General features: G+C 60.9%; 415 protein-coding genes, 7 tRNA genes, 1 other RNA gene, 9 pseudogenes and 1 riboswitch (2 of these 433 only partly in view). Of the genes and pseudogenes, 211 read left to right on the top strand and 221 right to left on the bottom strand.

Annotation, left to right across the window (positions count from 1 at the left end; genetic code table 11):
• A protein-coding gene (gene fsa / locus ACLGGT_RS15460) for a fructose-6-phosphate aldolase (RefSeq protein ID WP_081508381.1) crosses the window boundary here: on the bottom strand, positions 1-653 show its 5' portion. It extends 1 nt beyond the left edge of the window; 653 of the gene's 654 nt are visible here — the first part of the coding sequence; the start codon lies at positions 651-653; only part of the stop codon is in view: it crosses the left edge, with 2 bases visible at positions 1-2.
• A gap of 94 nt (positions 654-747) precedes the next feature.
• Here fsa and ACLGGT_RS15465 point away from each other — a divergent pair, with 94 nt between their 5' ends.
• The 4 genes from ACLGGT_RS15465 (at position 748) to ACLGGT_RS15480 (ending at position 5,590) form a co-directional block, all read left to right on the top strand.
• The gene (locus ACLGGT_RS15465; protein ID WP_437196745.1) at positions 748-2,949 is read left to right on the top strand and encodes a primosomal protein N'; all 2,202 of its coding nucleotides are present in this window, start codon (positions 748-750) and stop codon (positions 2,947-2,949) included.
• 56 nt (positions 2,950-3,005) lie between these two features.
• Positions 3,006-4,238, top strand: a complete 1,233-nt coding sequence (locus ACLGGT_RS15470) for an MFS transporter (protein ID WP_437196746.1) — start codon at positions 3,006-3,008, stop codon at positions 4,236-4,238.
• 26 nt (positions 4,239-4,264) lie between these two features.
• On the top strand, positions 4,265-5,137 hold the full coding sequence (locus ACLGGT_RS15475; RefSeq protein WP_081508383.1) for a 50S ribosomal protein L11 methyltransferase: 873 nt from the start codon (positions 4,265-4,267) through the stop codon (positions 5,135-5,137).
• A gap of 108 nt (positions 5,138-5,245) precedes the next feature.
• Positions 5,246-5,590: a hypothetical protein gene (locus ACLGGT_RS15480; RefSeq protein WP_037298290.1), complete on the top strand. Its 345-nt coding sequence runs from the start codon at positions 5,246-5,248 to the stop codon at positions 5,588-5,590.
• Positions 5,591-5,667: 77 nt separating this feature from the next.
• On the opposite strand, the gene ACLGGT_RS15485 is transcribed toward ACLGGT_RS15480, so the two are convergent.
• Complete coding sequence (locus ACLGGT_RS15485; RefSeq protein WP_008282093.1) at positions 5,668-5,865, bottom strand: DUF1127 domain-containing protein; 198 nt, start codon at positions 5,863-5,865, stop codon at positions 5,668-5,670.
• Between the two features lie 310 nt (positions 5,866-6,175).
• Here ACLGGT_RS15485 and ruvC point away from each other — a divergent pair, with 310 nt between their 5' ends.
• From ruvC to ACLGGT_RS15515, 6 genes are all read left to right on the top strand, one after another.
• Positions 6,176-6,682, top strand: a complete 507-nt coding sequence (ruvC, locus tag ACLGGT_RS15490; protein ID WP_037298364.1) for a crossover junction endodeoxyribonuclease RuvC — start codon at positions 6,176-6,178, stop codon at positions 6,680-6,682.
• The gene (ruvA, locus tag ACLGGT_RS15495) at positions 6,679-7,341 is read left to right on the top strand and encodes a Holliday junction branch migration protein RuvA (protein WP_008282095.1); all 663 of its coding nucleotides are present in this window, start codon (positions 6,679-6,681) and stop codon (positions 7,339-7,341) included. Before ruvC ends, ruvA begins: the two co-directional genes overlap by 4 nt.
• 3 nt (positions 7,342-7,344) lie before the next feature.
• Positions 7,345-8,373: a Holliday junction branch migration DNA helicase RuvB gene (gene ruvB / locus ACLGGT_RS15500; protein WP_081508385.1), complete on the top strand. Its 1,029-nt coding sequence runs from the start codon at positions 7,345-7,347 to the stop codon at positions 8,371-8,373.
• An 80-nt stretch (positions 8,374-8,453) separates the two neighbouring features.
• Positions 8,454-9,125 carry a hypothetical protein gene (locus ACLGGT_RS15505; protein WP_437196747.1) on the top strand — a complete coding sequence of 224 codons (672 nt, stop codon included), beginning with the start codon at positions 8,454-8,456 and terminating at the stop codon, positions 9,123-9,125.
• An 87-nt stretch (positions 9,126-9,212) separates the two neighbouring features.
• Positions 9,213-10,295 carry a peptidoglycan-binding protein LysM gene (locus tag ACLGGT_RS15510; RefSeq protein ID WP_437196748.1) on the top strand — a complete coding sequence of 361 codons (1,083 nt, stop codon included), beginning with the start codon at positions 9,213-9,215 and terminating at the stop codon, positions 10,293-10,295.
• Between the two features lie 4 nt (positions 10,296-10,299).
• Complete coding sequence (locus tag ACLGGT_RS15515; RefSeq protein ID WP_008282100.1) at positions 10,300-11,322, top strand: transporter substrate-binding domain-containing protein; 1,023 nt, start codon at positions 10,300-10,302, stop codon at positions 11,320-11,322.
• A gap of 31 nt (positions 11,323-11,353) precedes the next feature.
• Here ACLGGT_RS15515 and ACLGGT_RS15520 read toward each other — a convergent pair whose 3' ends face one another.
• The 3 genes from ACLGGT_RS15520 to ACLGGT_RS15530 form a co-directional block, all read right to left on the bottom strand.
• Positions 11,354-11,893 carry an adenine phosphoribosyltransferase gene (locus ACLGGT_RS15520; RefSeq protein ID WP_008282101.1) on the bottom strand — a complete coding sequence of 180 codons (540 nt, stop codon included), beginning with the start codon at positions 11,891-11,893 and terminating at the stop codon, positions 11,354-11,356.
• A gap of 248 nt (positions 11,894-12,141) precedes the next feature.
• Complete coding sequence (locus tag ACLGGT_RS15525) at positions 12,142-13,017, bottom strand: S-methyl-5'-thioadenosine phosphorylase (protein ID WP_008282102.1); 876 nt, start codon at positions 13,015-13,017, stop codon at positions 12,142-12,144.
• A 138-nt stretch (positions 13,018-13,155) separates the two neighbouring features.
• Complete coding sequence (locus ACLGGT_RS15530) at positions 13,156-13,974, bottom strand: cysteine hydrolase (protein ID WP_437196749.1); 819 nt, start codon at positions 13,972-13,974, stop codon at positions 13,156-13,158.
• A gap of 130 nt (positions 13,975-14,104) precedes the next feature.
• On the opposite strand from ACLGGT_RS15530, the gene ACLGGT_RS15535 reads away from it, so the two are divergent.
• A complete protein-coding gene (locus ACLGGT_RS15535) occupies positions 14,105-15,019 on the top strand; it encodes a helix-turn-helix transcriptional regulator (protein ID WP_008282104.1) in 915 nt (304 codons plus the stop codon).
• Here the strand turns inward: ACLGGT_RS15535 and ACLGGT_RS15540 are convergent, their stop codons facing one another.
• The gene (locus tag ACLGGT_RS15540; protein WP_257898267.1) at positions 15,020-16,411 is read right to left on the bottom strand and encodes a diguanylate cyclase domain-containing protein; all 1,392 of its coding nucleotides are present in this window, start codon (positions 16,409-16,411) and stop codon (positions 15,020-15,022) included.
• 92 nt (positions 16,412-16,503) lie between these two features.
• Between ACLGGT_RS15540 and ACLGGT_RS15545 the strand changes: the two genes are divergently transcribed.
• From ACLGGT_RS15545 to ACLGGT_RS15560, 4 genes and pseudogenes are all read left to right on the top strand, one after another.
• Positions 16,504-16,782: a DUF3572 domain-containing protein gene (locus ACLGGT_RS15545; protein ID WP_087148889.1), complete on the top strand. Its 279-nt coding sequence runs from the start codon at positions 16,504-16,506 to the stop codon at positions 16,780-16,782.
• A complete protein-coding gene (locus tag ACLGGT_RS15550) occupies positions 16,779-17,471 on the top strand; it encodes an HAD family hydrolase (protein ID WP_081508392.1) in 693 nt (230 codons plus the stop codon). Before ACLGGT_RS15545 ends, ACLGGT_RS15550 begins: the two co-directional genes overlap by 4 nt.
• Positions 17,468-18,355 carry a DMT family transporter gene (locus ACLGGT_RS15555; RefSeq protein WP_151979148.1) on the top strand — a complete coding sequence of 296 codons (888 nt, stop codon included), beginning with the start codon at positions 17,468-17,470 and terminating at the stop codon, positions 18,353-18,355. The genes ACLGGT_RS15550 and ACLGGT_RS15555 overlap by 4 nt, the downstream gene beginning before the upstream one ends.
• A 100-nt stretch (positions 18,356-18,455) precedes the next feature.
• Positions 18,456-20,017, top strand: a pseudogene (locus ACLGGT_RS15560) (trimethylamine methyltransferase family protein).
• Positions 20,018-20,228: 211 nt separating this feature from the next.
• Here the strand turns inward: ACLGGT_RS15560 and ACLGGT_RS15565 are convergent.
• The 4 genes from ACLGGT_RS15565 to ACLGGT_RS15580 form a co-directional block, all read right to left on the bottom strand.
• The gene (locus tag ACLGGT_RS15565; protein WP_437196752.1) at positions 20,229-20,927 is read right to left on the bottom strand and encodes an NYN domain-containing protein; all 699 of its coding nucleotides are present in this window, start codon (positions 20,925-20,927) and stop codon (positions 20,229-20,231) included.
• Between the two features lie 833 nt (positions 20,928-21,760).
• A complete protein-coding gene (locus ACLGGT_RS15570; protein ID WP_219436009.1) occupies positions 21,761-22,504 on the bottom strand; it encodes an ABC transporter permease in 744 nt (247 codons plus the stop codon).
• Complete coding sequence (locus tag ACLGGT_RS15575) at positions 22,501-23,157, bottom strand: TenA family protein (protein ID WP_437196754.1); 657 nt, start codon at positions 23,155-23,157, stop codon at positions 22,501-22,503. Before ACLGGT_RS15575 ends, ACLGGT_RS15570 begins: the two co-directional genes overlap by 4 nt.
• Positions 23,158-23,169: 12 nt before the next feature.
• Positions 23,170-23,895, bottom strand: a complete 726-nt coding sequence (locus ACLGGT_RS15580; protein ID WP_437196756.1) for an ABC transporter ATP-binding protein — start codon at positions 23,893-23,895, stop codon at positions 23,170-23,172.
• Between the two features lie 45 nt (positions 23,896-23,940).
• Positions 23,941-24,040, bottom strand: a riboswitch (TPP riboswitch).
• A 127-nt stretch (positions 24,041-24,167) separates the two neighbouring features.
• Here ACLGGT_RS15580 and ACLGGT_RS15585 point away from each other — a divergent pair.
• Positions 24,168-24,770: a heme NO-binding domain-containing protein gene (locus ACLGGT_RS15585; protein ID WP_437196758.1), complete on the top strand. Its 603-nt coding sequence runs from the start codon at positions 24,168-24,170 to the stop codon at positions 24,768-24,770.
• Positions 24,767-25,777, top strand: a complete 1,011-nt coding sequence (locus ACLGGT_RS15590) for a diguanylate cyclase domain-containing protein (RefSeq protein ID WP_437196760.1) — start codon at positions 24,767-24,769, stop codon at positions 25,775-25,777. The genes ACLGGT_RS15585 and ACLGGT_RS15590 overlap by 4 nt, the downstream gene beginning before the upstream one ends.
• Positions 25,778-25,883: 106 nt before the next feature.
• Here the strand turns inward: ACLGGT_RS15590 and bchO are convergent, their stop codons facing one another.
• Genes bchO through crtA form a run of 4 tightly spaced genes read right to left on the bottom strand, consistent with a single transcriptional unit; the run spans position 25,884 to position 30,162 of the window.
• Complete coding sequence (gene bchO, locus ACLGGT_RS15595) at positions 25,884-26,756, bottom strand: alpha/beta fold hydrolase BchO (protein ID WP_437196762.1); 873 nt, start codon at positions 26,754-26,756, stop codon at positions 25,884-25,886.
• Between the two features lie 3 nt (positions 26,757-26,759).
• Positions 26,760-28,418: a magnesium chelatase subunit D gene (locus ACLGGT_RS15600; RefSeq protein ID WP_437196764.1), complete on the bottom strand. Its 1,659-nt coding sequence runs from the start codon at positions 28,416-28,418 to the stop codon at positions 26,760-26,762.
• Positions 28,415-29,419 (bottom strand): magnesium chelatase ATPase subunit I, encoded by a 1,005-nt coding sequence (gene bchI, locus ACLGGT_RS15605; protein WP_375553777.1) that lies wholly within the window; start codon positions 29,417-29,419, stop codon positions 28,415-28,417. The genes ACLGGT_RS15600 and bchI overlap by 4 nt, the downstream gene beginning before the upstream one ends.
• The gene (crtA, locus tag ACLGGT_RS15610) at positions 29,416-30,162 is read right to left on the bottom strand and encodes a spheroidene monooxygenase (RefSeq protein WP_437196766.1); all 747 of its coding nucleotides are present in this window, start codon (positions 30,160-30,162) and stop codon (positions 29,416-29,418) included. Before crtA ends, bchI begins: the two co-directional genes overlap by 4 nt.
• A 70-nt stretch (positions 30,163-30,232) precedes the next feature.
• Between crtA and ACLGGT_RS15615 the strand changes: the two genes are divergently transcribed.
• The 4 genes from ACLGGT_RS15615 (at position 30,233) to ACLGGT_RS15630 (ending at position 34,200) form a co-directional block, all read left to right on the top strand.
• Positions 30,233-31,789, top strand: a complete 1,557-nt coding sequence (locus tag ACLGGT_RS15615; RefSeq protein WP_151979158.1) for a phytoene desaturase — start codon at positions 30,233-30,235, stop codon at positions 31,787-31,789.
• Positions 31,786-32,835 (top strand): 15-cis-phytoene synthase, encoded by a 1,050-nt coding sequence (crtB, locus tag ACLGGT_RS15620; RefSeq protein WP_437196767.1) that lies wholly within the window; start codon positions 31,786-31,788, stop codon positions 32,833-32,835. The genes ACLGGT_RS15615 and crtB overlap by 4 nt, the downstream gene beginning before the upstream one ends.
• Positions 32,832-33,293, top strand: a complete 462-nt coding sequence (gene tspO, locus ACLGGT_RS15625; RefSeq protein WP_008282124.1) for a tryptophan-rich sensory protein TspO — start codon at positions 32,832-32,834, stop codon at positions 33,291-33,293. The genes crtB and tspO overlap by 4 nt, the downstream gene beginning before the upstream one ends.
• A 97-nt stretch (positions 33,294-33,390) precedes the next feature.
• On the top strand, positions 33,391-34,200 hold the full coding sequence (locus tag ACLGGT_RS15630; protein ID WP_081508405.1) for a DUF2189 domain-containing protein: 810 nt from the start codon (positions 33,391-33,393) through the stop codon (positions 34,198-34,200).
• 25 nt (positions 34,201-34,225) lie between these two features.
• Here ACLGGT_RS15630 and ACLGGT_RS15635 read toward each other — a convergent pair whose 3' ends face one another.
• From ACLGGT_RS15635 to ACLGGT_RS15665, 7 genes are all read right to left on the bottom strand, one after another.
• Positions 34,226-34,438, bottom strand: coding sequence for a hypothetical protein (locus ACLGGT_RS15635; protein WP_008282126.1), 213 nt, complete (start codon positions 34,436-34,438; stop codon positions 34,226-34,228).
• Complete coding sequence (locus ACLGGT_RS15640; RefSeq protein WP_437196768.1) at positions 34,435-35,592, bottom strand: aromatic ring-hydroxylating oxygenase subunit alpha; 1,158 nt, start codon at positions 35,590-35,592, stop codon at positions 34,435-34,437. Before ACLGGT_RS15640 ends, ACLGGT_RS15635 begins: the two co-directional genes overlap by 4 nt.
• A gap of 114 nt (positions 35,593-35,706) precedes the next feature.
• Positions 35,707-36,267 (bottom strand): acetolactate synthase small subunit, encoded by a 561-nt coding sequence (gene ilvN / locus ACLGGT_RS15645; RefSeq protein ID WP_008282128.1) that lies wholly within the window; start codon positions 36,265-36,267, stop codon positions 35,707-35,709.
• An 85-nt stretch (positions 36,268-36,352) separates the two neighbouring features.
• Positions 36,353-38,107, bottom strand: coding sequence for an acetolactate synthase 3 large subunit (locus tag ACLGGT_RS15650; RefSeq protein ID WP_008282129.1), 1,755 nt, complete (start codon positions 38,105-38,107; stop codon positions 36,353-36,355).
• A 408-nt stretch (positions 38,108-38,515) separates the two neighbouring features.
• Positions 38,516-39,163 carry a response regulator transcription factor gene (locus ACLGGT_RS15655; protein ID WP_081508408.1) on the bottom strand — a complete coding sequence of 216 codons (648 nt, stop codon included), beginning with the start codon at positions 39,161-39,163 and terminating at the stop codon, positions 38,516-38,518.
• Positions 39,160-40,587: a cache domain-containing protein gene (locus ACLGGT_RS15660; protein WP_151979162.1), complete on the bottom strand. Its 1,428-nt coding sequence runs from the start codon at positions 40,585-40,587 to the stop codon at positions 39,160-39,162. Before ACLGGT_RS15660 ends, ACLGGT_RS15655 begins: the two co-directional genes overlap by 4 nt.
• A 47-nt stretch (positions 40,588-40,634) precedes the next feature.
• Positions 40,635-41,897: a SulP family inorganic anion transporter gene (locus ACLGGT_RS15665; RefSeq protein ID WP_151979163.1), complete on the bottom strand. Its 1,263-nt coding sequence runs from the start codon at positions 41,895-41,897 to the stop codon at positions 40,635-40,637.
• Between the two features lie 245 nt (positions 41,898-42,142).
• Between ACLGGT_RS15665 and ACLGGT_RS15670 the strand changes: the two genes are divergently transcribed.
• From ACLGGT_RS15670 to ACLGGT_RS15685, 4 genes and pseudogenes are all read left to right on the top strand, one after another.
• Positions 42,143-43,228 carry a TRAP transporter substrate-binding protein gene (locus tag ACLGGT_RS15670; protein ID WP_008282133.1) on the top strand — a complete coding sequence of 362 codons (1,086 nt, stop codon included), beginning with the start codon at positions 42,143-42,145 and terminating at the stop codon, positions 43,226-43,228.
• A gap of 103 nt (positions 43,229-43,331) precedes the next feature.
• Positions 43,332-44,222 (top strand): TRAP transporter small permease subunit, encoded by an 891-nt coding sequence (locus tag ACLGGT_RS15675; protein WP_437196769.1) that lies wholly within the window; start codon positions 43,332-43,334, stop codon positions 44,220-44,222.
• Between the two features lie 14 nt (positions 44,223-44,236).
• Positions 44,237-46,593 (top strand): annotated as a pseudogene (locus ACLGGT_RS15680) (TRAP transporter large permease).
• 175 nt (positions 46,594-46,768) lie between these two features.
• Positions 46,769-46,858, top strand: a tRNA-Ser gene (locus ACLGGT_RS15685).
• A 359-nt stretch (positions 46,859-47,217) separates the two neighbouring features.
• Here ACLGGT_RS15685 and ACLGGT_RS15690 read toward each other — a convergent pair.
• Both ACLGGT_RS15690 and ACLGGT_RS15695 read right to left on the bottom strand, forming a co-directional pair.
• Positions 47,218-47,427: pseudogene (locus ACLGGT_RS15690) on the bottom strand (IS3 family transposase); the annotation flags it as partial.
• Positions 47,428-47,459: 32 nt separating this feature from the next.
• On the bottom strand, positions 47,460-48,143 hold the full coding sequence (locus ACLGGT_RS15695; protein ID WP_437196770.1) for a Crp/Fnr family transcriptional regulator: 684 nt from the start codon (positions 48,141-48,143) through the stop codon (positions 47,460-47,462).
• 181 nt (positions 48,144-48,324) lie between these two features.
• On the opposite strand from ACLGGT_RS15695, the gene ACLGGT_RS15700 reads away from it, so the two are divergent.
• Positions 48,325-49,071, top strand: coding sequence for a hypothetical protein (locus ACLGGT_RS15700; protein WP_437196771.1), 747 nt, complete (start codon positions 48,325-48,327; stop codon positions 49,069-49,071).
• 31 nt (positions 49,072-49,102) lie between these two features.
• Positions 49,103-51,202: an alkyl/aryl-sulfatase gene (locus ACLGGT_RS15705; RefSeq protein ID WP_437196772.1), complete on the top strand. Its 2,100-nt coding sequence runs from the start codon at positions 49,103-49,105 to the stop codon at positions 51,200-51,202.
• A 127-nt stretch (positions 51,203-51,329) separates the two neighbouring features.
• On the opposite strand, the gene ACLGGT_RS15710 is transcribed toward ACLGGT_RS15705, so the two are convergent.
• A complete protein-coding gene (locus ACLGGT_RS15710; protein ID WP_437196773.1) occupies positions 51,330-51,620 on the bottom strand; it encodes a hypothetical protein in 291 nt (96 codons plus the stop codon).
• Positions 51,621-51,955: 335 nt separating this feature from the next.
• On the opposite strand from ACLGGT_RS15710, the gene ACLGGT_RS15715 reads away from it, so the two are divergent.
• The gene (locus ACLGGT_RS15715; protein WP_437196775.1) at positions 51,956-52,153 is read left to right on the top strand and encodes a hypothetical protein; all 198 of its coding nucleotides are present in this window, start codon (positions 51,956-51,958) and stop codon (positions 52,151-52,153) included.
• Between the two features lie 91 nt (positions 52,154-52,244).
• On the opposite strand, the gene ACLGGT_RS15720 is transcribed toward ACLGGT_RS15715, so the two are convergent.
• The gene (locus ACLGGT_RS15720; RefSeq protein ID WP_437196776.1) at positions 52,245-53,357 is read right to left on the bottom strand and encodes a trypsin-like peptidase domain-containing protein; all 1,113 of its coding nucleotides are present in this window, start codon (positions 53,355-53,357) and stop codon (positions 52,245-52,247) included.
• 175 nt (positions 53,358-53,532) lie between these two features.
• Between ACLGGT_RS15720 and ACLGGT_RS15725 the strand changes: the two genes are divergently transcribed.
• Both ACLGGT_RS15725 and ACLGGT_RS15730 read left to right on the top strand, forming a co-directional pair.
• Positions 53,533-54,204 (top strand): winged helix-turn-helix domain-containing protein, encoded by a 672-nt coding sequence (locus ACLGGT_RS15725; RefSeq protein WP_008282142.1) that lies wholly within the window; start codon positions 53,533-53,535, stop codon positions 54,202-54,204.
• On the top strand, positions 54,201-55,553 hold the full coding sequence (locus tag ACLGGT_RS15730) for a sensor histidine kinase (RefSeq protein WP_437196777.1): 1,353 nt from the start codon (positions 54,201-54,203) through the stop codon (positions 55,551-55,553). Before ACLGGT_RS15725 ends, ACLGGT_RS15730 begins: the two co-directional genes overlap by 4 nt.
• Before the next feature lie 98 nt (positions 55,554-55,651).
• Here the strand turns inward: ACLGGT_RS15730 and ACLGGT_RS15735 are convergent, their stop codons facing one another.
• Positions 55,652-57,328 carry an alpha/beta hydrolase gene (locus tag ACLGGT_RS15735; protein WP_437196778.1) on the bottom strand — a complete coding sequence of 559 codons (1,677 nt, stop codon included), beginning with the start codon at positions 57,326-57,328 and terminating at the stop codon, positions 55,652-55,654.
• A 327-nt stretch (positions 57,329-57,655) separates the two neighbouring features.
• Between ACLGGT_RS15735 and ACLGGT_RS15740 the strand changes: the two genes are divergently transcribed.
• Entirely contained in the window at positions 57,656-58,738 is a 1,083-nt protein-coding gene (locus ACLGGT_RS15740; protein ID WP_437196779.1) for an alpha/beta hydrolase, read from the top strand.
• Positions 58,739-58,927: 189 nt separating this feature from the next.
• A complete protein-coding gene (locus ACLGGT_RS15745) occupies positions 58,928-59,122 on the top strand; it encodes a hypothetical protein (RefSeq protein ID WP_437196780.1) in 195 nt (64 codons plus the stop codon).
• A gap of 226 nt (positions 59,123-59,348) precedes the next feature.
• On the opposite strand, the gene ACLGGT_RS15750 is transcribed toward ACLGGT_RS15745, so the two are convergent.
• From ACLGGT_RS15750 to ACLGGT_RS15760, 3 genes are all read right to left on the bottom strand, one after another.
• Positions 59,349-60,269 (bottom strand): helix-turn-helix transcriptional regulator, encoded by a 921-nt coding sequence (locus ACLGGT_RS15750; RefSeq protein WP_437196781.1) that lies wholly within the window; start codon positions 60,267-60,269, stop codon positions 59,349-59,351.
• A gap of 130 nt (positions 60,270-60,399) precedes the next feature.
• Positions 60,400-62,460, bottom strand: a complete 2,061-nt coding sequence (locus ACLGGT_RS15755) for a molybdopterin cofactor-binding domain-containing protein (RefSeq protein WP_437196782.1) — start codon at positions 62,458-62,460, stop codon at positions 60,400-60,402.
• On the bottom strand, positions 62,460-62,915 hold the full coding sequence (locus ACLGGT_RS15760) for a (2Fe-2S)-binding protein (protein WP_081508428.1): 456 nt from the start codon (positions 62,913-62,915) through the stop codon (positions 62,460-62,462). The genes ACLGGT_RS15755 and ACLGGT_RS15760 overlap by 1 nt, the downstream gene beginning before the upstream one ends.
• A 290-nt stretch (positions 62,916-63,205) precedes the next feature.
• Here ACLGGT_RS15760 and ACLGGT_RS15765 point away from each other — a divergent pair, with 290 nt between their 5' ends.
• Both ACLGGT_RS15765 and ACLGGT_RS15770 read left to right on the top strand, forming a co-directional pair.
• The gene (locus ACLGGT_RS15765) at positions 63,206-63,379 is read left to right on the top strand and encodes a helix-turn-helix transcriptional regulator (RefSeq protein ID WP_257788538.1); all 174 of its coding nucleotides are present in this window, start codon (positions 63,206-63,208) and stop codon (positions 63,377-63,379) included.
• An 848-nt stretch (positions 63,380-64,227) separates the two neighbouring features.
• Entirely contained in the window at positions 64,228-66,732 is a 2,505-nt protein-coding gene (locus ACLGGT_RS15770; RefSeq protein ID WP_437196783.1) for a calcium-binding protein, read from the top strand.
• A 426-nt stretch (positions 66,733-67,158) separates the two neighbouring features.
• On the opposite strand, the gene ACLGGT_RS15775 is transcribed toward ACLGGT_RS15770, so the two are convergent.
• Entirely contained in the window at positions 67,159-69,180 is a 2,022-nt protein-coding gene (locus ACLGGT_RS15775; RefSeq protein WP_437196784.1) for a hypothetical protein, read from the bottom strand.
• Between the two features lie 141 nt (positions 69,181-69,321).
• Entirely contained in the window at positions 69,322-70,548 is a 1,227-nt protein-coding gene (locus tag ACLGGT_RS15780) for an ATP-grasp domain-containing protein (protein WP_081508451.1), read from the bottom strand.
• Positions 70,549-71,118: 570 nt separating this feature from the next.
• Here ACLGGT_RS15780 and ACLGGT_RS15785 point away from each other — a divergent pair.
• The 7 genes from ACLGGT_RS15785 (at position 71,119) to ACLGGT_RS15815 (ending at position 80,393) form a co-directional block, all read left to right on the top strand.
• The gene (locus ACLGGT_RS15785; RefSeq protein WP_437196787.1) at positions 71,119-73,314 is read left to right on the top strand and encodes a VWD domain-containing protein; all 2,196 of its coding nucleotides are present in this window, start codon (positions 71,119-71,121) and stop codon (positions 73,312-73,314) included.
• A gap of 216 nt (positions 73,315-73,530) precedes the next feature.
• Positions 73,531-74,418 carry a LysR family transcriptional regulator gene (locus ACLGGT_RS15790; protein ID WP_219435828.1) on the top strand — a complete coding sequence of 296 codons (888 nt, stop codon included), beginning with the start codon at positions 73,531-73,533 and terminating at the stop codon, positions 74,416-74,418.
• 91 nt (positions 74,419-74,509) lie between these two features.
• A complete protein-coding gene (locus ACLGGT_RS15795; protein WP_008282174.1) occupies positions 74,510-74,974 on the top strand; it encodes a formate dehydrogenase subunit gamma in 465 nt (154 codons plus the stop codon).
• Positions 74,971-76,479 (top strand): NADH-ubiquinone oxidoreductase-F iron-sulfur binding region domain-containing protein, encoded by a 1,509-nt coding sequence (locus ACLGGT_RS15800; RefSeq protein WP_422001617.1) that lies wholly within the window; start codon positions 74,971-74,973, stop codon positions 76,477-76,479. The genes ACLGGT_RS15795 and ACLGGT_RS15800 overlap by 4 nt, the downstream gene beginning before the upstream one ends.
• Positions 76,476-79,370: a formate dehydrogenase subunit alpha gene (gene fdhF, locus ACLGGT_RS15805; RefSeq protein ID WP_008282176.1), complete on the top strand. Its 2,895-nt coding sequence runs from the start codon at positions 76,476-76,478 to the stop codon at positions 79,368-79,370. The genes ACLGGT_RS15800 and fdhF overlap by 4 nt, the downstream gene beginning before the upstream one ends.
• Positions 79,371-79,375: 5 nt before the next feature.
• Positions 79,376-80,197 (top strand): formate dehydrogenase accessory sulfurtransferase FdhD, encoded by an 822-nt coding sequence (gene fdhD, locus ACLGGT_RS15810; RefSeq protein ID WP_437196789.1) that lies wholly within the window; start codon positions 79,376-79,378, stop codon positions 80,195-80,197.
• Positions 80,187-80,393, top strand: a complete 207-nt coding sequence (locus ACLGGT_RS15815) for a formate dehydrogenase subunit delta (RefSeq protein WP_008282178.1) — start codon at positions 80,187-80,189, stop codon at positions 80,391-80,393. Before fdhD ends, ACLGGT_RS15815 begins: the two co-directional genes overlap by 11 nt.
• Positions 80,394-80,711: 318 nt before the next feature.
• On the opposite strand, the gene ACLGGT_RS15820 is transcribed toward ACLGGT_RS15815, so the two are convergent.
• Positions 80,712-80,785: transfer RNA gene (locus ACLGGT_RS15820), tRNA-Cys, on the bottom strand.
• A gap of 184 nt (positions 80,786-80,969) precedes the next feature.
• Here ACLGGT_RS15820 and ACLGGT_RS15825 point away from each other — a divergent pair.
• The 3 genes from ACLGGT_RS15825 (at position 80,970) to ACLGGT_RS15835 (ending at position 83,959) form a co-directional block, all read left to right on the top strand.
• Positions 80,970-81,623: a protein-L-isoaspartate O-methyltransferase family protein gene (locus tag ACLGGT_RS15825; protein WP_008282181.1), complete on the top strand. Its 654-nt coding sequence runs from the start codon at positions 80,970-80,972 to the stop codon at positions 81,621-81,623.
• A gap of 35 nt (positions 81,624-81,658) precedes the next feature.
• Entirely contained in the window at positions 81,659-83,065 is a 1,407-nt protein-coding gene (locus ACLGGT_RS15830) for a TolC family outer membrane protein (protein WP_437196791.1), read from the top strand.
• A 72-nt stretch (positions 83,066-83,137) separates the two neighbouring features.
• Positions 83,138-83,959 carry a hypothetical protein gene (locus ACLGGT_RS15835; protein ID WP_437196793.1) on the top strand — a complete coding sequence of 274 codons (822 nt, stop codon included), beginning with the start codon at positions 83,138-83,140 and terminating at the stop codon, positions 83,957-83,959.
• On the opposite strand, the gene ACLGGT_RS15840 is transcribed toward ACLGGT_RS15835, so the two are convergent.
• On the bottom strand, positions 83,944-85,410 hold the full coding sequence (locus ACLGGT_RS15840; RefSeq protein WP_437196795.1) for a cobyric acid synthase: 1,467 nt from the start codon (positions 85,408-85,410) through the stop codon (positions 83,944-83,946). The genes ACLGGT_RS15835 and ACLGGT_RS15840 overlap by 16 nt on opposite strands.
• Positions 85,411-85,559: 149 nt before the next feature.
• Positions 85,560-85,880, bottom strand: a complete 321-nt coding sequence (locus ACLGGT_RS15845; RefSeq protein WP_037271076.1) for a DUF6280 family protein — start codon at positions 85,878-85,880, stop codon at positions 85,560-85,562.
• A gap of 217 nt (positions 85,881-86,097) precedes the next feature.
• On the opposite strand from ACLGGT_RS15845, the gene efp reads away from it, so the two are divergent.
• Entirely contained in the window at positions 86,098-86,661 is a 564-nt protein-coding gene (gene efp / locus ACLGGT_RS15850; RefSeq protein ID WP_008282186.1) for an elongation factor P, read from the top strand.
• A gap of 78 nt (positions 86,662-86,739) precedes the next feature.
• Here the strand turns inward: efp and ACLGGT_RS15855 are convergent, their stop codons facing one another.
• Positions 86,740-88,107: a sodium:proline symporter gene (locus ACLGGT_RS15855; protein ID WP_008282187.1), complete on the bottom strand. Its 1,368-nt coding sequence runs from the start codon at positions 88,105-88,107 to the stop codon at positions 86,740-86,742.
• Between the two features lie 102 nt (positions 88,108-88,209).
• The gene (locus ACLGGT_RS15860; protein ID WP_437197425.1) at positions 88,210-88,989 is read right to left on the bottom strand and encodes an SDR family oxidoreductase; all 780 of its coding nucleotides are present in this window, start codon (positions 88,987-88,989) and stop codon (positions 88,210-88,212) included.
• Between the two features lie 194 nt (positions 88,990-89,183).
• Between ACLGGT_RS15860 and ACLGGT_RS15865 the strand changes: the two genes are divergently transcribed.
• Positions 89,184-90,197: a Hint domain-containing protein gene (locus ACLGGT_RS15865; protein WP_151979202.1), complete on the top strand. Its 1,014-nt coding sequence runs from the start codon at positions 89,184-89,186 to the stop codon at positions 90,195-90,197.
• A gap of 100 nt (positions 90,198-90,297) precedes the next feature.
• On the opposite strand, the gene ACLGGT_RS15870 is transcribed toward ACLGGT_RS15865, so the two are convergent.
• The 7 genes and pseudogenes from ACLGGT_RS15870 to trpA form a co-directional block, all read right to left on the bottom strand.
• Positions 90,298-90,374 (bottom strand) — tRNA-Arg (locus tag ACLGGT_RS15870).
• 42 nt (positions 90,375-90,416) lie between these two features.
• Positions 90,417-91,193: a tRNA pseudouridine(38-40) synthase TruA gene (truA, locus tag ACLGGT_RS15875; protein ID WP_375553740.1), complete on the bottom strand. Its 777-nt coding sequence runs from the start codon at positions 91,191-91,193 to the stop codon at positions 90,417-90,419.
• Positions 91,194-91,280: 87 nt separating this feature from the next.
• Positions 91,281-92,768 carry a replicative DNA helicase gene (locus tag ACLGGT_RS15880; protein ID WP_008282191.1) on the bottom strand — a complete coding sequence of 496 codons (1,488 nt, stop codon included), beginning with the start codon at positions 92,766-92,768 and terminating at the stop codon, positions 91,281-91,283.
• A gap of 249 nt (positions 92,769-93,017) precedes the next feature.
• A complete protein-coding gene (locus ACLGGT_RS15885) occupies positions 93,018-93,695 on the bottom strand; it encodes an orotate phosphoribosyltransferase (RefSeq protein ID WP_008282192.1) in 678 nt (225 codons plus the stop codon).
• A gap of 553 nt (positions 93,696-94,248) precedes the next feature.
• Positions 94,249-95,625, bottom strand: coding sequence for a DNA-packaging protein (locus tag ACLGGT_RS15890; RefSeq protein ID WP_437196798.1), 1,377 nt, complete (start codon positions 95,623-95,625; stop codon positions 94,249-94,251).
• Positions 95,519-95,869 carry a hypothetical protein gene (locus tag ACLGGT_RS15895; RefSeq protein WP_008282194.1) on the bottom strand — a complete coding sequence of 117 codons (351 nt, stop codon included), beginning with the start codon at positions 95,867-95,869 and terminating at the stop codon, positions 95,519-95,521. The genes ACLGGT_RS15890 and ACLGGT_RS15895 overlap by 107 nt, the downstream gene beginning before the upstream one ends.
• A 218-nt stretch (positions 95,870-96,087) precedes the next feature.
• A pseudogene (gene trpA / locus ACLGGT_RS15900) lies at positions 96,088-96,878 on the bottom strand (tryptophan synthase subunit alpha).
• A 126-nt stretch (positions 96,879-97,004) separates the two neighbouring features.
• Between trpA and ychF the strand changes: the two are divergent.
• Positions 97,005-98,102: a redox-regulated ATPase YchF gene (gene ychF / locus ACLGGT_RS15905; RefSeq protein ID WP_008282196.1), complete on the top strand. Its 1,098-nt coding sequence runs from the start codon at positions 97,005-97,007 to the stop codon at positions 98,100-98,102.
• Between the two features lie 18 nt (positions 98,103-98,120).
• Here the strand turns inward: ychF and mnmA are convergent, their stop codons facing one another.
• Positions 98,121-99,272 (bottom strand): tRNA 2-thiouridine(34) synthase MnmA, encoded by a 1,152-nt coding sequence (mnmA, locus tag ACLGGT_RS15910; RefSeq protein WP_008282197.1) that lies wholly within the window; start codon positions 99,270-99,272, stop codon positions 98,121-98,123.
• A gap of 123 nt (positions 99,273-99,395) precedes the next feature.
• Between mnmA and sciP the strand changes: the two genes are divergently transcribed.
• The 5 genes from sciP (at position 99,396) to ACLGGT_RS15935 (ending at position 105,017) form a co-directional block, all read left to right on the top strand.
• Positions 99,396-99,668 carry a CtrA inhibitor SciP gene (sciP, locus tag ACLGGT_RS15915; RefSeq protein ID WP_081508463.1) on the top strand — a complete coding sequence of 91 codons (273 nt, stop codon included), beginning with the start codon at positions 99,396-99,398 and terminating at the stop codon, positions 99,666-99,668.
• A 101-nt stretch (positions 99,669-99,769) separates the two neighbouring features.
• Positions 99,770-100,486: a response regulator transcription factor CtrA gene (gene ctrA, locus ACLGGT_RS15920; protein WP_008282199.1), complete on the top strand. Its 717-nt coding sequence runs from the start codon at positions 99,770-99,772 to the stop codon at positions 100,484-100,486.
• A 103-nt stretch (positions 100,487-100,589) separates the two neighbouring features.
• Positions 100,590-102,710, top strand: coding sequence for an NAD-dependent DNA ligase LigA (gene ligA / locus ACLGGT_RS15925; RefSeq protein WP_422003420.1), 2,121 nt, complete (start codon positions 100,590-100,592; stop codon positions 102,708-102,710).
• Positions 102,707-104,797 (top strand): ATP-dependent DNA helicase RecG, encoded by a 2,091-nt coding sequence (gene recG / locus ACLGGT_RS15930; protein ID WP_008282201.1) that lies wholly within the window; start codon positions 102,707-102,709, stop codon positions 104,795-104,797. The genes ligA and recG overlap by 4 nt, the downstream gene beginning before the upstream one ends.
• 97 nt (positions 104,798-104,894) lie before the next feature.
• A complete protein-coding gene (locus ACLGGT_RS15935; protein ID WP_008282202.1) occupies positions 104,895-105,017 on the top strand; it encodes a hypothetical protein in 123 nt (40 codons plus the stop codon).
• Between the two features lie 190 nt (positions 105,018-105,207).
• Here the strand turns inward: ACLGGT_RS15935 and ACLGGT_RS15940 are convergent, their stop codons facing one another.
• Positions 105,208-106,425: a HAMP domain-containing protein gene (locus ACLGGT_RS15940; protein WP_151979208.1), complete on the bottom strand. Its 1,218-nt coding sequence runs from the start codon at positions 106,423-106,425 to the stop codon at positions 105,208-105,210.
• 98 nt (positions 106,426-106,523) lie between these two features.
• Complete coding sequence (locus ACLGGT_RS15945) at positions 106,524-106,979, bottom strand: iron-sulfur cluster assembly scaffold protein (protein ID WP_437196803.1); 456 nt, start codon at positions 106,977-106,979, stop codon at positions 106,524-106,526.
• 67 nt (positions 106,980-107,046) lie between these two features.
• Between ACLGGT_RS15945 and hisI the strand changes: the two genes are divergently transcribed.
• Positions 107,047-107,415 (top strand): phosphoribosyl-AMP cyclohydrolase, encoded by a 369-nt coding sequence (gene hisI, locus ACLGGT_RS15950; RefSeq protein ID WP_081508466.1) that lies wholly within the window; start codon positions 107,047-107,049, stop codon positions 107,413-107,415.
• A 22-nt stretch (positions 107,416-107,437) separates the two neighbouring features.
• Here the strand turns inward: hisI and gluQRS are convergent, their stop codons facing one another.
• The 3 genes from gluQRS to ACLGGT_RS15965 are packed head-to-tail and all read right to left on the bottom strand — an operon-like array spanning position 107,438 to position 110,488.
• On the bottom strand, positions 107,438-108,271 hold the full coding sequence (gene gluQRS, locus ACLGGT_RS15955; RefSeq protein ID WP_437196805.1) for a tRNA glutamyl-Q(34) synthetase GluQRS: 834 nt from the start codon (positions 108,269-108,271) through the stop codon (positions 107,438-107,440).
• A gap of 12 nt (positions 108,272-108,283) precedes the next feature.
• On the bottom strand, positions 108,284-109,660 hold the full coding sequence (gene trmFO / locus ACLGGT_RS15960; RefSeq protein ID WP_437196806.1) for a methylenetetrahydrofolate--tRNA-(uracil(54)-C(5))-methyltransferase (FADH(2)-oxidizing) TrmFO: 1,377 nt from the start codon (positions 109,658-109,660) through the stop codon (positions 108,284-108,286).
• A gap of 42 nt (positions 109,661-109,702) precedes the next feature.
• Positions 109,703-110,488 (bottom strand): enoyl-CoA hydratase, encoded by a 786-nt coding sequence (locus ACLGGT_RS15965; RefSeq protein ID WP_437196808.1) that lies wholly within the window; start codon positions 110,486-110,488, stop codon positions 109,703-109,705.
• 58 nt (positions 110,489-110,546) lie between these two features.
• Here ACLGGT_RS15965 and ACLGGT_RS15970 point away from each other — a divergent pair, with 58 nt between their 5' ends.
• The 3 genes from ACLGGT_RS15970 to rpsI all read left to right on the top strand — a co-directional run bounded on the left by ACLGGT_RS15970 (position 110,547) and on the right by rpsI (position 112,168).
• Complete coding sequence (locus ACLGGT_RS15970) at positions 110,547-110,966, top strand: PaaI family thioesterase (protein ID WP_422001572.1); 420 nt, start codon at positions 110,547-110,549, stop codon at positions 110,964-110,966.
• Positions 110,967-111,212: 246 nt separating this feature from the next.
• A complete protein-coding gene (gene rplM, locus ACLGGT_RS15975; RefSeq protein WP_008282210.1) occupies positions 111,213-111,677 on the top strand; it encodes a 50S ribosomal protein L13 in 465 nt (154 codons plus the stop codon).
• Complete coding sequence (gene rpsI, locus ACLGGT_RS15980; protein ID WP_008282211.1) at positions 111,677-112,168, top strand: 30S ribosomal protein S9; 492 nt, start codon at positions 111,677-111,679, stop codon at positions 112,166-112,168. The genes rplM and rpsI overlap by 1 nt, the downstream gene beginning before the upstream one ends.
• A 66-nt stretch (positions 112,169-112,234) precedes the next feature.
• Here rpsI and ACLGGT_RS15985 read toward each other — a convergent pair whose 3' ends face one another.
• The 11 genes from ACLGGT_RS15985 to ACLGGT_RS16035 form a co-directional block, all read right to left on the bottom strand.
• Positions 112,235-112,612, bottom strand: coding sequence for a DUF2852 domain-containing protein (locus ACLGGT_RS15985; protein WP_219435811.1), 378 nt, complete (start codon positions 112,610-112,612; stop codon positions 112,235-112,237).
• 91 nt (positions 112,613-112,703) lie between these two features.
• Complete coding sequence (locus ACLGGT_RS15990) at positions 112,704-113,327, bottom strand: TetR/AcrR family transcriptional regulator (protein WP_008282213.1); 624 nt, start codon at positions 113,325-113,327, stop codon at positions 112,704-112,706.
• Positions 113,320-114,189 (bottom strand): polyphosphate kinase 2, encoded by an 870-nt coding sequence (ppk2, locus tag ACLGGT_RS15995; RefSeq protein WP_437196811.1) that lies wholly within the window; start codon positions 114,187-114,189, stop codon positions 113,320-113,322. Before ppk2 ends, ACLGGT_RS15990 begins: the two co-directional genes overlap by 8 nt.
• A 36-nt stretch (positions 114,190-114,225) precedes the next feature.
• The gene (locus ACLGGT_RS16000; RefSeq protein ID WP_437196813.1) at positions 114,226-115,194 is read right to left on the bottom strand and encodes an alpha/beta fold hydrolase; all 969 of its coding nucleotides are present in this window, start codon (positions 115,192-115,194) and stop codon (positions 114,226-114,228) included.
• Positions 115,178-116,101, bottom strand: coding sequence for a homoserine O-acetyltransferase MetA (gene metA / locus ACLGGT_RS16005; RefSeq protein WP_008282216.1), 924 nt, complete (start codon positions 116,099-116,101; stop codon positions 115,178-115,180). Before metA ends, ACLGGT_RS16000 begins: the two co-directional genes overlap by 17 nt.
• Positions 116,102-116,128: 27 nt before the next feature.
• Complete coding sequence (locus ACLGGT_RS16010; RefSeq protein WP_008282217.1) at positions 116,129-117,001, bottom strand: hypothetical protein; 873 nt, start codon at positions 116,999-117,001, stop codon at positions 116,129-116,131.
• Positions 117,002-117,114: 113 nt separating this feature from the next.
• A complete protein-coding gene (locus tag ACLGGT_RS16015) occupies positions 117,115-118,233 on the bottom strand; it encodes an OmpP1/FadL family transporter (RefSeq protein ID WP_008282218.1) in 1,119 nt (372 codons plus the stop codon).
• Positions 118,234-118,370: 137 nt separating this feature from the next.
• Positions 118,371-119,258, bottom strand: coding sequence for a DMT family transporter (locus tag ACLGGT_RS16020; RefSeq protein WP_081508475.1), 888 nt, complete (start codon positions 119,256-119,258; stop codon positions 118,371-118,373).
• Complete coding sequence (locus ACLGGT_RS16025) at positions 119,255-119,521, bottom strand: putative quinol monooxygenase (RefSeq protein WP_081508476.1); 267 nt, start codon at positions 119,519-119,521, stop codon at positions 119,255-119,257. The genes ACLGGT_RS16020 and ACLGGT_RS16025 overlap by 4 nt, the downstream gene beginning before the upstream one ends.
• Entirely contained in the window at positions 119,518-121,086 is a 1,569-nt protein-coding gene (gene guaA / locus ACLGGT_RS16030) for a glutamine-hydrolyzing GMP synthase (protein WP_437196817.1), read from the bottom strand. The genes ACLGGT_RS16025 and guaA overlap by 4 nt, the downstream gene beginning before the upstream one ends.
• Before the next feature lie 52 nt (positions 121,087-121,138).
• Positions 121,139-122,356, bottom strand: a complete 1,218-nt coding sequence (locus tag ACLGGT_RS16035; RefSeq protein ID WP_437196819.1) for an OmpP1/FadL family transporter — start codon at positions 122,354-122,356, stop codon at positions 121,139-121,141.
• A 344-nt stretch (positions 122,357-122,700) separates the two neighbouring features.
• Here ACLGGT_RS16035 and ACLGGT_RS16040 point away from each other — a divergent pair, with 344 nt between their 5' ends.
• Positions 122,701-124,248: a trimethylamine methyltransferase family protein gene (locus tag ACLGGT_RS16040; RefSeq protein WP_008282223.1), complete on the top strand. Its 1,548-nt coding sequence runs from the start codon at positions 122,701-122,703 to the stop codon at positions 124,246-124,248.
• A gap of 59 nt (positions 124,249-124,307) precedes the next feature.
• On the opposite strand, the gene ACLGGT_RS16045 is transcribed toward ACLGGT_RS16040, so the two are convergent.
• The gene (locus ACLGGT_RS16045) at positions 124,308-124,601 is read right to left on the bottom strand and encodes a DUF6477 family protein (protein WP_198385557.1); all 294 of its coding nucleotides are present in this window, start codon (positions 124,599-124,601) and stop codon (positions 124,308-124,310) included.
• Between the two features lie 238 nt (positions 124,602-124,839).
• Between ACLGGT_RS16045 and ACLGGT_RS16050 the strand changes: the two genes are divergently transcribed.
• The 3 genes from ACLGGT_RS16050 to lipA all read left to right on the top strand — a co-directional run bounded on the left by ACLGGT_RS16050 (position 124,840) and on the right by lipA (position 128,093).
• On the top strand, positions 124,840-125,955 hold the full coding sequence (locus tag ACLGGT_RS16050; protein ID WP_050775779.1) for a DUF6456 domain-containing protein: 1,116 nt from the start codon (positions 124,840-124,842) through the stop codon (positions 125,953-125,955).
• 72 nt (positions 125,956-126,027) lie between these two features.
• The gene (locus ACLGGT_RS16055) at positions 126,028-127,026 is read left to right on the top strand and encodes a LysR substrate-binding domain-containing protein (RefSeq protein WP_437196821.1); all 999 of its coding nucleotides are present in this window, start codon (positions 126,028-126,030) and stop codon (positions 127,024-127,026) included.
• 122 nt (positions 127,027-127,148) lie between these two features.
• Positions 127,149-128,093, top strand: coding sequence for a lipoyl synthase (gene lipA / locus ACLGGT_RS16060; RefSeq protein ID WP_437196822.1), 945 nt, complete (start codon positions 127,149-127,151; stop codon positions 128,091-128,093).
• Positions 128,094-128,188: 95 nt separating this feature from the next.
• Here the strand turns inward: lipA and ACLGGT_RS16065 are convergent, their stop codons facing one another.
• Positions 128,189-128,758 (bottom strand): YcbK family protein, encoded by a 570-nt coding sequence (locus ACLGGT_RS16065; protein WP_008282228.1) that lies wholly within the window; start codon positions 128,756-128,758, stop codon positions 128,189-128,191.
• Between the two features lie 381 nt (positions 128,759-129,139).
• On the opposite strand from ACLGGT_RS16065, the gene ACLGGT_RS16070 reads away from it, so the two are divergent.
• From ACLGGT_RS16070 to ACLGGT_RS16080, 3 genes are all read left to right on the top strand, one after another.
• Positions 129,140-130,708, top strand: a complete 1,569-nt coding sequence (locus tag ACLGGT_RS16070; protein ID WP_437197426.1) for a L,D-transpeptidase family protein — start codon at positions 129,140-129,142, stop codon at positions 130,706-130,708.
• Between the two features lie 219 nt (positions 130,709-130,927).
• Positions 130,928-131,188, top strand: coding sequence for an acyl carrier protein (locus ACLGGT_RS16075; protein ID WP_037298430.1), 261 nt, complete (start codon positions 130,928-130,930; stop codon positions 131,186-131,188).
• Positions 131,185-132,396, top strand: coding sequence for a beta-ketoacyl-[acyl-carrier-protein] synthase family protein (locus tag ACLGGT_RS16080; RefSeq protein ID WP_008282231.1), 1,212 nt, complete (start codon positions 131,185-131,187; stop codon positions 132,394-132,396). Before ACLGGT_RS16075 ends, ACLGGT_RS16080 begins: the two co-directional genes overlap by 4 nt.
• Before the next feature lie 59 nt (positions 132,397-132,455).
• On the opposite strand, the gene ACLGGT_RS16085 is transcribed toward ACLGGT_RS16080, so the two are convergent.
• Positions 132,456-133,079 (bottom strand): invasion associated locus B family protein, encoded by a 624-nt coding sequence (locus ACLGGT_RS16085; protein ID WP_037298327.1) that lies wholly within the window; start codon positions 133,077-133,079, stop codon positions 132,456-132,458.
• A 416-nt stretch (positions 133,080-133,495) separates the two neighbouring features.
• Between ACLGGT_RS16085 and ACLGGT_RS16090 the strand changes: the two genes are divergently transcribed.
• Entirely contained in the window at positions 133,496-135,055 is a 1,560-nt protein-coding gene (locus tag ACLGGT_RS16090) for a helicase HerA-like domain-containing protein (protein ID WP_437196825.1), read from the top strand.
• Between the two features lie 10 nt (positions 135,056-135,065).
• Here the strand turns inward: ACLGGT_RS16090 and ACLGGT_RS16095 are convergent, their stop codons facing one another.
• Together ACLGGT_RS16095 and rocF are read right to left on the bottom strand one after the other, a co-directional pair.
• Positions 135,066-136,118: an ornithine cyclodeaminase gene (locus ACLGGT_RS16095; RefSeq protein WP_437196827.1), complete on the bottom strand. Its 1,053-nt coding sequence runs from the start codon at positions 136,116-136,118 to the stop codon at positions 135,066-135,068.
• 10 nt (positions 136,119-136,128) lie between these two features.
• Positions 136,129-137,058, bottom strand: coding sequence for an arginase (rocF, locus tag ACLGGT_RS16100; RefSeq protein ID WP_437196828.1), 930 nt, complete (start codon positions 137,056-137,058; stop codon positions 136,129-136,131).
• Between the two features lie 118 nt (positions 137,059-137,176).
• Between rocF and ACLGGT_RS16105 the strand changes: the two genes are divergently transcribed.
• Entirely contained in the window at positions 137,177-137,605 is a 429-nt protein-coding gene (locus tag ACLGGT_RS16105) for an Lrp/AsnC family transcriptional regulator (RefSeq protein ID WP_037269691.1), read from the top strand.
• Positions 137,606-137,613: 8 nt separating this feature from the next.
• Here the strand turns inward: ACLGGT_RS16105 and ACLGGT_RS16110 are convergent, their stop codons facing one another.
• Positions 137,614-138,078, bottom strand: a complete 465-nt coding sequence (locus tag ACLGGT_RS16110; protein WP_375553717.1) for a disulfide bond formation protein B — start codon at positions 138,076-138,078, stop codon at positions 137,614-137,616.
• Positions 138,078-138,656 carry a YqaA family protein gene (locus ACLGGT_RS16115; RefSeq protein WP_151979226.1) on the bottom strand — a complete coding sequence of 193 codons (579 nt, stop codon included), beginning with the start codon at positions 138,654-138,656 and terminating at the stop codon, positions 138,078-138,080. The genes ACLGGT_RS16110 and ACLGGT_RS16115 overlap by 1 nt, the downstream gene beginning before the upstream one ends.
• A 144-nt stretch (positions 138,657-138,800) precedes the next feature.
• On the opposite strand from ACLGGT_RS16115, the gene ACLGGT_RS16120 reads away from it, so the two are divergent.
• The 7 genes from ACLGGT_RS16120 (at position 138,801) to ACLGGT_RS16150 (ending at position 144,922) form a co-directional block, all read left to right on the top strand.
• Positions 138,801-138,886: transfer RNA gene (locus ACLGGT_RS16120), tRNA-Leu, on the top strand.
• A gap of 92 nt (positions 138,887-138,978) precedes the next feature.
• Positions 138,979-140,502, top strand: a complete 1,524-nt coding sequence (locus ACLGGT_RS16125; RefSeq protein ID WP_437196829.1) for an integrase — start codon at positions 138,979-138,981, stop codon at positions 140,500-140,502.
• Between the two features lie 52 nt (positions 140,503-140,554).
• A complete protein-coding gene (locus ACLGGT_RS16130; RefSeq protein WP_437196830.1) occupies positions 140,555-141,514 on the top strand; it encodes a hypothetical protein in 960 nt (319 codons plus the stop codon).
• A gap of 364 nt (positions 141,515-141,878) precedes the next feature.
• A complete protein-coding gene (locus ACLGGT_RS16135; RefSeq protein WP_437196831.1) occupies positions 141,879-142,520 on the top strand; it encodes a recombinase family protein in 642 nt (213 codons plus the stop codon).
• 149 nt (positions 142,521-142,669) lie between these two features.
• The gene (locus ACLGGT_RS16140; protein ID WP_437196832.1) at positions 142,670-143,020 is read left to right on the top strand and encodes a BRO-N domain-containing protein; all 351 of its coding nucleotides are present in this window, start codon (positions 142,670-142,672) and stop codon (positions 143,018-143,020) included.
• 301 nt (positions 143,021-143,321) lie between these two features.
• Positions 143,322-143,966 carry a hypothetical protein gene (locus tag ACLGGT_RS16145; protein WP_437196833.1) on the top strand — a complete coding sequence of 215 codons (645 nt, stop codon included), beginning with the start codon at positions 143,322-143,324 and terminating at the stop codon, positions 143,964-143,966.
• Positions 143,967-144,064: 98 nt separating this feature from the next.
• Positions 144,065-144,922, top strand: a complete 858-nt coding sequence (locus tag ACLGGT_RS16150) for a hypothetical protein (protein WP_437196835.1) — start codon at positions 144,065-144,067, stop codon at positions 144,920-144,922.
• Between the two features lie 584 nt (positions 144,923-145,506).
• Here the strand turns inward: ACLGGT_RS16150 and ACLGGT_RS16155 are convergent.
• The 6 genes from ACLGGT_RS16155 to ACLGGT_RS16180 form a co-directional block, all read right to left on the bottom strand.
• Complete coding sequence (locus ACLGGT_RS16155) at positions 145,507-147,099, bottom strand: FMN-binding glutamate synthase family protein (protein WP_151979227.1); 1,593 nt, start codon at positions 147,097-147,099, stop codon at positions 145,507-145,509.
• 111 nt (positions 147,100-147,210) lie between these two features.
• Positions 147,211-150,951, bottom strand: a complete 3,741-nt coding sequence (locus tag ACLGGT_RS16160) for a translocation/assembly module TamB domain-containing protein (RefSeq protein WP_437196837.1) — start codon at positions 150,949-150,951, stop codon at positions 147,211-147,213.
• Positions 150,951-152,759: an autotransporter assembly complex protein TamA gene (locus tag ACLGGT_RS16165; RefSeq protein ID WP_437196838.1), complete on the bottom strand. Its 1,809-nt coding sequence runs from the start codon at positions 152,757-152,759 to the stop codon at positions 150,951-150,953. Before ACLGGT_RS16165 ends, ACLGGT_RS16160 begins: the two co-directional genes overlap by 1 nt.
• Positions 152,760-152,865: 106 nt before the next feature.
• Entirely contained in the window at positions 152,866-155,964 is a 3,099-nt protein-coding gene (locus ACLGGT_RS16170) for an efflux RND transporter permease subunit (protein WP_437196840.1), read from the bottom strand.
• Positions 155,961-157,073, bottom strand: coding sequence for an efflux RND transporter periplasmic adaptor subunit (locus ACLGGT_RS16175; protein ID WP_437196842.1), 1,113 nt, complete (start codon positions 157,071-157,073; stop codon positions 155,961-155,963). The genes ACLGGT_RS16170 and ACLGGT_RS16175 overlap by 4 nt, the downstream gene beginning before the upstream one ends.
• A 114-nt stretch (positions 157,074-157,187) precedes the next feature.
• Positions 157,188-159,704: an ATP-binding protein gene (locus ACLGGT_RS16180; RefSeq protein ID WP_437196844.1), complete on the bottom strand. Its 2,517-nt coding sequence runs from the start codon at positions 159,702-159,704 to the stop codon at positions 157,188-157,190.
• A gap of 438 nt (positions 159,705-160,142) precedes the next feature.
• On the opposite strand from ACLGGT_RS16180, the gene ACLGGT_RS16185 reads away from it, so the two are divergent.
• Entirely contained in the window at positions 160,143-160,751 is a 609-nt protein-coding gene (locus ACLGGT_RS16185) for a response regulator transcription factor (RefSeq protein ID WP_008282245.1), read from the top strand.
• 354 nt (positions 160,752-161,105) lie between these two features.
• On the opposite strand, the gene ACLGGT_RS16190 is transcribed toward ACLGGT_RS16185, so the two are convergent.
• From ACLGGT_RS16190 to ACLGGT_RS16200, 3 genes are all read right to left on the bottom strand, one after another.
• The gene (locus ACLGGT_RS16190; RefSeq protein ID WP_437196845.1) at positions 161,106-161,885 is read right to left on the bottom strand and encodes a hypothetical protein; all 780 of its coding nucleotides are present in this window, start codon (positions 161,883-161,885) and stop codon (positions 161,106-161,108) included.
• A 735-nt stretch (positions 161,886-162,620) separates the two neighbouring features.
• The gene (locus ACLGGT_RS16195) at positions 162,621-163,604 is read right to left on the bottom strand and encodes an MBL fold metallo-hydrolase (RefSeq protein ID WP_437196847.1); all 984 of its coding nucleotides are present in this window, start codon (positions 163,602-163,604) and stop codon (positions 162,621-162,623) included.
• A gap of 120 nt (positions 163,605-163,724) precedes the next feature.
• Positions 163,725-164,699: a helix-turn-helix transcriptional regulator gene (locus ACLGGT_RS16200; protein ID WP_437196848.1), complete on the bottom strand. Its 975-nt coding sequence runs from the start codon at positions 164,697-164,699 to the stop codon at positions 163,725-163,727.
• Between the two features lie 497 nt (positions 164,700-165,196).
• On the opposite strand from ACLGGT_RS16200, the gene ACLGGT_RS16205 reads away from it, so the two are divergent.
• Both ACLGGT_RS16205 and ACLGGT_RS16210 read left to right on the top strand, forming a co-directional pair.
• Positions 165,197-165,679 carry a hypothetical protein gene (locus ACLGGT_RS16205; RefSeq protein WP_437196849.1) on the top strand — a complete coding sequence of 161 codons (483 nt, stop codon included), beginning with the start codon at positions 165,197-165,199 and terminating at the stop codon, positions 165,677-165,679.
• Complete coding sequence (locus ACLGGT_RS16210; RefSeq protein WP_081508494.1) at positions 165,680-166,102, top strand: hypothetical protein; 423 nt, start codon at positions 165,680-165,682, stop codon at positions 166,100-166,102.
• Between the two features lie 292 nt (positions 166,103-166,394).
• Here ACLGGT_RS16210 and ACLGGT_RS16215 read toward each other — a convergent pair whose 3' ends face one another.
• Complete coding sequence (locus ACLGGT_RS16215; protein WP_437196850.1) at positions 166,395-167,756, bottom strand: PLP-dependent aminotransferase family protein; 1,362 nt, start codon at positions 167,754-167,756, stop codon at positions 166,395-166,397.
• A 249-nt stretch (positions 167,757-168,005) separates the two neighbouring features.
• Between ACLGGT_RS16215 and ACLGGT_RS16220 the strand changes: the two genes are divergently transcribed.
• From ACLGGT_RS16220 to ACLGGT_RS16255, 8 genes are all read left to right on the top strand, one after another.
• The gene (locus tag ACLGGT_RS16220; RefSeq protein ID WP_081508496.1) at positions 168,006-168,488 is read left to right on the top strand and encodes an MSMEG_0572/Sll0783 family nitrogen starvation response protein; all 483 of its coding nucleotides are present in this window, start codon (positions 168,006-168,008) and stop codon (positions 168,486-168,488) included.
• 54 nt (positions 168,489-168,542) lie between these two features.
• Entirely contained in the window at positions 168,543-169,508 is a 966-nt protein-coding gene (locus ACLGGT_RS16225) for a Nit6803 family nitrilase (protein ID WP_151979235.1), read from the top strand.
• Between the two features lies 1 nt (position 169,509).
• A complete protein-coding gene (locus ACLGGT_RS16230) occupies positions 169,510-170,631 on the top strand; it encodes an MSMEG_0568 family radical SAM protein (protein ID WP_437196853.1) in 1,122 nt (373 codons plus the stop codon).
• Positions 170,628-171,173, top strand: a complete 546-nt coding sequence (locus ACLGGT_RS16235; RefSeq protein ID WP_081506051.1) for an MSMEG_0567/Sll0786 family nitrogen starvation N-acetyltransferase — start codon at positions 170,628-170,630, stop codon at positions 171,171-171,173. The genes ACLGGT_RS16230 and ACLGGT_RS16235 overlap by 4 nt, the downstream gene beginning before the upstream one ends.
• Complete coding sequence (locus ACLGGT_RS16240; protein WP_437196854.1) at positions 171,170-172,144, top strand: sll0787 family AIR synthase-like protein; 975 nt, start codon at positions 171,170-171,172, stop codon at positions 172,142-172,144. Before ACLGGT_RS16235 ends, ACLGGT_RS16240 begins: the two co-directional genes overlap by 4 nt.
• Entirely contained in the window at positions 172,137-172,415 is a 279-nt protein-coding gene (locus ACLGGT_RS16245) for an MSMEG_0570 family nitrogen starvation response protein (protein WP_437196856.1), read from the top strand. Before ACLGGT_RS16240 ends, ACLGGT_RS16245 begins: the two co-directional genes overlap by 8 nt.
• Entirely contained in the window at positions 172,397-173,680 is a 1,284-nt protein-coding gene (locus ACLGGT_RS16250; protein ID WP_151979238.1) for an MSMEG_0569 family flavin-dependent oxidoreductase, read from the top strand. The genes ACLGGT_RS16245 and ACLGGT_RS16250 overlap by 19 nt, the downstream gene beginning before the upstream one ends.
• 312 nt (positions 173,681-173,992) lie before the next feature.
• Positions 173,993-175,480, top strand: coding sequence for a P-loop ATPase, Sll1717 family (locus ACLGGT_RS16255; protein ID WP_151979239.1), 1,488 nt, complete (start codon positions 173,993-173,995; stop codon positions 175,478-175,480).
• A 409-nt stretch (positions 175,481-175,889) separates the two neighbouring features.
• On the opposite strand, the pseudogene ACLGGT_RS16260 reads toward ACLGGT_RS16255, so the two are convergent.
• The 3 genes and pseudogenes from ACLGGT_RS16260 to ACLGGT_RS16270 form a co-directional block, all read right to left on the bottom strand.
• Positions 175,890-176,950, bottom strand: a pseudogene (locus ACLGGT_RS16260) (dihydropteroate synthase).
• 9 nt (positions 176,951-176,959) lie between these two features.
• Positions 176,960-177,886 (bottom strand): 5,10-methylenetetrahydrofolate reductase, encoded by a 927-nt coding sequence (locus ACLGGT_RS16265; protein ID WP_081508498.1) that lies wholly within the window; start codon positions 177,884-177,886, stop codon positions 176,960-176,962.
• A 30-nt stretch (positions 177,887-177,916) separates the two neighbouring features.
• The gene (locus ACLGGT_RS16270; RefSeq protein ID WP_008280768.1) at positions 177,917-178,213 is read right to left on the bottom strand and encodes a virulence factor; all 297 of its coding nucleotides are present in this window, start codon (positions 178,211-178,213) and stop codon (positions 177,917-177,919) included.
• 236 nt (positions 178,214-178,449) lie between these two features.
• Between ACLGGT_RS16270 and ACLGGT_RS16275 the strand changes: the two genes are divergently transcribed.
• Genes ACLGGT_RS16275 through ACLGGT_RS16285 form a run of 3 tightly spaced genes read left to right on the top strand, consistent with a single transcriptional unit; the run spans position 178,450 to position 180,748 of the window.
• Positions 178,450-179,562: a Ppx/GppA phosphatase family protein gene (locus ACLGGT_RS16275; RefSeq protein ID WP_008280769.1), complete on the top strand. Its 1,113-nt coding sequence runs from the start codon at positions 178,450-178,452 to the stop codon at positions 179,560-179,562.
• Complete coding sequence (locus ACLGGT_RS16280) at positions 179,563-180,021, top strand: phage tail protein (protein WP_437196858.1); 459 nt, start codon at positions 179,563-179,565, stop codon at positions 180,019-180,021.
• A 10-nt stretch (positions 180,022-180,031) separates the two neighbouring features.
• Entirely contained in the window at positions 180,032-180,748 is a 717-nt protein-coding gene (locus ACLGGT_RS16285; protein ID WP_008280771.1) for an RlmE family RNA methyltransferase, read from the top strand.
• A 4-nt stretch (positions 180,749-180,752) separates the two neighbouring features.
• On the opposite strand, the gene ACLGGT_RS16290 is transcribed toward ACLGGT_RS16285, so the two are convergent.
• Complete coding sequence (locus tag ACLGGT_RS16290; protein ID WP_437196859.1) at positions 180,753-180,950, bottom strand: hypothetical protein; 198 nt, start codon at positions 180,948-180,950, stop codon at positions 180,753-180,755.
• Between the two features lie 255 nt (positions 180,951-181,205).
• Here ACLGGT_RS16290 and ACLGGT_RS16295 point away from each other — a divergent pair, with 255 nt between their 5' ends.
• The 5 genes from ACLGGT_RS16295 to selD all read left to right on the top strand — a co-directional run bounded on the left by ACLGGT_RS16295 (position 181,206) and on the right by selD (position 187,281).
• The gene (locus ACLGGT_RS16295) at positions 181,206-182,069 is read left to right on the top strand and encodes an FAD binding domain-containing protein (RefSeq protein WP_437196861.1); all 864 of its coding nucleotides are present in this window, start codon (positions 181,206-181,208) and stop codon (positions 182,067-182,069) included.
• The gene (locus ACLGGT_RS16300) at positions 182,066-182,545 is read left to right on the top strand and encodes a (2Fe-2S)-binding protein (RefSeq protein WP_008280774.1); all 480 of its coding nucleotides are present in this window, start codon (positions 182,066-182,068) and stop codon (positions 182,543-182,545) included. Before ACLGGT_RS16295 ends, ACLGGT_RS16300 begins: the two co-directional genes overlap by 4 nt.
• Positions 182,545-184,791: a xanthine dehydrogenase family protein molybdopterin-binding subunit gene (locus ACLGGT_RS16305; RefSeq protein ID WP_437196863.1), complete on the top strand. Its 2,247-nt coding sequence runs from the start codon at positions 182,545-182,547 to the stop codon at positions 184,789-184,791. The genes ACLGGT_RS16300 and ACLGGT_RS16305 overlap by 1 nt, the downstream gene beginning before the upstream one ends.
• Positions 184,791-185,036 carry a MoaD/ThiS family protein gene (locus ACLGGT_RS16310; protein ID WP_008280776.1) on the top strand — a complete coding sequence of 82 codons (246 nt, stop codon included), beginning with the start codon at positions 184,791-184,793 and terminating at the stop codon, positions 185,034-185,036. Before ACLGGT_RS16305 ends, ACLGGT_RS16310 begins: the two co-directional genes overlap by 1 nt.
• 73 nt (positions 185,037-185,109) lie before the next feature.
• Positions 185,110-187,281, top strand: a complete 2,172-nt coding sequence (gene selD, locus ACLGGT_RS16315) for a selenide, water dikinase SelD (protein ID WP_437196866.1) — start codon at positions 185,110-185,112, stop codon at positions 187,279-187,281.
• Between the two features lie 253 nt (positions 187,282-187,534).
• On the opposite strand, the gene mnmH is transcribed toward selD, so the two are convergent.
• Together mnmH and ACLGGT_RS16325 are read right to left on the bottom strand one after the other, a co-directional pair.
• The gene (gene mnmH, locus ACLGGT_RS16320) at positions 187,535-188,569 is read right to left on the bottom strand and encodes a tRNA 2-selenouridine(34) synthase MnmH (RefSeq protein WP_437196868.1); all 1,035 of its coding nucleotides are present in this window, start codon (positions 188,567-188,569) and stop codon (positions 187,535-187,537) included.
• A 134-nt stretch (positions 188,570-188,703) separates the two neighbouring features.
• Positions 188,704-190,041 (bottom strand): flavin-containing monooxygenase, encoded by a 1,338-nt coding sequence (locus ACLGGT_RS16325; RefSeq protein WP_151979246.1) that lies wholly within the window; start codon positions 190,039-190,041, stop codon positions 188,704-188,706.
• A 162-nt stretch (positions 190,042-190,203) separates the two neighbouring features.
• Between ACLGGT_RS16325 and ACLGGT_RS16330 the strand changes: the two genes are divergently transcribed.
• Positions 190,204-191,505, top strand: a complete 1,302-nt coding sequence (locus ACLGGT_RS16330) for an ABC transporter substrate-binding protein (protein ID WP_437196869.1) — start codon at positions 190,204-190,206, stop codon at positions 191,503-191,505.
• Positions 191,506-191,526: 21 nt separating this feature from the next.
• Here ACLGGT_RS16330 and ACLGGT_RS16335 read toward each other — a convergent pair whose 3' ends face one another.
• Positions 191,527-192,249 (bottom strand): FadR/GntR family transcriptional regulator, encoded by a 723-nt coding sequence (locus tag ACLGGT_RS16335; RefSeq protein WP_008280781.1) that lies wholly within the window; start codon positions 192,247-192,249, stop codon positions 191,527-191,529.
• A gap of 399 nt (positions 192,250-192,648) precedes the next feature.
• Between ACLGGT_RS16335 and ACLGGT_RS16340 the strand changes: the two genes are divergently transcribed.
• From ACLGGT_RS16340 to ACLGGT_RS16365, 6 genes are all read left to right on the top strand, one after another.
• On the top strand, positions 192,649-193,938 hold the full coding sequence (locus ACLGGT_RS16340) for an ABC transporter substrate-binding protein (RefSeq protein ID WP_008280782.1): 1,290 nt from the start codon (positions 192,649-192,651) through the stop codon (positions 193,936-193,938).
• A gap of 68 nt (positions 193,939-194,006) precedes the next feature.
• Positions 194,007-194,876: a branched-chain amino acid ABC transporter permease gene (locus ACLGGT_RS16345; RefSeq protein ID WP_437196871.1), complete on the top strand. Its 870-nt coding sequence runs from the start codon at positions 194,007-194,009 to the stop codon at positions 194,874-194,876.
• Complete coding sequence (locus ACLGGT_RS16350) at positions 194,869-195,846, top strand: branched-chain amino acid ABC transporter permease (protein WP_437196872.1); 978 nt, start codon at positions 194,869-194,871, stop codon at positions 195,844-195,846. Before ACLGGT_RS16345 ends, ACLGGT_RS16350 begins: the two co-directional genes overlap by 8 nt.
• Complete coding sequence (locus tag ACLGGT_RS16355; RefSeq protein ID WP_008280785.1) at positions 195,843-196,610, top strand: ABC transporter ATP-binding protein; 768 nt, start codon at positions 195,843-195,845, stop codon at positions 196,608-196,610. The genes ACLGGT_RS16350 and ACLGGT_RS16355 overlap by 4 nt, the downstream gene beginning before the upstream one ends.
• The gene (locus tag ACLGGT_RS16360; RefSeq protein WP_008280786.1) at positions 196,600-197,307 is read left to right on the top strand and encodes an ABC transporter ATP-binding protein; all 708 of its coding nucleotides are present in this window, start codon (positions 196,600-196,602) and stop codon (positions 197,305-197,307) included. Before ACLGGT_RS16355 ends, ACLGGT_RS16360 begins: the two co-directional genes overlap by 11 nt.
• A complete protein-coding gene (locus ACLGGT_RS16365; RefSeq protein WP_437196874.1) occupies positions 197,258-197,869 on the top strand; it encodes a tetratricopeptide repeat protein in 612 nt (203 codons plus the stop codon). The genes ACLGGT_RS16360 and ACLGGT_RS16365 overlap by 50 nt, the downstream gene beginning before the upstream one ends.
• 37 nt (positions 197,870-197,906) lie before the next feature.
• On the opposite strand, the gene ACLGGT_RS16370 is transcribed toward ACLGGT_RS16365, so the two are convergent.
• On the bottom strand, positions 197,907-198,758 hold the full coding sequence (locus ACLGGT_RS16370; RefSeq protein WP_008280788.1) for a DMT family transporter: 852 nt from the start codon (positions 198,756-198,758) through the stop codon (positions 197,907-197,909).
• A gap of 144 nt (positions 198,759-198,902) precedes the next feature.
• On the opposite strand from ACLGGT_RS16370, the gene tdm reads away from it, so the two are divergent.
• Positions 198,903-201,272 carry a trimethylamine-oxide aldolase Tdm gene (tdm, locus tag ACLGGT_RS16375; protein WP_437196876.1) on the top strand — a complete coding sequence of 790 codons (2,370 nt, stop codon included), beginning with the start codon at positions 198,903-198,905 and terminating at the stop codon, positions 201,270-201,272.
• 45 nt (positions 201,273-201,317) lie between these two features.
• On the top strand, positions 201,318-201,758 hold the full coding sequence (locus ACLGGT_RS16380) for a cyanoglobin (RefSeq protein ID WP_219436226.1): 441 nt from the start codon (positions 201,318-201,320) through the stop codon (positions 201,756-201,758).
• Between the two features lie 301 nt (positions 201,759-202,059).
• Here the strand turns inward: ACLGGT_RS16380 and glnT are convergent, their stop codons facing one another.
• The 6 genes from glnT to ACLGGT_RS16410 form a co-directional block, all read right to left on the bottom strand.
• Positions 202,060-203,388, bottom strand: coding sequence for a type III glutamate--ammonia ligase (gene glnT, locus ACLGGT_RS16385; RefSeq protein WP_008280791.1), 1,329 nt, complete (start codon positions 203,386-203,388; stop codon positions 202,060-202,062).
• A 73-nt stretch (positions 203,389-203,461) separates the two neighbouring features.
• The gene (locus ACLGGT_RS16390; RefSeq protein ID WP_008280792.1) at positions 203,462-204,805 is read right to left on the bottom strand and encodes an FMN-binding glutamate synthase family protein; all 1,344 of its coding nucleotides are present in this window, start codon (positions 204,803-204,805) and stop codon (positions 203,462-203,464) included.
• 11 nt (positions 204,806-204,816) lie between these two features.
• Entirely contained in the window at positions 204,817-205,494 is a 678-nt protein-coding gene (locus ACLGGT_RS16395; RefSeq protein WP_081506069.1) for a protein GlxC, read from the bottom strand.
• Between the two features lies 1 nt (position 205,495).
• A complete protein-coding gene (locus tag ACLGGT_RS16400; RefSeq protein ID WP_437196879.1) occupies positions 205,496-206,392 on the bottom strand; it encodes a class II glutamine amidotransferase in 897 nt (298 codons plus the stop codon).
• Positions 206,393-206,540: 148 nt separating this feature from the next.
• Positions 206,541-206,756 (bottom strand): hypothetical protein, encoded by a 216-nt coding sequence (locus ACLGGT_RS16405; protein WP_081506070.1) that lies wholly within the window; start codon positions 206,754-206,756, stop codon positions 206,541-206,543.
• Between the two features lie 11 nt (positions 206,757-206,767).
• Positions 206,768-208,141, bottom strand: a complete 1,374-nt coding sequence (locus ACLGGT_RS16410) for an ammonium transporter (protein ID WP_008280796.1) — start codon at positions 208,139-208,141, stop codon at positions 206,768-206,770.
• Between the two features lie 248 nt (positions 208,142-208,389).
• On the opposite strand from ACLGGT_RS16410, the gene ACLGGT_RS16415 reads away from it, so the two are divergent.
• From ACLGGT_RS16415 to ACLGGT_RS16430, 4 genes are read left to right on the top strand one after another with little or no spacing between them, the layout of a single operon-like run.
• The gene (locus ACLGGT_RS16415; RefSeq protein WP_008280797.1) at positions 208,390-209,535 is read left to right on the top strand and encodes an aminomethyltransferase family protein; all 1,146 of its coding nucleotides are present in this window, start codon (positions 208,390-208,392) and stop codon (positions 209,533-209,535) included.
• A 28-nt stretch (positions 209,536-209,563) separates the two neighbouring features.
• Entirely contained in the window at positions 209,564-210,199 is a 636-nt protein-coding gene (gene dmmA / locus ACLGGT_RS16420; RefSeq protein ID WP_375553681.1) for a dimethylamine monooxygenase subunit DmmA, read from the top strand.
• A complete protein-coding gene (locus tag ACLGGT_RS16425) occupies positions 210,196-211,182 on the top strand; it encodes a PDR/VanB family oxidoreductase (RefSeq protein ID WP_008280799.1) in 987 nt (328 codons plus the stop codon). The genes dmmA and ACLGGT_RS16425 overlap by 4 nt, the downstream gene beginning before the upstream one ends.
• A 13-nt stretch (positions 211,183-211,195) precedes the next feature.
• A complete protein-coding gene (locus tag ACLGGT_RS16430; protein WP_008280800.1) occupies positions 211,196-212,263 on the top strand; it encodes a heme-dependent oxidative N-demethylase family protein in 1,068 nt (355 codons plus the stop codon).
• Positions 212,264-212,388: 125 nt separating this feature from the next.
• Here the strand turns inward: ACLGGT_RS16430 and ACLGGT_RS16435 are convergent, their stop codons facing one another.
• Entirely contained in the window at positions 212,389-213,036 is a 648-nt protein-coding gene (locus tag ACLGGT_RS16435; RefSeq protein ID WP_008280801.1) for a helix-turn-helix domain-containing protein, read from the bottom strand.
• Between the two features lie 146 nt (positions 213,037-213,182).
• On the opposite strand from ACLGGT_RS16435, the gene ACLGGT_RS16440 reads away from it, so the two are divergent.
• Positions 213,183-214,181, top strand: coding sequence for a GlxA family transcriptional regulator (locus tag ACLGGT_RS16440; RefSeq protein ID WP_081506072.1), 999 nt, complete (start codon positions 213,183-213,185; stop codon positions 214,179-214,181).
• A 117-nt stretch (positions 214,182-214,298) separates the two neighbouring features.
• On the opposite strand, the gene ACLGGT_RS16445 is transcribed toward ACLGGT_RS16440, so the two are convergent.
• Both ACLGGT_RS16445 and ACLGGT_RS16450 read right to left on the bottom strand, forming a co-directional pair.
• Positions 214,299-214,637 (bottom strand): TfoX/Sxy family protein, encoded by a 339-nt coding sequence (locus ACLGGT_RS16445; RefSeq protein ID WP_437196882.1) that lies wholly within the window; start codon positions 214,635-214,637, stop codon positions 214,299-214,301.
• A 19-nt stretch (positions 214,638-214,656) separates the two neighbouring features.
• Positions 214,657-214,733 (bottom strand) — tRNA-Ile (locus ACLGGT_RS16450).
• A 112-nt stretch (positions 214,734-214,845) separates the two neighbouring features.
• Between ACLGGT_RS16450 and purM the strand changes: the two genes are divergently transcribed.
• The 3 genes from purM to rnd all read left to right on the top strand — a co-directional run bounded on the left by purM (position 214,846) and on the right by rnd (position 217,734).
• Complete coding sequence (gene purM / locus ACLGGT_RS16455) at positions 214,846-215,892, top strand: phosphoribosylformylglycinamidine cyclo-ligase (RefSeq protein WP_008280804.1); 1,047 nt, start codon at positions 214,846-214,848, stop codon at positions 215,890-215,892.
• Complete coding sequence (gene purN, locus ACLGGT_RS16460) at positions 215,889-216,482, top strand: phosphoribosylglycinamide formyltransferase (RefSeq protein ID WP_437196884.1); 594 nt, start codon at positions 215,889-215,891, stop codon at positions 216,480-216,482. Before purM ends, purN begins: the two co-directional genes overlap by 4 nt.
• 91 nt (positions 216,483-216,573) lie before the next feature.
• The gene (gene rnd, locus ACLGGT_RS16465; RefSeq protein ID WP_008280806.1) at positions 216,574-217,734 is read left to right on the top strand and encodes a ribonuclease D; all 1,161 of its coding nucleotides are present in this window, start codon (positions 216,574-216,576) and stop codon (positions 217,732-217,734) included.
• A gap of 41 nt (positions 217,735-217,775) precedes the next feature.
• Here the strand turns inward: rnd and ACLGGT_RS16470 are convergent, their stop codons facing one another.
• On the bottom strand, positions 217,776-218,294 hold the full coding sequence (locus ACLGGT_RS16470) for a hypothetical protein (RefSeq protein ID WP_037297690.1): 519 nt from the start codon (positions 218,292-218,294) through the stop codon (positions 217,776-217,778).
• 126 nt (positions 218,295-218,420) lie between these two features.
• On the opposite strand from ACLGGT_RS16470, the gene ACLGGT_RS16475 reads away from it, so the two are divergent.
• A complete protein-coding gene (locus tag ACLGGT_RS16475; RefSeq protein ID WP_151979257.1) occupies positions 218,421-218,831 on the top strand; it encodes a SufE family protein in 411 nt (136 codons plus the stop codon).
• A gap of 64 nt (positions 218,832-218,895) precedes the next feature.
• On the opposite strand, the gene ACLGGT_RS16480 is transcribed toward ACLGGT_RS16475, so the two are convergent.
• Both ACLGGT_RS16480 and ACLGGT_RS16485 read right to left on the bottom strand, forming a co-directional pair.
• Positions 218,896-219,537 carry a DUF1638 domain-containing protein gene (locus ACLGGT_RS16480; RefSeq protein WP_437196886.1) on the bottom strand — a complete coding sequence of 214 codons (642 nt, stop codon included), beginning with the start codon at positions 219,535-219,537 and terminating at the stop codon, positions 218,896-218,898.
• Positions 219,538-219,601: 64 nt separating this feature from the next.
• Positions 219,602-220,306 carry a corrinoid protein gene (locus ACLGGT_RS16485; protein WP_008280810.1) on the bottom strand — a complete coding sequence of 235 codons (705 nt, stop codon included), beginning with the start codon at positions 220,304-220,306 and terminating at the stop codon, positions 219,602-219,604.
• A 191-nt stretch (positions 220,307-220,497) separates the two neighbouring features.
• Between ACLGGT_RS16485 and ACLGGT_RS16490 the strand changes: the two genes are divergently transcribed.
• Positions 220,498-221,595 (top strand): PA0069 family radical SAM protein, encoded by a 1,098-nt coding sequence (locus ACLGGT_RS16490; protein WP_437196887.1) that lies wholly within the window; start codon positions 220,498-220,500, stop codon positions 221,593-221,595.
• Here ACLGGT_RS16490 and ACLGGT_RS16495 read toward each other — a convergent pair.
• From ACLGGT_RS16495 to ACLGGT_RS16505, 3 genes are all read right to left on the bottom strand, one after another.
• Entirely contained in the window at positions 221,577-221,834 is a 258-nt protein-coding gene (locus ACLGGT_RS16495; protein ID WP_437196888.1) for a methionine synthase, read from the bottom strand. The genes ACLGGT_RS16490 and ACLGGT_RS16495 overlap by 19 nt on opposite strands.
• 5 nt (positions 221,835-221,839) lie before the next feature.
• Positions 221,840-222,850: a betaine--homocysteine S-methyltransferase gene (gene bmt, locus ACLGGT_RS16500; protein WP_081506081.1), complete on the bottom strand. Its 1,011-nt coding sequence runs from the start codon at positions 222,848-222,850 to the stop codon at positions 221,840-221,842.
• Between the two features lie 166 nt (positions 222,851-223,016).
• Positions 223,017-223,331: a DUF1476 domain-containing protein gene (locus ACLGGT_RS16505; RefSeq protein ID WP_437196890.1), complete on the bottom strand. Its 315-nt coding sequence runs from the start codon at positions 223,329-223,331 to the stop codon at positions 223,017-223,019.
• A gap of 162 nt (positions 223,332-223,493) precedes the next feature.
• Between ACLGGT_RS16505 and purC the strand changes: the two genes are divergently transcribed.
• The 6 genes from purC to ACLGGT_RS16535 all read left to right on the top strand — a co-directional run bounded on the left by purC (position 223,494) and on the right by ACLGGT_RS16535 (position 231,436).
• Positions 223,494-224,255: a phosphoribosylaminoimidazolesuccinocarboxamide synthase gene (gene purC / locus ACLGGT_RS16510; protein ID WP_008280817.1), complete on the top strand. Its 762-nt coding sequence runs from the start codon at positions 223,494-223,496 to the stop codon at positions 224,253-224,255.
• Between the two features lie 11 nt (positions 224,256-224,266).
• Positions 224,267-224,506: a phosphoribosylformylglycinamidine synthase subunit PurS gene (purS, locus tag ACLGGT_RS16515; protein WP_008280818.1), complete on the top strand. Its 240-nt coding sequence runs from the start codon at positions 224,267-224,269 to the stop codon at positions 224,504-224,506.
• The gene (purQ, locus tag ACLGGT_RS16520) at positions 224,506-225,174 is read left to right on the top strand and encodes a phosphoribosylformylglycinamidine synthase subunit PurQ (protein WP_437196892.1); all 669 of its coding nucleotides are present in this window, start codon (positions 224,506-224,508) and stop codon (positions 225,172-225,174) included. Before purS ends, purQ begins: the two co-directional genes overlap by 1 nt.
• Before the next feature lie 45 nt (positions 225,175-225,219).
• Complete coding sequence (locus ACLGGT_RS16525; protein ID WP_437196894.1) at positions 225,220-226,980, top strand: sensor histidine kinase; 1,761 nt, start codon at positions 225,220-225,222, stop codon at positions 226,978-226,980.
• A 6-nt stretch (positions 226,981-226,986) separates the two neighbouring features.
• Positions 226,987-228,321 (top strand): sigma-54-dependent transcriptional regulator, encoded by a 1,335-nt coding sequence (locus ACLGGT_RS16530; protein ID WP_198385559.1) that lies wholly within the window; start codon positions 226,987-226,989, stop codon positions 228,319-228,321.
• A gap of 403 nt (positions 228,322-228,724) precedes the next feature.
• Positions 228,725-231,436: an Rne/Rng family ribonuclease gene (locus ACLGGT_RS16535; RefSeq protein WP_437196896.1), complete on the top strand. Its 2,712-nt coding sequence runs from the start codon at positions 228,725-228,727 to the stop codon at positions 231,434-231,436.
• 183 nt (positions 231,437-231,619) lie between these two features.
• Here ACLGGT_RS16535 and ACLGGT_RS16540 read toward each other — a convergent pair whose 3' ends face one another.
• Positions 231,620-231,850 (bottom strand): sulfurtransferase TusA family protein, encoded by a 231-nt coding sequence (locus tag ACLGGT_RS16540; protein WP_081506085.1) that lies wholly within the window; start codon positions 231,848-231,850, stop codon positions 231,620-231,622.
• A 93-nt stretch (positions 231,851-231,943) separates the two neighbouring features.
• Between ACLGGT_RS16540 and ACLGGT_RS16545 the strand changes: the two genes are divergently transcribed.
• From ACLGGT_RS16545 to ACLGGT_RS16585, 9 genes are all read left to right on the top strand, one after another.
• The gene (locus ACLGGT_RS16545; protein ID WP_037297695.1) at positions 231,944-232,696 is read left to right on the top strand and encodes a cytochrome c biogenesis CcdA family protein; all 753 of its coding nucleotides are present in this window, start codon (positions 231,944-231,946) and stop codon (positions 232,694-232,696) included.
• A 54-nt stretch (positions 232,697-232,750) separates the two neighbouring features.
• The gene (locus tag ACLGGT_RS16550) at positions 232,751-233,953 is read left to right on the top strand and encodes a hypothetical protein (RefSeq protein WP_437196898.1); all 1,203 of its coding nucleotides are present in this window, start codon (positions 232,751-232,753) and stop codon (positions 233,951-233,953) included.
• Positions 233,950-235,311 (top strand): cytochrome P450, encoded by a 1,362-nt coding sequence (locus tag ACLGGT_RS16555; RefSeq protein WP_437196900.1) that lies wholly within the window; start codon positions 233,950-233,952, stop codon positions 235,309-235,311. Before ACLGGT_RS16550 ends, ACLGGT_RS16555 begins: the two co-directional genes overlap by 4 nt.
• 7 nt (positions 235,312-235,318) lie before the next feature.
• Positions 235,319-235,671: a transfer-messenger RNA gene (gene ssrA / locus ACLGGT_RS16560) on the top strand.
• Between the two features lie 87 nt (positions 235,672-235,758).
• Positions 235,759-237,012, top strand: coding sequence for a chromate efflux transporter (chrA, locus tag ACLGGT_RS16565; RefSeq protein ID WP_437196902.1), 1,254 nt, complete (start codon positions 235,759-235,761; stop codon positions 237,010-237,012).
• Between the two features lie 74 nt (positions 237,013-237,086).
• Positions 237,087-237,542 carry an SspB family protein gene (locus tag ACLGGT_RS16570; protein WP_037297595.1) on the top strand — a complete coding sequence of 152 codons (456 nt, stop codon included), beginning with the start codon at positions 237,087-237,089 and terminating at the stop codon, positions 237,540-237,542.
• Positions 237,543-237,649: 107 nt separating this feature from the next.
• Positions 237,650-239,041, top strand: a complete 1,392-nt coding sequence (gene fumC, locus ACLGGT_RS16575) for a class II fumarate hydratase (protein ID WP_008280830.1) — start codon at positions 237,650-237,652, stop codon at positions 239,039-239,041.
• A complete protein-coding gene (locus tag ACLGGT_RS16580) occupies positions 239,038-239,220 on the top strand; it encodes a DUF4169 family protein (RefSeq protein ID WP_437196904.1) in 183 nt (60 codons plus the stop codon). The genes fumC and ACLGGT_RS16580 overlap by 4 nt, the downstream gene beginning before the upstream one ends.
• Positions 239,221-239,305: 85 nt before the next feature.
• Positions 239,306-239,539: a ribbon-helix-helix domain-containing protein gene (locus ACLGGT_RS16585; protein WP_437196905.1), complete on the top strand. Its 234-nt coding sequence runs from the start codon at positions 239,306-239,308 to the stop codon at positions 239,537-239,539.
• A gap of 48 nt (positions 239,540-239,587) precedes the next feature.
• Here ACLGGT_RS16585 and ACLGGT_RS16590 read toward each other — a convergent pair whose 3' ends face one another.
• On the bottom strand, positions 239,588-241,423 hold the full coding sequence (locus ACLGGT_RS16590; RefSeq protein ID WP_008280833.1) for a BCCT family transporter: 1,836 nt from the start codon (positions 241,421-241,423) through the stop codon (positions 239,588-239,590).
• Between the two features lie 505 nt (positions 241,424-241,928).
• On the opposite strand from ACLGGT_RS16590, the gene ACLGGT_RS16595 reads away from it, so the two are divergent.
• The 9 genes from ACLGGT_RS16595 to ACLGGT_RS16635 all read left to right on the top strand — a co-directional run bounded on the left by ACLGGT_RS16595 (position 241,929) and on the right by ACLGGT_RS16635 (position 253,478).
• Positions 241,929-243,638 (top strand): BCCT family transporter, encoded by a 1,710-nt coding sequence (locus ACLGGT_RS16595; RefSeq protein ID WP_437196906.1) that lies wholly within the window; start codon positions 241,929-241,931, stop codon positions 243,636-243,638.
• A gap of 95 nt (positions 243,639-243,733) precedes the next feature.
• A complete protein-coding gene (locus ACLGGT_RS16600) occupies positions 243,734-244,954 on the top strand; it encodes an aminotransferase class V-fold PLP-dependent enzyme (RefSeq protein ID WP_437196908.1) in 1,221 nt (406 codons plus the stop codon).
• Positions 244,955-245,002: 48 nt separating this feature from the next.
• On the top strand, positions 245,003-246,424 hold the full coding sequence (locus ACLGGT_RS16605) for a cryptochrome/photolyase family protein (protein WP_437196910.1): 1,422 nt from the start codon (positions 245,003-245,005) through the stop codon (positions 246,422-246,424).
• A 66-nt stretch (positions 246,425-246,490) separates the two neighbouring features.
• Entirely contained in the window at positions 246,491-247,699 is a 1,209-nt protein-coding gene (locus ACLGGT_RS16610) for an SAM-dependent methyltransferase (protein ID WP_037297598.1), read from the top strand.
• On the top strand, positions 247,700-248,158 hold the full coding sequence (locus ACLGGT_RS16615; protein WP_008280839.1) for a TrgA family protein: 459 nt from the start codon (positions 247,700-247,702) through the stop codon (positions 248,156-248,158).
• Positions 248,134-249,255: an NUDIX domain-containing protein gene (locus tag ACLGGT_RS16620; RefSeq protein WP_437196911.1), complete on the top strand. Its 1,122-nt coding sequence runs from the start codon at positions 248,134-248,136 to the stop codon at positions 249,253-249,255. Before ACLGGT_RS16615 ends, ACLGGT_RS16620 begins: the two co-directional genes overlap by 25 nt.
• A 58-nt stretch (positions 249,256-249,313) precedes the next feature.
• Positions 249,314-250,345, top strand: coding sequence for a cysteine synthase A (locus ACLGGT_RS16625; protein WP_437196913.1), 1,032 nt, complete (start codon positions 249,314-249,316; stop codon positions 250,343-250,345).
• A 5-nt stretch (positions 250,346-250,350) separates the two neighbouring features.
• Positions 250,351-252,762, top strand: coding sequence for a DUF3772 domain-containing protein (locus tag ACLGGT_RS16630; protein ID WP_008280842.1), 2,412 nt, complete (start codon positions 250,351-250,353; stop codon positions 252,760-252,762).
• On the top strand, positions 252,759-253,478 hold the full coding sequence (locus ACLGGT_RS16635; protein ID WP_437196916.1) for an alanyl-tRNA editing protein: 720 nt from the start codon (positions 252,759-252,761) through the stop codon (positions 253,476-253,478). The genes ACLGGT_RS16630 and ACLGGT_RS16635 overlap by 4 nt, the downstream gene beginning before the upstream one ends.
• Positions 253,479-253,484: 6 nt before the next feature.
• Here the strand turns inward: ACLGGT_RS16635 and ACLGGT_RS16640 are convergent, their stop codons facing one another.
• From ACLGGT_RS16640 to ACLGGT_RS16655, 4 genes are all read right to left on the bottom strand, one after another.
• Entirely contained in the window at positions 253,485-254,165 is a 681-nt protein-coding gene (locus ACLGGT_RS16640; protein ID WP_151979274.1) for an aspartate/glutamate racemase family protein, read from the bottom strand.
• A gap of 9 nt (positions 254,166-254,174) precedes the next feature.
• Complete coding sequence (hisD, locus tag ACLGGT_RS16645) at positions 254,175-255,470, bottom strand: histidinol dehydrogenase (RefSeq protein WP_008280845.1); 1,296 nt, start codon at positions 255,468-255,470, stop codon at positions 254,175-254,177.
• A gap of 130 nt (positions 255,471-255,600) precedes the next feature.
• Positions 255,601-256,656: an AI-2E family transporter gene (locus ACLGGT_RS16650; RefSeq protein WP_008280846.1), complete on the bottom strand. Its 1,056-nt coding sequence runs from the start codon at positions 256,654-256,656 to the stop codon at positions 255,601-255,603.
• 198 nt (positions 256,657-256,854) lie between these two features.
• The gene (locus ACLGGT_RS16655; RefSeq protein ID WP_437196919.1) at positions 256,855-258,465 is read right to left on the bottom strand and encodes a GMC family oxidoreductase; all 1,611 of its coding nucleotides are present in this window, start codon (positions 258,463-258,465) and stop codon (positions 256,855-256,857) included.
• Between the two features lie 201 nt (positions 258,466-258,666).
• On the opposite strand from ACLGGT_RS16655, the gene ACLGGT_RS16660 reads away from it, so the two are divergent.
• A tRNA-Ser gene (locus ACLGGT_RS16660) sits at positions 258,667-258,756 on the top strand.
• Positions 258,757-259,107: 351 nt separating this feature from the next.
• Here the strand turns inward: ACLGGT_RS16660 and ACLGGT_RS16665 are convergent.
• From ACLGGT_RS16665 to ACLGGT_RS16700, 8 genes and pseudogenes are all read right to left on the bottom strand, one after another.
• Positions 259,108-260,802: a recombinase family protein gene (locus ACLGGT_RS16665; RefSeq protein ID WP_437196921.1), complete on the bottom strand. Its 1,695-nt coding sequence runs from the start codon at positions 260,800-260,802 to the stop codon at positions 259,108-259,110.
• Positions 260,803-260,804: 2 nt separating this feature from the next.
• Complete coding sequence (locus ACLGGT_RS16670; RefSeq protein ID WP_437196923.1) at positions 260,805-261,209, bottom strand: DUF2924 domain-containing protein; 405 nt, start codon at positions 261,207-261,209, stop codon at positions 260,805-260,807.
• Positions 261,206-261,451 (bottom strand): DUF3489 domain-containing protein, encoded by a 246-nt coding sequence (locus ACLGGT_RS16675; RefSeq protein ID WP_437196925.1) that lies wholly within the window; start codon positions 261,449-261,451, stop codon positions 261,206-261,208. Before ACLGGT_RS16675 ends, ACLGGT_RS16670 begins: the two co-directional genes overlap by 4 nt.
• A gap of 123 nt (positions 261,452-261,574) precedes the next feature.
• On the bottom strand, positions 261,575-261,964 hold the full coding sequence (locus tag ACLGGT_RS16680; RefSeq protein ID WP_437196927.1) for a DUF5681 domain-containing protein: 390 nt from the start codon (positions 261,962-261,964) through the stop codon (positions 261,575-261,577).
• Complete coding sequence (locus ACLGGT_RS16685; protein WP_437196929.1) at positions 261,961-262,347, bottom strand: DUF5681 domain-containing protein; 387 nt, start codon at positions 262,345-262,347, stop codon at positions 261,961-261,963. Before ACLGGT_RS16685 ends, ACLGGT_RS16680 begins: the two co-directional genes overlap by 4 nt.
• A complete protein-coding gene (locus ACLGGT_RS16690; RefSeq protein WP_437196931.1) occupies positions 262,344-263,747 on the bottom strand; it encodes a site-specific DNA-methyltransferase in 1,404 nt (467 codons plus the stop codon). Before ACLGGT_RS16690 ends, ACLGGT_RS16685 begins: the two co-directional genes overlap by 4 nt.
• Positions 263,689-264,627: pseudogene (locus ACLGGT_RS16695) on the bottom strand (IS3 family transposase); the annotation flags it as partial. The gene ACLGGT_RS16690 and the pseudogene ACLGGT_RS16695, both read right to left, overlap by 59 nt.
• Positions 264,612-264,878: a transposase gene (locus ACLGGT_RS16700; protein ID WP_437195341.1), complete on the bottom strand. Its 267-nt coding sequence runs from the start codon at positions 264,876-264,878 to the stop codon at positions 264,612-264,614. The gene ACLGGT_RS16700 and the pseudogene ACLGGT_RS16695, both read right to left, overlap by 16 nt.
• A 15-nt stretch (positions 264,879-264,893) precedes the next feature.
• Here ACLGGT_RS16700 and ACLGGT_RS16705 point away from each other — a divergent pair, with 15 nt between their 5' ends.
• Positions 264,894-265,181 (top strand): hypothetical protein, encoded by a 288-nt coding sequence (locus ACLGGT_RS16705; RefSeq protein WP_437196933.1) that lies wholly within the window; start codon positions 264,894-264,896, stop codon positions 265,179-265,181.
• Positions 265,182-265,842: 661 nt separating this feature from the next.
• Here the strand turns inward: ACLGGT_RS16705 and ACLGGT_RS16710 are convergent.
• From ACLGGT_RS16710 to ACLGGT_RS16725, 4 genes are all read right to left on the bottom strand, one after another.
• Entirely contained in the window at positions 265,843-269,331 is a 3,489-nt protein-coding gene (locus tag ACLGGT_RS16710; protein ID WP_437196935.1) for a phospholipase D family protein, read from the bottom strand.
• 319 nt (positions 269,332-269,650) lie between these two features.
• A complete protein-coding gene (locus ACLGGT_RS16715) occupies positions 269,651-270,550 on the bottom strand; it encodes a plasmid partitioning protein RepB C-terminal domain-containing protein (protein WP_437196937.1) in 900 nt (299 codons plus the stop codon).
• On the bottom strand, positions 270,550-271,440 hold the full coding sequence (locus ACLGGT_RS16720; RefSeq protein ID WP_437196939.1) for a plasmid partitioning protein RepB C-terminal domain-containing protein: 891 nt from the start codon (positions 271,438-271,440) through the stop codon (positions 270,550-270,552). Before ACLGGT_RS16720 ends, ACLGGT_RS16715 begins: the two co-directional genes overlap by 1 nt.
• Positions 271,440-273,014, bottom strand: a complete 1,575-nt coding sequence (locus tag ACLGGT_RS16725; protein WP_437196941.1) for a recombinase family protein — start codon at positions 273,012-273,014, stop codon at positions 271,440-271,442. Before ACLGGT_RS16725 ends, ACLGGT_RS16720 begins: the two co-directional genes overlap by 1 nt.
• Before the next feature lie 103 nt (positions 273,015-273,117).
• Between ACLGGT_RS16725 and ACLGGT_RS16730 the strand changes: the two genes are divergently transcribed.
• On the top strand, positions 273,118-273,492 hold the full coding sequence (locus ACLGGT_RS16730) for a hypothetical protein (protein ID WP_437196943.1): 375 nt from the start codon (positions 273,118-273,120) through the stop codon (positions 273,490-273,492).
• A 445-nt stretch (positions 273,493-273,937) separates the two neighbouring features.
• Here the strand turns inward: ACLGGT_RS16730 and ACLGGT_RS16735 are convergent, their stop codons facing one another.
• From ACLGGT_RS16735 to murJ, 3 genes are all read right to left on the bottom strand, one after another.
• Positions 273,938-275,593 carry a hypothetical protein gene (locus ACLGGT_RS16735; protein ID WP_437196945.1) on the bottom strand — a complete coding sequence of 552 codons (1,656 nt, stop codon included), beginning with the start codon at positions 275,591-275,593 and terminating at the stop codon, positions 273,938-273,940.
• 276 nt (positions 275,594-275,869) lie between these two features.
• Positions 275,870-276,193, bottom strand: coding sequence for a DMT family transporter (locus ACLGGT_RS16740; RefSeq protein ID WP_008280854.1), 324 nt, complete (start codon positions 276,191-276,193; stop codon positions 275,870-275,872).
• Between the two features lie 259 nt (positions 276,194-276,452).
• Positions 276,453-277,961, bottom strand: coding sequence for a murein biosynthesis integral membrane protein MurJ (gene murJ / locus ACLGGT_RS16745; RefSeq protein WP_437196947.1), 1,509 nt, complete (start codon positions 277,959-277,961; stop codon positions 276,453-276,455).
• 133 nt (positions 277,962-278,094) lie between these two features.
• Between murJ and ACLGGT_RS16750 the strand changes: the two genes are divergently transcribed.
• On the top strand, positions 278,095-279,870 hold the full coding sequence (locus ACLGGT_RS16750) for an SLC13 family permease (protein WP_437196948.1): 1,776 nt from the start codon (positions 278,095-278,097) through the stop codon (positions 279,868-279,870).
• A 61-nt stretch (positions 279,871-279,931) separates the two neighbouring features.
• On the opposite strand, the pseudogene ACLGGT_RS16755 reads toward ACLGGT_RS16750, so the two are convergent.
• Together ACLGGT_RS16755 and ACLGGT_RS16760 are read right to left on the bottom strand one after the other, a co-directional pair.
• Positions 279,932-280,298 (bottom strand): annotated as a pseudogene (locus tag ACLGGT_RS16755) (sulfate transporter subunit); the annotation flags it as partial.
• Positions 280,299-280,383: 85 nt separating this feature from the next.
• Positions 280,384-280,851, bottom strand: a complete 468-nt coding sequence (locus ACLGGT_RS16760; RefSeq protein WP_151979854.1) for an RrF2 family transcriptional regulator — start codon at positions 280,849-280,851, stop codon at positions 280,384-280,386.
• A gap of 170 nt (positions 280,852-281,021) precedes the next feature.
• Here ACLGGT_RS16760 and ACLGGT_RS16765 point away from each other — a divergent pair.
• Positions 281,022-281,159 (top strand): annotated as a pseudogene (locus ACLGGT_RS16765) (Lrp/AsnC family transcriptional regulator); the annotation flags it as partial.
• A 24-nt stretch (positions 281,160-281,183) separates the two neighbouring features.
• Here the strand turns inward: ACLGGT_RS16765 and ACLGGT_RS16770 are convergent.
• Together ACLGGT_RS16770 and rsgA are read right to left on the bottom strand one after the other, a co-directional pair.
• Positions 281,184-282,368: a benzoate/H(+) symporter BenE family transporter gene (locus ACLGGT_RS16770; protein WP_437196950.1), complete on the bottom strand. Its 1,185-nt coding sequence runs from the start codon at positions 282,366-282,368 to the stop codon at positions 281,184-281,186.
• 157 nt (positions 282,369-282,525) lie between these two features.
• Complete coding sequence (gene rsgA, locus ACLGGT_RS16775) at positions 282,526-283,596, bottom strand: ribosome small subunit-dependent GTPase A (RefSeq protein WP_375553646.1); 1,071 nt, start codon at positions 283,594-283,596, stop codon at positions 282,526-282,528.
• 146 nt (positions 283,597-283,742) lie between these two features.
• Here rsgA and ACLGGT_RS16780 point away from each other — a divergent pair, with 146 nt between their 5' ends.
• Positions 283,743-284,075, top strand: a complete 333-nt coding sequence (locus ACLGGT_RS16780; RefSeq protein ID WP_375553645.1) for an arsenate reductase family protein — start codon at positions 283,743-283,745, stop codon at positions 284,073-284,075.
• 229 nt (positions 284,076-284,304) lie between these two features.
• Here ACLGGT_RS16780 and ACLGGT_RS16785 read toward each other — a convergent pair whose 3' ends face one another.
• A complete protein-coding gene (locus tag ACLGGT_RS16785) occupies positions 284,305-285,000 on the bottom strand; it encodes an SGNH/GDSL hydrolase family protein (RefSeq protein WP_437196951.1) in 696 nt (231 codons plus the stop codon).
• Between the two features lie 853 nt (positions 285,001-285,853).
• Between ACLGGT_RS16785 and ACLGGT_RS16790 the strand changes: the two genes are divergently transcribed.
• The 6 genes from ACLGGT_RS16790 (at position 285,854) to ACLGGT_RS16815 (ending at position 292,920) form a co-directional block, all read left to right on the top strand.
• A complete protein-coding gene (locus ACLGGT_RS16790) occupies positions 285,854-287,659 on the top strand; it encodes a fatty acyl-AMP ligase (RefSeq protein ID WP_437196952.1) in 1,806 nt (601 codons plus the stop codon).
• Positions 287,656-288,615, top strand: a complete 960-nt coding sequence (locus ACLGGT_RS16795) for an NAD-dependent epimerase/dehydratase family protein (RefSeq protein WP_437196953.1) — start codon at positions 287,656-287,658, stop codon at positions 288,613-288,615. The genes ACLGGT_RS16790 and ACLGGT_RS16795 overlap by 4 nt, the downstream gene beginning before the upstream one ends.
• A complete protein-coding gene (locus ACLGGT_RS16800) occupies positions 288,605-288,871 on the top strand; it encodes an acyl carrier protein (RefSeq protein ID WP_008280864.1) in 267 nt (88 codons plus the stop codon). Before ACLGGT_RS16795 ends, ACLGGT_RS16800 begins: the two co-directional genes overlap by 11 nt.
• Entirely contained in the window at positions 288,868-290,082 is a 1,215-nt protein-coding gene (spt, locus tag ACLGGT_RS16805; RefSeq protein ID WP_081506110.1) for a serine palmitoyltransferase, read from the top strand. The genes ACLGGT_RS16800 and spt overlap by 4 nt, the downstream gene beginning before the upstream one ends.
• A gap of 54 nt (positions 290,083-290,136) precedes the next feature.
• Entirely contained in the window at positions 290,137-291,096 is a 960-nt protein-coding gene (locus ACLGGT_RS16810) for a metallophosphoesterase family protein (protein ID WP_437196955.1), read from the top strand.
• Positions 291,097-291,204: 108 nt separating this feature from the next.
• A complete protein-coding gene (locus tag ACLGGT_RS16815; RefSeq protein ID WP_437196956.1) occupies positions 291,205-292,920 on the top strand; it encodes an ABC transporter ATP-binding protein in 1,716 nt (571 codons plus the stop codon).
• On the opposite strand, the gene ACLGGT_RS16820 is transcribed toward ACLGGT_RS16815, so the two are convergent.
• From ACLGGT_RS16820 to ACLGGT_RS16840, 5 genes are read right to left on the bottom strand one after another with little or no spacing between them, the layout of a single operon-like run.
• Positions 292,917-293,810, bottom strand: coding sequence for an ELM1/GtrOC1 family putative glycosyltransferase (locus ACLGGT_RS16820; RefSeq protein ID WP_437196957.1), 894 nt, complete (start codon positions 293,808-293,810; stop codon positions 292,917-292,919). The two genes, ACLGGT_RS16815 and ACLGGT_RS16820, sit on opposite strands and share 4 nt — an antisense overlap.
• A gap of 53 nt (positions 293,811-293,863) precedes the next feature.
• Entirely contained in the window at positions 293,864-294,043 is a 180-nt protein-coding gene (locus ACLGGT_RS16825; RefSeq protein ID WP_437196959.1) for a hypothetical protein, read from the bottom strand.
• Complete coding sequence (locus ACLGGT_RS16830; protein ID WP_437196960.1) at positions 294,036-294,989, bottom strand: lysophospholipid acyltransferase family protein; 954 nt, start codon at positions 294,987-294,989, stop codon at positions 294,036-294,038. The genes ACLGGT_RS16825 and ACLGGT_RS16830 overlap by 8 nt, the downstream gene beginning before the upstream one ends.
• 45 nt (positions 294,990-295,034) lie before the next feature.
• A complete protein-coding gene (locus ACLGGT_RS16835) occupies positions 295,035-295,682 on the bottom strand; it encodes a sterol desaturase family protein (protein WP_008280871.1) in 648 nt (215 codons plus the stop codon).
• Between the two features lie 26 nt (positions 295,683-295,708).
• The gene (locus tag ACLGGT_RS16840; RefSeq protein ID WP_008280872.1) at positions 295,709-296,677 is read right to left on the bottom strand and encodes a lysophospholipid acyltransferase family protein; all 969 of its coding nucleotides are present in this window, start codon (positions 296,675-296,677) and stop codon (positions 295,709-295,711) included.
• 163 nt (positions 296,678-296,840) lie between these two features.
• On the opposite strand from ACLGGT_RS16840, the gene ACLGGT_RS16845 reads away from it, so the two are divergent.
• Positions 296,841-297,992, top strand: a complete 1,152-nt coding sequence (locus ACLGGT_RS16845; RefSeq protein WP_437196961.1) for an N-acetyltransferase — start codon at positions 296,841-296,843, stop codon at positions 297,990-297,992.
• A gap of 41 nt (positions 297,993-298,033) precedes the next feature.
• Complete coding sequence (locus tag ACLGGT_RS16850) at positions 298,034-298,831, top strand: nucleotidyltransferase family protein (RefSeq protein WP_081506116.1); 798 nt, start codon at positions 298,034-298,036, stop codon at positions 298,829-298,831.
• Between the two features lie 68 nt (positions 298,832-298,899).
• Here ACLGGT_RS16850 and ACLGGT_RS16855 read toward each other — a convergent pair whose 3' ends face one another.
• A complete protein-coding gene (locus ACLGGT_RS16855) occupies positions 298,900-299,829 on the bottom strand; it encodes a sulfotransferase domain-containing protein (protein ID WP_437196962.1) in 930 nt (309 codons plus the stop codon).
• Between the two features lie 137 nt (positions 299,830-299,966).
• Here ACLGGT_RS16855 and ACLGGT_RS16860 point away from each other — a divergent pair, with 137 nt between their 5' ends.
• A complete protein-coding gene (locus ACLGGT_RS16860) occupies positions 299,967-301,064 on the top strand; it encodes a mitochondrial fission ELM1 family protein (protein ID WP_437196963.1) in 1,098 nt (365 codons plus the stop codon).
• A gap of 12 nt (positions 301,065-301,076) precedes the next feature.
• Here the strand turns inward: ACLGGT_RS16860 and ACLGGT_RS16865 are convergent, their stop codons facing one another.
• The 7 genes from ACLGGT_RS16865 to ACLGGT_RS16895 form a co-directional block, all read right to left on the bottom strand.
• On the bottom strand, positions 301,077-302,027 hold the full coding sequence (locus ACLGGT_RS16865) for a hypothetical protein (protein WP_008280877.1): 951 nt from the start codon (positions 302,025-302,027) through the stop codon (positions 301,077-301,079).
• 188 nt (positions 302,028-302,215) lie between these two features.
• Positions 302,216-303,163 carry a hypothetical protein gene (locus ACLGGT_RS16870; protein ID WP_437196964.1) on the bottom strand — a complete coding sequence of 316 codons (948 nt, stop codon included), beginning with the start codon at positions 303,161-303,163 and terminating at the stop codon, positions 302,216-302,218.
• Positions 303,164-303,237: 74 nt separating this feature from the next.
• The gene (locus tag ACLGGT_RS16875) at positions 303,238-304,224 is read right to left on the bottom strand and encodes a diacylglycerol/lipid kinase family protein (RefSeq protein WP_375553634.1); all 987 of its coding nucleotides are present in this window, start codon (positions 304,222-304,224) and stop codon (positions 303,238-303,240) included.
• A 1-nt stretch (position 304,225) separates the two neighbouring features.
• On the bottom strand, positions 304,226-305,377 hold the full coding sequence (locus ACLGGT_RS16880) for a mitochondrial fission ELM1 family protein (RefSeq protein WP_437196965.1): 1,152 nt from the start codon (positions 305,375-305,377) through the stop codon (positions 304,226-304,228).
• On the bottom strand, positions 305,374-306,357 hold the full coding sequence (locus ACLGGT_RS16885; RefSeq protein ID WP_151979293.1) for a sulfotransferase domain-containing protein: 984 nt from the start codon (positions 306,355-306,357) through the stop codon (positions 305,374-305,376). Before ACLGGT_RS16885 ends, ACLGGT_RS16880 begins: the two co-directional genes overlap by 4 nt.
• A gap of 102 nt (positions 306,358-306,459) precedes the next feature.
• Entirely contained in the window at positions 306,460-308,409 is a 1,950-nt protein-coding gene (locus tag ACLGGT_RS16890; RefSeq protein ID WP_437196966.1) for an acyltransferase family protein, read from the bottom strand.
• 47 nt (positions 308,410-308,456) lie between these two features.
• Positions 308,457-309,134 (bottom strand): class I SAM-dependent methyltransferase, encoded by a 678-nt coding sequence (locus tag ACLGGT_RS16895; protein WP_008280883.1) that lies wholly within the window; start codon positions 309,132-309,134, stop codon positions 308,457-308,459.
• Positions 309,135-309,681: 547 nt separating this feature from the next.
• Between ACLGGT_RS16895 and ACLGGT_RS16900 the strand changes: the two genes are divergently transcribed.
• Together ACLGGT_RS16900 and ACLGGT_RS16905 are read left to right on the top strand one after the other, a co-directional pair.
• Entirely contained in the window at positions 309,682-312,594 is a 2,913-nt protein-coding gene (locus ACLGGT_RS16900) for a calcium-binding protein (protein WP_437196967.1), read from the top strand.
• Between the two features lie 149 nt (positions 312,595-312,743).
• A complete protein-coding gene (locus ACLGGT_RS16905) occupies positions 312,744-314,474 on the top strand; it encodes a calcium-binding protein (RefSeq protein ID WP_437196968.1) in 1,731 nt (576 codons plus the stop codon).
• A gap of 3 nt (positions 314,475-314,477) precedes the next feature.
• On the opposite strand, the gene ACLGGT_RS16910 is transcribed toward ACLGGT_RS16905, so the two are convergent.
• Positions 314,478-315,407 carry a LysR family transcriptional regulator gene (locus ACLGGT_RS16910; protein ID WP_081506124.1) on the bottom strand — a complete coding sequence of 310 codons (930 nt, stop codon included), beginning with the start codon at positions 315,405-315,407 and terminating at the stop codon, positions 314,478-314,480.
• A 125-nt stretch (positions 315,408-315,532) separates the two neighbouring features.
• Here ACLGGT_RS16910 and ACLGGT_RS16915 point away from each other — a divergent pair, with 125 nt between their 5' ends.
• The 3 genes from ACLGGT_RS16915 to ACLGGT_RS16925 are packed head-to-tail and all read left to right on the top strand — an operon-like array spanning position 315,533 to position 317,220.
• A complete protein-coding gene (locus ACLGGT_RS16915; RefSeq protein ID WP_375553628.1) occupies positions 315,533-316,078 on the top strand; it encodes a carboxymuconolactone decarboxylase family protein in 546 nt (181 codons plus the stop codon).
• Between the two features lie 53 nt (positions 316,079-316,131).
• The gene (locus ACLGGT_RS16920) at positions 316,132-316,605 is read left to right on the top strand and encodes a DUF1348 family protein (RefSeq protein WP_437196969.1); all 474 of its coding nucleotides are present in this window, start codon (positions 316,132-316,134) and stop codon (positions 316,603-316,605) included.
• Between the two features lie 15 nt (positions 316,606-316,620).
• Complete coding sequence (locus tag ACLGGT_RS16925) at positions 316,621-317,220, top strand: pyridoxamine 5'-phosphate oxidase family protein (protein WP_008280889.1); 600 nt, start codon at positions 316,621-316,623, stop codon at positions 317,218-317,220.
• Positions 317,221-317,232: 12 nt separating this feature from the next.
• Here the strand turns inward: ACLGGT_RS16925 and ACLGGT_RS16930 are convergent, their stop codons facing one another.
• Positions 317,233-318,189: a phosphotransferase gene (locus tag ACLGGT_RS16930; protein WP_437196970.1), complete on the bottom strand. Its 957-nt coding sequence runs from the start codon at positions 318,187-318,189 to the stop codon at positions 317,233-317,235.
• A gap of 102 nt (positions 318,190-318,291) precedes the next feature.
• On the opposite strand from ACLGGT_RS16930, the gene ACLGGT_RS16935 reads away from it, so the two are divergent.
• From ACLGGT_RS16935 to ACLGGT_RS16950, 4 genes are read left to right on the top strand one after another with little or no spacing between them, the layout of a single operon-like run.
• Entirely contained in the window at positions 318,292-318,534 is a 243-nt protein-coding gene (locus tag ACLGGT_RS16935; RefSeq protein ID WP_008280891.1) for an exodeoxyribonuclease VII small subunit, read from the top strand.
• Positions 318,535-318,539: 5 nt separating this feature from the next.
• Complete coding sequence (locus ACLGGT_RS16940) at positions 318,540-319,403, top strand: polyprenyl synthetase family protein (protein ID WP_151979298.1); 864 nt, start codon at positions 318,540-318,542, stop codon at positions 319,401-319,403.
• Between the two features lie 32 nt (positions 319,404-319,435).
• Positions 319,436-321,364, top strand: a complete 1,929-nt coding sequence (gene dxs / locus ACLGGT_RS16945; RefSeq protein ID WP_037297612.1) for a 1-deoxy-D-xylulose-5-phosphate synthase — start codon at positions 319,436-319,438, stop codon at positions 321,362-321,364.
• A gap of 32 nt (positions 321,365-321,396) precedes the next feature.
• Positions 321,397-322,485, top strand: coding sequence for a PQQ-dependent sugar dehydrogenase (locus ACLGGT_RS16950; RefSeq protein WP_437196971.1), 1,089 nt, complete (start codon positions 321,397-321,399; stop codon positions 322,483-322,485).
• A gap of 62 nt (positions 322,486-322,547) precedes the next feature.
• Here the strand turns inward: ACLGGT_RS16950 and ACLGGT_RS16955 are convergent, their stop codons facing one another.
• Positions 322,548-323,549 (bottom strand): GlxA family transcriptional regulator, encoded by a 1,002-nt coding sequence (locus ACLGGT_RS16955; RefSeq protein ID WP_037297719.1) that lies wholly within the window; start codon positions 323,547-323,549, stop codon positions 322,548-322,550.
• 174 nt (positions 323,550-323,723) lie between these two features.
• Here ACLGGT_RS16955 and ACLGGT_RS16960 point away from each other — a divergent pair, with 174 nt between their 5' ends.
• Positions 323,724-325,094 (top strand): class II 3-deoxy-7-phosphoheptulonate synthase, encoded by a 1,371-nt coding sequence (locus ACLGGT_RS16960; protein WP_008280896.1) that lies wholly within the window; start codon positions 323,724-323,726, stop codon positions 325,092-325,094.
• A gap of 60 nt (positions 325,095-325,154) precedes the next feature.
• On the opposite strand, the gene ACLGGT_RS16965 is transcribed toward ACLGGT_RS16960, so the two are convergent.
• Complete coding sequence (locus ACLGGT_RS16965) at positions 325,155-325,805, bottom strand: PAS domain-containing protein (protein WP_437196972.1); 651 nt, start codon at positions 325,803-325,805, stop codon at positions 325,155-325,157.
• Positions 325,806-326,059: 254 nt separating this feature from the next.
• On the opposite strand from ACLGGT_RS16965, the gene ACLGGT_RS16970 reads away from it, so the two are divergent.
• From ACLGGT_RS16970 to phoB, 10 genes are all read left to right on the top strand, one after another.
• Entirely contained in the window at positions 326,060-326,950 is an 891-nt protein-coding gene (locus tag ACLGGT_RS16970; RefSeq protein WP_437196973.1) for a YicC/YloC family endoribonuclease, read from the top strand.
• A gap of 60 nt (positions 326,951-327,010) precedes the next feature.
• Positions 327,011-327,652 (top strand): guanylate kinase, encoded by a 642-nt coding sequence (gene gmk / locus ACLGGT_RS16975; RefSeq protein ID WP_437196975.1) that lies wholly within the window; start codon positions 327,011-327,013, stop codon positions 327,650-327,652.
• Positions 327,649-328,170, top strand: a complete 522-nt coding sequence (locus ACLGGT_RS16980) for a gamma carbonic anhydrase family protein (protein ID WP_151979303.1) — start codon at positions 327,649-327,651, stop codon at positions 328,168-328,170. Before gmk ends, ACLGGT_RS16980 begins: the two co-directional genes overlap by 4 nt.
• A gap of 6 nt (positions 328,171-328,176) precedes the next feature.
• Positions 328,177-329,223 (top strand): ATP-binding protein, encoded by a 1,047-nt coding sequence (locus tag ACLGGT_RS16985; RefSeq protein WP_151979304.1) that lies wholly within the window; start codon positions 328,177-328,179, stop codon positions 329,221-329,223.
• A 165-nt stretch (positions 329,224-329,388) separates the two neighbouring features.
• Positions 329,389-330,426 (top strand): substrate-binding domain-containing protein, encoded by a 1,038-nt coding sequence (locus ACLGGT_RS16990; protein WP_008280903.1) that lies wholly within the window; start codon positions 329,389-329,391, stop codon positions 330,424-330,426.
• A gap of 60 nt (positions 330,427-330,486) precedes the next feature.
• Entirely contained in the window at positions 330,487-331,947 is a 1,461-nt protein-coding gene (gene pstC / locus ACLGGT_RS16995; RefSeq protein ID WP_151979306.1) for a phosphate ABC transporter permease subunit PstC, read from the top strand.
• Complete coding sequence (pstA, locus tag ACLGGT_RS17000) at positions 331,944-333,296, top strand: phosphate ABC transporter permease PstA (protein ID WP_008280906.1); 1,353 nt, start codon at positions 331,944-331,946, stop codon at positions 333,294-333,296. Before pstC ends, pstA begins: the two co-directional genes overlap by 4 nt.
• A 16-nt stretch (positions 333,297-333,312) precedes the next feature.
• Positions 333,313-334,113, top strand: a complete 801-nt coding sequence (gene pstB, locus ACLGGT_RS17005; RefSeq protein ID WP_008280907.1) for a phosphate ABC transporter ATP-binding protein PstB — start codon at positions 333,313-333,315, stop codon at positions 334,111-334,113.
• A gap of 10 nt (positions 334,114-334,123) precedes the next feature.
• Positions 334,124-334,852: a phosphate signaling complex protein PhoU gene (gene phoU, locus ACLGGT_RS17010; protein ID WP_008280908.1), complete on the top strand. Its 729-nt coding sequence runs from the start codon at positions 334,124-334,126 to the stop codon at positions 334,850-334,852.
• A gap of 15 nt (positions 334,853-334,867) precedes the next feature.
• Positions 334,868-335,557 (top strand): phosphate regulon transcriptional regulator PhoB, encoded by a 690-nt coding sequence (gene phoB / locus ACLGGT_RS17015; protein ID WP_008280909.1) that lies wholly within the window; start codon positions 334,868-334,870, stop codon positions 335,555-335,557.
• A gap of 6 nt (positions 335,558-335,563) precedes the next feature.
• Here phoB and ACLGGT_RS17020 read toward each other — a convergent pair.
• Positions 335,564-336,474: pseudogene (locus ACLGGT_RS17020) on the bottom strand (LysR substrate-binding domain-containing protein).
• A 103-nt stretch (positions 336,475-336,577) separates the two neighbouring features.
• Here ACLGGT_RS17020 and ACLGGT_RS17025 point away from each other — a divergent pair.
• From ACLGGT_RS17025 to ACLGGT_RS17045, 5 genes are all read left to right on the top strand, one after another.
• Positions 336,578-337,801: an acyl-CoA dehydrogenase gene (locus ACLGGT_RS17025; protein WP_437196976.1), complete on the top strand. Its 1,224-nt coding sequence runs from the start codon at positions 336,578-336,580 to the stop codon at positions 337,799-337,801.
• Positions 337,802-337,804: 3 nt separating this feature from the next.
• Complete coding sequence (locus ACLGGT_RS17030; protein ID WP_437196977.1) at positions 337,805-339,064, top strand: NAD(P)/FAD-dependent oxidoreductase; 1,260 nt, start codon at positions 337,805-337,807, stop codon at positions 339,062-339,064.
• Positions 339,065-339,155: 91 nt separating this feature from the next.
• Positions 339,156-340,562, top strand: coding sequence for an MATE family efflux transporter (locus ACLGGT_RS17035; RefSeq protein WP_081506138.1), 1,407 nt, complete (start codon positions 339,156-339,158; stop codon positions 340,560-340,562).
• A 249-nt stretch (positions 340,563-340,811) separates the two neighbouring features.
• A complete protein-coding gene (gene aroQ, locus ACLGGT_RS17040) occupies positions 340,812-341,255 on the top strand; it encodes a type II 3-dehydroquinate dehydratase (protein ID WP_437196978.1) in 444 nt (147 codons plus the stop codon).
• Positions 341,252-342,007 (top strand): LuxR family transcriptional regulator, encoded by a 756-nt coding sequence (locus ACLGGT_RS17045; protein ID WP_008280915.1) that lies wholly within the window; start codon positions 341,252-341,254, stop codon positions 342,005-342,007. Before aroQ ends, ACLGGT_RS17045 begins: the two co-directional genes overlap by 4 nt.
• A gap of 376 nt (positions 342,008-342,383) precedes the next feature.
• Here the strand turns inward: ACLGGT_RS17045 and tsf are convergent, their stop codons facing one another.
• Positions 342,384-343,256: a translation elongation factor Ts gene (gene tsf, locus ACLGGT_RS17050; protein ID WP_437196979.1), complete on the bottom strand. Its 873-nt coding sequence runs from the start codon at positions 343,254-343,256 to the stop codon at positions 342,384-342,386.
• 77 nt (positions 343,257-343,333) lie between these two features.
• Entirely contained in the window at positions 343,334-344,098 is a 765-nt protein-coding gene (gene rpsB / locus ACLGGT_RS17055; protein ID WP_437196980.1) for a 30S ribosomal protein S2, read from the bottom strand.
• 257 nt (positions 344,099-344,355) lie between these two features.
• Here rpsB and ACLGGT_RS17060 point away from each other — a divergent pair, with 257 nt between their 5' ends.
• Entirely contained in the window at positions 344,356-345,051 is a 696-nt protein-coding gene (locus ACLGGT_RS17060; RefSeq protein ID WP_375553614.1) for a DUF502 domain-containing protein, read from the top strand.
• A gap of 130 nt (positions 345,052-345,181) precedes the next feature.
• Here ACLGGT_RS17060 and ACLGGT_RS17065 read toward each other — a convergent pair whose 3' ends face one another.
• Complete coding sequence (locus tag ACLGGT_RS17065) at positions 345,182-345,955, bottom strand: 3-hydroxybutyrate dehydrogenase (protein WP_037297722.1); 774 nt, start codon at positions 345,953-345,955, stop codon at positions 345,182-345,184.
• Between the two features lie 282 nt (positions 345,956-346,237).
• On the opposite strand from ACLGGT_RS17065, the gene ACLGGT_RS17070 reads away from it, so the two are divergent.
• The 13 genes from ACLGGT_RS17070 to ACLGGT_RS17130 all read left to right on the top strand — a co-directional run bounded on the left by ACLGGT_RS17070 (position 346,238) and on the right by ACLGGT_RS17130 (position 357,312).
• Positions 346,238-348,061 carry an extracellular solute-binding protein gene (locus tag ACLGGT_RS17070; protein ID WP_437196981.1) on the top strand — a complete coding sequence of 608 codons (1,824 nt, stop codon included), beginning with the start codon at positions 346,238-346,240 and terminating at the stop codon, positions 348,059-348,061.
• A gap of 44 nt (positions 348,062-348,105) precedes the next feature.
• Entirely contained in the window at positions 348,106-348,219 is a 114-nt protein-coding gene (locus tag ACLGGT_RS17075) for an entericidin EcnA/B family protein (protein ID WP_112303172.1), read from the top strand.
• A 132-nt stretch (positions 348,220-348,351) separates the two neighbouring features.
• Positions 348,352-349,389 (top strand): alanine racemase, encoded by a 1,038-nt coding sequence (gene alr, locus ACLGGT_RS17080; protein ID WP_437196982.1) that lies wholly within the window; start codon positions 348,352-348,354, stop codon positions 349,387-349,389.
• On the top strand, positions 349,386-350,171 hold the full coding sequence (locus tag ACLGGT_RS17085; protein ID WP_081506143.1) for an MlaE family ABC transporter permease: 786 nt from the start codon (positions 349,386-349,388) through the stop codon (positions 350,169-350,171). Before alr ends, ACLGGT_RS17085 begins: the two co-directional genes overlap by 4 nt.
• Positions 350,168-350,914 carry an ABC transporter ATP-binding protein gene (locus ACLGGT_RS17090; protein ID WP_008280924.1) on the top strand — a complete coding sequence of 249 codons (747 nt, stop codon included), beginning with the start codon at positions 350,168-350,170 and terminating at the stop codon, positions 350,912-350,914. The genes ACLGGT_RS17085 and ACLGGT_RS17090 overlap by 4 nt, the downstream gene beginning before the upstream one ends.
• Positions 350,915-350,949: 35 nt before the next feature.
• Complete coding sequence (locus tag ACLGGT_RS17095; protein WP_437196983.1) at positions 350,950-351,459, top strand: hypothetical protein; 510 nt, start codon at positions 350,950-350,952, stop codon at positions 351,457-351,459.
• A gap of 37 nt (positions 351,460-351,496) precedes the next feature.
• Positions 351,497-351,958, top strand: a complete 462-nt coding sequence (locus tag ACLGGT_RS17100; protein WP_437196984.1) for a paraquat-inducible protein A — start codon at positions 351,497-351,499, stop codon at positions 351,956-351,958.
• Between the two features lie 135 nt (positions 351,959-352,093).
• Positions 352,094-352,858 (top strand): DNA repair protein, encoded by a 765-nt coding sequence (locus tag ACLGGT_RS17105; RefSeq protein ID WP_219435868.1) that lies wholly within the window; start codon positions 352,094-352,096, stop codon positions 352,856-352,858.
• Positions 352,859-352,913: 55 nt separating this feature from the next.
• On the top strand, positions 352,914-354,278 hold the full coding sequence (gene radA / locus ACLGGT_RS17110) for a DNA repair protein RadA (RefSeq protein WP_008280927.1): 1,365 nt from the start codon (positions 352,914-352,916) through the stop codon (positions 354,276-354,278).
• Positions 354,279-354,304: 26 nt separating this feature from the next.
• Positions 354,305-354,865, top strand: a complete 561-nt coding sequence (locus ACLGGT_RS17115) for a CvpA family protein (RefSeq protein ID WP_008280928.1) — start codon at positions 354,305-354,307, stop codon at positions 354,863-354,865.
• Positions 354,866-354,868: 3 nt separating this feature from the next.
• The gene (locus ACLGGT_RS17120) at positions 354,869-355,318 is read left to right on the top strand and encodes a DMT family transporter (RefSeq protein ID WP_437196985.1); all 450 of its coding nucleotides are present in this window, start codon (positions 354,869-354,871) and stop codon (positions 355,316-355,318) included.
• Between the two features lie 123 nt (positions 355,319-355,441).
• The gene (purF, locus tag ACLGGT_RS17125) at positions 355,442-356,896 is read left to right on the top strand and encodes an amidophosphoribosyltransferase (protein WP_037297727.1); all 1,455 of its coding nucleotides are present in this window, start codon (positions 355,442-355,444) and stop codon (positions 356,894-356,896) included.
• A gap of 155 nt (positions 356,897-357,051) precedes the next feature.
• Positions 357,052-357,312 (top strand): hypothetical protein, encoded by a 261-nt coding sequence (locus tag ACLGGT_RS17130; RefSeq protein ID WP_081506148.1) that lies wholly within the window; start codon positions 357,052-357,054, stop codon positions 357,310-357,312.
• A 77-nt stretch (positions 357,313-357,389) separates the two neighbouring features.
• Here the strand turns inward: ACLGGT_RS17130 and ACLGGT_RS17135 are convergent, their stop codons facing one another.
• Entirely contained in the window at positions 357,390-357,959 is a 570-nt protein-coding gene (locus ACLGGT_RS17135) for a biotin transporter BioY (protein WP_008280932.1), read from the bottom strand.
• A gap of 107 nt (positions 357,960-358,066) precedes the next feature.
• On the opposite strand from ACLGGT_RS17135, the gene ACLGGT_RS17140 reads away from it, so the two are divergent.
• From ACLGGT_RS17140 to ACLGGT_RS17155, 4 genes are all read left to right on the top strand, one after another.
• On the top strand, positions 358,067-358,720 hold the full coding sequence (locus tag ACLGGT_RS17140) for an SDR family NAD(P)-dependent oxidoreductase (RefSeq protein ID WP_437196986.1): 654 nt from the start codon (positions 358,067-358,069) through the stop codon (positions 358,718-358,720).
• Between the two features lie 72 nt (positions 358,721-358,792).
• Entirely contained in the window at positions 358,793-359,575 is a 783-nt protein-coding gene (gene surE, locus ACLGGT_RS17145; RefSeq protein ID WP_008280934.1) for a 5'/3'-nucleotidase SurE, read from the top strand.
• The gene (locus ACLGGT_RS17150) at positions 359,572-360,231 is read left to right on the top strand and encodes a protein-L-isoaspartate(D-aspartate) O-methyltransferase (RefSeq protein WP_081506150.1); all 660 of its coding nucleotides are present in this window, start codon (positions 359,572-359,574) and stop codon (positions 360,229-360,231) included. The genes surE and ACLGGT_RS17150 overlap by 4 nt, the downstream gene beginning before the upstream one ends.
• A 104-nt stretch (positions 360,232-360,335) precedes the next feature.
• Entirely contained in the window at positions 360,336-361,538 is a 1,203-nt protein-coding gene (locus tag ACLGGT_RS17155; RefSeq protein WP_437196987.1) for a peptidoglycan DD-metalloendopeptidase family protein, read from the top strand.
• Positions 361,539-361,550: 12 nt separating this feature from the next.
• Here the strand turns inward: ACLGGT_RS17155 and ACLGGT_RS17160 are convergent, their stop codons facing one another.
• The 8 genes from ACLGGT_RS17160 to dusB all read right to left on the bottom strand — a co-directional run bounded on the left by ACLGGT_RS17160 (position 361,551) and on the right by dusB (position 371,227).
• Complete coding sequence (locus ACLGGT_RS17160; protein ID WP_008280937.1) at positions 361,551-361,721, bottom strand: hypothetical protein; 171 nt, start codon at positions 361,719-361,721, stop codon at positions 361,551-361,553.
• Positions 361,718-362,821, bottom strand: a complete 1,104-nt coding sequence (locus tag ACLGGT_RS17165; protein ID WP_437197427.1) for a YeeE/YedE family protein — start codon at positions 362,819-362,821, stop codon at positions 361,718-361,720. The genes ACLGGT_RS17160 and ACLGGT_RS17165 overlap by 4 nt, the downstream gene beginning before the upstream one ends.
• A gap of 48 nt (positions 362,822-362,869) precedes the next feature.
• Positions 362,870-363,811, bottom strand: coding sequence for a sulfurtransferase (locus tag ACLGGT_RS17170; protein ID WP_437196988.1), 942 nt, complete (start codon positions 363,809-363,811; stop codon positions 362,870-362,872).
• 195 nt (positions 363,812-364,006) lie between these two features.
• A complete protein-coding gene (ntrX, locus tag ACLGGT_RS17175; RefSeq protein WP_008280940.1) occupies positions 364,007-365,416 on the bottom strand; it encodes a nitrogen assimilation response regulator NtrX in 1,410 nt (469 codons plus the stop codon).
• A 7-nt stretch (positions 365,417-365,423) separates the two neighbouring features.
• The gene (locus ACLGGT_RS17180) at positions 365,424-367,739 is read right to left on the bottom strand and encodes a sensor histidine kinase NtrY-like (protein ID WP_422001320.1); all 2,316 of its coding nucleotides are present in this window, start codon (positions 367,737-367,739) and stop codon (positions 365,424-365,426) included.
• A 52-nt stretch (positions 367,740-367,791) separates the two neighbouring features.
• A complete protein-coding gene (locus tag ACLGGT_RS17185) occupies positions 367,792-369,153 on the bottom strand; it encodes a response regulator (protein WP_437196989.1) in 1,362 nt (453 codons plus the stop codon).
• A 2-nt stretch (positions 369,154-369,155) separates the two neighbouring features.
• Positions 369,156-370,229 (bottom strand): two-component system sensor histidine kinase NtrB, encoded by a 1,074-nt coding sequence (locus ACLGGT_RS17190; protein WP_437196990.1) that lies wholly within the window; start codon positions 370,227-370,229, stop codon positions 369,156-369,158.
• Entirely contained in the window at positions 370,226-371,227 is a 1,002-nt protein-coding gene (gene dusB, locus ACLGGT_RS17195; RefSeq protein WP_437196991.1) for a tRNA dihydrouridine synthase DusB, read from the bottom strand. Before dusB ends, ACLGGT_RS17190 begins: the two co-directional genes overlap by 4 nt.
• Before the next feature lie 161 nt (positions 371,228-371,388).
• Here dusB and ACLGGT_RS17200 point away from each other — a divergent pair, with 161 nt between their 5' ends.
• The 3 genes from ACLGGT_RS17200 to ACLGGT_RS17210 are packed head-to-tail and all read left to right on the top strand — an operon-like array spanning position 371,389 to position 373,486.
• Positions 371,389-372,531 carry a bifunctional 2-C-methyl-D-erythritol 4-phosphate cytidylyltransferase/2-C-methyl-D-erythritol 2,4-cyclodiphosphate synthase gene (locus ACLGGT_RS17200; RefSeq protein ID WP_437196992.1) on the top strand — a complete coding sequence of 381 codons (1,143 nt, stop codon included), beginning with the start codon at positions 371,389-371,391 and terminating at the stop codon, positions 372,529-372,531.
• Positions 372,522-373,019, top strand: coding sequence for a phosphatidylglycerophosphatase A family protein (locus ACLGGT_RS17205; RefSeq protein ID WP_437196993.1), 498 nt, complete (start codon positions 372,522-372,524; stop codon positions 373,017-373,019). Before ACLGGT_RS17200 ends, ACLGGT_RS17205 begins: the two co-directional genes overlap by 10 nt.
• Positions 373,016-373,486: a CinA family protein gene (locus ACLGGT_RS17210; RefSeq protein ID WP_437196994.1), complete on the top strand. Its 471-nt coding sequence runs from the start codon at positions 373,016-373,018 to the stop codon at positions 373,484-373,486. Before ACLGGT_RS17205 ends, ACLGGT_RS17210 begins: the two co-directional genes overlap by 4 nt.
• Positions 373,487-373,501: 15 nt before the next feature.
• On the opposite strand, the gene ACLGGT_RS17215 is transcribed toward ACLGGT_RS17210, so the two are convergent.
• Positions 373,502-373,954 carry a type II toxin-antitoxin system RatA family toxin gene (locus tag ACLGGT_RS17215; protein WP_081506159.1) on the bottom strand — a complete coding sequence of 151 codons (453 nt, stop codon included), beginning with the start codon at positions 373,952-373,954 and terminating at the stop codon, positions 373,502-373,504.
• Positions 373,955-374,025: 71 nt separating this feature from the next.
• Here ACLGGT_RS17215 and hpt point away from each other — a divergent pair, with 71 nt between their 5' ends.
• Positions 374,026-374,574 carry a hypoxanthine phosphoribosyltransferase gene (gene hpt, locus ACLGGT_RS17220; protein WP_437196995.1) on the top strand — a complete coding sequence of 183 codons (549 nt, stop codon included), beginning with the start codon at positions 374,026-374,028 and terminating at the stop codon, positions 374,572-374,574.
• Here hpt and ACLGGT_RS17225 read toward each other — a convergent pair.
• The 11 genes from ACLGGT_RS17225 to ACLGGT_RS17275 form a co-directional block, all read right to left on the bottom strand.
• Positions 374,575-374,651 (bottom strand) — tRNA-Arg (locus ACLGGT_RS17225).
• 48 nt (positions 374,652-374,699) lie between these two features.
• Positions 374,700-375,920, bottom strand: a complete 1,221-nt coding sequence (locus ACLGGT_RS17230; RefSeq protein ID WP_375553599.1) for a cysteine desulfurase — start codon at positions 375,918-375,920, stop codon at positions 374,700-374,702.
• 1 nt (position 375,921) lies between these two features.
• Complete coding sequence (locus ACLGGT_RS17235) at positions 375,922-376,518, bottom strand: Yip1 family protein (protein WP_232279195.1); 597 nt, start codon at positions 376,516-376,518, stop codon at positions 375,922-375,924.
• A complete protein-coding gene (locus ACLGGT_RS17240) occupies positions 376,515-377,000 on the bottom strand; it encodes a YIP1 family protein (RefSeq protein ID WP_375553598.1) in 486 nt (161 codons plus the stop codon). The genes ACLGGT_RS17235 and ACLGGT_RS17240 overlap by 4 nt, the downstream gene beginning before the upstream one ends.
• Positions 377,000-378,289, bottom strand: a complete 1,290-nt coding sequence (gene sufD / locus ACLGGT_RS17245) for a Fe-S cluster assembly protein SufD (RefSeq protein ID WP_437196996.1) — start codon at positions 378,287-378,289, stop codon at positions 377,000-377,002. Before sufD ends, ACLGGT_RS17240 begins: the two co-directional genes overlap by 1 nt.
• Positions 378,289-379,044 carry a Fe-S cluster assembly ATPase SufC gene (sufC, locus tag ACLGGT_RS17250; RefSeq protein ID WP_437196997.1) on the bottom strand — a complete coding sequence of 252 codons (756 nt, stop codon included), beginning with the start codon at positions 379,042-379,044 and terminating at the stop codon, positions 378,289-378,291. The genes sufD and sufC overlap by 1 nt, the downstream gene beginning before the upstream one ends.
• A 32-nt stretch (positions 379,045-379,076) precedes the next feature.
• On the bottom strand, positions 379,077-379,682 hold the full coding sequence (locus ACLGGT_RS17255) for a hypothetical protein (protein ID WP_437196998.1): 606 nt from the start codon (positions 379,680-379,682) through the stop codon (positions 379,077-379,079).
• 1 nt (position 379,683) lies between these two features.
• Positions 379,684-379,998, bottom strand: a complete 315-nt coding sequence (locus ACLGGT_RS17260) for a heavy metal-binding domain-containing protein (protein ID WP_037297626.1) — start codon at positions 379,996-379,998, stop codon at positions 379,684-379,686.
• Positions 379,999-380,021: 23 nt separating this feature from the next.
• A complete protein-coding gene (gene sufB / locus ACLGGT_RS17265) occupies positions 380,022-381,545 on the bottom strand; it encodes a Fe-S cluster assembly protein SufB (protein WP_008280957.1) in 1,524 nt (507 codons plus the stop codon).
• A gap of 17 nt (positions 381,546-381,562) precedes the next feature.
• Complete coding sequence (locus ACLGGT_RS17270; protein WP_437196999.1) at positions 381,563-382,606, bottom strand: cysteine desulfurase family protein; 1,044 nt, start codon at positions 382,604-382,606, stop codon at positions 381,563-381,565.
• 65 nt (positions 382,607-382,671) lie between these two features.
• Positions 382,672-383,133, bottom strand: coding sequence for an Rrf2 family transcriptional regulator (locus ACLGGT_RS17275; RefSeq protein WP_008280959.1), 462 nt, complete (start codon positions 383,131-383,133; stop codon positions 382,672-382,674).
• Between the two features lie 158 nt (positions 383,134-383,291).
• On the opposite strand from ACLGGT_RS17275, the gene ACLGGT_RS17280 reads away from it, so the two are divergent.
• A complete protein-coding gene (locus tag ACLGGT_RS17280; protein ID WP_008280960.1) occupies positions 383,292-383,945 on the top strand; it encodes an alpha/beta hydrolase in 654 nt (217 codons plus the stop codon).
• Between the two features lie 10 nt (positions 383,946-383,955).
• A complete protein-coding gene (locus ACLGGT_RS17285) occupies positions 383,956-384,219 on the top strand; it encodes a hypothetical protein (RefSeq protein WP_008280961.1) in 264 nt (87 codons plus the stop codon).
• A gap of 4 nt (positions 384,220-384,223) precedes the next feature.
• Here ACLGGT_RS17285 and ACLGGT_RS17290 read toward each other — a convergent pair whose 3' ends face one another.
• On the bottom strand, positions 384,224-386,650 hold the full coding sequence (locus ACLGGT_RS17290) for a GcvT family protein (protein ID WP_008280962.1): 2,427 nt from the start codon (positions 386,648-386,650) through the stop codon (positions 384,224-384,226).
• Between the two features lie 184 nt (positions 386,651-386,834).
• Positions 386,835-387,203: a hypothetical protein gene (locus tag ACLGGT_RS17295; RefSeq protein ID WP_008280963.1), complete on the bottom strand. Its 369-nt coding sequence runs from the start codon at positions 387,201-387,203 to the stop codon at positions 386,835-386,837.
• A gap of 253 nt (positions 387,204-387,456) precedes the next feature.
• On the opposite strand from ACLGGT_RS17295, the gene ACLGGT_RS17300 reads away from it, so the two are divergent.
• Positions 387,457-389,865, top strand: a complete 2,409-nt coding sequence (locus tag ACLGGT_RS17300; RefSeq protein ID WP_437197000.1) for a GcvT family protein — start codon at positions 387,457-387,459, stop codon at positions 389,863-389,865.
• 72 nt (positions 389,866-389,937) lie between these two features.
• Here the strand turns inward: ACLGGT_RS17300 and ACLGGT_RS17305 are convergent, their stop codons facing one another.
• Positions 389,938-390,162, bottom strand: a complete 225-nt coding sequence (locus ACLGGT_RS17305; protein ID WP_008280965.1) for a DUF2842 domain-containing protein — start codon at positions 390,160-390,162, stop codon at positions 389,938-389,940.
• Positions 390,163-390,171: 9 nt separating this feature from the next.
• The gene (locus ACLGGT_RS17310) at positions 390,172-391,467 is read right to left on the bottom strand and encodes an adenylosuccinate synthase (RefSeq protein ID WP_008280966.1); all 1,296 of its coding nucleotides are present in this window, start codon (positions 391,465-391,467) and stop codon (positions 390,172-390,174) included.
• A 203-nt stretch (positions 391,468-391,670) separates the two neighbouring features.
• On the opposite strand from ACLGGT_RS17310, the gene secG reads away from it, so the two are divergent.
• Both secG and ACLGGT_RS17320 read left to right on the top strand, forming a co-directional pair.
• A complete protein-coding gene (secG, locus tag ACLGGT_RS17315) occupies positions 391,671-392,033 on the top strand; it encodes a preprotein translocase subunit SecG (RefSeq protein WP_437197001.1) in 363 nt (120 codons plus the stop codon).
• Between the two features lie 169 nt (positions 392,034-392,202).
• Positions 392,203-393,846: a CTP synthase gene (locus ACLGGT_RS17320; RefSeq protein WP_437197002.1), complete on the top strand. Its 1,644-nt coding sequence runs from the start codon at positions 392,203-392,205 to the stop codon at positions 393,844-393,846.
• Positions 393,847-393,856: 10 nt separating this feature from the next.
• Here the strand turns inward: ACLGGT_RS17320 and ACLGGT_RS17325 are convergent, their stop codons facing one another.
• Complete coding sequence (locus ACLGGT_RS17325) at positions 393,857-394,942, bottom strand: ABC transporter ATP-binding protein (RefSeq protein ID WP_008280969.1); 1,086 nt, start codon at positions 394,940-394,942, stop codon at positions 393,857-393,859.
• Between the two features lie 158 nt (positions 394,943-395,100).
• Between ACLGGT_RS17325 and ACLGGT_RS17330 the strand changes: the two genes are divergently transcribed.
• On the top strand, positions 395,101-395,574 hold the full coding sequence (locus ACLGGT_RS17330) for a DUF2059 domain-containing protein (protein WP_437197003.1): 474 nt from the start codon (positions 395,101-395,103) through the stop codon (positions 395,572-395,574).
• A gap of 9 nt (positions 395,575-395,583) precedes the next feature.
• Here ACLGGT_RS17330 and fabZ read toward each other — a convergent pair whose 3' ends face one another.
• From fabZ to ACLGGT_RS17355, 5 genes are all read right to left on the bottom strand, one after another.
• Positions 395,584-396,048: a 3-hydroxyacyl-ACP dehydratase FabZ gene (fabZ, locus tag ACLGGT_RS17335; protein WP_008280972.1), complete on the bottom strand. Its 465-nt coding sequence runs from the start codon at positions 396,046-396,048 to the stop codon at positions 395,584-395,586.
• Positions 396,049-396,122: 74 nt separating this feature from the next.
• Entirely contained in the window at positions 396,123-396,728 is a 606-nt protein-coding gene (locus ACLGGT_RS17340; protein WP_437197004.1) for an OmpH family outer membrane protein, read from the bottom strand.
• A 2-nt stretch (positions 396,729-396,730) separates the two neighbouring features.
• Positions 396,731-399,067 carry an outer membrane protein assembly factor BamA gene (gene bamA / locus ACLGGT_RS17345; protein ID WP_437197005.1) on the bottom strand — a complete coding sequence of 779 codons (2,337 nt, stop codon included), beginning with the start codon at positions 399,065-399,067 and terminating at the stop codon, positions 396,731-396,733.
• Positions 399,068-399,161: 94 nt separating this feature from the next.
• On the bottom strand, positions 399,162-399,287 hold the full coding sequence (locus ACLGGT_RS17350; protein WP_257788536.1) for a hypothetical protein: 126 nt from the start codon (positions 399,285-399,287) through the stop codon (positions 399,162-399,164).
• 115 nt (positions 399,288-399,402) lie between these two features.
• Positions 399,403-400,569, bottom strand: a complete 1,167-nt coding sequence (locus ACLGGT_RS17355) for a pyridoxal phosphate-dependent aminotransferase (RefSeq protein WP_437197008.1) — start codon at positions 400,567-400,569, stop codon at positions 399,403-399,405.
• Between the two features lie 62 nt (positions 400,570-400,631).
• On the opposite strand from ACLGGT_RS17355, the gene ACLGGT_RS17360 reads away from it, so the two are divergent.
• The 3 genes from ACLGGT_RS17360 to ACLGGT_RS17370 are packed head-to-tail and all read left to right on the top strand — an operon-like array spanning position 400,632 to position 403,230.
• Positions 400,632-401,954, top strand: a complete 1,323-nt coding sequence (locus tag ACLGGT_RS17360) for a M48 family metalloprotease (protein ID WP_008280977.1) — start codon at positions 400,632-400,634, stop codon at positions 401,952-401,954.
• Positions 401,951-402,715, top strand: a complete 765-nt coding sequence (locus tag ACLGGT_RS17365; RefSeq protein WP_008280978.1) for a DsbA family protein — start codon at positions 401,951-401,953, stop codon at positions 402,713-402,715. The genes ACLGGT_RS17360 and ACLGGT_RS17365 overlap by 4 nt, the downstream gene beginning before the upstream one ends.
• Positions 402,716-402,717: 2 nt before the next feature.
• Complete coding sequence (locus ACLGGT_RS17370) at positions 402,718-403,230, top strand: hypothetical protein (protein WP_437197010.1); 513 nt, start codon at positions 402,718-402,720, stop codon at positions 403,228-403,230.
• Between the two features lie 56 nt (positions 403,231-403,286).
• On the opposite strand, the gene nuoN is transcribed toward ACLGGT_RS17370, so the two are convergent.
• From nuoN to ACLGGT_RS17520, 30 genes are all read right to left on the bottom strand, one after another.
• A complete protein-coding gene (gene nuoN / locus ACLGGT_RS17375) occupies positions 403,287-404,720 on the bottom strand; it encodes an NADH-quinone oxidoreductase subunit NuoN (protein WP_008280980.1) in 1,434 nt (477 codons plus the stop codon).
• A gap of 17 nt (positions 404,721-404,737) precedes the next feature.
• Complete coding sequence (locus ACLGGT_RS17380; protein WP_037297629.1) at positions 404,738-406,285, bottom strand: NADH-quinone oxidoreductase subunit M; 1,548 nt, start codon at positions 406,283-406,285, stop codon at positions 404,738-404,740.
• The gene (gene nuoL / locus ACLGGT_RS17385) at positions 406,285-408,369 is read right to left on the bottom strand and encodes an NADH-quinone oxidoreductase subunit L (RefSeq protein ID WP_437197012.1); all 2,085 of its coding nucleotides are present in this window, start codon (positions 408,367-408,369) and stop codon (positions 406,285-406,287) included. Before nuoL ends, ACLGGT_RS17380 begins: the two co-directional genes overlap by 1 nt.
• Positions 408,370-408,373: 4 nt before the next feature.
• A complete protein-coding gene (nuoK, locus tag ACLGGT_RS17390; RefSeq protein WP_008280983.1) occupies positions 408,374-408,679 on the bottom strand; it encodes an NADH-quinone oxidoreductase subunit NuoK in 306 nt (101 codons plus the stop codon).
• A gap of 4 nt (positions 408,680-408,683) precedes the next feature.
• A complete protein-coding gene (locus ACLGGT_RS17395; protein WP_008280984.1) occupies positions 408,684-408,818 on the bottom strand; it encodes a hypothetical protein in 135 nt (44 codons plus the stop codon).
• A complete protein-coding gene (locus ACLGGT_RS17400; protein WP_008280985.1) occupies positions 408,818-409,426 on the bottom strand; it encodes an NADH-quinone oxidoreductase subunit J in 609 nt (202 codons plus the stop codon). The genes ACLGGT_RS17395 and ACLGGT_RS17400 overlap by 1 nt, the downstream gene beginning before the upstream one ends.
• A complete protein-coding gene (locus tag ACLGGT_RS17405; protein ID WP_437197013.1) occupies positions 409,423-409,836 on the bottom strand; it encodes a carboxymuconolactone decarboxylase family protein in 414 nt (137 codons plus the stop codon). The genes ACLGGT_RS17400 and ACLGGT_RS17405 overlap by 4 nt, the downstream gene beginning before the upstream one ends.
• The gene (gene nuoI, locus ACLGGT_RS17410) at positions 409,833-410,327 is read right to left on the bottom strand and encodes an NADH-quinone oxidoreductase subunit NuoI (protein WP_008280987.1); all 495 of its coding nucleotides are present in this window, start codon (positions 410,325-410,327) and stop codon (positions 409,833-409,835) included. The genes ACLGGT_RS17405 and nuoI overlap by 4 nt, the downstream gene beginning before the upstream one ends.
• 3 nt (positions 410,328-410,330) lie before the next feature.
• Positions 410,331-411,368, bottom strand: coding sequence for an NADH-quinone oxidoreductase subunit NuoH (nuoH, locus tag ACLGGT_RS17415; RefSeq protein ID WP_008280988.1), 1,038 nt, complete (start codon positions 411,366-411,368; stop codon positions 410,331-410,333).
• 7 nt (positions 411,369-411,375) lie between these two features.
• Positions 411,376-411,759 carry a hypothetical protein gene (locus tag ACLGGT_RS17420; protein ID WP_008280989.1) on the bottom strand — a complete coding sequence of 128 codons (384 nt, stop codon included), beginning with the start codon at positions 411,757-411,759 and terminating at the stop codon, positions 411,376-411,378.
• Between the two features lie 2 nt (positions 411,760-411,761).
• On the bottom strand, positions 411,762-413,750 hold the full coding sequence (gene nuoG, locus ACLGGT_RS17425; protein ID WP_437197014.1) for an NADH-quinone oxidoreductase subunit NuoG: 1,989 nt from the start codon (positions 413,748-413,750) through the stop codon (positions 411,762-411,764).
• A 6-nt stretch (positions 413,751-413,756) separates the two neighbouring features.
• Entirely contained in the window at positions 413,757-414,167 is a 411-nt protein-coding gene (locus ACLGGT_RS17430) for a DUF5333 domain-containing protein (RefSeq protein ID WP_254700211.1), read from the bottom strand.
• Between the two features lie 124 nt (positions 414,168-414,291).
• The gene (locus tag ACLGGT_RS17435; RefSeq protein ID WP_437197015.1) at positions 414,292-414,645 is read right to left on the bottom strand and encodes a hypothetical protein; all 354 of its coding nucleotides are present in this window, start codon (positions 414,643-414,645) and stop codon (positions 414,292-414,294) included.
• Positions 414,642-415,937 carry an NADH-quinone oxidoreductase subunit NuoF gene (gene nuoF / locus ACLGGT_RS17440; protein ID WP_008280993.1) on the bottom strand — a complete coding sequence of 432 codons (1,296 nt, stop codon included), beginning with the start codon at positions 415,935-415,937 and terminating at the stop codon, positions 414,642-414,644. The genes ACLGGT_RS17435 and nuoF overlap by 4 nt, the downstream gene beginning before the upstream one ends.
• A 4-nt stretch (positions 415,938-415,941) precedes the next feature.
• On the bottom strand, positions 415,942-416,181 hold the full coding sequence (locus tag ACLGGT_RS17445) for a DUF5337 domain-containing protein (protein WP_008280994.1): 240 nt from the start codon (positions 416,179-416,181) through the stop codon (positions 415,942-415,944).
• Positions 416,178-416,855 (bottom strand): NADH:ubiquinone oxidoreductase, encoded by a 678-nt coding sequence (locus ACLGGT_RS17450; protein ID WP_437197016.1) that lies wholly within the window; start codon positions 416,853-416,855, stop codon positions 416,178-416,180. Before ACLGGT_RS17450 ends, ACLGGT_RS17445 begins: the two co-directional genes overlap by 4 nt.
• Positions 416,856-416,890: 35 nt before the next feature.
• Positions 416,891-418,081 (bottom strand): NADH-quinone oxidoreductase subunit E, encoded by a 1,191-nt coding sequence (locus ACLGGT_RS17455; protein ID WP_437197018.1) that lies wholly within the window; start codon positions 418,079-418,081, stop codon positions 416,891-416,893.
• A gap of 2 nt (positions 418,082-418,083) precedes the next feature.
• On the bottom strand, positions 418,084-418,365 hold the full coding sequence (locus ACLGGT_RS17460) for a hypothetical protein (protein ID WP_008280997.1): 282 nt from the start codon (positions 418,363-418,365) through the stop codon (positions 418,084-418,086).
• Positions 418,362-418,595: a hypothetical protein gene (locus tag ACLGGT_RS17465; RefSeq protein WP_437197020.1), complete on the bottom strand. Its 234-nt coding sequence runs from the start codon at positions 418,593-418,595 to the stop codon at positions 418,362-418,364. Before ACLGGT_RS17465 ends, ACLGGT_RS17460 begins: the two co-directional genes overlap by 4 nt.
• Complete coding sequence (locus tag ACLGGT_RS17470; protein ID WP_008280999.1) at positions 418,592-418,954, bottom strand: hypothetical protein; 363 nt, start codon at positions 418,952-418,954, stop codon at positions 418,592-418,594. Before ACLGGT_RS17470 ends, ACLGGT_RS17465 begins: the two co-directional genes overlap by 4 nt.
• Positions 418,954-420,174, bottom strand: coding sequence for an NADH-quinone oxidoreductase subunit D (locus ACLGGT_RS17475; protein ID WP_437197022.1), 1,221 nt, complete (start codon positions 420,172-420,174; stop codon positions 418,954-418,956). Before ACLGGT_RS17475 ends, ACLGGT_RS17470 begins: the two co-directional genes overlap by 1 nt.
• Positions 420,174-420,776 (bottom strand): NADH-quinone oxidoreductase subunit C, encoded by a 603-nt coding sequence (locus tag ACLGGT_RS17480; RefSeq protein WP_008281001.1) that lies wholly within the window; start codon positions 420,774-420,776, stop codon positions 420,174-420,176. Before ACLGGT_RS17480 ends, ACLGGT_RS17475 begins: the two co-directional genes overlap by 1 nt.
• Positions 420,773-421,306: a NuoB/complex I 20 kDa subunit family protein gene (locus ACLGGT_RS17485; RefSeq protein ID WP_008281002.1), complete on the bottom strand. Its 534-nt coding sequence runs from the start codon at positions 421,304-421,306 to the stop codon at positions 420,773-420,775. The genes ACLGGT_RS17480 and ACLGGT_RS17485 overlap by 4 nt, the downstream gene beginning before the upstream one ends.
• Positions 421,297-421,662 carry an NADH-quinone oxidoreductase subunit A gene (locus ACLGGT_RS17490; RefSeq protein WP_037297635.1) on the bottom strand — a complete coding sequence of 122 codons (366 nt, stop codon included), beginning with the start codon at positions 421,660-421,662 and terminating at the stop codon, positions 421,297-421,299. Before ACLGGT_RS17490 ends, ACLGGT_RS17485 begins: the two co-directional genes overlap by 10 nt.
• 220 nt (positions 421,663-421,882) lie before the next feature.
• Positions 421,883-422,665, bottom strand: a complete 783-nt coding sequence (locus ACLGGT_RS17495) for a crotonase/enoyl-CoA hydratase family protein (protein WP_437197024.1) — start codon at positions 422,663-422,665, stop codon at positions 421,883-421,885.
• Positions 422,666-422,678: 13 nt separating this feature from the next.
• The gene (locus tag ACLGGT_RS17500) at positions 422,679-423,545 is read right to left on the bottom strand and encodes a hydroxymethylglutaryl-CoA lyase (RefSeq protein ID WP_437197428.1); all 867 of its coding nucleotides are present in this window, start codon (positions 423,543-423,545) and stop codon (positions 422,679-422,681) included.
• Complete coding sequence (locus tag ACLGGT_RS17505; RefSeq protein WP_219434416.1) at positions 423,545-424,204, bottom strand: glutathione S-transferase family protein; 660 nt, start codon at positions 424,202-424,204, stop codon at positions 423,545-423,547. Before ACLGGT_RS17505 ends, ACLGGT_RS17500 begins: the two co-directional genes overlap by 1 nt.
• The gene (locus tag ACLGGT_RS17510) at positions 424,201-426,141 is read right to left on the bottom strand and encodes an acetyl/propionyl/methylcrotonyl-CoA carboxylase subunit alpha (protein WP_437197026.1); all 1,941 of its coding nucleotides are present in this window, start codon (positions 426,139-426,141) and stop codon (positions 424,201-424,203) included. Before ACLGGT_RS17510 ends, ACLGGT_RS17505 begins: the two co-directional genes overlap by 4 nt.
• A 69-nt stretch (positions 426,142-426,210) precedes the next feature.
• Positions 426,211-426,645 (bottom strand): thermonuclease family protein, encoded by a 435-nt coding sequence (locus ACLGGT_RS17515; protein WP_437197028.1) that lies wholly within the window; start codon positions 426,643-426,645, stop codon positions 426,211-426,213.
• 170 nt (positions 426,646-426,815) lie between these two features.
• Positions 426,816-428,420: a carboxyl transferase domain-containing protein gene (locus tag ACLGGT_RS17520; RefSeq protein ID WP_219434418.1), complete on the bottom strand. Its 1,605-nt coding sequence runs from the start codon at positions 428,418-428,420 to the stop codon at positions 426,816-426,818.
• Between the two features lie 137 nt (positions 428,421-428,557).
• Here ACLGGT_RS17520 and ACLGGT_RS17525 point away from each other — a divergent pair, with 137 nt between their 5' ends.
• Positions 428,558-429,169 (top strand): OmpW/AlkL family protein, encoded by a 612-nt coding sequence (locus ACLGGT_RS17525; RefSeq protein ID WP_008281010.1) that lies wholly within the window; start codon positions 428,558-428,560, stop codon positions 429,167-429,169.
• Positions 429,170-429,240: 71 nt separating this feature from the next.
• Here the strand turns inward: ACLGGT_RS17525 and ACLGGT_RS17530 are convergent, their stop codons facing one another.
• The 4 genes from ACLGGT_RS17530 to ACLGGT_RS17545 are packed head-to-tail and all read right to left on the bottom strand — an operon-like array spanning position 429,241 to position 432,746.
• Positions 429,241-430,818, bottom strand: a complete 1,578-nt coding sequence (locus tag ACLGGT_RS17530) for an AMP-binding protein (RefSeq protein ID WP_437197030.1) — start codon at positions 430,816-430,818, stop codon at positions 429,241-429,243.
• Positions 430,815-431,105, bottom strand: a complete 291-nt coding sequence (locus tag ACLGGT_RS17535; RefSeq protein WP_008281012.1) for a hypothetical protein — start codon at positions 431,103-431,105, stop codon at positions 430,815-430,817. Before ACLGGT_RS17535 ends, ACLGGT_RS17530 begins: the two co-directional genes overlap by 4 nt.
• Before the next feature lie 4 nt (positions 431,106-431,109).
• Positions 431,110-431,586: a lysozyme inhibitor LprI family protein gene (locus tag ACLGGT_RS17540; RefSeq protein WP_437197032.1), complete on the bottom strand. Its 477-nt coding sequence runs from the start codon at positions 431,584-431,586 to the stop codon at positions 431,110-431,112.
• Positions 431,583-432,746 carry an isovaleryl-CoA dehydrogenase gene (locus ACLGGT_RS17545; protein WP_437197033.1) on the bottom strand — a complete coding sequence of 388 codons (1,164 nt, stop codon included), beginning with the start codon at positions 432,744-432,746 and terminating at the stop codon, positions 431,583-431,585. The genes ACLGGT_RS17540 and ACLGGT_RS17545 overlap by 4 nt, the downstream gene beginning before the upstream one ends.
• Positions 432,747-432,952: 206 nt before the next feature.
• Here ACLGGT_RS17545 and ACLGGT_RS17550 point away from each other — a divergent pair, with 206 nt between their 5' ends.
• Complete coding sequence (locus ACLGGT_RS17550) at positions 432,953-433,759, top strand: helix-turn-helix transcriptional regulator (RefSeq protein WP_437197035.1); 807 nt, start codon at positions 432,953-432,955, stop codon at positions 433,757-433,759.
• Positions 433,760-433,852: 93 nt separating this feature from the next.
• A complete protein-coding gene (locus ACLGGT_RS17555; RefSeq protein WP_037297647.1) occupies positions 433,853-435,514 on the top strand; it encodes an ABC transporter substrate-binding protein in 1,662 nt (553 codons plus the stop codon).
• A 12-nt stretch (positions 435,515-435,526) separates the two neighbouring features.
• Here the strand turns inward: ACLGGT_RS17555 and ACLGGT_RS17560 are convergent, their stop codons facing one another.
• On the bottom strand, positions 435,527-436,117 hold the full coding sequence (locus ACLGGT_RS17560; protein ID WP_437197037.1) for a lytic transglycosylase domain-containing protein: 591 nt from the start codon (positions 436,115-436,117) through the stop codon (positions 435,527-435,529).
• A 192-nt stretch (positions 436,118-436,309) separates the two neighbouring features.
• Here ACLGGT_RS17560 and ACLGGT_RS17565 point away from each other — a divergent pair, with 192 nt between their 5' ends.
• Together ACLGGT_RS17565 and typA are read left to right on the top strand one after the other, a co-directional pair.
• Positions 436,310-436,825 (top strand): single-stranded DNA-binding protein, encoded by a 516-nt coding sequence (locus tag ACLGGT_RS17565; protein WP_151979441.1) that lies wholly within the window; start codon positions 436,310-436,312, stop codon positions 436,823-436,825.
• 317 nt (positions 436,826-437,142) lie between these two features.
• Positions 437,143-438,963, top strand: a complete 1,821-nt coding sequence (gene typA / locus ACLGGT_RS17570) for a translational GTPase TypA (protein WP_008281019.1) — start codon at positions 437,143-437,145, stop codon at positions 438,961-438,963.
• Positions 438,964-438,999: 36 nt separating this feature from the next.
• Here the strand turns inward: typA and ACLGGT_RS17575 are convergent, their stop codons facing one another.
• From ACLGGT_RS17575 to recA, 5 genes are all read right to left on the bottom strand, one after another.
• The gene (locus ACLGGT_RS17575; RefSeq protein ID WP_437197039.1) at positions 439,000-439,545 is read right to left on the bottom strand and encodes a histidine phosphatase family protein; all 546 of its coding nucleotides are present in this window, start codon (positions 439,543-439,545) and stop codon (positions 439,000-439,002) included.
• Between the two features lie 53 nt (positions 439,546-439,598).
• Positions 439,599-439,886 carry a DUF1330 domain-containing protein gene (locus tag ACLGGT_RS17580; RefSeq protein ID WP_081506190.1) on the bottom strand — a complete coding sequence of 96 codons (288 nt, stop codon included), beginning with the start codon at positions 439,884-439,886 and terminating at the stop codon, positions 439,599-439,601.
• Positions 439,887-439,910: 24 nt separating this feature from the next.
• Positions 439,911-440,195, bottom strand: a complete 285-nt coding sequence (locus ACLGGT_RS17585; RefSeq protein ID WP_008281023.1) for a DUF1330 domain-containing protein — start codon at positions 440,193-440,195, stop codon at positions 439,911-439,913.
• Positions 440,196-440,204: 9 nt separating this feature from the next.
• Positions 440,205-442,880: an alanine--tRNA ligase gene (gene alaS, locus ACLGGT_RS17590; protein ID WP_437197041.1), complete on the bottom strand. Its 2,676-nt coding sequence runs from the start codon at positions 442,878-442,880 to the stop codon at positions 440,205-440,207.
• A gap of 137 nt (positions 442,881-443,017) precedes the next feature.
• A complete protein-coding gene (recA, locus tag ACLGGT_RS17595) occupies positions 443,018-444,091 on the bottom strand; it encodes a recombinase RecA (RefSeq protein WP_008281025.1) in 1,074 nt (357 codons plus the stop codon).
• Between the two features lie 191 nt (positions 444,092-444,282).
• Here recA and ACLGGT_RS17600 point away from each other — a divergent pair, with 191 nt between their 5' ends.
• The gene (locus ACLGGT_RS17600) at positions 444,283-444,936 is read left to right on the top strand and encodes a gamma-glutamyl kinase (protein WP_081506192.1); all 654 of its coding nucleotides are present in this window, start codon (positions 444,283-444,285) and stop codon (positions 444,934-444,936) included.
• Between the two features lie 27 nt (positions 444,937-444,963).
• Here ACLGGT_RS17600 and ACLGGT_RS17605 read toward each other — a convergent pair whose 3' ends face one another.
• From ACLGGT_RS17605 to guaB, 3 genes are all read right to left on the bottom strand, one after another.
• Positions 444,964-447,198: an ATP-binding protein gene (locus ACLGGT_RS17605; RefSeq protein ID WP_437197429.1), complete on the bottom strand. Its 2,235-nt coding sequence runs from the start codon at positions 447,196-447,198 to the stop codon at positions 444,964-444,966.
• Positions 447,199-447,371: 173 nt separating this feature from the next.
• Positions 447,372-448,523 carry an RsmB/NOP family class I SAM-dependent RNA methyltransferase gene (locus tag ACLGGT_RS17610; protein ID WP_437197043.1) on the bottom strand — a complete coding sequence of 384 codons (1,152 nt, stop codon included), beginning with the start codon at positions 448,521-448,523 and terminating at the stop codon, positions 447,372-447,374.
• A 39-nt stretch (positions 448,524-448,562) separates the two neighbouring features.
• A protein-coding gene (gene guaB, locus ACLGGT_RS17615; protein WP_008281029.1) for an IMP dehydrogenase crosses the window boundary here: on the bottom strand, positions 448,563-449,596 show its 3' portion. Its footprint extends 415 nt past the window's final position; 1,034 of the gene's 1,449 nt are visible here — the last part of the coding sequence; its start codon lies off the right edge, out of view; it ends in the stop codon at positions 448,563-448,565.

Raw genomic sequence — 449,596 nt, forward strand, 5'->3', positions numbered from 1 at the left:
CAGAGGATTTTCTGACCGGTCTTTTCCCAATCGGCCATAAAGGTCTTGAGCCCCTGATCGGTCAGCGGATGCTCTGCCATTTTCTTGATCACGGACGGGGGCGCTGTCATCACATCTGCGCCGATATGAGCGGCCTGAAAGGCGTGATTGACGGTGCGGATCGAGGCCGCGAGGATCTGGGTCTCGAACCCGTAGTTGTCATAGATCGTGCGGATATCGGCGATCAATTCCATCCCGTCGAGATTGATGTCATCCAGCCGCCCGATGAAGGGGGAAATGAACGTGGCCCCCGCCTTGGCCGCCAAGAGCGCCTGATTGGCGGAAAAGCAAAGCGTCACATTGACCATATGCCCCTCGCCCGAGAGCACCTTGCACGCCTTGAGGCCATCCCATGTGAGCGGCACCTTGACGGCGATATTGCCTGCGATGGCCGCAAGCTTGCGCCCCTCGGCAATCATCTCGTCGGCGGTAAGCGCCACAACTTCGGCGCTGACCGGGCCATCGACCATTTCGGCAATCTCTTTGGTGACTTCGAGAATGTCGCGCCCGGATTTCAGAATGAGCGACGGGTTGGTGGTGACGCCGTCCACCATGCCAAGGTCATTGAGTTCGGCGATTTGATCGGTTTCGGCGGTATCGACAAAGAATTTCATGGAAGGGCCCTCTGTGGCGGGTTGGGTTTGCTTGGCGAAGCGTTTACCTCATGGGGGCGCAAGCCGAAACCCCTCATGCGACAGGAGCCACCCGTTGACCCAAGCCTCGCCCGACTTTTACGACGAGGGCACATTGGTGGCCGTGCTGACCGCGCAGCCCTTGGAGGGGCCGTTGGATTATCTGGCCCCTGAGGGGGGCGTGAGGACCGGGGCCTTTGTCGAGGTGCCGCTGGGCCCGCGCCGGGTATTGGGCGTGGTCTGGGGGCCGGGGCGTGGCGGCTTTGACCTCAAGAAGGCGCGCGGCATTGGCCGTGTGCTCGATGTGGCCCCGATGCGCGTCGAGATGCAGGAGTTTCTGCGCCGGGCGGGCGAGTATACGCTGACGCCGCTGCCTGCGATGCTGCGGCTGGCCACACGCGCACCGGGGCTGAGCGATCCGCCCTCGATGCAAAAGATTTACCGTCTGGGCGACACAGAGCCTGCGCGCCTGACCGATGCCCGCGCGCGGGTGCTGGAGGTGCTGCGCGATCATGGCGGGCTTGGGTTCACGCTAAAAGAGGTGAGTGATCTGGCGGGGGTGACATCCTCGGTCGTCAAGGGGTTGGTGGCGCAAGGGGCTGTGCTCGAAGAAGACACGCCGCGCGATACGCCCTTTGTCCCGCTTGATCCTGACCTGCCCGCCAAGGCGCTGACCGAGGATCAGGCGGCGGCGGCGGCGCGGTTGCGTATGGGGTTGCAGGCAGGCAGCTATGGCACGACGCTTTTGCGCGGTGTGACCGGATCGGGCAAGACGGAGGTCTATCTCGAGGCGGTGGCCGAGGCGCTGCGCCAAGGGGGGCAAGCGCTGGTGCTCTTGCCCGAGATCGCGCTGACGGCAGAGTTCCTGACGCGGGTCGAGGTGCGGTTTGGCACGCGCCCGGCAGAATGGCATTCCGGCGTCACCATGACCGAGCGGCGGCGGGTGTGGAAAATGGTCGGGCAGGGGGGCGCACAGATGGTGGTGGGCGCGCGTTCGGCGCTGTTCTTGCCGTTTCAGAACCTCGCGCTGATCGTGGTCGATGAGGAACACGACACTTCCTACAAGCAAGAGGATGGCGCGCTTTATCATGCGCGCGATATGGCGGTCTTGCGGGCAAGCCTGTGTGGGGCGCGGGTGGTTTTGGCCTCGGCCACGCCAAGCCTTGAAAGCTGGGCCAATGCAGAGGCCGGAAAATATGAGCGGCTTGATCTGGATGCCCGGTTCGGCGTTGCGGTGATGCCGGAATTGGCGGCGATCGACATGCGGGTGGAAACGCTGCCGTCAAACCGCTGGATTTCGCCCACATTGCAGGCGGCGGTCAATGCGCGGGTGGCGGCGGGAGAGCAAGCGCTTTTGTTCCTCAACCGGCGCGGCTATGCGCCGACGACGGTCTGCCGAGCCTGCGGGCATCAGATCGGATGCGATCACTGCGATGCGCGGATGGTCGAGCATCGGTTCCAAAAGCGGCTGATCTGCCACCAATGTGGCGAGAGTGCCGCCATGCCCGAGGCCTGCCCCGCCTGTGGTGTCGCGGGCAAGCTGGCGGCGGTAGGGCCGGGGGTGGAACGGCTGGCAGAAGAGGCGGCAGCGCTATTCCCACAGGCGCGGATTGCGGTGCTGTCGTCGGATTTGTTTGGTTCTGCACGGGCCTTGAAAGAGCAGATTGTCGAGATTGCCCAAGGGGCGGCCGACATCATCATCGGCACGCAACTGGTTGCAAAAGGGCATAATTTTCCGCTGCTGACGCTGGTGGGGGTGATTGATTCCGATTTGGGCCTGCAAGGCTCTGACCTGCGCGCCGCCGAGCGGACGTTTCAGTTGATGCGGCAGGTGGCGGGGCGTGCGGGCCGGGCAGAGCGGGCCGGGCGCGCGCTTTTGCAGACGTTTCAGCCCGAGCATCCGGTCATTCGCGCCATTCTGGCCGGCGATGAAGAGGGATTTTGGCGCGCCGAGGCCGAGGGGCGCAGGCAGGCGGGGGTGCCCCCCTATGGTCGCATGGCGGGGATTATCCTCAGTTCCCCCGATATGCAGGCGGTGTTCGATCTGGGCGAGGCGCTGGCGCGGCGTGACGGGCCCATTCGGGCGGTTGGGGCGCAGGTCTTTGGCCCGGCACCGGCACCCATTGCCCGTATCCGGGGGCGGCACAGGGTGCGTCTGTTGGTCAAGGCCCCCAAGGGGGCGGCGATACAGGCGGCGGTGTCCGAGTGGATTGCGCAGGTGCGGTTGCCTGCGCAAATGCGCCTGACGGTCGATATTGATCCGCAGAGTTTTTATTGAAGGGGACCATGGCGCAGCCTCTCGCCAAGCCAGCGTCTTGGGCGTAAAGGAAACCCATGAGACCACAGTTTCCCTTGGGCAGAGCGCAAGAGCTGCCGTTCTGGCGCAGGCCTGTCACGCTGCTCTTTCTGATGGCTGCCGCGATGCCGGTGGCCTTTGCCACGTGGTCGGCGCTGCTCAATAATTTCGTGATCGAAGTGGCCGGCTTCAACGGCTCTGATATCGGCTGGCTGCATACGGTGCGCGAAATCCCCGGATTTCTGGCGATTGGCGTGATCGCGCTGATCATGTTCATGCATGAGCAGGTGCTCGCGCTGGTGTCGTTGCTTCTTTTGGGGGTGGCGACCGCGATTACCGCCCATTTCCCAAGTCTGGGTGGAATTCTTGCGATCACCATGCTCAGCTCCATCGGGTTTCACTATTTCGAGACGGTGAACCAATCGCTGCAATTGCAATGGCTGGACAAGCTGCGTGCGCCGCAGATGCTGGGCTGGTTGATGGCGGGGGGATCGGCGGCGACGCTGGTGGCCTATGTTCTTATTGTGCTGACGTGGCAGGCCTTTGATCTGAGCTATAACTTCGTTTACATGGTCTCGGGCGGCTTTACGGCGGTGATCGCGGTGTTCTGCCTGATGGCCTATCCCCGGTTCGAGGCCCCCAATCCGCAACTCAAAAAGATGGTGCTGCGGCGGCGCTATTGGCTTTATTATGCGTTGCAATTCATGGCGGGCGCGCGGCGGCAGATTTTCATCGTCTTTGCGGGCTTCATGATGGTCGAGAAATTCGGCTTTGAGGTGCATGAGGTGACAGCGCTCTTTCTCATCAATCTTGTGGTCAACATGATTTTCGCACCGCTGATGGGCAAGGCCGTGTTCCACTTTGGCGAGCGGCGCGCGCTGATGTTTGAATATGCCGGGCTGGCGATTGTGTTTCTGGCCTATGGTGGCATCTATTTCTTTGGTTGGGGCGTGGTGCTGGCGGCGACGCTCTATGTGATCGACCATATCCTGTTTTCGCTGGCTCTGGCGCTCAAGACCTACTTTCAGAAGATTGCCGATCCCGGTGATATTGCGCCCACCGCGGCCGTGGCTTTTACCATCAACCATATTGCGGCGGTTTTTCTGCCTGCGGCACTGGGCTATCTGTGGCTGGTGTCGCCTGCGGCGGTGTTTTTTGGGGCGGCGGGTATGGCGGGAATTTCCTTTGGCCTTGCGCTGTTGATCCCGCGCCATCCGGAGCCGGGCAATGAGACGATCTTTGCCCGGTTTCTGCCTGCCCCCGCCGAATGATCCCGATCCTCTGAAAAGGAAACTGCATGCCGACCTATACCGCCCTCACTACCCTGCCCGGACGCGCCAATGCCGAGGCGCTGGCCGAAGCGTTGGAACATCTGGAGCCGGAACCAACCGGAGTTGGCTCGTTCGAGATGGAGGATGGATCGGGCCTTTGGGAAATCGGTGCCTATTTCGAGACGGCCCCCGATGAGGTGGCGCTGGCGCTTTTGGCCAAGATGCACGGGGCCAAGCCCTTTGTTATCTCCGAACTGCCCGAGGTGGATTGGGTGGCCAAGGTGCGCCGGGATTTAACGCCCGTCGTGGCGGGGCGGTTCTTTGTCTATGGCAGCCATGATGCCGATAAGGTGCCCCAGGATTGCGAGCCGCTTTTGATCGAGGCGGCGATGGCCTTTGGCACCGGGCATCATGGCACGACGCAGGGCTGTCTCAAGGCGCTGGATCGTTTGGCGCATACCGGCTTTGTTGGGCGGTCGGTGCTCGATCTGGGATGCGGTACGGCGGTGCTCGCGATGGCGGCGGCACGGATCTGGCCCGGTGTGATGCTGGCCAGCGATATCGACGCGGTGGCGGTTGAAGTGGCGAACGCCAATGTCACGGCCAATGCGCTGGAGGGGCGGGTGGAGTGTATCGAAGCCGAAGGGCTGGAGCATCCGCGCCTGAGTGCTGCGGCACCTTATGATCTGGTTTTTGCCAATATCCTGAAAGGGCCGTTAATCCTGCTGGCACCGGGGATCACGGCGGCGCTGACGCCGGGGGGTAAGGTGATTCTCTCGGGTATTTTGAACGAGCAAGCGGATGAAGTGCGCGACGTTTATTGCGCGCTTGGAAACAGTCTTGAGCATCGCGAAGAGATTGGTGACTGGACCACGTTGACCCTATCTAAAAGTCTATAAAAATGCGTCAGGATTGGGGCTGACCGGCATGGTTGCCTTGGTTTTGCCACAATTTGGACCTAGCTTTTCCTCATCGCGGTGGGGGTCGTGATAATGGGATGTCTCGATATGAGTGACGCATTTCAGGGGTTCGACTCGCGCCTTAAGGCGATTGGCCGCAAGCGCACGCGACTGGCGCAGGGCTATGTCAGCAAAGTCGGCAAAGACGGTCTGATCATTTTCCGCCCCAAGCGCCGCAAGAGCGGACTTCCCCTTCGCGGTCTTTTTTATCTCGCGCTTGGTTTTACCTTTTTCAAGGCGGTGATCATCGCGCATTTGGGCGCGCCGCTCTATGGTGATCGGCTGGCGCAATTGGCGCAAGGCAGCATTGTGGAACAGGCGGGCGCCGTTGTGATGCAGACTGATCCGGTCAGTGAACTGCTTTCGACCTATATTCGGCCGATCCTGCGCTGAACGCAGGCGAACTGGACAGAAAAAAACCCGCGCGGTTGATACCGGCGCGGGCTTTTTCATGTAATCTGAGGCAGTGATCAGATCTGGCGTGCCACCAGATCGATGTCGCCACGGCTCAGGCCGATGTCGTCAAGTTCGCGATCCGAAAGGCGCGACAGGGCGGCGCGGGTGGCGCGACGTTCGTTCCATGCAGCAAGAACCGAGAAGGCGCGGGCAAAGATTGCGCCGAAACCGGCGTGAGAAGCGTGTGAGCGGGTGCTATCAAGAGCGGCCATGATTTTATTCCTAGTGAATGAGGGGACAGAGCATGTCTGTTTCTGAGCCGCAGGTAATCCCCACCTATCGTTCTCGCAAGGCGAGTTTATTGCATAGTTCTTATGCGTTTTATGCATGGGTATAACAAGGCATAACCACATTGTTTTTAAAGGGTTTAATATTTCGCCGCACATGCGTGCCATCCCAAAACGCGACATTTCTGCAACGCAGCGATGGCAAAACGGGCAGTTTATGAACGCGCATTCTGCTTGGTGCTTGTTCTCGTTTCGTGCTATTGCTGAAAAAAACCATAACGGGCAGGGCAGTGAGATGCGGGTATTGGGCATTGATCCGGGGTTGCGCAACCTCGGTTGGGGCGTGATTGAGGTGTCGGGCAGCAGGCTAAGCCATGTGGCCAATGGCATCTGCCATTCAAGCGGCCCTGATCTCGCGGCGCGGCTCTTGTCGCTCTATGAGCAGCTCACGGATATTCTGCACCGGTTTGATCCGCAGGCGGCGGCGGTCGAACAGACCTTTGTCAACAAGGATGGGGCGGGCACGCTGAAACTGGGACAGGCGCGGGGCATTGCCTTGCTCGTGCCCGCGCAATACGGGCTGACGGTGGGGGAATATTCGCCCAACACGGTCAAGAAAACGGTGGTGGGCGTGGGCCATGCCGCCAAGGAACAGGTGGCGCATATGGTCAAGGTGCAATTGCCGGGCGTGGTGCTGGCCGGGCCGGACGCTGCGGATGCGCTGGCGATTGCGATCTGTCATGCGCATCACGCGCGGTCCTCAGACATGCTGGCGCGGGCGGTGGCGAGGGCCAGCGCATGATCGGGCGTGTCGCCGGACGGATTGATTATCGCGGAACCGATCATGTGCTGATCGACGTGCGCGGGGTCGGCTATCTGGTCTATTGTTCCGAGCGGACGCTGTCGGCGCTGCCTGCAGTCGGCGGCATGGCCGCGCTCTATACGGATTTGCTGGTGCGCGAAGACCTCTTGCAGCTTTTCGGCTTTCCCACGCTGGTGGAAAAGGAATGGCACCGCCTGTTGATGAGCGTGCAGGGGGTGGGGGCCAAGGCCTCGCTTGCTATTCTAGGGGCGCTTGGACCGGATGGCGTGGGCCGCGCGATTGCGATTGGGGATTGGAATTCCGTAACGGCGGCCAAAGGCATCGGGGCCAAGACCGCGCAGCGCGTGGTCAACGAGTTGAAGGACAAGGCCCCGCTGGTGATGGCGATGGGCGCGGCCCCGGCCCCTATGCCCGCCGCGCCGGACACAGACGAGGTGATCGAGACTGCATCTGTGCCCACACCCCCGGTGCCCCCCAGCCCCGGCGCACAGGCCGAGGCGCTGTCGGCGCTGACCAATCTGGGCTATACCCCCGGCGAGGCGGCGGGTGCCGTGGCGCAGGTGGCGGGCGAGACGCCCGAGGCCACCACAGCGGAGTTGATCCGCGCCGCGTTGCGGCGGCTGGCACCGAAAGGGTAAAGCATGACTGAGCCAGACCCGACCCTGCGCGGCGCAGCTTTGCCAGAGGATCAGGACCGCAGCCTGCGGCCCCAAGCCCTGTCGGAATTCATCGGGCAACGCGAGGCGCGGGCCAATCTGGCGGTGTTCATCCAATCGGCGCGGCAGCGTGGCGACGCGATGGATCACACGCTGTTTCACGGCCCCCCCGGCCTGGGCAAGACGACGCTGGCGCAGATCATGGCGCGCGAATTGGGGGTGGGCTTTCGCATGACCTCTGGCCCGGTGCTGGCCAAGGCCGGGGATCTGGCGGCGATCCTGACCAATCTGGAGCGCAACGATGTGCTCTTTATCGACGAAATCCACCGGCTTAACCCAGCGGTGGAAGAGGTGCTCTATCCCGCGATGGAGGATTTCGAATTGGATCTGGTCATTGGCGAGGGGCCAGCGGCGCGGACCGTGCGGATCGAATTGCAGCCCTTCACCTTGGTGGGCGCGACGACGCGGCTGGGCCTGCTGACAACGCCCTTGCGGGATCGGTTCGGCATCCCGACGCGGTTGCAATTCTACGAGATTGACGAGCTGCACGAGATCGTGACGCGCAACGCAAAGCTCTTGAACATTCCCACCGATCCTGATGGCGCGCGCGAAATTGCCCGCCGCGCGCGCGGCACTCCGCGTATTGCTGGGCGTTTGCTGCGCCGCGTGGTGGATTTTGCCGTGGTGGAAGGGGGCGGCAAGATCAGCCGCGCGCTGGCCGATAGTTCGCTCACCCGGCTGGGAGTGGATCATCTGGGGCTGGATGGCGCCGACCGGCGCTATCTGCGCCTGATTGCCGAGGCCTATCAGGGTGGGCCGGTGGGAATCGAGACCATCAGTGCGGCGCTGAGTGAGAGCCGCGATGCGCTGGAAGAGGTGATCGAGCCGTTTCTCTTGCAACAGGGCCTGATCCAACGCACCCCGCGCGGGCGGATGCTGGCGCAAGGTGGCTGGGCGCATCTGGGGCTGGCCGCACCTGGGCCGAAAGGGCAGAGTGATCTTTTCGGCAAGTGACGCGTCGGGGGCGGGCGTTGAACGTGAGTATTTTCACCAAGAAGAATGCTGGATTTGCGAGACGCAACTTGGCTTGATACATGGGCGCAAAAATCGGAGACCTGCCCATGACCGACACCCTGACACCTGACGAGATCGCGGCGCTGTTTACGCGTGCGGATGGGCAATTTCTATTTGCTCGCTGGGGGCGGCCCATTGTGCCGGTGGTGTTTGGCACGGATGACGCGACGCTGAGCGTGGTCAAGGGCGCGGTCGAGGCGGTGGTGGCGCTGGCGGGGCATCAAATGGCCGAGACCGACCCGGAACTGGGGGCGAACCTCATGCTCTTTTTCTTTCGCGACTGGCGGGAATTGCCCGAGGTTCCGGGGCTGGACCGGCTGATCCCCGATCTTGGCCCGCTGGTGGCCAAGCTGGAGGCGACTGAGGCCAATCAATACCGCATTTTTCGCTTTGACGAGCGGGGCGCGATCCGGGCCTGTTTCGTCTTTCTGAGGATGGACGTGCATCTGAGTGCGGTTCCCGCCGAGACATTGGCGCTGAGCCAGATCGTGCAGAGCGTGCTGCTATGGTCGGATGCCGCGTTTCAGGATCGCTCGGCTCTGGCGGCCCTGCCGGGGGGCGCTGTGGTGTTGCGGCCCGAGATTGGGGCGCTGATCCGCGCCAGTTATGATCCGGTCCTGCCCATGGTCAGCCAAGAGCCAAGCCACGCGCTGCGGCTGGCGGCCCGGATTGGGCAGAGCGGCGCGCATTGAGCTTGCAAAGCGCGGCGGCGGGACGGAAACGTCTTGACCGAATCTGCCGGATTGGCCTTAGTGCCTCCGTATCTGGGGGAATGTTTAATGAGGAACGCTATTGGTGGGGTGGTGTTGCTTCTGGCCGGGGTTTTGGCCGGGCATTCTCAGGCGCAGGGCTGTGGCGGCAGCTATGTGGTGCAACGCGGCGATAGCCTGACGCTGATTGCAGCCAGTTTTTATCAGGATGCGGGCAAATGGACCGCGATCCACTCTGCCAACATAGATCAGATCGGCGAAGACCCCAACAACCTGCGGGCGGGTATGCAGTTGCGGCTGCGCTGTATTGACGGCAGGCCAACGGGTCTGGAGGGCGGTACGACCGCGCCAGCTTTGCCGCTTGCCGCCGCTGCGCCGCTGGTTGTAGCCCCCGGCAATGCCGCCACCCGGCGCAAGATCAATATCCTGACAGGGGGCGATTTCTGGCCCTTCACCGACAGGGACGCGCCGAATGGTGGGATGCTGACCGAGGTGGTGCAGGCGGCGATGCAGTCGGCCAATCCGACGCAGGGTTTTGCCATCCATTGGGTTGATGACTGGGCGGCGCATCAAGAGCCGCTCTTGTCCAATGCGCTGTTGGATATCGGGTTTCCATGGCTCAAACCGGAATGCGCCAATGACCCCGAGAGTTATGGCTGTGCCAATCTGCTCTACTCTGGGTCGATGTTTGAAGTGCTGATGCTGCTCTTTGTCGACAAGTCGCGCCCAATGGCCTTTCAATCGGACGCGGATATGCAGGGCAAGACCCTGTGTCGGCCTGCGGGCTATCCCACCTTCATGTTGGATCAACGCGGGCGGAACTGGCTCAAGAACGGGGTGATCACGTTGAAGACGCCCCAATCGCCCGGCGACTGCCTGCGGCTCTTGGTCGAGGGCGAGGTCGACGGCGTTGTGCTTAACGAGTTTCTGGGACGGGGTAAGATCAAGGACATGGGTCTGGGCGAGCGTGTTGGCGTGGCCGAAGGTAAGCCGATTTCGATCGAGGGCATGCATATGGTGGTGCATCGGTCGCATCCCGATGGGCCAGCATTTCTGGCGGCGTTCGAGCGGGGTCTGGCCGATATTCGCGCGAACGGACGCTATCAAAGCATCATCGAGGCGCATATGAGCCGCGTCTGGGCGGGGTTCTGAGGTGATGCGGGGCGGGATCGCAGCCGCAATTCTGGGGATTGGTCTGATGCTGCCGCAGGCTGCGCGCGCGCTCTGCGATGTGACCTACCGGGTGCAGCCCGGCGATACGCTGGCTAAGGTGGCCGAGACGCATTACGACGACGCCGAGCAATGGACACTGATTTACTACGCCAATCAGTCCGTGCTTGCGGGGCAGGGGCAAACGCTGATTGCGGGGAGCGACCTCTATCTTCCATGCCCGGCAGAGAATCCCGTACCAGATGCCACGCCGCTGCGGCAAAGCGGGGCGGAGCTGACTTTGCTCACCGCCGGGGGGGATATGCCCTTTGCCGATCAGGATTGGCCCGGCGGCGGCATGATCACGGAACTGGTCAATGCCGCGCTGGAACTGAGCCCCTCGCCGGTTCCTTATGAAATCGTGTGGGAACCGGATCTAAGCCAGCATCTGGAGCCGCTGCTGGGGCAGAAACGTTATGATGTGGGCTTTCCTTGGATCAAGCCCGACTGCGGCCTGACGCCAGAGGTGACGCTCTGCAAAGAGTTTCACTTTTCCGAGGCCTTGATGGACCTGCCGGTCATGTTGTTCCGGCGCGCCGATAGCGATTTTCGCTATGGCGAGGATGCTGATATTCTTGGCAAGCGGCTCTGCCGTCCGATGGGGCGCTTTACCCATGATCTGGACCGGGCCGACCGGCGCTGGTTGGCGGACGGCAAGATCAGCCTGACCCAGCCCGGTAGCCCCGAGGAATGCTTTGCCCTGTTGATGGCGGGCGCGGTGGATGCAGTAAGTCTTGATGTCTTTGAAGGTGCGGCCAAGATCGTTGCCATGGGGCTGCGCGGGCAGGTGGTGCCGGTCGATCAGCCGCTATCGCGTGAGGCGCTCTATGCGGTGATCTCCAAAACCCATTGGCGCGGCACGACGCATCTTTACCGGCTCAATGCGGGGCTGGCCAAGCTGCGTGAGAGCGGGCGCTACGGTGAGATCGTGCAACGGCATCTCGCGCTGTTTTGGGAGGCGTTGAAGTAGGCTGATCGCTTTGGCCCGTGGCGGGTTGGGGTTAGAGCCCGTCGAAGGCGCAGAGGGTGTGCACGTCCATGCCCATATCTGTCAGCCGCTTGTGGCCGCCCAAGTCGGGCAGATCAACGACAAAGGCGCACCCGGTGATAATTCCGCCCAGACGCTCGATGAGGCGAATGCCTGCCGCCGCCGTTCCGCCGGTGGCCAATAGGTCATCGACCAAAAGCACGCGCTCGCCGGGTTGGATGGCGTCATCATGGAGTTCAACCACCGCCTCGCCATATTCGAGCTGATACTCCTCGGAGATGACGGCGCCGGGCAGCTTGCCCTTTTTGCGGATCGGCACAAAACCGACCGAGAGCTGATGCGCGATGGCACCGCCAAGGATGAAGCCGCGCGCCTCGAGCCCTGCCACCTTGTCGATGGGCTGGCCTGCGTAGGGGTGCAGCATCTGGTCGATGGCCATGCGAAAGCCGCGCGGATCAGCAAAGAGCGTGGTCACATCGCGAAAGAGGATACCGTCATGCGGAAAATCGACGATGGTGCGGATGTAATCCTGAACGGTCTTGAGGGGCGGCATGGGGTGGCTCCGGCTATGTGCGGCGCATGTTGTGGCGCGGGTGGTGCGTAGATGCAAGGGCTGAGTGCGTGATCCGGCAAAGCGCGATGGCCTTGATCCGCGAGGGCGCTGAGGGTGAGGCCCAATGGGCAATGGTGACGATTGGTAAGTTTCTCGATGAGATAGGCCATGCCCGCGTTATCGGGCATGGCGCGCGCGGGCATCTAGTGAGGCTGACACCCTGCGTTTTAAAGATTGAACGCTGGCGATCAGCCCAGCACCCGACCCGCAACCGCATCAAGCCGCGCCAGAACGGCGGGGTCGCGTTTCTCGGGGGCGGTGATCAGGGCAAAGTCGAGCGCGCGGTCGCAGCCATGCGGGCAAGGCGCACGGTCTGGGCCGAGGAGAGCGGGCAGGCGGCGGACCATGTCGCGCCCCTTGTCGGCATTGCCGGTAAGGGTGGCGATAATGGCGGTGATATCGACCGCTCCGTGATCCGGATGCCAGCTGTCATAATCGGTGATCATTGCGACAGAGGCGTAGCACAGTTCCGCCTCGCGGGCGAGTTTGGCCTCGGGCATGCCGGTCATGCCGATGACATCGCAGCCCCAGACAGTGCGATAGAGGTTTGACTCGGCCAGTGTCGAGAATTGCGGGCCTTCCATCGCCAGATAGGTGCCGCCCCGATGCACGGTGATGCCCGCGTCCTGTGCTGCGGTTTCACAGGCGTCCGAGAGGCGGGGGCAGGTGGGATGCGCGACGCTGACATGCGCCACGCAGCCGGGGCCGAAAAAGGATTTCTCGCGCGCGAAGGTGCGGTCGATATACTGATCTATGACAAGAAAGTCGCCCGGTGCCAGATCTTCGCGGAACGAGCCGCAGGCCGAGACCGAGATGACATCCGTGACACCCAGCCGTTTGAGCGCGTCAATATTGGCGCGGTACGGAACAGAGGTGGGGCTATGCACATGGCCACGCCCATGGCGGGGCAGAAAGGCCATCGGCACCCCATCAAGCGTCCCGGTCAGGATCGCATCAGAGGCCGCGCCCCACGGGGTTTCTACTGCGCGCCATTCGGCCCCTTGCAACCCGTCGATCTCGTAAAGCCCGGAGCCGCCGATCACTCCGATCATGGTCTGTGTCATGTGCCGCTATCCTGTTTGGTGCCTCTTTCAGCCATGGTTACGACGGTTCGCGGCAAATGAAAATGCCCGCGCGGTCCGTGATCCGCGCGGGCCTGCCCGCCTGTCCTCCTCGGCAGGCGGGCGCTGTGGCGGCGGGCGTCAGCCCAGCATCGCCACGACCTCTTCGGTGGTCCAGACGGCGTTGGCCATGTAGCGGAAATTGATAAGCGCCGCGAGATAACCGTCGCCCTCGGGCAGCATCGCGGCGGCGGTGGCGTCCTTGATCACGGCCACCTCGAATCCCTGTTCCAGCAGTTCGCGCATATGGGCTTCGGTGCACAGATTGGCGGACATGCCCGCGAGGATCACTTGGTCGATGCCCTGTTTGCGCAGTTGCAGGGCAAGGTCATTATGCTCTGGCCCGTAGAGCTTGTGCGGTGAGCTGACGATGGTCTTGCCGTCATGGATATAGGGTTTGTAAAGATCGAGGAAATCGGCACCGGAGCCTTCAAAGCCTTCCAGTGACAGGGGATCCTTGCGATCGAACATGCCGATGTTGTGCATCAGCTTTTCCAATGCGCCCTCAAATTTCCAGCCGTGATCGACGGGATAGTAGTAATGCGGCGACACGGCGACCGTGATGCCCGCAGCCTTGGCCGCTTTGAACAGGCTTTCGATATTGGCGACGGTGTTGTTGCGCTCGACGCTGGCGCCGACCACACCCCAGGTTACGCCATTGGGGCTGAGAAAATCGTTCTGCGGATCGGTGACGACAAGGGCGACGCGGGAGAGGTCAATTTTCATATCGCTGGGCGGAAGGGCGGGCTCTGCAGGTTCTGCATAGGGGTTTTCCTGCGCCTGTGCGCCGGTGGCGGCAAGGCCGGTTGCAGCGGCGGCAATGGCCACGGTGCCGGTCAGCGCCTGACGGCGGGTGAGTTTCGGCTCGTGGTCGTGGTCATGATCATGATTGTTGCACATGGTCTGTCTCTCCTGAGTGGGTGTTTAATAAAGACTGTCTGACAGGGGCTATGTGCCTTTGCGTCTCGAATTCGGGCGTGAGCAATTATTTCTGTGCCAATACGACCGCAGCCGTGCCAGTCTATCGACCATGCAGATCACAGAGACCCATGACCGTATCCTGAGCGAGCTCGATATACAGCCCGAGCCCTTTGCGCTTTGCGCGCTGGAGGGGGTGTGTAGCCTTGGGTTGGGGCGGGTGCCGGGGGCGACCTTGCATTACGTGCTGAGTGGCGAGGGGTATCTAAGCCTGCAAGGCCATGCGCCGATCCTGCTAGCCCCGGGGCGTCTGGTGCTGGTGCCGTCTTGTGCGCGCCACTCGCTGAGCCACACCGGTGCCGGCGCAACAATGGTGCCTGAATGCAGGCCTGCCGGGCTTGATCTTGAAGAGCATGTGGCGCGGGGCGAGGGCGAGGGCACGATGGTGGTGCTTTGCGCACGACTGCATCTGGGATTGCGGGGCACGCATGGGCTGATTGACCTGATGCGCGCGCCGCTCAGTCTGGATTTGACCACGACACCGGGTGCCGCGCGGGCGATGGAGACGCTGTTGGGTGAGGTCATGCAGCACCGCACCGGCGGGCGGGCCATGGTGCGCGTGTTGCTCTTGCAATGTGTGATCGAGATGTTGCGAGGGCGGCTTGAGGCGGGTGATCCGGGGGTCATGTGGCTGGGCGCCTTGGCTGATCCGGGGCTTTGGCGCGCGCTTTGTGCCATGCTCGACGATCCCGGTGCGCCGCATGCTCTGGAAAGTCTGGCTGAGGCCGCGGGAATGAGCCGGTCGCGCTTTGCCGAGCGGTTTCAGGCGGCCTATGGGCAGGGGCCGATGGGTTTTCTACGCGCGCTGCGCTTGGCGCGCGCGGCGCAGCTCTTGGTGGATCAGCGCGTGCCGGTCAAGCGGGTGGCGCAGATGGTGGGATTTGCCAGCCGCAGCGCCTTTAGCCGCGCCTTTGTCGAGGCGTGGGGGCAGTCGCCGCGCGCCTTTCGGCTGGGGAAAGAGCGGTGACTACGCGGCAGAGCGGGCGCAGAATGTGACCATGTTGCGCCCCTGCGCCTTGGCCGCATAGAGCGCGCGATCCGCCTCTTCCAACAATTGCCCGACGCTTGCTGCCGGACGGGTGGGTGCAGGTGTTGCCATGGTCACACCGATTGAGATGGTCACATGCAGTGGGGCAAGGCCACTGGCCAACGGAATTGGAGTCTGCGCGATCATGGCGCAGAGCCGGTCGGCGGTGCGTTGGGCGCGCCTGCGGCTGGTGGCCGGGGTCACGATCAAAAACTCTTCGCCACCGATCCGGGCAAGCATGTCGCCTTCACGCAAATGCGCGCGCAGATGGTGCGTGACCTCGCAAAGCACCCGGTCACCGGCTGCGTGCCCGTGGCGATCGTTGACCTGTTTGAAAAAATCGAGATCGGCCAACATGACGGCAAAGCTTTCGCCCGAAAGCTGACTGGTTTCGATCAGCTGTTGCAGGAACGGTAGGGCAAAGCGTCGGTTATGCGCTCCGGTCAGCGGGTCGAGCATGGCGGCATTCAGCCCGTCGCGCAATGCTCTGCGCAATCGTTCGCCGCGCCGTTTGCGGCGCAGCTGTGCGGAGAGGCGCAAAATCAGCTCTCGTGCGTCGGGAGGGCCTGTGATCACGTCATCCGCGCCCATGTCGAGCAGGGTCACGCCAAGGGCCGCGGCATCGGCCTCTACAAGCGCGATGATCGGGCGGGCACGGCTGCGCGGGGCGGCCTTGAGGTCAGCCAGAAGGCGCAAGCCCTCTTCGGCCTCGGCACCGGTGATTTGCAGCAAATAGACATCGGCCTGCTGTGGGGCATCTGAGAACGAAAGGGCGCGGTCTGCGTCGATAACGGACGTGACATGGGGTGAATAGCGCGCGAGCAGAGTTTGCAGGCCAAAGGCCCCGGCGCGGGTACGCGCGATGATGCCGATGCGACCGGGCGCGTCAAAGCCTGGAGGGGCCTCGGCAAAGCCCAAAGCCTGCGTGCTGCCGATTTGCAGGCTGAGTTCCTGTTCACCATGATGCTGACGCAGCAGATTACGCAGGCGGGCCAAAAGCAGCGCTTCGGGCACGGGCTTGCTCAGGACGTCATCCGCCCCGGCGCTGAGGGCTAGGCGACGTTCTGCCGGACAGTGCGTCATCTGGAGAATCATGATCGGCGTGGACCTTGTTTCATCCGAGCGGCGCAGGGATTTGACGAAGTCTGCCGCAGTGGCATCAGGCAGCTGCGCATTGGCCAGAATGAGATCGGGCCGCTCGACGGCAGCAAGGCGCAAACCTTCTTTTGCCGACGCCGCCTGCACGACCTCGTAATGTGCGCTGCATAATTTGACCTTCAACACGATCCTGTTGGTTGCAAGATCGTCGACGATCAGAATTTTTCCTGACATGGACGCGACGCCTTTGCTCTTGCCCTTTACGATTGGTTCACTATCCATGGCAGAGGTTAAGAAAACCTTTCCAGAAATTAACCGGGATCACGATGCAGCAGGAAACCGCCGAAACAATTGCCTTGCAGGCGCTGGGCTGGCTTGCGACGCAAGATGATCTTTTGCCGGTCTTCTTGGGGGCGACGGGGGCCTCGGAACAGGATGTGCGGGCGCGAGCCACGGAACCCGAATTTCTGGGGGCCGTGCTGGATTTCCTGATGATGGATGACGCATGGATCGTAGGCTTCTGCGATGCGCAGGGGTTGAAATACGAAACGCCGATGATGGCGCGCGCGGCGCTGCCGGGCGGGGCGCAGATGAGCTGGACATGAGCAGGGCTGACGGAATTCTCTTTGACAAGGACGGCACGCTGTTTGATTTCCACGCCACCTGGAGCGTCTGGGCCCATGGGGTGATTTCTGATCTCTCGGCGGGCGATGCCGATGTCATGGCGCGAATGGCGGATGAGGCGCATTATGATTTGGTGGCGCGGCGCTTTCACCCCACAAGCCCGATCATCGCGGGCACCAACCGCGAGGCGGCCGAATGTCTTGGGCGGGCCTTGCCGGGCCGCGCCATAGAAGAAATAGAAGAACATCTGATGATGTCCTCAGGCTCGGCCCCTCTGGCCCCGGCTGTGCCGCTCGCGCCCTATCTCGAAGGGCTTGCGGCGAGGGGGTTAAGGCTGGGCGTGATGACCAATGACACGGAATACGGCGCGCGCGCGCACTTGGGTGCGGCCGGTGTGCTTGGGCATTTCGATTTTATCGCCGGGTTTGATTCCGGCTATGGCGCCAAGCCCGCGCCGGGGCCGCTTTTGGCCTTTGCGCGCGCCATGGCGCTAGAGCCTGCTCGTGTGGTCATGGTGGGGGACAGCACACATGACCTTGTGGCAGGGCGTGCGGCCGGGATGCAATGCGTGGGCGTGCTGACCGGCACCGCCACTTGCAGCGATCTTGAACCGCTGGCTGATATCGTCCTGCCCGACATCGGGCATATCCCGGCTTGGCTGACCGCATGAGGCAACACCCGCTGTTTGGACTGGCGCTGGCGACGTTCGGCGCGCTGATGCTGACGCCGGATGCGCTTTTCATGCGGTGGTCGGGCATGGGCGGCTATCAGATGGTGGGCTGGCGCGGGTTGCTCATGGGGCTGGTGTTTCTGATCCTCTGGGCTCTGACCTCCAAGCACCGGCTGCGCGACCTGAGCATTCTGGCCAGTGGTTACGCGATTGGTATCGTTGTGTGCCAATATGCCAATGCAACGCTTTTCAGTCTTGGCATCGCCAATGCGCCGGTTGCTGTCGTGCTCTTTGCCGTGGCGACGGTGCCGGTCTTTGCCGCGATTTTTGCCCGGCTGATCATCGGAGAGCCGACGCGCTTGGCCACATGGATCACCATTGCCGTTGTGATGGGAGGTATTGCGCTGGCAGTCTTTGGCGGAGGTCACGGCGATGTCACCCTGGACCGCGCCGCCCTCTGGGGGGCGCTTGCGGGATTGGGCGTGGCGATGGTGCTGGCGCTTAACTTTGTGATCCTGCGGGCGCAGCCGCAGGTTCCGATCCTCTTGGTGATCGGGTTGGGGGCGGTTCTGGCGGGGGCCACGGGCGTGATCGTGACCGGACCTGCCGCGATGATGCAGGGCGAAGTGTGGGCCATTGCGATTTGTGGGCTTGTGATCCTGCCGGTGTCGTTCTTTTCGCTCTCGCTCGCGTCGCGCTATACCCATGCCTCGAATGTGAGCCTGTTGCTCTTGCTTGAAACGGTGATGGGTCCGCTTTGGGTCTGGCTGGGCACGGGTGAGGGGCCAACACCGATGATGCTTTTGGGTGGTACGATTGTGGTGGTGAGCCTGGCGATTTACCTCTGGCAGACGGGACGGCGGCGCATGGCGCTGCAATCGTGATCCGTGAAAAGCAAAAACGACAGGATACGTCGCTAAGCGGCATGTGAGGCTGCCCTGAGCGGTGTTTCGTTAGCTCAAACGAGCACCGGAGGGGCATCAGATGGCCGAAGATCTCAAACGCAGGACACGCAGTGGCGGGCGCGCAGGCGGGGTTGCCCGGCGCGGCAGTGCCGTGATCGAACAGATGCCGTGGAACCCGCCCATCAACCGGGACCGGCCGACAGAGCCATTGACGGATGCGGGTGTTCTGGCCATCCACGATGGCGCGATGCGGATCCTCGAAGAGATCGGGATTGAGTTTCTCAACCCCGAAGCGGTGGCGATCCTGCGCGCCTCTGGCGGCTGCAAGATCAATGGCGAGAATGTCCGCATGGGCCGTGATTTCGTCATGGAGATCATTGGCAGGGCCCCGAAAAGCTGGACCATCACGCCGCGCAATCCCGACCGCACGATTACCATGGGCGGCAATCATCTGAATTTCGGCAATGTATCCTCGCCGCCGAGTTATTGGGATATGAAGATCGGGCGCAAGGTCGCGGGCACGCGAGAGATGTGCCAGAACCTGTTGAAACTGACACAGTATTTCAACTGTATCCACTTTGCAGGCGGCTACCCGGTGGAACCGCAGGATATTCATGCCAGCGTCCGGCATCTTGATGTGCTCTATGACAAGCTGACGCTGACCGACAAGGCGATGCACGCCTATAGCTTGGGCGCAGAGCGGGTCGATGATGTGATGGAAATGGTGCGCATCGCGGGGGGGCTGGCCCACGAGGAATTCGAGGCCAGCCCGCGGATGTATACCAACATCAACTCGACCTCTCCTTTGAAGCATGACTATCCGATGCTGGATGGCTGGATGCGTCTGGCGCGGCGCGGTCAGGGGCTGGTGGTGACGCCATTCACCTTGGCCGGGGCCATGGCGCCGGTGACGATGGCGGGGGCGGTGGCGCAGTCGATCGCAGAGGCGCTTTGCGCGGTGGTTCTCGCGCAGATTATCCGCCCCGGTGCGCCCTGTGCGATTGGCACCTTCACCTCGAATGTGGATATGAAATCCGGCGCGCCCGCCTTTGGCACGCCCGAATACATGCGCGCGACGCAAATGACCGGGCAATTGGCGCGGTTCTACAAGCTGCCGATGCGGGCCTCTGGCGTCTGTGCGGCGAACGTGCCGGACGGTCAGGCCATGTGGGAGACGTCAAACAGCCTCTGGTCTGCCGTGCAGGCGGGGGCGCATATGGTCTATCATGCGGCCGGATGGCTCGAGGGTGGGCTGATTGCAAGCCCTGAGAAATTCATCATGGACTGCGAAATTTTGCAGCAAATTCAGCGCTATATGGACCCGATGCTGACCGCCACCGGACCTGAAGATATCGCAATCGAGGCGATCCGAGAGGTGGGAGACAAGGGGCATTTCTTTGGCATCCAGCACACGCAGGACCGCTATACGACGGCGTTCTATCAACCCTTCCTGAGTGATTGGCGCAATTACGAGGCATGGGAGGCGGCAGGTGCAGTCTGGACCCCGGCGCGCGCGCATCAGGTGTTTCAGGACATCATCGCCGGGTTCGAGCCCCCCCGATGGAAGACGCGGTGCGCGAGGAACTGGCAGATTTCGTGGCGCGGCGTAAGGCTGAGGGTGGGGCGCCGACGGATTTCTGAAGGGGTGTTAATCTCAAGTGAAAGGCCGTTTTTTCGCTAGGCCTTCACGCAAAAGGCGTGCCGATTTATCGCGGCGCACCTTCGGTGCGACGGACGGCCCAGTGATTGACGCGGCAGCGGGTGCCACGCCTTGTTCCGCGCAGGAGTTGTTATGGTAAAGGTCAGGTCAGAATAAAAGGTGGTGAACCTTCTTGATGACAGCCGACTTGGTTCAGGCGGTTGCGAGCCTGAACGCTTCGGGCCTGTAGCGGACCATGTTAAGTCCATCATTGAGGGTCACATCGTAAATAGCCTTGCGGTTACTGAGATATTTTTTCCACGTCTTGTCCGGATGCTTCGAAATGCAGAATTGATGCTCGGTTCTCATTTGATTTGAGAGATGGGTTACAGCGACGCCTTTGCCTTGCTTGCTGTCACGTTTTATAATCCTGTAAATGCGCGCGTCTGTCTCATCAAAGATGATCGGATTCTCCGACTCGCGACACCCTTCCAACTCTTCAAACACGGAACAGGCCGCGCGGAACCGCTCGGATGTCTTGGCTTCTCCGGCCCCAATCACGGTCAGCCCATAGCCGCGCAAACGGGTGGCAAGATGGGTGAAATCCTGATCCGAACTGACCAAGAGCACCGCTGCGCATTGATCCGAGAGCGCGCGCTCCATCGCGTCCACGCAGATCAGCATGTCGGTTGCATTCTTGCCGCAGCCGGAATGGATGAACTGAAAGCCGGGCAGCTTGTCCCAGTCCGGCAGAAGACCAACATTGCCATAGGCGCGCAGCAGGTCGGGGGCCCCGTAGCGGCGGGCCAGATCGAGGATGGTCCGAGCGTGCGTCACGGGAATATTCTCGGCATCGACAAAGGCCGAGAGACGCGGCGCAGGCGTAAGGCGGGTCGGGGGCAAGGTGCTCATGGCCCAAGCCTAGGATGGCAATCCGGATGGATTTGGGGCAGGAGGCGATCTTTTTCATGGCGCACACGTCTGGCGGGTGATTGCGGGGCCAGAGGCGGGAAGGAGTATTTGGACCAAGAAGAAGATGGGGTTTGGGATTGCTTTCTGGGCGCGCGATGGGCGGAATGGAGTTCCCGTTCACCGAATGAGTTTTGCAGCTATTATCGCTTGAACGGCGAGCATCGCGCCAGTCAGAGCATAAAGAACAAAGAACCCGCCGCCGCCCATCAGGTACGACATGAGCACGAACTCTAGGCCAAAACCAATGCACCCGGGGAACATCGCAAGAGCGCGAGATTTGACCGAGCCCGCCACCATAGAGCGCCGTAGCAGGAGCGGCCCTTCGAGTGGCTTGTGTATCAGTTGACCTGGTACACCTGAGTATACCCGCTCCCTTGCTAGGGTCGCAGCGTTTAGCCTAAGCGACGCGTAGAAAATCAAGGGAACGCCCGTCAGTGCAGAAATGGCAACCACGCTGACACTGAGGCCAATCAGGTTAACATCCCTGTTGTGAAATTAGAAATAGACGCCAGCCAGGCTAACCATCGGTAGCGGTAGCGGTAGCGATAGCAAAGCGGCTTTGAGCAACTCACTTAGAAAAGCTCTGCGACTTAGCGTTATGGTCATGGCCTCTGGTGCCATAGGGTTGAGTATCGGACCTAGAGTTCGTGACATCAAGCGGCATCCCAGATCCACAAGTTCGGCTCACATCGTAGCTTATTCCCAACCGCAAGCAATGAGCGCAAAGCGACCCCCAAACTGACACCGCATCACCCAACGCAAACCCCCGTTCCTCACCCCACCGCCTTGCCATCCAGCCACCGCCGACAGCCCCGGTCCACCCCGGCATGCAGGCAAAGCGTCAGCACTGCCAGCACGATGAGGGCCGCGAACATGAGGTCGATCTTGGCGCGGCCATTGGCCAGCAGCATGAGATAGCCCAGCCCCTTGGAGGCCCCCACCCACTCGCCGATGATCGCCCCGATGGGGGCATAGACCGCCGCGAGGCGCAGACCCGAGGCAAAGCCCGGCAGGGCGGCGGGCACGCGGATATGCCACATAAGCCGCGCGCGGTTCGCCCCCATGACGCGCGCGAGGTCGAGCCACTGCGGCGGCGTGCGCATCAGCGCGTCAAAAAAGGCCGATGTCACCGGAAAATAGATGATAAGGAGCGCCATCGCGACCTTGGACCAGAGGCCATAGCCCAACCAGAGCGTGAGGATGGGCGCGAGGGCAAAGACCGGGATCGCTTGGGAGAATACCATGATCGGGCGGATGAGCCGGCGCGCCATGGGCGACGAGGCCAGACCAATCGCCGAAAGACCGCCCAAGATCGCGCCCAAGGCCAGACCGATCAATACCTCTGCCGCCGTTATTGTGGCATGATGGGCAATCAGCGCGCGGCTGGCCCAGAGGGTTTCCGCCACGCGGCCCGGCCCGGGCAGAATGAAGGGCGGCAGCGCCGCGAGCGTCACCAGCGCCTGCCAGAGCACGAGTGCAAGGGCTGTCGAACTTGCGATGGTGACAAGGCGGCTCATGCGGCGGGGTATCCGGCAAGGGCCGCGTCAAAGAAGGCGCGTTCAAGACGTGTTGCCGTAACAAAGGCGGATTGCGCGGCGGCTTGATCCTCGGGGGTGAGGCTGGGCCAGACCTGATCAAACTGACCGCGCAGATATGTCACAACCCCCTCGAACCCCGGCCCGCTGTGAAGGGTGATCCATTCCCCGAACCAGAACGGCAGGTCTGCGGCGCGGTTCGCATGCGGTCTGGCCCAATCCAGATAGGTCCATTCGGCCACGCTGAGGACCGCAATCATCTGCGCATAGCTGCCTGATTTTGCCGCTGCGCGCATCAGTGCCTGAAATTCGGCTGTGATCGGATGGGGCGTTACAGGCGGCTCAGTTGTTCCGCCAAGCGCCGCGATTGCGCGCAGGAAATAGGTATTCTCCGGCCCCGAGATCAGCCCGAGAAACTGTGCCGCCGGAATGGCATCGGGCAGGCTGGGCGCATGGGCGATGGCAGAGGCCAGAAGCCGCACGAAATCCTCGATAAAGAGGTAATCCTGTTGCAGATAGGCGAGCATGCGGGCCTTGGGCAACGTGCCCGCCGCAAGCTGATCGGTGAAGGGGTGCCGGGTGGCGGCCTGCCAATCGGTGGCCACAAGGGATTTGAGGTGTTCGGTGGGGTGCATCTTTTTCTCCTGTCAGGCGGGGGCGCGCAGGCGGGCCAAAAGACGGCCCTGCGCCGCGAGAGTTTCGGGGTCATCCACGGCGCGTGGCACCGGGGCTGCGGGCGGGGTCACATCCTCTAGCCCGGTTTCGGTCAGGATGTGGATGGCATGGCCCATGCGCGCGGCCTCAGCCGGGTCATGTGTGACCATCAGGACTGTGCGCCCTGCCAGATGGGTGGCCGAAAGATCCTGCATCTGCGCGCGGGTGCGGGCATCGAGGGCCGAAAACGGCTCGTCCAGCAAAACGATGGGGCGGTCCTCCATCAACGTGCGGGCCAGTGCCACGCGCTGTTTCTGCCCCCCCGAGAGCGCATGAGGCCGCTTGTCTGCATGGTCGGCCAGACCGACCCGCGCCAGCATCTCGCGCGCGCGCGCCACGTCGCGCGACATCCCGCGCAGCCGCGCCCCAAGCGTTACATTGCCCAGCACATCGAGCCACGGCATCAGCATGTCGCCCTGTGCCATCAGCGCCATGCGCCCTGACAGTGGCCCGCCATCAGAGGCCGTGATCGTGCCGGTAAACTCTGTCACCTCATCCACCCCGGCGATCAGGCGCAGCACCGTGGTTTTGCCCACGCCCGAAGGGCCGAGCAGGCAGGTGATGCGCCCGGCGGACAAGGTCAGCCGCAGTGGGCCAAATACCGGTACAGCGCCAATCCGGGCGTGGCCATCAAGGGTCAGACTGGGCGGGGCGGTCATGCGCGGCCTCTTCAAACAGGGCTCGCGGGCAGGGGGATGGCGCGCCGCTGCGCGGTTTCCGTTCCCTCCGCCGGTGCGAGCCGGATCAGGTTCGATGGGTTGGTGCAAGACCTCTCAGCCCCAAGGGGCACCCCAACGGATGCTCCAGATGTAGCCGCAGCGCTCTGCGATGACAAGGGCGCGATAGGGGCTGCAATATACTGAGGATTTTAGATGTTCAGGGGGCCTTAACCCTTGGCTGTCAGGATGCAGGCATCTGAGAGGAGGGTGTCATGCACGGGCTGGTCAACCGCGCGATTGAGCGATTTGTCAGGGATACCTATGGGCGCGATGTCTGGATTGGCACGATTCAACGATTGAACCTGGGTTTTACCGAGTTTGAAGCGATGATGGTCTACGAGGCGCGCATCACCGAACAGGTGTTGACCGCGGTTGGCGCGCGATTGGCGCGCGGGCGTGACGATCTGCTTGAGGATATCGGCACCTATCTGGTCTCGCACCCCGCGACCGAGGCGCTGCGCCGTCTGTTGCGCTTTGGGGGGGTGGATTATGTGGAGTTTCTGCATTCTCTTGATGATCTGCCAGAGCGCGCGCGCCTTGCAGTCGCCGATCTGGGGCTGCCCGCGCTGGAATTACAGGACCGAGGGGCGGGGGTTTATGCTCTGCATGTGGGGCTGCCCAAGGGGCATGATCTGCGGCTTGGCCCGGTGGTGGTCGGGCTTTTGCGCGCCATGGCGGATGACTATGGCGTGCTTGCGCTGGTCGAGCATCAGGGGGATGGCGCGGATTATGAGATCATTGAGGTGCGTTTGTTGGATGAGGGGTTCGCGCATGGGCGGGCCTTTGCTCTGGGGCTTGGGGAAAGCGCGGCATGACTGTTCAGGATAGGGGGCTTTTGCCGCTGCTTGCGGGGCTTTGCCCGATGCATGCGGTTCTGGATGCCGAGGGCCATCTGGTGCAGGCGGGGCCAACCTTTGCCAAGCTCTTTGGTGCGCGCGCGCTGCAGGGCATGCGGTTTCTGGATCTGATCGAACTGCGCCGCCCGCATCAGGCGGGGAATATGGCGGATCTTCTGGCCTCCGCCGGGGCGCGGCTTCGGCTGCGCTTGCGTGCTCCCCCCCATACGGCGCTCAAGGGCGTGCTTTTGCCATTACCGGGGGGCGGGGCGGTGGTGAATCTCTCGTTCGGGATTTCCGTGGTCGAGGCGGTGCGCGACTTTGACCTGACCGGCGCTGACTTTGCGGCGACGGATCTGACGACCGAGATGCTCTATTTGATCGAGGCAAAATCCGCCGCGATGGACGCCTCGCGCAAGCTGAACCTGCGCTTGCAGGGCGCACGCATTGCCGCGGAAGAGCAGGCGTTTACGGATATGTTGACGGGGCTGCGGAACCGCCGCGCCCTTGACCATGTGCTGGATCGGTTGATGCAGAGTGAGCAGGATTTCGCGCTGCTGCATCTCGATCTCGATTTTTTCAAACAGGTGAATGACACATTGGGCCATGCGGCGGGCGATCATGTGCTGCAAGAGGTGGCGCGGCGCCTGCGCGACGAGGTGCGCAGCGATGATTTGATTGCCCGTGTGGGGGGCGATGAATTCGTGATCCTGCTGCTTGGCATGACAGAGCGGGCACCCGTGGGCGATTTGGCAGATCGGATGATTGCCCGGCTGGAAAAGCCGGTTCCCTATCGCGCGCAGCACTGTCGGATTTCCGGCAGTATCGGCATCACGCTTAGCTGTGCCTATGACAGCCCCGAACCCGTGCGGATGATGGCCGATGCCGATCTGGCGCTCTATGCTGCCAAGGGGCGGGGTCGGGGCTGTGCGCGGTTTCACGAAAGCCCATTGCCACGCGCGGCCCCGGCGCATGGCATCGCCTGAGCGCTTAACGCAGTTTCAGAGAAAGTTGACAGGCTTTCCCTGTAGGACATCGCGCCAAATCAAACAGCCACACCGTTTCGGTGTTTCACCGTAAACCCGAAGCGCATCAGTCGGGCCAGTTGCCCGGATCAAGGATTGCGGCCAGAACGCGCGCGGCATCCTCTTCTTGGGCCACATGGCCAAGGCCATCCAAAGACAGCGTGCGCGCCCGTGGCATCTGCGCGGCGGCGCGCGCGGAGGTTTCTGGCGGGACGGCCAGATCGCTGGTGCCCGTGATCAAGAGGCAGCGATTGGGGATCGCGCCCAGCCGGGTCAAGAGCGGGGCGACATCCCATTGGGCCATCATCTGCAAGGTGCCATCGACATGCGCACGGTCCCCGATCAGCCGCGCATAGAGAGCGAGACCTTCGGGCGTGAGGCGCGATCCGGTGCTCTCGATCAGACGGCGGGCGCGGGTGAGTTTGTCGGTGCCAAGGGTAAAGAGCGTGGGCGTCAGCGGATTAAGCGCCAGAACCTTGGCGAGAACCGGAAAGAGCCAGCCCGCCACACCCTCGAACGGGCCAAGGGCCGCGTTGACGCAGGCAATGTCGGGCGGCTGGTCTGTGGGCGTCCTCAGCCGCGTGGCGAGTTCCAGCGCGATGGCCCCGCCTGCGGAATGGCCGAGGATCAGATCGGGGTGCCACCCCTCCGACTGGCAAAGCGCCGCGATATCCCCGGCCATGCCGGGCAGGCCCAGACGCCGCCGGTTTCCCGCGCGCGAGAACCCCTGACCGGGAAGATCCAGCGCAATGACCCGGTGGCTTAGCGCCAAAAGCGGCATCAGATCGCGCCAACTATGGGTCGAGGCCCCCGCCCCGTGCAGCAAAAGGGCAAGAGGACCGTTGCCCATTTCCTGCAGATGCCATTGGTGGGGGGGATGGTGAATGCGGCGCGACTGGGCGTTGAGCGGCCAAGTCGCCAGATCGCGCTGCCAGTCCATCGCCTAGACCCCGAGGGCTGAGGTAACAGCCGTCGAAATTCGCCGGGCATCCGCGCGCGGCAAGGGCAGGTGGCGGGCGTTCATTTCCGCCGCGAGATGGGCGGGCTCTGGGCCCGGACGGGCCGAAATGTCGATCACGATGGCGGGCAGGCCCTGCGCGCGCCAGAGCCGCGCCATCGTGCTGGTGTCTTTGGCCGCCTCGGCGCGGTCACCGCGCCCGTCGAGCGTAATGTTGGCGCGGGCATCCGTCAGCAGGGCAAGCGTTGGGCTTAGCCCATGCGCCTCGGACTGGCGGGCAAGGGTGAGCGCCGCGCCAAGAGCCGCCGCAAGCGGGGTGCCGCCACCCCCGGGCAAGCTGCCCAGACGCCGCTTGGCCTGCACCAGCGCGCGGGTGGGCGGCAGAATGAGTTCGGCGCCCATGCCGCGAAACGCGATCAGCGCCACTTGGTCTCGCCGGGAATAGGCCTCGGCCAGCAAGAGCTCAACCGCGCCCTTGGCCTCGGCCAGCCGTGCCAGCGCCGAAGAGCCAGAGGCATCGACCGCGAAGATCACCAATCGGTCGGCGCGATCCTCATAGCGTTTGAGGTGGATGTCAGCGGCATGGATGATCACGCCCGGTGCATCGGGGCGGGCGCGGCGGCGCAGCGGCTGCCACGGGGCTGCGGCGCGCAGCGTCGCAATGAGATCAATGCGCCCGCGCCCATCCGGTGCACCTTGCCGTGCAGGTAGGGGCCGACCGCGTTGATGCGCCTTGCGCCGGGCACCGGCACCCGAGCCTGCCGCACGCCGCGTGGCACCGCGTTGGGCCAGTTGATCCAGCAGCGCGGGGGGCAAAAGGGCTGCCACCGCAGCGATGAGCAAGTCATCTGGGATGTCGGGTGTTTCGCTTTGGCTTTGATCTTCGGGTTCGGGCGGTGTGTCGGGTTGTTCTGGTTCGGGATCTTGCGGCAGTTGCGTGGCGCGCGCGGGATAGACGAGCTCTGCCGCCTCGCGCAGATCATCCTGTGTTACCTGTGGATGGGCCTCTGATGCGGCCAGCGCGCGGGCGGCGCGCAGGGCAAGCCATGGCGCGCGCAGGCTGTCGATGCCGAAACTGGCGGCCAGCGCGGTGAGCGTGGCGATATCCTCGGGCGTGTGGGTAACGCCGCCAAGCCGCGCGCGGGCCTCTGCCAGATCGGCGGCGGCGGGCATGAGGGCAGGGGCCGCGTCATGGCGGATGTCGTCGAGTGTCACATGCAGCGCCAGCCGTTCGCAGAGGGTTTGCGGGGCGGTTTCCTCGGCGTCGATCCCCTCGTCAAACAGAAAGAGCGTATGGTCCGGGCTTTGATCCAGAAGTTGTGCCAGCCGGGCGGCAAGGGCGGGCGGTGTGCGTTCGGCCATTGTCAGGATCAGGCGCGCCGGGTTATCGGCCAGTCCAGCGCTGTGGATCAGGTGCCCGGCGGCGAGCGTGGCGGCGATATCCGCGCCGCCAAAAAGCTGCGTATCGCTAAGATCCGGGTGGATGCGCCGGGCAGGGCCGGGCAAACGCGCGAGCGCCGTATCGAACGCCTGCCGCACCGGACCGGCACGGGCGCGCAGCGTCAGCCCGCGCAACCCCTCAGGATCAATCGCCAAAAGGGTGAGCGCCCGCAGGGCGCGCGCCCATGCGGGGCTGGGCGTCATCCCCAGACCTCTGCCATGGCGCGGGCAATGCGTGTGGCGCTGCCCGCCTCGTCCAATGGATCGCGGCGTAAACGGTGGCTGAGCGCGAGCGGCGCGACCTGGGTAAGATGTGCGCGGGTCACAGCGGCATCGCCCTCATAGGCCGCAAGCGCACGCGCGGCGCGCAGCAGGGTCAGCTCGCCGCGCAGCCCATCCGCGCCGATGGCGATGCAGAGCGTCGCGCAGTCGCGCAAGACCTCGTCGGGGGATTGAACGGTTCGCAGCGCGCTGCGCGCCGCCAGAATCCGGTCGCGGATCAAGGCATCCTCGGCCTGCCATGTCACCATGAAGGCCTCGGTGTCGCGTTCATAGGCGTCGCGGCGGCGAATGACCTCGATGCGCTCCTCGATGTTCTGGGGCGAGCGCACCTCGACCGAGAGACCGAAACGATCCAGAAGCTGTGGGCGCAACTCGCCCTCTTCGGGATTGCCAGAGCCCACAAGCACAAAACGCGCCGCATGGCGGATCGAGAGACCCTCACGCTCCACCACGTTTTCGCCGGATTGCGCCACGTCGAGCAGCAGGTCGACGATGTGATCCTCAAGCAGGTTCACCTCGTCTATATAGAGATAGCCGCGATTGGCGCGGGCCAAAAGACCGGGTTGAAAGGCCTTTTCACCCAAGGTCAACGCCCGCTCGATATCGAGCGCGCCGGTCACCCGATCCTCGGTCACGCCCAAGGGCAAATCGACCACTGGGGTAGGCCGCTCGACCATCTCGCCCAAGGGGGCGGTGGACCAGTCGGGCGTATCCTCGGGGCGTTCGGCGTTGATCGGGCTGCCGTCAATCATGCGGATGGGCGGCAAGAGCGCGGCCAGAGCGCGCACAGCCGTGGATTTGCCGGTGCCCCGGTCACCAAAGACCAGCACGCCGCCAAGCCCCGGCTCGATCGCCGTAAGGATCATGGCGCGTTTCATGTCGTCCTGACCGACGATGGCGGAAAACGGAAAGGCTGCGGTCATTGTTCTTCCTTGATATGCTCGAGTGGGCTTTTCCCGCCCCATGTACCCCGTTCGCCAATCACGCGAAACCGGGCGTAAAGCTCTTCGCGAAACCAATCGCCGTCGCGCACGGCGGCGATGGCGCGGGCATGCGGGCCATCGCGGCGGGCGAAGTCTGCCATGCTTTGGCTGTCGGGCCAGATCGAGAATGTCACCTGATGCAGGAGAGGCACCTCTCCTACGCCGATTTTGAAGGCGACGTTGGGGTCGGCCCCGATCACGGCGCTGATATCGGGCACGCGCCGCCAGAATTTCAAGGCCTTGCGCGGGCGCACAGAGGCGCGGGTCAGCGCGGCAAGGGGGCCTTTCTCTACGGGTGTGGTGATCTCGAACGGCGTATCACCGGCCCATTGCCCGCGCACCGAAGTTGGGGAGAGAAAGAGCGTCCAGCTTTCGCTGGCGCGCGCGAGGTAGCGGCGAAAGACGCCTGCGCCCTTGGTCTGCGCACGGGCTGTGGCGGCATCGGGCCAGACCGCGAGAATCGCATAGACACCGGTGTTGGGAATGGGGGTGAACCCCTCGCCCGTGCCCGATCCCAGCAATTTCCAAAAGCCGATACCCGGCACGCCCGGCAGCATGAAGCGCGCAGCGCCCATCATCGTCAGCGCCCAGAGCCGGTCAATGCCGCGGGAAAAGCGAAAGAAGCTGAGGCTGACGGTTTGAATGGCACCGCTCCTTGAGGGACTGTAAGGCAAGTTTGACATGGTTTTGACCCCAAGAAAAGAGGTGCGAGAAAGGATTGTCAATTAAACTAGACACCTGTAGTCTAAACCTATGTTGACAAGAGTCGATCCGCGCCTGATTGAACAGGCCACACGCGCCGATGCCCCGCATGCGCTGGTCATTGGGGCAGGGTTGGGCGGTCTGGCCTCGGCCATGCGGCTCGGGGCCAAGGGATACAGGGTCACGGTTCTGGATCGTCTGGATAGCCCCGGGGGGCGCGGCTCTAGTATCACCAAGGACGGGCACAGGTTTGATCTTGGGCCGACCATCGTGACAGTGCCGCAACTCTTTCGCGAACTCTGGGCCGCCTGTGGGCGGGATTTTGACACAGATGTCGATCTGCGCGCCCTTGATCCGTTCTATGAAATTCGCTGGCCGGATGGCAGCACCTTTACCGCGCGGCAGGACCGCGATGCCATGCGCGCCGAGGTCTCTCGCCTCTCGCCGGGTGATCTGGCGGGCTATGACCGCTTCGTCAAGGATAGCGAGGCGCGGTATTGGTTCGGGTTCGAGGACCTGGGGCGCAGATCCATGCATCGCTTGGGCGATCTGATCAAGGTCCTGCCAAAGTTCGCATGGTTGCGGGCGGATCGGTCAGTCTATGCCCATGCGGCGGGGCGGATGAAAGACGAACGCCTGCGTATGGCGCTGTCGTTTCATCCGCTGTTCATCGGAGGTGATCCGTTCAACGTAACGTCGATGTATGCGCTTGTGAGCCATCTCGAAGCGGCTTTTGGCGTGCATTATGCCATCGGTGGCGTCGATGCGATCGCCCGCGCCATGGTGGGCGTGATCGAGGGACAGGGCGGGGTCATCCGGCAGGGGGCCGAGGTTGATGAAATCGTTATCAAAGAGGGCCGGGCCACGGGGGTGCGCCTGAGTGGCGGCGAGGGGATCAGCGCCGATATCGTGATCTCTAACGCCGATGCGGGCCATACCTATGACCATCTTTTGCGCAATCACAAAAAGCGGCGCTGGACGACGGCGCGACTGAAGCGGTCGCGCTGGTCGATGAGCCTGTTCGTCTGGTATTTCGGCACGACAGGCACGCGGGAGATGTGGCCCGATGCAGGCCATCACACCATTCTCAACGGTCCCCGATACAAGGGGCTGGTGCGCGACATCTTTCGGCGCGGCGTTCTGGCCGATGACATGAGCCTTTATGTGCACCGCCCCTCTGTGACCGATCCGGGTGTGGCGCCCGAAGGTGGCGATACGTTTTATGCGCTCAGCCCGGTGCCGCATCTGGGCCATTCAAACCCCGTGGATTGGGCGGCCGAGGCCGAGCCCTATCGCCAAAAGGTGCAAAAGGTGCTGGAGGATCAGTTGCTTCCGGGGCTTGGGGCGCATCTGTCTGCCTCTGAGGTGTTCACGCCCGAGACATTCCGCGACCGATATCTTAGCCCGCATGGCGCTGGCTTCTCTATCGAGCCACGCATCCTGCAAAGCGCGTGGTTTAGGCCTCATAATGTCAGCGAAGAGGTGCGGGGCCTCTTTCTGGTGGGCGCGGGCACGCATCCCGGTGCTGGATTGCCGGGGGTGATTTCGAGCGCCGAAGTTCTGGCGCAACTGGTGCCGGATGCGGTGCCGGTCGGGGTGATGCCATGATCGCGCCGCAGGATCTGGCCCATTGTACCGAGGCGATCCGCCATGGGTCGCGGTCTTTTCACGCCGCCTCCAAGCTCTTGCCGCGAAGGGTGCGTGATCCGGCCTTGGCGCTTTACGCGTTCTGCCGTCTGGCGGATGACGCGGTGGATGAGAATCGCGAAAAGGCGGCGGCGGTGCTGTCGCTGCATGAACGGTTGGATTTGGTCTATGCGGGCAGGCCCCGCAATGCGCCGGCTGATCGTGCCTTTGCCGCGATCATAGACGGGTTTGACATGCCGCGCGCTTTGCCCGAAGCGCTGCTGGAAGGGTTGGCTTGGGATGCCGAAGGGCGCCGTTACGAGACCCTGTCCGAGCTGCGGGCCTATTCGGCGCGGGTCGCCTCTGCGGTGGGGGCGATGATGTGCGTGCTCATGCGGATGCGCGAGCGCGATGCTCTGGCGCGGGCCTGTGATCTGGGCGTGGCGATGCAATTGACCAATATCGCCCGAGACGTGGGCGAGGATGCGCGCGAAGGGCGGCTATACCTGCCGCTCGAGTGGCTGTCTGAGGCTGGCATGACGCCGGAGACCTTCTTGCGCACACCTGCCCCGGATGCCGAGGTGCGAAGGATGGTGCGCCGCCTGCTGATGGAGGCGGACACGCTTTATGCCCGCTCTGAGGCGGGGATTGCTGTGCTGCCACTTTCTGCGCGGCCCGGAATTTATGCCGCGCGCTATATCTACGCGGGCATCGGCGCGCAGGTGCGCGGCGCAGGCCACGACAGTATCACGCGCCGCGCGCGCACCAATGGCACGCAAAAACTGGGCTGGTTGATGCTGGCGCTGCTGCGGGCGGCGGGCAGTGTGATCCTGCCCAGCTCGCCCGTGATCTATGCCAAGGCGCTGCCCGAAACGGAATATCTGGTGCGTGCTGCGGCACAGGACGCACCGCGCGCCGCCGATTGGAGCGATACGCTCTATGAGGCGCTGGCGCGTCTTAAAGCGCAGGACGTCGCGCGCGAAGCGGGCTTGAGCCGAGATGTCGGGCGGGTTAGAGAGACCGCATGATATGGCTCATTTTCGGGATTTTTCTGGCGGCTTGTTTCGCAGCAGGCTCGACAGGGGGGCTGTTTCCGCCGGGCGATTGGTATGACCGGCTGAAAAAGCCGTGGTGGACGCCGCCCAACTGGCTGTTTCCAGTGGCTTGGACCACGCTTTATATCTGCATGGCGGCGGCAGGGGCGCGGGTGGCGGTAAGCCCCGACAACGGCATTGCGATGGCGCTCTGGTCGTTGCAAATCGCGCTGAACGGGCTGTGGACGCCGGTCTTTTTCGGGCTGCAACGGATGCGGTTAGGGCTGATTGTGCTCTGCGCGCTTTGGGCTTCGGTGGCGCTCACATTGGTGGCGCTCTGGTCGGTGGACTGGATCGCGGGGCTGCTCTTTGTGCCCTATCTGACATGGGTCAGCGTGGCGGGCATGCTCAATCTTGCGGTGCTGCGGCTGAACCCGGATGCGGCGCGGTAACCTGCTTTGCAATTCGCAACCGCGCTCTGCACAGAAAAGCCCTATCCTATGGCCGTGAAATTGCTCTAGGCTCCCCCGAAAAGGGAGGAAGGCCACCATGCCGCAGAACGAGGTCAAGCCGCTGGGCGTGCCGGAGATGGGCGATGTCCGTTTTGACATGCTGGCAGAGGCGCTGCGCCGGGGCTGGGCGGATATGCGCCGCGCGCCGGGCTTTGCGGTGATCTTTGCCGGGGTTTATGTGGGAATCGGGCTGATTCTTGCGTGGATTACATGGGTTACGGGCAAAAGTTACTGGCTGATCTTTGCTGCTGTGGGCTTTCCCTTGGTGGGGCCTTTCGCGGCGGTGGGGCTCTACGAAGTCAGCCATCGCCTGAGCATGGGGCGGGCGCTGGTGGCGTCAGAGATTTTCGGCGTCATCGCCCATCAGAGGCGGCGGCAATTGCCTTCGATCTGCGCCATCATCATCATGGTGTTCCTGTTCTGGTTCTTTCTGGCGCATATGATTTTCGCCCTGTTCCTGGGGCTATCGACCATGACCAATGTCTCAAGCTCGCTGGAGGTCTATTTCACACCGGAGGGGCTGAGCATGTTGGCGGTGGGCACAGGCGTGGGCGCGGTCTTTGCCCTGTTGCTCTATAGCCTGACGGTGGTGTCGCTGCCCCTGCTTCTGGACCGGGAGGTTGATTTTGTCACCGCGATGCTGACAAGCCTGCGGGTGGTGATCGAAAATCCACTGCCGATGCTGGTCTGGGCGGCCCTAGTGGCGGGGCTGACATTTCTGGCGATGTTGCCTGCGTTTCTGGGGCTTTTCTTTGCGCTGCCGCTCTTGGGCCATGCGACATGGCATCTCTATACGCTGATTTGCGAGGCGGGGGGCGCTGCCCCCCGGACCCCCTGGAGTATTTGAGCCATAAAGAAACGGGGTGGGCGCGCTATGCCTCGCGACCATGGGCGACAAGGCGGGCGTGAAGACGCGCGGCCTCGAGCGCCCCGGCTTCGAGTGCGAAGATATAGGCATGGGTGAGAAAAAAGCAGGCGGCATCGAGCGTATTGGCCCGGTCCGCCGCCTGCGTATAGAGCGAGATCAGCGCTGCCCGGTCGCCTGTTGCATGGGCGCGGATCATCGCACTGTCGAGATCAGTCATTCCGCCGCGCGGCCCATGGCGCGATGTGCCTCGACGCGGCCAGCGACCCAATCGTGAAAGCAATGCGTGGGGCTATCCATCACCGGAGAGAAACGCCCGCCGTCGAAATAGGGGGCGTGGCGGCCGCGCTGCATGCCTTCGACGACAAAGATATCCTCTTCGAACACGGTTTTCCAAAGCTGGGTATTGCGCAGGCGTAGCCCACCATCGGCATTGGGAACCGAGTAATAGAGGTGGATATGTTCGACGGTGCGCTCGGGGCCCTTCGGCTCTAGTATGATGACAAAGGCGTGGTCGCGGTGCACGCCCAAGAGAACGTTGGGGTAGGCCGCGACATATTCGGCCTGTTCGTTCCATTTCGCGCCCACTTCGGCGAAATCAGGGAAGGTCTGGCCGGTTTCATTGGTCAATTGGCGGTAGACCATGGTGCCCTGACCCGAATACGCGCCCGGTTTCTCGATGTGGTAATGATCTTCAAGCCGGGAATAGCTGTTGAGGCCGGGGTGAACCCAAGGCAGGTGATAGCTCTCACAGTAATTTTCGACGGCGAGCTTCCAGTTCGTTTGCACCTCAAGCGTAAAGCGGCTGTCAGCACCGCCATGATAGACAGGCAGATCGAATTCGCCCCAGCGGGCGATGAGATCGGCCATGGCCAGCTCGAACGCGGGGGCATCGCCCGAGACATTGATCCAGACCACATCGCGCCAGATATGGCTGCGAATCTCGGTCAGGCCCAACTCGTCGCGCTTGATGCTGGCGTGGGTGTTATGCCCCGGTCCGCCGACATGCGGGGTAGAGACCAATGCGCCCTTGGTGGAATAGCACCACGAATGATAGGGGCAGCGGATGGCCCCCTCGATCTTGCGCGGTTCCTCGACAAGGATCATGCCGCGATGGCGGCAGATGTTCTGGAAAACGCGCACCTCACCGTCCTTGTCGCGCAAAAGAAGGAGCGGCATGCCAAGAAATTCCAGCGGCTTGGCATCACCCGGTTCCGGCACATCGGCCGCCACGGCAAGCCCAGCCCATTGGCTGAAGAGAAGCGCATGCTTTTCTTCCTCAAACACGGCAGGGTCGATGTAATGGGCGTTGGGCAGGCCGTTGGCCTGCTCTACGGGCGTGCGGACATTCGTGAGATCAGTCAGCGCGGGCATTGGGCGTCTCCGGGGTTGGGGCTGGCGCATACTCTGCCAGAGCCCCAACCTCGAACGCGCCTATCTGCGACGCGGCGCGTCTATCCCGCGACAAGCCTGCGATTGTGGCCCCTGTCAGAGACCGCGCGGCAGGGCGGCCACGCCGGTGCGGGCCATTTCCACCAGACCCAGAGGACGCATCAACTCGGCGAAGGCGTCGATTTTTTCAGGCGCGCCGGTGATTTCAAACACAAAGCTGGTGAGTGTGCTGTCCACCGCATTGGCGCGGAAGATATCGGCCAGACGCAGCGCCTCGACGCGCTTGTCGCCGCTGCCCTCGACCTTGAGCAGCGCCAATTCGCGCTCAACGCTGAGGCCTTCCACGGTAAGGTCATTGACCTTGTGCACGGGCACGATACGGCCAAGCTGCGCCTTGATCTGTTCGATCACCTGCGGCGTGCCGGTGGTCACGATGGTGATCCGGCTCGTGTGGCCGGTATGGTCCACCTCGGCCACTGTCAGGCTGTCGATGTTATAGCCTCGGCCGGAAAAAAGACCGATGACACGGGCCAGAACGCCGGGTTCGTTATCGACCAGAACCGCCAAAGTATGGGTTTCCTGCACATCCGAAAAGGTTGGGCGCAGGTTATAGGCGGAGTGTTTGGACGAGCCTTTTTTGATTTGCAGGGGGGACATTATGCAGTTCCTTCTTGTCGGGCTTTGGCGGCTGTTGGGGGGGCGCCCACCCTAGGGGATGGGCGCAGGGTGGGTGAACCCACCATCACACCAGAACGGCACCGCCCTCTTTGATGGCATCCTTGGTTGAGGCCTCACCCAAAATCATCTTGTTATGCGGCTCGCCGGACGGGATCATCGGGAAGCAGTTTTCATGCTTTTCCACGAGGCAATCAAAAATCACCGGCCCGTCATAATTGAGCATTTCCATGATCGCGTCATCAAGATCGGCAGGGTCGTTGCACAGGATGCCCTTGGCCCCAAAGGCCTCGGCCAGTTTTACGAAATCGGGCAAGGATTCCGACCAGCTTGAGGAGTAGCGCTCTCCGTGCAGCAATTCCTGCCATTGACGGACCATGCCCAAACGCTCGTTGTTGAGGATGAACTGTTTGACGGGCAGGTGGTACTGCATCGCCGTACCCATTTCCTGCATGTTCATCAGCCAAGACGCCTCGCCCGCGACATTGATCACGAGCGCCTCGGGATGGGCGATCTGGACGCCGATAGAGGCCGGAAAGCCGTATCCCATGGTGCCAAGCCCGCCAGAGGTCATCCAGCGGTTCGGATCGTTAAAGCCGAGATACTGCGCCGCCCACATCTGATGCTGGCCCACCTCGGTGCAGATATAGCGGTCGTGATCTTTGGTCAGCGCTTCGAGCCGGGCAAGCGCGTATTGCGGTTTGATGGTCTTGCCCTTTTGGGTGAACTTGAGGCAGTCCACCTTTTTCCACTCATTGATGCGCTCCCACCATTTGGCGATTGCCTCACGGTTGACCTTGGCACCGCGCGCCTTCCAAACCTCGAGCACATCGGACAGAACATTGGCGATGTCGCCGACAATCGGAATATCGGCGCGGATCACCTTGTTGATCGACGAGGGGTCGATGTCGATATGCGCCTTGATGCTATCCGGGCTAAAGGCATCGAGCCTGCCGGTGATCCGGTCGTCAAAGCGCGCGCCTATGTTGATCATGAGGTCGCAGCCATGCATGGTCATGTTGGCCTCATAAAGCCCATGCATGCCCAGCATCCCGATCCAGTTCTTGCCATTGGCAGGATAGGCCCCCAGACCCATCAGGGTGGATGTGGTGGGAATGCCGGTCGCTTCGACCAATTCGCGCAAGAGGCGCGTGGCCTCTGGGCCAGAGTTGATGACACCGCCACCGGTATAGAACACGGGGCGCTTGGCCTTTTCCAAGGCCGCGACCAGATCGGTGATGCCTTCGATGTCGCCTTTTACGCGGGGCTGGTAATGCGACACGCGCGCCTGATGCGGTGCCGTATAGGTGGCCGAGGCGAATTGGACGTCCTTCGGGATATCGACCAGAACCGGGCCAGGGCGGCCGGTGGTCGCAACATGAAACGCCTGATGCAGCGTATCCGCCAAGCGGGCGGTGTCGCTTACCAACCAGTTATGCTTGGTGCAGGGGCGGGTAATGCCGACGGTATCGGCCTCTTGAAAGGCATCATTGCCGATCATGAAGGTTGGCACCTGCCCGGTCAGCACCACCAGCGGGATGGAATCCATCAACGCATCAGTCAGGCCTGTCACCGCGTTGGTTGCCCCCGGACCAGAGGTGACAAGAACCACGCCCGGTTTGCCGGTCGAGCGCGCATAGCCTTCGGCGGCATGCACTGCGGCCTGCTCGTGACGCACCAGAATGTGGCGGATGTCATTTTGCTGAAAGATCTCGTCGTAAATGGGTAGTACGGCACCGCCGGGATACCCGAATACGACATCCACGCCCTGATCCTTGAGGGCTTGGACCACCATTTTCGCTCCGGTCATCTGACGTGTCATGTGCTCGTGCTCCGTATATGACGTCAATTCAAGTCGCATAAAAAAGCCCCCGGTTTTCCGGGGGCGCATGGGGGACCCGAAGGGTGTCCGTTACCGGCCCATGCGCCACTTACCTACGATGAATACGAGTGTGTCCATGCGGGCGACTCCGTTCTGCGTGGCCGGGACATTAGGTGCGGGGGCAGGGGGCGTCAAGCCGATTTGGTGGATAAAATGTCGCAAAATGGGATGAAATCTTTGCATTTGTTGCGCAAAAAGGGGCGCGGACGTGTGTTTCCCGTTTTGAGTGCATGTCAGGGCCGCATTTTTCGGGAATCGCCCCGTGATGCTGGTGCCATGCGCGCGGCTTTCATCTGGCCTGAAATACCTCGGGGGTTTGGGGGCTGGCCCCCAATCTGGCCGCAGGGATCAAAGGCGCACCCCGGTGCCCTGCAACACGCCATGTTCGAGCGCATAGCGGGTCAGCCCCGCCGTTGAGGCGATACCAAGCTTGCGCTTGATGTTCTTGCGATGCGTCTCGACCGTGCGCACGGAAATATCGAGCGCTTGCGCCACATCTTTGTTGGATTTGCCTTGGGCGAGTTGCAGCAGGATCGTCTGCTCGCGGTTGGTCAGCTGTTCGCGCTCGGGGTTTTCATACGGCTCAAGCGAGCCTTTGGCCCCGGTGCACAGATAGCGTTGCCCGGTCATCACAGCGTCTATGGCGCGTTTGATCTCATCCGTGGGCACATCCTTGAGCACATAGCCCGCCGCGCCATGGCTGAGCGCTGAGGAAATATACTCGGGGCTGTCATGCATGCTCAGGATCAGGATGCGGGTCTCGGGGCGTTTCTCGAGGATGATTTCTGTCGTGGTCAGACCCCCCAGCCCCGGCATGTTGAGGTCGAGCAGGATCACATCGGGCGCAAGGCTCTCGACCCGGTCGATGATGGCCTGACCGTTGCCCAGCGTGGCCAGGATTTCGACATCCTCATAGCTTTCGAGAATGGATTGGATGCCTTCGGCGACCATTGGGTGGTCGTCCACGATTACGATCCGGATCGGTCTTGGGCTCATGCGCGGGCCTTTTCCTTGGGGTTTGGCCGCTCTTGTGGCGGCAGAAGGTGTGTAAGGGGCACATTGGCTTCGATGGTCGTTCCGGTTTTCCCCGAGATCACGGTCAGCGTGCCGTCCAACTGTTCAACACGTTCCTGCATGTTGCGCAGGCCAAGCCCGCCGCCGGGCGTGCCCGAGGGTTTGGCGCGGTCGAGGCCGCAGCCATTATCCGCAATGCGCAGCGTGGCGCCATGTGTATGGCCGCGCACATCAACGGTCACGCGGGTGGCGCCGGAATGTCGCTCGATATTCGTGAACGCCTCTTGAGCGACACGGTAGAGCGCAATCTTGGCTTCGTCATCGAGCCGGTTGCGGAAAACCACGGTGCTGAATTCGGTCGTGATGCCGGTGCGTTTGCCAAACTCTTCGGCAAGGGTTTTGAGGGCGGGGCCAAGGCCCAGATCATCCAGCACACCGGGGCGTAGGTCGCGGCTGATGCGGCGAACCTCTTGAATGGCCCCAGAGAGATGGGTGATACCGCGTTCCAGCGTGTCGGCGGCGCGGGCGTCGCCTGCCGCCAGCCGCCGCTTGGCGGTATCGAGCGCATAGCGCACGCCAACAAGAATTTGGCTGATACCGTCATGGAGTTCGCGCGCAACGCGGCGGCGCTCTTCTTCTTGGGCATCAAACACCCGCTGTGTCAGTTTCTTGAGCTTGGCATCGGCAAGGCGACGTTCACGGATGTTGATAAAAAGACCCGAGACAAAAACCAGTAACAGCGCTGCCAGCATCGCGGCACCGATATAGAAGAAGGTGCGCTCTACCCGCGCTTCGACCATCTGGCGAGAGGCCGTGACAGTGGCCACCACATCGTCGATGAAAACGCCCGTGCCCACCGCCCATCGCCAGTCTTGGAGCCCGATGACATAGGTCACCATCTGCGCACGCTCGCCGGTCGAGGGTTTTGGCCATTCATAGCTGTGATAGCCACCGCCGGTGCGCGCCAGCCGGATCAACTCATCGGTGATGGGCTGGCCGCCTTCATCCTCCAGCCCCGTCCAGTTGCGGCCAATAAGTTCGGTGCGGCGGGGACTGACAAGGTTGGTGCCGTCATAGTTGAACACAAAAAAGTATCCGTCCTGACCATAGAGCATGCCCGCGAGGATCTGGCTGACCTGTTCCATCGCGGCTTCGTCATTCGGGGCCGCGCGCCCGTAGATGTTCACAAAGGCAGTTCTGGCGATGGAGAGGTAATTCTTGAGCTCCGCACGCTTGGCCTCGATCAGTTGCGCCTCAAGCGTTTCGATCTCGCGTTCGGCCAGTTGACGCGATTGAAGCGTGACGACGACAGAAATCGCCAGCGCCGTCAGGATCAGCGGCAGGGTGGCGATCAGAAAAAGCTTTTGGCCATAATTGAGCCGGATGCGGGCGAAGAGGCGTTGCATGGATCAGCGATAGGGCCAAATGCGCGGCATTTCCAGCCTCTCGTGTATCAGTGCTCGGGCGGGCGCCAATCGGCGGGGGGCACATCGCCGCGGCGCAGGCGCAGCGCAAGCCCCAAGGCCACGCCCACCCCGATGGCAACTGTCAGGTCCGCCAGAACGGTCAGCACAAGCGTCAGCACAAGCAGCACGCGGTCCGAGGGACGGTCGGCCATGTAACCGCGCCATTTATGCGGCTCTGACATATTCCATGCGATCAATATCAAGAGCCCGGCAAGGGCGGGCATGGCGAAATACCCTGCCAAGGGCGCTGCAAGCAGCATCACAAGCAAGATCACGAGCGCATGGATCATGCCCGCAACGGGCGTGCGCCCACCGGCGCGTACATTGGTGGCGGTTCGGGCAATCGCGCCCGTGGCAGGCAGCCCACCAAAGAGCGCCGAGCCAATATTGGCCACGCCATTGGCCACGACCTCGGCATTGGGTTGTGATTTGTCTCCGATCATCCGGTCGGCCACGGCTGCGGAAAGAAGCGATTCCACGCCCGCCAAAAAGGCGATGATAAGGGCGGATGGCAGAAGGTCGATCATCCGCGAAAGGCTGAGATCCGGCACCACGGGCAGGTTGGGCGTATTGGGCAGCGGACCAAAGCGAGAGAGAAGCGTATCCACTGGCAGATGCCAAAGCGCCACTGCGGTCGAGGTCAGCCCGACCGCCACGATCAGCCCCGGATACCGAGGTGCTGCGCGACGCAGCCCCACGATCAGCACCATGGTTGCCAATCCGATCACCAGCGCTTGTGGGTTGAACGTGTCGCGGGCCTGCCAGAGCGTTTCGATCTTTTCAAGAAATTCGGCGGGAAGGCTTGTTGTGGTGAGGCCCAGAAAATCCTTGATCTGGCTGGTGGCAATGATGATGGCAATACCGATGGTAAAGCCGTTGATCACCGCCTCAGGGATGTGACGCACAAGGCTGCCGGCGCGCAATCGACCCGCGACCACAAGGATCACGCCAGCCATCAGCGTGGCGATGATAAGCCCGTCCTGCCCGTGTTCGGCGATAACGCCGTAAACCACCACGATAAACGCACCGGTGGGTCCGCCGATCTGAACCCGGCTGCCCCCCAAGGCCGAAATAAGGAAGCCCGCGATGATCGCCGTTGTCAGCCCTGATGCCGGGTCCGCGCCCGACGCGATGGCAATGGCGATGCTGAGCGGCAGCGCCACCATAGCCACGCTGATCCCTGCGAAGAGGTCCGCACGGAACAGGGCCCCGGTATAGCCCGGTAGGGTGGTGAACAGCTTGGGTGTCATGTGCGAATCTCAACACCCGCGCCGATCCGGTTTCAAGCACAAAGAGCGGGCAGCGTGCACAATTGCATGCAAAGTCAGTGTGTGACCCCGGAAATCATCACGGAAAGTTTGAGACTCGCTACGGTTTCTACGCAGTAGTCGGTATTTGCAGATGCAAAACCCGTCGCTAAGGTCTGCCCACTACACAGGGTCCGGGTGCTGCCAAAGAGGTGGCGGCACTGTCATAAAAATGGGGAGGAAACCAAATGGATCGTCGTTCTTTTCTGAAAAACACCGCTTTGGGTGGCGGTGCTGCTGTTGCGGCTTCGACGCTGGCCGCGCCGCTTTATGCGCAGGGTGCGCGCAATCTGACCATGGTCACGACATGGGGCAGGGGCCTTGCGGGCGTGTTTGACGCCGCGCAGCGGGCCGCCGACAATATCAACGGCATGGCCGATGGCAGCATCGTGATCGACGTGAAAGGTGCCGGTGAACTGGTGGGCGCGTTCGAAGTGTTCGACGCTGTGACCGCGGGGCAGGCTGACATGTATCACGGGGCCGATTACTATTTCGTTGGCCAGCACCCGGCTTACGGCTTCTTCACCTCGGTGCCCTTTGGCATGACCGCGCAGGAATTGGTGAACTGGTACTACCATGACGGCGGTGCCGCGCTTCACGACGAGCTGGGTCAGATCTTTGGTCTCAAATCCTTTCTTGCGGGCAACACCGGCGCGCAGGCTGGTGGCTGGTTCTCGAAAGAGATCAACGGGCCGGAGGATTTCAACGGTCTCAAGTTCCGCATGCCTGGCCTGGGCGGTCTTGCGCTGGGCAAACTGGGGGCGAGCGTGCAGAACATTCCGGGTGCCGAAGTCTATCAGGCGCTGGCCTCGGGTGCCATCGACGGCACCGAGTGGATCGGTCCCTGGGCCGATGAAAAGGCCGGGTTCCAAGAGATCACCAAGTTCTATTACACCGCTGGGTTCCACGAGCCGGGTGCGGGCCTGTCGATCGGTATGAACCGCGAAGTGTTCGAGAGCCTGACCCCGGCCCAACAGAAGATCATCGAGATCGGCTGTGCCGAAGCGCATCAGTGGAATCTTGCACAGTTCCTGTCCAACAATTCGTCAGCCTTGCAACGCCTGCAATCCAATGGCGTCAAGACGCTGGAGTTCCCCGATAGCGTCTGGGATGCCTTTGGCCAAGCGTCTGACGCCGTGCATCAGGAAAACATGGGCGATGAGATCTACAAGCGCGTCTATGACAGCTACATGGCATCCATGAGGTCTTCGTCAGCTTGGATCAACAAGTCTGACGGGGCCTATACCGCGCAGCGCGACCGCGTTCTGGGCTAAGTCCCGGCAGGTTGGTTTGATTGGCAGGTCCCGGTTGCCGGGGCCTGTCACAATCGGATAACGGGCCACGCGGGCCCGCAGCACCGCGTGTCAGGGGGACAGGATGCTGGACGCAGTTCTCTGGATTTTCCAGAATATCGGCATGGCCTTTTACAATTTGGCCTATGCCCTCAGCCATCCCGCAAGCTGGCTGGATTGGTCCGATAAAGAGGCGATCATGCGGGTCGTCTATTACGGTGGCTCGGTCGAGTTCTTCTTTGTGGCATTCACGGTGTTTCTTGTGATTACCGCCGTGGGCTTGTGGAAGAACGCTTTTCTATGGGGCTGTGTGCGCGGGCTAGAGGGGATGGCCAATACGGTTGGCCGCTTTGCCGCTTGGGCCGGGCTGATCATGGTGATCCAGCAAATCCTAATCGTGTTTATCCAGCGCATCTTTGCGCGCCCGGATATGGTGTTTGGCATCGGTATTCCGCTGCAACTCGACATCAGTTGGTATTCCGAAGAACTTAAACTTTACAACGCGCTGATCGTGACGCTCTGCGCCACCTACACCTTTGTCCAAGGCGGGCATGTGCGGGTTGACCTGATCTATGCGCCGGTCAGTCACACCACCAAAAAGATCATTGATATGGTGGGCAGTCTGATTTTCATGATGCCGATGGCGGTGTTGACGTGGATGTATGGCTGGTTCTTCATGTGGCGGCATTTGATCGTGCCCAACCCTTCGGCCAGCGAGACGCTGGACCGGCTCTTGATGAAATCCCGCGCGCTGCGCTGGAATGTTGAAACCATCGGGTTCAGCCCCAACGGTTTCAACGGCTATTTCCTCTTCAAGGTGTTGCTGGTGCTTTTTGCGGGGATGGTGTTCCTGCATGCGATGGCGTTTTTCTGGCGCTCTTATCTGGAGTTCAAGGAAGGCCCCGACAGTCTGGGCAAATACCTCGACCGCGACACGCTGGGTCAGGGCGAAGAAGCCTTTGAAGGCACACATTAAAGGGGCAGGGACCAATGCTATTCGGACTTGACGGGGTCGAGATCGGGCTGATCATCGTATTTCTATGCCTCTTTGGGGGCATTCTATCCGGCTTTCCCGTGGCCTTTGCCATTGGGGGTGCGGGCGTCGTGGCGTTTGGCATTATTGCCGGTTTAGACAGCGCAGGGCTGCTCATCCATCAGGCCATCGACACATCGAGTGAAGCCTATAATGCCATCGTGGCCAGCGGTGTGAGGCCCGATGCGATTTCGGTGTTCCGATACCCGGATTTGCCGCGTGCCGCGCAGCCGGTGTTTCCGCAGGGCTGGGAAGTGGCGCTGGATCGCAACGTATCGTTCCTTGTGAACCGGATCAACGAACGGGTTCTGGCGGGGGCCTCTATCGAGACGCTGCTGGCAGTGCTGATGTTCGTGATGATGGGCATCACGCTGGAACGCTCCAAGATCGCCAACGATCTTTTGACCACGATGTCGCGGGTGTTTGGCCCGCTGCCGGGCGGTCTGGCGGTATCGGTCGTGGTGGTGGGGACCTTCCTTGCGGCGTCGACCGGGATTGTGGGCGCAACCGTGGTAACCATGGGCCTTTTGAGCCTGCCCACGATGCTGCGCGCGGGCTATAGCCCACAACTGGCGACGGGGGTTATCGCGGCCTCGGGTACGCTGGGGCAGATTATCCCCCCTCTATCGTGATCGTGCTCTTGGGCACGCTGGCCGGGGATCTCTATTCCGTGGCGCAGGAAAACCGCGCGCAAGCCGTGGGCTGCACCGATGCGCTGACCTATCTGGGCGAACCGGCAGTGGTCTCGGTTGGCACGCTCTTTCAGGCGGCGCTCTTGCCGGGTGTCATGTTGGCTTTGCTCTATGGGCTATACGCTTTTGGCTACGCGCTGGTGAACCCTTCCAAGGCCCCGGCGGTGCAGATCGCCAGTGGCCCACGCGGCGAGGTGATTACCCGCGGTGAGGGGTTCACGTGGTTTCTGGGTGTTCCGGTGGCCTTGATTGCCGGGGTGATGCTGTTCTCGACATTGGGGGTGGTCGGCAGTCAGAGCCTGATTGTGGACAGTTTCAGCGATCAGGGCAGTTCCGCGTCGCTGCGTACCAATGTAAGCCCCGAGTGTCAGGCGGCGATGATCGAATTGCACGGGCAATCCAAATGGGATGCGGCGGTGGCCGAGCAGCAGACGATTGATGCCGCCGGTGGGGTGGCGGCAAGCGTGCGACTGACTCCAGAAGAAATTGCCGCGCTGCGCGCACAGAAAGAGGTGGATGCCGCCCCCATCGGCACAGGGGTGGCCACGTTGATGGTGATGCTGGCCCTGACGCTGGCGGTGGCACGGGGCGTCGCTCCTTCGGCCAATCCGGCTCCGCTCTTGATCGGGGCGCTTGGTATCTTGCTTGGGCTTTTGGTGGATATCGCGCTCATCCGCCCGTCGACCTCTGCGGGGGTAACCGTGCTGTTGTTGCTCCTCCCATTGGCCATGGCCTGCTACGGCTGTGCCCACGGTGCGGTGCGGATGGCCAAGAACGATTTGATCCGCGTTGTCTTTCCGCCTTTGGTGTTGATCGTGGCGGTTCTGGGCTCGATCCTCGGTGGGATCACCAACCCGACCCCGGCGGCAGCGCTGGGGGCAGGCGGGGCCATCATGCTTGCGGCCTATCGCAAGCTGCGCGATCAGGACCGGTCGCCCAAGATCATCATCCTTGCCACCTTGGCGGTGGTTTTGTCGATCCTGATCGGCATCAACTTTGACCTCCGGATCAATCAGGGCGGAGTGAGCTTTGAATCTTGGGTGGCATTCTTCTTTGCCTATGCCGCCTATCTTTATGCGGTGTTCGGGCTCTTGTTCGCCTGCTGGGTACTTTACACCGGTGGTGTGCTGACGCCGGTGGTGCGCGAGACGGCCAAGGTCACAAGCATGGTCTTTACCATCTTGATCGGTTCGCAACTCTTGAACCTTGTGGTCATCAGCTTTGGGGGTGAACATTACATTCAGGAATTCCTCAAGAGCTTTGACAATGAGCTCAAGGTTTTCCTGATCGTGATGCTGGTGCTTTTCGTGCTGGGCTTCGTGCTCGATTTCCTTGAGATCATCTATATCGTCATCCCCATCGTGGGGCCGGTGATCTATGGCGGAACGTTTGATCCAAAATGGGTGACGATCATGATCGCGGTCAATTTGCAGACGTCGTTCCTGACCCCGCCTTTTGGATTTGCGCTGTTTTATCTGCGCGGCGTTGCACCAAAGGAGGTCACAACGGGCCATATCTATCGCGGGGTTATCCCCTTTGTGCTGATACAGGTTGGGGCGCTTGGAATTTTGTGGTTCTTTCCGTCGATTGTCACGATTGTCCCGGCATTGATGGCGAATTGAGGGTGTCACGCGCTCAATAAAGAGGGCCCAAGGCACGCTGGAACCAGAGACCCACAGAGCTGACCGCCCCTCACGAGGGGCGGTTTTATCTTTTCCAGGGCAGGCGCAAAGGATCGGACAGACAGTCGAAATTTGGCCTTGTAACTCTCCTACAGGGGCGGCTATACGCGTCAACGGAGCTGTGGCCGAGTGGTCGAAGGCGCTCCCCTGCTAAGGGAGTAGGCCCGGAAGGGTCTCGTGGGTTCGAATCCCATCGGCTCCGCCATTACCCATAGTTTCATTGGGTAAAATCAATTTGTTTGAATCCTACCCACCCCTTAAAGCCCCACATAGAAGACGCGCTTAGCGGCTTTTAGCTGACCGATACTAGTACGAGGCCCAGCCGCTTTGCTCAATCAGCTTTTGCAACTCGCGTGTCTGGACAATTAGCTTACCATCACGCGGTATTAAGCAATCAGCCCGTAAATTCTTTGGATGTGGCCTGCTGCCCTGAGAGACCTCGTTCATGAGGTAGCTTTGTTCAGGTTTTGGCGGTCCCTCGAGCTTGCGGCTCTCCTGCTATTTCAGGATAGCGTTGGAAGTCCGTTCGGTCCCATTGTGAGCGACCATCATGCAGGGATAGCCCCGCAGGTCAGCATCTTCTGATCGGGTTGGCAGTTGCCGATAGGCACGCGGATTGATGCCAACCAAACCGCAGGCTCGCCGCAGCCGGTATCCCTTCAGCGTTGATACATCCATCATCTGTTCGGCCAGCAGCTTTTTGAGCTTGGTGTTCTCGGCCTCAAGAGCCTTCAGCCGCTTGGCCCCCGACACGTGCATGCCGCCAAACTTCGCACCCCGGAGAGAGCCTGGTGTATTGACGCATTTCAGTCTGGTTGGGCGGCGCGTTCTAGGGCGGCGTGGTCAACGATCCGCAGACCGCCATAGTCTGTGCGCACCGCGCCGACCTCGATCAGCGTTGCAAAAGCGCGGCGAAAGGCGGCACGGCTCATGCCCGCCATTCTTCCGAGGTCTTCTTGTGTCACCCGGACGGTTCCATCGTCACTTGCCAGACGCAGCAGCATCCGGGCGAACCGGGCCCGCGGGGGTAGAGCAAGCGTCTCGGCGTGGACCCTCAGGGCAAGCATCGTGTTGTTGTGGCTGAGCCTGAAAAAGCATGGCCAATCTTCGGGATTGTTGGCAAGGTTGCGGCGCACGGCGTTGATCGGGATGCGGAAAACGCGGCAATCCGTAGCCGCCGAAACGGTCACGCCCCGGTTCTTCTCCGCCAAAAGCGCCGAGTCGCCGATCCAGAAGCCGGGCTTTGCCCGATAGATGGTCACTTCCTCGTCGCCCCCGATTGCAATCGAAACATCGAGAAGGCCCTGGCCCAAACCAAAGAGCGCGTCCGGGGCATCACCAATCGTATAGATCATTCCGCCGCGCGGAACCGTCATCCAACGACCGGCCATCGCCATGCGGGTCTGGAATGCCAATGGCTGCTCGTGGAGCCAGCCCTCAGTGGGCAAACTGGAGAGCAGACTGGTGGCTTTTTCATCTGATTGCTTCATTCGTCGCAAACCCTCCCCATAAAGTCGGTATGATTCATTAAATACGAATGACGTCTGAATTTCGTTGACAGATATCAATTGGGTTTTCGGGCGGCGAGACGGGTCTGCAGCCGAGGGGGAAAGCTTTCATATCGGAAACGAGCAGGCGACACGTTTTGACCGCAACTGGGGAGCGTGGAGGATGTCTTGGAAAACGTGCATCATTGCCGCGTTGACGGTTTCGCCACTGGCGTCGGTGGGGGCAGCGCAAGAAGCATCGTGGGAATTCACCCTCTCTCCGTATGTTTGGACGCCCGGGGCCTCTACATCTATCGAGACTGGTTTTGGCACGATTGACGCCGATGCGGGTGTTGGTGACGTCCTTTCGGCAACTGATTTCGCCTTTATGGGGGTGTTTGAGGCGCGGCGCGGGCCTTGGAGCCTGATCGCCGATCTTGTTTATACCGATCTCTCTGAGCGCCAGAATGCCCCGTTCGGCGCTCTTTTTTCGCGTGCGACGGTGGAAACTGAGCTGCGGGTTGCAAGCGGCTATGCGGCCTATCGGCTAAAGGAGAGCGCTCAGGTGTCGGTCGATCTGATGGGCGGGTTCCGTGCTGTGAGCGCCGATCTGGATGTGAGGCTCGCACCGGGCACGCTGCCGGGGCAGAGGTTCAACTTGGGCGACACTTGGATTGACCCAGTTCTGGGCGGGCGCATTCGTGTCGCCCTCAACTCGCGTTGGTATCTCACCGTCCTGGCCGACTTTGGCGGCTCGGGGGGCGGGGACGACCGCACTTGGCAGGCCGTTGGGATGTTGGGCTACCAGATCAACGACCGTTGGTCGGTGCAGGGCGGTTGGCGCCACATGACGATCGACAGAGAAATCAAGGGACGCGACGTCGAGATTGATCTCGGAGGGCCGCTGATCGGTCTGACCGCACGGTTCTGACATTTGAGGATAACGCAATAAGGAGAGCACAATGACCACAAGGCGCCAATTCATCGGAGCCATCCCCGTTACGGGCGCAGCTTTTGCGCTGAGCGGTGCGCTATTCACCGAGGGGCCAGCCTTGGCTCAGGAAGCGCCGCCACCGCTTGCGGGTCATTTCCACCCCAAAGGCAAGGCACCCAGCGTTCACACCATCCGGGCGCTCGAGGCGTCAGTGGCAAATCTGCCGCTCTCGGATACGCGGGATTTCGAAGAGCAGGCGCGCGGCTTCCTTGCCCCCCTGCCTGACCTCAAGATCATGGCGGATGCGGGCAACGTCGCCTGGGATCACGAGAGGTTTCTATTCAACGAGACGCAAGAGACCTTTGACAGCATCCATCCCTCGCTGCTTCGGATTGCACGGCTGAACAATAACTATGGGCTCTACGAGGTTGTTCCGGGCATCTATCAGGTCCGAGGCCCCGATCTTGCCAATATTACCTTCGTGCGCGGCAAGACGGGCTGGATCATCTTTGACATCATGACAGCGGCCGAGACAGCGCGGGCGTCTTGGGAGTTGTTCCAGCGCGAGGTCGGGGAGGGTCTGCCGCTCAAGGCGGTGATTTATTCGCATACGCACGGGGATCACTTTGGTGGGGTGCGTGGCATTGTCAGCGATGAAGACGTAACCTCGGGCCGGGTCGAAATCATCGCTCCGGGCGGCTTCATGGACTTTACCATCTCGGAAAACGTCTATGCCGGGAATGCGATGAACCGGCGGCTGTTCTACCAATACGGCCTGCTTTTGCCGGTGGCGCCGCACGGGTTTGTAACGCAGGGCCTTGGCCATGTTGTCCCCGCCGGGGCATCCGGGTTGATCGCGCCCACACGCTCGATCAGCGAGCCCATCGAGGAGGTCGAGATCGACGGGTTGCGGATGATCTTTCAGAACACGCCCAACACCGAAGCCCCTCGGGAGATGAACACCTATATCCCCGAGATGAAGGCGCTGTGGATGGCCGAGAACGTGACCGCGACGCTGCACAACATCTACACGCTGCGCGGTGCTCCGGTGCGCGATCCGCTCAACTGGTCGAAATATATCGCCGATGCGCTGTTCCGCTTTGGGCAAGAGGCCGAAGTCATGTTCGCCTCGCATCACTGGCCACGTTGGGGCAACGCGCGCATTCAAGAGGTGCTCCGCGACCAGCGCGATCTCTATGCCAACGCCAATAACCAGGTTCTTCACTACGCCAATCAGGGCGTCACCATCAACCAGATCCACAATGTCTATGAGGTGCCGAAGGGGCTTCAGGCGAAATGGCATTGTCGGGGCTATCACGGCTCTCCCGAACACAACGCCCGTGGTGTGGCACAGCGCTTTCTCGGGTTCTGGGATTGTAACCCCGCGACGCTGATCCCGCTATCGCCCGCCGACTCGGCCCCGCTTTATGTCGAGATGATGGGCGGGTCCGAGCGGATCATCGCGCGCTCGCGCGCCTTGTTTGACGCGGGCGACTATCTGCTTGCCTCGGAGATCATGAACAAGCTGGTTCAGGCGGAGCCGGGCAATGTCGAGGCCAAGGACCTGCTTGCCGACGTCTTTGAACAGCTTGGCTATCAGCAAGAGAATCCGGGGCTGCGCAACAGTTTCCTCGCGGCGGCCTACGAGCTTCGGACAGGTATTCCTCAGGGCGCAACCGCAAGCTCGACCGGGCCGGATATCATTCGGGCCATGTCGACCGAGCTTTTCCTCAATTTCCTTGGCATCCGGATGGACAGCCAAAGGGCGGAGGGGTTGGAATTCAGCATCAATCTTGTGACGCCGGACAATGGTGAGCAGTTCATCGTCGAGTTACGGAACGCAACGCTGACCAACATTCAGGGGTTCCAGGACCCGGCGGCGGACCTGACGCTAACGATCAACCGTGCCGATCTGGAGGTGACGATGGCGGGGATCAAGCCACTGGAAGAACAGCTTGCCGATGGCACGGCAACGGCCGAGGGCGATCTGGCGATCCTCGGGCAGCTTGCGGCGTTGATGGTAGATTTCGATCCAAGGTTCGAAATCATGCCCGGCACCAAGGCAAAATCTGATGCGGCGGATACAGACCCCTACGCGGCTACGGTCGGGGCTGTCATTTCCGAGTAAACCTCTGGTGGTCAGCGCAGGATCATCGCTTGCCACCCCCCTGTTCGCTTGACCTTGCATTCCGGGACGACGGCAGAACGCCGGAGGCGCAGCCATCCGCCTTAGGACACCCCGGAGCAGATCAACCTCAATAAGGAGACGATCCATGCGCCGACATCTTGTCGCTGTGGGCCTCAGCCTCTTGCTTGCTGGCCCATGGGGCGGGCAGGCCTTGGCCCAAGACGCCGAAGAGCTTGCCCAGCAACTGGCAAATCCGGTCGCCTCGTTGATCAGTGTGCCGTTCCAGTTCAATCAGGACGATGGCATCGGACCAAATGGCGATGGATCGCGACTGGTGCTTAACGTCCAGCCGGTTATTCCCTTTTCTATCGGCGAGAATTGGAACCTGATTTCGCGGACGATTGTCCCGATCATCCATCAGGATGATATAGTGCCTGGATCAGGATCGCAGAGCGGCCTTGGTGACATTCTCCAGAGTTTCTTCTTCTCGCCCAAGGCCCCCACGGCGGGCGGTGTCATTTGGGGGCTGGGGTCTGTCGTGCTCTTTCCGACTGCGACCGATGATCTGCTCGGTTCCGAGAAATGGGGGGCAGGGCCGACTGGCGTCGTGCTGGTTCAACGCGGGCCCTGGACAGTGGGGGGCTGGCCAACCACATTTGGTCCTTTGCCGGTGATGACGCGCGCGCGGATATCAACAGGACCTTTGTGCAACCCTTCATCTCATACACCACAGAGAATGCTTGGACCTTCACCTTGCAGACTGAGACTGCCTATGACTGGGAGGCCGAGGACTGGGCGGTTCCAGTCAATGCAGTGGCCTCAAAACTGGTGCGGATCGGGGGCAAGCCTGTCAGCCTGTTCGGCGGCGTTCGCTATTGGGCCGACAGCCCAGCCGCAGGTCCCGATGGTTGGGGGATACGCTTTGGGGCGACATTCCTCTTTCCAAAATGAGCTGGCACGGATCGGGAGGGGCGGGTTTGCGCAAGATGTCCGGTGGGTTGTCCGTGTCGGCGCCGCATGGATGCGCCGACACGGATTTTCCTCAGGCGTTCGGATTAGCCAATGTGCCAATCGTCACGTCGAGGGTCTTTTCCGTGCCTTTGTGCAGCACGGTGACCGGCACGACGGCCTCGGGATCGGTCGCCGCCACGGCGCGGGTCAGATCGCGCAACTCGGCAATCGCGGTCTCGTTGAAGCTGAGGATGATGTCGCCTTGCATGAGGCCCGCCTTGGCAGCGGGGCTGTCGGGCGTCACATTCTCGATCACAGCGCCTCTGGGGGTGTCATAACCCAGCACCTGCGCGATATCCTCGGGCATCGGCTTGATCTGCACGCCCAGCCAGCCACGGGTGATCATGCCGTCATCCGACAGGTCCGCCACGATGTGCTGCACGAGGTCCGACGGCACCGCAAAGCCAATGCCGACCGACCCACCATCGGGAGAGAAGATGGCGGTGTTCATGCCGATCACCTCGCCTGCGTTGTTAAAGAGAGGCCCACCGGAATTGCCCCGGTTGATGGCGGCATCGGTCTGGATATAGTCATCATAGGGGCCAGAATTGATGTTGCGCGACAGGGCCGAGACGATGCCGGAGGTCACCGTGCCGCCCAAACCATAGGGATTGCCAACTGCAACCACCTCATCCCCGGCCCGCATCGTGTCCGACTTGCCGAAACGCACGAAGGGCAGGGGTTCCTCTGTGTCAAGCTGAAGTACGGCCACATCAGTCAGCGGGTCGCTGCCGATAACGGTGGCGTCGAATGCGCGGCCATCGGCCATTTTGACGGTCACGGTCTCGGCACCTTCGACCACGTGGTTGTTGGTGACGATCTTGCCGTCTTCGGAAATGATGAAGCCCGATCCAAGACCTTGACGGGCTGGCATCTCACCCTCGGGCATCATCCGCTCGAATTGACGGCGCAGCTCTTCGGGCAGGTCTTCGGGCAATTGGCCGGACATGTTGGTCGGCTGTGACTTGGCGGTGACTTCGATATAGACCACGGCGGGCGAGACGGCGGCGACAAGGTCGCCATATCCCCCCGCAGGGACAGCCAGCGCTGGGCTGGCGATGCCGAGAGAAAGGCCTGTTGCGCCCAAGACGGCGGCAAGGGCTGCGGACCCTGCAAGGCGACGGGAAAGAGGTGTGGAGGACATCATTGAAAGCTCCGTTGTGTTGCGTGCGATGGTGCCCATATGATGCGCGGGTCTCACAGCCGGATGTGCCCAACTATACAAATAGTTTAGGTAGGGCATGCGCTTCCAAAAACGGGTGCAAATCGGTTCCAACGGGGATAGCCGGTTCACAGGCCAAGGAAATCACGAGGATGACATGAAGCTGCTTGTGGTCGAAGACGATGCAACGACGGGGGCCTATATCGCGCGGGGTCTGCGCGAGGAAGGGCAGAGCGTCGACCTGGTCAGCAACGGGCGGGATGCGTTGATTCAGGCAACGAGCGGACCCTATGACGTTCTGATCATCGACCGAATGCTGCCGGAAATCGACGGGCTGACACTGGTCAAGACCCTGCGCGGCGCGGGAAACCACACGCCGGTTCTTTTCCTGACCTCGCTTGGCAGCGTCGACGAACGTGTCAGCGGTTTGAACGCGGGGGCGGATGATTATCTGGTCAAACCCTTTGCCTTTGGCGAGTTATCGGCACGGGTTGCGGCGCTGGCGCGGCGTCCGCATGCGCTGGAGCAAGAGACCGTGTTGCGCGCAGGCCCTCTGGAAATGGATCTGATCGCCCGCAAGGTGACACGAGAGGGGCAGGAGATCGACCTTTTGCCACGTGAGTTTGCCATTCTCGAACATCTCATGCGCCGCAAGGGGCGCGTGCAGACACGCACGATGCTGCTCGAGGCGATCTGGGATATCTCGTTCGATCCGATGACCAATGTGGTCGAAACCCATATCAGCCGCTTGCGGGCCAAGGTTGACAAACCCTTTACAACCGAACTTATCAAGACGGTGCGCGGTGCCGGCTACCGGATCGACGCATGACCTTGAGGCGCGCCTTTTTGCTGCGCTCCATGCCGATCCGGCTGGCGGCGGGGCTTGTGCTCTTGTTCGCGCTGGTATCGCTGCTGGGGCTTTGGGCGAGTTACCTCTACACGCGGTCCTCTTTCGAGCAGACGCTCCGCGCCGATCTTACGCAGGATATGGCGGGGTTTCGCGCGGCCCCGTCTGCCGCCGCCCTCGCCGCACTGGTCGAGGCCGAGGCACGCAGCACCGATCCTGAGCGGGTCGTGCTGAGCTATTTCGCCCCGAACGGGCGGCATTATGGCAATGCGCTGGTGGCGCGCGATGCGGATGGCTATCGGATCATATCCTATCTTCCGGGCAATCCCGAGATCGAGGGGCGATTTCTGGCGCTGACCACATCGCTGCAGGGTGGCCAGTTGACCGTGGCGCGCAGCCTTGCGCATATCGACGCGTTGCGGGATGCGTTTCTCAACATTCTGGGTATCTCGCTGCTGCCCACGGTTCTTGTGGCGCTGTCGGGCGGGTGGGTGCTGGCGCGGCGCGGCGCACGGCATGTGGCGGTCATCAGCGGAACGCTGGATCACCTGACATCGGGAAACCGAGAGGCGCGGGTGGGGGATGTCACAGGCTGGTCAGACGATCTGGCGCGCATTGCCGCCAAGGTCGATCAGATGGCCCGCGCGCAAGAGGATGCGGTCGAGAGCCTGCGGCAGGTGTCCTCGGATATTGCCCATGACCTCAAGACCCCGATCCAGCGCGCCGCCGTGCATCTGGACGATCTGAGCCAGAGCCCGGATCTGACCAAGGAGGCGCGGGAGATGCTGGGCCGGGCTCAGGCGGAACTCGACAGGATCGTGGCGATCTTTCACGCGCTCTTGCAACTGTCGCAGATCGAAAGCGGCTCGCCACGAGGGCGGTTTGCGCCGGTGGACCTGTCAGAACTGTGCCAGACGCTCTGTGATGTTTACGATCCTGCAACGGCCGAGAATGGGCAAATGCTGATCTGCGCCCTGCCGGATGTGCCCGTGCGCCCGGTGATGGGGGACCGCACCCTTTTGGGGCAGGTTCTGGCCAATCTCATCGAGAATGCGATGCACCACACCCCGCAAGGCACCACGATCACCGTTGCCCTATCAGAGGCAGAGACCCATATCGATTTGTCGGTCACGGATAACGGCCCCGGCATTCCCGAGGCAGAGCGGGATCTGGTGCTGCGCCGTCTCTACCGGCTGGATCGCAGCCGCGGGACCCCCGGAAACGGTCTGGGGCTGAGCCTTGTGGCGGGCATCGCCCAGGTGCATGACGCGGCGCTGACCCTCGAAGATGCGGGGCCGGGTCTGCGGGTCAGGCTCCGCTTTCCCGCCTAAAGCCTTTCGGCATTTCGCTGAAACGCCAACACGCTTTAACCCTTTGAATTGGCGAAACTTCAAACCCAAAAAGTCTATCAACTTTTTCTGAAATTGCCTCAGCGCGGGGTGAGATCCCTCAGGTGGTCGATGAGCCGCGCTTCGATTTCGGGGGTCCAGCCTGCAGGCTCCAGCGTTTCGGCCCAGGCGGGAATATAGTGGCGTGCGGCGTAATCATGGCCATAGCCCAGCGTTCCAACGGCAACCGCCATGTCAAAACCGACCTGCAACATCGTGACAAGAGGCACCCAGCGCATGTCCGGCCCCAGATCTGGCGCGCGGTTCGCTCTGAGCCAGTCGGGACGCCGCCAAGCCAGAGAATAGTCGAAAAAAACGATGGGATCGCTGCCATATTGCAAGAACACAAGGCGGATCGGTCCCCATGGGGCCTCAAACCGCTCCAGCCCGCCATCCTGATTGGCGGTGCGGATCAAAGACCCGTTTCCGAATTTCGGACGCCATGCCGGGCTATCGGGATGGCGCCGGTCCTGCACCATCCGCCACATGTCGCTGAGGAACGGAGAGCCGGTCCACAGAGCGCCGTGAAAGGGATCCCCGAACATATTCAGAAGGGGAACGGTTTCCTGTGACAGGAAAGCCCCGAGGCTCAGACCGTGCAGATAGAGGCGGGGCCGGCTTGCCGGTGGCTGCGCGGTCCAGTGCCCATAGATCAGATCAAAGAGTGCGCGGGATTCCGCGAGCCCGTTCTCAGGGTCGATGATCACCGACATCGGGCTGGACAGGTAGGAATACTGGATCGCGACCGTGGCTACGTCCCCTCGCGTGATATACTCCAGCGTATTCATCGCACCGGGGTCGAGCCAGCCGGAACCGGTGGGCGTGGCGATGACAAGGTATTTCCTTTCGAATCCGCCCACCCGCACCAATTCGTCAAAGGCGAGCTTCGCGCGCTCTTCAACCGTCCCCGAGGCGGTGAGCCCGACATAGACCCGGATCGGTTGGCGGGCCGGTTTCTCCCAGAACGCCGCGATCTCGGCGCGGTCGGGGCCCGAGATCACATAGCCGCGCCCCCAACGCCCCAGATCCTCCCACGCGATCAGCGAGGCCGCACTCCCCGGCGTGTCCGCGTCCGTCGGCGGTGCAAGATCAGGCGGGATCACCAGATCGGCGATCCGCGACGTGGTGTCGATCGTCCTGAGGGCAAAGCGAAAGGCAATCCCGTCGATCACAGCCCAGAAGATCCCCAGCGCCAAGAGCAGCCCGACCCCCCGCGCGACACGCGGTGGCAGATACCGCGCGGTGCGGCGATACCATTTGGCCGCGAGCAGCTCAAAAAGTCGCCCGGCGAAAATTAGTAGCGCGGCAACGGCCAGGGCAATTGCGACAACAAAGGTCGTGGCAAAGCCGTCGAGTTCGGGCAGGCCCCAGACTACGCGGATCGAGTTCTGCCACTCTGCGCCCATCCAGAGGCCAAAGCCGCAGATCATCAGCGCGAGCGCATGGATCGCGTAGATTTGCAAGTGCGACGGCCGGAAAGCCGGTTGCACACCCAGCCAGTAAACGCCTGACCTGACAACGTATGCCGCCGCATAACCAATCGCAAAGACAAGACCCCCAAGTGCCCCCTGTATCTCGGGGCCGCGCGGCACCATCGACGGCGTGAGCGACATGGCAAAGAGCACGGCTCCAACAAGAATGCCCGCAGGAGAGAGCGGCCTGAACAGTCTCGGCAGCAGTTGAATCACGCCATCGGGGCGATTTTCCTTGTCGCGCATCCCTGTACCTCGGACTGACGGTCTACCGCATTACATGGCACCATGGCCACCTGACAATCCAGCCCAAATGCCCGGATTGATGGTGATGCGAAAGTCAGGACCATCCGGACCGTTGATCCGCGCTGCGTAAACAGGGTCGACGGCCCAACGCCGCCCTAAGGATCAGCCCGGTTGGGTCAATCCTCGTCTGGACAACTTCGGGAGCCTGACCGAATGTGCTTGGGAAACTTCCAACCTAGCGGGGGCGACATGGGTCTTGCACACGAATCCACAGTTCCTGCGCCTGTCCTTGTGTTCCGTCGCTGCACCTTGATTATCGGTGTCTTGATGACACTGATCCTAGCGGCCTGCAGCCGTCCTCCTGAAATCATTGGCATCGACAATCCGGCACTCCGCCCGGCGGTTGAGGCTGAGAGCACGCGGCACCGAATTTTTATCACAAGCAGCCGCGCGCCGTCCGAGGAACCCGGAGCGTTCTTGTCGGCCAACCGCGCGCGGACACTTGGCCTTGCCTCTGTGGATGTGCTGGTTCCTCCGAACCACTCAATTGGCAGGTTAAAACGGGCAAGACGCCTGCCGCCTGACCCGCGAACAGAGTTTATGGCCGTTGATCCGGTGACCTATGCCGGTGATGCTGCCTTTGTTGACGCGATCAACCGAGAGCTTGCAAGCCGCCCCGCCGACAAGCGGACGATCCTGCTTTTTGTCCACGGGTTCAACAATACGCCAACAGATTCCCTGTTGCGGTTGGGTCAGTTTGTCGAGGATAGCAACTTTGAGGGCGTGCCTGTCTTGCTGAGCTGGGCATCTGCGGCACGCACGATCCGGTATGTACACGATCTCAACAGCGCTCTGATCGCCCGGGATATGGTGCCTGAAATAGCCGAGATTCTGGGACAGACCAAGGCGCATAGCGTTGATGTTTTCGCGCATTCCATGGGCAGTCTCTTGACCATGGAAGGTCTTGTGGAGCGTGATCGAAGCGGTGAGCTTGGCCGTAGAAAAAATCTGAATACCATCGTTCTGGCCGCGCCCGATATCGACATTGATCTGTTCCGAGCACAGCTCAACCGGTTATCCCCCGAAATCCGGCGCTCGATCTTTTTGCTAATCTCAGAGCGGGACGCCGCTCTGCGTGTTTCTGCCCGCCTTGCCGGTGGTGTGCCCCGTGTGGGGGCTGCCCCGCTCAGGGATCTTGAGGAATTCGGGCTGACCGTGATCGACCTGTCAGACATCAACGACTCCAGTTCAGGGAGTCATTCGGCATTTGCCGGTTCGCCGGATGTCGTCCAACTGATCGGGGCGGGACTGAACAGCGCAGGTCGCTTTGGAGAGGATACGTCCCCTCTGATTGATCAGATCCTGACCGTGTCCCCCATCCGGATTTTGCGACAGAGCCCCGGCGGCTGAGGATCTGCCAACGCGCTCAGTCGATGTGCAAATTGTTGATTTTCGCGTCGGACTGACCCGTTTTTCCATTTGGCGCGGCCCCTCTGAAACATGATAACCTCATGAAAAAGAGGCGGAATTATTGAAACCAGCGGGTCACAGTGGCTCAGGAACCTGGATCAATTCCTCGCGAAATTCAACATTGGCGTCATGATCACCCGCAAATCGGCGCAGCTGGTTGTTTCCAGCCTTTTGAGCCAGTCGTGGAAAAGCCTCCGGGCGCGCCTTTTGGCGTGGGTGTTTCGCTTTGACATCAGGCTGATTGCTCCGCTGACAAGAAAGCTCATGGTGCATTATCTGGGCTCTTTGACGGCGGTGACCGAGAAGACCGCAGAGCGTGCTTGATATGTCGACTAACGACCCGGAGCAGACTTTCGCTGCGAAGGTCACGAATGGCCGCAGTGCGCAGAAAGCGGGGTTTGCAAAGTTGGGACGCGGCCTTTGCCTTGAGAGCAAGACCGGCCCTTAGCGGCCGATCAGCAAATGAGACCTGAGTGTCCGCAATGTTGAAGGCTCATTCTGCAGGTGAAACTTTGTAATAAGTTCAGGCAGATGGCGGGTTTCAGATCTGCTACTGGCCAAAGTCTGCGCGATAGCTGCTCGGGGTTGTGCCTACGGTTCGGCTGAATGTGCGAGCAAAATGGGCCTGATCGGCAAAGCCTGCGATGAAGGCGATCTCTGCAAGTGCTAGGCCATTGGATTTGCACAGGTGGGTTGCAGCGACCTCGATCCGCGCATCGGTCACAAGGCGGGAAAAGGAAGCCGATCCTTCGGTCAGGCGGCGCTGAAGGGTGCGGGGCGCGGCACCAGCTTCGGCCGCAAGACTGGCCACTGTCCAGCGGCGCACCGGGTCTGCAACAAGACGGCCTCGCAACCGTGATACCAGATCGGTCTCCGGGTTATTGCCATGCACTTCGACCGTTCTGCTTGCCGATGCCGCTGTCAGGACGACACTGCCGACGCCTTGTGACGTGCCCGGGTCATGCCATTTACCCTCGCTGCGCCAGACCGCGCCCGCGTCAGTTTTCATCGTCACATCCGTCGATCCGGTCATCTCGGTCAGGATTGTAAGAAGCCCAAGCACCAACAAGCTTTCTGCCATGGATGGCGGCGGGCCATGGTCACGCGCGCGGTGGGTCAGTCGAAAGCGTTGCGGAGAAAGCTGCTCTATCTCGACCCTGTGTCGCCCATGGCTGAAGCGCTCCAGCCTGTGCCAGCGCTCCATGAGATCAGGTATGTCCCGTGCATTGGTCAAGGCTTGGACGACCGGCTCGGGGGCCATGGCGCATGCGGCGTCTGCAATGGACAGGATGGCCAAAGGGCCATGACATGCCAAGACAGCGCTGAGGACCGCACGCTTGTCCTCAAGCGAAACATGCGCGGTCGGGGACGTCGGCACGGGAATGGAAATGCCCTGCCGTGCAAGCCCCATTGCGACCAGGCGCATCATGGCGGCCGAAGCGAAATCCTGTCCTTCAATGCGTTGAGCCATGCACGTTAACCCTTTCCAGCCAGAGGATAATCCAAAACAGGGGGATGTTCAAAAGAACGAAGGTCCGGCACCCTCTTTCGGAGGCAGGGCAAAACACGAAAGGTCAGGGCACTTTTGTAGCCGAATGCCATCATAACGCGAGGTCCCCGGCCCGCGCCGGAAAGCGGACCAGGCGTCGGCCGGTGGCTGCGCTGATCGCATTGGCGATGGCGCCGGGGCCTGCCACCATGACGGTTTCGCCTGCGCCTTGTGGCGGACGATCGCTTTGGATCAGATCAACGGTGAGTGTGGGTGTATCGGTCATGCGCGGGATTGGGGCATCCGCAAAGGTCTGGGCCGTGACGCGCCCGTCTTCCGTGGGCAGATCGTCGGTTAGCACCATGGCAAGGCTCCAGACTAGATTGCCTTCGCATTGCGCACGGACCTGATCAGGGTTGATGACCAGCCCGCAATCATGCACGCACCACATTCGCGTGACCCGCACCCGACCACGGGCATCGACGGCCACATCGGCAATGGCCGCCGCATGGCTGGTCTCCTTGTAGGTGCCGCAGGCGATACCGCGTCCCACCCGCAGACCCTCGGAGAACGCAGGCGTTTTGCCCCAACTAGAGATTTCACCCACCCGCTCAAGACATGCCGCCAAAAACGGATCAGCAACATGCGCAAGGCGGAACGCCAAGGGATCGACGCCTGCGGCCAGTGCCGCCTCGTCCATGGCACTCTCAATAGCCAGCGCGTTCGGCCCGGCACCCAGCCCGCGCCATGGGCCGGTATGCACAGGCAGGCGCACCATGTCATAAGCTGCGCGGGCACGGCCCAGCACATAGGGCGCGGCCATACCTCGCGCCACGCCACCATCGCCGGCAAAGACGTCGGTGCCGCGCTGCATCCAGGATGGCACGACGGCGGCGGTGAACATGATATGCGAACTCATCTGCGCATGGTCCCAGTCGGTGATCCGGCCTTGCCCGACGCGCGCCCTGACCCGGTGAGAAGACGGCGGGCGGTGGAACCCAAGCGCATATTCCTGAGCGCGCGTCCACTGGACCTTGACGGGGCTGCTCACGGCAAGTGTGAGTGCCGCCGCCTCTGCCTCAACCGTGCAAATCGTCTTGCCGCCGAAGGCCCCGCCAATCCGGCAGGATTGGACAGTGACTGCACCGGCAGATAGCCCGAAGGCATCGGCCAGAAAATCTCGGATGTAGAAGGCATCTTGCGTACCGGCCCAGACCCGCAATGCCCCGTCTTCCCAGAATGCTACGGCTCCGCGCGGCTCGATCGGGCCATGGGCTGCCATGGGGATATCAAGACGCAGATCGACATCCCACGGGCCAGCCTCGGGCGCGCCGTTCAGAACCTTGTGCGGGAGTGCGCCCGCTCCAAGACGGGCATCGACGTCAATGGCGCGCGCGATATCCGCGTGGGGGTGTTGGCCCGCCACATCCCACTCCACCTGCAACGCTTCAGCAATTGCATCAAGCGCGCCGGGTCGGGCGGCGACAATGCCAAGCCCCTGAGCCTTGCCAATCGGCGGGCCACAATCCTCGACAACCGCGACAAAGCCAGGCACCGCGCGCGCCGCATCGATATCCCAGCGCCGGGGGCCAGAGTGCAACTCGACGGACGCAGGGGCGCGCAGCACCCGACCATAAAGCATTCCCGGCAGTCGGATATCGGCCGCATAAAGCGGTTCGCCCGTGACGATCCCGCGCGCTTGGACCAGTTCGGGGCTGGCGCCGATCAGGCCACCGCTGCGCAATGCGCGCAACTCGGAGACCGGACGCGCCCTGACACGGACCAGTCCTGCAACCTCTCCGGCAGCCAGGGCATCGCGCAGGGCGGCACAGGCCTGCGCCAACGGTTCGGCAAACAGCATCACCGATTCACTGCCCACCGTCGCCTTGACGCGCGGCATGTCGGTCGCATGCAGGACCACGTCGACCCGGTCCCACTCCGCCCCAAGCTCGGTGCAGGCGACCTGCTTCAGTGCGGTGGCGATGTTCTGTCCCATCTCGGCGCGCGGCAGGGTCAGGGTGAAATGCCCGTCCCGATGCGCGATCCATCCTATGGCAGTCGAGACGTCCGGATCAGGACGTTTGGGGATAACCGGGATGCGCGAACACGCCGTCGCACCGATAGCGGCCACAAGCCCCACGGCCGAGGCCGCCAGAAACGCACGCCGCTGCATCACACACGCTCCGCCGCGCGGGCAATCGCCGCACGGATACGCGGATAGGTGCCGCATCTGCACAGGTTGCCGTCCATCGCCGCATCAATGTCATCCTCCGATGGGTCAGGCGTTTCCTCCAGCAGCGCCACAGCCGCCATGATCTGACCAGCCTGACAATAGCCGCATTGTGGCACTCCGAGGTCCAACCAGGCCTGCTGAACCGGGTGCAAGCTGTCCCCGTCGGCCAGCCCCTCGATCGTGCGGACGTTCAGACCCTCGATATCGCCGGAGCGGATCATGCAGGCGCGCGTGGCGGCACCGTCCACAATGATCGTGCAGGCCCCGCAAATGCCAACCCCGCACCCGAATTTCGCACCCGTCAGTCCGATGTGTTCCCGCAACAGGACCAACAGCGGCTCATCTGCCCAATCGGCCGGAATATCCTGACCTAGTCCGTTCAGAGTGAAGCGCATGAGTAACTCCCGTTCATGGTTTGAACGGCAATTAACGCGCGGACGAACACCAGTCTTGAACGATCACGCCAAACTGCATGAGCTTTGCCAAGGCACAGAGCGGACGCTCACATGAGGAGATCGAAAGACCGCTCCCCGCCCGACGCGAATAATACGACCACCTGCGAGCCGCGGCTGAAGATCTGGCCGACCTACAGACCTATGACCGCGCCAAGGCCGCGCTTGCGGCGGGCGAGGATGGACTGATCCCGGCGGACTACGCGAACCGCCTGTTGAACGGCGAAAACGCTTTGCGCGTCTACCGAGACCTGCGCGGGATGACACAAGCCGCCCTGGCTGCAAAAGCGAGCGTGAACCGCGTGACCGTGGCCGAGATCGAAACCGGTCGTAAGCAGGGCTCGGTCACGACCCTGCGGGCCTTGGCCAATGCGCTCGGTGTAAGTCTGGATGATCTGGCTGAGTAAGGTTGGCTCTAAGCCGCCGGTCAGCCTGCTGAGCTGGGCTCACTAAAGGGGCCACTTAAACTTGGTGAAGCATATTGTTTGAGAGGCGGGGTCGGCTGATAGAAGAATAGAGAAAGCCCGCTCCGTTCCGGCAGCTGCCGGTGGATGGAGACTGGGTGATGCGCATACCGCGAACCTCAGCTACCCTGGGGGCGGCAAAATTCGTAATTAGTAGGTCGGGTTCAATGTCGGTTTAGAAAAGCGCTTGTTCGGTCTAGGTCTATGCGCCCTCCCGCAACCAACTTACTTTGAAAGTACTGCACTGTTTTACCAGATAAGCAGCCCCACAGGGAATTAATAAGCGATTGATTATTTATAATTTATACTGCTGTTGATTATGGTTTTGGCCTACATCGGCTCCGCCATTTCATTTTTATGTGATTGCATTTTAGATATATTCTTGAGTGTCGTGAATGAATGCCACCACCGTTCACGTCCTCGATTGCGCGAAAAATAGGCGCTTTGCTGCCCTAAGTAAGAGCTTGGCTTACAAGGGAAGCAAGAAGCCCCATCAAAGCTGGAGGAATAATTCGGCCTAAGCGCGATGCCATCTTTTAACCACCCGAGCCACCATTTTTGATGCCGATTTTGCGGCATCTGCGGGGGGAGCAGTCTTGGTATTCTCCCACCGCGTTGATCAAAATCAGGCTGCTCATTTTGAAGAACCGTTTCTGAGCGGCAAAGCTTTTCACTGGCAGGTCATTGTTTTCGCCCGACTTCAGCAGGCAAAGATTGACCAGAGAATTTGTAAATCTAAACTCTTTCCAAGGCGCTCCGGAATTTGAATTTTATGCCCGAGAGGAAATATCATGACGCATGTATTTGACTATTCCTCCTCCTCTGTCGGGATCGATCAGTTCACGGGTTATAGCATAAGTAACTTGTTTGGCACCGTTGATGGCACTTTTCTGCCCGCCGAGTTCTGGGACCCTCTGGGCGCTCTTTCAGGTGTATTAAGCTACCATTTCGTGGAGTTCGATGAAGTAAGAACCGGCAGTTTCCGATTTAACATCGATGCGTTCGGAACATTTTCACAGCAAGTGTCTGGTTCTGGGGATGTTTTTTCCCCCATTTTCTACGCCGACGATCCCGAGTTTTTCGCGTCCGAAGATTTTTTCACCGGAGAGGCACAGTTGACGCTCTTTGGTTTGAGCAGCCAGAGCTATTTGCGCTTCGAAGGGTTGCCGACACTTGAGCGGAGTTTTGGGCCGCTGCCCTCAGCGCCGTTCGCGGATTTTAACGATGCGACAGCATTTGCTGTCTCAGCGGCGGCGCTGGCAAACGCGGAACATCTCGCGAGCTTGCAGGCGTTGCAACCCGCGTCATTAGCCACGGCCATACGGATTGTTGCAGAGAATTTCGGCCCCGACCCGGCTGCGGGGACTGTCCGCCTCGTCTATACACCCGATGTGACCACCAGCCTGACCTTTGCCGATTGGATCGGACTAGATCCATCGGGCTTTAACGATGCCTATGGCGCGCAGCTTGTTGATACGCGCAGCCTTTTCTCAAATGAGGATGTTGAAGTTATTCTGACGGATTTCGACGATTCTCTTAGTGACGCAGGCGGAGGTTTTGCCGCGCGGCGCGTCATGATCAACGCAGGCGGGGGCGATGACATCATCGACATGAGAGGCGACGCGACGAGCGGTGTCTTGCCCTTCGCCCTGACAGTGCCGTCGATTGTGTCCGTTGACGGCGGCGAGGGCAACGACAGTATCTCCTTTGTCGTAAAGGTCTCTGGATTTGTTGATGGGGGCGCAGGCAATGACACGATCTTCGGGTCCAGTCCGTCAGACGGTCTTGCCGCCTTTTTCGAAGCGCATGGCGGAGATGGCGAAGATCAATTCCAAGGGCTTAATAACGGTGCAAATCTGTTCTTTGGCGGAAATGATAACGATCTGTTGATAGGTGGATTTGACTCTGCGGATACGATCCACGGCGGGGCCGGTGATGACAACATCGGCGCAGGGTCATTCTTCAACTTCTCACTGGGCGCAAACATTTACTCCGACGTCGCAAACCTGTTTCATGGTGACGCGGGCAATGACACCCTCTTTGGCGGCAACGGTGCTGACACTCTCCATGGAGGTGATGGAGACGACTATATCTTGCCTCTTCTTGGGGATGACGTTGTCCATGGCGGTGCGGGTCTTGATACTTATTCACTGAGCGTTGGTAACAGCGGATTTGAGGGATCGGATGTCACACGCAGCTTTGGGGATAAGCTCATTGTTGATACTGGCGGCATCCTCGAATTCGCTCCATGGATGAGCGTTGACTTCAACACAAATTTGCTGGAACGGCTTGGGAATGACCTTGTGATCGGCACTCTTGGTCAATCCAGCATTCGGCTGGTTGATTTCTACTCTAATCCTACCGGCTGGATTTCAACTTCTGACGATTCAAGAAAAATCGACTTTGCCCGTGCGGCGACACTTTCTGACTCATCACCAGAGGTGCCTGAGGGCGGTGACACGATTACTGGCGGTGACACCGACGACACAATCGCCGGGAGCGCAGGTAACGATGTGCTTGACGGGGGGGCTGGCAATGACCGGATTGCCGCCTCGGACGGCGATGACTTCGTATCGGGCGGCGCTGGCAATGACAGTATCGGCGGTGGTCTGGGAAATGACACGATCGACGGCGGCGATGGGGATGACGTTATCGGTGGTGGTTTTGGGAATGATTCCATTATCGGTGGCGACGGCCGGGATTTAGTTGCAGGCGGCGCAGGCAACGACACGCTCTCGGGTGGTGCCGGAAATGACAGCATGTCTGGCAGTTTTGGCAACGATCTGATCGACGCAGGTTTGGGGGCGGATGACATCGGTGGCGGCACCGGGCGCGATACCATCAACGCTGGTGCTGGCAATGACCGTGTGGGCGGCGGCGAGGGGGACGACACTATCTCGGGTGGCAACGGCAATGACTTTCTTGCCGGTGGTGGACGGGACGACATCATCGACGGCGGCACGGGCAATGACACAATCAACGGCGGCGCAGGCAATGACGTGATGACCGGCGGCGCAGATGCGGATCAGTTCGTGTTCAGCGCCTTCTTCGACGGTGAGGTCGATGTCATCACCGATTTCGAAGATGGGATCGACAGCTTCTTCATCCGCCGTTTCGATCCCGATACCGGTGTTGAGAATATCAGCAACGGCGGCAATGGGCTTGCCGGGTTCGTCACGGCGATGAACATCGTCGACGTGGCGGGCGGCGCGCAAATGTCGGTGAATGGCAACACCATCCTTGTCGAGGGCATCACAGCGGCGCAACTGACCGTGGAGGATTTTCAGTTCCTGTAATGGATAAACCCCGCCGGTTTCGGCTGGCGGGTATGTCGCGATGCTCGCCTATATGTGGTCGCGTGCCTGCTAATGCGCTGGCGTGCGGGAGGTAAATCGCCTTTGTCACCTGCCGAACCACTGGAACTGGATGGACCTGAAAAGCACAATAGGTTCACTGCGGTTCCGTCGGTCCAAACTAGGCTTGGCGATTTTGTAAAATCTCCGGGTCCTCAAAGAACACGCCTTTTAAGGCAACCGGGCATGCAACGACGTTCTTGTCAGTAACAAGGTTCAAGGCGCTTTCAACGCCAAGGAACGGCTCGTTCGAGCGCGACGCCCTCGAAAACTCCATCGGACGTCAGGGGGGTTAAGGCTGGTGCGGGCATTAACGTGGGGGATTTCATCCAGCTAACGCGCAGCGCAAACTTGGGCCTTTCTGGCCCTTCAGTCTGGCGGTGTGGGACACAGATCGCCACGGCCAGCGGCCCAGCTTTTCCGGCCTTTGGCTGCGATGCTCGCAATCTGATCGTCCGGCACTGGCACTGTCGGACGGGGCGTCAGCCCGTCATCGTGGAACAAGTAGAGCCGCGCGGCAAAATCCTCGAATGGTAATGAACCTTCCCCGAACCGCTCTCCGCTGCCCTGTGTCGAGACAACGAGACCGTGGCCCCAATCTTGTCCGCTGTCATTGTTGGGATTGAAGAAGTAAACGCGCATCTGCCCCGTCGGGTCCAGACCTACCCGGATTAGTGTGATCGCGTGCCAGCCTACAAAGGTCGCGCCCGAGTCTGTCACGGCGATCCCGGCAGGTTGCGGGTGAATGACTGGTTGGTTGCCATTGTATTGCGGGTGGTAACAGGCGTGAAAGTGGCGCAGGAAGTCCTCATAGTGCTTCAATGCGCCTGTGGCGACATCCACGGCTATGTGAAACTCGCGCCCAACCCACCAGCCGTGCAGCTCGGGATTGATCCAGCGATGTGGGTCTTCGGGGCGGCCGAGACATCGGCGGCCCATTTCGGCATAGGCGCGGTCCAGATGCGGTACCAGCAGGACAGAGATGGGATCGGCATCCAGCAGCGCCGACGTCGCAAGGCCGGGCGGTAGGGTCGCGGTGTCGAGTGGTTCGCCCTCGAAATGCAGCACCAGCCTGTCCCTGCGTGCCACCTGTGCGATCAGCCAGAGCAGGTAATCCGGATCGTTCAACGCCCACATCGACAAGGCCCGGGCAGATTGGCAGGTCGGATTGTTTCCCTGACCGACACCAAGGGGTTGGCCCAAGAACATGATGAGCCCTGCAATCAGATGCGTTCGCGCAGGGAGCGCCGTACCGCAGGTTGCCTCTAAAGCGCAGATGCACTCTTCGGTTAGTGGTGTTTCCAACAGGCGCCACAGGGACGGCGCAACGGGAGGGGAATACAGAATGCCCCGTTCCAACATAAGCGCCAGCCCATAGACCGCCTGCGCTGTACCGGGCTGAATGGCGACATCGACCAAGGCGCGCACCAGCGGCTCATAGCAGCGCAGGGCATCAAGCCCGGTGCTCGACAGGCCCAAGGCGTCAGGGAGCACCTTGGTCTGATCGGCCTCAATGGCCCAACGCAGAAAGCTGGCGTGATAATCTGATACCAACCCCGTGTCGTGCATGGCGCGGGCAAAGGCATAGGCCTCTTCCTGAACCGTGCGCTCGTCCGCTCGTGACAGTCTGTCGATATAAGCTGGAATGCCCGGGTCCTCTCGGTTCAGGGCGGTCGGACCAAATAAGGCGCTGATCAACCTGTCGGCCCCCCGATGAGCGTCGGCGGTGAGGGCGGTTCCGGTTTGTAAGGCGCGTGCGATCTGCAGGATCATCGCCTTGACGTGATCAACCTGCAAAGGTCGCTGCGCCATGATGCGCCAGATCTCGTCTGTCAGGCGATCCAAGACACCGTCAGTCCCAACCTCTTGCAGCAGATACCGCATCAGCCGGTCCATAGCCGGTGTGAGCGCATTTTGCGCGTGGCGTTGCGACTCGTCCAGGCCCTGTCCGAGCAGCCGGTCGAGATTGAACGACAGAACCTGCGTAAGAAATTGTTCGGCCTGCGCAGGTGACAGATCAGGCGTCGCATGTTCGCCTTTGGCAACCACAAGAAAGCGTAGCAGGCTCATCGCTTCTAATGTGATCGTCTGCTGGCTGGCCTGTGTCAGGGTATGCTTGACAAGGTTCGGCAGCAGGTGCGCCGGACGTCCCCAATCCGTGCCAGAGAACAGCCCAGCCTCGTCCATGAGGCCGGCCCGCTGGCGCAAGGCTGGCAATCCGTCCTCATGCTGCAGCACCGGGCGCGCCGCATCCAACACGCGCAGCGCATGGTTGTTCTTGCCAATACGCGACGCGCTTTGCAGACCACAAATCTGCCGGTCGAGCCGGTCAAGAAGCGTTGCAAGCTGTCCAGCGGCGTTCAAATGGGCTGTCATATCGGCTTCGACCATAGCGTCGCCCTTATTCAATTGGCCGGGGCACTGTTTATGCTGCCAACCGTCACTTCAAGGATGCGGCAACCCCAAGGGGTCAACAACGAAAATGCGCGACATCATGGGTGCCACAGCCATCGGCGTGGCCCGCAGGGACCGTCACAGATAGTAATCCAGCTCTTCTTGCGCCTTTAGCAAGTCACGCATTTCGACAGCATCCTCGCCATAAAAATACACAAGGCCCCAATGCGTGCCGAACGCCGTTCGCTTGGTTACCTTTTGCGCATGTGGCGGGTTAAGTTCGTGAAAGTCAAAATAGGGATGGCTCTCGGTCTGTGGGGGGATTTCAAGATTGCTGACCACACGGCGGCGGGGATAGACGCCAAAGCACCCGGCATGGCCTGTCGCATCCGTGACTGGGGTCGGAAAGAAGGCATCAAGCTCGTCCTGCGTTGTCTTGGGATCGAACACCAGAACTAGCGCCTGATACGCGTTGAACCCGTAGGCGCGTTCGAGCAGTTCGAACACGTTGAAGCCCGGCGGGCGATAGGCCACTTCGCCGAAGTACATGGTTCCGTCAGAGGTGACGAAATACTCCGGGTGGATGAAACCGAAATCAATATCGAACACGTCAATTAGTTTTTCGATTTCCTGCGTGATACGACCGCGCCACTGCTCCAATTCAGGGGTTGCCGGGACGAAAACGGAATAGCCCAGGGTGACATACTCTGAAATGTTCAAGAACTGGATCTTACCATCCTTGATCCACGCCTCGACTGCGAATTCCCAACCATCCAGATGGCTTTCCAGAAGCGCCGGAAATTCATCGTCCGAGATGGAGGCCACATCGTCAGCAGTGCGGATCACGCGGTGCCCCAGACACCCCGCCTTGTCGAATGCCTTGAAATGGATCGGATCATTCGGGTCGCCATCCAGTTTCAGCAGTGTCTGGTTCACGCGTCTGAGAAAGCGGATCACATCCGTCTGATCCATGGCTTCCTCAAAGATGCCAACACGGATGCCACCCAACTGCGCGCGGCGTTTCATAAGTGATTTATCGCGGAACAACATGGATTGACCCAACAAGCGCGGGTTTTTCATCAACACGGAGTTAACAGCACCCGCCCACTCGACCGTTTCCTCGAAAAGGGGAATCGCCACGTCGACCCCCATGTCTTTCAGTGTCGTGGCAAGTTCGAAGGAACGGTCGTTGAGCCGCTCAAAATCCCAGGAAACAAACGGTATGTCGTGCTCGACTGCATAGGATTCAGCCCAAGCGGGAGCGACGATGACGTACCTACGATCAAATTTTTCGAGCGCGTCAATGCAACGCAAGCTCCAACCTAAAATTGCAACAAACCCTTTGTCCGAATTTTTATCGGTCATCCTAACTCCTTGCTGGTGTGAAGGATGTCTACCTACACTAAAACTCAAAAAAAACAACCCGCGCGGGTATTTGCAAAGCACATGAGACAAATCCTTGCTGATTTTCTGTGCCGCGTGAATTTTGCGATTTTAGGATAAAAGCCCTAAATTACAGCCGTTTCGGACGCATCAGCATACGCGGGATTACCAAGCGGCGCGCAGGTGACGCCAAGCGCGCGCTCACGCCGCTAATACGGGGTCAGCACCCCGGTGCGGGTTGGCAGCGCGACCGGCATCACCCGGGGGGCAGGCGGCGGAATTTTCACACCAGGTTTGGACACGCGCCTCTTGATTTCACGGTTTCGTGAAGACTAAGATTTTCTCATAAGATCAACCAGCATCTCACCGGGTGCTTTTGTGAGTTGTTTCACGCCATCCTCCCGGATGCCTGCAGTGAACGCAGACATGAATGGGATGGTATCGAGCGCCCGCTGGTTGATTGGTGGAGTGTGTATGTTCGGCTTGGCCCTCTTATGGGCCTCTCTGAACAAGATTTTGCAATAATGCCCAAGTATTGAAATGGAGCTATGAATGTTTCCCGACACATTTGACATAACCAGCGTCGACGATCTGACAGCGCTGAACGGACAATTGCTAACGGCACTGACCTTTCTCGGCGATCAGGATCTGAACAACGCCTTCACCATCAACCCCGAGGCCATCACGGTCGGAGACTACCTTGCCCTGATCGACGCGGCCGAGGCGAGCTTGATCACAACCGACTTCAGCTTTCTTGCGTTCTCAATTCCGACAATCCGCGCTCAACTCGAGGCGATCCTGACGCCAGATAATGTGCCGGATGGGCTGAGCGTACAGCAGGTGATCGACCAGTCCATTGGAGTTCTGGAAGACATCGCGGCAGGCGATTTTGGCCTGCTGACTGTTGGCTTTGACGCGATCCGTGCGGCGCTCGAGGGGGTGCCGCCCGAAACCTTGCTGCTGGATGCGTTCGGTTTCACGGGGCCGGGTAATCCTGATATCATTGATGCCTTTTTGGATCTCTTGCCTCAGTTCTCAACCGATGCTTTCCCGGCTTGGGTCTCTGGCGATCCGCATCTCAAGACTTTGGATGGCGTGGATTACGATTTTCAGGCAGCAGGTGAGTTCGTCCTGTTGCAATCGACCGATGCGCAGGGCTTTGCCTTGCAGGCGCGCATGGTGCCGGTGGGCGATAATGTCAGCGTCAATCAGGCCATTGCCACCAATCTCGACGGCACGGCAGTGATGATTGACGCTGCAGATCCTGATCCGTTGCACGTGAATGGTGCGGTTGTGGCGCTTGCGGATGGGTCCTCTCTTGATGTGGGCGAGGGGCGCATTTACCGGCGCGGCGATGTTTACACCATTGTTTATCCGGGCGCGGATGGTGCGATCGGCAATGGCGACAGTCAGGTTGTCGTGCGGGTGCGAGAGGGGCGGCTTGACCTTGATGTGCGCCTGAACGCCGAATTGCTCGGATCGCTTGAGGGGCTGCTTGGGGATGGGGATGGCAACCCGGACAATGATATTGCGCGGGCCGATGGCACCGTCTTGGCGCGGCCTTTGGTCTTCTCAGAGCTCTATGGCGCGTATCGCGATGATTGGCGGATCAGCAGTCTTGGGGATAGCCTTTTTTCTTACGAGTCCGGCGAGAGCCCGAATGGGTTTTACCAATCGGATTTCCCCGGCGCGATTGTTTCGCTCGATACGCTTGATCCGGAGGTGCTTGCCACCGCGCGCGAGGCGGCACTGGCTGCGGGATTGCAAGAGGGCAGCGAAGCCTTCGAGAATGCCGTGCTGGATTTCGCGCTGACCAATGACGAAAGTTTCCTGACCTCGGCGCTGGATGTGCCTTTGGCCAGCGTCGGCACAGAATTGGCGGATACCTTGATCGGGAATTCGGGCGATGACGTGCTACGCGGTGAGGGCGGCGATGACGGTGTCTTCGGACAGTCAGGCAATGACATTCTCGACGGCGGGGCGGGCAATGACTCGATCGCCGGGGCGGATGGCAATGACCTTATTTCGGGCGGCCTTGGCAACGACAACATCGGCGGTGGCCTTGGCAATGACACCATTGATGGCGGTGAGGGCGATGACATCATCGGGGCCGGGTTTGGAGACGACTCGGTCTCTGGCGGCGCAGGCAATGATGTGGTCGCTGGCGGCGCGGGCGATGACACGCTTGAAGGCGGCGAAGGAAACGACAGCATGTCGGGCAGCTTTGGCAACGACCTGATTGACGCAGGCAACGGCGCGGATGACATCGGCGGTGGCACCGGGCGCGACACGATTGATGCCGGTGCGGGGGATGACCGCGTCGGCGGCGGTGAAGGCGACGACAGCATCCTTGGCGGCGAGGGCAATGATTTCCTCGCGGGCGGCGGGCGCAACGATACGATCGACGGCGGCGCGGGCAATGACACGATCAACGCGGGTGCTGGCAATGACGTGATCACCGGCGGAACGGGGGCTGATCAGTTCGTCTTTTCGTCCTTCTTCGATGGCGAGGCGGATGTCATCACCGATTTCGAGGACGGTTTGGACAGCTTCTTCATCCGCCGTTTCGATCCTGATACTGGCGTTGAAAACATCAACAACGGCGGCAACGGTCTGGCGGGTTTCGTCACGGCGATGAATATCGTCGACGTGACGGGCGGTGCGCAGATGACGGTGAATGGCAACACGATCCTCGTCGAAGGCATCACCGCCGCGCAACTGACGGTGGATGATTTCACGTTCCTATGACGACTATACAAACCCGCCAGCCCAAGCTGGCGGGTTTTTTCTGAACGCAATCTGCGGCGCGACTTTGATGACGTTGCCGAAGTGCTTCCCATGCGCATCTTTAGCCCCGGCTACGCTCCTGCCAGGAGGGATCACAGGCCGCTAGTGCAGGCTTGCGGGTGTGCGTCCATTTGTGGTTTCTATCGAATCTCCTGCATTTCATTCGCTGGGGCAATCATGATCGACAAGCTGGAAATGTTCATCGCGGTCGCGCAAGAGGGGCATTTCGGCCGTGCGGCGGTTCGGATCGGGATCACACAACCGTCGCTCTCAGCCGGGATCAAGCAGCTTGAGGAACAATTGGGCGTGCAGCTCATTTTTCGGGGCTCACGCTATGGTGGGCTGACGCCAGAGGGGCAAGCCACGCTGGTCTGGGCGCGCCGGATCGTTGGCGACGCCCGACAATTGCGCGAAGAGATGCGCGCCAAGCGGCATGGCTTGTCCGGCCAGTTGCGGATTGCGGCCATTCCCACTGCGCTGACATGGGCGGCGCGGCTCTGTCATCGGTTCAATGCCAAGCATCCCAAGGTGCGGTTCACGATCCTGTCGCGTACCTCGATCGAGATCCTGTCGATGCTAGATAATCTCGAGATCGACGCGGGCATTTCCTATCTCGACAACGAGCCGATGGGGCGGGTCAGCATGGAACCGCTCTATGAAGAGCGTTACCTTTTGGTCTGTGCCAAAGGCGCACGTCTTGCCGGGCGCGAGCATGTGGGCTGGGCTGAACTGGCGGGAGAGCCGCTCTGTCTGCTGACGCCCGACATGCAAAACCGCCGCATCATCAACCGCAATTTCGCGGCGGTCGAGGTGACACCCGAGGCGTGGATCGAGTCGAATTCCACCGTTGTTCTGATGGCAACGGTCGAGGCGGGCGGCTGGATGACAGTCTTGCCCGAGGATGCCGCACGCTTCCATGCCAGCGGAAAAAACGTGGACTTGATCCCATTGATCGGCTCGGAACCGGCGCATTCGGTTGGTCTCGTTGCGCCATGGCGCGAACCGCATACGCCCGTTCTGGAAAGCCTATTGCGCGAGGCGCGGCGGTTAGGAGGGGATGTTTGATAGGCAATAGCTATCAATCCACCGTATAACGATATTGATATGGCATGGTGAAACCTGATTGACTGGCATCAGCAATCGAAAGAGGCCAGCCATGACCACACCCGCCCCCGACGACATCACCTCGATCCTAGCCGCGCATCGTGATCTGGAAGGTCCGCTTTTGCCGATCCTGCATGCGATGCAGGCTGCCTTTGGATATATCCCCGAGGCGGCGCATCGCCCAATCGCCGAAGCGCTGAACATCAGCCGCGCAGAGCTGCATGGTGTGATCAGTTTCTACCACGATTTCCGTGCCAACCCCGCTGGACGGCATGTGCTGAAAATCTGCCGCGCCGAGGCCTGTCAGGCGGTGGGTGGTGCTGTGCTGGCCGAGGCGACCTTGGCCAAGCTGGGGCTTGCGTGGCATGGCACCACGGCCAATGGCGCAGTCACGGTCGAGCCGGTGTATTGCCTTGGCCTGTGTGCTTGCGCACCTGCGGCCATGCTGGATGACCGCGTGGTGGGCCGGGTGGATGCCGCCCGGATCGATGCCCTTTTGGCGGAGGCGGGCGCATGAAAATTTATATTCCGATGGATAGCGCCGCCAAGGCGCTTGGTGCCGAAGACGTGGTCGCCGCGCTGCGCGCTGCAGCGCCTGAGGCGCAAATAATTCGCACCGGCACGCGCGGCATGATCTGGCTAGAGCCACTTGTCGAGATCGAGATTGACGGCGTGCGCCATGGCTATGGCCCGGCGACAGTTGGCGATGTTGGAGGTATTCTTGATGGTACGAGCCCCAAAGCTCTTGGCCCGGTCGAACACCTCGACTGGATGAAACGTCAGACGCGGCTGACCTTTGCCCGCACAGGGGTGATCGACCCGCTCGATCTGGAGGATTACGCGGCCCATGGGGGCTTGGTTGGTCTGCGCCGGGCTATCGCGATGGACGCCCATGACATCGTTGCCGAAGTGACAAAATCCGGCCTGCGTGGACGCGGCGGCGCGGGCTTTCCGACCGGGATCAAATGGAAAACGGTGCAGGAGGCGCAAGCGCCGCAGAAATACATCGTCTGCAATGCCGACGAAGGTGACAGCGGCACATTTGCCGACCGGATGATCATGGAAGGAGACCCGTTCAGCCTTGTCGAAGGCATGGCGATTGCGGGGATCGGTGTGGGGGCCACACGCGGCTATGTCTACCTGAGGTCGGAATATCCCGATGCCATCGCGGTGATGTGCCGTGCGGTCGAGATTGCGCGCGGGGCAGGGGTGCTTGGCTCTGATGTGCTGGGGTCTGGCCACGCCTTTGACATGGAAATCCGCGTTGGGGCCGGGGCCTATGTCTGTGGCGAGGAAACCGCGCTGTTGAACTCGCTCGAAGGTAAGCGCGGCGTGGTGCGCGCCAAGCCGCCGCTGCCCGCGCTTGAAGGGTTCCTGGGGCGGCCCACGGTGGTGAACAATGTCATCAGCCTGGCCACTGTGCCGGTGATTTTCGAGAGGGGCGCGCAGCATTATGCCGATTTCGGGCTTGGCCGGTCGCGTGGCACTGTGACCCTGCAAATCGCGGGCAATGTGGCGCGCGGGGGGCTATTCGAAACCGCCTTTGGCATCACCTTGGGTGAGGTGGTCAATGACTTGGGCGGCGGCACCATGACGGGCCGTCCGGTCAAGGCGGTGCAGGTGGGCGGGCCGCTTGGCGCCTATATCCCGGTCAGCAATTTTGATGCCCCGCTTGGCTATGAAGAGTTAGACGCAAAAGGCGGCCTCTTGGGGCATGCCGGGCTGGTTGTGTTCGACGATAGCGCCGACATGCTGCAAATGGCCCGCTTCGCGATGGAATTCTGCGCTGTGGAAAGCTGCGGCAAATGCACCCCTTGCCGGATTGGGGCCGTGCGGGGCGTAGAGACCATCGACCGTATCGCGGCGGGCGACGGAACGGCGATCCCGCTTTTGACCGATCTGTGCGAGACGATGAAAGACGGCTCGCTTTGCGCGCTTGGCGGGTTCACGCCCTTTCCGGTCATGTCCGCACTCACGCATTTTCCGAATGACTTCGCCACCCAGCAGGAGGCCGCCGAATGAAAGATTTCATTATTCCCAAAGACCGCGACATGGGCACGCCCGCCAAAGTGGGAGCCCCGGTGACGTTGGAGATCGACGGTGTTGCCGTAACCGTACCCGAGGGCACATCGGTGTTGCGCGCAGCGGCCGAGGCGGGGATTTCCATCCCCAAGCTCTGCGCCTCTGATAATCTTGAAGCCTTTGGTTCTTGCCGCCTCTGTGTGGTGGAAATCGAGGGGCGGCGTGGCACACCTGCGTCCTGCACCACGCCTGTGACGCCGGGCATGGTGGTGCATACCGGATCGTCAAAGGTGCGCAAGATCCGCAAAGGGGTGATGGAGCTCTATATCTCTGATCACCCTCTCGATTGCCTGACTTGCTCTGCCAATGGCGATTGCGAGTTGCAGGATATGGCCGGTGCGGTCGGTCTGCGTGATGTGCGCTACGAGGCCCCCAAGGATGGCGGCATGGTCAACCATTTCGAGGCTCGGAACACGAGCGGCGAGGCCAATCCGGAATGGTTGCCAAAGGACGACAGTAACCCGTATTTCAGCTATGACCCCAGCAAATGCATCGTCTGTAACCGCTGTGTGCGTGCCTGCGAAGAAGTGCAGGGCACATTTGCCCTGACCATTCAGGGCCGTGGCTTTGACAGCCGCGTATCGGCGGGTAATGCGGATGATGATTTCCTCGCCTCTGACTGCGTGAGTTGCGGGGCCTGCGTGCAAGCCTGCCCGACGGCGACTTTGCAGGAGAAATCCATCATCGAGCTGGGCACGCCTGATCGCTCGGTTGTCACGACCTGTGCCTATTGCGGCGTTGGCTGTTCGTTCAAGGCCGAGATGAACGGCGACACGCTGGTGCGTATGGTGCCCTATAAACACGGCAAGGCCAACCGCGGGCATTCCTGCGTCAAAGGGCGATTTGCCTATGGGTATGCCCATCACAACGACCGCATCCTTAAGCCTATGATCCGCGAGCGGATCACTGATCCCTGGCAAGAGGTCAGTTGGGACGAGGCGCTCAGCTTTGCAGCCACCCGTCTGCGCAGCTTGCAGGCACAATATGGCAAGAAATCTATCGGCGTGATTACCTCAAGCCGCTGCACCAACGAAGAAACCTATCTGGTGCAGAAACTGGCGCGCGCAGTCTTTGGTAACAACAATACCGACACCTGCGCGCGCGTTTGTCATTCCCCTACAGGATATGGCTTGGGCCAGACGTTTGGCACCTCTGCCGGCACGCAGGATTTCGACTCTGTCGAACATACCGATGTGGTGGTGGTGATCGGTGCCAATCCGACCGATGGGCACCCGGTTTTTGCAAGCCGCCTTAAGAAGCGGTTGCGTGCTGGTGCCAAGCTGATCGTGATTGACCCGCGCCGGATTGACCTTGTGAAATCACCGCATATTTCGGCGGCGCATCACCTGCCGCTTCGCCCCGGCACCAATGTGGCGGTGGTCAGCGCGCTTGCGCATGTGATCGTGACCGAGGGGCTGATGGATGAGGACTTCATCCGCGCGCGGTGTGATTGGGATGAATTTCAGCATTACGCCGAATTCATCAGCAACCCGCGCCATTCGCCAGAAGCGACAGCGATGTTGACCGGGGTCGACCCGGCGGAACTGCGCGCCGCGGCCCGGCTTTTCGCGCATGGTGGGAACGGGGCGATTTACTATGGTCTTGGCGTAACCGAACATTCCCAAGGGTCGACCACGGTCATGGGCATTGCCAACCTCGCGATGCTGACTGGCAATATCGGGCGGCCCGGCGTGGGCGTGAACCCGTTGCGCGGGCAAAACAACGTGCAGGGCTCTTGCGACATGGGGTCTTTCCCGCATGAATTGCCCGGCTATCGCCATGTCAAAGGGCCAGAAGTGCGCGCAGTCTTTGAAGAGGCTTGGGGCGTAGAGATTGACGCCGAGCCGGGTTTGCGCATTCCCAACATGCTCGATGCTGCCGTCGATGGGACGTTCAAGGGGCTGTATTGCCAAGGCGAGGATATCCTGCAATCGGACCCCGACACCAAGCATGTGGCGGCGGGTCTGGCTGCGATGGACTGTGTCATCGTGCATGACCTCTTCCTCAACGAGACTGCCAATTACGCGCATGTCTTCCTGCCCGGTTCGACCTTCTTGGAGAAAGACGGGACCTTCACCAATGCCGAGCGCCGCATCAACCGCGTGCGCAAGGTGATCCCGCCACTCAACGGCTATGCGGATTGGGAAATTACCCAGATGCTTGCAAACGCCATGGGGGCAGGGTGGACGTATAGCCACCCGGCGCGGATCATGGAGGAAATCGCCGCAACGACGCCAAGTTTTGCTGGGGTCGACTATGCCCTGCTAGAAGAAAAGGGCAGCGTGCAATGGCCCTGTAACGAAGCACATCCCGAGGGCACGCCGCTGATGCATGTGGATGGGTTCATGCGCGGCAAGGGGCGGTTCATCGTCACCGAATATGTGGCGACTGATGAGAAAACCGGCCCACGGTTCCCGCTGTTGCTGACCACCGGGCGCATCCTCAGTCAGTATAACGTCGGCGCGCAGACACGGCGCACCGCGAATGTGGTCTGGCACGAAGAGGATCTCTTGGAAATCCATCCGCATGATGCCGAGGTGCGGGGTTTGAAAGAGGGCGATTGGGTGCGATTGGCCAGTCGCGCAGGCGAAACCACCCTGCGGGCCATGCTGACAGATCGCGTCAGCCCCGGCGTGGTCTACACCACCTTTCACCATCCGGATACGCAGGCCAATGTCATAACCACCGATTACTCGGACTGGGCCACCAACTGTCCGGAGTACAAGGTGACGGCGGTTCAGGTCAGCCTGTCGAACGGGCCAAGTGATTGGCAAGAGGATTACGCCGCGCAGGCCGCACAGGCGCGGCGCATCCTGCCTGCGGCGGAGTGACGGCGATGGGCTTTTCTCCCACCCAAAGCCGTCCGGGCCTCTCGGTGCAGGGCGAGGGGGCGCGTCGCGTCATCCGCGCTCTGCCCGATGAGGTGCCGGTGGCCTTTGTATTCGATGGCACGACGCAAGCCGTGATGATGGCGACGCCTGCGGATATCGCCGATTTCGCCTATGGCTTTGCGGTAACCGAGGGGATCGTGACCACCCAGGCGGACATCGAAGGCTTTGAAATCGCCGAGCATTGTAACGGGATCGAGGCCCGGTTCTGGTTGCGTGGAGACCGGCAAGAGGCGCTTGCAGCGCGGCGGCGCTATATGGCCGGGCCGGTGGGCTGTGGGCTGTGCGGTATCGACAGCCTTGAACAGGCGGTGCGCCCGGTGCCGTCGGTGGCCCATGTCTCTCCTGCGTTTACCGCGCAAGAGATTGCCCGCGCGACCGATGCCCTGAGTGCGTGCCAACCGCTTCATGATCTGACCCGCGCTACTCATGCTGCGGGGTTTATCCTGCCCGGTGCCGGTGTGGTCATGGCGCGCGAGGACGTGGGGCGGCACAATGCGCTCGACAAACTCATTGGCGCTCTTTGGCGGGCGGGCATCGATCCGGCAGAGGGTGGCATCGTGATGACCAGCCGCCTGTCTGTTGAGCTTGTGCAGAAATGCGCGGTCGCGGGTTGCGGCCTGCTGGTCGCGGTCTCTGCGCCCACGGCCCATGCGCTACGGTTAGCCGAGAGCGCAGGGCTTACCCTTGCCGCGTTTGCACGCGGCGGCGGCTTCGATCTCTATTCCCATCCCCATCGCATTCCCCATGAGGTTCCCGATGTCGCCTGAGAAAATGGTCCATATGGTCAACCAGATCGCTACGTTTTTCAAAACACAGCCGGGCACTGATCAAGCGGCCCGCGTTGCTGCGCATATCCGGGATTTCTGGGAGCCGCGCATGCGCCAGCAACTGCGCGAGTTTGTTGCCACCGGCGGCGAGGGGCTCGATGATATCGCGCTCAAGGCCGCAAGGATGATCGATTAGGCAGTGAAGACGCGAGGGATGGCCTCACGCCCGCGCCAAAATTCGCGCGCGTCAGTCAAGCGCGTCTGACGTTGCCCTGACCGTCCAATGGCGCGCCACCGCCAGCAGGGGCGCGATTATGACCGGCTATTGCGGTGATCGGGAGCGTGCGCAGAGCAAAGGCCGAGACATGGTGACCACCCCCCAGGGCTGATTTCAGACGTGTCGAGACAGCCATTTGCCTGATTTGCGACAGAGATTTGCGAACTGAACAAAAACACGATGTTCAGCCACGCGATGTCGCGGTCGTCATAAATCATATCTTTGATTGATTTTAAATGGAGGCGAGTAGGAGAATCGAACTCCTGTACACGGATTTGCAATCCGCTGCGTCACCACTCCGCCAACTCGCCATTCCGTGTGGTTGGGATGAATTATCTGATCGGGCCGGGTGGTGCAAGTGGGCAATGCAGGCTGAGCAGGGTCAATTTGCAAGGTCGAATTGTCCCGCGCCTCTGGGACCTATAGCCGTTGCCGCCGAACGGGTTCTGTGCGAAAACCGCAAGCGATAGGATTCCGAACGTAAGAGCTTCGATCATGACAGACTATGCCGCGCGGCGCACGATGATGGTGGACACGCAAGTTCGCCCGTCCGATGTGACCAAATTTCCGATCATCGACGCCATGCTGTCGGTCCCGCGTGAGGCGTTTGTTCCCACCGGCCTGCGCGAGGCGGCCTATATGGGCGAAAACCTTGATCTGGGAGAAGGGCGGGTGATGCTTGATCCGCGCACATTGGCCAAGATGCTTGACGCGCTTGAGATCGAGAATGACGATCTCGTGCTCGATATCGGTTCGGGCTATGGATATTCTGCGGCTGTGATCGCGCGCATGGCCGAAGCAGTCGTTGCCGTCGAGGATAAGGCATCTGTGGTCGCTGAGGCGCAGCGCACCCTGTCTGAGCAGGGGGCTGACAATGTGGTTCTGCACGAGGGGCCATTGGCCGACGGTGCGCCGGAACACGGGCCCTATGACGTAATAACGGTGCAGGGCGCGGTCGAGCATCTGCCCGAGGTTCTGGCGGCGCAACTCAAGGAAGGGGGCCGCATGGCTTGCCTTTTCATGGAGGGTGCGCTTGGGGTGGTGCGGATCGGTTACAAGATCGACGGGCGGATCAATTGGCGCTACGCATTTAATGCGGGTGCGCCGGTGCTGCGCGGATTTGAACGGCACGCGGCCTTTACCCTGTGAGGGGAGCGGCGCGGCAAAAGAGGGATGGCGAGCGCATGAGAACGAACAAGTTGCGGACCTTGGGCGGTGTTTTCGGGCTGGCAATTCTGGGCCTTGCGCCGGTTACAGCCAAGGCTGAAACACTCGCCGATGCGCTCAAGAGCGCCTATGTCAACAGTGGCCTTCTGGAACAGAACCGCGCCTTGCTGCGCTCAGCTGATGAGAATGTGGCGCAGGCGGTGGCCAGTCTTCGGCCAATCATCGATTGGACTTCGGGGATCACTCTCGATTCATCGGATACGCGTTCGCAAGGGGCCAATCGTAACAACACGTCAACATCGCTCAATCTTGGGATTACCGGAAGCCTGCTGGTCTATGATTTCGGGCGCAGCGATTTTCTGACCGAATCCGCCAAAGAGACCGTGTTGGCCACGCGCCAGACCCTGATCAGTGTTGAGCAATTCGTGCTGTTGACGGGCGTGCAGGCCTATATGAACGTGATCCGCAATCAGGAATTCGTGGATCTGCGGCAGAACAACCTGCGTTTGCTGCGCGAGGAACTGCGCGCGGCGCAGGACCGGTTCGAGGTAGGCGAGGTGACCCGCACCGATGTGGCGCAGGCGGAATCCGCTGTGGCATTGGCGCAAAGCGGATTGGCTGCGGCGCAGGGCGACCTTACGCGCGCAATCGAGGAGTTCCGCGAGGCAATCGGACGTGATCCGGGCAGTTTGCAGACACCGAGCGAATTGCCGCAACTGGGTGAGAATGTCGATGCCGCCAAAGCCGCGGCGCTGCGGCGTCACCCGGATCTTTTGCAGGCGCAGCACAATGTTGCCGCCGCCGAGTTGAACATCCGCGCCGCTGAGGCAGCGCTGTTGCCCACCCTGAATCTGACGGCGCGCGTCGGGGCATCCGAAGAACTCGACGGGTCAGACATGTCGCGCACCGGCAGTCTGGGCGTCGAAATGCGCGGCCCGATTTATCGCGGTGGCCGCCTCACGTCGCAGCAACGCCAAGCTATGGCGCAGCGCGATGCGCAATTGGCGCTGCTGCATCTGGCGGGGCTTCAGGTCAAGCAGGATGTGGGCGATTCCTATGCCAATCTGCGCGCCGCCCGCGCCAGCCGCACGGCCAGCCGCGAGGCGGTGCGTGCTGCCCAAGTTGCCTTTGACGGCACCCGCGAAGAGGCGACACTGGGCGCTCGCACCACGCTGGATGTCTTGGATGCCGAACAGGACCTGCTTGATGCGCGGGCCAATCTGATCCCGGCCAATGCCGATGTGGTGATTGCTGCCTATTCGGTGCTGGCGTCGATTGGCGAGTTGACGGCGCGGGATCTGAACCTTGGGGTGCAGACCTATGATCCGGCCGCCTATTACGAACTGGTCAAAGATGCGCCGATCGAAAGCAGTCCGCAGGGCCAGAAGCTCGACCGGGTGTTGCGGGCTTTGGGAAAAAACTGAAAAGTTTTTGAAACGGTTGTGTGGCACCGCCTGCAGCGATAAGCTCTGCATAGGCAAGAATGGTACAAGAGCATGTCCGACCCCGTGACCAATGTGGAAATCGAGGATGTCCTGTCGTCGATAAGGCGGCTGGTCTCGAATGGCCAAGCCGAACGCCTCAGCACAACCGTGGCCGCGCCGCGCGAGGCAGGGATGCAGGCGGCGGACCGGCTTGTCCTGACACCGGCCTTGCGGGTGGATGAACCCGTAGCAGAGCCGCCTGCCGAGGCTGTGGATGCCGAAGATCCGGATGCGCATAGCGTTTGGACGGGCATGGATCTCTCTGAGCATGAGACAGATATTCAGGACGAAAGCGCGCCTGAGGGGATAGCGACAGAGTTCAGTGAGACCGATCAGACGCCTGATCTTCCGTCGGAACTGAGCGCGCAGGCTGCAGAATTTGAAGCGATGATCGCCGGGCGCGACGATCAGTGGGAGCCGGATGGCGCCTCTGACGACGATTACGCCGGGGGAGCCGCTGAATCGGTGCTGAGTTGGTCCGAGACGGATGAGCCAGAGATTGACGAAGAGGCAGAGCTGGGCGAGGCCGAGACGGCCCCCTCAGTTGATCCCGACTGGGATGAGTCGGACGATCTGGCCTCGGAACGCCATGTTCAGGATTGGCAGGATGCGGATGCGGCGGATTTGCGCCCGGCACCGGATGCCGATGCTGATCGCGGCGAGGGTCTGCTGATGGATGACGCCGTGCTGGATGAAGAGGCCCTGCGTGATTTGGTGGCCGAGATTGTTCGGCAAGAATTGCAAGGTGCTTTGGGCGAGCGGATCACCCGCAACGTGCGCAAACTTGTGCGCCGCGAGATTCACCGCGCGCTGACCAGTCAGGATTTCGACTGAGTCGGAATGTCTGCACTGAGCGAAAAGAGCAGATCTAAATCCATATACGCTTCCAGATGCGCCGCGAGAGCGTCGAGCGTGGCCTCGACATCTGCCCCATAGCTCAGGTCTGATCGCGCACCTAGCCCCGCCAGAAACGCCGCACGAAACGCGTCGGACGCGAAGAGCCCGTGCAGATAAGCGCCGCGCACCCGGCCACTGGCCGTAGCGGCCCCCTCAGGGCGATCCCCGACACGCAGCCATGCGTGCGCGCAATCCGGGCCGATGGTTTCACCCAAATGGATTTCATACCCTTCTACGGCATCGCCAGTTTCGAGATAGGTGGCCTGTGTCAGGGCAAGTCGCTTTTCCGGCTTCATCACCGTCACGACGTCGAGATGCCCCAGGCCGGGCACCGAGGTGGGAGGGCCCTCGATGCCGTCCGGGTCTTCGATGCGCTGCCCCAGCATCTGATAGCCGCCACAGATGCCCAGCACATGCCCGCCGCGCCGGATGTGGGCGGCAAGGTCGATATCCCAACCTTGCGCGCGGAAATGTGCCAGATCGGCGATGGTGGATTTGCTTCCGGGGATAAGCACCAAATCGGCATCGCCGGGCAGGGGGCTGCCTGCTCCGATGATTTCCACACTCACACCCGGTTCGCTGCTGAGGGGATCAAGATCGTCGAAATTGGCAATCCGGCCAAGACGCGGCACGACCACCTTGAAAGCGCCGCCCTTGGTCGAGGCGATATCCATCACATCCTCAGCCGGAAGGCGCCATGCGTCTGAAAACCATGGCACGACGCCCAAAGAGGGCCAGCCTGTGCGCGTCACAATTTCGCGCAAGCCCTCGTCAAAGAGGCTGACATCGCCACGGAACTTGTTGATGGCAAAAGCCTTGATCCGGGCGGCATCTTGGGGCGGCAACACCGCTTGGGTGCCGACAACCTGCGCGATGACCCCACCCCGGTCGATATCACCCACAAGGATCACGGGCACGCCTGCGGCCTCGGCAAAGCCCATATTGGCGATGTCTCCGGCGCGAAGGTTGATTTCCGCGGGGCTGCCCGCCCCCTCGACCAGCGCGAGATCTGCGGTGGCGGCAAGGCGGTGAAAACTCTCAAGCGTGGGGGCCAGCAACTGCGGTTTGGCCCGGGCATAGTCGCGGGCACGCAGCGTGGCAAAGCGGCGGCCCTGCACGATCACTTGGGCGCCAATATCGCTCTCGGGTTTGAGCAGTACGGGATTCATATCGGTGTGTGGCGCGCGGTACGCGGCCAGCGCCTGAAGCGCCTGCGCGCGACCAATTTCGCCGCCATCCACGGTGACAGCGGCATTGTTTGACATGTTTTGCGGCTTGAACGGGGCCACCGACAGGCCACGTCGGGCATAGGCGCGCGCCATACCTGCCACGAGCATGGACTTGCCCACATTCGAGCCTGCCCCCTGAATCATGATCGCGCGTGTCATTGCGATGCCCCTTTTGCCGCTCTGTGCTGATACCGTTTGAGAGTGCAGGGGGAAAGGCCGGTTTCCGTCACAAAGGCCTGTTTTCCCGACCGCAACGCAAAAACCCTGCCACTAGGGCAGGGCTTTGATACGTGGTCAGGCAGCAGTGCTCAGGCGGCTTCGGCCTGCGCCGCAGCATTCCGGCGTTCACTTTCTTCGCGCGAGAGGGCCACAGAGGTGCGCACGCCCTTGGATACGAAATCCATCAGGCCGGCAACAACCCGCTCATTCGGGTCGATCCCGGCGCAGGACAATACTTCGCGGCCATCACGCGACCGCGCCCAGCGGGCGATCTGCTCGGGGCCATTGCCATATTTCTTGTCATCGGAAATGGCGTCATCCAGAGCGGCCAGCACAACGGCCGCAAAGAGTTTACGAGCACGGTTGCCCTGTTCGGCGTTGAAAGCCGTACCGTCAACGAAATCCTTCATCATTCGTCCTTGTTCTTATTGCTCTTGCGTTTTGGGCGTGACGGACCTTATGGCGGAGTTTTTGCGATTCGGATAGAGCACAGTTGCATAACTTCTATGCGAATTTTGCATACCTCGCCACGATGCATAACGACATTTCGTTGTCTTGCCACCCATCATCCCTCCAGATATAGGAAGCATCAATCTCACATCAACCTTTTGTCACGGTTTGAACGCAATGCCCAAGATCAATGGAAACGAAATTCGCCCCGGTAATGTGCTGGAGCATAATGGCCACCTCTGGGCCGCGGTGAAGGTGGATCACGTAAAGCCCGGCAAGGGCGGTGCCTTTGCTCAGGTCGAAATGAAGAACCTGCGCAACGGCTCCAAACTCAACGAACGCTTTCGCAGCGCCGACAAGGTCGAGCGTGTGCGCCTTGAGCAAAAGGATCAGCAGTTTCTCTATGAGGAGAATGGCAAGCTGGTGTTCATGGATGCCGAGACCTATGAGCAGATCGAATTGCCCGCTGACCTTTTGGGGGAACGTCGTCCGTTTCTTCAGGATGGTATGACCATCACGGTTGAATTCCACGAGAGCGAGGCGCTGCACGCCGCGCTGCCGCAAAAGGTGATTTGCCGCATCGTCGAGACTGAGCCCGTCGTGAAGGGGCAGACGGCGGCCAATAGCTTTAAGCCTGCGATCCTCGATAATGGGGTCAAGGTCATGGTGCCGCCCTTTGTCGGACCTGATGAGGATATCGTCGTCAACACCGAGACGATGGAATATTCCGAGCGCGCCTGAACGGGCAAGAGCACTGAAAACGAAACGGGGGGCAGGCTAGTGTTGGCCTGCCCCCCGTTCTTTTGGTACACGGCCTGCTCAGCTGCGCCGAGCGCCCATCATCACCGCGGCAAAGCCAGCGATCAACACCCCCACGCAGATGACCAACAGCTGCTCGTATTTATGGGCCTCTGGCAGTAGCGCAACGGCCCAGTCGGCTTCGCGCGCGAAGTAGAGCACGGCACCGAACATCGCCGCACCAAAGGCCACCAGATAGGACCAGAGTGCGATGTCACGCCCCATCACCAGCCCAATGATCAGAATAGGTGTCAGAAACATGCTGGCCGTGCCGCTGATGGCCACAGCGTCGAACAGCGTCTGATTGCCCCATAGGGTCAGACCGGTGCCAACCACCATGAACGCGATCATTGCCATGCGCCCACCCGCAAGCGACCGCTGCCCCAGTTTCAGCTCGTCCACCACAAGCCGCGCGGCACTGGCCAGTGCGGAATCGAGCGTGCTGAGAGCTGAAATAAGCAGTGACACGAGCAATGCCACAAAAAGCCATGCCGGGAACATCGTGGCCCAAGTGCCAATCAACTCGCCCTCATATTCCGCCCCGACCAATCCAGCCTGAATGCCGAAAAAGCCAAAGCCAATAATGCAGAGCGTAGAGATCCAGAAGGCATGCAGGAAAGAGCGGCGCGTTGTCTCGGGATCGGCGATAAAGCCGCGATCCATCATCACCGGGTCATGTGCGGGGTAAGAGAACACCTGCAACAGCGCCACCAGCAAAAGAACTTGGCCACTCCAAGCACCGGAAGTGCCCGGCGCGGTCAGCACGGCCCCAAGGTCAAAGCCGGGGCTGATCACCAGCGCTACAAAGGCAACCGCGAAAACGCCCAAGAACACCACCATCTGCAACACATCGGTGCGCAGTGCCGCGCTTAGCCCGCCCCAAGCGCTATAGGCCAACCCAAGCACCGCGACGATCAGGATAGAGGCGTCGCGCGCGATGCCCATTTCAGGCAAGGCTGCGGCAAAGATCAGCCCCACCACCAGCAGATTGGCAAAAACCTCGGACAAGAGCCGCAAAGCAATGACGAAGTTGTAGCAGGCCTTGCCCATTGCGCCAAAATGTGTGCCCAGCCAATCCTGCACAGAGCCCGCGCCACCTGCACGCAATCGGCCTACGATATAGCCGCCGCTCAGGAAAGAGCCGTAGTAAGCAGCATAGGCCAGCGTGCCCCAAATCCCGAAGAAATACCCCAGAATGGCCGAATTCATCAAAGAACGAGCGAAAATCCAGGTTGTGACCTGGCTTAGGACCAGCACCCAAAGACCTGGCGCTCGGCCATCCGTGCCGGTGCCGTTGAAAAAACCTTCAATCGTGGCGCGACGCGGTGCGACGAACAGGCTGCCCAGAATGACGAGGCCAAAAAGGCCAATAATCGCCAATGCTTGCATGACGTGTGTTTCCTCCGTGGAATGGTTGCTCCAGTGCTAATGACCAGAGCGTTCCAGCACCAGAGTTTATGTAGCCCGATCTCGCTTTCGTGATGCCCGCGATCAGAGCGTCGCGTTGACGCCGCCGCCATCCAGCAGGATGTTTTGTCCCACGATAAAACCCGCATGCTGGCTACAGAGAAAGGCACAAGCCGCGCCAAATTCCTGCGCCGTGCCATAGCGCCCAGCGGGAATGCTGGCACAGCGGCGCGCCTTTGCCTCCTCCATGCTGATCCCTTGTGCTTTGGCCACGCCTTCATCCAGTGCTGTGGCGCGATCCGTGGCATGGATGCCGGGTAGCAGGTTGTTGATCGTGACGCCGCTGCCAGCCACTTGCCGTGACGTACCCGCGACATAGCCTGTCAGGCCTGCGCGCGCCGAATTGCTAAGACCTAGCGCCGGGATTGGCGCCTTGACCGATTGCGAGGTGATGTTGACCACACGGCCCCAGCCGCGCGCCATCATTCCGGGGACCAAGGCCTTTATCAGCGCGATAGGGGTCAGCATATTGGCGTCGAGTGCTCGAATAAAATCCTCGCGGTCCCAATCAGACCACAGCCCCGGCGGCGGTCCTCCGGCATTGTTGACGAGAATGTCCACGTCTTGCGCCACGGCAAGCACTGCTGCGCGACCGGCCTCTGAGGTAATGTCGGCCGCGACCGTCTGAACGGTAACGTCGAAATCCGCACGAATGGCCGTTGCTGCCGCCTCGAGCGCCTCGCCGCCGCGTGCGTTGATCACCAGATCGACCCCTGCCTCGGCCAATGCGCGCGCAGAGCCCAATCCCAAGCCTTTGGACGTGGCGCAGACCAACGCCCGTTTCCCCTTGATCCCCAGATCCATCATCCACTCTCCTGCTTAATCAACGCGAAATTAACACGCTGTCAGCAAGAATGGCCAGATGCTTGCAAGCGGGCATGTGACGGGCCTCGTCCACGAGGTCATGTCCATCACATTGACGCCATGATACCACAATTCTAAACTACGCTGCCCGATAGAGAATTGTGACCCCAGCCATATCAGGACCAACTGCACCCATGACCTCTGATCTTGCCCCGTCCGACCACATCCTTCCCGTGTACACGGGATTGGATTTTCGCGTCGTCAACGGGGCGAACATGGGGGATGCTCTGTCTTTTGCGGCTGAGCTCGACCTCGACGATGTCTATGAGTTGCAGCCGCAAGCGCGGCAGCTTCGCCTCTCGCTTTCTCTGGCAGGGGGGGCACCATTTAAAATCGCTCGCGGCTCCGAGGTTGGTCGACCCGGTGCGCAAATCCATCTCGACTGTTGCCTGACGTTGATGTCGGGCACCGGGCGCACAACCGAAATGATCGTGTTGGTCGAGGTGGATGATGCGGGAAACATGGTAGAGGTTTTTGCCATGCCGCTGGCGCAGATGCGGCCCAAGACCGGCTATGCGCTGGTGGGCATTGACACGGAGAACGTGCTGCAACGTTTTGCTCAGGTGGCGTGCGTGTCGTTCTCGCGGGGCACCCACATCACCATGGCAACGGGGGAACAGCGCCCGGTCGAAACCTTGGTGCGCGGCGACATGGTCCTTACGCGCGATGACGGGGTGCGGCCAATTCGGTGGGTCGGGCATTCGACCGTTCGCGCGGTCGGGGATTTCGCCCCCATTCGGATTTCTGCGGGGGCGTTGCACAATGAAAACGACCTGTTGGTCAGCCCCGATCACCGGCTCTTTATCTACCAGCGCTCGGATGCCCTTGGTGCTGGCCGGGCCGAAGTATTGGTGCGCGCCCGGCATCTGGTCAACGGGGATACCGTGCGCCGCGAGAGCGGCGGTTTCATAGATTACGTGCAACTGCTCTTTGACCGGCATCAAATCATCTATGCCGAAGGGATTGCTGCCGAAACCCTGCTGGTCGATCCGCGCACCTCTGCTGCACTGCCCGCCGATCTCAAAGAGGCGCTGAGCCGACAGATTGCTGGCCAGAACGCCCCCAGCCACCTGCAATTCGAGGTGGGGCAAGCGCTGCTCAATCACCCGAATGCGGCGGATATCCTGAAACGGGCGTCAACGCGCTAACTACTGGCGTGGCAAGAGGCCAAGTCAGATTTGCGTTATCGCCTGCATCGCGCACAAACACAGGTGGCCGGCGCATATAAGACAGCGGATTCACAATATCTGGCGATCCCGGGAGGACTCGAACCCCCAACATCCTGATTAGAAGTCAGGTGCTCTATCCGGTTGAGCTACGGGACCGCTGGGCAGGGTCTTAGCGTGGCAAGGACGCAAGATCAAAGCCTAATCTTGCGCGGCGAACGGGTCTTGCGGATAGCTGACCCCAGCCAGATAGAGGCCATGAGGGGGGCACACCGGGCCACAGGCGGCGCGGTCGCGTGCGTTCAGTGCGGCGCGCACCTCATCGGGATGCCAAGACCCCGCGCCCACACGCTCCAACGTGCCCACGATACTGCGGACTTGATTGTGCAGAAACGACCGGGCGCGCAGGCGGAAATGGATCTCGGGGCCCATGGCGCTTTCGTGCTCTGAAATCTCAATGGCGTCCAATGTCTTGATTGGGCTTGCCGCCTGACAAATGGTCGAGCGGAAAGTGGTGAAATCATGCATCCCGATCAGATGTTGTGCGCCTGCGCGCATCGCGTCGATATCAAGCTTTGGGCGCACATGCCAAACCCGGCCTCGGTCCAACGTAACAGGGGCGCGCCGCGACATGACGCGAAAAAGATAGCGCCGCTCGTTTGCGGAAAACCTTGCGTGCCAGTCTTCAGCGACACGCGCGCAGGCCGTAATCGCCACGGGCAAAGGTTTGAGGTGATAGTTGAGCGCCTCTGACAGGCGAAACGTGCCCCATTCCCGTGTCAGGTCGCAATGCGCCACCTGGGCAATCGCGTGCACGCCTGCATCCGTGCGCCCGGCGGCGGCGATGGTATGGGGCCCCGGTTCAATCCGCGCCAGCGCCGCCTCGACGGCACCTTGCACAGAGGGGTGATCGACCTGCCGCTGCCATCCGGCAAAGGGCGCGCCATCATATTCGATCCGGAGGGCATATCGGGGCATGGTCGGCGTGTCTTGCTATCAATTGCGGTTCATCTGGCCCGAAATACCTCGGGGGTTCGGGGGCAGCGCCCCCGTCCATCGCAGGTTTCAGTAGTCGGCGTTTCCGCCTTGTTGCCAGGGCTTGACCAGATTGCCAAAGCGGGTGAACTGCGCCTCAAAGCTCAATTCAACCGTACCGATGGGGCCGTGGCGCTGTTTGCCGATGATGACTTCGGCCTTGCCATGCAGGCGCGACATCGCCTCTTGCCATTCGGCCATCTTATCCATCTCGTGATCGCCCGGTTTCTCGCGTTCCTTGTAATACTCTTCGCGGAACACGAACATCACGACATCGGCGTCCTGTTCGATCGAGCCGGATTCGCGCAGGTCCGAGAGTTGCGGGCGCTTGTCCTCGCGGCTTTCGACTTGGCGCGACAACTGCGAAAGGGCCACGACGGGGATGTTAAGTTCCTTGGCTATTGCCTTGAGCCCCATGGAAATTTCGCCAATCTCCTGCACCCGGTTGTCAGAGGATCCGCGCACAAGCTGCAGGTAGTCGACGATCAAGAGATCAAGACCATGCGTGCGCTTTAACCGGCGCGCGCGCGCGGCAAGTTGTGAAATCGGGATCGCGGCAGTATCGTCGATATAGAGCGGACAGGATTCCAGTGTCTTGGCGGCTTCGACAAAGCGGCGGAACTCGCTTTCGTCCATGTCGCCCTGACGGATCTTGTGCGAAGAGATTTCCGAGGCTTCGGCCAGCACCCGACCGGCCAATTGTTCGGCGCTCATTTCAAGCGAGAAGAAGCCCACGACGCCGCCATCCACAGCCCCCTCAGACCCATCGGGCAGCGTGCCTCGGCGATAGGCCTTGGCTACGTTAAAGGCGATATTGGTCGCGAGCGAGGTTTTGCCCATCGAGGGGCGACCCGCAAGGATCAGAAGGTCGGATTTGTGCAGCCCGCCCAGTTTTCCATCAAGATCGACCAGCCCGGTTGAGATACCTGCCAATCCGCCTTCGCGCTGATAGGCGGCGTTGGCCACATTAACAGCGTCTGTTACAGCCTTGAGAAAGCTTTGAAATCCACTTTCAGACTGACCTTGCTCAGCCAATTGGTAGAGCTTTTGTTCGGCCTCGACGATTTGATCCTTGGGTTCGCTATCGACATTGACGCGGGCCGCCTTGCCGGCGATGTCATGACCCAAGGCAATAAGCGCGCGGCGGATCGCCAGATCATAGATCATTTGCGCATAGTCGCGCACGGCGAAGGTCGAGATCGCGGCACCGGCCAGTTTGGCAAGATACGCAGGCCCGCCAAGCTCTTTTAACCCCTCATCATTTTCGAGGAACGCGCGCAAGGTTACGGGCGAGGCGAGGTTGTTCTTGGCGATGCGGGCGGCGGCGGTTTCGAAAATACGGGCATGGACGGGGTCGTAGAAATGCTGTGGGCCGATAATGGCAGCGATGCGGTCATAGACATCGTTATTTGTCAGGATCGCACCGAGGAGTTGCTGCTCAGCCTCGATCGAATGCGGCACGCTTTCAGCGGATTGAATCTCTGCCCCGGTCGGATTGAAAGCGCTGATCTCGTTCATGCCTGCGGTCCCCGTGTGTTCGGTGTTTTATCGGTATCGTCTCAGTAGTCTTGGTTCGAGAGTTCTAGGCCAATCCTTGCGCGCTCGCCACTTGTATAAACCTGTGGGCATTTGGCGGGATAAGTCGGTGGATAGGGCCGCGCCACAGAAGCGCTTCCCATATCCTGTATTAGGATTTTCCTAGCCTACCACATATCGAAGCATTTTACGATTCGAGAGGTGGTTTATCCCCATCCCCTGAGGACAAATTTATTTCTTGTGTGCCGCCTGCCACTTACGGGGATCGCGCAAGAAATCTTCGACCGCGTCAAGGGTAGCGGTCTCGAAAATCGCTTGCGTGCGCGCCTCGGCCAACACATCCCACCACGTGCAGAGGTGATGCAGGGCCACGCCGTGATCGCCAAGGGTTTTCTCGGTCTCGGGGAAAATGCCGTAGTAAAAGATCACCGCCGTATGGCCGCAGGTGGCCCCGGTTTCGCGGATGGCATCCACAAAGCTGAGCTTTGAGCCGCCATCCGTGGTGAGATCCTCAACCAAGAGCACGCGCTGCCCCTCGGTCATGGCCCCTTCGATGCGAGCGTTGCGCCCATAGCCTTTCGGTTTCTTGCGCACATAGGTCATGGGCAGGGCCATACGCTCGGCGACAAGGGCCGCAAAGGGAATACCCGCGGTTTCGCCGCCCGCGATATTGTCGAACGCCTCAAACCCGGCTTCCCGCATCACGGTGATCGAGAGAAAATCCATAAGGGTGCTGCGGATGCGCGGATAGGAGATCAACTTGCGGCAGTCGATATAGGTGGGTGAGGGCAGGCCAGAGGCCAGCGTAAAGGGCGTGTCCGCGTTGAAATGCACTGCGCCGATTTCCAGCAGCATGCGGGCGGTCAGACGGGCGATCTCATCCTTGGGCGGGTAGGTGGTGGGGATCATGGCAGGGTCCTTGGGTTGGGCGGTACGCGGAAGAGACTTGGGCGTCCAGAGGAGGTATTGTCAAGAAAAAGGGCTATATTTTTCAACTGAATGTGGGTTTGTCTGTCTCTTTATGTCGGCTTTTGAAATCTACGCTTGGCCCGATGGTTCAGACTGGGATGATGCTTTGGATTTAGCATCTACCAATCAGCCCATGCCAAGAAATCCCTTAAAAACAAAACGTCAGGGCCGCACTAGCGGATCTTTGGGTTCCTGTCGACTATTTGAAATAGGGGCCGTTTGAGCATTCAGCACCCCAAGCCGATGACAAGGTGAACCGGGTCTTTGCGCCAGACATGCCGAACCGGTCTTGGGTCAGCGATATCGTCTACGTCTGAACATTGCACAGAGCCGTGTACCTTGCGCCTGTATCCGTTGAATTGAGCCTGCATGCCCCGCGCATTGATCAAAAGATCCATGGCAGGTTTAAGCTATCGTGCCCGGCGTCGCTCGGGGGGCGGCGCCGATGTCCCGGGTCAGGCCCGGGACGTTAGGCCCCCGTCGGCGGTGCGCTTTAGACCCCGCGCACCCTTGGGCGGACCCATTTCGAGGCGGGTTCCACGATGAGATCGGTGAGCGCCCAGACCAAAGCATCGACGCGGTCGGGGCTGCCACGGCCCTCATAGCCGCGCGCGGTCATGGCGCACATCTGATCCTCCAACGTGCCAAGCCCGCGCGCGTGATGCACCCGGCCCTGTTCATAAAGTGCTGCCACCGGCTCTGCCCGTGCCACCTTGCCCCGGCTGGCGTGGACCTTGCGCAGGGGCACGAGGGGGTCGACCTGCCGGATCACCTGTTCCACCAGATCGCCGCCCTGATTGACCTCGGCCACCACCCGTTCTGCCCCCCAAAGCTCGCGTGCGCGGATCACGGCGCGGGCCCAGCGGGCGGGGCTGGCGGCGCTGACGCTGGCATCGGCCAGAACATAGGCGCGCCAGTCCTGCACCGGGCCGCGCGTGATGGCCCCGACCACAATGATCCCGCATTCATCCGATGCGGCATGGCCCGAAACCGGAGGATCAACCGCCACCACCACGCGGTCAAATTCGGGCAAGGTGTCGACGCGCGCGGCCTCTAGCATGGCGGGGCTCCAGAGCGCATCCTCGGCCTCGTCAATCAGCAGGCCATCCAGTTCCTGCCGCCCAAGCCGCGTGCCTGCATAGCGTGCGCGCACCTCGTCAAGGAAGCTCTCGGCGAGATGGGCGCGGTTGGCCTCGGTGGGGGCGGAGCTGGTCACAGTGCTGGGGGTGGCAAGGATATCCTTGAGCACGCCCACATTGCGCGGCGTGGTGGTGACGCAGACGCGCGGCGCTTCGCCCAACCGCAGACCGAATTGCAGCATGTCCCAAGTTTCGCGCGCGCGTTTCCACTTGGCCAGCTCATCCACCCAGGCCCCGTCGAATTGCGGGCCGCGCAGCCCCTCGGGATCATGGGCGGAAAAGGCCTGTGCCACCGCGCCATTGGGCCAGATCAGCCGCTTGCGCGTGGCCTGCCATTCGGGGCGGCGGTCGGGGGGCGAACAGGCGAGAATGCCGCTCTCGCCAAAGATCATCACTTCGCGCACCTGATCAATGGTCTCGCCCACAAGGGCGATCCGCTTGCAGCGGCCTGTATCCATGGGGCGCGCGCCTTCGACCTCGGACCGCACCCATTCTGCCCCAGCGCGCGTCTTGCCCGCACCCCGCCCGCCCATGATCACCCATGTCCGCCAGTCGCCCGAGGGCGGCAGTTGATGCGGCAACGCCCAGAACTCGAAGAGATAGGGCAGGGCTATGAGCTCGCCGTCACTCAGGGCATCGAGAAAGTCGTCCCGGACAGCTTGCCCGTTTGAGACGATCCAATCGGCACCCGATCTGATGCCGGGCGTCGTCGAAATCGAGGGCGTATCCATGGACAATACCAAGGTCTTCTTTTCTGCGTCGTTCAAGTTGTGCCTCCGCTTCCAGAGCGATTTTGAGCCATTGCCGGATCTCGGCGGTGGCCTTGGTCGCGTTTTTCAATTCATCCAGATCACCGGCTCTGATCCGTTGATAGATCTCTGCCAGATCGACGCGCATGTCGGCCAATTGCTGTTCCAGCGCGTTGATCGAGGTGGTCAGGCCGGTGGGCCCCTCGTCGGGGGTGATCAAAACCATGCGTGCTCTTGCCTCATGAGTGGTGTGTTTCGGTGGGCCCCTCTGTCTGCTCGACATGAAAAAACGGCCTCCGGGGTTTCCCCCGGGGCCGTTGCCCATTTCGTCCAGCATGTCACAACCTATACGTGAGGCCGCGCGGTGAGTCAAGTCAGAGCGCTATAGCTTCGACCCGCAACTATCCGTTATATTTACGTTTTATTAATTATTCGGCATGGCACTCAGGCGCGGTGTGCCCCGTCGGCCAGACCTTTTACAAAGGCCAAAACCTCTGTGACCGCTTTGCCCTTGGCAATCTCGCCCACGATGGCCGAGCCCACGACGCAGCCATCGGCAACGCTGGCAATCGTCTGCGCAGTTTCCGGCGTGCGGATGCCAAAGCCCACGATCACCGGTAGATCGGTCTGAGCCTTGATGCGTGCCACCTCGGGGGCGACATCCGCCGCCTCTGCCGCCGCTGCCCCGGTGATGCCGGTGATCGAGACATAATAAACAAAGCCAGAGGTGTTTTCGAGCACCTTGGGCAGGCGTTTGTCATCGGTGGTGGGGGTGGCGAGGCGGATGAAGTTCATCCCCGCCTTGCTGGCCGGAATGCAGAGTTCGTCATCCTCTTCGGGGGGCAGATCAACCACGATCAGCCCGTCGATCCCGGCGGCCTTCGCATCGGTCAGGAACTTGTCCACGCCACGATTGTAGATCGGGTTGTAATAGCCCATGAGCACGATGGGCGTGCTGTCATCGCCTTTACGAAACTCGCGCGCCATGGCCAGCGTTTTTTCGAGCGTCATGCCCGCCGCCAGCGCCCTCTGACCGGCGAGTTGGATGGTTGGCCCGTCCGCCATCGGATCAGTAAAGGGCACGCCCAATTCGATGATATCCCCCCCGCAGCAGGCAGCCCCTGCATCACCGCGAGCGAGGTGTCATAATCCGGATCGCCCGCCATGATGTAGGAAACGAACGCCTTTTTACCGGCGGCCTTCAACTCTGCGAATTTGGCGTCGATACGTGTCATGTTGGTCTGTCCTTCGAATGGGTCCGTGCGGGTTTGGCGCAAAGCGCGCGGGAAATCAATGCCCGGCTTGACCTTGGGGGGCGCAAACCCGTAGATGCGCGCAATTCACCGCATGGAGGGTCTGAGATGGGCTTTAAAATGGGAATCGTGGGCCTGCCCAATGTTGGCAAATCCACGCTCTTTAATGCGCTCACCCGCACGGCTGCGGCGCAGGCGGCGAACTTTCCCTTTTGCACGATCGAGCCGAATGTGGGCGAGGTGGCCGTGCCTGATGCGCGGCTGGACAAATTGGCGCAGATTGCCGGATCCAAGCAGATCATCCCGACGCGCATGACCTTTGTGGACATTGCCGGGCTGGTCAAAGGGGCGTCCAAGGGCGAGGGGCTGGGCAATCAGTTTCTGGCCAATATCCGCGAGACGGATGCGATTGCGCATGTGCTGCGCTGCTTTGAGGATGGCGATGTGACCCATGTCGAGGGGCGCGTTGATCCGGTGGCGGATGCCGATACGATCGAGACCGAATTGATGCTGTCTGATCTTGAGTCGGTCGAAAAGCGGCGCGCAGGCCTGCAACGCAAGCTCAAGGGCGGCGACAAAGAGGCGGCACAGGCCGAGCGGCTCTTGGCCGCGGCGCAGGCCGCGCTGGAAGAGGGACGCCCGGCGCGCACGGTTGAGGTGGATGCCGAAGACATTAAAGCATGGAAAATGCTGCAGCTTTTGACCGCTAAGCCGGTGCTCTATGTTTGCAACGTGGATGAGGGGAATGCCGCGACCGGCAATACCCATTCTGAGGCGGTGGCAAAGATGGCCGCAGAGCAAGGTGCGGCCTCAGTCGTGATTTCTGCGCAGATCGAAGAGGAAATCTCCAAGCTCGAGCCGGAAGAAGCGGAGATGTTTCTAACCGAGATGGGGCTGGAAGAGGCGGGGCTGGATCGGCTGATCCGGGCGGGCTATGGCCTCTTGCATCTTGAGACGTATTTCACCGTCGGGCCCAAAGAGGCGCGCGCCTGGACCATTCCGGCAGGCACGCCGGCGCCCAAGGCGGCGGGCGTGATCCACGGCGATTTCGAGCGCGGATTCATACGGGCCGAGACGATTGCCTATGACGATTTCGTGACACTTGGCGGCGAGCAAAAGGCCAAGGACGCGGGCAAGATGCGGTCTGAGGGCAAGAGCTATGTCGTCAAGGATGGCGACGTTTTGCACTTTCTCTTCAACACCTGAGCGGGGCGTTTTAACGCCTCAGACTGTCGCGCCGCGCCAGATCCAGCCGCCGCCAAGCACGCGCGTGCCGGTGGTTTCATAGAAAACGCAGGCCTGACCGGGCGAGACGCCTTCCTCTGGTGTCAGCAATTCAACCGTCGCCTCGGTGGCGGAAATGGGGCGCAGCACCGCCTCGCGCGGGGGGCGGGTAGAGCGGACCTTGACCGAGATATGCCATTCCGCCTGAGAGGTGAGGGGGGCATCACCCAGCCAGTTGATTTCGCGCAGCGGTACGGTGCGGGTCGAGAGCATGTCCTTGGGGCCGACGATCACGCGGCGCGTGTCGACGTCAAGGCGCACGACATAGAGCGGCTCTTCAAGCCCGCCGATGCCAAGGCCGCGACGCTGACCGATGGTGTAATGGATGACGCCCTCATGCGTGCCAAGGATGCGGCCATCGGCATGGACAATCTCACCGGGTTCGGCGGCACCGGGGCGCAGTTTTTCGATCACGCTGGCGTAATTGCCGTTGGGGACAAAGCAGATGTCCTGACTGTCGGGTTTGTCCGCGACTTGCAGGCCATATTGCGCGGCCAATTCACGCGTCGCCTGTTTCGAGGGCAGATGCCCCAGCGGGAAGCGCAGGAATTCGAGCTGCTCGGGCGTGGTCGAGAACAGAAAATAGGACTGGTCGCGCGCCGAATCAGTGGCGCTGTGCAATTCCGGCCCCTGCACGCCCATCTTGCGCTGAATATAATGGCCGGTCGCCATGCAATCCGCCTCAAGATCGCGGGCGGTTTCCAAGAGGTCCTTGAACTTGACCCGTTCATTGCAGCGGATGCAGGGCACGGGCGTGGCTCCGGCAAGATAGCTATCAGCGAATTCGTCGATCACGGCATCGCGAAAGATGTTCTCGTAATCCAGCACGTAATGCGGAAAGCCCATTTCCTCGGCAACGCGGCGGGCGTCGTGGATATCCACCCCGGCACAGCAGGCGCCCTTCTTGGCCAGAGCCGCGCCATGGTCGTAAAGTTGCAGGGTGACGCCCACCACATCATAGCCCTCGGCGGCCAGATGTGCGGCCACAACAGAGCTGTCAACGCCGCCCGACATGGCGACAACCACACGGGTTTCGGCCGGGGATTTCGGAAACCCAAGGGAGTTCAATGGTTTATTTATGTCCAATGCCATGGCGGCCTCCGCTCGGGTGTTTCAGAATATAGGAAAATCCTAAACACTCTCAAGACCCGGTTTCACACCGCATTAAGCCTGAAAGCGCCATTCTGGGTGCATCAGACCAAAGGGGTGAGCGTCATGTATCTCAAGAAAGTGGAAGGGCCAAGGGCTGTTACCTTGGCGGATGGAACGGTGTTCAGCCGGGCGGATTTGCCGCCCGCCGATACGGCGCGATGGGTTGCATCGCGCAAGTTGGCGGTGGTGCGCGGGGTCGCCTATGGGCTGATCTCGCGGCGTGAGGCGCTCGAAACCTATGGGCTGAGCGAAGAGGAGTTTGACGGCTGGATTGCCGCGGTGGCCAAGCATGGGGAGGGTGCGCTCAAGGTCACGGCATTGGGGGCGTATCGATAACTGCAGGTTGAGCATTTGAGATGTTGAAACAATGGTAACGGGTAGTTAACCATTTTTGAGCAGTGTGATCGGTATCAAAACAATGATCCATGGAGTCCCCAATGCGCGTACTTTTGGTCGAGGATGATCCGACAACCTCGAAAAGCATCGAGTTGATGCTCACCCATGCCAATCTCAATGTCTACACCACCGATCTGGGGGAAGAGGGCATAGATCTGGCAAAGCTCTATGATTACGACCTGATCTTGCTGGATCTGGGCCTGCCGGATATGAACGGGCACGAGGTGTTGCGCCAATTGCGGCTGGCGCGCATTGCCACGCCGATCCTGATCCTGTCAGGGGCGGATGACACCGAAAGCAAGATCAAAGGGTTCGGATTTGGCGCGGATGATTATCTGACCAAGCCATTCCACCGCGATGAGTTGGTGGCGCGTATCCACGCCATCATCCGGCGGTCCAAGGGGCATTCGCAATCGGTGATCCGCACCGGCAAGATCAATGTGAACCTTGATGCCAAGACGGTGGATGCGGGCGGCAAGCCGGTGCATCTGACCGGCAAGGAATACCAGATGCTGGAGCTGTTGAGCCTGCGCAAAGGCACAACCCTGACCAAAGAGATGTTCCTTAACCACCTCTACGGCGGCATGGATGAACCGGAACTCAAGATCATCGACGTGTTTATCTGCAAGCTGCGCAAGAAACTCTGCGAGGCCACCGATGGTGTCAATTACATCGAGACGGTCTGGGGGCGCGGCTATGTGCTGCGGGATCCTGAGCAAGCGACGCTGGGCGGGCGGCCTCTGGCCATTGGGGCCTGAGGGCAGCACAGGCTCTGGACGCTGGGCGGGTCGGGCACTATCACTCTGATCAGGGAGAGGCGGGCAGGGAATGGCCGCCGCATCCGGGATCAGCGAGGGGCCGATGACCGACAAACTTGCCGTTGAGGATCTGACCGAAAGCGAGGCGCAGGCCGAATTGGGGCGGCTTGCGGCGCTCTTGGCGGCGGCAAACCGGGCCTATCACACCGAGGATGCGCCCGAAATCACCGATGCGGCCTATGACGCGCTCAAGGCGCGTAATGCGGCGATCGAGGCGCGCTTTCCTACGCTCAAGCGCGACGACAGCGCATCGGATCAGGTAGGCGCCGCGCCGCTGGATGGCTTTGCCAAGGTGGCCCATAGCATCCGCATGCTGAGCCTGGGCAATGCGTTCGAGCCAGAGGATGTAGCCGAATTCGACAGCCGTATTCGCCGCTATCTGGGCCTGCCGGACGATGCGCCGCTGGCCTATACCGCTGAGCCAAAGATCGACGGGCTAAGCCTGAGCTTGCGATATGTTCAGGGCCGGCTGGTGCAGGCCGCGACGCGCGGCGATGGCGAGGTGGGTGAGAATGTCACCGCCAACGCCCGCACCATCACCGATATTCCCGAGAGTTTGACCGGTGCGCCCGAAATTCTGGAAGTGCGCGGCGAAGTCTATATGAGCCATGCCGATTTCGCCGCGCTGAACGCGCGGCAAGCCGAGAAATCGGACAAACAATTTGCCAATCCGCGCAATGCCGCAGCGGGATCGTTGCGGCAGCTGGATGCCAAGATCACGGCTGCGCGGCCGCTGCGGTTCTTTGCCTATAGCTGGGGCGAGGTAAGCGCGCCCTTGGCCGAGACGCAGATGGGCGCGATTGCGCGTCTGAAGGCGCTCGGGTTTCAAACCAACCCGCTGACAGTGCTCTGTGATGGGGTGGAGGCGCTGCTTGCGCATTACGCGCGGATCGAACAGGCGCGCGCGACCTTGGGCTATGACATCGACGGCGTGGTCTACAAGGTCGATGATCTGGGCCTGCAGGCGCGTCTTGGCTTTCGCTCGACCACGCCGCGTTGGGCGATTGCGCATAAGTTTCCCGCCGAACTGGCCTGGACACGGCTGGAGGCGATCGACATTCAGGTTGGGCGCACCGGCGCGCTGAGCCCCGTCGCACGGCTGACGCCGGTCACGGTGGGCGGCGTGGTGGTCAGCAATGCCACGCTGCATAATGAGGATTACATCGCCGGGCGTGACAGCAAAGGCGAGGTCATTCGCGGCGGCAAGGATATTCGCGTGGGCGACTGGGTGCAGGTTTACCGCGCGGGCGATGTGATCCCAAAAGTGGCCGATGTAGACCTGAGCAAGCGGGCGGAGGGGGCCACACCCTATGTCTTTCCCGCGACTTGTCCCGAATGTGGATCGGATGCGGTGCGCGAAGAAGGCGATGCAGTGCGGCGCTGTGTGGGCGGTCTTATCTGTCCGGCGCAGGCGGTGGAAAAGCTCAAGCATTTCGTATCCCGCGCCGCCTTTGACATCGAAGGGCTGGGGGCCAAGCAGGTAGAGCAATTCTACCGCGATGGCTGGATCAAGGAACCGGCAGATATTTTCCTGCTGCAAGAGCGCTATGGCTCTGGCCTGCAGCAGTTGAAGAACCGCGAGGGCTGGGGCGAAAAGAGCGCGAAGAACCTCTTTGAAGCTATTGAAGAAAAAAGAAAAATACCCTTTGGTCGGTTGCTCTTTGCGCTTGGGATCCGGCATGTGGGCGAGCAGGCCAGTACCCTGATTGCGCGCAATTACGGCACTTGGGATGAGTTCATCGCGGCGATGGACGGGGCCAAGGATTATGAAGGGCCGGAGTGGGAGCGTCTGTTGGGGATCGACGGGGTGGGCACGGTCATGGCGCGCGCCCTTGTCGGGGCCTTTGCAGAGCCGCATGAACGCGGCAGCATTGACCGGCTGACCGAGTATCTGACCGTGCAAGAGGCCGCGCGCCCCAGAACCGATGGCAGCCCGGTTGCGGGTAAGACCGTCGTCTTCACCGGCAGTCTCGAAAAGATGACGCGGGCCGAGGCCAAGGCGCGGGCCGAAGGGCTGGGGGCCAAGGTTGCGGGATCGGTCAGTGCCAAGACCGACCTTTTGGTGGCAGGGCCGGGGGCCGGGTCCAAGGCCAAGAAGGCACAAGACTTGGGGATCGAGACAATTGACGAGGATGGTTGGCTGACCCTGATCGGGGACGCATGAGCGGGCGGCCGGAAATCCTATTTCCGCTTTTTGCCGGGCTGGAAACGCTCGAGGGGATCGGGCCGAAGACCGCGCAAGCCCTCGCTGCGCTCGAGATCACGCGACCGCGCGACCTGATCCTGACACTGCCGCATTCCGGCGTGGATCGCCGCCGCCGCGCCACGGTGCAGGGGGCAGAGATGCCCGGGATCGTGACGGTCGAGGTGACTGTGGGACAGCACCGTCCGCCCTCGCGCAAAGGCGGGCCGTATCGCGTGGTGGTCGAGGATGCTGCCACCAGCTTTCATCTCGTCTTCTTTCATGCCCGCGATGAGTATCTGCGCAAAATGCTGCCCACCGGCGCGCGGCGGATCGTGTCGGGCAAGGCAGAGCTTTTCGACGGAATCGCGCAAATCGTGCATCCCGATCATATGTTGCCTCTTGAGGAGGCATCGGACATCCCTGATTTTGAACCGGTCTATCCGTTGACCGCAGGCGTCACGCAGCGCGTGATGACCAAAGGGGTGCACTCGGCGTTGATGCGCCTGCCAGACCTTACCGAATGGATCGACCCGGTGCAAAAGGCGCAGGCCGGCTGGCCCGATTGGGCCGCTGCGGTGCGTGCCGCCCATAGGCCGCAAGAGGCGCGGGATCTTTCGCCTGCGCATCCGGCACGCGAGCGCTTGGCCTATGATGAGTTGATGGCGCATCAGATGACATTGGCCTTGGCCCGCTCAAAACTGCGCCGCGCCAAGGGGCGCGCGACCGTGGGAACAGGGGTTTTGCAGGCACGGGTGCTCATGGCGCTGCCCTATGCGCTGACCGGGGCGCAAACGCGGGCCATTGCCGAGATTGCCGCCGATATGGCCGCCCCACAACGGATGAACCGGCTGCTTCAGGGCGATGTCGGCGCGGGCAAGACGCTGGTGGCGTTCAAGGCGCTGCTCATCGCGGTCGAAGCGGGCGGGCAAGGGGTGATGATGGCCCCCACCGAAATCCTCGCGCGGCAACATTTGCAGGGCTTGCGCCCCTTGGCCGAGAGTGCTGGCGTGGTGCTCGAAATCCTGACGGGCCGCGACAAGGGCACCGAGCGACGCGCCAAGCTGGCGGCGCTTGCGCGGGGCGATATTCAGATCCTCGTGGGCACCCATGCGGTGTTTCAAAAGGATGTGGAGTTTTCCGATTTGCGTCTGGCCATTGTCGATGAGCAACACCGTTTTGGTGTGCGTCAACGTCTTGAACTGGGCAAAAAGGGCGCACAGGCCGATGTGCTGGTGATGACCGCCACGCCAATCCCGCGCTCACTGGCCTTGGCGCAATATGGCGATATGGATGTGTCGGTGCTGGATGAAAAGCCGCCCGGCCGCCAGCCAATCAAGACGGCGCTGATCAGTATGGGGCGGATTGATGAGGTGGTCGATCACCTGCGCCGCGCCTTGGCCGAGGGGCGTCAGGCCTATTGGGTTTGCCCACTGGTCGAGGAAAGCGAGGTGGTAGACCTGAGCAGCGCCGAGGAGCGGTTCAAGCGGTTGCGCGCAGCCCTTGGGGAGGGCGTTGTGGGGCTGGTGCACGGACAGATGCCGCCCGAGGACAAGGATGCCGCGATGGCCGCGTTTCAACGGGGCGACACAAGCGTTCTGGTCTCGACCACGGTGATTGAGGTTGGGGTGGATGTGCCCAATGCCTCGATCATGGTGATCGAGCGCGCCGAGAGTTTCGGGCTGGCGCAATTGCATCAGTTGCGCGGGCGCGTTGGACGGGGGCAGGCGGCGTCGACCTGTCTCTTGATGTATCAGGCCCCGCTGAGTGAGAGCGGCGAGCGACGATTGACCACGATGCGTGACACAGAGGACGGGTTTCGCATCAGCGAGGTTGATCTGGAGATGCGCGGCGCGGGCGATCTGATCGGAACGGCGCAATCTGGCCTGCCGCGATTTCGCATTGCCGATCTCGAATCGCAATCGGCGCTGATGGCAGTGGCGCAATCGGATGCGCGCAAACTGCTTCACGACGATCCGGACCTTGTGTCAGAGCGGGGACGTGCGGCGCGCGTGCTCTTGTGGTTGATGGAGCAGGATCAGGCAATTCGTTTAATTTCCGTGGGTTAGAATTTTTGTTCACATATGTTCTTAAAAAGTTCTTTACTTGGTGTTTGCGATATGAGAACAAAGTAGCAACACAGAGGTTTTCAGAAGGAGCCCCCAGATGTTGCACCAGATCAAGACGACTGCGACCCGTGCGCAGGATACGATTGTCGGCGATGCGGTTGGCGCGCTTGCGCTGATGGTGACGCTGGTCGGTGCGCTTTATCTGCCCGGTTTTCTCTGATTTCTGCCTGAGTTTCTGCCTGCGGGTTTACCCCGGCTCTGGCTGCATCCCTCCTGTCCCAACTTTGGGGATGCGCCACACCACCTGTCCCATCCGGTTTTCGGGATTTGCCTCAATCCTCCCGAATGTCCGGGGCCTGTGACCCGCTCAACTCTGCCGCCGCCGCTCATCCGAGCGTGCGGCGGTTTTTTCATTCCGAGGGCACAGGGCCGGGGCGCAGGCGCTGCACCAGAACGCTGCCGGTGTCGACGATCCCCTTCATCCGCTCCTCAAGGCGGATCATCTCGGACATGACATGGCGCAGGCGTTCGCTTTCATCGCCCAAAGCACCCAGATCAGCAAAGAGCGCTTCGCTTCCGGCAATCTGCGCCTCGGCATTGGCGACGACGGCGCGCAGATCCTCGATCAGGGCCCCGGCATCCTCGGGGGTCTGGCTGCGCAGGTCAGAGACAGCGCGGCGTGCCGTATCAAACCACGCTTTCGAGAGGCGCGGCTCTGACTTGGCGCTGAGCATCGCGGCGCGCTCCAGTCGCCGGATGCGTCCGGTCAGGGTGTCGATCCGGTCGCGAAGATCGGCTTGGATGGTGACGATGTCATCATTGACCGTGACCACCCGTTGCAGCACCTCATCGAGTTCGCCCATCAGCCGGGTGATGCGGTCTAGAAAGAGGTTGAGATCGCGTGCCAGCACACCGAACTCATCGGCGCTGCGAATTTCGGCGCGGTGGTTCAGCCCGCCATAGGCGCGGGCAAGATTGCTGACCACCGTGCGCAGACCCAAAAGCGGCTCAAGTCGCGCGCGCAGGATCAGAAACAAGAGCACCGAATGCAGCACGATTTTGGCCAGAGCCAAAAGGCCGGTCAGGCGCATATCCTCGATCCATTGCGCGAAATCCGTCGCAAGATCCCGCCGCACCGTCACCTCGCCCAGCACATCCCCCACCTGCGCCTCTGAGTGACAGGCAAGGCAAAAGGGCTCGGCGGTGATTGGCAGGGTGGCGCTTGCATGGGCGGTGTCGGGCCAATCGCCGCGCGGCAAGCCCTCGGGGGTAAACTCGAACCCCTGTTCAATGGAACGGATCGTGACATCGGAGGGGATGATCGCTATGCGGTAACCAAGCCCGTCCCAATTGTCCTGAAGGATCGGATAGACCGTGCGCGCGGCGACCGGCCCGCCTTCGTTGCGCATGATCGAACGCACATCATCGGCGAGATCCTGAGCCGCCTCGGTGGCATCAGTGGCACCATGCACGCGGAATTTGTAATAGACCATCCCCGCCTTGAGCGCGAATTCCAGCACCGTCACCATCAACAGGATGATGAAAAAGTCACGGATCATATGGATCAAAAAGGACTGATCAAATCGCCCGATCAGCGGGCTATTCTGGTCGAGTTTCTGCCCTGTCATGGCGCTGTCCCCGGATATCTCTGAGAGAGATAGCGCGCAATTTACCGAAGGTAAGGGGCGGCCTGTTCACAAGCTGTCGCTTTGCCGCGACAGCACCGTCAGGCGCAGGACGTTTGGGCGCGCACGGTTTCCATTGCCTCAACCGCGGCCTCAATCGTGAGCAGGATAGAGGCGTGGCGGTTCTTGTAATCCCGCGCGGGGCGCAGCACCTCGAGCCCGTCAAAGGGCGCGGGCGGTGTGGGGCCGTCGGATTTCAGCATCTCGCGCAGCGCGTCGCGCGCTGCTGTCACCTTTGCCAGATCGCAACCGATGATGGCGCGCCCCACGACGCTGGCGGCGGCCTGACCAAGCGCACAGGCCTTAACCTCGGCGGCGTAGTCAGTGATCCGGCCACCCTCGCAGCGAATATCGACGGTCACGGTCGAGCCACAAAGCGGTGCGCGCCGCTTGACGCTGGCCTGCGGGCTGGCCAAGCGCCCGTGATGCGGGATGTCCGCGGCCAGTTCCAGAATGCGCGCTGAATAAAGCTTGATCAGGTCGGTTTCGCCGCTCATGGCTTTCCCTTTCGTGTGTTGCCCCATAAATAGGCGTGGAGCGCGCAGATGCAAAAGGAAATCCGCCATGCCCTTCGATCCGGCGACACTAAAGTATGACGCGAACGGGTTGATCCCCGCCATCGCCCAAGAGGCCGAGACCGGCGAGGTGCTGATGATGGCCTGGATGAACGCCCAGTCGGTCGCGCGCACGCTCGACACGGGCCGTGTGACCTATTGGAGCCGCTCGCGGCAGGCGTTCTGGATCAAGGGCGAAACCTCGGGGCATGTGCAAGAGTTGGTTGAGATGCGTGTCGATTGCGACCGTGACTGCCTGTTGGTGCAGGTGCGCCAGAATGGGCCAGCCTGTCACACCAACCGGCGGTCGTGCTTTTACACGGCGGTGCGTGCCGGGGAAGAGACCGAGATCATGGCCCCTATGGCACCATTGGATTGAGCATTTTCGGAACGCTGTAAGGCTAGAGCCCGACCATGGCCCGGATGTCCTGCGGGTTCGCCCCTTCGGCGCGGTAGGTGGCGATAGCACGTGCGTCATCGCGTTTGGCCAGCCGCTTGCCAGCGTCATCGCGGATCAGCGCATGATGGTGATAGGCAGGCGTGGGCAGGCCCAAGAGGTGTTGCAAGAGCACGTGGATTTGCGTGGCCTCGCGCAGGTCTTCGCCGCGAATGACATGGGTGATGCCCTGATCGGCATCGTCCACAACAACCGACAGATGATAAGAGGCCCCCATCTCGCGGCGCGCCAGCACCACGTCGCCGACGGTTTCGGCCAGGTCACGGGGGGTGATGACGTCGTCTTTTTCCCGATAGATGAGTGGTTTGGAGAGCCTTGCGCAGGCGCGGGCCATATCTAGGCGCAGCGCGCAGCCCTCGGGCATCGGGCCGTTTGGCGGGGCTGTGGGGCGGCAGGTGCCGGGATAGATCACGCCATCTGGCCCCAAGAGCGGCGCGCCTTCTTGCGGGGCAGAGGCGGCGGCGCGAATATCGGCACGGCTACAGGAACAGTGGTACAAAAGCTCTTGATCCCAAAGTATATTCAAGGCCGCGTGATAGCGGGAGAGGCGAGTTGATTGGCGCAACACGGGGCGGGGCCAGTCGAGCCCCAGCCATGCCAGATCATCAAAAATCTGCGCCTCCCATTCCGGGCGGCAGCGGCTGTGATCCAGATCGTCGATGCGCAAAAGAAAGGTTCCGCCCTCAGCTTGCGCCCGGTCATGGGCCAGCATCGCAGAATAGGCATGCCCCAGATGGAGCGGGCCGGTTGGCGAAGGAGCGAAGCGCGTTATGAACATATATTCAATGCGTTATGAGGCGATGCTCATGTTTTGAGCCGCCAGCCATTCGCCCCAAGCTGCCTTGGCGCGGTCGGTATAGCCCTTGTAGCGGTCGATGCGCCCACGCCGGCCGCCCTTGAACCCATCAATCGGGCGAAAGAGCCCGAAATTGACATTCATCGGCTGAAAGGTTTTCGCCTCGGCCCCGCCGGTGATGTGATGGATAAGCGCGCCCATGGCACTGTCCTGTGGCACGGGGGGCAGGCTCTGGCCCAGGATTTCCGCTGCCGCCAGACGCCCGGCCAAAAGGCCCATGGCGGCGGATTCGACATAGCCCTCGACCCCGGTGATCTGCCCGGCAAAGCGGATATGCGGGCGCGAGCGCAGGCGCATCTGCGCATCAAGCAGCGTAGGGGAATTGAGGAACGTGTTGCGATGGATGCCGCCAAGGCGGGCAAACTGCGCGTTCTCAAGGCCGGGAATCATTTTAAAAACAGTGACTTGTGCGCCATACTTCATCTTGGTTTGGAATCCCACGATATTGTAGAGCGTGCCAAGCGCATTGTCGCGGCGCAGTTGCACCACGGCATGAGGTTTGACATCCGGCGCATGTGGGTTGGTCAGGCCCACAGGCTTCATTGGGCCGTGGCGCAGGGTCTCGCGGCCGCGTTCGGCCATGACCTCGATGGGCAAGCAGCCGTCGAAATAAGGGGTGGGGTTGGGGGAAGACTCTGCTTCGCCTTCGTGAAATTCGGTCTTGTCGGCGGCCAGCAGCGCGTCGATGAACGCCTCGTATTGATCGCGGTCCATCGGGCAATTGAGGTAGGCGGTGCGCTCGGCCTCGGTTTCGCCCTTGTCATAGCGCGATTGCATCCATGCGCGCGACATGTCGATGCTGTCGTGATAGACAATCGGTGCGATGGCGTCAAAAAAGGCGAGCGCCTCTGTGCCGGTCTCGGCGGCAATGGCCTGTCCCAGCCCCTCAGAGGTTAGCGGGCCGGTGGCGATGATCCAATGGCCACTTTCAGGAAGTTGCGTGATTTCATCATGTTGCACGGTGATATTCGGGTGATCCAACAGCCGCGCCGTGACCGATTGGGCAAAGCGATCGCGATCCACCGCCAAGGCACCGCCCGCAGGCAGGCGGTTTTCGTGGGCCATGGCCATGATCAGGCCATTCGCCGCGCGCATTTCCCAATGCAGGAGGCCCACGGCGTTTTGTTCATCATCATCCGAACGGAACGAGTTGGAACAGACCATTTCGGCCAGATCACCCGTGCGATGGGCAAAGGTTTTGACGCTTGGGCGCATTTCGTGGATGACCACATGCACGCCCATATTCGCGGCTTGCCATGCTGCCTCTGACCCGGCCATGCCGCCGCCGATGATGTGTAATACGTTATCCATGGGCTGCGATTTAGGCCATTGAGGGGTGTTTGGAAAGGGGCGTCACTGATCCCAATCGGGGGCGCGTTTGTCGATGAAGGCGGCGATGCCTTCGGCGGTGTCGCGGTCGAGCATATTCTCGACCATCACCGCGCCAGTATGGACATAGGCGGCCTCTAACCCCATGTCGAGTTGGTCGTAAAAGGCGCGTTTGCCGATGCGCACGGCAGAGCCAAGTTTGCTGGCGACGGTTTCGGCAAGGGCCATGGTCTCAGACTCCAGATCCTCGGGCGGCACGGCGCGGTTGATGAGGCCAAGCTCTGCGGCGCGGGCGGTGTCGATGAACTGGCCGGTGGTCAGCATCTCGAACGCCTGTTTGCGCGGGATATTGCGGCTGAGCGCCACCATCGGGGTGGAGCAGAAGAGGCCGATATTGACGCCATTGACGCCAAAGCGCGTGCCATGCGCGGCCACGGCCATGTCGCAGCTTGCCACCAATTGACAGCCTGCCGCAGTCGCGATGCCATGCGGTGCGGCAATCACCGGTTGGGGCAGGGTAAGGATAGTGGTCATCATCCGGGCGCAACGTGCAAAGAGATCGGCGAAATAGGCGCGCCCGCCATCTTCGGCCTGTCGTCCGGCGGTCATTTCCTTGAGATCATGCCCGGCGCAGAACGCTTTGCCGGCACCCATGAGGGTGATCACGCGGATGTGGCGATCCTGTGCCAGCCTGTCAAATTCGGCCTGAAGCGAAGCCAGCATGGCATCCGAAAGCGCGTTGAGATTGCCGGGCGAATTGAGAGTAAGCCGCGCGATTGCGCCCTGGTCGGTGCGGTCGAGAATTGCCATCTTGTAACCCCTTGTGCGTTATGGCCATTCTAGCGCGGAACAGCGCGGGGGGCAAAGCATGAGCGTCAAGATGACGGCGGCGGACTTGATGAGTTTTCTCGACCGGGAGTTTCCACAAGTCTCGGGGGAGTTTGCCATCGAGGAGGTGGGCGAGATGCACATCCGCACGCGGCTCTTGGTGGGAGAGCGGCATTTGCGGCCCGGCGGCACGGTGTCTGGCCCGTCGATCTTTGCGCTTGCGGATGTGTCGGTTTACTTGGGGATTCTGGCGATGATCGGACCTCAGGGGCTGGCCGTGACGACAAATTGCAGCATTGATTTCATGCGCAAACCGGCGGCGGGCGTGGATTTGATCGCGGAGTGTCGGTTGCTCAAGCTGGGGCGGGTGCTGGCGGTGGGGGATGTTCTGATCTATTCCGAAGGGATGAGCGCGCCGGTGGCGCGCGCGAGCCTGACCTATTCGATCCCCCCCAAATGAAGCCCTAGACGGGGCGCTGTTCACTCCCCGGACCCCCCAAGCGTATTTTAAGAACGGTGACAGGGTGGACTATTTGGGGTAAAATAATACCTATTTTTTAAGCCACTGATTTAGCTAGTTTATTTTGAACATATGGCAGTTGACCTGCGCATTGAACTGATTATAACCCGCTCATCGCATCAGAGCCGCCCGTAGGGTGGCCCAAACTGATCAAGACCAAAGACCAAGCACAAGGTTCTGCCTGAAATGAAAACATTCTCTGCTACCCCGGCAGATATCGACAAGAAATGGATCCTGATCGACGCCGAAGGCGTGGTTCTGGGCCGTCTTGCGTCGATCATCGCGATGCGCCTGCGCGGCAAGCACAAGGCCAGCTTTACCCCCCACATGGACATGGGCGACAACGTGATTGTCATCAATGCCGACAAGGTGCAGCTGACCGGCAACAAGCGCAACAAGCCCAACTACTGGCACACCGGCCATCCGGGCGGCATCAAATCGCGCACCACCGGCGAGATCCTCGAGGGTAAGTACCCTGAGCGCGTCGTGATGCAGGCGGTCAAGCGCATGCTGCCGGGCAACCGCCTGAGCCGCACGCAGATGACCAACCTGCGCGTCTATGCTGGCGGCGAGCATCCTCATGAGGCGCAGAGCCCTGAGGTGTTGGACGTCAAATCCATGAACTCCAAGAATACGCGGGTGGCTCACTGATGGCTGACGAAATCAAATCCCTCGAAGGTCTCGAAGCCGTCGCTGGCGGTGTCAGCGCTGCAGCCGTGGCCATCAAAGCCCCGCGTGAGCCCGAGCGTGATGCGCTTGGTCGCTCTTATGCAACCGGCAAGCGGAAGGATGCCGTTGCCCGCGTCTGGATCAAGCCCGGTTCGGGTAAGGTCGTGGTCAATGGCAAGCCGATGAACGAGTATTTCGCGCGTCCCGTGCTTCAGATGATCCTGAAACAGCCGTTCACGATTTCTGGCACCGAAGGCCAGTTCGATGTGATGGCAACAGTCGCCGGTGGTGGTCTGTCGGGTCAGGCCGGTGCGGTCAAGCACGGGGTGTCGAAGGCGCTGCAGCTTTACGATCCCAGCCTGCGTGGCGCGCTTAAGGCTGCAGGGTTCCTGACCCGTGACAGCCGCGTCGTTGAGCGGAAGAAATACGGTAAGCGCAAGGCGCGCCGCAGCTTCCAGTTCTCCAAGCGCTGATCCATTTCGGATTACACAGTCAAAGGGCCGCCCAGAGGGCGGCCCTTTTTGGTTTTGCGGTAGGGCTCAGGCGGTGGTTTGCGCCTGTGCGGGCTTGCGGCGTTCGTCGATGAACTGGTCGAATTCGGCCTTGTCGCGCGCGTCGCGCAGGCGCTGAAGGAAGGCTTCGAATTGTTCCTGCTCTTCCTCGAGACGGCGCAGCGTGTCGGCCTTGTAGGCGTCAAAGGCGGCATTGCCAGTGCTGCGCGTGGCGTTCTGGCGTTGAAAGCGAGAGGGAAGGCTGCGTACGGTCATGCGATTGCTCCAGATCATATAGGCCAGTAGGGCGAGGCCGAGGGGCCAAAAAACGATAAGACCCAAGACCATGGCGATGATCCAAGCGGGTTTGCCTTGGCGGTCGAGCCAAGATTCGGCCTGTGCGGGCCAGGTGGTGATGGCGGACATGACGTCTCCTTGTCGTGTGTAAATGTTACTTACATTTACATATGTAAGATGCCCAGTGCCGCACGCAAGAGGTGTGCTTTGAATTTTCGGGTCAGGGGGTGCTGTCGGGCGGGATGAGGCCCAGACCGCGCAGATAGACGCTTATGCCGGATTCAAGCAGGTCTTCGGGCGGAAAGGGGGCGCGGGCACCGGGGGTGCCACGCGCGTAAAGTTCGACCACCCCATGGCTCATCGCCCAGACATGGGCGGCGAACATCGCCGCAGGTGGGCGGCGGTCAGGCGGCAAATGCGCCGAGAGGGCGGCGGCGGCGCGGGTGAGGATCGCTTGGGCCCGCGCGGCGGCATCGGCCAATTCCGGGTTGGAGTTTACCGAGAGGCCGGATTCGAACATCGCCACGTAATGCCCGGCATTCGAGCGGGCAAACGCCAGATAGGCGCGCCCCGTTGCCATAAACGCCGTCAGCGGATTGGGGCGGGCGTCATTGAACGCGGCTTCCATCCGGGTGACAAAGATTTCAAAGCCTTGGCGCGCGGCCTCGGCAATCAGTGCCTCGCGGCCTGAAAAATGCCGGTAGGGCGCGGCGGTCGAGACACCGGCCAATTTTGCGGCCTCGGCCATGGTAAAGCCCTGCGGCCCCTTTTCGGCAATCAGGGTCAGCGTGGCCTCAACCAGAGCCTGCCGCAAATTGCCGTGGTGATAGCCCTGCTTACCCATGCCAAACTTCAGGGCCGCCGACGATGCCCGGATCAGCGCTGCCCACCGCGCGGGCATCCTTGCGGGCATAATCCAGTTGGCTAAGGACATGACGGATGGTTTCAATCCGCGCGCGCCGCTTGTCGTCCGAGCGCACGACAGTCCACGGCGCATGGTCGCTATGGCTGCGTGTGAGGGTTTCGGCGATGGCGGCGGTGTAACTGTCCCATTTCTTGAGACCCTCGACATCGATCCAGCTGAGTTTCCATTGCTTGAGGGGATCTTGCTCGCGGTCGAGAAAGCGGCGGAGTTGCTCGGCACGGCCAACATTGAGCCAGACTTTGAAGAGATGGATACCCTCGTCGACGATCATCCGCTCGAAATCCGGGACTTGGGCAAAGAAATGCTCGCGCTGCGCGTCGGTGCAAAAGCCGAACACTTTTTCCACAACCGCGCGGTTATACCAACTGCGGTCATAGAATACGATCTCGCCCCCGGCGGGCAGATGGTCGATATAGCGCTGGAAATACCATTGCGTTGCCTCGACATCCGAAGGTTTGCTAAGCGCTACAACCCGCGCGCCGCGCGGATTCAGATACTCGCGGAACCGCTTGATCGTGCCGCCCTTACCAGCCGCATCGCGCCCCTCAAAGACGATGGCGATGCGCGCACCGCTTTCCTTGGCCCAATGCTGGAGCTTGACCAGTTCGATTTGCAGCTTTTCGATATCTTTCTCATAGGTCTTTTTTGACAGGCCTTCGGAATAGGGGAAATCGGCCCCCAAGATATCATCCTTATCGGCGCGGCGGATTTCCTTGCGGATGGCTTCGGGGGCGTCCGTCTCGAAAAAGGCGCTGATCGCGCCGTCAAAGGGCAGGTCCATGGGGCCTCTCGCTATGGTTTCCGTCAGTATGGCGGCTCAATCGACGGGGCGCAATCCGGCGCGGGTGGCGGCGCGATCTATGGCTGCAATCACCGCCTCTGGATCGCTGTGGTGGGGCATGTGCCCGACGCCGTCGAGCACGGCCAGATGGGCACCGGGAATTTGGGCCGCCAGCGGTTCGGAATGGATCGAGACGCCCACGGTGGTATCAGCCGTGCCGTGTACGATTTCGACCGGCACGGTGATGGTGCCGTAAAGGGGGTGCAGTGCCTCGATCTCGGCCAGTAGATTGGCGCGCTGCAAGGCATTGGCGCGCAAAGAATGGCGGCGCAGCGTGAGGCCGGCACCAATATGTTCGAGATAACCTTCGGGTGGTTCTTGCGGCGTGAAAATTTCCCGCACCGCCTGTTCGACGCGGGTGTCATGGACAAAGGCGGTCAGCAGCGGGATCACGAGCGGGCCAAGCACCGGATGCGAGAGCACGCGGTAATAGGTGGAGAGGCCGGTATCCCAGGGTTTGGCGGCACCGGCCACATCCACGAGGGCTGCGATATGATCAGGTCGCGTCACCGCCCAAGCAAGCGCTACCGCGCCGCCATAGCTATGGCCGAGCACGATAGGCTTGTCGGCCCCAAGCTGTGCTGCCGCCTCTTGCAGCAGCGCCGCTTGTTGGGTGATCGTGGCCCCGGTGCGGTTGATGCGGGCGGTATAACCCAGACCGGGGCGATCAATCACGATGACGCGGTAGCGCTCTGCCAATCGCGGGGCGAGTTCAAAGGTCAGATCGCGGGTATTGCCCGAGGCCCCGTGGATCAGCACCAGATCAGGCCCATTGCCCATCACGACCGCATGAACGGGGTGGCCGCTCACGTCGATGATCTGGCCCTCTGGGGGAAAGGCGGCTTCGGCGCGCGCCTCGTGGGTGCGGGCACGTTGCTGGGTCCAGCCCCAGAAGGCGACCAGACATACCGCAAAAAGGATCAGGGATTTAACAGCCAATGGCATTCATATCGAACGGGGTCGTCTGATAAATCTGGTTCACCCAGTTGCCATAAAGAAGATGCGCGTGACTGCGCCAGCGGTTCTGCGGCGGGCGCGACGGATCATCGCCGGGATAGTAGTTGCAGGGCACATTGATCGGCGTGCCGTTGGCTATATCGCGGTCATATTCCTGTTTCAGCGTGTCGCTGTCATATTCAAAATGGTTGAAAATGTAGAGCGCACGACGCGCTGTATCCTCGACCAGACAGGGTCCGACATCATCGCTGTCCAGAAGGATCGTAAGCCCCTCGACCGCCTCGATCTCGGCGCGCTTCATCTCGGTCCAGCGGCTGACGGGGATCACGCAATCATCGGAAAATCCGCGCAGATAGGGTGATGCGGGGACCATGTTGCGATGCCGAAAACAGCCAAAGGCCTTGGCGGGCAGCATGTGTTTCTGCACCCCGTGGAAATGATTGATCATCGCCATCCCGCCCCAGCAGACGCCAAAGGTCGAATGCACATGGGTTTGGGTCCAGTCAAAGACGCGCGCCAACTCTGCCCAATAGGTCACGGCGTCGAAATCGAGATGCTCAATCGGCGCGCCGGTTATGATGAGGCCATCGTATTTGTCACCCGAGGCGGCGACCTCTTCAAAGGGGCGGTAAAAGCTCTCCATATGTTCGGCGGCGGTGTTCTTGGTCTGATGTTCGCTCATGCGGATCAGGTCAAAGTCGATCTGCAACGGGGTTGCCCCGATCAGCCGGGCAAACTGGTTCTCGGTCTGGATCTTTTTCGGCATGAGGTTGAGAAGGCCGATGCGCAAGGGGCGGATATCCTGCCGCGCGGCTTGATCCGGGTCCACGACCATCACCCCTTCGCGCGTAAGCACGTCATAGGCTGGCAGGTCGGCTGGGATCTTGATGGGCATCAGGTGGGGTTCCTTGGCTGTCGGGCCTTAGATAGGCGTGGCGGCGCGGCGCTCAAGGGCGGTGGCGATCAACGCCTCAAACTCCTGTGCCGTTTTGACGGTCGCCACCTCGTTGGCGGTGACACTGACGCCCCATTTTACCATCGCCTCATAGCGGGGCTGACGGTGCGCAAGGGCGCGGGCATAGGTCCAGCGGATAAAGCTGTCTGGATCAACTTCGTCCTCTTCGCAGTTGTTTTCTTTGAGGTATTCGGCCCATGCCGCATCGAGAAAGGCAGGCTGATACGCCATCGGCTTGGGCGCGCGATCAAAGCGGCGGATCAATTCAGCCGTATGCGCCTCGGAGCCTTCAATATAGATCAGCAGACAATGTGCCGAAAGTTCCTTTAGGATCGTGTCCTCGGGATCGTCGCCGTCTACCCATTCACAGATCGACCCACCGGTGTCGCAGATGAAATGCGGATATCCATAGAGTGCGTCTGCGCGGCGGATGAAATAGGCCGTATCCATCAGCGCGTGGATCTCGGCTTGCCGAAACTGTTCTTGTCGGATGCGGTATTCTTCGATCGGCAGCCCGCCTTTGGCGGGATTGCCCGGCTTGCCCAGATAGGTCGAAACCGGGGTGAGGTTGTGAAACGTGATGTTGGAGCCGATATAGATCGAGTCGCTCAGCAGAAGGTCACGCAGGAAGGGCACCTGCATTGCATGCGCCTTGGCATTGTCGGCGATAAGTTCGCCCATGTAGCGCGTGCCGATGCGGTAATCTATCGAGTAGTGAAACCAGTTCCCGGCATCCCGCAGCGTGTTCGACACATGCGTCTTGCCCAAGCCTGACATGCCGTAGAACAGCACCCGTTTATGTGTGGCCTCGCGCCAGTCTTGTGCCGAAGTGTAGATCATCGCTGCTCCCTCTCGCGGGTTTGGTACAAAGCGCGCGGCGCGGGGTCAAATGCAATCATGCAAAAGCCCCGCCCGGGTGAGGGGCGGGGCCTTATTTTTGGTTCTAGGACCGCTTAGAAGCGGAAGGCGACCTTGGTGCCGATGGCGATGGCATCGCTGCCAGAGAAGGCCGTGACGTTCGAGTTCGCGTCGCCGACATCGAAATACTTGATACCAGCGGTGATTTCCCATGCCTCGGTTTCGTATGTGGCGGCCAGACCGTAGCTGAAGTAACCGTCTTTGCCCGAAAGGTTGCCAACGACGTCCCCTTCATCCTTTTCATAGCCAAGGAGGACAGCGCCACTCCAGTTTTCGTTGAACCGGCGACCGATGCCCAGCTCATAGGTCCAGATGTCGCTCGGGCCGCTGGCGATGGGAACGTTGACCGGAACACCCGTGGCGACAGAGAAGAAGTCGCCGGGCTGAACGGCGAATTTCGACCATTCCCGCCATTTCACAGAGCCAAAGAGCAAGGTGTCTTTGGCAATACCTGATTGGGCATGAAGGGTGAACGCCTGCGGGATTTCCACTTTGAAACCTGCGCCGGTGTTGTCCTTGAAATCGTGCTCTGTTTTGGACTCATAGGTCAGAGCAACGCGCAGGGCGATGTCGGGGATTTCATAGGCCGCACCCAACAGGTAGCCGACTTGGAAATCCTTGTTCACGCCCAGAGTATAGGGTGAGTTGGGTGCAGGAACCGCGCTGCCAAGGGTGGCGGGCGAAATCACCGTGATATTGCCCGACAGGCCGACATAGCGCAGACCACCATAGATGCTGAAGCGATCAGTTGCCTTGTATTTTGCAAGGGCAGTGAACGCGACAGAGCTGACTTCGGCGCTTGATCCGCCAAAGAACGCGCCACCCAAGGCCGCCGGGGGCGTGCGATAATTGACCGAAGCGCCTACCGGCTCGTCGATGACAAACGCGAGCGCCACGCGATCATTCAGTTCATGCTTGTAGCCACCTGCAAAGGATTGATAGCGGTTCTGGATGTTGCCAGTGGGGGCCGTGGGCACGCCGGGGCGCGCAACGCCCGAGACGGATGGGTCCACGGTTGCGGCCGAGAACTCGAGATAGTTCTTGCCTTTTTCGAACAGGATCATCGAAGGGTCGCCCCGTCGTTCGATTTCACCACCAAAGGCTGACGATGCCGTTGCGGCGATCACGGTCGCTGCGAGCCAAGTTTTCTTCATGTGTCCCTCTCCTCCAGAAATATTTGGATCACATTACCTTTACGCCGAAACCGGTCAATCTTTGACGCGGCGTCACAAATTGCGACGTGGCGGCAGGTGGCGCAGCGGACACACTTTCTAAGGAAAAAAGTGTAAATTCATACACTTTTGCGCGTTTCGCGCCAAAGATTCAGGTAATTCGCACCAAAGATCACAGCCGCGCCCACGAGTACAAACACGTCAACTGCCTCACCATAAACCAAAAGGCCGACAATGGCGATTACGGGCAGTCGTAAAAAATCAACCGGAGTGACCAAGGTGGCCGGAGCCAGCGAGAGCGCGGTGGTGAGGCAGAAATGGGCCAAAAGCCCCGCGCATCCAATCAGCACGAGCCATGGGGCAGAGGTGAGCGAGGGGAGGGCGATGTCGCCATCATACCCTGCGCAGGCCAGGCCAAAACCGATTTGCAGCAGTGTCATCCAGAAGAGGATGCAAGTGAGGGATTCCGTACGTGTCAGGCGCTTGGTCATCAGGATTGAACCGGCAAAGCCGATGGCGGCCGCCGCCGCAGCGATTGTGCCCAGGTTGATTGTCTCGGGACTGGGGCGCGCGACGATGAGGATGCCGGCAAAGCCGATTACGGCGGCGAGGGCGCGGGTGCCTGTCAACCGCTCGCCCAACACCAGCGGTGACAGGATCAGAACCCAGAGTGGGGCCGTGAATTCGAGGGCAAAGACCTGTGCCAGCGGAATGACGGTGATCGCATAGAACCACAGGTTTTGGCCGGTAAAATGGCAGAGGTTGCGGACAAGATGCGTGCCGGGGCTGCGCGTGGTGACGGTGGCAATCTGGCCGGTCAGGCGGGCCACGCATAGTACAAGGATAAAGCCCACAATGCTGCGATACATCATGATCTCGAACGTATCGAGTTCAAAGCTGACCGCGCGCCCCGCTACCGCCATAGATGAGAAAGAGGCGACCGCGCCCAGCATCCAGAGCCCCGCGCGCAAGGTCTGTGGGGCCGGGGCGGGGGCCGCCAGGCTCATTCCTCGGTGATCTCGAAGTGACGGGGCATATGAGAGGTGACACGCCACCATTCGCTGGCGCGCGTCCGGGTCTGATGCGCGTCAAAGGCGGCTCGGTCAACAAAGCGCTCTGACACGCTGAATTCTCCGGGCGCGGTTTCGGTCACGTCAAACGACAAACAGCCCGGTTCGGCACGGCTAAGGCGGATATGCTCGGTCAGGGCGGCGCGCGTGACCTCGAGGTCTTCGGAGGGACAAATCATTTGGCCGGTGAGAGAAATCATTCCCACTCGATCGTTCCCGGTGGTTTCGACGTGATGTCATACGTCACGCGGTTGATGCCTTTGACCTCGTTGATGATGCGCGTCGCGGTTTCACCGAGAAACTCGTGGGTAAAGGGATAGTAATCGGCGGTCATGCCATCGACGCTTGTGACAGCGCGAAGGGCGCAGGCAAAATCATAGGTCCGCCCATCGCCCATGACCCCAACGGTTCGCACCGGCAGGATGGCAACGAACGCCTGCCAGATGTCATCATAGAGCCCGTGGCGGCGAATCTGGTCGATATAGACGGCATCGGCCTTGCGCAGGATGTCGAGTTTTTCGCGGGTGATCTCGCCGGGGCAACGGATGGCAAGACCGGGGCCGGGAAAGGGATGACGCCCGATAAAGCTCTGGGGAAGGCCCAGTTCGCGCCCCAAAGCGCGCACTTCGTCCTTGAAGAGTTCGCGCAGGGGTTCGACCAGTTTGAGGCCCATTTTCTCGGGCAGGCCGCCGACATTGTGATGCGACTTGATGGTGACAGAGGGGCCACCCGAAAAGCTGACGCTCTCGATCACGTCGGGGTAGAGCGTGCCTTGGGCGAGAAACTCGGCCCCTTCAATCTGGCTCGCGTATTTCTGGAACACGTCGATGAACAGGCGTCCAATGGTTTTTCTCTTGGTTTCAGGGTCACTTACGCCCTCAAGCTCACCTAGAAACAGCTCTGCCTCATCGGCATGAATGAGGGGGATGTTGTAATTGTCGCGGAACATGGCCACGACCTCGTCGACCTCGCCCTGACGCAAGAGGCCATGATCGACAAAGACGCACGTCAGTTGGTCGCCAATGGCCTCATGGATCAGCACGGCGGCGACAGAGGAATCGACACCCCCCGAGAGGCCGCAAATCACCTGTTTGTCGCCCACTTGAGCGCGGATCTTGGCAATCGCCTCTTCACGGTAGGCGCCCATGGTCCAGTCGCCCTTGAAGCCCGCCTGCCGGATGAAATTCTCATAGAGCCGCGCCCCGTTCGGCGTGTGATGCACCTCGGGGTGGAATTGCACGGCGTAGAAGTTGCGGGCGCGGTCTGCCGTGATGGCAAAGGGCGCACCGGGCGAGGTGCCCAGAACCTCGAATCCAGGTGCGATTTCAGAGACATGATCGCCGTGGCTCATCCAGACCTGTTCGCGCGAATCCCCGGCGAACCAGCCATCGACAAAGCCGCTGGCTACACCCGTCGACGTCACGTAGGCGCGGCCGAATTCGGCGGTGGCATGTTCGCCCGCCTCGACGCGACCGCCCAAGTCCTGCATCATGACCTGCTGGCCATAGCAGATGCCCAAGATCGGCACGCCCAGATCATAGGCGGCCTGAGGCGGCCTTGGGCTGCCCTCGCGCATCACGCTATCGGGGCCACCCGAAAAGATGATCGCGCGCGGCGCCATCTCTTGCAGGAATGCGTCCGTCACCTTTTGGTAGGGATGGATTTCGCAATAAACATTCAGCTCGCGCAGGCGACGCGCAATAAGCTGCGTTACCTGGCTGCCAAAGTCGATGATCAGGAGGCGGTCATGGGATATCTGGCTCATATCTCGCCTAGTAATTGGCGTCCCGCTCCGGCGCAAGAGAAAGCAGCGCGCCTTACCAGCGATAGCTGATGCCGGTTGCGACCTCGTGTTGATGCATGCGGATTTTTACCGGTTGTGCCACGCCGGTAAGCGCCGGGTTGGACCCTGAAAAGCTGTTGGAGAAGGCATGGGTGTATGCAAAGGTAAAGGCCCAGCGGTCGTTGATCTCATAGGTGCCGCCCGCCGAGAGATGCCATTGGGGCGTGCCGGGGGCGATGGTGTTGATCACCACGTTGCCGTCGTTCTTGATGAACTCGGTCGAATAGCTAACGCCGGTGCGCAACGTCAGCTTGTCAGACTTCTGCCAGATGGCGGCCAGACGCCAGACATCGACATCCTGCCAGCCGAATCCTACGCCATTCGACGCCCCCAGCGGGCCGCCCGGAGGTGCGCTGGAATTGGCGATGGATTTCACATTGCCGTAGAAGATGCGTTGATACTCGCCCGTGAGTGTCCACTGGGGGGCAGCGGCGGGGGCATAGGCCGCCCCAAGGGTCAGCATTGCGGGCACGTCGAATTCGCCGTCGGCAAAGAGGCCCTTGTAGCGGCTGAACTTGGACATCTGGATTTCGTTGCGATAGGCCGCGCCAAAGGTCCATTCCGGATTGGCCTCATACAGCAGGCCAAGGTTTACGCCAAAGCCGGTGGACCAATCGTGGCCGCGGTTGGTGACATCGCCGGGACTGATCGACAGGGCAGAGAAGGCTTGCAGCCCCTGTGCCTTGAACCGCTGCACCGCAAGAATAGGAGATACGCCCAAGGTCAGGCGATCATTCACCTTGCGGGCATAGTTCAGCGTAATGAAGGCCTGTTCGAGATTGACCCCGACCGGGGCGGAGCCCGCGCCAAGCCCGGCAAAGAAATTGGTGTCAAACTCGGTATTCATGCCGCCATTGCCAAAGACAAAGGCGCCAAGCGATGAGCGGTCATCGAGTTTCCAGTTGGCACCGCCGCAGGGAATGAAGAACACGTCATTCTGGCTTTTGTGGGTGCCGGGGGTCAGTGGCCCGCCGGGGGCGATTTCCACGTTGCGGTTCGGGGCAAAGGTGGTCAGACAAAAGCCCGCTTGATTGCCCAGCTTGACGCCTGTGGCCGGATTTTGCGCCATGCCGAGGACACCCGTTGGCACCGCAACACCTGCGCCCGCCATGCCCTTGGACTGGCCACCATAGCCATTGGAGAAATAGCCATTGGTGGCTGTTGCGGGGCTTGCCAGCGCAAATGCACTCATCAGCGCAGATAGTTTCGCCAAGTGGCGCAAACACGTCTTCATCGTAACATACCTCTTACTGCGGTGCGGTTAGCCCAGATCTGTCAGTTTGTCCTGCGCTTTTAGAGACTGACGCTGATCATGGTAAATAGATCAGGCCGAGATCAAAGCATTATGGTTTTTGAATATATTTTGTCATTCATTTTATCCTGTCCTGAAATCAACAAGGGGCGCGTGTCGCTTTTTCCCCGCAATCGCCGGAATCTTCGCCTGATACACGCCGACAAACAGGTATGACCAGAGCAGACCTGCCCTGTGGCGGGAGCCTTGGCTATTGCAATTGACCATATACGAAGGGTGCATCCATGTCAGAAGCAGCACTGAGCAGCAGACGGTCCCGTGGCGGCGGCGGGGCAGCACGCCGTGCCGAACGCACCGCCGTCAGCATCGAGACCGCGCGCTATATCGAGCGCAACATTCCGAATTTCGAGGTTCTGACAGAAGAGGCGCTTGAAATCATCGAGGCCAATGCCGAAACGGTGCTGGCCGAGGTGGGCGTGAATTTTGTGCAAAATCCAGCCGCGCTGGAACGCTGGCGCCAGGCCGGGGCCGATGTGCAGGGCGAGCGGGTGCGCATTCCGCGTGGTTTGGCGCGGCAACTCTGTGCCACGGCCCCGTCGCGGATCATCCAGCATGCCCGCAATCCCGAGCGCACGGTGGAAATCGGCGGCAAGTCCCTTGTTCTGGCACCGGTCTATGGCCCGCCCTTCGTGCGCGACATGGAAGGCGGCCGCCGCTATGCAACGATGGAGGATTTCCGAAAATTCGTGAAGCTGGGCTATATGTCGAAATGGTTGCACCATTCCGGCGGCACGGTGTGTGAACCCACCGATATTCCGGTGAACAAACGCCATCTTGATATGCTGCTGGCGCATATGACCTTGTCGGACAAGCCCTTTATGGGATCGGTGACAGAGCCTAGCCGCGCGCAAGACAGCGTTGATATGTGCAACATCCTCTTTGGAGAGGAGTTCGTGCAGAACAACACTGTCATGACATCGCTCATCAACGTGAACTCGCCGATGACGTTTGACGATGTCATGATGGGGTCGCTGGAAATCTACGCCGCGAACAATCAGGCCTGTATCCTGTCGCCCTTTATCGTTGGCGGTGCGATGGCACCGGTGTCGGTGGCGGGTACGCTGACGCAGGTTCTGGCCGAGGTTCTGGCGGGCATTGCCTATAGTCAGCTTGTGCGCCCCGGCGCGCCGATGATCTTTGGGGCCTTCGTTACCTCGATCGACATGAACTCGGGCGCGCCGACCTTTGGCACTCCAGAGGCCGCACATATCACCTATGGGGCGGGTCAGTTGGCGCGGCGGATGGGGCTGCCGTTCCGGTCTTCCGGGTCGTTCAACGGTTCCAAACTGCCGGATGCGCAGGCGGCGTATGAGACGGCAAATAGCCTGAACGTCGGGCTTTTGGCGGGGGTGAACTTTATGTTGCACTCTTGCGGCTGGCTCGAAGGCGGTCTTGTGTCATCCTTTGAGAAATTCGTCATGGATGCCGATCAGCTGGGCACGCTTCACCATTTGGCGCGCGGCGTGCAGGTGGATGAAGAGGCGCAGGCGATGGATGCCATTCGTGAGGTTGGGCCGGGTGGCCATTATCTTGGCTGTGCGCATACGCAGGCGAATTTCAAATCCGCCTTTTGGCGCTCTGACCTGTTCGACTACAAACCGTTCGAGACGTGGGCAGATGAGGGCGAGCGCGACACGATGGTTCTGGCCAATGCGCGGGTTCACAAGCTTTTGGCGGATTATCAGCAACCGCCGCTTGATCCGGAAATTGCCGAGGCACTTGCCGCCTATGTCGCCAAGCGCAAGGCTGAAATGCCGGATGCCTTTAGCTAAGATCATCGAGACTTGCCTAAAGAACGCGCGCCGCACCGATTTGCGGCGCGCTTTTTTTGTCAGGTCTCGAGCAATAACGGGGTCATGTCCCGTGCCTCTGCCATCATGGCGATCAATACCTCGACATGGCGGGCCGGTGAGTAGCCTGTGGACGCAAGGCGGCGTTCCTGATCCAAGGCGGCCTCGGTTTCAAGCAGGCGCACAAGCGCGGTAGGGCTCTGGGGTAGGGGGCCATCGCGCAGTAGCCGCCGCAAATGCACCTCGCGGCGGTAGTCTTGCAGACCTATCCGCGCCGCGCGGATCAACAGTGGGGGGCGGCGTAACGCCTGCAGAGTTCCAAGTATATCGTGCATAAGAGGCTCCTGTGATCGTGCAAATGCTTCGTCGCACAGGTTCGGTGGCTGTTGCGTTTTCAGGCGCTGCGCCGCGCGCAGGGCTTTGGATTTGTTTACGATTTGTCAATGAAGGTTGCATTTCTGGAAACAATTAACGAACCGGTAATCTTTGCACTCTTAAGTTGTGGATAACTCTGTGGGTAAGTTGCCAGGTTGCGATCTGGTGCCGGAAGGCCGAAAATTTGGGGGACGGGCGATGCACGAGGGGTATGCATTCAAGACCATTTTGCATGACGTACCCTCTTGGGTGCCTGAGGCGGCGCTGCATTATCTGGCCCATACCGAATCCGGCACGCCGATCAGGGCCTTGGCGCGGCACGCGGGGCGGCACGCTTCGACCGTGATGCGCCAAATCCGTGCCTATGAGACCCGCCGCGATGATCTTTTGGTGGACGAGGCGCTGCGGCGGCTTGGACAAAGGGTTAACCATGACAAGATTTCCGGTTCTCCTGCCAAGGAGGCTGCGATGACATCCCACACCATCACGCGACACAATCAGACGCCTGAATTGACGGAAAACCGCTTGAAATCAGAGGCACGGCGCGTTTTGCGCCGCCTCTGTGAGCCGGGGGCCCTGTTGGCCGTCTCTGCCGATATGGACAAGGCGGTGGTGGTGCGTGACACCGGTAGCGGCCAGACCCTGCGCACGGCGGTCGTCGAGCGCGAAGTGGCCGAGGCTATGGCGCTCAAGGGATGGGTGGCCTGTGACGGACCGGGGCGCATCGCGCGGTATCATATCACCGCCACAGGGCGCAACGCGCTCAGCCTGATGTTGGCTGAGGCCGAAAATCAGGCAAGCGGTCTTAGAGACGGGCCGTTTTTGTCGGAGCAGGCCGCATCCCACCCCACGCCGGATGCCAGCGGACGACGCGCGCGCTACGGTCTGGTGGACTCGCCCCTTGTGGCGCTGGCCCGACGACGTGACAAGGACGGCAGCCGGTTTCTGACCTCGGATCTTGTGCGCGCGGGCGAACGGCTGCGCGAGGATTTCGAACTGGCCCAGATGGCCCCGCGTGTCGCGCAGAACTGGGACCATTTTCTCAGTCATGTCGATGAGCATAGCAGCCCCGTGGTCTCTCGTGGGTATGATGCCGAGGCGGCACGCCTGCGGGTCTTGGCGGCGTTGCGGGATCTTGGGCCGGGCTTGGGCGATGTGGTGCTGCGCTGCTGCTGTTACATGGAGGGGCTGGAACGCGCCGAGAAGAAAATGGGCTGGTCGGCGCGGTCGGGCAAGATCGTGTTACGCATCGCCCTGCAACGGCTCAAACGGCATTACGAGGGGTTGGGAGAAGCGGGCAGCTTGATCGGTTGAACGCGCAGGCTGCAAAGCCGCCATGCTATAATTCAGGCTTGTCATTTAGGTGGTGACCCATAAGCTATGGATATGAACATCACCCTTCGACAGCTTGGCTATTTCAAGGCGCTTGCCGAACAGCGCAATTTCGGGCGTGCGGCAGAGGTGGTCAATATTTCACAACCGGCGCTCTCTGTTCAAATCAAAGAGATGGAGACAACGCTTGGCCAAAAGCTGGTCGAGCGGCGTGCGCGGGATGTGGTGCTGACCCCGTTTGGCCGCCTGATTCTGGCGCATGCCCTGCGGGTTTTGGACGAGATGCAGGCGCTGAGCGAGGCGGCGCGTTGGCAAGGCGGCCTGGCGGGGCGGCTATCGCTTGGGATTATCCCGACCATTGCGCCCTATATCCTACCCGGCGTGCTAGAGGCGCTGCGCAGCCGCGATATCTCGCTTGATGTGCAAGTGCGCGAGGCCAAGACTGACCAATTGATCGCCGACATTCAAGGCGGTCAACTGGACGCCGCGATACTGGCGCGGCCGGTCGGGGCTGAGGGGCTGCGCGAGCGACTGCTGTTCGAGGATCGGTTCTTGTTGGCGGGCACCTTGGTGCGGTTGGCGGCGCTTGGGCAAGGGGCAGAGGCGCTGCGCCCGACCTCGCTGGTGCATAGCCCGCTGTTGTTGCTGGAAGAGGGGCATTGCCTGACGGATCAAGCGCTTGAGGTTTGCGGACGTGGGCGTGGGCACGCACAGATTGATATGGGCGCCTCTTCGCTTGGCACGCTGTCGCGGCTGGTGGCGGCGGGATTCGGCCTGACCCTCATGCCCGAGATTGCGGCGGCGACCGAAGTGAGGACGGCACCGGGGATAAACCTGCGCCGGTTTAGCCCGCCAGAGCCCGCTCGCCAGATCGTTCTGGTGCGTCGTCAGAGCACGCAAGACGAGGTGTGGTTCGAGAAACTGGCCGAGGTGTTGGAAACTGCCGGTGCCGCGCTTATCGCTCTTGCGCGCGCGGAGGTGCCGGAACCCACAGCCGCGATGCGACCTGCGCCGCACGCAGCGCAGGTCGACATTTACAGGGACACTCACTAAGCGCGATGGACACTCGTTACCCATGGTGCAGTCGTCAGGATGTAACGCTGCGTGACTGGCACTCTCCATCGCTATGATTTATACTATCCAAGCCTTACCAAATCATTCGCGGGGAAAAATTCGTGCGCGATCTCAAACTGCCGGACCAACGTCATCCTGAAAAGGCGCATCGCCCCGATAACGCCCAACCACGCAAACCCGACTGGATTCGGGTCAAGGCCCCGACGAGCAAGGCCTATTTCGAAACCCATCGGATCATGCGCGAGCACAAGCTGGTAACGGTCTGTGAAGAGGCGGGTTGCCCGAATGCCGGCGAATGCTGGAGCCAGGGACACGCGACCATGATGATCATGGGCGAGATTTGCACGCGCGGCTGCACCTTTTGCAACGTGGCCACCGGCAAGCCGCAAACCCTTGATGTGTTCGAGCCGGGGCGCGTGGCTGATGCCGTGTCCAAGCTGGGCTTGAAGCATGTGGTTGTGACGAGCGTGGATCGCGATGATCTGTCGGATGGCGGGGCTGAGCATTTTGCGCAGACCATTCGCGCCATTCGCCACCGGGCACCCGGAACCACGATCGAGATTTTGACGCCGGATTTCCTGCATTGCGAGGATGGTGCGCTGGAAACCGTGGTGGCAGCCAAGCCGGATGTGTTCAATCACAACCTTGAAACTGTGCCCGGACTCTATCCCACCGTGCGCCCCGGCGCGCGGTATTTCCATTCCCTGCGGCTTTTGCAGCGGGTCAAGGAACTTGATCCGACGATGTTTACAAAATCGGGCATTATGGTGGGCCTGGGCGAGGATCGGCAGGCCGTGCATCAGGTGATGGATGATATGCGCGCCGCCGGAATAGATTTCCTGACTATTGGCCAATACTTGCAACCCACGCCGAAACATCACGCGGTTGATCGTTTTGCGCATCCTGACGAGTTCGCAGCCTATGAAAAGGCGGCCTATGGCAAGGGCTTTTTGATGGTCTCTGCCAGCCCGCTGACGCGGTCCAGCTATCATGCGGGCGATGATTTCGCGCGGTTGCAGGCGGCACGTAATGCAAAATTCGCCTGATCGTGCCTTGGGTGCGCTTTGACAGGTCATGATGCACAGAAAAACCGGCCAATGGGCCGGTTTTTTGGTTTCTTGGTACTGTGAGTGATTGCGGGTTAACGCCCCCAGGTCCGCACCGGGCCGCAATCCATATGTACGAAGTTGCTGCCGGAATAGCGCCCAACGCCACCGCCGCCACAGGCCACGCCGGCACGGTAAATCTGGCTGACAGAGCGGCTTCCAAGACGCAGGTCTGCGGCCTCGCCGACCATGTGAAGGGAATTGCGTGCAACACCATTGGAACGGCTGCGCAGCATCGCGTTGGTCTGGGCGCTTCGATAGCCGCTCAAGAGCGTGTAGGGCTCGGATACGTCGAGTAGGTTATGGCTGGCGGCCATGATGTCGATGGTGCGAATATCAATGTTTTTCACCTGATTGGTACGCCAATCACGCATGAACAACGATATCTCGCGCACGGCTTCCTTGAGGTAATCGCCTTCGATCCAATAGATTGTGTCGAGCCGTTCACCGGTGCGCGGCGAAACAAGGCGAATGCGGCGGATATCGCCAGCACCGCGTAGAAAGCCAGCTGCATTGGAAAATGTCGGGGCTGCTGCCACAGCTGTTGCCGCGAACGCAAGCAATACGCCACGCCGCGAGATGCCAGTTGAACTGATTTCTGTCATTGTTTCAATCGCCTGTCCCGTAGCCTACCTGTTGTTGCTGTCCCGCAACATTCTCAATCATCCCCAGATGTGCGGAATTTATGGCACAGCGGGAATCAATGACCAAGCCCTGATTTGCTGTGTCGTTCAATATTCAAGTCCTTTCGGCGGGATTTCGCGCATAATTTTCCTGATGTGGCCAGAATACGCATCCGCCGCTGCATTTTCGTCGCAGTCATGCGCTTGTCGTCGAAACTGACACGGAATCCTTAGTAAAAAATTGAGAACGATGGGAAATCCCGCATATAGTTTCTCAAAGCGACCCCGTGACTTAGAGGTAAAAGAATGATTTTGGCGTCTTGCCACCCGCGCTCTCGCGATTTGCTCCGAATTGTCCCGGTCATGCTGACCGCCGCACTTGTTCTGTTTGCATGGATCATGCCAGCCGCGGCGCAAGAGGCGGCGTTTCGGCAAGCGGTGGCCGAGGCCGCAGCCGAGGATCGTGACCTTGCGGCCTTTTATCAGGATCAGAGCTATCGTCCGGTCTGGACCGGCGCTGGGGCCGAGCATCTCGCGCGCCGTCAGGCCTTGGTTCAGGTGCTGGCGCGGGCCGGGGTGCATGGCCTGCCTGCGGAGCGTTATGATCTTGACGGGGTGATTGCGTCGATGACCGCCGCGCGGTCACAGCGCGATCTGGGGCAGGTAGAGGTCGCACTCAGCCGCACCTATCTGCGCTATGCGCATGATGTGCAATCTGGGGTTTTGGTGCCCTCAAAGGTTATTGGTGACATCAAGCGTGAGGTTGTGCGGCAGGAATCCGGCGCGCTCTTGAAAGAGATTCTTGCAAAAGAACCTAGCCGTGTGATGCGGAACCTTGCGCCGCAAAGCAATGAATACGCGCGCCTCCTCAAACAAAAGCTGCGGCTAGAGCAGTTGGTCGCAGAAGGCGGATGGGGGGCTACGGTTTCTGCTGAAAAGCTGCGGCCCGGCGACAGCGGCCCGGCTGTCATCGCGCTGCGCAACCGGCTGATTGCAATGGGCTATCTGGATCGGAGTGCGGCGCAGACCTATGATATGAGGCTGCAACAGGCGGTGCAGGCCTTTCAAAGGGATCACGGGCTTGAGACCGACGGCATTGCGGGGGCGACGACACTTGCGGCGGTTAATACGCCTGCGACAGAGCGGCTCAAATCGGTGATTGTCGCGATGGAGCGGGAGCGCTGGCTAAGCCAGGAGCGCGGACAGCGCCACATACTTGTTAACCTGACCGATTTCAGCGCGCGTATTCTCGACAATGACGCGGTGACCTTTGCAACCAGAGCCGTGATTGGCAAGAATGACCAGAACCGCCGGAGCCCCGAATTCTCGGATGAGATGGAGTATATGGTCATCAATCCGACGTGGCATGTGCCCTATTCAATCGCAGTCAACGAATACCTGCCGCAGATGCAGCGCAATCCGGGTGCGGCGTCTCATCTCAAGCTTTACAATCGCAATGGCCGCGAGGTGAGCCGGGGGGCAGTCAATTTCGGCGCGTATAATGCGCGCAATTTTCCCTTTGCGATCAAGCAACCACCGTCAGAGCGCAACGCGCTTGGGCTGGTCAAGTTCATGTTCCCCAACAAATACAATATCTACCTGCACGACACGCCGCAAAAAGCGCTGTTCGATCTGGAGAAGCGCGATTTCAGCCATGGCTGTATCCGCTTGCATCAACCGTTCGATTTCGCCTATGCGCTCTTGGGGCGGCAGGAAAGCGATCCCAAGGCCTTCTTTCATTCCGTTCTGGGCACAGGGCGCGAAACCTATGTGCAACTGGAGCAGCATGTGCCGGTGCATATCATCTATCGCACGGCCTTTACCCAAGCACAGGGGCGTCCGCAGTATCGTGGCGATGTCTACGGGCGCGATGCGCGGATCTGGGAAGCGCTGGAAAAGGCCGGGGTGTCATTGGATACGCCACGGGGCTGAGGTCTGAGTTTTTCGTCGGTTGAGGGCCCGTGCCGCGAGGTGCGGGCCTTTTGCCATGCGCCTGCCTGTGATAGCGCAGGGTTTCAGGTGCGGCACACTGCGCAGCTGTCTTGAAAAGATTGTCTGCGCGCGAGACCAATCTTAAATAAACTGTTACCAAACCGACGCAGAAGACCAGCATCCGCCCGGCCCCCGGGCGTCAGAATGAAAGACCTTGCCATGAGCACCATTCAGGACCGTGTCATCGCCATCATCGCCGAACAGGCCGTGCTCGAACCTGCGGATGTCACTCTTGACAGCACGCCCGAAGATCTGGGTATCGACAGTCTCGGATTGGTCGAGAGTATCTTTGCCATCGAAGAGGCGTTTGACATTTCCGTGCCCTTCAACGCCAACAACCCGTCAGAGAGCGATTTCGACATTTCCACTGTGCGTTCGATCATCGCCGGCATCGAGCGGCTGGTGGCCGCGCAATCGTGAAACGGGTGGTCATTACTGGCGCGGGCACGATCAACGCGCTTGGGGCCGATGTGCCCAGCACGCTTGAGGCGATGCGCGAAGGGCGTTGCGGCATTTCCGATCTGGAGTTTCAGGACGTCGAGCGCTTGTCGATTCGCATTGGTGGCCAGGTCAAGAACTACGATCCCGAGGCGCAGTTCAACCGTCAGCAACTGGCGCTCTATGACAGGTTTACCCAATTCACACTGATCGCGGCGCGGCAGGCCATGGCGCAGGCCGGGTTGGAGTTTTCGGGCGAGTTGGCCGCGCGGGCGGGCGTGATTCTTGGCAACTCAGGCGGGGGCATGACCACGCTCGACGAGAATTACCGCTCTGTCTACGAAGAGGGCAAGAACCGGGTGCATCCCTTTGTCGTGCCCAAGCTGATGAATAACGCCGCTGCTTCGCATCTGTCGATGGAATTCAATCTCAAGGGGCCGACCTTTACCGTCTCGACCGCTTGCGCGTCGTCCAATCACGCGATGGCGCAGGCATTTCAGATGGTGCATGGCGGCATTACCCCGGTGATGGTCACGGGGGGATCTGAATCGATGCTGTGTTTTGGCGGCGTCAAAGCGTGGGAGGGGTTGCGCGTCATGAGCCGGGATGCCTGCCGCCCATTCTCGGCCAATCGCAACGGTATGGTTCAGGGCGAGGGGGCCGCGATTTTCGTCTTTGAAGAGATGGAGCATGCCAAAAGGCGCGGAGCCGAGATTTTGGCCGAGGTCGCAGGCTTTGCCATGACGTCGGATGCCTCCGACATTGTCATGCCCTCCAAACAGGGGGCCGCACGTGCCATCACCGGCGCGCTCAATGATGCGCGGATCAACCGCGAAGAGGTGGGCTATATCAACGCGCATGGCACCGGCACTGCGGCGAATGATAAGACCGAGAGTGCGGCGGTGGCGGATGTGTTCGGGCATCACGCGGATCGTCTGATGATTTCCTCGACGAAATCCATGCATGCGCATCTGATCGGTGGAACTGGCGCGGTCGAGCTTTTGGCCTGTATCATGGCGCTGCGCGACGGGATCATTGCGCCCACTATCGGCTATGAGGAACCGGACCCGGAATGCGCACTGGACGTGGTGCCGAACGTGGCGCGCGAGGCGCGAGTGAATGTGGCGCTGAGCAATGCCTTTGCCTTTGGTGGGCTCAACGCTGTGCTGGCGCTCAAGCGCTTTGCCTGAGGTTGGAACGCAAAACGCCGCCCCATAGGGCGGCGTTGGCATTAGGAGTGATACTTTAATTACTGCTGAAGAATTGAGGCTTCTTCGAAGGCAGCGGTAAAGCCCTTGAGCGAGGCGTCAATCTTTACCTTTTGATCCGGCGCCTGAGCCGGGACAATTTCAAGCGTCACCTTAACGCCGCGCTTCATCGTGTCGATGTCCTGTTGCGTCAGACCGATGCGCGCGAAACAGCCCGCCATGGTGCAGAACGAATAGGCATAACTCTTGGCATTGGCGCCATCGACCGAGAGCTTGATTTCTTCGGTCAAAAGAGTGCCCAGAGGGGCAGCAATCGTGGCGCCTGCGATCACCGGACCACCTTCGGGCAGGCGGTAAATGGTGAATTCCGCCACCGGATTCCCGGCGCTCTCGGTCATCAGCTGATACATCTGGCAGAGGTCTTCTTGGCCTTCCACCCCGGTACGAAAGCATTTGATCTGCCAATCGTCATGGGTGGATTTGATATAGGACGGATCCTCTTGCACAGGGCGTCCGGTGTCGAGACCGATCGCCGGGGTCTCGGCGTCCGGTTCTGCGGCCTCTACCGGGGCTTCGGGGGCCGGCTGTGTTGCTTCTTGTGCGCTGAGGGCTCCGCCCATTGCGAGAAGCGCCACAATCGAAAGGCTTGTAAGGAGTCTAGGCATCATTTCCCCATATCGGTCTATGTTTCCGCCGCGCTTTAGCATGGTGTGCCGGGAGAGTCAGGATGAAATACGTCACAATGTCGCGTCGCCAGCAGCTTTACGCCATCTCGTAATACGCTGTGATTATGAGGTCAGCAAAAAAGAAAGAGGCCTTTCGGCCTCTTCCTACGTTTCTCCCCGTCGGACTGGCCGACTTAGTTATTGAAACGGACGCTAGGACAGATGCGCGCACCCGTCAACAGGGAAGGTCGCAAAATCGCGAAAAAAGGCCGCACCCGAGGGGCGCGGCCAGTCTGACAGGGAGGAAGTCACCCGCAACCAGAGGACAATCGGTTCCGGGCATGAATTCAGACTGGCATGAAAGGGTTAATTAAGTATGGTCAGCCCGTGACCTTTTCTGGATAGGGGGTGTGAGAGTGCAGACTTCGATTTTCGTGGGCGGCGGCGGTGCGGATTATTCCGAGCCTCAGGAACTCTTGCTCAAATACGGCAATCGGCATGGTCTTGTCGCGGGGGCCACAGGCACCGGCAAGACGGTGACGTTGCAAGTATTGGCCGAGGGGTTCTCGGATGCGGGCGTGCCTGTGATCCTGTCGGACATCAAGGGCGATGTATCGGGCATGGCCGTCGCAGGCAGCCCCGAAAACAAGCTGCACGGACCCTTCACCGAGCGTGCCCAGAAAATTGGCTTTGACGCCTTTCGCTATGATACTTTTCCGGTGATTTTTTGGGATCTCTTTGGCGAGCAAGGGCACCCGGTGCGCACCACGCTGGCCGAGATGGGGCCGCTCTTGCTGTCGCGGCTGATGGGTCTCTCGGATGCACAAGAGGGCGTTCTCAACATCGCGTTTCGCGTGTCGGATGAAGAGGGGCTGCCGCTACTCGACCTCAAGGATCTGCAAGCGCTGCTGACATGGGTGGGCCAGAACAGTGCCGATCTGTCGCTGCGCTATGGCAATGTGGGCGTATCCTCGGTCGGGGCCATTCAGCGCGCGCTCTTGGTGCTGGAAAATCAGGGGGGGGCGCATTTCTTTGGCGAGCCATCCTTGGCGCTAGAGGATTTGATGCGCGTAACGCCCGAGGGGCGTGGCTATGTCAACATCCTTGCCGCCGACCGGCTGATCAATTCGCCGCGCCTTTATGCGACCTTCCTCTTGTGGCTTTTGAGCGAGCTCTTTGAGACACTCCCCGAAGTGGGCGATGTCGATAAACCCAAGCTGGTGTTCTTCTTTGACGAGGCGCATTTGCTGTTTGAGGATGCGCCCAAGGCTCTGGTCGACAAGGTCGAGCAGGTGGCGCGCCTGATCCGGTCCAAGGGGGTTGGTGTTTATTTCATCACTCAGAACCCGGATGACGTGCCCGAGGATATTCTGGGCCAGCTTGGCAACCGGTTTCAACACGCGCTGCGCGCCTTTACCGCGCGGGATCAAAAGGCGCTGAGCCGCGCCGCCGAGACCTATCGCCCCAATCCGCGCTTTGACACGGTAGAGGCGATCCGGGATGTGGGCGTGGGCGAGGCGGTGACGTCGATGCTGCAAAACAAGGGTGTGCCGGGGGTGGTTGAACGCACGCTTGTACGCCCGCCCGCGACACAGCTTGGTCCTTGCGATGCGGCCACCCGGCGCGCGGTCATCGCAGGCTCGCCCGTTGCGGGGAAATACGACACGGCGATTGATCGGCAGTCCGCTCATGAGATTCTGGCCGCCCGCGCCGCTGCGGCGGCGAAAGAGGCCGAAGACGCCGAGGCCAAGAGTGCCGCAGAGGCCGCCGCCGAAGAGGCCGAAGCCGAGCGCGCCCGCGAATTCAAGGCGGCACGGCGGTATTCAGGCGGGGCCACCTCGGCGCAGAGCCGCCGCGCGCGTGAACCCGAAGGCTTTGGCGACGCGCTTGCCTCAGCCGTGATGAAGGAATTGACCGGCACCACGGGCCGCCGCATCGTGCGTGGCATCTTGGGCGGGCTGTTTAAAGGGCGTTAAACGGGGGCGGCTATGGGGTGCTCGCACGTTGCAGCATCCCGAACAGGTCGCGGGGATCGTCCGGGTCGGCCAATAGGTCGAGATCAAGGAAAAGGTCGGTGCCCGCGATATGGTCGCGGACATAGCGAAGGGCCGAAAAATCCTCGATGGCAAAGCCCACGCTGTCAAAAAGCGTGATTTCATCAGCGTGGCTGCGCCCCTTGGCGGTGCCGTTGATCACCTGCCACATCTCGGTCACGGGGTGATCGGGCGAAAGTTGCTGTATTTCGCCCTCAATCCGGGTTTGCTCGGGATATTCTACAAAGATGGTCGAGCGCTGAAGCACGCCGGATGCCAGCTCTGTCTTGCCCGGGCAATCGCCACCGATGGCGTTGATATGCACGCCGGCCCCAACCATGTTGTCGGTCAGGATCGTCGCATATTGCTTGTCGGCTGTGCAGGTGGTGATGATCTGCGCGCCTTCCATGCTTTCCTCGGGGGTGGAGCAACTGACCACCTCCAGCCCCAGACCGCGCAGATTGCGGGCGGCCTTGGCGGTTGCGGCGGGGTCAATGTCGTAAAGGCGCACGGATTTGAGGCCACAAATCGCCTTCATCGCCAGCGTTTGAAACTCTGATTGCGCGCCATTGCCGATCATCGCCATCGTGTGTGCGCCTTTGGGGGCAAGATACTTGGCCACCATCGCCGAGGTGGCCGCCGTGCGCAGCGCCGTGAGCACGGTCATTTCGGACAAGAGCACTGGATAGCCGTTCCCCACATTCGCCAAGAGGCCAAAGGCGGTGACGGTTTGCAGCCCCTCACGGGTATTCTTGGGGTGGCCGTTGACATATTTGAAGCCATAAACCTCGCCATCCGAAGTGGGCATGAGCTCGATCACGCCTTCCTCGGAATGGCTGGCGATGCGCGGGGTCTTGTCGAACAGCTCCCACCGGCGGAAATCGGCCTCGATATAGTCGGCCAGCCCGCGCAACATCGGCTCGATCCCGATGTGATGCACCAGTTTCATCATGTTATCGACAGATACAAAAGGCACCAGCGCCTTGTGAGAGGGGGCAAGCGTCATCTTTGGGTCCTCAGCTATAGGCCTGGGTGGGGCGATCAAACACGCGGCGGCCAAGGGCAGAGGCCGCGAGATCGACCATCACCTGCGCGGTGCGCCCGCGTTCATCTAGAAAAGGGTTCAGTTCCACCAGATCGAGCGAGGTCATAAGACCACTGTCGCAGATCATTTCCATGGTCAGATGCGCCTCGCGGATCGTGACGCCGCCGGGCACTGTCGTGCCCACGGCGGGGGCAAAGAGCGGGTCGATGAAATCGACATCAAGGCTGACGTGCAGCGCGCCACCCGCAGCGGCCACGCGATCCAGAAAGGCGGCAAGAGGGCGGGAAATCCCCTGTTCGTCGATCACCCGCATATCGTGATAGCGGATGCGGCTGGATTGCAGCGCCTCGCGTTCCGCACGGTCTACGGACCGCAGGCCGAGAATGCAGATGTTTTCTTCGGGCACCGGATTGGCAACCTCTGGAAAGCCGTGAAATCCGGCGCGGCCCGTGACATAGCCAAGCGGCGTGCCGTGCAGATTGCCCGACGCAGTGGTTTGCGGTGTGTGAAAATCGCTATGGGCATCCAGCCAGAGCACGAATTGCGGGCGCCCCATGGCAGCGGCATGATTGGCCACGCCCGCAACGGACCCAAGCGAAAGGCTGTGGTCGCCCCCCAAAAAAATCGGCAGCCCCTCTTGCATGGCCTCCTCTGCGGCCCGCATCAAGGTTGCCGTCCAACCCGCCGTTTCGGCAGGCGCGTGCAGATGCGCGGGCAGGGCGGGATCGACCGTCGCCGGGGCAGGGCAGAGATTGCCAAGGTCGCGCAAGCCATGCCCAAGATCGCCAAGCGCCTCTGCCAAGCCGGCAGTGCGATAGGCGTCAGGGCCCATCAGACAGCCGCGCCTGTCCTTGCCGCTATCAACCGGGGCACCGATCAGAAGGATGGTTTGTGGGGTCATCAGAGGCTCTCACGTTTGCGCTTTGGGATCAGGATGCCGCCGAATTGAGTTGAAATGAAGCGGCTATTTTGCGCAAATAGGGTAGTATTTGTGCAAATTGGATCAAGGAAGCTGCGAAATGGACGATGCCGATCAGAGGTTGATTTCCATGCTGCGGCATGATGCGCGCGCCTCTCTGTCAGATCTGGCGATCGGGCTTGGCATGTCGCGCACCACGGTGCGGGCGCGGATTGAGCGGTTGCGGGCAAGTGGCGCGATTGTTGGCTTTACCGTGGTGTTGCGCGGGGACGCGGCCCGTGATCCGGTGCGGGGCCTCATGATGCTGGGGATTGAAGGGCGCGGCACAGATCGGATCTTGCGCCAACTCAACGGTCTGAGCGCCGTGCGCGCGACCCATACCACCAATGGCCGGTGGGATGTGATTGTCGAGATTGGGACCGAAACGCTTGAAGAGCTGGACAAGGTGCTGGCGCAGATCCGGCGGTTCGAGGGGATAGCGCAATCCGAGACGAGCCTGTTGCTCAACACGTGGAAATCGGGGGCCTAAGCAATGGTTCAGCGCTTGCGCAATGCCATCAGCCAGAGTGTGGCAAGGCCCAGAGAGGCCAGCATGTTCCAACTGGCCATCGACAGGCCCAGCATCTCCCATGGCACCTGATCGCAGCGCACAAGGGGCGCCGCCATGATCTGTTCAAAGAGGGCGTCGGCGCTGATCCCATCTGTGCCGGACGACGAGCAACTGGTCGGACCTTGCCACCAGCCACGCTCGACCCCGGTGTGATATCCGCCGATACCGGCCGTGGTGAGCGCAGCCAAAAGACCCGCAAGGCAGAGCAGGCGGGGCAGGGCGACGAGCGCAGCAGCGCCAAAGGCTATCGCGATTACATGTGGCCAACGCTGCCAGATGCAGAGCTTGCAGGGGGCCATGCCGCCCAAGTGCTGAAACCCGAGCGCCCCCAGCATCAGCGCGGCAGAACCGCCCGCCGCAAGGAGGATGAGATGTTTCTGGCTCAGCTGCATCAAAAGAACCTCGTTGCGTAAAAGCCGCCAAAAAGCAGAACTACAAAGACGATGGTTACAAGCCCGAGACGGCGTTCGATGAAATCGCGCACCGGGGGCCCGTATTTCCAGAGCAATGCCGCAACAAGAAAGAACCGGATGCCGCGCGCCAGAATGGAGCTGGCGATGAACACCCCCAGCGGCATGGCAGTCCAGCCCGACATGATGGTGATGACCTTGTAGGGAAAGGGCGTGATGCCAGCGGTCAGCACCGCCCAGAACCCGAAATCGTTGAACCTTGTGCTGAATTCGGTCATTGCGTCGCCCTTGCCAAGGGCTGCGAGGATGGGTTGGCCAATTTCCTGAAACGCAAAGGCCCCAATGGCATAGCCCAGCAACCCACCAAGAACCGAAGATACAAGCGCCACAAGCGCGATCAACCACGCCCGCGAAGGCCGCGCGAGGATCATCGGGATCATCAAAACATCTGGGGGAATCGGAAACACCGAGCTTTCGACAAAGGACACTGCAGCCAGAACCCAAAGCGCATGGCGATGGTCGGCCATTCGGATCGTCCAGTCATAAAGGGCGCGGATCATTGCGGGTCTCTTACGTTGCCTGACGCGAGACACCACGCCCGGTGGCCGGGGTCAAGTCTCGAGCGCGGCCACATACAAATTCCGCCACAATACGCCGTTTCGGCACTGGACGTCGGTCGCTTGCTTGGCTAGAGAAAGAACAGTGCCCAAGTGGCGGAACGGTAGACGCAGCGGATTCAAAATCCGCCGCCTTTACGGGTGTGTGGGTTCGAATCCCACCTTGGGCACCACAATTTCCGCGATAATTCATTGATATTATTGGGTATTGCTGTCCTATGTTGCGCCCCTGTATGCACATCCGTATACACAATGGGGTCAGCATATGCGGAGTTTTGAGGTGAAACACGTTCAAGTTTCGAAACGGGACGGGGCATACGTCTATAGGCGGAGGGTGCCGGTTTCCCTAGCGGGACTTATCGAGAAGCCGCATTTCATAAAAACACTTGGTCACACAGAGGCGGAGGCCTTGATCGCCTATGGCCGCTATCACCAAGAGGTTGAACATATAATCGCGCTTGGCCGAAACGGCGTCACGGGTCTTAGCCCGAGAGAACAGCAGGAGCGGCTCAAGGCGCTGCTAAGGGAGTGGGGCGCTGACCCCACTGGACCCGGACGGGATGACAACGAACAGACTTGGCGGGGGGAGGCTGCGGCCAAGCTGGTAGATAGATACCAAGACCCGCACACAGGGCGCTATGAGGGGGTGCCAGAAGCCGATGCCGCCATTGCAGCGGCACTCCTAGGGGGTGTGTCCAAGGAGGCCCCAGAGCCTACCATAAGGGACGCCTTCAAGTTCTATCTGGAGGAGAACGCCAAGGCACTTCCCGAACAGCGCAAGAAGCAAGAACAGAGGCTGGCCCGTGCTGAGTTGCAGCTGATCGCGGCGGTTGGGGAGGATAAACCCATATCCAAACTGACCAAAGAAGATGCCCGCAAGTGGCGTAATATGCGCGTGGTGGCGGGGAAGGCCCCAGAAACAGTAAGACGTGAGAGGAACGACATTTGCGCCGTGATAGCCTTGGCTCGGAGCGAATTGGACGCGGCGGGCATAAATCCATTCTCAGAACTCATACTACCAAAAGCAAAGGTGAGCCGCCAAAAACAGCGCGTGGCGTTGCCGCCCGAAGTGGTCGAGGGGGTTTACAATGCCCTGAGCGGTCAGCGCCGCGACCTTTTGCAAATCTGGACCCTACTGGACTTCACCGGGGCGCGACCGAGCGAGATTAGCCAATTGCAGGTTGGTGAAATCATCGTTGATCACCCCATCCCCCATGTGGTCATTCAGGAGCGGGACGATAGAACCCTCAAAACCTCATGGTCTACCCGAGAGGTGCCCCTTGTGGGCGCGGCTTTGCAGGCTGCGGCACAGGTAGTGAGAGGGGTGAATGACCCAACGGCCCCCGCGTTCCCCCGTTTCTATGGCGAGGGCGGAATGGATCGCCTGTCTCAGGCACTGAAGAGGCGCATAAGGGCGCTGACCAAGGACAAACGCCACGTCCCCTACAGCCTACGCCACAACATGAAAGACAGGATGCGGGCTAAGGAGATTTTTCAGGATACCGCGCGGGCTATCCAAGGTCACGCCTACACGGGCGGTGAGGATGCGGCCTATGGGGGCCCTGCATCGCTGGAACAGAAGCGGGATGCGCTGGTGAAGGCGCTGGGGGGCTATAGGGAAAGCCCGAAGGAGGGGGGGCTAGGCCCACAGTTCGGAGACCTCTGCAAACGCCGGGAAGCTCAGTGCCGGAAGGCAGCAGTCCGAAGTTTGCCCAAATGCGCAGGATCGAAACTGAATAGTGTTGCAAGCCCATGCACCGTTCACTGTTTTGAAAGCTTGAGATGCTAACTAAACTGCTGGATGCTGCTCTTGCCTAATGCACGTGAGAGAGAAGGCGGATTTGATATTGGTCAATCTTATAGACAAGAAAAAGCGCGGGCTTCACCATTGGTGGCCGAAAGGTCTTCAACGAAATTGGGTCAATTCAAACGGTCAAATTCATATGCGGAAAGGCAATCTAGTCCAACCGAAGAACCCAGAAAGAAATGCTACCGGTTCCAAGAGAAATGCGCATTACTTTGACGTTGGCGACAGCCCTTGGTCGCACTCCTTTGAGGACGCATTTCAAATCGTAGACACAAAGGGCGCTGAGGCTGCCCGGCTGGCTATTGAGCGAGTAAGAAGTCAGCGACAATACCGCACCAGCAGGAACAAGCTAACGGCATGGTTGCCGTTTTCTGCGGCAAGGACAGATGCCCAGTTTGAGTGCCTGCCAAGCGATAAACTGCACAGCCTTGCGCGGGTGGCCATTTCCGTTGTGATCAGATCGCCAGCATTTCAGTTCAGAAGGTCGGTTGTGCACCCCGCTTTCCGGCAGAAAAACGTGATAGAACCCGCAATTGGAACGGCAAATATTTTCTCCCATTGGGCAGACTTCTACAACGATCCCCACCTTCCGAAGGGGCCGATAGGCGCGGTATTCATGATAAGTAACAAGGACAAAGAGTTTGTGATTGGAGATGGTTTCTATGAGACCGTCATTGATCAGAAAAGATTTATCCAAGCGCACAACGGTGAATGGCAGCCTAGATTACAAGGCGCAATTCTGTTTCCAATAGCCCCGGACATCTGCTGCCTAATACTGTTAAACACGATGGTTGGTCAAAGATTAGCAATATTGTCGAACGATGAAACAGAAGAAATTAACAAGATTACATGTCTTATTTCACGCAATGAAATCTACTCACGAACCCCCGATCAACCTCATTTTGAGCCGCAAAATGAAGAGACCGTTCGGCGCGTCACACTGACCGAACACTCCTTCCTAAAACCTTGGCTTGCTCAGCGGCCAACCGTGTAATGCGACCTCTGAGCGTCCTTCGGCCCATTCACTTACTCACATGCCGTGCTTATTTTTTGGGGTCACATTTCCGAACCCCCATATCGCTCCAGCCGAGCGCCATTATTATCCCCCATACCCCCACCTGCGCGGCCCAGAGACGGGGCAGGGGGCCAAGGCCCAGCGCCACGGGGTCATTGATCGCGGATGATGATGCACGGGGCCACCTTCAAGGCCGGGCGGGGGTGCATCCTGTTTTGTCCGTAAGGGTATACCCCAAGGGTCATCAAGAAAGATGCCGCTAGGGTGTCCGTAAGGATTGACATTGATCAACGGTCACATCTATCAGGGGTCAGAACCCTTATGAACACCCTGAGAGGCCACTATGACCCAGACCATCCTTTATGCCCGCGTCTCGACTGTAGACCAGAACCTTGATCACCAGCTATCCCAAGCCACGGCGGCTGGATTTGTCATTGATGATGTGGTGTCGGATCATGGGGTTTCCGGTGTGTCTGTCCCCTTAGCAGAGCGGCCCAACGGGCGGAGGCTGTTCGACAAGCTGCGGCGCGGGGATACCCTTGTGGTGCGCTGGGTGGACCGGCTGGGGCGCAACTATCAGGACGTGACAGACACGATCCGCCACTTCATGCGGCAAGGGGTCGTGGTCAAGACGGTGATCAATGGTCTGACCTTTGACGGGGCCACCAGAGACCCGATGCAGGAGGCCGTAAGGGACGCCCTGATCGCCTTCATGGCGGCAACCGCACAGGCGCAGGCAGAGGCCACCAAAGAGGCCCAGAAGGCGGGTATAGCGGATGCCAAGGCAAAGACGGATCGGGTGAGATACCCCGGCAAGAAGCCCTCGTATAACCGCGACAAGCTGGATATGGTGCGGGATATGCTTAGCACCGGCTCTGGCACCTCTGAGATTGCCAAGGCGGCCAAGGTGTCCCGGCAAACGGTGCTGCGGATCAAGGGCGACCCGGCTGCGGCTGAGGCTGCGTTGGCCCGTTGGGGAATGTGAGGGCGGCGCACTGAAAGAGGCCAACCGGATTGGCTTCATCGGTTTAAGGGTCAAAGTAGATCGAAACTACTCTGGGGCGGTCCAGTTAAATTGGATTGAACTGAGGGCTGATCCCCTCCCCCTACGACTTCAAAGGCCACTCCATCCGGGTGATCGAGATCGACAACGCCCCGTGGTTCATGGCCGGTGATGTATGCAAGGCCGTTAGCATCATAAACACAACACGCGCGGTCAGCCACCTTGGGCCGGATATGGTCCGGCGCGTTGAACGGTCCACCCTTCATTCAATGAAAGGTGGCTCACCCTACGTCTTCATCACCGAAAGTGGCCTCTACAAGCTGGTGATGCGCTCCGACAAGCCGGAGGCCAAGGCGTTCCAAGATTGGGCGACCGGCACGGTCCTCCCTTCGATCCGCAAGGACGGGGGGTATATCAAGGACGAGGATGATAATCGGCCTGATGGCCTCAGAGGCCCTAGAGGGCACCCTAGAGCCCCCTGATGGGTTCTGATTTGGCTACTGCCCAGCGCCCATAGAGCCCCCGTGCGGCTCTCCTGAAGCCCCTGTGAGTCTCCTATCTGTTTCCATGGCGTGACTGAGGATGATGGGGGGCGCGGTGTCGCGGACTGCCCCGGTTAGGTTGCGCTAAGAAGACAAAGACCATGTGTCGCCCCCCAAGGTTTCCCGAGGGGAAGCGATTGGGTTGCCCCTATGAACGAAACCGTGTGTCGCCCCCCAAAGGTTTCCCGAGGGGACGATTGGTCTTGTTCCAACCCCAACCTGTATTCAACGGAGTTCCACAATGCAGAACACACCCCAACGCGAGTTCGCTCGCGCCAAAGCTGATGCCCTGATTGCCCAACGTTTCAAAGCCCCTTATGGCGTCTCGACCTTAGATGAGTATCTCGAATATCTTGACCGAAGAACCACCGCCCACCTTGCACCGCACCTTGCAAGCCGTGTCCACCGAACAGCGGGGGCACAACGGCGTAAGGCTTCCCAGATCATTGCCGACAATGGAAGTCTTCTTCACAAAATCCCCATGAATGACCCCAGAACCGGACAGACCGTCTATGCCGTGACAGAATTTCACATATGGCTGGATGTGCTGGAAAGTGGCGCGGACGGCGCATGGGTTTACAATCACAAGTCTTCTCACCACCGGGTTGGTCAGGTTTGCGTGAAAGTGCCTCTTGGGATGGGACGCCTTGCCGCTATTGCCCGGATCATTGCTAACGCCAAACACGGGCAGCAAGCCCGCCTGCACGACCACAACCCGTTCAACCTCTGCCGTGAAAATGTCTATCTGATCGGAAACCCAAAAGGCCCTGAGGGGCGTGTAGGGAGAGCCAAGACGGACACCCGCGCAGAGGCTCAGAAGGCCGCAGAGCTACGCGCCAAGTTGGCCGGTAGAAACTACGATCACGGCGGCGATGAGAGCGAGTGACGGACCCGCAAAGGCCGGTAGGGGAGGGCGTGGGCAACTGCGCCCCCTCCAGCGCCATCGCAGCCATAGAGATCGTCAACAGAACAGGAGGCACCCACATGGAAACGCCCAGCGCGGCCCTTGAGAGGCTGAGACAAGAGAAGGCTGCCAATCCCCAGCCACCCGACAGGATACCCGAGAGGCTGCACCTGAAAGAAATCTCAACCGAGTCATTGGTCTTTCAAGTAAGGGCGGCGGGGCTGGATATGGAAAGGGTCGAGGAGATCGCGGGCGACCTTTCGGCCCCTGACCTTGATGATCCCATACACGTCTGGTGGGGTGGCAAGGGCTGGATTGTGATTGATGGTCATCACCGCCTAGAGGCCCATCGGTTGGCGCAGGAGCGCGGCGGGGAAACCCGTAAGGTGGCCGTGAAGGCGCACCCCACGATGCCCCTTGAAGAGGCCCTTGGCGCGGCGTCCCTTCTCAATGCCCGCGAGAAAGTCACGATCACCCGTGAAGAGCGGGGAGACGCGGCTTGGCGGCTGGTGTGCTGCGGCACAGGATCAATCAAAGAGCAAGCGGCGTGGTCCGGCGCAAGCAAAAGCCAAATCTCCAACATGCGGGCCGTTTTTGATCGTCTTTGTGCCAAACGCATCCATCAAGCAACCATGATAGATCAAGGATGGGACTGGGCGAGGAGGCTGGATCAAGGCAAGGAGGGGCGCGAGTTTCACCCGGACATGATTGAAGTGTGGGCGCAGGATTGGGCAAAGATACTTGGGAGAGCGCTGGGCGGTCAGCGATTGGCGGCAAGCCCCGAGGTTCTTGCAAGGGCGTTGCAGATCATATCCCCTGCGTTGCCCTCCGGGTTGATCCAAACGGATACCTTTTGGGAAGCCCTAGATAGCGATGGTCGTGCCATGCTGGCCGAACGCGATGAGGAACTTGAAGAGGATGGCATCGAGCATTTCTGATTGAGGATGATGGGCGGCCTGAGGGCCACCCTGACCTTGCCGGGAACCTGCCCAGCTATCCCCAAAGCTCTGGGCACCCAATTGGGGAGGCTTGGGAGGGGGTGATTTACCCTTTCCCCGTCAGGAGAAACCTGATAACTAGCTGTAGGGAAAGGATACTTCCACTTGTGGGATGATCCAGAGACCCCCTTCACAGCAACCTTGAAGGGAAATCCCATGTATCATCTCTCAGTCCAGCGTTCTCCCCGCCTTATGGGTGAAATTTCGTGGTCAATCATGAGCAGTGAAAACGCCACTTGGGAGGGCTGGACAGTGCGGACCTTGGGGGTCGTGTGGTTCATTGAGCGGCGAAAGCGTCAAGCCGTATGAGAACATGAAGGGGCTGCGCCAGTGGTGTGGCCCCTATCCCCACGGGCACTAGCCGATGATCGGTCCCGTATACACATTTCACTACACATCGCTGCCCAGCGCCTGTATTACTCCATTGAAAACAAAGGGGTAGGATGCAGGGCGAAACCCACCTTGGGCACCATTTGTTTTCCTCTGATCAGAACCGGCTTATCCCGGTTCTTCGCGGTCCTCGTTCAGGGGGCGAAGGCGAATGTGTCGGGGCGGGCGTGATCCCAGTATTTGGCAAAGGCGGGGTGGCTGACATGACCGCCGAGCAATTCGCCGGGTTCGAGCCAGAGATACTGGCTTGCGGCGGAACGCACTTCGCGGCTGTTGACGCGGATCATCAGGTGATGTGGCGTGAATTCCTGTGGTCGCTGAAGGCCAGAGGATTCCACCGCTTCCTTGAGGGCGAAGAGCGTGTTGCGGTGATAACTGGCGACGCGCAGATGCTTTTCCGCAACCACGATCGCGCGGTAACGGCCGGGATCCTGCGAGGTGACGCCAGTTGGGCATTTGCCCGAGTGACAGACTTGCGCCTGAATGCAGCCAACCGCGAACATGAAACCGCGCGCGATATTGCAGCCATCGGCACCAAGGGCGAACATGCGGCACATATCGAAGGCGCTGATAATCTTGCCCGAGGCAATCAGGCGAACGCGGTCGCGCAGCCCCATGCCAACGAGGCTGTTATGCACAAGCATGAGCCCCTCGCGGATGGGGGCACCTTTGTGATCGGCGAATTCCACCGGGGCCGCGCCGGTGCCGCCTTCGGCCCCGTCGATGGTGATGAAATCTGGCGTGATGCCGGTTTCATGAAAGGCTTTGACCATGGCGAACACCTCCCATGGGTGACCCACGCAGAGTTTGAGCCCCACAGGTTTCCCGCCCGAGAGATGCCGCAGACGGGCGATAAAGCGGCAAAGGCCGTCGGGCGAGGAAAATTCAGAATGGGCGGCAGGGCTGATGCAATCCTGACCCACCAGAACGCCGCGCGCCTCTGCAATCGCCTCTGTCACCTTTGCACCGGGCAGGATGCCGCCGTGTCCGGGCTTGGCCCCTTGGCTGAGCTTTATCTCAATCATCTTGACCTGAGGGTCAGAGGCATTGGTGACGAACATCTCTGGGTCAAACGCGCCTGTGGCGGTGCGGCAGCCAAAATAGCCTGATCCGATCTGCCAGATCAGATCGCCGCCGTGTTTGCGATGAAACCGCGAGATCGAGCCTTCGCCGGTGGTATGGGCAAAGCCGCCCAGTTTTGCGCCCCAGTTCAGCGCCTCAATCGCCGTTGGCGACAGCGCGCCATAGGACATGCCCGAAATGTTGAGCGCAGAACTGTCGTAGGGCTGTGTGCAGTCCGGGCCACCGATGGGCTGGCGAAATGCGATGTCACCCAGGTGGCTTGGCGACATGGAGTGATTGATCCACTCATGCCCGACGGCATTGACATTGCGCAACGTGCCAAAGGGGCGCAAGCCCTCGATTCCCTTGGACCTGCGATAGACAAGCGCGCGCTGTTCGCGCGAAAAGGGGGTCTCGTCATGATCACTTTCGAGGAAGTATTGCCGTATCTCGGGGCGGAAATGTTCAAAGAGAAATCGCAGACGGGCAGAGAGCGGATAGTTTTTGAGAACTGCACGCTTGCTTTGGTAAACATCGTAGAGCCCGATGGTTGCGGCCAAGCCCGCAAGCCCCGCCAGCATCCCGCCCCAGAATGGCAACCAAATGGCAATCGCCCCACCAATGGGCACGAGCAGAATACTGATCAACCATGGAATATAACGCATGCGATCCTCCCTTTTGCTCTGTGCCTGCACAAATCATTCCAAGCAGCAGAGCGTTAGGTCAGTCTTTTATGCCCGAATTCTGAGCAACCTGTAAAAGTTTTCGCGATTCCCTCAATAATCGCGTTCAAAAAACACGCCAACCCCAGAGGAGCCATCGTTAGAGGCCCCGCCCTTGAGGGTGACACTGTCGCTAAGATCAAAGTTCAGATTGATGCGTTGCTTGCCTTCGCTGTCGGCTGTGACTTCGGTATAGACCTTGTCCGAGATATAGGCACCGGCACTCACCTCGGTGCCGCCATCCTCGGTTTGTGTGACGTCGAGATCCGAAAGGCCGATGGCACCCCGCAGCTTACCAACCACATCGCCGTTGCTATTGCCGGACAGCGTCGCCACCGCCGAGGCCATTTGCGCGGCCTGAAAGGCAGAAATATTATCCAAGCCGCGCCCAAAGATAAGCCGAGAGACCACCTCTTCTTGCGGAAGATCAGGATCAGAGGCAAAGCGCACTTCGGGGGCGCTTGCCACGCCTTCTACGATCACTTGCACAGCGACGTCGCCCGCATCGGTGGTGGCCACAAAGCGCAGGTAGGGATCAAGAGAGCCCTGCATCGTGATGCGGCCTTCGGTCATCGTAAGCCTTTGACCCAGAATGTCGATCCGCCCCCGGATCAATTCAAAAAACCCGTCCGGGGCAACGGCATCGGTGGTTCCGGCAAGGCGCAGGCTGCCGCCCAGTTCGGCATCAAGCCCGCGCCCACGAACGAATATCCGGTTGGGGGCATTGATCGACAGGTTGAGCGCGTAGGGCCGCGCGCGCCCGGCTGTTTCGGTCTGGATCAGGCCTGCGCGCTCTCGGGTGGTGCGCACTGCGGCGGGTTCGTTGCGATGCTGAAGATCTGGCAACGAGACCGATGCCGCGCCCAAGCCTGAGGGGATGCGGATATTGGTTTCCTCAAGTGTCAGCGCCCCGCTGATCCGCGCGCCGCCTGTCAACGGGCCGTTGACGCCAATGTTGCCGTTCACCGTCGTGGTATAGATCAACTGGTCGCTCAGCACGAGGCCATCAAGCCCCACCGACAGATCGCCTGTGAAGCCGGGGGTCAGGCCAACCGGCCCGGTCACCCGTATCTGTCCGCCATCGCGCATCTGCGCGGTGAAATCTGTCTGAACGCGGCTTTGATCGAGCGTTGCCGTGCCGCTCAGGGTTTCGACCGTGAGGCCGGTTGCGGGCAGGGCAATGCGTGTGTCAGAGGTGCTGATCGAACCCGAGACGGCGGGCAGGGCGGGGGCACCGTTGATCCGCAGGTCGTAGCGCGCGGTTCCCTGAATCGCGTTCGGTCGGATATAGCTGTTGGCAAGCGCCAGCGGCAGCGCGCCACTGGCACTAAGATCAAGGCGCGCGCCGTAATCCACGATGTCGCCCGAGACCTGCGCCGTGGTGCCCCCCGGACCCTCAGCTGAAAGCATCACGGCCACCCGCTCAGCAAGAGCGCCCGACAGGGTGGCGCGGCCCGTTGCGGTCACGGGGCCCGCGAAATCAGGGGCGAACATGCCCAAATTGGCCAGACGTATGTTGAAATCTACGGGAGCATCCGGGTTGGGCGACCCTGCGGAGAGCGCGAGTTGTGGCGTCTCAAGCCGGAGCGTACCAATCTCGATCCCGTCAAGGCGGCGCGCAACGTCTGCCCTGAGAGAGAGTTGCCCGGCGATGAGCTTGTCGAGATCGGCGATCCCGGTTCCAAGATTGCGCCCATCGAGCGTGGCGCTGATCTCTACATCCTGTCCACGATCCTTGGCTTTGCCGTCAAGCGTCAGGTCAAGGGCACCGCGCAGGGGAAGGCCCGCCAGGGCGCTGAACCGTGCCAGATCGCTGATCTCTGCCCGGAGTTCCCCGCTCAGGGGCAGGCCCTCGACCTCGGGCGAGAGGGTTGCATTGGCGCGCAGGCGGCTTCCCATGAGCGCTGCATCCAGTCCCGTCAGGGTCACGTCGCCCCCGGTTTGCCAGGCCACGTTGCTGCTGATTTCTGCCGGACCGGACAGGCGCGGATCTGAAAGCGCCAGATCGGTCAACCGCGCCGCAAGGCTGAGCGCGCCGCTCTCGCCGCTGAGGCGCCCCGACGCTGTGGCGCGGATCACGTCATTTTCGATCTGAAGGCGGTCGAGCGCGATGCCGGTGGTATCGCGGCGTGCAGCCATCGAGAGCGTGCCCGCGCTTGCGATCAGGGGATCAACTTGGGCAATGCCGACCGCAAGTTGATCCGTTTCCGCATCGAGTGTGATGTCGAAGTCGCCCCCAAGCAGGCTGCCAGAGCCTGCGATGGTCGCCTTGGCTGCCCCTGCAATGCTCTGCCCGGAGAGCGCGGCAAAGCGTGCGAGGTTGGGTGCCTCCAGCGTTGCGGTGCCAGAGACGGGAAACCCTTCGGCCAAGGCCGCGATCCGTCCATTGCCCGAAAGCTGCGCAGCGCCGGACACAAGCCGTAGGGCCCTCAAGACAAGTGGGCGATCTTCGGTGAAATCGAGCGAGGCAAGGCCGGACAGTTCTGTTCCGACGGCCTCAGCCAGCGCCGGATCGTCAACGCGCAGCCCGGCAAGGTCAAATTCAACAAGTGCTGTTACACCGCGCGGTGCGGTGCGTTCTAACGCCCCACGCCCCGAGAGCGTGGCCGTGGCAAGGCCGATATCAGGGCGTTCGAACCCGGTCAGGCCCAGCTGTGCGCGCCAACGATCGCCGCGCGCGGCATCAAAGGCAGCGTCAATCGTAGCGCCACGAATGTGGGTTGCGGGGCCGCTGATGGGCAAACGCACGCGGCTATCACCATCGCCCAATTCGCCGGTCAGCCTGAATCGCTGAGGCCACCCCGCAGCATCGAGCGATAACGCACCGGAAAGCGTAACCTGCGCCGCCGAAAGTGTGAAATCCGCGATTTCCAAGGCCCCGTTTGGCTGGCGCGTGCCGGTCAGTTTGAGCGCGCTTTCTGTCCCAAAGAAGGGGCGGTAGTCAGCAGCAAAAAGCGGTGTGAGATCGCCCGAAATCGTCGCGCCAAAGGTTTTTGCCGTGACCCCCTCGGCCTCCGCGTCGCGGATCGTAACCTCTCCGGTCAGGCGGGGGGTGCCGTCCGAGGCAAGGCGAATGTCGGCCGTATAGTCGTTCAAGGGGGCCGTACCGCTGATCCCGAGCGAAAGAGCGGGCCGATCTGGCAGTTGCAGCAAAGTGGCGGCGATGCCGCCCGCGTCCTCTTGAAGTGACAGATCAAGGGCGAGAACCTGGGTCGCATTCACAAAACTTGCGTTCAGCGATACGGCACCGCGCCCGTCAAGGCGGGTCACCTCGATCTCTGCCGCCCCTTCACCACTTCCCAGTGACAGCCGCCCAAGCAGGCGAAGAGCGACCTCCTCACCCAAAAGCGGGGCGCCAAGAGTAAGTGTCTCGGCGCTGATCTCGCCGATGTTGACGGAGACTGGCAGCTCTGGCAGGCGAAAGGGCGTGGCCTCTGCCATGTCTGGCGAAAGCGGTTCTTCGGCAATTGGCGCCCGCGCCACCGTGATTTCTCGCGCGGTCAGGCGATTGACTTCGACCCGGCCCCGCAAAAGCGCCGTGCGCGTCCAATCGAGCGTTACATCGCGCAGCGTGAGCCAGATGCCGTCGCGATCAGCAATGGTCAGTTCTGCGATAGTCGCCTGAGACGAGAGCGCCCCGGCAAAGCCGGTGATCCGCACCTCGCGTCCAGCACCAGAGAGGTTATCTTCAAGCAAGGCTTGCAGATAGCCGCGATCCTCATCCGCGGTTTGCGCCAAGAGTGGCGTTGCAAGGGCCCCCAGCAGCAACGACAGGAATAGGACCAGCCGGGCCATCAGAATGCCTGCCCAATACCGATGTAAAGTTCGAGGTCTTCCCCGGCCCTGTCACCCAAGGGGGTGGCGATATCTACGCGGATTGGGCCCACGGGGGTGAAGTAGCGGGCACCGATCCCGGCACCGCTGTGCCAATCTCCGCGTCCTGTGCCAAGCGCATCCTGACCGACAAAGCCCGTGTCGACAAAGGCCACGCCTTGGATCTTGTCTGTGACGCTGGCGCGGAATTCCCCCGAGAAGCCGACAAAGGCACGCCCGCCCACGCGCACGCCGGGGGCGATATCCACGCCCAGAGATTGATAATCCTGTCCGCGCACAGTGCCTGCCCCCCCGGAATAAAACAACATGTCAGCCGGGATTTCGCCGATTGAGGGGCCTGCGACCGATCCGATCTGCGCGCGCCCTGCAAGGGTGTAACGGTCGCCCGCGCCAAAGCTACGGTAGTGCCGGGCATCTGCAAATATGCGCGCGCCGTCTCCCGATCTTTGGTCGAGGCCGATAAAAGGCGTGAGCGAGACCTCAAGGAAAAGACCCGAGGTTGCGTTGAGCGCATCATCGCGCTTGTCCCACGTCAGGCTGGCCGGAAACAGCAGATGCTGCAATTCGCGCCGTCCAAGATCGTCGTCGATGTCGGAATAGCGATAGGCAATGCCCGCCTCGCCGCGCAGTTCGTCCGAGAATACCCGAGTAAAGCCACCGCCGACTTCGACCTTTGATTCCGTATAATCTGGCTCGTCATTTCCCTCGATCCGCGCCTCAAGAAACAGCCCGGTGTCGGGGTGAAAGGTTGCGGGCCGGTCATAGCGCGCGCCAAGGCGATAATCCTCGCCCCCTGAATCCCCGCCGATACCACCGATCATGGCATCAAGCCGCAGTCGCTCGGCACCGCCAAAGAGGTTGCGATGCAGCCAAAAGCCCGAAAGTGTCAGCCCTTCGAGCGAGGCCAGTTCCACGCCAAAGCCAAGACGCCGGGGCGGGGCATCGGTGACGCGGGCCGTGATATCAAGGCTGCCATCGGGATTGGGCCTGTCCTCCTCGATCATCACAACCGAGCGAAAGGCACCGCTGCGGCGCAGGCGGGTGGCGGCGTTGTCCAATTCTTCGGGCGAGAATTTGCGGCCCTTCGGCAGGCCCGCAATGTCGCGGATACGGTCCGGGCGCACACGGCTTTCGCGGCTTTCTTCGGCCAGCAACAGCTCTCCAAAGTGCAGGCGCGGTCCGGGATCAAGCTGGATGTCGGCGGACAAGGTCGAGGCCGCGTGATCGGCAATAATGGTTTGCTCTGACACAAGCGCCTTGGCGTGTCCGGTGGTGCGCCATGCGGCGATGCTGCTGCGTGTCGCATCGCCGATAAGATCGCCCTTGGCCCGGTTGCCGGTGACAAATTCAGGCGGCAGCTTGGTTTTTGGGGCAAGCGGCGCGACGCGCGCGGTTGAAAAGACGAAAGGCGCGTTGCGCTCGACGGTGATGTCAATCTGTCTGATGTCACTTGGCGCGCGCAGGGGCGGGATGCTGGCGGCCTCTTGGCCATCCACGAGGATGCGGATCACGCCGCCATAAAACCCCTCGGCATAAAGCACACCGATCAGACGCCCGTAATCCGATTGGGCCGCAGCCAATAGGTCTTGTGCGGTGGCCTCTTGTTGGGCGGCAGTGGTGATCGTGAGCGAGGCGCTGCGCAAGCGGTCTGCAAACCCATCCCCCGCGTCAGGCGCGGTCAGCCGGACCTCAGCCGCCTGCGCCAGATCGGGCAGAATCCAGAGGCACAGCGCGGCAAGCGAGGCGACCCTGACACTGGATTTCAACACCGCAACGACCCTCCCAGACTGCTGGTCTTTTATGCCATCCCGATCACGGGAATGCCACCCTTGTGGGGCTACAAAAGCGGGGTCAGGCGCTGTCATCGGCAAGAGCTTACTCAGCGGGCTGGCCGCTTTTGCCGAGGGCTGCGTCGAGCGTTTTCTCAATTGCTCCGCGCGGGCGGGTGAACCGCGCCATCAAGTCATACAGGATGGGTGTGACAAAGAGCATGAGCGCCGTGGCCATGGCCAGCCCTGCGATGATCACAGTGCCCACAGCGATCCGGCTCTCGGCACCCGCGCCAGAGGCGGTGACAAGCGGCACCGCGCCCAGTACGGTCGAGACGGCAGTCATCATGATCGGACGCAGGCGCAGGACCGAGGCCTCGATCACGGCGTCACGCACGGCATAGCCTTCGTCACGTAACTGGTTGGCAAATTCTACGATCAGGATACCGTTTTTGGAGATGAGCCCGATCAGTAGAATAATGCCGATTTGGCTGTAGACATTCAGCGACAATCCCCCCGCCGCCATGGCATAAATCGCCCCGGCGACCCCTATCGGCACGGTTAGCATGATGACAAGCGGATGCACGAAACTCTCGAATTGCGCGGCAAGCACGAGATAGACGATCAGCAGCGCCAGCAGAAACACCACACCCACCCCGGCGGAGGTGTCGATATAGGTGCGCGATTGACCATCATAGCCCAGCTTGGCCTCGGGCGGCAGGATGTCGGCGGCGATCTCTTGGAGTTGTTCCAGAACGTCGCCCAATTCCGCATCCGGGGCAAGCGCGCCCGAGAGTTGAATGGACGGCAGCCGGTCAAAGCGGCGTAGCGACGGGGTTGCGGCATTCTCGTTCAGGGTCACGAGCGCGCCAAGCGGCACCAGCGTTTCCCCGTCGCCCGCCCGCAGAAAGATGTTTTCGATATCCGTGGGCGAGCGGCGGTCCGCATCCTCGGCCTGAACCAGCACGGGATATTCGCGGCCCCGGCTGACAAAGGTCGTGACCTCGCGCGACGCGAGCATGGTTTGCAGCGTGGCCGCGATCACATCGGCAGAGATGCCCAGATCATCGGCGCGCGCACGGTCTATTTCGATGTCGAGCTGCGGCAGGTTCTGTTCAAAATTGATCTCGGGATTGACGAGCCCCTCAACCCCTTCGGCACGCTCTAGAAGGGTTATGGCCCATTCCTTGACACTCTCAAAGTCAGGCCCGCCGATCACCACCTGCACGGGCGTGGAACTGCCGCGCAGTCCAAGACCCGCCGGGGTTACGGGAAAGCCGCGCGCGATGGTGACTTGCCCCATCTGCGGTGCGATTTCGCTGACAATCTCTGATACCGGGCGATCCCGCTCTTCCCATGGCGCAAGGCGAAACACGACGAAAGAGCGCCACGAACGCCCCCCCCAGCCGGTAAAGCTGAACACGGTTTCGACCTCACCCGATTGCACCAGCGGATCAAGGATGGCCTCGACCTGTCGGGCAGCCATGTCGGAATGCGCGACGGTCGATCCCTGAGGCGCGGTAAGTGGCACAAACCCAACGCCGCGATCTTCGCGCGGCGCAAGCTCGCGGGGCAGATCCACGTAGAAAAGTGCTGCTCCTGCGGTGATGGCGAGTGTCACGGGCAGGATTACCAGAGGCATGCCTATCGCGCGGGTCAGGAGTGCGCGATAGGCGCGCTGAATCCATGAGGGCGGGCGTGGGCCGGATGGGGCATTGGCGCGCAGTTTGCGGGCGCTCAGCACCTTGGAGGCAAGCGCCGGGCAGGCGGAAAGGGCGACAAAGGTCGAGATGGCGACTGTGCCGGCCATGACCCAGCCAAACTCCACAAAAAGTCGGCCCACCTGACCGGGCATGAACGACAGCGGCACAAAAACTGCAATCAACGTGATGGAGGTGGCAATGACCGCAAAGGTCACTTGGCGCGCGCCATGCACGCTGGCCACGAGCGGAGATTCCCCATCCTCGATCCGGCGTTGGATGTTTTCCAACACCACAATCGCATCGTCCACCACCAGACCAATCGCCAGCAAAAGCGCAAGCAATGTCAGCGTGTTGAGCGAAAAGCCCCACATGCCGATCAACAGGAAACTGCCGATCAACGACACAGGAATTGTGATGAAAGGAACAAGTGTGGCGCGGATACTGCGCAGGAAAAGCAGGATCACCGCGACGACAAGTGCCAGAGAAATAAAGAGCGCGATCACCACCTCGCGGATCGACGCCCCGACAAAGAGCGCATCGTCAGAGCCGACGATGATCTTCATGCCTTCTGGCAGGTTCGGTTCCAGTGTCTTGATCTCGGCGCGCACGGCATTGGAAATTTCCAGCGTGTTGGATTGGCTCTGCCGCAAGATCCACATGCCCACCGCCTCTGTGCCATTGGTGCGCACAATGGTGGAATCGTCAGCCACCCCCGGCACGACCCGCGCCACATCGCCCAACCGAACCGGATAGCCTGCCACGCGGTCGATCACGATGTCGCGGAAATCCTCGATGCTGCGCAACCGGCTGTTCAGCCGCACCGTCATTTGCCGGTTGATCGATTCCACCTCGCCTGCGGGCAGTTCAAGGTTGTTGCGCAAGAGCGCCGCCTCGACATCCGAGACGGTGAGGTTGCGCGCGGCGAGCGCGCGGCGGTCAATCCAGATCCGCACCGCAAAGGGCTGCGCACCGATCACATCAACATTGGCCACCCCGTCGAGGGTTGAGAACCGATCCACCACGAACCGGTCGATATAATCCGTGATTTCGGCTGTTGTCATGCGGTCCGAGGTGACGGCGACGCGCATCACGGGATCGGCATCGGCATCGCTCTTGACCACCTGCGGTTCGTCGGCCTCTTCCGGCAGGTCGCCGCGCACTCGGCCTACGGCATCGCGCACGTCATTGGCGGCCACGTCAATATCAACACTGGTTTCAAATTCGATAGTGACGCGGCTTCGGCCCTGTCGGCTCTCGGAACTGATGGTTCGAATGCCCGAGATCGAGGCAATGGCCCCCTCGACCGTCTCGGTAATATCGGTGTCGATCACTTCGGGGGCGGCACCGCGATAGGTGGTGGTCACGGTCACGACGGCATTGTCCACGTCGGGCAATTCGCGCACGGGGATAGAGCGCAAAGCCGCCACACCAAAGATCACGATCAAAAGGCTTGCCACGGCGGCCAGAACAGGACGTCTGATCGAGATGTCCGAGAGGGTCACGTCGCGCTCTCCGGCTTGGCAAGGTCGGTTTTCGCCGTCGCGTCCGCGTCTGCCCCCAGAACTTTGACCACGCTCCCGTCACGCACCCGCTGCAGCCCGCGAATGATCACCTCTTCGCCCGCCTCAAGCCCCGACAGGATGGCAACTTGCCCATCCTTGCGCTGACCAGAGGTCACGATGCGGCGATTGGCTTTGCCGTCAGCGACGACAAAGACGTAGGTTTCGGCGGCTTGAAAGATCAGCGCCTCTTCGGGAACGGTGACATGCGCGCTTTCAGAGAGCACCAATGTCAGCGCCAGAAACATACCCGAGGCCAGTGTGCCATCGGTGTTCGGTATCCGCCCGCGGGTTCGAAAGGCGCGCCCGACCGGATCAATCCGGCTGTCCACCACATCCAGCGTGCCCTCAAAAATCCGGTCTGCAAAGGCCGCGCTGCGGGCGATCAGGGTCTGGCCGGGGCGCACTTGGGAAAACACCGTTTCAGGCAGCGAGAATTCCACCTCGACCTCGCTTAGGTCATCCAGCCGGGTAAGCACCTGACCTTCGATCACGCGCGCACCAACGTCATAGTTGGTAAGCCCGACCACGCCCCCGAAGGGCGCTGTGATGGTGCGATCCTCAAGCCTGCGGCGTGCGCGCTCGACTTCGGCCTCGGCTTCGGCCAGACGCGCCACGGCCTCTTCTTCGGTGGCCTGCGACACGGCGGCGGTTTGGCGCAATTGGCGCGTGCGTTCAACGGTTTGCCGCTGTTCAACCAGCACAGCCTTGGCCTCGCTCAGGTCGGCACGCTGGATCGTATCGTCAAGCCGTGCCAGCACATCGCCCTGTTCCACCCGCGTGCCGGGCGTGATCCTGAGGCTGGTCAGCCGCCCGTCCGCCTCGGGGACGATGTCGATGGATTGCAATGCGCGGGTTGTGCCGACCGCTTCGATTGTCTGTTGCAGCGTGCGCTCTTCTGCAAGAGCGATCTCAACCGTTACAGGGCGCTCAGCCTGCGCCTCGGCAGCTGCTTCGGGCGCGCTCACGAGATAAGTCTGATAGCCGTAATAGCCACCATACGCTGTGCCGACTATGAGGCAGAGCAAAAGCAGTTGTTTCCATATCTGCATTGTATGCGGCAATCCGTTTTCAGAGGGCACCAAGGCGCGCGTGGGTTGTGGGCGCGGGCTGACTTGGTGCAAACGTATAGTAAGTCCGCAAAAAGGCAATTCATTGTGCGCGTTTCAGCCCGCGCGATTGTGGCCGTTCAGTTGGCGAAGCGTCTCTTGCAAGAGGTCGGGCAGGGCCAGAATGGCTGTCTGCGCCTCGGCTGTATCGCCGCCGCGCAGGGCGGATTCCGCGCGCCCCAAAAGGGCCTGCAAGGCAAGCCCGCCCGTCGCCGCCGCCGTGCCCGCCAGCTTGTGGATGTGATCCGCAAGATCCGCTCCGCTTAGCGGAGCATCGCGGTTCAGACCGTCCAGAATGGCCTCGCCTTCGGCTTCGAATTCTACCAAGAGGCGGTCGATGCGGTCTTGCGGCAAAGCGGCGCGCAGTTGTTCCATGTAACTCGGATCAACATGGCAGGGCTGGTCCACGGGGGCCGAAGGGGCTGATCCAATCTGCATCAGCAGAGCGCGCAGCGCCTCGCGGCGCAGGGGTTTGGTCTCGACCCGGTCAAAGCCCATGTTCTTGAGGTCGCCGCGATCCTCTGCGCGCACATGGGCTGTGAGCGCCACGATCGGCGTGCGCGCATTCGGCCCCTGACTTGCGCGGATGTGGAGCGTCGCTTCGCGCCCGTCCATGCGTGGCATGCTGATATCCATCAAAATCAGGTCAAAACGCCTTATTTGGGCGCAATCCACACCTTCGATCCCATCGCAGGCCAGATGCACCTTGTGGCCATCGCCTGTGAGCATACCTTCCAGCACAACGCGATTGGTGGCATTATCCTCGACCACCAGAACGTCGAGCGCGCGCAGGGGGGCGGAAACGGGGGCAGGGACAACGATCGCCTTGGGCTTGGCTCCGACGACGGCCGATGCGGCGGGCAGCGGCAGGCGGACCCAAAAAAGGCTGCCTTCGCCAAGTTCGCTCTCAACGCCAATGGTGCCTTTCATCAGCTTGACGAGTTGGCGCGCGATGCCAAGACCCAGCCCCGTCCCCTCTGGTCGGTCGCCTGTTGTGTCCTGAACCCGCATGAAATCTTCAAACACATTTGGTAGATTGTCGGCGCTTATGCCGATGCCCGTGTCAATCACCTGAAACTCGATCATGTCTGGTTCGGTGTCTTTGGATGACAGGCGGCTCACGTCGAGGGTAATTTCCCCATCCCGCGTGAACTTGATCGCATTCGAGGCAAGGTTGAGTAGAACCTGATAAATCCGCGCTCTGTCCCCGGTGACACGCCCGAATCCGTCTTGGGGGGCCAGCAGACGCAGGCTGTTGCCGCGTGCCTGCGCTGGACCTTGTTGGGTTTCCGTCAGCTCTGCCAAAAGTTGGTCGAGGTCAAAGGCGGCGGGGCGCAACACGATTTGACGCGCGGCGGCCTGTGTCAGGTCGAGCGCATCGGTGATCTGCGTCAGCAAGAGCTGGCCCGAGGAGCGCATGATGCGGGTGAATTTCTCTTGTTCCGGGGTAAGCCCGGTATCCCCCAAGAGCTCGAGCGCGCCCAGGATGCCGTTCAGCGGCGTGCGCATTTCGTGGCTGATCATGGCCAGAAACCGCGCCTTGGCCCGCTCGCCCGCTAGGGCCTTTTCGCGGGAGCGATCTATTTCAGCCTCGGCAGCCAGACGTTCCGAGATGTCCCGGATGAAGAGGATGCAGATATCGCCCTCACCCTGTCGCGCGAGATCAGCCGAAAGTTCCGCCGCAAATTCACGCCCTTCCAGATTGCGTACGATCACGTCCTCGCGCCGCGACGGGCCACTGGCGCAGGTGTCACGCAAGAGTTTACCGGAAAGGGGCTTCAACGTCCCATCTTCTCCCTTGCAGAACAGCACGTCGCCCAAGTCTATGCGTGCCGTCAGCCGATCCGTCAGCGCCAAAAGATCATCCGCACGCGCATTCGTGTCTCCGATCCAGCCGTCGACCCCAACCACAAGCACGGCATCCTGTGACGTGTTAAGAATGGTTGTTAGTCTATTGGATTTGCTTATGTTTTGCTCTGCCTGCATGCGGTAGCTGCGGTAAACGCGCCACACCAAAAGCAAGAGAGAGGACAGCGCGGCCAGCATCATCAGGATCAGAACGGCAAGGCTCAGGATCTTGGCGGTCAGCGCCGCGCGTTCGGAATCCGAGCGCTGCGCATCCGCCGCAAGACCCCGCGCGGCAATGTTGCGGATCGGATCTGCCATCCGGCTTCCAAGCTGGATCAAACGTGCCCGTTCCTTGAAGATATCGCCCGGATCACCGTCAATGATAGGCACCATACTGGCCAAGAGTTCGGACACGCGATCAAGGTCTGCATGTGCAATATCCAGTTCCAGCACCTCGCGGTATACGCGGCCATCCCGGAGGGCGGTTGCGCGGCTGTAGAGGATATCGAACTGGCGGCGCACTTGGTCGACCAGATTTTCTTCGGGTCCGGTGAGCGCATAGAGTGAGGCGAGGAATTTAAGCTGGTCTACCTCCAGCCGTGAGGTGGTCCAATGCAGGTTGTCTTGGCTGGCGCTGCGATACTCGTCCAGTTGCACATAGACGCGGCTTGTCAACAGCACCGCAGCCAGCATGCACCCCGCTGCAAACAGGCCCAGCAGGATCACAAGCAGTCTGTTCAGACGGGGGAACCTGCGGGAGGAGGGGACGTGCATGTCGGGCCTTACACTGGAATACTTGGACAAAAGGCAGTTTGGGTGGATCTGATCCTTCGGCGCGGCGCGGCTGAGACAGTTTCCGAGTGATCTTCAGCTTTTGCGTGTGTAGAGTATATCAACCGGAGGAGTTCCTTGTCACGCGGGGTCATCAGGACAGACCACATTCTTATACCATCTTTGGTATTTGCTTCTTTTCCACCGTTTGACCAGCCCCCTATCCCTAAAGATAGGGGAGTTGACGGCTTGGCACGGAACTTGCCGGTTATAGGGTAGGCGGGACATACCCGCTTAGGGTTATCAAAGGATTGTCATGGTTCGGCAGCTTGCTTACGTGTTGAAAAATGAGAAAAAAAGGAATTTTGAGGTGGCAGAAGGAAGGACGCGCCGATGACCAAGCTCTTGTTGGCCGACGACCATGATCTGGTCCGGGAAATGATCGCCGCCTACCTGCGCGCGCAGGGTGGGTTTGAGGTGCACGTCGCCGAAAGCCTTGGGGCGGCGCTGGATGTTCAAGAAAAAAACGGGCCTTTTCAATTGGTTCTGCTCGATCTTATGATGCCGGGCATGGATTCCCTGACAGGCCTTGGGGTGATGAAAGCGCGGGCGAAATGCCCGGTGGCGATTTTGTCGGGGACGGCGACGGCGGAGATTGGGCGCAGGGCGCTGAGATCGGGGGCGGCGGGGTTCTTGCCCAAGACGCTTGATCCGCAGTCTTTGGTGGCCGCGGTACACCATATGTTGTTGGGTGAAACCTACACACCGCTAGATTTTCTGGAAACCGGAGAGTCGGAGGCGGAGGGGCCGGTGCGCCTGACGCCCAGAGAGACCGATGTGTTGGTCGGCATCCTGCACGGAAAATCCAACAAGGAAATCGCAAGAGACCTTGATATTCAAGAGGTTACAGTCAAGCTGCACCTCAAAACCCTGTCCCGCAAACTCGGCGCCAAAAACCGCACCCACGCGGCCATGATCGCCCGAGACATGGGGCTGACATAAGAGTTCGCGTGTAAGGTCGGTAAGGTCTGTACGTGGGTTTTGTAAGGTTTGGGGGGAAGTTGGCCGGTGGCTCCGACTTGCTTGGGATCGGGGCCCGGAATTGGTGAAACCTCGGTGCGGATTTTCGTGAGGGGTGAGGCGCGGTCGTTTGTGCACGCGTTCGGATGTTCCGTCGATTTGAGATAAGTGGCTTTTCAGATCCACACAACCGAGCGCTAGGTAAGTTTGATAGAAACTGGTCGAAGACGCAGTTGCGTGGTCTGCGAATGACGCCCAGTAACCATGATCAAAGCGCGGGTCTCTGGAACACTCGCTAACCCGGATGTTCCACACCTTGTGGGGCGGGGGCTTTGGTCAGTTGATTTTCTGGATGCCCTCAAACAGCGACGCGGTCATGCGTTGGTTTAGACGTGGTTTCCACGGCCGTTTCGTTAAGATCGTTGGGTGCTGTGTGGTGACCAGACCGTCCTCGCGGATGTTTGTCGCGGGCCATACCGTGCGATAGGCGTGCAGCCCAGCCTGCCGTGCGAAGGCGCCGAACGCCTGATCAGTATAGGTCACGCATTCGGGATAGAACCAGCCTTCTTCGGTATTCGACTTGGAAGGCATTCCGCAGCGGATATAGGTCACCATGCTGACGGTATCGTCGTGTGACACGTCGGCAATCGCCTTGAGCAGTTTCAGGGTCATGGCTGGTCCAGTGTGCGACGCGATGGATTGCGCAAAAACGAAATCCACCGGCCCACCTGTCAGCGAAAAATCAAAGTCTGTGTTATGGGCGAAAGTCGCCTTTTTCTTTGCGATGACCTGCGATTTCTCGATATCCGCGCCAAAGTGCATCTCGCATCCACGGTTCAGAATGTCGACGTTGGGTTCCAGACCAAAATACCGGTTTTCAAGCAGGTAGTTAATCGCCAGACGGCCCAACCGCAGGCTGCCGCAACCTACATCCAGAAACTTATGGTTTTCGCGCATGCCCAGATCGATCAGCAGCTGGAACTGCATCGCCCCCAGCAGATCGTAAATAAACGGGGGGCCGACCCAAGCACGGGGATGGTCGGACCCGGCACCCATATTGATCCCTAGCGTCTGTTGTTCCTTTTCGGTCAATACTTGGCGCATTTCTTCGCGCATTTTTGCGGGTTCTGCGCGGCGTTGGGTGATCAGCTGATCCGATATCGACATTAAATTGCTCCCGTAGGCTTCAGACTCATGGCTTCACAACCGACCCGACTTTGCTCAAGTGACTTGCTGCTTAGTGTCATTTTTGTCTTATATTGCTGCCACATCAAGTGTATTGCGCTCTCAGTCCTTAGAGCAGTCGCCACAGTGTTTGAATGTGCGTTGATTGTACTGCGACTGCCCACCACCTTTGTCAGCCGGCAAGTTTCGCAACGTGGCGGACAGGGCTGTCTTGCTGCGTTGCTTGGACTTTCGCCAATTTGCCAGTCACGCGCATGGTGGCGACACGCACGATGGTTGAATGGCGGTAAGAATAGCCCTGAACCTCGGAGCTATGACTACAACTTCGGCCAACTGCAGAGTGATGGCCGGGGGTGACGCGCGACGCGAGTGGTCGACCGATGTGAGGCCTGCTCGCGCGCGCAGGTTCTTCTTTGCCGCTTGTAACCATCGACATTGCCGCCCTTTACACGAATGGCCGCTCGTCTACGCTTTATCGCAGCGTTGAAGGCCGCGGGAAGGCGCGGCACTGCAGGCCTCTGCGGATGAGGTGACCGCTCTTCGCAGAGCGGGACATCGCGGCGCTTTAGAGCACGTGTTTGGATGTCTGCGCTCAGGTCTTCGTGGTATGAGCGAACCTTGAACGCTTAGCTTCCAAGGTTCGCACTGTGACATGCTTTGGCCAGTTTATGCAGTTGAGACGTTGCTGCCAAAGTACATGAACTCACGATCCATTGCAGCAACCTCGGCTGCGTTCAGCGAGAGATTGGCGCTGTCGAGCAGCTTGAAGCTTTTTTGGTCTTTCACCCAATCATCCGCATGGCGCAGTGTGGACAGGGTGTAGGTGGAGGTTTCGTTCAGGTAGTGGGTCGGTACGACAACCTTGGGCTTGAGGCGGTCAACAATTGCATTCGCCTGCACGTAAGACAGGATATGCTCTGAGCCATCCACCGGTAGCGTCAATACATCAACCCGGCCGATGGCCTCCCAAAAACCAGGACCGGGATCTGCACGGTTATCGCCCCAGATCAAGGTGCGAATGCCCCCTGTTTCGATCACGTACACAACCATATCCATGTGGCTGACATTGTTGGGCGCACAGGCTTCGGCGCCGAACTCCGCAAGGGCATTGGTCCAGTCGTAGTAGCCGGGGGCCTTGCAAACGTGTTTGTCCGCAAAGCCGGTGATCTTAAGGTCAGCGAATTCAAACGTGCCGACCATACGGTCAAGCACCATGGTCGAAACCGGCCGGTCGATAGCGTCATGATCAAAGTGCGTATGCGTGGAGAGCGTGATATCAGTTACCGTTTCGGGAAACTTGTACTTGAACCACAAACCCCAAGCGCCCGATGGATCGTCTCTCCACGGATCAACCACCACGGTTGCACCGCCCGGTGACGTGATCTTGAACGCGCAGTGGCCAAAGTATTCGATGCCGACCGCACCGTCGGGAAAACTTGTCGCGTTTTGAAGCTCAATGACGTGGTTGTTGTTGCCCGGCTGGGTCCAGTCCGTCGATTGAGCCTGAGCAGAGGTCGACGTCAGCAGGCTCGCCGCGCTGCCTACGCCAGCCGCACCGGCAGCCATGAAAAAGGACCGTCGTGACAGGCCGGGGGCCAGATCGTCTTTTTGCCCGTTCATTGTGATTGGCTTGAGATCTTTGTTGTCCATCGTTTTGATTTCCCTGTTGTGATCCACCGCCCGTGTTGCGCGGATGGTTCGAGGATAGGGCAGGGCGGGCTGGTCAGGGTGCTAGAATACTGTGGGTTCAATATTGGGGGTTTCCCCATACTATTTCAAATTCTCCAGATATTTCTGGAGGTTTCTGCGACCATGGGTCAGGCCAAGTTTCTGTCGGATGTTGTTGCGATGGAAATCAACTGTGCTGGTGCCGCGGGACAGGGTCTTTGCGATTTCTTTTGTGCTGCGCCCTTGTGCGACCAATTGAGCAATCTCTGATTCCGTTGGCGTCAACCTCTCCAAAGCCACAGCCAACTTTCCCGAAAATGACGACGTGATGTTTTTGAGATTCGCTTCGAGGGTGTCGAGATATGAGCGCGCGCGCTCGTCATCTGCATTCAACTGCCGCAACCGCGAAACATGCGGCAAGACCAACCCTTTGATCTGCTGCGCGACACGCTCCTCGATTTCTGTTTTGGATCGTTCGACACCTTTCAAAAGTACCCGCAACGCAGTGTTGGCCTCCTCCAGGTCTTTTGTTCGTGCTTCAACAAGGTCTTCACGCAGGTCCAGTTCTTTCTGCAAACGCGCCTCTGCCCGCTTCCGCCGCTCGATTTCCTCAAGCATGGCCAAGTCGTCCTCGATAATCTGACAAAAGTGCCGCAACCCCTCGCGAAACTGCAACGCACGCTGATTTGTGAACCGGTCCAGCATGCAGATGGTGCCGAAATTCGAACCATCCGGCCATTTAAGCGGCAACCCGACATAAAAGCTCATCCCGAACTCCATGTCAGGATTGTCATGCCAATGCGGGTCTTGCGTGGCGTCTTCGACGCAGAGTTCACCGTCTCGTTGGAACACGCCAGAACAGTACAACTTGTCGTGAAGTTGGAAGGATTGCCCCTTAAGATAGGGGTTGATATTGCCTGCGCTTTTTACAAAAACACTGTGCTGTTGTTCGCGCGTGTGCATGATCAGCGTTGCTGGAACGTCTGCAATCTTAGAAATCTGATCAACCAAAAACTGCCACTTGGCGAGGGTTTCAGCGGAAACTGTCGGTTCGCTCCTTGTTACGTCTTGTTCCATTTATAACAGGCATCCTAAATCTCTGGCCGCAGTCGGTCATCATGAAACGCCAAAAGTTAGTGTCCCCTAACCCTTCAAAGGTAATGAGCAGTTTGCAAGTGGAAACTTGACGCCGGGTTGGCATCGCATCACGTGCTTCAAGGGGCGCATCCACTGCGAGCTGGATGGACCTCCCGCATGGGGAACGACCGCTACGGCCGCGAGATCATCGCTGAGAAGGTCGACTTGCCTGAAGCCGCCCGAAGTCGGCCGAGAGTGAAAATCCCGAGCTGGTCGACCGCGAGGAGGTGATCCTGTTCTGAGGATCGGGGTCTCCCCAAGGGCCCGGCGGGGTAACCCGCTGGGTTCGCTGTAGCTTGCGTCATGAAGACGATGGTTGCGACCTGTGGAAGCTACGAAAAAGTTTAACCATCTGAAAAAAATAAAGAAATATTGAGATACTTCTGAGCGTTCGCACGGGTCGATAGACTCAAAGGAAACAATTCGGAGGCACGCGTATGCGAATCTTGATCTTGTCTCTTGTCGCAGTGGCACTGCTGGGGGTCCTGATCCTCTTTATTGGGTGGCTCTTGTCGGCAACGCGCGAAGGTCGCGCGGAAACAACCATTGCGGCACCGCCTGATCTGGTGCTTGCGGTGATTGCAGATGTGGAGACACAACCAGAATGGCGCGATTTGGGCACTGTCACACGGACAGAGACGGGATGGTTCGAGATGACATCGCGCGGGGAGCGGATCGAGTTTGTTGCCGACGACATGTCCGCGGATCGGATATCGTTGCGCTTCACGTCGGATGCTGGCTACTCCGGAGAGTGGCAGGCGCTTTTGGAGCCGGTTTCAGGGGGCACACGCATCGCAGTGGTCGAACGTGTGACTGTTCCCTCTCCTTTGGGGCGGATTATGGCTCGTTTGTTGTTTGATCCGACGGAGTTCGCGACCACGTATTTGGCCAAGTTGAAAGCCCGAGTTGAGGAACAGTAGATGGCAAAGAAGCCGACAGATTGGCGCAAACGGTTTGGCGCTGCAAAGCCGCCGCATATTGTCATGCTCCACAGCGATTTTGCAGGGGTGAAGGCTGGGACGACGATGCTAATCTCGTCACCGGGTGATGTTGCCACGTATCTCGCAAAGATCCCCAAGGGCGAAACGCGGACGATTGCACGGCTTCGCAACGAGTTGGCCCGCAAAGCAGGGGCGCAGTCGATGTGCCCAGTGACAACAGCCATATATCTTCGCGTGGTCGCAGAGGTAAGCTTGCGCGACCTTGAAGAGGGTAAACGGATCGAAGAGGTTGTGCCATTCTGGCGGGTGGTGACGCCTGAAAGCAAGGTCGCACAGAAGCTGTCATGTGGGCCGGACCATGTGGCGCATTTGATTGCGCTGGATCTGGGCCAGCCGCAGTAATGAGCGGCGGCTCATTTAGTTGTGGAAAAACGGAGATCAGAAGCGAGCCGCATAAAGTATGGCTGGCGTCATTCAGCGGGCAGTCCTGATTGGCAGAGGAGTGACGGGTTGAGGGTTGGGCGCGTGGCTCTCAAAGCCTGTCGCGGGAGATGGTCGTGGGGTGTTATGAACGTTTTGGAACCGGTTGCGCTGGCGCGGTTGGCTGGAAAGTGGATGTGAGCCGGGCGGAACGGGCGGGTGCTGCGTTGGCGCGGCAGTGCGATGGAGGGGCTGGGCGTGAGAGGCAGGCGTTTCAGGTTTGGCTCGACATGAGGTAGGCCAAAAGGCCCATGGCATCCCGGAGTTGGCTTTGCTTGATTTGCCCCCCCAGACAGACCCGTATCGCTTCGGAGGGTACTCCGGACACGGTAAACGCGTCTGAGGGCATGAGGCCGACCCCGGTGCCGGCCATGCGTCCGATGATGTCGGCGCGCGTGACGCCTTGGGGCAGGTGCAGCCACACGTTGAAGGCGTTTGGCGCCGCTTCGAACTGGTAGCCTGCGAGGACCTCGGCTGCGATGGCTTGGCGTTTCTGGCTCTCGTCGCGGATGAAACGTCTGATACCATCTGCGGTGCCGTCCAAAATCCACCGGGTCACAAGGGCCATCATCAAGGGGGAGGGCATGACAGAGATGATCTTGATCTGATGGGCCAGTTCGCGGGCGGCATGGCTGGACGGTGCGACCGTATAGGCCAGCCGCAGACCGGCCCCGATGCATTTGGCGAGCCCGCCGATATGCCAGATGAGATCCGGCGCAAAGCTTGCCAGCGGTGCGGGGGGCTGAGGCGGAATAAAGCCATAGGCGTCGTCTTCGATCAGTTGCAAACGATGGGCGAGGAGCACATCCGCGATAGACTGACGCCGCGTGAGGGAAATGGTGCGCGTCGTCGGATTGTTGAGCGTCGGATTGAGATAGAGCGCTTTGGGCCGATGGTTCCGAATGGCCGTATCGAGCGCATCAGGATCAATGCCTTCGGCATCGCCGGGCAGACCGATAAGGCGCAATCCGAGCCGCGCGCAGATGGTGCGGATGCCGGGATAGGTAATGTCTTCGCAGAGCACGCAATCTCCGGGTTTGGCCAAACTCATCAGAATCGCGACGATCGTGGGATGAGCGCCGGGCGTAACAGCGATCCGGTCGAGTGACGGCACCAGTCCGCGCAGCGACAACCAGTTTGACGCGGCTTCTTTGTCGATCTGGCCGCCGGTTGAGGATTGGTATCGCAACAAGTCGATTAGATTGGCAGTGACGGTCTGCATGCCTGCTTGCATTCGCGCCAGCAGCACCGGGTCTTCGGTTTCTGGCGGCAAATTCATGGTCAGATCCATATCGGCGGCGCGGCGCTGTTCCCGCTGTGGATCGACGAGCGTCTTGCCGATGACGAAGGTGCCGCGACCGACATGGCTATAGACCAGCCTGCGATGCCGCGCCTCTGCATAGCCGCGCGAGACCGTCGTGAAATCTATGCCGAGGCGTTTGGCCAGCATGCGTTGCGGGGGCAAGCGTGCCCCGTCGTGCAGCGTGCCATTGGCAATGGCTGTGCCGATTGCGTCGGCCAGTTGGATATAGCGCGGCAGGCCTCCGGGGCGGAGAATCGGTGTCCAGTCTGTCATGGAAAAACCTTAGCGCCGTGCGCGCATGCATTGAAGCAGATTGTATGTATTGAGCCGTGCAATCGTGGAAATGCGTTAGTCAGGCGGCAATTTTCTATGCTGAACTGCTCAAAAATAGCAGAAATTCTGCGATGAGGAAAAAAATTGTATGCATAATTGAATTGATAATTGAATGTATGATCGCGGCGCTTCCATGGTTGTTCAACATCAATTGGCCCGCAGCGGCCTGACATCCAAGGGAGCGAACACATGCCAGCAGTCACGCAAGAGAAGCACAAGGACGGCGACTTTTTCGTCGACTATGAAGAAAAGGTATTTGAGGACGTCAAAGCCGAACCGGGCCAGAAGGCGCTGGTTACGTTTCACACCGTTGCCTTTGAAGGGTCTATCGGGTTGGTGAATATGCTGAATGCGATCCGTCTGGCGCGCAAGGGGTTCGAGACATCAATCCTGCTTTATGGCCCGGGTGTCACGCTGGGTCTTCAGCGCGGCTTTCCGACGCTGGGCGACGCGGCCTTTCCGGGCCACCAGAACTTTGCGGACAACCTCAAGAAGTTCATGGCCGAGGGCAGCAAGGTCTATGCCTGCCGCTTTGCGTTGCAGGCGCTTTATGGCCATGGCGAGCCATCGCTGCTGCCCGGCATCATTCCGATAGCACCTCAGGACGTTCTCGACCTGAAGCTTTTGCATGTGCGCGACAATGCGGTCATCGTCGACACCTGGACCGTGTAAGCCAACAGCGCCGAGGCAATGATTGCCTCGGCCCTTTTGTTTTGGAGGGATCACATGTCCCGCAGCGTGAAGGCGGCTGCAGTCCAGATCGCCCCCGATCTGACCAGCCGTGAGAAAACAATGGCCCGTGTGCTTGACGCGATTGACGAGGCTGCGGGAAACGGGGCCGATCTGATCGTGTTCCCCGAGACCTTTGTCCCGTTTTACCCATATTTTTCCTTTGTTCTGCCGCCGTGCCAACAGGGCAAGCCGCACCTGCATTTGTATGAGCAGGCTGTAACCGTCCCGTCTGACGACACGCGACGTGTCGCGGAGCGCTGTGCGCATCACGGCGTGGTTGTCGTTCTTGGCGTGAACGAGCGGGACCACGGATCGCTTTACAATGCGCAGCTCATTTTTGATGCGAATGGCACGCTGCTTCTCAAGCGGCGCAAGATCACGCCCACCTATCACGAACGTATGGTGTGGGGGCAGGGTGATGGTGCGGGCCTGAAGGTTGTGGAGACCCGTGTGGGCCGCGTGGGCGCATTGGCCTGTTGGGAGCATTACAATCCGCTGGCCCGCTATGCCCTGATGACCCAGCACGAGGAAATACACGTTGCGCAATTCCCCGGATCGCTGGTCGGGCCCGTCTTTGGCGAGCAGATCGAAGTCAGCATGCGCCACCATGCGCTGGAATCGGGCTGCTTTGTTGTGAACGCAACGGGCTGGCTGACCGATGAACAGATTGACAGCGTGACACCCGATCCTGCCCTGCAAAAGGCGCTGCGCGATGGTTGCATGACCTGCATCATCACGCCGGAGGGTCGCCATGTCGTGCCCCCGCTGACCGAAGGCGAAGGCATCCTATACGGTGATCTTGACCTCGGGCTTGTGACCAAGCGCAAGCGGATGATGGATTCGGTGGGGCATTACGCCCGGCCCGAACTGCTGTCCTTAAATCACAACACCGACCTGACGCCGGCCCGCCACACGACAGGCACAGGCGCGCAATTTCAGCCGATCCCCTTGGAGGACTGACATGCAAACCGGAGATATCATCAACGACCTGCAAACGCGCGGCATGCGCCTTGTCGATCCCAAGGCTGGGGCGGACAGCCGCCGGGGCGGTGCCGGGCCGACGGACCACAAGGCCGTAACGATCAGCGGCATGACCGTGATGATCCCGGTTCATACGGCAAGCGCCTTTGACTCGCCCTATCTGGTCGAAGCGCCGGATGCGAACGGCCGGTCCCGCGTGATGAAGGACGGTGCCTTTTTTGCGGATGTGGAATTCCCGAAGCGGGCCAAGTTTCTGGATCTGTCCACGGCCGATGGCGTGCCCTACGGACATATTGCGCAGTTGCACGCCAAGGATGTTCTGGCCACCACCGTCCTGCAAACCTGTATTCGCTATGAAAGCCGCAAGAAGACCTGCAAGTTCTGCGCGATTGGCCAAAGCCTCGCCGCCGGGCGCACGATTGCGCATAAGACCCCTGCCCAATTGGCCGAGGTTGCCCGCGCCGCCGTGCAACTGGACGGGGTCAAACACATGGTCATGACGACCGGCACGCCTGCGGGCAAGGATCGTGGGGCCAAGGTGCTGGTAGAGAGCGCCGAGGCGATCCGCGCCGCTGTTGATCTGCCGCTACAGGCGCAGTGCGAACCGCCAGAGGATGACGCGTGGCACCGAAGGATGAAAGAGGCCGGGATTGACAGCCTTGGCATGCATCTTGAGGTCGTCACCCCGGAGTTGCGTCAGCAGATCATGCCCGGCAAGGCGCAGGTGTCGCTTGAAAAGTATTTCGACAGTTTCGGCGCAGCGGTCGAGGTTTTCGGCTGGGGGCAGGTGTCGACCTATATCCTTGCAGGGTTGGGGGATACCGAAGAGGCCATCCTGTCGATGTGTGAACGCCTGACCGCCATTGGGGTATATCCGTTTGTTGTGCCCTTTGTGCCTGTCTCTGGCACACCGCTGGAAAGCCACCCGGCGCCCAGCTCGGCCTTTATGCACAGAATTCTGGGGCCATTGTCGCAGATGATCGTCGATCGGGGCATGCGGGCTGAGGATATAAAGGCCGGTTGTGGGCGCTGCGGGGCCTGTTCGGCGCTGTCGGCCTTTGAAAAGTTCAAGCGGCCCGCCTTGCAGGAGGCCTCGTCATGATCATCGAGCGCCCCGCAGCCTTTGTGACCCCCGAGTTCTTGATCAGGCAGGCGACAGCGCCTTGGGAAATCGGGGCGGCGGCGTCGTTGCGGCACCGGACATTCGTCACGGAACAGGGCATTTTCGCAGATCACGACCGCGATGAGATCGACCGCCACGCCCTGCCTCTGGTTGCCGTGTCGACAATGGCCTCGGAAGCGGATGAGGTTGTGGGCACGGTTCGCATTCACGAGGCCGACAAAGACGTCTGGTGGGGCTCGCGGTTGGCTGTGGCCCCCGAATACCGCCGTGTCGGGCGTCTTGGGGCAGAGCTGATCAGGTTGGCTGTTGGCACGGCGCATGGTCGCGGGTGCAAGCTTTTCTTGGCCTTTGTGCAGATGCAAAACGTTCCGCTGTTCGAGAAACTCAACTGGACATCGCTGGGTCAGCGGGACCTGCACGGGCATCCGCATATGAAGATGCGGGCCGATCTGAGCAAATATCCCGCCATCGAGGACCCGGCCCGCGGGTGGATGGCCCTGACCCGAAAGACCACGGGATGACAGACATCGCCGCTCTTGCCGCAAGTCTTGCCACGAACCCGAATGTAACGGGCAAGCGTGACATCGACGTGGCATGTGCGGCCCTTGGATTGACCCAAGACAGCCTTGGCCGCCCCGGCGACGATGCCGCAGCCATCGCGGATGGTGACGGCTGGCAGTTGATGGCGACAGAAGGGTTCATGAACGATTTCGTCGCAAGCGCCCCTTGGTTTGCGGGATGGTGCGCGGTGATGGTCAACATGTCTGACATCCTCGCGATGGGCGGGCGGCCGATTGCGGTGACCAACGCGCTTTGGGCCCCCGATGCAGCAACAGCGGCTGAAATCTTGCGCGGGATGAAGGAGGCGTCGGCGGCTTATGGCATTCCGATTGTCGGCGGCCACACCAACCTGCGCACCGAGCAGCCACAGCTTGCCGCTGCAATCTGGGGCCGGGCGCGCGCCTTGATCACCAGTTTTGACGCAGGCCCCGGCGACGTGGTGATCGCATGCGCCGACCGGCGCGGTGGATATGCGGGGAAGACCAGCAATTTCCCCGCCTTTCTCGACGCGCCGCACGACCGTCTGCGCGGCGATATGGAAATTCTGCCGCTCCTCGCCGAGTCTGGTCTTGTCACGGCTGGAAAGGACATCAGTCAGGGTGGGATCGCGGGCACGGCGTTGATGCTGGCGGAATGCTCGGGCGTCGGGATCAGCATCGACCCTGCCAAGATCACGCCGCCCGATGGTGATCTGACCCGCTGGATGACCGCCTTTCCCAGCTTTGGCTTTCTGCTGACGGCCACGCCTGCAAATGTTGACGCGGTTCTGTCGCGCTTTCACGCGCGGGGCATTGGGGCCGAGGTTATCGGCGCGGTTACCGCAGGTTCAGTCCTGAGCCTGTCGGACGGCGTTGACGAGCATCCCATCTGGGACCACGTCGCGCAGCCCTATCTTGGCCTGCCGCCTGCAAAGGAACCTGCCTATGCCTGAAGCCATTTTCCGCATCCGCTGGCCTGATGGGGTAGAGGAAGATTGCTATTCCCCGTCCACTGTCATCCACGACCATCTGACGGCGCGCGAAAGCTACAAGGTGGCCGAATTTCACGAGCGGAGCCGACTGGCGCTTGAGCTTGCTGCGCAGCGGGTCGAAGCCAAGTTCGGGTTTCGCTGTTCATCCGCTGACGCGCAGGCCGCCAAAATCGCCGCTGCCGTGTCCCGCTTTGATCCTCAGGAGATTGTCACATGCCTGTCCATACGCTGATACCGCACGCCCGCACCCATGTCGCTGTCTTGATCGTCGGGGCTGGCCAAGCGGGCATGTCGGCATCCTACTACCTGTGCCAGGCCGGGATCGATCACGTCGTTCTGGAGCGGTACAAACGCTTTCACGCATGGAAAGAGGATCGGTGGGACAGCTTTTGCCTTGTGACGCCCAACTGGCAATGCAAACTGCCTGATTTTCCGTATCAAGGCGACGATCCCGAGGGCTTTATGCTCAAGGATGAGATCGTTGAATATGTTGAAGGGTTCTGCAACAGCTTTGAGGCCCCGCTACGCGAAGGGGTGACGGTCGAGCGCGTGGAAAAAATTGACGACATCTTTGAAGTGGACACCGATCAGGGGCTGTGGACGGCGGATCATGTCATCATCGCATCCGGTGGGTATGATCTGCCCATAACGCCGCCCTTTGCGGACAGGCTCGATCCCTCGATCCGTCAAATTCACTCAAAATTCTATCGACGCCCCTCGGACATTCCTGATGGCACCTGTCTTGTTGTAGGGACAGGGCAATCAGGTGTCCAGATGATGGAGGATATGATCATCGCGGGCCGCGACGTGCGCCTTGCGGTGGGGCCGGCGCCCCGCAGCCCGCGCTGGTATCGCGGCAAGGATGCGACGGACTGGTTGCATCAGATGGGCTATTACGACATCACCATCGACCAGCAACCCGACCCGAAGGGCACCGAGGCGAAAACCAACCACTATATGTCCGGTCGCGATGGCGGTCACGAGATCGACTTGCGCCGCTTTGCGCTGGATGGGCTGCAGATGTACGGGTCGGTCGCGGATATGGACGGAGCGACCATTCGCTTTCTCCCCGATCTTGCAGATAATCTTGATGCTGCCGACAAAAGCTATGTCGGGATTCGAACCATGATCGACGACTTTATCGCGCGTGAGGGTATTGAGGCACCGGTAGAGCCGCCTTTTGAAAAGGTGTGGCGCCCCAAGGCCGAGATCACGCAGATCGACGCTGTGGCGGAGGGCATCACCTCGGTTCTTTGGTGCATCGGGTTCCGCCCGAATTATGATTGGTTGAAGGTCGATTGCCTCGACTCGCGCGGCCGGCCCGTGCATCAGCGCGGCGTCTGCACTGAGAAAGGCGTTTATTTTCTGGGTCTTGGCTGGTTGCACACGTGGGGGTCCGGTCGGTTCCTCGGCGTGGCAGAGGACGCCGCCCATGTTGTGCAGTCAATCGTGCGACACTATCCCATGTCCCAACGACGCCGTCAGGTCGGAGGGTGAATACGCAATTGGGCCTGTCTTAATTTCGGACAGGCACCGCGCAGAGGGCTTCGCGCCAGAGACCTGCGAAAGGGCTGCGGCGCACCTTTGGGGGCGGGTCAGCGCCAAAAATCGCACCCATGCGGCGATGATCGCCCGGGATATGGGGCTGTCGTGTGGGGGGCGTGCAAGGTTTGTGAGGGGGGTTTGTAAGGTTTGGGGGGGGGCAGAGAAATACACTCTAGATTTAATATTAGGGACTTGTGCTAATCTATTTGCGCAGACAAGAAAAATCGTCGACATGTTAGAAGTTCCATTAGAGGTTGAGCGATTATGGCAAATGCACGTGAAATTCTCCGCAAAGTAAATCTTGGCGCTTCCGTTGCTGAATTTGATAATGAGCTTGAAAAGTATTTCATAGAAACGGAGACATTTCGCTCTGTCATTTCTGACACTGGCGACATCATTTCGGGTGATAAGGGAACAGGTAAAACGGCGATATACAGAATTCTAAAACGTAACTATCGGGCCTACCCGCAGTTGGAAGACATTGAAATAGTCGACGCTTTTAACCCGCATGGCGATCCGGTTTTCCAAAGATTACTTTCAGGCCCAGAACTCACCGAAGATCAATATCGAACCTTTTGGAAGGCTTACATATTTTCTTTACTTGGAAATTGGATCATCGATATTTACTCTAAGGATTATAATCCCGAAATTAGTCATCTTTATGATACACTCACGCACCTTGATTTGGCTGCAACGGACGTTTCTCCGGAGACGATTTTCGGAAGGCTGTACGGCATTATTCAAAGAATGATGACGCCGAAGGCTTTTGAAACTCAATTTACTTTAACAGAATCTGGCATGCCTGTAGTCACCCCAAGGGTTGAATTTGGCTCTGAGAAGGAAAAAGGCTCAATAATATACAATGGTGAATATCTTAAAGTACTGAATGATGCCGTTGCGTCAGTAGACCTTGGGATTTGGGTTCTGTTCGATCGCCTAGATGAGGCTTTCGCTGGGAGCCCAAAAATTGAGGTTCCAGCGCTTCGTGCTCTACTAAGATGTTATCTTGATCTAACCAGCTTTCAAAGTATACGGCTCAAGCTATTTCTGCGAAAGGATTTGTTTCGAAGACTTATCAAAGGTGGTTTCGTTAACCTTACACATATTAATTCAAGAAGGATCGAAATTGTCTGGGACGACGAGGATCTTTGGAGCATGATCACCCGTCGGCTACTTCAAGATGACGAATTAATTGATTTTATTGGCCAAGGCGCAGATGAGGGGAGGGTTCTGTCAGTACTGTTCCCTAACCAGATTGATGTAGGGGATCGCAAGCCATCAACGGAACGCTGGATTATGAGCCGAATCCGTGATGGAAACAACAATAGGCCTCCTAGAAACCTTATTGATTTACTTAATAAGGCTAAAGACTCTCAACTCAGAAGAGAGCATCGGGAATCTAGGCAAATTGAGCCGGGCCGAGGGCCGATAATTGAAGCTGAGTCGGTAAAAAGAGCATTCACTCAATTGTCTGAACAAAGGGTGCAAGATACACTTCTAGCAGAAGCAGATGAGCTAATTCCGATCATCGAGAACTTTCGGGATGGCAAGTCAGAGCACAATCCTGCCACCCTCAAAGACACTATTGGTAATTTGGAAAATTACGCGACTATCGTACAATCATTGGTAGACGTTGGCTTTCTCGAGGAGTTCGGTGCTAATCACAAGATTCCCATGCTGTACCGTGACGGGCTGCGAATTAAGCAGGGCAAGGCGTTTTCACAGCAAGACGACATCAACGAAGAAGAATAACGACTTAATATCGAACACCGAAGTCGCGCGATAATGGGGCTTTAGTGCTTCAAAAGCTTCTGAGCATCAATCAATAGTCAGAAACTACATTTGCGCGCAACCCCAAGCCGCACAGCACCTGTCCGCCGGGGGGGGCGCTGCTGCGGTGTTGGCTGGCAGTTTATGTCTGCCAAATACCCCCGCGTTTTCAAGGAACTGAGGCGTTGCAAAAGCGCCCGCCCGTCACGCCAGAGGCGTGCCGAGGTGAAGCGGCGCACCTTTGGTGCGACGGGGCGGACGGGCGCTGCGCGGCGGTGCCTGCGGCACCTTGATTCCGCGCTTTGGTGATTGGGGGGGAGAGAGGCCCCGGGTCGAGCCCGGGGCGGGGAGGGGAGGGGGAGGGGCCCCGGCTAGCGGCTGGGGCGGGGGGTTAGCCCCGGCGGCGGCTGCGGCTTCCGGCGCGGCCACCGGCGCGGACTTCTTCGCCGGGTTTGGGGGGGCTTTGTTGAACTTGATCCAGTTGCCGCCATGCGGATCGGCGTTCATCAGGAAGTTGGCGGCCATGATCGCCTCCATCTCCTTGCCCGGACGCGCCTTGGTGGAGCCGAGACCAAAGAGTTGGCAGAAGGTCTCGTCATCCATATCCTCGGGCAGGATCAGGCCAGAGGCGGCGACTTCGGCCTTTTTCGCCTCGATCTCGGATTGTTTCACCGGCAGGGCAATCGGGTTCATGATCGCAGAGGTCATGCCCGACTGCATCGCCATGGGTAGAAAGGCGTTGTTGATGCCGTGGCGGTTGGGCAGGCCAAAGGAGATGTTCGACGCGCCACAAGTGGTGTTGACGCCCAATTCCTCGCGCAGGCGGCGCACAAGGGTAAAGACCTGACGGCCCGCCGTGGCCATTGCGCCCACGGGCATCACCAGCGGATCGACGACGATGTCATAGGCGGGAATGCCGAAATCGGCGGCCCGTTCGACGATTTTCTTGGCGACGGCAAAGCGCACATCGGGGTCTTCGGAAATGCCGGTGTCATCGTTCGAGATGGCGACGACCGGCACGTTGTATTTCTTGACCAGCGGCAGGACGTATTCGAGACGGTCTTCTTCGCCCGTTACCGAATTGAGGAGCGGCCGGCCATGGGCGGCCATAAGACCGGCCTCGAGGGCGGCGGGCACGGATGAGTCGATGCAGAGGGGCAGGTCAACGAGGCCCTGAACCAGCTCGATCATCTTGGTCATGAGGGGCGGTTCGGTCTCGTTGGGGTTGGGGTTGGAGTTGTAGACCACACCTGCGTTGATATCGAGCACGGTGGCCCCGGCGGCGGCCTGTGCGAGCGCATCGGATTCGACGGTGGAGAAATCGCCCGCCTCAAGTTCGGCGGCGAGTTTCTTGCGGCCCGTGGGGTTGATGCGTTCGCCAATGACGCAGAAGGGCTCGTCAAAGCCGATGACGGCGGTTTTGGTTTTGCTCTCGACGATGGTGCGGGTCATGGTTTGGTCTTATCCTTGCTGGTTGGCGGGCGTGGCGGAGGCCCCGCCGTTGTCGATGGCCCATTCGGCATTGGCCTTGATCCCGCCAAGCGGGAAGAAATGCACATGCTCGATGTTGAAATCGGGGTTGGCGGCCTTGTGGGCGGCGAGTTCGGTCAAAACCTCGGTCGGCTCATAGGGCAGGAGCAGTTTCGAGACATCCATGGCGCGTTTCTGCAGAACCTTGAGCGAGGGGCCGACACCGCAGGCGATGGCGAATTTGATCAGGGTTTGCAGCTTGGCGGGGCCAGCGATGCCGATATGGATGGGAAGGTCGATGCCGGCGGCCTTGAGGTTGTCGGCCCATGCGATGATCGGCTTGGCCTCGAAGGCGAATTGGGTGGCGAGCGCCATTTTCGCGTCGGTGGTTTCCGAGAATTTCTGTTTCCAGCGAAGGGCATCCTCGACATTCTTCATGCTGCCGTCGGGGTCGATATCTTTGTTGCCTTCGGGGTGGCCAGCGACATGCAGGCGCTTGAAGCCTGCGCGGTCGAATTCACCGGATTCCATCAGCTGCATGGAGCTGTCGAAATCGCCATGCGGGGTGGTGACGCCACCGGCGAGCAGGAGTGCTTGGTCGACGCCTGCCTCGCCTTGGTATCGGGCGATCCAATCGGCGAGGGTGGCGCGGTCCTTGATGATGCGGGCCGGGAAGTGCGGCATCACGGGATAGCCATCGGTGGCCAGACGCTTGGCGGTGGCGACCATATCCTCGATCGGGGTGCCTTCGATATGGGCGATGTAGACGCGGGTGCCTGCGGGCAGAAGGTCGCGGAAATTCTCGACCTTTTCGGCGGTGCGCGGCATCACCTCGATGGAATAGCCCTCAAGGAAAGCCTCAAGCTGACCATTGGCGGGGGTGAACTTCTCACGCTTCTTGAAATTGAACAGAGCCATCGCGGCCTCCCATAGAGTTCCAGAGCGCATTCACGCCCAGCCATCATTCGCGATCAGGGCCTTGATACGCTCCTGATCGAATTCTGCGTCGATCCGGGCCGCCTCGGATTGGGCGACGGCGTCGGGTTCGCCTTCGATGGGATAGGGATCAGCCTTGCGCCATTCAGCGAGATAGGCATCGGTGCCTGCTGCGCCGCATTTCATCGCTGCACGGTCGATGGCCTGCTCAAACCGTTCGGGCAGCTGAACCTTGCTGCCGCGACGGCCTTTGCCGACGATGACCTGAGCGGGGATGTCCCGCCAGTAAACGATGGTGACGTCAACCATGGCTGATTCCTTTTTCCTTCGTGGTCCCTACGTAATGCAGGTGCGACGTTGCGCAGGGTCGGATTTCGACAGAACGGGCGCGTCATGCGACCTGCGCACAGTAGCGGCGCGTCGCCAGAGGGGCCATGGGGGCAATTGCGAAAAATACTCATCATCATCATGACCCCTCGCAACGCTTGCGTGCGCCTGCGCTTCGGACTAGTTTGGGGATAACTTGAAATGGAGGGCGTGTTGCGATGACGCCCAAGCGTCCCGAAAGTGCGGGCGCGGTCCCGAACACGGTTGAGAGCCCCGCACTGACCCGTCCGGATCGGGGGCCGCTCTATGCGGCACTTGATCTGGGAACAAACAGTTGCCGCATGCTGATTGCCCAACCCGAGGGTCATCAATTCAAAGTCGTGGACAGCTTTTCGAAATCGGTGCAGTTGGGCGCAGGGCTGGAAGGCTCTGGCCGCTTGTCGCGGGCGTCGATTTACCGGACGATTCAGGCGCTCCGGGTTTGCAAGCAAAAGTTGAAGCGTCACGGGGTGACGCGGATGCGGCTGGTTGCAACCGAAGCCTGCAGGCGCGCCAGCAACGGGGCCGATTTCATGCAGCGCGTGGAGCGCGAAACGGGGCTGAGGCTGGATATCATCGCGCCGCAAGAAGAGGCGCAATTGGCGGTCGTCTCTTGTGCGCCGCTGGTCAATCAGCGCACCGATCAATTGCTGGTGGTGGATATTGGCGGCGGGTCCACGGAACTGGTGTGGATCGACCTGACGGCGGTGCCGCATTCCGAGCGGCGGCGCGCGATCATGCGCATGCATCTGGGGTTTCACGCCAGCCCCGTTGGCCTGCCAGCGGCGCGGGTCGTGGATTGGATCAGTGTTCCGCTTGGCGTGGCGACGTTGCGCGATCAGTTTCGCGATGTCGAGGATGACGCGGCGCGGTTTGCGTTGATGAGTTGGTTCTTTGAAGAGAACCTTGCCGAATTCGCCCCCTATAAGGACGAGCAATCGCGGGACGGGTTTCAGATTGTTGGCACCTCTGGCACAGTGACGACCGTTGCGGCCAGTCATCTGGGCCTCAAGCGCTATGACCGGAACAAGGTGGATGGCTTGACCATGACCAGCGACGAGATTGATCGGGTGATCCGGTCCTATCTGGCGCTTGGGCCTGCGGGGCGGCGGCGTGATCCGCGTATCGGTCAGGACCGCCAAGCGCTGATCATGTCGGGGGCGGCGATTTTGCAGGCGCTGCTGCGGTGCTGGCCGACGGATCGGTTGAGCGTGGCAGACCGGGGCCTGCGCGAAGGCATGCTGTATGCCCAGATGGCGGCGGATGGCGTGTTGACGGAAAGGGACGGATAGATGGGGGATGACGGATCGGCGCAATCGCAAAACATCTGGCCTTTGCCGAAGTTTTATTTCCGGGTGACATGGGATACCGCGGAGCTGAATTTCCAAGAGGTCTCTGGGCTGGATCCGGACAATCAGACGATTGCCTATCGCGCGGGCAATTCGCCCGTGTTTTGGCAGGTAAAAATGCCGGGTATAGTAAAACCGAGCAATATCACCATGAAAAAGGGAGTCCTTATCAAGGATAACTCGATCTTTGACTGGTTCGCCGAGATCAATATGAACGTGATCAAGCGCAAAGATATGACGATCGCCTTGCTGGATCAAAGCGGTGCGCCGACGATGATCTGGCGGGTCAAAAACGCCTTTCCGGTCAAGCTGACAGCCGCCGATCTGAAGGCCAAGGGCAATGAGGTGGCGATTGAATCGATTGAGATCGCCCATGAAGGACTGACAATTGAAAATGTGTGAGGCAGGCTAGATGGCCAAGACACCGGATGGGAAAAACACCTCGGGGCGGGGCCAGCGTGATCTGACGGTCAAGGTCAAGACCGCGCGCGGGCGCACATCGTCGTCGACGCGTTGGTTGCAGCGGCAATTGAACGATCCCTATGTGAAGCGCGCGCAGGTTGAGGGCTATCGCGGACGCGCGGCGTTCAAGATCATGGAATTGGACGACAAGTTCCGGTTTCTGGTGCCGGGCGCGCGGGTGCTTGATCTGGGCTGTGCGCCGGGGGGCTGGTGTCAGGTGGCGGTGCCGCGTGTCAATGCGCTTGGCGAGAAACAGGGCAAGGCGATTGGCCGCATTGTCGGGGTTGACCTGCAAGAGGTCGAGCCGATCATGGGCTGCGAGATCCATCAGCTGGATTTCATGGCGGATGATGCCGATCAGCAGGTCAAGGACTGGCTGGGGGGCAAGGCCGATGTGGTGATGTCGGATATGGCGGCCTCAAGCTCTGGTCACAAGCAGACGGACCATTTGCGCATCATCGCGCTGTGTGAGGCGGCGGCCTATCTGGCCTTTGACGTGCTGGAGGTGGGTGGCACGTTCGTCTCCAAGGTGCTGGCAGGTGGGGCCGAGGGAGAGTTGCAGACGCTGCTGAAAAAGCGGTTCGACAAGGTGGCCAATGTCAAGCCGCCCGCGTCCCGTGCGGACAGTTCCGAGAAATTCGTGGTGGCCACAGGGTTTCGCGGCTGAGCGGTCAGTGGGTTTTCCCGTCTTCGGGGGCGATGGAGCGGCTGGCGGCCTGAACAAAGAGGTGCAGGTCGGAGGGATCGGTTTCGGGCTGGCTGATGTGTCTGTGCGAGACAGAATGCGCCATGCCGCGTTGCCGGATCAGTTCGAACAAAAGCGCATGGCGGGCGCGGTCGAGCTTGGGGCGAGGGTCGGTGTCGGACATGAATAACCTCTTGTGAATGCGTGTACTCTGTAACGGCGATAAGATTGCAAAAGGATTACGGCGATTTTAGCGCGGGAATTGTGCGCTGATAAGGCGCTTTTCGATCAAGGCCGATGTGGCGCGCGCCGGCGCTCAAAGGTCGGCAAGCGGTTTGCGTCTGGGCGCGAGTTGCGGGATAGTCGAGGCAAATGGGATCGAGTCAGGCCGAGGTCTGATTGGGATCTGATCAAGAGTGAACAGGAAAGGATGGCCGAAATGCGTTATGAGGCACCTCAGGATGTCGAGGCCGCAGTGCGGCTGCTCGCGGCGGAGCAGGGGGCATATGTGCTGGCGGGGGGCACGGACCTGTTGGTCAAGCTGCGCTCTGAGATGGTCGAGCCGGAACTGGTGGTCGACATCAAGCGCATTGCGGGCATGAAGGCGATCACGGCTGAGGCGGGCGGCTGGCGCATTGGCGCGGCTGTTTCAGGGGCCGAGATGGGCGAGCATGCGGGGCTGGTCGCGGATTGGCCCGGTGTGGTCGAAGCGGCGGGCCTTATCGGCTCGACCCAAGTGCAGGGGCGGGCCACATTGGCGGGCAATCTCTGCAACGCCTCGCCTGCTGCGGATTCGGTGCCAGCGATGGTGGCAGCGGGGGCCGTGGTGCGGGTTGTGGGCCCCAAGGGCCCGCGTGACGTGGCGGTGATTGATATTCCCAAGTCACCGGGCAAGACGACGCTGGCGGCGGGCGAATTCATCGCCTCGGTCTTTCTGCCTGCGCGCGGCGCGCGGTCGGGTGATGCTTATCTGCGGTTCATCCCGCGCACCGAGATGGATATCGCAGTGGTGGGCTGTGGCGTGTCGCTGAGTTTCGATGACGCGGACAAAGTGTCTGCCGCGCGGGTGGCCTTGGGGGCGGTTGGCCCCAAGGTGATGCTGGTGGACGCGGCGGCAGAGGCCATCATGGGCCGGGCGCTTGATGAGGCGGCGCTGACAGATTTGGCGGCGGCCTGTTCCGAGGCGGCCACCCCGATAGAGGACAAGCGCGGCACGGTCGAGTTTCGCCGCCATGTGGCGGGGGTTCTGGCCCGCCGGGCGGCGGTGATAGCCGAGACGCGCGCGAAAGGAGACAAGGCATGAGCCGGATACATGTGACGACAAAGGTCAATGGCGACGAGACCGAGTTTCTCTGTGATGCAGAGGCGACGTTGCTTGACGTGCTGCGCGACGAACTGGGCCTGACGGGCACCAAAGAGGGCTGTGGCACTGGTGATTGTGGCGCCTGTTCGGTGACGGTGGATGGGCGGCTTGTGTGTTCGTGCCTGATGCTGGGGGCCGAGGCCGAGGGCTGCGAGATCACCACGATCGAGGGCATGGCGGCAGGCGAGGTGCTGCACCCGTTGCAAAAGAAGTTCATCGAGATGGCAGCGCTGCAATGTGGCATCTGTACGCCGGGCATCCTTGTCGCGGCGAAATCGCTGCTGGAGCGCAACCCGGACCCAAGCGAAGAGGAAGTGCGCTATTGGCTGGCGGGCAATCTGTGCCGCTGCACCGGCTATGACAAGATCATCCGCGCTGTGATGGAAACGGCGGCGGACATGCGGAGGGCGTCGTAATGGCTTTGGATGACACCAAGAAAACCAAGGATTTCAAGGTTGTGGGCACGCGGCCCAACCGGCCTGACGGCATCGACAAGGTCACCGGGCGGGCGCGCTTTGGCGCGGATATGGTGGCACCGGGGATGTTGACGGGGCGCGTTTTGCGCAGCCCGCATGCCCATGCACGCATTCTGCGGATTGACACGAGCAAGGCCGGGGCGCTGCCGGGGGTCAAGGCGGTGGTGACGCGCGCCGATTTCGGTGATGTGCCGGATCATGTGGCCGATGTGATCGACAATTGCATGGCGGGCGACAAGGCGCTTTATGATGGGCACGCGGTGGCCGCGATTGCCGCCAATTCCGCGGCGGTGGCGCGAAAGGCGCTCAAGCTTATTGAGGTGGAGTATGAGGTTCTGCCGCATGTGACGGATGTGGATGCGGCCATGAAGCCCGGCGCGCCGGTGCTGCATGAGGGCGCGCAGCAGGAAACGGTGCCCGAGGGATATTCGGGCAATGTCATCTCGCGGGTTGAGTTCGGACATGGCGATATTGAGGCGGGATTGGCCAAGGCTGACCGCGTCGTCGAGCGGACCTATCGCACCGGGGCCACGCATCAGGGCTATATCGAGCCGCATGCCTGTCTGGCGACGATGAGCGCGGATGGGCAGGCCGATCTTTGGGTCTGCACACAAGGGCATTACATGGTGCGCAATGTCTGTGCCGCGATCCTTGGGATGGAGCAGGGGCAATTGCGGGTGACGGCCAGCGAAATCGGCGGCGGTTTTGGTGGCAAGACGGTGGTTTTCCTTGAGCCGGTCGCGTTGATGCTGGCCAAGAAATCGGGCCGCCCTGTCAAAATGGTGATGAGCCGGTCTGAGGTGCTACGCGCCACGGGGCCGACCTCGTCTACCTCGATTGATGTGCGCATCGGCATGAAGAAGGACGGCCGGATCACCGCCGGTTTTGCCGAATTGCGCTATCAGGGCGGGGCTTATCCGGGGTCGCCGGTCGATATGGGCTCGATGTCGGCCTTTGCGCCTTATGATCTGGACAATGTCAAAACCGTTGGCTGGGACGTGGTCACGAACCGGCCCAAGGCGGCGGCCTATCGTGCGCCCGGCGCGCCAATGGCGGCCTTTGCGGTGGAAAGCGCGATTGACGAATTGGCCAAGGGTTTTGGCCTTGATCCGCTGGCGGTGCGGTTGATGAACGGGGCGAAAGAGGGCACGCGCGCCTCTTACGGCCCGACCTATCCGGCGATTGGCCTGATGGCGACCTTGGAGGCGGCCCATACGCATCCGCATTGGACGGCCCCCTTGGGCGAAAACCAAGGGCGCGGTGTGGCTTGCGGATTTTGGTTCAACTTTGGTGGCGACACCTGTGTGAGCCTGAATGTGACACCGGATGGAACGGTGACGGTGTCAGAGGGCAATCCCGACATTGGCGGCTCGCGCGCGTCGATGACGATGATGGCCGCCGAAGAATTGGGCATTCCCTATGATCAGGTGCGCACGGTGATTGCCGATACCGGATCGCTGGGCCAGAACGAGGTGACGGACGGCAGCCGCGTGACCTTTGCCGTGGGTCTGGCCACCATTGAGGCGGCGCGTGCCGCCAAGCGCGAGATGTGCAAACGTGCCGCGATGATATGGGGTATCGACGAAGAGGCGGTCGAATGGGAAGACGGGGCTGCGCGCCCTGCCGGCCCCAATGCCGGGAAATTCCCCCCCATGACCATCAAGGAGATTGCCGCCGTGGCCAGCAATACCGGCGGGCCGATTGCCGGGCACCATGAGGTGACAGCCGAGGGCGCGGGCGTGAGTTTTGGCACGCATATGGTGGATGTCGAGGTTGATCCCGATACTGGTGCCACCAAAATTCTGCGCTACACGGTGTTTCAGGATGCGGGCCGCGCAGTGCATCCGGCCTATGTTGAAGGACAGTTTCAGGGGGGTGCCGTGCAGGGCATCGGCTGGGCGCTGAACGAGGAATATATCTATGGCGAGGATGGGATTCTGCAAAACGCAGGCTTCCTTGATTACCGCATTCCCGTGGCCTCTGACCTGCCGATGATCGATACGGTGATTTTGGAAATCCCTAACCCCGGCCATCCCTACGGCGTGCGCGGTGTGGGCGAAACGCCGATTGTGCCGCCCTTGGCCGCGGTGGCCAATGCGGTATCCGCGGCGGCGGGCGTGCGGATGACGCAGCTACCGATGTCGCCGCCGCGGGTGTTGGCGGCGATTCAGGCGGCAAAGGGCTGATGGTCAAGGTCGTGCTCTGGGGGTCTTTGGCCGAGAGCGCGGAAGGCCAACGCGAGGTGGCGGTAGAGGCCGCCACCTTGCGCGAACTGCTTGACGGGTTGGGCGAGACATTCCCCGGCCTGCGCGCAGAGTTGGAGCGCGGCGTGTCGGTGTCGATCGACGGGCGCGTCTATAACGACAGTTGGTTCACGCCGATTAAGCCCGATAGCGAAGTTGTGTTGCTCAAGCGGCTTAAGGGCGGCTGAGGCGCGCGCATTCGCCGCTTTTCCTGTGCTGCGGCTTGGCTTATCCCGGTAGCCGAAAACCGGAGAATGTCCCATGATGCCTGCCTCTGTTCCCCTGACCCGCGATCTGGTTCTGATCGGGGGGGGCCATGCACATGCGTTGGTGCTACGAATGTGGGGGATGGACCCGCTGCCGGGGGCGCGGCTGACGGTGATCGACCCCAATCCGGTGGCACCCTACACGGGCATGTTGCCGGGGCTGGTGGCGGGGCATTACCGGCGCGAGGAGTTGGAGATTGATCTGGTGCGGCTGGCGCGCTTTGCGGGTGCGCGGCTGATCGTGGGTGCGGTCACGGGGATTGATGCTGCTGCGGGCCGGGTGACGGTCGCGGGGCGGGGCGAGATCGGTTTTGACGTGGCCTCGGTCGATGTGGGCATTCATTCGGCCATGCCGCAGGTGCCGGGGTTCGCTGACTATGGTGTCGCGGCCAAGCCGCTTGGCCCCTTTGCCGGGGCATGGGAGGAGTTTTTGCGCCGGGTGGCCGATGGGGCCGCGCCGCAAGCGGCGGTGATTGGCGGCGGGATTGCCGGGATCGAATTGGCGATGGCGATGGCCTATCGGTTGAAGGGCGTTGCCGGGCGCGCCGAGGTGACGCTGATCGAGCGGTCAGCAGAGATTGCGCCGGGGGCACCGGTCATTCGCCCGCGTCTGACGCGCGCCTGCGTAGCGGCGGGCGTGCGGATTGTGACGGGCGGTGACGTGGCGCAGGTTACGGGCGCGGGCGTGATCTTGGGCGATGGCACAGAGATTGCGGCGGGGTTTGTGGCCGGGGCGGCGGGGGCGCGGGCACATGGCTGGCTGGCAAAGACCGGATTGCCGGTGACGGCGGATGGGTTTTTGCGCGTGGGGGCGGATTTGCGGGTTGAGGGGCAAGAGGCGATATTTGCCGCCGGAGATTGCGCGCATCTGACCCATGCGCCGCGCCCCAAGGCCGGGGTATATGCCGTGCGCGCGGCCCCGGTGCTGCGCGACAATCTGCGCGCGGTGTTGAGCGGGGGGGCAACGCGGGCGTTTCATCCGCAGCGCGATTACCTCAAGCTGATTTCCTTGGGTGAAAAATCGGCCTTGGCGGAAAAGATGGGGATGGCCTTTGGCGGGCGGTTGCTCTGGCGGTTGAAGGATCGGATTGACCGCAAATTCATGGTGCAATTCGGCGATTTGCCGGTGATGGGCACGGCAGAGGCCCCGGCTGTGCGGGCCTTGGGCGATCTGGGGCCAGAGCCGCTGTGTGGGGGGTGCGGGGCCAAGGTGGCCCCGGGGGTGTTGTCCGCAGTCCTGGCGCAGGAACGGCCCCCGGCACGGGCGGATATAGTGACCGGGCCGGGGGATGATGCGGCGGTGATCATGGTTGGCGGCGTGCGGCAAGTGTTGACCACGGATCATCTGCGGGGATTTACCGAGGATCTGGGGGTGATGGCGCGGATTGCGGCGCTGCATGCCTTGGGTGATGTCTGGGCGATGGGGGCAAAGCCGCAGGCGGCGCTGGTCTCGGTGACTGTGCCGCGCATGTCGGAAGGTTTGCAGGCGCGCACCATGGCCGAGATCATGGCGCAGGCGGGGGAGGCGCTGCGCGCAAGCGGTGCCGAGATCGTGGGCGGGCATTCCACCCTGGGGGCGGAGGCGAGCATTGGGTTTACGGTCACAGGGCTGCTCGAGCGCGACGCGATCACGGTGGGTGTGGCGCGGGTGGGCGATGCGCTGATCCTGACGCGGCCCATCGGGTCGGGCGTGCTGCTGGCGGCTGAGATGCGCGGGCTGGCGGATGGGCGCGATATTGCGGCGCTGCTCGCGGCGTTGCAGGTGCCGCAGGGGGCGGCGGCGGAGATACTGTTGGGGGCACATGCGATGACGGATGTGACGGGCTTTGGTCTGGCAGGGCATTTGATGGCCATATGCCGGGCCTCGGGTGTTGCGGCCGAGGTCGATCTGGCGGCGGTGCCGGTTTACGCCGGGGCCGAGGCGTTGGCGGCGGTGGGCGTGCGGTCGACCATCTGGGCGGCGAATGTGGCGGCGGCCCCGGTGACGGGTGGTGCGGGCGCGCGGGTGGCGTTGTTGCATGATCCGCAGACGGCGGGCGGGATGCTGGCGGCGGTCGATGGTGGAGAGGCAGAGGAGTTAGTGGCGCGATTGCGCGCTGCGGGGCATGTGGCGGCGGTGATCGGGCGGGTTGTGGCAGGGCCGGTGGGGATTGTGGTGAAGGGGTGAGGGTCGCGGGTTTCCCCCGCGCGGAATCAAGGGCGAAGCCCGCCGCGCGGATCGCTGGGCCGTCCGTCGCACCGAAGGTGCGCCGCTTTATCCCGGCACGCCTTTGGCGTGGCGGCCTAGCGATTTTGAGAGGGAGTGCCTCGCTGAGAGGTCACACGGACTTGGCACGCATAAAGTGGCAGCCGCGGATGTTGCTTCGCTAGTCCCCGGCCCAGCGACCCGCCCGGCTTAGTGGTCAGCAGTAAACCCAAGCCTACCCGCTCTGGATCAAGCCCTTTGCTGCCGCTTGTAGCGTTGCCTCTGACAGATCGGGCAGTTCGAGTGGCGTGATGCCTTCGGGGCGGGGTTTGCGGATGTAGCGCGGGTCGTAATGGGTCTCGATCAGTTGCGCCACGAGGCTGGGAAAATCGCCCGATGCGGCAAGGGCGCGCCATTGGTCCACTTGCTCATGGCCGTGATATTGCACAAGGCGCGACAGGATCGCGTCAAGCCGTTGGGGATCGGCGATAAGGTCTGTGTAATCGGTGCAGATATTGGACACGCGGGCGGCAAGCGGCACATTGATCCGGATCACGGGGGCGCTGCGCATGGCGCGGGCCAGCATGGGGGGCAGGGTGATGCGCCCGATGCGGCTGCTTTCGGCCTCGATATAGACCGGGCGGGTGGGATTAAGCCGGGCCATGCGGGCGGCAAGCGCGCTTTCGAATGACTTTTGCGAGGGTTGCCCGCCCGCGACGGGGCCAAAGACCGAGCCACGATGCGCGGCGAGATCCTCAAGGTCGATCACCTGCGCGCCAAGGGCAGCGAGATGGGTCAAGAGATGGGTCTTGCCGGTGCCGGTGCCGCCGTCAATGAGGCGGACGGGGGCGGGAAACGGCTCTTCATAGAGAGCGCGGGCAACAAGGCGGCGGTAGGATTGATAGCCGCCTTTGACGGTTTCGGCCTGCCAGCCGATCTGTTGCAGGATGACGGTGAAGGACCCAGAGCGCTGCCCGCCACGCCAGCAATAGACCAGCGGACGCCAGCCGCCATGACGATCCGCAAGCGGGCCCTCAAGATGGGCAGCGGCATTGCGGGAGACGAGGGCCGCACCGATTTTGCGGGCGAGAAAGCGATCCTGTTGAACATAGATGGTGCCCACGCGGGCGCGTTCCTCGTTCGAGAGCACCGGCAGGTTCAGCGCGCCGGGGATGTGATCCTCGGCATATTCGGCGGGGGACCGGACATCGATCACCTCGTCAAAGGGCAGGGCGGCGAGCGCCGCGAGACTGTCGAGGGCAATCGGCATCAGGGAAAATCGGGATGAGGGCAGGGATGCAACATAGCCCTGTGCATGCGCCGACGCGCGGTCAAGATCAAGCCCCCATGCAGAGGCAAAAAAAGGGTGGGCAGCGCAGGGCCGCCCACCTCAGGTAGGGAAACTCAGTTCTGGAGGTAAACTTCGAGGCTGTCGTCGAGCGCGTCTTTCCACGGCGTGTGGTGCAAGGGGGCCATGGTGCCGGTGATGACCGATTTATAGGAATTGTTGCGGAAGCCCATGATGTCTTTCTTCTTGTGGCCCTTCCATTCCTTGAAGGCCTGACAGGCGCCTTCGACGTCAAAGCTGGGATAATCGGTTTCATCGATCAGTTCCTTGACGTAATCGCCCTGATACCAGATCGCGTCATAGTCATCCTGTCCGGCGTCCTCGCGGGCGACACGGTCGGCAACATCCGCCTCCATTGTCGCTTGGTCGGGAATGGCGATGCGGCCCATGATGGCGTCACGCACCCACCATGCCTGCGCGTCGAACATGTTGAAGGTGAACCACTGGTCCTGCATGCCGAGGTAAAAGAGCGCGGGTTCGCGCACAAAGGCCACGCCCTTGTAAAGATCGGCGGTGGCAAGGCGGTTGGCGGTCTTGAGGCGCAGATCGTCGGGCAGGAAGGGGAAATGGTGTTTGTAGCCGGTGCACAGGATCACGGCATCCACATCCTTGGTGGTGCCATCCTTGAAATAGGCGGTGTTGCCCTCGACCTTTTGCAGGAGCGGCACCTCTTGCCAGTTGTCCGGCCATTTGAAGCCCATGGGGGCGGTGCGGTGGCTGACGGTCACGGATTTGCAGCCGTATTTCCAGCATTGCGAGCCGATGTCTTCGGCGGAATAGCTGGTGCCGACGATGAGGATGTCCTTGTCCTTGAATTCCAGCGCATCGCGGAAGTCGTGGGCGTGCAGGACGCGGCCTTTGAAATTCTCGAAGCCGGGGAAATAGGGCACGTTGGGCGTGCTGAAATGGCCCGAACAGACGATCACGTGATCGAAGGTTTCGGTATAGGTGCGATCCTCGGGGAGATGGCAGACGGTGACGTTGAATTTCTCGCCGTCCTTCTCGACCCAGCGGACGGCGGTGGAAAAGCGGATGAGGTCGCGCACACCGGCCTTGAGCACGCGGCCTTCGATATAATCAAAGAGCACGGCGCGGGGCGGGTAAGAGGCGATTTGCTTGCCGAAATGTTCCTCAAAGGAATAGTCAGCGAATTCAAGGCCTTCTTTGGGGCCGTTCGACCACAGGTAGCGATACATCGAGCCATGAACCGGCTCGCCATATTGATCAAGGCCGGTGCGCCAGGTGTAGTTCCAGAGGCCGCCCCAGTTGTCCTGCTTTTCAAAGCAGACGATTTCGGGGATCTCTGCGCCCTTGGCAGCGGCGGATTGGAAGGCCCGCAATTGGGCCAGGCCCGATGGTCCTGCGCCGATGATTGCAATTCGTTTTTTGGTCATGTTGCCCTCCAAGCTGGTATGGACCAATATTCATGTATTGGTGCCTTTGGTTCATGCCAGATTGAAGTTGTGGGAGCGGGCTTGTCAATAATTTTTCTTTCCAAGAATAATATTTTCCCATGAACCGCTGGCGCAATGCCGGGAACCTGCTAGAAATTGCTCATGTCAAATTCGAGTTTTGCACAACGTCTGGCCATTCAGAGCGCGTTGCCCCGGTTTTCGGTCGGCATGCGCAAGACGCTGACCATCGGCTTTCTGGCCCCTTTGAGTGGCCCGGTCGAATCGTGGGGCCTACCGGGATTGCAGGGCTGTCGCTTGTGGGTGGATTGGCTCAACCGGGCGGGGGGCGTGCTGATGGGGGGGCGGCGATTCCCGGTGCGGCTCGAATCCTATGATTGCGGATATGACGGGGCGGATGCGCTGACCGGGGCGCGGCATCTGGTGCAGGAACATGATGCGGCGCTGGTGATGATGCTGGGGGGCGATTCGTTCACGGAGGTGCGCGATTACCTGATGGGGCAGAAGGTGCTGACCTCGTCCTTGTTGACCAGTGATCTGTCGCCGGACACGCCCTATCTGATTGCGCCGGGCGAATCGCTGCCGATCTATACGGTGACGGCGGTGGAATGGATTGCCAAGAACCGACCCGAGATCAAGGCCGTGGCGCTCTGTGCGCAGACCGATGCGTTGGGCCTGCCGGCGCTGGCCGCCTATCGCGCGGCGTTCAAGGCGGTGGGCATCGAGATCATCGAGGAAATTCGGTATGATCCGGGCACGGCATCGGCCCCTGCGGTGGTGGCCCCGATGCTGGCGGCCGCACCCGATATGCTGTGCTGGTGTACAAGCTATACGCCGATGGTGCATGCGATGACGGAATATGCCTATCATCAGGGCTATGCGGGCCAAATCCTGAGCTGTACGGCGGATTGCTATGAGCAGTTGATCGCGCTTACCTCGCCCGAGTTCATGGAAGGATTCCTGTTCCAGTTTCCCGATTTCGACGATCCGGCGCTGGCGGAAAAGGCGTTTTTCTTTAACCAGCCGCAGGCGTTTTATGACGAATACAACGCGCGGTTTCCGGGCAGCTGGACGGCGGTGAGTTGGGAATATGCCGCGATCCTTGATATCTGGCAATCGGCGGTCGAGCGGGCGGGAACGGTCAATTCAGTCTCGGTTCTGGCGGCGATGCGGCAGTTGGGCGAGGTCAACCACGCCTTTGGCCCGGCGCAATGGTGGGGGCAGGATATGTTTGGCCTTGATCATACGCTGATTGGCGATTGGCCGGTGGTGCAAATCCAAGGCGGCAAGGCGCGGATCGTTGGTTTCGGGTCAATCCCCGATTGGCTGGCGCGGCATGAGCCGTTGTTGCGGGCGGAAATGGCGGCCCTTGGCCAGCTTTGGCATCAGCGGCACGGGCAGGGGGCGGGCAAGGCCTGTCTTGAGGCGCGGCTGGTGGTGAGCTGAGGCGGCTGCGCCGTCCTGCGCTTAGTCCTCTTGCAGCAGGGTTTTTTGTTCCTCGATCAGGTGCAGCTTGATGTATTCTACGGCGGTTTCCACATCGCGCGAAGAAATCGCGTTGAAAAGCGCGTTATAGCGTTTCTGGTAATCCTCGATGCGTTTGGGCGTGAGATGCCGCCGCATCATGGTGGAGCGATGCGTTTGCAAACAGGCCTCGATCGCCAGATCATAGCAGGAGGCAAGCAGGGGATTGCCGGTGCCTGCCGCGATTTTGCGATAGAAATCCTCTTCGCAGGCGACGAATTCGGCGGCGTCGGTGCTGATCGCCTCCATTCGGGTGAGGATGTCGTCGAGCTCCATGATGTCGCGCGGCGTCATGTTGATGACCGCGAGGCGGATCATTTCCGGCTCTAGAATGCCGCGCACGACAAGGTGATCAAGCGGGCTGGTATTTTCGGCAAGCGCGCTGCGGCTGGGGGTGCGGGTGAGTTCGCTTTTGTACGTGACAAAGCTGCCCGATCCGGCACGGCGGCGGATGATGTTGCGCGCCTCAAGCACATCGAGCGCATCGCGCACGGTGTTGCGGGCCACGCCCAATTCCGACGAAAGCGTGCGTTCTGACGGCAGGCGCGCGCCCTCGGGATATTCCTCGGATTTGATGCGGGCAAAGAGGCTGTCGATCACCACCTGCACGGTGGCCCCGACCGAATGGCTGGTGACAAGCTGGGCTGTGGTGCTCTGGTTGGCCATCGTAGCGGGGTCCTTCGTGTGGCGCGGGGGCCGTTTGCAGCAAATCTAGGCGGAACCGGTTCCCTGCACAAGCCGCAGGTCGGGGGCATGGAACCAATTTCGATCCCCTTCCGGACCAGTTTTGCGGGCTGCGGGCGCAGATTGGTCGGATGCCTCTAAAACGACCCAGTTAAAATTCTGAGCAATATGAGAGATTTGGCGGGATAGTCGGGGTAAATTATAACTCTAAGAAACAAATTTTCTTGTGAGTTTCAAATCGCTTTGCTAGCCTTTGCTGGTGAGCCGAAACCAATTTCGGAAACTGGTATAGTCTCTGGGATTGGTAATGAACCAAAACAGGTCGTCCTTGGCTCCGCTCTGCTTCGCGATATCGCGCGGTGCCAACAGTTGGAGGAACGCATGCTTTCCAAATATATCTCTAAGGGGTTCACACGTCGGACCTTTCTGAAAACCTCCGCAGCGGCGACTGCCGCGCTTGGCCTGCCGAAAGTGGCGCTGGCGGCGGGTGAACCGATCAAGATCGGGTTTTTGGCCCCTTTGACGGGGGCTGTGGCGGCCTGGGGCAAGCCGGGCCTTGATGGCTGTATGATCTGGGCCGAGCGGGTCAATGCCGCGGGCGGGATCACGCTGGCGGATGGGGCGCATCCGGTTGAATTTGTGGCCTATGACGAGGAATACGATCCCGCCAAGGCGCGCACCGGCGCAACCAAGCTGATCCGTGAGGATGGCGTGAGCTTTATCATGATGCTGGGCGGCGATCCTTGGCCCGGTGTGCAGCCGGTGGCAGAGCGCACGGGGATGCTCTTTTCCACGTTGCTGCCGTCGGATCTGTCGCCCGATACCAAGACGCTGTTGGCCCCGGCCGAGGTGCATCCCATCTATAATGTGACGGGTGTCGAGTGGCTGGCGCAGAATAAGCCGGAATTGAAGACGGCGGTGATGTGCGCGCAGGATGACGCGCTTGGCCTGCCGTCGGTGGCCACCTATCTTGCGGCCTTTGAGGCGGCAGGGATCGAGATGCTGGATGAGCCGTTGCTGTTTGATCCGGCCACCACGGATTTTGCACCGGTGGTGACGCGGTTGATGGCCAAGAACCCCGATATCATCTGTCTCGATACGTGCTATTCGGATTATGTGCACCCCATCGCAGAGCAACTGTTCCAGCAGAATTTCAAGGGTCAGATCATCAGCTGTACGGCGGATTTCTATGACCAGATGATCGCCAAGACATCCAAGGAATTCATGGAAGGGTTCATTTTCCAGTTCCCCGATTTCGACGATCCGGCGCTGAATGCCGAGAGCGTGAATTTCCAAGACCCCAACGGATTTTATGCCGAGTACAACAAGCGGCATCCCGGTCAGTGGGGCGCGGTAAGCTGGGAATATGCCTCGATCATGGATCTATGGAAGGTCGCGGCGGAAAAGGCAGGCTCTGCCGATCCCGAGGCGGTGCTGGCGGCAATGAAAGACGGCCCCGGCAACCACGCCTTTGGCGAGGCGGAATGGTGGGGCACCGAGCTTTTTGGTATCGACAATGCGCTGGTCGGCGATTGGCCGGTGGTGGCGATTGAAAACGGCAAGGCCGTGATCAAGGAATTCCGCTCGATCCCCGACTGGTATAGCCGCCATGGCGATCTTTTGATCAAGCATATGCAGGCCTATGGCCAGATGTGGGATCAGCGCGGCTGATGCACGTTCAGGACAGCGCCCGGCACGCGGGCGCTGTTATCCTTCCTCTCTAAAATTCGAGCATTCCGATGATGGAACTCCTGGCGCAGACCGGCCTGAACGCCGTCTATGCAGCAAGCTATATTTCTTTGGTGGCCGTTGGCCTTGTGCTGATCTTTGGCGTCATGGGCGTGATCAATTTCGCCCATGGCGAGTTGTTCATGGCCGGGGCCTATGCGGTGGTGGCGCTTTATGCTGACATGCACCTGCCGTTCTTTGTGGCTGTGCCCATTGGCATGATCTTTGTGGGTATGCTGGGGCTTGTGATGGAGCGCGGGCTGTTTCGACCGCTCAAGGGCAATCCGCTGGGCGGTCTGGTGGCCTCGATCGGGTTTCTGATGATCCTGCAATCGCTGGCGGTGATGGGGTTTGGCGTGCGGATGGAGCATATTCCGCCCGTAACGCAAGATGTCTGGCGCATCTCTGACAAGGTGGGGCTGCCGGTGGCGCGAATCTATGTGATCGTGGCGGCGGTCGTTTTGTTGAGCGCGCTGTGGTATTTCCTCAAGCGGACGCGGTTTGGCTGGGCGCTACGCGCCTCGGCACAAGACCCGGAGGCGGCGGCGTTGCAGGGGATTTCGATCACGCAAACCGCGCGCATCGCCATGTTCATTGGTGCGGCCTTGGCGGGGGTGGCAGGCGCGCTGACCGCGCCGCTGGTTTCGGTCAACCCGCATATGGGCCATTCAGTGATTGTCACGGCCTTTATCGTCATCATCGTGGGCGGGGTCGGGTCGCTGGAGGGGGCAATCATCGCCTCGGTGGTCTATGCCTTTGTCCATACGTTCGTCACCACATTCTCGGATGGGGTGGTGGCCGATATCGTGGGTCTGTCGCTTATGCTGGTGGTGCTGATCGTCAAGCCTACGGGCCTATTCGGGAGTGCGGATCGTGCTTAAGCCGGTGATGTTCCTTTTGGGTGCTGCCGCGCTGATCGCGCTGCCGCATGGCCTGAGTTTCTCGCAACAGGAAATTCTTGTCTTTCTGGTGATCAATGTCCTCTTGGTCATGTCCTACCGGTTGCTCACGCTGACTGGCGAATGGTCGCTGGGGCATGTGGTGATCATGGGGGTGGGGGCTTATGCCTCGGCTCTCATGACCAAGAACCTTGGCGTGCCGGTGCCGGTGGGCATGATCCTGGGCGGGGTTACGGCGGCGCTTTTGGCGGTGCTTTTGTCCTTTCCGCTGTTCCGGATGAAGGGGTTTTATTTCCTGATCGGGTCTTTCGCGGCGGGCGAGATCATCCGCCTGATCTGGAAGCGGTTTCGCGAACCCTTCGGCGGTGCCCGTGGCATTTCGGGGATTGATCCGATGCCGGATTTCTCGCTTGGGTTTTACAGTTTCGATTTCTTCGAGCCGGTGTCTTATTACTACTTTGCCGGGACGATTGTTGCTGTCTGCCTCTGGGTGCTGTGGCGGATCGAGAAGTCACCCGTGGGCCTGACCTTTCACGCGGTGCATTGGCAGGACAAGCTGGCGCAGGCGTCGGGGGTGAATCTGCGGGCCTATCGCACGCTGGCCTTTGCCATCGCCTCGGGGTTTGCCGGGATCGCGGGGGCGCTTCAGGCGCATTACGTGGGCACGGTGAACCCCAATTCCTTTGACATCGAGGTGATGGTGTTTGTGCTGACATGGGCCATCGTGGGGGGGACGACAACGTTTTACGGCCCCATTCTGGGCTGTGTCCTGCTGACGGTGATCAATGAGGTCGTGCTGCGGGGGATGGGGTTCGAACAGGCGCGGCCGCTGTTTTACGGGGCCATCATGATCCTGTCGATCCTGTTTCTTCCCAATGGGTTGGAGAGCATTGTTCAGAAAATCCTGCCGCGCAAAGCCACGGCGAAACCCGATAGAAAGGCCGCAGCATGACCGATTTTCTAGAAATGCGCGGCCTGACCATGCGCTTTGGCGGGTTGATGGCGGTGGATGGGCTGTCGTTCAAAGTGGCACATGGCAGCATCCATGGGCTGATCGGGCCGAATGGCGCGGGCAAAACCACCACGTTCAACATGATCTCGGGGTTCTATACGCCGACGTCTGGTCAAATCCTGCTCAGGGGCGAGGATATTTCCGGCCTTGCGATGCATGAGGTGGCGCGGCGCGGTGTGGTGCGGACATTCCAGCACTCGACGCTTTTTGCCGAGTTGACGGTGTTGGAAAACGCGCTGGTGGGCACGCATATGCCGTTCCGGCCCAATATCTTTGCCGCGATCATCGGCTGGGACCGCGAGGATCGGCGTGGGGCAGAGGCGCGGGCGCGCGAGGCGCTTGAGTTTTTTGGTTTGGGCGATCTGGCCGACGAGCGGGCCGGGGATCTGTCGCATGGGCATCAGCGCGCTTTGGGGCTGGCGGTGGCCTATGCCAGCCATCCCGATGTGATGCTGCTGGATGAGCCATTCACCGGCATGAACCCCGAGGAGACGCGGCAGATGATGGAGCTGATGCGCCGCCTCAAGGCGGATGGGATCACGATCCTTTTGGTGGAGCATGACATGCAGGCGATCATGGGGCTGTGTGATACCATCACCTGCATGAGTTTCGGCAAGTTTCTGGCCGAAGGGGGGCCTGCGGATATCCGGCATCATCCGGCGGTGATCGAGGCCTATCTGGGAGGCGCGCGCCATGTTGCTTGAGATGCGCAAGATCGCCGTCAACTATGGCAAGATCAACGCGATCCGCGATATTTCCATTGCCGTGCCCGAGGGCAAGATCGTGACGATCATCGGCGGCAATGGCGCGGGCAAGACCACGACGCTGCGCGCCATGTCGGGGATGATCCCGATTGTGGCGGGGGAAATCCTGTTTGAGGGGACGCGGATTGATCATCTGCCCGCGCATAAGGTGGTGGCGCATGGCATCGCGCATGTGCCCGAAGGGCGGCGTATCTTCAAGGATATGACGGTTGAGGAAAATCTGCGCACCGGCGCGTTTCTGCGGCGCGACAAGCCCGAGATCGAGCGCGATTTGGAGCAGGTCTATGACCGTTTCCCGCGCCTGCGGGAACGGCGGGTGCAGCGGGCGCAGACCATGTCGGGGGGCGAGCAGCAGATGCTGGCAATTGGCCGCGCGCTGATGTCAAAGCCGCGTTTGTTGCTGATGGATGAGCCGTCGATGGGGCTGGCGCCGGTGATCGTCGAAGAAATCGCGCGGATCATTGAAGAGATCAACGCGCAGGGTCTGTCGGTGGTGCTGGTGGAGCAGAATGCCGAACTGGCGTTGGAACTGGCGCATCATGCCTATGTGTTGGAAACCGGAAACACCGCAATGGAGGGGCCTGCCCATGAGCTTCGTGGAAATGAACATGTTCGCGCCGCGTACCTGGGGCTTTGAGCGCGGCGACGCCGAAATGCAGGTGGCGCGGGCGGCGGGCTGGTCGCGGGCTGATCTGGTCTGGGAACGTCTGACCGAGGCGGGCTGTGCCAGTTATCAGGCGGGCGACCGTTTGGGGGCAGACCGGATGCTGCGGCGGGCCGGATGGGTGGCGCGGCTGTTTTTCAGTGCGCGGGATTTGCGGCGGGCGACAAGCCTTGCCAATCTTGCGGTACTGGCGCGGGATGCCGGGCAGGGCGCGCGGGCGGAGCAGTTGCAAAAGCGGGCGCTGACCCTGTGGCGGACTGCGCCTGAGGTGGCGGGTGGACTGGTGTTCAAGCCGCGCAGCCGCTCGTCCTTGTTTCATCTGCGGATGGAGGCGCTGCACCGCGAGACCTTCCACGACAATATGCGCAAGCGCTATCGCGCGATTGCCGCGGACAGTGATCAGGCGTTGCGGCAGTTGCTGGCGGGGGCGCGGCCCGAACGGCCCATCTCTGCGCGGTGGCGGGGGGAAAAGCCGCCGGTGTTCGATGACGGGCGCAAATTTCTGGCCGCCGCGTTGTTGATCGCCGAGGGCTGAGGTTTTTGCATCTGTGAAGACCGAGGAAAGCGGCGGGTCAGTGCCCGCCGCCAAGCACGCCAATGGCGGTAAAGACGCCCAGCACCGCCAGCCATTGCGAGCCGCGCAGGCGTTCGCGCAGGAAGATGGCCGCAAAGAGCACGGTGATCACGCCAAAGGTCGAGGCGCCGATGGCGGCGAATTCGGGCCGCGCGGTCTGACCTGCGCCAATCACGCAGCCGATGGCCAGCGCGTCGAGTGTGCCCATCAAGATAAGCAGCGGCGTGTGGCGGCGGGTGAGGGCGAGAGGCGCACGCAGCGCGAGCGCAAAGCCCAACACCACCACAAGGGCGGCGGCGCGGGTCGGGGCCAAGAGCAGCAATTCGCCGCCCGTCGCCGTGGCCTTGTGCCCGATGGCGAAGGTCAGGGCAAAGCCCACGGCGGCCAGCAGCGACCAGGCGATGGCGGGCAGGGGGCTTGGGGCCTCGGCATGGTCGTGACCGGCATCGCTCTGGGCAATATAGGCCACGCCGCAGATGATGAGGCCGACCATGATCCATTCGAGCGCTGTCGTGGGCGCGCCATTGAGGCTGGCCCAGCCCACCGAGAGAATCGGATAGGCCCCGATCACCGGCGCCACCAGCCGCACCGGGCCGATAGAAAAGGCGCGGTAGAGCGCGGTGCCGCCAACGCCAAAGCAAAGACCAGCCAAAACCGCCAAGCCGATGTCGCCCCCCTCGGGCGCGTGCAGCCCCGCATAGGCGCTGATCGGTGTCACGATGATAAGGCCGAAGGCCAGAACCCAGACGAGCGGCGCGAAAATGCCATTGTTTTGGCTGACATAACGCACGCAAACATCATGGGTGCCCCAAGCGAGGGCTGCGACAAGCCCCAAGATCAACGCAGTCATTTTAGGTCTTGTCCTTTGTCGAGGGCTGACAATTCTGGCTCTGGTCGGGTTTCATGTTGCTGGCAAGGCTGGCTTGCGATATTCTTATTGTTAAATAAATATTCCGCTTATGCAAATAGCTTGCAGGGAAAAAGGAGGTCCGAGGTGTTGGAAACGCGCTATCCCGAGGTTCAGGCGGGGCCGCCCCGGCCAAGTGTGATTGTCGAGCCGCGAGTGTTTGCGTTGCCTCCTGGGACGGAACGCTATGTGGTCGACGGCGCGGGTGCAATCCTAATCCGGATCGAAGCGGGGGATCGCCTGCGGGTGGTGAATACCGAAGGCGGGCAACGCTGTGAGATCGTGGCGGCGGGGCCGGATGGGACGGTTGATCCCGGTATTCTGGGCGAGGCGGGCACGGGCGATGCGGCTGGGCTGAAGGCCTTGCTTGCCGGGTCCGAGACATCATTGCGCGGTTTGCGCATGGGCCTTGAGGCGCGCGGCATGGATTTGGCGCGGGTGCGGTCGGTGGATGTGTTTGACAGCATGAGCCCGGCCGGGGATGCGGCGGAATTCACCGTGCTGCGCGACGGGGTGGCGGTGATCGCGGCCCCCGGTGGGATCATGGATTTCGCAGCGCAGGATACCGCGACGCCGCTCACGGTTTGGGTAACGCGTGCCAAGCTGAAATCCGCGGCGCGCTTTGAATTGCCCGATCCGCTGGCCGATCCGGTGACCGATCTGCGGGTGCATTCGGCCACGGCTGAGGCCTATTTCGTAAAAGCCGGGGATTATATCCAGATCCTTGATGTGGACGGGCGGCAATGCACCGATTTCCAGTGTTTCGCCGCGCGCAAGCTGGACAAGGGCATCGAGCATGCGCTGGATGTCACCACGACCCGCACGCTGATGGGCCATGCCTATCCGATGCCCGGGCTGCATGCGAAATACTATGATCAGGATATGTTGCCGCTGGTCGAGGTGGTGCAGGACACGGTCGGGCGGCATGATGCCTTTGCGTTGGCCTGTGCCGCGAAATATTACGACGATATCGGCTATCCGGGGCATGTGAACTGTTCGGATAATTTCAACGGCGCTTTGGCCCCGCATGGGGTGACGGGGCGCGCGGGCTGGATGGCCATCAATTTCTTCTTCAACACCGGCATTGACGCGCATGGGGTGCTGTATACCGATGAGCCCTGGACGCGACCGGGGGACTATGTGCTGCTTCGCGCCTTGACGGATCTTGTGTGCGTGAGTTCGGCCTGTCCGGATGACACCACCGCCGCAAATGGCTGGAATCCCACGGATATCCATGTGCGCACCTATAGCGGCAAGGAAACCTTTCAAAGATCGGTGGCCTATCGGCCCACCCCCGACGCGGAGCCAAAAATGACCAAACAGACAGGATTTCACCCGTGTTTCGCGCGGTTTACCGAGAATTTCATCGAGTATAACGGTTTCTGGCTGGCTAGTGCCATGTCGAGCGCCGGGCCGATCGAGGAATATCACGCCTGCCGCCAGAAATCCGTGGTGCTGGACCTGAGCGCGCTGCGCAAGTTCGAGATCACCGGGCCGGATAGCGAGGCGCTGTGTCAGTATGTCTTTACCCGCGATATCAAGAAACTGCCGGTGGGCGGCGTGGTCTATACCGCGATGTGCTATCCGCATGGGGGCATGATTGACGACGGCACGGTGTTCCGTTTGGGGCAGGACAATTTCCGCTGGATTGGCGGCAGTGATTATGGTGGCGAATGGCTGCGCGAAAAGGCGCAGGAACTGGGGCTGAAGGTGCTGGTGCGCTCGTCCACCGATATGCAGCACAATATCGCCGTGCAGGGGCCGGAGAGCCGCGATCTTTTGAAAAAGGTGATCTGGACCGCGCCGCATCAGCCCAAGTTTGAAGAGCTGGGCTGGTTCCGCTTTGCGCCCGCGCGCATTGGCGATCACGACGGCGTGCCTGTGGTGGTGTCGCGCACCGGCTATACGGGCGAGTTGGGCTATGAGATTTTCTGTCACCCCAAACATGCGGTCGAGGTCTTTGATGCGGTCTGGGCGGCGGGCAAGGATCACGGGCTGACGCCCATGGGCCTGCAAGCGTTGGATATGGTGCGGATCGAGGCGGGGCTGATCTTTGCGGGCTATGATTTCAGCGATCAGACCGATCCGTTCGAGGCGGGGATCGGGTTTACCGTGCCGTTGAAATCAAAACCGGATGATTTCATCGGGCGCGAGGCGCTTATCCGGCGCAAGGAACATCCGGCGCGGGTATTGGTGGGCCTCGACATCGACAGCAATGTGGCGGTGGGCCATGGCGATTGTGTTCATATCGGTCGGGCGCAGATTGGTGAGGTGACATCCTCGATGCGGTCGCCGCTTTTGGGCAAGAATATCGCCTTGGCGCGGCTTGATGTGGCGCATCATGCGGTGGGCACAGCCGTTGAGATCGGCAAGCTTGACGGGCAGCAGAAACGTTTGCCCGCGCAGGTGGTGCCCTTTGCCCATTACGATCCGCAAAAGACCAAACCGCGCTCTTGATTTCGGTCAAGGCAGGCGGCGTGCAGGGTTGCAAAAGTGAGGACCATGAGCACAGCCCTTGACGATATTGGCGGCGAAGCGCGACTGCGGGATCTGGTTCGGACGTTCTACGACCGGATGGAGCAGGACCCTGCGGTCTACGCGCTGCACCGCTTGCATTTTCGCGGGCATGGGTTGGAGCATACGCGCCAGACGCAGTTTGAATTCCTGTCGGGGTTTCTGGGGGGACGCGCGTATTATCGCGAGCGGTTCGGGCATATGGACCTGCGCGAGATTCACGCGCATGTGCCGATCCGGCAGGCGGATGTGACCATGTGGCTGGAGACATTCGACGCGGCGTTGCGCGCTGAGGGGATGGAAGGGCCGGTGGTCGAGCGATTTCGCGCGGTCTTGCACCGTGCGGCGCATATGCTGATCAACGCGGTGCCGGATTGGCGGGAAGAGGCTGGTCACCTGGGGCAGGGGTGTCCGGTGTCGGGGGCGTGAGGGCCGCGTGGCTAAGTTGTGAGCTGCGCGGTCGCTGGGCCGGGGACTAGCGAAGCAACGGCTTAAACTGGCACTTAATCCCAGCAACGTCTGTCTAACGTGACAGTATGGTGTTTCGTCTCAAAATCGCTAGGCCGCGGGACGGCCCAGCGATCCGCGCGGCGGCGCGTTCCGCGCCTTGTTCCGCGCGGGAACACACACAGTACGTGTAAAACCCAATTGCGTAGTTCGCGCGCGCAACTCAAACAAAAATGGCCCGCGCAATCTCTTGCGCGGGCCTGTTATCTGGTGTGTCACGCGCTCAGATATCAAGCGTGTTGTCGCGTTCCCATTTGGTGAAATGGCTGACAAAGGAATTCCATTCCTGGCGCTTCAGCTTGAGATAGGCGGCGGAGAAATCTTCGCCCATGGTCGCCTTGAGCTCTTTGTCTTTGTCATATTCGCGCAGCGCGTCAAGCATGTTGAGCGGCAGCTTGGGCGCGCCGCGCACCTTGTGACCGTCGGCATACATATCAATATCGTGACGCTTGCCGGGATCAGCCTTGGAGCGGATGCCCGAGAGGCCCGCCGCGATGATCACGGCCTGCAGAAGATAGGGATTGACCGCGCCATCGGGCAGGCGCAGCTCGAACCGGCCGGGGCCGGGGACGCGCACCATATGGGTGCGGTTGTTGCCGGTCCATGTGACCGAGTTGGGGGCCCATGTGGCACCTGAAATGGTGCGGGGCGCGTTGATACGTTTGTAGCTGTTGACGGTCGGATTGGTGATCGCCGCAAGCGCGCTGGCATGTTTCATGATGCCGCCCAAGAAATGCTTGCCGCGCTCTGACAGGCCGACTTCGCCGGTCTGGCCTTCGCCTTTGCCTGCAAAGACGTTGGTCTTGGCCTGTTTGCCGGGGCCATCCCAAACCGAGATATGCGCGTGACAGCCATTGCCGGTCATGCCTTCGATGGGTTTGGGCATGAAGGTGGCGCGGAAGCCGTGCTTTTCCGCGACGGATTTGGTCATGAATTTGAAGAAGGAATGTTTGTCGGCTGTGTCCAGCGCGTCATCATATTTCCAGTTCATCTCGAACTGGCCATTCGCATCTTCGTGGTCGTTCTGGTAGGGTTCCCAGCCCAGTTCCAGCATGTAATCGCAGATTTCGCGCACCACATCATAGCGGCGCATCACGGCCTGCTGGTCATAGCAGGGCTTGCCGCTGGTATCGAAGGGATCGCTGATCTGATCGCCCTCGGGGGTCAGGAGGAAGAATTCGGCCTCGATGCCGGTTTTGACATGCATGCCTTCGGCTGCGGCCTCGGCAATGAGGCGGCGCAGCACGTTGCGCGGCGCTTGGGGCAGGTCTTTGCCGTCCATGACGCAATTGGCGGCGACCCATGCCACATCGCGTTGCCATGGCAGTTGGATGACCGACGCGGGGTCTGGCACGGCCAGCATGTCGGGATGCGCGGGCGTGAGATCAAGCCAGGTGGCAAAGCCTGCAAAACCGGCACCGTCCTCTTGCATGTCGGCAATCGCCTCTGCCGGCACCAGCTTGGCGCGCTGTCCACCGAACAGATCGGTGTAGGAAATCATGAAGTATTTTACGCCCTTGTCCTTGGCAAATTTCGCCAGATCACTGGTCATTTTTTCGGTCCCTGTTGTCATGTGTTATCGGATGTTGGCGGGCGTGGCCCGTGGGGCCACGCCTGGCGGAGGATCAGAAGCTGGTGCCGGGTTTGCCGGGCCACCAATCGGTGCCGGCGAGCGGCACCTTTGCCATGGCGGCGGCCTCCATCGTCACGGCGCACAGATCCTCTGGTTCGAGATTGTGCAGGTGGCTTTTGCCGCAGGCGCGCGCGATGGTCTGCGCCTCGAGCGTCATCACCTTGAGATAGTTGTTGAGGCGGCGGCCTCCTTCGATGGGGTCGAAACGCTTCATCAACTCGGGGTCTTGGGTGGTGATGCCTGCGGGGTCTTTGCCTTCGTGCCAGTCGTCATAAGCACCTGCGGTGGTGCCCAGCTTGTTATACTCGGACTCCCACTTGGGGTCATTGTCGCCAAGCGCGATCAGGGCTGCCGTGCCGATGGCCACCGCATCCGCGCCAAGCGCCATGCATTTGGCCACATCGGCCCCGGTGCGGATGCCGCCAGAGACGATCAATTGCACTTCGCGGTGCATGCCGAGGTCCTGGAGCGCGCGCACCGCCTCGCGGATGCAGGCGAGGATGGGCTGGCCCACATGTTCGATGAACACGTCCTGCGTGGCCGCTGTGCCGCCTTGCATCCCGTCGAGGACGACCACATCGGCCCCCGCCTTGACCGCGAGCGTGGTGTCGAAATAGGGGCGTGCGCCGCCGACCTTGATATAAATCGGCACCCGCCAGCCGGTGATTTCACGCAGTTCCAGCAGTTTGATTTCCAGATCGTCGGGGCCGGTCCAGTCGGGGTGACGGCAAGCCGAGCGCTGGTCGATCCCTTTGGGCAGGTTGCGCATCTGCGCGACGCGGTCCGAGATTTTCTGACCCAAGAGCATGCCGCCGCCGCCGGGTTTGGCCCCTTGGCCCACCACCACTTCGATTGCATCGGCGCGGCGCAGGTCGTCGGGGTTCATGCCATAGCGCGAGGGCAGGTATTGATAGACCAGTTTCTTGGAATGGCCGCGCTCTTCGGGTGTCATGCCGCCGTCGCCGGTGGTGGTCGAGGTGCCTGCCAGCGTGGCCCCACGCCCAAGCGCCTCTTTGGCGGGGCCAGAGAGCGCGCCAAAGCTCATGCCCGCGATGGTGACCGGGATGTCGAGATGAATGGGGTTTTTGGCAAAGCGGGTGCCCAGGGTCACCGAGGTATCGCAGCGCTCGCGGTATCCCTCGAGCGGGTAGCGCGAGATCGACGCGCCCAAGAAGAGCAGGTCGTCGAAATGCGGCACCTTGCGTTTGGCCCCGCCGCCGCGAATGTCATAGATGCCGGTGGCCGCCGCGCGGCGGATTTCGGCGTTGATCGACTGTGTAAAGGTCGCCGACTGGATCGGCTGGGTGCGCGGAGCGCCGTGGGTCTCGTCTTTCATGGTCTGAGCCCTCAGTATGCGTTGTCAGGTTTGAAGTTATAAAGCTGGCGAGCCGAGCCGTAGCGCTTGAACTCTTCTGGTTTCGCGTCACAGCCGCCACGTTCCAGCAACTCGGCAAGAAGTTCGAGATGTTCGGGGCGCATCTCTTTTTCGATACAGTCCGCACCAAGCGATTTCACGGAGCCGCGCACGAACAAGCGCGCCTCATAGAGGCTGTCGCCAAGCGCGTCGCCCGCATCGCCGCAGACCACGAGATTGCCCGATTGCGCCATGAAGGCGGACATGTGGCCGATGTTGCCATGCACGATGATGTCGATACCTTTCATCGAGATACCGCAGCGCGACGAGGCATTGCCCTTGATGACAAGCGTGCCGCCATTGCCGGTGGCCCCGGCATATTGGCTGGCGTCACCCTCGACGATCACGGTGCCGCTCATCATGTTTTCGGCAACACCCGGACCGGCAGAGCCATGTACATGCACGGTCGCCTGTTTGTTCATGCCGGCACAGTAGTAGCCGGTCGAGCCCATGACATGCACCTCGATAGGGGCGTCGAGCCCGACGGCGATGGCATGGCTGCCGCGCGGATTGATGATATCCCAACCGGTTTGGTTGGTCTCATTGGCCTGGGCCTGAAGGGTGGCATTGAGGCTGCGCAGCCCATCGGCTGCTAGGTCGAATGTCTGCATGTCAGTGCTTCCAGAAATAGACGGTTGCGGGCTCGGGTTCCCAGACGCGGGCCTGTTCGATGCTCGGCAGGTTGACGAGGGCGCGATATTCGCTGCCGAAGGCCACGTATTGATCGGTCTCGGCCATGACGGCGGGCTTGCAGGCGATGGGATCGCGGACCACACCAAAGCCATCTTCGGTGCCGACCACGAAGGTGAAAAAACCATCAAGATCGACCAGCGAGCTTTCGAGCGCTTCGCCCAGCGTTGCGCCTTCGCGCATTTTCCATGTGAGATAGGCGGCGGCAACCTCGGTGTCGTTCTGGGTCTCGATCCGCACGCCTTCACGCAGCAGTTTGCGGCGCAGGGAGTTGTGGTTGGAGAGCGACCCGTTGTGCACAAGGCATTGATCAGCCCCGGTGTTGAAGGGATGCGCGCCCATCGTGGTCACAGCCGACTCGGTGGCCATGCGGGTATGGCCGATGCCATGGGTGCCGCTCATTGCGGAAATCTCAAAGCGGGCGGCCACGTCTTTGGGCAGGCCCACCTCTTTGTAAATCTCGATGCTTTCGCCTGCGGACATGACGCGCACACCGGGCACGAGGCGCTCGAGCGCTGCACGGGTGTCGGCGGCCTTGTCGGCGGGGAAATCCAGCACCGCATGGGTATCCTTGCGGGTCAGGGTGACCGGCGCGCCCAATTCGGACGACAGGCGTTCTGCCAGACCGTCGAAATCGCGGGCAGCGGTATCCGACTGGATGGTCAGTTTGGCATGGCCCGCCTGAGGCGCACCGTAGATGGCGATCCCGGCACTGTCGGGGCCACGGTCCGTCATGGTGATCAACATATCCGTCAGCATGCTGCCAAGCTGGGGTTCAAGTGCTTTGTCTTTCAGGAAAAGTCCGACAATCCCGCACATTCGCGTTTGCTCCACTTTAGTGATTCTGCCCCGTGGGGCCCTTCAGTCCGAGGCTAACATCGGGCTCCGGTGACTGCAACTCAAATGAATAAAAGTTTCCTGTAAGTATTTGCGCGGGCAGCTGACGCCCGCGCAAATCAGAGCAGGATCAGTAGCGTTCGAGATGTTTGCGGATCTTTTCAGGATCGCCCATCTTGCGCGCTTGTTCCAGATGTTCGCCCTCGCGGACAAATTGAATGCGGTGCCATGCGAGCCAGAAGATCACACCCGCCACGACCATCGGGATTTCATACCCTTGGAAGGGGTAGATGGGCCCGACTTCGGCAAGATCAACTGCCCAGGATTCGTATCCGATTGTAGACATGTGCCTTATCCTTATTCTGCGGGGGTTGGTTTGGTGTTGAGATAGGCCTTGTCGGCCTCGATGACCTGAACAATGGCATCCTCATAGGCGTGGTGTTCTGCGTAATCGAGACCCTGCAATTCGACTTCGACCGGGATGCGCAGCACGCCAGCGGCGGCCTGCATCTTGGCCACGATGAAGGCGGGCAGGAAGCCCAGACAGAAGAACATGATCACCGCACCAAGGGTCTGACCCAGCGGGTTGATTGTCGCGTAGCCCTCAAACGGAGAGGAGGGTGCGCCCCAGAGCAGGAAGCCCGCGATGATCAGGCCGACCACACCGGAATACCCGTGCACGGCAACAGCGCCCACAGCATCGTCAAGCTTGAAGCGGCGCTCGACCCAGAAGTGCAGTTTGTAGACGATCACGACACCGACCGCGCCGACCAGCATGGCCTGAACCGGATGATAGAGGTCATTACCTGCCGAGGCCGTAATGATTCCGGCAAGACCGCCCGAAAACGTCCAGAAGGCATCGCCCTTGGAGACCACATAGGCCGCCATCAGACCGCCCGAGAGCGACATGAGGAAGTTGAAGGTGATGGCCGACAGCGAGGTGGGCGCGAGGTAGATATTTGTGGCTGTCCAGGTGGTGCCGGTGATCTGGCCGCCAATGACTTCGGGCGAGATGAGCGGCACGTTGCAGGCGGCATAAAAGCCCCAGAAGCCGGTATAGATCAGGAAAATCCCGATGGTCAGCATCCAAGGGTTATGCGGCGGGATATCCCGCGGGGTGCCGTCGGCTGCGAATTTGCCGATCCGTGGACCCAGCACCATGATCACACCCAGAGCATAGCCGCCCGCGATGGCATGGATCACGCCAGACGCGTAGGCGTCATGGTAGCCCAGATATTTGACCATCCAGCCGTCATAGTGCCAGCCCCAGGCCGCGTCGATGATCCACCAGACCGAGCCGATCAGCACCGCATGCACCCAGAGCGCCGAGGAGCGAATCCGCTCGATCACCGAGCCGGACACGATCGAAGCGGCGGTCCAGGAAAACAGCAGGAAGGCTGCCCAGAACACACCGGTGATCCGGTCGTCAAGGTTGGTGGCCATGTTCGGTGACCATGGCAAATTGGCACTCGCCATTTCATGATTCAGGCCGCCAAAGAAGGGGAACATCGGGAAGGCCCAATAAATCCACCAGCCGAAAAAGAAGAAGGTCACGGTAACGAGGGGAATCACCATCACGTTTTTCATCAGCGTATGCATGTGGTTGCGGCGGCGGCTGGCGCCCACCTCATACATGCAAAACCCAACGTGGATCAGAAACATGAAAACGACCGTCACCCAATAGTAAAATTCGGTGAAGATGGTCGTCAACGCATCAAGGTTGCCGTTCATCGCACTCTCCCTGTTGTGCAGTTTGTTGTTTTATTGGTGGTGAAAACTTTTTCTTCTAAGGGAGACAAAGATTTCTCGCTCTGTCAACCAGTTTGAATCGAAGTGTCGCTCACTTGGCGTGACCACCGGTATTTGCGCATACAGCAAAAATATATTCCCGTCAGGAAAATAATCTGCATGAAAGTATTGATTTTTGCTGCGATCTGCGTCTGAATATCGCCAAACACAACACCGACAGGGAGGCTGACATGGCCATTATCTACAGAACATCTGCGCTCGCACCGCGTCATACTGAGATCGGTGGCGAGCTGACCGACTGGAATGGCATGGGCACCGCATGGTTCTATGACCACACGGATGAGCGCGCCGAGGCGGATTATCTGGCAGTCCGCACCAAGGCGGGGCTTATGGATGTGTCGGGCCTCAAGAAAGTGCACATCGTCGGGCCGCATGCCGCCGCCGTGATCGACCGTGCCACCACGCGCAATGTCGACAAGATCATGCCGGGGCGTGCGGTTTATGCGTGCATGCTGAATGATGCGGGCAAGTTCATCGACGACTGCGTGATTTACCGCCTGTCGGTCAATCATTGGATGGTGGTGCATGGCACCGGCACCGGTCACGAAACGCTGGCGATGGCCGCCTATGGCAAGAATGTCGCCATGCTGTTTGATGACGACCTGCACGATATGTCGCTGCAAGGGCCGGTCGCGGTGGATTTCCTTGAAAAGCACGTGCCGGGCATTCGCAATCTGGCCTATTTCGGCATTCTGCAAACCAAGCTGTTTGATCTGCCGGTGATGATCTCGCGCACCGGATATACCGGCGAGCGCGGCTATGAGATTTTCTGTCAGGGCCGGCATGCGATCCAGATTTGGGATCGGATTCTGGAAGAGGGCAAGGACATGGGCATCGTGCCGGTGCAATTCTCGACCCTCGATCTCTTGCGCACGGAAAGCTACCTGCTGTTCTATCCGGGTGACAATTCCGAGACCTTCCCGTTCAAGGACGATCTGTGCGGCGATACGCTGTGGGAGCTGGGGCTTGATTTCACCGTCTCGCCGGGCAAGACCGGGTTCCGCGGCTCGGAAAACCACTATGCGTTGAAGGGAAAGGAGCGTTTCAAAATCTACGGCGTGCGGCTTGAGGGCAAGCGCGCGGCGGATATGGGCGCGCCGCTGCTCAAGGATGGCGAGGTTGTCGGTGTGGTGACCTTTGGTCTGAATTCAAACCTCAACGGGTATAACGTGGGGATCGCGCGGATGCCGGTTGACTGCGCTGTGCCGGGCACGAAGATGAGCGTGCGCTATGCGGATGGCACCGAGGTCGGTTGCGTGGCCGAGGAGATGCCGTTCTATGACAAGGACAAGCTGATCCGCGCGGCCAAGGGGTAACCCCTTGGCCCACGGGCCTTTGGCTCTAATGACGCGAAAGGGAGCAGACGCGAAGATGTCGAAATTCCAGTTTCCGGAGAGTATCGCCAGCCGCCCGGTCTATGGCACATTGGCCCCGCGACCGGGCAAGGCGCATCTGATGATCGCCGATGCCGAGGGGGCTGAGGCGCTGTTGGATCTGGCCGCGCAAGATGCGGGGCTGATGGCCAAGACGCATGTCCTTTATATCCCCAAGGGCACGGGCGAGACCTATGTGGAGAAGCTGCGCGCGGCCGGTCCGGCGCAGCTTTATGTCGGGCCAAGCTATGCCGCTTCGGTGCCGCGGCTGCGGCGGGTGTTGTCGGATGCGCATATGGGCTTGCAGGTCTATCTTGCGGGGACAGAGGGGCTGATGGGGCAGGCGATGAATGAGGCGGTGACAGCGGGTATTCCGCATAGCGCCATTCAGACCGAGCATCGCGGCTCCACCGCACGGCGCATGCAATGTGTGCATTGCAAGGGGATCACCGAGGATGTGACCACCGATCCCTTTGTGTGTTCGCATTGCGGCCTCAACCTCTTTGTCCGCGATCACTATTCGCGCCGGTTGGCAGCCTTTCAGGGCGTGTGCATCGATGCCGAAGACCCCGGCAATATCCCCCCTGCAAAGGAGATTTATTCATGAGCGCCGCCCCCCAAAAGGCCCGCGCCGGGGCTGAAAAGATCGAGGTGGTTGTCGCCGCTGTGGTGCCGGTGAATGAGCTGGTGACGCGGTTTGAATTTCGCCGCCCGGACGGGGCAGAGTTTCCGCCATTTTCGGCGGGCGCCCATACGGTCGTGGAAATGCACGACGAGGGGCGCACGCGGCTTAACCCCTATTCGCTGATGTCTGATCCCGGTGATCGTTCCCTTTATGCCATTTCGGTGCGGCGCGATGACGAGGGGCGGGGTGGCTCGCTCTATATGCATCGCCATGTCAAACCGGGTGATGCGATGACCATCACCTATCCGGTCAACCTTTTCCCGCTGGATTTGCGGGCGCGCAAGCATGTGTTCTTTGCTGGCGGCATCGGGATCACGCCATTCATGGCGATGATCGCGCAGTTGGAGCAATCGAACGGCAATTGGGAATTGCATTATGCCTGCCGCAGCGCCGCACTTGGCACTTATGCCGATGAGTTGCGGGGAAAGTATCCCAACAAGGCGCATGTCTATTACGACGATCAGGAGCAGGCGATTCCGCTCGATGATCTCTTGAGCGGGCAACCTTTGGGCACGCATATCTATGTCTGTGGTCCCAAGGGGATGATCACTTGGGTCAAGACCCGTGCCGCTGCCCTTGGCTGGCCCGAAGAGGCGGTGCATTCCGAGGAATTCCTTGCGCCGCAACCCGGTGCGCCGTTTGAAGTGCGGCTGTGCAAATCCGATCTGGTGATTCAGGTGGGCGAACACGAAAGCCTGCTCGAGGCGATCGAGCGGGCTGGGGTCGATGCGCCGTTCCTCTGTCGCGGCGGGGCCTGCGGCCAATGCGAGACCGATGTGGTCGAGGTGGACGGCGAAATCGTGCACCGCGATCACTGGCTGGACGAGGCCGATCATGCCAGCGGCAAGAAAATCATGCCTTGCGTCAGCCGTTTCATCGGCAAGACGCTGGTTCTGGACCGATAAGGAGCCACGCGAGATGACCATTCAGTTCAATAACGAGACCTTCCGCGACGATTATTCGTTCCGCAATTCGGCTTGGGCGATCAAGCGGTTCCCGTTCCCGTTCCACGAAGACAGCTATATGTATTCGGTCAATATGGAGCAGCATCGCGGCGGGCCTGCGGGCTCGGTCTATGAAAAACGGTTCGATGTCGACGAGCATTACCTGTCAGAGATGCGCGACCGGGCGTTGGTGCTGGCCGATGATCCGCTGCGCTGTCAGTCTTTGCCGCATATGACGCTGGCCGGGTGGGACGTGCTCGAGCTTATCATGACCTGCAAGGCCGAGGATTACCCCGACCTCTTTGAACTGCACCGCGATGGCAACCGCTGGCGCTGGATCAACAAGCCGATGGGGATCGACCACAGTTTCACCTTTCTTGACCCAACCACGCTGCCCTGCGGCCCATTGGAATATATCACCCGCCAGACGCAGGGCGATTTCGCGGTATTGGATCAGCGCGACGAGATGCTGTGGATGGATGCCGGGATGGTCACGACACAGGCGGATTGGTCGCTTGATTTCGATATCGGCATGAATTTCTTTGAATGGCACGCGCCGGTGCCCTTGGCGCATGAGATGGGAATTTTCCAGCGCGCGCTGAAATTCCTGCTTAATGTGCAGCAAGGCGCGCCCGCGCGGCGGCTGAACTGGACGATGACGGTTAATCCGCTCTTGGATACCAGCCCCGAGAACTACCACAAATGGGGCGTGCAAAAGACCACGCTGACGCCCGAGAACATCGGCGCGAAACAGCATTTGCGGGTGGAGTTGCAGACGTTTTTCCGGCTGCCGCGGTCCAATGCGCTGCTGTTTCCGATCCGGTGCTATCTGATTGCGTTTCAGGATGTTGTCAGCGTGCCGAAATGGGGCCGCCGGTTGCACCGTGTGGTGCGCGATCTGCCCGAGGAACTGGCGACCTATAAGGGGTTCATCGCCAATCGCCCGATGATGATCGAGTATCTGAGCCAGTATGACGATGGCCTGCCCACCAGCCCCGGTATCTGGCCAGATTTGGAGACAGAGCCGCCGTTACAAAAGTGAGGGGGTGCGGTGGCTGTTGCCAAGGGTGCCCCAAATCCCTGCGCGGATCGCTGGGCCGTCCTGCGGCCTAGCGAACCGCGGACCTCATCGTTTGCGGTTAAGGCAAGCAACCGTTCCCCCAAGCCTTAGCTTTTCTGGGGATAGCTGATGATTGACAGATACCGGATCGGGAAACGGATCAACTGGTCCGGCCCGTGCGGGGCGTCGGCATCAAAAAACAGGGTATCGCCGGGGGTAAGGTGATAGGTCTCGTTGCCATGGCGATAGCCGACTTCGCCGTCGAGCATGTAGATCATCTCGATCCCCTCATGCTGAAAGGTCTTGAACGTGTCGGATTCGGAGTTGAGTTCGATCAGATAGGGCTCGACCATAACGCCGCTGCTGTTCGATCCGATGTGACCCAAGAGATTGTATTGATGGCCGGCGCGGGTGCCGGCGCGCTCGATCTCGACGCCTTGGCCCGCCTTGGTATGCACCGCCTCGCGGCGTTCTTCGTATTCCTTGAAAAACGCGGTCAGCGGCACCGAAAGCGCATGGGCCAGTGTTTGCAGCGTGGTCAGCGAGGGCGAGGTGTTGCCGTTCTCGATCTTGGAGAGCATGCCGATGGAGAGTTCGGTCATGTTCGAAAGCTCGGCCACGGTGATGTTCTGTTTCTTGCGATAGGCGCGCACCTCGCGGCCGATGGCAACCTCAAGCACTTTTTCACGCTCGTCGCGCAGCTTATGAGGGTCCTGAGTCAGTTTGACCAATTTCGCGGGTTCCATGATGCTCATTGCTTTCCTCTCAGATTTAGGCCGGGCGGATCGAAAATGCCAGAATGTCTATTTTACCTTATGCTCTTCACCATATTGCATAATTTTTTCCCAAGTGGAAAATGTTACGTAGAGGCAAAAGCGCTAAGGGCAAAAGGCCGACCGAGATGACACAGCGCGTGATCCGAATAGGGTTCCTGATCTTTCCGGGGTTTCCGATGTCATGCCTGACCTCGGTGATCGAGCCGTTGCGCGCGGCCAATGAAATCTCGGGGCATCGCACATTTGCCTGGGATTTGGTGGCTGAAGGCGCGGAGCGCGTCATGTCGAGCGCGGGCATCGGGTTTGAGCCCGGTCGGCGGCTGTCCGAGACCGATGATTGCGATTACCTGCTGCTGCTGTCGGCCCCCACCAGCCGGTTTGCCGATGCACGCTCTGCGGCGCATCTGCGACGCTTGGCGCGGCATGGCACGGTGCTGGGGGCGATCAGTGGGGGTGTCTTCCCGCTTTTGCGCAGCGGGGCGGTCGCGGATGTCGCGCTATCGGTGCATTGGTGCTATGAGGCGGCGTTTCTGGCCGAGTTTCCCGGCGTTCCGGCCTCGGATCAGGTGATCGAGATCACGCCACGCTGTGTCACCGCCTCAGGCGCGGCGGCGGCGTTTGATCTGGCGCTGCATATGGTCGACACAGCGCTAGGGGCGGGCATTGCCACTGAAGTCGCCTGTTGGTTCCAGCATCCGATGATGCGCAAGGCGGGCGTGCAGCAAATGGTGCCGGTGCTGGGCGAGGGGGCGCGGGCCACCGATCTGCCGCCGATGGTGGCGCGGGCGATTGATCTGATGGCGCAGCATATGGCGGCCCCGCTGTCGATGGCGGAGGTGGCCGAAGATCTGGGCATCACCCCTCGGCATCTGGAGCGCAGTTTCAAGCGCGCGACAGGCCAGAACCCGACCAATTATTTCCGCGCCATGCGGATGAAGGCGGCGCGGCAGATCGTGATGTATTCCAACGACACAATGGCGCAGATCGCCGAGGCCGTGGGCTATGCCAGTTCCAAGGTGTTGGTGCGGCATTACCGGGATGCCTTTGGCATTTCACCGCGCGAGGATCGGCAGAGGATCAACCTGACGCGGGTCAAAGGCAATCTGCCGGTGCCCTCGGTCTGAGGGCCAAGGCGCGGTTTACCCCATCTCAACCACACCCGTCCCGGGCTTGGCCCGGGACCTCGCCGAGATGGGGAAGAGGCGCCGGGGCGATATGATCCCGAGCAGATGCAATGTGCCCTAGCGGCGCAATCCCGTGCCGATCTGGTTCAGAATCGCCTCGATGGCGCTGTCGGGCGCATCACCGGCACTGGAAACCCGCGCCTTGATGGCGTCAAACCGTGCGCGGAGCGCGATTTTTTCGGACCCTTGGCAATCGTTCCACGGTCTGCCCTGCAGGCCCATCACAAGGGCATAGTAGCCGATGAAATGCGGGGACGTGCCGTTGCGCAAAAGCGCCTCGTAAGCGGCATCGGCCCCAATGGCGCGCAGGCTGTCGGCGTCATGGATACCCGCGCGGGCATAGCCTGCGTCCGAGGCGGGGCCGAGATTGCGGATGGACGAGACAGGAGCGGGCATCGGTGGCAATCCGTTGAACTGGTAGGCCCGGAGGGACTCGAACCCCCAACCAAAGCGTTATGAGCGCTCTGCTCTAACCAATTGAGCTACAGGCCCGACCTGAGGCAACTGGTAAGCTGGAGGCGCGGCAGGGTCAAGGCTTTGAGATTGCGCAGCGGCGGCCAATCGGCTAACGGGTGGCGCATTCTAGCGATGGGGACTTGAGGCCATGACCGAGCGACAGAACGGGATCACCTATGCCGATGCGGGCGTCGATATCGACGCGGGCAATGCGCTTGTGGAACGGATCAAGCCTGCGGCCAAGCGGACCAACAGGGCGGGCGTCATGTCGGGGCTTGGTGGCTTTGGCGGGCTTTTTGATCTCAAGGCTGCCGGGTTCTCTGATCCGGTGCTGGTGGCCGCGACCGATGGGGTGGGCACCAAGCTTCGGATTGCGATTGACACGGGCCATGTCGATGGTGTCGGGGTCGATCTGGTGGCGATGTGCGTCAATGACCTGATTTGTCAGGGTGCCGAACCGCTGTTTTTCCTTGATTATTTCGCCACCGGCAAGCTGGAGCTGGAGCAGGCGACGCGCATCATCGAGGGCATTGCGCGGGGCTGCGAAGGCTCTGGCTGTGCCTTGATCGGCGGCGAGACCGCAGAGATGCCGGGCATGTATCCCAAGGGCGATTTCGATCTGGCGGGCTTTGCCGTGGGTGCGATGGAGCGGGGCACGGAACTGCCGGCGCATGTGGCGGAGGGTGATGTTCTTTTGGGTCTTGCCTCGGACGGGGTGCATTCCAACGGCTATTCGTTGGTGCGCCGGATTGTCGAGATGTCGGGGCTGGGCTGGACGGATGCCTGCCCGTGGGCCGAGGGCAGTCTGGGAGAGGTTCTGCTGACGCCCACGCGGCTTTATGTGCGCCCTGTTCTGGCGGCGCTGCAGGCGGGCGGGATCCACGGCCTTGCGCATATCACTGGCGGCGGGCTGACCGAGAATCTGCCGCGGGTGTTGCCAGAGGGGCTGGGGGCCGAAATTGACCTTGGCGCATGGCAGCTGCCGGGGGTGTTTCGCTGGCTGGCCGAGACGGGCAATATGGCCGAGGCAGAACTGCTGAAGACGTTCAATTCCGGCATTGGCATGATTGTTGTGGTTGCGGCGGACGAGGCCGAGGCGATTGAGGGGGCGCTGCGCGAAGCAGGCGAGACGGTTCACCGTTTGGGGCAGGTTGTGCCCGGCAAGGGTGTGGCGTATCGGGGCCGTCTTTTGTGAGCAAACGCGTCGCGATCTTGCTCTCGGGCGGTGGGTCGAACATGCGCGCGCTCGCCGCGAGCATGACGGGCGAGCATCCGGCGCGGCCTGCGCTGGTGCTGTCGAACCGGGCCGATGCAGGCGGTATTGCCTGGGCCAAGGCGCAGGGCATCGCGACCGAGGTTGTGGATCACCGGCCCCATGGCGGTGACCGCGCCGCGTTTGAGGCGGAGATTGACGCGCGGCTGCGGCCCTATGCCATCGACATCATCTGTCTGGCGGGGTTCATGCGCGTGCTTACGGCCGGGTTCGTGACACCTTGGCAGGGGCGGATGATCAATATTCACCCCTCGCTTTTGCCAAAGTATCGCGGGCTGCACACCCATGCCCGCGCGCTGGAGGCGGGCGAGCAGGAGGCGGGTTGCACCGTGCATGAGGTGACAGCGGAATTGGACGAGGGGCCCATTCTGGGGCAGGCACGGGTGCCGGTGCTGGCAACGGATACGCCCGACACGTTGGCGGAACGGGTGCTGGTGCAGGAACATATCCTTTACCCTGCGGTGCTGCGGCGCTTTGCCCAAGGCAATCGCGCGCCACTCTATCTGCCCTGAGCGCAGCGGTTGCATTTCTGGCGTTCTTCTCTATAGCTTGGGGCCGGGGGACAGAACCGGGCATTCAAGACAAGAGCAAAGATCACCCCATATGAAAACCATCACCACGACTGACGATCTGGCGGCCTTTTGCGCCATGGCGCGCAAACACCCCTATGTGACGCTCGATACCGAGTTTCTGCGTGAGCGCACGTATTATTCCAAGCTCTGCCTCTTGCAAATGGCTGTGCCGGGTGCGGATGACGACACTGCCGTTCTGGTTGATCCGATTGACGGTGCCGAGATGTCGATGGAGCCGCTTTACGAGCTGTTTCGCGACACATCGGTGGTCAAGGTGTTCCATGCCGCGCGGCAGGATCTGGAAATTTTCCACGTTGATGCCGGGGTGATTCCCGATCCGTTGTTTGACACGCAGGTGGCGGCCATGGTGTGCGGGTTCGGCGAGCAAGTGGGCTATGAAACGCTGGTCAAGCGGATTGCCAAGCAGACGGTCGACAAAAGCTCTCGGTTCACCGATTGGTCGCGCCGACCGCTGACCGAGGCGCAAAAGGTCTATGCGCTGGCGGATGTGACGCATCTGCGGGTCATTTACGAATATCTTGCGAAGAAGCTGGCAAGTTCCGGGCGCGACAAATGGGTGGCCGAAGAGCTGAGCGTGCTGACGGATCCCGCCACCTATCGCACCGACCCTGCCGATGCCTGGCAGCGGGTCAAGACGCGCAACACCTCGCCCAAGTTTCTGGCCATTCTGCGCGAATTGGCGCGGTTTCGCGAAGAATACGCGCAATCGCATGACGTGCCGCGCAGCCGGGTCTACAAGGATGATGCATTGGTCGAACTGGCGTCAACCAAGCCTGTGACGCATCAGGATTTGGGGCGGTCGCGGCTTTTGCTGCGCGAGGCGCGCAAGGGCGACATTGCCGATGGAATTCTTGCAGCGGTCAAGGCGGGGCTGGAATGCCCGGCAGAACGGATGCCGCGCGCCGAGGCCTTGGAAGATCGCGCGCAGGTCAACCCGGCGCTGGCGGATCTGTTGCGGGTGCTGCTCAAGGCCAAGAGCGAGAGTTATGGCGTGGCGGCCAAGCTGATTGCCAGTGCCAGTGACCTTGACGCCATTGCGGCGGGAATGCGCGATCTGCCCGCGCTGCGCGGTTGGCGGCTGGATGTGTTTGGTGCCGACGCGCTGCGCCTGTGCAAGGGCGAGGTGGCCTTGGCGGTCAAGGGCAGTGGCGTAGAGACTGTGGATCTCTGAGCACTGCGGGGCGCGCGCGGCAGGGGCGGTGCCCTCTGCCCTCAGCGGCGGCTGACCTGCTCGTTGCGCGCGCCGATGACGCGAATCTCATTGGCGCGCTCGAGCGCCTGATTTGACAGGAACACCCCGGCCAGCACCGTGCGGGCACGTTCAGAGCCTTGCGGCTGATCCTCGGGTTGAATAGCCATGAGGCGCAATTCCAGCACGCCGTTCACGGGCTCGTTTTCGGTGTCGGACACGAGGCGCACGTCAAACGCACCTTGGCGCAGGGCCACGCCTTCGACCCGGACGATACCACCGTCGCTGGTGCGCTCGATCACCATACGTGTGACCTGATCCACCGGCGTGCCTTCATAGACTTTGTCCCGGCGGCGACGAAAGATCGTGTCTTCGCGCTCGGGGATGAGGGGATTGGTATTGGCGGGCGCGGGTTCGGCAGTGCGGCGGCGCGGCGTGCTGCGCCCGAACCAATTGCGTGGATTTGCGCGAGAGCGGCGATATCCGCCACAGCCCGCCAAAGCCGACATTGCCACCAATGATAGAAAGACCCGCCGTTGCATGCCATGCGCCCCTGTCATCTTTTCCTTCCGACTATCCTATCCTCTCTGGCTTGAAAAGGTGCAAGCGGGGTCTGGACCTTTTTCCGGCCCGGCCCTAGGTCTGAGATAGACTGCTAGGAGAGTGTCATGGCCACTGCCGCCTTTGAAGAGATTGTTGAGGATTTCGAGTTTCTCGACGATTGGGAGGATCGCTATCGCTATGTGATCGACCGGGGCCGGGCAATGGAGCCGCTGGAGGCGGCGCTCAAGGTGCCTTCGACCAAGGTCGAGGGCTGTGCCAGTCAGGTTTGGTTGCATCCCAGAATCGAAGCGGGCGTTTTCAGCTTTGATGGCGATAGCGATGCGATGATCGTGCGCGGCCTGATTGCGGTGCTGCGCACGCTTTATAACGGCGTGCCGGTGGCGGAGGTCGAGCGTGTCGATGCCCCGGCCGAATTGGCCCGGCTGGGACTGGATGCACATCTGTCCGCCCAACGCTCAAACGGGGTGCGCGCGATGATCGAGCGGATCAGGCTGGTAGCGTCAGAGGCCGCGTGAGAGGCGAGGTTTGGGGGCGCTGCCCCCAAGCCCCCGAGGTATTTTCAGCCAGATGAATTGCAAATCAATGCGTTGCGGCCTGTTTCTCAAGTGATACTTTAAGATCGCCATAGCCGGTGAAACGGTATTCATAGGCAAGGCCCAAGCGGTCGGCGCAGTCTTGTGCCTTGGCGCGCAGGGCGGGGTCATCGGTTTGTGCCTGATAGACCAGTTTGGTGTAATTGCCAAAAATCATGTCGCGCAGCTGCGGGTGACGGTCGAGGCCCATCGGTTTCCAGACGAATGCATCGAACTGCCGCACCAGAAAATCGGTGAGGTAGAAGGCGCTGATTTCGTCCTCATGCGCGGCAAAGCGGTCCAACCCTTCGTAGAACGCATAGCAATGTGGGCCTGCCACCATTTCAACGCCAAGGTCGGCGCATTTCGCCTGCAAGAGCCCGCCCGTGCCGCAATCGGCATAGACCACGAAAATGCGGTCATATTTGGCGCGTTGGGCGATCACGGCCTTTTCCACCTCTTCGGTGATCTTTTCCGGGTAGAGATGCAGTTTGGCGGGAAGGCATTGTAAATCCATGTGATCCCACCCGTTGTGACGTTTGAGGGCGAGAATTTCATGCGCGAGGGCCCCGCAGGCGATCAGGAGAAGGCGACCGCGACCTTCGGCCTCTAGCCCTTGGGTGGTGAGATGATCGTCGGTCAGATCCATGGCCGGTTCCCTCAAATGCAAACGGCCCGCGCGGGGGCGGGCCGTGTTGGAGCGTTTTGGATGCTCAGCTCGCGGCCAGCCGGTTGTGTTTGCGCGCCATGAAGTCCTTGGCGGTTTCCACGGCCACAGCGGCATCGCGGCAGTAGGCGTCAGCACCGATGGCCTTGCCGAATTCTTCGTTGAGCGGTGCGCCACCGACCAGCACGATATAGTCATCGCGTTTGCCCTGTTCGACCAGCGTGTCGATCACGACCTTCATATAGGGCATGGTGGTGGTCAGCAGGGCCGACATGCCGAGGATGTCCGGCTGTTCGGTTTCCAGCGCGTCGAGGTATTTTTCGACCGCGTTGTTGATGCCGAGATCGACCACTTCGAAACCGGCCCCTTCCATCATCATGCCGACAAGGTTCTTGCCGATGTCGTGGATGTCGCCCTTGACGGTGCCGATCACCATTTTGCCCACGCGCGGTGCGCCGGTTTCGGCCAGGAGGGGCTTGAGGATGGCCATGCCGCCCTTCATCGCATTGGCCGCGAGCAGCACTTCGGGGACAAAGAGGATACCATCGCGGAAATCCTTGCCGACGATGGTCATGCCACCGACGAGCGCCTCGGTCAGCACGCGGTAGGGGGCCCAGCCGCGATCCAAGAGGATGTGCACGCTCTCTTCGATCTCTTCCTTGAGGCCGTCGTAGAGGTCGTCGAACATCTGTTGGACAAGCTCGTCATCGTCGAGGTCGGCGAGGATGATGTCGTCGTCTTGGTCGGACATTGGGGGAATCCTTGAGTTCTCTGCGCGCGCGCATCTGGGTTGACTGGACGCAGCTTTCGTCAATTTGCGGCGCGGCCACTTTCCGAATTGCGACGCTGCCCGCGCCGCAACCGACGTATAGCTTGGAATCGCGCGGGATGTGACTGAATTATCAGCATGATGATTATCGGTTTCTTGCAAGTGTTCGCGTTATGTTCCATTTTGGAGGCATGAAACCAGAGCAAACCCTTCCCAATGATCTGCGCGTGCGGGCGCGGGGCGCGTTGAGCAACGCCGCGGGCCGGTTCGAGGCCTATGGCGTTGCCTATGAGGCCGAGGACCCCGGGGAGGCGGCGCGTGTGTTGCGCACGCAGGTGACGACAGAGCGACCGCGCCGGGTGATCACCTATAATCGCTCGCCCGATCTGCCGTTTGATCGGTCGATCAATCCGTATCGTGGCTGTGAACATGGCTGCATTTATTGTTTTGCGCGCCCGAGCCATGCCTATCTGGGCCTGTCGCCGGGGCTTGATTTCGAGACGCGGCTGATCGCGCGGCCCGAGGCCCCCGCACGGCTAGAGGCAGAGTTGCGGGCGCGCAGCTATAAGATCGCACCGATGGCTATTGGCACCAATACTGATCCCTATCAACCGATTGAGGCAGAGTTTGGCATCACCCGCGCCTGTCTGGAAGTGTTGCAGCGCTTTAATCATCCGGTGGCGGTTATCACCAAAGGGGCGCTGATAGAGCGGGATTTGGATATTCTGGGGGATATGGCGGCGCGTGGGCTGGCGCGGGTGGGCATTTCTATCACCACCCTTGATGAGGTGCTGGCGCGGCGGTTGGAGCCGCGCGCGCCTAGTCCGGTGCGGCGATTGGAGATCATCCGGCGGTTGTCCGAGGTGGGGGTTCCGGTGCGGTTGATGGTGTCGCCGGTTGTTCCGGGGCTGACCGATCCGGAGATCGAGGCGATTTTGGCGGCCGGGCGCGAGGCCGGGGCAGGGGCCGCAAGCTGGATCATGCTGCGGCTGCCGCGCGAGGTGTCGCCTCTGTTTCAGGAGTGGCTGGCGGCGCAGTATCCCGACCGGGCGCGCAAGGTGATGAACCGGCTGCGCGAGATGCATGGCGGGCAGGAGTATAGCGCCGATTGGCACCGGCGGATGCGGGGCGAGGGGGTGCATGCCCGCATGATCGCGCGCCGGTTTGATTTGGCGGCGCGTCGGCTGGGGCTGGATCAGGCGCAGGCGGTGTTGCGCACGGACCTGTTCGAGGTGCCGCTGGCGCGGGGGGATCAGTTATCGCTGTTTTGAGAGCGGCGTCCACTGATCCGGGCAAGCACCAGCAGTGTTGCGACCAAGGCTGCGGGGAAAAGCACGAGGATCATCAGATCTTCGCCGCGCATATCCCAGGGCATTGGGAACGCACATCGGCCATTTGGGCTGCCAAATGCGCAGGCAAGGCCGGAGATCCAGATATAGCCCGCGATCCATGCCACAAGGGCCAGCAGGGCGGCGGCAAGGAAGATGCGGCGCATCATCTTCTCTGACATGCCGATCAGCCGCGCCTGCGGCGCGGGCGGCGGGGTGCTGCGGTATCGTCCCCGGTGCCATCCCCGCCCGATGAGAAGCCGCCAAGCGCCTCGGTGATCTCTTCCAGCGTGGGGCGGGCACCGCGTGGGCGGTTCTCTAGCGCGGCGCGCATTTTCGAGAGGTGTTCGGGCATGGTGCCGCAGCAGCCGCCAATGATCGTGGCACCGGAGTCGCGGGCCAGCACGGCGTATTCGGCCATCAGTTCGGGCGTGCCATCGTAGTGGATGTGACCGTCATGATATTTCGGGATGCCGGCATTGCCTTTGGCAATAATGGGTCGCTCAGATCCTTGGGCGACAAAGCCCAGAATGGTGCGCAACAAATCCGAGGCACCGACACCGCAATTGGCCCCATAGGCCATCGGGGGGTTGCCCAGTTTTTCCACCATGGTGGCCATGTCGGACGAGGTGACGCCCATCATGGTGCGCCCGGCGGTGTCAAAGCTCATGGTGCCGCACCACGGCATATCGGCGAGTTTGAACGCCTCGGCGGCGGCCTTGTATTCTTCGGGGGCGGAAATGGTTTCGAGCCAGAGCACATCGGCCCCGCCTTCCTTGAGGCCTTCGGCCTGTTCGTGGAAGATCTCGACCGCCAGTTCATGGGTGAGCGCGCCCATCGGGGCCATGATTTCGCCGGTGGGGCCAACAGAGCCCGCGACAATCACCGGGCGGTCGTATCGGTCGGCCACGTCGCGGCCAATCTCGGCAGAGATGCGCGACAGCTCGCGGGCACGGCCCTGCGCGCCATGCAGTTTCAGACGCGCCGCGTTGCCGCCAAAGGAATTGGTGAGAAACAGATCGCTGCCTGCATCCACGGCCTCGGTATAAAGGCGCTTGATCCGGTCTGGATGCTGGTCATTCCACATTTCGGGCGCATCGCCCGATTGCAGACCCATATTGAAAAGATTGGTGCCGGTGGCCCCGTCAGCGAGAATCCAATCGCGAGTGGCGAGCATCTTGGTGAGGGCGTTTGTCATTTGGGCTGTCCCGTAATCCGTGAGCACGCAGATGTGCCATTAAATCAGGCAAGCGCGCAAATGCATAAATTTCATGTAAATGGTGAGGCGCATTTGTATTGCCTGACCAAGACGGAAAGGGCGCGCCATGATGTGACGCGCCCCTGATTTCGTCGAATGAACAGGCTCAGGCCTCTTTGGCCAGTTGGCCTTTGGCGATCTTGAGCAGCTCATCCATCTTGGCGCGGATGGTGTTGGCATCGGCGATGTCACCAAGATCCGAAGCGACCTTGCGCACCACATCTTCATGGCCGGCCTCTTCAAAGTCGGCCTTGACCACTTCGAGGGCGTAGGTGTTGGCGTCATCGCCGGTTTTGCCCATCAGTTCCGCAGCCCAGAGGCCGAGAAGCTTGTTGCGGCGGGCCACGGCGCGAAAGGCCATTTCCTCGTCATGGGCGAATTTGTTTTCGAATGCGCTTTCGCGATCGTCAAAGGTGGTCATTGGGCCGGTCCCCTTGCATGCGTTGCCGTTGCTTCCGATATGCAATCTGGCACGCAAAAGGGCAAGGGGCCAACGCCATCTTGCGACGTGTTGGCCCATGCACTATGAGAGCGCATCGGCATGAGGGGACTCACGCCCCCCACCCTCAACGATGGAGTTCCCATGGCGCGGCGCAAGAAGATTTATGAAGGCAAGGCCAAGACCCTCTATGAGGGCCCGGAGCCGGGCACGATCATCCAGTATTTCAAGGATGACGCCACCGCCTTTAACGCCGAAAAGAAGGCCGTGATCGAGGGCAAGGGCGTGCTGAACAACATGCTGTCCGAATATTTCATGACCGGGCTCAACACCATCGGCGTGCCGACGCATTTCATCAAGCGGCTGAATATGCGCGAACAACTGGTTCGTGCGGTCGAGATCATTCCGCTGGAAGTGATCGTACGCAACTATGCGGCGGGAACCATGGCCAAGCGTCTGGGGATCGAGGAAGGCACACAATTGCCGCGCCCCATCGTGGAATATTGCCTCAAGGATGACAAGCTGGGCGATCCGTTGGTCACCGAGGAACATATTGCCGCCTTTGGTTGGGCCAGCCAGCAGGATATGGACGATATCCTTAGCCTCGCGCTGCGCGTCAACGATTTCATGGCGGGCGTGATGTATGGCGTTGGCATCAAGCTGATTGATTTCAAGATCGAGATCGGCCGCGTCTATGATGGCGATTTCCAGCGGCTGATCGTGGCTGATGAAATCAGCCCCGACAGCTGCCGGTTGTGGGATATCGCGTCAGGCCGCAAGCTTGACAAGGATGTCTTCCGCCGCGATCTGGGCAGTCTGACGGATGCCTATACCGAGGTGGCGACCCGTCTGGGTGTCATGCCCAAAGGCAGCACGCCGATGGCGCGGCCAAAACTGATCAACTAAAGAGGTATCCCATGAAAGCGCGCGTGCATGTCATGCTGAAATCCGGCGTTCTTGATCCGCAGGGCGAGGCGGTGCGCCATGCCTTGGGGTCGATGGGCTTTGACGGTGTCGAAGCGGTGCGGCAAGGCAAGGTGATCGAGCTGGATCTGGCAGAGACCGACGCGGCCAAGGCCAAGGCCACCGTCACCGAGATGTGCGAAAAGCTGCTCGCGAACACCGTGATCGAAAGCTATTCGGTGGAGTTGGCCTGATGCATGCCGCCGTCATCGTCTTTCCCGGATCCAACTGCGACCGCGATCTGGCCGTTGCCTTCGAGCGCGCGGGCGCGCGGGTGTCGATGGTCTGGCACAAGGATACGGACCTGCCGCAGGGTGTCGATGTGGTGGGCGTGCCGGGCGGGTTTTCCTATGGCGATTACCTGCGCTGCGGCGCGATTGCCGCCAATTCGCCGATCTGCCGGTCAGTTATCGCGCATGCGGACAAGGGCGGCTATGTGCTGGGTGTCTGCAACGGCTTTCAGATCCTGACCGAGACGGGGATTCTGCCGGGTGCCTTGCTGCGCAATGCGGGTCTGAAATATGTCTGCAAGCAGGTGGGCCTGCGGGTGGCGACGGCCGATAGCGTCTTTAGCCATGGCTATGAGGCGGGCCGCACCATCACCGTGCCGATTGCGCATCACGACGGCAATTATTTCGCTGATACCGCAACACTCGACCGGCTTGAGGGCGAAGACCGTGTGGCCTTTACCTATACGGACAATCCCAATGGTTCCGCGCGCGATATTGCGGGCATCCTGTCCGAGAATCGCCGGGTTCTGGGGATGATGCCGCATCCCGAGCGGATGGCCGAGCCGTTGCAGGGCGGCACCGATGGGGCCGCGCTCTTTAGCGGGCTGATGGGGGCGCTGGAACGCGCCTGAGCGCTTGCGCTTGAGAAGCGGCGCGGCGCGGCATAGTCTGATCGCATGAGCAAAGCTGCCACTTCGACTGCACGGCACCGGATGCGCACCATTTCATGGCGCGCGCGTGCGGTGCTGTTTTGCCTTTTTGTGGTGGCAGTGGCGGTGGTTCTGACCACCAACCGCCTTTTGACGGATCGCTTTACCGAGAACACGCGCAACCGCGCAGAGCTGCGGCTGGTGCTGTATTCGGGTAACCTGCTGTCGGAATTGCGCCAGAATGCGATTGTGCCGCAGCTCTTGGCGCGGGACCCGGCGCTGATTGCTGCGCTCAACACGCAAGACTATGCGCAATCCACACAGCGGCTGATTTCATTTCTGGAAGAAATCGGTGCGGCGAACCTGACGCTGCTCGACAGGGACGGGCGGGCGGTTGCGACGACAGAGCGGGCGCGCCTGGGCGAGAGTCACAAGGCCGCCGCCTATTTCGTGGATGCGATGCGCTCGCGCGATACGATTTTCCATGTTTTGCGGCAGGAAACGGGGCAATTCAACTTTTACTACTCGCGCCGGATCGAGACGCAGAACGGCACCTTGGGGGTGATCGTTGTCGAAGTGGATTTGCGCAAATACGAGCGCGCCTGGGCCGGGATTTCCGATGCGGTCATGGTCACGGATACCGAGGGGCGGATCATTCTGGCCACCGAACCGCGTTGGCGTGGCTTGACAGAGGCCGAGGCGCTGCGCCGCGAGCCGGTCAACAGCGCCATTCAGCGCGCCATTCAGGCGACCTCGGATTGGACGGCGCTGCCGGCGGATGCCTATGTGCGCGGCGAGGCGGTGATGCGGGTCGAGGGGCGCGTGGCCTTTCGCGGCTGGCGGATCGCCGGGTTTACCACTTACACGGCGGTGCGTGACAAGGTGAACGGCTATCTCGCGCTCGAGATCATGGGATTCGCGATTCTTCTGGCGCTCGCGTTTTACTTTCTCAATCGCAAGGCGGCGCTTCGGATGGCGCTGTTTCAGCGGGAATCGGCAGAGCTTCGCGCATTGAATGCCCGCCTACAGCGGGAAATCGCCGAGCGTAGACGCGCGCAAGAGAACCTCGCACAGGCCGAACAGACCATTCAGCAAAGCTCGAAATTGGCGGTTCTGGGCGAGATGTCGGCGGCGGTCAGTCACGAGTTGAACCAACCGCTTGCGGCGATGAAAACCTACCTTGCGGGGGCGCGGCTTTTGCTGTCGCGCAACCGGCCCGACGAGGCGATCTCGGCGTTTCAGAGGATCGACGATCTGATCGAGCGGATGGGGGCGATCACCAAGCAGCTCAAGTCCTATGCGCGCCAGTCAGGCACGCAGTTTTCCCCTGTAAACATGGCGGATGCGGTGGCCTCGGCGCTGTCGATGATGGAGCCGCAGTTGCGTCAGCGCAAGATCACCATCACCCGCACTTTGCCCGATCAGCCTGTGATGATCATGGGGGACCGGGTGCGTGTGGAACAGGTGATCGTCAACCTGTTGCGCAATGCCATTGATGCCACCAATACCGTGCCCGATGCCACCATCGACATTCTCTTGGCGGCGGGGGAAACGGCGGTGCTAACGGTGCGCGACAACGGTGAGGGGATCGGGGATTTCAAGAACCTCTTTGAGCCCTTTTACACGACCAAACAGCCAGGCGACGGGGTGGGGCTGGGGCTTGCCATTTCCTCGGGGATCGTCAACGACCTTGGCGGACGTCTGGTGGCGCGCAACGCGCCCGACGGGGGGGCTGTATTCGAGATGCAGCTTCCCATATTGGCGGATGAGACCCGAGCAGCGGAGTGATGTGAAATGCCAGCAGCCATGAAGATCGCCATCGTCGATGATGAAAAAGACATGCGCCAGTCGATCAGTCAGTGGTTGGCCCTGTCGGGCTATGACACCGAGGCCTTTGCCTCGGCGGAGGATGCGCTGAAATCGCTGGGGCCGGATTATCCCGGTATCGTCGTGACCGACGTGCGGATGCCCGGTATGGACGGGATGCAGTTTCTCAAAAAGCTGATGGGGGCCGATAGTTCGCTTCCGGTGATCATGATCACGGGACATGGCGATGTGCCCATGGCGGTCGAGGCGATGCGGATCGGCGCCTTTGATTTTCTGGAAAAACCGTTCAACCCGGACCGTATGACTGAGCTGGCGAAGAAGGCCACCAACGCCCGGCGCATGACGCTGGACGCCCGTGCGCTGCGCAAGGACCTGTCGGATGGTGGCCAGCTGATGAAAAAGCTGATCGGCACCAGCGGCGCGATGGAGCGGTTGCGCGAGGATATTCTCGATCTGGGGCAGGCCGATGGCCATGTTCTGATCGAGGGCGAGACCGGCACCGGCAAGACGCTGGTGGCGCATGCGCTGCATGCGGTGGGGGCGCGCGCGGGGCGCAAGTTTGTGTCGGTGGCCTGTGCTGCCTTTGATGACGAGGGGCTGATCAAGCGCCTGTTTGGCCCGGTGCAGCCCGAGGATGCGCGCCTGCCCGCCTTTGAAGAGGCACGCGGCGGCACCCTGGTGCTAGAGGATATCGAGGCGCTGAGCGAAGCGGCGCAGGCCAAATTGCTGACCCATATCAACGCCGAGGGCACGCCGCCCGAGACCCGTGTGGTGGCCATTTCGAACATGCAGGACGAGGGGCATACCTGTGAGGATGCGCTGCGCTCTGACCTGTTTTACCGTCTGGCCAGCCTGCGGATCACCGTGCCGCCGCTGCGTCAGCGCGGCGAGGATATTCTGACGCTCTTCACCCGCTTTGCCGAGCAGTTTTCAGAAGATTACGGCTGTGACGCGCCGCAGGTCAGCGCGCAGGAGGCCACACAGCTTTTGCAGGCGCCTTGGCCCGGCAATGTGCGTCAGCTCTTCAATGTGGCCGAGCGCGCGGTGTTGCAGGCCCGGCGGGGGTCGGGCACGATCACATCGTTGCTGATGTCGGACCATCAGGACATGCAGCCGGTGATGACCACCGAGGGCAAGCCGCTCAAGGAATATGTCGAAGCGTTCGAGCGGATGCTGATCGACAACACGATGCGCCGCCACAAAGGCAGCATCGCGGCGGTGATGGACGAACTTTGCCTTCCGCGTCGGACATTGAACGAGAAAATGGCCAAGTATAATTTGCAACGGTCCGACTATCTTTGAGGGCGGCACGCGCTGCTTTTCATTTTGTCCATTGTCATTGGCATAGGGGTCGCTTTACTGTGACACTATGGTGACGGGCGTAATCCGCCCCGAAACCTCGAGAGATTCGCTGTTTCAGTCCTCCGTCCGGATCAGTCCGACATGATTGAGCAGACCGATTGGGTCCCGTTCACGGGGGCCACATACAAGCCTGACCCTTGAAAACGGTGGACAGGCCCTGAATTGGCTCCGCGAGGGGCCGGAGAAGAAGAACCGCGATGAAGCGCGCGAGACATCACTTTGTCAGTGCAGGGGCCGATACCGGCACCCTTGGCTGCGCGTCCGCCATCGCCCTTATCAGACATCTGCCGCAACGCGCCGCCCTACCGGGGCAGGCGGCCGCGCCGCGATGCAAACGGAAAACATGGCTACGAAAATGCTCATTGATGCCACCCACGCCGAGGAAACTCGGGTTGTGGTGGTCGACGGAAACAAGGTCGAGGAATTCGATTTTGAGTCTGAAAATAAACGCCAGATAGCTGGCAATATCTATCTGGCCAAGGTGACGCGGGTTGAACCCTCGCTTCAGGCGGCCTTTGTAGATTACGGCGGAAACCGGCATGGGTTTCTGGCGTTCTCGGAGATACATCCCGATTACTATCAGATCCCGGTCGCCGACCGCGAGGCCCTGATGGCCGAGGAAGAGGCGCTGGCCAACGCGCAAAACGACGAGGACGAAGATCGTCCGCGTCGCAGCAGCGGTGGCGAGGGGCGCAGTGACGGACGCAGCGAAGGGCGCAATAGCCGCTCGCGGTCACGGTCCCGCTCGCGCACACGCGCCGAAAAGACGCAAACTGACGATGCGGTGGCCACCTCTGAAATCTCGGGGATGGAAACCATCGACCTTGAGGACGAGACCGCCGCAACCGCCGAAGTGCCCGAGGCCACATCGCCGATGGAGCGCGTGGCCGAGACCCTGGTGGAAGAACCCGAGGATAACGGTGCCGACGAGGCGGGCGAGGATGAGCCCGAGACCGACACCCGCGATCATGCCGCTCAGGATGACGAGATCGAATCCGTCGCCGAAGAGGATGACAGCGAAGATATCCGCCCGGTGCGCAAGCCCCGTGCGCGGCGCTACAAGATCCAAGAGGTCGTCAAGGTCCGGCAGATCATGCTGGTGCAGGTCGTCAAGGAAGAGCGCGGCAACAAGGGGGCGGCGCTGACCACCTATCTAAGCCTTGCGGGTCGCTATTGCGTGCTTATGCCCAATACCGCGCGTGGCGGTGGCATCAGCCGCAAGATCACAAATGCTGTAGACCGCAAGAAGCTCAAGGAAATCGCCACCGAGATCGACGTGCCGCGCGGCGCGGGTCTGATCGTGCGCACCGCCGGGGCGAAGCGCACCAAGGCCGAAATCAAGCGCGATTACGAATATCTGCAGCGTTTGTGGGAACAGATCCGCGAGTTGACCCTGCGCTCTATGGCGCCGGCGAAAATCTATGAAGAGGGCGATCTGATCAAGCGTTCGATCCGCGATCTTTATAATCGCGAGATTGACGAAGTGCTGGTCGAGGGCGAGCGCGGCTATCGCATCGCCAAGGACTTCATGAAGATGATCATGCCGTCCCATGCCAAGAACGTGAAGCATTACGTCGATCAGCAGCCGCTCTTTGCCCGCTTTCAGGTGGAAAGCTATCTGTCGGGCATGTTCAACCCCACGGTGCAGCTCAAATCCGGCGGCTATATCGTGATCGGTGTGACCGAGGCGTTGGTTGCTATCGACGTCAACTCTGGCCGTGCCACCAAGGAAGGGTCGATCGAGGAAACCGCGCTCAAAACCAACCTTGAGGCCGCCGAAGAGGTGGCGCGTCAATTGCGCCTGCGCGATCTGGCTGGTTTGATCGTGATCGATTTTATCGACATGGACGAGCGCCGCAACAACGCTTCGGTGGAAAAGCGGCTCAAGGACAAGCTCAAGACCGACCGGGCGCGTATTCAGGTTGGCCGCATTTCGGGCTTTGGCCTGTTGGAAATGTCGCGCCAGCGTCTGCGCCCCGGCATGATCGAGGCCACGACGCAGCCATGCCCGGCCTGCCATGGCACCGGGCTTATCCGGTCGGATGACAGCCTTGCGCTGTCGATCCTGCGTCAGATCGAGGAAGAGGGCGTGCGCCGCCGCTCGCGTGAGGTGCTGGTGAAATGCCCGGTGGGCATCGCCAACTATCTGATGAACCAGAAACGCGATCACGTGGCGCAAATCGAAGGGCGCTATGGCCTGTCGGTGCGGATCGAGGGTGATCCGCGTCTGGTCAGCCCCGATTTCACGATGGAAAAGTTCAAAACAGCGACCCGGAACGTGCCCGAAGTGCCGATGGCGCAATTCGTGTCCGGCACATCGGCGCTGATGGATGACATCGACGACGAGGTCGAGGACGAGATCGACGAGGAGGTCGAAGCCGAAGCGGGCGACGACGCCAAGAGCGCGCCGACCACCGGGGGCGATGGGGGCGACAAGCCCAAAAAGAGCCGTCGCCGCCGTAGCCGCCGCCGCAAGCCCAAGAATGGCAACGGTGCGGAGCGCAATGGCGAAGGCACCGATGAGGATCGGGAGGACGATGACGGTGAGGCGTCCGAGGGGAGCGAGGAGCAAGACAGCGCAGTACCTGCGGTTGTTGCTGAGCCAGAGGCCCCGGCTGAGGTGACGGCAGAGGCCGAGGCGCCTGTGGTCGCTGAGGAGCAGCCGAAGCCCAAGCGCACCCGCGCACCGCGCAAGAAGAAAGAGCCCGCAAGCGCGGCGGAGGCAGTCTCTGACGAGGAGGCCCCCAAGGCCAAGGCGGCAGCGAAGCCCAAACGCACCCCAACGCCGCGCAAGAAGAAAGAGCCCGAGGCCACGGCGGCGGTTGCAGATGAGAGCAGCGTGACTGCAGAGCCAGAGGCGGCAGTGCTGCCAACAGAGGCAACACCAGCGCCGGTTGCTGAGGTGGCACCGGAGCCGGTTGCAGAGGTGACGCCAGAGCCGGTTGCTGAGGCAGAAGCGCCTGAGCCCGCGCAAGCGCCTGAACCTGTGGCCGAAACCCCGGCACCGCAGGAAGAGCCCAAGCCAAAGCGCCGCGGCTGGTGGTCTTTGGGCTGAGAAGAAAAGACGAAAATCAAGGATGCCGCGCCCTCGGGTGCGGCATTTTTCGTTGTGTGGCTGGAGCGCGTCGCGTCTGATCGGTTTCCCATCGCCCCGGCCCAGAGCCAGGGACTTGACGCATCTGCAGCGAGGTCACGGGTCAAGCCCGAGATGTGTGTGTTCCAGCGGTCGCGGAACGCCTTAGCGCGTCTTGCGGATCACGTAGGTCTGCACGCCATTCGCATCGGTCGCGGAAATCAGATCATGCCCGGATTCGGCGCAGAAATGCGGCACGTCGATCACGGCTGCGGGATCATCCGCCTGCATCGCGATCACCGCGCCAATACCCATGGATTTCAAGCGCTTGCGCAGCTTGAGGACGGGCAGGGGGCACAATAGGCCGCAGGCGTCGAGCGTATCATCGGGTGTCATGAGGCGTGAGATAGCGGGCTTGTTACAGCCTGTCCACAAGGTTGTGACAGAATGTCGGGTGACGCGGGTCGCAGTGCGGGCTATGTCTGGCGCATGTTCGGAATCGAAATCATAGACGCAGCGCTTTTGCCCGCAATGTTCGTGGCCTTGGCCGCTGGAATCATCTCGTTTCTCAGCCCCTGCGTTCTGCCGATCGTCCCGCCCTATCTGGCCTATATGAGCGGGGTCAGCCTGAATGATCTCTCTGAGAGCGGGCAGAGCCGCGCGCGGGCCGTTGTGCCGGCGCTCTTCTTTGTATTGGGCCTCTCGACGGTCTTTATCTTTTTGGGGTTCACGGCCTCTGCCATTGGCACGGTGTTTCTGCAATATCAGAGCTATTTCAATACGGTAGCTGGCATTCTTGTGATGATTTTCGGCGCGCATTTCGTGGGCGTCTATCGGATCAAATTCCTTGACCGCGAGGCGCGGCTGGATGCGGGCGACCGAGGCGGATCGTCCTTTGGAGCCTATATTCTGGGGCTGGCCTTTGCCTTTGGCTGGACGCCTTGCATCGGTCCGCAACTGGGTGCGATCCTGTCTTTGGCGGCGTCGGAAGGGTCGGTTGCGCGGGGCACGATGCTCTTGGCGATTTATGCCATTGGCCTTGGTGTGCCGTTTCTGCTGGTTGCTGCCTTCTTGCCGCGTCTGCAGGGGCTGATGGGCTGGATGAAACGCCATATGGAACAGATCGAGCGGGTGATGGGGCTTTTGCTTTGGACCATTGGTCTTTTGATGCTCACCGGCGGCTTTTCAGCGTTTTCCTTTTGGTTGCTCGAAACATTCCCCGCCCTAGCGGTGCTTGGATAACGCCTTACGCTTGCCCGATTTCCGCGCTAGGTTTGCTGCAACATGAGGTTGAACATGAGCAGCGAGCCCCAAGTGCGCCGCAGGCGCGTGTTTTATATTCCGGGCTATGACCCGATTCCACCGCGCCGATATCGCGAGCTTTACCGCAAGGAAAGCGCTGCGCAGGCTGCTATTTCCGGATATGAAATCAATGTCTTGAAAGCCAAAGCTCAGGCGCGATTTGGCTGGAATGTCTCTGCGCAGATTGAGGGGGCCGAGGTTGAGAGCGCGGTTGAAGTGCTGGTCTGGTCCGATATCGTCAAAGGCAGCATGGATCAGGGGATTTTGGCCACCTATGTGCAGCTGATCCGCACGGCGGCGATCTATATCGGCACCGGCGCGCTGTTTCGGCTTATGCGGTTGCGCAAGGGTCCGGTGATTGCGGCGCTTTATCCGGTTGGATTTCTGTTGGTGCAGCTTGGCATAGCGTTCATGGTGGCGTGGGGATTGGGCCGCGTGCTGGCGCTTTGGCATCCTTGGGCGGCGTGGGGCGGGCTTGGTGTGGTGCCGTTCATTCTTGAATGGTTCCGGCGTCTGGATGGCCGGTTCTTTGCCTATTACCTGATGCATGATTACGCCTATTCGGCGCGGTATCTGGGGGCCAATCCGCCTGAATTGGAGACGCGGATGGCGGAATTTACCGCCGAGATCGCGCAGGCCTTGCAGGGAGATTGTGATGAGGTGCTGGTGGTTGGCCATTCCTCGGGCGCGCATCTTGGGGTGTCGATTCTGGCCGATCTGATCCGGGGTGGGCAGGTGCCCGAGCACGGCCCGTCGCTGTCGTTCCTGAGCCTTGGGCAGGTGGTGCCGATGGTGTCCTTTCTGCCGCGCGCCCATCGGCTGCGGGCCGATTTGGCCTATCTGAGCGCGCGGGACGAGGTGACTTGGGTGGATGTCACGGCACCCGGCGATGGCTGCGCCTTTGCGCTTTGCGATCCGGTGGCGGTGTCGGGCGTGGCCCCAAAGGACAAACGCTGGCCGCTGGTGATTTCGGCGGCGTTCACCCAAACGCTGAGCGCCGAGCGGTGGCGCGCCTTGCGGTGGCGGTTTTTCCGGCTGCATTTTCAATATCTTTGCGCCTTTGATCGGCCCGGTGACTATGACTATTTCCGCGTCACGGCAGGGCCATTGACACTGGCCGCGCGGTTTCGTGACAGACCGCCCTCAAAAAGCCGGATCGAGCGTGCCACCTCGCGGTACACGAGCCTCGCCCCATGATCCCGCCCAAGCCGCCCGCGCGCCCGGACCATGTGTCGCTCTGGCGGTATCTGCGGCTCTTTCGGGCCGATATTCTGTCGGCACAGCCTGCGCGGCTCTATCGCGCGTGGATGGCTGAATTCCGCACGCCGTTCTTTCGCTCTTACCTGTGTAATGACACGGGCCTGGTTGATCTGGTGCTGAAACAACGCCCCGATGATTTCCCCAAATCCGCCCGCGTGTCCGAAGGGTTGCGGCCCCTGCTGGGGCAATCGGTCTTTGTCACCAATGGCGAGACATGGAAGCGGCAGAGGCGCATCATTGATCCCGCATTCGAAGGCGGGCGGTTGCGCGATACCTTTGCCGCGATGGTCACCGCCGGGCAGGGGGCAGTTGCGCGGCTGGCCCCGCTCGCCGATGGCAGAGGGTTTGATATTGAGGGCCACACCAGCCATGCCGCTGCCGATGTCATCTTTCGCACGCTGTTTTCGCTGCCCATCGAGGATCGCACCGCCGCGCAGGTGTTTGACGCCTTCAAGGCGCATCAGCGCATGCAACCCGTGCTGAACCTTGCCGCCTTTGTGCCCTTGCCCGGTTGGTTTCCACGATTTCATCGCCGTCAGACGCGGGTGACGGCGCGTGCTATCCGGGGGCTGATCACAGAATTGACCGCCCGGCGGCAGGCCGAGATTGCGGCGGGCACCGCGCCCGACGATCTGGCGACCAAGATCATGACCACTGCCGATCCGGAAACCGGCGCGCGGTTTGACACCGAAGAGATGGTTGATCAGGTGGCGATCTTTTTCCTCGCGGGGCATGAGACAAGCGCGTCGGCGCTGGCTTGGGCGCTGTATCTTCTGGCGCTTTACCCCGAGTGGCAAGAGCGGGTGGCCGAAGAGGCAGAGGCGGTTTTTGGCCCCCGTGCGCCAGAGTTTTCCGATATGGCGCGGTTGCGTGTTACCCGCGATGTGTTTCGCGAGACGCTGCGCCTCTATCCGCCGGTGCCGATGATGGTACGCGAGACGGCCTGCCCCGAAAGGTTCCGTAACCGTGATATTCCACGTGGCGCGCAGGTGGTGATCAGCCCCTGGCATCTGCATCGGCACGAACGGCTTTGGGATAATCCCGATGGGTTCGATCCGGCGCGCTATGGCACCGAGAATGGTAAGACCTGTCTGCGCGAGGCGTTCATCCCGTTTTCCGCCGGGCAGCGGGTTTGCACCGGGGCGGGGTTTGCGATGATTGAGGGGCCTTTGCTGTTGGCCATGCTGGTTCGGGCCTATCGCCTGAGCCCGGTGGCCGAGCGCCCACCGGTGCCGGTGGCGCATCTGACGGTGCGGGGGCGTGACGGGATCTGGCTTAAACTTTCGCCAAGGTGACCGGCACCCCCTTTGCAAGCCGCTTCAGAGCGCCTATGTATGAGGTGTTCGCGCAAGCGGACTATGGACATAAACGCGCTCGTAATAAGCGGATCGGACCCGGGGGCGGTACCCGGCGACTCCACCAAACATCCTTCATTTGGGGATCATGGGGTCGAAATAGGATCGACGAACGTCTAAAGGGGTTATGCTTTGTCCCGGTGAGGTACCACCGTTATCGGTCCGAAACGTACAGTTGCAAATGACAACCGTGCTCCGGTGGCCGTTGCTGCGTAAGCAGTAACCAAACCGAAACTTAAGCCCTTGCGCTTAGCCGCGTAAGGCGGGGTTCGCAGGCACCTGGCAACAGAAGCCTGCACTTTCACTTTAAAAATGATCCATAAGGCGCGGAACTGGCGTCATAAAACTATGTCTTGCGTGTCGTCGCGTGGCGCGCGACAAAGACATATGAGCGCGCCGCCCCTTGCCCTGATCTTTCGCAGCTTTGCCCGCATTGGTCTTTTGAGCTTTGGTGGGCCGGCGGCGCAAATCTCGATGATGCATGACGAACTGGTAGAGCGGCGCGGCTGGCTGACCGAACAGCAATTTCTGGGCGCATTGTCGTTTTGCATGCTCTTGCCGGGGCCAGAGGCGATGCAGCTTTGCACCTATGCCGGTTGGCGGCTGCGTGGGGTGCTGGGCGGGTTGATTGCCGGGCTTCTCTTTGTGCTGCCGGGTGCGGCGGTGATCCTCGTGCTTGGTCTGGGCTATGCCACCTATGGCGATCTGCCGCTGGTACAGGCGGTGTTTTTGGGCATCAAGGCGGCGGTGGTGGTGATCGTGCTGCAAGCCTTGCTCAAGTTGGCGCGGCGCGCTCTCAAGGGCTGGGACAGTTGGGTTCTGGCGGGCTTGGGCTTTGTCGCGATGTTCTTTTTGTCGGTGCCCTTTCCGTTGATCATCGCGGCGGCGGCGCTCTGGGGCGCGTGGTCGCATCGCAGTGTGGCGGTGGATGCGAGCATGGTCGCCCCTGTGCCTGTGGCGATCTCTCAGACCGTGGCGACCGCGCTCATATGGGGTGCGCTCTGGGCCGCGCCGGTGCTGCTGGTTTGGGGCACGGGGGCCACGTTTCTGACTGATCTGGCGCTTTTCTTCAGTAAATTGGCGGTGGTGACCTTTGGCGGGGCCTATGCGGTGCTGGCCTATATGACCGAAACCGTGGTGGCGACCAAGGGCTGGTTGACCACGGCCGAGATGATCGATGCGCTCGGGCTTGCCGAGACCACGCCGGGGCCATTGATCCTTGTGACCGAGTTTGTGGGCCTTTTGGCGGGCTATGCGCAGGGCGGAGTGGGCATAGCGGTGCTGGCGGCCTGCCTTACGCTTTGGGTGACGTTCATTCCCTGCTTTTTGTGGATCTTCACCGGGGCCCCCTATATCGAACAGATCCTTGCGCGGCCCCGTCTCAAGGGGGCTTTGGCGGGGATATCGGCGGCTGTGGTGGGGGTCATCCTCAACCTTTCGGTGTGGTTCGCGCTGCATGTGCTGTTCGGGCAGGTGACGATGGGTGCCTTTGGGCCCCAGCCCGAAATCAGCAGTTTTTCGCTGCGCGATGCGGTCTATGTGGCGGTTGCGGGCGGTTTATTGCTGGGTCTTCGCCTGCCAATGGTGCCGGTTCTGGCGCTTATGGCGGCGCTGGCGGGGCTGGCTCATGTTTTGATCTGAGGCGCGCATTGCGGGTCTTTTGTTTTGTTTCGAATCCCCTATGCTGGCATGCAGCAATTCCCCAAGGGTCAAACATGTCTCGATCAATCGACTACGGAAATCTTATGCATCGTGCCATGCGCGGCCTCATTCAAGAGGTGCTGAGCAAGGTGCAGGCCGAAGGTTTGCCCGGGGCGCATCATTTCTTCATCACGTTTGACACCAAACACCCCGAGGCCAAGCTCGCTGATTGGTTGAAACAGCGCTACCCCTCAGAAATGACGGTGGTGATGCAGCATTGGTATGATGACCTCAAGGTTACGAACGATGGGTTTGGCGTGACGCTGAATTTTGGCGACGCGCCCGAGCGGCTGTATGTGCCCTATGATTCGATCCAGACCTTTGTTGATCCTTCGGTTGAATTCGGCCTGCGCTTTGAGACGCAGGAAGTGGATGACGATATCGACGAGTTGGATGATACCGACCCACCCGATGACGATCCCAGCCCCGGCAAGGCCGAGGTGGTGCGGCTCGACAGTTTCCGCAAGTAACGCGCGCTTTGTCGCGGCCTGCGGTCTTTGTATCCCGTCGTATACAGCATTGATCTTTTGCAGAACTGCGGTATGAACGGGGCAAACCCGTCACGAAAGGCTTTGCCATGACCGCCACCCGCACCGAAACCGATAGCTTTGGCCCCCTTGAGGTGCCGAATGACAAATATTGGGGCGCGCAGACGCAGCGCTCGATCATGAATTTCCCGATTGGCTGGGAAAAACAGCCCGTTGCGATTGTGCGCGCACTTGGCGTGATCAAACAGGCCTGCGCACAGGCGAACAAGGCCAGCGGTGCGCTGGATGCGCGTCGCGCCGATGCCATCATCCAAGCGGCGGGCGAAGTCATCGCAGGCAAATTCGACGACAATTTCCCGCTGGTGGTCTGGCAGACCGGATCAGGCACGCAATCCAACATGAATGCCAATGAGGTCATCGCCAACCGCGCGATTGAAATCTTGGGCGGTGTCATTGGCTCCAAAGATCCGGTGCATCCCAATGACCATGTGAACATGGGGCAATCATCCAACGACACCTTTCCCACCGCCATGCATATTGCCGCTGCCATGACGGCGCGCGATGTGCTTTTGCCGGGGTTGGCCAAGCTTTTGGCCGGGCTTGAGGCCAAGTCGGAAGAGTTCAAGGACATCATCAAGATCGGCCGCACCCATACGCAGGACGCCACGCCGCTGACGCTGGGGCAGGAATTCTCGGGCTATGCGCATCAGGTGCGGCAGGGCATCGCGCGGGTCAATCTGTGCTTGCCCGGTATCTATGAGCTGGCACAGGGCGGCACCGCTGTGGGCACCGGTCTGAACACCGCGAAGGGCTGGGATACGACCGTCGCGGCGCAAATGGCCGAGATCACCGGCCTGCCGTTTGTCACGGCCCCCAACAAATTCGAGGCGCTGGCGGCGCATGATGCGATGGTGTTCATGTCGGGCGCGCTCGCCACGGTGGCCGGGTCTTGCTACAAGATTGCCAATGACATCCGGTTTCTGGGGTCGGGTCCGCGGTCGGGCCTGGGCGAATTGATCCTGCCCGAGAACGAGCCGGGCAGCTCGATCATGCCGGGCAAGGTCAACCCGACACAGGCCGAGGCGCTGACGCAGGTGGCCGCCCATGTCATGGGCAATGATGCCGCGATCAAGTTCGCAGGCTCTCAGGGGCATTTCGAGTTGAACGTCTATAATCCGATGATGGCCTATAACCTGTTGCAATCCATGCAGCTTTTGGGCGATGCCGCCGACAGCTTCACAGAGCGGATGCTCAACGGGATCGAGGCCAATGGCCCGCGTATCGAAAAGCTGATGCAGGAAAGCCTGATGCTGGTGACAGCCTTGGCCCCCACCATCGGCTATGACAATGCCACCAAGGTTGCCAAGACCGCGCATAAGAACGGCACGACGTTGCGCGAAGAAGCGATCGCGCTTGGCTTTGTCGATGGCGAGACCTTTGATCGCGTCGTGCGCCCCGAAGACATGATCGGCCCGAAATGAGCGATGCCCCGGTCAATCTGAACCGGGTGCGCAAGCAAAAGGCGCGGGCCAAGGACAAGGCCCGCGCAGATGAGAATGCCGTGCGCTTTGGCCGGACCAAGGCGCAAAAGGCGCTGGAGCAGGCGCAGACCGAAAAGGCGCGCGCCACGCTTGACCAGCATCGCCGGGACGAGGACTGAGTTTGGCTTCATCTGGCCCAAAATACCTCGGGGGAGTCCTGGATATCATCCAGGACGGGGGCAGCGCCCCCCTGTCTGACCTATGATGGGCGCGCGCCCGGTCAAACGCTCGCTTACCCTGCGTGGGCATCGCACCAGCGTGTCTCTTGAGGATGAGTTCTGGCAGGCCTTTCGCGAGATTGCCGAGGAAAAATCCATGGCTCTCAACGTTTTGGCTGCCGAAATTGATGCGGGTCGCGGGATCGAGACCGGGTTGGCAACGGCGATCCGGCTTTATGTTTTGGCGTATTACCGGGATCGGGCCTTGTTTAACGGCTGACGCCGCGCGAGGGGCGCGGCGTCATTTCGCTCAGGTTCTGCGGTGGGATTATTCCGCCGGTTGTTCGGCCAAAAGCCCGTGCTTGTCGCGCAGATGATCGCGGTAGAGCGCCTTGGTCAACGCCACCACCATCAACACCATCACCATGGCAAAGGGCAGCGCGCCGATGATCATGGCGTTCTTCAGCGCCTCGAACGGGTCGGCAGAGGCCCCCGAATTGCCCGCGATGATCAGCGCGCCGATCACCAGCGTAAGGATGACGCCCCAGATGATCCGGTGTTTGATGCCGGTTTCCGCCTGACCCCCTGACATGATCGTGTTCATCACGAGGATGCCCGAGTCTGCCGAGGTGACGAGGAAGGTCAGCACCAGCACCACGCACATGATCGTCACAGCCGTAAGCAAGCCGCCATCAATCATGAAGCCCAATGTGACAAAGAGTTTGTTGGTGTTGGAGGCACCGATGATGGCCCCTTGCGCCACACCGCTGAGTTCAAGATCAATCGCCGTCGCGCCGAGGATGGTCATCCAAGCAAAGCACACAAGCGCCGGGGCAATCACACAGCCAAGAATGAATTCCCGCACGGTGCGCCCCTTCGAGATGCGCGCAAGGAACAGGCCAACGAAGGGCGAAAACGCGATCCACCACGCCCAGTAGAAGGTTGTCCAACCCGCCTGCCAGCCAAACAGGCGACCTTGGGCACCGGCCTCGTAGGCGGCAATTTTGGTCGCCTCGGGCAGCTCAGCGGCGGCACCGCTCAGACCGCCGACAAAGCCATCAAAACTGCCCCATGCGTTCGTTGCGCCGCCGTAAAGGTCGGCGGCAAGCGGGGCCGCTTCGGTGGGAAGCGCGGCGGCAAAAGCCTCGGACGAGAGCGGCCCATAGGCGTTGAACGACAGCGAGGTGAAGTGCAGGATGTAATCGGCAAGGGCCGTTGCGTATTTGGTCATGGCAAAGGCGAAAGAGCCAAAGACGATAAAGACCAGCAACAGAACCACCGACAACACGAGGTTGAGGTTCGAGAGATATTTGATGCCGCGTCCCACGCCCGAAACCGCCGAGAGGATCGACAGGCCCATGATCGCGAGCAGGGCGGCGATGAGGCCTGCGGTGGTGGGTTTTGGGGCCTCGCCCGTGGTGTTCATCAGCCATTCCATGCCACTGACCGCATAGACGCCATCGACAAATTGCGACACGCCAAAGCCGATGGTGACGGACACGCCGAGAATGGTGGCCACGACGCCCAGAATGTCGACAAGATCACCCAAAATGCCGTTGGCGGCACGCCCCAGCAACGGGGTCAGCGCCGAGCGGATGGTCAGCGGCATGTCCCGCGTATAGGCGTAATAGGCAAGGCTGAGCCCTGTCACCACATAGATGGCCCAGGCGTGAAAGCCGTAATGCGCAAAGGTATAGCGATAGGCCGGGGTCACGCCCTCTGCCGTGTTGCCGATGACGGCCCCGGTCACAGTCTCTGGGTTCGAGCCCCAGAGGCCCAGCGGTTCCGCCGTGGCGAACACCATGAGACCCACACCAAGACCCGCACCGAACATCATCGAGAACCAAGAGAAGTTTGAAAACTCGGGTTTTTCGCCCACGCGCCCCATCATGCGCCTGCCTGTCGCGGGCAAGAGCGCCACGATGAAGAGGAAAAAGGCAAACATGCCGGTGGCGAGAATATAGAAGGTGTTGAACCCTTCGAGGAGCGACCAGTTGAGGCTCGACAGCGTGGCATTGGCATTGAGGGGCCAGACCAGCGCCCAGATCACCAAGAGCGCCATCGAGGTTTTGGAAATCAGCGCGATGGGCAAGCTATAGCCCTCGTAGAACCCCTGTGGGGCGGTTTTTATCTCGAGATCTGTGAAAGGGGGTTTTATACTCATCTGTGACGTCCCTGATCCATTGCGATTGAACGGGGTCCTTGTGTGGCTCTGAAATCGGCCTGTTGCCCCATCCCGTCATTTTCCCACGCCGAGGCCCGTGTAACGAGCGGGTAATCCGGCGCTCCGTGCGCAAATTACGACCATTGGGGTGTGGAATTGCGGCCATCTGTGCGCGGGGTTCAACCGGATTGATCCGCTGCGCAACGAAACTGAAATCGGCTTTCCATGAAAACAGGGCGCGCGAATCCCTTTGTGATTGTCGTTTGGCGACATGGTGCAGGTCGCAAACGTGACGTTTCCGTGCCGCCGGGTTGCAGTTTTGGGCGGTTTCTTGCTAAAAGGTTGTGACGATCCGGGCATGCAAGGCCCGGTGCGCCTGCGGACAGCGTGTCTGCTTTCCTCGTGCGCGAGACCTCAAAACGCTGCCACGTGCCGCACTGGTGCGTCGCCTTTGTCCGCTGTGACGGGCGCAACGGGCAGCAGAAAAACAAGCAAAGGGGGCCAGATGGCCGACGAAACAACCAATCAAGGCATACCCGCGCCCGAAGGGCAGTCGGACCTGATCGAGACAGTGTACGAGATCGGGCAGGACAATGTGCAACCACAGGTGGGGCCTTTTGGTCTCGATATTCATAACCCGGTCTTTTTTATTTCGGGCCTTAGCATCGTGATCTTTGTGTTCTACGCGCTGGCGCTGCCCGGTCATGCGGCATCGGTGTTTGACTGGCTGTTTGCGTCAGTTACCCAAGGGTTTGACTGGTTCTTCTTGAGTGCCGCCAATGTCTTCGTGATCTTTTGCCTTTTCCTGATTGTCAGCCCCTATGGCCGCGTGCGGCTGGGCGGGGATGAGGCGACGCCGGATTACAGCTATCTGGGCTGGTTCGCGATGCTTTTTGCGGCCGGAATGGGCATTGGCCTGATGTTCTTTGGCGTGTCAGAGCCGATGAGCCATTTTTCCAGCGCCTTGGGCGGCACGGCGATGGAGGGCGGTGTGCGCAGCGATTGGGCCCCGCTTGGCGCGGCCGGCGGTGATCCCGAGGCGGCATCACGCCTTGGCATGGCGGCCACCATTTTTCACTGGGGTCTGCATCCTTGGGCGATTTACGCGGTGGTGGCACTGGCACTGGCGCTTTTCAGCTATAACAAGGGTCTGCCGCTCACGCTGCGCTCGGCCTTTTATCCGATCCTGGGCGAACGGGTCTGGGGCTGGTGGGGCCATGTGATCGACACGCTGGCAGTCTTTGCCACGCTCTTTGGTCTGGCCACCTCGCTGGGCTTTGGGGCAGAGCAGGCGGCGTCGGGGCTGACTTTTCTCTATGGGTCGGGCGACGCGGCAGAGGGCACGCGGGCATTCCTGGGCATCTCTTATGGCAATACCGAAGAAAGCGGCGTTGAAAATTCGAGCCTTCTTTTGGTCTTGCTGATTTCAGGCATCACGGCGATTGCCCTAGTCTCGGTGGTGCGTGGCCTTGATGGCGGGGTCAAGGTGCTGTCCGAGATCAACATGGGCTTGGCGGCGCTGTTGCTGCTGTTCGTGTTCTTTGTGGGTGGCCCGATTTTCCTGCTGACGTTCTTTTTCGACAGCCTTTGGGCCTATCTGCAAAACCTTGTCGCGCTGTCCAATCCCTTTGGGCGCGAAGACACCAATTTCATGCAGGGCTGGACGGCGTTCTATTGGGCGTGGTGGATCAGCTGGTCGCCCTTTGTGGGCATGTTCATTGCGCGTGTCAGCCGGGGCCGCACGGTGCGGGAATTCGTGATCTGCGTATTGCTCATTCCGTCGCTGGTCTGTGTCCTGTGGATGAGTGTTTTTGGCGGCACCGCGCTTAATCAGGTGATTTCCGGGGGCTATGAGGCGGCACAAAATGCCCCTCTGGAGCTTAAACTCTTCCAGATGCTTGATCCTTTGCCCTTGGCGACGATCACCTCGACCATCGGGATTGTTCTTGTGGTGGTGTTCTTTGTCACCTCATCGGATTCGGGCAGTCTTGTAATCGACACGATTACGGCGGGCGGCAAGGTTGACGCGCCCGTGCCGCAGCGGGTGTTCTGGTGCATCTTTGAAGGGGCCGTCGCGATTGTTCTCTTGATCGGCGGGGGCCTGACGGCGCTGCAATCGGCGGTGATTTCGACCGGCCTGCCGTTTACATTGGTGCTGTTGGTGATGTGCTGGGCGATCTTTCGCGGCTTGCAGAGCGAGCGAAAGATCCTCTGAGCGACCCATGGTCATGCAGTCCAAGGCCCTCCGGCGCTTGCGCGCCGGGGGGCTTTGCTGTTTTGTGGCCGCAAAAAGGGACAATGGGGACAGTGATGACACTCGATACAGATTTCGTACGTGCGCAATTTCCGGCCTTTGCCGAGCCAAGCCTTGAGGGACAAGCGTTTTTTGAGAATGCCGGTGGCTCTTATACCTGCGGCCCGGTGATTGCGCGGCTGGAGCGGTATTATCGGCAACGCAAGGTGCAGCCCTACGCGCCCTATGAGGCGAGCCAATTGGCCGGGGCCGAGATGGACGAGGCGCGGGCGCGGCTTGCAGCGATGATGGGAGTGGCCACCGATGAGCTGAGCTTTGGTCCCTCGACCACGCAGAACACCTATGTTCTGGCGCAGGCATTCCGGCAGTGGATGGAACCGGGCGATGCGATCATCGTCACCAATCAGGATCACGAGGCCAATTCCGGGCCGTGGCGGCGGTTGGCGGACGCAGGATTCGAAGTGCGTGAGTGGAAAATCAACCCCGAGAGCGGTTTGCTTGATCCGGCCGATCTTGAAAATCTGCTGGATGACCGGGTGCGACTGGTGTGTTTTCCGCATTGCTCCAACGTTGTGGGGGCGATCAACCCGGTGGTCGAGATTACGGCGCTGGCGCATGCCGCCGGGGCCTTTGTCTGTGTCGATGGGGTTAGCTATGCGCCGCATGGCCTGCCGGATGTGGGGGGAATGGGGCCGGATATTTACCTTTTTTCGGCCTATAAAACCTATGGGCCGCATCAGGGGATCATGGTGATCCGGCGGGAATTGGGCAATCTCTTGCCCAATCAGGCGCATTATTTCAATGCGGGCACGCTCTATAAACGGTTCACGCCAGCGGGTCCGGATCATGCACAGGTCGCGGCAAGCGCCGGTATGGCGGATTATATCGACGATCTGGCGGCGCATCACGGGATCACGGGCGATGCCGTGACGCGGGCGGTCGGGGTGCATGACCTGATACGCGGGCATGAAACAGCACTTTTGCAGCCGCTCTTGGATTTCCTCAAGGATCGCAATTCTGCGCGGCTGATCGGCCCGGTCGAGGCCGAACAAAAAGCGCCGACCGTGGCTGTTGCGCTTAATCGCCCCGGTATCGACGCGGCGACAGAGTTGGCGCAGCATGGGATCATGGCGGGAGGCGGCGATTTCTACGCGGTGCGGCCCCTGACGGCGATGGGCGTTGACCCAGAGCGCGGCGTGTTGCGTCTGAGTTTTGTGCATTACACGACCCGCGCCGAGGTCGACAAACTCTTAACCGCCCTTGATGATATTCTTTGATCCGCCCGCGTCCCCGGCCCGTATTGCAATCAAAGACCGGGGCAGGGGATGACGGATATAGCACCATCAATCGTATGGCTACGGCGCGATTTGCGTCTGGCCGATCACCCGGCACTCTGTGCGGCGCTTGCAGGCGGCGGCGCGGTTATTCCTGTTTTCATCCATGATGAGAGCGTCGAAGGTCTGGGCGCTGCACCGATGTGGCGTCTGGGCCTGTCGCTGGCGTCGCTTGCGCGTGATCTGGCGGCGTGCGGCAGCCGCTTGATCCTGCGCCGGGGCGCGGCGCTGGATGTGCTGCGTGCGCTGGTGGCTGAAACCGGGGCAGGGGCGGTGCACTGGTCGCGGCTTTATGATCCGCAGTCCATCGCGCGCGACAAGGCGGTGAAATCCGCGCTGCGTGAGGCAGGGGTGGACGCACAAAGCCACCCGGGCCATGTGATGTTCGAGCCTTGGACGGTTGAGACCAAGACCGGCGGGTTTTACCGGGTTTACAGCCCGATGTGGCGCGCGGTGAAGGATCGCGATGTGGCGATGCCGCTAACAGCGCCCGCGCAGATCCCGGCCCCCAAGGTTTGGCCCGCCTCTGACAGTCTGGATGATTGGCAGATGGGGGTCGCCATGTATCGGGGGGCCGACGTGTGCTTGCCCTATCAGCGGGTGGGCGAGGCCGCGGCGATGGAGCGATTGCATGCCTTTGCCGATGGGGCGATTGCAGAGTACCAGGACGCCCGGAATTTTCCGGCGGTCGATGCAACGTCTGCGCTGTCGGAAAACCTGACCTATGGGGAAATCTCGCCGCGCCAGTGCTGGCATGCGGGGCAGCGGGCCTTGCATGGCGGGGCCAAAGGCGCAGAGACATGGCTCAAGGAACTGGTCTGGCGCGAATTTGCCTATCACCTCATGTATCACACGCCGCATATTCTGAGCGGCAATTGGCGGACCGATTGGGATGCCTTTCCATGGTCCACCAATGCGGATCATCCCGAGGTCATCGCGTGGAAACAGGGCCGCACCGGCGAACCCTTTGTCGATGCCGCCATGCGCGAGATGTATGTGACCGGCAAGATGCACAACCGCGCGCGCATGATCGTGGCCTCATACCTCACCAAGCATCTGATGACCCATTGGAAGATTGGATTGGACTGGTTCGCCGAATGTCTGAGCGATTGGGATCCGGCCTCGAATGCGATGGGCTGGCAATGGGCGGCGGGCTGTGGGCCCGACGCGGCGCCGTATTTCCGGGTGTTCAATCCCGAGACACAGTTGGACAAGTTCGACCGTGGCGGGGCCTATACCCGGCGCTGGATCGCTGAGGGGCAGCGCACCCCGCCTGCAACGGCCTTGGACTATTTCAAGGCGGTGCCGCGCGCCTGGCAGCTTGATCCGTCGATGCTTTATCCGGGTCGGATTGTTGATTTGTCACAGGGGCGGCAAAGAGCGCTCAACGCCTATGAAGCGCGGGAGTTTTGAAACATGACCATACTGACCGCAAGATCGGCGATTGACGCGCCGCAAAAGGAAAAAGGGACCGAACGTATGATCCTGACCGACACCACCGGCCAGACGGGCCTGCCGCGCTATTTCAGCCGTTGCTTTGGCGTGGCGCGCAATATCGACGCCGGACGGCTTGATATTCGCCTGCCCGATGGCCGTGTGTTCCGCGCCGAAGGGCCGCGCCCCGGCCCGGTTGCGGTGCTCGAAATCCACGACACCGAGGTGTTTGCGCGGCTGGTGCGCGAGGGCTATCTGGGCTTTTGCGAGGCGTATCTTGATGGGGACTGGTCCACGCCGGACCTTCAATCCTTTATGGACCTTCTCAACGACGACAACGACGGTATTTACAACGGCTATCCCGGTCAAAGGCTGGCGCAGATTTACGAGCGCATCCGCTTTTGGTTCAAACGGAATTCCAAGACCCAAGCCAAGCGCAACATCAGCTACCACTATGATCTGGGCAATGCGTTTTACAGCCTCTGGCTGGACGAAACGATGACCTATTCCAGTGCTATTTTTCAGCCCGGTCAGAACAGTCTGGAGCAGGCGCAGATCGCCAAATATGCCAGCATGGTGGATCAGATGGGGGTGAAGCCCGGCGATCACGTGCTGGAAATCGGCTGTGGTTGGGGGGGCTTTGCCGAATACGCCGCCAAAGAGCGGGGGTTGCGCGTGACGGGCCTCACGATCAGCGCGGAACAGTTGAAATATGCGCAGGACCGGATTGCGCGCGCCGGGCTGTCTGATCGGGTCACGCTCAAGTTGCAGGATTACCGCGACGAGCGCGGCACTTATGATGGCATCGCCAGCATCGAGATGTTCGAGGCCGTAGGCGAGCGCTATTGGCCGGTGTTTTTCAACAGTCTGCGCGAGCGGCTTAATCCCGGTGCGCTGGCCACGCTGCAGATCATCACAGTCGAGGACCGGCGGTGGGAAAGCTATCGTACCGATGTGGATTTCATCCAGAAATACATCTTTCCGGGCGGTATGCTCCCCAGCCCCACCGCGTTGCGCGCCGAGATCGAGCGCGCGGGGCTGAGTGTTGCGCGGTCTATCGAATTTGGCGAAAGCTATAGCCAAACCCTGCGCCGCTGGCATCAGGCGTTCAACGACAAGTGGGACGAAATCGCCGATATGGGCTTTGACGACCGGTTCCGCCGGATGTGGAATTTCTATCTGACCTCTTGCGCGGGGGCCTTCAAAGGGGGTAGTTGCGATGTGACGCAGATCACCATCGCAAGGCCTGGATAGATGCCCGTTACAGATCAAATGCCCACCGCCGCGCGGCTGGTCGCGGCGATCGGACTTAGCATTGTGGGATGGTTTGGATCAGAGCTCTTTCGCCCGCTTATGCCAGAAGATACCAATTTCGGCTGGTTCAACGTGGTCAATGTTGTGCTTGGCGCGATTTGCGGCTGGCGCGTGACGGGCAGGCGGCTGGGTTATGGCTATGCCGAAGGGTTCAGCGCCGGATTGACCGGGGTCGCCGCACTGGTGTTTTGGGCGCTCTTTCTTCAGAGCCTGAATGAGATGCTCAAACGTGCGCTCGATAACCGCTATGACGGGGTGATCAAGGGCCTGACCGCGATGTTCGACTTGATGGTTGACTATGGCATGACGATGATCAACGGGCCATTGATCGGCGCACTGGTCACCGGCGGGATCGTGGTGGGCCTCGTTTCGGAATGGGTCTCGCATCGGTGGTCGTGACACCGGTTTTTCTTTACGGTCCCTTGGCTGACATCACCGTTTTGCAGGCAACCTTGCCGGGCCTTGTTGCGGCTGAGGCGCGCGCCGAGGGCGTGCAGATTTGCTGTGATGACGCGCGCCTTCCTTTGGCGGGACTGCGCCGGGGGCTAGGGGCCGTAGACGGGTGGTTGGTGTCAGAACCCGACACAGTGGAGTTGGTGACCTTCATCGCCGAGGCGCTTGGCTTGGGGCGTTCGGATGTCATTACCGTCAGTCAAGACGGCCGCCCCGTCGCTGCGCGTGTCTTTCCCGGTCGGCCCGGTCCCATGGACTGGGATGCCCAAGACTGGTCGCGCCGCGCCGCGCCGATCCTGCGCTATGCAGTTCAAGAGATACTCAGCTTGAGGGGCCGTATTGCCGCGCAAGACCTATGCGCGGGCCTGCCCATGATCATTTCGCGCGCATCGGGGCGGGTGGCGGCGCAGACGCCTGCGCCCGCCGATGTGCGCAGTGCGACCGAGGCTGCGACCGTGCAGGAGATCGCCTGCGAGATCACCCATGCGGGGTTCTTCCTTGGCCGCGCCTATACGTTGCGGCATCCCCGTTTTGATGGCACGCCAAGCGATACCTTGCGGCGTGAAGTGTTTGTCGCCACGGATGCCGCCCTTGTGCTGCCCTATGATCGGGTGCGCGACCGGGTGCTTTTGGTAGAGCAGTTCCGCATGGGGCCCTATGGGCGCGGCGATCCGCGCCCGTGGATGCTAGAGCCGGTCGCCGGGCGGATTGACGGCGGCGAGAGCCCCGAAGACGCCGCGCACCGCGAATGTCTGGAAGAGGCGGGGCTGACGCTGCGCGCGCTCGAGAAGATTTCCCAGCACTATTGCACGCCGGGATATTCGACCGAATTCTTTCACCTCTTTCTGGGAATTTGCGACCTGCCCGATCTGGAACAGGGGCGCGGCGGTCTGGCCACAGAGCATGAGGATATTCGCACGCATGTGATTGATTTCGCGCAGGCAATGGCGCTTGTGCAGAGTGGAGAGGCCAATAATGGGCCGCTCATCCTCTGCCTTCTGTGGCTTGAGCGTGAACGCGCACGGCTGCGTGCATCCGCTTGAGTTCCGTTCTCCAAGCGCCTAAACCCAAGGGAACACTTTGCCTACAGGAGCATGAAAGATGCGCATTGCACAGGATTTGGCTGCCGCTGTCGGGAATACCCCGCTCATTCGTTTGCGCCGCGCCAGTGAGGAAACTGGCTGTGACATCTTGGGTAAATGCGAGTTTCTCAACCCCGGTCAATCGGTCAAGGATCGTGCCGCGCTCTTTATCATCCGCGACGCCATCGCGCGCGGTGATTTGAAACCCGGCGGTACGATTGTCGAGGGGACGGCAGGCAATACCGGCATCGGCCTTGCGCTGGTCGGGGCCTCTCTCGGGTTCAAGACGGTGATCGTCATCCCCGAAACCCAAAGCCAAGAAAAGAAGGATATGCTGCGTCTGGCCGGTGCCGATTTGGTTCAAGTTCCCGCAGCGCCCTATTCAAATCCGAACAATTTTGTCCGATACTCGGAGAGATTGGCCACTGAGCTTGCGAAAACCGAACCTAACGGTGTGATCTGGGCCAATCAGTTCGACAATGTCGCCAACCGTCAAGCGCATATCGAAACAACCGGCCCCGAGATTTGGGAGCAAACCGGGGGTAAGGTTGATGGCTTTATCTGCGCGGTGGGGTCGGGTGGCACCTTGGCCGGGGTCGGCATGGCGCTGCAACCCAAGGGCGTCAAGGTGGGTATTGCCGATCCGATGGGCGCAAAGCTTTTTTCTTGGTATACCAAAGGCGAGTTGGAGAGCGAAGGCTCGTCGATTGCCGAGGGGATCGGGCAGGTGCGCATCACGGCCAATCTTGAAGGCTTCACGCCAGATTTCGCCTGTCAGGTGCCCGATGCCGAAGCGTTGCCGATTGTCTTTGACCTGCTTCAGCATGAGGGGCTGTGCATGGGGGCCTCGAGCGGTGTGAATATCGCTGGCGCTATGCAGATGGCCCGCGACATGGGGCCGGGCCATACCATCGTGACGATCCTGTGCGATTACGGAACGCGCTATCAGTCCAAACTTTTCAATCCCGAATTCCTGCGCGCCAACAACCTGCCGACGCCAGATTGGCTGGATCAGGCTCCGCGCTCGATTCCGGGGGTTTTCGCGGGGTGACAAGAATGCTGCGGCTGCTTTGCCTAGTCCTCTGTCTGGCGTTGGGCGCGGCAGTTGCTGTGCCCGATACCGCGCTTGCGCAGGGGCAGCATACGCCTGACGCGGTCGATTATGTGACGTGGGAGGAACTTGCGGCCGATGCCGACGAGATGCTTGCCAACGGCGAGGCCTCCACCGGGCAACTGGAAAACATGCGCGCCCAGATCAACGGTTGGCGGCAACAGTTTGTTGAGATGCAGGGCTTGAATTCCACTGCGATCCGAACTGTGCGCGATCAAATCGCCGCCTTGGGGCCCGTGCCCGAGACCGGCGAAGAAGCCGAGGACATCGCAGCGCAGCGTGCGGAACTTAACCGGCGTCTGGCCCGGTTAGAGGCACCGGTGAAGCTGGCCGATCTGGCGCGCAGTCGCGCCGATGGGCTGGTCACGAATATAGATGGGGCGATCCGTGACCGGCAGACCCAAGCGCTTTTGCGGCTTGGGCCATCGCCGGTCAATCCGCTGCATTGGCCGACAGCGGTCAAGGAACTGTACCGCGCGGTGGATACCGTCCGGGCCGAGACGGCGACCAATTGGCAAAGCAGCTTTCGGCGCACGCGCTTTCAGGGAAACTTGCCGGGGGTGATTGCTCTGGGTCTTATCGGCCTTTTGCTGATGACGCGGGGCCGGGTTTGGACAATGCGTCTGGCGGCGCGCGTTTTGGGCGACACACCGACCGCCGGACGCCGTCTTGCGGCCTTCGCAATTTCGTTTGGCGAATGGTTGTTGCCCTATCTTGGGGTGATTTCCATTGTCGTGGCGGGTGTTCTGACCGGGATTTTGGGGTCCAAGGGAAACCTTGTGCTCGAGTCGCTGCCCGCGGCGGCCTTTATCCTTCTGCTGGCGCGTTGGTTGTCGCTACGGGTCTTTCCCCGCGATGACCGGCAGTTGCCCTTGCTCACGCTTGGCCCGTCCGAGCGCGCCACCGGGCGGCTTAGTGGCGGCTCTCTTGGATTGGTGGTTGCGGGGTTTGCCTATGTGCAGGACCTCGCCGATGGGTTTGATTGGTCCGAAGCGGCCCGCAATGTCATGATCTTTCCGTTGATGGTGCTGGCGTCGCTGCTGTTGCTGCGGCTTGCGCGGCTCTTGATGCGGCACAGCAAAGCGGCGGCGAACGAGCCCGAGACAGAGCTTACGTTCCGCAGCAAGCTGGTGCGTATTCTCGCGCGTGCGCTCTGGGCGCTGGCGCTGCTTGCGCCGCTTTTGTCCGCGATTGGCTATATGTCCGCCGCCGAGGCGATGATGTTGCCTGCTCTCTTGTCGTTGATGATGATCGCGGCGCTGCTGCTGGTCCAACGGGTGCTGTCCGAGGTCTATATCATGCTGCGTGGCAACGCGCAGAGCATTGATGACTCGCTCTTTCCGGTGCTTCTGGGCTTTTTCCTCGTGCTCGGGTCGGTGCCGGTTTTTGCCCTGATCTGGGGCGCGCGGCCTGCACAATTGCAAGAGGCGTGGCTAAGTTTCACCCAAGGGGTCAGTTTTGGCGGCATCACGCTATCGCCCACCGGCTTTCTGATCCTTGCTGTGGTCTTTACCCTTGGCTATCTGCTGACCCGGCTCATTCAGGGCACGCTCAAGAATGCCATTCTGCCAAAAACCAAGCTCGATATGGGCGGGCGTAATGCCATCGTGTCGGGCGTTGGCTATGTCGGGATTTTCCTTGCGGCGTTGGTGTCGATCACGGCGGCGGGGATTGACCTGAGTTCACTGGCCATCGTTGCGGGTGCGCTGTCGGTGGGCATCGGGTTTGGTTTGCAAAACATCGTGTCCAACTTTGTATCCGGCATCATCCTTTTGATTGAGCGGCCGATTTCCGAAGGCGACTGGATCGAGGTCGGCGGGCAGCATGGCTATGTACGGTCGATCTCGGTGCGTTCAACCCGGATCGAGACCTTTGACCGCACGGATGTGATCGTGCCGAATGCCGATTTCGTCAGTGGCACGGTCACGAATTACACACGCGGCAATACCGTGGGCCGGGTGATTGTGCCGGTGGGGGTGGCCTATGGCACAGACACGCGCCGGGTGGAAAAGATCCTGCGCGACGTGGCCGAGGCACATCCAATGGTGCTGATGCAGCCACCGCCGACGGTGCTGTTCCAGAATTTCGGCGCAAGTTCGCTTGATTTCGAGATCCGGGCGATCCTGCGCGATGTCAACTGGGTGGCCAGTGTGAAATCAGACATGAACCACGAGATTGCCCGCCGCTTTGCCGAAGAAGGCATCGAAATTCCCTTTCCGCAACAGGATGTATGGTTCCGCAACGCCACTGCAGAGGCGAAAGAGCCCAAGGCCCCGGTCAAACCCAAGACGAGCCAAAGCCCAGCCGCCCTGACAGAGGGCGATGTTGAGGGCGAGGGAGACGGTGACGGGCGATGACGACACCCCTTTTTCGGCTGGACGCCTATCAAACCGAGGCGACCGGCGTCGTTGTGGCGCATACCCCAGAGGGTGGGATCGTGCTGGACCAGACGCTGTTTTATCCCATGGGGGGCGGACAACCGGGCGATAGCGGGCGGCTTATGTGCCAAGGGCGCAGCCTGCCCATTGCCACGGCCGTCAAGGCCGAGGGGGAACAGATCGCGCTGGTGATGGCAGAACCTATGGCCTTGCCGCCCATCGGCACGGCCCTGCGGCAAGCGATTGACTGGCCCCGGCGGCATCGTCTGATGCGGATGCATACGGCGCTGCATCTTTTGTCGGTGGTGATCCCGCTGCCGGTCTCGGGCGGGGCCGTTGCCGAGACGCGCAGCCGCCTTGATTTCGACATGCCCGAAGCGCCAGAGGATCGCGAGACGCTGGAAGACTACCTTAATCAGCTGGTGGATCAGGATTTGCCCGTGACCGAAGAGTGGATCACCGATGACGCGCTGCGCGCCAATCCGGGGCTGGTCAAGACCATGTCGGTGGCGCCACCCATGGGGTCTGGCCGGGTGCGTTTGGTGCGGATCGGGCAGGGGACGGATCAGGTTGATCTGCAGCCCTGCGGCGGTACCCATGTGGCACGCACGGGCGAGATCGGGCGGCTTCGCCTTGGCAAGATCGAAAACAAAGGCCGCCACAACCGCCGGGTTTATCTTCACTTGGAAGATTGAGCGCGTTCAGCCCTTTGCAAAGTCTGCGATGGCTTCGGTGAGGCAATCGAGGCTGTCGGTATGCGGGGCCGTTGCGGGCAGGGCATCTGTCATCAAGGACAGTTCCGTACACGCCACCAACAGGTGATCGGCCCCATGGGCCAAGAGCGCCTCGGCCTCTTGGGCGAGCTGTGGCTTGAGGGTTGCCAGTGGTTCCCCCGCCTTGACCGCGCGGATAATCGCGAGAATTCCACTGTCATCGGGCAGGAACACCGGGGTCAGCCCATGGGCGGCGAAGGGCGCGGCAAAAACATTCGCCAGCCGGGTTGCGGGTGAGGCCAGCATCCCGACCCGTCGCGCGCCTTGGCGGGCGAGCGACTGCGCCGTCAGATCCAGCATGTTGAGAAAGGGCAGGGGCGTGGCGGCCACAACGGCGGGCGCGTAGTGATGCGCGGTGTTGCAGGGCATCGCCAACGCCTCTGCCCCCGCTGCCTGCAGATCGCAGGCCATGCGGGCCAGAACCGGGCCGGGGTCTTCGCCGGTGCCCTCGATCAGCGCCTTGATCCGGCTGGGCACCTGCGAATTCTGATGCACGATGAGCGGAATATGATCGCTATCGTCGCGCGCGGGCACGGCGGCCAGCAGTTTTTGCATCAAAAGCACGGTCGCTTCGGGGCCCATGCCCCCCAGAATGCCCACGGTTCTCATCTGGCGGTCTTATCCTGTCGATGTTGCCGCGCGGTCAATCGGACCTGTGCGGATGTCTGCGCTGCGGGCATGCCCCTCCATCCGTTCGGCGCGGCTGAGGCTGGCGGTCACGCGCGCAAGATCAGGCAGCGCGCGGTCGTCCACCTCTTGCCAGGTGACGGTTTTCAGGAACTTGTGCACCGATAGGCCCCCGGTATAGCGCGCAGCCCCAGAGGTGGGCAAGACATGGTTGGGGCCTGCCGCCTTGTCGCCAAAGGCAACGGTCGTGTTTTCTCCAAGAAAGAGCGAGCCATAGGCCTGCAAGCGCGTGCGCCACCATGGCAGATCGCGCGCCTGCACATGCAAATGTTCGGGCGCTTTGGCATCGGCATATTGCGCCATGTCCTCGGGCGTATCGCACAGCACCACCTCGGCCAGATCGCGCCAAGCGGCGGTGGCGGCGGCGCGGTTCGGCTCTGGCAGGCTGGCGATAAGGGCCGGGGCACGGACCATCACGGCCTCGGCCAATGGCCGATGCGTGGTCGCGAGCCAGACCGGCGAATTCGCCCCATGCTCCGCCTGTCCAACCAGATCGGCGGCGACGGTTTCGGGATCGGCCGTGTCATCGGCAAGAATGAGGCTGTCGGTCGGGCCTGCGAACATATCGATGCCGATGGGACCAAAGAGTTGGCGCTTGGCCTCGGCGACATAGGCATTGCCGGGTCCGACCAGAATATCGGCAGGCGGTGCGCCAAAGAGGCCAAAGGCCATGGCCGCAACCCCCTGCACCCCGCCAATGGTCAGGATGCGCGTGGCCCCTGCCAGATCCATCGCATAGAGCATGGCATCGGGAATGCCCTGATCGCCGCAGGGGGGCGAGACGGCGGTGATGTCAGCCACGCCCGCCTCGCGCGCGGTGGCGATGGTCATCAGTGCCGAAGCGATATGGCTATAGCGCCCGCCGGGCACGTAACAGCCCGCCGCCCCAAGGGGTATCTGACGTTGCCCGGCGCGCAGTCCGGGGCGCAATTCAATCTCCATATCCTGTGCCGTGGCGCGCTGTGCGGCGGCAAAGCGCGAGATATTGTCATGCGCCCATTGGATATCCGCCTTGAGCGATGCGGGCACACGGGATACCGCGGCGGCAACCTCGGCGTGGGTCACGGTGATGCCACCCTGCCAGCCATCAAGCTGCCGTGCATATTCCAGCGCCACCTGTGCGCCGCCTGTGCGCAACCGGGCCAGCATGATCTGGACGGTATCGGCCACGTCATGGGCGGTGTGCGGCGGCTCTCCGGGGGCGGTCTTGAGCGGGGTGATCGGCATGGTGGCAACTCCTTTGACCCAAGGAATGGGGGGCGTTGCGGCCAACGGCAAGGGATTTGCCGATGTAAGGATCGGCTTTTTCCAGCGGCTGAAAGCCGGTTTCGGGATTTCCGAAAAAGGCCTGTGCCGATCAGCCCCGCCTGCGCTTGGGCGCGTCGAGATCCTGATCGGTTTCGGGCAGGCCTTCCCGCGACAGCAAGACGGCGATGGCGCGGAAACCCGGCACATGGCTGCAGACGATCATCAGCGCCACCATAATCGGCACGGCCAGAAACATCCCCGGTATTCCCCAGACCGCCGCCCAGAACGCTAGGCTGATGATGATGCCAAACGAGGAGACGCGCAGCGCGCGGCCCATCAGCATCGGGTCAATGATATTGCCGTTGATAAACTGAATGATCCCCACGATCAGGAAAATCACCAGCGCCGTGGTGCCATCCGCCAGTTGCACATAGGCCACCAGCGCCACCAGCACCGTGGCCACAATCGAGCCGATGGAAGGGATATAATTGAGCACGAACGTCAGGATGCCCAATGCCCCGGCAAGATCGAGCGCGAAAAACTGCGCCACGCCATAAACCATGAGGCCTGTCACGACACTGACCAGCGTTTTGACCAGCAGGTAGTAATTTACCCGGTGGATGATCGAGCTGATGATGCGGCCCACCCGTTCGGCCTTTTTGGCATCGCCAAAGAGGCTTTCGAGTTTGGTTGTGAACCAAATCCGCTCGGCAAAAAGAAAGCCAACAAAAAGGATCACCAGCACTGTGCCCTGCATGATCCCCCCGGCCTGACCGGCCAAGGCGCGCAGATAGCCCGCCACATCAAGGGTCGAGACCGCATTGAACACCGCCTCTTCGGCATCAGGCCCGAGCCAGGCCACCATGGCGGATATCGCCTGTGGCGCGCGGTCGGTATAGGCCAGCGTGGTCGACAGCACCGTGTTGATCTGCGACAGGATAACCGCCGAGAGGCTGAGCAACGCCGCCGAAATCAGCAAGAGCGCTACGATGCTGGCCAGCCAGTTGGGCACGCGCACCGGCCCAAGGCGCACCCGCGCGATCGAGGTGATGGCATCCGAGGTAAGGCTGAACAAAATGATCGCCGTGGCCAGAGAAATCAGCAAGAACCGCGCCTGCACCAAGAGAAACAGCACCACCGCAAAGGCGATGATGATCTGCGCCACGGTGCGGATGCGCTGCAACTCTGGCGTGCTCTGGCCGGTAGGGCGCGTGTCTTGGTCTCTTGGTGTCACCGTCTGGCCTGCTTCTGATTTGGATAGGATGCAGTATCGGGAATATCGCGTCGGCTGACAATCGCAGAACGTGGCCTTTCGCCTATAAAATCAGGTGTTTCCGCCGCCTGCCTTGATTTGTAGCGGGTCTCAGACCTCCCCAAGGATCAGATCCGCGGCGCGCCAAGCCAGCATCATGGTGGGCGCGTTGGTGTTGCCTGACGTGACATTGGGAAACACCGAGGCATCGACCACCCGCAACCCCGTGACCCCATGCACCCGCAGCTGTGGGTCGACCACGGAATGCGCCGGATCGCGTCCCATGCGGCAGGTTCCGACCGGGTGAAACACGGTGCCGCAGCGTTTGCGGAAATCGTCCAGAATGGTGGCATCGTCCATGGTCCGCAGATCCTGATACATGGCACTTTCGACCAAGGCGGTCAGTGCTGCCGTGGACATGATGCGCTGACACAGGCGTCCCCCCGCAATCACCTGCGCGCGGTCTTCTTCGGTCGCGAGCGAATTGGGTTGAATGAGGGGCGGCGCCTCGGGGTTGGGGCCGCTGATGTCGATGCGGCCTCGGCTGGTTGGGCGCGAGGGCTGGAACGAGATGATGAACCCCGGAAACGGATCGGGGCGCACGACCGAGCGGGTGCCCGCAGGCGTGGTCGTATAGGTGACAGGGTTGAAATAGAGCTGTTGATCGGGATGGTTCTGCCCCGGCTTTGAGCGAAAATAACCGCCACATTGATTGACCGAGAGCGACAGGGGCCCGCGCCGCGTCAGTGCAAAACGCAGCGCCGCGCGCACCTTGCCCATGAAGGGGGCAAGATCGTTGTTGAGCGTCGGTTCGGTGGCGCGGAAATAATAGTTGATTCCAAGATGATCCTGAAGATTGCCGCCCACATGGGTGCAATCGCGCAATGGCGTGATGCCATGCTGGCGCAACATATCCGCCGGGCCGATGCCCGAGAGCTGCAAAAGGCGCGGCGAGGTAACGGCACCCGCACTCAGGATTATCTCGCGCCCCGCGCGCGCAACGTGGCTTTGCCCGCCGCGACGGTAATGAACGGCGACCGCCCGGCTGCCGTCAAATTCGAGGCGGTCCACCAAGGCCCCTGTGACCAACGTCACATTCGGGCGTTTCAGCGCGGGTTTGAGACAGGCGCGCGCCGAAGAGTTGCGCAATCCGCCCGCAGTGTTGATGCGGTAAACGGTGCCGCCTTCGCCACTCGGGTCGTTGAGATCGTCAGTGCGCGGCAGACCCAATTCATCAAGCGCGGCAAAGTAATGCCGGTTGACCGGGTGGATCTGGTCCGAGACATCCTGCACCGTGATCGGTCCGCTGCCGCGCCGTGTGCCATCGGGCGAAACCTGCGTCTCTAGGGCGTCATAGGTGGCACGAACGGTGCTCCAGCCCCAGCCGGTGGCACCCGCCGCCACCCAATCGTCGAAATCGTGGGGCAGGCCGCGAGCATAGACCATCGCGTTGATCGCCCCCGATCCGCCCACCGTCTTGCCGCGCGGCCAGTAACCGCGCCGCCCATCGAGCGCCTCTTCCGGTTCGGCCTCGTATTTCCAGTTCAGACGCTCGTCAAAAAAGGTTTTGCCATAGCCCAGGGGCAGGGCGATCCAAGGGCTGCGCCCACGTCCCCCGGCCTCAAGAATCAACACACGGTGCCGCCCATTGGCACTCAGCCGGTCGGCCAGTACCGACCCCGCCGAGCCAGCGCCGACGATGATATAGTCGTGGTCTGTCACGTTTCGCCTGCCTTTGCCTTTTGCTCGCGCGCCAGCGTTACAAATCTGCCCCCGCCCCGGAATGTCGGAAAACGCCAAGCCTGACAGTTTTCCGACAGAACCTTGTGGCAGGTCGATGTCAAGCGCTTTGCTCTTTTCCCGCCCTGGCATGCATTCTCCCCCTTGCAAACCCCGTCCCCCTGCGGCTAGAACCCGCCCGATGGAGCGGTGGCCGAGTGGTCGAAGGCGCACGCCTGGAAAGTGTGTAGGCGGGGAACCGTCTCGAGGGTTCGAATCCCTCCCGCTCCGCCACCCACCCCTATCTCTGTCAGCGCAGTCGTTTCTTCCCTGTTTTCCCCCGTTTTTCCGGGGGCTTGGGCGGTGCCATCTGCCAGAGAGACGACCGTAATCTCTCGACCTGACACGATTTCCCCGCACCGTCTCCGGCGGCAGCATCACGCGCTTCGGTTGGGCCCAGTTCTCCCTGCTAACAGGGAATTTGCAGGGAATTTTCCCGGAATCTGGCCTCTTGCCTTATTTTCGACTGAGAATCCGCAAGCGTTATCAGGAGCTTACAGGCAAATTCCCTACGCAAGATAACAGGGAAAATTTTCGAGATTATCAGGGACGTTTTTCGCAGGAACAGTGAACGCCGCCCGCAGATCAGGGATGCCGTGCGCCGCGCCCAAACCCGTAGAGCCTCGCCTGCATGTCCCAGTCGAGGGGCACCGGTTTCCGGATGATCCGTTCGAGCGTCAGGTCGGCCGGCTGGCGCCCGTCGAGGATGGCGCCCTGGATCGCGGGCGCAAGGTAGGCCAGTTGCGCCCGGGTGCGGATGTAGGACTCGGAGTGCCCAGTTGAGGCCGCGATGTCGCCCAGAGGCCTGCCCTTGCGAAGATCGGCCACCCAGGCATGCGCCTGGGCAAGGGCGCGCAGCAGGGTGCGATCAGACTGCGGCTCGCGGTCCCCGACGATGATCTTGCCCTCGACGCCCCGACGGCGCAGGGCGAAGGGCGCGTCGATCGTGACTGCCGCCGGATCGATCGCGTCGGGCTGCAGACCCAGCGCCTCGCCGAGCGCCTTGGCCTGCAGCCGCAGGGTGATGCGGTTCCTTCCGATGGTCCCGTCGGCCAGAAGCGCGGCAATCCGGTCGGGCGCGCCATCAGCGAGCTGACCGGCGAGGTGGCGCAGCTTGTCCTTCACGGCCTCGGACTGCTGCAGGTCTGCTTCGGCGCAAATCCGGTGGTCGCGGGCGAAAGCGACGAGGTGCCGCCTGATAACATCCGCCACGGCCTTTTCAAGCGCCTGAGCGGGCAGACGCCATCCGTGGGGATCCGTCCCGCCCGAGATCAGCCGGTTCGAGACATAATATCGGATCTGCCGGCCATGCCGTTGTGTATGTGTTGGGGTCAGCCGATCACCTGTGTCGTCGCGCAGCTTGCCGGTCAGAAGGGCGACGCGACTCGTGCCCAGATGATCCGCATCACCTTTTCGGCCCCGCGGGCGCGCGCTGGCGGCCTGGAGCTTCGACTGGACCCTGCCCCACAGGTCCTCGTCGAGGATCGGCGCATGCTGTCCGTCCCAGACCAGGTCTTTGTGGCGTATCTTGCCGATGTAGATCGGGTTGCGCAGGAGCGCATAGATCTGGCCCCGCGAGAACGGCGTACCGCCCTGGACCCGCCCGGACCGGAAGCTGTGCCGTTTGGATCGCAGACCGACGTGGTTCGCGCGCCGCATGACGGCGTTCAGGCAACCGAGGTCATCGTAGAGCGCGAAGATCGCCCGGACGGTTTCCGCCTCGTCCGCGTTGATCACGAGACCCCGGGTCTTCGGATCCGGATGCGGGTCATAGCCCAGCGGTGGCACGCCACCCATCCAGAGTCCCTTCTTCTTGGAGGCCGCAATCTTGTCGCGGATCCGCTCGGCCGTGACCTCGCGTTCGAACTGGGCGAAGGACAACAGAACATTCAGAGTCAGCCGCCCCATGGAGGAGGCGGTGTTGAAGGCCTGGGTGACCGAGACGAAGGAACAGCCGGCGGCATCGAAGCGCTCGACGAGCTTGGCGAAGTCGGCAAGCGAGCGGGTCAGCCGGTCGATCTTGTAGACCACCACCATCTGCACCTGCCCCGCGTCGATGTCGGCCAGCAGGCGCTGGAGAGCGGGCCGCTCCAGTGTTCCACCCGAGATGCCGCCGTCATCATACCGGGTCTTGCCGGCGACCCAGCCTTCGTGCCGCTGGCTGGCGATGTAGGCGGCACAGGCCTCGGCTTGCGCATCGAGCGAGTTGAAGTCCTGATCGAGCCCCTCGTCGGAGGATTTGCGGGTGTAGACGGCACAGCGGATGCGCGGCGGGCTCATGGTCAGGTCGACCGTTTCAGGCCGAAGAACCGCGGGCCGGACCACCGAGCCCCGGTGATGGCCCGGGCGACGGGCGAGAGCGAGGCGTAGCACTGCCCTTTCCAGAGGAACCCGCCCTCGACGACATCGACCACGTGGGTCACGCCGTTCCATTCCCGGATCAGGCGCCCTCCGGGCTTCAAGGCGGGGCTGGTCGTGCCCCGGTCGTCGCGGGCCGCGTTCTGCAGCTTGCCGACAAAGCCCTTGGGCAAACCGCCGTGCTGCCGGACCTGCGTCTCGAAGGCCAGGTAGCGGCGCAGGAAGGGGCTGCTGAGGCGCTTCGGGACGGGGGTGCCGAAGACCGCGTCCCAGGCGGCGCTCAGCGCCGCCCGGTCCATGGTGTCGATCTCCGCGACGGTGAGCCTCATGCCGCGCTCTCCGGTCCGCCGGTGATGCGGTAGACCGTGTCACCGCCCGGCTTGGCCGACGCGGCCCGGTCGATCCTGTATCCGGCCTTCCGGAGACCACTCAGCGCCGCCCGGACCGAGTGCGGTTGCCAGCCGGTGGCGGATTGCAGGGTGGCAAGATCGGCGCCGGACTTGCGGCTGAGCAGTTTGCGCAGGATCGCGGCCTTGGTCTCGCTCGGGGGTGTCGATGGGGATCTGGACATTTTGGCTCCTCGGTGGTGAGGGCCAGCGGAAGGCTGGCCCTGGTACCGAGATGCGCCCGGGGTCCAGCCGGGCGTGGCGACAGTGACGCTCTGGTCGCGCCCAAAGTCCAGTCTGGAATCGCGCTAATCGCGCGGACTGGACCCCGAGGAGAGGTTCACGCCCATCCGTTCGAAGGCCTCCAGCACGCGGTCCCGCGTCGCCTTCTGGTCCTGTTCCGCGTCGCGCAGGGCGGGCCCAAGCTCCAGCATGATCCGGATGGCTTCCAAGAGCGAGATCTTGTGCCCCTTCAGGCCATTCTTGCAGAGCGACAGGTAGGCCGCTTCGACGGCCTCGAGCCGGATGGTTGCGCCGTCCGGTCCGCGCGCCTCAACCGGTTGGGCCAGGATCCGCGCCGCGTCGATCACGTGTTCGACCCTGGACTTGGGCCGACCCCTGGGATTGCCGGACTGGCCCTTGGTCCATTGGCTCTGCTTCGGCGGGCGGCCGAAGCCGACGGTATCATCGTCGCTCATCCTCGACCCCCCGTCCAATTCACCTTGACCCCCATGCGTTCGAAGGCGCGCAGAACCTGGAGCTTGATTTCCTCCGGGGAATGCGGGTCCGGATGCGCCAACCCGGCTTCGTCGAGGATGCGTCGCTGCAGCGCGAGGGCCTGCTTGTCGCCCTGCAGCGCCAGCTCGCGGAGCTTCCAGATCAGCGCCTCCCGGATCGCCATCGTCCGGTCGTTGTCCTTGACCCGGACCTTGCGGGTGAGGACCCGGTTCAGGACGGTGTTCAGGTCTTCCCGCTTCCGGGGGCGACCCCGAGGGTTACCGGACGTACCCTTCCGGAACCGCGTGTGTTCGGGCGGGTTCATGTAGCCGATACCCGGGGCCTTGCTTTCTTCATCCGTCATTCGGCGGCCTCCATGCTTGGGGCATTGGCCTCGCGATCCCGTTCGGCCGCCACGTCGGCGAGGGTCTGGCCCGTGGCGTCAAGACGCGCAGGCTGTCCTGTCTGGGCCTCGAAGCGCCGACAGATCACATCGCAATAGAGCGGGTCGAGTTCGATCAGGCGAGCCACCCGGCCTGTCCGCTCGGCCGCGATCAGCGTGGTACCCGAGCCGCCGAAGCCATCGAGCACGATGTCGCCACGACGGGTCACGTCGCGGATGGCGTCCGCCACCAGGGCCACGGGCTTGACGGTCGGGTGGAGCGCCAGGTCCTCCTGGTTGCCACCAAAGCTGTTGACACCAGGATAGTCCCAGACATTCGTCCGGTAGCGGCCGGTCTCGCCGAGGCCGAAGGTGTTCAGATGCTTCGCGGTGCCGACCTTGTAGACGAAGATCAGCTCATGGCGGGAGCGATAGAAGGTGCCCATGCCGCCATTGGTCTTGGCCCAGACGACCAGGTTCTTGAGCTCGGAATAGACTTCGGCCCCGGCGGCGCTGAGTTCGTCCATGTGGCGCCAGTCCATGCAGACGAAGTGGATCGCGCCATCGCAGCTGACTTCGGCCATGGCGGCGAGCGCGTCGCGCAGGAAACGGGTGAAGCCGGCCTTGTCCATCTCGCCCGTGGCCATGGCGAATTCCCGGTGCTTGACCTTGCCCGAGCCGCAGACATGGCCGTCGATCTTCACGTTGTGGGGCGGGTCGGTGAAGACCGCGCGGGCGCGATCGTCGCCCATGAGTTGCTGATAGGTTGCAGGATCCAGCGGATCACCACAGATCAGCTTATGGCGACCAAGCTGCCAGATGTCGCCTGGCCGGGTGATTGCATGACCCGCGACCGGCTCGGGGACGACATCGGCGGGATCGCGATCGCCAGCATCGTCGTCATCCAGTAGCAGGTCGATCTCGGCCGTCTCGAAGCCAGTGATCTCGAGATCAAGGTCCAGGTCCATCTCCGAGAGGGCCTGAAGCTCGATCGCGAGGATCTCACGATCCCAGCCCGCCAGTTCGGCCAGGCGGTTGTCGGCGATGATATAGGCGCGCCGCTCGGCCTCGCTCAGATGCGCCAATTCGATGACGGGCACTTCGTTGTATCCGAGTTTGCGTGCAGCGGCGACGCGGCCGTGGCCGGCGACGATGCCACTCGAGCCATCGATCAGAACCGGGTTCACGAAGCTGAACTGTCGGATCGACGCGGCGATCTGGTCGATCTGTTTGTCGGAGTGGGTCCGGGCATTCCCGGCATAAGGCTTGAGATCCTCCACCTTGCGGTAGGTGATCTTCAGCCGGTGACGTTGCCCCCAACTTTTATCCAGCGTGAGCGAGACTCCGGGTTTGAGTTTTGCCGTTTTCGGCGGATTGGGCAACGGGGTCTGGCGCGGAGCTTTGCGTATTGCGCAGCGTCAGGCCCCGTTGCGGGGTGAAGGTCTGTGCGAACTCGGCGGGCGTTTGCCAGCCGAGGCGGGAATGGGGGCGTTCGGTGTTGTAGTCCTTGCGCCAGGCGGCCAGCGTGACGCGAGCATGGTTCAGGGACGGAAACAGGGTCTCGTTCAACAGCTCATCGCGTAGTCGACCGTTGAAGCTTTCGATGAAGGCATTCTGGGTCGGCTTGCCTGGCGCGATGTAATGCCAGTCGATCTTGCGGTCATCGGCGAACGTCAGGATCGCGTTCGAGGTGAACTCGGTCCCATTGTCGCTGACCACTGTTCCGGGCTTTCCACGGGCCTCGAACAGCGTCGCCAGTTCACGCGCCACTCTGGCCCCGGACAGCGAAGTGTCGGCGATGAGCGCGAGGCATTCGCGGGTGCAGTCATCGACCACGGTTAGGATTCTGAACCGGCGGCCATCCGTCAGTTGATCGGATACGAAGTCCAACGACCAGCGCTGGTTCGGCATCAACGGCAACACCATCGGGGCCCGTGTTCCCATGGCACGTTTGCGCCCACCGCGACGGCGCACATGCAGCCGCTCTTCGCGGTAGATGCGGAACAGCCGCTTGTGATTGACCTCATGGCCCTCACGCCGCAAAAACACATGCAGACGCCGATAGCCGAACCTGCGGCGAACTCGTGCCAGTTCCTTCAGCCTCTCCCGCAGCGCGGGATCATCCTGCCGGATCGCCTCATAGCGCATCGTCATCCCGCAGCAGCCGATGACCCGACACGCCCGCCGTTCGCTCATCCCGTGGCCTTCCACAAGATGTGCGACCGCTTGCCGCTTCGCGGCGGGCGTCACCATTTTTTTCCGAGCAAGTCTTTCAGAGCCGAGTTGTCCAACATGGCGTCGGCGAGCAGCTTCTTCAGCTTCCCGTTCTCATCCTCAAGCGCCTTCAGACGCTTCGCCTCACTGACATCCATGCCGCCATACTTGGCTTTCCATTTATAGACAGTTGCATCGCTGACACCGTGCTTGCGGCACAGATCGGCCACGGAAATACCCGCCTCATGCTCTTTCAGGATGCCAATGATCTGATCTTCGGTAAATCTGCTGCGCTTCATCTCTGGTCCTTTCGGTTGGGCCAGAGTCTATCTCAAACTGGATTAGATGCAGGGGGCAACGTCACAACCTATCTCGCAAGCACTACCCAGCCTGAACTCCAGCCATTCGATTGGTATCTGGCTTTGGTGCTCGCTGGCAGCCATCACCACGCCTTGCCCGAAGATCATCTGAGACGCCTTCGGGCGATCAATCATGTCGTTGACACCAATCCCCATCGCAAAGGTCGGGTAGAGGCACTCGAGGCGCTGGCGCATCACGGCTATGACGACCACCACTCGCTGCTGCGCAATCTGAGCGAATAGCGATGTGTGTCAGACCAGGGTAAGGGAAACATGATTAGGAAGCTTGGGGATTTTCGCGTCGTTGGGATTGGTGACAGCAAACTTCCTGGCCACCAGGTGGACTTGGGAGTCGCATGGGTCGGGACGCGTTTCTATAAGCAGCACGAGGTTTCGCGCGATAGTTTCGTTGAGATCACTTACCGCGGCGGGGAGAAGCCGGTGAGTATCGTACGCCTGCTGAGATGCGTGCCTGGCGGTAACATCAGGAATGATGCGATCGGACTCCAGTATGATTGCCAGCTTCAATTGGGCGCAAAGGACGGGGACCTGGTGGAGGCCTATTTTGTGCCTCGGTTACGGGGAATGCTCATATACCTCACGAGCCATCCATCGCCTCTAATCCGCTTTCAGTTCTGGCTTACGGTGATCCTTGCCTCTCTTGGGATATTTTTCAGTGGTATTAGCGCTATCCTCTAGTGTTCGCCATCCGACAAATGATTCCCGCGCGCTAAGCTTGCCGAACGTGTACGTCTTGATGCGGGCAGCGTTTCTTGCGTCCACAGAGGGTACTGTTCGTCTGATTCAGAACACTGGCGCTACGTTTAATACACAGAACTGGTCGCACTGGGCTCCCCAAAAGATCATATTTATCAAGGCTATAGATCTCTCAATATTTGAGCGTTTACTTCGTCTGAAATATCACGGCGATCCGATCCAGGATCTGCGTGTTTGCGTTTCGTGAGGCTTGCTCCGCCGCATCGAGCAGCTCTTCCATTCGGGCGCGCACTTCCGAGAGTGTCTTCGACGGTTGCTGCTCAAAGAAACCATAGATCGCATCAATCCCCAGATAATCCGGGATCTCTCTTTCCTTTTCGCTGCGTTGGCTGACGTCCTTCTTGGCTTCAATCCAATAGGGATCGAGTTCCTGGGCCCAGGCCTCCGCCAACTTTTCAAGCGATGGGAGCGTCAGATGCCCGAACCTGTTGTAGCCTTGGTTCTTCGAAGGACCGGAAGCCAGGAACCTATCCAAAGACTCCAAGAGTGAAACCGTGCGCTCGGGACGAATATCCCAGTGTGCAAGACCTTCCAAAGTTGGTTGGAGGCCCTCGATCACAGAGCTCAACTCTGCTTCTGTCGGACGGTCCCGGTGTTTCCCAGCCTTAACGGTTTCACCGTAGGCCTCGCGTAGCAGCCTTGTCGCTTCCGGCTGATCGCGGATGATTTCTTGGCGATCGTCGATCTCGCGGACGGCCAATAGTCGGGGAGGCAAATAAGACGCCTCGACCAGCGATGGTGAGCGCCCACCAAGGACAATGATGGTCATCGGTGACTTGCCGGCGAGAAGACAAAGCTCAGCGCCCCAAAGACTTTGAGGCTTGATGCGTTCCATGGTCTGAAGGAGTTCGCTTGGCAGCGCACGCCGCATGTCTTCGACCAGATCATAGAGGTTGTTGCGGCGAAGCGGCCGTGGCTTCTTGTGCTGCTCCAGGATCATGTCGGTCAGGTCGCCGGCCGAGAACTCGAGATACTCGTCTGTGAGGTCTGCAGCACCAACGCCCGAAAGCAACGCGATGGACTCGATGCGGTCCCTGCCTTTCTTGTCAGAGGACAGCACCAGGCCAGGGAGATCGAAGGTGGTATAGGTGATCTTGGCGTGCGGACTGTCGATACGGTCGATCCGTCCAAGACCCTGCAGCATGCTTTTGATGTCGGACGTCACGCCGATGATGCCCAGACCGCGCGCTCGCTGAAGATTGATGCCTTCCGCCATTTGAAAGGTCATGAACATCGCCCGCCGTCGATCATCGACTGCCTTCTTGCCATCGAGGGCGAGGTATTCCTGGGCCTCAGCGCCATTCCTGGCGACTGTGACACCGCTTCCAGATCCGAGCTTATGGCTCGCGGCCACGAGGATCACGTCCGGCTTGGGGCCTTTGCGAGAGGAGAGCAGGCGCGCGTAGACCTCGAGAACTCCGATCCGCTCAGAAAGAAAGATAACCTGTCGATGTTGATTGAGCATTTCCGCCATGTGTTCGGCGCGTTGCTCGTCGATCGCATCCAGCTCTGGTCTCTGGAGTAGTTCACCAATGCGATCGCAAATCGGCGTGGCCGTTCTCCTATCCAAGGGGAGTTCGCCGCTCTGCGGTAACGTGGGGATCGTTTCCGTTTTTCCGCCACGACTTTCTTTTTCGGAGCGTCGAAGACTCTCACCGATCGACGTCCGACCTCGTGGATCAGCATCGACGGCTCGACGGTACTCCCAGTCTTCCCGAGCAAATGTGATCGAGGATCTGAGGATGGCGAGGAAGTTCCGGATGTGGATGCGCGCCTTGTCGTGGAAGCGGACTTCCGTGTGACCGGCGCGTTTGGGATCGGCGGATACGAGGGTCGTGCCCGTCGAGATGCTCTCGGCAAGTTTCCTGATTTCTGCGAGGATTGCCGACTGTGTGGCTGTCAGGTCCACGTCGATCCTGATGCTTTCGATTTCAGGGTAGGCGAAGATGCCCGGGCCGCGGACTTTGGATTCCCCGACACAGTGACGTTGCCGCCTGACGACGTAGGGGGCCAAAGCATCTGCCATGTCTGCCTGAATCTCACGGGGATCGAGACGCTTGGAAGCCAGGCGACCTTCGGCTTCCCTAACCGGTCGCTCAAGGTCCGCTTCCGACAGAAACAGATCCGCCATGCCGGAGCGTTGACGGTCCTCGAAGCCCTGCTTCAGCGCTTGGAGTTGCCCAAGTTCCGCGGACCTCTCGCGGCCCCGCTTGAGGTTGTCGTTGATCCGAGCCGTGATCTCGGGGGGCACATAGATCGATGCCCGCCGTTCATGGAACGCGAGAAGTCCATCAAGCCCCTGGTTCCCCATTAGGGTTGCGGACAGACACGACGTCCAGATGGCTGGACTCTGTTCGAAGACGAGCGATCGCCGAGACGGCGCGAGGTAGCGCGAGTTCAGCCGATGGCTCTCGTCCACGATCATGGACGCTGAGGATCGAGCGCCGCGATTGATCTTAGCCAACTCTTCGGCCTGATCGTCCTTATTCTTGGATAGTTGGCTGTGCTTGATGAGATTGAGGTTCGCCGGCTTGTTCTTGTCCCAGTTGCGGAAGACGCTCGCCGGGATGATCCCCAGCGCCCCGTTTCGCGTTTGGTCTGGGCGTTCGTTGCCGTGTCTGAGGACGACGCTCGAATGCATCGTCGGTAGGACGGTGGCCAGGTGCTTGCCGATGTCAGTCTTCCCGGCGCCAGTCGGCGCTTCGACGAAGGCGAAGCCGTGCTCATAGGCCGTGCCCGCGGCTTCGTAGACAAGGTCTCTCTGAAACGGCAGCGGCGGGCGACCGGCTGCGCCATCTCCGCCGACACGCCAGGGCTGGAAAGACGTCAGTTCGTGAACTGTGCGAGCAAGCGCCTCCTCGGCGCTCACAGGTCGTAGCAGTGCGCGCAGTACATCGAGGGCCTGATCCGTCCAGTCCGTGCCGAGGGTCCAGAAATCCTCGGCGACCTGCCGTCGCGTCTTTGCAAGGTCAGGAAAGGGTTGGAGATCGTCGACATATTCGAGGTTTCGTCTCAGCCCGCCGTAGGAGAAATTCGCACTGCCGGCTAGCGCACCGCTGTCGCTGACATAGAGCTTTGAGTGGAGCATGGCATGGCTACGGCCAAACCGTTCGCGCGCCAGGCCTGCATCGAAGATCCGAAGCGAGATGGCGCCAGATGCAATCGCATCGTAGGCCAGCACGGCGTGCAGTTCGTCGAGGGATCGAAGCGAAAGCCCCCGCGTCTCGAGAAAATAGTCGCGGGCCTCGTGCGAGAGCGGGCGCCCGACACCGTCCATACCGGTTCGCGTGTCGGTATTGCTGCCAAACAGGACACGGATCGTCTCGGGTCCTTCGCCCGCAATTTCCGGTCGCGCCCGGAGAATAATGGACATCGCAGAAAGAAAGTCCTGGTATCCGGTGACGACGAGAGCGTTGGTTCCGTTGAGGACGCCCTCGACGAGTTCTTGTACCGAGCGCTCGCCATTCGTGGCCCAGTCTAGGTCTACCGTCGAGCTGGGCGCTGCGGCTTGCGGAGAGGGTGTCTCACCGTCGGGCGCATCTGTTTGCTCTCCGTGCGGTTTGGCGCTACGGAATAGGAATCTCGATACGAAGCTGTCTGCTCGCTCACGCGTCATGCGGGTAACCTCGAGAGCAGTCTAACCTGTCAGGCGATTCCTCCAAGCCATTGAATTCGGAACAGTTCGTGAATTTGGGCTGCGATTGATGAGCCGAAGCACCTTTCCGTTGGGTCAAGTGCTTCGACTCCTTGCGAGGGAATTCTCGCGGGTTTGGCCGGGTGGATAATCCCGGCTTGGTGGGCTCCGAGCGGGTTCGCCGCCATCCCCACCGCCGCACTCGATCCGCCCCACCGTGCGGCGTCTCCTGCGGTCCCCGCGCTTCTATGGGTCCGGGTCCCCGTCGTGGTTCGGCCGAAATTGACCGAAACCACTCAGATCAGGAGGCCAGAGCCTCCGTCTCCGTGATCCTCTCGAACTCTGGCAGGAACTCGGGATGATACATCTCGAGATACCGCGTGATGCGCGCGTTGCTGATGAGCTTCGAGACGTAGCCGCGCGCCAGGACCAGATCGAGGTGATCGGTCCCGTAGGTGTCCTCGACGAGACGCAGTTCCCGCCCGAGGTTCGCGGACTCCCGCTCCATCAGCTCAAGTTGCTGTCGGGATATCCCCTTCACCGCCTTGGGCTGCTCGGGATCGACGAGTTGGCTGGCCGGCGTCGCCGCCAGGAGCGACCGGGCGTAGTTGATGGTGTACTTGTTCATTGCAACCATGAGCTCCGCCGCCTCGATCTGGCGCATCGGCTTCATCTTCCTGAGGACACGAAAACCCGTCAGCGAGACCTGCTTGTCCTTCAGAAGCTCGATGGCCTCGGGACAGATCCCGTCCAGGAGCCGCTTCTTGTCCTGCAGTGACTTGACGTTGATGTTGAGCGCTCGGGCTAGCCGCTCCTCTGGAACGCCATGTTCCAGCGCCCTCAGGATCATCTTGTGTTCCTGGATGGTCGCCAGCCGGCTGATGCGCTTGTTGTACGTGAAGGCCTCGTCATCCGTCGCAACCTGGCACGGCGCATCCTTGTCCCCGAGATCCATCAGGATCGCGTGACGCACGTGCCCGTCGAGCAGCATGTACTTTCCCGGATCGGACTTGTCGGGAACGACGACCAGGGGCTCGACGAGACCGACCTCCTTGATGGATGCGGCGACCTGGCGGTACTTCACTGTGCCCTTGGTTTCGGTCCGGACGGCATAGAGCGGGCAGATCCGGTCCAGAGGAAGACGGATGAAGTCCTTTTCGAACGCCATGCTGATTGGCCTGGAGCCTCTGGAACGCGGCATCAGATCGCTCCCGCTCTGGCCGCGAGGCGGTCGGAGAGATTCTTCGGGATGGTCGCCAGCCCCTCGGCTCTGAGCAGGGTGACGAAGTTCTCGTCGTTCAAGAGCTTGCGGAGTGCTTCCGTGATGAACATCAGCTCGTTGCGAGTCGCGGTCGCCTTGCGCAGAAGAACCTGCTTCTTCTCGACGTCGTGCTGATAGGTCCGCAGCAGGCTTTCGACCGACAGGGAGCGGCGCGTTGCCCTGTCCACCGTTGGCTGGCCTTTGCCGTGGCGTTGTCGTGCCTCGACGAGGCGCTTGGCCGCCATGAGGCGACCCCCGCGCAGCAGGTTGTTCTCGTAGGCCTGACGCAGGACGTCCTGGACGGCAGTGTCCTCGGCTTCTGCTATATCAACCGCAACGCTGACGGGAATCTTGCCGCTTTCGACGGCACGGAGCAGTCTGTGCTCGCGGCTCTCGAGCAGCTTCGCCACCCCTCGGACGTACTTCATTGACAGATGGGTCTTCCGTGCGATCTCGGCCTCGGAATATCCTCGTTCTTTCAACCCCTTGATGTCGCGCAGGAGATCCAGCGCCCTGTGCTGGCGCCGGGCCAGGTTCTCGACGAGGCTCATCACGAGGCAGTCTTCGCTGCTCGCGGTGATGATGATTGCGGGGATCTCGGTTTGACCGAGTTCCTGGAAGGCTTCCAGCCGACCTTGTCCGCAGACGAGATCGTATCTCGGACCATCGGTGCTCTCACGCTCGGCAACCGTGATCGGACGCTTCAGTCCGAGCTCCGCGATGTTCTGTACGATTTCCTCGAAGGCTTTCCGATTGCGGACACGGGGGTTCACGACGGTGATGCGGTCGATCGGGATCAACTCGGCTGTCTGGGGCTGGGAGCCAGGCATCACGCCACCTCAGGAACGGGAACGTGCACCGCCATGTCGAACAGGCGGTCCAGAGTGTCGAAGCGGTAGGCGTCGAGCGACAGCCCGTTGCTTTCCGCCAGGCGGATGCGCGGGAGGGTCATGTTGAGCCTCGGGAGCAGGTAGTAGTCGAGCGGCTGCCTGTTGGGCCGATCCATGCGGACGGCGATCGTGATGTCGGGCTTCAGGCTCGTGTCGAAGCGGATGTTCCATCTCAGCGAGCCAGCGCTGGTCTCGCTGCATCGGACGATGACGAGCGAGGCCGTGAACTCTCCATTGATGGTGAGCAGGTCGGTACGGGGATGCCGTTCCACGCTGCCGCCTGCGGCTTCGATACCGGCAATCGTCTCAGCGACAATGTCGGGATGGAGATCGCGAAGGCGGCGATTGATCTCGATGTACCGATAGTCGCGATCGGGGTTGAAGCCCACCAGCCGATAGGCACGCAGCAGGCTGCCGAAGCGCGAGCGATAGGCGCTGCTCGAGGGCAGGGCCTCGGTTTCATCAATGACGAGGCCCGACAGGTACCCTTGAGCCTCGAAGACCTCCTTCAGCCCCTCGAGCATTTCCTCGTCAGTGAGCTTGCTCGAGCGCGCGCCGATGATGGCGTTGGCGGCTGCAAACAGGTCCGGGTCGACGATCCCCTCGAAGGCACCTTCCGCTCGCACCCAGATCTCGGGATCATTCCGGACACGCCGCTTCTTCAGTTTGAAGGAACTGCGGTTCCAGACGTTGTTGCCGATGTATTTCTCGTTGATCAGGATCTGGTGGACGGTGCCACGGGTCCAAGCGCGACCGAGATCGGTAACAATACCGCGGGCATTCAGAGCCTCGGCGATCTCCGCCTCGGACTTCCGGTCTTCCACGAAGCCGTGGAAGATTTCCTGGATGATCGCGATTTCCTTGGGAGGGCCGGGGACAAGAGTGACGCGGTCCGTCTGGATGCTCTTGTGCTCGCCGCGCTGAAGAGTGCCCTTTTCGGCTCCGCGCTCGTCAATCAGCATCCGCCGTAGGCCGAAGCCGGGCGGTCCACCTTGCCGATAGCCGAGTTCGATCAGGCGACACTGGCCGGTGAAGACCTTCTGGGACAGCTCGCGGCTGTACTCGCCTGCCATTGCGCGCTTGACGCCCTTGACGATCGTCGAGACGGGGCTGCCGTCATTCTCGAACTGCTCGGCGCAATAGATGACCGAGATGCCAGCACGCTTGCAGATGTACTCGTAATAGGCGCTCTCATCCGCATCCTGAAACCGACCCCAACGGCTGATGTCATAGACGATTACGGCCTCATAGTCGGCCCGGCCGGACTGAATGTCGTCGATGAGCTGCTTGAGGCCGTCGCGCCCCTGGATCCGTAGCCCGCTTTTCCCCTCGTCAGAATAGGTGCAGACGATCTCGATACCGCGTTGCTGGGCATAGTGCGCGATTGCGTCGGACTGGTTCTCCGTCGAATAGCGTTGGTGCTCGGTCGACATGCGGACGTACTGAGCGGCGCGCCTGGGCGGCGTTCCCTCCCGAGCTGTAGCTCTTTCGTCCTGATCGTCCCTCCAGCCCAATCGCCGAGCCTTCCATTCGTCGGATTCGCCTAAATGCTGGGAATGCCTGTGATTCCTTGAGGCCGAAGCTTAGACGCGGAGGGCCAGAAAAATGTTTCCTAAGATGGGCAAGACTTTTCCAGATGAAGACGGACGGAGGGTCGACCGATTAGAATACCAGGCGGCGATTTCGGCCGCGCTGAAGCGAGAGCTCGGTGGATCCCACCTGGCGATCAAGACGGCGATGAAGTGGACGGGCGTCTCGGAGCGAACGGCAAAGAACTGGTTTGCAGGGTCGCATGGTCCGGCGGGGGAGCATCTGATCGAGCTTCTCCGACACTCGGAAGAGGTAGCTGGTGCGGTGCTCTCGTTGTCCGGGCGGTCGGAGCTGCGGGTCATGGCGGGGCTTCACCAAACCCGTGAGACCCTTCGGCTTGTACTCGACGCCCTGGACGCCCTCTTGGAAGCTTCAGCTTCGGAGGCGGGAGAAAACGAGTAGGCGGGGTTTCGCGCCAGGCACGCGGCACTCCTGAGTAGAGCGACGTTCAGTTCGAGATCGCTCTGCTCGATGAAAACCGAGAAAAGTCAGAAAGTTAGGAAATGTCCCGGGGTTCCCCGGGTGTTCTCGCGTGCCGCCCTTTTAGTAGATACTGGTTCGCATTGGTCTCCCAGCACCGCCACATGACCCTGAAAAACTCTTCTCCCGATCCGGCTGCGGCTGGATTTGCGTTGTATTCTAGGGTTATGCGGCTGGAGCCGAGCACTGGCCCTTACGCGAGGGGGCTTGGACGCAGATACCTCTGAAATCCAACTACGTCTCATCACCGGTAAAGACGCGATCCGCAGCTCTACGTGCCCGATGCCTTGTTCAAACAGAGCGATTTTTGCCCCCGATCCAAACCCCTATCCAAAATTAAGGGATTGAACGGCCTGCGTTTCGCGCTTCACAGAAACTGGAAATCATCCACAGTGAGATCCGCTGCTGCCACCCCTTCAATCAGCACGCGATGGCCGTTCACGTTGAGTTGCGCACCGGCTGCTGTGTCGAGAATGCCCAAGGCCGCCACAAAGCCAGAAAGCCCCGCGTTGCCGTTGGTGATGTTCGTCTCACCAGTGTCGGGATTGATGATCCGAATGAAAAGACGGTCGATCCCATCTTGGAAATCAGTGATGACATCGGTCTCGCCCTCGTTGAAGGCGCTGAAAACGAATTGATCGGCGCCCGCACCCCCTGTCATGCGGTCATTGCCAGCGCCCCCGTTGATCGTGTCAGCGCCGCTGCCCCCGTCGATGGTGTCGTTGCGGCCGCCGCCTGCAAGAAAGTCGTTGCCAGCACCGCCCTGAATGCTGTCATCTCCCTCGCCGCCTCCGACGCGGTCATTCCCTGCTCCGGCATCAATCGTATCACGACCGGTGCCGCCCCCTATGTCGTCAGCCCCGTCTCCACCGCTGATAAGATCATTGCCAAAGCTGCCAGACATGCTGTCATTGCCGTCGCCCCCCTCCAGCGTATCGTTGCCAGCACCGCCAGCCACCACGTCATTTCCAACGCCTCCCGATACGACATCGTCGCCAAAACCGGCACCCATGACATCATCCCCCGTAGTGCCAAAGATCGTGTCATTGCCCAGACCACCGCCGACACTGTCATTGCCCGCGCCGGCATCTACAAAGTCATTCCCATCCGAAGCGGAAATATTATCGTTGCCGCCACCCGCCTCGATGCTGTCATCGCCAGCGCCCCCGGCAATCGTGTCGTTTCCCTCACCCCCACGGAGTGTGTCGTTTCCACCTGATCCCTCTAAGAACCTGTCCGGTGGAGGTGAATTGGGCTCATCTGGTCCGCCCGTATCCGGGCCTCCGTTGCCGGGCAGTTCGGTTGTGGCGACGGACCCTGCCAAAATTCCCGTAAAGAAACTGTCGTCAACCAAATAGACGTCCAAATCGAAGTCTGCGAGCAAGCTCGTGCCGATGTCACCAAGCAGACGGCTTTCCGTCAGCACGACAGCATCAACCACGCCGGTCTGTAGGGCTTGGTAATGTTCCGCAACCGCGATGCGGATGGGGATCGCGCCGAGGTTGGAGAGGCGTGTCATGACACTGTCATCGACGTCCGCCTCTACGGCAATCTTCAAGCCTGCAATAGCGCTCGTGTCGCTTAGGGCTCCGTCGCGGGAAAGCAGATAGATCCGTGTGCTCGTGCCACCCTCGGAGTCTATTGGGGTTTCTTCATTTGTGTTTGGTTCGCCCGTCTCGGTGTTTGGAGGGACCGGCAGATCGCTGGGGGTCAAGACAAAGGCGCCATCGCCTGAGAAGAATCTGTCGTCAACTCGGAATGTCGCCACGCTGAGTTGGGAAAAATCGATGGGATCGACGCCCAGTAGCAGCTCCTCTGGGACAAGAACGCCGTCAATGCCGTTTCGTGCAGCCAAAACTGTGGGCAAAGTTTCCGCAGCGACCCGGAACGGCACGGCACCAAAGCCGTCAATCAGTGCGTCAACAGTCGCATCAAAGCTGTCCGGTAGAGCGATATTCGCACCGCTGAGATCGTCGCTTTCGTTTATCCCAAGCTCACGGAGGACGATAAAATAGGTTGTCATATAGGCGCTCCCAAGAAGGCTTTGCGGGTTAACTACAGATTATTGAACCAAAATTCTAAAATCATAAGGGTGTATGTGTAATGCTGGCGTCACTTTGCGCACGGGTCAAGACCCTTGGGCGCATCGTGTCTAGATCGGAGGTCCGCCGCGGGCGTTGAAAGCGATGTCGGATGACCAACATCACGTTCAGCGGCAGATCCCTGATCGGATTGCCACTGGACTAGCCAATGAGACCTGAGGCTGACCGCCGGAGTGCGGGTTCTAAAGCGACGTTTGCTAGGCAGTCGAGCTCGAGATCTTCATCAGCACAATGCCTGAAACGATCAACGCCGCCGCAATCAGTCGCGTCGGTGACGCGGACTCTCCCAGGACCAAGACACCCACCGTGAAAGCGCCAATAGCGCCAATCCCAGTCCAAACAGTATAGGCGGTGCTGAGCGGGAGCGACCGCATCGCGACGGCGAGCAAAGCAAAGCTTGCGATCATGGTTCCAATGGTGATTGCACTGGGTATCAGCAACGTGAACCCCATGGATTTCTTCATGGAAAAAGCCCAAATGATTTCAAGCAGGCCAGCGAGAACAAGATAGATCCAAGCCAAAGGAGACCCCTTCATGTTAAGGTCGGGTCGTCCCGAAATGGATGCGTCAGGCACGGGTCGTCCCGCGCGCGATCAAAGGTACTAGTGAAGCAAGCGGTGGTCAATGTGCGGATTGAGACGACATTTTAGTGACCGACAGAGCGGGCCTTATGCCTGCCACTGTCAAAAGGCAGCTTGCCGTCCTCGTGAGGGCGACGCCCCCCCCGGTCATCGAGTAGAAAAGGAGCGTGAGGCGTAGGCTAGCGCATCGCGCTTGATGCTATGGTCGGGTGCGGCTAACCTTCAGTGCGACGAAGGTCGCAGCCCCGTGAAATGCGCCGGAGAGGGACACCACGACAAGGAACGCTGTGAGCAACCCGCCTGCCGGTCCCACTGCGACCAAAGCGTCGAGGATGGCATCCCGCCACCACCAGATTGCCAGCGCCGATACCGCACCGGATGCGATCAGGATCGCGCTCGATCCAGCGGATGGGCCTCTGAGGAAACCTCGGGCGCGGCCAGTCTGGAACAAGAGCACCGCGTAGAGCGCGATCCCAGCCGATGTTGCTACGGCAAGCCCGGCTGCGCCCAGCCACGGGGTGAGCGCGATCTTGAGTGCGATATTGACCACAGTTGCTGCAACAAGCAGCCGCAGTGGTGTTCTTGTATCCCCGCGTCCATGGAACCCAGCGACGAGCGAGCGCAACGCGAGCGCGGGCACCAGACCAAGAGCATAAGCCGCGAGGATGGCCGCTGACGCCTCGGCTGCGGCCAGATCGAACGCGCCCCGGACGAACAGAATGCGCAAAACCCAATCGCCCAGTGTCGCCATCATCACCGCGACGGGCACGCCCACGGCCAAGCAGATCAGAAGCGCCCGGTCGAGCACGGCGCGCATGCCCATCTCGTCTCCTAGGCCCGCGCGACGCCCGATATCGGGCAGGATGACGGTGCCGAGTGCAACACCGATCAGGCCGATGGGCAGCTGGTAGAGCCGGTCGGCATAGTAAAGATGCGAGAGCGATCCGGCGGGCAGGAAGGTGGCGATGATCGTGTCAGCAAAGATCGCCACCTGCAGCGCGCCCGAGGTGAGGATCGCGGGCCCAAGGCGGCGAAACACCAGCCGGGTATCGGGCGACAGGCCCAGCCGGGGGCGCGGCAGGGGCAGGCCCGCGCGCCCTGCGGCACCGGCCAATAGGATCACCTGCGCCACGCCCGACACCATGACGCCCCAGGCGGCGGCATGGGCGGTGCTTGGAAAGTGTTGGGCCATAAGCAATGCGCCGATCATGCACAGGTTGAGAAGGATCGGCGCTGCCGCTGGCGCGGCAAAGTGATCGCGCCCATTCAAGAGGGCCGCGAGGAAGGCGACCATTGACATGCAGAGCAGGTAAGGAAAGGTGATCCGCGTGAGCGTGACGACCAGCGGCCAAGTCTCGTCGGCAGGCGATAGGCCGGGCGCCAGCACCGCCAGCATCCAGCCGGTCGCCCCAAGCGCCAACGACAATAGCACAAGATTGGCGAGCATGAGCCAACCCAAAACCTCTGCGCCAAGGCGCGCGCTGTCGCGACCGCTTGCATCGGCTGCGGCCCATGTCGGCAGGAAGGCGGCGTTGAACGCACCTTCGGCCAGAAGGGCGCGAAAATGGTTTGGCAGGCGAAAGGCCAGCATAAAGGCATCTGCCACCGGCCCTGCACCCAACGTTGCGGCCAACACCACGTCGCGCAGGAAGCCAAGAAGACGGCTGACCAATGTCAGACCCGAGACGGTGCCAAGCTTGCGCAGCATGGGGTAGGGCGATCCTCTGGAGCCATCGCTTTTTCGCGGTGATTTCGGGGAGTTTCGGCAGATTGCAATTGAAAACACGAGTTACTTTATCGTTTATTGTTGGAAAATGCCATCGCCTTCGAGAGTATAGCCCATGAGTCTCGACCAGATCTTTGTTCTTGCGCTTGTCGCCGTGGTTTTCCTGAGCTTTGTCAAGGAGGTATACCCGCCCGAGGTCACCGCTTTGGCGGCGTCGGCGGCATTGCTGGCCACGGGAATCATCGAAACACGAGACTTTCTGACGGTGTTCAGCTCGTCAGCGCCGATCACCATTGCGATGATGTTCATCATTTCCGCAGCGCTTGAACGCACTGGCGTGCTGACCATCGTGGGTGATCTGCTGAAACAACAGGCGCGGGGATCGTTCCTGCGAGCGATGCTCTTGATGATGGTCGGCACCATGGGGGCCTCGGCCTTTATGAACAACACGCCTGTCGTGATCCTGCTGACGCCGATCATGATCTCGGTCGCGGCCTCGGTGGGCGTGGCCCCCTCGCGTATGCTGATCCCCTTGTCCTTTGCGGCGATCTTTGGTGGCACGCTGACGCTGGTGGGTACCTCGACCAACATACTTATGAGCGGCGTCGCGCAGGAGGCGGGCCAACCCTCGATCACGATGTTCGAGATGACGCTGCCCGGTCTGATATTCGCCGGGGTGGGCATGGCCTATATGATCTTTGCCGGCCGCTTTCTGCTGCCCGACCGTGCGTCGCTTTCTGGGTTGCTGGGGCAAGAGGGCAAGCGCCGCTTTCTGGCCCGACTGTTGATCCCCAACGGATCGAAATACGTGGGGCGGCGGCTGTCTGATTTGCCCTTCAACACCGCCGAGACGCGCATCCTCGATGTCGTTCGCGGAGAAGTTTCGATGCGCCGCACGATGAACGACCTCGTGCTCGAGGTTGGTGATCGGCTGGTTCTGAAAACCGGAACGGGTGAGATTCTCGGGCTTAAGGAAGACGGACAGATCGCGTTCCGGGACAGGGACGACCACGATGTGGAACCCGTCACCGCCGACCAGACCATCACGATGGAGGCAAGCGTCGGCCCGAACTCGCACCTGCGCGGGCGGCCGATCAAGGATTTGAAGCTGCGCCGCAAATACGGCGTCTACCTGATGGCCGTGCATCGGCAGGAACAGAATATTAGCGAGGAATTGCAGGATCTGCGCCTGCAATTCGCTGACACGCTGCTGCTGGAAGGTCCCCCTGAGGGGCTTCAACGGATGATGGAGGATGGCGGCATCGTCAACCTGTCAACCCCGACCGAACGCCCGCAGCGACGCTCCAAGGCACCCATTGCCATTGCGACGATCCTTGCCGTGATGGGGCTTGCGGCCTTCGACGTCATGCCCATCGCCGGTCTCGCAGTGATCGGGGCGGTGGTGGTGATGATGACCCGCTGCGTCGATCCCGAGGAAGCCTTTGACGCCATCGACTGGCGTATCCTGTTCCTGATCTTCGGGATGCTTGGCCTGTCGATGGGGATGGAGGAAACCGGCACCGCCCGCGTGATCGTCGAGGCGGTGGTGGGTGCCGTGGGCGGGATTGGCCCGCTCGCCATCCTCGCCGCCGTCTATGTCTTGACCAGCGCGCTGACCGAGATGGTCTCGAACAACGCGGTCGCTGTGCTGATTGGCCCGATCGTCATTGCCTTGGCCATCGAGTTGGGCTTTGACCCGCGCCCCTTCATCATGGCGGTGATGTTCGCGGCCTCGGCCAGCTTCGCGACACCTATCGGCTACCAGACCAACACCTTTGTTTATGGTGCCGGGGGCTATAAATTCAACGACTTCATCAAGGTGGGCCTGCCGCTCAACATCATTTTCGCCGTGGTCGCGGTGCTGATCATCCCGATCTTCTTTCCGTTCTAAGTATCAGGCGGCCGTGAAATCACGCGCGAAGTCAGTGGCGGGATTGCCGACCTGCTCGATACGGCACATTGCGATAGAGCGCGCCGACGCACTCTGCTGGATCAAGCCCGCTCTGCTCAGCATAGGGCCAAGCGGAGAGGACAGTCCAGCGCGCGCCACCGGAGGTCTTGAGGGGTTGGGGGGATGACCTATACGCCGTCGACGACAAGGTCGTTCCGGTCTTCGATGCCCTTAGGGTTCCCGTCGCGCACAAGAAAGACGATGGTGGACGTCTAGGGCGAGGAATTCTGCGGCAAGCGCGAGTGTCAGTCCGCCGGGAAGAGGCCCGTGCGCTCGGAAATCGCATCAATGTCAGCCGAAAGCACCACTGTGACCACTGTCGCCTTGAGCCCGTCGATCACGGCGCGTGCTTGGGCGTCTGCGCCACCAGCGCCGCCTGACACCCAAATACGACAGAGCTAATCGTGAGTTGCAAAGGAAGACTCACGCTCTTTTTGTCGTGACTTTAGAAGTTCATTCTCTGGTGGCGGGTTCGGAAAGCCCAAAGCTTTCCAAGGGCCGTGCATCCTTCTGAAGATCAGCGACAGTGAGCGATTCGATCATCAGGATGTAGGTGGCGTAAAACCCGCCGAAGACGGCGCGCACCCGGCAGGTCTGTTCATCCGTGCAATCTTCGCAGCGCTGGTAAGCTTTGCGCGACAGGCAGGGCAGGGGGGCCATTGGCCCATCGATCAGACGCAGAACCTCGGCAAGCGATACACGCCTCGGCTCTTTGATCATCTCGTATCCGCCATTGCGACCTCGGCGACTGCCGATCAGACCGGCGCGCTTGAGATCCAGCAAGATATGCTCGAGAAAGCGCTTGGGCGCACCCGAGCGAGCCGCGATATCTTCGATGCGCAGGGCCACGCCTTCACCAGCCTTCTCGTCAGCAAGCACCATGAGTGCCTTGAGCGCATATTTGGTCTTATGAGTGATCATAGGCTGAATATGGCTCTCAAAACGGCGACTAACAAGGTCAAGATTATCAAGTTTAAAGCACAAGCGAGCGTGAATACAAAACACGATAAGGAGGATCGACATTGAGAAAAATTGTGGCCTGCTCGCACCGACTCATTTGCTGCGGCCATCTTGGAACAAAAGCAGGCGCGATGACATTCGACCGGATAGGCCTGAAAATCCTCGACATTTTGCAGCGGGATGCGACCGTGCCGGTCGCCCGTATCGCCGAGCAGGTCGGGCTGTCACAATCGCCTTGTTGGAAACGCATTGAGAAGCATGAGGGGGCTGGCGTGATCCGCGACGCAGGTGGGTTACGGGTCGATGGATCGATGCGCGAACGCCTTTGCCAACCAGATAAGCGCCCCAACGACAACGCCCCAGAACGCCCCGCTGATGCCAAAAAGCGTCATGCCGCTCGCTGCTATCAAAAACGTCAGCGCGGGGGCTTCCAACTGGGTCCGGTCACTGAATGCCGCTGACATCGACCCAACCAAAGCGGGAACAAGCGCAAGCCCAGCCACCGCCGTGATAAGGGCGAGCGGCGCAAGGCTGGCCAATGACGTTACAAGCGCTGCCGCAAATGCAAGCACGACATAGACGACGCCCGATGTGATCGCGGCCCAATAGCGCTTTGCCGGATCGCGGCCAGCATCCTCACCAGCCATCATCGCAGCGGTGATCGCTGACATATTGACGGGAATTGACCCGAACGGGGCAAACGCGAGGCTGACGATGCCGGTTTTCCGGATCAGGGGTTGGCGTTCTACCCGATAGCCGTTCAGTTCCAAGACCGCAAAGCCAGGGATGTTTTGCCCTGCCATCGTTACCAGATAAAGGGGCAGAGCGATGGAAAAGAACGATTGCACCGTGAAAATAGGGATGGTCGGTGTAAAGGCAGGAAGCCATGTTGTGTCGGCCTGCAGAGCGTCTGTTGAAGTCTCGACGCTGAAGTAAAGAACGGCAAGAAACGCAAGCACAGCAAACGGCATTGCGGCCAGCCTGTTCCATGTCAAACCCACCAGCCACGCCACGAGCACAGGCAGAACCAAAAGAGGAATGCTCCCAAGCGCAATCGCGGGGGCAAAACACAGTTTGAGCAGGACGCCCGCCAGCAATCCGTTGGCGATGGGTTTCGGGATGGCGGCGACGACCCGGCCAAGGGTTGGAATGAAGCCGGTCAACACAATCAACCCGGCTGCAAAAATCATTGCGCCGACAGCCTCACCAAAACCACCGGGCAAGGCGACCGTTGCTGCAAGGAACGCCGCGCCCGGCGTGGACCAGGCCACCGCAGCGGGAATTCGTGTCACGACAGGCAGCCAGATGCTGCAGATGCCCATGCCAACGGTCGCAAAAAAAAGCCCTGTGGTCGCCTGCGCAGCAGTTGCCCCCATCGCCGTCAATCCGGCCAACACGATGGCGAATGAGGCCGAGTATCCGACGAAAGCTGCAAGAATCCCCATTGAAAAGGCTGATACTGAAAGATCGCGGAACATGGACTGGAACCACCTTAGTTCGGGTTTTCAACACCATTATCGATCGCGGCAGTTTCTACCAGAGCGGTCATGCAAAAACGCAGGCGCGTGGGCAGCTTTGTTTGCAGGGCGTTCTATTCTTCGGGCATGCTACACCCGACTTTTAGGGCGGGTCGCGTCAGCGTCGTTTGCCTTGGGGTTTCGTGATCTTGTTGCCACGGGGGCCGGACTGGACGGGGGTATTGGTCAGGTTTTCCTGAGTCAGCTTGCGCCATCGGGCAAGGCGTGCCGGATCGAGTGTACCGTCGGCCGCCGCGCTTTGAACGGCGCAACCGGGTTCGTGATCATGGGTGCAATCCCGAAAACGACACCGAGCGGCAAGCTCGACAATTTCCGCGAACAGCGTGTTGAGCCCGGCCGCAGCATCGCGAACATGCAGCGTTCGCATTCCGGGCGTATCAATCACCCAGCCGCCACCGGCAATTGCATGAAGTGACCGCGACGTAGTTGTGTGACGCCCTTTGGCGTCGGCCTCGCGAATAGGGCCTGTCGGCTGTGCGTCCTCGGATGATTTGTTTGACAATGTATTGAGCAAGGTCGATTTGCCCACCCCAGACGATCCGACAAGCGCAACGGTCTGTCCGGGGCCGCACCAAGGTGCCAAGGTCAGGGCGGCCTCTGGCCCGGTCGCGTTCAACAGGACCACCTCCAACCCTTGTTGAAGCGTTTTGGCCTGCTGCAGGTAAGGGGCGGCATCTGCCGTCTGATCTATCTTCGTCAAGACAATCACCGGGGTCGCCCCAGCCTCATTCGCAAGCGCGAGATAGCGCTCCAGGCGCGCCAGATTGAAATCATCGTTGCAGGAGGTGACGATCAGCAACGTGTCGACATTCGCGGCAATCAGTTGTGTGGGCCGGCCGCCTTCGGTTTTTCGCTGTAACAGCATTCGCCTATCCAGCCGCCGCATCAGCAAGCGGGTCTCGGGGTTCACCAAAACCCAGTCGCCCACGGCAAAATCCGTCGTAAGGGACTGCGCGGAAAGCTCCAGCCGCACTGGGCCACGTTCGGAGATTGCTGTGACACGGTCCCGGTGAACAGTCGCAATACGCATGGGGGCAAGCTCTGCCTCGCCATCCTCTACCTGCTCGGAAAAGAACGTAAACCAGCCGAGCGCGGCCAATGAAACTGAGGGCTGATCTGATGAAATGCTCACATCCGCATGAATGGCGGCGGAATGGCGTTGTTGCAAGCATATCCTTCGGTTAAGCGCAGATATGACACTGCGAAACATCCGGTCGAACGCAGCTGTCGGCCAGCGCAAGCAACCGTTCAGATGGTTGCCTTTGGCGCGGCGTTGGACAAGGGTGCACGATCGACGCAAAGGGAGTTTGCGACATGATGATCTACGGCTTGCAGACTTGCGCACTCTGTCAGAAGGCCCGCAAAGCATTGGAGGCGGAAGGGCTGGATGTTTCTTTTCGTGATATCCGAGCCGAACCATTGAGCGAGGCGGAATTATCGGCGCTGATCGTAGAGTTCGGGGATCGGCTCGTGGATCGCAAATCGAATGATTACCGCGCGCTTAGTGATTGGTTGAAGAATTCAGAGGCCGAGGCACAGATCGCAGCGCAGCCCAAGGTCATGGCGCGGCCGGTGATTCAGGACGGGGACACGTTCTACTTGGGTTGGGACGAGACCGTGCAGAACGCGGTGCTTGAAGGCCGCTGATTTCTCAACCTGAGCTACGAAAGCGACTGACCAGACCGAAGCGCCACGCCGCGGCAAAGCCCGTTCGTGCCTAGCATCGGGTCAAGACCGATTGACTGGCACCTAGGCCAAGAAGGGTCAGCGGAACGCTCTGACTCTCAAATGTCGTCGACCACCGCACAAAGATGATAGCCGCTCGCGCATGTCACCTTGGCAAATGAAATCCAGCACCTTTTGCCCTGAGCAACGCTTACCTCGCCAATAGCGGAGCGATTTGCCCTGCAATACGCGCCGATCCTTTCTGTGACGGATGAAGCCGATCCCCGGCAAAAAGTGAACGGTCGTCAGGAAGAAACACGTCATCCAAGTCTACCAGCGTCACGCCCGCGTCAGCATGCGCCATTCGTCCCAGTCTTTGCTCCAGAACCTGATAGGGCGCTTCACATGTGGTGCCTGCATAGCGTGGCGCAGTATAGTAATCTGCCCAGATCACCTGTGATCCCCGCGCCCGCAAGTTGGCCACGAGGTCTGGGATTGCACCCTGTTTGCCATCTTCGGAGATCAGCCGATCCAGCACAGGCCCGCAGCTTGAGCAGGTGCAGCCCGTGCTCAGATCGTTGGCACCGCCGTTCAGCACCACCCATTCGGCCCTCAATCCTTCAAGCTGCGTTGGAATATTCCAGGCACTCCACCCGCCCGCGACCTGTGCCAGTGAAAGTGACACATCGCCGACCGGCTCTCCGAGACGTGCTTGCAGACCATCTGCAACCGAGGCCCCGGCGGATCGATTCCACGCCATAACAGAATCCCCCGCCACCACGATGCGCGCAGTCTCTGGAATGCCGCGTCCACAGGCGGCAAGAAGGCTTAAGGCCACAACGATCACGTATTTCATGACAGGTGAAGTAAGCCACGCAGGCCCATGCTCAAGGCAGGTCGACCGCATCCGGTGAATTCTAGGGTGATCAGCACGGCTTGTCCCGCCGCTTTAGGGTCACAGCCCACATTAATTCCCATCGCGCAACGTTGCGGTCTGGGGCCTGAGGTGTCTGATGCGCCCCTTGGTGGCAAGGGCCACAAAGGCGCGTTTGGGGCTGCCTTTTCCTGCATCTTGTGAAGATGTTACGACTTGGAAACCAAATGTGACAATCGGGGCAACATGTTGCCGATTGTCTCTGTCGGCATTTTTGGCCGGGTTCTTGGCTCAGCCGTCCTCATGTAGCGCATAGGATTTCCATAACGCAACCCGCGAAGTCACTGAGGGGCGATGCGCGGCACCTGATCGGTCAAGTCGCCCCAGGTTGGCGATCCAAATCTAACGGGCCGCTGCGGTTTGACCGAACTATTCTGGCGCATCTTCGTGTGGCGCGCTGCTGAATTCCCCGAGTTTAAGAAAGGATGATATGTGTAAGTAATTAAAAGATAAAAGATGAATGCCATTCAAGGTTGCCTGCCCAAAATTCATCAATCGCTCACGCGCGCGAGGGTAGAGGGCGACCTATCAAAAGCTGATGATCTGCATCGGCTTGCCGGGTGGAGGCGTAACAATAGGGGCTCTGTTCTAACGCCGCTCTGCACTATGCCGCAACCCGGGCGTTTGATTTGTGTAAAGGGGGCGGGAACGGGCTACGCTCTGGCATTGCAGACTGTGCCAAGTGGTGTCTCGGGGGGTGCCTTGGCTGCGGGCCAAGTCCTTGACCTGAAACGCCAGCTTGTGCCATCAGACCCTCAAATGCCATATACTTGGTATGACAGAGGGCAAACCGACCAGAGTCGGAAACGAAACAAGGAAAATTGGGATGCAGGCGACAGGCAGTTCGCACAGTCTCGCGTTGCGGCGCGGCGACTTCACGACGTTGATCGAGGCGCTCGACTATGCCGCCAAGGGCGACACGGGTGTCAATTTCTACAACGCGCGCGGCGAGCTTTATGCAACCTCCACCTATGCCGATTTGCAGGTCGAGGTTGTCGATCTCGCGCGGCGTCTTTTGGGACTGGGCCTTGAGCCGGGCGCGCGGGTGGGCCTTGTGGCCGAAACCTCGCCGCATTTCGTGCGCTTCTTCTGGGCCTGTCAATATGCCGGGCTGGTGCCCGTGCCACTGCCGGCCACGATGCATATCGGGGGCCATGCAGGCTATGTCGCGCAACTGCGCGGCTTGATCGAGAATTGCGGCGCAGCGGTGGCCATGGCCCCTGTTGAATGGATGAGCTTTCTGGAAGAGGCGACAACGGGCCTGACACTGAGCTTTGTCGGCACGCCCGAGGATTTTGATCGTCTGACGCCCTCGACCGCGACATTGCCAACAGTGGCCCCGGACAGCATCGCCTATCTCCAGTATACCTCTGGCAGCACGCGGTTTCCGCGCGGTGTGGTTATCGACCACACCACGGTGCTGGCCAATATCAACGATATGGCGACCCATGGCCTCAAGATGACCGAGCAGGACCGCTTTGGATCTTGGTTGCCGTTCTATCATGATATGGGCCTGGTTGCCTTTATCATGATGCCGATGGCGACCCAACGCTCGGTCGATTTCCTTGGCACGCAGGATTTTGCGATGCGGCCGCGCAAATGGCTGGAAATGATGTCCGGCAACCGCACCACGATCACTTCTGGCCCGCCTTTTGGCTATGACCTTGCCGCGATGCGGGTGCGCCCAAGCGATGCCGAGCAATGGGATCTGAGCGCGCTGCGCGTCGCTTGCGTGGGGGCAGAGATGATCAATCCTGAACCGCTTAAGCGCTTTGCCGAGGCGCTGGCCCCCTCGGGGTTCAAATCCACCGCATTCTTGCCCTGCTATGGCATGGCCGAATGTTCGCTGGGCATCAGCTTTGCCGGGCTCGATGAAGAGTTGCAGATTGACTATGTCGATGCCGAACAGATGCAGGAAGACAGCATCGCCACGCCGCTCGATCCGGAAGAGGCGCAGAAATCCAAGCGCCGCGTCGCGCGCTATGTGGATTGTGGCGCGTTGCTGCCCACGTTCGAGATTGCGATCCGCGATGAGCATGGCAACGATCTGCCCGAGCGTCAGGCCGGTGTGATCCACCTGCGCGGCCCCAGCGTCATGAGCCACTATTTTCAGGAAGAGGCGATCACACGCGAATGCCTGAGCGAAGATGGCTGGCTCGATACCGGCGACATCGGCTACTTGGCCAATGGGCGGCTCTTTGTCACCGGACGGCGCAAGGATATGATCATCATCCACGGGCGCAACATCTGGCCCGAGGATCTGGAATATCTGGCCAAGACGCAACCGGGCGTGAACTATACCGATGCCGCCGCTTTCTCGGTGCCTTCGGATGTGGATCAACAGGAAACCGCGGTTCTGGTGGTGCAATGCCGCGAGCGCGACGAGATCAAGCGTGCGCGTCTGGTCAAGACCATCGCGTCGCTGGTGTGCTCGGAATTCGGGATTGATGTTGTGGTCGAACTGGTGCCGACCCGCACCTTGCCCCGCACCTCCTCGGGCAAGCTGGCACGGGCGCGGGCGCGGCTTGATTATCTCGGGCGGCGTCAGGCGGCCAAGATGCAGCATCAGCCGGAACCGGCCAATAGCCTGCCCATGGACGAGGCGATGCCGCAGGTCCGTTACATCGCATGACCGGCCCGGTGGCCGTCACGGGCGCCTCCGGCTTTGTCGGGCGCGCCCTGATCGGACAATTGCTGGACGCCGAACGCCCTATTCGGGCGCTTGTGCACCGTCAGGGGCTTGGGATCACCCATCCCTTGCTCGAAACCGTGACGGGTGGCCTGTCGGACAAGGCCGCACTTGCCAAGCTGATGGCGGGTGCACAGGCCGTCGTTCATGTGGCGGGGCAGGTGCGCGGACGCGATCTGGCGGATTTTCTGGGGGTCAACGCCGATGGTGTGACCCATGTTGCAGAGGCCGCGCAGGCATCTGGCGTACGCCGCGTGATCCTGATTTCCTCGCTCGCGGCGCGTGCGCCGCATCTCTCGCCCTATGCCGCAAGCAAGCGCGCGGGCGAAGAGCGGCTGGCCAAGGTGGCCATTGGTGCGGGGTTCACATCGGCCATATTGCGCCCGCCCGCGATCTACGGCCCCGAGGACCGCGAACTTGTGCCGCTCTTTCAGACGATGGCGCGGGGCATCGTGCCGCTGCCGGGTGTGGCCGGTGCGCGGGCCTCGCTCTTGCATGTCGATGACCTTGCGCGCGCAATTGTCAAACTTCTGGACAGCGCCGCAGAGGCTACCTATGAACTCGACGACGGGCACGGGGCGGGCTACAGCTGGGACGAGATCGCGACCATTGTCGAAGAGGTTGCGGGGCGCGGGCGCGGCTGGCGCGTGAAACTTCCGGGCGGCCTGTTGCGAGCGGTGGCCACGGGCAATCTGTTGGCCTCGCGGCTTTTGGGGTACAGTCCGATGCTGACACCCGGCAAGGTCAACGAACTGCGCCACCCTGACTGGGTGTGCGACAACACCGAAATCAGCCGCGACACCGGATGGCTGCCGCTGATTTCTCTGGAGAACGGGCTATCCTCGATCTTGCGCGGGACGCCGTTGAAATCTGATAGGGGCATCACCAATGTCACATGACACCCAAGACCTTGAACAGGAAATCCTCGACGTGCTGTTCGAACGCCTGTCGAAATTCCCGGTGAAATCCGGCGCATTGTCTGCGGACACCAGCCTTGTCGCCGATATGAACCTCGATTCCGTCAATATGATGGAATTGCTGATGGAGGTTGAGGACACCTTTGATGTCAGCTTTCCTCTCAACATGATGGCCAATGTCGATACGGTGCAGAACCTTGCCGATCAGATCAAACTGCTTGTGGAGAAAAAATCATGAGCATTTCAGACCGTTTTGCCGAACTGGCGCATCTGCGTGACGCTTTGGGTGCCGAAGAGGCCGACCCGACCCGGATTGTGATGGAGCGCATCCTGTCCTCTACCGAGGCGATGATTGGCAACCGTCCGACAATCCTTGTCGGAACGAATAACTATCTCGGGCTGACCTTTGATCCAGCAGTGCTAGAGGCCGCAAGCGCCGCGCTGCATGAGCAGGGCAGCGGCACGACGGGATCGCGCATGGCCAATGGCAGCTTTGCCTGCCATGCGGCACTAGAGCGTGCCTTTGCAGATTTTTACGGCGTGCCCTCGGCGATGGTGTTCTCGACCGGCTATCAGACCAATCTGGGCCTCTTGATGGGCATCCTGCGCCCCGGTGACAAGGTCGTGCTGGATAGCCATAGCCACGCCTGCATCTATGACGGGTGCCGCATCAGCGGGGCCGATTTCCTTGCCTTCCGCCACAATGATCCAGAGGATCTGCGCAAGCGTTTGCGGCGTCTGGGGGACGAGGCCAAAGGCGCGCTGGTGATCGCCGAAGGGCTCTACAGCATGTTGGGCGATACTGCCCCGCTGGCGGAACTCTGCGCCATCGCCAAGGAATATGGCGCGTGGTTCATGGTCGATGAGGCGCATTCCTTTGGCGTCTACGGCGAACGCGGTTTGGGCCTCTGCGAAGAGGCGGGCATTCTCGATCAGGTGGATTTCATCACCGGCACCTTCTCCAAAAGCCTCGCCTCGCTGGGCGGCTTCTGCGTAAGCCGTCATCCTGAATTGCAATTGCTGCGCTATGGCAGTCGGCCCTATATCTTTACCGCCTCGCCCAGCCCGGCCAGCATCGGTGCCGCCGCCGCAGCCCTAGAGGCAGTACGCACGCGGCCCGAACTGAAGGCCAATCTTTGGGCCAATGCCACCCGTCTGCACGACGGGCTGAGTGCGGCAGGCTATGAATTGGCCGCGCCCGTTTCCCCGGTCATCGCGGTGCGGGTGCCCTCACGTGAAGAGGGCGCGCGGATCTGGAATGCGCTGATGGAGCATGGTGTCTATGTCAACCTCGTGCTGCCGCCCGCCGCGCCCGAAGGGGCAGCGCTTTTGCGGTGTAGCCTGAGTGCGGCCCATAGCTTTGACCAGATTGACGCCATCATCGCCGCATTCAAGACCGTGGCACCCGAGGCGGCCACCCGCGCCGCCCAGAGCACGGCAGCGCAGTAAATCGGCGGGCCGGGTCATGCCCGGCGCGCCCAACCGTGGGCGGACATCTGAGACATGACAGGGCAGGGGCGATCCGACCCAGAGACAGGCGCTGGCATCACGCTGGCGCATCTGTCGGACCCGCATCTGCCGCTGACGGGGCCGGTGCCGTGGCATAGCGTGCTGAACAAGCGGGCGCTGAGCCTTTTGTCATGGCACCGCAAGCGCCGCCATCATCACCGGCCAGAAATCCTCGCGATGCTGATCGCCGATATGCGCGGCCATGCCCCTGACCAAATTGCGGTCACGGGGGATCTGACCAATCTTGGTCTGGAAAGCGAGTATCGCGCCGCGCGCCGCTGGCTTGAAAGCCTAGGAAGGCCGGAGCGCGTCATGGTCATCCCTGGCAACCACGAGGCCCTCATTCGGGGCGCATGGGATGCGGGGGCGGCGCAGTGGCTGCCCTATTGGCAGGGCGATGCGGCACCCGTAACGGCGGATGTGTCCGACGCCTTTCCATATATGCGGCGGCGGGGGATGCTGGCCCTGATCGGCGTTTCAAGTGCTGTGGCCACCCCGCCGGCCTTTGCCAGCGGCGCGGTCGGTCCGGCGCAATTGGCGCGGCTGGCACCTATGTTGCGCAAGGCGCGTGATGCGGGCCTCTGCCGGGTGCTGATGATCCATCACCCGCCGCTCGATGGCACGGTATCGGCGCGCAAGGCCCTGCGCGACGCAGCGGCGTTTCGTGCCGTGCTGCAGGCGGAAGGCGTGGAATTGGTGCTGCATGGCCATAGCCACCGCCACCATCACCAGACACTTGAAACCCGCGATGGGCCAGCCCCGGTTATTGGCGTGCCGTCGGCCTCATCGCTTTATCCCGAGGCGGCCGCCTATCACGTCTATCATATCCGGCCCACCGCCGCGGGCTGGGAGATTGACGTTACGGCACGGCACGCGACACGTGAGCAAGAGATGGCGACCGGGCGCTGCACCCGGTTGACACTGGCGCGCGCCCATGCAGCATGCGCGCCGTGATGACACCGCTGAAACCAAATGCGGCACGCGCCAAGGGCGCAGCCGCCAAGACAAGAGACCGGCTCACCAGAGGCGCAAACTGTCCTGCAAGACCATGAAAGACCTTCCATGCGCCTGATGCTGAACCTGTTCCGCGCCTATCCGATGGCCAGTTTCCTCATGGTGCTGGCGCTGTTCTTTTCGGGTCTGGCCGAAGGCTTGGGCCTGTCCGCCATGTTGCCGATGCTCAAGATCGTGCTCAACACCGATCCATCCGGCACGATGGCAGAGCCGCCGGGGCAGATGGAACAGATGGTGCTTGATGTGCTCGCATGGGCCGGAATTCCCGTGACACTCGGGGCGCTGCTGACCCTGATCGTGGTGGCGGCCACGTTCAAAGCGGTGCTGCTTTTGATCGCACAACGGCAGGTGGGCTATACCGCTGCCCGTGTTGCGACCGATCTCCGCCTGCAGATCTTGCGCAACATGATGCGCAGCCGCTGGCATTTCTTCCTGCATCAACCGGCGGGCAAGCTGGCCAATACGCTGGCCACCGAGGCGCAGCGCGCGGCGGATGCCTATATGAATGGCGCAACGGCGCTGACCTTTTTCATTCAGGCGCTGGTCTATACCTCGGTTGCGGTGGTGATTTCGTGGAAAGCAACCTTGCTCAGCCTGATCGGCGGCATCGTCATCATCGGCCTGTCGCATTTTCTGGTGCGGATCACCCGCAAGGCCGGCCAGAAACAAACCGATCTTATGGTCTCGCTGATGTCGCATCTGACCGATACGCTGCAATCGGTGAAACCGCTCAAGGCGATGGCCCGCGAACATCTGGCGGATGAGCTGCTCAAGCACGAGACCAACCGTCTCAACAAGGCGCTGCGCCGTCAGGTTCTGGCCAGTGCTGCGCTCAACTCTGGCCAGGATCTGATGTTCATCATGGTCATCGCCTTTGGTGTCTATCTGGCGCTCGGCATTCTTTCGATGGATTTCGCCATTGTGCTGATGCTGGCAGTGACGCTGGGGCGCGGATATAATTTTCTGGGCAAGGTTCAGAAGCAATATCAGAAAATGATGCAGAGCGAGAGCGCCTATTGGTCGCTGATCGACACCAATCGCCGCGCCGAAGAAGAACAAGAGCATCTGGGCGGCCATGCCACCCCGGCGCTGACCAAGGGGATCGCCCTGCGCGATATCGCGTTTTCCTATGACGGCAACACGGTGCTCTCCGGCTTTGATCTTGATATTCCCGCGCATCAGATGACGACACTGGTCGGCCCCTCGGGGTCGGGCAAAACGACGATCATTGATCTGGTGATCGGTCTGTTGCGGCCGGACACGGGCCAGATCACGATTGATGACCGTCCGTTCGAGGAAATCGACCTCAAGGCGTGGCGTCGCATGGTGGGCTATGTGCCGCAGGAAACGGTGCTGCTGCATGACAGCGTCTTGCACAACGTATCCTTGGGGGATCCGCAGATTTCCGAGGCTCGGGTAGAGGCGGCGTTGAAACAGGCCGGAGCCTGGGATTTCGTGCAGGACCTGCCCGACGGTATCCATACCCTCGTGGGCGAGCGCGGCGGGCGGCTTTCAGGGGGCCAGCGTCAGCGGGTCGCCATTGCCCGCGCGCTGATCAACGCGCCGCAGCTTCTGATCCTCGACGAGGCGACCAGCGCTCTTGACCCCGAAAGCGAGGCCGCCATCATCGAAACGCTGCGCGGCCTGCGTGAACAGCTTACAATCCTTGCCATCACACATAACAGCAGCCTGTCGGATGCCGCCGATGTCGTCCACCGGCTAGAGCCTGCGGCGGCGCCAAAGGTCGCGACGGACGAGGCTTAGCTACGACACATCAAGGCGTTGATCCGGTCCAGTGCACGCGCCATGTCAGTGGGCGGGGGCGTGTCTGAGGCGGGGCGCACAGGCTCTCCCAGCCATGTCATGCGGCCCGAGCGCGCAAGCCGCAGGTGCATCTGGCTGATGTCGCGCGACAGATGTTTCCAGCCCCAACGCATCAAGGCGCGGTAGGCCAGTGCACCAAGGCTAAGATCAGGGCGGTCAGGATCGTGGCGCGCGAGCGCGCGTGCCTGCGCACGCTCTCCGATCGCCACCAGCGCATCGTGCCGCATGCTCAGCGTGCCCGCGCCCAGATCGAACATATGCACGGGCTTGCCCGTCGCATAGGCCTCAGACAACATCGAGATACTGTCAGCAGTGACAATGATCTCATCCGCGATGGCCAGAAACCCAAGATAGGGGTTTTCCGGGTCATTGGGCCGAAAACGATAAAGCTGCATCGGCACATCGGTTTGCGCGGCAAAGGCAGCGATGGCCTCAGGCGGCGTGCGGGCGCTGGAACTGATAAGAAGCGATGCGCCCCGCGCCTGTGCCAGCGCCATCGTATCGCGCAAGAGCCGCGCAGAGGCGCGCGCGCCAAACGCATAGGGGCCGCTCGGGCCGCCGATATTCAGCGTAAGATAAGGCCGGGGCAGATGCGCCAATTTGGGGGCCCAGTGCGCGCGCGCCGTCTCCAGCCGTTCGGGCGTCAGCGGATGAAGGGGCAAGGCGTTGCGCAACACATTGGGTCGGTCGGGCACGCGGTATTGTGGCGTGGTGATGACCAGATCAAAATGTGCAGGATCGGCCCAAAGCCGCCCCAAAAACACCAGCCGCGTGCGCCCGCCCGATTGATCCTTGATCCAGCGCGCGACAGGCTCGTTGCGCATGCCCATGGAAATCACCAGATCGGGCCAAGGGGCGCTCAGCGGATCAGAGGCGGGCAGGTCTACCCCCGCAAATCGCGTCCGCGAAAGAGCGTGGTGCGGATTTCCTTTTTGCGATAGCGCAGGGTTTTGATCTCATAAGGCCAGCCCAGCCCCTGTGCCAGCGCGCGCACTTGGGTTTTCTCGCCAGAGCGGTAGGCATCCAGCACCCAGACGCGTGGGGTCACGTTGGCCTCAGGCATCCGGGGCCTTTGGGGCGCTATCGCGGGTCTTGAACCAGCGACGTTTCATGCAGATCCATTCGCCGGGATAGTCCCTGATCCAATCTTCAAAAATCAGGTTCAGACGATGTGTCATGTCAAGGATACGCTCTTTGCGCGGCAGATCGGGATCGGCTGGGGCAAGGGGGGCCAACACCTCGATCCGAAAGCGGGCGTTGGGCAGGCGCACGGCGCGTATCGGCACCAGCGGATAGCCGCGCTGTGCCAACAAGGCGGGCAGGGTGCTGGTGGGCGTGGGCGTGCCGAAAAAGGGCACCATCTCGCCTTGATCAACGCGGGTGTCAAAGGCGGCACCAACCGACCGACCGGCTGCCAACTCATGCAAAAGTTCCCGCGCGCCCCCCGCACTTGGCACCAAGGGGCCACCGAACGCCCGACGCAGCGAAAGAAAAAAACCGTGCAGCCACGGGTTTGGCTCGGGCGTATAGATCACCGAAATCGTCAACTCTCGCTCGCGCCCAATCAGGTTGCAGAGCTGCCAAGCGCTGACATGGGCGGTGGCAAAGACAATCGCCTCTTTGCGCGCGATGATCTCCTCTGCCTCGGGATGGACGGAAAACTCTAGGTGCCGCGTGCGGTTCTGCCAAAGTCGTTCGAGCAGGAAAAGTTCCGCAGCCGCACGTCCGGTAGACCGGAAAATATCGCGCATCACCGCGTCGCGTGCGGTGTCACTCGCCTCGGGCAGCACATGCGAAAGATTGCGCCCGACCGTGCGGCGCTTTTGCGCGTTGAGATAGCCCAGCCACCCCAGAGCGCGTGCAAAAAGCCCTGAGGCCACAGAAAATGGCAGCAGCCGCGCAAACCCGAGCATCAGATAGAACACGCCCGCCTCAACCATCCAAGCCGGGGTCTGAACCCACGGAAACCGTGCGATCAGCCCCTTGGGCGTGAGGAAAAATTTTGCCATGGCGGATATCCGTTCCCGGACTTGTGGCGCGGATAAGACCCGCGCCTAGGTGCGGTCGGACCGTTCCGGCTTGGTCGGGTAGGTGCGAAAGATCAGATCCCACAGCGGCGAGCTGACACCATAGCGCCCGGCATCATCCGAAAAATGGTGCCGCATATGGTAATGCTTGAGGAATTTCAGCGCCGGGTGCCGCATCGGGAAATGGTGCGTGGCATAGTGGATGTAGTCATAGACCAGATAGCCGATGATGAAGAACCCGGTGAACGGCTCGGCCCAGGGGTAGGGCAGGACCGTGTAGAACATGAGATAGAGCACGGCGATGATGGGAAGCGCGCCCGCGGGCGGCATCAGCAGGCGCGTTTTGTCCTGTGGCGTATCGTGATGCACGCCATGAAAAAGATAGATGAACCGGCGGCCCATGTCGGTCTTGGGCTCAAAGTGAAAGAGGTAGCGATGCAGCAGGTATTCCGCCAGCGTCCATGTAACAAGGCCCGCAACCCCGATCATCGCCATGCCGCCCCAGCCGATGCCATGCACCATCACAGCGCGGGCAATCAACCAGATGGCCACCGGACCCCAGACCAGCAAGGGCACGATGGGATGCACATGGCTCAACTTTTCAAGAAGCGGGTTCTCGAACAGGCGAACCGACTCGTCGACGCGATGCGTGCGACTGGGTTGATGACTTGTCATTTTGGGCACTCCTGATCTGCGCCGACTTATGCGTCTTCATATATGTCGGTTTTAGCCCGAAGAATAGAAGACGGCCAGATTTTGCTCGTGCAAAGCCAATCTCCGGGCTTTGCCGTTATCCATTGCTCGAACTTCTCGTTGATCTGACGGGCAAGGTCAACGGTCTGATTGTCGCGGTCCATCGTGGGGTCACTGGGCACCAAGGGCGGATAGAACCGCACGCGAAAGCGCGCACCGGGCAGCCGTTCGGCCTGCACGGGAACCAAAGGCACGCCAAACCGCAACGCCAGCCGCGCGGGCAAGAGCGAGGATTCCTTGTCTTCATCGAAAAACGGAATCGGTTTGCCGCCCTCGACGCGCCGATCCGTCAGCATGATTGGCGACCTCCCGGACTTAAGCGCATCAACAAAGGCGCGCAAACCCTCGTTGCGCGACACCAATTCGCAGCCCAGCATGCCCCGATATTGCAGCATCGTGCGGTCAAGCCACGGGTTTGTCAGCGGGGCGTACATCGCACAGGGGCGCACACCCAAACGCGCGATGGCGGTGGCCATCATTTCCCAGTTTGCCAGATGCGCCGACACGAAAACCGCCGGTTTGGTCGGATCAGAATAGGCGGGAATCTGCTCAAGCACTTCGATTTCCAGAGTGTCGCGCTTTGGATTGCAGAGCTTGGCCAGATTTGGATATTCGCCCAGCACCGCGCCAGCATTGGCCCAGACCTGATTGGCCAGATTGTCGATCTCAGCCGGCGACCTGTCAGGCAGGGACATTGTAAGGTTGGCGCGCACATGCTGGTTGCGCCGGCCAAAGATCCTGCCAAACATCTGCCCCAGACGCGCCCCAAGCGCAGAGGCCCATGTCACGGGCATCAAACGGAAAAGCGACATGACCGAGGCCAAGACCACATAGTCGATGAACCACAGCACATTGCGCGCAACGCGGTTATTGAACAGCTTGTCGCGATGGGCATTGGCGAGAATGAATTTGGCCAAGGAGGACTCGACTTCTTCTGATGCAGTGTGGATACTTGTACCGTTAATTGAGGCAAGGTGCCGGAATTGCAAGCAGTTTCCATGGTTGGTTCCGCCGCTCTGGCATGCGCGCCACGCAGGGCTGCGCGCCGCCTTGCCCGCATCATCGCAAGAAAGGCCCAAGATGTCGCCAACACAGCCTGAGGGCGCTCAAATTCGGCTGGTCGAGGCCGTAAATGGCGCGGCGGTCCGGGACTTCCTGCATCTGCCAGAGCGGATCTATGCCGATGATCCGGCTTGGGTGGCCCCACTGATCTTTGAGCAAAAGCAGCGCGTGTTCGAGAATGCGCCGCTCTTTGCCCATTGCGAGGTTGCCCGTTGGGTGGCCTACCGCGACGGCGTGCCCGTGGGCCGCATCACGGCGCAGCTTGATACGCTTCAACCCGAGGCCGAAGAGGGGGGCAAGATCGGCTATTTCGGGATGCTTGAGGCGGTGGATGACAGCGCCGTGTTCGATGCGCTTTTTGGCGCGGCCGAGGCGTGGCTGCGCGATAGGGGCGCGGCCCATCTGCGCGGGCCTTACAACCTTTCGATCAATGAGGATCTTGGCCTTTTGGTTGAGAATTTCGACGATCCGCCCTTCGTGATGATGGGCCACGCGCGGCCCTATTATCAAAGACAGATCGAGGATCGCGGTTTTGCCACGATCAAGGATCTGCTGACTTACAAGGTTCGCCCCGATTTCGTCGCCCCCGAGGTGATGACGAAACTGGCCCAACGTGCCAGCCGCACCGTCACCATCCGCCCCCTCAACAGCAAGGGCAAGGCGGCGGATTACGAGGCGATGCGCGATATCTTCAACGATGCCTGGTCGGACAATTGGGGCTTTGTGCCCTTTACGCGCGAAGAATTCGCCGAAACCGCCAAGGTTCTGTCGTTCCTTCTGTCGGATGATTTCATCCAATTCGCCGAGATTGACGGACGCCCCGTGGCCTTTATCACCGCCTTTCCCAATCTCAACGAATTGATCGGCGATCTGCGCGGGCGGCTTTTGCCTTTTGGTTGGGCCAAGCTCTTGTGGCGGCTTAAGGTGCGGGGGCCGACCAGCGCGCGGGTGGCGCTGATGGGGGTGCGCAAGGAATACCAGAATTCCCGCCTTGGGCCGACGTTGGCGTTTTTGGTGATCGACGCGGTGCGCAAGGCGATGCAGCAACGAAACGTCACTTCGGTCGAGATGGGCTGGATACTCGAGGATAATCATGGCATGCGGCATATCATCGAGGCCATCGGCAGCACGATCTACAAGCGCTATCGCGTCTATCAGAAACCCCTGTAGCGCGACCGAAGGCCAGACCAAGGCACTGAGAAAGTGAGACCGTGACAGATTTTGCTTCCGTAATCCTTGCGGGCGAACGGGATGACCGCGACGCCCTGCGCGACGAAACCGGTGTGGCGTGCAAGGCGTTGCTCGATATCGGCGGCACGCCGATGATCCGCCGCGTGATTGACGCGCTGCGCTCTGCGCAGTCGATTGGCACGATCCATCTTAGTGGCCCGACCGAGGCCTGTGTTCAAAGCGATGCCGGGCTGGCGGGGTTGGTGGCACGCAAAGAGGTCGCTTGGGTTGCCTCTGGCCCATCCCCCAGCACCAGCGCGCATCAGATGCTCAGCCGCTTTCCCGCCAGTCAGCCGGTCATGATCACGACTGCCGATCATCCGCTTTTGACGGGTGAAATCGTTGATCATTTCTGCCGGGGCGCAGCAAAGAGTGGCTGCGACGTGGTGATTGGTCTGGCCCCCTATGATTTGGTGCGTGCGACCTACCCTGAATTGAAAAAGACCGTCTTGCGGTTCCGCGATGGCGGTTATTGCGGCTGCAACCTCTTTGGCTTTCTGACCGAGGACGGGCGCCGGGTGGCGGATTTCTGGCGGCAGGTCGAGAAAGACCGCAAAAAGCCGCTGGTGGTGATCCGGCTCTTGGGGCTGTGGTCGCTCTTGAGCTATCGCATGGGCTGGCTCACGCTGGACAAGGCGTTGGCGCGCCTGTCACGCCGGGTGGGCGTGCGCATCGGTGTGGTCATCCTGCCCTATGCCCATGCCTCGGTCGATGTGGATTCCGTGTCGGATTACGTGCTGGTGCAGCAATATAGCGCCGAGGGGCGCGGCGGGGCGTAGGGGTGATTTTATAGTTCAGGCGTTGGCCCCAACCGTCCCGCGCGGCTCATCGCGAGGGGTTTACCCTCTCACCCCTCGTTATACCCAAACACCGGGTCCAGCTTGTCCTCAACCAGCGCATCGACCACCTCTACCTCTTCGGGCGTGAAATAATCGCGATAGCCGCCGACCTTGCCGCGCCGCACCTTGAACGAGTCGGGGTTGCTCTCATCCCCCGGCTTGACGCGCTGACCGCTGCCGCGCATGCCCTCATTCGACGCCTCACGCTTTTTCATGTTTTCATAGGCAGCATAGTCTTTGGCCGCCTCGATATGCGCCGGGTCAGGATCAATGCCGGTAAAGCTGACGACCTGTCGCAGCACCTCGGCCGGATCACGGCGTAAATCCTCGTACCGCACCACCAACACATCCTCGCCCAAGCTGGGCAAGGACCGCGCCCAAGCATTGAACGCCGCGACAATGCGCGGGATGCCGCAATCGGGATTGCGCACAAAGTCATAGATCGCCACCTCGCTGCCATGGGCGGGATAGGCGTTCAGGGCCTTCTTGCGCGGGCGCATGCGATAGCTCCACTGGAAATACTGCGAGACCGCCACATCCCGTGGATCGCGCACCAAGAGCACCAGCTTCTTACCGCGATACTGGGCCAGATCGTCACCATGGTTGAAATGATCGCGGATGTAATTGTTGTGGCTAAACAAAACCTTGGGCGCGGCTGGGTTCAGAGCGTGGAAATTGTCGAATTCCAGCATGTACTCGGTCTCAAGCCCGTAATGCAGCTGATAGAACCGCGACAGCATCACGCGAAACCAAGTGCGCCCACTTTTGCCCCAAGACACCAGCGCCCAATCGGCCTCTTGCAGCTTGGCATTCTCCTGACGCCCGCGCAGGCGGCGTTCCAGCGCGATTTTCTGGCCCTTGGGCAGAAAGAACAGGGCAGAGAGAATGAGGTGACGCGCGGCCACGTCCCGGATCTCGCGATAGGATAAATTGGTCATGTTGGGCATTCTGGTCAGGGATCGGGGTTTCTTGCGGTCCTCATAGAGGGTATCGCTCGGTCTTTGTATGGGTAATTTTGACCCGTGTCGCATCCGGCGTGATTCCGCGCCATCGCGCAACAACAAGGGAGAGGCCTGTGCAGTCCAGCACCACATCGCAAGAGCCAAAGGTCTGGTGTCTCTTGGGGCGCAAAGCGGGCGATAACACGCAGGTCTTGGCCTTGGCCCATGCGCTTGGCTGGCCGATGGAGGAAAAGTTGATCCTCGCGCGTGGTTGGGAACTTGTACCGCATCTCCTGTTGCGGGTCACGCTCTTGGGGATCGATCAACATGCATCCAGCCCACTGACCGCGCCTTGGCCCGATCTGGTGATCAGCGCTGGCCGCCGCAACGAGCCGGTGGCGCGTTGGATCAAGCGGCAATCGGGGGGGCGCACAAAGCTGGTGCATCTGGGCCGCCCTTGGGCACCGGTTGAGAGCTATGATCTGATCGTCAGCACGCCGCAGTATTTCCTGACGCCCGGTCCCATGGTCCTGATCAATCCTCTGCCTTTGCACCAATTCACACGTGCTGGCGTGGATCAAGCCGCGACGGCGGCAGCCACGGCACTGGCCCATATGCCACGCCCCTATACGACCGTGCTGATTGGCGGGGACAGTGGGCCGTTTGTCTTTACCCCAGACAAGGGGCGGCTTTTGGCACGAGGGGTGAATCGCCTGATCCGCCAGACCGGTGGCACCGCATTGGTCAGCGGCAGCCCCCGTACCCCGCCCGCTGTGGCCGAGGCGATCAACGCCGCCCTTGATGTGCCGGCCCAGTGCTATTGGTGGCACAATCGCGACAAGGCCGCGCCCAATCCCTATTCGGCCTATCTAGGCCTTGCGGATCGCTTTGTGGTGACCGGCGAGAGCATGTCGATGCTGGCTGAGGCCGCAAGCCTTGGTCGCCCGCTCTATATCTTTGATCCCGGTGATGCGTCGGGGTCTTGGTGGTCGCATGCGCATAACTTGCGTCCAAAACCGCTGAGCCACGCGCTTGCCATGCGATTTGCCCCGCGCCGGATGCGCCGCGATGTGTCGCGCATCCAGCAGGCACTGGTGGAGGCGGGGCAGGCCCGCTGGTTAGAGGACGCGCCAGAGTTGATAGCCACAGGCGAGACTTGGGCAAAGAAAATGCGCCCCGACCCATCGGTCGGAGCGCATGTTGCGGCGGAACGTATCCGCGCGCTGTTTTGAACGCCTAAGCGCTTAGGCGGCCTTGGCCAGATTGCCGGTGCTCAGCGGATGCGCCGGTGCGGGCGGCAGGCTGGGCACGCGCGCGATCACGTCCAACGCATCGTGGCGCACGTGGTTGTCTTTCATCTCCTGACGCAGGAACTCTTCCGTCAGCTTGCCTTGCTCGACGCATTCCTTGACCAGACCCCAAAAGAAATTCTCTTGGTTCTTGTCGGGATGCTCTTTGTAGTTGCCCATCAGGCCGTATTCGCCAAAAATCTTGCGGCGCAGACGCAGCACCCATGCGGCTGGCGGGAACAGGCGGAAGCGCTCTGCGGGGCGCCAATCCACCGGCAGGCCCGTTTTCCACGGCTGGGTTTTGCGGCGGGTGGTGTGCAGCATTTTGGTGTCTGTGGTGAACTTGTCGAAATCGTTCCACTCGTTTTCGATGAACTCCAGCGTGGTGGGGTCCTCGTTGCGCAGACCGATCCAGCGGGAATAGTCGTGGTCGCCATCGAACATGGCGTTGAACTGTTCCTCAACCTTCCAATGCTTGAGCTTTGCGCAATCGAGCAGCATCACAGAGCTGGCATAGGCCTTGTCGATCAGGCCCTTGGTGCCCGAACGCATACGCGCCATCACGGCTTTGCCCTTCATGTCGCGGTTCAGCAGTTCCCAGATATCGGCGCAGGCGAATACGTCGGGGTCGATGACCACGGCGCGGCCCTCATAGCCCATCAACTCGGGCGGCATAAAGCGAGTGGGGGTAAAGGATTGCAGATCCTCGTTCAACCAAACCCGCTTCACGCCGTCGCGCATATATTCCTGACCTTCACGGGCAAGGAAGAAGGGGTAATCGCGGCTGTTGACGATATGCACCTCGAACTTGTCATTGTTGGTGGAGTAGCGACGCAGCGCGTGTTCCGCGACGATGGCGCCGACAATCTGCTTGTGGTTCGTCTGGATGAATACAGCGTGTTTCATGATGAGTGATCCGCAACCTCGGTTTTTTGTTCTGAGCGGCTCTATACAGGAGAATTTGCAGAGACGCCATGTCCAGAAACACAATTAAAACTGTCATGTATTGATCTGGATCAGAGAATAGCCCCAATCTTACACGTTTGTAACTGAACCTGATCGCGATACGCGGGTTCTCGCCCATCGCACCAGCGTTAGCGGAACACACCCCGTCGATAAAGCTGCCGCATAAAGCCCCAGATATGGATCAGCGGGCGGCGGCGCACCTTGTCGGGGATTTCGACCACTTGGCCGGAATGGCGCGAGAGTTTCCACGCAAGGTAATCAAGGCCGCCTTCAAAGGTGAACAGCCCCTTGATGAGCCGCGCCACCGATAGCGCCTTGCCCTGCACCCGGCGCAGCGCCCAGAGGATGGGTGCAAGGCGGCGTGCGCGGGGCGATGCAGCGCTGCGATACCTCAGCGCGCCCTCCGCCCCTCGCTCAAGCTGCAAGACATCCGCCATACGCGGCAAGAGCGCCTGCGTCATCGCCGTGAAGAAGCTCCGCCCATGCCCCGCCAACTCTGCCGCGCGGCCCTGCTTTTCGGCACGCAATTCCGTGGCATAGCTCAGCGCCAGTGCGCCCTGCCAAAGCGCCTCAACCGACCCCTCGTTTGGCAAGGCGGGCAGGGCGCGGCGCAAGAGCGTTTCGCCTGCACGCAAAAATGCGGCGTGCAGGCGCGTTTCCACATCCTGTGATTGACACCAGATTGGTTTGACCGGCTGTGCAAACCGCCCCCAGAGATAGGATTGAAACCAGCCGGGGCCGGTGCCGCGTTCAAACTGCCGCAGGCTGAGGACCGCGTATTTGCAGCGCACCGTGTCAGAGCCCAGAGGCGCCTCCAAGTAATAGACATTGGGCGGCAAGAGCCGACCGCCCAACCGCAGCCAGAGGCGTGGTTCGGCCTTGGGCGTGCTCTCGACCAGCACATAGAAATCGACCAGCCCATCCAGCAGATTGGCGCTGCGCAGGCACGATCCATACAGGATCACCGCCTGCAACCCATCGCCAAACCGCGCGGTCAACGCCGTCATCAGCGCGCGCAATTCCGCAGAGCTGTCTAAGGTCGGGCCGTCCGGGGTGGGATACTGCGCGCCGGTCATGGATCTGTGCTGCCTTGCATCGGGTGGTGCCCGCCGTTCTATACGCGCTTGAGGCGCGCGCCAACTGCCCGCGCCTATTTGGGGCGCAGGAACCGGATCGGCCCTTCTGCGCCGATCACCAGCGGCACATCGCCCCCGGCTGTGGCAAACAGCTCACCATCAAGGTTCAATTCGCCGTCAAAGCGCAATTCGATCCGCGCACCACGAAAGCTTTCATAGCCATTTTCTGCGGTGACATGCCGGTTGGGATGCCCGCGCAGTACCGAGGGAAAGGCGCGGGCAAACCGCGCCGCACCACCCCGGATTGCGGTCAGGCCAATAGGGGCCTTTTGCTTGGCCCAGAAGGGCCGGATACCCAGAAACAGCCGCCCCAGCGTACTGGCCACAAGGATCAGCATCGGGGCTGCGTCGCGGGTCACAGGCGTGGGCGCGCCATCCTCAACCCGCAACGCCACATGGGTCGGCTGATAGAATCTCGGGTCTTGGCGGATAAGACCCCAGACCGAGCGGATCAAGATGATGCCAAGGCTGATCTCGCCGCCCAGCCCGCGCGAATGCACGGTCTTATGGGCAAAGCGCGTGGCCTGCATGATCGCCCCGGTGCCCAGAAACATACCGTGCCGGATATGGCCATCCGCAGCGCCCGTTACCCGCATGATATGGCGCGCGCGAATATCCCCCGAAAGGGGCGCGCCGCGATCAAGCCAGCGAAAAAACCGCTTCAACGCCCGCCGATGCGAAGAGGCGGTGCCAATATCCCCCGCCGTCATATTGGCGGTGCCGCCGGGCAAAAGCACGATCAGCGGCAGGCTCTCCCGCGGCCAATGGCTCAGGATCATGCCCAGAGCGGCGGCAATCGTGCCGTCGCCGCCATTGATCACCACCACATCGGGCCGTGAGGCGGCCAGTTGCGGCACCAGCGCTTCGGCCTCTTGGGGCGAGCGGGTTACGTGATGGGCAACCTGCGGATAGGCCGCGAGCCGCGCCTCGATATGCGCCTGCCATTTGCGGTTATTGCCGCTGGTGGGGTTGCTGATCATGCATATGCGGGTCGTGCTCATGTCAGCGCCCCGACAAGAGCGGATCAATCCGCGCAAGGATACGCGCCACATCGGCATCGGTGGCCGACAGGGCAGGGCGGTCGCCCATTCTGGCATCCTGACCTTCGCCCATCCATGTGGCCAGCCCGCGATCAATCAGGATCTGGTGAAACCGGGGGAAGTGCCGGGTTTGTTGCAGCATCCGCAAATGATAAAGCCCACGCGCCAGTGCGAGGCGCAGCCGCTCGGCCGGCCCTGCATTGCGGCGCGCCTGAAACATCCACGCCGCTGCGCGCCTGCGGGCATCGTCAAGCTTGCCCAAGGGACCAAAGGGTAGGGGCACGATTTCCAGCGCCTTTCCAAGCCGCGCCACCTCGACCAGCATCGAAATACTGTCGCCGGTCACAACAAAACGGTCTGCCAGTGCCAAAAGGCCGGTATAGGGGTTTTCACTGTCGGGTTGGGTCCAATCAAAGCGCTGCACGCCCTGGGGTAGCCCAGAAGTTACGCGGTCCAGAAACCCAGCGGGTGTGCGGCGCGACCCGACGATATAGGGCGTGCCGCCCTCGGACAGCACCTGTGCCATCCGTGCGCGCAACCGCGCCTCCATCTCTGCGTTATAGATAAAGGGGCTGGTCGGCCCACCGATGAGAAACACCACCAGTGGCCGGGGTAAAGCGCCCAAGCGCTCTTGCCACGCCTTGCGCCCCGCCTCCAGCCGCTCGGGGCTGATCTTCATCAAGGGCAGGTCGATCTGCATCACGTTTTCAAAGGGCGCGGGCAGGGTTTCGGCACTGGTCACGATCAGGTCAAACTGCGCCATCTGATGCGAGAACCAGCCCGCAGGCTTGCCCACAAGCACAATCCGCGTGCGCCCGCCCGATTGCTTCTTGATCCAGAGCGCCACATTGGCCGGACGCCGCCCGCGCGTCAGGATCACATCTGGCCAAGGCGGCTCGATCGGATCGCTCAGGCTCTGGTCAATGTGATAAAGCGTGGGGCCGACGCGCGGTTTGCCCACCACGAATTTCGGCAGCATTTCGAGGTGCCGCAGTTCCGACACCCAGCCGCGTTCCCGCGCCAGCGCTTCGGCGACAATCTCGACTTGCGCATTGTCGCCGCGCTTGTCCCCCAGAACCCGCCAGATGCGGGGCATCGCGTCAGGCTGGCTCATTCCGCCGGTTTGTCCGCATTTGCCGTGGCCGCATAGCGATAAACCGGATCAAGCCGTGCCTCGACCAGCGCGTCGATCACTGCCACTTGGGCATCGTCGAAATAGTCGCGATACCCGCCCACCTTGGCGCGCCGCGTCTTGTAGCTGTCGGGATTGCTTTTATCGCCGGGGGCCACCCGCGCGCCACTCAGGCGGAAACTGCTGTCAGCCTCTTTCTTCTTCATATTCTCGAACGAGGCATAATCCACCGCCTCTTGGATGGCGGCGGCATCGGCGGGAATGTCCAGAAACTGCGCCACCTCGGTCAGAACCGTGTGGGGATTGGCGCGCATATCCTCATACCGAATAAGGCAGAGCGCGCGCATCTTGTCCATTTCCCGCGCCCAAAGGTTCATAAAGTCGATGATCTTGGGCAGGCCGCCGCCCTCATGCAGGACAAAATCATAGATCGGCGTTTCATCGTCATGGGCCGGGTATTCATTCAGCGCCTTTTTCTCCGATGGCATCCGATAGCGCCATTGAAAGAATTGCGACACCGCCACATCGCGCGGGTCGCGCATCATCAACAGAACCTTCTTGTCGTAGAAATCCGCCTTGTTGTCGGTGTTTCCGGTGAAATCGCCGATGTAATTGTCATGGGTAAAGAACAGACGCGGCGCGCGCCGGTCCATGTTGTGAAAATTGTCGAACCCGATCAGAATATCCTCGGGCAGGTCATAGACCTGTTGATAGAGCCGCGAAATCATCACCCGCAGCCATGTGCGCCCACTTTTGCCAAAGGATACAACCACCGCATCGGCGCGTTGCAGGCTGGCGAATTGCTCGCGCCCGCGCATGTGGCGTTCGGCGCGGATACGCTCGTCTTGATCTGCGCCTGTCATGTCCATCTTGAGCTTGAGCAGGCGGCGGCTGGCCTTGCGCCAGACAACCTTGCTGGCCTCGGGAAAGGAGGCGCGGAGAAGGCGGAGGGTGTCACGCATGGTCTTGGGCCTTTTCTGCCGGTGTCGCGGGGGGATGTGCCACCATGACCGGTTTTGGGGGTCGCATACCCATTCTACGTCCAATTTGCCATATCAAAAGCATCACTGCGTCAGCGGAGCCTTGCTCAGAACCAGATCCGCGATGGTGGGGCCAAACAGGCGCTCGCCACAGGGACTAAAGTGATCCACATCCCAAAAGGTCAGGCAATCGCCCTGTAACAGCGCGTCAGGCCCGAAATCGAGCGCGTCAAGCAAGGACAGGTAACGATACGCAGTCTGCCCCTCGGCCTCGGATTTGAGCCGCGCTTCAAGCCGGTCGAAATGCGCCAAGGCCACGGGATTGAACTGTAGCCGCTCGGTGCTGTAATTTCCGGGATTGCTCAGGTCCACCCGTGCCTCGGCAAAAGGGCCAAGCCAGACCACATCCAGCCCCTCGGGCAGCTTTGCCAGATAGGCCGAGGTCAGGGTCACATTCTCTTCGGCAATCCGTCCCTCGGTGCCCGGCTCAAAGGCTGCATCACTGTCGCCCTCGTTGCGGTGATCAAGGATGTAATGCGAACCTGAGACGTGAAAGACCACCTGCGCCACCGCGTCGCGATTGCTGGTCAAAAAGGGGATCGCCGCCTCGTAAGAGCATTTGGCCTTGTATTGGTAGGGGCGACAGCCGCCACGCGTCAGACCAACCAAAAACGGAAACCGCTCAGTGCTGCGCAGGGCGTTGTAAACATTCTCGGCATGAGAATCCCCAAGGATAAATATCCCCGGCCCATGCCGCGCGGCGCAGTCTTGCAACCGCGCGCCAAACTCCTCTGTCAGCTCTTCATCGCGGAACCGGCAGCCGTCATCGGCCACGCGCGAGCGGGTCGCGGTCGGGCTATATCTCTCGTAATTGGCGCGGGTGACGGAATCGAGCCGATGCTCAAGGTAATGCGCGCGGAACCCGTCGGTTTCCTGCCCCAAAAGGCCCAGACCGCCCAGAACCACCATACAGGCAGCCGCAGTGCCAAAAAGGCGCAGGGGCGGCAGCGCGTGCATGTGCCGGAACGGTCGCTCGACATAGCGCCAACTCAGGCAGGCCAGCGCAAAGGCCAGCGCGCAGGCGGCCAGCATGAGCCACAGGTCTTCTCGCCCGGTGCCGATGCGTGTGAACACCAGCGCGGGTACATGCCAAAGATAGAGCGAATAGCTGACCAGCCCGACAAAGACGACCGGACGCCAGCCCAAAACCTGCCCGGTGAGGCTCTGCCCTTTGGCAAAGGCGATGACCAATGCCGCGCCCACACAGGGCAAGAGCGCGGCAAGCCCCGGAAACGCGGTTTCGGTGTCATAGGTGAACACAGCCAAGAGAATGAGCGCCAGACCCAACAGCGCGCCATGCCGAAACCGCCCGCCATCGCGCAGCGCGGCCCCCTGCGGCGTGGTCAGCCAATAGGCAATGAGAACGCCCACCAACAATTCCCACAGCCGCGCATAAAGCAGGAAAAAGGCGCGCGCCTCATTGCCCCGCGCAATCTGCCATTGCGCCAGCGCAAGACTGAGGAGCGCCACGGCCATGAAAATGCGGACCTGCCATTTTGCCCCCGCCCGCCATGTGAGCAGCACCGCCATGGGGAAGATCAGGTAGAACTGTTCCTCGACCGACAGGCTCCAATTATGCAAAAGCGGTTTGAACTCTGCCGCCGTCGCAAAATAGCCGCTGACCTCAAGGAAATAGACATTGGCGAAAAACACGGTTGAGGCGGCGATACTGCCGGAAAATTCGGCCATCGCCGACGGGTCCAGCAGCGCCCAGGCGATGGGATAGCTGACCGCCATCATCACAAAAAGCGCCGGAAAAATGCGCCGAATACGGCGGCCATAAAATCCGGTGAGCGTAAAGTTGCCCGCGGCACGCTCGCTCAGGATAATCGACGTGATCAGATAGCCGGAGATCACAAAGAACACATCGACGCCGACAAACCCGCCGGGAAACCACGTAACGCCCGCGTGATAAAACACGACCGGCAAGATCGCTATCGCACGCAAACCGTCGATTTCGGGGCGATACTTCATGATGAACGCACTCGGCACACGTCGGGATTTTCAGTCACTGGCGCGGATCAGGCCATCCGCTCGACGGTCTGGTATTCTTTCTTGCGGTTCTTGGCGAAGCCGAATTTCTTCTTGCGCCCCGTCGCGGTCGAGGTGATCAGCCGGTAAGAGACATCCGTGTGCCGCATGGCGATCCCGTGAAACAGACCGGCCCACCATTCGGGGGATTTGACCGTGCAATGCACATTCTGCCCATTGGGCAGCACCTTGACCGCCGGATAGCAGGCGACATTGGCGTAAAGAAACTTGCGCGCATAGCCAAACATTTCTTCGACGATCCACGGCACATCGGGCGTGGTGATATGTTCCAGCACATCGGTGCAGATCACCCCATCATACTGCCGGTCGGGCAATTCCTTGAACGGTTCATGACCCGGGTCATAGCAGCGGATATCGGTCACGCCCCAATAGTCCTGAATGCTGGGCACCGTCAGCTCTTTGGTCAGCGCCACATCGCGCAGGTCATATCCAACAGCCTTGCCCGCGCCGTAATCCAGAATATCCGCCGCGCCGGTTCGGTCGATCATCTCTTTGATACCGGGCGCGTGGCGGATCAACATTTTACCGGGAAAGGTCTGGGTGCCGGATTTTCCAGCCGCCGCTTCGCCCTCTTCGTGCAGCCTCTCATACATGGCGACCATGTCGAGATACTCGGGGCTGGGATTGCCGCGTCCGTAAGAGGTCATGCTGTCTGTCCGTTCTTGCAAAAGGAGGGTTCGTCGAGATTTTGACGCCCTCTTAATCGCTAAGGCGCGACGTTTCGACATTAAAATTGTCGCGGGGGGAGCAAAAGTAGCGGGGCCGCGTGTTTTTTTGCAAAGTTTCGTCTGGTTTTTCTACGCTTCTCGATCATTCGGCCTAATTCATATGTCAGGAATAAACGTTAAGAAAACCATCAGCTGCGCGAGTGGCTGTGATTAAATCTGCGGGAAATCAAAGGCTTGCATGCTGCTTGACACCTGTTGGAACTCTCCACGCCTTCCACGTTCTGGAAACGCTGCGTCTTTATGCGCTGAATTGCGCCGCCGAGAGCCCTCATTGGAAGTAAAAGATACATGATAAATGTCTCTTAAAGGCTGATCCACCCCGCACATTTGGAACGATTTTTGCAGCAATTGTTGAGGATCCACCCCATAAGGATAGGTTCCCGACAAGAGAAATATAAACTACCGGTTGTATTCATTGTTGTGTGTCATTGGTAATCCGGTGTTTTAGACCGTTGAGGATGATTGAATGATACGAGTTGTAGATCAAACGGACCGGAATTCGGGCACCACGGTCACGCCCGAAATGTTCGGCACCAACCTCACGATCACCACCAATATTTCCTTGCGGGACAAGGTGATCGACCGGTTCACAGAGGCGAATATCACCAATTTGCGGTTCCCCGGTGGCTCGATCACCGAAAGCCATTTTGACATTTCCGACATTGCAGGCGGCAGCCACGAGCGCACGGTGGGATCGTTCGAGAATAGCGGCGCGCTTGATCTGATCGCCTTTTCCGACTTTCTCGATTTCACCGCCACGCTTGGCACCAGCACAACCTTTGTTATTCCCACCTCGGTGGGTTTCACACAAACCGCAGGCGAGGCGCTGTTGGCGGGCACCTATGGCGGCCGGCTTGTGTCCGCGAGCTATCTTCAGGATGTGGCCGATTTCGTCACGATGGCGGTGCAAAGTGCGGCGGCGGCAGGTGTGCGGATCGACGCCTTTGAGATTGGCAATGAATTCTGGGGCTCGGGGCGTATGGCCGCGCATGAATACGGCAGTTTGGCCGCTGCCGTGGCCCAAACGGTTGAGACAACGTTGTTCGATCTGGACCTTGTTCGCGCAAAGCAACCTGACATCGTGGTGCAAACCCTCAGTGCTGCGGGCGTCTATTCGCCAAATGGCGGCGGCGTGCTGTATGTCGATCCCCTCACACGGTTTGTGTATCAGCCAACCCAGATTGGTGATGCGGGCGTGCCGCCGCTCACACAGCTCACGCAGGTTGCCGTGCCCTCGCAAGGGAACGCCAAAACCCAGAACACCGTGATCCTTTCGGCTTTCGCGCAAGAGTCGATGTTGGTGCAGGCCGCAAATGGCGGAATTTTCTCGATCGACGTGTCTGATGCAGCCAATGCAATCGATGCCATCAGCGAGCACTATTACCTCGATGGTGGTTTGGGGGCCGTCGATACGCAGGAACAATTCGGCTTTACCCAGCTTGAATTCTGGCGGATGAATCTGGGCAACCGCAGCGCGGCCTTGCCGGAACTCGATTACTACATCACCGAGTGGAACGTAAGCCGCACAGGCGACGTGAACGAGGCAAACAATCGCGGCCTGCAACACGCAATCCTTGATGTTGCCATGTTCTACGAGATGGTAACGCATGACGTGACCACCGCGCATTACTGGCCCTCACTCTTCAACAACAGCCGCTCCGTCACGCTGGTCTGCACCTGTCGCGGGCATCTGACCATCGCAGGAGAATCGTATTCCCTCTTGCACAAAGCCGTTGGTATGACCCCGGTTCTGGATTTTCTCGAGGCGGATAACATCACGATCCACGGGTTCGAGAACGGCCCAGAGTCGTTCTTCATCCTGGCCGATCTAAGCGGCACAGCCACAGACAAGACGCTTGATTTCAGTGCCGTGCTCGATCCCTCCGCGACGCTCTATCGCGTGTCCTATAGCGAGCTATGGGATGGCGGGGCCGGGGGACAGGACGAAGAAGCCGCACAAGTCGTGCTTGAAACTGAGTTTGTCGATCTGATTTCCGCCGAGGATCTGGAATCCTTTCTTGTGACCATGCAGGCTTGGTCCCTGGTCTATCTGCATCTTGAGGCGGTCACCGATGGTGTCGCGGCCAAACCCGGACAGGCGAGCCGGACCGTGACAGTCACCGTGGGTGATGACCCGCTCAGCCTTGGCGATGTGCCGGGCGAAGAGGATCATCATACCAATGTCAAAGGGCCACGGTTCATTCTCAACGGCGGCGCGGGTGACGACACGCTCAATGGCGGGGCAGGCGATGACCGCCTCATCGGCGGCTTGGGCGATGACCTGATGCTTGGCGGTATCGGGGATGACGTGGCCGTTTTTGAAGGTGTCACCTTTGATACGGTGGCGTTCAGCCTGACGCCCGGTGGGCTGCGCGTCGTCTCTGCGCTTGGGATTGACGACCTGACAGATGTCGAATGGATGGAATTCGCGGATCAGACGGTGTCTGTGGCTGAGGTGCGCGTCGCGATGCTCGGGTTTCCGGGCGATTTCGTTATGGCGGGTGACGCGGGCGAAATGCTGTTCGGCACAGACTCGGACGATACTCTCATCGGCGGCGACGGCGATGATATAATTTCGGGGGGCTTGGGCAATGACAGTCTCGATGGCGGCGCAGGCAATGACAGGATTTCCGCCTCTGATGGCAATGATTTCATACTAGGTGGCCCCGGAAACGATGATATCGGCGGTGGTCCGGGCAATGACACCATCAACGGCGGCGAGGGCGATGACATTATTGGCGGCGGCTTTGGGGCGGATAGCATCTTGGGCGGCGACGGCAATGACGTGGTCGCAGGAGGTGCCGACAATGACACGCTCTCGGGCGGCGCAGGCAATGACAGCATATCGGGCAGCTTTGGCAGTGATCTGATCTTTGGCAATGATGGCGCGGATGACATCGGCGGCGGCACCGGTCAGGACACCATCAACGCAGGTGCCGGCGATGACAGCGTGGGCGGCGGCGAGGGCAATGACAGCATCCTTGGCGAAGACGGCAACGATTTTCTCGCCGGGGGCGGTCGCGATGACACGATCAACGGCGGCACTGGCGATGACACGATCAACGGCGGCTCGGGCAGTGATCGCATGAGCGGCGGTGCAGGCGCGGATCAATTCGTGTTCTCGTCCTTTTTCGATAGCGAGGTGGATGTGATCACCGATTTCGAAGATGGGGTGGACAGCTTTTTCATCCGCCGGTTTGATCCCGACACCGGGTTTGAGAATATCACCAACGGCGGCAATGGTCTTGTCGGCTTCCTTGCGGCGCTGAACATCACCGACACCGCAGCGGGCGCAGAGATGAACGTCAATGGCAACACGATCCTTGTCGAAGGCATCACCGCCGCACAACTGACGCTTGAGGATTTCCAGTTTCTTTAATGGTTCTCGCGCTAAGCCACTGCATCAGAGCGCCCAAGGGCGCTCTTTTGGTATCAACAACATTGGCCCACGCAAGGGCATAGATTTCATAGCTTGAAACTGGCGGCATTCGGTTTTACCGAACGCGTAAAGCGTTGGTGGGTGAGGTCATGAATCTTTTTACGATTAACGGTTTCGCGGCGCGTATTGATGGCATCTTTGTACTCCCGAATGGCACACTCTCGGTCCTGGCTGGGAATTTCCGAACTGTGTCGCTGGAACTCTCCGTGCCAGCCGATCAATTCTCTTATCGCTTGGCAGAGCCCGCCACCGCCGGAGAGATTCCAGACGTCATCATCAACAACCTCAGCGAGTTTCAGATCGCGCGCCTTGATGGCATTGACCTCAGACTGGATGATAACGCGATTGGCCTGGCGTCTTTAGGGGTGCTTACAGCTACATCTGGCTCTGCTGTCATGCTGTCGTTTTTTAATGTCCGGACCAATGACAATTATTTCTTCCAGTTAGGCACCTCCTCTGTTCCGCAACCCAATGATCTTGAGTCTTTCAGGCAATTTGTCTCCTCCATCCGTGGCGGCAACCCTGTGACCCAAGGGCCATTCGCCCCAAATCAGCCGATTGCAATCAGTGCCTTCGCCAACACAACGGTGTCAGAGCTGTCTGACGACGAGCTTGTGATTGGCACCAACGCTCAAGACTTTCTTACAGGTGGCGTGGGGCAGGATACCTTGCAAGGGCTTAACGGCAATGACGTGCTAAACGGCGGCACCGGCGATGACCTGCTGGACGGCGGCGAAGGTTTCGATACGGCCACTTATAACATTGGCTCGCCGAGCGAGTTTCAGATCACTCTGACTGAGACCGGCTTGCGCCTCGCCTCGCCCTTTGAAGGCGTGGATGATCTGATCAACATCGAGCAGGTCGAATTTGCGGGGCAATCCGTTCTGGTGAGCGACCTGATCGAGGAAATCGTCGGGCGTCCGGGCGTGTTTCTTGTGGCCGCAGAGGGGGGTGATACCCTGATTGGCACTGATGACAACGATACCCTGATCGGGGAACAGGGCCATGACGGGCTCGCGGGCGGGCCCGGCAACGACACGCTCGAAGGCAACGGAGGCAACGATTCCATTTCCGGCTCGGATGGCAATGACCTGATTTCCGGCGGTGCTGGCAACGACAATATCGGCGGGGGTCAGGGCGATGACACCATCGACGGCGGCAGTGGTGACGATATCATCGGCGGCGGCTTTGGCGCGGATAGCATCACGGGCGGCGCGGGCAATGACGTGGTTGCCGGTGGTGCCGATAGTGACACCCTGTCCGGCGGCGATGGCAATGACAGCGTGTCGGGCAGCTTTGGCAACGACCTGATTTTTGGCAACGGGGGCGCGGATGATATCGGCGGCGGCACCGGGCGGGATACGATTGACGCAGGCGCAGGGGATGATCGCGTGGGCGGTGGCGAAGGCGATGACAGTATCCTTGGCGGTGACGGTGATGACTTCCTCGCTGGTGGCGGGCGTAACGATCTGATCGACGGCGGCGCAGGCAGTGACACGATCAACGCGGGCGCTGGAAATGACACGATCACTGGCGGTGCGGATGCCGATTTGTTCGTGTTCAGCGCCTTTTTCGACGGCGAGTCGGATGCGATCACCGATTTTGAGGATGGTTCAGATATCTTCCTGATCCGCCGCTTCGATCCCGATACCGGCGTTGAGAATATCAACAACGGTGGCAACGGTCTGGCGGGCTTTCTGGCAGCGATGAATATCGTCGATTGGGCGGGCGGCGCGCAGATGACTGTGAATGGCAACAACATCCTCGTTGAGGGGGTCACCGCCGCGCAACTGACGGTGGACGATTTCCAGTTCCTGTGATCGTCAGAGCGCCTTTGGCACGGCCACACCTTCGGCCAGATCCGCAAGCGCAGATTTGAGACGGGGACCGGCGAAATCCAGAAAGGCGCGCAGCTTGGGGGCCATGAGGCGCGCCTCGGGATACACGAGATTAACGGGTTGCGGCGGCAGGGTATGGGCCTGTAACACCGGCACCAGACGCCCCGCCCGAATGTGGCTTGCCACCATATAGGACAGGGTGGGCGTGATGCCCTGACCCAATATTGCCGCGTCGATGGCGGCCACCGCGTCGTTGATTTCGAGACGCGGGGCAAGTGCCACGCTGGCACTGCGCTGCCCGCTGCGATGCCGCCACTCGCGGTTGGGCATCAGCCCGGTAAAGGCGATCACCGCATGGTGGCGCAGGTCCGCAGGGGCAGCGGGCGTGCCGTGTTGCGCCAGATACTCGGGGCTTGCCACCAGAATGCGATGCACCGTACCCAACCGTTTGGCAATCAGCCGCGACTCGGGCAACTCTCCGATGCGAATGGCCAGATCCACGCCTTCCTCGACCAGATTGACCACCCGGTCGAGCAAGAGCACCGAGACCGACACACGCGGATGCGCCACCAAAAAGCTGCCAACCATCGGCCCAAGGGCGGAACGGCCAAACGTCACCGACGCGGTGACCGTCAAATGCCCCTGCGGCGCGGTTGTCTCTCCCATCGCCTCACGCTCTGCGGTGTCAAGATCACCAAGCACGCGCCGCGCGGCACCCAAGAACCGCTCGCCAACATCGGTGATGGTCAGACTGCGCGTGGTACGCTGAAAGACCCGCGCGCCCAACCGATCCTCAAGCGCGGCAATCGCCCGCGTCACCGCAGGCGGCGACAGGTGCAGGCGCCGCGCCGCACCCGCAAAGCTGCCCGCCTCTGCCACAGCGATGAACACCTCGATCTCGTGCAAACGGTTCATCAATTATTCCTTTCAACGGAATAAACCATTCCACATTTCATCTATTCTTTCAAATACCATTCTGCCCCACCTTATGCCCAAGCGCGGCACATTGCCTGCGCGCTCTCAATATAAGGACAAAAGACATGGCCCGTATTCCTGTTATCGACCCGAAAACCGCCACAGGCGAGGCCAAGGCGCTGCTGGATGCCGTGCAATCGGCGCTTGGTATGGTGCCCAATTTCATCCGCGTTCTGGCCAATAGCCCCGCGGCGCTTCAGGCGTTCCTTGGGCTGCATGGCATTGCCGGTGCAGGGGCGCTTGACCCATTGACGCGCGAACGCATCGCGCTTGCGGTGGCCGAACAGAACAGCTGCCAGTATTGCGTGTCTGCCCATACCGCGATTGGCCGCAAGGTGGGGCTGGACAGTGACGAAATCCTTGCCAACCGCGCGGGCCGTTCCGCCGATGCCAAGGCCGAGGCGGCGCTGACCTTTGCCCGTACGCTGGTCGAACATGCAGGCGAAGTGAGCCAAGCAGAGTTTGCCGCCCTGCGCGCCGCTGGTCATTCCGACGCCGAGATCGTCGAAATCATTACCCATGTTGCCATGAATATCTTTACCAATATTCTGGGCAAGGCCACACAGGTCGAGATCGACTTTCCCAAAGTCACGTTGAACACCGCCGCTTGAGCACAGACCGGCACAGCGCCGCCCAGCGCTGTGCCCCCAACCAAGGATCGCCAATGACCCAAGACACTCGTCCCCCGCTTCCTCCCTTTACCCACGAGACCGCAACCCAAAAAGTGCGCATGGCCGAAGACGGCTGGAATGGGCGCGACCCCGCGCGCGTGGCGCTGGCCTATACGCCCGATAGCCGTTGGCGCAACCGCGCCGAATTTCCAGTTGGCCGCGAGGAAATCACGGCCTTTCTTACCCGCAAATGGGCCCGCGAGCTGGAGTATCGGTTGATCAAGGAACTTTGGGCCTTTGCCGAGAACCGTATCGCCGTGCGCTTTGCCTATGAATGGCGCGATGATGCCGGCAATTGGTATCGCAGCCATGGCAACGAAAACTGGGAATTTGACGAAAAGGGCCTCATGCGCCTGCGCTTTGCCAGCATCAATGACCAGCCGATCAAAGAGTCTGAGCGCAAGTTCCACTGGCCACAAGGGCCGCGCCCCGCTGATCACCCCGGCCTTTCCGATCTTGGCCTATAACCCCCAGAGGATGTCATGCCCCATCATTTTGCGAATATCGCCTTCACCCCAACGGTGACACGGCTGCAAGAGGAGCAGGGCAGCCGCGCATCCTATGCCCGGATGCAGGCTGCGGACGGTCCGGTGAACCTCTATTTGAGCGAGGTCGAAGCCGAGTTCATCGCGGCCCGCGACTCTGTCTATATGGCCACAGTCACCGAAACCGGCTGGCCCTATATCCAGCATCGCGGCGGGCCTATGGGCTTTCTTCGCGTGCTGGACGATCGCACCCTTGGCTTTGCCGATTTTCGCGGCAATCGCCAGTATATCAGCCTTGGCAACCTCAGCACCGATGACCGCGTGTCGCTGTTTTTGATGGACTATCCAAACCGCCGCCGGCTCAAGATTCTTGGGCGCGCGCGGGCTGTGGGTCTTGAAGATACGGCAACACTGGCGCGGCTGGACCTGCCCGATTACCGCGCCCGCATCGAGCGTGGGTTCTTGATCACCGTCGAAGGGTTTGACTGGAACTGCCCCCAGCACATTACCCCACGCTTCAGCATGGAGCAGATCGACGGCGTGACAGCCCCGCTCTTGTCGCGGATCGCAACGCTTGAGGCGGCGCTTGGCCTCTAGACCTGAGCGCGCTCACAGCGCGGCAAGGTCATCCAGCAAGAGGCCATACATCTCTTCCGCGCGCTTGATCCGACTGTGTTTGAGCGCGCGGGTCTCGACCCGAATAAGCGCCTCGATGCCGATAAAGAACGGCAGCCAAAGGTTGCGCTCGATCTCGGTCAGCGCGAAGACCTCGGCAAAAACCTCTAGCCCCTCGGCATCAACCCCCAGATACCGCCGCCCAGACGGGATCATGCCACGTCGCCCCATATGCACCAGAAAGCGGGCGATATCCTTGCAGACGGGCAACCGGCCAGAGCCGCCGGTGTCGATCCCTGTCAGGCGATCCTCTCCCAGAATAAGGTTATTGGGATGAAAATCACCATGGCTGATCGCGACGCGCCATTCAGCCCCGTCTAGCGCGGTCGCCATCTCTGTCAGATGCGCGAGAATGCCACTCTCGATGCGGCGTAATCGCCCAAACGGTTGCGTGGCAGCGGCCCGCGCGGCCCGCGCGAGCCAGCCCTTGGCATTGCCCGGCTTCCACCCCTCGCTGATCTCGACATAGTCCCGCAACCATTCGGCAGCGGGGCGCAGATGTTGCGCGCGGCGGCTCACATCCGCCTGCCAGAGATGTTCCAACAGCGCCTCACCGGGCGCGCGTTCCATCACCAAAAGCCGCGCATCCGGCAGGTAGCAAATAGGTTCGGCGACACGGTAACGCCCGCTCTGCATATGCGGCCAGATGCGCTGCAACTCTGCCCATTCCTTGGCCAAGGCCTCGGCGCCGCGTTCTTCAACCAACCGCGCCACCACCGCGCGCCCATCAAGACGCCCGGCCAGAACCGCGCGCTTGCCTGGTACAATGCGCAGCACCTCCGAGATGTCCAAGCCTGCAAGGTCCGGATGCGCCGTCACCAATGCCCGCAGGCAGGCATCCAAACGGGCCAACGCATCAAGGTCGGGCAGGGGGAGGACAGGCTCTGACATGGGCCAACTGTCCCTCAGCCGCAATGAAGCGTCAACCGAATTGCACCCCCCGCCACAGCACCCTATGCTAGGTGCTGAAATGCCCAGCACGAGGACCAGCCGATGACCGACACGCCCCCCTCCGAGATGACCTTTGAACAGGCGATGAAAGAGCTGGAGCAGGTTGTTGGGCGGCTGGAACGGGGCGATGTGGCGCTGGACGAGTCGATCACGCTTTATGAGCGCGGTGCCAAGCTCAAGAAACGCTGCGAAGAAAAACTGAAAGAGGCCGAAGAAAAAGTGGCCGCCATTACGCTCGACGCCGATGGCCAGCCCACCGGCACGACCCCGGTGACAGGTCTCTGATCCAGATGCAGGCTCGACTTGCCGCCGAGGCTGAAACCATTCAGGCGCATCTTTCCCGCGTTCTTGCCCCCTTTGGCACCGGCCCCGTGGCCGAGGGCATGCGCTATGCCACGCAGGGCGGCAAGCGCATCCGAGGCTTTTTGGTGATGGAAAGCGCGCGGCTGCACGATGTGCCTGAGACAGCCGCGATTTGGCCCGCCACGGCCATTGAGGCCTTGCACGCCTATAGCCTTGTGCATGACGATCTGCCCGCCATGGACAATGACGACCTGCGCCGGGGTCAACCCACCGTCCATATCAAATGGGACGAGGCAACCGCGATTCTTGTGGGTGACGCGCTGCAATCGCTGGCGTTCGAATTGGTGGCGCATCCCGATTGCGGCCCGGCCGAGGTGCGCGCCGGTCTGACACTTAGCCTTGCCCGTGCGGCCGGAGGGCAGGGGATGGTTCTGGGCCAAGCGCTCGACATTGCCGCCGAAACCGCCACATCGCCGCTCAACTTGGATGAGATCACGACGTTGCAAGCCGGCAAGACCGGCGCGCTCATCCTGTGGTCCGCCACAGCGGGCGCGTGCATGGCCCATGCCGATATGACCCCGCTAAGCACCTATGCCCGCGCGCTTGGTCTTGCGTTCCAAATACAGGACGATGTGATCGACGTGACCGGCGATGCCGCCGCCGCAGGCAAGGCTGTGGGCAAGGATGCCGCCGCAGGCAAAGCCACCTTTGTTTCACTGCTGGGGTTGGACGGGGCGCGCGCCCGCGCCGCATCCCTTGTTGACGCCGCTTGCGACGCACTATCTTGTTACGGGGAACGGGGCGAACGCTTGCGCGACCTTGCCCGTTTCGTTATCTCGCGCCAAAGCTAGACTTTGCTGAATTTACCCCACGGAGGGGCATGATGTCCGACCGCCCGCAAACACCGCTGCTTGATCAGGTCGCCAGCCCCGCCGATCTCAAAAGGTTTTCCGATAGCCAATTGGTGCAACTGGCGCATGAACTGCGCTCGGAAACCATTTCCGCCGTGTCGGAAACCGGCGGGCATCTGGGGGCCGGTCTGGGCGTGGTGGAGCTGACTGTCGCCCTGCATCACGTGTTTGACGCGCCGCGCGACAAGATCATCTGGGACGTGTCGCATCAGTGCTACCCCCACAAGATCCTGACGGGCCGCCGCGACCGCATCCGCACCTTGCGGCAAAAGGACGGGCTGTCGGGCTTTACCAAACGCTCGGAATCGCCCTACGACCCGTTTGGCGCGGCCCATAGCTCTACCTCGATCAGCGCCGCACTTGGCTTTGCCGTGGCGCGGGACCTTGGCGGCAACTGCCCCTCAGGCCTTGGCGATGCCATCGCGGTGATTGGCGACGGGGCCATGTCGGCAGGCATGGCCTTTGAGGCGATGAACAACGCAGGCCACCTGAAGAAACGCCTGATTGTCATCCTCAACGACAACGAGATGTCGATTGCCCCGCCAGTGGGCGCGCTGTCCTCTTATCTCTCGCGGCTCTATGCCGAGGCTCCGTTTCAGGATTTCAAGGCCGCCGCCAAAGGTGCCATTTCCCTGCTGCCGCCCCCCTTTCAAGAGGGCGCGCGCCGTGCCAAGGACATGCTCAAGGGGCTGGCCGTGGGCGGTACATTGTTCGAGGAACTGGGGTTCAGCTATGTCGGCCCCATCGACGGCCATGACCTGCACCAACTCTTGCCAGTTCTGCGCACCGTCAAGGCACGCGCCACCGGCCCGATCCTTATTCATGTGCTGACCAAGAAGGGCAAGGGCTATGGCCCTGCCGAGCGCGCCCGCGATGGCGGTCATGCGACCGCCAAATTCGACGTGCTGACCGGCGAACAGCGCAAATCGCCCTCGAACGCCCCCAGCTATACCGGCGTCTTCGCCAAGGCGCTGCTGGCCCATGCCGCACAGGATGACAAGATCTGCGCCGTGACCGCCGCCATGCCCGATGGCACCGGCCTCAACCTCTTTGCAGAACGCTACCCCTCACGTCTCTTTGACGTGGGCATCGCGGAACAGCATGCCGTTACCTTTTCAGCCGGTCTGGCGGCGGGGGGGCTCAAACCCTTTTGCGCGCTCTATTCCACCTTTTTGCAACGCGGCTACGATCAGGTGGTGCATGATGTGGCGATTCAGCGCCTGCCGGTGCGGTTCGCCATCGACCGTGCGGGGCTTGTGGGTGCAGACGGCGCCACCCACGCGGGGGCCTTCGACACCGCCTTTCTCGCCAATCTGCCCGGTTTTGTGGTCATGGCCGCCGCCGATGAGGCCGAGCTTGTCCATATGGTCGCCACTGCCGCCGCCCATGATGAGGGCCCGATTGCGTTCCGATATCCACGCGGCGAGGGGATGGGCGTCACCATGCCCGAACGCGGCGAACCGCTGGAAATTGGCAAGGGGCGCATCATCCAGACGGGCGCGCGCGTGGCGATCCTCTCCTTTGGCACGCGCCTCTCAGAGGTGCTCAAAGCCTCCGAAGCCCTGCGTGCGCGCGGAATTACGCCCACCATCGCCGATGCCCGTTTTGCCAAACCGCTGGATGAGGCGCTCATCCTCGATCTCGTCCAGAACCACGAGGCGATGATCACCGTCGAAGAGGGCGCGATTGGTGGATTTGCAAGCCATGTCAGTCACTTCTTGGCCGAAGCTCAGGTCTTTGATCGCGGCTTCAAATTCCGCTCCATGGTCCTGCCGGACACGTTCATAGATCAGGCCAGCGCCGAGGATATGTATGCCGTCGCGCGTCTGAACGCCGCCGACATCGAAGCGCGGGTGCTTGACGTGCTGGGCATCGCACAACTGGCTGGAAAACGCGCCTGACATACCTATCTGGATGGGAAAAGGAGAAAGCGATGCGCCTTATCCCTCTCATTCTGGCGGCCTGTTTCGCCATAACCCCGGCCCACGCGCTCGATAGCAGCGCGGGCAAACTGACTGTCACCAAAATGGTTGACCAGCTCAACGATCCTTGGGCCATTGGCTTTCTGCCCGATGACAGCCTGCTCATCACCGAAAAAGGTGGCCGCCTTCTGCATGTCATAAAAGGCCAAGGTCGGGCCATCACCGGCCTGCCGGATGTTGCCACACGCGGGCAGGGCGGATTGCTTGATATTCTCGTGCCCCGCGATTTCGCGCAAAGCCGTCAGCTCTATTTCACCTATTCCAAACCGCAACCGGGCGGGGCAGGCACCGCCATCGCCTATGCCCGCCTTGCCCCCGGGGCGGATCGCCTCACCGATTGGACCGTGATATTCGAGTTGGAACCCGGCTCCTCTGGCGGGCGGCATTTCGGCTCGCGTCTGGTCGAGGGGCGCGATGGGATGCTCTACGCCACCATCGGCGACCGGGGCGATGACAGTTCTGCCCAAGATCTGGCACGGCAAAACGGCGCGGTCGTCCGGATCGCCCGCGATGGTGCCATCCCTTCGGACAACCCGTTCACGCAAACCGCTGGGGCGCAACCTGAAATCTGGTCCTATGGCCACCGCAACCCGCAAGGCGCGGCGCTTGATGCCGAGGGCAATCTCTGGGTGGTGGAACATGGCGCGCGCGGCGGCGATGAGGTGAACAGCATCGCCAAAGGCGCAAATTTCGGCTGGCCGGTGATTTCCTATGGTCGCCACTATTCAGGGCTGAAAATCGGCGAGGGCACGCAGAAATCCGGCATGGAACAGCCCGCGCATTTTTGGGATCCCTCCATCGCGCCCTCTGGCATGATGATCTATCAGGGCGATATGTTTCCGGAATGGCGCGGCGACATCTTTGTCGGATCCCTCAAATTCGACATGATCTCGCGCCTCGATGGCACGCCGCTCACCGAGGTGGAGCGCCTCAAATCCCGCGAAACCCAGCGCGTGCGCGACATCCGAGAGGCTCCCGATGGGTCAATCTGGTTTCTCAGCGTCGGGCAGGGTGCCGCCTACCGTCTCAGCCCGGGCTGATCTTCATCTGGCTTGAAATACCTCGGGGGTCTGGGGGCAGCGCCCCCAGCCTGCCCGCACCCTCAAACTGACAGGCGCGAGCTATGTGCGCCGCGTTCGCGGTAGGGCGTCGTGTTGTAATGCGCCCGGTAGCACTTTGAGAAATGCGAGGGCGAGGCAAATCCGCAGGCCAGCGCCACGTTGATCACGGTCATATCGGTCTGCATCAACAGGTTGCGCGCCTTTTGCAGGCGCAGTTCCATGTAATACCGCTTGGGGCTGCGGCTGAGATACCGGCGAAACAGCCGTTCCAACTGCCGGGTCGACATGCCCACATCGCGTGCCAATGTCGCAGGGCTGATCGGCTCTTCGATATTGGTTTCCATCATCTGAATGACTTGGCTCAGCTTGGGATGCCGAACGCCGATGCGTGTCGGAACGCTCAGACGCTGCGTGTCCTGATCGGTGCGGATCGAGCTATAGATCTGCTGATCCGCCACGGCATTGGCCAGCTTCTCGCCATGATCATCCGCGATGATATTGAGCATGAGATCAATCGACGACGTGCCGCCCGCCGTGCTCATCCGGTTGCCATCAATCACGAAGACCGATTTCGTCAGGGTGACATCCTCGAATTCTTCGAGAAAACTGTCATGGTTTTCCCAATGGATCGTCGCGCGCTTGCCATCCAAAAGCCCCGCGCGCGCCAGAACATAGGACGCGGTGCACAGCCCCCCCATGCGCAGCCCCTTGCGCGCCTCACGGCGCAGCCAGTTCAACATGCGCTTGGTGGCGGCCTTTTGCACATCCATGCCGCCGCAAACCAGAACCACATCCTCGCGGTTCAAATCGGAGAGGGCAAAGTCGAGATTGAACCGCACCCCGGCAGAGCAGGTGATCACATCCTCGGAATCACCTGTCAAAACCCAGCTATACAGCTCTTCTTCTGCCATACGATTGGCGATGCGCAGACATTCGATGGCCGAGGCAAAGCTGAGCAGGGTGAATCTGTCCAGCAACACAAACACAAAGCGTTTGGGCTCCTTCGGCGCTTTCACCGCGATCTTCGTGGCCTCTGACGTCATCATCACTCGATTCCCCGGCACAACGGCCTCTATAGCGGTCTGTCACGAATCTGTCGCGATTGACAAGAGAGCCATGGTCGATTTGCGACGCATTCTTGTGCGTTTCATATGGCCTCTTGCCCGCCGCTTTGCTAAGCACGGGTCTGAGATTACGTTCAATGCGGAGTAAGGACGATGACGGAATGGCAGAAAACGGGCTGGCGCGCGAAACCGCGGGTGCAGATGCCTGATTATCTCGATGCCGCCGCACTGGCCAATGTCGAGGCCCGTCTCAGGCAGTATCCGCCGCTGGTTTTCGCCGGTGAGGCGCGCCGGCTCAAACGTGCGCTCGGCGCTGCTGCGCGCGGCGAAGCGTTCTTGCTTCAGGGCGGCGATTGCGCCGAGGCCTTTGATCAATTCTCGGCTGATGCGATCCGCGACACCTTCAAGGTGATGCTGCAAATGGCGATGGTGCTGACCTACGGGGCCAAGGTGCCAGTGGTCAAGGTTGGCCGCATGGCGGGGCAATTCGCCAAGCCGCGCTCGGCCCCGACCGAGGTGATCGAGGGCGTGGAATTGCCCAGCTACCGGGGCGATATCATCAACGAACTGGCCTTCACCCCCGAGGCGCGCATTCCCAATCCGGACAAGATGTTGCAGGCCTATACGCAGGCTGCGGCCACGCTGAACCTGTTGCGTGCTTTTTCAACCGGCGGCTATGCCGATGTGCATCAGGTCCATGCCTGGACGCTGGGCTTCACCGAAAGCGAGAAAGCCGCGAAATACCGCGAAATGGCCAATCACATCTCGGACGCGCTCGACTTTATGAAAGCGGCGGGTGTGGACAGCGACAATGCCCATACGCTCAAGACCGTGGATTTCTACACCTCGCATGAAAGCCTCTTGCTGGAATATGAAGAGGCGTTGTGCCGGCTCGACTCCACCTCTGGGAAATGGCTGGCGGGCTCTGGCCATATGCTGTGGATCGGCGACCGCACCCGGCAGCCGGATGGCGCGCATGTCGAATTTCTGCGTGGCGTGCAGAATCCCATTGGCCTTAAATGCGGCCCGTCGATGACCTCGGACGATCTCAAGCGGCTCTTGGCCACGCTCAACCCCAGCAATGAGGCCGGGCGTCTGACACTGATCGCGCGCTTTGGTGCGGGCAAGGTGGCGGAAAACCTGCCGCGCCTGATCCGCACGGTGCAGGAAGAGGGGGCATCGGTGCTCTGGGTCTGTGATCCGATGCATGGCAATACGATCAAATCCGCGACCGGCTATAAAACCCGGCCGTTTGAATTGGTCCTGCGCGAGGTTCAGGAATTCTTTGGCATCCACAAGGCCGAGGGCACCATCCCCGGCGGCGTGCATTTCGAGATGACCGGGCAGGATGTGACCGAATGCACCGGCGGCATGCGGGCGCTCTCCGAAGAAAACCTATCGGCGCGCTATCACACCGCCTGCGATCCGCGCCTCAATGCCAGCCAATCGCTCGAACTGGCCTTCCTCGTGGCGGAAGAACTGAAATCCCTGCGCCATGATCGCCGTCAGGCCGAAGCAGGATAAGAGAACTGCCTGACCGCAACGGGGCGCAAGGCCCTGTTGCGGTTGGTGTCTCAGCGCGGCTTACTTGACCACCCGCAGATGCGCACGCCCGCGCGCCGCACCGCGCACCGGCCATTCACCGCGCAGACCTCCGGGTAAGGGTTCAATTGGCTTCGCCGCCGGTTGCGCTGTGTCGTCCAAGGGCAGCACCCGAACCGACGTCATCTCGAACCGGCGCGAGGCACGGCCGATGTCGCCCTGCGTGACCAAACAGCCAAGCGCCCGCGACACATCCCCCAGATCACTGCGCAACGGCCAGAGCAAAAGACGCCCCGTCATCTCGGGCCGTCCCAATCCCGCCTTGGCGTGCAGGTCTATGTCCAACCGCGCAGGCCGCTCGAAAAGATCCACCAGCGCCAGCGCAAAGGTTTCGCGCGCCGCAGGCGTGATCAGGCTCGACAATGGCATGCCGCGCACTTCCATCCCCATCAACGCATTAAGATGCAACCCCGCCACCCGCAGCCGCGTCACCCCCGGTGCGATGCGTTCGACGATAAAGGCGTTGGACAGCAGCCCGCCAATATGGCGCGGGTTGATGTCTGAGCGGCGCGGCACCTCGGCCCCCTCGCAAAGCCCCACCCAATAGCTGTGAAGCGCCTGCAAGTCGGCGGCGTGCAGCCGGTCAACGGCTGTGACCCCCGGAAAACACGAGATGGTTCTGTCATCCTGCATGACCCACTCCTTTGCACCCTGCCTTTGCACCCTGCCGATCAAGCCCTGCAACGACAGCCTGCCTGATGAACCTTGCGCAGCACCTGAGGCACCGCACGTTGGACCAAGACTGCCACAAGTTTTTGGGAATTTATCTAAAAATCGCGGGAATTGGTTAACCTCTCGGGGCGGTGGGGCGGGCGACCGGGGACTTGCCAGCCGCCGGGTCACGCACTAGGACGGGGCAACGCCGCAAGCCCCAAGGACGACCGCCGATGATCCAGTCGATGACCGCTTTCGCCACTGCCAAAGGGGCCATTCCGGGCCATGACTGGACATGGGACTTGCGCAGCGTGAATGGCAAAGGGCTCGACCTGCGCCTGCGCGTGCCCGACTGGATCGAAGGATTGGACCCCGCGCTCCGGGCGCGGCTGGGGCAGGTGCTGGCGCGGGGCAATGTCTCGCTCACCCTGCGGCTCAACAGTGCGGATGCCAGCGGCCAAGTGGCGGTCAACCCGGACCGGCTGGAGGATGTGCTGCGCGCCATGGCCCTCGTCGAGGATCGCGCCATGTCCTCCGGCCTGTCGCTCGCCCCGGCCACCGCCGCCGACATCCTGACGCTGCGCGGCGTGCTCGAAGCTGGCACCGGCGAGAGTGACAGCACCGCGCTCTGCGCCGCACTTCTTGCGGATTTCGAACCGCTGCTCACCGATTTTCTTGCCATGCGCGCCGCCGAAGGGGCGGCTCTGGCGCAAATTCTGCACGCGCAACTGGATGAGATCGCCCGCCTGACGCAAGCGGCCCAAGACCTGCTTGCCCAACGCAGCGCCGACATCGCCCGCGCGCACCAAACAGCTTTGGCCCGCCTACGGGACAGCGCCACCGATCTCGATCCCGCACGTCTGGCACAGGAATTGGCACTGCTCGCGGTCAAGCTCGACGTGACCGAAGAATTGGACCGCCTGCGCGCCCATGTGCGAGCCGCCCGCACCCTGCTTGAGTCCGGCGCGCCCGTGGGCCGCAAGATCGACTTTCTCAGCCAAGAGTTCAACCGAGAGGCCAATACGCTCTGCTCCAAGGCGCAGCATAGCGGCCTGACCGAGATCGGGCTCAGCCTCAAGACGGTGATCGACCAGATGCGCGAACAGGTGCAAAATGTCGAATAAGGCGCGCGCGGCCCGCGCAGGATTTGAGTATTTGCACCAAGAAGAAGGACAAGGGACAGCATGAGCAACCGCAGGGGCCTCTTGATCATTCTTTCCTCGCCGTCCGGCGCGGGCAAGTCCACGCTGTCACGGCGATTGCGTGACTGGGACCCGACGATTGCCTTTTCGGTTTCGGCCACGACCCGTGCGCCACGCCCCGGAGAGGTGGACGGGCAAGATTATCACTTCATGTCGCAGCCGCAGTTCAAACAGGATGTAGCCGCCGGCGATATGCTGGAACATGCGCATGTGTTTGGCAATTTTTACGGCAGCCCACGGGGCCCGGTTAAGGCCGCCATCGACGCGGGGCGTGACGTGTTGTTTGATATTGATTGGCAGGGCGCGCAGCAAATCCGCAACTCGGCCTTGGGCGCGCATACGCTCTCGATCTTTCTTTTGCCGCCCTCGATTCGCGAATTACACCGCAGGCTGGAAACACGCGGACAGGATGCGCCCGATGTTATCGCCAAGCGGATGGAGAAAAGCTGGGACGAAATCAGCCATTGGGACGGCTATGATTTCGTGCTGGTCAATGAAGATCTGGACGCCACCGAGGCGCGGCTCAAAACGATTATCGAGGCCACGCGCCTGCGCCGCAGTCAGCAACCTGGGCTAACCGCACATGTGCGCGCGCTGCAAACTGAATTCGAGGAGATGCAATGACGATCTATACGCTCGACGGCCACGCGCCGCAGATTGCCGAAGACAGCTGGATCGCCCCCGATGCCAATCTGATTGGCAAAGTGGTGATCGAGGATTTGGCCTCGGTCTGGTTCGGCTGCACCCTGCGCGGTGATAACGAGGAAATCCGCGTGGGCGCGGGCAGCAATGTGCAGGAAAACTGCGTGATGCACACCGATATGGGCTATCCGCTCGTCATCGGGCCGGGCTGCACCATCGGGCACAAGGCGATGCTGCATGGCTGTATTTTGGAAGAAAACGTGCTGATCGGCATGGGGGCCACGGTGCTTAATGGTGCGCGCATCGGGCGCAACAGCCTGATCGGCGCAGGGGCCTTGATCACCGAAGGCAAAGAAATTCCCGAAGGTAGCCTTGTGATGGGCGCGCCGGGCCGAGTGGTGCGCAGTCTCGATGAGGCGGCGATTGCAACGCTGCGCGCCACGGCGCTGCATTACCAACAGAATATGCGCCGGTATCGCACCGGGCTTGTGGCGCTCTGACAGGCGATGCAGGGTCTGGCCACGGTTCTGGCAGGTATTCCGCTGGCGGCCATTCTGGTGGGGCCGGATGATCGCATCATCGCCGCCAACCAAGGCGCGCGTGACCATTTGGGGCAGGGGCTTGAGGGGCGACATCTCTTGACCGCGCTCCGACAGCCCGATGTGCTCGAGGCAATAGAGGCCAGCCTGCGCGACCGACAGCCGCGCAAGATCACCTATCAAACCTCTGAGGCGGGGCGTGACAGCAGCTTTCAGGTGCATGTGGGCTATGTCGAAACGCTGGATGCGCGCGGCACGCTTGTGTGTTTCGAGGACCTGACCGAGCGCGAACATGCCGCCCAGATGCGGCGCGATTTCGTGGCCAATGTCAGCCATGAACTGCGCACGCCGCTCACCGCGCTCATGGGGTTCATCGAGACCCTGCAAGGGCCTGCGCGCCATGATCAGGCGGCCATCGACCGGTTCCTGGGGATCATGCAATCCGAAGCGGCCCGGATGGAGCGCCTAGTGCGCGATCTTCTGTCCCTCAGCCGGGTAGAGAGCGAAGAGCGCGTGCGCCCGCGCGAAGAGGTCAACTTGGGGCAGGTGATCGGCTCGGTTCTGCATGCGCTGCGCCCCTTGGCGCGTGATCGTGCCTGCGAGATTACCTTTGAGGCGCCCGACGGCATGATCGTGCGCGGCAATGATGACCAGTTGCAGCAGGTCTTTACCAACCTGATTGAAAACGCGATCAAATATGGCGGTACAGGCAACCATATCACCATCACGCTGGAACGTATTGCGCGCGATGCCACCCTGCGTGCGCCGGCCATTCTGGCGCGGGTGCGTGATCAGGGGCCCGGAATCGAGCCGCTGCATATTCCCCGGCTGACCGAGCGTTTCTACCGCGTCGACACCCACCGCTCGCGCGAGATGGGGGGCACGGGCCTTGGCCTCGCCATCGTCAAACATATTGTCAATCGTCACCGTGGACGGCTGCGAATCTCCTCGACCCTTGGGGAGGGTGCCGAATTTTCAGTGATTCTGCCGCAATGGGATCGCCAAGAGGCCTGAGCACGCCCGCCTCGACCGCGAAAAAATCGCCCAGAACCACCAACTTCTCCGCGTGTCATAAAACCGTTACATAAGTGTAACAAAAGCGTTGTGGTTCTCACCTAGTGGTGATCCCGAGGTCGCCCCTGCCTGGGCGTCCCGTGAAACCGAACTCAGGAGCAACTCATGCTGTTCAAATCCACCGTTTCCGCCCTGGCCCTGACGGCCCTCGCCGCTGGCACTGCTGCGGCCCGTGACAACATCCAGATCGCTGGCTCCTCGACCGTGCTGCCCTATGCCGCCATCGTCGCCGAAGCGTTTGGCGAAAACTTTGATTTCCCAACCCCGGTCGTGGAATCCGGTGGTTCGGGCGCTGGCCGCAAGAAGTTGTGCGAAGGCGTGGGTGAAAACACCATCGACATCGCCAACTCCTCTTCGCGCATCAAACAATCCGACATCGACCTCTGCGCCCAGAACGGCGTGACCGAGATCATGGAAGTCCGCATCGGTTATGACGGCATCGTGTTTGCCTCTGACATTAACGGCCCGGCCTATGCCTTTACCCCGGCCGATTGGCACGCGGCTCTGGCGGCTCAGGTGTCCAAGGATGGCGCTCTGGCCGACAACACCAACAAGGTGTGGTCCGATGTTCGCGCCGATCTGCCCGGCGACGAAATCCTCGCCTTCGTGCCCGGCACCAAGCACGGCACCCGCGAAGTGTTCGACGAAAAGGTGATCATCGCCGGTTGCGAAGAAAACGGCACCTATGATCTGCACCTCGCGGCCAATGGCGGCGACGAGAAAGCCGCTGAAAAGGCATGTATGGCGCTGCGCACCGATGGCGTGTCCATCGACATCGACGGCGACTATACCGAAACGCTGGCCCGTGTGGATGCCAACAAGAACGGTATCGGCGTATTTGGCCTCTCGTTCTACCAGAACAACACCGACAAACTTCAGGTTGCCACCATGGGCGGCGTTGTTCCCTCGGTCGAATCGATCGCTTCGGGTGAATATCCGGTGTCGCGTCCGCTGTTCTTCTACGTCAAGAACGCGCATCTCGATGTGATCCCCGGCATGCAGGAATACATCGAGTTCTTCGTGTCCGACGAAATCTCAGGCCCCGATGGCCCGCTCTCGGCCTATGGCCTTGTGTCCGACCCCGAGCTTGCCAAGACGCAGGAAATGGTTGCCAACCGCGTGCCCATGGGCGTGCTGAACTAAGACCAAGACCTCTGAGGGGTGGCGCATCCGCGCCATCCCTCCCTTTTTGGCGGAGAGCAGATGAGTACCGGCTATATCACCCTGATCGTGCTCGGCCTGTGTGGGCTGGGCTTTTTCTTGGGGCGCGCACGCGCCTACGCAACCTCCAAGACCACGGGCAAGAAACTGCACTCGCTGCCGAACTATTATGGTCAGGCGGTCGCGCTCTATACGGCAGTCCCGGCGCTATTGCTGATGCTCGCGTGGCTCTTTTTGCAGCCGCTGATGATTGAGGGGCGCGTCGCGGGCATGATCCCCGACAGTGTGATCCCCGAAGGCGGCGCCAAGAGCCTTGTCATGGCCGATGTCCGCCGGATTGCGGGCGGGCTTGATGACCTGATGGCCGCAGGCGAGATGTCCGAGGACGATCTGGGCGCAATGCGCGCGGATTTCACCGACATTCGCAACCGGCTTGGCACTGTCGGCGTGGCGCTTGGCTCGGATGTGCCGGTGCCCGTGTTCGAGGCGGCCAAGGAGCTGCGCAAATCGCAGAATGCCGGGAACTTTCTGATGACCCTAGCGGTGCTGGGGCTGTCGCTTGGCCTGCTGGCGTGGTCTTGGTCGCGGGTGCATCCCGATCAACGGGCGCGCAACGCCTCTGAAACCTTTGTGCTGGCGCTTTTGATCGGTGCCTCGCTGGTGGCGATCCTCACCACTGCGGGTATTGTCGCATCGCTGCTCTTTGAGACCATTAATTTCTTCAAGATGTATCCGGCGCGCGATTTCTTCTTTTCGACCGTGTGGAACCCGCAATTCCGGGGCGGGTCTGATCTGGGCATCCTGCCGCTCTTGTGGGGCACGCTCTATGTCAGTTTTCTGGCCCTGCTGGTGGCGGTGCCTCTGGGATTGATGATTGCGATCTATCTGGCGGAATATGCCAGCAAGCCGCTGCGCGCCTTTGCCAAACCGGCCATCGAGGTTCTCGCCGGTATCCCGACCATCGTCTATGGCCTCTTTGCGCTGATCACCGTGGGCCCGTTCCTGCGCGATTATATCGCCTCGCCACTGGGTCTTGGCACCTCGTCCTCTTCGGTGCTGACGGCCGGTCTGGTCATGGGGATCATGCTCATCCCGTTCGTGTCGTCGCTCTCGGATGACATCATCAACGCCGTGCCGCAATCCATGCGCGATGGCTCTTATGGCCTTGGCGCTACCAAGTCCGAAACCATCAAGCAGGTGATCCTGCCCGCCGCGTTGCCCGGTGTGGTCGGGGCCATCCTCTTGGCCGCCTCCCGCGCTATCGGCGAGACCATGATCGTGGTCATGGGGGCAGGGGCCGCCGCAAAGCTTGGCCTCAACCCGTTCGAGGCCATGACAACCATCACCGTCAAGATCGTAAGCCAGTTGACCGGCGATACCGAATTCGCCAGCCCTGAAACGCTGGTCGCCTTCGCCCTCGGCCTTACGCTTTTTGTCTTCACGCTTGGGCTGAATGTCATCGCCCTTGTGATCGTGCGCAAATACCGGGAGCAGTACGAATGACCGATTTCACCGCCTCAGACGCTGTTCCGGCACCGCGCAAAGGGTCTTTGCTGACGCAGGATGCCCGCACCAAGCAACGCAATGCCAAAGAGGCGCGGTTCCGCATGATGGGGCTTGTCGCCGTCACCATCGGTGTTCTTTCCTTGGTGGGCCTGCTGGCCTCGATCCTTGCGAGTGGCCTGTCGTCTTTTCAGCAGACCTATGTCGAGCTTGAGGTCTATCTAGACCCCGCAAAACTTGACAAAAACGGCAACCGCAATCGCGACGACATCGCCAAAGTCTCGACCTTCGGCTATACCCCGCTGATCGAGGCGGCAATGGTCGCCGCGATCGAGCGGACCGGTGTCACCTCGGATGTCGCGAATGCCAAGGCCGCCGGCGAGTTGATCTCGAAAGAGGCCCCCGCCACCTTACGCGACTTTGTTTTGGCCAATCCGGACAGGATCGGCGAAACTGTGCCATTCGATCTGTTGGCCGCAGGCCGCATCGACGGCTTCTTCAAAGGCCGCGTGACCATGGAAAGCGCGGCACTCGACCGCAATGTCTCGCCCGAGCAATTGCAGCTTGCCCAACAGCTCAAAGACGCAGGCATCCTTACGACCAAATTCAACTGGGCCTTCTTCACCGCGCCCGATGCCTCTGACACCCGCCCCGAAGCCGCCGGTCTGGGCGTAGCGATCATCGGCTCGGCCTATATGATGCTGATTGTGCTAGTTCTATCGCTGCCCTTGGGTGTCGCGGCCTCGATCTATCTTGAGGAATTCGCGCCCAAGAACCGCTGGACCGACCTGATCGAGGTGAATATCTCGAACCTCGCTGCCGTGCCCTCCATCGTATTCGGTATCCTGGGTCTGGCGATCTTCATCAATATGGTGGGCCTGCCGCAATCGGCCCCCATCGTGGGCGGTCTCGTGCTCACGCTGATGACCCTGCCCACCATCATCATCGCCACCCGTGCGGCGCTGAAATCTGTGCCGCCCTCGATCCGCGATGCAGCCCTCGGTGTGGGCGCGTCCAAGATGCAGGCGATCTTTCACCATGTCCTGCCCTTGGCCATGCCCGGCATCCTTACCGGCGCGATCATCGGTCTTGCGCAGGCGCTTGGCGAAACAGCACCCCTGCTGCTGATCGGTATGGTTGCCTTTGTGCGCGAATATCCCGCAGGCCCGCCCGAAGGCTTCTTTGACCCCGCGGCAGCACTGCCCGTGCAGGTCTATAACTGGACGCAGCGCGGCGACCCGGCCTTTGTGGAACGCGCATCCGGGGCCATCATCGTGCTGCTCGTCTTCCTGGTGATCATGAACATCGCCGCCATCCTGCTGCGCAGACGGTTTGAACGCCGCTGGTAAACAAAGGTATAGACCCATGTATGACGCCCCAAAATTCGCGGAGACGACAGTGACCAATAACGATATCAAGATCGCCGCGCGCAAGGTGCAGGTATATTATGGCGCGACGCATGCCATCAAGGACGTGGATGTCGATATCCTGGACAAGACCGTGACCGCCTTTATCGGCCCGTCGGGCTGTGGCAAATCCACATTCCTGCGCTGCATCAACCGGATGAACGACACAATCGACATCTGCCGCGTCGAGGGGGACATCCGCATCGACGGCGAAGACATCTACGACAAAAAGGTCGATCCAGTGCAATTGCGCGCCAAGGTGGGCATGGTGTTTCAGAAACCCAACCCGTTCCCCAAGTCGATCTATGACAACGTGGCGTATGGCCCGCGTATCCACGGGCTTGCCCGCACCAAGGCAGATCTCGACGAAATTGTCGAAAAATCCCTGCGCCGCGCCGCTCTCTGGAACGAGGCCAAGGACCGGCTCGATCAGCCCGGCACCGGCCTTTCGGGCGGCCAGCAACAGCGTCTGTGCATCGCCCGTGCCGTCGCCACCTCGCCCGAGGTTCTATTGATGGACGAACCCTGCTCGGCGCTTGATCCCATCGCCACGGCGCAGGTCGAGGAATTGATCGACGAATTGCGGCAAGAGTTTTCTGTGGTGATCGTCACCCACTCGATGCAGCAGGCCGCGCGCGTAAGCCAGAAAACAGCCTTCTTCCACCTCGGTCATCTCGTCGAATTCGGCGATACCGGCCAGATTTTCACCAACCCCAAGGATGAGCGCACCGAAAGCTACATCACCGGGCGCATTGGCTAAGGAACGCTCCATGTCCGACCATCAGCACATCGTCTCATCCTTCGACCGCGACCTCGAGACCATTCAGGCCCATATCATGAAGATGGGCGGTATGGTCGAACGCGCAATCTCCGACGCCGCTCGCTCGCTTGAAACCCGCGATGACGAACTGGCCGAAGAGGTGCGCGGCCGCGACAAGGCGATTGACGCGCTCGAAGAGCAGATCAACGAAGAGGCCGCCCGCGTGCTGGCGCTGCGGTCGCCCGCCGCGCGCGATCTGCGGGTTGTCCTGACCGTGATCAAGATTTCCGCCAGCCTTGAGCGCATCGGTGACTATGCCAAGAACATGGCAAAACGCACCTCAGTCCTCAGCCAAATGGCGGCTGTCAACGGCTCGCCCTCGGCCCTGCGCCGCATGGCCCGCGAGGTCGAAGAAATGCTGAAAGACGTGCTCGACGCTTATATCCAGCGCGACATGGACCTCGCCCATGAGGTGATCCGTCGCGACCTCGATGTCGATCAGATGTATAACGCGATCTTCCGCGAATTCCTGACCTTCATGATGGAAGATCCGCGCAACATCACGCCCTGCATGCATCTGCATTTCATCGCCAAGAACACCGAACGCATGGGCGATCTTGTCACCTCTATCGCTGAACAGGTGATCTACCTTGTCTCGGGCCAGTTCCCCGATGATCCGCGCCCCAAAAGCGATACGACCTCGGTTGACCCCAGCCTTGCGCCCAAGGGCAGCCACTAAAACGAGGAGCCGCCGATGTCTGCTGATCAACCCACCGTCCTCTTGGTCGAGGATGAACCGGCACAGCGCGAAGTGTTGGGCTATAATCTCCAGGCCGACGGCTTTCATGTTCTGACCGCCAGCAATGGTGAAGAGGCGCTGTTGATGGTGGCGGAAATGCCCCCCGACATCATCGTTCTGGATTGGATGATGCCGAATGTGTCGGGCATCGAGGTCTGTCGCCAGCTCAAGACCCGCTCGGAAACGCGCGGCATCCCGATCATCATGCTCTCGGCCCGCTCTGAAGAGGTGGACCGCGTGCGCGGATTGGAAACCGGGGCCGATGACTATGTGATCAAACCCTATTCGCTGGTCGAACTGATGGCGCGTGTCCGCGCCCAACTGCGCCGCACCCGCCCCGCTACAGTAGGCGAACGGCTGGAATATCTCGATATCGTGCTTGATGCCGAAACCCACCGTGTGACCCGCTGTGAAAAGCCGCTCAAACTCGGCCCTACGGAATTTCGCCTGCTGTCGACCTTCATGGAAAAACCGGGCCGCGTCTGGTCCCGCGAGCAACTTCTTGATCGCGTCTGGGGCCGTGACATCTATGTCGACACCCGCACCGTCGATGTCCATATCGGGCGGCTGCGCAAGGCGCTGTGCCAGCACGGCGGCGATGATCCGCTGCGCACCGTGCGCGGCGCGGGCTATGCCTTGGGCTGATCCCCGTCAGCGCGGCAGCAGGTCTTCATCCTCGGCCTGTCCCGCCAGCCAATCGCGGAACTTGCAGAGCGCCGGATCGCGCGCATTCTGGACGGGCCAAACAAGATAGTAAGCCCCGGAAATCAGCGTCTTGTCCCCCAAGCTGATCTAAATCGGCCCGTCGCCAGATCCTGCTCTGCCAGATAATCCGGCAAAAGAGCGACCCCCAATCCATGCAACGCCGCCTGCGTGATGGTTGAAAATTGGTCATAGATGGTGCCACTCACCTTGGCTCCGGTCACGCCCTGCGCTTCGAACCACGCAGGCCAGGCACCGGGGCGCGTCTCAATCTGCAAGAGCGGCAGGCGCATCAGGTCTGCCGCGCGTTCGATTGGCGCATGCGCCGCCAAGAATTCTGGCGTTGCCACCGCCACCACACGCTCGGTCCGCAGCCGGAGCGCTTCGGTGCCCAGCCAATCGTGCTTGCCAAAATGTATGGCCGCATCGAAGGGTTCCGTGACAAAGTTAAACGGCTTCAACCGTGTTGACAGGTTGATCGTCACCTCGGGATAAAGCCGCGCAAACTCGGCCAATCGCGGCACAAGCCAGCGCATCCCGAATGTCGGCAGAATCGCAAGGCTCAGACTCCCGCCCGCCGGGTCCGTCGTCAGCTTGAGCGACGCTTGCGCAATCTGTTGCAGCGCGCCCCGGATTTTATCGGCATAATCGGCGGCTTCCGGCGTCAGGTGAATGCCACGCCCTTGCCGCACGACCAACCCCACGCCAAGTTGATCCTCCAATGTTTTCAATTGCCTGCTGACCGCACTTTGCGTTTGCGACAGTTCCGCCGCCGCCGCTGTGGCGCTGCCCAAACGGTCCAGCGCCTCTAGCGCACGCAACGAGGCAATCGACGGAAGAAAGCGGCGGGGCAGGGTCATTCTTGCGGTTTACTCATATGTCCATGTGAATTTATCGTTATTCATCGGCGTTTTGCCAGTGTAACCTGTGCCCAACTAGCAAATTCAGTGACAGGAGCCCGCCATGAACGCCAATACTCCAACCCTGCGCGCCAAGGATGCCCCGGATCTCAACAGTTTTGATTGGGCCGATCCCTTTCGCCTCAATGATCAACTCTCCGAAGAAGAGCGCATGATCGCGGCAAGCGCCCGCACCTTTGCGCAGGAAGTTTTGCAACCGCGCGTCATCGCCGCCTACCGCGAAGAACGCGTTGACCCCGATATCTTCAAGGAAATGGGCCAAATGGGCCTCTTGGGCACCACCATCCCCGAGGAATACGGCGGGCTGGGTGCGAACTATGTCACCTATGGCCTCGTCGCCCGCGAAATCGAGCGGGTGGACTCGGGCTATCGGTCGATGATGAGCGTGCAATCCTCGCTCGTGATGTATCCGATCTATGCCTATGGCTCCGAGGAACAGCGGCGCAAATATCTGCCCGGTCTGGCCAGTGGTGATCTGATCGGTTGCTTTGGCCTGACAGAGCCAGATGCAGGCAGCGATCCTGCCGGCATGAAAACCCGCGCCGTGCGCACAACAAGCGGCTATCGCCTGACCGGCAGCAAGATGTGGATTTCCAACAGCCCCATCGCGGATGTCTTTGTTGTCTGGGCCAAATCCGAGGCGCATGATGGCAAAATCCGTGGCTTCATCCTCGAAAAGGGCATGAAGGGTCTCAGCGCGCCCAAAGTGGGCGGCAAACTCTCCTTGCGCGCCTCTGTCACCGGCGAGATCGTGATGGATAACGTCGAGGTGCCGGAATCCGCTCTTTTACCGAATGTTCAAGGGCTTAAAGGCCCCTTTGGATGTCTCAACCGCGCCCGCTATGGCATCGCATGGGGCGTTATGGGGTCCGCCGAATTCTGCTGGCACGCCTCTCGGCAATACGGGCTGGATCGCAAGCAGTTCAACCGCCCCTTGGCGCAAACCCAGCTTTTCCAGTTGAAACTGGCCAATATGCAAACCGAAATCACCCTCGGCCTGCAAGCGGCGCTGCGCGTCGGTCGCCTGATGGACGAGGCCAATGCCGCACCCGAAATGATCTCGATGATCAAGCGCAACAATTGCGGCAAGGCGCTCGAAATAGCCCGCCATGCCCGCGACATGCACGGCGGCAACGGCATTTCCGAGGAGTTTCAGGTCATCCGCCATATGGTCAACCTTGAAACGGTCAACACCTACGAGGGCACGCATGATGTGCATGCCCTGATCCTTGGCCGGGCACAGACCGGGCTTCAGGCCTTCTTTTGATCCATGCCGGGCCTTGGCAACCTCTGGCGCGCAAGTGCCGCTGAAACCTTCACCGCACAGCCCCTGCGCGGTGAACGCATCGTGGATCTGGCCATCATCGGCGCGGGGTTTACGGGCCTGTCGGCGGCGCTGCATGCGGCCGGGCAGGGGGCTGATGTCGCCGTGCTCGAGGCCGAAACCGTGGGCGAGGGCGGCTCTGGCCGCAACGTGGGCCTTGTCAACGCCGGGCTTTGGCTGCCACCCGATGATGTGTGCAAAATCCTCGGGCCTGGGCCGGGCGAACATCTTAACGCGGTTCTCGCCGAGGCCCCATCGCTGGTCTTTGACCTGATCGCACAGCATGGCATCGCCTGCGAGGCCACCCGCAACGGCACCCTGCATCTGGCCCACGCGCCCAAGGCTATGGCAGACCTGCAATCGCGCCACGCGCAATTGGCCGCACGCGGCGCGCCTGTGCGCCTGATTGACATGAACAGCACCGCGCAACGCACGGGCGCGGATAGGTTTTATGGCGCATTGCACGATGCGCGCGCGGGCACGATTCAGCCGCTCTCCTATGCGCGCGGCTTGGCCCGCGCCGCCCATGACGCAGGCGCCTTGATCTGTGAGCAAACCCCTGTCACCGCCGCCGAACATCGCAGCGGCCAGTGGATCATCACCACCCCCGGCGGCAAACTCCGGGCGCGGCATCTGCTGATCGCCACCAATGCCTATCACCGCCCCGTCACCCATGTCTCGCGCCCCGATGTGCCGATAGTCGAGTATTTCCAGCTGGCGACTGCCCCCATCGGCGACAATCTGGCGGGCGATATTCTGGCAGGTGGCGAGGGGTGCTGGGATACGGGCCTCGTGATGACGTCCGTGCGCCGCGACGGGGCAGGGCGCGTTATACTGGGGGGCATGGGGGGGGATGTGACCGTTCATGCCAATTGGGCGCGGCGCAAGCTGACACAGCTTTTCCCGCGTCTGTCTGGTGTGGAAATTCAACACGCATGGGCCGGTCGCATCGCCATGACCCACGACCATTTGCCCCGGATTCAGCGCATGGGGCCGGGCGCTCTGGCGATCTTTGGCTATTCCGGGCGGGGCATCGGCCCCGGCACCGTCTTTGGCCGTGCCGCCGCGCTGGCGCTCTTGTCTGGCGATCACAGCGGCCTTCCTGTTCCCGTGGTCGAAAGCCATGCAGAGCAGTTCGTCACCCTCAAATCGCTCTATTACGAGACCGGCGCGCGGCTGGTTCATGCGGTGGCGGCCCGCGGCTGAGCAGATTTGCACACTAAGTGTTGAACGCGTGCCAATTGCACCCCTTTGCTTAGGGTATATGTGGTCACCGGTAAGTTAACAGGAGCAGAACATGGCCCTCACCGACACCGGCGGCAGCTTTACCCAAGGCAATCTTTTTCGGCATATCTCGGTGATGTCCTTCACCTCAAGCATCGGCTTGATGGCTATCTTTGCCGTTGATCTTATTGATATTTTGTTCATTGCCATGCTCGGCCGCGAGGAATTGGCGGCCGCCGCGGGCTATGCCAGCACGATCATGTTCTTCGCAAGCGCCATCAACATCGGCCTCTCCATCGCCGCAGGGGCGCTTGTTGCACAGGCCGAGGGGCGCAAAGACCGCGCCGCCGCACGCGAAGCAGCCAGCGCAACGGCGGTATTTGCTGTGGCGGTGGGTCTGCTTGTGCCCCTTTTGGCCCTGCCTTTTGTCAATGAAATCCTCGGATTGGTGGGCGCAGACGGCGCGATGCGCGACATGGCGGCGACCTATCTGTGGATCATTCTGCCCTCTACCTTTGTTTCGGGCCTCTCGATGGTTGCCGTGGCAGTGTTGCGTGCCTATGGCGATGCGCGTGGGGCGATGTATCCCGCGCTCTTGGGCGCTGGCGTTAACCTTGTGCTTGATCCCATCCTGATCTTCAGCCTCAACATGGGCCTCGAAGGGGCGGCAGTGGCAACGGTTTTTGCGCGTATCGCGACCATGGCATTGGCCTTGGGCTATGCCATCTCGCGCTATCAGGCCTTTGCCAAACCACATTTCGCCTGCGTGGCGCGCGATTGCGGCGGCGCGATCAAGATTGCCGCGCCCGCGATGCTGGCAACCGTCGCAACCCCCGTCGGTGCCGCTATCGTGACGCGGGAAATGGCCAAATATGGCGCAGATGCTGTGGCCGGCATGGCGGTGATCAATCGGCTGGTGCCCGTTGTTTTTTCGGTGGTTCTGGCGCTCTCTGGGGCCATTGGGCCGATTTTTGGCCAGAATTTTGGGGCAGGGCGGCTAGACCGGGTGCAAGAGACCTTCTTTGACGGGCTCAAGTTTCTGGCTCTCTACGTTCTCACAATGTCGGCGCTGCTCTTTGTGCTTCGCGGGCCGATTGCTGATCTTTTTGACGCCACAGGACAGATGCGCAGCTTGCTCTACCTCTATCTCGGCCCGCTGGCGCTTGCGTCCTTTTTCAACGGGGCGATCTTCATTGCCAATGCCTCGTTCAACAACCTTGGCCATCCGGGCTATTCGACATGGATCAACTGGGCGCGCAACACGCTGGGGATTTGGCCCTTTGCGGTGGCCTTCGGGATGATCTGGGGCGCGCCGGGGGTTCTTTTGGGTCAGGCGCTTGGCGGGGTGGTCTTTGCCGGTGTCGCCACATGGCTCAGCCTGCGCGTGATCGAAGCACCGTGTAAGGATCCTTTGTTGGGGCATTTCTCATGCCCCGACCAACGCATGCAGGTGGTGATGAACCGGTGCAGCCGGTCCTGAAGATCTATATCTTTATTTCGCATAATCAGTATTATGTAATTAATTTAGATCACGAAAACCGCGTCACAGCATACAACGCTCGCCGTAAAACACTTAAAACCAACATCTTACACCTTACTCTTGATGTGAGACTCCTTGCAGCAACAGTGATCAGAATACACATCACCCTGCAGATGCGCGCGGTACGACCACGCAGGCCTCGACTCGGAACGGATTCGCGGTTTAAGAGAAGATTGCAGGAGTTTTACCATGACCGCACTTCTCTTTCTGAACGGACCCAATCTTAATCTTTTGGGCACACGGCAGCCCGAGGTTTACGGGCACACCACCCTCGCTGATATCGAAACCATGTGTCAGGATGCCGCCCGTCAGCGCGGCGTCACTCTTGCTTTTTTCCAGAGCAATCACGAAGGCGCGCTGCTCGATCAGATTCACGCGGCACGTGGCACCTATGACGGCATCATTCTGAACGCCGGTGCCTATACCCATACCTCTGTGGCGCTGATGGATGCCATCAGTTCGGTCACCATTCCGACCATCGAACTGCATCTGTCGAATGTGCATGCGCGCGAGGCGTTTCGCCATCAGTCCTACATTGCCCGCGTCGCCGTTGGGGTGATCTGCGGCTTTGGCGCGCAAGGCTATGTTCTGGCGCTTGACGCAATGCTCGGCCATCTGGAGCGCGCCGGATGATCGAAGCCGCGAGGGTCAACACCCTGCTCAATGCCGCCACGATTGAGGAACTGTGGGATCATCATACCCAGTTCATGGCAGAGTATGGCTTTGACCGGCTGATCTATGGCTACACACGGTATCGCACCGCAACATCGCTCGGCGATCCCGACGATTTCCTGATGCTGACAAATCACGATCCCTGCTACACGAATGTCTTTGTGGGTGAAGGTCTCTATTTCAACGCGCCCATGGTGCGTTGGGCGCTTGAAAATGAAGGCGCCTGCTCTTGGTCTGTGCTGCGCCACATGACCGACAGCGGCACCCTCACCCCCCAGGAACGCCGGGTCGTCGAGTTCAACCATGCCCATGGTGTGACGGCAGGCTATTCCATCAGTTTCAAATCGTTCAGCCCGCGCACCAAAGGCGCGATTGCCCTCACGGCGCGAAAGGGCGTAACTCAGTCAGAGGTGGACGACCTCTGGGAACGGTGCGGCGAGCAGATCCTTGCCCTCAACAATGTCGCACATCTGCGCATTCTCTCGCTGCCCTATTGCGCACCGGGCCGCGCCCTGACCCTACGACAGCGCCAAGTGTTGGGCTGGGTTGGCGACGGCAAGACGATCCAAGACACCGCCACCATCATGGGCCTGACCCCGGCCACGGTTGAAAAGCACCTGCGCCTCGCGCGACAGGCGCTGTCTGTTGAAACCACGGCACAGGCGGTGCTCAAGGCGGCCTTCCAGAACCAGATCTTTTTTATTGAAAAATAGTCAATAAAATGAAGCCTGTAAGCGATGGTATGGATTTCCTTACTTTCGCAAGTTGACGTTACGTAGCATGATCAGATCGTTCCGTGAGTGGTGGCTATTTTGCCTGGGAACAAATGTGGGCAGGATCGTTTGATCAATTGACAGGCGGTGTTTCTCACTCCGGCTAATCCGGATGTCGGCCGTTGGTTCTTATTTATCGGGACTGACGGTCGGCGCTACCTGATCGGTGTTTCATCCCCAATAGACGCGCCGATCAAGAAACGGTGCCCTCCGCAAGGAAGGCACCGTTTTTTCATTTAAGCCTCAGGCCCAAAGCGCAGACAATAAAAAAGGGCGCCCCACCGGGACGCCCTGTCTGGGTGATCAGTCGGGCGGATCAGCCCTGAGCGACCTTGGCCACCTCTGCGGCAAAGTCCTCTTCTTTCTTCTCGATGCCTTCGCCGACTTCCAACCGCACGAATGCGGAGATCTCGGTGCCGGCTTCCTTGGCCGCAGCCTCGACCGTCAGATCGGGGTTCATCACAAACGCCTGACCCATCAACGTGACTTCGGCCATGAACTTGGCCATCCGGCCCACGATCATCTTTTCGATCACCGCGTCCGGCTTGCCGGATTCGCGCGCAATGTCGATCTGCACCTGACGCTCTTTTTCAACAATCGCCGGGTCCAGAACCGCCTCGTTCAACGCGGCGGGATTGGTCGCGGCAACATGCATGGCCACCTGACGGGCAAAGCTCTCATCGCCCTTGAACGCCACGAGAACGCCAATCTTGCCCATGCCCTCAGCGGCGGCATTGTGGACATAGGCGACCACGCCGTCACCCTCAACGCGGGCCATGCGGCGCAGCGCCATGTTCTCGCCAATGGTGGCGATCTTGTCGGTCACGAGATCGGCAACAGCCTTACCGTTCACGGTTGCAGCCTTCAGCGCGTCCACGTCAGCCACGCCAACGGCAGCCTCGGCGATCGCGGCAACCATGCCCTGGAAATCGGCGTTCTTGGCGACGAAATCGGTTTCGGAGTTGATCTCAACCGCGACACCAACGCCATTCGCAACCTTGACCGCAACCAGACCCTCGGCAGCGGTGCGTCCGGATTTCTTGGCGGCCTTGGCCAGACCCTTGGTGCGCAGCCAGTCAACCGCCGCTTCCATATCGCCATCTGTCTCAGTCAACGCTTTCTTTGCGTCCATCATGCCTGCGCCTGTGCTCTCGCGCAGTTCTTTTACCATTGCAGCAGTGATCGCCATCTCGGCTCTCCTCAAATTCGGTCTCGGGATTGGGGGCGGGAATACCCCTGCCCCCATGTCAGTTTGATGACGGTGCCTCAGCTCTCGGCTTCGGCCAGCGCTTCTTCGACCGGCAGGTTTTCCAACGCGCCCATGTCAACGCCCGCAGCACCCAACTGTGCCGACATACCGTCAAGCGCGGCACGGCTGACCAGATCGCAGTAAAGCGCAATGGCACGTGCGGCGTCATCGTTGCCGGGGATGATGTAATCAATGCCCGCAGGCGAGCAATTGGTGTCCACGATGCCCACAACCGGAATGCCCAGCTTGTTGGCTTCGGCCACGGCAAGCGCCTCTTTCTTGACGTCGATCACGAACAACATGTCCGGCACGCCGCCCATTTCGCGGATCCCGCCCAGGCTGGCCTGAAGCTTGATCTGGTCGCGCTCGATGCCCAGACGCTCTTTCTTGGTCAGGCCCTCTGCCCCATGCTCCATCATCTCGTCGATCTGCTTGAGACGCTGGATCGACTTGGACACGGTCTGCCAGTTGGTCAGCGTGCCGCCCAGCCAACGGTGGTTCATGTAATACTGGGCGCATTTCTCTGCGCCTTCGGCGATCGGCTGTGCGGCCTGACGCTTGGTGCCGACAAACAGGATGCGGCCGTTCTTGGCCACGGTCTCACGGATGGCATGCAGCGCGGCATCAAGCAGCGGCACGGTCTGGGTGAGGTCCATGATATGGATGCCATTGCGCGCGCCATAAATGAATTCGCCCATGCGGGGATTCCAACGCTGCGTCTGGTGACCAAAGTGAACGCCAGCTTCCAACAACTGACGCATCGTGAACTCGGGAAGAGCCATTACAAAGTTCCTTTTCCGGTTTTCGCCTCGACATGGGAAGAGAAGCGGATGCTTCAACCGGTGGACGGTTGGGGATGTCTCCCCCAACAGCCCGCCCATGCCTGCGGGTTACAGTGGCGCGCGTATACCTGCCCTCTGGCCCCTATACAAGCCCCGCTCAGGTATTTTGAGCGACGTCGCCAACAGGGCCCTATGCCCCATTGTGAGCGGGGTCCATTGTGCCTAGATATCCGCGTGATCCGCAGGATGGAACCGTGATGAACACTCCCTTTGACGATCTGCCCCCTCCGCCGCGCAAACCAAAACGCTTCGGCGGCCTGCGCGCGTCCTTTCTCACCGGGCTTGTGGTCATTGCCCCTGTGGGCCTGACCGTCTGGTTGATGTGGACATTGATCGGCTGGGTCGATGGGTTTGTCCTGCCGCTCATCCCCGCACAGTATCAGCCCGAACAATATATCGGCATCAACCTGCGCGGTGTCGGGGTGATCATCTTTCTGATCTTCACCGTGCTCGTGGGCTGGGTGGCCAAGGGGCTGATCGGGCGGTCCCTGATCCTCTTCGCGGAATCTCTTGTCAACCGTATGCCGGTGGTGCGCTCGATCTATTCTGGCGTCAAACAGATTGCCGAAACGGTCTTTGCCCAATCCGAACGCAGCTTCGAAAAGGCCTGCTTGGTCGAATATCCGCGCAAGGGGATCTGGGCCATCGGCTTTATCTCGACCGAGGCGCGCGGCGAGATCAACCAAAAGGCCCGGACAGACGGCGCGGTGCTCAGTGTCTTCGTCCCGACCACGCCCAACCCCACCTCAGGCTTTCTGCTCTATTTCCCGCGCGAGGATGTGATCGAACTGGATATGAGCATCGAAGACGCCGCCAAACTGGTGATTTCCGCCGGTCTGGTCTATCCGGATCAGAAGAAAGCCGAGGAAATGCGCAAAAAATCAGAGGATTAGGGGGGGCATTTGCCCCAGACATCCCGCGCGCCATCCCATGCGGCCCTGTCATGCAACAGAGCGCCAGACTTTGTTTCATCTGGCCCAAAATACCTCGGGGGTCCGGGGGCCGCGCCCCCGGCCTCTCCCCTCAGAGCGCGGTCCACCCCCCATCAACACTGATCGTGGTGCCAGTGATCTGCGCCGCCGCATCCGAGCATAGAAACAGCGCCGTGCCGCCCAACTGCTCGGTTGTGGCGAATTCCTTGGACGGTTGCCGCTCCAACATGACCTTCTCGATCACCTCTTCCCGCCCCATGCCGTATTTCTCCATCGTATCGGGGATCTGCGCCTCGACCAGCGGCGTCAGCACATAGCCCGGACAGATCGCATTGGCCGTGATCGGCTCTTTCGCGGTTTCCAGCGCCGTAACCTTGGTCAGGCCCACGATGCCATGTTTGGCCGCCACATAGGCAGATTTATAGGGGCTTGCCGTCAGACCATGGGCGCTTGCGATATTGATCACCCGGCCCCAGCCCGCCTTGCGCATCATCGGCAGCGCAGCGGCCGTGGTGTGAAACGCGGAATTCAGATTGATCGCGATGATCGCGTCCCATTTCTCGCTCGGAAACGCGTCAATCGGCGCGACATGCTGAATACCGGCGTTGTTGACCAGAATATCGCAACGCCCCGCCTTTTCGATCAGCGCCCGGCATTGATCGCCCTTGGACATATCCGCCTGAATATAGCGCACCTCAACACCCGTCTCCTTGGCGATTCTCGCGGCCAGCGCATGATCCTCTTCCGAATCGGTAAAAGAGTTGAGCACCACATTGACCCCGGCCCGCGCCAGTTCTTCGGCGATGCCAAGTCCGATGCCGGAATTCGAGCCGGTGATGACGGCGGTCTTGCCTTTAACAGTCATGCGGTTTCTCCCAATAAACATTGCGTGCGCAGCATATATGCTGCATCTGCAAATTGCACGGGGAATAGCCATACTGCCTGCCAGACAGGCGCAAAAAAAACGCCCGCACGAAGCGGGCGTTAAGTTATTGAGGCAGGTTTCATACAGGCAAGAAACCTATCGAGCAGTGCCCCCTTTATAAGCAATCCTGCGCCGCAGTCCAAGCTAAAAGTTTGAAAAGCCTTGAATCCCTCTTTAGGGTCCGACCCAAGGAAACAAGGGCATCAAGGGATTGTCGCTGAAATGAGATCAGATTTATTCCGCCATATCCGGGCCGGACTGACCGCGATGCTCTTGGTCTGGGCGGGTGGTCCGGGGCTTGCCGCCCCCGCGCATGGCATAGCTATGTATGGGGCCCCGGCGCTGCCACCTGATTTTGTGTCCCTGCCCTATGCCAACCCCGACGCGCCCAAGGGTGGCCGGGTCGTCACCGGCAATGTCGGCGGCTTTGATTCGCTCAACCCCTTCATCCTGCGCGGCACCCCGCCTTGGCAATTGGCTGACCTCACCCATGAGACGCTGATGGGCCGCTCTTGGGATGAGCCCTTCACACTTTATGGCCTTTTGGCCGAATCGGTCGAGACGGATGAAGACCGCACATGGGTCGAATTCACTCTGCGCCCCGAGGCCCGATTCTCGGATGGCGCGCCCGTGACCATCGAGGATGTGATCTGGTCCTACGAGACTTTGGGCACCGCAGGCCACCCGCGCTATCGCGGTTTCTGGACCAAGGTCGCCAGCATCGCGCAAACCGGCCCGCGCTCTGTGCGCCTGACCTTCTCCGAAGAGGATCGCGAATTGGCGCTTCTGGCCGGCCTGCGCCCGATCCTGAAAAAATCGCAATGGCAGGGGCGCGACATCACAGAAGCCGGGATCGAGGACATCCCCCTCGGCACCGGCCCCTATGTGGTCAGCGATTACGAGGTCAATCGCCACGTCACCCTGAAGCGCAACCCAGACTATTGGGGCCGCGCCCTGCCCCTGCGGCGCGGCACCCATAATTTCGACGAAATCCGCATCGAATTCTACGGCGATGACACCGTGCTGAAAGAGGCGTTCAAGGCGGGGCTGGTCAGCTATGTGCGCGAATTCAACGCCGAGGCTTGGGCCAGCCAATATGATTTCCCCGCCGTTCAGCGCGGCGACATTACCTTAAGCGAAATTCCCCATGGCAAACCTTCGGGCATGACCGGCTTTGTGATGAACACCCGCCGCGCGCCGCTGGATGATTGGCGCGTGCGCGAGGCGCTGATCACCGCCTTCAACTTCGAATATATCAACGACACCCTGACTGGCGGGCGACAGCCGCGCATCACCTCTTATTTTTCGGGCTCGGAACTCGGCATGGATCATGGCCCCGCGACGGGCCGCGTCCGCGCCCTGCTGGAGCCTTTCGCCGATACGCTCCCGCCCGGCACGCTAGAGGGGTACAGCCTGCCGGTGGGCGATGGCACCGCGCGCAACCGTGGCAATCTGCGCCGCGCCGCCGACCTCCTGCAAGAGGCGGGCTGGCGGGTCGAGAATGGGCAGCTTGTCAACGCAGCGGGCCAACCGCTCACCCTCACTGTTCTGTTGCAACAGGATGGCCTCATGGCACAGGCCAGCGCCATGATGGATATCTACGCCCGCGCGCTTGAACGTCTGGGCATCACCCTCAAGCTCGAGATGACCGACAAGGCGCAATATGCCGAGCGTGAGGCCCAGTTTGATTTTGACCTCACCATGATGCGCCGCTCGCTCTCGCTCAGCCCCGGCAATGAACAGACCTTCTATTGGGGGGCCGAGTATGCCGACCAACCCGGTAGCCGTAACCTGATGGGCATGAAATCCCCCGCCGCCGAGGCGATGATCCGCGCCATGCTGACGGCCCGTGACCGCACCGAGTTTGTCGCCGCCACCCGCGCGCTTGACCGGGTGCTGACAGCAGGGCGTTACGTGATCCCGATCCATCAATATAGCGTGGGTCGTATTGCGCATAAGTCACAGTTGACATACCCTTCGGAACGGCTGCCGATCTATGGGGATGGCATTGGATTCCTCCCCGAGGTATGGTGGTTACAAGACTAATAATAAAAAATCGCAGCAGACATAGGCAAATGACAGGCAAACCCATGCGAAAACTGATTGCGCTCGCCCTTCTCGCGTCGCTGGCCGGATGCGCCACGATTGATGGTGTAGGACGGGATATATCCGGGGCGGCACGCGGCGTTCAGAGCTGGTTCTGATCCACTCGGCGCGCCTTTGCCCAAGCGTTTTATCGCCTGCTCCCTCTTGGGTGCGGGCAGGTTTTCCTATGATCCGGAGGTGTCCATGCCTTTCCCCTTGACGCCCCCGCCCATCCTGTCAAAACCCGCCCCATGAGCACCGCAACCCTGACCATCGACCTAGACGCCATCGTGGCCAACTGGCGCGCGCTGGATGCTATGAACACCAGCGAAACCGCTGCCGTGGTCAAGGCTGATGCCTATGGCCTTGGTGCCGCCCGCGTGGCCCCAACCCTCGCGCGCGCTGGCGCGCGGCATTTCTTCGTCGCCATCGCCGAAGAGGGCGCACCCTTGCGCGAGATGCTGGGCGCGGCCCCGGCAATCTATGTGTTTTCCGGCCATATGCCCGGCGATGCCGAGATGCTCCGCGCGCATAAGCTCATTCCGATGATCAATTCCCTCGATCAGATGATCCGCCATGCAGAGGCACTGCCGGGGCACCCGTTTGGCATCCAGCTTGATAGCGGCATGAACCGTCTGGGCATGGAGCCTGCCGAATGGGCCGCCCTGCGCCAGATTGCGCTCGCGCAAAATCCAACCCTCATCATGTCGCACCTCGCCTGCGCCGATGAACCCGATCACGCCATGAATCCGCAACAGCTTGCCACCTTCCGCGAGATGACAGATGGGCTCGACGTGCCGCGCAGCTTTGCCAATACCGGCGGCATCCTGCTTGATGCAGCCTATCATTTTGATCTCGCCCGTCCCGGCATCGGCGTTTACGGCGGGCGTCCGTTCGACGCAGCACACCCTGTTGTGACCCTCGACATCCCCGTGATCCAATGCCGCGATCTTTTGCCCGGCGAAACGGTGGGCTATGCCAACAGCTTCACCGCCACCCGCCCCACCCGCATCGCCACCGTTGCGGCAGGCTATGCCGATGGCATCCTGCGGGCCATGGGACCCAAGACCAGCCTTTGGGCGGATGACACCCCCTGCCCCATCGCGGGCCGCATCTCTATGGACCTGATCTGCGTCGACATCACCGATCTCGGCCAGGATCCCGCCAGCCTGCAACTTCTCGGGCCACATCAGACCATCGACACACTGGCCGATAACGCAGGCACGATCGGTTATGAAATCCTGACCTCACTGGGGGCGCGCTATACGCGGCGCTATATCGGCGGATGAGTTTTATTCTTGGTTTTCTGGCCTCTATTGGCCGCACCGTGCTGGCAGGTCTGGCCGCCATTGGGCGCATCGCGCTCTTTGCGGCCGATACGATCAGCCAATTGGCGCGCCCACCCTTCTACTTTCGCGAATTCCTGCATGCGCTGGTGCAGATTGGCTGGCTCTCGCTGCCGGTGGTGGGCATGACCGCGCTCTTTACCGGCGGCGCGCTGGCGCTTCAGATTTACGCGGGCGGCGCGCGCTTCAACGCTGAAACCGTGGTGCCCTCGATTGTCGCCATCGGCCTCACCCGTGAACTTGGCCCCGTGTTGGGCGGCCTCATGGTGGCGGCGCGCGTCGCCTCCTCAATTGCCGCCGAGATTGGCACGATGAAGGTGACAGAGCAGATCGACGCGCTCACCACCCTCTCCACCAACCCGATGAAATACCTCACCCTGCCCCGCGTTCTGGCCGCGACGCTGGCCGTTCCGGTTCTTGTGGGCGTGGGCGACGTGCTGGGCATCATGGGCGGGTTTCTTGTGGGCGTGGGGCGGCTCGATTTTTCCGCCGCCACCTATCTGCACAACACGATTGATTTTCTGGAAACCTGGGATGTGGTCTCGGGCCTGATCAAGGGCGCGGCCTTCGGCTTTATCGTGGCGCTGATGGGCTGCTACTATGGCATGAACTCGGGCCGCGGCGCGCAGGGCGTGGGCCGCGCCACCAAATCGGCGGTTGTGGCAGCAAGCGTGCTGATCCTCGCCTCCAACTACCTCCTGACAGAACTGTTTTTCGCGTCATGATAGAGCTTCACAACGTCCACAAAGCCTTTGGTTCCAACCGCGTCCTGCGCGGCGTTGATCTGACTATTCCCTCTGCCACCTCGCTTGTCATCATCGGCGGCTCAGGCACCGGCAAATCCGTGGCGCTGAAATGTATTCTCGGCCTCATCCGCCCCGACAGCGGCACCATCACCCTCGACGGCCAAGACGTGACCAAGGGCGACCGCGACGCTTTTCTCGCCCGCTTCGGCATGCTCTTTCAGGGCGGCGCGCTCTTTGACTCGCTGCCCGTCTGGCAAAACGTCGCCTTCCGTTTGCTGCGCGGCTCCCTCAAACGGCCCCTGTCCGAGGCCCGCGAAATCGCCATCGAGAAACTGCGCCGCGTTGGCCTAAAACCCGACGTCGCCGATAAATTCCCCGCCGAGCTTTCGGGTGGCATGCAAAAGCGTGTGGGCCTCGCCCGCGCCATCGCCGCCGAACCCGAAATCATCTTCTTTGACGAACCCACCACAGGCCTCGATCCCATCATGGCCGGCGTGATCAACGACCTGATCCGCGAAATCGTCACCGAAATGGGCGCCACCGCCATGACCATCACCCACGATATGACATCCGTGCGCGCCATCGCCGACAATGTCGCCATGCTGCATGACGGCGTGATCAAATGGACCGGCCCGGTGTCCGAGATGGACCATTCCGGCGATCCCTACCTTGACCAGTTCATCCACGGCCGCGCCGAGGGACCGATCGAGGCGGTGCGGTGATTACTCTAAAAGATCGGGTCAAATCATACTCACAGATGTCCGAGGTATATTTATCAGCAGCGGAAACCGTTATTGCGAGTGACCTGCACTCTACCACAGAATTCTTATTCGTTGGACCGATTACCCAATTGCTTGGACATGCCACTGAGCTTGCTCTGAAAGCTCAATTGCTTCGCTACATGGAAGAGGAGGACGTAAAGGCATTCAATCACAACTTGGGCGCGGCAGCCTTAGCACTAAGTAAAAAGAGCGATATACTCACCTTGACAGAAGATTATGTTGCTCAGAAACAAGAGCTTAGATCGATAATAATTCCGAAAAATCATCTCAAGCACCTCACAAAGCTGGGAAGAGGTGCTGAAGATTTTTATTCCTTCAAGCTACACTTTTTCACAATGGCCGAAAACTACTTCAGAGACAGGCTAAACGGAGACGCATTCAAAACCAGATATCCGCCGAAACATGATTTCTTTCGCCGCTACTCACATGACATACTAATAGTTGGCCTTCGTTTTATACTCAACGATATGGATGAACTGGCCTAATAACATTGGCTTAGAATTGGCTAGGTGCATAGCATTGTTGTATAGACCCACAGTCCTCGCCAACCTCTCCCTCCTCCTTCTCTTCCCCCTCGCGTGGTTCGCCCCCCTCTTGCGCGCAGGGATTGACCTACCGCTCTTTGGTCTCTCCGAAATCAGCATCATCTCCGGCCTGCAAGCGCTCTGGCAGAGCGATGTCTACTTGGCTCTTCTGGTCACGGTCTTTGCCCTCTTCGCCCCCTATCTCAAGACCATCGGCTTGGCCCTTCTCGATTTTGGTCTTCTCTCGCCGCGCGCCCTACCCGCGCTGCATCTCTTGGGCAAACTCGCCATGGCCGATATTTTCCTCATCGCGCTCTATATCATCGTGGTCAAAGGTGTCGGCCTCGCGCGGGTCGAGGTGGCCTGGGGTCTCTATCTCTTTACCGCCTGCATCCTCGCCTCTCTCGCGATCAGCCTCAGGCACCGCCACAATCCCCCCAACTCCCCGGATACTGTCTGATTTCACGCAACAATTGCGGGGCAGTCACGCCACACTCCGCTAAACTTGACTCCGGGGTGATGGATTTAACGCTATGCCTTTTGGGCAATCGGCGTAAACTTGCCGATATTGGATATGATCTTTCAGGGGGAAGTCATGACCGCCACTTTGAAATCTGCTGCACTCTTAACCCATTCCATTTTGCAACGTCTGGCCTTTATCACCTTTCTGCTCTGCGCTCTTTGTCTCAGCGCCGCGACCATCGCCGCCAGCATCGGGGCTTTGCCTTGGCTCCAGTTCAGCGTCGCTTTTGGCGGCACGCTTTACGATAACGCAGGCCAGATCACCCAGATCGGCCTGACTGTTCTGGCGGTGCTGCTCTGCGTCTTTCTGCCTGCCAATGCCCGCATCATGGCGCTGGAAACCTCGCACCGGCGGTTCAACATCGGCATGCAGGACGTGGCCCGCGCCTATCACGCGGCCCATGCGGCGGATCGCGCCGGTCTATTCCGCCTCTCGTCCGAATTCGACGCGGTGCGCGAACGCCTCGCCTACTTGCGTGACCACCCTGATCTGGGCACGCTGGAACCGGACCTTTTAGAGGTCGCGGCGCAAATGTCCCATATCAGCCGGGAATTGGCGCAGGTCTATTCCGACGACCGTATCGCCCGCGCCCGAAACTTCCTCACGCAGCGCCAGCAAGAGGTCGAGGCCTTCAATGCCCGGCTCGATCAGGCCAAGCAGATCACCCGCGAACTCAAACACTGGTCCCACGAGGTCGAGTTAGAGGAAAGCGTCGCCGCAAGCCAACTGCAACGCCTGCGCGACGACCTGCGCGACGTGCTGCCAGAACTGGGGCTTGAGGATATGTTGCGCCATGACGGCACCGTGATCGACATCACCCAAAAGGCCGCCGAATAACCATCTCTGAGGTTTCGCATTTGACCGCGCCCGCCGCTTGGGGCATCAGGCGGGTATGGCAAAACCCGGCACCTTCACCTGCACGGCCTGCGGCGCGGTTCACAACCGCTGGTCGGGGCGTTGCGACGCCTGCGGCGAATGGAACAGCATTATCGAGGAAGCGCCGCTTTCGACCGGCCCCAAAGGCAAGACGCTGGGCGGCAAACGCGGCACGCCCCTCATCCTCACCGACCTTTCAACCGAAGAGGCGCCGCCGCCCCGCACCCTCTCTGGCATCGGCGAATTAGACCGCGTTTTGGGCGGCGGCCTTGTACCCTCCAGTGCCATTCTGGTGGGCGGCGATCCGGGGATCGGCAAATCCACACTACTCTTGCAGGCCGCCGCGCGCTTTGCGGGCGCGGGCCTCAAGACTTTCTACATCTCCGGCGAAGAGGCCAGCGCCCAGGTCCGTATGCGGGCGCAGCGCTTGGGCTTGGGCGAGGCCCCTGTCAAACTTGCCGCCGCCACATCGCTGCGCGACATCCTGACCACGATGGAATCCGAAAAGCCGGATCTCGTGATCATCGACTCGATCCAGACCGTCTGGTCCGACACGGTCGAGGCCGCCCCCGGCAGCGTCAGCCAGGTGCGCGCCGCAGCCCATGAACTGACCAGCTTTGCCAAACGCTTTGGCACCTCCGTGATCCTTGTCGGCCATGTCACCAAGGACGGCCAGATCGCTGGGCCCCGCGTGGTCGAACACATGGTCGATTGCGTGCTCTATTTCGAGGGCGAGCGCGGCCATCAATTCCGCATCCTGCGGTCGGTCAAGAACCGCTTTGGCCCGGCGGACGAGATTGGCGTGTTCGAGATGACGGGCGCAGGGCTGGCCGAGGTGGCCAACCCCTCTGCCCTCTTTCTCTCGGGGCGCGGCGCGCCGACCCCCGGCTCGGTCGTGTTTTCCGGCATCGAGGGCACGCGCCCCCTGCTTGTCGAGATGCAGGCGCTTGTTGCCCCTACGCCCCATGCCCAACCGCGCCGCGCGGTTGTGGGATGGGACGGCGCGCGGCTTGCGATGATTCTCGCCGTGCTCGAGGCGCGCTGCGGCATCCCCTTTGCAGGGCTTGATGTCTATCTCAACGTCGCCGGTGGTCTCAAGATCAGCGAACCCGCCGCCGATTTGGCCGTTGCCGCCGCTCTTTTAAGCGCGCGTGAGGATACCGCCCTCCCCGCAGAAACCGTAGTTTTCGGCGAAATCAGCCTCTCTGGCGCGCTGCGCCCGGTGGGTCAGACCGAAAACAGGTTGAAAGAGGCGCAAAAACTTGGTTTCACAGCCGCGATTACCCCGTCGGGTGGCAAGACGACGGGCGACAGTGGTCTCAAACTCACCCATATGGGCGATCTGACCACATTCGTGGGTGACATTTTCGGCGCGGGTTAGGCGTCTATCGAGACAGGAAGAGGCATATGGAAGGTTTTACCATCATCGACGGCGTTGTGGCGCTGTTCATCGTGCTCTCGGCACTGCTCGCCTATTCGCGCGGCTTTGTGCGCGAATCTCTGGCCATCGCAGGCTGGGTCGTGGCGGGCATTCTCGCCTTTATCTTCGCCCCGCAGGTGGAACCGCTGGTCAAGGAAATCCCCGTGATCGGCGAATTCATCGCCGATAGCTGCGAACTTTCGATGATCGGGGCCTTCGCGGTGGTCTTTGCCGTGGGCCTGATCATTGCCTCTTTGATCACACCGCTCTTTTCGTCTCTGGTGCAACGCTCGGTTCTGGGCGGATTGGATCAGGGGCTTGGCTTTGTCTTTGGCGTGGCGCGCGGCGTGCTGCTGATTGCCATCGCCTATTTCGTCTATCAGACGGTGATATCCTCGCAATCCATCCAGATCATCGACGACAGCCGCTCGGCCCGTGTCTTCTCGCAACTGACCGGCAAGATCGAAGACCGCAACCCCGATGAGGCCTTAGGCTGGATCACCCGGCAATACGAACAGCTGATCGCCAAATGCGAGGCACCGCAGTAACCCATGCTCCCGCAGAGCCCCGTTCTCGCCCTTTTCTTCATGGCCGTGGCCGGGCTTGCCGTGGCCATTCAGGCTCCGCTCAATTCGGCCCTCGGACGCAGCATCGAAAGCTCGGTCGCGGCGGCGGCTGTCTCCTTTGGCGTGGGCTTTGTGGCACTGGTGCTCTTGGTTGCGCTATCGGGGGATAGCGCCGCTTTTGGTCGCGCGGCCCTAGCGCCACGCTGGCTTTTGCTAGGGGGCCTGCTTGGGGCCTTCTTTGTCTGGGCCTCCCTCTGGAGCGTGCCGGTTCTGGGCGTGCTTACTACCACGGCAGCGCTCATTCTTGGCCAAACGGTGGGGTCCATGGTGCTCGATTACATCGGTGCCTTTGGCATCGCGGCGCGCGATCTCTCCTGGACACGGCTCACCGCCGCCCTCTTGGTGGGAACCGGCGTTATTCTTTCCCGGTTCTGACGCGGCGGCCCCCATCGCATCCCCACGTTATCTGTGATAGTTTCGTGACATGCGTCGCCTGAGCGCGTATGACACGCCCAAGCGATATCCATGGATTCGGAGCTGCCCGCTTTGCCCAAACATATGCCCCCCGCCCACCCCTTCGACGATGACAAGCTGAAGGAGGAATGCGGAATATTTGGCGTGATCGGTCTGACCGACGCAGCCAATTTCGTAGCCCTCGGCCTGCATGCCCTGCAACATCGTGGCCAAGAGGCTGGCGGCATTGTCAGCCATTGCCCCGACCAAGGTTTCAATTCCGTGCGCCGCTTTGGCTATGTGCGCGACAACTTCACCAGCCAATCGCTGATGGAAACCCTGCCCGGCCCGCTGGCTATCGGCCATGTGCGCTATTCCACCGCCGGGGCCAAAGGGGCCGCCATCCGCGATGTGCAGCCCTTCTTTGGCGAGTTTTCCATGGGCGGGGCGGCGATTGCCCATAATGGCAACATCACCAACGCCATCGCGCTGCGCAAGGAACTGATCGAACGCGGCTCGATCTTTCAGTCCGGTTCGGACACGGAATGTATCATTCACCTCATGGCCCGCTCGCTGCAACGCAACATCCCCGAACGGATGGAAGATGCGCTGCGCCGGGTCGAGGGGGCGTTTTCCGTTGTTGCGATGACCCGCTCGAAACTGATCGGCGTGCGCGATCCCTTGGGCGTGCGCCCGCTGGTCTTGGGTCAACTGGGCGAAGGCTGGGTGCTCAGCTCGGAAACCTGCGCGCTCGACATCATCGGTGCCACCTTCGTGCGCGAGATCGAGCCCGGCGAAATGGTGGTGATTTCCGCCAAAAGCGGCGTCGAAAGCCATTTTCCCTTCCGCCGCCAATCCTCGCGCTTCTGTATCTTCGAACATGTCTATTTCTCGCGCCCCGATTCCATTATCGGTGGCCGCTCTGTTTATGAAACCCGCCATCAAATCGGGGTGGAACTGGCGCGTGAAGCCCCGGTTGATGCCGATCTGGTCTGCCCCGTCCCCGATAGCGGCACGCCTGCAGCCATCGGCTATAGCCACGAATCGGGCATTCCCTTTGCAATGGGGATCATCCGAAACCAATACATGGGCCGGACATTTATCGAACCCACCGAACAGATCCGCAACATGGGCGTGCGCCTCAAACTCAACGTGAACCGCGCCCTGATCGAGGGCAAGCGCGTCATCCTCGTGGATGACAGCGTGGTGCGCGGCACCACCAGCCGCAAGATCAAAGAGATGATCCTTGATGCCGGAGCCGCCGAGGTGCATTTCCGGATCGCGTCGCCGCCCACGGCTTGGCCGTGCTTTTACGGGGTCGACACACCGCAGCGGGAAAAACTGCTCGCCGCCACCATGTCCGAGGATGAGATGCGCGATCACTTGCAGGTGGACAGCCTCAAGTTCATCTCGCTCGACGGTCTCTATCGCGCCGTGGGCGAAGCGGGCGGGCGTAATGCCAAATGCCCGCAATATTGCGATGCCTGCTTCTCGGGCGAATACCCGGTGGCCCCATCCGACATGATCGAAAAAGGCTTCGCGCTGAAAGCCGCCGAATAACACCGCTCCGCTCAGCCCTGAAACCCGGCTGAGCGGATAGTTGCGCGTGAAATGCTGCGTTGCGGCAACTCCTTGCCGATGCGTGCACGCCCCCCTTCTCCCTGCCCCCTGCCCTGTCTAGATGCCCCCAAAGCATCTTACGAAAGAGGCACAGGGTGACAGATCAAACAGAAACTCCTCCCGCCACATTAGAGGCCGCAACCCTGCGCGGCGCTCTGCCCGATGCCGGGCTTGTTCTGCTGGGCACATTGCACGGCCCGTCCCATGCCCGTGCGCTGTTGCGCGTAAGGGGCGCGGTCCACACCGTCGAGGTCGGCACAGACCTTGGCAGCGCGACCGTCGCCGCCATTGGCGAAGGGGTCGTGATCCTCGCCCGCGCAGGCCGCAGCGAACGCCTCAGTCTGCCCGCCTCCTGATCCTATGCACCCAAAGAAAAACGCCGCCCCTTTTGCAGAGGCGGCGTTTCTTTGACGTTGTACGCTTGGCGCGTGGCTCAGCCCTTGCGCGCGCGGATCAGCACGGTTGCCCCGGTCACGATCATCGCCGCAATCACAGCCTTGACCGCATCGCCCAGCAGGAAGGGTGCCATCCACCCCGACCACAGCGCATCCGCGCTCTTGCCCAGCATCGCCGCAGGCCATGCAAGCCCCGGAATATAAAGCAGCGCCGAAATGCCCATGCCACAGAGCGCCGTGGATACGACGCCGCGCGCCAGACCACGCTCGACCGCAAGACCGGCCAGATAGGCCATGGCGACAAACCCAAAAAGGAAACCGGCGGTCGGCCCCATCAACGCCACACCGTTCAAGCCACCTGCAAACACCGGCAGGCCCATCGCGCCCTCAGCCAGATAGGCCAGCAGCGTCAGCGCACCCAGACGCGAGCCAAAGGTCAAACCGACCATCAGGATCGCCAGCGTCTGAAGTGTGAGCGGCACCGGATAGAACGGCACACTGATCTGTGCCGCCACAGCAATCAGGAAAGAGCCGCCTAGAACCAGCCCCACCTTCCGGAGCACTGTGTCGTGACCGATCACGGCCTTGGTCAAAACTGTATCGCGCATGGTTCGCGTCCCTCTGTTATGTCTCTGGCACGACTTTTTCGCTGCATGCGCGAGAAAGTCAAGCGATTGCCCTTGAATTGCCCCGCAACTGGTGGGATTTCCCTTATATGGACACAAGCACACCCCTCCCGATCGCCCTTGTCACCGGCGCCTCGCGCGGCCTTGGGGCCGCCATGGCCGAAGCCTTGGCCAAAACCCATCACGTCGTCGCGGTCGCCCGCACCACTGGCGCGCTTGAGGAACTGGATGACCGCATTCAGGCCGCAGGCGGTCAGGCGACGCTGGCCCCAATGGACATCACCAATACCGGGGCCATGGCGCAGCTGTGCCGCTCGATCTACGACCGCTGGGGCGCTGTTGCAACATGGGTTCACGCCGCGGTGCATGCCGCCCCCTTGACCCCGGTCGCGCATCTCTCTGAGGGGGATTGGGCCAAATCCGTGGCCTGCAACGTCACCGCCACCGGCATCCTGATCCCTTTCATCGCGCCGCTTCTGGGCACAGACGGCCAGGCTGTGTTTTTTGACGATCCCCGCGCAGGCGAAAAATTCTATGGCGCCTATGGCGCAACAAAAGCCGCACAAATCGCGCTCGCGCGCTCTTGGCAGGCAGAAACCGCCAAAACCGGCCCGCGCGTGCATATCTTGGGCCCGGCCCCCATGCCAACCGCCACCCGCGCCCGCTTTCACCCCGGTGAAGACCGCGAGGGTCTCGCCTCTCCGCGGGACGAGGCGGCGCGCCTGATGGCGGCCTTGTCCTGATCCGGCGTCCCATGCTTGCCGCCCGCGCCCGCGCCCGTTAGACAGAGACCAGACAAAACAAAGGGCAGGCACATGCGTATTCTCATCACCAATGACGACGGCATCAACGCCCCCGGTCTGGCTGTCCTTGACGAAATCGCCAACGCGCTCGCCGGTCCAGATGGCGAAGTCTGGACAGTGGCCCCCGCCTTTGAACAATCGGGCGTCGGGCATTGCATCTCTTATACGCGCCCGATGATGATCTCGAAAATGGCAGAGCGTCGCTACGCCGCCGAAGGCAGCCCCGCTGATTGCGTTCTCGCAGGTCTGCATGACGTGATGAAGGACGCCCGCCCCGATCTTGTGCTCTCGGGCGTCAATCGCGGCAACAACGCCGCAGAAAACGCCGTCTATTCTGGCACCGTCGGTGCCGCGATGGAGGCCGCGTTGCAAGGCGTGCCCGCCGTGGCCCTCAGCCAATATTACGGCCCCGCCAATCGCGATCTCGACGACACATTCGAGGCGGCGCGCGTGCACGGCCTGCCCACATTAAAGCGCCTGCTGGATAAAGGCGTCTGGACACGTGACGATTACGGCATCTTCTACAACATCAACTTTCCGCCCTTTCCTGCCTCCGGGGTCAAGGGCATCCGCGCCGCACACCAAGGGTTCCGCCGGGACATGGGCTTTGGCGTCGAACCGCATGTCGCCCCATCCGGTCGGCGCTTTCTCTGGGTCACGGGCGCGCCCCAGAACGAGCCCACCAGCCCCGGATCAGATGCCGATGTGAACCTGCAAGGCTATATATCCGTCACCCCGATGCGCGCGGATCTTACCGCCCATGACGCGCTGGAGGCGCTCAAGGCGATCGAATGACCGACGACGAGGATCACAGCAGCGCCGAACGCAAGATGCAGTTTCTCTTTGCCCTGCGCTCCAAGGGCGTGACCGATGCGCGGGTTCTGACCGCGATGGAGCAGATCGACCGTGGCCCCTTTATCCGGGGCTACTTCGCAGAGCGCGCCTATGAGGATATGCCGCTGCCCATCGCCTGTGGCCAGACCATCAGCCAACCCTCTGTGGTGGGGCTGATGACGCAGGCCCTCAAGGTCACGAACCGCGACAAGGTGCTCGAAGTGGGCACCGGATCGGGCTATCAGGCCGCGATCCTCAGCCAGTTGGCCCGCCGTGTCTATACCGTGGACCGTCACAAACGTCTGGTCACAGAGGCGTCCGAGATTTTTCGCGCCCTCGATCTGACGAATATCACCGCGCTCACCGCCGATGGCAGCTTTGGCTTGCCCGATCAGGCCCCCTTTGATCGTATAATCGTTACGGCTGCCGCCGAAGACCCGCCCGGCCCCCTATTGGCCCAGCTCAAGATCGGGGGTATCATGGTTGTGCCCGTGGGCCAGTCCGATGCCGTGCAGCGGCTGATCCGCGTAACCCGGCACGAATCCGGGTTTGACTATGACGAATTGCGCCCCGTGCGCTTTGTCCCTCTGGTCGAGGGGCTGGGCCGCGATGGGTGACCACGGTGACAACTGAACACAATGACACCTGAATACGGTGACCCACGGCGTCGTAAAGTAACAGTAAACCCAAGGCCCCGGCCAACAAGGGACCACTCAAGAGGATGATCGAGATGCGTAAATTTTCCCGCTCCGCACCGCTTCTGGCGACGATGGCCTTCGCTCTGGCGGCCTGTGACAAGCCGCTGGATCTCGACATGCGCGGCGCTTTTGGCAATGCCCCCAGCACCGCCGAGGCGGCACGTAATGCCACCGCCCCGCGCCCACAACCGGATGCGCGCGGCATCATCTCTTACCCCGGCTATCAGGTCGCCGTGGCCGAGCGTGGCGATACCGTCGGCAGCCTTGCCCGCCGCATCGGGGCCGACCCCGGAGAGATTGCCCGCTTCAACGGCGTGCAGACCGGCGATCCCCTGCGCAAAGGCGAAATCATCGCCCTGCCCGGTCGCGTCGCCGAACCCTTGGGCGGCCCGATCCAATCGCCCTCGGGCGTCGACATCGGCAGCATCGCCGATGGTGCGATCCGCCGCGCGGATTCCCAGACTGTGACCGCCACCGCCTTGCCCCCCGCAACGCCCGGCACCGCCACAGCCCCGGCGCAGGTCGGCGCAGAACCCGTGCGCCACAAGGTCGAGCGCGGCGAAACCGCCTTTTCCATCGCCCGGCTCTACAATGTCTCGATCCGCAGCTTGGCCGATTGGAACGGGCTAGGCCCGGATTTCGCGGTGCGCGAGGGGCAATTCCTGCTGATCCCGGTGGCGCTTCCGGGCGAGAAAACCGAACCCTTTGACGAGGCGGATGTGGTCGCCGTCACGCCCCCCGGCGCAGGCACGCCCACCCCGACCCCGCCAAGCGCCTCCAAACCGCTGCCCGACGAGGTCACAACCCCCAAGGCCGCGCCGGTCGAAAGAATCGCCGCCCCCGATCTGGGCAAGACCGAAACCAAGACCACGAGCGCGCGCATGGCCTTCCCGGTCAAGGGCGATATCATCCGTGAATATGCCAAGGGCCGCAATGATGGCATCGACATCTCCGCCGCCCCCGGCGCACCGGTCGTGGCCGCTGATGCGGGCACCGTCGCCGCCATCACCGAGGATACCAACGGCATCCCGATCATCGTGGTCAAACACGCAGGCTCGCTCTTGACCGTCTATTCCAATGTCGAAGGTCTGACCGTCAAGAAAGGCGATAGCGTGACACGCGGCCAAAAGCTGGCCGAGATCCGTCGCACCGGCACCCCAGCCCTGCATTTCGAGGTGCGCGACGGGTTCGACAGCGTCGATCCGATGGGCTTTCTCGGGGGCTAACTGTCTCGGGGTTTATTTCGGCGGCGGTGCGGCGCAATGCGCCCCCGCCGCCGCCATGCCAGAGCCAAGCGCCAGCATCGGCGGCGCGGTATAGGGATTGAGCGGCTCTGCCGTCCCGGCATCAAACGCCACAATCGCGACGATCAGCACCAGCACTGCACCTGTCACATGCGCCCGGATCATTTGCGCGCCTCCAACCCCAAAGAGGGCCGCAACCGCACGCCCACCCAAGACCCGGCAAAGGCCGCGACAAACCACACCCAGCCATGCGCCGATCCGGTGCCGATACCGCTGAAAAACGCGCCGATGTTGCAGCCAAACGCCAGCCGCGAACTATAGCCCAGCACCAGCCCCGCGATGATCACCGCAGCCCAGGCCCGCGCAGGCAGAACACCCACCGGCGAGGCGAGACCGGCCCGCCACCACGCCATCAGCGCCGCCCCCCCGATCAATCCGAAATCGGTGAGCGAGGTCACATCCGTCAGCACACTTGCCGCCACCTGCCCCTGATTGCCCGGTGCCGACCAGAACGCCGATCCCGACAGATCGCCCCCCACGGCCACCACCACCTTGGCCACCCAGAGACCCAAGCCGTAAACCACGCCCCAAGGTTGCCCCGCCACCACCAGATGCAGGATCGCCAGCCCCGCAAGTGCCAGAATTGCCCCCCAATACCGCGCAGGCAGGCGATAAGAGCCGGGCTTGCCCACCATCAGGGCAAGGGCCGCGACTGCGCCCAGACCCACCAGCGTGATCGCCAACCCCTGCCCGCCGGACAGTGCGACGACCGGTAGGCTGCCCAGATTGGTCCACCAAGTCAGGTGATACGCGCCCGCAAAACTGCCAATGGCAAAGAATGGCAGCGCCACCGCGCCGATGGCATTGCCGCTCCCGGCATTGACCAGCGTGCCCGATCCACAGCCCAGAACGATCTGCATCGCCGCGCCGAACACAAAGGCACCGCCGATCATCGCCACGCCAATCGGCGCATGCGCACCCTTCAGCTCTGCCCCATTCGCCGCCAAAAGCGGAAAGGCAACGCTCGCCACAAGGGCAATGCAAATAAGCTGTGCCAATAACCCCGAGGCATCCCGCTCAAGGATCATCCGCCGCCATGGCCCGGTAAAGCCAAAGCGAAACCCTTCAAGCGCCAGACCAAAGCCAAGCCCGATCAATAGCAAAAGACCATAGCGGGGCCCTGCGAACAGGGCCACCGCCAGAACCACCGCCGCCACAACGGCCAGAGCCAAGAGGCGCGACAGAGCGCCGGGTGAGGACGACATCGCGGCAGAAGCGGCTTGGCTCACGCGGGGCTCCTATCAGGCGTTATTTCAGTATTTGCCGGTGATCTTGTTCAGCAGATTCTGGAACAGCCCCGGCACATTGGCCATGTCATAGCCCGCATTCGACCAGCCGACCATAGATTCGGGATACATCCGCACCCCCTCAATGCCCGCCACTTCGCTCAGGGCGAACCAGTTGGTCGCGGCCCAATGCCCGGTGTTGCAGAAAGAAACCAGCCGGTCCCCCGCCTCAAACCCGTTTTTCGTTGCCAACTCGCGGATCAGGTCCGGCTTGATCAGCGACGGCTCATCACTCCCGAACCAACGGTCATGCGTGAAATACCGCGATTGCGGCAAGGTGCCCGGTTGGGTGGCCGCGGCATGTTTGGTTTCACCCTTCCAGAACGCTTCGGGGCGCGCGTCGATCAATTCGGCGCTGTCCTTGCCGTCGATGATCGCCTTCACATCCTCGCGCGTGGCGGTCCAGGTCGGATCATAGGTCACAGTGATATCGCTTGGGGTGATTGCCCCTGCTGCACCCGTCGCGGTCGGTTTGCCCGCCTGTTCCCAGGCGTTCATACCACCGTTGAGAATAGCCAGATCCGTCAGCCCACTCGACTTGAGCGACCAATAGACCCGCGCTGCCGCGCCAAAATCGGTCTGATCGCTGCCTTGATGCACAACCACAATGGGCCGTCCCGCCGTCACACCCAGACTGCGCAGAACTTCGGTCATCTTGTCTTCGGGCACGATTTGTCCGGGATTGTCGGCCGGTCCGCGAAATAGCCCATAAGGTGCCGGGATCGCCCCCGGAATATGCCCGGCCTCATAGGCGTCACCGGGGCGAATATCGAGCACGATCGCCTCTTGTGTGGCCTGCGCCTGCGTCACCTCCTCCGGGTTGGTGAGCGGCCCCAATTGCGCCATCGCGGTGAGCGGTGCTACAGCCAGCGCCGCCGCCAGTCCCAGTTTTCTAAAGCTGTCAAACATGGTGATCTCCCCTTGATGTTCTGACGCCGTACCTAGGCCCGGCATAGCGTAACAACAAGACATCCGCCCCTATTTCGCAGCCGCGCGCGCGAATAAGACGCATCGTCCGGTCAGCGGGATGTCATCCCATCAAGATACTACAACGCCGCTCAAATACGAATATTTTTCCAATTCATACGTAACGCCCAGATCATTCTATCCGAATGCCTCAAAATCCTCACTCTCGTCCCCGCGCCCCGAACCCTTGGCCCCGGTCACAATGCCCAAGGATTTCAGCTTGCGATGCAAGGCGCTGCGCTCCATGCCCACAAACTCCGCCGTGCGGCTGATATTGCCGCCAAAGCGGTTGATCTGTGTCAGCAGATATTCCCGTTCGAACGCTTCGCGCGCCTCACGCAGGGCCATGGTGGCAATCGCCCCCGACAACACCACGCGCCCCTCGTCAACCGGCCCGCTGCTCTCGCTGGGCAATTCGCGCGCCGCAATCGGCCCGCTGCCTTCGCCCAAGATCAACACCCGCTCGATCACATTGCGCAACTGCCGCACATTCCCCGGCCAGCGCATCGTCTGCAACAGCGCCGCCGCCTCCTCGCTCAGGGATCGCAGCGCCAGCCCTTGGGTTTTGTGGAACATGGCAATGAAATGCTCAGCCAGTGCCGGAATATCCTCGCGCCGCTCTTCCAGACTTGGCACCGCAATCGGCACGACATTCAGCCGATGAAACAGCTCCCGCCGGAATCGCTCGGCGGCAATCTCCGCTTCCAGATCCCGGCTGGTCGAAGAGATCACCCGCAAATCCACCTGAATCTTGCTGCTGCCCCCCACCCGCAAAAACGTCTGATCCACCAATACCCGCAAAATCTTGGATTGCGTGCCCATCGGCATGTCCGCAACCTCGTCAAAATAGATCACCCCGCCATTGGCCTCTTCCAACAGGCCCGGCACCACGCCACTCTCGTCAGATTCGCGTCCAAAGAGCACCTCTTCCATCCGCTCCGGCGCGATCGAGGCACAGCCCACCGTGACAAACGGTGCCGAAGCGCGCGCCGAATTGGCATGGATATAGCGCGCCGCCAATTCCTTGCCGGCCCCCGCAGGGCCCGACAGCATGACGCGGCCGTTGGATTTCGTCACCTTGTCCAATTGCCCCATCAGCGCCCGAAACGCCGAAGCCTCGCCCAACATCTCCGACGGTGCCGTTTCCCGCCGCTTCAACGCCTGATTTTCCCGCCGCAACCGGCTGGTTTCCATGCCGCGCCGGATCACCACCATCAACTGATCAATGTTGAACGGCTTTTCGATAAAGTCATAGGCGCCCTGCTTGATCGCCGCGACGGCGATTTCGATATTGCCATGGCCCGAGATGATCACCACCGGCACATCCGGATATTCGCGTTTGACCGTTTTGAGGATATCGATCCCGTCCATATGGCTATCCTTGAGCCAGATATCGAGGATCAAGAGGCCCGGCTGTTCTGCGGCAATCGCTGCCATCGCCTCGTCAGAATTGCCCGCCCGACGGGTGGCATAGCCTTCATCCTCCAGAATATCCGAGATCAACTCTCGAATATCACGCTCGTCATCGACAATCAGAATATCACTCATCGGTCCCTCAAACAGCCAATTTGGCCTCTACAGTGTCTTGCACAACCAGCGGCAGGCTGACCACGGCCATCGCCCCTGCATGTGCCCCCGCCTCGAACGGTTCGGCATCGACCAGCACAAGCGTCCCGCCATGCTCTTCGATGATCTTCTTCACGATGGGCAGGCCAAGACCTGTGCCCTTGTCGCGCGTCGTCACATAGGGCTCGAACAGCCGCGCGCGGTCCTGCGGCAACCCGATCCCATTGTCGGAAATGCGGATCACGGCGCGGTCTTCCTCGATTCCGCTCTCGATCCGAATCGTTGGGCGATGCCCGTCTGGCGCTCCTTTTTCTTGAAGCGTTTCAATCGCTTCCCCGGCGTTCTTCACCAAATTCGTCAGGGCCTGCCCGATCATTGCCGCGTCAATATCTGCCCTAAGCGGTGCCGTATCCAACCGCAGGTCGAACACAACCCCCGGCTGCCCGGTCTCTTGCAATAGCACGACCTCGCGCAACACCTGACTCAGGCTCTCTTGCTGCGTCACCGGCTCTGGCATCCGCGCAAACTTGGAAAACTCGTCAACAATCCGGCGCAGATCATTGGTCTGGCGCACCACAACATCGGTCAATTGCTCCAGGCTCTGCGCCTCTTCGGGCGGCAACTGCTTGGCAAACTTGCGCTTGATCCGCTCAGCGCTCAATTGAATGGGCGTCAGCGGGTTCTTGATTTCATGCGCAATCCGGCGCGCCACATCCCCCCATGCGGCCATGCGCTGCGCGCTCACAAGATCGGTCACATCGTCAAACGCCACCACATAGCCCTCGCGCGTGCCCGCCTCGCTGATCCGGGTCGACATCCGCACCAGCAAATTTTCCTGCCGCGTGCCGCGCATCACCTTGATTTCTTCTTGCACAAATCCCCCCGGCACCGTGCGCAGCCGGTCAAACAGCGCACCAAATTCCGGCACCACCGCATTCAGCGCCAGCGATTGCTGATCCTCGGACCAATCCAGCAACCGCTCGGCAGCGCGGTTGACAAAGGTCACGCGCCCCTCCGCATCCAATCCCACAACGCCCGATGACACAGACCCAAGCACCGAGTCAAACAGCCGCCGCCGTCGCTCGATCTGCTGCGTATTGGTCAAGAGCGCCTCACGCTGCCCCTTCAATTGCCGCGTCATCTGGTTGAAATAGGTGCTGAGTTGCGCAATTTCGTCGTCGCCCTCTTCCTCGCGCACCTGCGTATCCAGATCCCCTTCGCCCACGCGCTGCGCCGCAGAGGTCAGCCGCCCAACCGGTTGCGACAGCCGCTCGGCAAACCACATGCCCAGCCAGATCGCCGCAAGGATCAGGATCACCGCAAACCCCAGATACAAGAGCCCGAATTCAAACAGAACCCGCCCCCGCTCACTCTCGCGCTGCTTGTAGAAATTCGCGGTTTCCTTGGTCTCATCCAGCAGGTTCAAAATGGCCCCATCCACCGTGCGGCTCACGTAAAGCAGCCGGTCGGGCAACGCCTCAAGCGGCATCAGCGCGCGAAACTCGTTATTCTCCCAATCCCGGATCACCACCACGCCCTCGGCCTGCGCCTCGGCAATCTGCGCCGCCGTCGGGCGCTCATAGTCAAACAGATACGACCGCTCACCGCGGGCCCGGATCTCGCCCGTGCCATCAATCACAAAGGCCTCGCGCAGCCCCCGCTGAATCTCGCGCTGCCCAGAGGACAGAACTTGCCGAATATCCCCATCCGTCATGAACACGGCGGCACGTTTGGTGGCATTGATCACCCGCGCCAGCACGCGAATATCCGTCTCCAGATCGCGGCGATGTTCCTCTTCATAGGCCTGCGCCGCCGCAACGGAACTGTCCACCACCCGGCCCACACGTTCGGAAAACCACGCCTCTAGGCCCATATTCACCGACAATGTCGCAAAGACCGCCACGGTAATCGTGGGCAACAGCGCCATCAGCGCAAAAACCCCCGTCAACCGCAGATGCAGCCGTGATCCCGCCGAGCGACTGCGCCGCGCCGCCACCATCCGCGCCACGCGCTGCATGACCAGCCCGGCCACCATCAACACATAGATCATGTCGCAGAGCAGAACCAGCCGCAGCCCGTTCGACGTGGCCCCCTGATCAAGCGGCCCCATCATAAGATAGGTCGCAAGCGCCAGCACAGGACCCAACAGCACAAGGCTCAGCGTTGCCCCATTCTGAAGACGCTGCAACCTGCGTAGGCGGCTCACACCCTCCCACGACAACCGTCTACCCCTGAACCCGCGTGTCTGCGTTGCCACGCACACCCCCCATTCCCTCGTGGGGCTGCATCTGCTTCCCCGCAACATATGGGCTGTCCAAGGGCACAAGCCCCCGTTCAGCAACAGCCCTGTTGCAGTTTTACATCAACTTGCGGCGGCGTGTCACGTTAATATCCAAATCGGTGATCTTCTTGCGCAACGTATTGCGGTTGATGCCAAGCAGATCGGCGCATTTCGCCTGATTGCCCGCCGTGGCATCCAACGCAATCTCGATGAGCGGCAGCTCGATTTCACGCAAAACGCGGGTATAGAGCCCCGGAGGCGGCAAGGCATCGCCGTGCAGATCGAAATACCGCCGCAAATGCCCCGCAACCGACGCGGTCAGGCTCTCGCCCCGCCCCTCGCGCATCACCGGCTCAGCACGCGGCTGATTGCCCAGCACCGCCTCAACCTCGGCGCGGCTGATTTCCTCGGCCATCGCGGTCAGCCCGATTCGCCGCACCGCATTTTCCAACTGCCGCACATTGCCCGGCCAGCTATAGGCCCGCATCAGTTCCGCCGCCTGTTCCGACAGATGCCGCGCCGGCTGTCCATCGCGCTCGTCCCGCGACAGGAAATGCTCGGCCAAAAGCGGAATATCCTCGACCCGCGCGCGCAGGCTCGGCACGTCGATCACCGCCCCGCTCAGCCGGTAATAGAGATCCTCGCGCAACGTGCCCTCTTCCAGCGCCCGCCCCGGCGGCACCCGGCTTGTGGCCATGAACCGCGGCACATGATCGCCCGGCGCATCCATCATCCGCACCACCCGGCCCTGCGCCTCAAGCGGCAGATCCGTCACCTCATCCAGAACAATCGTGCCGCCCTTGACCCGCGCCATGATCCGCGATGGCCCGTCCAACTCGCGCAGATCCCCCGGCGTGACCGTAACAAAGGGCAGCGTGCGCCGATCCGAGAAATCGTGGATCGCCTTGGCGATCAACGACTTGCCCGTGCCCGACTCGCCACAGATCATCACCGGCAGGTCGGTGTTCATGATCCGCGCCACCACCCGGTAGAGCGCCTGCATCGCCTGCGTGCGCCCGATCAGCGGCAATTCCTCGGGCCGCTCCGCCTCGACCTCGCGAATGGGCCGCCGTGCCCGGCTCTCGAGCGCCCGCGCCGTCCGCTTCATCAGGTCCGGCAGATCAAAGGGCTTGGGCAGGTAATCATAGGCCTCCGCCTCTGCCGCCTTGATCGCCGTCATGATCGTGTTTTGCGCCGAAATCACGATCACCGGCAATCCGGGCCGGTCCTGCGCGATCTTGGGCAGCATCTCAAGACCATTGCCATCGGGCATCATCACATCCGAGATGACGACATCGCCCTTGCCCTCGCCCACCCACCGCATCAGCGTGGTCAGGCTCGAGGTGGCATGCACCCGGCACCCCGCCCGTGTCAGCGCCTGTGTCAGAACCGTGCGGATCGTGCGGTCGTCATCGGCGACCAGTACCGTGCCATCCATCCTCAAGCCTCCTTGGTTGCGTCCGCTGCCCGTTGCAACGAAATCCGAAATACCGTGCGTCCCGGCACGGAATTGACCGAAATCCAGCCGTCATGGTCCGAGATGATCTTGGCCGCCAAGGCCAATCCCAACCCCGTCCCATTCTCGCGCCCCGAAACAAAGGGATCGAACACCTGATCGGCAATCTCGGGCGGCAGGCCGGGGCCATCGTCGATGATCTCGATCTGCAAGGGCAGCGCCTTGCCCTGCCCCTCGCCGCGCCGCACCCTGAGCGACTGTTCATAATAGGTATGCAGGCGAATCGTGCCGGGCCTGCCCCGCGCCGCCTCGGCCGCGTTTTTCAAGAGGTTCAGCACCACCTGAAGCAATTGATCCCCATCCCCGAGCGCCAGCGGCAAGGACGGATCATAATCCTCGACCAGCGCCATATGCGCCGCAAAGCCCAGCATCGCCGATCGCCGCGCGCGGTCCAGCACGTCATGCACATTCACCGGGCGCATGTCCGGCGCGCTGATATTGCCGAACTGCTCGACCCGTTCCAACAGGCTCACGATCCGGCGGCTCTCGCTCACGATCAAATCGGTCAGTTCCAGATCCTCTGGCCCCAGCGTCATCGACAAGAGCTGCGCTGCGCCGGTAATGCCCGCCAGCGGGTTCTTGATCTCATGCGCCAGCATTTCCGCCATGCCGATCGCCGATTTCGCCGCCGATTTCACATTGCTGTTCTGCACCATGCGCCCGGCCAACTCGCGCGGGCTGATGAGCATGATCATATGCCCCGGACTGCCCGTTAGCGGTGCCACCTGCAAATTGCACTGCATCGGCGCACGCTCGCCGGTGCCCACATCGACATCATTGACAAAGAGCGGCGCATCGTTGGCCCGCGCCCGCTCGAACGCCTCTTCCAGCGGCGCGTTGACCGCCAGCTTGTCCCACACAGGCTGCCCCATCAACGCCCGCGACGACGACATCATAAAGCCTTCCGCCGCCGGGTTGATCCCCGCGATCCGGTCCTGAGGATCAAGCAGGATCGCAGGCACCGGAAGCGAGGTCCAGATGGCATCATCCACGCTCATGCCGCCGCCCGCGCGTCCTCAGCGCGCGCCTCCATCGCTTCGGGCAAATGCTCCAGCACCGCCGCCGGGCTGACCGCCGTCAGCACCGCGCGCCGCAGACGCTCACCCGTGCCCGCCGCATCCATATACCACCCCAGATGCTTGCGCGCGACGCGCAGCCCCAGATCGCGCCCGTAAAACCCGAGCATCGCCTCGTAATGCCCGGCCACCAGATCGGCCAATGCCGCACCTTTCGGCTCCACTGGGGCCGCGCCCTGCCCCATCGCCGCCGCCACTTCCGCCAGGACCCAAGGCCGCCCGCGTGCGCCCCGGCCAATCATCACACCCGCCGCCCCCGATTGCGCCACCGCCCGGCGCGCCGTGGCAACATCGGTAATATCGCCGTTCGCAATGACCGGAACGTTAACAGCCGCCACAATTTCTGCAATCGCCGCCCAATCCGCCGAACCGCTGTAAAACTGACAGCGCGTGCGCCCATGCACCGTGACCATCGCCACACCCGCCGCCTCTGCCCGCCGCGCCAACTCCGCCGCGTTCAAACAGTCGTGATCCCAACCCAGCCGCATTTTCACCGTCACCGGCACATCAACCGCCGCGACCACTGCCTCAATCAACCGCAACGCATGATCCAGATCCCGCATCAACGCCGAGCCAGAGGCCCCAGCCCCGCTGGCACTCACCACCTTCTTGGCCGGACAGCCCATGTTGATGTCGATGATGCGCGCGCCTTGGTCCGCAACCACCCGCGCCGCCTCTGCCATCCATTGCGCATCGCAACCCGCCAGTTGAACGGCTGTGTTTTCGGCCCCAAGGCCCAGTTCCGCCTTGCCCCGCGCCGAGGGTTTGGCCTGCACCATCTCCTGGCTTGCGACCATCTCGCTCACCACGAGGCCCGCGCCAAAACCCGCCACCACGTTGCGAAACGGCAGGTCGGTGATTCCCGCCATCGGCGCCAAGAGAACCGGTGTCGCCAAAGCTTTGTCCGCGATCCTGAGCATGTCCCTGCCTAATCCTTGTGCATATCGCTGGTTCTACCTGTGAACCCCGTCCCAAACAATGATCGCAGGCCCAAATAACAGTCGCGGCACGGTGCATTGCCTAATAATTGGGCAGATGCTCAGCCATTGCGCTCGGACAAAACCCGTCCTAATCAAGAGCCATGACAACCGCCGCCCTCATCGTCGCCGCAGGACGGGGCACCCGCGCAGGCGGGGACTGCCCCAAGCAATGGCAGCCCCTTCTGGGCCGCCGCGTGATCGACTGGACGCTCGACGCCTTTCTGGGTGCCGACGGCATCGACCGCATTTTGGTCGTGCTCCATCCCGACGACCTCGGCCAGCTCGCCCCTCATCCCCGGATCACGGTCACAACCGGCGGTGCAACCCGGTCCTCTTCGGTCCGAAATGGGCTCGAAGCGCTGGCAAGCGACCCGCCCGATCACGTGCTTATCCACGATGTCGCGCGCTGTTGTACAAAATCAGCTTACATAGCTTACATAGCTTACAAAATCGCCAACACCGACTTGCCCGCACTGGCCCCGGCATTGCCCGTCACAGATGCGCTCTGGACTGGGGCCGAAGGCCAGGTAACCGGCACCCGCGACCGCACCGGCCTCTACCGCGCCCAAACGCCGCAAGCCTTTGATTTCAAAACTATCCTTGCCGCTCATCAGGCGCATGACGGCGACGCCGCCGATGATGTTGCCGTGGCCCGCGCCGCAGGCATAAAGGTTGCCATCCTCGACGGCGATGAGGATAATCTCAAGATCACCCACCCGCACGACTTTGCGCGTGCCGAGAAAACACTTGGAAATCAGATGGATATACGTGTCGGCTCAGGTTTTGATGTGCATCGCTTCGGCCCCGGCGACCATTGCATGCTCTGCGGTGTGGCCGTCCCGCATGATCGCGGTCTGCAAGGCCATTCCGATGCAGATGTCGGCCTCCACGCTCTCGCAGACGCAATATATGGTGGTTTGGCGCAGGGCGACATTGGCCGTCACTTCCCCCCCAGCGATCCCCAATGGAAAGGGGCCGAAAGCCACATCTTTTTGCGTCATGCCGTTGCATTGGCATCCGAGTTAGGTTTTAAAATCAATAACATAGATGTCACTCTTATCTGTGAGCGGCCCAAAATAACGCCCCATGCCCCCGCCATGCAGGCCGCTTTGTCCGAGATCACCGGAATTGCACCGGACCGGATTTCCGTCAAAGCCACCACCTCCGAACGCCTTGGCTTTACCGGACGAGAGGAAGGCATTGCTGCGCAGGCCGTTGTGACATTGGTCAAGACATGCGCCTAACCCATTTGATTTGCACGTTTTTTTATGTGGGTCGCCTGCGCCCAGCTCCGGGCACCTGGGGGTCTCTTGCGGCTCTGCCTGTGGCATGGGCGCTACATCTGGTCGGTGGTCCCGCCCTCCTCCTCGTGGGAATTGTACTCGCCTTCGCTTTAGGATGGTGGGCTACCCATCTGGAAACAAAAGGAAAAGATGACCGCGACCCGTCAGAGATCGTGATCGACGAGGTGGCCGGCCAATGGCTTGCCTTTTTGCCAGTGTCGATTGGGGCGTCGCATGCCGGGGCTGACCTCCTAAGCCTTTGGCCAGGTTTTGTTTTTTCATTCGTCGCCTTTCGGTTCTTCGACATTACCAAACTCGGCCCCATCGGCTGGGCTGACCGCCGCAATGACGCGCTTGGCGTCATGCTTGATGATATCCTCGCAGGCCTTGCCGCAGCCCTCTGTGTGCTGCTGGCCGCAGGATTCTATCACGGGGTTCTAGGCCTATGATCACAAACGAAATTCTCACACTCGCCAGCGCGCGCGGCCTCATGATCGCCACCGCAGAAAGCTGCACAGGCGGCTTGGTGGCCGCCGCCTTGACCGATGTTCCTGGCTCCTCTGTTGTGGTTGAACGTGGCTTTGTAACCTATTCAAATACATCGAAAATCGAGATGCTTGACGTGTCAGAGCACACGCTCGCCACCTATGGCGCAGTCTCAGAGCAGGTGGCACAGGAAATGGCGCAAGGGGCCCTCACCCATAGCACCGCCCATCTCGCCGTATCCATCACCGGCATCGCAGGCCCCGGCGGGTCCGAGCACAAACCCGAAGGTCGCGTTTGCTTTGGCCTCGCGATGGCGGGCCACCCGACCAAAACGGAAACGGTTGAGTTTGGCCCTCTGGGCCGCAGCGCCGTTCGTGAAAACGCGCGCGACCACGCTTTGAAAATGCTTTTTATCGCTTTAAATGAGTAACTTGTCGTCCATAATTCATGCTGCGCCATACAGCTCTTGTGCCCGCTGCTCAAAGGCCCGCACAATCCGCTTCATCGCCTCATAGAAAAACAGATCCGCTGCCGATTGCAACAACCTGTTTTTGAACGCAAAATCTACATCAAAGCTGACCTCGCACCCGCCTTCGACATCGCGAAACGCCCAGTTCGAGCGCATGTGGTGAAATGGCCCCTCCAAATATTCGGTCTCAATCCGCCGCATCTCGGGCCAGAGCACAACGCGACTGCCAAAGCGTTCACGGAACACCTTGAAACTAATCACAAGATCCGCCTCCATGATTTCAGACCCATCGTCTTGCGGGCGCACGGATCGCACCCGCGCGGCCGCCGTCCACGGCAGGAATTGCGGGTAGCTGGCCACATCAGCGACAAGCGTATACATCTGCTCAGCCGTGTAGCGTAGAACACGTGTTTCTGAATGTGTTGGCATGCGCCCCCCGGTTTCCGCGTGACAGTGCGTCGCTTTTTCCTAGACTGTCCAGGGATGTTCAAGGGGGTCACATGCCGCAGCACGCCTATGTTATCGATAAAATGATCTCGGCCAAGAGCATAGCCGCGCGAATCGAGGCGCTTTCGCATGAGATCGAGGCCGAATTTGCAAACACCCAGAAATTGGTGGTGGTGGGCCTCTTACGCGGCTCTTTCATCTTTATCGCCGATCTCGTGCGCGAGCTTGACCTGCCGGTCGAGGTTGATTTTGTTGAGACCTCTTCTTATGGAAACGCCATGGAAAGCAGTCGAGAAGTGCGTATTCTCAAGGACTTGCGTGGCGATATTGAAGGGCGCGACGTGCTTGTTGTCGAAGATATCGTGGATACAGGTCATACACTTTTTCACGTGCTGCACCTCCTCCAGAGCCGAAGGCCGCATAAGCTCCGAACCATCGCCCTTCTCGACAAACCCTCGCGCCGCGAGGCGGATATTCGGGCCGACTGGATCGGGTTCGAGATCCCCGATGAGTTTGTCGTGGGCTATGGCATCGACTATGCCCAACGCAATCGAAACCTGCCCTATATCGGCAAGGTGCGATTTGTGACTGAGGAGCGTTAATGGCGGACCCAAGAGGATTCGAACCTCTGGCCTCTGCCTTCGGAGGGCAGCGCTCTATCCAGCTGAGCTATGGGTCCACTTTTGCGGTGGTATAGCGGGGCCAGACCGGCCCCGCAATCGTAAAATCAGCCGAAAAGCTCATGCGCCAGCTCAAGAGCTTCGACCAACACATCCACTTCTTCGCGGGTGTTATACATGGCAAAAGACGCGCGGCAGGTGGCACTTACCCCCAGATGCTCCATCAGCGGCCCGGTGCAATGCTGCCCGGCCCGCACCGCCACGCCCTTTTTGTCGAGAATGGTCGAGATGTCGTGGGCATGCGCAGCGCCTTGCATGGTAAAGGAAAAAATCGCCGCCTTATCCGGTGCTGTGCCTTGCACATTGATCCAATTTAGCCCCGCCAAACGTTCTTGCGCATAGTGGCTCAGATCATCCTCATGGGCGCTGATCGCCCCCATTCCAATGCCCATCATATACTCCAAGGCGACCCCTAGGCCAATCGTTTGCACGATGCCCGGTGTGCCCGCCTCAAACTTCATTGGCGGATCATTATAGGTCACCCCATCGCGCGTCACCTCGCGGATCATATCGCCGCCGCCCATGAACGGGCGCATTTCGGCCATCCGGTCTTTTCGGACGAAAATCGCCCCTGATCCCGACGGCCCATAGAGCTTGTGCCCGGTGATCGCGTAAAAATCACACCCCATCTCATCAAGGTTGAGCGGCATATGCACCGCCGCTTGAGAGCCATCAACCAGCACCGGCACACCGCGCGCCCGGGCAGCATCGCAGATCGCCTTCACATCAACCTTGGTCCCCAACACATTGGAAAGATGTGTTATTGCAATCAGTTTCGTCTTGGGCGTGATCGCATCAATCACCTTTTGCGGGTCAAGAGAACCGCGCGCATCCACATCCACCCATTTCAGCGCGACGCCCTGACGCTCGCGCAGAAAGTGCCACGGCACGATATTGGCGTGATGCTCCATAATGCTCAGGATGATCTCGTCACCGGCTTCCATGCGTGGCATCGCCCAGCCATAGGCGACCATGTTGATGCCCTCGGTGGTGCCAGAGTTGAAGATGATCTGATCCTCATCGGCCACCCCCAGAAACCGCGCAACGATCCCGCGCACCGCCTCGTATTTCTCGGTGGCGAGGTTGCTTAGGTAATGCAGCCCGCGATGCACATTGGCATATTCCATCGAATACGCCCGAGTGACTGCGTCGATCACCACCTGCGGCTTTTGTGCGGATGCCCCATTATCCAAATAAACCAAGGGTTTACCGTTCACTTCTCGTGCAAGGATTGGGAAATCGGCACGAATTTTCTCGACATCGAACATCTTATGCCCCTCCCATTGCGGCCACGCCGACAAGGTTTAGCAGAATGCTTAGTCCGACCGCCATTGCGGCAATGGACAGGATGATAATTCCAAATGATTTCAGCATGTTGTCATAGCGGTGCGCCGTATCTACGAATCCTGTCAGGATATAAATCCCCCAGACCGACGACACAAAGATCAACAGGGCTGCCACCGTTGGCAACGCCAGAACAAGCACGGCAACCGCCGCTTGCAGGATAAGGCGCAGGACCTGTAACCAGCAAATCAGCACCAGAACATCCTGCACTGCCGCCTTGCCCCCCAGCATGCCGCCGACCCAAAAGAGCGCATAGACCGTGATGACAAGCGCCCCTAACAAGAACAGGGTGAAAAGCAGCGGCGAATGAAACGCCGGCGGCATCAGAGTTGGCGCGGTCGGGTCCATCGGCGGCGCAAGGCGCAATGACACAGAATACACGATCGCATTGAGCACCGACATCAGCACCAGTGCCATCCACAGTATCTGCTGCGGCAGGCCAAACCCGATCAGCGCCCGTGCCGCCTCTCGCGGGCGAAACAAGGTTTCCAGCAACAGCGCCTTGAACTCTGCCTGCGTCATGCCCCGCCCCATTCTGCCTCGATCAAGCCCGACACCCAGAACCACAGGAAAACCAGCAACCACAAAAGGCCCACCCCCTGCAATTCAAGCCCAGGCCCGACGAATCCAGCGACAAGACCATGTAACAAGATCAACGGACTAGCGGCCAGAAACGCCCAGAAGAGGGCAATCCGCGCGCCAAAGGCGGTTCCTTTGCCACGCAACACCCGTGCAATGCCATGGCTCATAAGTGCCAGTGCATAGAGGATCAACGGCGCAATAAAAATCCAAGCCAAGAGCGAGGCCCCCAGCAGCGGATTAAGCTCTTGGCCCGTCAAATGCGCCTCTCGCGCAAGGCGTGGCCATTGCGCCACAAACACCACCACACAGGCCGCAATCAGCATCACCAGCGCGCGGTCTTCACGCTGGCCCATGGCCAACAAGCGCCGCACCACCCGGCGCGGACCGCGATAGGTGGCCACAAGATCGGTCGTGACCGGCATCAGCGGCGCCTGCGCTCCAGCCAGGCAGCAAGCTGGCTGTTGATATCTTCGCGCAGGCCCTCATCCTCGATTTCCTCAACGGCTTCGGCCAGAAACGAGAGCGTCAGCAGATCGGTTGCGATCGGCCGCGGAATGCCCCGCGCCCGCAGGTAATAGAGCGCATCCTCGTCAATCGCCCCCGAGGTCGAGCCATGCGAACAGGCCACGTCATCGGCATAGATTTCCAGCTCCGGCTTGGCCAGGAACTGGCTGTCCTCATCCAACAAGAGCGCTTGGCTGATCTGATAGCCATCCGTCTTTTGTGCGCCGGGTTTCACCAGGATCTTACCTTGAAACACGCCCGTCGCCCCGTTGCGCAGCACTTTTTTGAACACCTGTCGACTCTCACAGCGCTGCGCATCATGGGTCACGAAGACCGTGTCATCCTGATGGAAATCCCCATCACCCATGGCGGCCCCTGCCACATGCGCCACCGCATCATCGCCCAACAGCTCAATCACACATTCATTGCGTGTCATCACCCCATTGGCCGTCAGGGTGAAGGATTTAAAGAGGCTCTCCGCTCCCAACCGGGCAAAGAGATGGGTCGCGGCGCGCCGCTCGTGATCACGCCCCTGCGTGCGGATATGGTGAAACCGTGCGCCGTCGCCAACGTCAACTTCCATCACCTTGTTAAACCGCGCGGCGGCGGGGCCATTCTCGAGAATGGTAACTTCGGCCTCGGGATCAAGCTTGATCACATGATGCAGGATCGCATCAGAAACCTCTGATTTATGGACATAAACCAGATTGATCGGCTTGCTCGGGCGGCCCGTCACATGGATCAGAACCCCGTCCGAGGCATAGGCGGTGTTCAGAGCGGCGAGCGGACGCACCACAGGCGTTTGCCCGCGTTCTTCGAGCACGCCGTAGAGATCGCGCACCCAATGGATATCGCTCTTCGCGGCCATGCTCAGCCGGTCGATACGCACCCCTTCCAGTGTCGGATCATCGCTGGCCTCGGCATCGAACACGCCATCGACGAAAACCAGCTTGAGCCGATCAACCGCTGCAAAGCTATCCGGCTCATCGTCATTGAGAAACAGCGCCGCATGCGGTGCCTCTGCTTGCACCAGGGTGTCGGGGCGGGTGAATTTCCAGTATTCGTCGCGCCGATCCGGCAGGCCCATAGCCTGCAACCGCATCAGCGCCGCCTCACGCGCGCCCGTCGCCCAAAGCCCGCCTTTGGGCAATGTCATGGCCTCCAGCCGCGCCTCAAGCGCTGTTTGCTTAGCTTGCGGCTGCGCCATCACGCCACCTCCGCCAGAATATCGGCATAGCCGTTCTGCTCGACTTCGAGAGCAAGTTCAGGCCCGCCGGTCTTGATGATGCGCCCGTCATACATGATATGCACGACATCCGGTTTGATATGGTCAAGCAACCGCTGGTAATGCGTGATCACCAGAAAGGCGCGGCCCGCATCGCGCAGCGCATTCACCCCGTCCGAAACCAGTTTCATTGCGTCCACATCCAAGCCCGAATCGGTCTCGTCGAGAATGCACATCTTGGGCTCCAGCATCGCCATCTGGAGGATTTCGTTGCGCTTTTTCTCACCCCCGGAGAAACCCACATTGACCGGACGCTTCAGCATATCGGCGTCAATCTGGAGCGTCTTCGCTTTTTCCCGGACGACCTTAAGGAACTCTGCCGCGCTCATTTCCTCTTCGCCGCGCGCCTTGCGCTGCGCGTTTACGGCGGTGCGCAGAAAGGTCATGTTACCCACGCCCGGAATTTCGACCGGGTATTGAAACGCCAGAAACAGCCCCGCCGCCGCGCGCGCTTCTGGGTCCATGTCGAGCAGATCAACACCGGCCAGAGTGGCACTGCCATCCGTCACCTTGTAGCCGTCGCGCCCCGAAAGCACATAGGACAACGTCGACTTGCCAGAGCCGTTGGGCCCCATGATCGCATGCACTGTGCCAGCCTCGACACTCAGGTTGACCCCTTTGAGAATGGTCTTGTCTTCTTCCTCAAGATCGACGTGCAGGTTATTGATTTCCAACATTTTCCATGATCCTTCTATATATCTTGGCGGCATCAGGGCCGCGTCATCATCTCTATGATCGTCAAGAGGTGCGCAGGGTTCACACCCTGCGGGGTCACCTCGAATTCTGCCATCCGCCCGATCATCCGCCGGGGCGCGCCGATGAACTCCTCGATCCGGTGGTAATGCTTGCGCGGGGCGTAATCGTCGAACAGAACCGTGACAGGTCGCTGAGTGCGCAGCGCCGCCGCCAGGGCACAGCCGGTACGAAACCGCCCGTCCACCAACACCACATCGGGTTGCGCGAAACCTGCCATATCCCAGATCTTGAGCGGATATTGCGCATAGGTTTTCCAACCACTCGCATCGCGCGGGAATCCCCAATCCTTGGTCGGTCCGACATCAGACCAGATCACGTCCACCTCTGTGCCTGCCACGGGTGGATTTTGTGCAAACCAACCACGCATCATTTCGGCCCAGGCCTGATCGCTTTCGACCGAAAAGACCCGCTTGCCCTGCATCTCGGCGGCCACCACGGTCGAACCGCCAGACCCATATTCAAGGATCACCCCCGCCCGCGCATACACCTCGCGCAGGTGCGCCGCTTCTGCATCGGGCAGGGTAAGAACCGGCCTGTCTATGGTGTCTGACCCAACCATCTCAGTCCAGCACGACCGCTGTGCCGCTGGCCGAGACCATAAGCATCGAATCGCCCACCACCTCGTAATCGAGATCGACGCCAACCACGGCATCGGCCCCAAGCTCTGCTGCGCGCTCTTCCAACTCGCTTAACGCGACTTCACGCGCTTCGCGCAGCTTGCTTTCATAAGAGTCAGACCGACCGCCCACCACATCGGTGATCTGCGCAAAGAAATCGCGCACGATATTGGCCCCCATGATTGCCTCACCCACGACGATGCCGCGATAATCCACGATCTTGCGGCCTTCTACACTCGGAGTTGTGGTTACAATCATCGCACTTTCCCCGAGGGTGGACGTTAGCCCACCGACCCTTCCAACGAAATCGCCACCAACTGCTGCGCTTCCATGGCAAACTCCATCGGCAGCGCCTGCAACACATCACGGCAGAATCCGTTGACGACAAGCGCCACCGCCTCTTCCTCGTCCATGCCACGGGCGCGGCAATAGAACATCTGATCGTCATCCACCTTGGAGGTGGTGGCCTCATGCTCTACCCGGCTCGAGTTGTTCTTGACCTCGATATAGGGCACGGTATGCGCGCCGCATTTGTCACCAATGAGCAGGCTGTCGCATTGCGTGTAATTGCGGCTGTTCTTGGCCTTGGGGTGCATGCTGACCAACCCACGATAGGTGTTCTGTGCATGGCCCGCGCTGATGCCCTTGGACACGATGCGTGACCGGGTATTCTTGCCCAGATGGATCATCTTGGTGCCGGTATCGGCCTGCTGATAGTTGTTGGCGATAGCGATGGAATAGAATTCGCCTTGGCTGTCATCGCCGCGCAGGATGCAGGACGGGTATTTCCAAGTGACGGCAGAGCCGGTTTCCACCTGCGTCCACATCACCTTGGCCCGGTCGCCCCGGCAATCGGCGCGCTTGGTGACAAAGTTGTAGATGCCACCCTTGCCGTTCTCATCGCCCGGATACCAGTTCTGCACCGTGGAATATTTCACCTCGGCGTCTTCCTCGATGATGATCTCGACCACAGCGGCATGCAACTGGCTGGTGTCACGCTTGGGCGCGGTGCAGCCCTCAAGATAGCTGACATACGATCCCTTGTCGGCGATGATCAACGTCCGCTCGAACTGCCCCGTATTCTCGGCATTGATCCGGAAATAGGTGCTCAATTCCATCGGGCAGCGCACGCCGGGCGGCACATAGACAAAAGACCCGTCTGAAAAGACCGCCGAATTCAGCGTGGCATAGAAATTGTCACTGACCGGCACGACAGAGCCGAGGTATTTCTTGACCAGTTCAGGATGCTCGCGGATCGCCTCGGAGATGGAGCAAAAGATCACCCCGGCCTGGCGCAGTTCCTTTTGAAAGGTGGTACCCACGGACACCGAATCAAACACCGCATCGACCGCCACTTTACGGCCTTCGGCGGGCGCATCCTCTGCCCCCTCAACCCCGGCAAGGATCAACTGCTCCTTAAGCGGAATACCCAGCTTTTCATAGGTTGCCAGCAGCTTGGGATCGACCTCGTCCAATGACTTGGGCTTGACCTCCATCGACTTGGGACGCGCATAGTAATACTGCGCCTGAAAATCGATCTTGGGGTAATCGACCATCGCCCATTCGGGCTCTGTCTTGGTCAGCCAGCGACGATAGGCTTCAAGCCGCCACTCGGTCATCCATTCCGGCTCTTCATTCTTGGAAGAGATCAGCCGCACGATGTCCTCATTCAGGCCAAGCGGCGCGTAATCCATCTCGATATCGGTATTCCAGCCGTATTTATACGCCTCGCCGACTTGACGGACCGCATCGACGGTTTCCTGGTCTACCCCGTCTTTGACCTGAACCTTGTCCACAGCAGCCATTCCCCTCTCCTTACGTCTCAGGCCAAACGGCCACGATGTTTTTGCAAGCGCTTCAGCCAACTCTCGGCAAAGCGTAAAATGTCGTCCTCGGTCGTCTGCGGCCCCAGCGATACGCGGATAGCGCTTCCCGCCATGGCCTCGTCAAACCCCATCGCGCGCAGCACCCGACTGGATTTGACCTTGCCACTGGAGCACGCACTCCCGGCAGAGATCGCAAACCCGGCAAGGTCCATCGCCATCACCTGTGTTTCGCCCTTCCATCCGGGCGTGATGAAACAACTGGTGTTCGGCAATCGCGGCGCAGCTTTCCCGACAAAAATAGTCTCATTTGAAAACTCTGCAATGGTATTTTCTAGAATGTTTCTAAGTTTTTCGATGGGGGCCCAAATACCCTCGGCCAAATCATGCCCGGCCGCCTCTGCCGCAGCCCCGAATCCGGCGATTCCAACCACATTCTCGGTGCCCGCACGGCGGCCCATTTCCTGCCCACCCCCTCGGATCTGCGCCGCAAGATCGGTGCCGCGCTTGATCACCAGCGCCCCTACCCCTTTCGGTCCGCCAAGTTTATGGGCAGAAATCAACGCCATCTCGACACCGGACCAGTTAAAGGCCAGCGGCAGCTTGCCAAAGGCCTGGGTCATATCGCTAACGGCCAGCCCTTTTGGCAGCGCTTGCACCACGCCGGTTTCGGAATTGGCCAGTTGCAAGACAGCCTGCGCCGGATCCGCAACCGCAACCCGCCCGTCGGTATCAGCCGGCAAATCGGGCGTGATCCAAGACGTCAGCGCGTCATGCTCGACCGCAGCACCATGGAGGTGTCGCCCAATACAGGCGAGCGCCGCCGCTTCGGTCGCCCCAGAGGTGAAAATCACATCAGCCCCATCCGCGCCAAGCGCCGTCGCCACTTGCGCCCGCGCCCGCTCGATCAGCCCTTTGGCGGCGCGCCCCTCGGCATGCACGCTCGAGGGGTTGCCGATCAGATCCATCGCGTCCAGCATGGCCTCGCGCGCTTCAACGCGCAGCGGGGCGGTTGCGTTATAATCGAGATAGACTCTCTGCATGATTGTCCGTTCTTCCAAGTGAAATACGCAGGGTCTGCGACAGCACAGCCCTTACACAGGCCTGATCACTCGTCATCCACCACGGCAAAAAGATGCGGCACCGCCGGACAGGGTGCCAACGAATTGCCCGCCACATCGCTCAGCCGCGTTTGGTGCAAGAACACATAGACATGCGCGCTCAGCCCCTCCCACAAACGGTTGGTCATCGACTGCGCCCGCGATCCGCTCGCGGCCCCCGAGGCACCCGCGCCCTTGTGCAGCGCATCAATCGTCTCATCCACTGCCGCCAGAATATCCGTGACCCGGATTTCCGACGCCGGGCGCATCAGACGATAGCCCCCACCGGGCCCGCGCACCGATTTCACCAGATCTGCCCGCCGCAATTTGACGAAAAGCTGCTCCAGATACGGCAGCGAAATATCCTGCCGCCTCGAAATATCGCCAAGAGTTACCACCGATCCCGCCGGCTGCAAGGCGATATCGACCAGTGCAACCATCGCATAGCGCCCTTTTGTGCTCAGTTTCATTGGAGTCCCCCCACGCGAACAGATTGACCTTGCGCGACACAAGGCTTATCTCGCTCTGAGCCATCCTGGCCCGGATCACAATTTAGAACATTTCTAAGGTGCCCGAGCGAAGTCGTCAAGATTATCGCACTCACCCATGAAGAGGACACAGGGAACCCATGCCCGAGGTTATCTTTCCCGGCCCCGAAGGCCGGCTCGAAGGCCGCTACCACCCGCAAAAGGAAAAAGACGCGCCCATCGCGATCGTGTTGCATCCGCATCCGCAATTCGGCGGGACCATGAACAACAAGGTCGTGTATAACCTGCACTACGCCTTTTACAACATGGGCTTTACCGTGCTGCGCTTTAACTTCCGCGGGGTCGGTCGCAGCCAAGGCGAATACGATCAAGGCATCGGTGAATTGTCCGATGCAGCCTCGGCGCTTGATTACCTGCAATCCATGAACAACAATTCCAAACATTGCTGGGTCGCCGGCTTTTCCTTTGGCGCTTGGATCGGCATGCAGCTTCTGATGCGGCGGCCCGAGATCACCGGCTTCATCTCTGTGTCGCCCCCAGCCAATATGTATGATTTCAGCTTTCTGGCACCCTGCCCCGCCTCTGGCCTGATCATCAACGGCAGCCATGATCGGGTGGCCCCGCCTGCGGATACCAAGTCTTTGGTGAACAAGCTGCATGAACAGCACGGCATCACCATCACCCATCAAGAGGTCGAGGGTGCGGATCACTTCTTCAAAGAGCCGCATATGGACACGATGATCGGATCGGTCAGCACCTATGTCAAACGGCGCCTGACCGAAAATACACGCTAAGGAGCACCCGATGGGCGTGACCGAGGATTTGGCCGACGAATTGGCCCGCGACGTGATCAAGGCGGTCGAGGCGACCGGCGATGAGATGATTATCACCGATGTGCAAAAGATCCTCGGGGCCACCTCACAAACGGCCGAAGAGGCGTTCTTGACCGCTGTGCGTGTGCGCCGCGCCAATATCAAGGCGCGGGCCTATCTCGTGGAAAAGCTCAAACGCATGAAGGCCGCAAAAGAGGCCGCCGCTGGCGCTAAAAACGACAGCGGCGACGCCTGAAGCCTCAGGAGCGCAGGCGTGCGCCCTCTGGGTCGAACGGTGCCGCGTGCAGAATATGCGCGCGGTGCGGGCGACCCAGCACCATCACTTCCACCGCATCGCCCGGCATCGCCCCGCCCTTGACATAGCCAAGCGCCAAACTCATGCCGACGGAATAGCCATAAGCCCCCGAAGACACGCGCCCCACGCCCAAACCATCCTTGAAAATCGGCTCGCCACCCGTGGCATCGGCATTGGATGCGCTAACATCCGCCTCCTCCAGATGCAAGATCACCAGCCGCTCACGGGGTTCTTGGCCGATCACCGCCTCAAGCGCGGGCTTATTGAGAAAATCCTTGTCCATCTTGCACAGCGCGGCAAGCCCCGCCTCTTGCGGCCAATATTCGGGGCTATATTCGCGGCTCCACGATCCATATCCTTTCTCGATGCGAAGGCTCATCAGCGCCCGGCTGCCCACAGGCCCGGCCCCAATCTCGCGGCCCGCTGCCAACAAGGCGGCGTAAAGCTGCGCCTGATCCTCGGCGGGACAATGCAATTCCCAGCCAAGATCGCCGGTGAAACTGACACGGATCGCAACGCAATCGACTCCAGCCAGTTCAATCCGCGCCGAGCGCATAAAGGGGAAATCCTCTGTCGCCAATGAGGCATTGGTCAGCCGTTGCAGCATCTCGCGCGATTTAGGCCCGGCCACGTTGAACCCACAGACCGTATCGGTCAGGCTCTCGAAAGTGGTCCCTTCCGGCAACGGCACGGCATCAAAGAACCGCTTGTGATAACGCTCGGCCATGCCCGAGGAGATCACCCAGAACTCGTCTTCGGCCAGCCGCGTTACGGTGGCATCGCCCGCGATGCCGCCCCGCACGCCAATCAGCGGCGTCAGGCACGACCGCCCCACCGCCTTGGGCATCCGGTTGGCAAAGACCGCGTTCAGCCACTCCTCCGCCCCCGGCCCCTTGACCCGGTATTTGGCAAAATTCGAGATGTCGATGATACCGGCCCGCGCGCGCAGCATCTTGCATTCCTCACCCACCGGCCCCCACCAATTCTGGCGGGTAAACCCGTTGGTGTCAGTCGTGCCGGGCGCGTCAGAGAACCACAGCGGATGCTCCCAGCCATAGTTCAGGCCAAACACCGCACCCATGTCTTTTTGCATCTGATAGACGGGCCGTGTCCGCAAAGGCCGCCCCGCGCTGCGCTCTTCATTCGGAAAATGGATCGAAAAGCGATGCGCGTATTGATCGCGAACCTTGGCCTTTACGAATTCGCGATTATTGGCCCAGAGACCAAACCGCGCGACGTCCCACGCAAACATATCATATTTCATTTCGCCGTTGATCAGCCATTCGGCGACCATCCAGCCCATGCCCGCCGACTGGCTAAAGCCGGGGATGATGCCATTACAACAGAAATACCCCTTAAGCTCGGGCACAGGCCCAAGAATCACGTTGCTGTCGGGTGACCAGATCATCGGGCCGTTGATCACCCGCTTGATCCCCGCCGTGCCCACCACAGGCACCCGGTCTATCGCGCGCAGCATGTTTTCTTCAATCCGCTCCAGATCGTCGGGAAATAGGTCATGCGCAAAATCGAGTGGCGTGCCGTCCTCGGCCCAGAACCGCATATCGCGCTCATAGGCGCCGATCAGCAGCCCCTTGCCCTCTTGGCGCAGGTAATATTCCCCGTCGCGATCCGCCACCGACGGCAAACGCCGATCCAGGCCCGCAATCTCAGCGATCATTTCGGTGACGAAATACTGGTGTTCGGTGGGTTGCAGCGGCAATTCGATGCCCGCCAGCTTGGCCACCTCACGCCCCCAAAGCCCTGCCGCGTTGATCACCCAAGGCGTATGGATATTGCCCTTGGGCGTCTCGACGATCCAAGACCCATCCGCCTGCTGCACTGTCGCCGTAACCGGGGTGAAGCGGTGGATTTCCGCACCGCGCTGCCGTGCGCCCACCGCATAGGCATTGGTCACGCCAGACGGATCAACATTGCCGCCATCGGGCTCATACATGATGCAGCGGATACCGTCGAAATTCACCAGCGGATGCAGGCGTTCTGCCTCGTCCCGGCCAATTTCATGAAAATTCATGCCGTAAAGCTTGGCCTTGGCAGCTTGCAGGCGCAACTGATGCTCGCGATTCTCGGTCTGTGCCAGATAGAGACTGCCGGGCTGGAACACGCCACAGCTTTGTCCGGTCTCTGCCTCCAACTCGTTATAGAGGTTCATCGTGTAATGTTGCAGCCGGCTGATATTGGCACTGTCGTGCAGCCCGTGGATATTCGCAGCGGCATGCCATGTGCTTCCGCTGGTCAATTCATTGCGCTCCAAAAGGACAACATCGGTCCACCCGAGCTTGGTCAGGTGGTAGAGAATCGAGCATCCGATAACGCCGCCGCCGATCACGACAGCCTGTGCATGGGTTTTCATGGGGGGTCCCTTTGGAATTTTCTGCCCATATCCTGAAGCGGTGGACCGCAATTCGATTGCCGATCCCCGACATATTCTGTCGCTGTGATGCAAGTCAGCGCCAATGAGCAAAAGATTGGCCTGCCCCCACAGGGACAGGCCGCACACCAAATAAATCGGTCAGAAGAGTCAGAGCTGCGTTACCTCAGCAAATGCCAAAGGTCTCGCTGATCACCGTGCTTCCGGCAACCTTGACCGACACTTTGACGCCGGTCGGGATGCCGAACTTGGTGCAAATGTCCAAACACGCTTCGGCAGCAGTGCCATCGGGGATGGATACGGGCAGAGGCAGGCAATGTTTGCCAAGCCCGAGTGGAAGGTTGATACAGACTTGATGGTTTGACACGCTGACAGAGATGCACTGAGCCGCGACCGCAACATGCCCGCCACCCGCCGGAAGAGCGGACTGTGCGGTCAGATTCTTGGCTGCGGTATGGCCCTCATGCCTGCGGCGGGCGACGTCAAGGGCGGCATCAACTGCGCTTTGATCAAATTCATAAAAATCTTGTGCCATTTCAAAGGCCTCCTAGGTTAAATTGATGTTACCCGCACAATAACGCGAGCAATTAACTAATACTTTAAAGGGATAATCTTTTCAATGATTCTCCCTATGATTGTATTTTGACAAGATTTGTTAAAGCAATCTCTGGTGGATTCTGTGCCATACCGCGCAAAGCCCTAGGCAAATACGGCATAATCTGTCGCTAACAGACATGATCTTTCCAGCGCCACTGGCAGGCTCTGGCAAAATCTCAGGGAGTTATAAAATGAAGACCAGCACCCGTGTGGTCGTGATTGGCGGCGGTGTCGTCGGCTGTTCCGTGCTCTATCACCTGACCAAGCTGGGCTGGTCAGATGTCATGCTGTTGGAGCGTTCGGAATTAACCTCCGGCTCTACCTGGCACGCTGCGGGCGGGTTTCACACGCTCAATGGCGATACCAATATGGCGGCCCTTCAGGGCTATACCATCCGCCTTTACAAGGAGCTTGAAGAGATCACCGGCATGTCCTGCGGGCTGCATCATGTTGGCGGTGTGACGCTTGCCGACAACCGGGACCGCTTTGACATGCTTTTGGCCGAGCGGGCCAAACACCGCTACATGGGCCTCGACACCCATATCGTAACACCCGAAGAAATCGCCAAGATCGCGCCGGTGACCAATATCGAGGGGATCATCGGCGGTCTCTACGATCCGCTGGACGGGCATCTTGACCCGTCTGGCACCACCCATGCCTATGCAAAGGCTGCGCGCATGGGCGGGGCCAGCATCGAGACGCATTGCATGGTGCGTGAAACCAAACAGCGCGCCGATGGCACTTGGGACGTTGTAACCGACAAGGGCACCATCCACACCGAGCATGTGGTCAACGCGGGCGGCCTCTGGGCGCGCGAGGTGGGGGCAATGGCGGGCGTCTACCTACCGCTGCATCCGATGGAACATCAATACATCGTCACCGACGAAATTCCCGATATCTACAACCGCGAAACCGAACATCCGCATGTCATGGACCCCGCCGGCGAAAGCTATCTGCGCCAAGAGGGTCGCGGGCTGTGTATCGGCTTTTATGAACAGCCTTGCAGGCCATGGGCGGTTGACGCCACGCCGTGGGATTTTGGCCACGAGCTCTTGCCCGACAACCTCGACAAGATCGAAGCCAGCATCGAATTCGCCTATCGTCGTTTTCCCGTTCTGGAAGAAGCGGGCGTCAAATCGGTCATTCATGGCCCCTTTACCTTTGCCCCCGATGGCAACCCGCTGGTCGGCCCCATTCCCGGACTGCGCGGCTATTGGTCGGCCTGCGGCGTGATGGCGGGCTTTTCTCAGGGCGGTGGCGTCGGCCTCATGCTGGCGCAATGGATGATCCACGGCGAATGCGAACGCGACGTTACGGCGATGGATGTGGCGCGCTTTGGTGACTGGATCACACCGGGCTACACCCGCCCGAAAGTGATTGAAAACTATCAGAAACGGTTCAGCGTCAGCTACCCAAACGAAGAACTGCCCGCCGCCCGCCCTTTCCGCCAAACACCGATGTACGAGGTCTTCGACGGTATGGGCGCAGTCTGGGGCGCACAATATGGTTTGGAGGTGGTCAACTACTTTGCCAAAGCCGACGAACCGCGCTGCGAGACGCCCTCGTTCCGCCGCTCCAACGCATGGGATGCAACCGCGCGCGAGGTCAAAGCCGTCCGCGAGGCCGTGGGCATCAATGAGGTGCATAATTTCGGCAAATACCTTGTCACTGGGCCAAATGCCCGCGATTGGCTCGACCGGATCATGGCCGGGCGCATTCCCAAGCCGGGGCGGCTCTCGCTCACGCCGATGCTCTCGCCCAAGGGGCGGCTCTGGGGCGATTTCACGGTCTCTTGTCTCAATGACACGACCTTTCAACTCACCGCCTCTTATGGCGCGCAAGCTGTCCATATGCGCTGGTTCGCGCAGAACGAGGCGACAGGCGTGCGTGTTGAGAATATTTCCGACCGGCTTAACGGGTTCCAAATCGCAGGACCAAAAGCGCGCGAGGTGCTCATGGCCTGCACCCGTGACCCGCTGGGCGAGATGCGCTTTATGGATGTGCGCCGCGCCACCGTGGGGATGGTTGACTGCCTTGTGCAGCGTGTCAGCTATACCGGTGATCTGGGTTATGAGATTTTCTGTGATCCGATGGCACAACGCGCGCTCTGGGATGTGCTTTGGTCGACGGGGCAAAAGCACGGGATGCGGCCCTTTGGGATGCGGGCGATGATGTCACTGCGGCTGGATCGGTTCTTTGGCTCTTGGCTCAACGAATTCTCGCCAGACTACACGCCCGGCGAGACCGGGATGGACCGGTTCATCAGCTTTACCAAGAACACCGATTTCTTTGGTCGCGCGGCGGCCGAGGCGGAGCGTGCGACAGGTGCGGCGCGTAAACTGGTGGCGTTTGAGGTCGAAGCGCTGGACGCCGATGTCAACGGATACGAACCGGTCTGGATCGACGGCGAGGTGCGTGGCTTTTGTACCTCGGGCGGCTATTCGCACCATGCGGGCAAATCCATCGCGCTCGCCCTCATTCCCGCAGATCTGGCCGAGGCGGGGCTGGAGGCCGAGATCGAAATCTTGGGCCACAAGCGGGCGGCAAAGATGCTCACCGAAGCACTCTTTGACGTGGACGGGGCGCGGATGCGCGGCTGAAATGGAAAACCGGCGCATGCTCAGGGGCAAGCGCCGGTTTTTTACGTATTTTCAGGGATATGAACGGCTAAGTTAATCTTTTGACGCGTCCGGGTCAGGTTGCCCCACCCCAAGGAACACGCGCTTGAGCGGCACGATCCAAAGGAATCCCAACCCCACGTAAATCAGCAATTCCACCCAGATCGAGGGCCGATCCATCCAGTTCACAAGGGTCACTGCCGCCACCACATAGGCAGGCAAGCCCACCAGCAACACCACCAATGACCAGCGTTTCCGGGCCTTGTAACTGAGCGGCATCGGTCCTCCTCAATCTGCGAAAGGGTCTGTCACGAGGATCGTATCCTCGCGCTCGGGTGAGGTAGATAGTAGGGCGACGGGACAGTCGATCAACTCTTCGACGCGGCGCACATATTTGATGGCCTCGGCGGGCAGATCGGCCCAACTGCGCGCGCCCTCGGTCGATTGCGACCAACCCGGCAGCTCTTCATAGATCGGCGTGCACCGCGCCTGTTGATCGGCAGCGGTCGGCAGATAATCCAACCGCGTGCCGTCCAGATCATAGCCCACGCAGATTTTCAGCGTCTCGAACCCATCAAGCACATCAAGTTTCGTGAGTGCGATGCCAGTGACGCCAGAGGTCACGCAGGTTTGCCGCACGAGACAAGCATCAAACCAGCCGCAGCGCCGCTTGCGCCCCGTCACCGTACCAAACTCATGCCCGCGCTCGCCAAGGCGTTGACCATCCGCATCGTGCAATTCGGTCGGAAACGGCCCTTCGCCCACGCGCGTGGTATAGGCCTTGACGATGCCCAACACATAGTCAATCGCCCCCGGCCCAAGGCCCACGCCGGTGGCCGCCTGACCGGCGATCACATTGGAAGAGGTCACAAACGGGTAGGTGCCAAAATCAATATCCAGAAGGGCGCCCTGCGCGCCTTCAAACAGAATCCGCTTGCCCGCGCGGCGCTGTTCATTCAGCACCTTCCACACCGGAGCGGCATAGGGCAGGATCTGCGCCGCGATGTCTTTCAGCTGAGCAATCAGGGCCTCACGATCAACCGGGGCGATGCCAAGACCGCGCCGCAACGGATCGTGATGCTGAAGCGCGCGGTCCACGCGCGCGATCAAAGTGGCCTCATCCGCCAGATCCGCCACCCGGACCGAACGACGCCCCACCTTGTCCTCATAGGCAGGCCCGATGCCGCGCCCTGTGGTGCCGATCTTGGTGCCTTTGCTGGCCGCTTCTTCGCGGGCGCGGTCCAATTCACCGTGAATCGGCAGAATGAGCGGGGTGTTTTCGGCAATCATCAGCGTCTCGGGTGTGATCGTCACGCCCTGCTCGCGGATCGAGGCGATCTCTTTGACCAGATGCCAAGGGTCCAGCACCACACCGTTGCCGATGACGCTCAGCTTGCCACCCCGCACCACGCCAGAGGGCAGCGCGTTGAGCTTGTAGACCTTGCCGTCGATCACAAGAGTATGGCCCGCATTATGGCCACCCTGAAAGCGCGCGATCACATCGGCGCGTTCACTCAGCCAATCGACGATCTTGCCTTTTCCCTCGTCCCCCCACTGGGCCCCGACGACGACGACATTTGCCATGATTTACCCCTCGGCATTTGGTCCAAACCGCGCGCCGGTATAACGGGGGGATGCGCCGGGTGAAACATCTAATTCACCACAGCCCCCCGAGACGCCGGTACATTCCCCGATTTGGCACGCCAGAGCCGATTGCCGGGTTGCGGGCGGGCGCGGAATTGCATAGATAGCGGCAGATCGAGACATAAGCACAGGCCCCCTGATCCATGGAAAATGTCGTTCTGACCGTCCATCTTCTTCTCGCGCTCGCCCTTATCGGCGTGGTGCTGCTGCAACGCTCCGAGGGCGGCGGGCTTGGCATGGGTGGCGGTGGTGGCGGGGCCATGACAGGCCGCGCGGCGGCCACAGCCTTGGGCAAGATGACATGGATTCTCGCGGCGGCATTCATCGTGACCTCGATCACGCTGACCATCATCGCGGCGCAAAATGCCGCTGGGGTCTCGGTTCTGGACCGTCTGACCGATCAGCCGCCCTCAGCAGAGACGACCACGCCTGCGCTTCCCGATGTTGACGCATTGATGCCACCGCCTGCAGGCGATACGGCACCTTTGACACCGACAGCGGACTGACACAATTCTTTGAGGGCACGACGGGATTACGCAACATCATCTAGCGGTTGGCTTGCGTAATCCTCGCGAATCCTGTAGAGGTTAAATCCCGTGGCAGGGTGGTCTTTTGGGCCATCTCTGGGTTTTTTGACCGACCATAAAAAACACGAGATCACGGGGGCCTCAGCGCATGGCACGATATATTTTCATCACCGGCGGCGTTGTGTCTTCGCTCGGCAAAGGGCTTGCTTCGGCCGCACTTGGGGCGCTGTTGCAAGCGCGCGGATTCTCGGTACGGCTCCGCAAACTTGATCCCTATCTCAATGTCGATCCTGGCACGATGTCGCCTTTTGAGCATGGCGAAGTCTTCGTGACCGATGATGGTGCCGAAACCGATCTTGATCTTGGCCATTATGAACGGTTCACCGGCGTGCCAGCACGGATTTCTGACTCGGTCAGTTCCGGGCGCATCTATTCCAATGTCCTGGAAAAGGAACGTCGCGGCGATTACCTCGGCAAAACCATTCAGGTGGTGCCGCATGTCACCAATGAAATCAAAGACTTCCTGAGCATTGGTGAGGATGAGGTCGATTTCATGCTCTGCGAGATTGGCGGTACTGTCGGCGATATCGAGGGGTTGCCCTTCTTCGAGGCGATCCGCCAGTTCAGCCATGACCGCCCGCGCGGACAGTGCATTTTCATGCATCTAACCCTCCTGCCCTATCTTGCTGCCAGTGGCGAGCTAAAGACCAAACCGACGCAACACAGCGTCAAGGAATTGCAGAGCATCGGCATCGCGCCTGATATCCTTGTCTGTCGCTCGGAACAGCCGATCCCGGACAAGGAACGCGAAAAGATCGCGCTCTTTTGCAATGTCCGCAAAGAGCACGTCATTGCGGCCTATGACCTCAAGTCGATCTACGAGGCCCCGCTGGCCTATCATCGCGAAGGTCTGGATCAGGCCGTGCTCGATGTGTTTCAGATCAGCCCGGCGCCCAAGCCGGACCTCACAGTGTGGCTGGATGTGGTGGACCGCATCCAGAATACCGACGGCGTGGTCAATATCGCCATTGTCGGCAAGTATGTGCAGCTTGAGGATGCCTACAAGTCGATCAAGGAGGCGCTCATTCACGGCGGCATGGCCAACCGGGTCAAGGTCAATGTCGAATGGGTCGACGCCGAGATTTTCGAGCGTGAAGATCCCGCCGCACATCTTGAGGGCTTTCACGCCATCCTCGTGCCCGGCGGCTTTGGCGAACGCGGCACCGAGGGCAAGATCAAGGCAGCAGAATTCGCCCGCACCCGCAAGATCCCCTACCTTGGCATTTGCCTTGGCATGCAGATGGCGGTGATTGAGGCCGCGCGCAATGTGGCCGGCATGAAGGACGCCGGATCAGAAGAATTCGATCATGAGGCTGGCAAGCGCCGGTTCGAACCGGTGGTCTACCACCTCAAGGAATGGGTGCAGGGCAACGAGAAGGTTCAGCGCAAGGTCAGCGATGACAAGGGCGGCACCATGCGTCTTGGGGCCTATGATGCCGTGCTCAAGGACGGCACGCGGGTTGCGGCGATCTATGGCACCACCGCGATTGATGAGCGTCACCGCCACCGCTATGAGGTGGACACCAAGTATCGCGAGAAGCTCGAGGGCTGCGGCCTGACGTTTTCGGGGATGTCGCCCGATGGCCGCCTGCCCGAGATTGTGGAATGGTCGGATCACCCGTGGTTCATCGGCGTGCAATATCACCCCGAACTGAAATCCAAGCCTTTCGCACCGCATCCGCTCTTTGCGGATTTCGTGCGCGCGGCGCTTGCAACCTCGCGTCTGGTCTAAGACGCGCGCCTCAGCCCTTAACGGGGAAGAGGAAACAGCGGTCGCGCCGGATCATCAACCAGAGCGCCTTGCCCGGTCTGGGCAGGAACACGTTAGGCACGGTGGCCTTGAGTAGTGACCCGTCGTGATCCATACGAAACTCGACCAGGCTCTCGGACCCCATGAAGCGCGCGCGCTCGACCACACCGCGCGCGGGCGTGCCATCCTGTGGGGTTGGATTGGGGCCGCGCCCGTGCCGGTCAAAGTCGATCTTGATGTGCTGTGGCCGGATCACAATCTCGACTTCGCTGCCCTCATAGGCCCCGGGAGAGAGGAACTGACCAAACGGGGTATCAACCAGCGAGCCGCGCACCCGCCCCCGGATCACATTGACCTCTGAGAAAAACGCCATGGCGCTGCGATCCACAGGGGCATTGTAGACGTTATAGGGCGCGCCCTGCTGCACGATCCGCCCGTCGCGCATCAGCGCAATCTCATCAGCCATGCGCATCGCCTCTTCGGGCTCATGCGTCACCAATAGCACCGCCGTATCCTGCTCGCGCAGAATTTCCAGCGTCTCGTCGCGGATACCGTCGCGCAGGCGGTTATCAAGACCGGAAAAAGGCTCGTCCATCAGCATGATACCGGGGCGGGGTGCCAACGCCCGCGCAAGGGCGACGCGCTGCTGCTCGCCCCCGGAAAGTTCATGGGGATAGGCGTTAAGATATCGCGAAAGCCCAACCCGATCGAGCAATTCCTCGATGCGACGTTGCTTGGCGGCCTTATCCCCGCTCAGGCCAAAGCCGACATTCCGCGCCACGCTCAGATGGGGGAACAGCGCGAAATCCTGAAACATCAGACCGATATGACGCCGCTCGGGGGGCACGCGATAGACCGTGTCACAGACCAGCGAGCCATCCACCCAAATCTCGCCCGAATCCTGCATCTCGACCCCTGCGATCATCCGCAGCGTCGTCGATTTGCCACACCCAGACGGCCCCAGCAGGCAGGTCACATGCCCCGGCATCACCCGCAAGGAGACGTTATTGACCACATGCCGACCGTCGTAGCGGCGCATCAGGTTCTTGATTTCCAGCCGGGGAATTGGGGTCTGCACCGGGGCCTCTTGGTCTATCCGATCAATTCTATCGGGTTTTGTCCGCTGGAAATATCAACCCCTCGCCACCTGTGCAAGCCATATGGCGGCCGTCCGTTGACAGCCCGGCACAGAGCTGTTTGGTTACAACGATCTTTCACCCTCAGGAGTTGCTCCCCATGCGGATTTTGACCGGCGCTTTGGTTGCGCTTTGCCTTACCATACCTGCGCATGCACAGGATGAGCGCGCCACCCGTGTCGCTATTGCCAAGGACTATATCGACGCCACCGTGACCGACGCGGACATCGAGGAATTTATTCGCCGCCTCTGGCAGCCTATGATCCAGCAAATGGCGGCCAACGGTCAGCAACTGTCAGAAGAGCAGCTTGCCGAGATCGACAAACTTTTTCTCGATCACCTGACACAGCCCCTGACCGATGTGATGCGCAAGCAAGATGAGGTCATGGCCGACCTCATGACATTAGAGGAGTTGACCGCCCTGCGTGATTTCTACACCTCGGAGCACGGCGGCGCAGTCATGCGCAAGATGCCGCAATTGGCACAAATTCAGCAGCCGATGATTTCAGCCACGCTTCAAGACGCAATGCCAGATATCATGCCCAAGATCGAAGCGATCACCACGCCTCAATAACTCTGCGCTTCAGGCTTTGGGCAGGTCCATCATAGCGGTGAACTCGGCCTCTGCGGCGAGTTCACCCTCAACCTCTGCAATCCCCGAGAATTTCCAGACCTTGCCCCCCGGCTTGCCCCGCGTCGTGTGCAGCTTCATTTCAAGCACATCGCCCGGCACCACCATGCGTCGAAACTTGGCGCTGTCGATGGCCATGAAATAGACCAGCATATTGCGATCCTGCATCTCAAGCGCGGTGCCCACCATTACGGCAGCCGTCTGCGCCATGGCCTCGATGATGGTGACGCCGGGCATGATCGGCTTGCCGGGAAAATGCCCTTGGAAATGCGGCTCGTTCATGGTCACGTTCTTGATCCCACGCGCCGATTGATAACCGTCAATGTCGACCACCTTATCCACCAGCAAAAACGGATAACGATGCGGGATGATCCGCTGAATCAGATGAATATCTGCGGATTTGAGGGACTCGGTCATGGGTTGTCCTTTCACGTGCCGTGCCCCGCGTGCGTAGCAATCCGCAGGACTATGGGCAAGATGACTTGCGTTACCTAATCGTTCGTTGGGGCGGATTGGCTTGGCGTCTGATCGCTGGGCACCGCCGCATCTGGCGCCAGCGGCCCAACACCGATCTGTGCATTGATCCGCAGCACTGCCAAGTCCGTGACATCTGCTGCGCCGCTGTGCAACAACACCGCGCGCGCATCAATCATCACCATTGCATTGGCCTCGTTAAGCAGGTCCGACAGCACCGGCTGCACGACACGCATGAACTGAATCGGGATCAATTCGCGCCGCCGTTCCAATTCCCGAGAGCGCCGCTCGCTCTCAAGACGCAGCTCTTCGACCCTTTGGTCAAATGCATCGGCCATGTCCCGGAACGCATTGGGTGCCGTGGTCGCGCGCAACGCGGTCAGCCTCTGCTCTTCCGCTTCCAGCTCCTGCGCGATCGTCTCATTATACGCGATCAGCCGGTCCCGCTCGGCCTGAATGTCTTGTTGCAAACGCTTGCCATATTCGGACTCGAGCAGCATGCGCTCGGGGTCGATCACCAAAACATCGCTCTGGATCACGCCGATCTGTTGCGCATAGAGAGGAAAGGCGGCGCCAAGAGTGACCCCTAGGCACAGGCCCAACCGGGCAAGCGCCGCACGCATGATCAGAATTCCGTGCGAACGGTCAGATCAAAGGTCTGCTCGATATCGCCCGGTTCCTTTTCGAGGGCCTTGGAAAAATTCATCCGGATCGGACCAAATGGCGACGACCAGAACAAGGAAACACCAATCACGTGGCGCGCCTTGAACCCTGTCGACGACAGTGTATTGCCCGGCGCAACCGATCCCCGGTTTCCAATACCCCAGATCGAGCCGATATCGTAAAAGGCACCGCCCGTGATGCCATATTCATCCGGCAGACCAAGTGGGAACTCTGCTTCAAACTTGAGGGCTGCGAAAAAATCACCGCCCAAAAGCTCGTTGCCTTCGATCGGCCCCATGCCGTTCGGCTCAAACCCGCGAATGACCTGAGACCCAAAACGATTGAGGAACCGGCTATCCCTGCTTCCAGAGAAGTTGAGCGCGCCCCCTTCAAGGATTGCGCGAAGCGTCACATCCTCGTTCAAGACCGTGGTCTGTCCCACAAGCCGCGCCGTGGTTTTGATGAAATCGTTATCCCCACCAAGTCCAGCGAATTCCTGGCCAAAGGACAAAAGCACACCGGCATTCGGGTTTAGTCCACCGGCCCGCGTGTCAAAGCTGAAATTATAGCCCACGGAACTGGTCCATAGCCCGCCTTGCGCGATCTCGTTCTGAAGAATGCCGGACGTGCCCTGATAGTCGGTCATATCCTCGTAGCTGGTATTGTAATAGACATTCAGGCGTGTGTTCTCGCCAGTCGGAAACGTCAGACTGGGCCGGAACGTCCCGATTGCCGTATCAAAAAGACTGTTGTCGCTTTCGGTTTCCCGGAAAGAGAAATCGAGACCAAGCGCCACGTCCCGTCCAAGAAAGGCCGGTTCAACAAACCCCAAGTTGTAGTTAATGTTGTCAGCCGTCGCGAGAATCTGAGCCGTCAGTTGCTGACCGCGCCCGATGAAATTGCGCTCGGAAAAGCCAAGCGAAACGCCAAGACCCGAGTTTGTCGAGAAACTCGCCCCGACCGAAACGGTGCCGGTTGTGGTTTCCTCGACATCTGTTTCGATCACAACCTGATCGGGGCGTGATCCCTCGCGGGCGTTCACGTCGACGTCCTCGAAATAGCCCAAAGCCCGGATACGGTCCGCAGCCTGTTGGATCGAGCGCGGGTTAAAGGGATCACCCTCGGCCTGATCGAATTGGCGCCGGATCACGCGGTCAAGCGTGGTGGTGTTGCCTTCAATGTCGATCCGCTCGACAAATACGCGCGGACCGCGTTGGATCACAAATTCAACATCCAGCGTCAAATCCCGGTCGTTGCGCGTGATCCGTGGCTCGACGCGCATGAAATCGACACCATTCTTGAGCGCCAAACGCTCCATCCGGGCGATGGAGCTTTCGACCAGCGTCGGTGAATAGACCACTCCGGGTTTGATCTTGAGTGTGTCACCATAGATTTCGGCCTCGACACCGTTAATTTCGCTAACGGTGGTGATTTCCCCAAACCGGAACTGTTGGCCTTCTTGAATGTTGAAGGTAACGAAATAGGCATCCCGCTCGCGCGCAAGCTCGGCATTGGTGCCGGTGACGCGAAAATCGACAAACCCGCGCGAATTGTAGAAATCGCTCAGAACCTGCCGATCAAAATTGACGCGGTCCTCGACGAATGTGTCCCGTTCGATCAGGGCGCGCAGAAGGCCTGTCTGCTTGCTTTCAACCACACGACGAAGGCGCGTGTCGGAAAAGGCCTTGTTGCCAACAAAACCGATGCGCTGAACCTCGATCTTGCGCCCTTCAAAGATTTCAAACACCAGATCGACGCGATTGTCGCTCCGGCGGATCACTTTGGGTGTCACCCGCGCAGCGATGCGGCCATTCTGGCTATAGGCCTCAGAGATAACGCCAGCGTCCCGCTCGGCCTGTGTCGGGCTGAACACCTGACGCGATTTGCTCTGGATGAACCCGGCAAGGTCTTCATCCTTGATCTTGTCGTTACCCTCAAACGCGATCTGGTTGATCGTCGGAAACTCGACCACGCGGATCAAAAGATTGCTGCCCTGCGGCACCAGCTCCACATCTTCAAAAAGACCCGATCCAAGGATTTTTTGGTACGCGTCGTTCAACTGCCCCGCCGAGACCGTCTCGTTGCGCGCAATGCCCGCATAGGACAGAATCGTTCCGGTTTCGATCCGTTGGTTTCCTTCAATCGCCACAGAAGAAAAGCGATAGGATTGCGCTTCGGCCCGCTGGCCCGTTCCAAGCAGAAAAACAACAAAGAAGAGCGCGAAGATGCCACCTGCGCCTATCCGCGCCGCAAGAAAAAGGTTGCGGCCCTTTGGCCGATCCACGTCGCGATTATTCATTGCTCAAACCCAGTCAGACATCCCATTGAGGATGTCAGTAACCCGTCTGTCTGGCCTTGTCAAAATGCGAGTGCGGGCCACGCAACCTCACAGCTCATAGGGTGCCGATATAGGCCGCCGCCAAGAGTGCCGCCCCAAGGGTCGCCACATAGAGCAGGAAATCCGCGTTCACATGCAAAAGCACGCGTGCCCCGCGATAGCCATTTCTGATCTGTTGCATGTCATGCCCCGGTATCGAAAGTTTCAGATTCGGCACGAAAGTGACACAGCCGTTCGGCAACAACATGCCCAGAATGTGGCAAATTTCTGACAAGCGGCCCTTACAAGGTCCGCCCTTAGATATCTTGCGCGCTTGCCATGCCCCGGCTGACCATGAACTGTCGAAGCCGCGTCAAACCTTCCTCGATATCCGCCGTGGCACGGGCATAGGAAAACCGCAGCGTTCCCGCCCCGCGCAAGGGATCAAAATCAAGCCCCGGCGTGACCGCAACCCCTGCGTGTTCCAGAATTTCGGCAGCAAAGGCACGGCTGTCTTGGGTCAGATGGCTGACATCGGCATAGACGTAAAACGCTCCATCGGGCGGCGCGATACGGTCAAACCCTGCCTTGGGCAGCCCCTCCAGCATTAGCGCCCGGTTGCGCCGGTAAACGGCCATATTGGCCTCCAACTCCTCGGAACAGTCCATCGCCGCAAGGGCCGCCACCTGACTGACATGGGGCGGACAGATAAAGAGGTTCTGCGCCAGCCGTTCGATGACGCGCACATGATCTTCGGGCACCACCATCCAGCCAATCCGCCAGCCCGTCATCGAAAAATACTTTGAGAAAGAATTGATCACATAACAATCGTCAGTGATTTCCAGCGCTGAGACCGCACGACGCTCATACTCGATGCCGTGATAAATCTCGTCACTTATAAATGCCGCGCCCTGCCCCTCTGCCGCCGCAATCAACCCGCCAAGCGCCGCGCGGTCCAGCATCGTACCCGAAGGATTCGCCGGGCTGGCAACCAAGAGCCCCTGCAAATCCTGTCCCTGCAAATCGTCCGGCACCGGCTGCAGGCGGTTTTCCGCCGCCGTCTCGATATCCACCGGCACAAGATCAAGCGCGCGCAGGATCTGGCGATAGCTGGGATAGCCCGGCGCGCCGATCCCCACACGGTCACCCGCGTCAAAAAGCGCTGTAAAGGCCAGAATGAAGGCCCCGGACGAACCGGGCGTAATCACCACACGTTCTGGGTTCAAATCGAGATTATACCAATCGCCATAAAGCTGCGCGATCCGTGCCCGAAGCGCTGGCAGGCCAAGCGCCACGGTATAGCCCATGGGCTCTGTCGCCATGGTTCGGGCCAACGCCGCGCGCGCACCCTCTGGCGCGGATGTGCCGGGTTGCCCTACTTCCATGTGGATAATGTCACGTCCCGCAGCTTCGGCGCGGCGGGCGGCCTCCATCACATCCATCACGATGAAGGGATCAATTTGGCTCCGGGTTGAGTTCCGCATTGGTTTTCTCCTAGACTGACCCCACATGTGACCCGTCTCACTGGAAAAGGCCGCCAAGGTCAATGCTGCTTCTCCGTCTTGCCCTTCTCTCGCTTCTCCTGTCGCTGGCGCTGCCGGCGCGTGCCGTCACGCTCTTGCGCGACCCAGACATCGAACAGGCTTTGCGCGCGCTGGCCGCGCCAGTGCTTCAGGCGGCGGGGCTTAGCCCGGCGCGGGTGGATATCCTCGTGATTGACGATTCGAGCATGAATGCGTTTGTCATTGATGCCGACAGCATCTTTATCCATTCCGGCTTGATCCTTCGGATGGATACACCGGCCATGCTGCAATCTGTGATCGCGCATGAGGCCGCGCATATCGCCAATGGCCACCTGATGCGCCGCCCGATCAATGCCCGCAACGCCCGCACAGCAGCAGCGCTCGGAACGGCCCTTGCGGCGGTCGCTGGGGCCGCGGCGGGCAGTGGAGAGTTTGCGGTAGGGGCCGCTGCCGGGCTTCAAGGTGCGGCACTACGCAGCTTCTTTTCCCACACCCGCGCCGAAGAAAATGCCGCTGACGCCAGCGGCATGCGCTTTCTCATGGCCGCAGGAATTGACCTGCGCGGGGCGGTCCAGGTGATGGAGCTTTTTAACGGCCAAGAGGCGCTCTCGGTGAACCGACAGGATGCCTATGCCCGCACCCACCCCTTGTCGCGCGACCGGTTCCGCCGGATCACCCAATTGGCCGAAGCACAGGGCCGCACCGTCGCCCCCGATCCCGAGGCAACCTATTGGTTCGCCCGGGCCAAAAGCAAACTTTCCGCATTTCAACGCTCTCCCAAATGGACCCTGACCCGCGCCGGGGAATTTGGCTATCCTGACATAAAGCTGATGCGCCAGGCCATCGCCTATCACCGGCAGGCAGATTTGCGCCGCGCGCTGGCCGCGATTGACGGGGCTGTGGCTCTGCGGCCCAACGATCCCTATTTGCACGAATTGCGCGGTCAGATCCTCATGGAAAGCCGCCAGATCAAGCCCGCCGTTGCCGCCTATGCCCGCGCGGCCAACCTTGCCCCCAACAATGCGCTTATCCTTGGCTCTTATGGGCGCGCCCTCTTGGCCGACAATCAGACGCAAAAAGCCGTGCAATTTCTCGAAACCGCACGAAGCCGCGATGGCCGTGATATCCGCATCCTGCGTGATCTGGCGCAGGCCAACGCCAAGCTGGGCAACAATGGCATGGCCTCAGTGCTGACCGCTGAACGATATGCCATCGCGGGGCGGCTCAAAGATGCTAAGATACACGCCGAACGCGCCTCCAACCTCTTGCCCCGTGGTTCCGCCGCATGGCAAAGAGCACAGGATGTACTGTTCGCTGCAGAAGCCGAAGAAAAACGGAGAAAATGATCCTGATGCCACGTATGATCCTATCCGCCGCCAGCCTTGGCCTCTGCTTTGCCTTCGCACAGCCTGCCGCAGCTCTCGACCTTGAGAGCCTGAGCGACGCAGACCGCACGCTTTTGCGCGCTGAAATTCGCGAATACCTGCTGGCAAACCCCGAAGTGATCATGGAAGCAGTTGCCGTGCTGGAACAGCGCGAGGCCAAAGGTCAGGCCGAGGCCGATAGCGATCTGGTCAAGGTCAATGCCGAGGCGCTGTTCAATGATCCCAACTCTTGGGTCGGCGGCAATCTGGACGGCGATCTGACCCTTGTGGAATTCATGGACTATCGCTGCAGCTATTGCCGCCGCGCCCATGAAGACGTGAAGGGTCTGTTGGCCGCCGATGGCAACATCCGCTTTATCATCAAGGAATTCCCGATCCTGGGTGAAGAATCGGTTATGGCCTCGCGCTTTGCCATTGCCACGCGTCAGGTCGCAGGCGATGAGGCCTATGCATCTGTGCATGACGCCCTGATGGCATATTCGGGCAGCATGAGCGAAACGGGCTTTACCCGTCTGGCCGATTCACTCGGTCTTGATGCTCCGGCGATCATCGCCGAAATGAACAGTGACGCGGTGACCCAAGTGATCGCCGCCAATCACGCCCTTGGCCAGCGGATGCAGATCAGCGGCACGCCCTCTTTCGTGATGGGGGATCAGATGCTGCGTGGGTATCTGCCACAGGACGCCATGCAGCGCATTGCCGACGAGATTCGCGCGCAATAGCCATGCTGCGACGTTCCCTTTGGACGGCCCTTGTTCTTGGGGCCGCTGGACCTGCATGGGCGCAAGACCTTCCGGATCAGTCACGCCCCTTCTTGGGCGCAGAGATCCGTGATGTCTTGATCGAAACACCCTCGCTGCTTGCCCCTTTACGAGAGCCCATTCCGCTGACGGCCGCCGATCTTTATGGCGACGAGTCCGCGCGCGATCTGAACCTTCTCAAACGCGCTGCGCCGCGCCTCTTTGCACCTGACCTGCCCGGTTTCGGCCCCAAGGGTGCCACCGCCGCACTTGCGTTCTTTACGCAGGCGGATTGCGCCGATTGCGCCAGCGCCGAGGCCGAGTTGCGAGCGCTTTCAGACCGGCTTGGCCTGCGTATCAATACGTTCGATATGGCCAACGACACGGCCCTTGCCACCGAACTCGGTCTTGATATGGCTCCCTCTTATGTCCTGCCGGATATGCTGCTGCGCGGGGCCATGCCCGCTATCGTGCTAGAAAAATACCTCACCCCATAAACAGGAAAGGCGCGCCACCGGGGCGCGCCTTTTGTCTCTTGCAAGGCAGATACAGATTAGTTGACCAGCGTCGCTGCCGCCGCCTGTGCCATGGCCTCAATCCCGAACATATTGACGATACCAAGCAGCATCACCGCCGCTGATCCCATCAGGAACAGCCATTGCACCGCCGAACGGCCGGTTTGCAGCCCCGCACCCTCTTCGCCAAAATACATGTAGAACACGATCCGCAGATAGTAAAAGGCACCAATCACCGAGGCGATAACACCAGCAATCGCCAACCACGCCAACCCGCCCTCATAGGCGGCGCGCAGCACATAAAGCTTGCCGAAAAAGCCCAAGAGCGGTGGCACACCGGCAAGGCTGAACAACAGGATCAGCATGGCAAGCGCCCGGCCCGGCTCTGCACGCGAATACATCGCAAGGCTGCGAATATCCGTCACCGGTTGCCCATCCCGCTCCATCGAAAGGATAAAGGCAAAGGTGCCGACGTTCATCGTGACATAGATCGCCATATAGATCAGCATCGCCTGCACGCCAAAGACCGTGCCTGCCGCCAGCCCCATCAGCGCATAGCCCATATGCGCAATCGACGAATAGGCCATCAGACGCTTGATATCGGTCTGGCCAATCGCCGCAAAGGCCCCAAGGAACATCGACAGCAGCGCCAGAAGCGCCAGCACCTGCTGCCAATCCGCGACCACACCGCCGAACGCATCATGGACCACACGGGCAAATAGCCCCATTGCCGCCATCTTGGGGGCGGTGGCGAAGAATGCGGTAATGGGTGTCGGCGCGCCCTCATAGACATCCGGGGTCCACATATGGAACGGAACCGCCGAAATCTTGAACGCAAGACCCGAAATAACGAACACCAGACCGATCAAAAGGCCCACGGGCGCCTGACCTTCAGCCGCCGCAATGATCCCGGAAAACAGCGTCGTGCCCGCATAGCCATAGGTTAGCGACGCGCCATAGAGCAAGAGGCCCGACGACAACGCGCCCAAAACGAAATACTTAAGGCCCGCTTCGGTTGATTTGGCGCTGTCCCGACGCAGCGACGCCACAACATAAAGCGACAGGGATTGCAATTCGAGGCCCATATAAAGCGCCATAAGATCGCCCGCGCTGACCATGACCATCATGCCAACCACAGCAAGCGCCACCAAGAGCGGATACTCAAACCGCAGGATACCGCGCCGCTGCATGTAATCCTGCCCCAGCACCAGCACCGCCGCTGCCGACAACAGGATCGTGACCTTGGCAAAGCGCGCAAAGCCATCGTCGTTGAACATTCCGCCAAAGGCCGTACGAGTGCCCTCGCCCGACGCACCGATCCAGATCGCCAACAAGGCAAACAGCCCCGCCGTCACCCAGACCAACATGCCCGCCATGCGGTCTTGCCCGGTATAGGCCACGCCCAACAGCGCCAAGATCGCATAGACCGAGAGCACGATCTCGGGCAGGATTATGGTTAGATCAGCCTGCATGTCTCAGGGCCTCCGGTTCAATGCGAGGTTTCGGCAAGTTGCGTCGTGGTCTGCGCCATCGCCTGTGCCGTCTCAACGTTGGAAATCAGCGCCTCAACCGAGGGGCCGGTGATATCGGTCACAAGCCGGGGATAGACCCCAAGCAACAACGTCATCACCACCAGCGGCGCAAAAATTGCCCGCTCGCGTTTGGTCATATCGGTGATCGTGCGCAGGCTCTCCTTGATCAGGTCGCCCATCACCACCCGGCGATAAAGCCAGAGCGCATAGGCCGCCGACAAGATCACACCCGATGTGGCCACCGCCGCAACCCAAGTATTGACCTGAAACACACCCACAAGCGTCAAGAATTCACCCACAAAGCCAGAGGTTCCCGGCAGGCCCACATTCGCCATGGTGAAGAACATGAAGATCAGCGCATACGCGGGCATCCGGTTCACCAGACCGCCATAGGCGTCAATCTCGCGCGTGTGCATCCGGTCATAAATCACGCCGACGCAAAGAAAGAGCGCGCCCGAGATAAAGCCATGGCTCAGCATCTGGAAAATCGCCCCATCCACGCCCTGCTGATTGGCCGCGAAAATCCCCATGGTCACATAGCCCATATGCGCCACCGACGAATAGGCGATCAGCTTTTTCATATCGGACTGCGCCAGCGCCACCAGCGAGGTATAGACAATGGCAATGGCACTCATCCACAGCACCAGTGGCGTCAGAACCTCCGACCCGATCGGGAACATCGGTAGGCTAAAGCGCAAGAACCCATAGCCGCCCATCTTCAAGAGGATGGCCGCCAGCACAACCGACCCGGCGGTCGGCGCCTGCACGTGGGCATCCGGCAACCAGGTATGCACCGGCCACATCGGCATCTTGACCGCAAAGCTGGCAAAGAACGCCAGGAACATCAGCGTCTGCATCCCGCCGATCACCTGAACCCCGAGGATCGAGAATGTCTCGCTCTCGAATTCATGCTTGAGCAAGGCCGCGATATCCGTGGTGCCCGCATCCGAGAACATCGCCACCATCGCCACCAACATCAGCACAGAGCCAAGGAAGGTGTAGAGGAAGAACTTGAACGAGGCGTAAATCCGTTCCTTGCCGCCCCAGATCCCGATGATCAGGAACATCGGGATCAGCCCCGCCTCAAAGAAGAGGTAAAACAGCACCAGATCCAGCGCCATGAACACGCCCAGCATGAGCGTTTCCAAAAGCAAGAAGGCGATCATGTATTCTTTGACGCGCGTAGTCACACCCCACGACGCCGCGATAGTCAGAGGCATCATGAAGGTTGTCAGCATCACGAACAGAACACTGATCCCATCCACGCCCATCTTGTATTTCAGGCCCAAAAGCCACTCGCGCTCTTCAACGAACTGAAAACCAGTATTGGAGGCGTCGAAATCAAACAGGATAAACAGCGACACGACAAATGTCAGTGTGGTGGCAATCAACGCCACCCATTTGGCATTGCGCTGTGCCGCCTCATCCGAACCACGCAGGAACACCGCAAGAATGGCCGCCGCGACCGCCGGGATGAAGGTCACAATGGAAAGCAGGTTGTCCATCAGTTGGCTCCCCCGAAGATCGTCATCCACGTCACCAGAACCGCGATCCCGATCACCATGGCAAAGGCATAGGTAAAGATGTAGCCGGATTGCGCCCGACCGGCGAGGCGGGTGAACCATGGGATGATCCCCATTGCCACGCCATTGATCGACCCGTCGATCACATCGCCATCGCCGCGCTTCCACAACAAATGGCCAAGCGCCTTAGAGGGCCGCACGAAGAGAAAATCAAAGATCTCGTCGAAATACCACTTGTTGAGCAGAAAGAGGTAGAGCGGGCGATTTGTCTCGGCGACACGGCGTGGCATCGCCGGATCCCAGATATAGAACCAAACTGCCATCAGGAACCCGGTCAGCATCGCAACAAAGGGGCTGACCTTGACCCATTTCGGGGCATGGTGCGCGTCATCCATCACGGTATTGTCGGGATGCATGAAGATGGCCCCCTGTGGTGCCTCACCCTGACCTATGGCCGGGGCATGCGCCTCTGCCGTTTCCTCCGCGTGATCCGCAGCACCCTCTGTGCCATGCCCCTCAGACGCCTCAGCATGATGCGCAGGGATGCCAAAGAACTTGTTCACACTCTCATGGCTGCCAAAGAAACTGTTGAACCAGATCATCCCGGCAAAGACCGCGCCAAGCGCCAGCACCCCCAGGGGCACCAGCATGACCATCGGGCTTTCATGGGCGTGCTCATGTGTGTGCTTGTCGCCCCGCGCCTCGCCAAAGAACGTCAGGAACATCAGACGCCAGCTATAGAATGACGTGAACAGCGCCGCGATCACCAGCATCCAGAACGCATAGCCGCCGTCCGTGCCCGCCCACGCGCTCTCGATCACCGCATCCTTGCTGAGGAACCCGGCGAAGCCGATATGTGTCAGGGGAATACCCACGCCGGTAATGGCCAGCGTGCCGATCATCATCGCCCAGAACGTATAGGGCAACTTCTTGCGCAGACCGCCATAGTTGCGCATGTCCTGTTCGTGATGCATCCCGTGGATCACGGACCCCGCCCCAAGGAACAGCATCGCCTTGAAGAACGCATGCGTGAAAAGGTGGAACATCGCCACCGAATAGACGCCCAGACCAGCCGCCACAAACATATATCCAAGCTGAGAGCAGGTCGAATACGCAATCACGCGCTTGATGTCATTCTGCACCAGACCCACGGTTGCCGCGAAAAACGCGGTGGTGGCCCCAAGGAAGACGACAAAGGTCATCGCTTCCGGCGCGTATTCCATCAGCGGCGACATGCGGCACACAAGGAACACCCCCGCCGTCACCATTGTCGCCGCGTGAATAAGGGCCGACACCGGGGTCGGGCCTTCCATCGCGTCCGGCAACCAGGTGTGCAGGAACAGCTGCGCCGATTTTCCCATTGCGCCGATGAACAGCAAAACGGCAATCAGATTGGCCGCATTCCACTCTGTCCACAGGAACGTCAATTGCGTCTCTGCCAGCATGGGCGCTGCGGCAAAGATATCATCGAACTTGATCGAGTCCGTCAGGAAGTAGATCGCCATGATCCCAAGCGCAAAGCCGAAATCACCTACCCGGTTGACCACAAACGCCTTGATCGCCGCGGAATTGGCGCTCGGCTTGCGAAAGTAAAAGCCGATGAGCAGGTAAGAGGCAACGCCCACACCCTCCCAGCCAAAGAACATCTGAAGCAGGTTGTCCGACGTGACCAGCATCAGCATCGCGAATGTAAAGAACGACAGATACGCAAAAAAACGGGGCCGATAGCTCTCGTTTTCGCGGAAATTCTCGTCATGCGCCATGTAGCCCATGGAATACAGATGCACGAGCGCCGAGACGGTGGTGATCACGATTAACATGATCGCGGTCAGCCGGTCCATCCGAATGGCCCAAGCCGTATCCAGCGTGCCCGATTGCACCCAATCAAGCAGATGCACCTGATGCATGACCCCGTCATGCCCCAGAAACACGATCCAGCTCAGGATACAGGACAGAAACAGCAGGCCCGTCGTCAGCCATTGTGCGCCCTTGTCACCCAGGATGCGCCAGCCAAAACCCGCAAGGAGCGCGCCCACGAGAGGCGCGAAGAGGAGAATGGTTTCCATGGCTTCAGCCTTTCATCACATTGGCGTCTTCGACAGCAATCGTGCCGCGATTGCGGAAGAAACAAACGAGGATCGCAAGGCCAATCGCGGCCTCTGCAGCGGCAACGGTCAACACGAAAAGCGTGAACACCTGCCCCACCATATCGCCCAGATGCGACGAAAACGCCACAAGGTTGATATTCACCGAAAGCAGCATAAGTTCGATAGACATCAACAGGATGATGACATTCTTGCGGTTCAGGAAAAGGCCAAAGATACCGATGACGAACAGCGCTGCCGCCACCGTCAGATAATGTTCAAGTCCGATCATCGTTTCACCCTCTGACCCTCAATCTTCTTCTTTTCATGATGCGCAGGATGAAAAATCCCAGCACCATCTTTACACTCCAGATCGCGGCTAACCCCGCCAGCCCGAGGGCTGACACCGCATGATGCAGCAGATCCGCCATTACAGCCCCTGCCCCGGTTTCACATCCCGCAGTTCCATGGCTTTGGCCGGATCACGGTACATCTGCGCCAGCACATCCTGCCGTTTGACATCCGTGCGATGCCGCAGCGTAAGCACAATCGCCCCGATCATCGCCACCAACAGGATCAGACCCGAAAGCTGGAACAGAATGAAATAGGTATCATAGAGCAAGAGGCCCAAAGCGGCGGTGTTCTCAACCCCTTCGGGTGTCACCGCGCGGCGCGCCGCCTCGGCCCCATCCGCCATTTCCCAATTGCCGAACGCCAGCCCGAATTGCATGAGCAGGATCACCCCGATCAGCAGTGCCAAGGGCATGTATTTCGCCATTTCCGCCTTCAACTCGGCGAAATCGACGTCAAGCATCATCACCACGAACAAGAACAGCACCGCGACCGCGCCCACGTAGACGATAATGAGCAGCATCGCCACGAACTCTGCCCCCAAAAGCACGAAAAGCCCCGCAGCGCTGATGAACGACAGGATCAGCCAGAGCACCGAATGCACCGGGTTGCGGCTGATCACGGTCATCAACCCGCCGGTCAGCAGCGACACCGCAAAGAGATAAAAGGCCATGGCCGCAAACGTCATTTGTCTTTTCCTTCTTTATCGCCCTGGTCCATGATCTCGCGGGCGAAATCCATGGCGCGCGTCATCGAGGGGATGCCGGCGAACATCGCCATCTGCGCAATGGTCTCGGCAATCTCGTCACGGGTTGCCCCGGCCTCCAGCGCATGGCGCACGGTCATGCGGATTTGCGTGTCACTCTGCGCCCCCAGCATCGTCAGCCCAGCAAGGGTCAAGAGCAGGCGCGTCTTGGCATCCAGCCCCTCCTTGTTCAACCCCTTGCCAAAGCTCATTTCCATGAAATCCTTGGGCATGGTTGGCCAAAGCGTTTCGAACCCTTTGGGCGAAAAGGATTCAAGCGCCGGATTGAGCGCCTTGGCCATTTCCTGAGCCTGACGCATCATCATCTCGAAGGGGTTGCTGGGATCGCTCATCGGTAGGGTGCATCCATCTCTAGGTTGCGGGCAATCTCGGCCTCCCAACGGTCGCCGTTCGCCAATAGCCGCGCCTTGTCATAGAACAACTCTTCGCGGGTCTCGGTAGCAAACTCGAAATTCGGCCCTTCGACGATAGCATCCACAGGGCAGGCCTCTTGGCAGAAACCGCAATAGATGCATTTCGTCATGTCGATGTCATAGCGCGTGGTCCGGCGGCTGCCGTCGTCGCGCGGCTCTGCATCAATGGTGATGGCCTGTGCGGGGCAAATGGCCTCGCACAGCTTGCACGCGATACAGCGCTCTTCCCCATTGGGATAACGGCGCAACGCATGCTCTCCGCGAAAGCGCGGCGACAGAGGCCCCTTTTCATGCGGATAGTTGAGCGTGGCCTTGGGCGCGAAGAAGTATTTCAGCCCCAGCTTGAACCCTTTGAAGAAGTCGGAGAGCAGGAAATACCCCGCCGCACGGCCGTAATCTATCTTGGTCATGGATCAGCCTCCAATCGCCCAGCGGGCCCAAAAGCCGCCCAGCACTTCGAATTTCGCAAGAAACGCCACGATCACCACCCAGCCCAAGGACATGGGCAGGAACACTTTCCAACCGATCCGCATAAGCTGATCGTAGCGGTAGCGCGGCGTGATCGCCTTGACCATGGCGAAGAGGAAGAAGAAAAACGCCATCTTGCCAATCATCCACAGCACGCCATCCGGCAGGCCCGGAATGGGCGACAGCCAGCCGCCGAAAAACAGCAGGCTCATCAATGCGCACATCAGGAAAATCGCGATATATTCCCCCGCCATGAACAAAAGGAACGGCGTCGAGGAATATTCCACCTGATAGCCAGCGACCAGCTCGGATTCCGCCTCAGGCAGGTCGAACGGCGGGCGGTTGGTCTCGGCCAATGCGCTGATAAAGAACAGGAACACCATCGGCAAATGCGGCAGCCAATACCAGCCAAAGAACCCATAGGCCGTATCCTGCGCACCCACGATGGCACTGAAGTTGAGCGATCCGGTCGAAATGATCACACCAATGATGATCAAGCCCAGCGACACCTCATAGGAAATCATCTGCGCAGCAGAGCGCAAAGAGCCGAGGAATGGGTATTTGGAGTTTGACGCCCAGCCCCCCATGATCACGCCATAAACCTCAAGCGAGGACACCGCGAAAACAAAGAGCACCGCCACGTTGATATCCGATAGCACCCAGCCTTCGTTCATCGGAATAACGGCCCAAGCCAGCACCGCCAGAACGAAACTCGTCATCGGGGCCAGCATGAACACGGCCTTGTCAGCCCCCGCCGGAACCACGACCTCTTTTACCACGTATTTCAGCGCATCCGCCACCGTCTGCAACAGGCCCCAGGTGCCCACGACGTTCGGACCCCGGCGCATCTGCACGGCGGCCCAGATCTTGCGGTCGCCATAGACAAGGAACAAGAGCGAGACCATGACAAAGCCCACCACCGCAAGGCATTGTGCCAGGATGATCACGAAGGTTCCCAGCGGGGTTGTAAAGAATTCAGCCATCAGGTCCTCACACCATCGGTATTCCGTTTTCCGCACAATTGGCGGCGACGACTTCGGCGTCGATTGTCAGTAGTCCTCGGGGCAGCGCCGCCGAGATCGTATAAACCGCATCGCCCTGCCAGATGCCAGCCTCTTCCGAGACGCTTGTGCGCAGGTGGCGCGCAAAGCCGTAACCCCGGATCAACGCATATTGCGCAGCGGCGCATTCGGCATAGCGTTCCACGTCCAGTGGATCGCGCGCGCCACGCATGGACACGTGGAAATTCACCAGATCCCCATCCAAGAGCCGCGTCTCGATCCCCTGATAGTCAGGCGCAAAGGGCACAGGGGATGCACTCTCTGCGCAGCCCGCCAGCCCAAGCGCCACAGGCGATATGAGGGCCATGACCATCCTCACTCTGCCGCCATCGGTTGCGTGCCACGCGCCTTGGCATTGGCACTCAATTCCGCCATCAGCTCGCTCGCGCGGGCAATCGGGTTGGTCAGATAGAAATCCGCAATCGCGAGCCGGAAATCAGCCTTGCCAAGCGCGGATGTTTCCAGCGGTTGCCAGTCATTCGCGGGCACCTGATCCACCTTCTTGAGATGCGGCACCGCCTTGACCAGCGCCTGACGCAACTGCGCGATGCTGTCATAAGGCAGAACCGCGCCCAATTCGCCACTCAGCGCCCGAAGAATGGCCCAGTTTTCCTTGGCGTCACCGGGGGCAAAACCGGCGCGCAACGCCAATTGCGGGCGACCTTCGGTATTGACGAACAGCCCCTGCTCCTCGGTATAGGCTGCGCCCGGCAGGATCACATCGGCGCGATGCGCGCCGCGATCACCATGGCTGCCCTGATAGATCACCAACGGCCCCGCCGCGATATCAACCTCATCCGCCCCAAGGTTATAGATCACATCGGCGCCGTCGATTGCGGCCTCTAGCCCGCCCTCGGTCACAGCGCCCACATCCATCGCACCAACACGCCCGGCCGCAGTATGCAGCACCAGCATCCGGCCAGACAGCGCCATAGCCGCAGCCAGCACCGCCGCGCCATCGGCCTCGCGCAGTGCGCCCATGCCGACGATGACAATCGTATCCTCAGGCACGCTCAGCCCGCCAAGCGCGGCACGATCCGTGCCCGCATGGGTGTAGTCATAGGTAAGATCAACCTTGGGGCCAACCAGCGTGATATTGGCCCCCTTGATCCACGCCTTGCGCAAACGCGCATTCAGCACCGGCGCTTCAACCCGAGGATCGGTGCCAATCAGCACCACATTCTTGGCCGTATCAAGATCCTCGATACGGACATTCCCAACATAGCCGCTGCGATTGCCTGCGGGCAGACGGGCAGTGTCAGTGCGGCATTCCACATGGCCACCCTGCCCCTCGATCAACGCCTTGAGCGCAAAGGCCGCCTCGACCGGCACAAGATCGCCCACCAAACCGGCCAGTTTCTTGGCCCCCTTGATGGCACCTGCCACCTTGGCCAAGGCCTCGGGCCATGTGGCCACCCGCAGCTTGCCATTCTCCCGGACATAGGGCCGGTCCAGGCGCTGACGCCGCAACCCGTCCCAGACAAACCGTGTCTTGTCGGAAATCCATTCCTCGTTCACGCCGTCAGGATTGCGCGGCAGGATGCGCATCACCTCGCGCCCCTTGCAATCAACGCGGATATTGCTGCCAAGCGCGTCCATCACGTCGATGGTCTCGGTCTTGGTCAATTCCCACGGGCGCGCGGTAAAGGCATAAGGCTTGCTTACAAGCGCCCCCACCGGACACAGGTCGATGATATTGCCCTGCAAATTGCTATCGAGCGTTTGACCCAGATAGCTGGTGATCTCGGCATCTTCACCGCGCCCGGTCTGGCCCATCTGCATGATGCCGGCCACCTCAGAGGTGAAACGCACACAGCGCGTGCAAGAGATGCAGCGCGTCATATGGGTCTCGACCAGCGGGCCAAGATCAAGATCCTCGCTCGCCCGCTTGGGCTCGCGGTAGCGGCTGAAATCAACGCCATAGGCCATGGCCTGATCCTGCAAGTCACACTCGCCGCCCTGATCGCAGATCGGGCAATCCAGCGGGTGGTTGATAAGCAGAAACTCCATCACCCCCTCGCGGGCCTTCTTGACCATGGGGCTGTTGGTCTTGACTACCGGCGGCGTGCCATCCGGGCCGGGCCGCAGATCCTTGACCTGCATGGCACAGCTTGCGGCCGGTTTCGGCGGCCCGCCCACGACCTCGACCAGACACATCCGGCAATTCCCAGCAATCGACAGACGCTCGTGATAGCAAAAACGCGGCACTTCGACCCCGGCCTGTTCACAAGCCTGAATGAGGGTCATTGCGCCCTCGACCTCGATCTCTTGATCGTCGATGATGATCTTGCGTAGGTCAGCCATGGTATCTCACTTTGCTTTCAGAAACTTGCCGATCGGGCTCTGTTTCGCGATTTCTGCTCGGCCAAGGTCGCACAGACTCGGGCCGTCATTGGGCATCGCCCCCATCGACCGGATATAGTCGTCACTGCGCCCGCGTATCTTTCTCTTCTCGGCTTTGTCCGAGATATAGGCGTCAATCTCGGCCTCGGTGTAACCGCGCGACTGCGCCTCGGCTTTGAGCGCGCGCATATAAGAAATCGCGGTCATAACCCGTGGCGAGATGTCACCACAGCGTTTGCGGATTTCATCGGCGACCGCCATGTAAAACAGGCCCTGATTGATATCGGCCTCTTGCGCCAGCGATCCGGCACGCACAGCGGCCACGCCGCTCGAAACACCCAGACCAAGGCTCAGGACAAAAGACAGGATCATACGCATCAGATCATTCCTTTCATATCAGTGCAGGCGCAGGCCATCACGGCACGCCCATCTGCATCGCAGATGGGTCCGATGCCGCCTGCTATGCAATAGCAAGCGTGGCAAACCCCTGATATGAAACGGTTTATGACCATATGATACAGCGTCCCCTCACCGATACCGTATCCCCGGAACGCGCATAGACAGGCCCTTCTGCACCCGCAGGAACGCCAATCCATTCAATCTCGGACGTGCCGAAATTATCCAGACAATAGCGCGTCGCCTCATAAAGCGCCGCTTGCTGTGCGCCTTCGACCCCACGACCGGCCCGCCGCACAAAGGCGGTGAAATTGCGTCGGTCTTCCTTTTCGGCCCGCGCCTTGCCGGGGTAATAGTTGCCGTTGAACAGCACACGCTCTTCGCGCTGGGCACAGCCGACAAGCATAGCCAACGCGATCACAAACAGCCCGCCCCGGCGGTATTTCTGCAGCACGCTCATTCCGCCGCCACTGCGCTGACGCGACCGGTGCGTTTGGCCTTGATCCGGTCCTCGATCTCGTCGCGGAAGTTGCGGATAAGGCCCTGAATGGGCCACGCCGCCGCATCGCCTAGCGCGCAGATTGTGTGGCCCTCAACCTGCTTGGTCACGTCAAGCAGCATGTCGATTTCCTCGACCTCTGCCTCGCCCCGAACCAGACGATCCATGACCCGCATCATCCAGCCGGTGCCCTCCCGGCAGGGCGTGCACTGCCCACAGCTTTCATGCTTGTAGAATTTCGAGAGCCGCCAGATCGCCTTGATCATGTCGGTCGATTTATCCATCACGATCACCGCTGCGGTGCCAAGGCCCGACCGCTGCTCGCGCAGGTAATCAAAATCCATGATCGCCTCGCGCATGAATTCGCCGCGAATGCAGGGCACAGACGACCCGCCGGGAATAACAGCCTTGAGGTTGTCCCAACCGCCGCGAATGCCGCCGCAATGTTTCTCGATCAATTCCTCGAACGTGATCGACATGGCCTCTTCAACCACGCAGGGGTTATTCACATGTCCCGAAATCGCAAAAAGCTTGGTGCCTGAATTGTTGGGTCGGCCAAAGCCTGAAAACCACTCTGGCCCGCGCCGCAGGATGGTGGGCACCACCGCAATCGATTCCACATTGTTCACCGTCGTCGGGCAACCATAAAGACCAGCCCCCGCCGGGAACGGCGGCTTCATCCGGGGCATCCCCTTCTTGCCCTCAAGGCTTTCGAGCAGGGCCGTTTCCTCGCCACAGATATAGGCACCCGCGCCATGATGCAGGTAGATGTCGAAATCCCAGCCGGATTTGCAGGCGTTCTTGCCCACCAGACCGGCGGCATAAGCCTCGTCAATCGCGGTCTGGAGCGCCTCTTTCTCGCGGATATATTCGCCGCGAATATAGATATAGCAGGCATGCGCATTCATCGCGAAGGACGCGATCAGACAGCCTTCGATCAGCGTATGGGGATCATGGCGCATGATCTCGCGGTCTTTGCAGGTGCCCGGCTCGGATTCATCCGCATTCACCACCAGATAGGATGGCCGCCCGTCGCTTTCCTTGGGCATGAACGACCATTTCAGGCCCGTTGGAAAGCCCGCGCCGCCGCGCCCGCGCAGCCCGCTGGCCTTCATCTGGTTCACGATCCAGTCACGCCCGTTCTGCAATATCTTGGCCGTGCCATCCCAATGCCCACGCGCCAAGGCCCCCTTGAGGCTGCGATCATGCATCCCGTAGAGATTGGTAAAGATACGGTCCTGGTCCTTGAGCATTCCGCTACCCCTGATTATCCCGGCGCAAGCGCCAGATTTGATAAGTCACCACCAACGCCCAGATAAAGGCGGCGATGGCGGCCAGATCGAACAGAAAGACGAACCGGATCGGCCATCCCATCTGCGCGCCCAGCCATTGCGCCGCCATCCAGATCAGCATGGTCGCCGCAATCACCACACCCACGGTGCGGCCCTTGCGTGCCATTTGCCTGTCTCTGTCTTGCCCGCGCATCGCTTGCATCATTCCTCGTAAACGCCGCCATGTGCGACGCGATTGGAAAACTCTGTCTCGCCTCCTGCGGCGAGGATCTTGGCCTGTTCGACCCAATTGTCCCGGCTGACCCGGCCCTTGAACCCTTTAAGGTTCTGATCGACCCAAGCAACCTCTGCTGCCGACCAGCCCGCGATCTGGTCAAAGTGATAAAAGCCCAGTTCGTGACACAGCACTTCAAGTTTGGGCCCTACGCCCTTGATCTGCTTGAGATCATCCGCCGCACCATCACGCGGGGCCGCAAGCGCCGCAGGCTTCGTGCCCTCTGCATCTGCCTCTGCTTCCACCTCAACCGGTGCCGCCGCCACACTCACAGACGCCGATTGCGCCGGAGAGGCCACCGGAGAGGCGGCAGGTGTTGGGGCCTCCTCCTCGACATCCGGCGCCTTGTAGCCGGTAATCCCCGTCATATCCCGCAACGTCGCCTCGACATCCCGCACCTCGATCCCGCGATCCCCAGCGTTATAGCCGGTGCAGACCAGACCGGTGATGACCAGACCAAAGAACACCGCAAAGGCCAGCCCCAACAAAAGCGCGGCAAAGAACCCAACCGCTCCGGATGTGGACCAGATCACCAGAACCCCAGACAAGAGCGCGAGGCCCCAGCTTATGATCTGGCAAGTGCTCAGTTTCGACGTATCAGACATGACAGTTACCCCCTGTTGTGTTCAGCCAGGCGTATTCAGTAGACGCCACCTTTCTTGGCCCGGGCAGAGAACTCCGTCTCCTTGCCGTCAGCCAACAATCTTGCCTGCTCAACCCAGTTGTCCCGGCTGACCCGCCCCTTGAAACCCTCAAGGTTCTGATCGACCCAACTGATCTCTTCCTCCGTCCATTTTGCGATCTGGTCAAAGTGGTAAAAACCCATGCTGTGCAAAAGCTGCTCCAGCTTGGGGCCGACACCTTTGATCATCTTCAGATCATCCGCGCCACTCTCGCGCGGTGCGCTCAGCACTTTGGGCTTTTTGCCCGGCGTGGGCTCGGCCCCGGCCTTCACGGGCTTGGCCGCCGGTTCAACCGCTGGCTTCGCCGTCGGTGTGGCCTGTGCCTCGGCCTTTGTGGCTCCGGTGGCATCCGCAGGCGTGGCAGGGGAAACCTTGGTCACAATGGCCACAGGCTCTGCGTTCTGCTTGACGGCTGATGGCGCGGGCTTGTGCATCGCGCCCTTGTCACGCCAGGGTGTCAACAGCGGCACCTCAGTCCCATCAATCCGCTTGACCGTATCGCCAATATCAACCGCCGCTTGCACGCTGGCATTATACTGTGCGCGGCCACTGTCAAAATCCTTGAGGCTGGTCAGCCCCGATTTCGGCTCGGCGGCATAGCGGCCATTCTGCGGCCCCGGCACAGGCACCTTGCCTGCCGCCAAATCGTCGATAATCTCGGCAAAGCGGGCGGCGGTCAGATCCTCGTAATAATCCTTGCCGATCTGCGCCATGGGCGCATTGGCACAGGCCCCAAGGCATTCCACCTCTTCCCAGGAAAACTTGCCATCCGCCGACAGATCAAACGCCTTGGGCGCGATCTTGTCTTTGCATACGGCAATCAGATCCTCGGCACCGCAGATCATACAGGTGGTGGTGCCGCAAATCTGGAAATGTGCCACGCTGCCCACAGGCTGCAACTGGAACATGAAATAGAACGTCGCCACCTCAAGGGCGCGGATGTAATCCATCGCCAGCATGTCAGCCACATGCTCGATTGCCGGACGGCTCAGCCAGCCCTCCTGCTCCTGCGCGCGCCACAAAAGCGGGATGATCGCGCTGGCCTGACGACCCTCGGGATATTTGCTGATCTGCCCCTCGGCCCAGGCCTGATTGGCGGGGCTAAAGGCAAAACTCTCGGGCTGTTGATGATAGAGACGACGTAGCATTCTCAGGCACAGGCTCCTGTAGTCAGTTTCACGCCCCCATCAGGCAGCCGAACGGCTCCGCCCGAGGACAGTTTATAGGCGGTGATGTCAAGCAGTTGCTGCCGCTCCAACCCGGTCTGGATTTCAGCAGCCAGATAGTCTGGCTCGGTCACAAGGCGGCACCCCAAGGATTTTGCGGCCGCATCATAACGGGCAATACCCTCTGCGCCCACACCCTCTGGCGGCAGGGCACATCCGGCCAAAACTCCAAACGCGGCCAGTGCCGCAAGACGCACCATGATCATAGGGCACACACCTCTTGTGAAATCGAGGCGGAGATATGATTGGTGTTCGTCACCACCTCCCCCTCTTGAAAAATCCTGCCGATGACCAGATGCAGCCCCGTGTCGGCCAACCCGGCCTCTGGTACCCTCTTGCCGGGATGAGAGGGCGATAGGTGACCGGCACGCGCGCCACGCGCACCCGCGAAATCAGCGACCGGCGCGCAAACCGTCAGCGTATCAAAACCGCTCATGACCCCTGCCCAATCGCCAAAACCGTTACACCGAACACGATCAAAGCTGCGATTCCCGCGCCGATGTGTTTGCTCACCGCCTGCCCCGCACGGGCGTAGATCCAGGAATCATGAAACGCCATATAGGCGAACGCCGCGAAAAGAAGCGCGATCACCTTTAAATCCCCGTACACAGTCGCCCCGACCGCCAGCACCAGCATTGCCACATAGCGATTGGCCATAACCTGCGGCAGTTGCTCGGCGCGATGGCTTGTTGCCACCATGCCTGCCACCGGGTCGCGCAGGAACAGGGCCGCCAATGCCCCCGTCACCAGCACCCCCGCGCCCGAAAGCGCTATGGCAAGGCTCGCCCAGCTCATTACCGGTCGATCTCCCCAAAGACGACGTCCATCGTCCCGATGATCGCCGCCACATCGGCCAGTTGATGCCCTTTGGCGACATGGTCCATCGCCTGCAAATGCAAAAACCCCGGCGCGCGCAGCTTGGCGCGGTAAGGGCGGTTGGTGCCATCCGCGACCAGATACACGCCAAACTCACCCTTGGGGGCCTCGACAGCGGCATAAACTTCGCCCTCAGGCACGCGGAAGCCTTCGGTATAGAGCTTGAAGTGGTGAATAAGCGCTTCCATCGAGCGCTTCATCTCAGCGCGCGCAGGCGGGGTGATCTTGCCCCGCGCCAGAATATCGCCCTGCCCCTCGGGCGCGCGCAATTTGGCAATCGCCTGATGGATGATCCGCAGGGATTGGCGCATTTCTTCCATCCGGCACAGATAGCGATCACAGCAGTCGCCATTCTTGCCCACCGGAACGAGGAAATCGAACTCGTCATAGCACTCATAGGGCTGCGCGCGGCGCAAATCCCACGCCATGCCAGACCCGCGCACCATCACACCGCTAAAGCCCCAATCAAGCGCCTCTTGCTGGCTGATAATGCCAATATCAGCATTGCGTTGCTTGAAGATGCGGTTTTCGGTCAAAAGCCCGTCGATATCATCCAGCACGCGAGGGAATTCATTGGCCCAGGTCTCGATATCGTCAATCAACGCCGGCGGCAGATCCTGATGCACGCCACCGGGGCGGAAATAGGCCGCGTGCAAACGCGCGCCGCAGGCCCGCTCATAGAACACCATCAGCTTTTCGCGCTCTTCAAAGCCCCAGAGCGGCGGCGTCAGCGCGCCCACATCCATCGCCTGCGTGGTGACGTTCAACAGGTGATTAAGAACGCGCCCAATCTCGCAATACAGCACCCGAATAAGGCTTGCCCGGCGCGGCACCTCGACCCCTGTCAGCTTTTCGATCGCCAGACACCAGGCATGTTCCTGATTCATCGGCGCCACATAATCCAGCCGGTCAAAATAAGGCAGGTTTTGCAGATAGGTGCGGCTCTCCATCAGCTTTTCGGTGCCGCGATGCAGCAGGCCGATATGCGGATCACAGCGCTCCACCAACTCGCCGTCCAGCTCCAACACCAGACGCAAAACGCCATGTGCTGCAGGGTGTTGCGGCCCAAAGTTGATGTTGAAATTGCGGATCTTCTGCTCGCCGGTCAGGGCGTCATCGAAACCTTTGCTGCCGTCCATCACTTCGCCCCCTTCTCATCACCAGGCAGGATGTATTCGGCACCCTCCCACGGGCTCATGAAATCGAACTGCCGGTATTCCTGCACCAGGCTCACAGGCTCATAAACCACGCGCTTTTGCACCTCGTCATAGCGCACTTCGGTATAGCCCGTGGTCGGGAAATCCTTGCGCAGCGGATGCCCGCGAAACCCGTAATCGGTCAGGATACGCCGCAAATCCGGGTGGCCAGAAAAGAGGATACCAAACATATCAAACACTTCGCGCTCGAACCAATTGGCCGCCGGATAGGCCTCGGTGATCGAGGGTACCATATCTTCATCACGCACAGCCACGCGCAAACGGATGCGGTGGTTCTGATACATGCTGAGGAAATGATAGACGACATCGAACCGCTTGGCCCGGTCGGGGTAATCCACCGCCGTAATATCCACCAGCGTGGAAAAGGCACAGTTCTGGTCGGTTTTCAGAAACTCCGCCAACCCATCAATATGGTTCAGCGCCACATCCACCGTCAATTCGCCAAAGGCGACATCCCAGCCCAGCACACAATCGCCGCGCTTATGCTCGATATAGCCGCCAAGTTCCTTGAGTGTTGCGCTCATCTGACAATCGTCCCCGTGCGGCGAATCTTGCGTTGCAATTGCAGGATACCGTAAACCAGCGCCTCGGCGGTCGGCGGGCAACCCGGCACATAGATATCAACCGGCACGATGCGGTCGCAGCCGCGCACAACGCTATAGCTGTAGTGGTAATAGCCGCCGCCATTGGCACAGGAACCCATCGAGATCACATACCGCGGCTCGGGCATCTGGTCATAGACCTTGCGCAGCGCGGGGGCCATCTTGTTGGTCAGCGTTCCCGCCACGATCATCACATCCGATTGACGTGGGCTGGCGCGCGGCGCAAAGCCAAAGCGCTCCACATCATAGCGCGGCATGGCGGTGTGCATCATCTCGACCGCGCAGCAGGCCAGACCAAAGGTCATCCAGTGCAACGACCCGGTGCGCGCCCAATTGATGATATCCTCGGTCGAGGTCAGCAGAAAACCTTTGTCCTGCAACTCGGCATTCAGCGCTTGCGTTGCAACCTCGCGATCCGGCCCTGCGGTATGGGCACCCGTCATCACTGCCATTCCATCGCTCCTTTGCGCCATTCATAGGCAAACCCGGCGGTCAGCACGGCCAGAAACACCATCATCGACCAGAACGCCGTCATGCTCAGATCCTGAAACGCGACAGCCCATGGAAACAGCAGCGCAATTTCGAGGTCGAAAATGATGAACAGGATCGACACGAGGTAGAATCGCACGTCGAACTTCATCCGCGCATCGTCAAAGGCGTTAAAGCCGCATTCATACGCGCTGACCTTTTCGGGATCGGGGTTGCGCACGGCCAGAACAACGGCGGCGAGGATCAGAACAAGGCCCAATCCAATGGCAACGGCCAGGAAAACGAGGATGGGAAGGTATTCCCTCAGCATCTCTTCCACGAGGTGGCTCCTTTCATGCGCATGGATCGGCGCATCAAGATGGCTGCATGACTACGCCGGGTTTAAACCCGCCCCGGTCAGGGGTCAACCGAGCGCGCGCAGGTTTGCCCCCCTCAAACGCCGGATTTTCGCGTTTTGCATGCGACGGTATGCCGAATAAGCCCGGAAAACCCCGCAGAGCAGCGTTTTCACATGCCGGAACGCGGCAAATCCGCGCGACTCAGCCTTGCCAGTGCGGTTTGCGTCGCTCGAAAAAAGCCCCGATGCCTTCGCGCGCCTCCGCCCCTTCCCAGCAGTCCGTCAACGCGCTGATCGTCATGGCAATCGTATCCTCGTCAATGCGCGGACCAAGCGCGCGCACCAGCGCCTTGGCCTGCCCAACAGCACCCGGCGCGCAGTCAAGATAGGGCGCAACTTCCGCCTCAACAGCGGCCTCTAGGTCCGCCTCGGGCACCGCCCGCGCCAATAGGCCAAGCTGCACCGCCTCGGCGGCGTCGAACCGGCGGCCAGACATGAAAACGCGCCGCGCGCGGGCCGCCCCCATCCGCGCCACCACATAAGGGCCAATCGTGGCCGGGATCAGCCCAAGACGCGTCTCGGTCAGCGCCATCAGCGCGTGATCCGCCCCAATCGCCACATCGCAAACGCTCATCAGGCCGATACCTCCGCCAAAGGCATTCCCCTGCACCCGGCCAATCAATGGCTTGGGCATCGAATCGAGCGCGCGCAGCATCTGCGCCAGCTTGGCGGCCTCACGCCCGCGCTGCACGGGTTCGGCGTCGAACTGATCGCGCATCCAGCCCAGATCGCCCCCCGCGCAAAATGTCTTGCCGCGCGCCGCCAGAACAACAACCCGCACGCCGTCATCCGCACCCAGTGCTTCGGCGGCCTCATGCAATTCCGCAATCATCTGCGCCGACATGGCATTATGCTTGTCTTCCCGCGCCAGCGTAAGGGTTGCCACCCCCCGCGCGTCTCTCTTGATGCTGATCGTCTCGCTCATCGCCATCCCCTTGTCACGAGTCTTGCCCCGCACCGCGCATCGCCCGCGCCATATCTGCCGCCCGCGCCAACACGCCCGCATCCAGCCCAGTCTCATACCCAAGCGCCGCAAGCCGCGCATGAACGGCTTCAGTGGCCACATTTCCCGCCGCCCCCGGCGCATAGGGACACCCCCCAAGACCGCCCACAGCCGCATCGAACACCCGCACCCCCTGCGCCAAGGCCACCTCGATATTCTCAAGGGCGCGGCCCGACGTATCGTGGAAATGCCCCGCCAAACGCTCCACCGGCACCACCTCGGCAACCGCCGCCAGCATCGCGGCAACCGCCTCGGGGCTGCCGCGCCCGATGGTGTCGCCAAGGCTGATCTCGTAACACCCCATCGCCCAAAGCGCTTCGGCCACCCGCGCCACTTCGGACGGGGCCACCGGCCCGTCATAGGGGCACTCGACCACACAAGACACATAGCCCCGCACCCGCAGCCCTTCGGCCCCCGCCGCCGCCATCACCGGCGCGAACCGCGCAAGGCTTTCGTCAATCGTGGCGTTGATATTGGCCCGCGAGAACCCCTCTGACGCAGAACCAAAGATCGCCACCTCATCTGCCCCCGCCTCGAGCGCATCGTGAAGCCCGCGCATATTCGGTGCAAGTGCTGCATAGCGCACCCCCGGCGCGCGCCGAATACCGCGCAGCACCTCGCCCGAATCCGCCATCTGTGGCACCCATTTGGGGCTGACGAAACTTGCCACTTCGATCCGCGCAAAGCCCGCATCGCTCAGACAATCCACCAGCGCAATCTTCTCTCGCGTGGGAATGTGCCGCGCCTCGTTCTGCAACCCGTCTCGCGGACCAACTTCGAAAATCTCGACACGCGCGCCCATCATGCCCCCTCCGGCACCGGATAAAACTCTTGGGTATAGAGATCCTGCACCCCGTCCCGCGCCTTGGCCCGCACATAGGCAGGCCGCGCGCGCAATCGTGCCCAATAGGCCATAAGGCGCGGATAAGCGTCCAGATCAACGTAATATCGCGCCAATTCAAACCCATAGGCGAACATCACATCCGCCGCCGAAAAGCCGGAAGGCAACAGATACTCCCCCTCCATCCGCGCCTCCATCGCCGCAAGGCTGGCGCGCAGGCGGGCATTCAGCAGCTTGACCACCACCGGCGCGGGCTGCGCGGGCGGGCGCAAAAAGACCTGATTGAGATTAAGGTTTTCCAAAAGACACCCCACCGTTTCGGCATAGCCGAAAATCTCCAGACACCGCGCCCGCTCCGCATTCCCCGGCGCAGGCATCAAGCCAGCCTCTGGATAGGTCTCGCACAAAAGCTGCACAATCGCGCCGCTCTCGAACCAGACCGCGCCCTGATGCTCCAGCACCGGCACGCGACCGGCAGGCGACAGCGCCAGAAACTCCGCGCTGCGCATCGAGCCGTCGCGGATCGAATAATACGCGACCTGATAGTCCAGCCCCAGCTCCTCCAAAAGCCACATGACCCGCAGCGACCGCGCCAGCGGCACATGATGAAGCCGGATCATACGCCCTCCTCCTCCAGCCGCACCAACGCCGCCCCGGCGCTGACCTGATCCCCCGCCGCGACCAAGACTTCGGCCACCACGCCATCGCGCGCGGCCAAAAGGCTGTGTTCCATCTTCATCGCCTCCAGCACCGCCAGCCGGTCGCCCTTCACCACCGCCTGCCCCGGCGTGGCATAGACCGCCTTGACCAGCCCCGGCATCGGGGCCTCGATCAACGTGGCATCACCCCCGGCGGCCCCCTCCCGCGCCAAGGGATCAACCAGATCAAAGACCAGCCCATAGCGTGCGAATACCGTGATCCGGTGGCCATCGACCGCCACTGCCGGTGCAGGCTGGCCATCCAGCCGCCAACTGCCGCCCAAATGCCGCGCCTCGACCCGCACGTCAGCAACCTGCAGATCATGCGCCGCAGCGCCCTGCGTGGCGACCCGCACCACGATCTCTGCACCGCCATGGATCAATCGCACCTCACGCTCCAGCGGGGCCCATAGAACAAAGCCAGCATCAGACGGCGCGCCCTCCAGCAGCCCCAGCCCCGCCAGTGCGGCCAAGGCTACATGCTGCGGCCCCGCCTCAGGCACCACCACCAATGTCTCGATATCGCGCGCGATCAGCCCGGTATCAACCTGCCCACCGGCAAAGCCCGCATGCCGCGCCAAGGCCCCCAGAAACCCAAGGTTCGTGACCGTGCCAGCCACTTCTGTGCCTTCCAGTGCTGCGGATAGACGCCGCAACGCCACAGCGCGCGTCGGGCCATGGGTGATCACTTTGGCGATCATCGGATCATACCAAGGGCTGATCTCATCGCCCGCCCGCACGCCACTATCGGCGCGGGCCAGCGCCGGAAACTCCAGATGCGAGAGCCGCCCCGTCGCGGGCAAAAAGCCCTTCGGTACATCCTCGGCATAAATCCGCGCCTCAAAGGCATGGCCGTTGATCGTCAGATCCTCTTGCTGCGCGGGCAGCCCCTCACCGGCCGCCACCCGCAATTGCCATTCGACCAGATCGACGCCGGTGATCGCCTCGGTCACCGGATGCTCGACCTGCAAGCGGGTGTTCATCTCCATGAACCAGAACCGGTCGGCGCGCAGCCCGTCAGACCCATCGACGATAAACTCGACCGTGCCCGCCCCACTATAGCCAATCGCCTCCGCCGCGCGCACTGCCGCCTGCCCCATCGCCGCGCGCATCGCCTCGGTCATGCCCGGCGCGGGGGCCTCTTCGATCACCTTCTGATGCCGCCGTTGCAGCGAGCAGTCCCGCTCAAAAAGATGCACCGCGCGGCTGCCATCGCCAAACACCTGCACCTCGATATGCCGGGGCTTCTGGATGTATTTCTCGATCAGCACGGCGGCATTGCCAAACGCCGTACGCGCCTCGCCCTGTGCACTTTCCAGAGCATCGACAAAGTGCTCGGGTTGCTCGACCAGACGCATGCCCTTGCCGCCGCCGCCCGCCACGGCCTTGATCAGCACCGGATAGCCGATGGCCTCCGCCGCCCCGGCCAGATGCTCGGGGTCCTGATTGGCCCCGTGATAGCCCGGCACCACCGGCACGCCCGCCTGCTCCATCAGCACTTTCGCGGCATCCTTGAGGCCCATCGCCCGAATGGCCCGCGCCGACGGCCCGATAAAGACCAGCCCCGCCGCCGCGACCGCCTCGACGAAATCGGGGTTCTCACTCAGAAACCCATAGCCGGGATGAATGGCCTCAGCCCCAGCTTCCAGCGCCGCCGCAATGAGTGCCTCACCGCGCAAATAACTCTCCGCCGGGGCCGCGCCGCCGATCCATACCGCGCGGTCCGCCAGCGCCACATGCGCCGCATCCCGGTCCGCGTCGGAATAGACCGCCACCACCTCGACGCCCATCGCCCGCGCCGTGCGCATGATCCGACAGGCAATCTCTCCCCGGTTCGCGATCAAGATACGTTCAAACATGGCGCGCGCCCCCGCATTCATCGGTCTTCAAATATTCAAATTCCACGGCTTGCCTCATTTTGATCCCTCTCAGCACCATCCCAGCCGCGCCTCGCCATCATAGGGTCGCGCCAATCCGCGCGAGATCATGGCGCGTGCCACTGCCACCCCGTCCGCCGAAGCAAAAACCAAGGCGCGACCATAATGATCGGTCCCTTCGCGGACAAATTTCAAATCTCTGGATGTCATCAGCATCCATCGCAACGCCCATTTCGCCCGAAGCGCGTTCTTGAACTCGGCCGCACATTTTGGCGAAAAGAACTCAGGCGTGTCGAACCCGGTCAAGCGCGCTTGGATCAACCCTCGGTTTGGGCAATAGAGGCGCAGTGTGTCTCCATCGGTCACACTCACCAGACGACACTTAGTGCTCTGCGCCCCGGTGAGCCCGATCAAACCGATCCGCACCGTCGCAACAGCATCCGCCCCAAGCGGCAGGATGACCAAGGCGACCGCTGCAGCCACCATCACACCGCGCCTGTAAAGCGCGGGATCAAGCAGCCGATCGCGCAACCTACACCGCGCAGGGCGCAACGGCGAGCGGTCGCGCGGGTTCGGCGGCGTTCCAACGTCCCATTTTGGATCTCGGCGCGGGCCCTTGTAACGGCGGGTGATCTTGCCTTTTCGCATACGCCCCCTCACATCCGAAACACGCCAAAGCGCGTTTCTTCCACCGGGGCGTTGAGCGCCGCGCGCAAGGACAGCGCCAGCACATCGCGGCTTTTGCGCGGGTCCACGATCCCATCATCCCAAAGCCGTGCCGATGCATAAAGCGGATGCGCCTGCCGCTCGAACATCTCGACCGTGGGGCGCTTGAACTCGGCCTCGTCCTCGGCCGACCACGTGCCCCCCTTGCGCTCGATGGCGTCCCGCTTGACCGTGGCCAGCACCCCCGCCGCCTGCTCGCCGCCCATCACCGAAATGCGGGAATTCGGCCAGGACCACATGAAGCGTGGCTGATAGGCGCGCCCCGCCATGCCGTAATTGCCCGCGCCAAAACTGCCGCCCACCACCATGGTGATCTTGGGCACAGAGGTCGTCGCTACAGCCGTCACCATCTTGGCCCCGTGACGCGCGATGCCCTCGTTCTCATATTTGCGACCCACCATGAAACCAGTGATATTTTGCAAAAAGATCAGGGGTATACGCCGCTGGCTGCACAATTCTACGAAATGCGCACCCTTTTGGGCAGCCTCTGAGAACAAGACGCCATTATTGGCTATGATCCCCACTGGACAGCCCTTGATATGGGCAAAGCCCGTGACCAGCGTCTCGCCGAACCGCGCCTTGAACTCATCGAGACGCGAGCCATCGACGACGCGCGCGATCACCTCGCGGATGTCATAGGGCGTGCGCAGATCAGCAGGCACGACGCCCAGCAAATCCTCGGGGTCATAGGCCGGTTCTTCGGATGCCTCCCAACGCAGGGTCGGCGCATTCGCTTTGCCCAACGATCCAACCGCCTGCCGCGCCAATGCCAACGCATGCCCATCATCCTCGGCCAGATAATCCGCCACCCCCGAAAGGCGCGTATGCACATCACCGCCGCCCAGATCCTCGGCGGTGACAACCTCGCCGGTTGCCGCCTTGACCAACGGCGGTCCAGCCAAAAAGATCGTGCCCTGATCGCGCACGATGATCGTGACATCGCTCATTGCGGGCACATAGGCACCACCGGCGGTGCAACTGCCCATCACCACCGCGATTTGCGCGATCCCCTTGGCACTCATCCGCGCCTGATTGTAGAAAATCCGCCCGAAATGGTCGCGGTCCGGGAATACCTCATCCTGATTGGGCAGGTTGGCACCGCCACTATCCACCAGATAGACGCAAGGTAGATGGCATTCCTCGGCGATCTCCTGCGCGCGCAGGTGCTTCTTGACCGTCATGGGATAATAGGTGCCGCCCTTCACAGTGGCGTCATTGCACACCACCATCACCTCGCGCCCCATGACGCGCCCGACGCCGGCAATCACGCCCGCACAGGGTGCCGCGCCCTCATAAAGCCCATGCGCCGCTGTGGCCCCCACCTCTAGAAACGGGCTGCCGGGATCAAGCAATCCCGCCACCCGGTCGCGGGGCAGCATCTTGCCGCGTGACACATGCCGCTCGCGGGCCTGCGCACCGCCCCCCGCCGCCGCCCACTCGGCAGCCTCGCGCACCACGCGCAACGCCTCCAGATGCCCGGCCCGATTGGCCTTGAACGCCTCAGACCCCGTCAGAACCGATGATGTCAAACGCATAGAGCCTCTCCCTGCCTTGGCACGATTGTTGCAAATATACCGCGCCCTCGCGGCCAAGGGCCTACTTGACCCATATCAAAGTTTTCCGAGTCGAATGCGCGCATACCGCCCCTTGTAAGAACAAGAGTGGACAGACCATGAAACATTTTACCGCCCTCACCCTTTCGGCTCTGCTTGCCTCTGCGGCAGTTCCGGCCTTCGCCCAGGAAAAGGGCGACTTCCTGCTCGGCCTCGGTCTTGGCTGGATCGAACCCGATAGCGCCACGACAACTGCCGTGGGCCGCGTGAGCGCCGATGGCGCGCTCAGCCCGACGATCACGGTGGAATACTTCATTGCCAAGAATGTCGGCATCGAGCTTTTGGCCTCGCTGCCCTTCGAGCATGACGTCGACCTCGCCGGTGCCGGTCAGGTTGGCGAGGTCAAGCACCTGCCGCCGACCCTCTCGCTGCAATACCACTTCACCAATTCCAGCGCCTTCACCCCCTTCGTCGGCGTCGGCGTCAACTACACCTACTTCTTCGATGAAAAAGGCAAAGGTCCGCTGGCCGGTGTCTCGCTTGACCTCGACGACTCTTGGGGTCTCGCGCTGCACGCAGGTGCCGATTACGCCATCAGCGAGAAATCCGCTGTGCGTCTTGATGTGCGCTACATCGACATCGAAACCGACGTCAAAGTTGGCGGCGCGCAGATCGGCAAGGTCAAGATCGACCCGTGGGTCTTCAACGTCGCCTATGTGATGAAATTCTGATCCCCTCCCAAATTGGATCGGACACTGAGGGCTGGAACATACGCCAGCCCTTTTTTCATGGTCAACGCGCATCACGTCTGCCCCTCCGCCACGGCCCGCGCCTTCAGGTCCTTGCGGATGACCTTGCCGGTCACGGTCATGGGCAGCGCGTCGAGAAAGGCAATCTCGCGCGGATAGGAATAGCCCGCCAACCGCCCTTTGACGTGATCCTGTAGCGCCCGCGTCAGCGCCTCGGACGGTGCGTGACCCGGTTTCAAGACCACATAGGCTTTGACAATTTCGGTGCGCAGGGCACAGGGCTTGCCAACCACGCCCACGGTCGCCACAGCCGGATGGGTCAGCAGGCAATCTTCGATCTCCGCCGGTCCGATCCGATAGCCCGCACTCGTGATCACATCGTCCTCGCGGCCCACAAAGCGGATATGCCCGCCCTCGATCACGCCCCGGTCGCCCGTGAGCAGCCAGTCGCCGCGAAACTTCTCTGCCGTCTCACGCGGTCTTTGCCAATACTCCAGCATCATCGAGGCGGAACCACGCCGCACCGCAATCTCGCCCTCGCCCTCTGTGACGCAGCCGTTGGCATCAATCACCGCCACAACATGCCCCGGCACCGCGCGGCCCAGACTGCCCGGCACTGGCGGATAGAGCGCCGCACAAGAGGTGCCCACCATATTGCATTCGGTCTGGCCGTAAAATTCGTTGATGGTCACGCCAAAGGCGCGGCGCCCCCACTCCAGCATTTCTGCCCCGAGCGGCTCGCCGCCGCTGGCAACACTGCGCAGGCCCGCGATGCGCGCCTCGGCAGCCCTGAGCATCCGCAGCGCAGTGGGCGGAAAAAACACATTTTTAACAGAGCCTTGCGATATGATGCTCGCGCAGTCTTCAGGCGAGAACTTAGCCATGCGCGCGGCCACCACCGGCACACCAATCGCCAAGCCCGGCATCAGCACATCAAACAGCCCGCCGATCCACGCCCAATCCGCAGGCGTCCAAAGGCAATCGCCGGGTTGACCCAGAAAATCATGGCTCATCTCGACACCGGGCAAATGCCCGGTCAGCACGCGGTGCGCATGCAGCGCACCCTTGGGGCTGCCCGTGGTGCCGCTGGTATAGATCAGCACGGCGGGCTCTCCGGCCCCTGTGTCCACGGTTGCGAATCGTCCCTCAGGCCGTGCCTCCTGCTCTGGTATAAGCGGTGTCACCCCCGGCAAGGCGCGCAGCATCACGGCACCTTCGACATCGGTCACAACCACCTTGGCCCCCGCATCGCCCACCCGGCTGACCAGCGCATCCTCCTTGAAGAGCTTGAAGAGCGGGATCGAAATCGCGCCAATCTTCCAGATCGCAATATGCGCAGCCGCACACCAGCCACCTTGGCTGCGCAGCACGCCCACCCGGTCGCCGCGCTGCACTCCGCGCGCCACCAAAATATGCGCCAGCCCATCCGCCATGATGCGCAGCGCGCCATAAGTCACATCACGCGGCCCCTCGCCCGACAGATCAATGATCGCCACGCGCTTCGGCTCTGCCTCGGCCCAACTGTCACAGACCTGCGCCGCCATGTTCAGACGCGCCGGGATGCTCCACCGAAACCCATCACAAAGCTGCGCGTAGGGCGCAGACCGCAGCAAAGGGCGCATCCCGCTCATGATGTCACCTCCGCCACATTCACATGCGCCACCCGCCCATAGGCATCGACGAAATATTCATAGCGCCCGCACACCACCACCAACCACAGATCGGCGCTCGTTGCCGGGCGCGCCGCGCAATCGCTGCGCAACGCCCCTTGCCCCGCCTCTTCCAGATATCGGGCGGCGACCCGCTCGATCACCGCGGTCTCGGTCGTCAACACCGCCCGCCCCCCGAGCAAAAGCCCGATGCCAGCCACCGCCGCAATCAGCGCCAGCACCGGCACAAAGAACAGACGGCGCGGCATGGGATCATTCCCCCAATTGGCTCGATTGCAGATAGAGCATCTGGCGCGCGGTCTCATGCAGATGACAACTGACCGAGGCCGGTCCCGCCCCCGTGCCGCCCCCCCATTGCGACGCGACATAGCTGCATTTCGCATCGCGGAACCCGATCCACGCCCGCTGCATCTCGCGCAAGGCGTCGGCCTGCTTTGGAGCATAGGGCGGGGCTTCGGCATCCCGCGCCTTAAATTTCGTGGACAGCGCCTGATACACCTCATTCAGCCAGCCATCCCAAGCGGCCCGCTCGTACTCCGTGCAGGCGCCCATGCCCACAGTGGAATAGCCGCCGGGAGTGGCGTTGATACAAGCCTCTGCGGCGATGCCTACGCACTCCTCGCCACCACCCGATTGCAAACAGGCCGCCACCGGCGCGATATCAAAGATAAGGTCCTGCGCCATGGCAGGAACGGGCAGCATCAATGCGGCGAAGATGATCGCTCTCATGCCATCGCTCCCATCAACTCGCGGCCCACCAACATGCGTCGGATTTCCGACGTGCCCGCCCCGATCTCCATCAGCTTGGCATCCCGGAACAGGCGCGCCACTGGCGCATCGGCCAAAAACCCCGCCCCGCCCATCGCCTGAACCGCCTGATGCGCCTGCACCATCGCCTGCTCACTGGCATAAAGACAACAGGCCGCCGCATCCTGCCGGGTCACATCGCCCCGGTCACAGGCCTTGGCCACCTCATAGACATAGGCGCGCGCCGAATTCATCGCCGTGTACATATCCGCGATCTTGCCCTGCATGAGCTGAAAATTCCCGATCGGCTGGCCAAATTGCTTGCGCTCCGCCAGATAGGGCATGATCTCGTCCAGACAGGCCGCCATGATGCCCGTTCCGATCCCCGCCAAGACGACCCGCTCATAATCAAGGCCCGACATGAGCACGCGCACGCCGCGCCCCTCTTCGCCCAGCACATTCTCGAACGGCACCTCCACATCGTCAAAGATCAACTCGGCCGTATTGCTGCCCCGCATCCCCAGCTTGTCGAAATGCGGCGATGTGCTGAACCCGGTCATCGTCTTCTCAATCAGAAAGGCGGTAATCCCCTTACTGCCCGCCTCCGGATCGGTTTTGGCATAGACCACCAAAGTATCGGCATCCGGCCCGTTGGTGATCCAGTATTTCGTGCCATTCAGAACATAGCGATCATTGCGCTTTTCGGCGCGCAGCTTCATGCTCACTACGTCGCTGCCCGCACCCGCCTCCGACATGGCCAGCGCGCCCACATGCGCACCACTCACCAGACCGGGCAGATATTTCCGCTTCTGCGCTTCTGTGCCGTTCAGCTTGATCTGGTTCACACAGAGGTTGGAATGCGCGCCATAGCTCAGCGAAACTGAGGCAGAGGCCCGCGCGATTTCCTCAACCGCGATCACATGCGCAAGATAGCTCATCCCGGCCCCGCCGTATTCCTCGGGCACGGTGATCCCAAGAAGGCCCAGCTCCCCCATCTCCTGCCAGAGCGCATTGGGAAAGGCGTTGCTGCGGTCCACCTCAGCCGCCATCGGCTTGACCCGCTCCTGCGCCCAGCGATGCACCATCTCACGCAGGGCGTTCACATCCTCGCCCAGATCAAACTGCATGACCGCATTGAACATCGCGCTTCCTCCCTCGAAACGGATTTATTGAACACTTGTTCATTTTATACACAGATGCTGTCACCCGTCAATCACAAGCCTGCTCAGGCTTTGGGCATAGCACCGCCGACACAGGCCCATTATTTAGATTTTTCAGACTTTGTCCCCTGACTTGCCATATTTGACGTGCAATACTTGCCAAAACCCGACTTTTGAGGTCACGCAGAATGCCACATGCCGAGATCAAGACCGTGGCGCAATGGGCGCGGGGCACCGATTGGCACCTCACGCTTCAGCACACATGCCCCGATCACGCGCTCATCTGGATCACCCGTGGGCAGGGAATCGCCGTTGTCGATGGGGTGCGGCGCGGTATCGGCGTGCACAATGCGCTGGCCATTCCCGCAGGGTCGATGTTTTCCCTCGATCTGGGCAAGACCGGCTTTGGTCTGGTCTGCATCCTGCCTGCGGGCGGCCCCATCTTGATGCCGGATCACGCGCAACATCTGCGCATCCGCGATGTTACCAGCCAAAATGAACTCACCGCCATTCTCGAGGCGATGCAGCGCGAGCAATCCGCCCGCCGCGAATTCATGGACGAGGCGCTTAACGCACAGGCGCGGATGCTGACCGTCTGGCTGCGTCGCGCCATGATTGCCCAAGGACCGCAAGAGCGGCCCAATTCCAGCACCCGTTTGATGCAGGCCTATGCGGCCCTTGTGGCCCGCGATTTCACCAGCGGGCGTGCCATGGCGGTCTATGCGCGCGCGCTGGGCGTCACGCCAACCCATCTCACGCGCGTGTGCAAACAGGCTTCAGGCCTGACCGCCGCTGACCTACTGACAGAACGCAGCCTGCACGCCGCCCGCGACATGCTCGAAGCGGGCGAGCTACCTATTGGCCAGATTGCTGCCAGCTTGGGCTTTGGCAGCGCCGCCTATTTCTCGCGCTTCATCCTGCAACACACGGGCGTTACCCCATCGGCGCTGCGTCAGGCCGCGACCACACGCAAACCGATGGCTGCAGCACACTGAGCGTGCACGATATCGTGCAGCGGGTTGCGCTTTGAGCACGCGCATTATCTAATGAAGCAGAACAGACTGCCTCGCATAGACCGAAAGCCCCTGATGCCGCGCCAAATCCCCCCCGTTCCGCACTCCGCCACCCTTTGCGATGCGCAGGCCCTGCGCGCAGGCAGGATGCAACGGCGCGAATTCCTGACGCGCGCTACGGCCTTGGGTCTCAGCGCCGGTGCAGCCTATGCGCTGGGTGGTCTCAGCCAACCTTTGCACGCAAAGCCCGCCATCGCTCAGGGCGGCACCCTGCGTATCCAGCAAAATGTAAAACCCCTGAGCGATCCGCGCAGCTATGACTGGAGCGAACTGGGCAACCAAACGCGCGGGTTTCTGGAATATCTTGTCGAATACCAAAGCGACGGCACCTTTACCGGCATGCTGCTCGACAATTGGCAGGTCAATGAGGACGCCACCCGCTATTTGCTGCACCTGCGCGCCAATGTGACATGGAACAACGGCGATCCCTTTACAGCGCGGGATGTTGCCCGAAACATCGCCCGCTGGTGCGACACCACGGCCGAGCGCAATTCAATGGCGGGCCGCTTTGCAGGGCTGATCGACCCCGATACCGGTCAGGCGCGCAAGGATGCCATCACCGTGCTTGATGATCTGACCCTTGTGCTCAGCCTCTCGCAACCTGATATCTCGGTCATCGCCAATATGGCCGATTATCCCGCCGCCCTTGTGCACGAAAGCTATGACGGCGGTGATCCGTTCCTCAATGGCATCGGCACCGGCCCGTTCCGCCCCGTCAGCCTTATTCCCGGCGAGCGGTGCATTCTCGAACGCCATCCCGAGCATCGCTGGTGGGGCACCGAGGTGTTTGGCGGGCCCTATCTTGACCGGGTAGAGTTCGTGGACCTTGGCCTTAACCCTTCGGCTTGGCTTGGCGCTGCGGAACGCGGAGAGATTGACCTTCTCTATGAAACAGTCGGCGATTTCATTGATGCGATGGACGGGATTGGCTGGGCCAGCACCCGCACCGAAACCGCCGCCACAACCGTGATCCGCGCCTCACAATCTGCGCGCATGGTTGGCACCAACCCCTATCTCAACCGCGACATTCGCCGCGCCATGGCGCTCGCTGTCGATAACGAAATCTGTCTTGAACTGGGCTATGGCGGGCGCGGCACGGTTGCGGCCAATCACCATGTCAGCCCGATTCATCCCGCCTATGCCGATATCGGCCCAGCCCCTTATGATCCCGCGCAGGCCCGCGCGACCATCGAGGCGGCAGGGCTTTTGGGCTTTGAGCACGAGCTAGTCACCGTCGATGACGAATGGCAGCGCAACACCGGCGACGCGGTCGCGGCGCAATTGCGTGACGCTGGCCTTACCGTGCGCCGCCGCATCCTGCCCGGCCCGGAATTTTGGTCCAATTGGCGCGAATTTCCGTTTTCCGCAACACAGTGGAACCACCGTCCGCTTGATGTGCAGGTGCTCAGCCTTGCCTATCGCTCTAACGCCGCCTGGAACGAAAGCGGCTTTGCGGATGAGAAATTCGATGCCCTGCTCGATGAGGCCAACCGCCTGAGCGATGCCGACCGCCGCCGCACGGTGATGGAACAGCTACAGACCATCCTGCGCGACGAGGGCGTGATCATTCAGCCCTATTGGCGCGCGCTTTTCAACCATCACAACGGCCAAGTCGTGAATGCCGAAAAGCATCCCGCCAACGAGATTCACCTCTACCGGATCGGTTTTGCCGCGTGACTGCGCACAGGATCAGCTGCCCAAGATCACCTTGACGTAATTGCGCGTCTCTTTAAACGGTGGCACCCCGCCGTATTTCGAAACCGCCCCCGGCCCCGCGTTATAGGCCGCAAGCGCAAGGCGCCACGACCCAAACGTGCGGTACTGCTCCGCCAGATAGCGTGCGCCACCTTCTAGGTTTTCACGCGGATCATGTGGATTGACACCCAGAATCCGCGCCGTATCGGGCATCAGCTGCGCAAGCCCAATCGCCCCCTTGTGCGAGCGTGCATCCGCCCGCCAGCCGGATTCCTGCTGCACCAACCGCAAAAACAAATCCTCAGGCACCTGATACCGTCGCGCCGCCTCCTTGGCCAAATCAAGATATGGCCCGCGATAGGCCCCCCGGAACGTCGGGGACAGATCATCCCACATCGTCGGCGTCTTGACCCGCTCTGGCTGAAGCCGCACAGAATTGTTGTATTGCTGGCGCGCGCGGTTATCGAGAACCTTGGTCTGAGATTTGAACAGGCTGACCCGGCTCTTGCTCGACAGAACATCCGCCTCTGAGACACCCGGAACAATCAGCCCAAAGGCCACAAGCGCGCTTGCGATCCACCGCATTACTGTCCTGCCCTCATCCACCACTTTGGCCGCACTATATGCAATAATTTCGAAAATTCGAGACTTCTTTTGCCCCTTGGCCCCGGATCAGCAGCTTTCGTCGTATTTACCGACAATTTTAACCTTTCCTTCACGCCGATGCGGTGGTGTAACCGTCAGACGCGAACCATGGCATGATTCAAGGAGGGCGCGATGTCCGGCTCTGTTAACAAGGTAATTCTCATCGGCAATCTGGGCCGCGACCCCGAGGTCCGGACCTTTCAGAACGGCGGCAAGGTGTGCAACCTGCGCATCGCCACCTCCGAAACGTGGAAGGATCGCAACAGCGGCGAACGCCGCGAGCGCACCGAATGGCACACCGTCGCCATCTTCTCCGAAGGGTTGGTGCGCGTGGCCGAGCAATATCTGCGCAAAGGCTCCAAGGTCTATTTGGAGGGCAAGCTGCAAACCCGCAAATGGCAGGATCAGTCCGGTCAGGACAAATACAGCACCGAAATCGTGCTGCAAGGCTTTGATGCAACCCTCGTCATGCTTGATGGGCGTGGCGAAGGCGGGGCCAGTGGTGGCGGCGGCGGCAGCTATGGCGGCGGTCAGGATCAGGGCTACGGCGGCGATTATGGCGGCGACTACGGCTCTTCCCCGGCCCCCGCATCAAGCGGCGGTGGGTCGCGCCCCGCGCGCGATATGGATGACGAAATCCCGTTCTGATGCGCTGCCTTTAACGCGCCCTCACCAGTTACTGCGCTCTGATCGGGCGCAGGAACCGGCACATCTGTGATCCCCGGCACCCGCCCCGGCCCCGCCGACACCGCGCAATCCCCCTGCCTTGCCCGCCTCAAACTGGGCAACGGTGCCTTGGCACAACGCCTTGGGCCGAGTATGCTGGCCTTGCCCCGCGTCACCCCCCTGTTCCCAAAGCGACACAACCACGCGGCATGATCCGGCCCGAGGGATGCTTTGCCTCTGGTCTTTCCGCGTCGCGGCGTATAGGGCGCAGGCGAACAATGTCAGGACAGCTACACCCCATGGATCTGCGCAATATCGCCATCATCGCCCACGTCGACCACGGCAAGACCACGCTCGTCGACCAATTGCTGAAACAATCTGGTGCCTTTCGCGCCAATCAGGCCGTCGATGAACGCGCCATGGACAGCAATGATCTGGAACGCGAGCGCGGCATCACCATCTTCGCCAAACCCACCAGCGTTCTTTATAAAAAGACCCGCATCAACATCGTCGACACCCCCGGCCACGCCGATTTCGGTGGCGAGGTAGAGCGGATCCTGTCCATGGTCGATGGTGTCGTGTTGCTTGTCGATGCCGCCGAAGGCCCTATGCCGCAAACGAAATTCGTAACCTCCAAGGCACTGCGCCTCGGGTTGCGCCCCATTGTCGTGCTCAACAAGGTCGACAAACCCGATGCAGAGCCTGACCGCGCGCTCAACGAATGTTTCGATCTTTTCGCCTCGCTCGATGCCAATGACGATCAGCTCGATTTCCCGCATATGTATGCCTCGGGCCGCGCCGGTTGGGCCGATCACGATCTTGAAGGCCCGCGCAAGGATCTCTCGGCGCTCTTTGACCTGATCGTCAACCACGTGCCCGCGCCGAAACAACTCGCCCATATCGACGAAGATTTTCGCATGTTGGCCACCACGCTTGGTGCCGACCCCTTCGTTGGTCGTCTGCTGACAGGCCGCGTCGAATCAGGCCGCCTCAAGGTGGGCCAGACCGTGCAAGCCCTGAGCCGCATCGGCCAGAAAATCGAACAGTTCCGCGTGACCCGCATTCAAGCGTTCCGCGGCCTTTCCAGCCAAGACATCGACGAGGCGACAGCCGGCGATATCGTCAGCCTCGCGGGCATGTCCAAGGCAACTGTGGCCGATACGATCTGCGCCCTCGCCGTCGAAGAGCCGATCGAAGCACAGCCGATTGATCCGCCCACCATCACAGTGACCTTCGGCATCAACGACAGCCCCCTCGCTGGGCGCGAAGGCAAAAAAGTCCAAAGCCGGGTGATCCGCGAACGCCTGATGAAAGAGGCCGAATCAAACGTCGCCATCAAGGTAACCGATACCCCCGGCGGTGACGCCTTTGAGGTGGCCGGACGCGGCGAATTGCAGATGGGCGTTCTGATCGAGAATATGCGCCGCGAAGGCTTTGAACTCAGCATTTCGCGCCCGCAGGTTCTGATGCGCGAAGGTGACAAGGGCGAACGTCTGGAACCGATCGAAGAAGTCACGATTGACGTGGACGACGAATACACCGGCGCCGTGATCGAGAAAATCACCGGCCCGCGTCGTGGCGATCTGGTCGAAATGAAGCCCTCGGGTGCCGGAAAAACGCGCATCATCGCCCATGTGCCGTCGCGCGGCCTCATCGGCTATCATGGCGAATTCCTGACCGACACGCGCGGTACAGGCGTGCTCAACCGTGTGTTCAACTCTTGGGCCCCCCATCGCGGCCCGATCCCCGGTCGCCGCGCGGGCGTTCTCATTTCGATGGAGAATGGCGAGGCGGTTGCCTACGCCCTCTGGAACCTCGAAGAGCGTGGCCGCATGTTCCTTGGCGCACAGGCCAAGGTCTATACCGGCATGATCATCGGCGAGCACAGCCGCGACAACGATCTCGAGGTGAACCCCCTCAAGGGCAAAAAGCTGACCAACGTGCGCGCCTCGGGCACTGACGAGGCCGTGCGCCTGACCACGCCCATCACCATGAGCCTGGAAGAGGCCATCGCCTATATCGACGATGACGAATTGGTCGAGGTGACACCGCAATCGATCCGCTTGCGCAAACGCTATCTCGATCCGCATGAGCGCAAGCGCATGTCCAAGAAAGACTAAAACGATTGTCCCCGGCCCCGCGCCGGGGACTTTGTTTCAAGGCGCGATCATATAACGCCCGACGGGGATCAGCCCCTTGGCCCCCCGCCGCGTCACGATGATCTCGCCCGATCCGACACCAAGGCCGGTCAGCGCCGTGATATTGACCTGATGGGTCACGATCAGCACCCGCGCCGCCTCGGGCAATGTTTCGATCATCTGCAACGTCGCCTTGGTCTGCCCCTCGGGGTCACCCTGCCCTGCGTAAAAGGAATCGAGCGGCGGTTGTTCCACCACCGTCCCCATCTCCATCAACGCCGCTGTGTCCAGCGCGCGGCACCAGCGGCTGGACCAGACGTGATCAAATGTCACCCCCGCCGCCCGCAAGGCTGCTCCGGTCTCTTGCGCCTGCGCCCGCCCCCGCGCATCCAGATTGCGTTGTGTTGCGCAGTCTCTTAGCCGAAACGCTGCCGGATCACCCGTTCCCGGTGCCAAAGCATGCCGCATCAACGCCACCACCCCCGGTGCCTTGAGTGCAGACAGATCCGCAGCCCCGGCCAAACTGCCCGCCACGATCATCCAAAATGTCAGTAAAAACCGCATCGCCCACTCCTGCTTTGACGCAAAAGCTAGGGCCACGCGGCAGCCGGTCCAGCCTATTCAGTGATCTCGACGATCACCAACTCCCGCTCAGAGGCCCCGCGCGCATGATCAAGCGCCGCTTGATACTCCGGACTGTGGTAACACGCCTCGGCATCCTCAACGCTCGGGAACCGCGCCACCACATTGCGCGGCCGCTCCTTGCCCTCCAACTGCACGAACCGCCCGCCGCGCGCGATAAACACGCCGCCATGCTTGGCAATCGCAGGCCCGGCAAGGGCGGCATACCGGCCATAGGCCTCGGTGTCGGTCACGGTCACATGGGCAATCCAGAGGGCAGGCATTGTAGAAATCTCCTTTAGTTTCAGTTAGATACCGTCCACAAGCACGATATCACGCTCACTGCTGTTCAGCGCCAGTGGCAAAATGCGGCGATAGGCGTCAGAGCCATACCACTCCAGTGCCCTTGCCCGGTCGGGAAATTCGATGATCACATGCCGGTCGGGGCAATTGCCCTCCAGCACCTGCTGCGCGCCCCCCTTGACCAGAAACCGCCCGCCGAACTTTTCGGCTGTCGCCACGGTTTGACTGGCATAGGATTGATAATCCAGCGGATTCGTAACCGTGATCCGGGCAATGATATAGGCGCTCATCCATCCTCCCTAGGAGGTCATGACCCCCTCGATAACCCCGGTGGCCGCCGCAATCGCGGCCTCCGCCCCGTCCATGCTCGTACCGCCGCCCTGCGCCATATCCGCACGGCCACCGCCGCCCTTGCCGCCCAGTTCGGCCACCGCCGCGCGCACCATCTCCACCGCCGAAATCCTGTCGGTCAGATCCTCGGTCACACCCGCCGCTACAGCCACCTTGCCGCCGGTATCGGCAATAAGCAAGACCGCACCAGAGCCAAGCCGCGCCTTATGCTCGTCGATGAGCGGCGGCAGATCCTTGCCCTGCACGCCCGTTAGCACCTGCGCGATGAGCTTGACACCGCCCACCTCGCGCGCCTCCGCGCCGCCTCCCTGCCCGGCCCCGCCTGACATCGCCAATTCGCGGCGCAGCTGCGCCACCTCATTGGCCAATGCGCGGCGCTCCTCCATCAGCCCTTTGACGCGCTCCGCCACATCCTCGGGCCGCGCCTTCAGGTCCGAGGCCACCTGTCCCAAACGCGCCGCCTGCCCGCTCAGATAATCGAACGCCGCCGCACCGGTCAGCGCCTCGATCCGGCGCACGCCAGCACTCGACGCCGACTCCGCAAGCGCCACGAAAACACCGATATCCCCCGTGCGCCGCACATGCGTGCCGCCACACAACTCGATCGAATAGGTCCGACCATCAGCGCCCTTGCCCGATCCCTCGGCCTGCCCCATAGACACGACGCGCACCTCATCGCCGTATTTTTCACCAAAAAGCGCCTGTGCGCCAAGCGCACGCGCGTCATCGGGGGCCATGATCCGCGTCTCAACCGGCGCGTTCTGGCGGATATAGTCGTTAACCTCGCGCTCGACCCGCTCCAACTCCGCAGCACTCAGCGCCTTGGCATGGCTGAAATCGAACCGCAGCCGGTCCTCCGCATTCAGCGAGCCACGCTGTGCCACATGCTCGCCAAGCGCGCCGCGCAGCGCCTCATGCAAGAGATGCGTCGCCGAATGGTTGGCCCGGATCGCACTCCGGCGGGTATGCGACACCTCCAACTGTGCCGCCTGCCCCGCCTTGATCTCGCCGGTTTCGACCACGGCGATATGCACGAAAACGCCCGCCACCTTCTTCGTGTCGGCCACACGCACCTGGCCTGTTTCGGTCTTGAGCAGGCCGCTATCGCCCACCTGCCCCCCCGATTCTGCATAAAACGGCGTCTGGTTCAGCACGATCTGAACGCTCTCGCCCATGGTTGCCGCGCTGACCCGGCCCCCGTCACGCACCAAGGCCACGATCTGCCCCTCGGCCCGCTCCGTGTCATACCCCAGAAAATCCGTCGTGCCTTTTTCCTCGGCAATATCGAACCAGACCGCTTGATCCGCCGCCTCGCCCGTGCCCGCCCAAGCCGCGCGCGCCTTGGCCTTTTGCTCGGCCATTGCCGCGTCAAACCCGGCGGTATCCACGTCACGCCCTTTTTCACGCAGCGCATCCTGCGTCAGGTCAAGCGGGAAACCATAGGTATCATAAAGCTTGAACGCCGTCGCCCCCGGCAGGGCCGCGCCCTCGGCCAGATCGCTCAACTCGTCATCCAGCAGCCGCAAGCCGCGCTCCAACGTCTGCTTGAACCGCGTTTCTTCCAGCTTCAGTGTCTCTTCGATCATCGCCTGTGCGCGGCCCAGTTCCGGAAAGGCCTGCCCCATCTGCGCCACCAAGGCAGGCACCAAACGGTGCATTACCGGGTCCTTCGCCCCCAGCATATGCGCATGCCGCATCGCCCGCCGCATGATCCGGCGCAGCACATAGCCGCGCCCCTCGTTGGACGGCATCACGCCATCGGCCATCAAAAACGACGTCGACCGCAAGTGATCCGCGATCACCCGGTGATGCACCCGCCCCGGACCATCCGGATCCTGGCTCGTCGCATGCGCGCTCGCCTCAATCAGGCTGCGCATCAAATCCGTGTCGTAATTGTCATGCTTGCCCTGCAATAGCGCGCCAATCCGCTCAAGGCCCATGCCTGTGTCAATCGACTGCATGTCAAGCGCGCGCATCGAGCCATCCTCGAACCGCTCATTCTGCATAAAGACAAGGTTCCAGATCTCGATGAACCGGTCGCCATCCTCCTCGGCACTGCCCGGAGGGCCGCCCCAGATGCTGTCGCCATGATCATAGAAAATCTCGGTGCAAGGACCGCAGGGGCCCGTCGATCCCATCGACCAGAAATTATCATCCGTCTTTATCCGGATGATCCGGTCATCGCTGAGGCCTGCGTATTTCTTCCAGATATTCGCTGCCTCATCATCAGTGTGATAGACCGTGACCAAAAGCTTGGATTTGTCGATCCCAAAATCCTTGGTCAAAAGATCCCAAGCATAGGGGATCGCTTGTTCCTTGAAATAATCGCCGAAACTGAAATTGCCCAGCATCTCGAAAAACGTGTGATGCCGCGCCGTATAGCCCACATTATCCAGATCGTTATGCTTGCCGCCCGCGCGCACGCATTTCTGGCTGGTGGTCGCGCGCACATAATCGCGATGCTCCACCCCGGTAAAACAGTTCTTGAACTGCACCATGCCGGAATTGGTAAACATCAGCGTCGGATCATTGCGCGGCACAAGCGGTGAACTGTCGACAACGCGGTGATCGTTGCGCTCGAAAAAGCTCAGAAAGGTGGAACGGATTTCATTCAGCGTGGGCATGGGCATCTCTTTCCGGGGCGTGTGTGGGCCTGCGTTCCGCTGATTTAACGGGGCCGTCCGGGCATGTCCACCGCAAGAAAAAGGCCCGCGCAGCGCACGGGCCTCTTACTGTCGGTCAAGTTCCGCCTCAGCGGCCCTCAAGCCTCCATTACATCGCCGTCATCAGAGCTTTCGGTCATGTGAAAATCAAGCCCATGCGAGGCACGAATCTTGTCCTCGATCTCAATCGCCATGGCCGGATTGTCGCGCAGAAACCCCTTGGTGTTTTCGCGCCCCTGTCCAATTCGCTGGTCGCCATAGCTATACCAACTGCCGGATTTCTCGACCACGCCCGCCTTGACGCCAATGTCGATCAACTCGCCAGTCTTGCTGATCCCTTCCCCAAACATGATGTCGAACTCCACCTGCTTGAAGGGGGGCGCCACCTTGTTCTTGACCACTTTGACGCGGGTTGTGTTGCCAACCACCTCGTCCCGATCCTTGATCGAGCCGATGCGCCGAATATCGAGGCGCACGGAACTGTAGAATTTCAGGGCATTCCCACCGGTCGTGGTCTCGGGGCTGCCAAACATGACACCGATTTTCATGCGAATCTGATTGATGAAAATCACCGTGCAATTCGTGCGGCTAATCGAGCCGGTCAATTTGCGCATTGCTTGGCTCATCAGGCGGGCATGCACGCCCACGCTGCTATCACCCATTTCCCCCTCAAGCTCCGACTTGGGCGTAAGGGCGGCGACGGAATCGACCACGATCATGCTCACTGCGCCCGAGCGCACCAGCGTATCGACAATCTCGAGCGCCTGTTCGCCAGTATCGGGCTGCGAGATCAGCAATTCATCCAGATCAACACCCAGCTTCCGCGCATAGACCGGGTCGAGCGCGTGTTCGGCATCGACAAAGGCGCAAACCCCGCCCTTCTTTTGTTCTTCGGCCACGCAATGCAGTGTCAGCGTGGTCTTGCCAGAGCTTTCGGGGCCATAAATCTCAACGATCCGGCCTTTGGGAATTCCGCCAATACCCAGAGCGATGTCGAGCCCGAGCGAGCCGGTCGACGTGGCCTCGATATCCTTTACGGCGTTGTCGCCGCCCAGCTTCATGATCGAGCCTTTACCGAACTGCCGTTCGATCTGCGCCAGCGCGCTGTCGAGCGCCTTTTGCTTGTCCGCGTTCCGCTTGTTATCCATCGAGAGAAGATCTGCCGTTGCCATTTGTTCGGTCCCTTATTCCACACCCTGTCACGGGCGGCAATCATTGCCTGCGTTCACCTCTTGTTCTCATCTCTATGCGGACAAAATGTGAACATTTCAAGAAAATTCTGATGCCCCCACTTTCGGCGCGCAAGATTAACAAGTAGTTTACACAAGCCGAAACCGATGAAATTTCCCTGCGAGAGGCGCAAATGCTGGTGTTTTCCAAGGCGCGGCTGGTGCTCTTGTCGGTCCCCAAGACCGGCAGCACCGCCTATGAGACCGCCCTCGCCCCCCATGCCGCGATTGCCGTCTCGGCCCCGCCCGAGCTCAAACATGCGCCAGTGTTTCGCTACAACCGATTCTTTCGACCGATGATCGAGCGCTTCTTTGACGGCCCGTTTGATATCGTTGCCGTGATGCGTGAACCGCGCGACTGGCTTGGGAGTTGGTATCGCTACCGCCAGCGCCCGGAACTTGCAGGCCACGCCAACAGCACCCAAGGGCTCAGCTTTGATGATTTCGTGAGCGCCTATTGCACCGGCGAGCCACCAGCTTACGCCCGGGTCGGCAGTCAGGCCAAGTTTCTAGAGCCCCAACGCAGCGGGGCCCAGGTTACCCATCTTTTCCGTTACGAGGATCAGCCGGGGTTGCGCAGCTTTCTCGCGGCTCGGCTTGGCGTGGCGGTCGACCCTGCCCCGCTCAACCGCTCCCCCGCCCTGCCCCTCAGCCTCTCGCCCCGGATCGAGACCCGGTTGCGGCGCAAATATGCCGAGGATTTCACGCTCTGGTCCGGGATCGGCGCAGGCGGTGCCTATACGCCCCAACCCGCCCGAGCAAAGCCCGAGCCAGACGCGCAGACCTGATCGCCCGCGCCCTCGCAAGCCTTGCCCTTACCTCAACTGGCGCTGCACCGTCTCTGTCAATTCATTGAGCGAAAACGGCTTGGGCAGGAAAACCGATTGCGGAATGCATGCCTGCCGGTCGCCAAAGGTCTCTTCGGCATAGCCCGACATGAACACCACCCGTGCCGCAGGGCGTGTCGCCAGCGCCCGCCGCACCCAGCCGGGCCCGTCGATCCCCGGCATGACCACATCGGTCACAAACACATCAACCTGAAGATCCGGATCCTCGAGGATTTCCAGAGCCTCTTCTGCCGATTCAGCCTCGAGCACGGTAAAGCCGCGCAATTGCAGCGCCCGGCTGGCAAAGGCGCGCACAGGGGCCTCGTCTTCCACCAGCAGTACAACGCCACAGCCGCGCGTTTCCGATACCGCCAGGCGGGGCACCTCGCGCACGCTCTGCGGCTCGCCCAAATAGGCCGGAAACAGCAACTGAAAACAGGTGCCCTCGCCCAGAGTACTATCCACAAAGATGAAACCGCCAGTCTGTTTTACAATGCCATAGGCTGTCGAGAGACCAAGGCCCGTGCCCTCACCCGTGCGCTTGGTGGTAAAGAAGGGCTCGAACACTTTTTGCAATTTGTCCGGTGCGATCCCCGCTCCTGCATCGATCACCTGCACCGAAACATACCGCCCCGGCTGGACCACGGCCCGATCCCGACACAGTGCCTCGGTCAAGGTCAGGTTATGGGTAACAATCCGAATTTCCCCACCCGCTGGCATGGCGTCGCGCGAGTTCACCACAAGGTTCATCAGCACCTGTTCCAGCTGCCGCTTATCGGCACGAATTGCGGCCAGCGTTGGATCGTGGCTGAGCGAGAGCGAAATCTTCTCTCCCACCAGCCGGTTTAGCAAATGCGTGAGATCTGCAAGCGTGTCGCGCAGGTCAATCACCTCGGGGCGCAACGTCTGTTTTCGCGAATAGGCCAGCAATTGGCTGACCAGCGCCGCCGCGCGATTGGCATTCTGGTTGATCTGCATGAGATCACCGTAGTCGGGATCACCCTGATCGTGGCGCAAGAGCAAGAGGTCGCAATGCCCTGAAATCGCCGTCAAAAGGTTGTTGAAATCATGCGCAACCCCTCCTGCAAGCTGCCCGATGGCCTGCATTTTCTGGCTTTGGACAAATTGCGCCTCCAATGTCTTGAGCTCGGTGGCATCGCTCAGCACCGCGATCAAAACCGGCTCGTCCCCCTCCATTGTACGGTTCAGCGTGACCTGCACGAAAACCTCGCGATCCTGGCGGCGTACGCGCAGAAACTCGGCATGCACCGTGCCACGCCCCGCTGCCGCATCCCCTAGCCAATCCGTGATCGACCGGCCCAGACCCTCAAGCGTATCCCCCAAACTCAAGGCCGTCACACTTTCAACACCCAGCAATTCGCGGGCAGGCCGGTTTGACAGCTGGATCAGCCCCCGTGCCGACACCTTCAACAGAGGGACCGGCAGCGCATCGAAAAACGCCCAGCCATCCGGCGCGCGTGCGCCGCCCTCGACCCCCGGCAAAAGAAACATCTCACGCCGCCCCGCCATCCCCTCGCGCACCACCACAAGGCAGGGCATGGGGCCATCCGGGGTCGCGATGTCATTGACCGCACCGGGGCGCAGCGGCGGCGTGACGCACAGCCGGTCCAGCGTCCGTACCCGCTCGCCCACCAGATCCCGCGCCGCCGCATTCATAAAGAGAACCGCGTCGCGACGGCCCAGTGTAAGCATCGGCAGGGCCTGCGCTTCGGCCTCGCGCGGCACATTTTCAGTAGATTTTTCGATCCGCCATAGGAAATGCTCGTCACCGCTCCGATGCACACCGATACGCAGATGCCCGCCCCGCGTCACCAAATCCTCAACCGCCGCCCCTTTGGCCAGCGCGCGCGCCTCCATCCGAAACAGGATAGGTTCGGGATTGGCCAGAACTTCGCGCAGCGCACCCACAAGCGACGTTGCACGATCCGCCGCCAACAGGCGCCGTGCGGCGGCATTGGCATGGATCAGATGGCCCGCGCCCCCGGTCAAAACCAGCGGCACCGGATCCGCCTCCAGCATGTCTTGTGCCAGATGCGCCACCGCCTGCCGCCCTCCCTTGGCCCGCCGGTTGATCCCCCTCGTGACGACCATAACCCAGAGCGCGACACCGCCAAGCGTCGCCGCGACCAACACCAAAAGCCGTTGCCCCTGACCCGGTGGCACAAAGAAGGCCGTAGCCGCAAAAAGCGCCGCCGCCAGCATCAAAAGACCGGCACGCGGCCCAAGCCGCAGCGCCGCTTGCTGAAATTGTCCTCCTGCCTGCGGGATGAACGCCACGCCGTGCCCTCGCTTCACGATTCCTGCACCGTTTTACGGACGAACAGTTAAGCGAGACTTAACGGTGGCCAAATCCACCCGTCAAGGTTGATGGGCTGTTAACGCACTCTCTCTAATTGAGAGAGAAAAAACCCGTCACCCGTTTCCGAAATCGGCCAGTGCTGCATATCGCGCACCGTCCATTCGGGATTTTCACGTGCAAAACGCGCTATAACGTCTTGATTTTCTTCTTTTAAGACAGAGCATGTCGCATAGACCAATCGTCCGGCCGGGGCGACCAACGGCGCGGCCTCTGACAGAATACGCAGCTGCAGCCGCGTCAACTCTTCCAACCGCTCCGGTGTCAACGCCCATTTCGCCTCGGGGGTGCGCCGCCAGGTGCCGCTGCCCGAACAGGGCGCATCGCACAAAACAAGGTCAAATTCCCCCTCGGGCTGCGTAAGAAGGCCCACATCAACCCCGGCTCGCGCCGCCCGAACCGGCAGGTCGCGCATCCGTTGCGGGGCCACATCATGGGCAAAGAACGCGCCAGTCACGCGCGCGGCCAAGGCCAGCACCTTCCCACCGCCACCTGCGCAATAATCCAGAACCCGCGCCCCGTCCGGCAGGTCAAGCGCTTCCATCGCCGCCTGACTGCTACCATCCTGAAGCTCGACCCAGCCCTCGGCATAGCACTGCGATGTTGTAATTTTCCTCTCGCCGTCAATCACTTGCAGCGCATGTCTGGCAATTTCTACCGGCTGTGCCACGATCCCCTCACTGGCCAGCCGCGCCTGCGCCGCCGCGCGCGTGTCACGCCGTGCATTCACCCGAAGCATGATCGGGGCCCGCACGCGCAGAGCCTCAACAGAAGCCTCTGCATTGGCCCCCAAAGACGCCTCAAACCGCTCCCAGAGCCAATCGGGCAAGTCACGCACCGCCGTCGCATCAGCCACAGCCAACACGCGCTCAACCTCCGTAAGCGGCGCGGGCGCATGCCCCTCTCCTGTGAAAACTGTATCTGGATCAATCCCTTGCAGGCGCAAACTGCCCAGCATGAGGGCGCGGCCATCCTCACCGCCGCCCCACGCAGCACAAGACCGCCAACAGCGCAGCACCGAAAACACATGGTCGCGCAACGCTGCGCGATCTTTGGAGCCAGCATAGCGCGCCGTCCGCGCCCAATTGGTCAGCGCCTTTTCCGCAGGCTCGCCCGCGCGAATACGCTCCAACACCTCGATGGCTGCGGCGACGCGCGCGCCGGGCGTCACCGCTTCACCTCAAGAACACCGCAGAACACAATGAAAACCCTAGCCAATCCGATAGTTCGGGCTTTCACGGGTGATCTGCACATCATGCACATGGCTTTCCTTGAGACCCGCACCGGTGATCCGCACGAATTGGCAGTTATGGCGCATCTCTTCGACCGTGGCACAGCCGGTATAGCCCATCGCGGCCCGCAGCCCCCCAACAAGCTGATGGATCACGCTGCCCGCAGCGCCTTTGTAGGGCACCTGGCCCTCGACACCCTCGGGCACCAGCTTGTCACTGGCGGCATCCTTTTGAAAATAGCGATCCGCCGAACCGCGCGCCATGGCCCCAAGGCTCCCCATGCCGCGATAGGCCTTGAACGACCGCCCTTGATAGAGAATGACCTCACCGGGGCTTTCATCGGTGCCCGCCAGCATGCTGCCCACCATGGCACAAGACGCACCCGCCGCAATCGCCTTGGCGAAATCACCCGAAAACTTGATCCCGCCATCGGCGATCACCGGCACGTCGCCAGCGGCGCGCGCGCTGTCCATCACAGCGGTCAGCTGTGGCACGCCCACACCCGCCACCATCCGCGTGGTGCAGATGCTGCCAGGGCCAATCCCCACCTTGACGGCATCAGCCCCGGCCCCGATCAGGGCGCGCGTGGCCTCGGCTGTGGCGACATTGCCCGCCACCACCTGAACGGCATTGGACAGCGCCTTGATCCGCTCGACGGCGCGCGCCACGCCTTCGGAATGGCCATGCGCGGTGTCGATCACCACCATATCGACGCCCGCATCAATCAACGCCTGCGACCGCTCGAACCCGGCATCGCCGACGGTTGACGCCGCCGCCACCCGCAACCGACCCAGATCATCCTTGCAGGCCGTCGGATTAAGCACCGCTTGCTCTGTGTCACGCAGCGTCAAAAGGCCGGTCAACTTGCCCGCCTTGTCTGTCACCAGCAGTTTCTCGATCCGCCGCGCCTTCATCAGGCTCTTGGCCTCGTCGCGATCCGCAGGCTCTTGCAGGATCGCCAGATCATTGCTCGTCATCATCACCCGCACCGGCGTGCGGTCATCCTCGGCAA

Source organism: Roseovarius sp. MS2, assembly GCF_051447875.1.
GTDB classification, from domain to species: domain Bacteria; phylum Pseudomonadota; class Alphaproteobacteria; order Rhodobacterales; family Rhodobacteraceae; genus Roseovarius; species Roseovarius mucosus_A.

What these genes read in the sequence shown, in the direction of transcription:
- ACLGGT_RS15965 (WP_437196808.1), bottom strand. Translation starts at nt 110,488, where the DNA reads ATGGCAATTCTCGACCGCACCGACCAGGGCGCAATCGCGCGGCTTACT.
- ACLGGT_RS15785 (WP_437196787.1), top strand. Translation starts at nt 71,119, where the DNA reads ATGTTTCCCGACACATTTGACATAACCAGCGTCGACGATCTGACAGCG.
- pstB (WP_008280907.1), top strand. Translation starts at nt 333,313, where the DNA reads ATGTATGACGCCCCAAAATTCGCGGAGACGACAGTGACCAATAACGAT.
- ACLGGT_RS17140 (WP_437196986.1), top strand. Translation starts at nt 358,067, where the DNA reads ATGGACACAAGCACACCCCTCCCGATCGCCCTTGTCACCGGCGCCTCG.
- ACLGGT_RS17240 (WP_375553598.1), bottom strand. Translation starts at nt 377,000, where the DNA reads ATGCCGGTCACGACCGATCTTGTGGCCACCTATCGCGGTCCGCGCCGG.
- ACLGGT_RS15830 (WP_437196791.1), top strand. Translation starts at nt 81,659, where the DNA reads ATGAGAACGAACAAGTTGCGGACCTTGGGCGGTGTTTTCGGGCTGGCA.
- ACLGGT_RS15655 (WP_081508408.1), bottom strand. Translation starts at nt 39,163, where the DNA reads ATGAGCCCAAGACCGATCCGGATCGTAATCGTGGACGACCACCCAATG.
- ACLGGT_RS17045 (WP_008280915.1), top strand. Translation starts at nt 341,252, where the DNA reads ATGATCGAAGCCGCGAGGGTCAACACCCTGCTCAATGCCGCCACGATT.
- ACLGGT_RS16270 (WP_008280768.1), bottom strand. Translation starts at nt 178,213, where the DNA reads ATGGTTGACGTCACCATCGTTTACTGGCGGGACATCCCCGCTCAGGTC.
- ACLGGT_RS16010 (WP_008282217.1), bottom strand. Translation starts at nt 117,001, where the DNA reads ATGATCTACACTTCGGCACAAGACTGGCGCGAGGCCACACATAAACGG.
- rocF (WP_437196828.1), bottom strand. Translation starts at nt 137,058, where the DNA reads ATGACCCCACAAACCATCCTTCTGATCGGTGCCCCGGTTGATAGCGGC.
- gmk (WP_437196975.1), top strand. Translation starts at nt 327,011, where the DNA reads ATGAGCAACCGCAGGGGCCTCTTGATCATTCTTTCCTCGCCGTCCGGC.
- ACLGGT_RS17460 (WP_008280997.1), bottom strand. Translation starts at nt 418,365, where the DNA reads ATGATCATGGTGCGTCTTGCGGCACTGGCCGCGTTTGGAGTTTTGGCC.
- sufD (WP_437196996.1), bottom strand. Translation starts at nt 378,289, where the DNA reads ATGGCGCAGCCGCAAGCTAAGCAAACAGCGCTTGAGGCGCGGCTGGAG.
- ACLGGT_RS16195 (WP_437196847.1), bottom strand. Translation starts at nt 163,604, where the DNA reads ATGGACAACAAAGATCTCAAGCCAATCACAATGAACGGGCAAAAAGAC.
- ACLGGT_RS15845 (WP_037271076.1), bottom strand. Translation starts at nt 85,880, where the DNA reads ATGAAGGATTTCGTTGACGGTACGGCTTTCAACGCCGAACAGGGCAAC.
- ACLGGT_RS16825 (WP_437196959.1), bottom strand. Translation starts at nt 294,043, where the DNA reads ATGCCTGAGGCCAACGTGACCCCACGCGTCTGGGTGCTGGATGCCTAC.
- ligA (WP_422003420.1), top strand. Translation starts at nt 100,590, where the DNA reads ATGACCGACAAACTTGCCGTTGAGGATCTGACCGAAAGCGAGGCGCAG.
- ACLGGT_RS16970 (WP_437196973.1), top strand. Translation starts at nt 326,060, where the DNA reads ATGATCCAGTCGATGACCGCTTTCGCCACTGCCAAAGGGGCCATTCCG.
- ACLGGT_RS15745 (WP_437196780.1), top strand. Translation starts at nt 58,928, where the DNA reads ATGATCACCCGCAAATCGGCGCAGCTGGTTGTTTCCAGCCTTTTGAGC.
- ACLGGT_RS17530 (WP_437197030.1), bottom strand. Translation starts at nt 430,818, where the DNA reads ATGAGCGGGATGCGCCCTTTGCTGCGGTCTGCGCCCTACGCGCAGCTT.
- ilvN (WP_008282128.1), bottom strand. Translation starts at nt 36,267, where the DNA reads ATGTCCCCCCTGCAAATCAAAAAAGGCTCGTCCAAACACTCCGCCTAT.
- hisD (WP_008280845.1), bottom strand. Translation starts at nt 255,470, where the DNA reads ATGCCGATCACCCCGCTCAAGACCGCCCCCGGAGAGCCGCCGCACACC.
- ACLGGT_RS16530 (WP_198385559.1), top strand. Translation starts at nt 226,987, where the DNA reads ATGCCAGCAGCCATGAAGATCGCCATCGTCGATGATGAAAAAGACATG.
- surE (WP_008280934.1), top strand. Translation starts at nt 358,793, where the DNA reads ATGCGTATTCTCATCACCAATGACGACGGCATCAACGCCCCCGGTCTG.
- ACLGGT_RS16245 (WP_437196856.1), top strand. Translation starts at nt 172,137, where the DNA reads ATGCCTGAAGCCATTTTCCGCATCCGCTGGCCTGATGGGGTAGAGGAA.
- ACLGGT_RS16290 (WP_437196859.1), bottom strand. Translation starts at nt 180,950, where the DNA reads ATGTCCGACACCGACCCTCGCCCCAAGCTCGACCGCGCCCGCCATGCG.
- ACLGGT_RS17455 (WP_437197018.1), bottom strand. Translation starts at nt 418,081, where the DNA reads ATGCTACGTCGTCTCTATCATCAACAGCCCGAGAGTTTTGCCTTTAGC.
- ACLGGT_RS16055 (WP_437196821.1), top strand. Translation starts at nt 126,028, where the DNA reads ATGAACATCACCCTTCGACAGCTTGGCTATTTCAAGGCGCTTGCCGAA.
- ACLGGT_RS16900 (WP_437196967.1), top strand. Translation starts at nt 309,682, where the DNA reads ATGATACGAGTTGTAGATCAAACGGACCGGAATTCGGGCACCACGGTC.
- ACLGGT_RS17355 (WP_437197008.1), bottom strand. Translation starts at nt 400,569, where the DNA reads ATGCGGAACTCAACCCGGAGCCAAATTGATCCCTTCATCGTGATGGAT.
- ACLGGT_RS17290 (WP_008280962.1), bottom strand. Translation starts at nt 386,650, where the DNA reads ATGAAAACCCATGCACAGGCTGTCGTGATCGGCGGCGGCGTTATCGGA.
- ACLGGT_RS16640 (WP_151979274.1), bottom strand. Translation starts at nt 254,165, where the DNA reads ATGAGAACCGTGGGCATTCTGGGGGGCATGGGCCCCGAAGCGACCGTG.
- ACLGGT_RS15815 (WP_008282178.1), top strand. Translation starts at nt 80,187, where the DNA reads ATGTCGCCTGAGAAAATGGTCCATATGGTCAACCAGATCGCTACGTTT.
- ACLGGT_RS16800 (WP_008280864.1), top strand. Translation starts at nt 288,605, where the DNA reads ATGTCACATGACACCCAAGACCTTGAACAGGAAATCCTCGACGTGCTG.
- ACLGGT_RS16225 (WP_151979235.1), top strand. Translation starts at nt 168,543, where the DNA reads ATGTCCCGCAGCGTGAAGGCGGCTGCAGTCCAGATCGCCCCCGATCTG.
- ACLGGT_RS15485 (WP_008282093.1), bottom strand. Translation starts at nt 5,865, where the DNA reads ATGGCCGCTCTTGATAGCACCCGCTCACACGCTTCTCACGCCGGTTTC.
- ACLGGT_RS16145 (WP_437196833.1), top strand. Translation starts at nt 143,322, where the DNA reads ATGCAGAACACACCCCAACGCGAGTTCGCTCGCGCCAAAGCTGATGCC.
- ACLGGT_RS15895 (WP_008282194.1), bottom strand. Translation starts at nt 95,869, where the DNA reads ATGGTTTTGATCACCCCCGACGAGGGGCCCACCGGCCTGACCACCTCG.
- ACLGGT_RS16340 (WP_008280782.1), top strand. Translation starts at nt 192,649, where the DNA reads ATGCTTTCCAAATATATCTCTAAGGGGTTCACACGTCGGACCTTTCTG.
- ACLGGT_RS16550 (WP_437196898.1), top strand. Translation starts at nt 232,751, where the DNA reads ATGAGCAGCGAGCCCCAAGTGCGCCGCAGGCGCGTGTTTTATATTCCG.
- ACLGGT_RS16580 (WP_437196904.1), top strand. Translation starts at nt 239,038, where the DNA reads ATGAGCGATGCCCCGGTCAATCTGAACCGGGTGCGCAAGCAAAAGGCG.
- ACLGGT_RS17180 (WP_422001320.1), bottom strand. Translation starts at nt 367,739, where the DNA reads ATGTTGCGGGGAAGCAGATGCAGCCCCACGAGGGAATGGGGGGTGTGC.
- ACLGGT_RS16025 (WP_081508476.1), bottom strand. Translation starts at nt 119,521, where the DNA reads ATGATTTCTCTCACCGGCCAAATGATTTGTCCCTCCGAAGACCTCGAG.
- ACLGGT_RS15725 (WP_008282142.1), top strand. Translation starts at nt 53,533, where the DNA reads ATGAAGCTGCTTGTGGTCGAAGACGATGCAACGACGGGGGCCTATATC.
- ACLGGT_RS16395 (WP_081506069.1), bottom strand. Translation starts at nt 205,494, where the DNA reads ATGCAGACATTCGACCTAGCAGCCGATGGGCTGCGCAGCCTCAATGCC.
- ACLGGT_RS17365 (WP_008280978.1), top strand. Translation starts at nt 401,951, where the DNA reads ATGATCCTGATGCCACGTATGATCCTATCCGCCGCCAGCCTTGGCCTC.
- ACLGGT_RS17540 (WP_437197032.1), bottom strand. Translation starts at nt 431,586, where the DNA reads ATGAGAGCGATCATCTTCGCCGCATTGATGCTGCCCGTTCCTGCCATG.
- ACLGGT_RS16780 (WP_375553645.1), top strand. Translation starts at nt 283,743, where the DNA reads ATGATGATCTACGGCTTGCAGACTTGCGCACTCTGTCAGAAGGCCCGC.
- ACLGGT_RS15475 (WP_081508383.1), top strand. Translation starts at nt 4,265, where the DNA reads ATGCCGACCTATACCGCCCTCACTACCCTGCCCGGACGCGCCAATGCC.
- ACLGGT_RS16275 (WP_008280769.1), top strand. Translation starts at nt 178,450, where the DNA reads ATGACGCCCAAGCGTCCCGAAAGTGCGGGCGCGGTCCCGAACACGGTT.
- ACLGGT_RS17075 (WP_112303172.1), top strand. Translation starts at nt 348,106, where the DNA reads ATGCGAAAACTGATTGCGCTCGCCCTTCTCGCGTCGCTGGCCGGATGC.
- ACLGGT_RS15860 (WP_437197425.1), bottom strand. Translation starts at nt 88,989, where the DNA reads ATGGATCTGGGGATCAAGGGGAAACGGGCGTTGGTCTGCGCCACGTCC.
- ACLGGT_RS16555 (WP_437196900.1), top strand. Translation starts at nt 233,950, where the DNA reads ATGATCCCGCCCAAGCCGCCCGCGCGCCCGGACCATGTGTCGCTCTGG.
- ACLGGT_RS17340 (WP_437197004.1), bottom strand. Translation starts at nt 396,728, where the DNA reads ATGCGTGCGGCGCTTGCCCGGTTGGGCCTGTGCCTAGGGGTCACTCTT.
- ACLGGT_RS16425 (WP_008280799.1), top strand. Translation starts at nt 210,196, where the DNA reads ATGAGCGCCGCCCCCCAAAAGGCCCGCGCCGGGGCTGAAAAGATCGAG.
- ACLGGT_RS17430 (WP_254700211.1), bottom strand. Translation starts at nt 414,167, where the DNA reads ATGCGTATGATCCTGTCTTTTGTCCTGAGCCTTGGTCTGGGTGTTTCG.
- phoB (WP_008280909.1), top strand. Translation starts at nt 334,868, where the DNA reads ATGTCTGCTGATCAACCCACCGTCCTCTTGGTCGAGGATGAACCGGCA.
- ACLGGT_RS16610 (WP_037297598.1), top strand. Translation starts at nt 246,491, where the DNA reads ATGATCCTGACCGACACCACCGGCCAGACGGGCCTGCCGCGCTATTTC.
- ACLGGT_RS17025 (WP_437196976.1), top strand. Translation starts at nt 336,578, where the DNA reads ATGAACGCCAATACTCCAACCCTGCGCGCCAAGGATGCCCCGGATCTC.
- ACLGGT_RS15520 (WP_008282101.1), bottom strand. Translation starts at nt 11,893, where the DNA reads ATGCCGCCCCTCAAGACCGTTCAGGATTACATCCGCACCATCGTCGAT.
- ACLGGT_RS16205 (WP_437196849.1), top strand. Translation starts at nt 165,197, where the DNA reads ATGCGAATCTTGATCTTGTCTCTTGTCGCAGTGGCACTGCTGGGGGTC.
- ctrA (WP_008282199.1), top strand. Translation starts at nt 99,770, where the DNA reads ATGCGCGTACTTTTGGTCGAGGATGATCCGACAACCTCGAAAAGCATC.
- rplM (WP_008282210.1), top strand. Translation starts at nt 111,213, where the DNA reads ATGAAAACATTCTCTGCTACCCCGGCAGATATCGACAAGAAATGGATC.
- ACLGGT_RS17235 (WP_232279195.1), bottom strand. Translation starts at nt 376,518, where the DNA reads ATGACGCAGGCAGAGTTCAAGGCGCTGTTGCTGGAAACCTTGTTTCGC.
- alaS (WP_437197041.1), bottom strand. Translation starts at nt 442,880, where the DNA reads ATGCCCACGCTGAATGAAATCCGTTCCACCTTTCTGAGCTTTTTCGAG.
- ntrX (WP_008280940.1), bottom strand. Translation starts at nt 365,416, where the DNA reads ATGAGTGATATTCTGATTGTCGATGACGAGCGTGATATTCGAGAGTTG.
- ACLGGT_RS17380 (WP_037297629.1), bottom strand. Translation starts at nt 406,285, where the DNA reads ATGGACAACCTGCTTTCCATTGTGACCTTCATCCCGGCGGTCGCGGCG.
- chrA (WP_437196902.1), top strand. Translation starts at nt 235,759, where the DNA reads ATGAGCGCGCCGCCCCTTGCCCTGATCTTTCGCAGCTTTGCCCGCATT.
- ACLGGT_RS17420 (WP_008280989.1), bottom strand. Translation starts at nt 411,759, where the DNA reads ATGGTCATGGCCCTCATATCGCCTGTGGCGCTTGGGCTGGCGGGCTGC.
- ACLGGT_RS17500 (WP_437197428.1), bottom strand. Translation starts at nt 423,545, where the DNA reads ATGGGCGCGCGTGTCGAGATTTTCGAAGTTGGTCCGCGAGACGGGTTG.
- ACLGGT_RS15940 (WP_151979208.1), bottom strand. Translation starts at nt 106,425, where the DNA reads ATGACAGGGCAGAAACTCGACCAGAATAGCCCGCTGATCGGGCGATTT.
- ACLGGT_RS15730 (WP_437196777.1), top strand. Translation starts at nt 54,201, where the DNA reads ATGACCTTGAGGCGCGCCTTTTTGCTGCGCTCCATGCCGATCCGGCTG.
- ACLGGT_RS16185 (WP_008282245.1), top strand. Translation starts at nt 160,143, where the DNA reads ATGACCAAGCTCTTGTTGGCCGACGACCATGATCTGGTCCGGGAAATG.
- ACLGGT_RS16355 (WP_008280785.1), top strand. Translation starts at nt 195,843, where the DNA reads ATGACCGATTTTCTAGAAATGCGCGGCCTGACCATGCGCTTTGGCGGG.
- ACLGGT_RS16890 (WP_437196966.1), bottom strand. Translation starts at nt 308,409, where the DNA reads ATGAAGTATCGCCCCGAAATCGACGGTTTGCGTGCGATAGCGATCTTG.
- ACLGGT_RS16750 (WP_437196948.1), top strand. Translation starts at nt 278,095, where the DNA reads ATGAGTCTCGACCAGATCTTTGTTCTTGCGCTTGTCGCCGTGGTTTTC.
- ACLGGT_RS17210 (WP_437196994.1), top strand. Translation starts at nt 373,016, where the DNA reads ATGATCACAAACGAAATTCTCACACTCGCCAGCGCGCGCGGCCTCATG.
- ACLGGT_RS15740 (WP_437196779.1), top strand. Translation starts at nt 57,656, where the DNA reads ATGACACTGATCCTAGCGGCCTGCAGCCGTCCTCCTGAAATCATTGGC.
- ACLGGT_RS16285 (WP_008280771.1), top strand. Translation starts at nt 180,032, where the DNA reads ATGGCCAAGACACCGGATGGGAAAAACACCTCGGGGCGGGGCCAGCGT.
- ACLGGT_RS15665 (WP_151979163.1), bottom strand. Translation starts at nt 41,897, where the DNA reads ATGACACCCAAGCTGTTCACCACCCTACCGGGCTATACCGGGGCCCTG.
- ACLGGT_RS17575 (WP_437197039.1), bottom strand. Translation starts at nt 439,545, where the DNA reads ATGCGGTTTTTACTGACATTTTGGATGATCGTGGCGGGCAGTTTGGCC.
- ACLGGT_RS16710 (WP_437196935.1), bottom strand. Translation starts at nt 269,331, where the DNA reads ATGACGCGTGAGCGAGCAGACAGCTTCGTATCGAGATTCCTATTCCGT.
- ACLGGT_RS16980 (WP_151979303.1), top strand. Translation starts at nt 327,649, where the DNA reads ATGACGATCTATACGCTCGACGGCCACGCGCCGCAGATTGCCGAAGAC.
- fumC (WP_008280830.1), top strand. Translation starts at nt 237,650, where the DNA reads ATGACCGCCACCCGCACCGAAACCGATAGCTTTGGCCCCCTTGAGGTG.
- ACLGGT_RS17485 (WP_008281002.1), bottom strand. Translation starts at nt 421,306, where the DNA reads ATGGCAGTGATGACGGGTGCCCATACCGCAGGGCCGGATCGCGAGGTT.
- dusB (WP_437196991.1), bottom strand. Translation starts at nt 371,227, where the DNA reads ATGCTCAGGATCGCGGACAAAGCTTTGGCGACACCGGTTCTCTTGGCG.
- ACLGGT_RS17585 (WP_008281023.1), bottom strand. Translation starts at nt 440,195, where the DNA reads ATGAGCGCCTATATCATTGCCCGGATCACGGTTACGAATCCGCTGGAT.
- ACLGGT_RS16065 (WP_008282228.1), bottom strand. Translation starts at nt 128,758, where the DNA reads ATGACAGAAATCAGTTCAACTGGCATCTCGCGGCGTGGCGTATTGCTT.
- ACLGGT_RS16915 (WP_375553628.1), top strand. Translation starts at nt 315,533, where the DNA reads ATGGCCCGTATTCCTGTTATCGACCCGAAAACCGCCACAGGCGAGGCC.
- ACLGGT_RS16735 (WP_437196945.1), bottom strand. Translation starts at nt 275,593, where the DNA reads ATGACAACCTATTTTATCGTCCTCCGTGAGCTTGGGATAAACGAAAGC.
- ACLGGT_RS17550 (WP_437197035.1), top strand. Translation starts at nt 432,953, where the DNA reads ATGCCACATGCCGAGATCAAGACCGTGGCGCAATGGGCGCGGGGCACC.
- ACLGGT_RS16480 (WP_437196886.1), bottom strand. Translation starts at nt 219,537, where the DNA reads ATGGATCTGACCGACGATCATCTCACCACCCAAGGGCTAGAGGCCGAA.
- rnd (WP_008280806.1), top strand. Translation starts at nt 216,574, where the DNA reads ATGAAAACCATCACCACGACTGACGATCTGGCGGCCTTTTGCGCCATG.
- ACLGGT_RS16885 (WP_151979293.1), bottom strand. Translation starts at nt 306,357, where the DNA reads ATGCGTGACACCCTCCGCCTTCTCCGCGCCTCCTTTCCCGAGGCCAGC.
- ACLGGT_RS17285 (WP_008280961.1), top strand. Translation starts at nt 383,956, where the DNA reads ATGGGCGTGACCGAGGATTTGGCCGACGAATTGGCCCGCGACGTGATC.
- ACLGGT_RS15505 (WP_437196747.1), top strand. Translation starts at nt 8,454, where the DNA reads ATGGGCGCAAAAATCGGAGACCTGCCCATGACCGACACCCTGACACCT.
- ACLGGT_RS16405 (WP_081506070.1), bottom strand. Translation starts at nt 206,756, where the DNA reads ATGTCTACAATCGGATACGAATCCTGGGCAGTTGATCTTGCCGAAGTC.
- ACLGGT_RS16115 (WP_151979226.1), bottom strand. Translation starts at nt 138,656, where the DNA reads ATGATCCGCGCCCTTTATGACTGGACGATCCGAATGGCCGACCATCGC.
- sciP (WP_081508463.1), top strand. Translation starts at nt 99,396, where the DNA reads ATGTATCTCAAGAAAGTGGAAGGGCCAAGGGCTGTTACCTTGGCGGAT.
- ACLGGT_RS16605 (WP_437196910.1), top strand. Translation starts at nt 245,003, where the DNA reads ATGACGGATATAGCACCATCAATCGTATGGCTACGGCGCGATTTGCGT.
- ACLGGT_RS15630 (WP_081508405.1), top strand. Translation starts at nt 33,391, where the DNA reads ATGCCGCAGAACGAGGTCAAGCCGCTGGGCGTGCCGGAGATGGGCGAT.
- ACLGGT_RS16590 (WP_008280833.1), bottom strand. Translation starts at nt 241,423, where the DNA reads ATGAGTATAAAACCCCCTTTCACAGATCTCGAGATAAAAACCGCCCCA.
- ACLGGT_RS16085 (WP_037298327.1), bottom strand. Translation starts at nt 133,079, where the DNA reads ATGCCTAGACTCCTTACAAGCCTTTCGATTGTGGCGCTTCTCGCAATG.
- ACLGGT_RS15780 (WP_081508451.1), bottom strand. Translation starts at nt 70,548, where the DNA reads ATGACCGATAAAAATTCGGACAAAGGGTTTGTTGCAATTTTAGGTTGG.
- ACLGGT_RS15635 (WP_008282126.1), bottom strand. Translation starts at nt 34,438, where the DNA reads ATGACTGATCTCGACAGTGCGATGATCCGCGCCCATGCAACAGGCGAC.
- nuoI (WP_008280987.1), bottom strand. Translation starts at nt 410,327, where the DNA reads ATGACCAAGATAGATTACGGCCGTGCGGCGGGGTATTTCCTGCTCTCC.
- crtB (WP_437196767.1), top strand. Translation starts at nt 31,786, where the DNA reads ATGATCGCGCCGCAGGATCTGGCCCATTGTACCGAGGCGATCCGCCAT.
- ACLGGT_RS16865 (WP_008280877.1), bottom strand. Translation starts at nt 302,027, where the DNA reads ATGAAACACGCTGTATTCATCCAGACGAACCACAAGCAGATTGTCGGC.
- mnmH (WP_437196868.1), bottom strand. Translation starts at nt 188,569, where the DNA reads ATGCCGATTGCCCTCGACAGTCTCGCGGCGCTCGCCGCCCTGCCCTTT.
- ruvC (WP_037298364.1), top strand. Translation starts at nt 6,176, where the DNA reads ATGCGGGTATTGGGCATTGATCCGGGGTTGCGCAACCTCGGTTGGGGC.
- ACLGGT_RS16160 (WP_437196837.1), bottom strand. Translation starts at nt 150,951, where the DNA reads ATGGCCCGGCTGGTCCTATTCCTGTCGTTGCTGCTGGGGGCCCTTGCA.
- ACLGGT_RS17555 (WP_037297647.1), top strand. Translation starts at nt 433,853, where the DNA reads ATGCCGCGCCAAATCCCCCCCGTTCCGCACTCCGCCACCCTTTGCGAT.
- bamA (WP_437197005.1), bottom strand. Translation starts at nt 399,067, where the DNA reads ATGAATAATCGCGACGTGGATCGGCCAAAGGGCCGCAACCTTTTTCTT.
- ACLGGT_RS16855 (WP_437196962.1), bottom strand. Translation starts at nt 299,829, where the DNA reads ATGACCAATTTATCCTATCGCGAGATCCGGGACGTGGCCGCGCGTCAC.
- ACLGGT_RS17090 (WP_008280924.1), top strand. Translation starts at nt 350,168, where the DNA reads ATGATAGAGCTTCACAACGTCCACAAAGCCTTTGGTTCCAACCGCGTC.
- ACLGGT_RS16715 (WP_437196937.1), bottom strand. Translation starts at nt 270,550, where the DNA reads ATGCCGCGTTCCAGAGGCTCCAGGCCAATCAGCATGGCGTTCGAAAAG.
- ACLGGT_RS16045 (WP_198385557.1), bottom strand. Translation starts at nt 124,601, where the DNA reads ATGCACGATATACTTGGAACTCTGCAGGCGTTACGCCGCCCCCCACTG.
- ACLGGT_RS16795 (WP_437196953.1), top strand. Translation starts at nt 287,656, where the DNA reads ATGACCGGCCCGGTGGCCGTCACGGGCGCCTCCGGCTTTGTCGGGCGC.
- ACLGGT_RS15550 (WP_081508392.1), top strand. Translation starts at nt 16,779, where the DNA reads ATGAGCAGGGCTGACGGAATTCTCTTTGACAAGGACGGCACGCTGTTT.
- ACLGGT_RS16070 (WP_437197426.1), top strand. Translation starts at nt 129,140, where the DNA reads ATGCTGACCGCCGCACTTGTTCTGTTTGCATGGATCATGCCAGCCGCG.
- ACLGGT_RS17510 (WP_437197026.1), bottom strand. Translation starts at nt 426,141, where the DNA reads ATGTTTGAACGTATCTTGATCGCGAACCGGGGAGAGATTGCCTGTCGG.
- ACLGGT_RS17215 (WP_081506159.1), bottom strand. Translation starts at nt 373,954, where the DNA reads ATGCCAACACATTCAGAAACACGTGTTCTACGCTACACGGCTGAGCAG.
- ACLGGT_RS15935 (WP_008282202.1), top strand. Translation starts at nt 104,895, where the DNA reads ATGTTGCACCAGATCAAGACGACTGCGACCCGTGCGCAGGATACGATT.
- ACLGGT_RS16700 (WP_437195341.1), bottom strand. Translation starts at nt 264,878, where the DNA reads ATGAAGCGCAGCAGATTTACCGAAGATCAGATCATTGGCATCCTGAAA.
- ACLGGT_RS15945 (WP_437196803.1), bottom strand. Translation starts at nt 106,979, where the DNA reads ATGAGCGGCGAAACCGACCTGATCAAGCTTTATTCAGCGCGCATTCTG.
- ACLGGT_RS17405 (WP_437197013.1), bottom strand. Translation starts at nt 409,836, where the DNA reads ATGAGCGATCCCAGCAACCCCTTCGAGATGATGATGCGTCAGGCTCAG.
- ACLGGT_RS15570 (WP_219436009.1), bottom strand. Translation starts at nt 22,504, where the DNA reads ATGAGCCGCCTTGTCACCATCGCAAGTTCGACAGCCCTTGCACTCGTG.
- ACLGGT_RS17480 (WP_008281001.1), bottom strand. Translation starts at nt 420,776, where the DNA reads ATGAGCGCAACACTCAAGGAACTTGGCGGCTATATCGAGCATAAGCGC.
- ACLGGT_RS17360 (WP_008280977.1), top strand. Translation starts at nt 400,632, where the DNA reads ATGCTGCTTCTCCGTCTTGCCCTTCTCTCGCTTCTCCTGTCGCTGGCG.
- ACLGGT_RS16280 (WP_437196858.1), top strand. Translation starts at nt 179,563, where the DNA reads ATGGGGGATGACGGATCGGCGCAATCGCAAAACATCTGGCCTTTGCCG.
- ACLGGT_RS16300 (WP_008280774.1), top strand. Translation starts at nt 182,066, where the DNA reads ATGAGCCGGATACATGTGACGACAAAGGTCAATGGCGACGAGACCGAG.
- ACLGGT_RS15545 (WP_087148889.1), top strand. Translation starts at nt 16,504, where the DNA reads ATGCAGCAGGAAACCGCCGAAACAATTGCCTTGCAGGCGCTGGGCTGG.
- guaA (WP_437196817.1), bottom strand. Translation starts at nt 121,086, where the DNA reads ATGAGCCAGATATCCCATGACCGCCTCCTGATCATCGACTTTGGCAGC.
- ACLGGT_RS17065 (WP_037297722.1), bottom strand. Translation starts at nt 345,955, where the DNA reads ATGACTGTTAAAGGCAAGACCGCCGTCATCACCGGCTCGAATTCCGGC.
- ACLGGT_RS16050 (WP_050775779.1), top strand. Translation starts at nt 124,840, where the DNA reads ATGCACGAGGGGTATGCATTCAAGACCATTTTGCATGACGTACCCTCT.
- ACLGGT_RS16435 (WP_008280801.1), bottom strand. Translation starts at nt 213,036, where the DNA reads ATGAGCATCATGGAACCCGCGAAATTGGTCAAACTGACTCAGGACCCT.
- fdhD (WP_437196789.1), top strand. Translation starts at nt 79,376, where the DNA reads ATGGGCTTTTCTCCCACCCAAAGCCGTCCGGGCCTCTCGGTGCAGGGC.
- purS (WP_008280818.1), top strand. Translation starts at nt 224,267, where the DNA reads ATGAAAGCGCGCGTGCATGTCATGCTGAAATCCGGCGTTCTTGATCCG.
- recG (WP_008282201.1), top strand. Translation starts at nt 102,707, where the DNA reads ATGAGCGGGCGGCCGGAAATCCTATTTCCGCTTTTTGCCGGGCTGGAA.
- ACLGGT_RS15535 (WP_008282104.1), top strand. Translation starts at nt 14,105, where the DNA reads ATGCAGATCACAGAGACCCATGACCGTATCCTGAGCGAGCTCGATATA.
- ACLGGT_RS16535 (WP_437196896.1), top strand. Translation starts at nt 228,725, where the DNA reads ATGGCTACGAAAATGCTCATTGATGCCACCCACGCCGAGGAAACTCGG.
- ACLGGT_RS16925 (WP_008280889.1), top strand. Translation starts at nt 316,621, where the DNA reads ATGCCCCATCATTTTGCGAATATCGCCTTCACCCCAACGGTGACACGG.
- ACLGGT_RS16920 (WP_437196969.1), top strand. Translation starts at nt 316,132, where the DNA reads ATGACCCAAGACACTCGTCCCCCGCTTCCTCCCTTTACCCACGAGACC.
- secG (WP_437197001.1), top strand. Translation starts at nt 391,671, where the DNA reads ATGGAAAATGTCGTTCTGACCGTCCATCTTCTTCTCGCGCTCGCCCTT.
- ACLGGT_RS17350 (WP_257788536.1), bottom strand. Translation starts at nt 399,287, where the DNA reads ATGCAACAGATCAGAAATGGCTATCGCGGGGCACGCGTGCTTTTGCAT.
- ACLGGT_RS15840 (WP_437196795.1), bottom strand. Translation starts at nt 85,410, where the DNA reads ATGACACGCGCGATCATGATTCAGGGGGCAGGCTCGAATGTGGGCAAG.
- hpt (WP_437196995.1), top strand. Translation starts at nt 374,026, where the DNA reads ATGCCGCAGCACGCCTATGTTATCGATAAAATGATCTCGGCCAAGAGC.
- ACLGGT_RS16930 (WP_437196970.1), bottom strand. Translation starts at nt 318,189, where the DNA reads ATGTCAGAGCCTGTCCTCCCCCTGCCCGACCTTGATGCGTTGGCCCGT.
- ACLGGT_RS17030 (WP_437196977.1), top strand. Translation starts at nt 337,805, where the DNA reads ATGCCGGGCCTTGGCAACCTCTGGCGCGCAAGTGCCGCTGAAACCTTC.
- ACLGGT_RS17170 (WP_437196988.1), bottom strand. Translation starts at nt 363,811, where the DNA reads ATGTTTGACAGCTTTAGAAAACTGGGACTGGCGGCGGCGCTGGCTGTA.
- ACLGGT_RS16155 (WP_151979227.1), bottom strand. Translation starts at nt 147,099, where the DNA reads ATGCGTTATATTCCATGGTTGATCAGTATTCTGCTCGTGCCCATTGGT.
- ACLGGT_RS15890 (WP_437196798.1), bottom strand. Translation starts at nt 95,625, where the DNA reads ATGGATACGCCCTCGATTTCGACGACGCCCGGCATCAGATCGGGTGCC.
- ACLGGT_RS15835 (WP_437196793.1), top strand. Translation starts at nt 83,138, where the DNA reads ATGTCCGACCCCGTGACCAATGTGGAAATCGAGGATGTCCTGTCGTCG.
- ACLGGT_RS17450 (WP_437197016.1), bottom strand. Translation starts at nt 416,855, where the DNA reads ATGTCTGATACGTCGAAACTGAGCACTTGCCAGATCATAAGCTGGGGC.
- ACLGGT_RS16250 (WP_151979238.1), top strand. Translation starts at nt 172,397, where the DNA reads ATGCCTGTCCATACGCTGATACCGCACGCCCGCACCCATGTCGCTGTC.
- ACLGGT_RS17520 (WP_219434418.1), bottom strand. Translation starts at nt 428,420, where the DNA reads ATGCGTTTGACATCATCGGTTCTGACGGGGTCTGAGGCGTTCAAGGCC.
- ACLGGT_RS16230 (WP_437196853.1), top strand. Translation starts at nt 169,510, where the DNA reads ATGCAAACCGGAGATATCATCAACGACCTGCAAACGCGCGGCATGCGC.
- metA (WP_008282216.1), bottom strand. Translation starts at nt 116,101, where the DNA reads ATGCCCATCAAGATCCCAGCCGACCTGCCAGCCTATGACGTGCTTACG.
- ACLGGT_RS16990 (WP_008280903.1), top strand. Translation starts at nt 329,389, where the DNA reads ATGCTGTTCAAATCCACCGTTTCCGCCCTGGCCCTGACGGCCCTCGCC.
- ACLGGT_RS17580 (WP_081506190.1), bottom strand. Translation starts at nt 439,886, where the DNA reads ATGCCTGCCCTCTGGATTGCCCATGTGACCGTGACCGACACCGAGGCC.
- purF (WP_037297727.1), top strand. Translation starts at nt 355,442, where the DNA reads ATGCCCCCCGCCCACCCCTTCGACGATGACAAGCTGAAGGAGGAATGC.
- ACLGGT_RS15640 (WP_437196768.1), bottom strand. Translation starts at nt 35,592, where the DNA reads ATGCCCGCGCTGACTGATCTCACGAATGTCCGCACGCCCGTAGAGCAG.
- purC (WP_008280817.1), top strand. Translation starts at nt 223,494, where the DNA reads ATGGCGCGGCGCAAGAAGATTTATGAAGGCAAGGCCAAGACCCTCTAT.
- ACLGGT_RS17330 (WP_437197003.1), top strand. Translation starts at nt 395,101, where the DNA reads ATGCGGATTTTGACCGGCGCTTTGGTTGCGCTTTGCCTTACCATACCT.
- ACLGGT_RS16835 (WP_008280871.1), bottom strand. Translation starts at nt 295,682, where the DNA reads ATGACAAGTCATCAACCCAGTCGCACGCATCGCGTCGACGAGTCGGTT.
- pstA (WP_008280906.1), top strand. Translation starts at nt 331,944, where the DNA reads ATGACCGATTTCACCGCCTCAGACGCTGTTCCGGCACCGCGCAAAGGG.
- ACLGGT_RS16940 (WP_151979298.1), top strand. Translation starts at nt 318,540, where the DNA reads ATGCAGGCTCGACTTGCCGCCGAGGCTGAAACCATTCAGGCGCATCTT.
- murJ (WP_437196947.1), bottom strand. Translation starts at nt 277,961, where the DNA reads ATGCTGCGCAAGCTTGGCACCGTCTCGGGTCTGACATTGGTCAGCCGT.
- dxs (WP_037297612.1), top strand. Translation starts at nt 319,436, where the DNA reads ATGTCCGACCGCCCGCAAACACCGCTGCTTGATCAGGTCGCCAGCCCC.
- ACLGGT_RS15755 (WP_437196782.1), bottom strand. Translation starts at nt 62,460, where the DNA reads ATGCAGCGGCGTGCGTTTCTGGCGGCCTCGGCCGTGGGGCTTGTGGCC.
- ACLGGT_RS15555 (WP_151979148.1), top strand. Translation starts at nt 17,468, where the DNA reads ATGAGGCAACACCCGCTGTTTGGACTGGCGCTGGCGACGTTCGGCGCG.
- ACLGGT_RS16430 (WP_008280800.1), top strand. Translation starts at nt 211,196, where the DNA reads ATGACCATTCAGTTCAATAACGAGACCTTCCGCGACGATTATTCGTTC.
- ACLGGT_RS15735 (WP_437196778.1), bottom strand. Translation starts at nt 57,328, where the DNA reads ATGCGCGACAAGGAAAATCGCCCCGATGGCGTGATTCAACTGCTGCCG.
- ACLGGT_RS16075 (WP_037298430.1), top strand. Translation starts at nt 130,928, where the DNA reads ATGAGCACCATTCAGGACCGTGTCATCGCCATCATCGCCGAACAGGCC.
- ACLGGT_RS16875 (WP_375553634.1), bottom strand. Translation starts at nt 304,224, where the DNA reads ATGAGCACGACCCGCATATGCATGATCAGCAACCCCACCAGCGGCAAT.
- ACLGGT_RS15470 (WP_437196746.1), top strand. Translation starts at nt 3,006, where the DNA reads ATGAGACCACAGTTTCCCTTGGGCAGAGCGCAAGAGCTGCCGTTCTGG.
- ACLGGT_RS15530 (WP_437196749.1), bottom strand. Translation starts at nt 13,974, where the DNA reads ATGTGCAACAATCATGATCATGACCACGACCACGAGCCGAAACTCACC.
- ACLGGT_RS16730 (WP_437196943.1), top strand. Translation starts at nt 273,118, where the DNA reads ATGGGCAAGACTTTTCCAGATGAAGACGGACGGAGGGTCGACCGATTA.
- ACLGGT_RS15795 (WP_008282174.1), top strand. Translation starts at nt 74,510, where the DNA reads ATGACCACACCCGCCCCCGACGACATCACCTCGATCCTAGCCGCGCAT.
- ACLGGT_RS16685 (WP_437196929.1), bottom strand. Translation starts at nt 262,347, where the DNA reads ATGACGGATGAAGAAAGCAAGGCCCCGGGTATCGGCTACATGAACCCG.
- ACLGGT_RS16675 (WP_437196925.1), bottom strand. Translation starts at nt 261,451, where the DNA reads ATGTCCAGATCCCCATCGACACCCCCGAGCGAGACCAAGGCCGCGATC.
- nuoF (WP_008280993.1), bottom strand. Translation starts at nt 415,937, where the DNA reads ATGCTCAAGGACCAGGACCGTATCTTTACCAATCTCTACGGGATGCAT.
- ACLGGT_RS16680 (WP_437196927.1), bottom strand. Translation starts at nt 261,964, where the DNA reads ATGAGCGACGATGATACCGTCGGCTTCGGCCGCCCGCCGAAGCAGAGC.
- ACLGGT_RS17260 (WP_037297626.1), bottom strand. Translation starts at nt 379,998, where the DNA reads ATGATTGTAACCACAACTCCGAGTGTAGAAGGCCGCAAGATCGTGGAT.
- trmFO (WP_437196806.1), bottom strand. Translation starts at nt 109,660, where the DNA reads ATGGATAACGTATTACACATCATCGGCGGCGGCATGGCCGGGTCAGAG.
- fabZ (WP_008280972.1), bottom strand. Translation starts at nt 396,048, where the DNA reads ATGACCGAGTCCCTCAAATCCGCAGATATTCATCTGATTCAGCGGATC.
- ACLGGT_RS16015 (WP_008282218.1), bottom strand. Translation starts at nt 118,233, where the DNA reads ATGAAGAAAACTTGGCTCGCAGCGACCGTGATCGCCGCAACGGCATCG.
- ACLGGT_RS15970 (WP_422001572.1), top strand. Translation starts at nt 110,547, where the DNA reads ATGAGCGTCAAGATGACGGCGGCGGACTTGATGAGTTTTCTCGACCGG.
- ACLGGT_RS16905 (WP_437196968.1), top strand. Translation starts at nt 312,744, where the DNA reads ATGAATCTTTTTACGATTAACGGTTTCGCGGCGCGTATTGATGGCATC.
- ACLGGT_RS16630 (WP_008280842.1), top strand. Translation starts at nt 250,351, where the DNA reads ATGCTGCGGCTGCTTTGCCTAGTCCTCTGTCTGGCGTTGGGCGCGGCA.
- ACLGGT_RS17370 (WP_437197010.1), top strand. Translation starts at nt 402,718, where the DNA reads ATGCTGCGACGTTCCCTTTGGACGGCCCTTGTTCTTGGGGCCGCTGGA.
- aroQ (WP_437196978.1), top strand. Translation starts at nt 340,812, where the DNA reads ATGACCGCACTTCTCTTTCTGAACGGACCCAATCTTAATCTTTTGGGC.
- ACLGGT_RS15695 (WP_437196770.1), bottom strand. Translation starts at nt 48,143, where the DNA reads ATGAAGCAATCAGATGAAAAAGCCACCAGTCTGCTCTCCAGTTTGCCC.
- ACLGGT_RS17545 (WP_437197033.1), bottom strand. Translation starts at nt 432,746, where the DNA reads ATGTTCAATGCGGTCATGCAGTTTGATCTGGGCGAGGATGTGAACGCC.
- bmt (WP_081506081.1), bottom strand. Translation starts at nt 222,850, where the DNA reads ATGACAAACGCCCTCACCAAGATGCTCGCCACTCGCGATTGGATTCTC.
- ACLGGT_RS17095 (WP_437196983.1), top strand. Translation starts at nt 350,950, where the DNA reads ATGTCCGAGGTATATTTATCAGCAGCGGAAACCGTTATTGCGAGTGAC.
- ACLGGT_RS16380 (WP_219436226.1), top strand. Translation starts at nt 201,318, where the DNA reads ATGAGCACAGCCCTTGACGATATTGGCGGCGAAGCGCGACTGCGGGAT.
- ACLGGT_RS17230 (WP_375553599.1), bottom strand. Translation starts at nt 375,920, where the DNA reads ATGTTCGATGTCGAGAAAATTCGTGCCGATTTCCCAATCCTTGCACGA.
- ACLGGT_RS16635 (WP_437196916.1), top strand. Translation starts at nt 252,759, where the DNA reads ATGACGACACCCCTTTTTCGGCTGGACGCCTATCAAACCGAGGCGACC.
- ACLGGT_RS17535 (WP_008281012.1), bottom strand. Translation starts at nt 431,105, where the DNA reads ATGCCGCGCCGTCTGTTCTTTGTGCCGGTGCTGGCGCTGATTGCGGCG.
- ACLGGT_RS15770 (WP_437196783.1), top strand. Translation starts at nt 64,228, where the DNA reads ATGACGCATGTATTTGACTATTCCTCCTCCTCTGTCGGGATCGATCAG.
- ACLGGT_RS15580 (WP_437196756.1), bottom strand. Translation starts at nt 23,895, where the DNA reads ATGACCGCCCCGCCCAGTCTGACCCTTGATGGCCACGCCCGGATTGGC.
- ACLGGT_RS15750 (WP_437196781.1), bottom strand. Translation starts at nt 60,269, where the DNA reads ATGGCTCAACGCATTGAAGGACAGGATTTCGCTTCGGCCGCCATGATG.
- ACLGGT_RS17320 (WP_437197002.1), top strand. Translation starts at nt 392,203, where the DNA reads ATGGCACGATATATTTTCATCACCGGCGGCGTTGTGTCTTCGCTCGGC.
- ACLGGT_RS17295 (WP_008280963.1), bottom strand. Translation starts at nt 387,203, where the DNA reads ATGGCACAAGATTTTTATGAATTTGATCAAAGCGCAGTTGATGCCGCC.
- ACLGGT_RS17270 (WP_437196999.1), bottom strand. Translation starts at nt 382,606, where the DNA reads ATGCAGAGAGTCTATCTCGATTATAACGCAACCGCCCCGCTGCGCGTT.
- ACLGGT_RS16175 (WP_437196842.1), bottom strand. Translation starts at nt 157,073, where the DNA reads ATGCAGATATGGAAACAACTGCTTTTGCTCTGCCTCATAGTCGGCACA.
- efp (WP_008282186.1), top strand. Translation starts at nt 86,098, where the DNA reads ATGCCCAAGATCAATGGAAACGAAATTCGCCCCGGTAATGTGCTGGAG.
- ACLGGT_RS16595 (WP_437196906.1), top strand. Translation starts at nt 241,929, where the DNA reads ATGGCCGACGAAACAACCAATCAAGGCATACCCGCGCCCGAAGGGCAG.
- sufC (WP_437196997.1), bottom strand. Translation starts at nt 379,044, where the DNA reads ATGTTGGAAATCAATAACCTGCACGTCGATCTTGAGGAAGAAGACAAG.
- ACLGGT_RS17470 (WP_008280999.1), bottom strand. Translation starts at nt 418,954, where the DNA reads ATGAGCTGGGCGAGCCTTGCCATAGCGCTTTCGGGCGCGGGGGTGCTG.
- ACLGGT_RS17205 (WP_437196993.1), top strand. Translation starts at nt 372,522, where the DNA reads ATGCGCCTAACCCATTTGATTTGCACGTTTTTTTATGTGGGTCGCCTG.
- ACLGGT_RS16960 (WP_008280896.1), top strand. Translation starts at nt 323,724, where the DNA reads ATGACGGAATGGCAGAAAACGGGCTGGCGCGCGAAACCGCGGGTGCAG.
- ACLGGT_RS16845 (WP_437196961.1), top strand. Translation starts at nt 296,841, where the DNA reads ATGTCGCCAACACAGCCTGAGGGCGCTCAAATTCGGCTGGTCGAGGCC.
- ACLGGT_RS17565 (WP_151979441.1), top strand. Translation starts at nt 436,310, where the DNA reads ATGTCCGGCTCTGTTAACAAGGTAATTCTCATCGGCAATCTGGGCCGC.
- ACLGGT_RS16150 (WP_437196835.1), top strand. Translation starts at nt 144,065, where the DNA reads ATGGAAACGCCCAGCGCGGCCCTTGAGAGGCTGAGACAAGAGAAGGCT.
- ACLGGT_RS15565 (WP_437196752.1), bottom strand. Translation starts at nt 20,927, where the DNA reads ATGAGCACCTTGCCCCCGACCCGCCTTACGCCTGCGCCGCGTCTCTCG.
- ACLGGT_RS17400 (WP_008280985.1), bottom strand. Translation starts at nt 409,426, where the DNA reads ATGACGTTTGCGGCCATGGCCTTTTATCTCTTTGCGGTGTCGCTGCTG.
- truA (WP_375553740.1), bottom strand. Translation starts at nt 91,193, where the DNA reads ATGCCCCGATATGCCCTCCGGATCGAATATGATGGCGCGCCCTTTGCC.
- ACLGGT_RS15700 (WP_437196771.1), top strand. Translation starts at nt 48,325, where the DNA reads ATGTCTTGGAAAACGTGCATCATTGCCGCGTTGACGGTTTCGCCACTG.
- ACLGGT_RS15880 (WP_008282191.1), bottom strand. Translation starts at nt 92,768, where the DNA reads ATGAACGAGATCAGCGCTTTCAATCCGACCGGGGCAGAGATTCAATCC.
- ACLGGT_RS17035 (WP_081506138.1), top strand. Translation starts at nt 339,156, where the DNA reads ATGGCCCTCACCGACACCGGCGGCAGCTTTACCCAAGGCAATCTTTTT.
- ACLGGT_RS17150 (WP_081506150.1), top strand. Translation starts at nt 359,572, where the DNA reads ATGACCGACGACGAGGATCACAGCAGCGCCGAACGCAAGATGCAGTTT.
- ACLGGT_RS15710 (WP_437196773.1), bottom strand. Translation starts at nt 51,620, where the DNA reads ATGGATGATCGGGACAATCGTCCGCGAAATCAGGTTCCAATTCTCGCC.
- mnmA (WP_008282197.1), bottom strand. Translation starts at nt 99,272, where the DNA reads ATGGCATTGGACATAAATAAACCATTGAACTCCCTTGGGTTTCCGAAA.
- ACLGGT_RS16985 (WP_151979304.1), top strand. Translation starts at nt 328,177, where the DNA reads ATGCAGGGTCTGGCCACGGTTCTGGCAGGTATTCCGCTGGCGGCCATT.
- ACLGGT_RS15985 (WP_219435811.1), bottom strand. Translation starts at nt 112,612, where the DNA reads ATGTCCGCCATCACCACCTGGCCCGCACAGGCCGAATCTTGGCTCGAC.
- ACLGGT_RS16485 (WP_008280810.1), bottom strand. Translation starts at nt 220,306, where the DNA reads ATGTCCGACCAAGACGACGACATCATCCTCGCCGACCTCGACGATGAC.
- ACLGGT_RS15515 (WP_008282100.1), top strand. Translation starts at nt 10,300, where the DNA reads ATGCGGGGCGGGATCGCAGCCGCAATTCTGGGGATTGGTCTGATGCTG.
- ACLGGT_RS16540 (WP_081506085.1), bottom strand. Translation starts at nt 231,850, where the DNA reads ATGACACCCGATGATACGCTCGACGCCTGCGGCCTATTGTGCCCCCTG.
- ACLGGT_RS16910 (WP_081506124.1), bottom strand. Translation starts at nt 315,407, where the DNA reads ATGAACCGTTTGCACGAGATCGAGGTGTTCATCGCTGTGGCAGAGGCG.
- ACLGGT_RS15775 (WP_437196784.1), bottom strand. Translation starts at nt 69,180, where the DNA reads ATGGTCGAAGCCGATATGACAGCCCATTTGAACGCCGCTGGACAGCTT.
- ACLGGT_RS15705 (WP_437196772.1), top strand. Translation starts at nt 49,103, where the DNA reads ATGACCACAAGGCGCCAATTCATCGGAGCCATCCCCGTTACGGGCGCA.
- ACLGGT_RS15480 (WP_037298290.1), top strand. Translation starts at nt 5,246, where the DNA reads ATGAGTGACGCATTTCAGGGGTTCGACTCGCGCCTTAAGGCGATTGGC.
- ACLGGT_RS16235 (WP_081506051.1), top strand. Translation starts at nt 170,628, where the DNA reads ATGATCATCGAGCGCCCCGCAGCCTTTGTGACCCCCGAGTTCTTGATC.
- ACLGGT_RS16545 (WP_037297695.1), top strand. Translation starts at nt 231,944, where the DNA reads ATGTTCGGAATCGAAATCATAGACGCAGCGCTTTTGCCCGCAATGTTC.
- ACLGGT_RS16785 (WP_437196951.1), bottom strand. Translation starts at nt 285,000, where the DNA reads ATGCGGTCGACCTGCCTTGAGCATGGGCCTGCGTGGCTTACTTCACCT.
- ACLGGT_RS17435 (WP_437197015.1), bottom strand. Translation starts at nt 414,645, where the DNA reads ATGAGCGTGCTGCAGAAATACCGCCGGGGCGGGCTGTTTGTGATCGCG.
- ACLGGT_RS16790 (WP_437196952.1), top strand. Translation starts at nt 285,854, where the DNA reads ATGCAGGCGACAGGCAGTTCGCACAGTCTCGCGTTGCGGCGCGGCGAC.
- ACLGGT_RS17200 (WP_437196992.1), top strand. Translation starts at nt 371,389, where the DNA reads ATGACAACCGCCGCCCTCATCGTCGCCGCAGGACGGGGCACCCGCGCA.
- ACLGGT_RS16370 (WP_008280788.1), bottom strand. Translation starts at nt 198,758, where the DNA reads ATGACTGCGTTGATCTTGGGGCTTGTCGCAGCCCTCGCTTGGGGCACC.
- ACLGGT_RS16040 (WP_008282223.1), top strand. Translation starts at nt 122,701, where the DNA reads ATGTCAGAAGCAGCACTGAGCAGCAGACGGTCCCGTGGCGGCGGCGGG.
- ACLGGT_RS16415 (WP_008280797.1), top strand. Translation starts at nt 208,390, where the DNA reads ATGGCCATTATCTACAGAACATCTGCGCTCGCACCGCGTCATACTGAG.
- ACLGGT_RS16215 (WP_437196850.1), bottom strand. Translation starts at nt 167,756, where the DNA reads ATGACAGACTGGACACCGATTCTCCGCCCCGGAGGCCTGCCGCGCTAT.
- tsf (WP_437196979.1), bottom strand. Translation starts at nt 343,256, where the DNA reads ATGGCGATCACTGCTGCAATGGTAAAAGAACTGCGCGAGAGCACAGGC.
- ACLGGT_RS16200 (WP_437196848.1), bottom strand. Translation starts at nt 164,699, where the DNA reads ATGGAACAAGACGTAACAAGGAGCGAACCGACAGTTTCCGCTGAAACC.
- ACLGGT_RS17070 (WP_437196981.1), top strand. Translation starts at nt 346,238, where the DNA reads ATGAGATCAGATTTATTCCGCCATATCCGGGCCGGACTGACCGCGATG.
- ACLGGT_RS16475 (WP_151979257.1), top strand. Translation starts at nt 218,421, where the DNA reads ATGGCCACTGCCGCCTTTGAAGAGATTGTTGAGGATTTCGAGTTTCTC.
- ACLGGT_RS16720 (WP_437196939.1), bottom strand. Translation starts at nt 271,440, where the DNA reads ATGCCTGGCTCCCAGCCCCAGACAGCCGAGTTGATCCCGATCGACCGC.
- ACLGGT_RS15590 (WP_437196760.1), top strand. Translation starts at nt 24,767, where the DNA reads ATGACTGTTCAGGATAGGGGGCTTTTGCCGCTGCTTGCGGGGCTTTGC.
- typA (WP_008281019.1), top strand. Translation starts at nt 437,143, where the DNA reads ATGGATCTGCGCAATATCGCCATCATCGCCCACGTCGACCACGGCAAG.
- ACLGGT_RS17560 (WP_437197037.1), bottom strand. Translation starts at nt 436,117, where the DNA reads ATGCGGTGGATCGCAAGCGCGCTTGTGGCCTTTGGGCTGATTGTTCCG.
- ACLGGT_RS16035 (WP_437196819.1), bottom strand. Translation starts at nt 122,356, where the DNA reads ATGAGTGCATTTGCGCTGGCAAGCCCCGCAACAGCCACCAATGGCTAT.
- ACLGGT_RS15865 (WP_151979202.1), top strand. Translation starts at nt 89,184, where the DNA reads ATGACCTCTGATCTTGCCCCGTCCGACCACATCCTTCCCGTGTACACG.
- nuoL (WP_437197012.1), bottom strand. Translation starts at nt 408,369, where the DNA reads ATGGAAACCATTCTCCTCTTCGCGCCTCTCGTGGGCGCGCTCCTTGCG.
- ACLGGT_RS17305 (WP_008280965.1), bottom strand. Translation starts at nt 390,162, where the DNA reads ATGCCGCTCAGTTACAAGGCCCGGAAACGCTGGTCATTGGTGGTGTTG.
- ACLGGT_RS15790 (WP_219435828.1), top strand. Translation starts at nt 73,531, where the DNA reads ATGATCGACAAGCTGGAAATGTTCATCGCGGTCGCGCAAGAGGGGCAT.
- ACLGGT_RS16815 (WP_437196956.1), top strand. Translation starts at nt 291,205, where the DNA reads ATGCGCCTGATGCTGAACCTGTTCCGCGCCTATCCGATGGCCAGTTTC.
- ACLGGT_RS16210 (WP_081508494.1), top strand. Translation starts at nt 165,680, where the DNA reads ATGGCAAAGAAGCCGACAGATTGGCGCAAACGGTTTGGCGCTGCAAAG.
- ACLGGT_RS17395 (WP_008280984.1), bottom strand. Translation starts at nt 408,818, where the DNA reads ATGGCGGATCTGCTGCATCATGCGGTGTCAGCCCTCGGGCTGGCGGGG.
- ppk2 (WP_437196811.1), bottom strand. Translation starts at nt 114,189, where the DNA reads ATGGACCTGCCCTTTGACGGCGCGATCAGCGCCTTTTTCGAGACGGAC.
- ACLGGT_RS17160 (WP_008280937.1), bottom strand. Translation starts at nt 361,721, where the DNA reads ATGATCCGGGCGCATGTGACAGGTGCAGTGCTGGTGCTGATCGTCGCG.
- ACLGGT_RS16000 (WP_437196813.1), bottom strand. Translation starts at nt 115,194, where the DNA reads ATGCCATTGGCTGTTAAATCCCTGATCCTTTTTGCGGTATGTCTGGTC.
- recA (WP_008281025.1), bottom strand. Translation starts at nt 444,091, where the DNA reads ATGGCAACGGCAGATCTTCTCTCGATGGATAACAAGCGGAACGCGGAC.
- ACLGGT_RS16600 (WP_437196908.1), top strand. Translation starts at nt 243,734, where the DNA reads ATGACACTCGATACAGATTTCGTACGTGCGCAATTTCCGGCCTTTGCC.
- ACLGGT_RS15675 (WP_437196769.1), top strand. Translation starts at nt 43,332, where the DNA reads ATGCTGGACGCAGTTCTCTGGATTTTCCAGAATATCGGCATGGCCTTT.
- selD (WP_437196866.1), top strand. Translation starts at nt 185,110, where the DNA reads ATGATGCCTGCCTCTGTTCCCCTGACCCGCGATCTGGTTCTGATCGGG.
- crtA (WP_437196766.1), bottom strand. Translation starts at nt 30,162, where the DNA reads ATGTCAAACTTGCCTTACAGTCCCTCAAGGAGCGGTGCCATTCAAACC.
- ACLGGT_RS16095 (WP_437196827.1), bottom strand. Translation starts at nt 136,118, where the DNA reads ATGACGCTTGCCCCCTCTCACAAGGCGCTGGTGCCTTTTGTATCTGTC.
- ACLGGT_RS17255 (WP_437196998.1), bottom strand. Translation starts at nt 379,682, where the DNA reads ATGGTTGGGTCAGACACCATAGACAGGCCGGTTCTTACCCTGCCCGAT.
- bchI (WP_375553777.1), bottom strand. Translation starts at nt 29,419, where the DNA reads ATGACCGCAGCCTTTCCGTTTTCCGCCATCGTCGGTCAGGACGACATG.
- ACLGGT_RS16470 (WP_037297690.1), bottom strand. Translation starts at nt 218,294, where the DNA reads ATGCAACGGCGGGTCTTTCTATCATTGGTGGCAATGTCGGCTTTGGCG.
- ACLGGT_RS16935 (WP_008280891.1), top strand. Translation starts at nt 318,292, where the DNA reads ATGACCGACACGCCCCCCTCCGAGATGACCTTTGAACAGGCGATGAAA.
- pstC (WP_151979306.1), top strand. Translation starts at nt 330,487, where the DNA reads ATGAGTACCGGCTATATCACCCTGATCGTGCTCGGCCTGTGTGGGCTG.
- ACLGGT_RS16125 (WP_437196829.1), top strand. Translation starts at nt 138,979, where the DNA reads ATGCGGAGTTTTGAGGTGAAACACGTTCAAGTTTCGAAACGGGACGGG.
- ACLGGT_RS16965 (WP_437196972.1), bottom strand. Translation starts at nt 325,805, where the DNA reads ATGCAGGATGACAGAACCATCTCGTGTTTTCCGGGGGTCACAGCCGTT.
- ACLGGT_RS16220 (WP_081508496.1), top strand. Translation starts at nt 168,006, where the DNA reads ATGCCAGCAGTCACGCAAGAGAAGCACAAGGACGGCGACTTTTTCGTC.
- ACLGGT_RS16360 (WP_008280786.1), top strand. Translation starts at nt 196,600, where the DNA reads ATGTTGCTTGAGATGCGCAAGATCGCCGTCAACTATGGCAAGATCAAC.
- radA (WP_008280927.1), top strand. Translation starts at nt 352,914, where the DNA reads ATGGCAAAACCCGGCACCTTCACCTGCACGGCCTGCGGCGCGGTTCAC.
- ACLGGT_RS17060 (WP_375553614.1), top strand. Translation starts at nt 344,356, where the DNA reads ATGAACACTCCCTTTGACGATCTGCCCCCTCCGCCGCGCAAACCAAAA.
- hisI (WP_081508466.1), top strand. Translation starts at nt 107,047, where the DNA reads ATGCCCTTCGATCCGGCGACACTAAAGTATGACGCGAACGGGTTGATC.
- ACLGGT_RS15720 (WP_437196776.1), bottom strand. Translation starts at nt 53,357, where the DNA reads ATGTCCTCCACACCTCTTTCCCGTCGCCTTGCAGGGTCCGCAGCCCTT.
- ACLGGT_RS16400 (WP_437196879.1), bottom strand. Translation starts at nt 206,392, where the DNA reads ATGTGCGGGATTGTCGGACTTTTCCTGAAAGACAAAGCACTTGAACCC.
- ACLGGT_RS16620 (WP_437196911.1), top strand. Translation starts at nt 248,134, where the DNA reads ATGGGTCTCGCATCGGTGGTCGTGACACCGGTTTTTCTTTACGGTCCC.
- ACLGGT_RS16670 (WP_437196923.1), bottom strand. Translation starts at nt 261,209, where the DNA reads ATGAGGCTCACCGTCGCGGAGATCGACACCATGGACCGGGCGGCGCTG.
- purQ (WP_437196892.1), top strand. Translation starts at nt 224,506, where the DNA reads ATGCATGCCGCCGTCATCGTCTTTCCCGGATCCAACTGCGACCGCGAT.
- ACLGGT_RS17085 (WP_081506143.1), top strand. Translation starts at nt 349,386, where the DNA reads ATGAGTTTTATTCTTGGTTTTCTGGCCTCTATTGGCCGCACCGTGCTG.
- ACLGGT_RS16135 (WP_437196831.1), top strand. Translation starts at nt 141,879, where the DNA reads ATGACCCAGACCATCCTTTATGCCCGCGTCTCGACTGTAGACCAGAAC.
- nuoH (WP_008280988.1), bottom strand. Translation starts at nt 411,368, where the DNA reads ATGGCTGAATTCTTTACAACCCCGCTGGGAACCTTCGTGATCATCCTG.
- ACLGGT_RS17115 (WP_008280928.1), top strand. Translation starts at nt 354,305, where the DNA reads ATGGAAGGTTTTACCATCATCGACGGCGTTGTGGCGCTGTTCATCGTG.
- ACLGGT_RS16020 (WP_081508475.1), bottom strand. Translation starts at nt 119,258, where the DNA reads ATGAGCCTGGCGGCCCCCGCCCCGGCCCCACAGACCTTGCGCGCGGGG.
- ACLGGT_RS15825 (WP_008282181.1), top strand. Translation starts at nt 80,970, where the DNA reads ATGACAGACTATGCCGCGCGGCGCACGATGATGGTGGACACGCAAGTT.
- ACLGGT_RS16505 (WP_437196890.1), bottom strand. Translation starts at nt 223,331, where the DNA reads ATGACCACCTTTGACGATCGCGAAAGCGCATTCGAAAACAAATTCGCC.
- ACLGGT_RS17495 (WP_437197024.1), bottom strand. Translation starts at nt 422,665, where the DNA reads ATGAGCGAGACGATCAGCATCAAGAGAGACGCGCGGGGGGTGGCAACC.
- tspO (WP_008282124.1), top strand. Translation starts at nt 32,832, where the DNA reads ATGATATGGCTCATTTTCGGGATTTTTCTGGCGGCTTGTTTCGCAGCA.
- ACLGGT_RS15660 (WP_151979162.1), bottom strand. Translation starts at nt 40,587, where the DNA reads ATGCAACGCCTCTTCGCCCGCATCCGGCTCAATTATGGCCAAAAGCTT.
- ACLGGT_RS17280 (WP_008280960.1), top strand. Translation starts at nt 383,292, where the DNA reads ATGCCCGAGGTTATCTTTCCCGGCCCCGAAGGCCGGCTCGAAGGCCGC.
- ACLGGT_RS15885 (WP_008282192.1), bottom strand. Translation starts at nt 93,695, where the DNA reads ATGATCCCCACCACCTACCCGCCCAAGGATGAGATCGCCCGTCTGACC.
- ACLGGT_RS15800 (WP_422001617.1), top strand. Translation starts at nt 74,971, where the DNA reads ATGAAAATTTATATTCCGATGGATAGCGCCGCCAAGGCGCTTGGTGCC.
- alr (WP_437196982.1), top strand. Translation starts at nt 348,352, where the DNA reads ATGAGCACCGCAACCCTGACCATCGACCTAGACGCCATCGTGGCCAAC.
- ACLGGT_RS15510 (WP_437196748.1), top strand. Translation starts at nt 9,213, where the DNA reads ATGAGGAACGCTATTGGTGGGGTGGTGTTGCTTCTGGCCGGGGTTTTG.
- ACLGGT_RS17600 (WP_081506192.1), top strand. Translation starts at nt 444,283, where the DNA reads ATGCTGGTGTTTTCCAAGGCGCGGCTGGTGCTCTTGTCGGTCCCCAAG.
- ACLGGT_RS16305 (WP_437196863.1), top strand. Translation starts at nt 182,545, where the DNA reads ATGGCTTTGGATGACACCAAGAAAACCAAGGATTTCAAGGTTGTGGGC.
- spt (WP_081506110.1), top strand. Translation starts at nt 288,868, where the DNA reads ATGAGCATTTCAGACCGTTTTGCCGAACTGGCGCATCTGCGTGACGCT.
- ACLGGT_RS16895 (WP_008280883.1), bottom strand. Translation starts at nt 309,134, where the DNA reads ATGACCTCTTACGGACGCGGCAATCCCAGCCCCGAGTATCTCGACATG.
- ACLGGT_RS16240 (WP_437196854.1), top strand. Translation starts at nt 171,170, where the DNA reads ATGACAGACATCGCCGCTCTTGCCGCAAGTCTTGCCACGAACCCGAAT.
- ACLGGT_RS16880 (WP_437196965.1), bottom strand. Translation starts at nt 305,377, where the DNA reads ATGAGCCAGCCTGACGCGATGCCCCGCATCTGGCGGGTTCTGGGGGAC.
- ACLGGT_RS17120 (WP_437196985.1), top strand. Translation starts at nt 354,869, where the DNA reads ATGCTCCCGCAGAGCCCCGTTCTCGCCCTTTTCTTCATGGCCGTGGCC.
- ACLGGT_RS16770 (WP_437196950.1), bottom strand. Translation starts at nt 282,368, where the DNA reads ATGTTCCGCGATCTTTCAGTATCAGCCTTTTCAATGGGGATTCTTGCA.
- ACLGGT_RS16105 (WP_037269691.1), top strand. Translation starts at nt 137,177, where the DNA reads ATGGACGATGCCGATCAGAGGTTGATTTCCATGCTGCGGCATGATGCG.
- ACLGGT_RS16810 (WP_437196955.1), top strand. Translation starts at nt 290,137, where the DNA reads ATGACAGGGCAGGGGCGATCCGACCCAGAGACAGGCGCTGGCATCACG.
- ACLGGT_RS16365 (WP_437196874.1), top strand. Translation starts at nt 197,258, where the DNA reads ATGAGCTTCGTGGAAATGAACATGTTCGCGCCGCGTACCTGGGGCTTT.
- ACLGGT_RS16110 (WP_375553717.1), bottom strand. Translation starts at nt 138,078, where the DNA reads ATGCAGCTGAGCCAGAAACATCTCATCCTCCTTGCGGCGGGCGGTTCT.
- ACLGGT_RS16440 (WP_081506072.1), top strand. Translation starts at nt 213,183, where the DNA reads ATGACACAGCGCGTGATCCGAATAGGGTTCCTGATCTTTCCGGGGTTT.
- ACLGGT_RS15585 (WP_437196758.1), top strand. Translation starts at nt 24,168, where the DNA reads ATGCACGGGCTGGTCAACCGCGCGATTGAGCGATTTGTCAGGGATACC.
- ACLGGT_RS17445 (WP_008280994.1), bottom strand. Translation starts at nt 416,181, where the DNA reads ATGATGCAAGCGATGCGCGGGCAAGACAGAGACAGGCAAATGGCACGC.
- ACLGGT_RS17515 (WP_437197028.1), bottom strand. Translation starts at nt 426,645, where the DNA reads ATGGTGGCTGCAGCGGTCGCCTTGGTCATCCTGCCGCTTGGGGCGGAT.
- ACLGGT_RS15760 (WP_081508428.1), bottom strand. Translation starts at nt 62,915, where the DNA reads ATGCGCTTCACTCTGAACGGACTAGGTCAGGATATTCCGGCCGATTGG.
- ACLGGT_RS16295 (WP_437196861.1), top strand. Translation starts at nt 181,206, where the DNA reads ATGCGTTATGAGGCACCTCAGGATGTCGAGGCCGCAGTGCGGCTGCTC.
- bchO (WP_437196762.1), bottom strand. Translation starts at nt 26,756, where the DNA reads ATGGACTGGCAGCGCGATCTGGCGACTTGGCCGCTCAACGCCCAGTCG.
- ACLGGT_RS15990 (WP_008282213.1), bottom strand. Translation starts at nt 113,327, where the DNA reads ATGGGTAAGCAGGGCTATCACCACGGCAATTTGCGGCAGGCTCTGGTT.
- ruvB (WP_081508385.1), top strand. Translation starts at nt 7,345, where the DNA reads ATGACTGAGCCAGACCCGACCCTGCGCGGCGCAGCTTTGCCAGAGGAT.
- ACLGGT_RS16665 (WP_437196921.1), bottom strand. Translation starts at nt 260,802, where the DNA reads ATGAGCCCGCCGCGCATCCGCTGTGCCGTCTACACCCGCAAATCCTCC.
- nuoK (WP_008280983.1), bottom strand. Translation starts at nt 408,679, where the DNA reads ATGATCGGACTTGAACATTATCTGACGGTGGCGGCAGCGCTGTTCGTC.
- ACLGGT_RS17275 (WP_008280959.1), bottom strand. Translation starts at nt 383,133, where the DNA reads ATGAAACTGAGCACAAAAGGGCGCTATGCGATGGTTGCACTGGTCGAT.
- nuoN (WP_008280980.1), bottom strand. Translation starts at nt 404,720, where the DNA reads ATGCAGGCTGATCTAACCATAATCCTGCCCGAGATCGTGCTCTCGGTC.
- ACLGGT_RS15855 (WP_008282187.1), bottom strand. Translation starts at nt 88,107, where the DNA reads ATGCAAGCATTGGCGATTATTGGCCTTTTTGGCCTCGTCATTCTGGGC.
- ACLGGT_RS17465 (WP_437197020.1), bottom strand. Translation starts at nt 418,595, where the DNA reads ATGAGCGGTTTTGATACGCTGACGGTTTGCGCGCCGGTCGCTGATTTC.
- ACLGGT_RS16525 (WP_437196894.1), top strand. Translation starts at nt 225,220, where the DNA reads ATGAGCAAAGCTGCCACTTCGACTGCACGGCACCGGATGCGCACCATT.
- ACLGGT_RS16490 (WP_437196887.1), top strand. Translation starts at nt 220,498, where the DNA reads ATGTTCCATTTTGGAGGCATGAAACCAGAGCAAACCCTTCCCAATGAT.
- rpsB (WP_437196980.1), bottom strand. Translation starts at nt 344,098, where the DNA reads ATGGCTCTTCCCGAGTTCACGATGCGTCAGTTGTTGGAAGCTGGCGTT.
- ACLGGT_RS16615 (WP_008280839.1), top strand. Translation starts at nt 247,700, where the DNA reads ATGCCCGTTACAGATCAAATGCCCACCGCCGCGCGGCTGGTCGCGGCG.
- ACLGGT_RS16255 (WP_151979239.1), top strand. Translation starts at nt 173,993, where the DNA reads ATGGCAAATGCACGTGAAATTCTCCGCAAAGTAAATCTTGGCGCTTCC.
- ACLGGT_RS16310 (WP_008280776.1), top strand. Translation starts at nt 184,791, where the DNA reads ATGGTCAAGGTCGTGCTCTGGGGGTCTTTGGCCGAGAGCGCGGAAGGC.
- ACLGGT_RS15670 (WP_008282133.1), top strand. Translation starts at nt 42,143, where the DNA reads ATGGATCGTCGTTCTTTTCTGAAAAACACCGCTTTGGGTGGCGGTGCT.
- ACLGGT_RS16190 (WP_437196845.1), bottom strand. Translation starts at nt 161,885, where the DNA reads ATGCGCGAAGAAATGCGCCAAGTATTGACCGAAAAGGAACAACAGACG.
- ACLGGT_RS16330 (WP_437196869.1), top strand. Translation starts at nt 190,204, where the DNA reads ATGTCAAATTCGAGTTTTGCACAACGTCTGGCCATTCAGAGCGCGTTG.
- ACLGGT_RS16445 (WP_437196882.1), bottom strand. Translation starts at nt 214,637, where the DNA reads ATGCCCGCTCCTGTCTCGTCCATCCGCAATCTCGGCCCCGCCTCGGAC.
- ACLGGT_RS16870 (WP_437196964.1), bottom strand. Translation starts at nt 303,163, where the DNA reads ATGACCGGCGCGCAGTATCCCACCCCGGACGGCCCGACCTTAGACAGC.
- ACLGGT_RS17185 (WP_437196989.1), bottom strand. Translation starts at nt 369,153, where the DNA reads ATGGATGGCACGGTACTGGTCGCCGATGACGACCGCACGATCCGCACG.
- purM (WP_008280804.1), top strand. Translation starts at nt 214,846, where the DNA reads ATGACCGAGCGACAGAACGGGATCACCTATGCCGATGCGGGCGTCGAT.
- ACLGGT_RS17190 (WP_437196990.1), bottom strand. Translation starts at nt 370,229, where the DNA reads ATGAGCGTGGATGATGCCATCTGGACCTCGCTTCCGGTGCCTGCGATC.
- ACLGGT_RS17525 (WP_008281010.1), top strand. Translation starts at nt 428,558, where the DNA reads ATGAAACATTTTACCGCCCTCACCCTTTCGGCTCTGCTTGCCTCTGCG.
- ACLGGT_RS16830 (WP_437196960.1), bottom strand. Translation starts at nt 294,989, where the DNA reads ATGGCAAAATTTTTCCTCACGCCCAAGGGGCTGATCGCACGGTTTCCG.
- ACLGGT_RS16820 (WP_437196957.1), bottom strand. Translation starts at nt 293,810, where the DNA reads ATGGGCATGCGCAACGAGCCTGTCGCGCGCTGGATCAAGGATCAATCG.
- ACLGGT_RS17310 (WP_008280966.1), bottom strand. Translation starts at nt 391,467, where the DNA reads ATGGCAAATGTCGTCGTCGTCGGGGCCCAGTGGGGGGACGAGGGAAAA.
- ACLGGT_RS15575 (WP_437196754.1), bottom strand. Translation starts at nt 23,157, where the DNA reads ATGCACCCCACCGAACACCTCAAATCCCTTGTGGCCACCGATTGGCAG.
- ACLGGT_RS17605 (WP_437197429.1), bottom strand. Translation starts at nt 447,198, where the DNA reads ATGCTGGCGGCGGCGCTTTTTGCGGCTACGGCCTTCTTTGTGCCACCG.
- glnT (WP_008280791.1), bottom strand. Translation starts at nt 203,388, where the DNA reads ATGACCAGTGATCTGGCGAAATTTGCCAAGGACAAGGGCGTAAAATAC.
- ACLGGT_RS15600 (WP_437196764.1), bottom strand. Translation starts at nt 28,418, where the DNA reads ATGACGCCCAGCCCCGCATGGGCGCGCGCCCTGCGGGCGCTCACCCTT.
- rpsI (WP_008282211.1), top strand. Translation starts at nt 111,677, where the DNA reads ATGGCTGACGAAATCAAATCCCTCGAAGGTCTCGAAGCCGTCGCTGGC.
- ACLGGT_RS16585 (WP_437196905.1), top strand. Translation starts at nt 239,306, where the DNA reads ATGGGCGCGCGCCCGGTCAAACGCTCGCTTACCCTGCGTGGGCATCGC.
- ACLGGT_RS15650 (WP_008282129.1), bottom strand. Translation starts at nt 38,107, where the DNA reads ATGACACGTCAGATGACCGGAGCGAAAATGGTGGTCCAAGCCCTCAAG.
- ACLGGT_RS16335 (WP_008280781.1), bottom strand. Translation starts at nt 192,249, where the DNA reads ATGGCCAACCAGAGCACCACAGCCCAGCTTGTCACCAGCCATTCGGTC.
- ACLGGT_RS16325 (WP_151979246.1), bottom strand. Translation starts at nt 190,041, where the DNA reads ATGACCAAAAAACGAATTGCAATCATCGGCGCAGGACCATCGGGCCTG.
- ACLGGT_RS17505 (WP_219434416.1), bottom strand. Translation starts at nt 424,204, where the DNA reads ATGATCCGGCTTCATCATGTGCCGCTGGCGCGGTCGCTGCGGGTCATG.
- ACLGGT_RS16345 (WP_437196871.1), top strand. Translation starts at nt 194,007, where the DNA reads ATGATGGAACTCCTGGCGCAGACCGGCCTGAACGCCGTCTATGCAGCA.
- ACLGGT_RS17165 (WP_437197427.1), bottom strand. Translation starts at nt 362,821, where the DNA reads ATGTCGTCCTCACCCGGCGCTCTGTCGCGCCTCTTGGCTCTGGCCGTT.
- ACLGGT_RS16410 (WP_008280796.1), bottom strand. Translation starts at nt 208,141, where the DNA reads ATGAACGGCAACCTTGATGCGTTGACGACCATCTTCACCGAATTTTAC.
- ACLGGT_RS15525 (WP_008282102.1), bottom strand. Translation starts at nt 13,017, where the DNA reads ATGACACAGACCATGATCGGAGTGATCGGCGGCTCCGGGCTTTACGAG.
- ACLGGT_RS16955 (WP_037297719.1), bottom strand. Translation starts at nt 323,549, where the DNA reads ATGACGTCAGAGGCCACGAAGATCGCGGTGAAAGCGCCGAAGGAGCCC.
- ACLGGT_RS15540 (WP_257898267.1), bottom strand. Translation starts at nt 16,411, where the DNA reads ATGTCAGGAAAAATTCTGATCGTCGACGATCTTGCAACCAACAGGATC.
- ACLGGT_RS16390 (WP_008280792.1), bottom strand. Translation starts at nt 204,805, where the DNA reads ATGAAAGACGAGACCCACGGCGCTCCGCGCACCCAGCCGATCCAGTCG.
- fdhF (WP_008282176.1), top strand. Translation starts at nt 76,476, where the DNA reads ATGAAAGATTTCATTATTCCCAAAGACCGCGACATGGGCACGCCCGCC.
- ACLGGT_RS17155 (WP_437196987.1), top strand. Translation starts at nt 360,336, where the DNA reads ATGATCGAGATGCGTAAATTTTCCCGCTCCGCACCGCTTCTGGCGACG.
- ACLGGT_RS17135 (WP_008280932.1), bottom strand. Translation starts at nt 357,959, where the DNA reads ATGCGCGATACAGTTTTGACCAAGGCCGTGATCGGTCACGACACAGTG.
- nuoG (WP_437197014.1), bottom strand. Translation starts at nt 413,750, where the DNA reads ATGGCTGACCTACGCAAGATCATCATCGACGATCAAGAGATCGAGGTC.
- ruvA (WP_008282095.1), top strand. Translation starts at nt 6,679, where the DNA reads ATGATCGGGCGTGTCGCCGGACGGATTGATTATCGCGGAACCGATCAT.
- gluQRS (WP_437196805.1), bottom strand. Translation starts at nt 108,271, where the DNA reads ATGTTCATAACGCGCTTCGCTCCTTCGCCAACCGGCCCGCTCCATCTG.
- sufB (WP_008280957.1), bottom strand. Translation starts at nt 381,545, where the DNA reads ATGGCTGCTGTGGACAAGGTTCAGGTCAAAGACGGGGTAGACCAGGAA.
- ACLGGT_RS16625 (WP_437196913.1), top strand. Translation starts at nt 249,314, where the DNA reads ATGCGCATTGCACAGGATTTGGCTGCCGCTGTCGGGAATACCCCGCTC.
- ACLGGT_RS16760 (WP_151979854.1), bottom strand. Translation starts at nt 280,851, where the DNA reads ATGATCACTCATAAGACCAAATATGCGCTCAAGGCACTCATGGTGCTT.
- ychF (WP_008282196.1), top strand. Translation starts at nt 97,005, where the DNA reads ATGGGCTTTAAAATGGGAATCGTGGGCCTGCCCAATGTTGGCAAATCC.
- ACLGGT_RS16950 (WP_437196971.1), top strand. Translation starts at nt 321,397, where the DNA reads ATGCGCCTTATCCCTCTCATTCTGGCGGCCTGTTTCGCCATAACCCCG.
- dmmA (WP_375553681.1), top strand. Translation starts at nt 209,564, where the DNA reads ATGACGCGAAAGGGAGCAGACGCGAAGATGTCGAAATTCCAGTTTCCG.
- ACLGGT_RS17105 (WP_219435868.1), top strand. Translation starts at nt 352,094, where the DNA reads ATGACCGCCACTTTGAAATCTGCTGCACTCTTAACCCATTCCATTTTG.
- ACLGGT_RS17475 (WP_437197022.1), bottom strand. Translation starts at nt 420,174, where the DNA reads ATGGACGGCAGCAAAGGTTTCGATGACGCCCTGACCGGCGAGCAGAAG.
- ACLGGT_RS17300 (WP_437197000.1), top strand. Translation starts at nt 387,457, where the DNA reads ATGAAGACCAGCACCCGTGTGGTCGTGATTGGCGGCGGTGTCGTCGGC.
- ACLGGT_RS16265 (WP_081508498.1), bottom strand. Translation starts at nt 177,886, where the DNA reads ATGGCTCTGTTCAATTTCAAGAAGCGTGAGAAGTTCACCCCCGCCAAT.
- ACLGGT_RS15615 (WP_151979158.1), top strand. Translation starts at nt 30,233, where the DNA reads ATGTTGACAAGAGTCGATCCGCGCCTGATTGAACAGGCCACACGCGCC.
- ACLGGT_RS16495 (WP_437196888.1), bottom strand. Translation starts at nt 221,834, where the DNA reads ATGTCAGAGAAGATGATGCGCCGCATCTTCCTTGCCGCCGCCCTGCTG.
- phoU (WP_008280908.1), top strand. Translation starts at nt 334,124, where the DNA reads ATGTCCGACCATCAGCACATCGTCTCATCCTTCGACCGCGACCTCGAG.
- ACLGGT_RS16570 (WP_037297595.1), top strand. Translation starts at nt 237,087, where the DNA reads ATGTCTCGATCAATCGACTACGGAAATCTTATGCATCGTGCCATGCGC.